At 37.2% G+C, this 461373-nt stretch carries 423 protein-coding genes, 3 tRNA genes, 24 pseudogenes, 1 CRISPR repeat array, 2 riboswitches and 3 other annotated features (1 of these 456 running past the window's edge); of the genes and pseudogenes, 89 read left to right on the forward strand and 361 right to left on the reverse strand.

Features of this window, described 5'->3' with window-relative positions; all coding sequences use genetic code 11:
• On the reverse strand, positions 1–195 hold the 5' portion of the coding sequence (locus DQN23_RS04460; protein WP_020916795.1) for a pyridoxamine kinase. Its footprint begins 666 nt before the window's first position; only the first 195 of its 861 coding nucleotides appear in the window; its start codon is at positions 193–195; its stop codon lies off the left edge, out of view.
• Between the two features lie 138 nt (positions 196–333).
• On the opposite strand from DQN23_RS04460, the gene DQN23_RS04465 reads away from it, so the two are divergent.
• On the forward strand, positions 334–1599 hold the full coding sequence (locus DQN23_RS04465) for an aminotransferase-like domain-containing protein (RefSeq protein WP_020916796.1): 1266 nt from the start codon (positions 334–336) through the stop codon (positions 1597–1599).
• 54 nt (positions 1600–1653) lie between these two features.
• On the opposite strand, the gene dapA is transcribed toward DQN23_RS04465, so the two are convergent.
• The 4 genes from dapA to DQN23_RS04485 form a co-directional block, all read right to left on the reverse strand.
• Positions 1654–2589, reverse strand: coding sequence for a 4-hydroxy-tetrahydrodipicolinate synthase (dapA, locus tag DQN23_RS04470; RefSeq protein WP_058813944.1), 936 nt, complete (start codon positions 2587–2589; stop codon positions 1654–1656).
• Between the two features lie 87 nt (positions 2590–2676).
• Positions 2677–3753, reverse strand: coding sequence for an aspartate-semialdehyde dehydrogenase (locus DQN23_RS04475; protein ID WP_058813946.1), 1077 nt, complete (start codon positions 3751–3753; stop codon positions 2677–2679).
• A 343-nt stretch (positions 3754–4096) separates the two neighbouring features.
• Positions 4097–5686, reverse strand: coding sequence for a cardiolipin synthase (gene cls, locus DQN23_RS04480; RefSeq protein WP_020916799.1), 1590 nt, complete (start codon positions 5684–5686; stop codon positions 4097–4099).
• A 115-nt stretch (positions 5687–5801) separates the two neighbouring features.
• Positions 5802–7472: a formate--tetrahydrofolate ligase gene (locus DQN23_RS04485; RefSeq protein WP_111712806.1), complete on the reverse strand. Its 1671-nt coding sequence runs from the start codon at positions 7470–7472 to the stop codon at positions 5802–5804.
• Between the two features lie 367 nt (positions 7473–7839).
• Here DQN23_RS04485 and DQN23_RS04490 point away from each other — a divergent pair, with 367 nt between their 5' ends.
• The 4 genes from DQN23_RS04490 to DQN23_RS04505 all read left to right on the forward strand — a co-directional run bounded on the left by DQN23_RS04490 (position 7840) and on the right by DQN23_RS04505 (position 11653).
• Positions 7840–8526, forward strand: a complete 687-nt coding sequence (locus DQN23_RS04490; protein ID WP_111712807.1) for a phosphopantothenate--cysteine ligase — start codon at positions 7840–7842, stop codon at positions 8524–8526.
• Positions 8519–9058: a phosphopantothenoylcysteine decarboxylase gene (coaC, locus tag DQN23_RS04495; protein ID WP_020916802.1), complete on the forward strand. Its 540-nt coding sequence runs from the start codon at positions 8519–8521 to the stop codon at positions 9056–9058. Before DQN23_RS04490 ends, coaC begins: the two co-directional genes overlap by 8 nt.
• Before the next feature lie 89 nt (positions 9059–9147).
• Positions 9148–9720 carry an ECF transporter S component gene (locus DQN23_RS04500; RefSeq protein WP_111712808.1) on the forward strand — a complete coding sequence of 191 codons (573 nt, stop codon included), beginning with the start codon at positions 9148–9150 and terminating at the stop codon, positions 9718–9720.
• A 217-nt stretch (positions 9721–9937) separates the two neighbouring features.
• A complete protein-coding gene (locus tag DQN23_RS04505; protein ID WP_111712809.1) occupies positions 9938–11653 on the forward strand; it encodes a phospho-sugar mutase in 1716 nt (571 codons plus the stop codon).
• Positions 11654–11861: 208 nt separating this feature from the next.
• Here DQN23_RS04505 and DQN23_RS04510 read toward each other — a convergent pair whose 3' ends face one another.
• From DQN23_RS04510 to gyrA, 6 genes are all read right to left on the reverse strand, one after another.
• Positions 11862–13121 (reverse strand): NRAMP family divalent metal transporter, encoded by a 1260-nt coding sequence (locus DQN23_RS04510; protein ID WP_111712810.1) that lies wholly within the window; start codon positions 13119–13121, stop codon positions 11862–11864.
• A gap of 196 nt (positions 13122–13317) precedes the next feature.
• Entirely contained in the window at positions 13318–13890 is a 573-nt protein-coding gene (locus tag DQN23_RS09275) for a TDT family transporter (protein WP_230318094.1), read from the reverse strand.
• A 448-nt stretch (positions 13891–14338) separates the two neighbouring features.
• On the reverse strand, positions 14339–15283 hold the full coding sequence (locus DQN23_RS04520; protein WP_373104263.1) for a DUF1002 domain-containing protein: 945 nt from the start codon (positions 15281–15283) through the stop codon (positions 14339–14341).
• 106 nt (positions 15284–15389) lie between these two features.
• Positions 15390–15803 (reverse strand): SMU1112c/YaeR family gloxylase I-like metalloprotein, encoded by a 414-nt coding sequence (gloA2, locus tag DQN23_RS04525; protein ID WP_020916808.1) that lies wholly within the window; start codon positions 15801–15803, stop codon positions 15390–15392.
• A 66-nt stretch (positions 15804–15869) separates the two neighbouring features.
• Positions 15870–16613: a class A sortase gene (locus DQN23_RS04530; protein ID WP_111712811.1), complete on the reverse strand. Its 744-nt coding sequence runs from the start codon at positions 16611–16613 to the stop codon at positions 15870–15872.
• Between the two features lies 1 nt (position 16614).
• A complete protein-coding gene (gene gyrA / locus DQN23_RS04535; protein ID WP_111712812.1) occupies positions 16615–19068 on the reverse strand; it encodes a DNA gyrase subunit A in 2454 nt (817 codons plus the stop codon).
• Positions 19069–19405: 337 nt separating this feature from the next.
• Between gyrA and DQN23_RS04540 the strand changes: the two genes are divergently transcribed.
• Entirely contained in the window at positions 19406–20395 is a 990-nt protein-coding gene (locus tag DQN23_RS04540; RefSeq protein WP_020916811.1) for an L-lactate dehydrogenase, read from the forward strand.
• Positions 20396–20446: 51 nt separating this feature from the next.
• Here the strand turns inward: DQN23_RS04540 and nox are convergent, their stop codons facing one another.
• The 7 genes from nox to DQN23_RS04575 all read right to left on the reverse strand — a co-directional run bounded on the left by nox (position 20447) and on the right by DQN23_RS04575 (position 28634).
• Positions 20447–21814, reverse strand: a complete 1368-nt coding sequence (gene nox / locus DQN23_RS04545) for a H2O-forming NADH oxidase (RefSeq protein WP_111712813.1) — start codon at positions 21812–21814, stop codon at positions 20447–20449.
• Between the two features lie 109 nt (positions 21815–21923).
• Positions 21924–22880 carry an ABC transporter permease gene (locus tag DQN23_RS04550; RefSeq protein ID WP_111712814.1) on the reverse strand — a complete coding sequence of 319 codons (957 nt, stop codon included), beginning with the start codon at positions 22878–22880 and terminating at the stop codon, positions 21924–21926.
• A gap of 1 nt (position 22881) precedes the next feature.
• Positions 22882–23934 (reverse strand): ABC transporter permease, encoded by a 1053-nt coding sequence (locus tag DQN23_RS04555; protein ID WP_111713080.1) that lies wholly within the window; start codon positions 23932–23934, stop codon positions 22882–22884.
• Positions 23927–25471, reverse strand: a complete 1545-nt coding sequence (locus tag DQN23_RS04560) for an ABC transporter ATP-binding protein (RefSeq protein ID WP_020916813.1) — start codon at positions 25469–25471, stop codon at positions 23927–23929. The genes DQN23_RS04555 and DQN23_RS04560 overlap by 8 nt, the downstream gene beginning before the upstream one ends.
• A gap of 147 nt (positions 25472–25618) precedes the next feature.
• A complete protein-coding gene (locus tag DQN23_RS04565; RefSeq protein ID WP_058813953.1) occupies positions 25619–26683 on the reverse strand; it encodes a BMP family lipoprotein in 1065 nt (354 codons plus the stop codon).
• A 189-nt stretch (positions 26684–26872) separates the two neighbouring features.
• Positions 26873–27538: a deoxyribose-phosphate aldolase gene (gene deoC / locus DQN23_RS04570; protein WP_111712815.1), complete on the reverse strand. Its 666-nt coding sequence runs from the start codon at positions 27536–27538 to the stop codon at positions 26873–26875.
• A 502-nt stretch (positions 27539–28040) separates the two neighbouring features.
• Entirely contained in the window at positions 28041–28634 is a 594-nt protein-coding gene (locus tag DQN23_RS04575; protein WP_061407804.1) for a class I SAM-dependent methyltransferase, read from the reverse strand.
• Between the two features lie 131 nt (positions 28635–28765).
• On the opposite strand from DQN23_RS04575, the gene coaA reads away from it, so the two are divergent.
• Positions 28766–29686, forward strand: coding sequence for a type I pantothenate kinase (gene coaA / locus DQN23_RS04580; RefSeq protein ID WP_020916817.1), 921 nt, complete (start codon positions 28766–28768; stop codon positions 29684–29686).
• 75 nt (positions 29687–29761) lie between these two features.
• Positions 29762–30013, forward strand: coding sequence for a 30S ribosomal protein S20 (gene rpsT / locus DQN23_RS04585; RefSeq protein ID WP_004231769.1), 252 nt, complete (start codon positions 29762–29764; stop codon positions 30011–30013).
• A 101-nt stretch (positions 30014–30114) separates the two neighbouring features.
• Here rpsT and DQN23_RS04590 read toward each other — a convergent pair.
• From DQN23_RS04590 to DQN23_RS04715, 26 genes are all read right to left on the reverse strand, one after another.
• Positions 30115–31463, reverse strand: a protein-coding gene (locus tag DQN23_RS04590) for an IS3 family transposase (protein WP_407697476.1) whose coding sequence is annotated in 2 segments (ribosomal slippage) — positions 30115–31013 and positions 31013–31463 — 1350 coding nt in all. Because the reading frame shifts where the segments join, the coding sequence is not laid out codon by codon here.
• Positions 31464–31531: 68 nt separating this feature from the next.
• Complete coding sequence (locus tag DQN23_RS04595; RefSeq protein WP_020916819.1) at positions 31532–32860, reverse strand: sensor histidine kinase; 1329 nt, start codon at positions 32858–32860, stop codon at positions 31532–31534.
• A complete protein-coding gene (locus DQN23_RS04600; protein ID WP_020916820.1) occupies positions 32850–33524 on the reverse strand; it encodes a response regulator transcription factor in 675 nt (224 codons plus the stop codon). The genes DQN23_RS04595 and DQN23_RS04600 overlap by 11 nt, the downstream gene beginning before the upstream one ends.
• A gap of 167 nt (positions 33525–33691) precedes the next feature.
• Positions 33692–36235: a M1 family metallopeptidase gene (locus DQN23_RS04605; RefSeq protein ID WP_111712817.1), complete on the reverse strand. Its 2544-nt coding sequence runs from the start codon at positions 36233–36235 to the stop codon at positions 33692–33694.
• Between the two features lie 230 nt (positions 36236–36465).
• Positions 36466–37119 (reverse strand): phosphate signaling complex protein PhoU, encoded by a 654-nt coding sequence (gene phoU / locus DQN23_RS04610; RefSeq protein ID WP_020916822.1) that lies wholly within the window; start codon positions 37117–37119, stop codon positions 36466–36468.
• A 30-nt stretch (positions 37120–37149) separates the two neighbouring features.
• Positions 37150–37908, reverse strand: a complete 759-nt coding sequence (gene pstB, locus DQN23_RS04615; RefSeq protein ID WP_020916823.1) for a phosphate ABC transporter ATP-binding protein PstB — start codon at positions 37906–37908, stop codon at positions 37150–37152.
• A gap of 11 nt (positions 37909–37919) precedes the next feature.
• Positions 37920–38723 carry a phosphate ABC transporter ATP-binding protein PstB gene (pstB, locus tag DQN23_RS04620; protein WP_020916824.1) on the reverse strand — a complete coding sequence of 268 codons (804 nt, stop codon included), beginning with the start codon at positions 38721–38723 and terminating at the stop codon, positions 37920–37922.
• Positions 38724–38733: 10 nt separating this feature from the next.
• Positions 38734–39621, reverse strand: coding sequence for a phosphate ABC transporter permease PstA (gene pstA, locus DQN23_RS04625; RefSeq protein ID WP_020916825.1), 888 nt, complete (start codon positions 39619–39621; stop codon positions 38734–38736).
• Positions 39611–40528, reverse strand: coding sequence for a phosphate ABC transporter permease subunit PstC (pstC, locus tag DQN23_RS04630; RefSeq protein WP_111712818.1), 918 nt, complete (start codon positions 40526–40528; stop codon positions 39611–39613). Before pstC ends, pstA begins: the two co-directional genes overlap by 11 nt.
• Positions 40529–40537: 9 nt before the next feature.
• The gene (locus DQN23_RS04635) at positions 40538–41404 is read right to left on the reverse strand and encodes a phosphate ABC transporter substrate-binding protein PstS (protein WP_020916827.1); all 867 of its coding nucleotides are present in this window, start codon (positions 41402–41404) and stop codon (positions 40538–40540) included.
• 144 nt (positions 41405–41548) lie between these two features.
• Complete coding sequence (locus DQN23_RS04640; protein ID WP_058813957.1) at positions 41549–42859, reverse strand: RsmF rRNA methyltransferase first C-terminal domain-containing protein; 1311 nt, start codon at positions 42857–42859, stop codon at positions 41549–41551.
• A gap of 356 nt (positions 42860–43215) precedes the next feature.
• Complete coding sequence (gorA, locus tag DQN23_RS04645) at positions 43216–44571, reverse strand: glutathione-disulfide reductase (RefSeq protein WP_111712819.1); 1356 nt, start codon at positions 44569–44571, stop codon at positions 43216–43218.
• Positions 44572–44584: 13 nt separating this feature from the next.
• Positions 44585–44917, reverse strand: coding sequence for a thioredoxin domain-containing protein (locus DQN23_RS04650; RefSeq protein WP_058813959.1), 333 nt, complete (start codon positions 44915–44917; stop codon positions 44585–44587).
• Positions 44918–45011: 94 nt separating this feature from the next.
• Positions 45012–45335 (reverse strand): putative quinol monooxygenase, encoded by a 324-nt coding sequence (locus DQN23_RS04655; protein ID WP_020916831.1) that lies wholly within the window; start codon positions 45333–45335, stop codon positions 45012–45014.
• Positions 45336–45440: 105 nt separating this feature from the next.
• A complete protein-coding gene (locus DQN23_RS04660; RefSeq protein WP_111712820.1) occupies positions 45441–46265 on the reverse strand; it encodes a ZIP family metal transporter in 825 nt (274 codons plus the stop codon).
• Between the two features lie 98 nt (positions 46266–46363).
• Positions 46364–47128, reverse strand: coding sequence for an inositol monophosphatase family protein (locus DQN23_RS04665; RefSeq protein ID WP_111712821.1), 765 nt, complete (start codon positions 47126–47128; stop codon positions 46364–46366).
• Complete coding sequence (locus DQN23_RS04670) at positions 47118–47393, reverse strand: UPF0223 family protein (protein ID WP_020916834.1); 276 nt, start codon at positions 47391–47393, stop codon at positions 47118–47120. Before DQN23_RS04670 ends, DQN23_RS04665 begins: the two co-directional genes overlap by 11 nt.
• A gap of 81 nt (positions 47394–47474) precedes the next feature.
• Positions 47475–47879, reverse strand: coding sequence for a Spx/MgsR family RNA polymerase-binding regulatory protein (locus tag DQN23_RS04675; protein ID WP_006532216.1), 405 nt, complete (start codon positions 47877–47879; stop codon positions 47475–47477).
• Positions 47880–47909: 30 nt separating this feature from the next.
• Positions 47910–48854 (reverse strand): bifunctional riboflavin kinase/FAD synthetase, encoded by a 945-nt coding sequence (locus tag DQN23_RS04680; RefSeq protein WP_282185925.1) that lies wholly within the window; start codon positions 48852–48854, stop codon positions 47910–47912.
• Positions 48855–48867: 13 nt separating this feature from the next.
• A complete protein-coding gene (gene truB / locus DQN23_RS04685) occupies positions 48868–49749 on the reverse strand; it encodes a tRNA pseudouridine(55) synthase TruB (protein ID WP_020916836.1) in 882 nt (293 codons plus the stop codon).
• Positions 49750–49823: 74 nt separating this feature from the next.
• Positions 49824–51185, reverse strand: coding sequence for a DUF438 domain-containing protein (locus DQN23_RS04690; protein WP_111712822.1), 1362 nt, complete (start codon positions 51183–51185; stop codon positions 49824–49826).
• Positions 51178–51417: a DUF1858 domain-containing protein gene (locus tag DQN23_RS04695; RefSeq protein ID WP_039698211.1), complete on the reverse strand. Its 240-nt coding sequence runs from the start codon at positions 51415–51417 to the stop codon at positions 51178–51180. Before DQN23_RS04695 ends, DQN23_RS04690 begins: the two co-directional genes overlap by 8 nt.
• Positions 51418–51504: 87 nt before the next feature.
• Positions 51505–52842 (reverse strand): DUF2130 domain-containing protein, encoded by a 1338-nt coding sequence (locus DQN23_RS04700; protein ID WP_061407828.1) that lies wholly within the window; start codon positions 52840–52842, stop codon positions 51505–51507.
• Between the two features lie 71 nt (positions 52843–52913).
• A complete protein-coding gene (locus tag DQN23_RS04705; RefSeq protein WP_111712823.1) occupies positions 52914–53510 on the reverse strand; it encodes a restriction endonuclease subunit S in 597 nt (198 codons plus the stop codon).
• Between the two features lie 111 nt (positions 53511–53621).
• A complete protein-coding gene (locus DQN23_RS04710; RefSeq protein ID WP_111712824.1) occupies positions 53622–56255 on the reverse strand; it encodes an FtsX-like permease family protein in 2634 nt (877 codons plus the stop codon).
• A gap of 10 nt (positions 56256–56265) precedes the next feature.
• Positions 56266–56967: an ABC transporter ATP-binding protein gene (locus DQN23_RS04715; protein ID WP_058813965.1), complete on the reverse strand. Its 702-nt coding sequence runs from the start codon at positions 56965–56967 to the stop codon at positions 56266–56268.
• A gap of 141 nt (positions 56968–57108) precedes the next feature.
• Between DQN23_RS04715 and DQN23_RS04720 the strand changes: the two genes are divergently transcribed.
• Positions 57109–57657, forward strand: a complete 549-nt coding sequence (locus DQN23_RS04720) for a TetR/AcrR family transcriptional regulator (RefSeq protein WP_009854278.1) — start codon at positions 57109–57111, stop codon at positions 57655–57657.
• A gap of 43 nt (positions 57658–57700) precedes the next feature.
• Here DQN23_RS04720 and tpx read toward each other — a convergent pair whose 3' ends face one another.
• Positions 57701–58192, reverse strand: a complete 492-nt coding sequence (gene tpx / locus DQN23_RS04725; protein WP_020916843.1) for a thiol peroxidase — start codon at positions 58190–58192, stop codon at positions 57701–57703.
• A 115-nt stretch (positions 58193–58307) separates the two neighbouring features.
• Positions 58308–58733 (reverse strand): annotated as a pseudogene (locus tag DQN23_RS04730) (DNA alkylation repair protein).
• 195 nt (positions 58734–58928) lie between these two features.
• Here DQN23_RS04730 and DQN23_RS09675 point away from each other — a divergent pair.
• Positions 58929–59102, forward strand: coding sequence for a hypothetical protein (locus tag DQN23_RS09675; RefSeq protein WP_228380474.1), 174 nt, complete (start codon positions 58929–58931; stop codon positions 59100–59102).
• A 59-nt stretch (positions 59103–59161) separates the two neighbouring features.
• Here the strand turns inward: DQN23_RS09675 and pcrA are convergent, their stop codons facing one another.
• The 3 genes and pseudogenes from pcrA to DQN23_RS04750 form a co-directional block, all read right to left on the reverse strand.
• Positions 59162–61474, reverse strand: coding sequence for a DNA helicase PcrA (gene pcrA / locus DQN23_RS04740; protein WP_111713081.1), 2313 nt, complete (start codon positions 61472–61474; stop codon positions 59162–59164).
• Positions 61475–61619: 145 nt separating this feature from the next.
• Positions 61620–62174 (reverse strand): pyridoxal 5'-phosphate synthase glutaminase subunit PdxT, encoded by a 555-nt coding sequence (gene pdxT / locus DQN23_RS04745; protein ID WP_111712825.1) that lies wholly within the window; start codon positions 62172–62174, stop codon positions 61620–61622.
• Positions 62132–62954, reverse strand: a pseudogene (locus tag DQN23_RS04750) (pyridoxal 5'-phosphate synthase subunit PdxS). The gene pdxT and the pseudogene DQN23_RS04750 overlap by 43 nt, the downstream one beginning before the upstream one ends.
• Before the next feature lie 104 nt (positions 62955–63058).
• On the opposite strand from DQN23_RS04750, the pseudogene pdxR reads away from it, so the two are divergent.
• Both pdxR and DQN23_RS04760 read left to right on the forward strand, forming a co-directional pair.
• Positions 63059–64458, forward strand: a pseudogene (pdxR, locus tag DQN23_RS04755) (MocR-like pyridoxine biosynthesis transcription factor PdxR).
• A gap of 180 nt (positions 64459–64638) precedes the next feature.
• A riboswitch (glycine riboswitch) is annotated at positions 64639–64814 on the forward strand.
• Positions 64815–64947: 133 nt separating this feature from the next.
• A complete protein-coding gene (locus tag DQN23_RS04760) occupies positions 64948–66279 on the forward strand; it encodes an alanine/glycine:cation symporter family protein (RefSeq protein WP_058813967.1) in 1332 nt (443 codons plus the stop codon).
• A 34-nt stretch (positions 66280–66313) separates the two neighbouring features.
• Here the strand turns inward: DQN23_RS04760 and DQN23_RS09145 are convergent, their stop codons facing one another.
• Positions 66314–66484 (reverse strand): HAD hydrolase family protein, encoded by a 171-nt coding sequence (locus DQN23_RS09145; RefSeq protein WP_197712758.1) that lies wholly within the window; start codon positions 66482–66484, stop codon positions 66314–66316.
• Positions 66485–66493: 9 nt separating this feature from the next.
• Positions 66494–66819 (reverse strand): annotated as a pseudogene (locus DQN23_RS09150) (transposase); the annotation flags it as partial.
• Positions 66820–66886: 67 nt separating this feature from the next.
• Here DQN23_RS09150 and tnpC point away from each other — a divergent pair.
• Positions 66887–67676 (forward strand): annotated as a pseudogene (gene tnpC, locus DQN23_RS04770) (IS66 family transposase); the annotation flags it as partial.
• A 904-nt stretch (positions 67677–68580) separates the two neighbouring features.
• Here the strand turns inward: tnpC and vncS are convergent.
• The 5 genes from vncS to DQN23_RS04795 form a co-directional block, all read right to left on the reverse strand.
• On the reverse strand, positions 68581–69903 hold the full coding sequence (gene vncS / locus DQN23_RS04775; RefSeq protein ID WP_020916851.1) for a sensor histidine kinase VncS: 1323 nt from the start codon (positions 69901–69903) through the stop codon (positions 68581–68583).
• Positions 69900–70556, reverse strand: a complete 657-nt coding sequence (gene vncR / locus DQN23_RS04780) for a response regulator transcription factor VncR (protein WP_111712826.1) — start codon at positions 70554–70556, stop codon at positions 69900–69902. The genes vncS and vncR overlap by 4 nt, the downstream gene beginning before the upstream one ends.
• A gap of 146 nt (positions 70557–70702) precedes the next feature.
• Positions 70703–72082 (reverse strand): ABC transporter permease subunit Vex3, encoded by a 1380-nt coding sequence (vex3, locus tag DQN23_RS04785; RefSeq protein ID WP_111712827.1) that lies wholly within the window; start codon positions 72080–72082, stop codon positions 70703–70705.
• Between the two features lie 55 nt (positions 72083–72137).
• Complete coding sequence (gene vex2 / locus DQN23_RS04790; RefSeq protein WP_058832974.1) at positions 72138–72785, reverse strand: ABC transporter ATP-binding subunit Vex2; 648 nt, start codon at positions 72783–72785, stop codon at positions 72138–72140.
• Between the two features lie 12 nt (positions 72786–72797).
• The gene (locus DQN23_RS04795) at positions 72798–74075 is read right to left on the reverse strand and encodes an ABC transporter permease (protein ID WP_111712828.1); all 1278 of its coding nucleotides are present in this window, start codon (positions 74073–74075) and stop codon (positions 72798–72800) included.
• Positions 74076–74479: 404 nt separating this feature from the next.
• Between DQN23_RS04795 and DQN23_RS04800 the strand changes: the two are divergent.
• A pseudogene (locus DQN23_RS04800) lies at positions 74480–75827 on the forward strand (IS1182 family transposase).
• A gap of 345 nt (positions 75828–76172) precedes the next feature.
• Here the strand turns inward: DQN23_RS04800 and DQN23_RS09060 are convergent.
• The 16 genes and pseudogenes from DQN23_RS09060 to DQN23_RS04875 form a co-directional block, all read right to left on the reverse strand.
• Positions 76173–76322: a hypothetical protein gene (locus DQN23_RS09060; RefSeq protein WP_167394759.1), complete on the reverse strand. Its 150-nt coding sequence runs from the start codon at positions 76320–76322 to the stop codon at positions 76173–76175.
• A gap of 126 nt (positions 76323–76448) precedes the next feature.
• Positions 76449–77917 (reverse strand): annotated as a pseudogene (locus tag DQN23_RS04805) (family 1 glycosylhydrolase).
• A gap of 95 nt (positions 77918–78012) precedes the next feature.
• Complete coding sequence (locus DQN23_RS04810; RefSeq protein ID WP_058813975.1) at positions 78013–78666, reverse strand: GDSL-type esterase/lipase family protein; 654 nt, start codon at positions 78664–78666, stop codon at positions 78013–78015.
• A gap of 25 nt (positions 78667–78691) precedes the next feature.
• The gene (locus DQN23_RS04815) at positions 78692–79510 is read right to left on the reverse strand and encodes a Cof-type HAD-IIB family hydrolase (RefSeq protein ID WP_111712829.1); all 819 of its coding nucleotides are present in this window, start codon (positions 79508–79510) and stop codon (positions 78692–78694) included.
• Positions 79511–79658: 148 nt separating this feature from the next.
• Positions 79659–80984, reverse strand: coding sequence for a PTS cellobiose transporter subunit IIC (gene celB / locus DQN23_RS04820; RefSeq protein WP_111712830.1), 1326 nt, complete (start codon positions 80982–80984; stop codon positions 79659–79661).
• Between the two features lie 40 nt (positions 80985–81024).
• The gene (locus DQN23_RS04825) at positions 81025–81537 is read right to left on the reverse strand and encodes a hypothetical protein (RefSeq protein WP_111712831.1); all 513 of its coding nucleotides are present in this window, start codon (positions 81535–81537) and stop codon (positions 81025–81027) included.
• A 22-nt stretch (positions 81538–81559) separates the two neighbouring features.
• Positions 81560–81874 carry a PTS cellobiose transporter subunit IIA gene (locus DQN23_RS04830; RefSeq protein WP_020916861.1) on the reverse strand — a complete coding sequence of 105 codons (315 nt, stop codon included), beginning with the start codon at positions 81872–81874 and terminating at the stop codon, positions 81560–81562.
• Between the two features lie 18 nt (positions 81875–81892).
• On the reverse strand, positions 81893–83866 hold the full coding sequence (locus DQN23_RS04835) for a BglG family transcription antiterminator (protein WP_111712832.1): 1974 nt from the start codon (positions 83864–83866) through the stop codon (positions 81893–81895).
• Positions 83867–83916: 50 nt separating this feature from the next.
• Entirely contained in the window at positions 83917–84234 is a 318-nt protein-coding gene (locus DQN23_RS04840; RefSeq protein ID WP_020916863.1) for a PTS cellobiose transporter subunit IIB, read from the reverse strand.
• Positions 84235–84470: 236 nt separating this feature from the next.
• The gene (locus tag DQN23_RS04845; RefSeq protein ID WP_020916864.1) at positions 84471–84818 is read right to left on the reverse strand and encodes a hypothetical protein; all 348 of its coding nucleotides are present in this window, start codon (positions 84816–84818) and stop codon (positions 84471–84473) included.
• 8 nt (positions 84819–84826) lie between these two features.
• Positions 84827–85156 (reverse strand): hypothetical protein, encoded by a 330-nt coding sequence (locus DQN23_RS04850; protein WP_111712833.1) that lies wholly within the window; start codon positions 85154–85156, stop codon positions 84827–84829.
• Between the two features lie 164 nt (positions 85157–85320).
• Entirely contained in the window at positions 85321–85620 is a 300-nt protein-coding gene (locus tag DQN23_RS04855; RefSeq protein ID WP_020916866.1) for a hypothetical protein, read from the reverse strand.
• Between the two features lie 193 nt (positions 85621–85813).
• Entirely contained in the window at positions 85814–86053 is a 240-nt protein-coding gene (locus DQN23_RS04860; RefSeq protein WP_014334819.1) for a SemiSWEET transporter, read from the reverse strand.
• Between the two features lie 97 nt (positions 86054–86150).
• On the reverse strand, positions 86151–87584 hold the full coding sequence (locus DQN23_RS04865) for a 6-phospho-beta-glucosidase (protein ID WP_111712834.1): 1434 nt from the start codon (positions 87582–87584) through the stop codon (positions 86151–86153).
• Positions 87585–87693: 109 nt separating this feature from the next.
• The gene (locus DQN23_RS04870) at positions 87694–89262 is read right to left on the reverse strand and encodes an ABC1 kinase family protein (protein WP_058832968.1); all 1569 of its coding nucleotides are present in this window, start codon (positions 89260–89262) and stop codon (positions 87694–87696) included.
• A 16-nt stretch (positions 89263–89278) separates the two neighbouring features.
• Positions 89279–89566 carry a phasin family protein gene (locus DQN23_RS04875; protein ID WP_020916869.1) on the reverse strand — a complete coding sequence of 96 codons (288 nt, stop codon included), beginning with the start codon at positions 89564–89566 and terminating at the stop codon, positions 89279–89281.
• Positions 89567–90002: 436 nt separating this feature from the next.
• Between DQN23_RS04875 and DQN23_RS04880 the strand changes: the two genes are divergently transcribed.
• On the forward strand, positions 90003–90929 hold the full coding sequence (locus DQN23_RS04880) for an AraC family transcriptional regulator (protein WP_020916870.1): 927 nt from the start codon (positions 90003–90005) through the stop codon (positions 90927–90929).
• Positions 90930–91015: 86 nt separating this feature from the next.
• Here DQN23_RS04880 and DQN23_RS04885 read toward each other — a convergent pair.
• From DQN23_RS04885 to DQN23_RS04970, 20 genes and pseudogenes are all read right to left on the reverse strand, one after another.
• Positions 91016–92367 (reverse strand): IS3 family transposase gene (locus tag DQN23_RS04885; protein ID WP_111712835.1). Its coding sequence is split into 2 segments (ribosomal slippage): positions 91016–91908 and positions 91908–92367, totalling 1353 coding nucleotides; the frame shifts between segments, so codons are not numbered across the junction.
• Positions 92368–92443: 76 nt separating this feature from the next.
• Positions 92444–94356 (reverse strand): annotated as a pseudogene (locus DQN23_RS04890) (beta-glucoside-specific PTS transporter subunit IIABC).
• Between the two features lie 355 nt (positions 94357–94711).
• A pseudogene (gene licT, locus DQN23_RS04895) lies at positions 94712–95549 on the reverse strand (BglG family transcription antiterminator LicT).
• A gap of 199 nt (positions 95550–95748) precedes the next feature.
• On the reverse strand, positions 95749–97281 hold the full coding sequence (locus tag DQN23_RS04900) for a ClC family H(+)/Cl(-) exchange transporter (RefSeq protein ID WP_020916873.1): 1533 nt from the start codon (positions 97279–97281) through the stop codon (positions 95749–95751).
• 147 nt (positions 97282–97428) lie between these two features.
• A complete protein-coding gene (locus tag DQN23_RS04905) occupies positions 97429–98502 on the reverse strand; it encodes an ABC transporter substrate-binding protein (protein WP_111712836.1) in 1074 nt (357 codons plus the stop codon).
• Entirely contained in the window at positions 98495–99286 is a 792-nt protein-coding gene (locus tag DQN23_RS04910; protein WP_111712837.1) for an ABC transporter permease, read from the reverse strand. The genes DQN23_RS04905 and DQN23_RS04910 overlap by 8 nt, the downstream gene beginning before the upstream one ends.
• The gene (locus DQN23_RS04915; protein WP_111712838.1) at positions 99283–100074 is read right to left on the reverse strand and encodes an ABC transporter permease; all 792 of its coding nucleotides are present in this window, start codon (positions 100072–100074) and stop codon (positions 99283–99285) included. Before DQN23_RS04915 ends, DQN23_RS04910 begins: the two co-directional genes overlap by 4 nt.
• Positions 100061–101212, reverse strand: coding sequence for an ABC transporter ATP-binding protein (locus DQN23_RS04920; RefSeq protein ID WP_020916877.1), 1152 nt, complete (start codon positions 101210–101212; stop codon positions 100061–100063). The genes DQN23_RS04915 and DQN23_RS04920 overlap by 14 nt, the downstream gene beginning before the upstream one ends.
• 27 nt (positions 101213–101239) lie before the next feature.
• Positions 101240–102142 carry a UDP-N-acetylmuramate dehydrogenase gene (gene murB / locus DQN23_RS04925; RefSeq protein ID WP_020916878.1) on the reverse strand — a complete coding sequence of 301 codons (903 nt, stop codon included), beginning with the start codon at positions 102140–102142 and terminating at the stop codon, positions 101240–101242.
• 182 nt (positions 102143–102324) lie between these two features.
• The gene (folK, locus tag DQN23_RS04930) at positions 102325–102804 is read right to left on the reverse strand and encodes a 2-amino-4-hydroxy-6-hydroxymethyldihydropteridine diphosphokinase (RefSeq protein WP_111712839.1); all 480 of its coding nucleotides are present in this window, start codon (positions 102802–102804) and stop codon (positions 102325–102327) included.
• Positions 102801–103163 (reverse strand): dihydroneopterin aldolase, encoded by a 363-nt coding sequence (gene folB, locus DQN23_RS04935; protein ID WP_111712840.1) that lies wholly within the window; start codon positions 103161–103163, stop codon positions 102801–102803. The genes folK and folB overlap by 4 nt, the downstream gene beginning before the upstream one ends.
• 67 nt (positions 103164–103230) lie before the next feature.
• Positions 103231–104031 carry a dihydropteroate synthase gene (folP, locus tag DQN23_RS04940; RefSeq protein WP_020916881.1) on the reverse strand — a complete coding sequence of 267 codons (801 nt, stop codon included), beginning with the start codon at positions 104029–104031 and terminating at the stop codon, positions 103231–103233.
• A 34-nt stretch (positions 104032–104065) separates the two neighbouring features.
• Positions 104066–104629, reverse strand: coding sequence for a GTP cyclohydrolase I FolE (folE, locus tag DQN23_RS04945; protein WP_058832964.1), 564 nt, complete (start codon positions 104627–104629; stop codon positions 104066–104068).
• Positions 104630–104665: 36 nt separating this feature from the next.
• Positions 104666–105919 (reverse strand): bifunctional folylpolyglutamate synthase/dihydrofolate synthase, encoded by a 1254-nt coding sequence (locus tag DQN23_RS04950; RefSeq protein ID WP_111712841.1) that lies wholly within the window; start codon positions 105917–105919, stop codon positions 104666–104668.
• A gap of 180 nt (positions 105920–106099) precedes the next feature.
• Positions 106100–106462 carry an aminotransferase class IV gene (locus tag DQN23_RS09680; protein WP_407697477.1) on the reverse strand — a complete coding sequence of 121 codons (363 nt, stop codon included), beginning with the start codon at positions 106460–106462 and terminating at the stop codon, positions 106100–106102.
• 117 nt (positions 106463–106579) lie between these two features.
• Positions 106580–107463 (reverse strand): annotated as a pseudogene (locus DQN23_RS09685) (chorismate-binding protein).
• A gap of 33 nt (positions 107464–107496) precedes the next feature.
• The gene (locus tag DQN23_RS09690; RefSeq protein ID WP_407697473.1) at positions 107497–107817 is read right to left on the reverse strand and encodes a hypothetical protein; all 321 of its coding nucleotides are present in this window, start codon (positions 107815–107817) and stop codon (positions 107497–107499) included.
• Positions 107818–107829: 12 nt separating this feature from the next.
• Positions 107830–108714 carry an EamA family transporter RarD gene (rarD, locus tag DQN23_RS04960; RefSeq protein WP_111712842.1) on the reverse strand — a complete coding sequence of 295 codons (885 nt, stop codon included), beginning with the start codon at positions 108712–108714 and terminating at the stop codon, positions 107830–107832.
• Positions 108701–109567, reverse strand: coding sequence for a homoserine kinase (gene thrB / locus DQN23_RS04965; protein WP_111713082.1), 867 nt, complete (start codon positions 109565–109567; stop codon positions 108701–108703). Before thrB ends, rarD begins: the two co-directional genes overlap by 14 nt.
• A 55-nt stretch (positions 109568–109622) precedes the next feature.
• Positions 109623–110909, reverse strand: a complete 1287-nt coding sequence (locus tag DQN23_RS04970; protein ID WP_020916886.1) for a homoserine dehydrogenase — start codon at positions 110907–110909, stop codon at positions 109623–109625.
• A 220-nt stretch (positions 110910–111129) separates the two neighbouring features.
• Between DQN23_RS04970 and DQN23_RS04975 the strand changes: the two genes are divergently transcribed.
• Together DQN23_RS04975 and DQN23_RS04985 are read left to right on the forward strand one after the other, a co-directional pair.
• Complete coding sequence (locus DQN23_RS04975) at positions 111130–112071, forward strand: polysaccharide deacetylase family protein (RefSeq protein WP_111712843.1); 942 nt, start codon at positions 111130–111132, stop codon at positions 112069–112071.
• 483 nt (positions 112072–112554) lie between these two features.
• Complete coding sequence (locus tag DQN23_RS04985) at positions 112555–113169, forward strand: TetR/AcrR family transcriptional regulator (protein WP_111712844.1); 615 nt, start codon at positions 112555–112557, stop codon at positions 113167–113169.
• Between the two features lie 31 nt (positions 113170–113200).
• On the opposite strand, the gene DQN23_RS04990 is transcribed toward DQN23_RS04985, so the two are convergent.
• The 3 genes from DQN23_RS04990 to rplJ form a co-directional block, all read right to left on the reverse strand.
• Positions 113201–113527 carry a hypothetical protein gene (locus tag DQN23_RS04990; protein WP_111712845.1) on the reverse strand — a complete coding sequence of 109 codons (327 nt, stop codon included), beginning with the start codon at positions 113525–113527 and terminating at the stop codon, positions 113201–113203.
• 126 nt (positions 113528–113653) lie between these two features.
• The gene (gene rplL / locus DQN23_RS04995; RefSeq protein ID WP_004232036.1) at positions 113654–114022 is read right to left on the reverse strand and encodes a 50S ribosomal protein L7/L12; all 369 of its coding nucleotides are present in this window, start codon (positions 114020–114022) and stop codon (positions 113654–113656) included.
• A gap of 68 nt (positions 114023–114090) precedes the next feature.
• Entirely contained in the window at positions 114091–114594 is a 504-nt protein-coding gene (gene rplJ, locus DQN23_RS05000; RefSeq protein WP_111713083.1) for a 50S ribosomal protein L10, read from the reverse strand.
• Positions 114595–114622: 28 nt separating this feature from the next.
• Positions 114623–114758: a sequence feature (ribosomal protein L10 leader region), on the reverse strand.
• Positions 114759–114984: 226 nt separating this feature from the next.
• Between rplJ and DQN23_RS05010 the strand changes: the two genes are divergently transcribed.
• The 3 genes from DQN23_RS05010 (at position 114985) to DQN23_RS05020 (ending at position 119230) form a co-directional block, all read left to right on the forward strand.
• A complete protein-coding gene (locus tag DQN23_RS05010) occupies positions 114985–115929 on the forward strand; it encodes an IS30 family transposase (protein WP_233422854.1) in 945 nt (314 codons plus the stop codon).
• Between the two features lie 324 nt (positions 115930–116253).
• Positions 116254–118362: an AAA family ATPase gene (locus tag DQN23_RS05015; protein ID WP_111712846.1), complete on the forward strand. Its 2109-nt coding sequence runs from the start codon at positions 116254–116256 to the stop codon at positions 118360–118362.
• Positions 118363–118561: 199 nt separating this feature from the next.
• Positions 118562–119230, forward strand: a complete 669-nt coding sequence (locus DQN23_RS05020) for a YoaK family protein (protein ID WP_043895254.1) — start codon at positions 118562–118564, stop codon at positions 119228–119230.
• A gap of 32 nt (positions 119231–119262) precedes the next feature.
• Here the strand turns inward: DQN23_RS05020 and mmuM are convergent.
• From mmuM to DQN23_RS05055, 6 genes and pseudogenes are all read right to left on the reverse strand, one after another.
• Positions 119263–120209, reverse strand: a pseudogene (mmuM, locus tag DQN23_RS05025) (homocysteine S-methyltransferase).
• 10 nt (positions 120210–120219) lie between these two features.
• Positions 120220–121628, reverse strand: a pseudogene (locus tag DQN23_RS05030) (amino acid permease).
• A gap of 108 nt (positions 121629–121736) precedes the next feature.
• The gene (yihA, locus tag DQN23_RS05035) at positions 121737–122330 is read right to left on the reverse strand and encodes a ribosome biogenesis GTP-binding protein YihA/YsxC (RefSeq protein ID WP_043895055.1); all 594 of its coding nucleotides are present in this window, start codon (positions 122328–122330) and stop codon (positions 121737–121739) included.
• Positions 122331–122340: 10 nt separating this feature from the next.
• Positions 122341–123570 (reverse strand): ATP-dependent Clp protease ATP-binding subunit ClpX, encoded by a 1230-nt coding sequence (gene clpX, locus DQN23_RS05040; RefSeq protein ID WP_020916897.1) that lies wholly within the window; start codon positions 123568–123570, stop codon positions 122341–122343.
• A 226-nt stretch (positions 123571–123796) separates the two neighbouring features.
• Positions 123797–124291, reverse strand: a complete 495-nt coding sequence (locus DQN23_RS05050) for a dihydrofolate reductase (protein ID WP_020916898.1) — start codon at positions 124289–124291, stop codon at positions 123797–123799.
• An 82-nt stretch (positions 124292–124373) separates the two neighbouring features.
• Entirely contained in the window at positions 124374–125213 is an 840-nt protein-coding gene (locus DQN23_RS05055) for a thymidylate synthase (protein ID WP_111712847.1), read from the reverse strand.
• Positions 125214–125540: 327 nt separating this feature from the next.
• Between DQN23_RS05055 and DQN23_RS05060 the strand changes: the two genes are divergently transcribed.
• The 4 genes from DQN23_RS05060 (at position 125541) to trhA (ending at position 129228) form a co-directional block, all read left to right on the forward strand.
• On the forward strand, positions 125541–126716 hold the full coding sequence (locus DQN23_RS05060) for a hydroxymethylglutaryl-CoA synthase (protein ID WP_058813991.1): 1176 nt from the start codon (positions 125541–125543) through the stop codon (positions 126714–126716).
• Positions 126706–127977, forward strand: coding sequence for a hydroxymethylglutaryl-CoA reductase, degradative (locus DQN23_RS05065; protein ID WP_111712848.1), 1272 nt, complete (start codon positions 126706–126708; stop codon positions 127975–127977). Before DQN23_RS05060 ends, DQN23_RS05065 begins: the two co-directional genes overlap by 11 nt.
• Before the next feature lie 161 nt (positions 127978–128138).
• On the forward strand, positions 128139–128582 hold the full coding sequence (locus DQN23_RS05070; protein WP_111712849.1) for a DUF1836 domain-containing protein: 444 nt from the start codon (positions 128139–128141) through the stop codon (positions 128580–128582).
• Positions 128572–129228 carry a PAQR family membrane homeostasis protein TrhA gene (gene trhA / locus DQN23_RS05075; protein ID WP_111712850.1) on the forward strand — a complete coding sequence of 219 codons (657 nt, stop codon included), beginning with the start codon at positions 128572–128574 and terminating at the stop codon, positions 129226–129228. The genes DQN23_RS05070 and trhA overlap by 11 nt, the downstream gene beginning before the upstream one ends.
• Positions 129229–129250: 22 nt before the next feature.
• Here trhA and fni read toward each other — a convergent pair whose 3' ends face one another.
• The 9 genes from fni to DQN23_RS05120 all read right to left on the reverse strand — a co-directional run bounded on the left by fni (position 129251) and on the right by DQN23_RS05120 (position 137285).
• Positions 129251–130249 (reverse strand): type 2 isopentenyl-diphosphate Delta-isomerase, encoded by a 999-nt coding sequence (gene fni, locus DQN23_RS05080; protein ID WP_020916904.1) that lies wholly within the window; start codon positions 130247–130249, stop codon positions 129251–129253.
• Positions 130246–131244 (reverse strand): phosphomevalonate kinase, encoded by a 999-nt coding sequence (locus DQN23_RS05085; RefSeq protein WP_043895056.1) that lies wholly within the window; start codon positions 131242–131244, stop codon positions 130246–130248. The genes fni and DQN23_RS05085 overlap by 4 nt, the downstream gene beginning before the upstream one ends.
• 1 nt (position 131245) lies before the next feature.
• Complete coding sequence (gene mvaD, locus DQN23_RS05090; protein ID WP_043895057.1) at positions 131246–132181, reverse strand: diphosphomevalonate decarboxylase; 936 nt, start codon at positions 132179–132181, stop codon at positions 131246–131248.
• Positions 132163–133041, reverse strand: a complete 879-nt coding sequence (mvk, locus tag DQN23_RS05095) for a mevalonate kinase (protein WP_111712851.1) — start codon at positions 133039–133041, stop codon at positions 132163–132165. Before mvk ends, mvaD begins: the two co-directional genes overlap by 19 nt.
• A gap of 112 nt (positions 133042–133153) precedes the next feature.
• On the reverse strand, positions 133154–133912 hold the full coding sequence (locus tag DQN23_RS05100) for an amino acid ABC transporter ATP-binding protein (RefSeq protein WP_020916913.1): 759 nt from the start codon (positions 133910–133912) through the stop codon (positions 133154–133156).
• Positions 133913–133930: 18 nt separating this feature from the next.
• Positions 133931–134611: an amino acid ABC transporter permease gene (locus DQN23_RS05105; protein WP_111712852.1), complete on the reverse strand. Its 681-nt coding sequence runs from the start codon at positions 134609–134611 to the stop codon at positions 133931–133933.
• A 10-nt stretch (positions 134612–134621) separates the two neighbouring features.
• Entirely contained in the window at positions 134622–135314 is a 693-nt protein-coding gene (locus DQN23_RS05110; RefSeq protein WP_111712853.1) for an amino acid ABC transporter permease, read from the reverse strand.
• Positions 135315–135323: 9 nt separating this feature from the next.
• Positions 135324–136202 carry a transporter substrate-binding domain-containing protein gene (locus DQN23_RS05115; RefSeq protein ID WP_111712854.1) on the reverse strand — a complete coding sequence of 293 codons (879 nt, stop codon included), beginning with the start codon at positions 136200–136202 and terminating at the stop codon, positions 135324–135326.
• Positions 136203–136253: 51 nt separating this feature from the next.
• Entirely contained in the window at positions 136254–137285 is a 1032-nt protein-coding gene (locus tag DQN23_RS05120) for a uroporphyrinogen decarboxylase family protein (RefSeq protein WP_111712855.1), read from the reverse strand.
• Between the two features lie 586 nt (positions 137286–137871).
• Here DQN23_RS05120 and DQN23_RS05130 point away from each other — a divergent pair.
• Both DQN23_RS05130 and DQN23_RS05135 read left to right on the forward strand, forming a co-directional pair.
• The gene (locus DQN23_RS05130; protein WP_111712856.1) at positions 137872–138786 is read left to right on the forward strand and encodes a LysR family transcriptional regulator; all 915 of its coding nucleotides are present in this window, start codon (positions 137872–137874) and stop codon (positions 138784–138786) included.
• A 61-nt stretch (positions 138787–138847) separates the two neighbouring features.
• Positions 138848–139693, forward strand: coding sequence for an aldo/keto reductase (locus DQN23_RS05135; RefSeq protein WP_061407966.1), 846 nt, complete (start codon positions 138848–138850; stop codon positions 139691–139693).
• Positions 139694–139734: 41 nt separating this feature from the next.
• Here the strand turns inward: DQN23_RS05135 and DQN23_RS05140 are convergent, their stop codons facing one another.
• The 10 genes from DQN23_RS05140 to gdhA form a co-directional block, all read right to left on the reverse strand.
• Positions 139735–140961, reverse strand: a complete 1227-nt coding sequence (locus DQN23_RS05140) for a sensor histidine kinase (RefSeq protein ID WP_020916920.1) — start codon at positions 140959–140961, stop codon at positions 139735–139737.
• A gap of 8 nt (positions 140962–140969) precedes the next feature.
• Positions 140970–141650 carry a response regulator transcription factor gene (locus tag DQN23_RS05145; protein WP_020916921.1) on the reverse strand — a complete coding sequence of 227 codons (681 nt, stop codon included), beginning with the start codon at positions 141648–141650 and terminating at the stop codon, positions 140970–140972.
• A 2-nt stretch (positions 141651–141652) separates the two neighbouring features.
• Entirely contained in the window at positions 141653–142288 is a 636-nt protein-coding gene (locus DQN23_RS05150) for a GTP pyrophosphokinase (RefSeq protein WP_020916922.1), read from the reverse strand.
• 99 nt (positions 142289–142387) lie between these two features.
• Positions 142388–144160: an ABC transporter ATP-binding protein gene (locus DQN23_RS05155; RefSeq protein ID WP_020916923.1), complete on the reverse strand. Its 1773-nt coding sequence runs from the start codon at positions 144158–144160 to the stop codon at positions 142388–142390.
• Entirely contained in the window at positions 144150–145964 is a 1815-nt protein-coding gene (locus DQN23_RS05160; protein ID WP_020916924.1) for an ABC transporter ATP-binding protein, read from the reverse strand. The genes DQN23_RS05155 and DQN23_RS05160 overlap by 11 nt, the downstream gene beginning before the upstream one ends.
• 3 nt (positions 145965–145967) lie before the next feature.
• Entirely contained in the window at positions 145968–146408 is a 441-nt protein-coding gene (locus DQN23_RS05165) for a MarR family winged helix-turn-helix transcriptional regulator (RefSeq protein ID WP_111712857.1), read from the reverse strand.
• A gap of 144 nt (positions 146409–146552) precedes the next feature.
• Entirely contained in the window at positions 146553–146963 is a 411-nt protein-coding gene (locus DQN23_RS05170; RefSeq protein ID WP_111712858.1) for a peptide deformylase, read from the reverse strand.
• A complete protein-coding gene (locus DQN23_RS09285; protein ID WP_228380533.1) occupies positions 146960–147172 on the reverse strand; it encodes a GNAT family N-acetyltransferase in 213 nt (70 codons plus the stop codon). The genes DQN23_RS05170 and DQN23_RS09285 overlap by 4 nt, the downstream gene beginning before the upstream one ends.
• The gene (locus DQN23_RS09290; RefSeq protein ID WP_233422855.1) at positions 147154–147468 is read right to left on the reverse strand and encodes a hypothetical protein; all 315 of its coding nucleotides are present in this window, start codon (positions 147466–147468) and stop codon (positions 147154–147156) included. Before DQN23_RS09290 ends, DQN23_RS09285 begins: the two co-directional genes overlap by 19 nt.
• Before the next feature lie 157 nt (positions 147469–147625).
• Positions 147626–148975, reverse strand: a complete 1350-nt coding sequence (gene gdhA / locus DQN23_RS05180; RefSeq protein WP_043895060.1) for an NADP-specific glutamate dehydrogenase — start codon at positions 148973–148975, stop codon at positions 147626–147628.
• A gap of 236 nt (positions 148976–149211) precedes the next feature.
• Between gdhA and DQN23_RS05185 the strand changes: the two genes are divergently transcribed.
• A complete protein-coding gene (locus tag DQN23_RS05185; RefSeq protein ID WP_111712859.1) occupies positions 149212–149709 on the forward strand; it encodes an HdeD family acid-resistance protein in 498 nt (165 codons plus the stop codon).
• Between the two features lie 36 nt (positions 149710–149745).
• Here the strand turns inward: DQN23_RS05185 and queF are convergent, their stop codons facing one another.
• From queF to DQN23_RS05430, 48 genes and pseudogenes are all read right to left on the reverse strand, one after another.
• A complete protein-coding gene (gene queF, locus DQN23_RS05190; protein ID WP_058814005.1) occupies positions 149746–150237 on the reverse strand; it encodes a preQ(1) synthase in 492 nt (163 codons plus the stop codon).
• Positions 150238–150386: 149 nt separating this feature from the next.
• A pseudogene (queE, locus tag DQN23_RS05195) lies at positions 150387–151106 on the reverse strand (7-carboxy-7-deazaguanine synthase QueE).
• On the reverse strand, positions 151099–151545 hold the full coding sequence (gene queD / locus DQN23_RS05200) for a 6-carboxytetrahydropterin synthase QueD (RefSeq protein WP_111712860.1): 447 nt from the start codon (positions 151543–151545) through the stop codon (positions 151099–151101). The pseudogene queE and the gene queD overlap by 8 nt, the downstream one beginning before the upstream one ends.
• Positions 151545–152198: pseudogene (queC, locus tag DQN23_RS05205) on the reverse strand (7-cyano-7-deazaguanine synthase QueC). The gene queD and the pseudogene queC overlap by 1 nt, the downstream one beginning before the upstream one ends.
• 164 nt (positions 152199–152362) lie before the next feature.
• On the reverse strand, positions 152363–154132 hold the full coding sequence (locus DQN23_RS05210) for an ABC transporter ATP-binding protein (protein WP_020916931.1): 1770 nt from the start codon (positions 154130–154132) through the stop codon (positions 152363–152365).
• Between the two features lie 2 nt (positions 154133–154134).
• Entirely contained in the window at positions 154135–155874 is a 1740-nt protein-coding gene (locus DQN23_RS05215; protein WP_020916932.1) for an ABC transporter ATP-binding protein, read from the reverse strand.
• 107 nt (positions 155875–155981) lie between these two features.
• Entirely contained in the window at positions 155982–156677 is a 696-nt protein-coding gene (locus DQN23_RS05220; protein ID WP_111712861.1) for a hypothetical protein, read from the reverse strand.
• Between the two features lie 27 nt (positions 156678–156704).
• Positions 156705–158573 (reverse strand): ABC-F family ATP-binding cassette domain-containing protein, encoded by a 1869-nt coding sequence (locus DQN23_RS05225; RefSeq protein ID WP_111712862.1) that lies wholly within the window; start codon positions 158571–158573, stop codon positions 156705–156707.
• Complete coding sequence (locus DQN23_RS05230; protein WP_020916935.1) at positions 158570–159775, reverse strand: CCA tRNA nucleotidyltransferase; 1206 nt, start codon at positions 159773–159775, stop codon at positions 158570–158572. Before DQN23_RS05230 ends, DQN23_RS05225 begins: the two co-directional genes overlap by 4 nt.
• On the reverse strand, positions 159772–160539 hold the full coding sequence (dapB, locus tag DQN23_RS05235; protein ID WP_020916936.1) for a 4-hydroxy-tetrahydrodipicolinate reductase: 768 nt from the start codon (positions 160537–160539) through the stop codon (positions 159772–159774). Before dapB ends, DQN23_RS05230 begins: the two co-directional genes overlap by 4 nt.
• 24 nt (positions 160540–160563) lie before the next feature.
• Positions 160564–161412: a DegV family protein gene (locus DQN23_RS05240; protein ID WP_111712863.1), complete on the reverse strand. Its 849-nt coding sequence runs from the start codon at positions 161410–161412 to the stop codon at positions 160564–160566.
• Complete coding sequence (locus DQN23_RS05245; protein ID WP_020916938.1) at positions 161412–161792, reverse strand: DUF1149 family protein; 381 nt, start codon at positions 161790–161792, stop codon at positions 161412–161414. Before DQN23_RS05245 ends, DQN23_RS05240 begins: the two co-directional genes overlap by 1 nt.
• 121 nt (positions 161793–161913) lie before the next feature.
• On the reverse strand, positions 161914–162573 hold the full coding sequence (locus DQN23_RS05250) for a glucosaminidase domain-containing protein (RefSeq protein WP_020916939.1): 660 nt from the start codon (positions 162571–162573) through the stop codon (positions 161914–161916).
• Positions 162574–162702: 129 nt separating this feature from the next.
• The gene (locus tag DQN23_RS05255) at positions 162703–164463 is read right to left on the reverse strand and encodes a 1-deoxy-D-xylulose-5-phosphate synthase (protein ID WP_111712864.1); all 1761 of its coding nucleotides are present in this window, start codon (positions 164461–164463) and stop codon (positions 162703–162705) included.
• Positions 164464–164609: 146 nt separating this feature from the next.
• Positions 164610–166466, reverse strand: a complete 1857-nt coding sequence (locus DQN23_RS05260) for a bifunctional homocysteine S-methyltransferase/methylenetetrahydrofolate reductase (protein ID WP_111712865.1) — start codon at positions 166464–166466, stop codon at positions 164610–164612.
• A 13-nt stretch (positions 166467–166479) separates the two neighbouring features.
• Positions 166480–168714, reverse strand: coding sequence for a 5-methyltetrahydropteroyltriglutamate--homocysteine S-methyltransferase (gene metE, locus DQN23_RS05265; protein ID WP_111712866.1), 2235 nt, complete (start codon positions 168712–168714; stop codon positions 166480–166482).
• A gap of 260 nt (positions 168715–168974) precedes the next feature.
• On the reverse strand, positions 168975–170903 hold the full coding sequence (locus DQN23_RS05270) for a PTS fructose transporter subunit IIABC (protein WP_111712867.1): 1929 nt from the start codon (positions 170901–170903) through the stop codon (positions 168975–168977).
• Positions 170900–171811, reverse strand: a complete 912-nt coding sequence (gene pfkB / locus DQN23_RS05275; RefSeq protein WP_111712868.1) for a 1-phosphofructokinase — start codon at positions 171809–171811, stop codon at positions 170900–170902. The genes DQN23_RS05270 and pfkB overlap by 4 nt, the downstream gene beginning before the upstream one ends.
• Complete coding sequence (locus DQN23_RS05280) at positions 171808–172560, reverse strand: DeoR/GlpR family DNA-binding transcription regulator (protein ID WP_325051263.1); 753 nt, start codon at positions 172558–172560, stop codon at positions 171808–171810. Before DQN23_RS05280 ends, pfkB begins: the two co-directional genes overlap by 4 nt.
• A 168-nt stretch (positions 172561–172728) precedes the next feature.
• The gene (locus DQN23_RS05285; RefSeq protein ID WP_020916947.1) at positions 172729–173730 is read right to left on the reverse strand and encodes an NAD(P)/FAD-dependent oxidoreductase; all 1002 of its coding nucleotides are present in this window, start codon (positions 173728–173730) and stop codon (positions 172729–172731) included.
• A complete protein-coding gene (locus tag DQN23_RS05290; protein ID WP_111712870.1) occupies positions 173731–174243 on the reverse strand; it encodes a GrpB family protein in 513 nt (170 codons plus the stop codon).
• Between the two features lie 60 nt (positions 174244–174303).
• Positions 174304–175032, reverse strand: coding sequence for a tRNA (guanosine(37)-N1)-methyltransferase TrmD (gene trmD, locus DQN23_RS05295; RefSeq protein ID WP_020916949.1), 729 nt, complete (start codon positions 175030–175032; stop codon positions 174304–174306).
• Positions 175022–175540, reverse strand: coding sequence for a ribosome maturation factor RimM (gene rimM / locus DQN23_RS05300; protein ID WP_043895258.1), 519 nt, complete (start codon positions 175538–175540; stop codon positions 175022–175024). Before rimM ends, trmD begins: the two co-directional genes overlap by 11 nt.
• A gap of 85 nt (positions 175541–175625) precedes the next feature.
• Positions 175626–175697: transfer RNA gene (locus tag DQN23_RS05305), tRNA-Glu, on the reverse strand.
• 25 nt (positions 175698–175722) lie between these two features.
• A tRNA-Gln gene (locus DQN23_RS05310) sits at positions 175723–175794 on the reverse strand.
• A gap of 242 nt (positions 175795–176036) precedes the next feature.
• Positions 176037–176285, reverse strand: coding sequence for a KH domain-containing protein (locus tag DQN23_RS05315; protein WP_003065320.1), 249 nt, complete (start codon positions 176283–176285; stop codon positions 176037–176039).
• A gap of 17 nt (positions 176286–176302) precedes the next feature.
• The gene (rpsP, locus tag DQN23_RS05320) at positions 176303–176575 is read right to left on the reverse strand and encodes a 30S ribosomal protein S16 (protein WP_020916951.1); all 273 of its coding nucleotides are present in this window, start codon (positions 176573–176575) and stop codon (positions 176303–176305) included.
• 177 nt (positions 176576–176752) lie between these two features.
• Positions 176753–177313 carry a hypothetical protein gene (locus tag DQN23_RS05325; protein ID WP_325051264.1) on the reverse strand — a complete coding sequence of 187 codons (561 nt, stop codon included), beginning with the start codon at positions 177311–177313 and terminating at the stop codon, positions 176753–176755.
• A 264-nt stretch (positions 177314–177577) separates the two neighbouring features.
• Positions 177578–178327 carry a class I SAM-dependent methyltransferase gene (locus tag DQN23_RS05330; RefSeq protein WP_020916953.1) on the reverse strand — a complete coding sequence of 250 codons (750 nt, stop codon included), beginning with the start codon at positions 178325–178327 and terminating at the stop codon, positions 177578–177580.
• A gap of 18 nt (positions 178328–178345) precedes the next feature.
• Entirely contained in the window at positions 178346–178936 is a 591-nt protein-coding gene (locus tag DQN23_RS05335) for a TVP38/TMEM64 family protein (protein WP_043895064.1), read from the reverse strand.
• A gap of 85 nt (positions 178937–179021) precedes the next feature.
• Positions 179022–180251, reverse strand: coding sequence for an ABC transporter permease (locus tag DQN23_RS05340; protein WP_111712871.1), 1230 nt, complete (start codon positions 180249–180251; stop codon positions 179022–179024).
• 12 nt (positions 180252–180263) lie between these two features.
• Positions 180264–180974 carry an ABC transporter ATP-binding protein gene (locus tag DQN23_RS05345; protein ID WP_111712872.1) on the reverse strand — a complete coding sequence of 237 codons (711 nt, stop codon included), beginning with the start codon at positions 180972–180974 and terminating at the stop codon, positions 180264–180266.
• A gap of 12 nt (positions 180975–180986) precedes the next feature.
• Positions 180987–182198 (reverse strand): efflux RND transporter periplasmic adaptor subunit, encoded by a 1212-nt coding sequence (locus tag DQN23_RS05350; RefSeq protein ID WP_111698876.1) that lies wholly within the window; start codon positions 182196–182198, stop codon positions 180987–180989.
• A gap of 197 nt (positions 182199–182395) precedes the next feature.
• Positions 182396–185575: a carbamoyl-phosphate synthase large subunit gene (carB, locus tag DQN23_RS05360; RefSeq protein ID WP_111712874.1), complete on the reverse strand. Its 3180-nt coding sequence runs from the start codon at positions 185573–185575 to the stop codon at positions 182396–182398.
• 106 nt (positions 185576–185681) lie between these two features.
• Entirely contained in the window at positions 185682–186770 is a 1089-nt protein-coding gene (locus DQN23_RS05365) for a carbamoyl phosphate synthase small subunit (RefSeq protein ID WP_020916959.1), read from the reverse strand.
• A gap of 68 nt (positions 186771–186838) precedes the next feature.
• Positions 186839–187765, reverse strand: a complete 927-nt coding sequence (locus DQN23_RS05370) for an aspartate carbamoyltransferase catalytic subunit (protein ID WP_111698880.1) — start codon at positions 187763–187765, stop codon at positions 186839–186841.
• A 4-nt stretch (positions 187766–187769) separates the two neighbouring features.
• Positions 187770–189002: a solute carrier family 23 protein gene (locus tag DQN23_RS05375; protein WP_164496884.1), complete on the reverse strand. Its 1233-nt coding sequence runs from the start codon at positions 189000–189002 to the stop codon at positions 187770–187772.
• 61 nt (positions 189003–189063) lie between these two features.
• Entirely contained in the window at positions 189064–189585 is a 522-nt protein-coding gene (pyrR, locus tag DQN23_RS05380) for a bifunctional pyr operon transcriptional regulator/uracil phosphoribosyltransferase PyrR (RefSeq protein ID WP_039696718.1), read from the reverse strand.
• 286 nt (positions 189586–189871) lie between these two features.
• Entirely contained in the window at positions 189872–190768 is an 897-nt protein-coding gene (locus tag DQN23_RS05385) for an RluA family pseudouridine synthase (protein ID WP_020916963.1), read from the reverse strand.
• The gene (lspA, locus tag DQN23_RS05390; RefSeq protein ID WP_020916964.1) at positions 190752–191225 is read right to left on the reverse strand and encodes a signal peptidase II; all 474 of its coding nucleotides are present in this window, start codon (positions 191223–191225) and stop codon (positions 190752–190754) included. Before lspA ends, DQN23_RS05385 begins: the two co-directional genes overlap by 17 nt.
• Positions 191222–192139: a LysR family transcriptional regulator gene (locus tag DQN23_RS05395; RefSeq protein WP_020916965.1), complete on the reverse strand. Its 918-nt coding sequence runs from the start codon at positions 192137–192139 to the stop codon at positions 191222–191224. Before DQN23_RS05395 ends, lspA begins: the two co-directional genes overlap by 4 nt.
• 149 nt (positions 192140–192288) lie before the next feature.
• Positions 192289–192582, reverse strand: coding sequence for a 50S ribosomal protein L27 (gene rpmA, locus DQN23_RS05400; RefSeq protein ID WP_004232221.1), 294 nt, complete (start codon positions 192580–192582; stop codon positions 192289–192291).
• Between the two features lie 21 nt (positions 192583–192603).
• Positions 192604–192939 (reverse strand): ribosomal-processing cysteine protease Prp, encoded by a 336-nt coding sequence (locus DQN23_RS05405; protein WP_020916966.1) that lies wholly within the window; start codon positions 192937–192939, stop codon positions 192604–192606.
• A gap of 12 nt (positions 192940–192951) precedes the next feature.
• Positions 192952–193266 (reverse strand): 50S ribosomal protein L21, encoded by a 315-nt coding sequence (gene rplU / locus DQN23_RS05410; protein WP_020916967.1) that lies wholly within the window; start codon positions 193264–193266, stop codon positions 192952–192954.
• Between the two features lie 35 nt (positions 193267–193301).
• Positions 193302–193377, reverse strand: a sequence feature (ribosomal protein L21 leader region).
• A gap of 92 nt (positions 193378–193469) precedes the next feature.
• On the reverse strand, positions 193470–194009 hold the full coding sequence (locus DQN23_RS05415) for a GNAT family N-acetyltransferase (protein WP_020916968.1): 540 nt from the start codon (positions 194007–194009) through the stop codon (positions 193470–193472).
• Positions 194000–195205 carry a CapA family protein gene (locus DQN23_RS05420; protein ID WP_058832917.1) on the reverse strand — a complete coding sequence of 402 codons (1206 nt, stop codon included), beginning with the start codon at positions 195203–195205 and terminating at the stop codon, positions 194000–194002. Before DQN23_RS05420 ends, DQN23_RS05415 begins: the two co-directional genes overlap by 10 nt.
• 100 nt (positions 195206–195305) lie before the next feature.
• Positions 195306–196520, reverse strand: coding sequence for a tRNA uracil 4-sulfurtransferase ThiI (thiI, locus tag DQN23_RS05425; protein ID WP_058814027.1), 1215 nt, complete (start codon positions 196518–196520; stop codon positions 195306–195308).
• Positions 196521–196560: 40 nt separating this feature from the next.
• Positions 196561–197706: a cysteine desulfurase family protein gene (locus tag DQN23_RS05430; protein ID WP_111712875.1), complete on the reverse strand. Its 1146-nt coding sequence runs from the start codon at positions 197704–197706 to the stop codon at positions 196561–196563.
• 196 nt (positions 197707–197902) lie between these two features.
• Here DQN23_RS05430 and DQN23_RS05435 point away from each other — a divergent pair, with 196 nt between their 5' ends.
• Positions 197903–198397, forward strand: coding sequence for a DUF6556 family protein (locus DQN23_RS05435; RefSeq protein WP_058814028.1), 495 nt, complete (start codon positions 197903–197905; stop codon positions 198395–198397).
• A gap of 69 nt (positions 198398–198466) precedes the next feature.
• Positions 198467–199711 (forward strand): bifunctional folylpolyglutamate synthase/dihydrofolate synthase, encoded by a 1245-nt coding sequence (locus DQN23_RS05440; protein WP_058814029.1) that lies wholly within the window; start codon positions 198467–198469, stop codon positions 199709–199711.
• Positions 199712–199745: 34 nt separating this feature from the next.
• Here the strand turns inward: DQN23_RS05440 and DQN23_RS05445 are convergent, their stop codons facing one another.
• From DQN23_RS05445 to DQN23_RS05480, 8 genes are all read right to left on the reverse strand, one after another.
• On the reverse strand, positions 199746–200663 hold the full coding sequence (locus DQN23_RS05445) for an L-lactate dehydrogenase (protein ID WP_111712876.1): 918 nt from the start codon (positions 200661–200663) through the stop codon (positions 199746–199748).
• Between the two features lie 92 nt (positions 200664–200755).
• Complete coding sequence (locus tag DQN23_RS05450) at positions 200756–201094, reverse strand: YlbF/YmcA family competence regulator (protein WP_020916975.1); 339 nt, start codon at positions 201092–201094, stop codon at positions 200756–200758.
• Between the two features lie 12 nt (positions 201095–201106).
• Positions 201107–202210 carry a prephenate dehydrogenase gene (locus DQN23_RS05455; protein ID WP_020916976.1) on the reverse strand — a complete coding sequence of 368 codons (1104 nt, stop codon included), beginning with the start codon at positions 202208–202210 and terminating at the stop codon, positions 201107–201109.
• A gap of 81 nt (positions 202211–202291) precedes the next feature.
• Complete coding sequence (gene aroC / locus DQN23_RS05460) at positions 202292–203458, reverse strand: chorismate synthase (RefSeq protein ID WP_020916977.1); 1167 nt, start codon at positions 203456–203458, stop codon at positions 202292–202294.
• Between the two features lies 1 nt (position 203459).
• On the reverse strand, positions 203460–204527 hold the full coding sequence (gene aroB / locus DQN23_RS05465) for a 3-dehydroquinate synthase (RefSeq protein WP_111712877.1): 1068 nt from the start codon (positions 204525–204527) through the stop codon (positions 203460–203462).
• A 21-nt stretch (positions 204528–204548) separates the two neighbouring features.
• Positions 204549–205418 carry a shikimate dehydrogenase gene (locus DQN23_RS05470; RefSeq protein ID WP_111712878.1) on the reverse strand — a complete coding sequence of 290 codons (870 nt, stop codon included), beginning with the start codon at positions 205416–205418 and terminating at the stop codon, positions 204549–204551.
• Positions 205408–206085 (reverse strand): type I 3-dehydroquinate dehydratase, encoded by a 678-nt coding sequence (aroD, locus tag DQN23_RS05475; RefSeq protein WP_006532529.1) that lies wholly within the window; start codon positions 206083–206085, stop codon positions 205408–205410. The genes DQN23_RS05470 and aroD overlap by 11 nt, the downstream gene beginning before the upstream one ends.
• Entirely contained in the window at positions 206082–207245 is a 1164-nt protein-coding gene (locus DQN23_RS05480; RefSeq protein ID WP_061408058.1) for a class I SAM-dependent rRNA methyltransferase, read from the reverse strand. The genes aroD and DQN23_RS05480 overlap by 4 nt, the downstream gene beginning before the upstream one ends.
• 286 nt (positions 207246–207531) lie before the next feature.
• Here DQN23_RS05480 and DQN23_RS05485 point away from each other — a divergent pair, with 286 nt between their 5' ends.
• Positions 207532–209658, forward strand: a complete 2127-nt coding sequence (locus DQN23_RS05485; protein WP_407697480.1) for an LTA synthase family protein — start codon at positions 207532–207534, stop codon at positions 209656–209658.
• A 248-nt stretch (positions 209659–209906) separates the two neighbouring features.
• On the opposite strand, the gene rplT is transcribed toward DQN23_RS05485, so the two are convergent.
• The 5 genes from rplT to DQN23_RS05510 form a co-directional block, all read right to left on the reverse strand.
• Positions 209907–210266 (reverse strand): 50S ribosomal protein L20, encoded by a 360-nt coding sequence (rplT, locus tag DQN23_RS05490; protein ID WP_000124839.1) that lies wholly within the window; start codon positions 210264–210266, stop codon positions 209907–209909.
• A 51-nt stretch (positions 210267–210317) separates the two neighbouring features.
• Entirely contained in the window at positions 210318–210518 is a 201-nt protein-coding gene (rpmI, locus tag DQN23_RS05495; protein ID WP_003065422.1) for a 50S ribosomal protein L35, read from the reverse strand.
• Between the two features lie 38 nt (positions 210519–210556).
• A complete protein-coding gene (gene infC / locus DQN23_RS05500; protein WP_003065423.1) occupies positions 210557–211087 on the reverse strand; it encodes a translation initiation factor IF-3 in 531 nt (176 codons plus the stop codon).
• 13 nt (positions 211088–211100) lie between these two features.
• Positions 211101–211228: a sequence feature (ribosomal protein L20 leader region), on the reverse strand.
• 23 nt (positions 211229–211251) lie between these two features.
• Positions 211252–211932 (reverse strand): (d)CMP kinase, encoded by a 681-nt coding sequence (cmk, locus tag DQN23_RS05505; protein ID WP_058832910.1) that lies wholly within the window; start codon positions 211930–211932, stop codon positions 211252–211254.
• A gap of 16 nt (positions 211933–211948) precedes the next feature.
• Entirely contained in the window at positions 211949–212431 is a 483-nt protein-coding gene (locus DQN23_RS05510) for an SAG1386/EF1546 family surface-associated protein (protein ID WP_111712880.1), read from the reverse strand.
• Between the two features lie 44 nt (positions 212432–212475).
• Here DQN23_RS05510 and DQN23_RS05515 point away from each other — a divergent pair, with 44 nt between their 5' ends.
• Complete coding sequence (locus DQN23_RS05515) at positions 212476–212670, forward strand: ferredoxin (protein ID WP_006532537.1); 195 nt, start codon at positions 212476–212478, stop codon at positions 212668–212670.
• Here the strand turns inward: DQN23_RS05515 and DQN23_RS05520 are convergent.
• From DQN23_RS05520 to dnaG, 18 genes and pseudogenes are all read right to left on the reverse strand, one after another.
• Entirely contained in the window at positions 212660–213151 is a 492-nt protein-coding gene (locus DQN23_RS05520) for an EbsA family protein (protein ID WP_020916986.1), read from the reverse strand. The genes DQN23_RS05515 and DQN23_RS05520 overlap by 11 nt on opposite strands.
• A gap of 52 nt (positions 213152–213203) precedes the next feature.
• Entirely contained in the window at positions 213204–214421 is a 1218-nt protein-coding gene (pepT, locus tag DQN23_RS05525; RefSeq protein WP_111712881.1) for a peptidase T, read from the reverse strand.
• Between the two features lie 105 nt (positions 214422–214526).
• Positions 214527–215108 carry a DUF6287 domain-containing protein gene (locus DQN23_RS09065; RefSeq protein WP_167394763.1) on the reverse strand — a complete coding sequence of 194 codons (582 nt, stop codon included), beginning with the start codon at positions 215106–215108 and terminating at the stop codon, positions 214527–214529.
• Positions 215109–215122: 14 nt separating this feature from the next.
• The gene (locus tag DQN23_RS05535) at positions 215123–218320 is read right to left on the reverse strand and encodes a GBS Bsp-like repeat-containing protein (protein WP_233422856.1); all 3198 of its coding nucleotides are present in this window, start codon (positions 218318–218320) and stop codon (positions 215123–215125) included.
• Positions 218321–218443: 123 nt separating this feature from the next.
• A pseudogene (locus DQN23_RS09695) lies at positions 218444–220084 on the reverse strand (GBS Bsp-like repeat-containing protein).
• 83 nt (positions 220085–220167) lie between these two features.
• A complete protein-coding gene (locus DQN23_RS05545; RefSeq protein ID WP_111712883.1) occupies positions 220168–221094 on the reverse strand; it encodes a glycosyltransferase family 2 protein in 927 nt (308 codons plus the stop codon).
• Between the two features lie 97 nt (positions 221095–221191).
• A complete protein-coding gene (locus tag DQN23_RS05550) occupies positions 221192–222718 on the reverse strand; it encodes a glycosyltransferase family protein (protein ID WP_111712884.1) in 1527 nt (508 codons plus the stop codon).
• Between the two features lie 32 nt (positions 222719–222750).
• Positions 222751–224013, reverse strand: coding sequence for a hypothetical protein (locus DQN23_RS05555; RefSeq protein WP_111713085.1), 1263 nt, complete (start codon positions 224011–224013; stop codon positions 222751–222753).
• An 8-nt stretch (positions 224014–224021) separates the two neighbouring features.
• A complete protein-coding gene (locus DQN23_RS05560; RefSeq protein ID WP_111712885.1) occupies positions 224022–226511 on the reverse strand; it encodes an alkaline phosphatase family protein in 2490 nt (829 codons plus the stop codon).
• Positions 226495–228273: a rhamnan synthesis F family protein gene (locus DQN23_RS05565; protein WP_111712886.1), complete on the reverse strand. Its 1779-nt coding sequence runs from the start codon at positions 228271–228273 to the stop codon at positions 226495–226497. Before DQN23_RS05565 ends, DQN23_RS05560 begins: the two co-directional genes overlap by 17 nt.
• Positions 228273–229589 (reverse strand): glycosyltransferase family 2 protein, encoded by a 1317-nt coding sequence (locus DQN23_RS05570; protein ID WP_111712887.1) that lies wholly within the window; start codon positions 229587–229589, stop codon positions 228273–228275. The genes DQN23_RS05565 and DQN23_RS05570 overlap by 1 nt, the downstream gene beginning before the upstream one ends.
• A complete protein-coding gene (locus DQN23_RS05575; RefSeq protein ID WP_111712888.1) occupies positions 229586–230806 on the reverse strand; it encodes an ABC transporter ATP-binding protein in 1221 nt (406 codons plus the stop codon). The genes DQN23_RS05570 and DQN23_RS05575 overlap by 4 nt, the downstream gene beginning before the upstream one ends.
• Positions 230806–231612, reverse strand: a complete 807-nt coding sequence (locus DQN23_RS05580) for an ABC transporter permease (RefSeq protein ID WP_058814048.1) — start codon at positions 231610–231612, stop codon at positions 230806–230808. The genes DQN23_RS05575 and DQN23_RS05580 overlap by 1 nt, the downstream gene beginning before the upstream one ends.
• A complete protein-coding gene (locus DQN23_RS05585; RefSeq protein ID WP_020917006.1) occupies positions 231609–232544 on the reverse strand; it encodes a glycosyltransferase family 2 protein in 936 nt (311 codons plus the stop codon). Before DQN23_RS05585 ends, DQN23_RS05580 begins: the two co-directional genes overlap by 4 nt.
• Positions 232534–233688, reverse strand: coding sequence for a beta 1-4 rhamnosyltransferase Cps2T (gene cps2T / locus DQN23_RS05590; RefSeq protein WP_061408130.1), 1155 nt, complete (start codon positions 233686–233688; stop codon positions 232534–232536). The genes DQN23_RS05585 and cps2T overlap by 11 nt, the downstream gene beginning before the upstream one ends.
• A 152-nt stretch (positions 233689–233840) precedes the next feature.
• The gene (locus tag DQN23_RS05595; protein ID WP_020917008.1) at positions 233841–234176 is read right to left on the reverse strand and encodes a metal-sulfur cluster assembly factor; all 336 of its coding nucleotides are present in this window, start codon (positions 234174–234176) and stop codon (positions 233841–233843) included.
• A 23-nt stretch (positions 234177–234199) separates the two neighbouring features.
• On the reverse strand, positions 234200–235309 hold the full coding sequence (rpoD, locus tag DQN23_RS05600; protein WP_020917009.1) for an RNA polymerase sigma factor RpoD: 1110 nt from the start codon (positions 235307–235309) through the stop codon (positions 234200–234202).
• Positions 235310–235317: 8 nt separating this feature from the next.
• On the reverse strand, positions 235318–237126 hold the full coding sequence (gene dnaG / locus DQN23_RS05605; RefSeq protein ID WP_167394773.1) for a DNA primase: 1809 nt from the start codon (positions 237124–237126) through the stop codon (positions 235318–235320).
• Between the two features lie 117 nt (positions 237127–237243).
• Here dnaG and mscL point away from each other — a divergent pair, with 117 nt between their 5' ends.
• Positions 237244–237627 carry a large conductance mechanosensitive channel protein MscL gene (gene mscL / locus DQN23_RS05610; RefSeq protein ID WP_020917011.1) on the forward strand — a complete coding sequence of 128 codons (384 nt, stop codon included), beginning with the start codon at positions 237244–237246 and terminating at the stop codon, positions 237625–237627.
• 72 nt (positions 237628–237699) lie between these two features.
• Here mscL and rpsU read toward each other — a convergent pair whose 3' ends face one another.
• Positions 237700–237876, reverse strand: coding sequence for a 30S ribosomal protein S21 (gene rpsU, locus DQN23_RS05615; RefSeq protein WP_000048058.1), 177 nt, complete (start codon positions 237874–237876; stop codon positions 237700–237702).
• Between the two features lie 230 nt (positions 237877–238106).
• Between rpsU and DQN23_RS05620 the strand changes: the two genes are divergently transcribed.
• Complete coding sequence (locus tag DQN23_RS05620) at positions 238107–239060, forward strand: IS30 family transposase (protein ID WP_111712890.1); 954 nt, start codon at positions 238107–238109, stop codon at positions 239058–239060.
• A gap of 78 nt (positions 239061–239138) precedes the next feature.
• Here DQN23_RS05620 and DQN23_RS05625 read toward each other — a convergent pair whose 3' ends face one another.
• The 7 genes from DQN23_RS05625 to DQN23_RS05655 form a co-directional block, all read right to left on the reverse strand.
• On the reverse strand, positions 239139–239954 hold the full coding sequence (locus tag DQN23_RS05625) for a transporter substrate-binding domain-containing protein (RefSeq protein WP_058814052.1): 816 nt from the start codon (positions 239952–239954) through the stop codon (positions 239139–239141).
• An 82-nt stretch (positions 239955–240036) separates the two neighbouring features.
• Positions 240037–241146, reverse strand: coding sequence for an aminotransferase (locus DQN23_RS05630; RefSeq protein WP_020917013.1), 1110 nt, complete (start codon positions 241144–241146; stop codon positions 240037–240039).
• A gap of 86 nt (positions 241147–241232) precedes the next feature.
• Positions 241233–242042, reverse strand: a complete 810-nt coding sequence (locus DQN23_RS05635; protein WP_058814054.1) for a transporter substrate-binding domain-containing protein — start codon at positions 242040–242042, stop codon at positions 241233–241235.
• A 12-nt stretch (positions 242043–242054) separates the two neighbouring features.
• Positions 242055–242873 carry a transporter substrate-binding domain-containing protein gene (locus tag DQN23_RS05640; protein ID WP_278007729.1) on the reverse strand — a complete coding sequence of 273 codons (819 nt, stop codon included), beginning with the start codon at positions 242871–242873 and terminating at the stop codon, positions 242055–242057.
• A gap of 168 nt (positions 242874–243041) precedes the next feature.
• A complete protein-coding gene (gene glgP, locus DQN23_RS05645; protein ID WP_111712891.1) occupies positions 243042–245306 on the reverse strand; it encodes a glycogen/starch/alpha-glucan family phosphorylase in 2265 nt (754 codons plus the stop codon).
• Positions 245307–245327: 21 nt separating this feature from the next.
• A complete protein-coding gene (gene malQ, locus DQN23_RS05650; protein ID WP_111712892.1) occupies positions 245328–246830 on the reverse strand; it encodes a 4-alpha-glucanotransferase in 1503 nt (500 codons plus the stop codon).
• 163 nt (positions 246831–246993) lie between these two features.
• Entirely contained in the window at positions 246994–248022 is a 1029-nt protein-coding gene (locus DQN23_RS05655) for a LacI family DNA-binding transcriptional regulator (protein WP_058814057.1), read from the reverse strand.
• Between the two features lie 346 nt (positions 248023–248368).
• Between DQN23_RS05655 and DQN23_RS05660 the strand changes: the two genes are divergently transcribed.
• The 3 genes from DQN23_RS05660 to DQN23_RS05670 all read left to right on the forward strand — a co-directional run bounded on the left by DQN23_RS05660 (position 248369) and on the right by DQN23_RS05670 (position 251961).
• Positions 248369–249628: an extracellular solute-binding protein gene (locus tag DQN23_RS05660; RefSeq protein WP_058814058.1), complete on the forward strand. Its 1260-nt coding sequence runs from the start codon at positions 248369–248371 to the stop codon at positions 249626–249628.
• A gap of 129 nt (positions 249629–249757) precedes the next feature.
• On the forward strand, positions 249758–251125 hold the full coding sequence (locus tag DQN23_RS05665) for a carbohydrate ABC transporter permease (protein WP_111712893.1): 1368 nt from the start codon (positions 249758–249760) through the stop codon (positions 251123–251125).
• Positions 251125–251961 (forward strand): sugar ABC transporter permease, encoded by an 837-nt coding sequence (locus tag DQN23_RS05670; protein ID WP_013852034.1) that lies wholly within the window; start codon positions 251125–251127, stop codon positions 251959–251961. The genes DQN23_RS05665 and DQN23_RS05670 overlap by 1 nt, the downstream gene beginning before the upstream one ends.
• A gap of 121 nt (positions 251962–252082) precedes the next feature.
• On the opposite strand, the gene DQN23_RS05675 is transcribed toward DQN23_RS05670, so the two are convergent.
• Together DQN23_RS05675 and uvrB are read right to left on the reverse strand one after the other, a co-directional pair.
• Positions 252083–252547, reverse strand: coding sequence for an 8-oxo-dGTP diphosphatase (locus DQN23_RS05675; RefSeq protein ID WP_111712894.1), 465 nt, complete (start codon positions 252545–252547; stop codon positions 252083–252085).
• Positions 252548–252565: 18 nt separating this feature from the next.
• On the reverse strand, positions 252566–254557 hold the full coding sequence (gene uvrB / locus DQN23_RS05680; protein WP_111698914.1) for an excinuclease ABC subunit UvrB: 1992 nt from the start codon (positions 254555–254557) through the stop codon (positions 252566–252568).
• A 187-nt stretch (positions 254558–254744) separates the two neighbouring features.
• On the opposite strand from uvrB, the gene DQN23_RS05685 reads away from it, so the two are divergent.
• The 3 genes from DQN23_RS05685 (at position 254745) to DQN23_RS05695 (ending at position 258529) form a co-directional block, all read left to right on the forward strand.
• A complete protein-coding gene (locus tag DQN23_RS05685; protein ID WP_111698916.1) occupies positions 254745–256949 on the forward strand; it encodes an ABC transporter substrate-binding protein/permease in 2205 nt (734 codons plus the stop codon).
• Positions 256949–257689 (forward strand): amino acid ABC transporter ATP-binding protein, encoded by a 741-nt coding sequence (locus DQN23_RS05690; RefSeq protein WP_006532575.1) that lies wholly within the window; start codon positions 256949–256951, stop codon positions 257687–257689. The genes DQN23_RS05685 and DQN23_RS05690 overlap by 1 nt, the downstream gene beginning before the upstream one ends.
• Before the next feature lie 360 nt (positions 257690–258049).
• Positions 258050–258529, forward strand: coding sequence for a rubrerythrin family protein (locus DQN23_RS05695; RefSeq protein WP_278540990.1), 480 nt, complete (start codon positions 258050–258052; stop codon positions 258527–258529).
• 391 nt (positions 258530–258920) lie between these two features.
• Here DQN23_RS05695 and DQN23_RS05700 read toward each other — a convergent pair whose 3' ends face one another.
• From DQN23_RS05700 to cdaA, 42 genes and pseudogenes are all read right to left on the reverse strand, one after another.
• Entirely contained in the window at positions 258921–259103 is a 183-nt protein-coding gene (locus DQN23_RS05700) for a hypothetical protein (RefSeq protein WP_020917026.1), read from the reverse strand.
• A gap of 280 nt (positions 259104–259383) precedes the next feature.
• The gene (gene obgE, locus DQN23_RS05705; protein WP_111712895.1) at positions 259384–260697 is read right to left on the reverse strand and encodes a GTPase ObgE; all 1314 of its coding nucleotides are present in this window, start codon (positions 260695–260697) and stop codon (positions 259384–259386) included.
• Positions 260698–260782: 85 nt separating this feature from the next.
• On the reverse strand, positions 260783–260911 hold the full coding sequence (locus DQN23_RS05710) for a DUF4044 domain-containing protein (RefSeq protein ID WP_003065505.1): 129 nt from the start codon (positions 260909–260911) through the stop codon (positions 260783–260785).
• A gap of 83 nt (positions 260912–260994) precedes the next feature.
• On the reverse strand, positions 260995–261723 hold the full coding sequence (locus tag DQN23_RS05715; protein WP_111712896.1) for a pseudouridine synthase: 729 nt from the start codon (positions 261721–261723) through the stop codon (positions 260995–260997).
• A gap of 104 nt (positions 261724–261827) precedes the next feature.
• A complete protein-coding gene (locus DQN23_RS05720) occupies positions 261828–263474 on the reverse strand; it encodes a peptide ABC transporter substrate-binding protein (RefSeq protein ID WP_111712897.1) in 1647 nt (548 codons plus the stop codon).
• Between the two features lie 400 nt (positions 263475–263874).
• On the reverse strand, positions 263875–265524 hold the full coding sequence (locus DQN23_RS05725) for a peptide ABC transporter substrate-binding protein (protein ID WP_111712898.1): 1650 nt from the start codon (positions 265522–265524) through the stop codon (positions 263875–263877).
• A gap of 334 nt (positions 265525–265858) precedes the next feature.
• Positions 265859–267520, reverse strand: coding sequence for a SulP family inorganic anion transporter (locus DQN23_RS05730; protein WP_111712899.1), 1662 nt, complete (start codon positions 267518–267520; stop codon positions 265859–265861).
• A gap of 477 nt (positions 267521–267997) precedes the next feature.
• On the reverse strand, positions 267998–268345 hold the full coding sequence (locus DQN23_RS05735; RefSeq protein WP_111712900.1) for a hypothetical protein: 348 nt from the start codon (positions 268343–268345) through the stop codon (positions 267998–268000).
• Positions 268346–268351: 6 nt separating this feature from the next.
• Entirely contained in the window at positions 268352–268579 is a 228-nt protein-coding gene (locus DQN23_RS05740; RefSeq protein ID WP_111712901.1) for an alpha/beta fold hydrolase, read from the reverse strand.
• 117 nt (positions 268580–268696) lie between these two features.
• A complete protein-coding gene (locus DQN23_RS05745) occupies positions 268697–269161 on the reverse strand; it encodes a nucleoside deaminase (RefSeq protein ID WP_111712902.1) in 465 nt (154 codons plus the stop codon).
• A 95-nt stretch (positions 269162–269256) separates the two neighbouring features.
• Complete coding sequence (locus tag DQN23_RS05750) at positions 269257–269667, reverse strand: GNAT family N-acetyltransferase (protein ID WP_111712903.1); 411 nt, start codon at positions 269665–269667, stop codon at positions 269257–269259.
• Positions 269668–269721: 54 nt separating this feature from the next.
• Positions 269722–270240: pseudogene (locus tag DQN23_RS05755) on the reverse strand (transglutaminase domain-containing protein); the annotation flags it as partial.
• An 88-nt stretch (positions 270241–270328) separates the two neighbouring features.
• Positions 270329–270667, reverse strand: a complete 339-nt coding sequence (locus DQN23_RS05760) for a hypothetical protein (RefSeq protein WP_118100783.1) — start codon at positions 270665–270667, stop codon at positions 270329–270331.
• Positions 270668–271006: 339 nt separating this feature from the next.
• Positions 271007–271174 carry a hypothetical protein gene (locus tag DQN23_RS09070; RefSeq protein ID WP_006532590.1) on the reverse strand — a complete coding sequence of 56 codons (168 nt, stop codon included), beginning with the start codon at positions 271172–271174 and terminating at the stop codon, positions 271007–271009.
• Positions 271175–271297: 123 nt separating this feature from the next.
• Positions 271298–271861 (reverse strand): GNAT family N-acetyltransferase, encoded by a 564-nt coding sequence (locus DQN23_RS05770; RefSeq protein WP_214257410.1) that lies wholly within the window; start codon positions 271859–271861, stop codon positions 271298–271300.
• Positions 271862–271911: 50 nt separating this feature from the next.
• Complete coding sequence (locus DQN23_RS05775; RefSeq protein ID WP_111713086.1) at positions 271912–272229, reverse strand: TfoX/Sxy family protein; 318 nt, start codon at positions 272227–272229, stop codon at positions 271912–271914.
• A gap of 16 nt (positions 272230–272245) precedes the next feature.
• Positions 272246–272593 carry a hypothetical protein gene (locus tag DQN23_RS05780; protein ID WP_233422860.1) on the reverse strand — a complete coding sequence of 116 codons (348 nt, stop codon included), beginning with the start codon at positions 272591–272593 and terminating at the stop codon, positions 272246–272248.
• 9 nt (positions 272594–272602) lie between these two features.
• Positions 272603–273319 (reverse strand): annotated as a pseudogene (locus tag DQN23_RS05785) (Rgg family transcriptional regulator); the annotation flags it as partial.
• Positions 273320–273963: 644 nt separating this feature from the next.
• A complete protein-coding gene (locus tag DQN23_RS05790; RefSeq protein WP_020917042.1) occupies positions 273964–274197 on the reverse strand; it encodes a heavy-metal-associated domain-containing protein in 234 nt (77 codons plus the stop codon).
• Between the two features lie 95 nt (positions 274198–274292).
• Positions 274293–276140 (reverse strand): heavy metal translocating P-type ATPase, encoded by a 1848-nt coding sequence (locus DQN23_RS05795; RefSeq protein ID WP_111713087.1) that lies wholly within the window; start codon positions 276138–276140, stop codon positions 274293–274295.
• A gap of 51 nt (positions 276141–276191) precedes the next feature.
• On the reverse strand, positions 276192–276494 hold the full coding sequence (locus tag DQN23_RS05800) for a hypothetical protein (RefSeq protein WP_020917044.1): 303 nt from the start codon (positions 276492–276494) through the stop codon (positions 276192–276194).
• 164 nt (positions 276495–276658) lie between these two features.
• The gene (locus DQN23_RS05805; protein ID WP_058814072.1) at positions 276659–277408 is read right to left on the reverse strand and encodes a Crp/Fnr family transcriptional regulator; all 750 of its coding nucleotides are present in this window, start codon (positions 277406–277408) and stop codon (positions 276659–276661) included.
• Positions 277409–277952: 544 nt separating this feature from the next.
• The gene (gene rlmD, locus DQN23_RS05810; RefSeq protein ID WP_111712906.1) at positions 277953–279314 is read right to left on the reverse strand and encodes a 23S rRNA (uracil(1939)-C(5))-methyltransferase RlmD; all 1362 of its coding nucleotides are present in this window, start codon (positions 279312–279314) and stop codon (positions 277953–277955) included.
• A 108-nt stretch (positions 279315–279422) separates the two neighbouring features.
• The gene (locus DQN23_RS05815; RefSeq protein WP_111712907.1) at positions 279423–280865 is read right to left on the reverse strand and encodes an LCP family protein; all 1443 of its coding nucleotides are present in this window, start codon (positions 280863–280865) and stop codon (positions 279423–279425) included.
• Positions 280866–280964: 99 nt separating this feature from the next.
• Positions 280965–281789 (reverse strand): prephenate dehydratase, encoded by an 825-nt coding sequence (gene pheA, locus DQN23_RS05820; RefSeq protein WP_020917049.1) that lies wholly within the window; start codon positions 281787–281789, stop codon positions 280965–280967.
• Positions 281786–282262 (reverse strand): shikimate kinase, encoded by a 477-nt coding sequence (locus DQN23_RS05825; protein WP_111712908.1) that lies wholly within the window; start codon positions 282260–282262, stop codon positions 281786–281788. Before DQN23_RS05825 ends, pheA begins: the two co-directional genes overlap by 4 nt.
• Positions 282255–283538, reverse strand: coding sequence for a 3-phosphoshikimate 1-carboxyvinyltransferase (gene aroA / locus DQN23_RS05830; RefSeq protein ID WP_058832700.1), 1284 nt, complete (start codon positions 283536–283538; stop codon positions 282255–282257). Before aroA ends, DQN23_RS05825 begins: the two co-directional genes overlap by 8 nt.
• A 133-nt stretch (positions 283539–283671) precedes the next feature.
• Entirely contained in the window at positions 283672–285507 is a 1836-nt protein-coding gene (lepA, locus tag DQN23_RS05835; protein WP_058814076.1) for a translation elongation factor 4, read from the reverse strand.
• Between the two features lie 290 nt (positions 285508–285797).
• Positions 285798–287545: direct repeats of the CRISPR family, unit length 36 nt; unit sequence GTTTTACGGTTACTTAAATCTTGAGAGTACAAAAAC.
• Between the two features lie 62 nt (positions 287546–287607).
• Positions 287608–288657 (reverse strand): CRISPR-associated protein Csn2-St, encoded by a 1050-nt coding sequence (gene csn2-St, locus DQN23_RS05840; protein WP_111712909.1) that lies wholly within the window; start codon positions 288655–288657, stop codon positions 287608–287610.
• Positions 288654–288977 carry a CRISPR-associated endonuclease Cas2 gene (gene cas2 / locus DQN23_RS05845; RefSeq protein WP_006532624.1) on the reverse strand — a complete coding sequence of 108 codons (324 nt, stop codon included), beginning with the start codon at positions 288975–288977 and terminating at the stop codon, positions 288654–288656. Before cas2 ends, csn2-St begins: the two co-directional genes overlap by 4 nt.
• A 1-nt stretch (position 288978) precedes the next feature.
• Positions 288979–289890, reverse strand: a complete 912-nt coding sequence (gene cas1 / locus DQN23_RS05850) for a type II CRISPR-associated endonuclease Cas1 (RefSeq protein WP_043878432.1) — start codon at positions 289888–289890, stop codon at positions 288979–288981.
• Positions 289891–290061: 171 nt separating this feature from the next.
• On the reverse strand, positions 290062–293451 hold the full coding sequence (cas9, locus tag DQN23_RS05855; RefSeq protein ID WP_111712910.1) for a type II CRISPR RNA-guided endonuclease Cas9: 3390 nt from the start codon (positions 293449–293451) through the stop codon (positions 290062–290064).
• Positions 293452–293555: 104 nt separating this feature from the next.
• Positions 293556–293972: a nucleoside-diphosphate kinase gene (ndk, locus tag DQN23_RS05860; RefSeq protein WP_058814079.1), complete on the reverse strand. Its 417-nt coding sequence runs from the start codon at positions 293970–293972 to the stop codon at positions 293556–293558.
• A 117-nt stretch (positions 293973–294089) separates the two neighbouring features.
• Positions 294090–294254 carry a type II toxin-antitoxin system HicB family antitoxin gene (locus DQN23_RS09040; RefSeq protein WP_118100785.1) on the reverse strand — a complete coding sequence of 55 codons (165 nt, stop codon included), beginning with the start codon at positions 294252–294254 and terminating at the stop codon, positions 294090–294092.
• Positions 294255–294275: 21 nt separating this feature from the next.
• The gene (locus DQN23_RS05865) at positions 294276–294446 is read right to left on the reverse strand and encodes an NADH-quinone oxidoreductase subunit L (RefSeq protein WP_082661531.1); all 171 of its coding nucleotides are present in this window, start codon (positions 294444–294446) and stop codon (positions 294276–294278) included.
• On the reverse strand, positions 294443–295102 hold the full coding sequence (locus DQN23_RS05870; protein ID WP_111712911.1) for a TIGR01906 family membrane protein: 660 nt from the start codon (positions 295100–295102) through the stop codon (positions 294443–294445). The genes DQN23_RS05865 and DQN23_RS05870 overlap by 4 nt, the downstream gene beginning before the upstream one ends.
• Positions 295092–295865 carry a TIGR01457 family HAD-type hydrolase gene (locus DQN23_RS05875; RefSeq protein ID WP_111712912.1) on the reverse strand — a complete coding sequence of 258 codons (774 nt, stop codon included), beginning with the start codon at positions 295863–295865 and terminating at the stop codon, positions 295092–295094. Before DQN23_RS05875 ends, DQN23_RS05870 begins: the two co-directional genes overlap by 11 nt.
• A gap of 97 nt (positions 295866–295962) precedes the next feature.
• A complete protein-coding gene (locus DQN23_RS05880) occupies positions 295963–296691 on the reverse strand; it encodes an acyl-ACP thioesterase domain-containing protein (protein WP_020917068.1) in 729 nt (242 codons plus the stop codon).
• A 5-nt stretch (positions 296692–296696) separates the two neighbouring features.
• Positions 296697–297827 (reverse strand): radical SAM family heme chaperone HemW, encoded by a 1131-nt coding sequence (hemW, locus tag DQN23_RS05885; RefSeq protein ID WP_111712913.1) that lies wholly within the window; start codon positions 297825–297827, stop codon positions 296697–296699.
• A 93-nt stretch (positions 297828–297920) separates the two neighbouring features.
• Positions 297921–299273 (reverse strand): phosphoglucosamine mutase, encoded by a 1353-nt coding sequence (gene glmM / locus DQN23_RS05890; protein ID WP_020917070.1) that lies wholly within the window; start codon positions 299271–299273, stop codon positions 297921–297923.
• Between the two features lie 108 nt (positions 299274–299381).
• Entirely contained in the window at positions 299382–300338 is a 957-nt protein-coding gene (locus tag DQN23_RS05895; protein ID WP_020917071.1) for a CdaR family protein, read from the reverse strand.
• Complete coding sequence (gene cdaA / locus DQN23_RS05900; RefSeq protein ID WP_111712914.1) at positions 300335–301183, reverse strand: diadenylate cyclase CdaA; 849 nt, start codon at positions 301181–301183, stop codon at positions 300335–300337. The genes DQN23_RS05895 and cdaA overlap by 4 nt, the downstream gene beginning before the upstream one ends.
• A 105-nt stretch (positions 301184–301288) precedes the next feature.
• Between cdaA and murT the strand changes: the two genes are divergently transcribed.
• Positions 301289–302632 carry a lipid II isoglutaminyl synthase subunit MurT gene (gene murT / locus DQN23_RS05905; protein WP_020917073.1) on the forward strand — a complete coding sequence of 448 codons (1344 nt, stop codon included), beginning with the start codon at positions 301289–301291 and terminating at the stop codon, positions 302630–302632.
• Position 302633: 1 nt separating this feature from the next.
• Entirely contained in the window at positions 302634–303422 is a 789-nt protein-coding gene (gene gatD / locus DQN23_RS05910) for a lipid II isoglutaminyl synthase subunit GatD (RefSeq protein WP_111712915.1), read from the forward strand.
• Between the two features lie 163 nt (positions 303423–303585).
• Here gatD and eno read toward each other — a convergent pair whose 3' ends face one another.
• Positions 303586–304884 carry a surface-displayed alpha-enolase gene (eno, locus tag DQN23_RS05915; protein ID WP_020917075.1) on the reverse strand — a complete coding sequence of 433 codons (1299 nt, stop codon included), beginning with the start codon at positions 304882–304884 and terminating at the stop codon, positions 303586–303588.
• 206 nt (positions 304885–305090) lie between these two features.
• On the opposite strand from eno, the gene DQN23_RS05920 reads away from it, so the two are divergent.
• Positions 305091–305540 (forward strand): YueI family protein, encoded by a 450-nt coding sequence (locus DQN23_RS05920; RefSeq protein WP_043895073.1) that lies wholly within the window; start codon positions 305091–305093, stop codon positions 305538–305540.
• Here the strand turns inward: DQN23_RS05920 and DQN23_RS05925 are convergent.
• The 26 genes and pseudogenes from DQN23_RS05925 to DQN23_RS06050 all read right to left on the reverse strand — a co-directional run.
• Positions 305527–306651 (reverse strand): glycerate kinase, encoded by a 1125-nt coding sequence (locus tag DQN23_RS05925; RefSeq protein WP_111712916.1) that lies wholly within the window; start codon positions 306649–306651, stop codon positions 305527–305529. The genes DQN23_RS05920 and DQN23_RS05925 overlap by 14 nt on opposite strands.
• A gap of 144 nt (positions 306652–306795) precedes the next feature.
• Positions 306796–310989: pseudogene (locus tag DQN23_RS05930) on the reverse strand (pullulanase).
• Between the two features lie 206 nt (positions 310990–311195).
• Positions 311196–311510: a phosphoribosyl-ATP diphosphatase gene (gene hisE, locus DQN23_RS05935; protein WP_111712917.1), complete on the reverse strand. Its 315-nt coding sequence runs from the start codon at positions 311508–311510 to the stop codon at positions 311196–311198.
• An 11-nt stretch (positions 311511–311521) separates the two neighbouring features.
• Positions 311522–311842 carry a phosphoribosyl-AMP cyclohydrolase gene (gene hisI, locus DQN23_RS05940; protein WP_020917079.1) on the reverse strand — a complete coding sequence of 107 codons (321 nt, stop codon included), beginning with the start codon at positions 311840–311842 and terminating at the stop codon, positions 311522–311524.
• Positions 311839–312597 (reverse strand): imidazole glycerol phosphate synthase subunit HisF, encoded by a 759-nt coding sequence (gene hisF / locus DQN23_RS05945; protein WP_020917080.1) that lies wholly within the window; start codon positions 312595–312597, stop codon positions 311839–311841. The genes hisI and hisF overlap by 4 nt, the downstream gene beginning before the upstream one ends.
• Positions 312598–312600: 3 nt before the next feature.
• Entirely contained in the window at positions 312601–313320 is a 720-nt protein-coding gene (gene hisA / locus DQN23_RS05950; protein ID WP_111698954.1) for a 1-(5-phosphoribosyl)-5-[(5-phosphoribosylamino)methylideneamino]imidazole-4-carboxamide isomerase, read from the reverse strand.
• A gap of 47 nt (positions 313321–313367) precedes the next feature.
• Complete coding sequence (hisH, locus tag DQN23_RS05955; RefSeq protein WP_020917082.1) at positions 313368–313976, reverse strand: imidazole glycerol phosphate synthase subunit HisH; 609 nt, start codon at positions 313974–313976, stop codon at positions 313368–313370.
• Between the two features lie 72 nt (positions 313977–314048).
• Positions 314049–314633, reverse strand: a complete 585-nt coding sequence (gene hisB / locus DQN23_RS05960; RefSeq protein ID WP_020917083.1) for an imidazoleglycerol-phosphate dehydratase HisB — start codon at positions 314631–314633, stop codon at positions 314049–314051.
• A 25-nt stretch (positions 314634–314658) separates the two neighbouring features.
• Positions 314659–315306, reverse strand: a complete 648-nt coding sequence (gene serB / locus DQN23_RS05965; protein WP_020917084.1) for a phosphoserine phosphatase SerB — start codon at positions 315304–315306, stop codon at positions 314659–314661.
• Positions 315299–316576 carry a histidinol dehydrogenase gene (gene hisD, locus DQN23_RS05970; protein ID WP_111712918.1) on the reverse strand — a complete coding sequence of 426 codons (1278 nt, stop codon included), beginning with the start codon at positions 316574–316576 and terminating at the stop codon, positions 315299–315301. Before hisD ends, serB begins: the two co-directional genes overlap by 8 nt.
• On the reverse strand, positions 316573–317220 hold the full coding sequence (gene hisG / locus DQN23_RS05975) for an ATP phosphoribosyltransferase (protein ID WP_020917086.1): 648 nt from the start codon (positions 317218–317220) through the stop codon (positions 316573–316575). Before hisG ends, hisD begins: the two co-directional genes overlap by 4 nt.
• On the reverse strand, positions 317220–318188 hold the full coding sequence (locus DQN23_RS05980) for an ATP phosphoribosyltransferase regulatory subunit (RefSeq protein ID WP_111712919.1): 969 nt from the start codon (positions 318186–318188) through the stop codon (positions 317220–317222). The genes hisG and DQN23_RS05980 overlap by 1 nt, the downstream gene beginning before the upstream one ends.
• Before the next feature lie 16 nt (positions 318189–318204).
• Positions 318205–319272, reverse strand: a complete 1068-nt coding sequence (gene hisC, locus DQN23_RS05985; RefSeq protein ID WP_058814094.1) for a histidinol-phosphate transaminase — start codon at positions 319270–319272, stop codon at positions 318205–318207.
• Between the two features lie 451 nt (positions 319273–319723).
• On the reverse strand, positions 319724–321448 hold the full coding sequence (gene ezrA, locus DQN23_RS05990) for a septation ring formation regulator EzrA (protein WP_020917089.1): 1725 nt from the start codon (positions 321446–321448) through the stop codon (positions 319724–319726).
• A 105-nt stretch (positions 321449–321553) separates the two neighbouring features.
• Positions 321554–323506 (reverse strand): DNA topoisomerase (ATP-hydrolyzing) subunit B, encoded by a 1953-nt coding sequence (gyrB, locus tag DQN23_RS05995; protein ID WP_058814095.1) that lies wholly within the window; start codon positions 323504–323506, stop codon positions 321554–321556.
• Entirely contained in the window at positions 323507–324067 is a 561-nt protein-coding gene (locus tag DQN23_RS06000) for an HAD-IA family hydrolase (protein ID WP_058814378.1), read from the reverse strand.
• Positions 324068–324217: 150 nt separating this feature from the next.
• Positions 324218–325429 (reverse strand): FtsW/RodA/SpoVE family cell cycle protein, encoded by a 1212-nt coding sequence (locus DQN23_RS06005; RefSeq protein WP_020917092.1) that lies wholly within the window; start codon positions 325427–325429, stop codon positions 324218–324220.
• 259 nt (positions 325430–325688) lie between these two features.
• Positions 325689–325760 (reverse strand) — tRNA-Arg (locus DQN23_RS06010).
• Between the two features lie 57 nt (positions 325761–325817).
• A complete protein-coding gene (rplS, locus tag DQN23_RS06015) occupies positions 325818–326165 on the reverse strand; it encodes a 50S ribosomal protein L19 (RefSeq protein WP_004232567.1) in 348 nt (115 codons plus the stop codon).
• 147 nt (positions 326166–326312) lie between these two features.
• Positions 326313–327533, reverse strand: a complete 1221-nt coding sequence (locus tag DQN23_RS06020) for a chloride channel protein (RefSeq protein WP_058832721.1) — start codon at positions 327531–327533, stop codon at positions 326313–326315.
• Positions 327534–327546: 13 nt separating this feature from the next.
• Positions 327547–327834, reverse strand: coding sequence for a chorismate mutase (locus DQN23_RS06025; protein ID WP_058832722.1), 288 nt, complete (start codon positions 327832–327834; stop codon positions 327547–327549).
• 31 nt (positions 327835–327865) lie between these two features.
• Positions 327866–328573: a TVP38/TMEM64 family protein gene (locus DQN23_RS06030; RefSeq protein WP_111712920.1), complete on the reverse strand. Its 708-nt coding sequence runs from the start codon at positions 328571–328573 to the stop codon at positions 327866–327868.
• 83 nt (positions 328574–328656) lie between these two features.
• Positions 328657–330042, reverse strand: a complete 1386-nt coding sequence (sufB, locus tag DQN23_RS06035; RefSeq protein ID WP_058832724.1) for a Fe-S cluster assembly protein SufB — start codon at positions 330040–330042, stop codon at positions 328657–328659.
• Positions 330043–330125: 83 nt separating this feature from the next.
• Positions 330126–330569 carry a flavodoxin gene (locus DQN23_RS06040; RefSeq protein ID WP_020917097.1) on the reverse strand — a complete coding sequence of 148 codons (444 nt, stop codon included), beginning with the start codon at positions 330567–330569 and terminating at the stop codon, positions 330126–330128.
• Positions 330570–330610: 41 nt separating this feature from the next.
• Complete coding sequence (gene add, locus DQN23_RS06045) at positions 330611–331630, reverse strand: adenosine deaminase (RefSeq protein ID WP_020917098.1); 1020 nt, start codon at positions 331628–331630, stop codon at positions 330611–330613.
• 172 nt (positions 331631–331802) lie between these two features.
• Positions 331803–332726 (reverse strand): annotated as a pseudogene (locus DQN23_RS06050) (iron-containing alcohol dehydrogenase); the annotation flags it as partial.
• Between the two features lie 179 nt (positions 332727–332905).
• Here DQN23_RS06050 and DQN23_RS06055 point away from each other — a divergent pair.
• Both DQN23_RS06055 and DQN23_RS06060 read left to right on the forward strand, forming a co-directional pair.
• The gene (locus DQN23_RS06055; RefSeq protein WP_058814101.1) at positions 332906–333847 is read left to right on the forward strand and encodes a DHH family phosphoesterase; all 942 of its coding nucleotides are present in this window, start codon (positions 332906–332908) and stop codon (positions 333845–333847) included.
• Positions 333848–334005: 158 nt separating this feature from the next.
• Positions 334006–334251, forward strand: a complete 246-nt coding sequence (locus DQN23_RS06060) for a type B 50S ribosomal protein L31 (protein ID WP_020917101.1) — start codon at positions 334006–334008, stop codon at positions 334249–334251.
• A gap of 96 nt (positions 334252–334347) precedes the next feature.
• Here DQN23_RS06060 and DQN23_RS06065 read toward each other — a convergent pair whose 3' ends face one another.
• Together DQN23_RS06065 and DQN23_RS06070 are read right to left on the reverse strand one after the other, a co-directional pair.
• A complete protein-coding gene (locus DQN23_RS06065; RefSeq protein ID WP_020917102.1) occupies positions 334348–335106 on the reverse strand; it encodes a glucosaminidase domain-containing protein in 759 nt (252 codons plus the stop codon).
• A 154-nt stretch (positions 335107–335260) separates the two neighbouring features.
• The gene (locus DQN23_RS06070) at positions 335261–336781 is read right to left on the reverse strand and encodes a zinc ABC transporter substrate-binding protein AdcA (RefSeq protein ID WP_111712921.1); all 1521 of its coding nucleotides are present in this window, start codon (positions 336779–336781) and stop codon (positions 335261–335263) included.
• A 180-nt stretch (positions 336782–336961) separates the two neighbouring features.
• On the opposite strand from DQN23_RS06070, the pseudogene DQN23_RS06075 reads away from it, so the two are divergent.
• Positions 336962–337961 (forward strand): annotated as a pseudogene (locus DQN23_RS06075) (IS30 family transposase).
• Between the two features lie 108 nt (positions 337962–338069).
• Here DQN23_RS06075 and DQN23_RS06080 read toward each other — a convergent pair.
• From DQN23_RS06080 to DQN23_RS06105, 6 genes are all read right to left on the reverse strand, one after another.
• Positions 338070–339467 (reverse strand): C69 family dipeptidase, encoded by a 1398-nt coding sequence (locus DQN23_RS06080; RefSeq protein ID WP_111712922.1) that lies wholly within the window; start codon positions 339465–339467, stop codon positions 338070–338072.
• Between the two features lie 23 nt (positions 339468–339490).
• Complete coding sequence (gene whiA, locus DQN23_RS06085; protein ID WP_020917156.1) at positions 339491–340402, reverse strand: DNA-binding protein WhiA; 912 nt, start codon at positions 340400–340402, stop codon at positions 339491–339493.
• Positions 340399–341376, reverse strand: a complete 978-nt coding sequence (locus DQN23_RS06090) for a YvcK family protein (protein WP_111712923.1) — start codon at positions 341374–341376, stop codon at positions 340399–340401. Before DQN23_RS06090 ends, whiA begins: the two co-directional genes overlap by 4 nt.
• Complete coding sequence (rapZ, locus tag DQN23_RS06095; RefSeq protein WP_058814104.1) at positions 341373–342263, reverse strand: RNase adapter RapZ; 891 nt, start codon at positions 342261–342263, stop codon at positions 341373–341375. Before rapZ ends, DQN23_RS06090 begins: the two co-directional genes overlap by 4 nt.
• The gene (locus tag DQN23_RS06100) at positions 342256–343026 is read right to left on the reverse strand and encodes a DUF1003 domain-containing protein (RefSeq protein WP_020917159.1); all 771 of its coding nucleotides are present in this window, start codon (positions 343024–343026) and stop codon (positions 342256–342258) included. The genes rapZ and DQN23_RS06100 overlap by 8 nt, the downstream gene beginning before the upstream one ends.
• Before the next feature lie 72 nt (positions 343027–343098).
• Positions 343099–343710 (reverse strand): TetR/AcrR family transcriptional regulator, encoded by a 612-nt coding sequence (locus tag DQN23_RS06105; RefSeq protein WP_020917160.1) that lies wholly within the window; start codon positions 343708–343710, stop codon positions 343099–343101.
• A gap of 296 nt (positions 343711–344006) precedes the next feature.
• On the opposite strand from DQN23_RS06105, the gene DQN23_RS06110 reads away from it, so the two are divergent.
• Both DQN23_RS06110 and DQN23_RS06115 read left to right on the forward strand, forming a co-directional pair.
• On the forward strand, positions 344007–345788 hold the full coding sequence (locus DQN23_RS06110) for an acyl-CoA dehydratase activase (protein ID WP_081665484.1): 1782 nt from the start codon (positions 344007–344009) through the stop codon (positions 345786–345788).
• Between the two features lie 48 nt (positions 345789–345836).
• Positions 345837–348377 (forward strand): annotated as a pseudogene (locus DQN23_RS06115) (acyl-CoA dehydratase activase-related protein); the annotation flags it as partial.
• A gap of 77 nt (positions 348378–348454) precedes the next feature.
• Here the strand turns inward: DQN23_RS06115 and DQN23_RS06120 are convergent.
• Positions 348455–348832 carry a RidA family protein gene (locus DQN23_RS06120; RefSeq protein ID WP_111699223.1) on the reverse strand — a complete coding sequence of 126 codons (378 nt, stop codon included), beginning with the start codon at positions 348830–348832 and terminating at the stop codon, positions 348455–348457.
• A gap of 159 nt (positions 348833–348991) precedes the next feature.
• Positions 348992–349035: riboswitch (PreQ1 riboswitch) on the forward strand.
• A 108-nt stretch (positions 349036–349143) separates the two neighbouring features.
• Between DQN23_RS06120 and DQN23_RS06125 the strand changes: the two genes are divergently transcribed.
• Both DQN23_RS06125 and DQN23_RS06130 read left to right on the forward strand, forming a co-directional pair.
• Positions 349144–350127, forward strand: a complete 984-nt coding sequence (locus DQN23_RS06125; RefSeq protein WP_061408271.1) for a nucleoside hydrolase — start codon at positions 349144–349146, stop codon at positions 350125–350127.
• 3 nt (positions 350128–350130) lie between these two features.
• Entirely contained in the window at positions 350131–350688 is a 558-nt protein-coding gene (locus DQN23_RS06130; protein ID WP_020917163.1) for an ECF transporter S component, read from the forward strand.
• 34 nt (positions 350689–350722) lie between these two features.
• On the opposite strand, the gene DQN23_RS06135 is transcribed toward DQN23_RS06130, so the two are convergent.
• The 6 genes from DQN23_RS06135 to DQN23_RS06160 all read right to left on the reverse strand — a co-directional run bounded on the left by DQN23_RS06135 (position 350723) and on the right by DQN23_RS06160 (position 357226).
• Positions 350723–351007, reverse strand: a complete 285-nt coding sequence (locus DQN23_RS06135; RefSeq protein ID WP_020917164.1) for a hypothetical protein — start codon at positions 351005–351007, stop codon at positions 350723–350725.
• A 246-nt stretch (positions 351008–351253) separates the two neighbouring features.
• Positions 351254–352600, reverse strand: a complete 1347-nt coding sequence (gene asnS / locus DQN23_RS06140; RefSeq protein ID WP_111712925.1) for an asparagine--tRNA ligase — start codon at positions 352598–352600, stop codon at positions 351254–351256.
• 18 nt (positions 352601–352618) lie between these two features.
• Positions 352619–353062 (reverse strand): protease inhibitor I42 family protein, encoded by a 444-nt coding sequence (locus tag DQN23_RS06145; protein WP_058814107.1) that lies wholly within the window; start codon positions 353060–353062, stop codon positions 352619–352621.
• 1 nt (position 353063) lies between these two features.
• The gene (locus tag DQN23_RS06150) at positions 353064–354245 is read right to left on the reverse strand and encodes a pyridoxal phosphate-dependent aminotransferase (RefSeq protein ID WP_058814108.1); all 1182 of its coding nucleotides are present in this window, start codon (positions 354243–354245) and stop codon (positions 353064–353066) included.
• On the reverse strand, positions 354242–354712 hold the full coding sequence (locus DQN23_RS06155; protein ID WP_020917168.1) for a cell wall elongation regulator TseB-like domain-containing protein: 471 nt from the start codon (positions 354710–354712) through the stop codon (positions 354242–354244). Before DQN23_RS06155 ends, DQN23_RS06150 begins: the two co-directional genes overlap by 4 nt.
• A 30-nt stretch (positions 354713–354742) precedes the next feature.
• Positions 354743–357226, reverse strand: coding sequence for a bifunctional DnaQ family exonuclease/ATP-dependent helicase (locus tag DQN23_RS06160; RefSeq protein WP_111712926.1), 2484 nt, complete (start codon positions 357224–357226; stop codon positions 354743–354745).
• Between the two features lie 125 nt (positions 357227–357351).
• Here DQN23_RS06160 and DQN23_RS06165 point away from each other — a divergent pair, with 125 nt between their 5' ends.
• A complete protein-coding gene (locus tag DQN23_RS06165; protein WP_058814110.1) occupies positions 357352–357993 on the forward strand; it encodes an MBL fold metallo-hydrolase in 642 nt (213 codons plus the stop codon).
• A complete protein-coding gene (locus tag DQN23_RS06170) occupies positions 357956–358702 on the forward strand; it encodes an alpha/beta hydrolase (protein WP_167394764.1) in 747 nt (248 codons plus the stop codon). The genes DQN23_RS06165 and DQN23_RS06170 overlap by 38 nt, the downstream gene beginning before the upstream one ends.
• 35 nt (positions 358703–358737) lie before the next feature.
• On the opposite strand, the gene ftsX is transcribed toward DQN23_RS06170, so the two are convergent.
• From ftsX to DQN23_RS06205, 7 genes are all read right to left on the reverse strand, one after another.
• Positions 358738–359667: a permease-like cell division protein FtsX gene (ftsX, locus tag DQN23_RS06175; protein WP_058814112.1), complete on the reverse strand. Its 930-nt coding sequence runs from the start codon at positions 359665–359667 to the stop codon at positions 358738–358740.
• Entirely contained in the window at positions 359660–360352 is a 693-nt protein-coding gene (gene ftsE / locus DQN23_RS06180) for a cell division ATP-binding protein FtsE (protein ID WP_020917173.1), read from the reverse strand. The genes ftsX and ftsE overlap by 8 nt, the downstream gene beginning before the upstream one ends.
• A 47-nt stretch (positions 360353–360399) precedes the next feature.
• Positions 360400–361495 (reverse strand): peptide chain release factor 2 gene (prfB, locus tag DQN23_RS06185; RefSeq protein WP_111698978.1). Its coding sequence is split into 2 segments (ribosomal slippage): positions 360400–361422 and positions 361424–361495, totalling 1095 coding nucleotides; the frame shifts between segments, so codons are not numbered across the junction.
• 253 nt (positions 361496–361748) lie between these two features.
• Positions 361749–362396, reverse strand: coding sequence for an HAD family hydrolase (locus tag DQN23_RS06190; RefSeq protein WP_058814113.1), 648 nt, complete (start codon positions 362394–362396; stop codon positions 361749–361751).
• Between the two features lie 95 nt (positions 362397–362491).
• Positions 362492–365173 carry a cation-translocating P-type ATPase gene (locus tag DQN23_RS06195; RefSeq protein WP_111712927.1) on the reverse strand — a complete coding sequence of 894 codons (2682 nt, stop codon included), beginning with the start codon at positions 365171–365173 and terminating at the stop codon, positions 362492–362494.
• 225 nt (positions 365174–365398) lie between these two features.
• Complete coding sequence (locus DQN23_RS06200) at positions 365399–365785, reverse strand: DUF1934 domain-containing protein (RefSeq protein ID WP_020917177.1); 387 nt, start codon at positions 365783–365785, stop codon at positions 365399–365401.
• A 71-nt stretch (positions 365786–365856) separates the two neighbouring features.
• Positions 365857–366735 (reverse strand): sulfite exporter TauE/SafE family protein, encoded by an 879-nt coding sequence (locus tag DQN23_RS06205; protein WP_043895279.1) that lies wholly within the window; start codon positions 366733–366735, stop codon positions 365857–365859.
• Between the two features lie 180 nt (positions 366736–366915).
• Here DQN23_RS06205 and DQN23_RS06210 point away from each other — a divergent pair, with 180 nt between their 5' ends.
• From DQN23_RS06210 to DQN23_RS06230, 5 genes are all read left to right on the forward strand, one after another.
• Positions 366916–367869 (forward strand): IS30 family transposase, encoded by a 954-nt coding sequence (locus tag DQN23_RS06210; protein WP_111712673.1) that lies wholly within the window; start codon positions 366916–366918, stop codon positions 367867–367869.
• 47 nt (positions 367870–367916) lie between these two features.
• Positions 367917–369218 carry an HD domain-containing protein gene (locus DQN23_RS06215; RefSeq protein ID WP_111712928.1) on the forward strand — a complete coding sequence of 434 codons (1302 nt, stop codon included), beginning with the start codon at positions 367917–367919 and terminating at the stop codon, positions 369216–369218.
• 171 nt (positions 369219–369389) lie between these two features.
• A complete protein-coding gene (yidA, locus tag DQN23_RS06220) occupies positions 369390–370199 on the forward strand; it encodes a sugar-phosphatase (RefSeq protein WP_020917180.1) in 810 nt (269 codons plus the stop codon).
• A complete protein-coding gene (locus tag DQN23_RS06225; RefSeq protein ID WP_043895086.1) occupies positions 370199–371413 on the forward strand; it encodes an aminoacyltransferase in 1215 nt (404 codons plus the stop codon). The genes yidA and DQN23_RS06225 overlap by 1 nt, the downstream gene beginning before the upstream one ends.
• Positions 371413–372648, forward strand: a complete 1236-nt coding sequence (locus DQN23_RS06230; protein WP_020917182.1) for an aminoacyltransferase — start codon at positions 371413–371415, stop codon at positions 372646–372648. Before DQN23_RS06225 ends, DQN23_RS06230 begins: the two co-directional genes overlap by 1 nt.
• Positions 372649–372745: 97 nt before the next feature.
• Here the strand turns inward: DQN23_RS06230 and tpiA are convergent, their stop codons facing one another.
• From tpiA to ppc, 4 genes are all read right to left on the reverse strand, one after another.
• A complete protein-coding gene (gene tpiA, locus DQN23_RS06235; protein ID WP_020917183.1) occupies positions 372746–373504 on the reverse strand; it encodes a triose-phosphate isomerase in 759 nt (252 codons plus the stop codon).
• Between the two features lie 188 nt (positions 373505–373692).
• On the reverse strand, positions 373693–374889 hold the full coding sequence (gene tuf, locus DQN23_RS06240) for an elongation factor Tu (RefSeq protein ID WP_020917184.1): 1197 nt from the start codon (positions 374887–374889) through the stop codon (positions 373693–373695).
• Positions 374890–375202: 313 nt separating this feature from the next.
• Positions 375203–376435: a cell division peptidoglycan polymerase FtsW gene (gene ftsW, locus DQN23_RS06245; protein WP_043895281.1), complete on the reverse strand. Its 1233-nt coding sequence runs from the start codon at positions 376433–376435 to the stop codon at positions 375203–375205.
• A 114-nt stretch (positions 376436–376549) separates the two neighbouring features.
• On the reverse strand, positions 376550–379372 hold the full coding sequence (gene ppc, locus DQN23_RS06250) for a phosphoenolpyruvate carboxylase (RefSeq protein WP_111712929.1): 2823 nt from the start codon (positions 379370–379372) through the stop codon (positions 376550–376552).
• A gap of 311 nt (positions 379373–379683) precedes the next feature.
• Between ppc and pepF the strand changes: the two genes are divergently transcribed.
• The 7 genes and pseudogenes from pepF to DQN23_RS06285 all read left to right on the forward strand — a co-directional run bounded on the left by pepF (position 379684) and on the right by DQN23_RS06285 (position 386647).
• Positions 379684–381483, forward strand: coding sequence for an oligoendopeptidase F (gene pepF / locus DQN23_RS06255; RefSeq protein ID WP_111712930.1), 1800 nt, complete (start codon positions 379684–379686; stop codon positions 381481–381483).
• Positions 381476–381964, forward strand: coding sequence for a glutathione peroxidase (locus DQN23_RS06260; protein ID WP_111712931.1), 489 nt, complete (start codon positions 381476–381478; stop codon positions 381962–381964). Before pepF ends, DQN23_RS06260 begins: the two co-directional genes overlap by 8 nt.
• A 138-nt stretch (positions 381965–382102) precedes the next feature.
• On the forward strand, positions 382103–382960 hold the full coding sequence (locus tag DQN23_RS06265; protein ID WP_020917189.1) for a glycoside hydrolase family 25 protein: 858 nt from the start codon (positions 382103–382105) through the stop codon (positions 382958–382960).
• A 405-nt stretch (positions 382961–383365) separates the two neighbouring features.
• Positions 383366–384016 carry a peptidoglycan recognition protein family protein gene (locus DQN23_RS06270; protein ID WP_233422861.1) on the forward strand — a complete coding sequence of 217 codons (651 nt, stop codon included), beginning with the start codon at positions 383366–383368 and terminating at the stop codon, positions 384014–384016.
• 79 nt (positions 384017–384095) lie between these two features.
• Positions 384096–384581, forward strand: coding sequence for an aminoacyl-tRNA deacylase (locus DQN23_RS06275; RefSeq protein WP_058832739.1), 486 nt, complete (start codon positions 384096–384098; stop codon positions 384579–384581).
• Between the two features lie 24 nt (positions 384582–384605).
• The gene (locus DQN23_RS06280; protein ID WP_020917191.1) at positions 384606–385229 is read left to right on the forward strand and encodes a histidine phosphatase family protein; all 624 of its coding nucleotides are present in this window, start codon (positions 384606–384608) and stop codon (positions 385227–385229) included.
• Positions 385230–385350: 121 nt separating this feature from the next.
• Positions 385351–386647 (forward strand): annotated as a pseudogene (locus DQN23_RS06285) (transposase).
• Positions 386648–386724: 77 nt separating this feature from the next.
• Here DQN23_RS06285 and DQN23_RS06290 read toward each other — a convergent pair.
• Positions 386725–387636, reverse strand: a complete 912-nt coding sequence (locus DQN23_RS06290; protein ID WP_111712932.1) for an HAD family hydrolase — start codon at positions 387634–387636, stop codon at positions 386725–386727.
• A 189-nt stretch (positions 387637–387825) separates the two neighbouring features.
• Between DQN23_RS06290 and lysS the strand changes: the two are divergent.
• The 7 genes and pseudogenes from lysS to DQN23_RS06320 form a co-directional block, all read left to right on the forward strand.
• Positions 387826–389313: pseudogene (gene lysS / locus DQN23_RS06295) on the forward strand (lysine--tRNA ligase); the annotation flags it as partial.
• Positions 389314–389378: 65 nt separating this feature from the next.
• The gene (locus tag DQN23_RS09305; protein ID WP_233422862.1) at positions 389379–389777 is read left to right on the forward strand and encodes a methionine--tRNA ligase subunit beta; all 399 of its coding nucleotides are present in this window, start codon (positions 389379–389381) and stop codon (positions 389775–389777) included.
• A 214-nt stretch (positions 389778–389991) separates the two neighbouring features.
• The gene (locus DQN23_RS09075; protein ID WP_167394765.1) at positions 389992–390168 is read left to right on the forward strand and encodes a DUF6019 family protein; all 177 of its coding nucleotides are present in this window, start codon (positions 389992–389994) and stop codon (positions 390166–390168) included.
• Between the two features lie 24 nt (positions 390169–390192).
• Positions 390193–390882 (forward strand): response regulator transcription factor, encoded by a 690-nt coding sequence (locus DQN23_RS06305; protein ID WP_111712933.1) that lies wholly within the window; start codon positions 390193–390195, stop codon positions 390880–390882.
• A complete protein-coding gene (locus tag DQN23_RS06310; RefSeq protein ID WP_197712751.1) occupies positions 390879–392123 on the forward strand; it encodes a sensor histidine kinase in 1245 nt (414 codons plus the stop codon). Before DQN23_RS06305 ends, DQN23_RS06310 begins: the two co-directional genes overlap by 4 nt.
• Positions 392124–392300: 177 nt before the next feature.
• A complete protein-coding gene (locus tag DQN23_RS06315) occupies positions 392301–392975 on the forward strand; it encodes an ABC transporter ATP-binding protein (RefSeq protein ID WP_043895089.1) in 675 nt (224 codons plus the stop codon).
• Between the two features lie 62 nt (positions 392976–393037).
• The gene (locus DQN23_RS06320; protein WP_197712752.1) at positions 393038–395413 is read left to right on the forward strand and encodes an ABC transporter permease; all 2376 of its coding nucleotides are present in this window, start codon (positions 393038–393040) and stop codon (positions 395411–395413) included.
• Between the two features lie 265 nt (positions 395414–395678).
• On the opposite strand, the gene DQN23_RS06325 is transcribed toward DQN23_RS06320, so the two are convergent.
• Positions 395679–395891 carry a YdbC family protein gene (locus DQN23_RS06325; protein WP_003065722.1) on the reverse strand — a complete coding sequence of 71 codons (213 nt, stop codon included), beginning with the start codon at positions 395889–395891 and terminating at the stop codon, positions 395679–395681.
• Positions 395892–396006: 115 nt separating this feature from the next.
• Between DQN23_RS06325 and DQN23_RS06330 the strand changes: the two genes are divergently transcribed.
• Positions 396007–396330, forward strand: coding sequence for a hypothetical protein (locus tag DQN23_RS06330; RefSeq protein ID WP_020917202.1), 324 nt, complete (start codon positions 396007–396009; stop codon positions 396328–396330).
• Positions 396331–396389: 59 nt separating this feature from the next.
• Here DQN23_RS06330 and DQN23_RS06335 read toward each other — a convergent pair whose 3' ends face one another.
• On the reverse strand, positions 396390–397679 hold the full coding sequence (locus DQN23_RS06335) for a peptidase U32 family protein (RefSeq protein ID WP_020917203.1): 1290 nt from the start codon (positions 397677–397679) through the stop codon (positions 396390–396392).
• Positions 397680–397810: 131 nt separating this feature from the next.
• Positions 397811–398737, reverse strand: coding sequence for a peptidase U32 family protein (locus tag DQN23_RS06340; RefSeq protein ID WP_020917204.1), 927 nt, complete (start codon positions 398735–398737; stop codon positions 397811–397813).
• A gap of 272 nt (positions 398738–399009) precedes the next feature.
• Between DQN23_RS06340 and DQN23_RS06345 the strand changes: the two genes are divergently transcribed.
• On the forward strand, positions 399010–399300 hold the full coding sequence (locus tag DQN23_RS06345; RefSeq protein ID WP_014335084.1) for a DUF3270 domain-containing protein: 291 nt from the start codon (positions 399010–399012) through the stop codon (positions 399298–399300).
• Positions 399301–399366: 66 nt separating this feature from the next.
• Here the strand turns inward: DQN23_RS06345 and DQN23_RS06350 are convergent, their stop codons facing one another.
• The 7 genes from DQN23_RS06350 to DQN23_RS06380 form a co-directional block, all read right to left on the reverse strand.
• Positions 399367–399861 (reverse strand): YtxH domain-containing protein, encoded by a 495-nt coding sequence (locus DQN23_RS06350; RefSeq protein ID WP_111712936.1) that lies wholly within the window; start codon positions 399859–399861, stop codon positions 399367–399369.
• Between the two features lies 1 nt (position 399862).
• A complete protein-coding gene (locus DQN23_RS06355; protein ID WP_061408306.1) occupies positions 399863–400273 on the reverse strand; it encodes a DUF948 domain-containing protein in 411 nt (136 codons plus the stop codon).
• A gap of 23 nt (positions 400274–400296) precedes the next feature.
• A complete protein-coding gene (lgt, locus tag DQN23_RS06360; RefSeq protein WP_020917206.1) occupies positions 400297–401079 on the reverse strand; it encodes a prolipoprotein diacylglyceryl transferase in 783 nt (260 codons plus the stop codon).
• Positions 401076–402008 (reverse strand): HPr(Ser) kinase/phosphatase, encoded by a 933-nt coding sequence (gene hprK / locus DQN23_RS06365; protein WP_020917207.1) that lies wholly within the window; start codon positions 402006–402008, stop codon positions 401076–401078. Before hprK ends, lgt begins: the two co-directional genes overlap by 4 nt.
• Before the next feature lie 329 nt (positions 402009–402337).
• Complete coding sequence (locus DQN23_RS06370; RefSeq protein ID WP_020917208.1) at positions 402338–402616, reverse strand: PspC domain-containing protein; 279 nt, start codon at positions 402614–402616, stop codon at positions 402338–402340.
• 105 nt (positions 402617–402721) lie between these two features.
• The gene (locus tag DQN23_RS06375; RefSeq protein ID WP_020917209.1) at positions 402722–403165 is read right to left on the reverse strand and encodes a SprT family protein; all 444 of its coding nucleotides are present in this window, start codon (positions 403163–403165) and stop codon (positions 402722–402724) included.
• Positions 403152–405284, reverse strand: coding sequence for a Tex family protein (locus tag DQN23_RS06380; RefSeq protein ID WP_111712937.1), 2133 nt, complete (start codon positions 405282–405284; stop codon positions 403152–403154). Before DQN23_RS06380 ends, DQN23_RS06375 begins: the two co-directional genes overlap by 14 nt.
• 188 nt (positions 405285–405472) lie before the next feature.
• On the opposite strand from DQN23_RS06380, the gene DQN23_RS06385 reads away from it, so the two are divergent.
• The 3 genes from DQN23_RS06385 to DQN23_RS06395 are packed head-to-tail and all read left to right on the forward strand — an operon-like array spanning position 405473 to position 407327.
• Entirely contained in the window at positions 405473–405607 is a 135-nt protein-coding gene (locus tag DQN23_RS06385; RefSeq protein WP_006532749.1) for an SPJ_0845 family protein, read from the forward strand.
• Between the two features lie 5 nt (positions 405608–405612).
• Positions 405613–406518: a permease gene (locus tag DQN23_RS06390; protein WP_058814128.1), complete on the forward strand. Its 906-nt coding sequence runs from the start codon at positions 405613–405615 to the stop codon at positions 406516–406518.
• Positions 406515–407327, forward strand: coding sequence for a TIGR03943 family putative permease subunit (locus DQN23_RS06395; RefSeq protein ID WP_111712938.1), 813 nt, complete (start codon positions 406515–406517; stop codon positions 407325–407327). The genes DQN23_RS06390 and DQN23_RS06395 overlap by 4 nt, the downstream gene beginning before the upstream one ends.
• Positions 407328–407369: 42 nt before the next feature.
• On the opposite strand, the gene DQN23_RS06400 is transcribed toward DQN23_RS06395, so the two are convergent.
• Genes DQN23_RS06400 through DQN23_RS06415 form a run of 4 tightly spaced genes read right to left on the reverse strand, consistent with a single transcriptional unit; the run spans position 407370 to position 410522 of the window.
• Positions 407370–407540 carry a cytochrome O ubiquinol oxidase gene (locus tag DQN23_RS06400; RefSeq protein WP_111712939.1) on the reverse strand — a complete coding sequence of 57 codons (171 nt, stop codon included), beginning with the start codon at positions 407538–407540 and terminating at the stop codon, positions 407370–407372.
• A 4-nt stretch (positions 407541–407544) separates the two neighbouring features.
• On the reverse strand, positions 407545–408864 hold the full coding sequence (ftsY, locus tag DQN23_RS06405; protein ID WP_111712940.1) for a signal recognition particle-docking protein FtsY: 1320 nt from the start codon (positions 408862–408864) through the stop codon (positions 407545–407547).
• Positions 408865–408903: 39 nt separating this feature from the next.
• Entirely contained in the window at positions 408904–409725 is an 822-nt protein-coding gene (locus DQN23_RS06410) for a Cof-type HAD-IIB family hydrolase (protein ID WP_020917215.1), read from the reverse strand.
• Positions 409725–410522, reverse strand: a complete 798-nt coding sequence (locus tag DQN23_RS06415; protein WP_061408312.1) for a Cof-type HAD-IIB family hydrolase — start codon at positions 410520–410522, stop codon at positions 409725–409727. The genes DQN23_RS06410 and DQN23_RS06415 overlap by 1 nt, the downstream gene beginning before the upstream one ends.
• Positions 410523–411004: 482 nt before the next feature.
• Between DQN23_RS06415 and DQN23_RS06420 the strand changes: the two genes are divergently transcribed.
• Positions 411005–411763, forward strand: a complete 759-nt coding sequence (locus DQN23_RS06420; RefSeq protein WP_233422863.1) for a DUF6287 domain-containing protein — start codon at positions 411005–411007, stop codon at positions 411761–411763.
• Positions 411764–411800: 37 nt separating this feature from the next.
• Here DQN23_RS06420 and smc read toward each other — a convergent pair whose 3' ends face one another.
• The 5 genes from smc to yycF form a co-directional block, all read right to left on the reverse strand.
• Positions 411801–415340, reverse strand: coding sequence for a chromosome segregation protein SMC (gene smc / locus DQN23_RS06425; protein WP_111712941.1), 3540 nt, complete (start codon positions 415338–415340; stop codon positions 411801–411803).
• A gap of 152 nt (positions 415341–415492) precedes the next feature.
• The gene (gene rnc, locus DQN23_RS06430; protein ID WP_020917219.1) at positions 415493–416179 is read right to left on the reverse strand and encodes a ribonuclease III; all 687 of its coding nucleotides are present in this window, start codon (positions 416177–416179) and stop codon (positions 415493–415495) included.
• 220 nt (positions 416180–416399) lie between these two features.
• On the reverse strand, positions 416400–417209 hold the full coding sequence (locus DQN23_RS06435) for an MBL fold metallo-hydrolase (protein WP_058814132.1): 810 nt from the start codon (positions 417207–417209) through the stop codon (positions 416400–416402).
• A complete protein-coding gene (gene vicK / locus DQN23_RS06440) occupies positions 417210–418562 on the reverse strand; it encodes a cell wall metabolism sensor histidine kinase VicK (RefSeq protein WP_111712942.1) in 1353 nt (450 codons plus the stop codon). It abuts the gene before it with no gap.
• Entirely contained in the window at positions 418555–419265 is a 711-nt protein-coding gene (gene yycF / locus DQN23_RS06445) for a response regulator YycF (protein WP_039696509.1), read from the reverse strand. The genes vicK and yycF overlap by 8 nt, the downstream gene beginning before the upstream one ends.
• 311 nt (positions 419266–419576) lie before the next feature.
• Here yycF and DQN23_RS06450 point away from each other — a divergent pair, with 311 nt between their 5' ends.
• From DQN23_RS06450 to DQN23_RS06465, 4 genes are read left to right on the forward strand one after another with little or no spacing between them, the layout of a single operon-like run.
• Entirely contained in the window at positions 419577–420335 is a 759-nt protein-coding gene (locus tag DQN23_RS06450) for an amino acid ABC transporter ATP-binding protein (protein WP_020917223.1), read from the forward strand.
• A 16-nt stretch (positions 420336–420351) separates the two neighbouring features.
• Positions 420352–421164 carry a transporter substrate-binding domain-containing protein gene (locus tag DQN23_RS06455; protein WP_020917224.1) on the forward strand — a complete coding sequence of 271 codons (813 nt, stop codon included), beginning with the start codon at positions 420352–420354 and terminating at the stop codon, positions 421162–421164.
• A 15-nt stretch (positions 421165–421179) separates the two neighbouring features.
• Positions 421180–421887, forward strand: a complete 708-nt coding sequence (locus DQN23_RS06460; protein ID WP_020917225.1) for an amino acid ABC transporter permease — start codon at positions 421180–421182, stop codon at positions 421885–421887.
• 12 nt (positions 421888–421899) lie between these two features.
• Positions 421900–422547 carry an amino acid ABC transporter permease gene (locus DQN23_RS06465; protein WP_111712943.1) on the forward strand — a complete coding sequence of 216 codons (648 nt, stop codon included), beginning with the start codon at positions 421900–421902 and terminating at the stop codon, positions 422545–422547.
• A 36-nt stretch (positions 422548–422583) separates the two neighbouring features.
• Here the strand turns inward: DQN23_RS06465 and DQN23_RS06470 are convergent, their stop codons facing one another.
• From DQN23_RS06470 to DQN23_RS06485, 4 genes are all read right to left on the reverse strand, one after another.
• Positions 422584–423192: a TVP38/TMEM64 family protein gene (locus tag DQN23_RS06470; RefSeq protein WP_111712944.1), complete on the reverse strand. Its 609-nt coding sequence runs from the start codon at positions 423190–423192 to the stop codon at positions 422584–422586.
• Between the two features lie 211 nt (positions 423193–423403).
• Positions 423404–423706: a hypothetical protein gene (locus DQN23_RS06475; protein WP_020917228.1), complete on the reverse strand. Its 303-nt coding sequence runs from the start codon at positions 423704–423706 to the stop codon at positions 423404–423406.
• 199 nt (positions 423707–423905) lie between these two features.
• Positions 423906–425387 carry a sensor histidine kinase gene (locus DQN23_RS06480; RefSeq protein ID WP_020917229.1) on the reverse strand — a complete coding sequence of 494 codons (1482 nt, stop codon included), beginning with the start codon at positions 425385–425387 and terminating at the stop codon, positions 423906–423908.
• The gene (locus DQN23_RS06485) at positions 425359–426051 is read right to left on the reverse strand and encodes a response regulator transcription factor (RefSeq protein WP_058814134.1); all 693 of its coding nucleotides are present in this window, start codon (positions 426049–426051) and stop codon (positions 425359–425361) included. Before DQN23_RS06485 ends, DQN23_RS06480 begins: the two co-directional genes overlap by 29 nt.
• A gap of 204 nt (positions 426052–426255) precedes the next feature.
• On the opposite strand from DQN23_RS06485, the gene DQN23_RS09310 reads away from it, so the two are divergent.
• Positions 426256–426657, forward strand: coding sequence for a hypothetical protein (locus DQN23_RS09310; protein WP_233422864.1), 402 nt, complete (start codon positions 426256–426258; stop codon positions 426655–426657).
• Positions 426658–428622, forward strand: a complete 1965-nt coding sequence (locus DQN23_RS06490; protein WP_233422908.1) for an HAD-IC family P-type ATPase — start codon at positions 426658–426660, stop codon at positions 428620–428622.
• Position 428623: 1 nt separating this feature from the next.
• Here DQN23_RS06490 and DQN23_RS06495 read toward each other — a convergent pair whose 3' ends face one another.
• Positions 428624–429499 (reverse strand): DUF3114 domain-containing protein, encoded by an 876-nt coding sequence (locus tag DQN23_RS06495; RefSeq protein WP_020917232.1) that lies wholly within the window; start codon positions 429497–429499, stop codon positions 428624–428626.
• A gap of 81 nt (positions 429500–429580) precedes the next feature.
• Between DQN23_RS06495 and DQN23_RS06500 the strand changes: the two genes are divergently transcribed.
• Entirely contained in the window at positions 429581–430096 is a 516-nt protein-coding gene (locus DQN23_RS06500; RefSeq protein ID WP_058832750.1) for a TetR/AcrR family transcriptional regulator, read from the forward strand.
• Between the two features lie 110 nt (positions 430097–430206).
• Positions 430207–431976: an oleate hydratase gene (locus tag DQN23_RS06505; RefSeq protein WP_111712945.1), complete on the forward strand. Its 1770-nt coding sequence runs from the start codon at positions 430207–430209 to the stop codon at positions 431974–431976.
• Between the two features lie 82 nt (positions 431977–432058).
• Here the strand turns inward: DQN23_RS06505 and DQN23_RS09315 are convergent, their stop codons facing one another.
• The 6 genes from DQN23_RS09315 to ccpA form a co-directional block, all read right to left on the reverse strand.
• Entirely contained in the window at positions 432059–433204 is a 1146-nt protein-coding gene (locus DQN23_RS09315; RefSeq protein ID WP_233422865.1) for a right-handed parallel beta-helix repeat-containing protein, read from the reverse strand.
• A gap of 70 nt (positions 433205–433274) precedes the next feature.
• Positions 433275–433955 (reverse strand): hypothetical protein, encoded by a 681-nt coding sequence (locus DQN23_RS09320; protein ID WP_233422866.1) that lies wholly within the window; start codon positions 433953–433955, stop codon positions 433275–433277.
• 161 nt (positions 433956–434116) lie between these two features.
• Positions 434117–436063 carry a threonine--tRNA ligase gene (thrS, locus tag DQN23_RS06515; RefSeq protein ID WP_061408344.1) on the reverse strand — a complete coding sequence of 649 codons (1947 nt, stop codon included), beginning with the start codon at positions 436061–436063 and terminating at the stop codon, positions 434117–434119.
• A gap of 351 nt (positions 436064–436414) precedes the next feature.
• Positions 436415–437749 (reverse strand): glycosyltransferase family 4 protein, encoded by a 1335-nt coding sequence (locus DQN23_RS06520; RefSeq protein ID WP_020917237.1) that lies wholly within the window; start codon positions 437747–437749, stop codon positions 436415–436417.
• A 1-nt stretch (position 437750) separates the two neighbouring features.
• The gene (locus tag DQN23_RS06525) at positions 437751–438749 is read right to left on the reverse strand and encodes a glycosyltransferase (RefSeq protein ID WP_111712946.1); all 999 of its coding nucleotides are present in this window, start codon (positions 438747–438749) and stop codon (positions 437751–437753) included.
• A gap of 93 nt (positions 438750–438842) precedes the next feature.
• Positions 438843–439847, reverse strand: coding sequence for a catabolite control protein A (gene ccpA, locus DQN23_RS06530; protein WP_020917239.1), 1005 nt, complete (start codon positions 439845–439847; stop codon positions 438843–438845).
• Positions 439848–440188: 341 nt separating this feature from the next.
• Between ccpA and DQN23_RS06535 the strand changes: the two genes are divergently transcribed.
• On the forward strand, positions 440189–441274 hold the full coding sequence (locus tag DQN23_RS06535; RefSeq protein WP_020917241.1) for a M24 family metallopeptidase: 1086 nt from the start codon (positions 440189–440191) through the stop codon (positions 441272–441274).
• A 184-nt stretch (positions 441275–441458) separates the two neighbouring features.
• Positions 441459–441752, forward strand: a complete 294-nt coding sequence (locus DQN23_RS06540) for an NUDIX domain-containing protein (protein WP_230318060.1) — start codon at positions 441459–441461, stop codon at positions 441750–441752.
• A 27-nt stretch (positions 441753–441779) separates the two neighbouring features.
• Here the strand turns inward: DQN23_RS06540 and DQN23_RS09080 are convergent, their stop codons facing one another.
• A complete protein-coding gene (locus tag DQN23_RS09080) occupies positions 441780–441935 on the reverse strand; it encodes a hypothetical protein (protein WP_164550174.1) in 156 nt (51 codons plus the stop codon).
• A gap of 100 nt (positions 441936–442035) precedes the next feature.
• Here DQN23_RS09080 and DQN23_RS06545 point away from each other — a divergent pair, with 100 nt between their 5' ends.
• Positions 442036–442257: a hypothetical protein gene (locus DQN23_RS06545; protein WP_181949887.1), complete on the forward strand. Its 222-nt coding sequence runs from the start codon at positions 442036–442038 to the stop codon at positions 442255–442257.
• 86 nt (positions 442258–442343) lie between these two features.
• The gene (locus DQN23_RS06550) at positions 442344–443021 is read left to right on the forward strand and encodes an NAD(P)H-dependent oxidoreductase (RefSeq protein WP_020917244.1); all 678 of its coding nucleotides are present in this window, start codon (positions 442344–442346) and stop codon (positions 443019–443021) included.
• 38 nt (positions 443022–443059) lie between these two features.
• On the opposite strand, the pseudogene DQN23_RS06555 reads toward DQN23_RS06550, so the two are convergent.
• The 3 genes and pseudogenes from DQN23_RS06555 to DQN23_RS09330 form a co-directional block, all read right to left on the reverse strand.
• A pseudogene (locus tag DQN23_RS06555) lies at positions 443060–444405 on the reverse strand (dihydrolipoyl dehydrogenase family protein).
• 10 nt (positions 444406–444415) lie between these two features.
• Entirely contained in the window at positions 444416–444604 is a 189-nt protein-coding gene (locus tag DQN23_RS09325; RefSeq protein ID WP_228380480.1) for a ferritin family protein, read from the reverse strand.
• A gap of 15 nt (positions 444605–444619) precedes the next feature.
• A complete protein-coding gene (locus DQN23_RS09330) occupies positions 444620–444865 on the reverse strand; it encodes a ferritin-like domain-containing protein (protein WP_228380481.1) in 246 nt (81 codons plus the stop codon).
• A 135-nt stretch (positions 444866–445000) separates the two neighbouring features.
• On the opposite strand from DQN23_RS09330, the gene DQN23_RS06565 reads away from it, so the two are divergent.
• Positions 445001–445468, forward strand: coding sequence for a MarR family winged helix-turn-helix transcriptional regulator (locus DQN23_RS06565; protein WP_111712947.1), 468 nt, complete (start codon positions 445001–445003; stop codon positions 445466–445468).
• On the opposite strand, the gene DQN23_RS06570 is transcribed toward DQN23_RS06565, so the two are convergent.
• The 22 genes from DQN23_RS06570 to DQN23_RS06660 form a co-directional block, all read right to left on the reverse strand.
• Positions 445443–446396, reverse strand: coding sequence for an IS30 family transposase (locus DQN23_RS06570; protein ID WP_111712673.1), 954 nt, complete (start codon positions 446394–446396; stop codon positions 445443–445445). The genes DQN23_RS06565 and DQN23_RS06570 overlap by 26 nt on opposite strands.
• A 166-nt stretch (positions 446397–446562) precedes the next feature.
• Positions 446563–447030, reverse strand: coding sequence for an SsrA-binding protein SmpB (gene smpB, locus DQN23_RS06575; RefSeq protein WP_006532795.1), 468 nt, complete (start codon positions 447028–447030; stop codon positions 446563–446565).
• Between the two features lie 57 nt (positions 447031–447087).
• A complete protein-coding gene (gene rnr, locus DQN23_RS06580; protein WP_111712948.1) occupies positions 447088–449433 on the reverse strand; it encodes a ribonuclease R in 2346 nt (781 codons plus the stop codon).
• Positions 449434–449678: 245 nt separating this feature from the next.
• Complete coding sequence (gene secG, locus DQN23_RS06585) at positions 449679–449915, reverse strand: preprotein translocase subunit SecG (RefSeq protein ID WP_006532797.1); 237 nt, start codon at positions 449913–449915, stop codon at positions 449679–449681.
• Between the two features lie 118 nt (positions 449916–450033).
• Positions 450034–450180 carry a 50S ribosomal protein L33 gene (gene rpmG / locus DQN23_RS06590; RefSeq protein ID WP_020917248.1) on the reverse strand — a complete coding sequence of 49 codons (147 nt, stop codon included), beginning with the start codon at positions 450178–450180 and terminating at the stop codon, positions 450034–450036.
• Complete coding sequence (locus DQN23_RS06595; RefSeq protein ID WP_081048415.1) at positions 450177–451385, reverse strand: multidrug efflux MFS transporter; 1209 nt, start codon at positions 451383–451385, stop codon at positions 450177–450179. Before DQN23_RS06595 ends, rpmG begins: the two co-directional genes overlap by 4 nt.
• A 132-nt stretch (positions 451386–451517) precedes the next feature.
• Positions 451518–452105: a dephospho-CoA kinase gene (coaE, locus tag DQN23_RS06600; RefSeq protein ID WP_058814138.1), complete on the reverse strand. Its 588-nt coding sequence runs from the start codon at positions 452103–452105 to the stop codon at positions 451518–451520.
• Positions 452102–452923 (reverse strand): DNA-formamidopyrimidine glycosylase, encoded by an 822-nt coding sequence (gene mutM / locus DQN23_RS06605; RefSeq protein ID WP_020917251.1) that lies wholly within the window; start codon positions 452921–452923, stop codon positions 452102–452104. Before mutM ends, coaE begins: the two co-directional genes overlap by 4 nt.
• Positions 452924–453227: 304 nt before the next feature.
• Positions 453228–454124, reverse strand: a complete 897-nt coding sequence (era, locus tag DQN23_RS06610; RefSeq protein ID WP_058814139.1) for a GTPase Era — start codon at positions 454122–454124, stop codon at positions 453228–453230.
• A 54-nt stretch (positions 454125–454178) separates the two neighbouring features.
• Complete coding sequence (locus DQN23_RS06615; protein WP_020917253.1) at positions 454179–454589, reverse strand: diacylglycerol kinase family protein; 411 nt, start codon at positions 454587–454589, stop codon at positions 454179–454181.
• Complete coding sequence (gene ybeY / locus DQN23_RS06620) at positions 454570–455067, reverse strand: rRNA maturation RNase YbeY (protein WP_020917254.1); 498 nt, start codon at positions 455065–455067, stop codon at positions 454570–454572. Before ybeY ends, DQN23_RS06615 begins: the two co-directional genes overlap by 20 nt.
• 187 nt (positions 455068–455254) lie before the next feature.
• Positions 455255–455506: a hypothetical protein gene (locus DQN23_RS09595; RefSeq protein ID WP_269449997.1), complete on the reverse strand. Its 252-nt coding sequence runs from the start codon at positions 455504–455506 to the stop codon at positions 455255–455257.
• On the reverse strand, positions 455503–456258 hold the full coding sequence (locus tag DQN23_RS06625; protein WP_277871684.1) for an alpha-amylase family glycosyl hydrolase: 756 nt from the start codon (positions 456256–456258) through the stop codon (positions 455503–455505). The genes DQN23_RS09595 and DQN23_RS06625 overlap by 4 nt, the downstream gene beginning before the upstream one ends.
• Positions 456259–456282: 24 nt before the next feature.
• Positions 456283–456450 (reverse strand): hypothetical protein, encoded by a 168-nt coding sequence (locus DQN23_RS09600; protein WP_156672748.1) that lies wholly within the window; start codon positions 456448–456450, stop codon positions 456283–456285.
• Positions 456451–456704: 254 nt separating this feature from the next.
• Positions 456705–457025 (reverse strand): GNAT family N-acetyltransferase, encoded by a 321-nt coding sequence (locus tag DQN23_RS09335; protein WP_325051273.1) that lies wholly within the window; start codon positions 457023–457025, stop codon positions 456705–456707.
• A 6-nt stretch (positions 457026–457031) separates the two neighbouring features.
• The gene (locus DQN23_RS09340; RefSeq protein ID WP_228380482.1) at positions 457032–457250 is read right to left on the reverse strand and encodes a GNAT family N-acetyltransferase; all 219 of its coding nucleotides are present in this window, start codon (positions 457248–457250) and stop codon (positions 457032–457034) included.
• Between the two features lie 55 nt (positions 457251–457305).
• Positions 457306–457440 (reverse strand): hypothetical protein, encoded by a 135-nt coding sequence (locus DQN23_RS09530; RefSeq protein WP_020917256.1) that lies wholly within the window; start codon positions 457438–457440, stop codon positions 457306–457308.
• Between the two features lie 255 nt (positions 457441–457695).
• Positions 457696–457866, reverse strand: a complete 171-nt coding sequence (locus DQN23_RS06635; protein ID WP_230318063.1) for a hypothetical protein — start codon at positions 457864–457866, stop codon at positions 457696–457698.
• Between the two features lie 214 nt (positions 457867–458080).
• A complete protein-coding gene (locus tag DQN23_RS06640; RefSeq protein WP_111712949.1) occupies positions 458081–459145 on the reverse strand; it encodes a PhoH family protein in 1065 nt (354 codons plus the stop codon).
• Between the two features lie 105 nt (positions 459146–459250).
• A complete protein-coding gene (locus DQN23_RS06645; RefSeq protein WP_006532813.1) occupies positions 459251–459466 on the reverse strand; it encodes a YozE family protein in 216 nt (71 codons plus the stop codon).
• A complete protein-coding gene (msrA, locus tag DQN23_RS06650) occupies positions 459463–459972 on the reverse strand; it encodes a peptide-methionine (S)-S-oxide reductase MsrA (RefSeq protein ID WP_020917260.1) in 510 nt (169 codons plus the stop codon). The genes DQN23_RS06645 and msrA overlap by 4 nt, the downstream gene beginning before the upstream one ends.
• A gap of 493 nt (positions 459973–460465) precedes the next feature.
• On the reverse strand, positions 460466–461332 hold the full coding sequence (locus DQN23_RS06660) for a CvfB family protein (RefSeq protein ID WP_020917262.1): 867 nt from the start codon (positions 461330–461332) through the stop codon (positions 460466–460468).
• Positions 461333–461373 lie beyond the last annotated feature (41 nt).

The following is a 461373-nucleotide window of genomic DNA, read 5'->3' on the forward strand; positions in this document are numbered from 1 at the left end:
GCCTTGTGTTGCTTGAGTTAAATCTGTAATAGCAATCTTATCAAATCCCCCCGTATGAGATGATAGCAAGACTGTCGGCATAGGAATAACTTCGATTTGACAATTTGATAAAACGGGCAAAGCGCTTGATAATGCCACTTTTCCAACCCCAACAACATCGTTGGCAACAATCACAGAACGTGTAATTTGATTCATCATAAATGACTTTCTAATCTCGCATCAAAACCAGATTCAATAACTCGAAAAGGTTTTAAATTAAGAGTTTAGAAATATTGTAAGAAAATTCAATTTATTATACAATAGGAATCATAAGAAACTGTATGGGGACAGATTATGACTAGTAAATATCAAGAAATCATAACAACTATCATCGACCAGATTGAAAATGGTAAATTGCAAAAAGGTGAACGTATTCCATCCATTCGCCGTCTAAGCCAAAAATTTCACTGCAGTAAAGACACCGTTCAACGGGCTTTGCTAGAATTAAAGTTTAAAAACTACATTTATGCTGTTGAAAAAAGTGGTTATTTTGTCCTTGAAGGAAAAAGCCAAAAGGAAACACCGCTGAATCTCAGTTTATCTGACTATAACAACATGGCTTATGAAGACTTTACAACGTGCTTAACAGAAACCCTTGTGAATCGTGAGAACTACCTCTTTAACTACTACTATCAGCAAGAAGGACTACAAGAATTAATCGATTCCTTGCAAAATTATCTTGAAAAGAGCGCCATTTACGCCAAAAAAGAAGATATTTTGGTTACTTCAGGGACCCAACAAGCCCTTTACATCCTTTCGCAGGTGCCTTTTCCAAATCACAAGAAGACGATTCTTTTGGAACAGCCTACCTACCATCGAATGAATGATTTGGTTGCTTCTCTAAAGCTGCCTTATCAGACCATTGAACGTGATTTTGAAGGCATTGATTTAGCAAGATTAGAAGAATTGTTTAAGACTGGGGATATCAAGTTTTTCTATTCTATTTCACGCTTTTCAAATCCCCTTGGTTTATCGTATTCGACCAGTGAAAAGCAGAAAATTGTTAAATTGGCTGAATGTTATGATGTCTACATCATCGAGGATGATTACATGGGAGATTTTGCAAAATCTACGGATTTGCCTCTCCATTATTACGACACTTCTGGTCACGTTATTTACCTTAAATCCTTTTCAATGACTATTTTTCCTGCTTTGCGTTTGGGGACCATTATCTTGCCACCAGTTTTAACCAAAGCTTTTCTTGACCATAAAAAAATGATTGACTACGACACCAACCTTATCATGCAAAAAGCGCTATCGCTTTATCTGGATAGTGGTTTGTTTGAAAAAAATCTAAATTACCTCAAGCAAGTTTTCCAAAAACAGAGCCAGAAAATTGATACCGTTCTTGCTGACTTTCCAAGGATTCAGCATTTCAGCAGCTCTCTTCAAGGATTGGTAGTTGAACTTCCTGAGGACCAACACTTAGGTGACCTAAAATTCACTGATAAAATCAACTATCTGGAGGATAACTACCTTTCTTTGACAGAAAAACGATTCATTAAGCTTTCAAATAATCAGGATGTTTTCAGTATTTTAACAATGATAAGTGAGCGATAAAATAAAAAGCCAGAGAAACAGAATCTCTGGCTTTTTATATCATTAATAGGAAAATTAATAATCAGGACGCAAAACACCTTTGACGGTTTCTTTTGTTGCTTCCACATCTCCATCGATAACAACATCGATGATTCGTTTAGCATCTTCTGGTGGACAGCAAACCAAAGGCAAACGTAATGGTCCAGTTTCAAATCCAAGATAATTAAGCACGGCTTTAACCGGTGCTGGACTTGGATATGAGAATAAAGCATTAACTTTTGGAATGAATTGACGTTGGATAGCTGCAGCTTTCTTGATATCGCTGTTTTCGATAGCTGTTAGCATTTCGTGCATTTCATCACCGTTAACATGAGAAGCAACAGAAATTACCCCATCAGCACCTAAATTCATAGCGTGGAAAGCATCGCCATCTTCACCAGTATAAATCAAGAAATTATCTGGTTTGTGTTCGATAAGATAAGCCATGTTAGCAAGACTCGTACATTCTTTAACACCGATGATATTTGGGTGCTCTGCCAAACGTAACATTGTTTCTGGCGTCATTTCAACAACAACGCGTCCAGGTATGTTGTAAATAATGATTGGAAGGTCACTAGCATCAGCAATAGCTTTAAAGTGTTGATACATGCCTTCTTGTGATGGTTTGTTGTAGTATGGAACGATGGCAAGACCAGCAGCGAAACCACCAAATGCAGCAACTTCACACGCAAATTCGATAGAATCGCGGGTATCATTGGTACCAACACCAGCAATTAATGGCACACGACCTTTAACAATCTTTTGCACTGCAGCAAAAAGTTCCAATTCTTCATCGTGTGTTAATGTTGGACTTTCAGCAGTTGTTCCAGCAAGCAAAAGAGCGTCTGTGTGATGTGCAAGCAAATGTTCAATTAATTTTGGTAGCGCATCAAAGTTAATTGAACCGTCTTCGTTAAATGGAGTAATCATTGCGGTGATGATTTTAACATCTCTTAAATCTTCAATAGACATAATACTCTCCCTCTTTGTCTAAGAATTAATACCTGTTTAATTAAATATGCTCAAAGATCAGCTTCTAAAAGAAACTGGTTTGAGTTATTATTTGAGTTCGAATTTAAGATCTTTAGTTGGGTGGACAAGACCGCGTTCGTGAAGTGTTTCAGCAATTTGAACAGAGTTCCATGCAGCGCCTTTAAGGAGGTTATCAGAAACAACCCACATGTGAATACCTTTTTCAACATCTAGGTCTTTACGGATACGTCCAACAAATGTTTCTCGTTTGCCTACAGCGTTGGCAGCTTGTGGGTATACTTGGTTAGCAACATCATCTTCAAGAACTGCACCTGGGAAGGCAGCAATGGCAGCTTTCACTTCTTCGATCGGAGCAACTTTTTTTGTTTCGATGTAAACTGCTTCAGAGTGTGAGAAAAGAACTGGCACACGAACACATGTTGCTGAAACTGAAAGGTCTGGTTCTGCCATGATTTTCTTAGTTTCGTTTGTCATTTTCATTTCTTCGTAAGTATAGTCATTATCTGTGAAGACATCGATTTGTGCAAGAGCGTTAAATGCGATTGGGAAGTGTTTTTTATCACCACCACATGGCAAGATGTCAGCGTGAACGTCTTTTGGTTCAAGACCATCATTAACAACTTCTTTGATTTCACGAAGTGTTTCATTGATTGCTGATTGACCAGCACCAGATACGGCTTGATAAGTAGAGACGATGATACGACTCAAGCCCCATTTTTGACGAACGGGTTCCAAAGCAACCATCATTTGGATTGTTGAACAGTTTGGACAAGCAATGATACCATTGTGAGCATCTAAAGCGTGAGCATTGACTTCAGGTACAACAAGTGGCACATCTGGATTTTGACGGAAATAAGATGTGTTATCGACAACAACTGCTCCTGCTTTAACAGCGTAAGGAGCGAATTTCGCAGAAACAGAACCACCTGCAGAGAAAAGAGCAATATCAACGCCTTCAAATGAATCTTCAGTTGTTAATTCAACAGTAACATCTTGTCCCTTATACTTCAAAACTTTCCCAGCAGAACGTGAAGATGACAAAAGACGTACTTTGTCAATAGGGAGTGTTGATTGTTCTAATTGTTGAATCATGCGAGTTCCAACGGCACCTGTGGCACCAATGACAGCGACTGTATAGCCCATTTCAATACCTCTTCCTGGAAAATAGTGTACTATTCTCAATTTTCTAAAAATTTATAGTAGCTACATTATACAACTTTTTAACTCAAAAGAAAAGTCTGAATTTTATTTTGAGTTAAAAATATTTTGACAACAAAAAAATCCCCACCGAATTTGGTAGGGATATGAGGCATTCAAAACTGAATGTGGCAAAAAGGTTCACACAGATTGCCAAAGTCCGCTCCTGCGTTTCTGGTCGAACTAGAATGACCTCCTCTTGCGCAAATAAACTCTCAAATCGAGTTAATTCGGCTCATCGCATGTTCCTAGTATACCATAGAAGGTAAGATTTGCAAGTACTTTGTTTCTACATCAACGGTGCGATGGTTTTGACCAGTAATCCAATGATTTTTTCATGGGTTGGTCGACTATCAAGCGTCTCTTGAGTGACGCGTTTACTTTTTCGCATGGTTTGAATGCAATCATCGTAAATATCACGAATAGCATCAACTTTATACATATAAGTTGCACATTCAAAATGGTGATACAAACTACGATAGTCAAGGTTAATCGTTCCGACTACTGCTTTACTGTCATCGCTGATAAAGACTTTAGCATGGACAAATCCTGGTGTGTAGAGATAGATTTTAACACCTGAGCACATGAGTTTGCTAAAGTAAGTTTTTGCCAGCATATAAGGAATTTTTTTATCTGGAATTCCAGGCATGATAATTTGCACATCTACACCACGTTCCGCGGCAAAACAAAGCGCATGCTCCATTTCGCTATCAAGAATAAGATAAGGTGTCATGATGTAGACGTATTCTCTGGCGTGGTTAAGAATATCAATATAAACATTCTCACCAATTTTATCGGTATCAAGTGGCGAATCACCATATGGAATAACATAACCATTTGCTTTTCGTTTTTTATCATGCTTAGCAAGGTAGGGTTTGACAACCATTTGTCTTTCGGTGATTGACCACATTTGTAAGAACAGTACTAAGAAACTGTCAACTGCCTCACCCTCAAGCATCAGAGCGGAGTCTTTCCAATGACCAAAACGATTGATTTTATTGATGTACTCGTCAGCTAAGTTCACTCCGCCGGTAAAACCTACTTTACCATCAATTACAATGATTTTTCGGTGATCACGGTAATTGTAATAAGTTGAGATAAAAGGCGAAATCGGTGAAAATGCTTTGGCTTTAATACCAATTTTTTCCAAACGTTGTGTGTAGTCAAAAGATAAGGTTGAAAATTCAATCATGCCATCGTAGAGGACACGAACTTCCACCCCTTCTCTGACTTTTTGTTCTAAGATTCGAAGAATTTCACCCCACATCTTACCTTCAGCAATGATGAAAAATTCCATGAAAATATAATCTTCAGCCTTAAGCAATTGTTTCTTAAGTTCTTCGAAAAACTCTTCTCCCGTTGGGAAATAGGTCACTTCGGTATTTTGATAAGCTGGAAAGTCACCGTGACTACGGTCAAAATACTGAACCAGGTGATAAGTCGTCGATGTATTACTTTTCAAAACTCTCAATGTTTCCAAATTATCTTGCAAATATTGGCTGCTAGCATCAACCAAATGGTTCATTCGAAGTTTGAGACCGCGATACCCCCAATCAAGTTTGGTGTAAATGAGGAAAAGCGACCCTAACAAAGGTGCAATCATTACCAGAATTAGCCAAGTCACACGTGATAGAGCGTCCATTTCACTGTTTACAAGATATAATACAGTTGCAATGGCAAGAGCACGTTCAATTATAACGACCCAAATACGATAGTGATCTACCCAAACAAATGATGCAATGATGAACAAAAGTTGCAAAATTAACAGGATAGAAATGACAGTTGTCCGACTAAAAATTCCTCGAAGAAAACTACGTCGGCTTTTATCTAATAAGCGTAATGCTTTGATTTTATTAGTGTTTTTATTGTCGATAATCATAACCTCCACATCATTTTTTCTTCATTTACTTCTATTATACCATACTTTACTGGCTGCTTTTTTCTGGAAAATAGAAAAAGTCGGCAAAAGCCGACTTGTTATTGACAAGATTATTTTAGAACAATCCGATAGCTGTTCCATCTTCTGCAACGTCCATATTAAGTGCTGCTGGTTTTTTAGGAAGTCCTGGCATTGTCATCACATCACTTGTCAAAGCAACGATGAATCCAGCACCAGTTTTTGGAACAAATTCACGAATTGTAATATCAAAGCCTTCTGGTGCTCCAAGAAGTGTTGGATTATCAGAAAAGCTATATTGTGTTTTAGCCATACATACTGGCAATTTATCCCAACCAAATTGAGCAAATTGTTTCAATTGGTTTTTAGCTTTTTTACCGAAGATAATTTTGTTACCACCGTAGATTTCAGTAACGATTTTAGTGACTTTTTCTTCAAGTGAATCGTCATCAGAGTAAAGACGTTTGTAGTTGGCATTGCCATTTTCAACGGCATTAACAACGGCTTTAGCAAGGTCCACCCCACCGTCAGCACCATTTGCCCAAACACTTGCAAGTTCAACTGGTACATTGATTTCAGCACAAAGTTCTTTAAGGGCAGCAATTTCAGCTTCTGTGTCCGCTACAAATTCATTAATGGCAATAACTGCTGGAACACCAAATTTACGGACGTTTTCAACGTGACGTTTAAGGTTAGCAAATCCAGCACGAACAGCTTCGACATTTTCTTCACCAAGATCTGTCTTAGCTACGCCACCATGCATTTTAAGGGCACGAATTGTGGCAACGATAACCACGGCATCTGGTGTTGTTGGAAGGTTTGGTGTTTTAATATCGAGGAATTTTTCAGCGCCAAGGTCAGCACCAAAACCAGCTTCTGTAATTGTGTAATCTGCTAAGTGAAGAGCTGTTGTTGTTGCAAGGACAGAGTTACAACCGTGTGCGATATTGGCAAATGGACCACCGTGAACGAAAGCTGGTGTTCCATAGATAGTTTGAACAAGGTTTGGCTTAATAGCGTCTTTAAGGATAAGTGTCAAAGCACCTTCTACTTTAAGGTCACGCACGTAAACTGGTGTTCGGTCGTAACGGTAAGCAACAACGATATTTGCCAAACGTTCTTTCAAGTCTTTAATATCTGTTGCCAAGCACAAGATTGCCATGATTTCTGAAGCAACTGTGATATCAAAGCCATCTTCACGAGGAATACCATTAACTGGGCTACCAAGACCAACAGTGACATGACGAAGAGAGCGGTCATTAAGGTCAACGACACGTTTCCAAATGATACGGCGTTGGTCGATACCGAGTTCGTTTCCTTGGTGCATGTGGTTATCGATAATTGCTGAAAGGGCATTATTTGCTGTTGTGATAGCATGCATATCACCTGTGAAGTGAAGGTTGATATCTTCCATAGGAAGAACTTGAGCATAACCACCACCTGCGGCACCACCTTTAATCCCCATAACAGGACCAAGTGATGGTTCACGAAGAGCAAGCATTGTTTTTTTGCCGATTTTATTCAACGCATCAGCAAGACCGATAGACATTGTTGATTTACCTTCACCAGCTGGTGTAGGGTTGATGGCTGTGACGAGGACAAGTTTACCAGGTTTGTTTTCTTGAACAGATTTGATTTTATCAAAAGATAATTTTGCTTTGTATTTACCATAAAGTTCAATATCATCAAATGTGATACCAACTTTTTCAACAACTTCTGTAATTGGTTTAAGTTCAACGCTTTGTGCAATTTCGATATCTGATTTCACGGGGACTCTCCTCTGATATTTTTTTGATCGATAAAAACATTATAACACACTTTTTCAAAAACGCACGATATTTATTTAAATAATTATTAACGTTCGTTTTTTATCGTTGCAAAACAACTTTTTTTATTAATTGTTATAGTTATTTACTATAACAAAGAACATTTCCAGAATCATTGCAACAGAGGAATTCATCCAACTTTGTTTCTTTTGAAAACCATTCAAATCAATTCTTTCATCCTTCAAACTTCTCAAAGGAAAAGGTTGTTAATGTTCGTTTTTAGGTAAATATTTGAAAAAATAGGCACTTACTAAAACAAAAGCATGTCAAACAATTTACGAAAAAAATGTTTTTGTGTAAAATAAGGCTATGAAAATTTTAATTACATCCGGTGGAACAACCGAAAAAATAGATTCTGTTCGTGGCATTACAAATCATGCCACAGGATCATTAGGAAAATATATTGCAGAAGCGTTTTTAGAAAAAGGAAATCACGTCACTTTGGTTACCACTAAAGAAGCTGTTAAGCCAGCAGACCATCCGCTACTAACAGTACATACTATTACGAATGTTGATAGTTTGCTAAAAACACTTGAACCACTTGTCAAAACGCATGACGTCTTTATTCATAGCATGGCGGTATCTGACTACACACCTGTTTATATGACAGATCTTAATGAAGTTGAACAGTCCGAACACGTTTCGGATTTGCTAAATCGTCAAAATACGGAATCTAAGATTTCTTCTAAGGAAGAATACCAAATGCTTTTTATGAAGAAAACACCAAAAGTGATTTCTTTAGTGAAAAGCTGGAATCCTGATATCTGCTTAATTGGTTTTAAATTATTGGTTAATGTTAGCAAAGAAGAGCTTTTTGCTGTTGCGCGTGAGAGTTTACAAAAAAATAAAGCACGCTATATTCTCGCCAATGATTTAACAGAGATTAAGGAAGAGCAGCACCATGCTTATTTGCTAGATGAATCTCATGTCTATGAAGCAAACACAAAAAAAGCTATTGCAAACTTGATTTTTGAAAGGGTGACAAACCATGACTAAACGTATTTTATTAGCTGTTTCTGGGAGCATTTCTGCCTACAAAGCAGCTAATTTAACTAATCAATTAACCAAACTTGGCTATGATGTTCATGTTTTAATGACAAAGGCTGCTACTGATTTTATTACACCACTAACACTTCAGGTTTTGTCAAAAAATGCTGTTCATCTTGATGTCATGACTGAAGAGAATCCAAAAAGTGTTAATCATATTGAATTGGCTAAAAAAGCTGATTTATTTGTTCTTGCCCCTGCTTCTGCTAATACTTTAGCAAAATTAGCGAACGGCTTAGCTGATAATATGGTCACAGCTATTGCTCTTGCTTTGCCTGCTGAAACACCTAAATTAATTGCGCCAGCTATGAACACAAAAATGTATGAAAATCCCTTAACGCAGCGCAATTTAGCAACTTTGAAAGAAGTTGGTTATGAAGAAATTGAACCTCGTTCAAGCCTTTTAGCGTGTGGCGATATCGGTTGTGGGGCGCTTGCAGAACTTGACACAATTATCGAACGTATCGAAAAAAGTCTATAAATTTCACTCTTGTCAAGACACCTATAAATTTGTATAATGTATTGGGCTTTTGAAAGAGAAGCCCAAAAAGTCATCTCTTAGGAGGAGTTATGAAAAACAATAAAGCAGCAAGCAATATTGCCACAGTTGCAATTTTCTTTGCTATCATGCTTGTTATTAATTTTTTAACAAGTCTTGTCTTTAACCTTTGGCCTGTGCCAATCAAGCCAACACTTATTCACGTACCAGTAATCATTGCATCAATTGTTTACGGACCACGAATCGGTGCAACACTTGGCGCTTTAATGGGAGTTATCAGTGTGACAGTAAACACTTTAACTCTTCTACCAACAAGTTACCTCTTCTCTCCATTTGTTGAAAATGGTAACCTTTCTTCATTAATTATTGCTATGGTGCCACGTATTTTAATTGGCATTACACCTTATTTTGTTTACAAATGGTTTCATAATAAGTTTGGTATCGTCATTGCTGGTGCTATTGGTTCTATGACAAATACAATTTTTGTTTTAGGTGGTATTTTCTTCCTCTTTGCAAATGTTTATAGTGGGGATATTAAAGCACTTCTTGCTGTAGTCTTTGGTACAAATGCAATTGCAGAAATGATTATTTCAGCAATTTTAACACTTGCAATTGTTCCAAAATTACAGAAAATCAGAGCATAAATAATGAAAATCACGGGAAAACCGTGGTTTTTTTAGTCACATCAAGTTAAAAAATTGGTTAATTTTTACCTTACACAAACGTTTGCGTAACTCAACGTAAGTACCCCAAAAGATTGATTTAACAATATTTTCACTAAAATTAAATTTTTACTAGCTAAATGATTTACAAAGTGGTATAATGAAAGCGTTTATAAGAACATACAAAGGAGTTCCATTAATGACTTACACTGAAAACTATCAAAAATGGCTCGATTTTGCGGGGCTTCCCGACTATCTCCGTGAAGAATTGTTAGCCATGGACGAAAAGACAAAAGAAGATGCTTTCTACACAAACCTTGAGTTTGGTACAGCAGGTATGCGTGGGGTTATCGGCGCTGGTACTAACCGTATCAACGTTTACGTTGTTCGCCAAGCTACTGAAGGTCTTGCAAAACTTATCGAAACAAAAGGTGAAGATGTTAAAAAACGTGGTGTTGCTATCGCCTACGACTCACGTCACTTCTCACCTGAGTTTGCATTCGAGTCAGCTCAAGTTTTAGCAAAACATGGCATTAAAGCATATGTTTTCGAATCACTTCGCCCAACTCCAGAATTGTCATTTGCTGTACGTCACCTTGGTACTTTTGCAGGTATCATGGTTACTGCAAGTCACAACCCTGCTCCATTTAACGGATACAAAGTTTATGGTGAAGATGGTGGACAAATGCCACCTGCTGATGCTGATGCCTTGACTGACTTCATTCGTGCTATCGATGATCCGTTTGCTATCGAATTAGCTGATCTTGAAGAAAGCAAAGCTTCTGGTCTTATTGAAGTTATTGGTGAAAATGTCGATGCTGAATACCTTAAAGAAGTTAAAGACGTTAACATCAACCAAAAATTGATTGATGAATACGGAAAAGACATGAAGATCGTCTACACTCCACTTCACGGTACTGGTGAAATGCTTGCTCGTCGCGCTCTTGCACAAGCTGGTTTCGAATCTGTACAAGTTGTTGAAGCTCAAGCTGTTCCCGACCCTGACTTCTCAACTGTAAAATCTCCAAACCCAGAAAACCAAGAAGCATTTGCTCTTGCTGAAGAACTTGGACGCAAAGTTGATGCCGACGTTCTTGTTGCAACTGACCCAGATGCTGACCGTCTTGGTGTTGAAATTCGTCAAGCTGACGGTTCATATCGCAACCTTTCTGGTAACCAAATCGGTGCTATCATTGCCAAATACATTCTTGAAGCACATAAAACAGCTGGAACTCTTCCAGAAAACGCTGCTTTGGCAAAATCAATTGTGTCAACTGAATTAGTAACTAAAATTGCTGAAAGCTACGGCGCTAAAATGTTTAACGTCTTGACTGGTTTCAAATTCATCGCAGAAAAAATTCAAGAATTTGAAGAAAAACACAACCACACTTACATGTTCGGTTTCGAAGAAAGCTTCGGTTACCTTATCAAACCATTCGTACGTGATAAAGATGCCGTTCAAGCCGTTCTTATCGTAGCTGAAATTGCTGCTTACTACCGTTCACGTGGTTTAACACTTGCTGATGGTATCGAAGAAATCTACAAAGAATACGGATACTTCGCAGAAAAAACTATCTCAGTAACACTTAGCGGTGTTGATGGTGCTGCAGAAATTAAGAAAATCATGGATAAATTCCGTGACAACGCTCCAGTTCAATTCAACTCAACTGATGTTATTAAAACTGAAGACTTTTTAGCACAAACAGCTACTAGCGCTGCTGGCGTTGAAAAATTGACAACTCCACCAAGCAACGTATTGAAATACACACTTGCTGATGATTCTTGGATTGCTGTTCGCCCTTCAGGTACAGAACCAAAAATCAAATTCTACTTCGCAACAGTTGGCAACGACTTAACTGATGCTGAAGCTAAAATTGCTAACATCGAAAAAGAAATTAACGCTTTTGTTAAATAATCTTAAAAATAATCTTAATTAGATATTTTAAAACTCCTTCTATTTCAGAAGGAGTTTTTTTACGCATATTAGATTAGATTCTTTAATATAAAAAGGTAAATTATCGGTAGTTTTACATAAATATATTTATGTAAAATAAAACAACACCCAAGGGAGACAAGGTGCTGTTTTATTTTTTTAGGAAATGTTCATTTCATGAAATAACGCATTAAATATTACCAGTTAGCCAAGCAATGATAAAGAACAAAGCAAAACCAAAGAGGTAAATAAGACCAATGATTGATAGAACTTTCAACCAAGGCTTGATCTGATGTTCTTTGTTATTAACCAAAGAATAATTAAGGTAACCAAAGAATGGTGTTGTGATGAATGATGCAATCATGGCAAAACGAAGCATTGTTGCCACATTACCAGCAAATAGATAAACAATCACAAGACCAACGGCTGCTGTCACAGTCATCCAAGCATAAAGAGCTTTCTGAGATGATTCCTTCTTACCAAGTAATAAACGAAGGGATTCGTTGTTAGCACGAGAATAACCATCAATAACTGTGATAACTGTACCGAAGATACACAGGAAGGCGATTAGGGTAATCAAGAAGCGAGCCCATTCGCCAAGAACCTCAGCGTACATGTTAACGAATTGAGCGATGTAGGCCGCTGATGCACCTTGCACTTCTTCACCTGAACCAAACTGGATTAAAGCACCAAGAGCACAGAAGATAAGAGCTAAAATAGCGGTTCCTACATATCCTGTGTTGAAATCAAAGACAGCATCATCTTCTGACATGTTAACGGTTTTACGTTTTTCAACAGACCACATTGAGCTGATAGCTGAAATTTCGATTGGGCAAGGCATCCAACCCATTAATGAAACGATAAATGGTAAAGCTGCCATGCGCCATGGTGTTGGTGCTTCAAAGTTTGGAGCGTATTCACGGTGTTTGAATAATGCAACAACAACCGCTAAAACAGTTGCTATAGTCAAGGCTGTCATCACCCATTTTGCAAGAGAATCAAGGAAACGATAACCACCGATAAGCAACATTGCCCAAATAATAACAATAATGACAGTAGTCAATTGTGAAATGCTCAATCCAAAGCCATTTGGGAAGACGTTGTATAAAATTGCTGCGCAAAGAATACCAACTCCAGCGGTATTAACGATTGCTGAGAAAACATTCAAAATGAAGAAAACAGCTAACCAACCTTTACCTTTTTCAGCATAGCCTTCAATCAAGCTTTTATTATTTTCCATTGTGTATTGAGAACCAAAACGGAAAAATGGATATTTAAAAATATTAATCAAAATGATCAGCAAAGCCAATTGCCATCCGTAGATAGCTCCTGCTTGTGTAGAAGAAACGATGTGTGAGCCGCCAACGGCAGCTGATGCCATTAGAATACCAGGGCCAAGTGCTTTAAGTTTAGTACGCCAAGTCGACTGTTGTTCTGTGCTTTCAGTCATAAACCAGACCTCTTTCTAAATAAACTTTCAATTTTCAGATAATTCTGCATTATGCAAGGCTTATTTTAGAACTCAAACTAAAGAAAGTCAATCTTTTTTGTGTAAATTTTCTGAAAAAACTGAAAAATATCTTTTAAAATACAACGAAAGACCGCTAACTAGAGTATCGCTCTCTTTAAAAAATACGTTTTTATCTTTAATCTGTAAAATAATTAATATATCCTGCAACCACTCTTATCAAAATTAAAATTGCTAGTACTAACTCGATGACATACAAAAAATATAAGCCTTCAAAATAATTAACTGCTCCTTTTAATGCAATTGCCGTAACAATCAAAAGAAAAGTTAAAGCTGAAAACCCTGGATTGAAGAGGCTTTTTAAAATTCCTGGAACAAAATAAAGAACGGTAAGGTATAACATCTGCGACAGGATAATCAATCCTAAAAGTAATGGACGATAGATAGTTTCAAAAGCATTAAGATAAGCTACTGCCACTAAGGCTGGAGCACACAGTGTAGCTAGGTTAGATTTTACATCATCAGGAATTCCATGTTTCCATAATCTTAGAAAAATCGTCGGCAGAAGAACTATTAAAGCAAGTAAGAGATAAATAAAGATAGTTTTACCTAGTTGAGAGTTTCCCGTCCAGGGAACAGTTAAACTAGAGATTCCTATTCCTATATACAGAACTGCCCATGATGGAAAGACGTTACTTAGCTTAAAATTCCATAGAAATCTTTTTGAAAAGATAACAATGTAACTAATCAATGCAATAAAAGACAGTCACCAAATCGTTCGGAAGATTCCCTCGGTAAATCCATACCATTCTGGAAAGACATCCTGATAGACAATCATCAGCATTCCTTGTATTAAGAGTGTTGGAAAAATTGAGGCTGTTAGCAGATTTTTAAGTGCAAGTCTATAGTTCTTAAAAGATTTTACAAATGCCATCAGTAATGGTAAATATAAAACAAAAGCTATACCACCTAGTATATCACGTAAAAGAGTTGAATAATCTCCCAAGGTGTTTCCTAATGAAAAAAGCACAAGCCTAAGCTACCTAATGCTAAAGGAGGTTCTTTTAATTTTTTCATCTATTCTCCTTAGTATCAGGTTTCTTTATAAAAATGAAAAAATACCTCACAAAACATGGGGTATTTTTATTGTAACATAAATAAGTTAGGGGCAAAAGTTCTTTAAAAAATCCAGCTTACTATTAAAACAAGTTTTTAAAGAAGTTGACAATAGCTTGCCAGATGTTAGCCAAGAAGCCTTTTCCTGATTCTAAAGCGCTTGATGAATCAAAATTCAAGTTAATACCCTTGAATGATGAACCTGCATTTGAAACAATACTGTCCTTCAAAGAAGCCAAGGCTGATTTGAAGCTACTGCTATCAATGATGCTTGATTTTGAAAGGTTGAAAGCAAAGTTAACAATCATGTTGATTTGGTTATTTGATAACACGTCTTTCAATTTATAGTTATCAAGTGTTTCATCAACGATTTTACGAACATCATCTTTTGTCACGTTAGACCCGGCATCTGCTACTGCTGATTTGATATCAGCTAAAGCAACATTTAATTTATCGGCGTCATAACCATCTGTACCTTGATTTTCAGTATTGATAGTAGACAAAGTATTCAATTCTTCTTGAGCCAATTGCTTGCTTTCATCAGAAACTTTAGCACCATTTTCTTCAAGTGAATAATAAATTCCAGCCAAAGCTGATTCACCTGTCACTGGAATTGGTGAGGCAACAGTGATTGCGGCATGTTCGATACCAAGTGTTACTGCAGCGTTGCGGTACATATCTGACGTTACTTTTGTGATATTTTCAGGAGTGACAATATTAACCGTTAATGTCTCTGAAGAGCCCAATTTTTGAATTTTAACTGATGAGTATAATTGCAAACTTGGATCATCAGCGACATCCATAATTTGAGCATAAGCACTTGTTGTGATTGTTTTGACGTTTGTGTCTTTTGAACTATCATAACCAAGCAATGATAAGGTTTGATTGCGTTGATCATCCGATAAAGAATAACCCAGCACGTAATCTGGTTGCACATAGGTCTCATCAATGACATCTTGAACTGAGTTACTTGCTGCTTGAACATGGCCAACTGTAAGAGTTGAGAACAATGCTAGCGCACAAGCCATGAGTGTCTTTTTAAATTTCATCTTAACTAATTCCTTTCACTTAGGTATTTAATTATAGCACTTCTTCTTTAAAGCGTCTGCAAAAAAACTGTTATTTACTCACATTCTACTCGTGTAATTCTAGCGGTAGACCATCTGGGTCGAAGAAGAACGTCATTTTCTTACCGGTATAATCATCATGACGGATAGGTTGCACGTAAATTCCCATATCTTCGAGCTCAGCCTTATAGGCTTCAATATTTTCAACGTAAAAAGCTAAATGACGAAGACCACATGCTTCCATATGATATTCTGGTTGCCCAACACGTTTTGGTGGTGCAACATAAGCTGGATCTGATGTTTTATTACCGAAAATCTCAAGTTCGATAGTGCCACACTTCAAATCGAGCTTATAATCATGACGTTCTGGGCGATGATTTTCACGGATGATTTCAAAACCAAGTTTATTAACGTAAAAGTCACGCGATTTGTCATAATCAGATACGATAAGAGCCACATGGTGAACTGCGTTTAATTTCATAAAAATCTCCTTGTTAATGTATGTTTAGAAAAAGCCGAGAATAAATCTTACTCTCAGCTTTTTTCTCTAAGAGGCCATTTGATTGTAAGAATAATCAAATGCTTTGTGAATGTCATTTGATGCTTGATTATAGGCAATAGATGATTCTAAACTACCTCTAACAACAATTCGTTCAGTTGCTTGCTGATCAGTGCAAGTTACTAGAGTGACCAAAGCTTGATCAGGAACATCATTTAAAACATCTGAACGGTCAAGTGTCACTAAAAATTTTCCGGTGATAACATAAGTATAGATAGTCGATTTATCTGTAAGATAAATCTTCATCCCAACCTTAGCATTCTCTAAAGGTGAAAACAACATCTTAGATGAACCAGAAATGCCAAAAACATGATGACTAGCAAGAGCGTAGTTATTTTGTCCACCCATTACTTGATCTTCTTTCATGGTACCGGCACCATAGGACAACTCAGTATTTCCCAACCCTTTAAAAATTGGGAGATTAATACCAAGATCTGGTATGGCAATACCGCCAATCACAGGAAGGTCAACATTAGCCAACTGAGCTTTTAACACTGATTCGACTGTTACAGGTTCAACTACTGAGAAATCATAAGTCACTTTAGCATTTTGATTATCTTTAATCCTCTTTTTAGAGACTTTATTGATTTGATAATGATTTGACTGATGGTCAATTAAAAAATTACAAATGGATTTATTAAAAATGAAGGCAAGTCCTAAAAGTAATAGCACTAAACAAAGTGTAATCCTAAGGAAAGTCAAAAAATGATGTGTTTTCTTCTTTTTCGTTATTCTAATCTTCTACTTCTTCAGTTTCTTGTTCTTCTTCTGGTTGGACAAGAGCAAGGGTCATGATTTTCGCATCTTGGTCAAGACGCATGATTTTAACACCCAATGTTGCACGACCAGTTTGAGAAATATCAGCGACACTTGTACGAATCATAACACCTGTGTCTGTGATAACCATGATATCTTCATTGCCGTTAACTGTTACAAGTCCAGCCAATTGACCATTTTTCTTAGTGATATTAGCAGTCTTGATACCTTTACCACCACGACCTTTAGTTGGATATTCAGAAGCTAGTGTGCGTTTACCATAACCTTTTTCAGTAATGACAAGAACTTCTTGGTCATCTGTAATACGTGAAGCACCGATAACTTCATCGCCTTCACGAAGGTTAACACCACGAACACCAGTTGCTGAACGGCTCATGCTACGAACATCAGATTCGTTAAAACGAACGCTGTAACCAGTCTTAGTTCCGATGATAATATCATCATTACCGTTTGTTCGGATAACGTTGATTAGCTCATCACCTTCTTTTAAGTTAAGGGCTTTAAGACCATTTTGTCGGATATTGCTAAATTCAGACTCTTTGGTACGTTTCACAACACCTTGTCTTGTGACGAAGAACAAGTAATTTTCGTTATCATCGCTGCCTTTTTCACTGATAATAGTTTGAACATTTTCACCTTCATCAAGTTTTAGAAGGTTAACAATTGGCAATCCCTTAGCCGTACGACCGTACTCAGGAATTTCATAACCTTTCAAGCGGTAAACGCGTCCTTTATTGGTCATGAAGTATACATGGTCATGGGTATTCGTAGAAACTAATTCACGAACGAAGTCATCGTCATTAACACCAGTTCCTTGAACACCTCGTCCACCACGGCGTTGAGCATGGAATTCGTCTTGAGCAAGACGTTTGATGTATCCTTTATTTGAAAGAGTAATCAAGACGTCTTCTTCTTCAATCAAATCTTCGTCTTCAAGTGAAAGAACTTCACCAACCATCAATTCAGTACGACGTGGATCAGCGTATTTACGTTTAATCTCATCCATTTCTTCTTTGATGATTGTGATAACACGTTCTGGTTTTGCCAAAATATCAGCCAAATCAGCAATCAATGCGAGAAGGTCATCGTATTCGGCTTGAATTTTTTCGCGTTCCAATCCTGTCAAACGACGAAGACGCATATCAAGGATAGCTTGACTTTGACGTTCAGATAGGTTGAATCGGCTCATCAATTCTTCTTGCGCAATGACATCAGTTTCACTATTACGAATAATGCTAATAACTTCATCAAGATGGTCAAGAGCAATTAACAAACCTTCTAAGATGTGAGCACGTTTTTCAGCTTTGGCTTTATCGAACTCTGTACGACGAACAATAACTTCTTTTTGGTGTTCAATGTAATCAACAATGATTTGTTTCAAAGAAAGAATCTTCGGGACACCATTTTCAATAGCAAGCATGTTAAAGCTGAAATTTGTTTGCAAGCTAGTAAGTTTGAATAAGTTGTTTAGAATAACGTTTGCAGAAGCATCACGACGCACTTCAATGATAAATCGAATACCTTCACGGCTTGATTCATCACGAACAGCAGTAATTCCTTCGATACGTTTTTCTTGTGCTAAACGAACGATGTGTTCGTGAATTTTTGTCTTGTTAACTCCGTATGGGAATTCTGTGACAACAATACGTTCACGACCGCTCTTAGTTGTTTCGATTTCAGTACGTGATCGAAGAACGATAGACCCTTTACCAGTTTCATAGGCTTTATGAATTCCAGATTTACCCATAACAAGCGCTCCTGTTGGGAAATCAGGACCAGGCAATACTTCCATCAACTCACGTGTTGTAACATCAGGATTATCCATAACCAGTTTAACGGCATTGATAGATTCCCCTAAGTTGTGTGGTGGAATATTAGTTGCCATACCAACGGCAATGCCTGTCGCACCGTTAACGAGCAAGTTAGGAAAACGTGATGGCAAAACAAGTGGTTCGCGTTCACTACCATCGTAGTTATCTTGGAAATCAACAGTATTTTTGTTAATATCACGAAGCATTTCAAGAGCAATCTTACTCATACGTGCTTCAGTATAACGTTGTGCGGCTGCACCGTCACCATCCATAGAACCAAAATTTCCGTGTCCGTCGACAAGCATGTGGCGGTAGCTCCACCATTGCGCCATACGAACCATAGCTTCATAAATTGATGAATCACCGTGTGGGTGATATTTACCCATAACATCACCGGTGATACGTGCAGATTTCTTATGAGGTTTATCTGGCGTCACACCGAGCTCATTCATCCCGTATAAGATACGACGATGAACTGGTTTCAATCCATCACGTACGTCAGGAAGAGCACGAGCAACAATAACAGACATGGCGTAATCAATAAAACTTGTCTTCATTTCTGAAGTTAGATTAACGTCAATTAAATTCTTATCCTGCATTAAGGAAAAACACTCCTTTTCTAGTGTAAAACTCAACTATATTATACCATAAATGGAGCTTTAAAACCACACCATAACCAATCTCCTTTTACTACCTATTAACTAAATGTCAGATAAACTACCAAAGTTTTCCTAAGCTTTTTCAAAATAATAATATGGCAAAAAATCAGTAAAATCATTGTGAAAAATTCACTAACTTTTAAGGTTTTCGCCTAAATTTTTTGCTTTCTTCTTTTTTCGAATTTTTACAATAAGTTCGTGACATTTCTCACTTAACATGTTAAAATATTATTCGTATAGGCGTCAGCCTAAAAAATTTAAGGAGATGTTTAGATAAATGACTGCAACTAAACAACACAAAAAAGTTATCCTTGTTGGTGACGGTGCCGTAGGTTCTTCTTACGCATTCGCACTTGTAAACCAAGGAATCGCTCAAGAACTTGGTATCATCGAAATCCCACAATTGTTCAACAAAGCTGTTGGGGATGCTGAAGACCTTAGCCACGCTCTTGCTTTCACTTCACCTAAAAAAATCTACGCAGCTAAATACGAAGACTGTGCAGATGCTGACCTTGTAGTTATCACTGCAGGTGCTCCACAAAAACCAGGTGAAACTCGTCTTGACCTTGTTGGTAAAAATCTTGCTATCAACAAATCAATCGTAACTGAAATTGTTAAATCTGGATTCAAAGGAATCTTCTTGGTTGCTGCAAACCCAGTTGACATCTTGACTTACTCTACATGGAAATTCTCTGGATTCCCTAAAGAACGCGTTATCGGTTCAGGTACTTCACTTGACTCAGCTCGTTTCCGTCAAGCATTGGCTGAAAAACTTGATGTTGATGCTCGTTCAGTTCACGCATACATCATGGGTGAACACGGTGACTCAGAATTCGCTGTTTGGTCACACGCTAACGTTGCCGGTGTAAACCTTGAAAGCTACCTTAAAGACGTTCAAAACGTTGAAGAAGCTGAATTGGTTGAACTTTTCGAAGGTGTTCGTGACGCTGCTTACTCAATCATCAACAAAAAAGGTGCTACATTCTATGGTATCGCTGTTGCGCTTGCTCGTATCACTAAAGCAATCCTTAACGATGAAAATGCAGTACTTCCACTTTCTGTATTCCAAGAAGGTCAATACGCTAACGTAACTGACTGCTACATCGGTCAACCAGCTATCGTTGGTGCACACGGTATCGTTCGTCCAGTTAACATTCCATTGAATGATGCTGAACAACAAAAAATGGAAGCTTCTGCTAAAGAATTGAAAGCTATCATCGACGAAGCTTTCTCTAAAGAAGAATTCGCTTCTGCTTGCAAAAACTAATTTCAAGTTTTTAAAATAAAAAGCTATCCTTACGGATAGCTTTTTTGTGTCTTATTTCGCATTTAAGGCAGCCATTGTAATGTAATTGTACGGCTTATTGAAGTGAGGTAAGAAGAACAAATCTGTGAGAGCTAATTTATCAATCGTTACGCCTTCTTGAATAGCTAGCGAGAAAAGATGAATACCTAATGAAACATCTGTCATAGCCAGCATCTGAGCACCCAATACACGTCTACTTTCTTTGTCATAAACAATCTTTAAAGTGACTTCGAAGTTATTTTTCTCGATGAAATCTGGTTTTTGTTTATCGCTGTATTCTACTTCTTCTGCGTCAAAGCCTTTAGCTTTTGCTTTTTCAAACGTTAAACCAGTTGATAGCATATTTAAGCCATAAATGGAGATACCATTTGATCCTTCCACCCCAATTCCTTCAAGATTATGACCACATGCATTATGAGCGGCAACAATACCAGTTCTTACTGCATTTGAAGCAAGGGCGATATAGTCCGTTTCGCAAGAAGCATTGTTATAAATAGTTGCACAATCACCAATTGCATAAACGCCAGAGAGACTTGTTTCTTGTTTTTTATCCACGAGAAAAGCACCGTTTTTGAAAAGTTCAACTTTTCCAGCAGCAAGGCTTGTATTTGGTCTAAAGCCAACAGCAAGGATAACCATATCAACATTATAACTTGCTTTATCCGTGATGATCTTCTCAACTTTTGTTTTTCCGACAACTTCTCTAACGGTTTCTCCGAAAGCTAACTTGATGCCGTGAGCTTGAAGATTATTTGCCATAATAGCACTTAAATCTTCATCATAATAACCTGCAAGACACGTATCTGCAACATCAATCAGAGTTACTTCCTTTCCTTTACGCTGAAAAGCTTCTGCCAATTCAACCCCGATATAACCAGCACCCACTACGGCAACACGTGAAATATCTTTTTCTTTAAGTTTTTCAATAACATCTTGTGCATTTTGGTAGAGTTTTACAAATTGAATATTTTCCAGCTTAGCTTCAAACTCCTGACTTCCATCTTTTAATTCTACGCCCTTAATTGGTGGAATAATTGGAGTTGAACCTGTCGCAAAAATTAATTTATCGTAGCTTTCTAGGTGAGGCTTCCCATCAACCAGAGCTGTCACTAATTTCTTATCGTAATCAACTGACTCTACAGGAGAATTCATGTAAATTTTTGCACCCAACTGCTCAAGTTCTTCTTTGCTTGAATAAAAAAGCCCTTCTGGTCCTGAAATTTGCTGACCAATCCACAAAGCCATACCGCATCCTAAAAATGAAATATTTGAATTTTGATCAAATACCACCACTTCGTTTTCAGAACCATAGTTAGTTAACATCGTTTTTATGCAAGCTGTACCAGCATGATTTGCTCCAATTACAACAATTTTACTCATAGAAATAACCTCGATTATCTTATTAATTAAAGTAACTATACCATATATTTGAAGCGCTCACAATTATTTAGCTTAAAAAATAAGTTGGTATAATACCAACTTATTTATTTTATTTCGATTTAATGTAGTTAACACCATCTGCTTTTGGTGCAACAGCTTTACCGAAGAAGGCTGCTAAGACAACGATTGTCAATACATATGGTGCAACTTTAAGGTAAATTGATGGAATGCTTGAGAAGAATGGTAATTGTGCTCCAATAATCGCAAGAGATTGAGACAAACCAAAGAATAAACTTGAAAGCATCGCTCCAACTGGATTCCAACGACCGAAAATCATGGCTGCAAGGGCAATGAAACCAGGACCTGCAATTGTTGTAACTGCAAAGTTGTTAGAGATTGTTTGGGCATAAACTGCTCCACCGATTCCTCCAAGAAAACCAGAAATCATAACACCTGCATAACGCATGAAGTAAACATTGATTCCAAGTGTATCTGCTGCTTGTGGGTGCTCACCAACAGAACGAAGACGCAATCCAAAACGAGTTTTAAAGATGATAAACCATGAAATAAATGATACTAAAATTGCGACATAAGCAACTAAAGATGTATTGTTAAAGAAAATTTTACCAATAACTGGAATATCTTTCAAAATCGGGAATGAAAAGCGACCGAATGTTTGAGTAATTGTATCTGTTTGACCTTTACCAAACATATAGCGACATTGGAAAACAGCAAATGCTGGAGCAATCAAATTAAGTACAGTACCAGAAACAACGTGGTCAGCACGGAAATTAATTGTAGCTACAGCATGGATAAGAGAATAAACAATTCCAACAAGACCTGCTACAATTGAAGCAACCCAAGGAGTTGCATGTCCAAAAACATCGGCGTATTTCAAGTTGAAAACAACACCAGAGAAAGCCCCCATAACCATGATACCTTCTAGACCGACGTTAACGATACCACCGCGTTCTGAGAATGTACCACCGATACTTGTAAAAATCAAAGGTGCTGAGTAAATTAACATGGAAGAAACTAATAGGGCTAACATTGTTGAAAAACTCATCTTACTTTCCTCCCTCTTCATTTTTAGTTTTAATAAATTGACGAATCATATAATCTGCTCCAACAAAGAAGATAATGAAGGCAGACACAACATCGATAACTTCTGATGGAATACCAATCATGCCTGTTTTACCGATAGCTAGAACAGCATACAAGAATGCTGCAAACGGAATACCTAAGGCAGTGTTTACTGCAAGAAGTGAAACGGCCATACCGTCCCAACCAATACTTAGAGAACTTGTTTGTGAGTAAACATTTCCAAATGTACCAAGTCCTTCTACAGTACCACCAAGACCGGCGAGAGCACCAGAAATAATCATTGAAACGACGATTAAACGTTTAGCTGACATACCAGCGTATTCAGCAGCATGTGGGTTAATACCAACTGAGTTAATTTCATAACCTAAGGTTGTTTTACGCATCATAAACCAAACAACCACAACAGCAATCAAAGCGATGAAGATACCGATATTGATACGAGAGTTATCTGTTAAAGCTGATAACCATTCTGTTTGATAAGAAGCATTTTCAGAAACTTTGATAGTTGCTTCTGTTGTACGCATAATTTTATCAGAGAACACATCTTGAATAAGATACTGTGTACCATACAAGATAATGTAGTTCATCATGATTGTAACGATAACTTCACTTGTACCGAGGAAGGCACGAAGAATACCTGGAATCGCTCCAGCGATACCACCAGCAATAAGACCAACTAAAACAGTACAAATCACTGAGATTGGTTTTGGTAGGTCAGGGAATGAAAGGGCAAACCAAACTGACATTACCCAACCGATTAATGCTTGACCAGGAAGACCGACATTAAAGAATCCAGCTTTTGAAGCAACTGAGAAACCAAGCGCAATAAGGATTAATGGACCCATTGCACGGAAAATTTCACCAATATTTTTAACTGAACCAAATGCTGTATAAAGCAAATCATTATATGCCCATAGAGGATTGTAACCAAAAGCAAGCATAAGAATCGCTCCAAGCAACATTCCAAGGAAGACTGCAATCAATGGCACAGCCCATTTTTGAGTTTTCTTAGACATTAACATTAGAATCCTCCTTTTCCACTTTACCACCAGCCATCAAAATACCAAGTTCTTGTTTATTGGTTGTGGCAGCGTCTAAGATACCTTGAATTTTACCATCGTGAATAACGGCAATACGGTCAGAAACATCAAGGATTTCATCTAATTCAAAGCTAATTACTAAGACTGCTTTACCTTTATCACGCTCCGCTACCAAGCGTTTACGGATATATTCAATCGCACCGACGTCAAGACCACGTGTCGGTTGACTAACGATAAGTAAATCAGGGTTACGGTCAATTTCACGAGCGATAACAGCTTTTTGTTGGTTACCACCTGATAAGGCACCACCTGAAACGAGTTCACTAGCTGCACGAACGTCAAATTCTTTCATCAACTTACGAGCATGTTCATTTAATTTGTTGTAGTTCATAAATCCATGTTTGCTGAGCGGCTCTTTGTAATAAGTTTGAAGAGCAATATTTTCAGCAATTGTCATATCGAGAACCATACCATCACGGTGACGATCTTCTGGCACGTGACCAACACCCAATTCAGTAATCTTACGAGGACGTTGGTTAGTCATGTCAATGCCTTTAATGAAGAAGTGACCTGACTCTACTTTGCGCAAACCAGTCAAAGCTTCTACCAATTCAGTTTGACCGTTACCGTCGATGCCCGCGATACCAACGATTTCACCAGCACGAACATCCAATGACAATTCTTTAACAGCTGGAACACCACGGTTTTCGTTAACAACCAAATCTTTGATTGAAAGAACATCGTCTTTTGGATTAGCTGGAATTTTATCTGTTTTGAATGAAACAGCACGACCAACCATCAATTCAGCTAATTCGTTACTTGTTGAATCAGCAACTGGAACTGTCTGAATTGATTTACCGTGACGAATAACTGTAACTCGGTCAGCAACAGCACGAATTTCATCAAGTTTGTGAGTGATCAAGATGATTGATTTACCTTCTTTAACCAAATTACGCATAATATCAAGCAATTCAGTGATTTCAGAAGGTGTTAAAACAGCTGTCGGTTCATCAAAGATAATGATATCTGCTCCGCGGTAAAGTGTTTTTAAAATTTCAACACGTTGTTGCGCACCAACTGAAATATCAGAAATTTTGGCAGACGGATCTACGGCTAGGCCGTATTTCTCTGATAATTCTTTGATTTCTTTGCTTGCTTTTTTAAGGTCAAGAATTCCAGGACCTTTTGTTACTTCATTACCCAAGATAATGTTTTCAGCAACTGTAAAAGCTTCTACCAACATAAAGTGTTGATGAACCATTCCGATACCCATCTTAGCTGATTTAGATGGTGAGTCAAGCCTTGCTTCTTCACCTTTTACTAAGATTTGACCACTTGTTGGTTGTAGAAGACCAGCAAGCATATTCATCAAAGTCGATTTACCGGCTCCATTTTCTCCGAGGAGAGCGTGGATTTCACCTTTTTTGACTTCTAAATTAATATGGTCATTTGCGACAAAATCACCAAATTTCTTGGTAATCTCACGCATTTCTATGACGTTTTCATGTGTCATGTGTGATCCCTTTCAGTCTAATAATAATTTTTAGGTCAGTTAAGTCCATTAAAACATGCTTTAATGGACTTAACTGAGATAAAAATAAGATTTATCTCAGTCCCTGAAAAAAGGCGACCAATTTGGTCGCTTTTTTCAAAAGAGCGATTATTTGTTTACGCCATCATCTACTTTTACTTCGCCTTTGATAACTTTTTCTTTTGCAGTTTCTACAGCAGATTTGATGTTATCTGGAAGGTTTTTAGTAACAAGATCAACACCACCGTCTTTAAGACCGTATGTTTTAGTTGTGTTACCCTCAAATTTATCACCTTTGAGTTGACGGTTAGCAATATCATTAACAACTTGACCTACTTCTTTGATTGTTGAAGTCAAAACAAAGTTTGATTTCACTTTATCCGATGAAGTGTAGTTACCTTCTTCAGTTTGGTCACGGTCTACACCAATAACCCAAACTTTTTTGTCGCTATCAGCCGGTAATTTTTCGTTGATTTCTTTGGCTTGTGAGAAGACACCAGTACCAGAACCACCTGCAGCTTGGTAAATAACGTCAGCACCACCAGCATACATTGTTGCAGCAATTGTTTTACCTTTAGCTGAATCTGAGTATGAACCGACATATTGAACGTCAACTTTGATTGAGCTATCTACTGAAGCAACACCTTCTTTGAATCCAGTTTCAAAACGAGTAATTGTATCAGATTCAACACCACCTACAAAACCAACGTGTTTTGTTTTAGATTGCATTGCAGCTGCGATACCTGCAAGGTAAGCACCTTCATTATCTGCAAACAATACACTTTCAACATTTTTGTGGTCTGCAACAACATCATCGATAATAACATAGTTTGTATCTTCATTTTGAGGTGCAGCTTCATCAACAGCGTCGTGAAGGTTGTAACCAATCGCAAAAACAAGGTTGTAACCATTTGAAACAGCTGAGTCTAGGTTTGTTGCATAGTCTGACTCACTATCAGATTGGAAGTAAGTGTAGTCAGTATCTTTTTTCAATTTGTTTTCTTTACCCCAAGCTTGCATACCTTCCCAAGCAGATTGATTGAATGATTTATCATCAACACCACCTGTATCAGTAATGATTGCAGCTTTTACGCTAGAATCTGAGCTTGAGCTAGATGAATTTGAACGACTACATGCGCCAAGCGCTAATGTTGCTACTGCAGCAAGTCCAAGACCAACAATTTTCTTGTTCATGAAAAATGAACCCTCCTAAAAAAACTTATAAGCAACGTTTGTTGCTAAAATCTATCAAGCCAATTGGCTTAATGAACACTCTGAAAATAGACTTAGGCTAAGTCTACGAAACTGTGGCATCGTTACCACCTGACCGTCATCGCGACCGTCCATATAGAAAATAAATTATCTTTTTAAAGTAAACACTGATTAATAGCTACCTTCTGCAGCTGTTTCACCGTTCACGATTGCAACACCAGATGATGCTCCAATACGTGTTGCACCAGCTTTAACAAACGCTTCAGCATCAGCGTATGAACGAGCTCCACCGGCAGCTTTTACCCCAACGTTAGGTCCAACTGTTTTACGCATAAGAGCAACATCATGAACATTTGCTCCTGCAGTTGAAAAACCAGTAGATGTTTTAACGTAATCAGCTCCTGCCGCTACAGACAGTTGACATGCTTTTTCTTTTTCTTCATCAGTTAAAAGACATGTTTCAATGATAACTTTTACTAATTTATCACCGCTTGTTTCAACAACAGCACGAATATCATTTTCAACAAAATCATACTCTTTTGCTTTCAAGCGACCGATATTAATTACCATATCAATCTCATCAGCACCATTTTCGATAGCATCTTTTGTTTCAAATGCTTTCACACGACTTGTGTTAGCTCCTAGAGGAAATCCGATAACAGTACAAACTTTTACATCAGAATCTTTTAAGGCTTCTGCAGCATGAGAAACCCAAGTTGGGTTAACACAGACACTAGCAAAGTTGTATTCTTTAGCTTCAGCAATAAGATTATCAATTTGATCTTGAGTGCTTTCAGGTTTCAATAAAGTGTGATCAATGTATTTGTTAATTGACATTAATATAATTTCCTTTCCTTCCTGAAAATGTTATTTTCATTTCATTAATAATTACACTCTATCTATTCTACCATTTTTTTGATAGAATGTAAGTCTTTTTTGCTATTTTTTTAATAAAGAGTAAAAATGGCAAAAACCGAAAATTCATTAAAACGCTTATTTTGTTTAACTTCTATATAAAAAACCTTATTATAGCAACCTTTTCGCACTTAATATGACATATGTGTCATGTGTCATATTCGTTATTTCTGAACCTTTTCCTATTATTTTACTATAAACAACAAGATTTTGCGACCGTAAAATTAGTGAGTTTCGGTTTTGCAACCGCTTTACATTAGTTTGTTTTATGATTTTTATATGAATAATTATACTTTGAAAAGTGACTAAGATGTCATAATTATTCTATGACATTTGTCACAAAGCTTGTCATTAAAGGAATTCAACAAAAAAATCCTTATCGAACTAGAAATAATAACTAATCCAATAAAGATTTTTTATTCACTTATTTTATTTTTTCACTACGTAAAATATAATAGCCTTTATCGCGCTTTAAAATCTCAACATTTCCAAAAACTTCTTCCATTTTGGCTTTTGCACTTGGTGCACCTTGTTTTTTCTGAATAACAATTGTCAAATTGCCACCAACTTTTAAATAGTTAATACTTTCAGAAATAATTGTATGGACAACTTGTTTTCCTGCACGAATTGGCGGATTACTGATGATATAATCAAATGTTCCATTGACTTTCTCGTAGATATTTGATTGGAAAATATCAGCTTCGACACCATTTTTTTGTGCATTTTGTTTCGCTAAATCAATTGCACGATTATTGATATCAACCATAGTTGGTTTAACATCTTGAACTTTTGCTAGTGAAATTCCTAAAGGACCATATCCACAACCAAGATCTAACAGTGTCTTTCCTTTTTCGAAATCTAGGGTATTTAAAAGGACTTGACTCCCATAATCTACCATTTTTTTAGAAAAAACGCCTGAATCAGTTAAAAAAGTAAACGATTGCCTAAGTAAGGTAACTTTTAATTCATGAATGTCATGAGCACTATCAGGGTTTTCTGCATAATACATTTTAGTCATTCTTCTATCACTTTCTCTTATAATGCACTTCTATTTTATCATACTCTTCTATCATATCAAGCATTGTAACTGTTTTCAACTAAAGCTTAAAATGCTATAATAAGGTACATAACCTCTTTAAGGAGTTTCGTATGACTAACGAATTTATTAATTTTGATCTTATTTCTCGCGAGACTTGGCAGGAATTGCATCGAAAAACTCAGCCGCTTCTCACAGCTGAGGAACTTGAATCGATTAAAAGTTTAAATGATAACATCAGTATCCAAGATGTTATTGAAGTTTATCTTCCTTTAATCAGTTTGATTCAAATTTACAAAAACGCTCAAGAAAACCTTTCGTTTTCAAAAAGTATCTTTTTAAAAAAAGATGCAAGTAAACGACCTTTTATTATCGGAATCTCTGGTTCAGTAGCTGTTGGGAAATCAACGACCAGCCGTCTTCTACAACTTCTACTATCTCGAACATTTAAAGATAGTAAAGTTGAAATGGTAACGACCGATGGATTTATTTATCCCAATAAGGTCTTAATTGAGCAAAATATCTTAGACCGTAAAGGATTTCCTGAAAGTTATAACATGGAACTTCTTTTAAACTTTCTTGACGCTGTCAAAAATGGAATGACGGCTCGTATTCCTGTTTACTCACATGAAGTTTACGACATAATTCCTGATCAAGAACAAGTTATTGAAGCACCTGATTTCTTAATCGTCGAAGGAATCAATGTTTTTCAGAATCAAAAAAATAAACGTATCTATATGACTGGCTACTTTGATTTTTCTATCTATATTGATGCTGAAAATGATTTAATTGAAAAATGGTACCTAGAACGTTTTGACAGCTTACTAGAACTTGCTAAGACAGACAAGACAAACTACTATAATAGATTTGTTAAAATGCCACACAAAGACGCGTTAGAGTTTGCCAAAATGGTCTGGAAAACTGTCAATCTCGTAAATCTAGAAAAATATATCGAGCCCACTCGAAATAGGGCAGAATTAATTTTACACAAGACTGATAATCACAAAATTGATCACATTTACTTGAAAATATAAGTAAATTTTCCTGAAACAGTGATTAAGACTTGCCAAAACGCAATAAATTCTATATAATAATGTAGTTAGATTAATTTGGAGGTGAAAACATTGGCAAATATTAAATCAGCTATCAAACGCGCTGAACTTAACGTTAAACAAAACGAAAAAAATTCAGCACAAAAATCAGCTATGCGTTCTGCTATCAAAGCATTTGAAGCTAACCCATCTGAAGAGCTTTTCCGTGCCGCTTCTGCAAGCATCGATAAAGCTGAATCAAAAGGTTTGATTCACAAAAACAAAGCTAGCCGCGATAAAGCACGTCTTGCTGCTAAATTGGCTAAATAATATCCAATGAAAACTCCAAATGGAGTTTTTCTTTTTCTAATGAACACTCTTACAAACTAAAAAGGCTCTTTTGTACTGACCCCAAAAAGTTGGACAATAAATTATTGAAAAGATTTAGTTCTGTATTGCACAGGACTGAGTCCTTTTAATTTTGTCTTGATACGTTTATTGTTGTAATAAAAAATATAATCCGTAATGGCTTGTTCTAGCTTATCAAGCGACTTAAAAGTCTTTTCATAACCGTAAAACATCTCAGACTTTAAGAGGCCAAAGAAGGACTCCATCATGCCATTATCTGGACTATTTCCCTTGCGTGACATAGATGGACGAATCCCTTTGGATGCCAAGAAATCATGATAAGACTGGTGTTGATATTGCCACCCTTGGTCGCTGTGAAGAATAGTTCCTTGGTAAGAGGTAGCCGGAAATGCTCTTTTAAGCATGGTTTGAACCTGTTTTAAATCAGGTGAGCGTGGCAAGGTGAATTCAATAATCTCACTATTGTATCCATCAAGAACAGGGGATAAATAGAGTTTCTCTCTAATATTTGGTAAAGCGAATTCAGTGACATCTGTATAACACTTCTCATAAGGCTTAGCCCCTTCAAACTGACGTTGAATTAGATTATCAGCTTTCTTCCCAATCTCTCCCTTGTAAGACGAGTATTTACGCTTACAACGAGTACGAGCAGCGAGTCCCATGAGTTTCATTAACCGTTGAACCTTCTTATGATTGATAACAAATCCTCGGTTTCTTAGTTCTAAATGAATACGACGGTATCCATAATTGCCTTTATGGTCATCGTAAATGGTTTGAATCATCTCTTTGACCTTCTTATCTTTCTTAGCTCTATTAAACCGTTTCAACTGATAATAAGTAGAACGAGCTAGCTTAGCGGTTTTTAGTAAGAGGTCTAATCGAAATCCTCCTGAGACCAGTTCTCTAACTGTTTCCACCTTTTGCGCTGTAAGGCTTCGTCCCTCAAGCGCAATTCCCTCAACTTTTTTAGATAAGCTACCTTGGTACGCAGACGCTCATTCTCTTCCAGAATATGCTCTAGCTCAGTCATTTCTTTACAAGTTTTCTTTGGTTTACGTCCCATCTTACTCGGTCTCCCTCGTTGTTTCTCAACAATAGTATACCCGTTTTTCTTGTATTGTGCTATCCAATTGGTGAGTAGGGATTGTTGGGGAAGAGCATAATCCAGTGATACGGTGAGCTGAGATTGACCTTCAATAAGAACTTTATTAATAATTTCCTGCTTTAATTTAGAGGGATAATACTTATTTTTCCCTTTTTTAACAACCTCAATACCATGTTTATTCATAAGCCGTACCATGTACTTAAGATTGGATAGACATACACCGTACTTTCGACTAATATAAGGCCAAGAAAAACCAGCTTGTCTTAACTGATATATTTCTAGTTTATCTTCATAACTTAATTTCATACAAAAACACCCCAATCGTTAGATTTTTTTCTGTCTAACTTTTGGGGTGCAGGTCAGTTAAGCCTTTTTTATTTACCAAAATTATATCGGTTAAAACGAACTTCAAATATGGTTCCTTTTGGATGATTATCCTTAACTTGAATATCACCTTTTAAGGCATCAACAATTTGTTTAGCTAAAGATAGCCCAAGCCCAAAGCCACCTTTTTGACGTGTCCTTGCCTTATCAACGCGATAAAAGCGATCAAAAATTTTCGCTTTATCGGCGTCACTAATACCCGGTCCATTATCAGCAACGGTTAGAATAGTCTGGCGTTCTGTTGTTTTAACCGTAAATTCAATAAAACCGTCATCATCAGTGTACTTAATCGCATTATCAAACAAGATTGTCATCAATTGTTTAAGCAAGGTGCGATCAGTTTTTATCGGACGATCCGCAAAATTATGAGAAACAAAAGTTTTACCGTTTTCTTCGGCAATCATGTTGTAATTCTCAAAAATTTCATTAAATATTGAAGGTTGGATTTCTTCTAATTCAACCTTCAATCCATCATCTCGCCTAGCAAGATTCAAAAGATTGGTTGTTAAAATACGCATATTACGAACTTCGTCAAGACTCGCTGCAATACTTTCACTGTTATCAAGAATTGTTGCATTCGGTCGTCTAAAAAGACTTTCAAGTCGGTTTTGAAGCACCGCTAAAGGCGTTCTTAATTCGTGACTAGCATTTTCAACAAAACGCTTTTGTTTTTCATAACTTTCTAAAATTGGTTTACGCATCCAATTTGCCAAGTAAATACTTGCTAAAATTGAAATCATCCAGAAAATAATCATGACTGAAACTGTTATGGTTACATAACGTTCGTTTGCCTCATCAAGCTGACTAACACTGATTAAGAAAGTCGCGTATTCAATCGTTGGATAGTCACTACTATACACTCTAACCGTTAAAACATGGTATTTTTCGGTTTGACCAAAGATAGTTGTCATTTTCTCATCTTTAATCTCACCAATAGTGTCTTCATCAACACTAGATGCTAATGTCCCGAACTGGACAAACGCATCAATTGCATTTACGATTTTCCCATTTGTATCGTACAGTAGCACACTGACATTACTTAAACTTGCCACATTTGAGCTGGGTTTACTTTTTCCAGAATTACTAAAACTATTATTAGATTGTATGGAATCACTACGCTCCATTGTTCGTGTGACGTAATCACTTGCATTGTCAGCTGCATTTTTTAAAGTAGTATCTACAGAAGAATATAGACCATAACGCATAATCTGCAAGATAATCGTGGTCATAATGATGAAAATTCCTGTAAATACAATGAAGAAATGGAAAAAATTAGAAAACGTTCCTGTTGATAATTTTTTGTGTATGTTATTCAGCATCTTTTAGAATATATCCTACACTACGAAGTGTTTGTAGATTTTTAGCAAAACTTGTTCCTTTTAATTTTTTGCGAATCTTAGAAACATAAACTTCAACAACTGAAATTGTAGTATCGCTATCAAATCCCCAAATACGGTCAAAAATTTGTGATTTTGGCAAAATAACATTTTGGTTTTGCAAGAAATAAACCAGTAAATCAAATTCTTTACCTAGTAACTCAACCTTTTCACCGTTAACAGTTGTTGTGTTAGTTGATGTATCGGCTGTTAATTCGTGGTAAGAAAGAGTATTATCGTTGAATTTTCCAGAGCGTTTCAAAAGCGCTTGAATGCGCATCTTTAATTCTTCGAGATAAAATGGTTTTGTCAAATAGTCATCTGCACCAAGTTCAAAGCCATGTCCTTTATCATCAAGGCTTTCTTTTGCAGTCATAATTAAGACAGGTGTCGTAATACCTTGTTCACGTAATTCTTTCAGAACTTGGAAACCACCTTTTTCTGGCAACATCAGATCAAGCAAAATAAGGTCATAAACACCACTTTCTGCCTCATAAAGTCCTTCTTCACCATCAAAGACTTGCATAACATCCGCAAAATCGTCTAAAAAATCAAAGATTGAATTCGATAAACTCAAATCATCTTCTACTAATAAAATCTTAATCATATATCTGCTCCCTTATTTACCTTATTATATCATGACTTGACCCTTAGGTCTAAGTATTTAATGCAATTAATTTAGTTTACCAAAAGGATATCGAAACCAACTTAAGATTTCCTAAAAACATAAAAAAGCGTCTGAGTTTTCACTCAAACACCCTTTATAAGCACTGCTTATTTCACTGCTGCAAGAGCTTCTTCGACAGCAACTTTACTTGTGCTAATCAAATCAAGACGTGCAGAGATTTCTTTGATACCCATTGTGATGTTACGGCTGATAGCCATGTCATTTAATTGTGGTTCAAAGAAAGCTTTGTATTCTTCAAGACGTTCAGTTGTCTTGAATGAGTTGGCTGGGTAAATAACGAATTTGTCAAAACTCATGTCACCACCAAGGGCGGCTTTGATCCAATCCCAGTTTTCACGAGCCCAAGTCCAAAATGCCCCTTGAGAAAATGGTTTGTCAAGGAATGGACGGTACCAGCTCATCGCCAAGTCCTGAGGTTTAACAACGTCTTTATTTTTCAATTCTGCCAAGACACGTTCAACCGTTGCATTTTCTTTTGTATTTGACAATGCTGAAGCTAATTGACGTTTGAAGTTACCATCATTAGTTTTCACATAAGTATCAAGATATAGAGATACTAATTCTTCAGTTTCAGCGTGTTTGATTTGGTTGGCAAGAACTGACATACGAATTGAGGCTGGAATCGCTTCGATGTTGTCTTTGTGTTGGTGGAAAATAGCCTCCGCTTTTGTGACAGCATCTTCATTATCAGCATACAACATTAATGAAATAGTGTTTTGACGAACCATTTCATCTTCGTCTGATTCACCAGCTTTTGGTTCAAATCCTAAGCGTTCGTAGTTTTTTTGCATCAAACGGCTAATCAAAGCTTTAAATTGTGCTTGTGCTTGACTTCCTTCCTCTAAGAAGATATCCAAACCTTCAACAACTTGAGAAATAGCTTCTGCTACCAAGTATGATGTTTCATCAGAAAGTTTCGTCAAAAGTGGAACTAACTCAGCGTAAGAAATTTCACCACTTTCAGCAAGCAAACGACGTTCTTGGATAACTTGAAGTTTTGAAACAGTATCGAGTTCAGTCAATTGTTCAAGAACTGTATTTAACAACTCACCTTTGTAGTTTGTAATGTAGTGAGCAGTATTTTCTGTATTTAGGCGGAAAGCCCCTTCGTTTTCAGCAGCAAGTTTGCTGTAATTTGGAATTTCAAGGCGAGCTTGCGTTAAAGTATCTGGAAGACCTTTCCAATTGCTGTTAAGTGGAATTGGCCAAATACGGTTTTCATCAACATTTTCACCGATGAAGAATTGTTTTTGGCTAAGAACGAGTGTATCATCAACCACTTCAGCAGTAACCACTGGATATCCTGGTTGTTCTAACCATGCATCCATGAATGCTGCAACATCTTTTCCTGATGCTTCTGATAAAGCATCCCAAAGGTCACGACCGATTGTATTGCTATATTGATGTTTTTCAAAGTAAATTTTAAGACCTGCACGGAAATCGTCATCTCCTAACCAGCGACGAAGCATGTGCATCAAGCGGCTACCTTTGGCGTAAACGATAGCTGGATCAAACAAAGTATTGATTTCATCAGGGTGCTTAACTTCAACGTGAACTGATTGAACACCATCAGTAGCATCACGTTTAAGTGCTAATGGAAGGCCACCTGTTTGGAAATCTTCAAAGATATTCCATGATGGTTCAATAGCATCAACAGAAACATATTCCATCATGTTGGCAAATGATTCATTCAACCATAAATCATCCCACCATTTCATTGTAACAAGGTTACCAAACCATTGGTGAGCTAATTCGTGAGCAACAACAAGCGCAACGCTTTGGCGGCTCTTAACAGTTGAGTTCTCATCAACAAGAAGATAAACTTCACGATAAGTTACCAATCCCCAGTTTTCCATAGCTCCAGCCGAGAAATCAGGAAGCGCAACGTGATATGACAATGGAATTGGGTATTTAACACCGAAGTATTCTTCGTAAAAGTCAATAACACGAACAGCAATATCAAGTGAGAAATCTAATGCTTTAAGAGCATGCGCTTTTGTAGAGAAGACTCCTACTTCTGTTCCGTTCTTAGTTTTAGCTGTTTTTCCTTGCAAATCACCAAGAGCAAACGCAAGCAAGTATGATGACATACGAGGTGTTGTATCAAATGTCCATAGACCAGTTTCTTTACGACGTTCAGCATCAACTTCAGGCATATTTGAAAGAACAATTTCACCTTCTGTTTGGTCAAATTTGATACTCAAGTCAAATGTTGCTTTTGCTTCTGGCTCATCGATACATGGGAATGCTTCACGCGCAAAGTGACTTTCAAATTGAGTTGAGATTACTTCTTTTTTAACACCATCAACAGTGTAATATGATGGGTAAATTCCAGTCATGTTATCAGTAATATTACCTGAAAACTCAACAACAAGTGTCATTATTCCTGTTTCTGGTAACTCAACATGAACAGCTTCATTGTCGTTGTCAATCGTAAACTCAAGGTTTTGATTATCTAACAAAACAGAAGCAACCGTTAAATCTTTTTGGTGGAATGAAATAACATTATCTAAAGCTTCACCACTAATGGCAACGTTACCTGAAAAAGTTTTAGCTTGACGGTTGATATCAAGGAAAATATTATAATTTTCAGGAACAAACTTTTCAATAAAATGTTCTACAGTTTTCATATAACTCCTTTAAAACGTAGAATGAGGACCAACATATTGTTTGCCCCATATCACTTAATCTTTTAAAATTTAAGTTTGGTACCAAGTATTGTTATCATTTTTTGCAAATGTCAGAATTGACACACAATACTTTCAAACCTCATCATTATATCACAAAATATGATATATGTCAGTTTTAAAAATCTTGTAAACAAAAGAAGGTTACCACTAGCAGGCAGCCTTTCTTTTGTTTATAATTCAATTATTTTTCCTGTTTTAAGGTAAATAACCCATTCACAAAGGTTACGAGCATAGTCACCAATACGTTCTAAGTAAGTGATAACTTGAAGATATTCTTTACCAGCAAATACTGTATCTGGTTGTTGGCGGATTGATTCAACAGCCATATTTTGAATTTCTTTAAAGTAATTATCGATCACTTCATCAGAAGCAGCGACTTCATAAGCACGTTCTTCATCACCAATCACATAAACGTCAAGTGCTTCTTCGACCATGTTACGAACAGCTTTACCCATTTTTTTGATTTCTACTTCTACTTCTGGCAAACGTTCTTCACCTTTAACGCGAATAGTTGCTTTTGCGATAGATGCTGCATGGTCACCCATACGTTCAACATCACTTGAAGCTTTCAAAACAGTGATAACTGTACGCAAATCTTGTGATACAGGTTGTTGAAGAGCGATAATCTCGAGAGATTTCTTTTCAAGCTTAGTTTCAAAGTTATTGACAATTTCATCACCCTCGATAACTTCTTTTGCCAATTCACGGTCATGGCTGATGAATGCTTGAACTGTTTTGTTAATTTGTGACAACACTTCAGTACCCATAGCATAGAATTGGTTATGCAATTTTTCTAATTCATCATCAAATTTTGATCTTAACATAGTATCATCTCCTTTTGAGTGTTCCCAAAACTAACCAAATTTACCAGTGATATAATCTTCGGTTTCTTTGCATTTAGGATTCATGAACATTTCATGAGTTTTTCCGTATTCAATAAGTTTACCATCTAGGAAGAAACCTGTACGGTCTGAAATACGTGAAGCTTGTTGCATTGAACGTGTTACAAGAAGCATAGTGTATTTATCTTTCAAACCATAAAGAGTATCTTCAACCTTACCAGCTGAGATTGGATCAAGCGCTGATGTCGGTTCGTCAAGTAAAATGATTTTTGGACTTGTCGCTAAAACACGCGCGACACAAACACGTTGCTGCTGACCACCAGACAAGCCAAGGGCTGAATCGTGCAAACGGTCTTTTACTTCATCCCAGATTGAAGCTCCAATCAAAGAACTTTCAACCGCTTCATCTAAAACTTGCTTATCTTTAATTCCTTTTAGACGTAGGCCATAAACAATATTTTCATAGATTGACATTGGAAATGGATTTGGTTGTTGGAAAACCATTCCAATTTCTTTACGAAGTTCAACGGTATCTGTTCGTGGACTATAAATGTTATGTCCATTATAAACGATTGAGCCTGTTAATGTCACCTCTGGATTCAAATCTCCCATTCGGTTAATTGAACGAAGAAGAGTTGATTTACCTGAACCAGATGGACCAATAAGTGCTGTGATTTCATTAGGATAGAAATCCATAGAGACATTATTGAGCGCTTTTTTCTTATTATAGTAAACAGATAAGTCTCTTACTTTTAAAATAGGTTCTGTCATGTCTTGCCTTTCTAACCAAAGTGTCCTGACACATAATCGCTAGTTGATTGCAATTTGGCATTTTGGAAAATATTATTAGTTTTATCGTATTCGATCAAATCCCCCAAATAGAAGAAGGCTGTATAATCACTAGCACGTGCAGCTTGTTGCATGTTATGAGTAACAATAATGATTGTGTAATTTTTTTTCAACTCAAACATCGTATCTTCTAATTGCATTGTTGCAACTGGGTCGAGGGCTGATGCAGGTTCGTCCATCAAAAGAATATTTGGTTTTACAGCAATGGCACGAGCAATACACAAACGTTGTTGTTGACCACCTGAAAGTGTAAAGGCTGATTTGTGCAAATCATCTTTTACTTGATCCCAGAGAGCAGCTTGTTTTAGAGAAGTTTCAACAATTTCATCTAAAAATTGTTTATCTTTGACACCTGCACGCTCATAAGCAAATGTAATATTTTTATAAATTGATTTAGCAAATGGATTTGGCCGTTGGAAAACCATTCCGATGTGCTTACGCATTTCGTAAACATTAATGTTTTTGGCATTAACATCAATACCTTCGTACAAAATTTGTCCAGTGACTTTTGCAATGTCAATAGTATCGTTCATACGATTTAGACTACGAAGAAAAGTTGATTTACCACATCCTGAAGGTCCGATAAGAGCAGTGATTTTATTTTTTTCAAACTGCATATCAATTCCCTTGATAGCTTCTTTTTGACCATAGTAAACATGAAGGTCTTTTGTAGCTAGGGCTAATTTTTCTTCAGGAAAAGTAATAATATGTCTTTCATTCCAGTTATACTTTGTCATCTCTTCTCCTTTATTTTGCTGACGTTAATTTGGCGTGAAGCTTTTTACCGATATAACGTGCTGAGAGGTTGAAAATTAAGATGAAAATCAAAAGAACTGCAGCACTTCCTTGCGACACTTGAGTCGCATCAGGAATCGTTCCTTCACTATTAACCTTCCAAATGTGAACAGCCAAAGTTTCGGCTTGACGGAAAATTGAAATCGGACTTGTAACGCTTAGCGGATTCCAGTTTGACCAATCAAGAGCTGGTGCTGATTGACCAGCCGTGTAAATAAGCGCTGCTGCTTCACCAAAGATACGACCTGAGGCAAGAACAATACCAGTCACAATACTTGGAAGAGCTTCTGGAATTACCACATGAACTACTGTTTCCCAACGTGACAAACCGAGTGCAAGTCCTGCTTCACGTTGTGTGTGGTGAACATTACGAAGACCGTCTTCAACATTACGTGTCATTTGAGGAAGGTTGAAGACAGTAAGTGCAAGGGCACCTGAGATAATTGAAAATCCATATTGAAATTGAACAACGAAAATCAGATAACCAAACAAACCGACAACAACAGATGGTAAAGATGAAAGGATTTCAATACATGTTCTGATGAAGTTTGTAAAGCGTCCTTTTTTCGCGTATTCAGATAAGTAAATTCCTGCTCCCATTGATAAAGGAATAGAAATAACCAATGTGATTACCAAAAGAAAGAGGGAATTATACAATTGAATCCCAATACCACCACCTGCTTCATACGATGATGATTTACCAGTCAAGAATGACCAGTTAACATGAGGTAATCCATTTACCAAGATATATAGTAGTAATGATGCCAAAATCGCAACAATAATTCCAGCAATTGTATAGAGAATTCCTGTTGCTAACTTATCAAATTTCTTAGCGTGCATAGTTTCTCTTTCTTTCTCTTGTAATAAATTTAACAAGCATATTGAATCCTAAACTCATAATGAGTAGAACCAACGCTAGTGACCAAAGAACATTATTTTGAACGGTTCCCATAACGGTATTACCGATTCCCATTGTAAGAACGGATGTTAGGGTTGCTGCTGGAGTTGTTAGAGATATTGGTACAACAGCTGAGTTACCAACGACCATTTGGATAGCCAAGGCTTCACCAAAGGCACGTGCCATACCGAAAATAACTGCGGTAAAGATACCAGGTCTAGCAGCATTTAAAATAACTCGCCAGATTGTTTGCCAACGAGTAGCTCCCATCGCTAAACTAGCTTCTTTATAATGTCTTGGCACTGCTTTTAAACTATCAATTGTCATGAAAGTTACCGTTGGTAAAATCATAACAAACAAAACGCAGACACCAGATAAGATACCGAACCCAGTTCCACCAAAGATAGAACGTGTAAAGGGTACGATAACTTGCAAACCAATGAATCCATAAACAACAGATGGAATACCTGTTAATAATTCAATAGCTGGTTGAAGAATTTTGGCTCCATATTTTGGAGAAATTTCTGTCATAAAGACTGCTGCACCAATAGCAATCGGAGTTGCTACTAAGGCAGATAAAATAGTTACAATAAATGATCCTAAAATCATCGGAAGAGCTCCAAATGATCCTGAACTTGGATCCCACTTACTTCCAAAGAGGAATGTGATTGGATTAACACCATCGACAAAGAAAGTTGATAATCCTTTTTGGGCAACGAAGATTAAAATCATTGCCACGATGAAAACAATCAGTACTAAACAAAAGAATGTGATGCCTTTTCCGAACTTCTCAAGGCGAGAATTTTTTGAAGGCGTCGTTAACTGTTTCTCAAGATCTTGATTTCTCATAGTATCTCCTTATTTTGCTGTAACAGTACCATCAGCTGATTTGGTAACTTTCATTTCATTAACTGAAATGTAGCCCATATGTTCAACGATCCCTTCTTGAACTTCATCACTCATGACGTAATCCAAAAATTCTTTAGTCAAACCTGTTGGTTTACCTTTCGTGTACATATGTTCATATGACCAAAGCGGCCAATTGTTTTTAGTTACATTTTCGGTTGTTGGTTTGTATCCATTTAGACGAATAGTCTTAACAGAACTATCAACGTAAGCAAAAGCAAGATAAGAAATAGCTCCTGGAGTTTGCGAAACAATTGACTTAACCATACCGTTTGAGTCTTGTTCTTGACTTTGAATAGCTGGATCACCTTTCATGATGATGCCATCAAATGTCGCACGTGACCCCGAACTTGCTGCACGGTTAATAATTGAAATAGTTAAGTCTGGCCCACCAACTTCTTTCCAGTTAGTAATTTTACCTGTAAAGATTTGGTGCAATTGCTCAGTTGTTAGATTGTTAACAGATACCTTTTTGTTAACAATAACTGCAAGACCTGCTACTGCTACTTGGTGATCAACCAACTTATCAGCATTGATACCTTCTTTTTCTTCTGCGAAAACATCGCTATTACCAATTTGAACAGCCCCTGACTGAACTTGTGAAAGACCTGTACCAGATCCACCACCTTGGACATTGACTGTCTTACCAATATTCGTCGATCCGAACTCATCAGCGGCAGCTTCAACAAGTGGTTGTAGAGCTGTCGATCCTACACTGGTAATCGACTGACCCTTGTCAATCCAGCTTGAGCAACCAGATAATATAAAGGCTACTGAGGTAGCTAGCAATAAAAAGCTAAGAATTTTCATTTTTTTCATTTGCGATTCCTACTTCTTTTTTGAAAATAAAAAGTAATTGACATGAAGTGTTACAAACACCCCACATGCAAATAGTAACATATCACTGAAAACTTGAAAAGTGGTTTTCAGGCCATCACATTCAAAAATTGTACCTATAACAGTTTAAGGATTAAAACGAAGTCCTTTTGGGAAGTAATTTTTCAGAATATTTCCAGTAACTTTTGCAAAACCTATTCCGTTACCGTTTACAGAAACTAAATACCAACCATTTTGTAATGGTTTTTCTAAGTTTATGACATTTCCTGTAACATAAACCTTGAACTGTTCTATATCAATTTCTACAAACTGTTCTACGTCATTTGGCGAAAGAGCTAATCCAAATGCAAAAGATGGTTCAAAACGATTTTTCTTAAATGTTCCAAGATGAAGTCCATTTCGAGCAATTTTTAGTTTACCTAAATCAGGCAGTCCTTCTGGCAACAAATAAAGGTTATCACCAAAAGTTTGTAAAAGACCTTTAAGTTCAACTTTTAGATGTTTTTTGGCGAAATCTTGCCATAAATTAAGCTGATCTTTTGTTAGATTAGATTTTACAGGTTTGACTTTGCGGTGAGCTGGTTCTCTCGTATCATGTAGCTTAGCAACAAATTGTCCTTCACCTTTAAAACGGTGTGGATACATACGAGCAACTTCTGGCATGTCAATCCCTTCAGCCATTCCATTGATTTTTTCAATAGGAAGAAGTTCAAGATAATCGTACTCTGACAATAGCCAATTAACAACGCCTTCATTTTCCTCTGGAGACCAAGTACATGTTGAGTAAACCAGTGTTCCTCCAAACGCTAGCATTTTCATTGCTTCTTCTAAAATCTCTTTTTGAAGACTGGCGCATTCTGCAGGATAACCTTCGTGCCAATACTGAGTAGCTTGGGGATCTTTACGAAACATGCCCTCTCCAGAACAAGGTCCATCAAAAACAATCAAATCAAAGTATTCTTTGAAAACTTTGGCTAATCTGTCTGAACTTTCATTAGTTACCACAACATTTTTAGCTCCGAAACGTTCCACATTCTCAACCAAAATCTTACTGCGTTTGTTAGAAATTTCATTGCTTACTAAAACACCAGTATTATTCATATAACTAAGAAGATGAGTGGATTTTCCACCAGGAGCTGCTGCTAAATCAAGCACTCGCATATGCTCACTTGTTGCTGCAACTTGAGCAACCATTTGAGCAGCAGGTTCTTGTGAATAGACAAGGCCCGAAACATGTTCAGGTGACTTACCAGATATTTTTCCATAATGACCCCATGGGGTATTTGGAATAGGATCCTCAAAAACATGCTGAGTATTTTTCAGAGGATTTACACGAAATCCAGAGACAGCTTCTTGATCAAATGTAGCAAAGAAATCATCTGCTTCTTGTCCAAGAAGATTACGGTATTTTTCAATAAATTTATCAGGTAATTTCATACTTATATGATAACAATTTCACATGTTAATTACAACTTTAAGATAATGATATGACTGATTTTGTAGGTAGTTAAAAAGAAAAAAGCAGTTCGTTTTTGAACCGCTTATCTTACTGTAAAAATCCTGAAAAAAAGATTTGATTTCAAAGATTTTCGTGATTTTCATAACTAATATCACAATCTAAAACAACTTTTTATCTCACTGTGACGAACTCCTCAGACCCTGTTGGATGAATAGTTCAAAAGCTTTGGGAAAGCTTTTGAAGGCGAATGAGAACCCTTTCGCAATTTTAATGAAAGGCATTCAGATAACTAAAAAGAAGAGAATCTCTATAGCTGAAAAAATCTACTCTTTGCTTATCTCATCGTAACGAACTCCTCAGACCCCGTTGGATGAATGGCTACCGTATTATCAAAATCTTCCTTAGTTGCTCCCATTTTAATTGCTACTGAAAAGCCTTGTATCATTTCATCGATACCGTATCCGATTCCATGTAAACCAATGATTTTTTCTTTCTCACCCAAAGTAACCAATTTCATTTTGCTCGGCTGGCGATGTTTTCCTAGTGCTGTATACATCGGTGTAAAGTTTGAACGATACACTTTTACCTTATCTGCACCAAATTCTTCAATGGCTTTTTCTTCTGAATAGCCGATTGAACCAATGGCAGGATGGCTAAAAATAACTGTTGCAACATCCGTATAATCCATTTTGGTATTTGGCTTATGGTTAAAGAGACGTTCTGATAGCTGACGACCTGCCTTAACCGCAACAGGTGTCAATTCGAGTTTCCCGTTAACATCGCCTAAAGCATAAATGCCTTCAACGCTTGTATTTTCAAACTCATCAGTTCTTATAAATCCCTTGTCGTCAAGTTCAACACCTGTTTTTTCAAGACCGAATCCAGAAATATTAGCTCGTCTGCCAATTGCCCAAATAACCGCATCAATAGTATAATTTTCCCCATTTTTCAATACCAAGGTTAGAGAATCATCATCGTTCTTAATAACTTCTTTTGGAATGGCGTAAGTATGCAAGGTAGGACCACTTGCTGCCATGACGTCAACAAGGGTTTCAACAATTTCTTTATCAAATTTTCGCAAAGGACGATTTTCTCGAACAAAAAGTTGTGTATCAGAGCCCAAGGCGTGTAAAACACCAGCTAATTCAACCGCAATATAACCAGCTCCGACAACAGCAGTTCGTTTTGGAAGCTCGTCTAAAGCAAAAAAATCATCAGAAACCATACCAAACTGCGCTCCAGGAATATCTGGATACAGTGCATGACCACCTGTCGCCACTAAAATATGTGGAGCGGTATAATATTTTCCAGCAGCTTCAACTGTATGAGCATCTACAAAACTAGCGTATTCATAAATACGCTCCACACCATTACTATCAAATCCTCTTTCATAAGAGGTATGAATACGGTCAATGTAAGCTTCGCGATTATTTTTCAAAGTTTTAAAATCAAAACTTGTCTGCTCAAGATGAAAGCCATACTCAGCAGCGTAATTCACTAACGTTTCCGCAACCTGTGCACCATACCACATCACTTTTTTAGGAACACATCCTAAATTAACGCAGGTACCACCAACTTCTTTACCTTCAAAAAGAAGTACTTTTGCTCCATGCATAGCCGCTCGATTGGCAGAAGCAATTCCACCTGACCCACCACCGATAACAATATAATCGTATTCTTTAACGTCCATGTAATCTCCTTGCCTAGTTTTTAATAAAGTCTAAAATTGCCTCTTCAGACAAAGATGAATCACAAACCACTCTTACATGACCGGCATTTGCGACCAACAAACCAGGGACTGTCGCGACTTTGTAAGTGTTACGAAGCTCCTCTAGTTCAGGAGTCGTATGATCACTATTAATATAGTAAACAACTAATTGGTTTTCTTTAGCAACGTGAGAAAGCTTTGGCTCAAAACGTCGGCAGAATGGACATGTCGGACGACCGATGAAAAGAATAAACTCGTCAGCTGTTTGTAATTGCTCTTTGGCAGCTTCTACCGAAATATTTGTGAAATGTTCTGCAAATTTCGTCATAACGATACCTCCAAATATCTTAACCTAATCATATCCTAAGACTAAAAGAATCACAAATGATTAGCTTAAAAAAGAACCCCAAAAGAAGCTCATTTTATTTGCGAATGAATTCACTGTCTACATCACTGTTATCTGAAAGATAACGCTCAACTGTCATATGCAAATCATATTTGTCACGTAAGGCTGCTAATGTTGTCATCATAGGGGATGCGTGGTGAGCATCAATCGCTTCTTGATTTTCCCAACTATCAATCAATAGTAATGTTTCAGGATCATTTGCGGGGAAGAAATAATTATATCTGAGATTGCCTTTTTCAGCACGAATGGCATCGGCTGTGCCAGATTTTTCCATCTCTTCCATGAATTTTCGAGCATTCCCATTAACGCCTTTGTAATACAAGTTTACTGTAATTGCCATATCATCACCTTTTTCCTTTTTATGATTATTTTAATAAAAACTGTAAGTGTTTTCAATCATTCAACACAAAAAAGCAAGCTCTTTGAGCTAACTTTTGAAATGTCATTAGCCTAAGGCCACATCCATAACCATCATGATGACAAACCCAACCATCAAACCAAGAGTTGCTACATCTGTATTACCATTAGTCTGTGATTCTGGAATCAATTCTTCCACTACAACAAACATCATAGCACCAGCTGCATAAGCAAGGGCATAAGGTATGATTTGTAGCATAATAATCACAAGCGCTGCTCCTAAAACAGCCCCAATTGGTTCAACAATGGCTGACATTGCACCAAGAAAGAAAGCACGAAAACGAGAACTTCCATCAGCTCGAATCGGAATTGACAAAGCAGCCCCTTCAGGAATATTTTGTAAACCAATCCCAATAGCGAGTCCCAAAGCACCAATAAGCGCAGCACTAGTCATATTACCAGAAGCAAGAGCCCCAAAAGTTACTCCGACTGCCAAACCTTCTGGAAAATTATGAATCGTTATGGCTAGAAAGAGTAAAGCCGTTTTTGAGAGTTTTTTCTTTGGTTGAATCCCTTCAGCTTCAGAAACATCTTTTCCCAAATGCAAGTGAGGAACCAGTGCGTCAATTAAACGAAGACTAAATGCTCCCAAAAGAAATCCAACTGCTGCCGGTACCCAGGCTAGATTACCATAATCTGCTTTAGCATAAGCAAGGGCTGGGTCAAGCAAGGACCAAAAAGAAGCTGCAATCATGACACCTGCGGCAAATCCCATCATAATATCTAGCAATTTTCGGCTAACTTTAGTAAAGAAAAAAACAACGGCAGATCCAAGAATGGTACATCCCCAAGTAAAAAGGCCTGCTAAAAAGGCTAAAAAGACAACATTTTGTGTCATTATCCAATTCATCATAAACAAATCTCCTTTTATCAATATTATCTAATAAAAACGTTTTCTGTAAATTCATTCTTATTTTACCATAGGTGTAAAAGAAAAACCTAGTAAAAATACTAGGTTTGAGATAAATAAGTTTGTATCGTTGATAATTTTGCTTTCGGAACAAACATGACTTTTTGACGATGTGTAAAATCAGGTTCTTCACCATCAATAGTTAACAAAACATAGCCAATCTTATCACCCATCACCTTAGCAGCGGCATAGTCCCAAGGTTGAATATATGAAAAGTAGGCCATCAATTGTCCTGCCATAACAGCTGCCATACTGATACCAGCACCGCCATAAACACGAACTCCCAAAGTTTGCTCAATCATATCACGAAGCCCATGATAATTATTAGCAAACATGTTTGCATTGCATCCTACCAAGAAACGGTTCAATGGACGATCTTGAAACGGTGGTAATTTTTGATCATTCATATAAACATCAAATTGACCACCACCACTATACAAGGTATCATTCATCACATCATAAATCAAACCAAATTGACCGACTCCATTTTCATAATAAGCAATCATAACAGCAAAATGCGTACCTTGCGCCACAAAATTGACAGTACCATCAATCGGGTCAAGTACCCAGACATTACCATCGGCAATATCGTGATGTACACTATTTTCTTCCGCCAAGATATGGTCACTTGGATAAGCTTGCTTAATTTTGGTGATTAGTAATTCCTGAGTTGCTTTATCTAGATTCGTTACCAAATCATCAAAACGTGTCTTTTCTTCGATTTCAAGACCCTTGATCATATTAGACTTAATAAAGTCACCTGCGTCACGAATAATGTTTTTAGCAAATTGAAACTTATTTTCCAAGGGAAATGTATCCTTTCTCCTTTGCTTTAGCAGCTTTTACAGCTTGATAAGTTGAATAGCTACTACTTTGTTGAAATTCGCGGTCAATTTGTTTTTCCTGTGCTTTACTTTTTACAATTGTCTTAAAGGTTGCATAGCTATCTAATAAATCGCTAACAGCAACTTTCTTTTCATATGCGGCCTCAACCTGATTCAAAAAATGAAGCACTGATGCTATCTCTTCAGTGCTCCAAGACAAATCAAGTGGATAGCTGTAATTTTTCATGCAAAGATGCCCAAACTCTTAAGAAAACAAATCGTTTTCCATAGCTCAACAGACATCGCCCTGTTGAAGAGTTATTCCTTTCTATCCTTCAATTTCTGCCTTTATCGTTGCATCACGCAATTCTTGTTTACGATAATCACGTGGTAAAAATGCACGAATTTCATCTTCATTAAACCCAATTTGCATGCGTTTGTTATCCAAAATGATTGGACGACGAAGCAAACCTGGATTCTTCGCAATTAAATCAATCAACTCTGAAACAGATAACTCGTCAAGATCAATATCTAACTTTTGGAAAACTTTTGAACGAGTTGAGATAATGTCTTCTGTTCCATTCTCTGTGAAGGCCAAAATAGCCATTAATTCATCGCGACTAAGAGGACTGGTAATGATATTGTGTTCTTGAAATTTAACATCGTGTTCATTAAGCCAAGCTCGTGCTTTTCGGCAGCTTGTACAACTTGGTGACAAAAATAAAGTAATCATAAAACCACCTCTCTAATCTTCTTAACTTAATTATACAAAATTTAAAAAAAGTTTTCTATTTTTTCCCCAATTTTGGGCAATTTTTTTATCAGATTTTAGCTGTTCAACCAATTCATCGGCTCCAGCGAACTTAATCATGCCTCGAATTTTATCTAACCAGATAATTTCGACCGTTTCGCCATAGATATCGTTTTCAAAATCAAAAATATTTGCTTCCAGTCGCAAATCTTGACCACCAAATGTCACATTTTTTCCGATACTTGTCATTGAGCGGTAACGTTTTTCTGAAACAATAATGTCCGTCACGTAAACTCCCTCACCTGGAAGATAAACGCGATCTAAAACGGCAAGATTTGCTGTCGGAAATCCAATCGTGCGACCTCTAGCATCACCATGAACAACAATTCCTTGGGTTGAAAACTCGTAACCTAGTAGACGATTTACCTCAGAAACATTCCCTGATAGAATCTCTTGACGAATGCGTGAAGAGCTAATCTTCTCTCCGTTATCTTGAACTTCAGGAACTACAATAACATCACCATCAAAAATTTCTGATAAATGAGCTGCATCTCTTCTATCATGTCCAAACTTATAATCAAAACCAACGACAATAGTTCTTGCTCGCAAAGCTTTGATATAAGTACTCAAAAATTCTTCTGACGACACTTTTGAAAATGCTGATGTAAAATCAACTAAGTAAAGATCATCAACTCCGTACTCAGCAAATTTTTCATAACGTTTTTCTGGTGCCGTTAAATTCAATAATAATTCTGGTGTAAAGCGAGCAAGTGCTAGATGCGGTGATTCATTAAAAGTCAAAACAGTTAAGTCTAGCTGATCGCGTTTGGTAATCGCTCTAGCTTGATCAAACAGAGCTCTGTGCCCTTTATGCAGGCCATCAAAGTAGCCTAATACTAAAACACTGTCTCGAGTACGATTGATATCTCGAGCATCTTTTATATGTTGAATATTCATTTTTTCCATTCCATTATATAAAGACTTTATTTGGTTTGTATAGGTCATCACGTGGAATTAGAATAGCAACAACTTTATCTTGATAGAAAGCAGCTAATTGTTCTTCAGTTCTATCTAAAGCAATTTTACGCCCAAATGAAATCTCTGTAACTTGATTTTCTGTCAAATCTACACGTGGCAAATCCATAACGCCATACTCGATTGGCAAAAGAAATGAAAAATCATCTTGCGCAACTTTTTCAGTGATTTCAGACAAAGTTAGTGCATCTTCTAATTGAAGACCTGCTGATGCTTGGCGCTCCAAGTAAGACATATGACTAGCAAAACCAAGCGATTTTCCTAAATCAACTGATAAGGTTCTGATGTATGTTCCTTTACTACAAGCAACTTCAAAGTCAAAATAACAACAATCATCTTTGACAATTAATGGGCTTGTGCGTTTAAAATCATAGATTGTCACATGACGCTTAGGACGTTCAACGTCTTGTCCAGTGCGAGCATATTCGTATAAACGTTTCCCGTCAACCTTAACCGCTGAGTACATTGGTGGAATCTGAGTAATTTCACCTACAAAACTCGCCATAGCTTGGTCAATGGCATCTTCTGTTAGCTCTGTTGAAACTGGAGTCTTCTCAACAACTTCACCACTGGCATCTTCAGTTGTTGTTGAAAATCCTAAGCAAATCTGACCACGATATACTTTTCCAGCTTCTGTCATATATTCAATCACACGTGTTGCTTTTCCGATAGCAATTGGCAAGACACCAACAACGTCAGGATCAAGCGTTCCACCGTGACCAATTTTCTTTTCATGTAAAATTTTACGAAGCTTAAAGACTGCATCATGGCTAGTCATTCCAGCTTCTTTTTTTAAGTTAATAATTCCGTTAATCATAATTTCTATTATAACCGTTTTCAGTAAAAAAAGACAAGCTAAAACTTTGCATTGTTTTAACTTGTTTGCGTTTTTTAAATGTCGCGTTTGACATCACTATCAATGTCTAAAAATTCTTGAATGTCTTGCACGTATTCTAGAACACCTTGAAAGTCACCGTTTTCATCACGAACGGCTGCATAGGTGATATGAATGAATTTCTCCATTTTTTCAGATTTAAACCACATAACAACTTTATCGCGTTCGCCAGAGCGAAGTAATTTGAAGACTTTTTTGACTTTATCTAACACTTTTGGTGGGTGGCAAAGTTCAACATTACGTCCAATTTGACTCGGTGTACGCTTAAACACCATTTTTTCTGGAACAGTGTTGTTATTAAAGTATTGGAAAATATCGTCTTTATTAACAAAGCTTATTTCCAAAGGTAGATGATTTAAAATCAGGTTGGCTTGTTCTACTGACAAATACCCGTTACCAAATGGTTGAGTGGTTGTACGATCAACAGCTAGCTTTTCTTTTTTAGGTGTAAAGCTAATGGTGAACTGACCTTCTGGCATATCGATAACTTTCGTCAATAGATTATCATTCAATTCAGCATTAGTTTGACAAGAGTCATCAGAATTAACTGTTGCAGAAGCAGATCCTGGTTTCTCGCTTTCAAATGACTCACGTTTTGGTTGCCATTTAGCGGTTGGCTTAATGATAGCATAGCCGTAAGCATCACTTTCATCAGCAATAGCTAACCAATCATCTTGGGTAAGAGCTTCAAGAAGAATCATCAAGAGAATGGCTTCTTCCTTGAAAATCATTTCTTCAAATTCATGAGCAAAAGTTTCAAAGGCTTGTGACACTTCAGCAATTGATACCTCTGGCAACTTATCAACTGCTGCTTGCGCTTTTTGAAAGAGCTCACGAATATCATCATCAACACCCCACATGACACGTGGCGGAGCATCATGACCATGTTGTTCCATCAACGGGAAAAAGAGTTCTTCTTTACGCTTGTAATGGTTATCAAATTGCCCTAGCAGCCCCATTTGAAATTTTAAACCACGTAATAAATCATCACGAAAATCTGCATTTTCAGGTTTCTCGTAGTTTTCGATAATACGGCGAATGCGAAACATGGCTGAGCGTAAAGCGAGATTTTCTTGCTTAAACACATAAACAGGATGCCCTTCTTGTTCAGCATCTGGAGCATCAACATCTGACACAGCTCCCTTAAAAAGGTTAGCGTGGACATTACACAATACCATCACATCCTCAAAAGTAATACCTGTCTCATCTCCCATTAACTCATGCTCCATCATTGAAATTTCAAGCGCAGAAACACCTTTAAAGTTTTGATTGAAATCTTCCTGAACAGAGTCAGCATCCGCACCGTGATGCAAACGCAACAAAATATCTTTTAGTACTTCAATACGATTTTCAGTCATTGTTGCCTCCAATCACTTCATAACCGTTAAATTCAAGCACTTTTTGAATTTTATCAAGTGAGACATTAGCCAGTTTTGCTCCTGCTTTCAGAGAAGTCACTTTGCCAACGGTATTTAGCATAGTTACTTGTGCTAAAGGTTTAAAACCTAAATCAACCAAAATAGCTTTAATCTCAGGATGTTCTTTTACAACCTCAGCTACTGGTTTTGTTAAATCTATAATATTGTTCATTATAATAACCTCTTTTATTAGGGATAGGTTCATTATAGCACAAGAATTTTAAACTGACTTCATCTGTCATAAAAGCTGACATCATTTTTAATCTTTTAAGGCTTCAAATTTTGCTCGCATTGTTGGATTTTTTCGGGTTAATTTTTTGACTGAAACGTCGTCAAGTTTATTATTAGCAAGTCGAAGTTGGTTTTCGCTTGTCGTTAAGAAACGTTTCACTTCTTCCATACGACGGATTGATTTGTCAATTTCATCAATGGCTTTTTTGAAGTTATTACTTGCTGAATTATAGTTTTTCGCAAAGGCATTTTTAAAGGTTTCAAGGTCATCTTCAAAATGTGTAATATCGATATTCTGTTCACGAACCAAGGCTAATTCTTGTTTGTACTTAAGAGAATTAAGCGCAGCATTTCGCAAAATACCAATCAATTGGATGAATAATTGCGGACGAACCACGTACATCTTTTCATATTCATGGCTAACATCGACAATTCCTGTGTTGAAGTAATCATTGTCAGCTTCTAACATGGTAACTAGGACCGCATACTCACAATTTTTTTCACGTCGATCTTTATCTAATTCTTTGTAAAAATCTTTGTTTTTGTGTTTAGTTTTTGTCTCATCGGCTTCGTTTTTCATCTCAAACATGATAGATAGTATTTCAATACCATTTTCATCAGTTTCACGATAAATGAAGTCCCCTTTTGACCCACGGCTTGATACTTCGTTATCTTTACCGAAGGTTGCATTGGGAAAAGCATAAGCACGAACTTTATTAAATTCTGTTTCAGCATAGACTTCTAAGCTTTCGCCGATTGCCTTGGTTGATTGCTGAGCTTTGAAGTTTTTGTAGAATTCAACTTGTTCATTGGCAGCTTTCAATTGAGCTTCGTAATCTCTTTTAACAGATGCAAGAGATAATTCAGCTTCTTTTTCTTGGAGGGCTAATTTTGACTTAACATCATCACGTTCTTTTTCAACGCTAGCAACTGCTTCTACCAGACTTGTTTTATTTTCAAGTGATAAATATTCGAGTTGATTTTTAAGCTCAGCTACTTCTTTATCTTTTTCTGTTAAAGCTTTTGTTAGTTCCAAATCTTTATTTGATTGGAAATTTTCCAAGCTAGATTTTAACTTGAGAATTTCTTGGTCTTTCTTAGCCAGTTGGCGTTGATTGTCAAGCTCTAAACTTTGTTTTAGCTGCTCTAATTGCGTAGTTAAATCTGCAATTTCTTTATCTTTAGCACTAGCTTGAACTTGCAAATCATTTTTTGATTTTTCTTCTAAAAGTGCCTTTTCTTTTTCTAAACGCTCATGAATTTCTTTGTCGAATTCGCTACTTCTGACTTGAGCTAGCAATTGACTGTATTCTGTTTCATTAATGGTAAAGACTGTTCCACAATGGGGACACTTAATGTTATTCATAATTTCCTCGCTTGATTTTATAATTACTCCTATTATAACAAAAAGAAGTCTCGAGGACTTCTTATATATATCTAGAATAGGTTCTTTGCAACATCATCACGAATATGTTGCCATTCTTGTTGAGCACGTAATATTTTACGCTTGTAATCTTTCAAACCTTGTTCATATCGTTGAATGAGAAAAGCTTGTTTGAGTGGTTGAAGTTTTGGTATTTGAATACTAACAATTTTTTTCGTATTCAAATTCATTACATTTTTTCCGGTATTAGTTGTCTCAAGAAGTTCTTGACCTAACTCAGATTCTAAAAATAATTTGATATAAGTTCCTGAAATATCAGCGATCGGTCTTAAAACAGTAATGTTGGCACAGGCAATGATTACCCTATCTTGATCATAAAAAACAGCGACTTTCTTAACTGTTCCCTTTGAGGCAATTAAAACATCTCCATCTTCTAAAAGGTAACGTGAGACACTCTCTTGTTCAGCATCAATCTTTTTCAAATGGTCGTAATCAATGCCAGTCTCAGTCATATCACTTAAGTTAACAACCGATACATTTCCTGTATCTCCTAATTTTGAAACGGCCTTTCCTTTAAAATGTTCTGTCACGTCACTTAAAGAAACTTTGGTAATCGGATTTGCTTCATATTTCTCAATCAATTCACTCATAGCTATCTCTCCTTACATGTTAGTATTATAATACTAATCTGAACATTAAACAAGTTAAAAGGGCAGTATGACTACTGCTCCCCTACTATTTATTCGAAATCTATCAAGAAATCAATCGACTGATTTCAACGCTTCTAGCATATCAACTGTCTTAAGAATATGATTAACAAGCCAACCTAACAAGAATAGTATGCCAATAACAACGATAATTGGAATGATGTAAATTGATAAGCTAACTTCAGTCCCAAACTTAATTGAATCTGAACCAATCATATTCATAATCAGTTGATGTAAGTATTTTCCACTAATCAATCCTACTACAATACCAATTAATGATAAGCTAATGGTTTCACGATAAATGTACATGGTCACTTCATTATCATAAAATCCAAGAACCTTAATCGTTGATAATTCTCGAATACGTTCAGCCACATTAATATTAGTCAAATTATAGAGAATAACGACAGCAAGTAAAATAGATATGATGATTAGAAACGTCATTGCACCATTAAGAGATACAACGACTGAGTTAACATTCTTAATCAGTGAAGTATTTTGACCGACAGCTGATACACTATCCATGGCTAATAATCTTGTAGACAGATCTTCAATGTTCTTACTAGAGTGATTTTTAAGCGTAACAAGGTAAGCATTATCTTTAACCCCTTCATCAAAGAGTTTTTCATAAGCTTTTCGTGACATAAAGAGATAGTGACCAACATTCATTTCAGCAATTGCAGAAACTTTAAGAGAATGCTTATTCCCATTTTGATCTTTAAAATCAAATGAATCACCAGCTTTTACATGATATAAGTCAGCTAATTTTTCTGATAGGACAACACCATCATCTGTTAAGGTCAAGTCTTGTGCTGTTTTAGCATCTTTCAAATGAATAAAGTCACCAAAACTTTTACCTTGACTAACCAAAATTGAAATGTCTTGTTTATCAGTCAATCCAGAGATACTTTCTGTAACATGTGATAAATATATGCTTTGGTATTTGGATACTTTTTTAGAATCTAAAACAGACATCAAGTCTTTTTGACTACTATCGCCATTGGTTACCACAATCATGTCATATGGCATTAAACGTGAAAATTGATTATCAATAATTTTTCCTAAAGAAGATTGAATGCCTAGTCCAGCAAATAAAAGGGCAACCGATCCAGCAACGCCAAATATGGTCATCAGCATACGTTGTTTGTATCGAAAAATATTTCGAGCAGTGACTTTATGTGCAAATGATAAACGACGCCAGATAAAATCAATACGCTCTAAGAAAATTTTTGAACCTTTAACTGGTGGTTTTGGCAACAAAAGCTGAGAAGGTTTCTCACTAAGCTCTTTTCTAGCAATAATAAAGGCTGGTAAAACCGCACTAACAAGAGCAAATACAATTGCAATCAACGTATACGACCAATAGAAATAATAAGTCGTACTTCCTAAAGTCGTATCACCTGTAACAATCTCAGCAATGATTCGTGACAAAATGTAATGCCCCGCAAAAATTCCCAAGATGGTCCCTGTCATGCTAGCAACAAAACCATAGATAACAAATTTCATAATAACGTCACTATTGCTATAACCAAGAGCTTTTAACACTCCTGAATTAGTGCGTTCTTCATCAACAAATCGCGTCATTGTTGTGAAAGTCACCAAAGCTGCGACCACATACAACACAATGGGAAAGACATTGCCGATGCTACCAATACTTGAGGTACTAGAAGCATAAGTCTGATAACCTCCTCCACCAGGGAAACTTGAGCGAGTATACGTTGCATAAGTCGGCTCTTTCATAGCATCAAGATTAACTTTAGCGTCATCAAGTTGCTTTTCACTCTCAGTAATTTGAGCTTGGGCTTGATTAATGGAGTCTTGTGCTGCTAATTGTTGCTCATTTGGTAATTGAGTGAGCGTAGCTTTTTGGGCTTCCAGTTGAGATTTAGCTGCATCGACCTTTGCTTGATTAGCATCAATTGAGGTTTGCGTTTCTGATTTTAATTGTACTAGACGTTGACTAGGATTATCAGAAAGCAAATCCTCTAGGGCTTTTTCTTTTTTAGCTATTTTTTTCTTATAAGTCTCTGAAAACGGATTTAGATTTTTTAAATCGTTATAACGAATTCTAGCAATCGTGTAAAAATCACTGTCAAAGGCTGATTCTGGAACGACGGCATAGTATTTCAATACTCCGTTTCCAGCACTTGATGTCCCAATGCTAGATTTTGAAAGAATCTCTGAGGAATTGACAAAGCCAACAACTTTGAATGTCGTTTTTTTCAAAATACCTTGTTCGTCAGATTGTGTAAAGCTAATCTCATCACCAAGGTGGTATTTCTTTTGCATGGTTGATGCTAAGGCAATTTCATCAGAAGTCTTGGGATAGGCACCTGAGACTATCTCATATTTTGAAATGCGTTTGCTATTTGAAAACACACGAATAGCATCATCGGTATTTTTAATTGTTACGTCTGTTAAATAACCATAGTCAATTGTACTATTTTTAATCCTAGTCAATTCTTTTTGGTCATCATCACTAAAACCATAGCTTGCAATGACTGACAGGTCCGTGGTATTGTGCTTTTTCAGATAAATACTTGTTGTTCTTTGCATATCAGGACCAGTTACTTTCAAGGCGATAAAAGCAAAAGCTCCAAGCATCATCAAAAGCATAATGGATAAAAAACGACCTTTTGAACTTACGATTGATTTTCTGATATCTTTCCAATAAGTCTTTTTTGACATAGCCACCACCTCAATATTCTAGTGTTTCAATATCTTGAGGATGCTCATTAACTTCGATACTGCTTACCGTAGCATCGTGCATGTGAATCACACGATCAGCAATTGGGGCAAGAGCTGAATTATGCGTAACTATAATAACAGTCGACCCCTTATGACGTGACATATCTTGCAAAATTTTTAAGACTTGTTTTCCGGTTTGATAATCAAGGGCACCAGTCGGCTCATCGCAAAGCAATAATTTGGGATTTTTGGCTACCGCACGCGCAATTGACACCCGTTGTTGTTCTCCACCTGACAATTGAGCTGGAAAGTTATTAAGACGTTTTCCAAGTCCCACATCAATCAAAGTCTGCTCAGCGTCTCTAGCATCTACAACGATTTCCGAAGCCAATTCAACATTTTCTTTGGCAGTTAAATTCGGAACTAAATTGTAAAATTGGAAAACAAAACCAACATCATTTCGACGATAGGTTGTCAACTCCTTTTGACTGTAATTAGCAATATCAACCCCGTCAATCAAAACTTGCCCTTCATCGTTCGTGTCCATACCACCGAGAATATTTAAGACAGTTGATTTTCCAGCTCCTGATGCCCCTAAAATAATGACCAATTCTCCTTTTTCAATGGCAAAATTAATATCATTATTAGCAATAATCTCTGTATCACCAGTTTGATAACGTTTATAAGAATGCTTCATTTCAATATATGCCATGCGAGTCACCTCTTTAAAGTCTTATTTGAACAACATGTTGATTTAATTCGAGGTTTATTATATAATTTGCACGAAGATTAAACAAGGACAAAAATAGACATTCTGTTCATTTAAGAAATTAATAAAAGGATTTTACTCATTATGAAAAAACGTCATACTGAAACTGAAAATTACCTCAAGCAAGCCCTTGCGAAATTGCTGTTGGAGAAGAATTTTGAAGAGGTTACAGTGTCTGATTTGACACGAACCGCGGGAATAAACCGCGGAACATTTTACCTGCACTATGTTGATAAATACGATATGGCAGACCAGTTCAAAAATGATACTCTGGATGATTTATTTCATATTTTAAGTGATGAAAGCATTTATACCGACACACGTGCAGTTCTTTTTAGAACATTAACCTATGTTAAAGAAAATTTTGAATTTATCTATGCCATTTCAAAATCAGCTTATGTTGATTTTCCAAAAACAATCAAGGACTTTGTCTATGAATTTCTTCTGACTGTTCCTGAATTCAAGGAGACAATCACTGCCTACTACGATATTCCCTACCAGTACGCCTTGGAAGTATATTTGTCAAGCATTGAAAGCATCATTTCGCTCTGGGTAGCCAATGGTGGCAAAGAAAGCACCGAAGAAATCACAGACATTATCCTAAAAGTCGCCGCACTAGAAAAAATGATTTGAAAACATGAAAACTCACTTAGTTATTTAAGTGAGTTTTTGACATTTATAGTGCTTTTACGGCTTCAATGGCGGCTTGATAGTTTGGTTCGGAATTGACGTTTTCAAGGTATTCAGCGTAAACAAGCTTATTATCCTCATCTAAAACCAGTACAGCACGCGCTAACAGATGCCATTCTGCCATCAAAAGACCATAAGTCTTCCCAAATTCATTGTCATAGTAATCAGACAACATAACCGCTTGCTCAAGACCTTCAACACCACACCAGCGTGCTTGAGCAAATGGCAAGTCTGCTGAAATCGTAATTACCACGGTATCAGACATAGCTGAAAGTTCTTTATTAAACGTACGTGTCTGTGTTGAACAAATCCCTGTATCAATTGATGGCACAACGCTAATTACTTTTTTCTTTCCAGCAAAATCAGACAAGCTTTTAATACTTAAATCAGATGCTCGCAATGAAAAATCTGGTGCTGTTTCACCAATTTTTAGTTGTTTACCAATTAAAGTTACGGGATTTCCAAGAAAAGTTGTCATCGTTTATTCCTTCCATTTATGAGAGTTTTTGTGTTATTTGCAATAAAAGAAAGCTTTTTACTCTCCTTTCATTTTACCGAAAAATCTCTTTTTAAACCAAGAATATGCTTGAAAGTTAAAGATACTTGCTTGCCTCTCTAACTGAAAGTGGTGATAAGTGTTCTTTGTTTGTCATGATAAACGGTCTAACCCAAGCAGCGTTAGTTTTTGAAAAATCACGTAATGCTCAAACTATGGCTATATTAATAAAAAATTCCTTTGAACCAACATTCCTCAGAAGAATCTCTTGGAGTAAATCAACCTTAGTCTGTTCTTTTCTACCAAACTGATGAAGAATAGCTAGTCTACGCAGCCAGATATTATCATCAGGTGCCCATGCTTTCATCACCTTATCAACTCTCTCATCTGTTAATCCAATGCGACCAATAACAACGGCTAGAATTCCAATACTATCCCACCACTGTTTGCTTTTTGCAAAATATTCAAGCTTTTCAATATCATCATAAGTCAGAAATCTTTGCTTGGAAGCTTGACACCACACGATTATTTTTCTCAAAAATTAATTAGACTATTGCTAAAAATTAGTGCAGTAATTTTCTTTCTTGTCGGTCTTTCAAATCTTATCCACTTCCCCTAAATTATCGGTATTTTACTACTAGCATTTGCTAGTTATTTAGTTGGAAAAGTCAATCCTAAAATTAATTCTCAATTATTAAGTAATCTTCCAGCTAATACCTTGGCACAAACAAATAATTTTCTAACCTTTTTATTTACCTTGTCACTTCCTGTCGGAACAATATTATTTAGTAGTTTGTCTTCGTGGAATATCACATCCACTTGGATTACATTTCTAGCTTCAACTGTTGCTGTCTTTAAATTGTCAACTCCTACTGAAACTGTTGCTGATTGAGAATTTTAAAAAAAGAAATCCAAGTTTTCCTTGGATTTCTTTTGGTATTACTTCTCTTATTATTTCTTCTCAATTGGTGCAACGCTGGCTAGTAGTTTTTTAAGTCCAACTTCGGGGAAATTGATTTTTAGTTCTTGAGTTTTTCCTGAGCCCGTAACTGCAAGAACAGTTCCTTCACCCCATTTTCTGTGGTGAGCAATATCTCCGATTTGCCAGTCGACAGCTTCTTTTGAAGCGCCAGAGGCTTGACCAAAAGGTACTCCTTTGACGGCTTTTGAATATAGCTGCACTCCACGTGATGTCGGTTGAACTTTCGCTTTGCGAGCTTGAAGAGCTTGTTGGAGACTCATCCCCTTACCAAAACTCATTGATTGGTCGCTGCTATTGCTATAGCAAACACCAAATGAAGAATTAGCAGGTCGAGCCAATCCTTGGTATTGCAATAACTCATCATCAATTTCACGGATGAAGCGAGATGGACGGTTATAACTTGTTTTACCAAACAAGGTACGTGCATTGGCATTTGTCACAAAGAGCAATTGCTCAGCACGCGTAATACCAACATATGCCAAACGGCGTTCTTCTTCTAATTCATCTTGATCTTCAGCAGCTCGAGAAAGTGGGAAGACTCCTTCTTCCATACCAATCAAGAAGACAATTGGAAATTCCAAACCTTTGGCAGCGTGCAAGGTCATCAAAGTCACTTCTGCTGTTTCAACATCACCATCATCAGTATCTGCAATCAAAGCCAAATCATTCAAGAAACGACTTAGTTTGTCAATACCAGATTCATCTTCTGGGGCATCGTCTTGATTTTCATCAAAGTTTTTCGTAACAGTCAAGAATTCTTCGATATTTTCGATACGTGCTTGGCTTTCAAGTGTATTTTGCACACGAAGGGCATCAAGATAACCTGTCTTATCAAGAACAGTTTCTACCAATTCAGTAACACTGTATTTGTCCAAATCAGCACGAAGATTCATAAGAAGATTAGCCAAATCCCAAACGGCTTGTGCTGCTTTTCCTTTGACACCTGAAAGCATAATGTTAGCTGATGCATCAAGCAAACTCATGTTTTGAAGATTAGCAAAGTCACGGATTTTCTCAAGCGTACCAGGACCGACACCGCGTTTCGGTTCGTTGACAATTCGTTCATAACTAATGTTATCGGCAGTATTTGCAATAACATTCAAGTATGAAATCACGTCACGAATTTCCTTACGGCTGTAGAATTTTGTTCCACCAACCATAGTATAAGGAATATTTGATTTCAGCAAAGCTTCTTCAATAGTACGTGATTGGGCATTTGTACGGTAAAGTACTGCAAAATCTTTGAAGTTTTTCCCTTGTTCACGGACAATATTGTCAATCGTTGAAGCAACAAAAACAGCTTCTTCACGTTCGTCACGCCCACGATAGTAAACGATTTGTTCCCCATCAGTATTTTGTGTCCAAAGTTTTTTCGGACGACGATTACGGTTGTTATTGATAACGTCATTAGCTGCTTGCAAAATTTTCTTAGTGGAACGATAGTTTTCTTCCAACATAACAACCTTGGCTTCGGGATAATCTTTCTCAAAATCAAGGATATTTTGCATATCAGCCCCACGCCAACCATAGATAGATTGGTCAGCATCACCGACGACACAGATATTTTTAAAACGAGATGCTAAAAGTTTCACCAACTGATACTGAGCATGGTTAGTATCTTGATACTCATCTACGTGAATATATTGGTAGCGTTGTTGGTAATAAGCCAAAACATCTGGATTTTGGTCAAACAAACGAAGCGTCAACATGATAAGGTCATCAAAGTCCATAGCTTCGCTTTGACGAAGTTCAGCTTGATAAGCTTCATAACATTTGGCAACAATTTGTGTGTACATGTCACCAGCTTGGTTCTCATATGCAACCTCATCAAGCAAATCATTCTTGGCATTTGAAATGGTTCCAAGGATGGCACGTTCATTCCATTTTTTAGGATCAATGTTGAGGTTCTTTAAAATACGTTTCATGAGCGTGCGTTGCTCACCTGGGTCCACAATTGTAAAGTTACGGTTGTAGCCAATATGGTCAGCGTCACGACGCAAAATGCGCACACACATGCTGTGGAAGGTAGCAATCAACGTATCAGCCGTTGCTGGATTCAAGGCCATGGCACGTTCACGCATTTCACGCGCAGCTTTATTGGTGAAGGTAATCGCTAAAATATTCCACGGATTTACAAATTTTTCATCAATCAAATAGGCAATGCGGTGTGTTAACACGCGAGTCTTCCCAGAGCCCGCACCTGCCATAATCAAAAGCGGACCTTCTGTCGTTTTAACAGCTTCAGCCTGCCTATCATTCATACCATTTAATAAAGGATTCATTGTATAAAAGACCACGGAGGTTCTGCCATCAGCTCCCATCAGCCAAGAAAACCATCCGAGATTTATTCCTCTCTATATTAATTATTTTATTAAAATCAATGCTTTTCTATTGTACCATTTTTTAAAGAAATAATGTTGACTGGTTTCACTTTGTTTGACAAATCTTCAAGAAATACGAATGAATGCTGTCACTCTCATCATCTTCAGGATGAAAAGAAAGTCCGATTTGATTGCGATAACGAGCAGCGATGATTTTGCCCTGATGTTTTGACAAAATCTCAACTTCATCTTCTACCTCACTGATGCATGGTGCTCTGATAAAAGTCGCTGGTACTTGACCTAAATCCGCAAAATCAAACGCCGTCGTAAAGCTTCCTAATTGTCTACCGTAGGCATTGCGCTTAACGGTGACTGGCAAAGTTGCTAAATAACGTTTTTCCTGATTTTTCACATTTTCAGCTAGTAAAATCAAGCCAGCGCAAGTCGCAAGAACTGGCAAGTCTTGCTGAATCTTTTCTCGCAAGGGTTCTAAAATCCCCAAGTCAGATAATGGTTTTCCTTGTACCGTTGATTCACCACCTGGAAGCACCAAACCGTCTAGCAGATTTTCCAAATCTTTTAGCTGCCGAATCTCAATTGTCTGTGCACCTAATGAGACTAACTTTGCTTTGTGCTCTGCAAAATCCCCTTGTAGAGCAATTGAATTTCTTCTTCGTTAATGCCGATCTTGGCTTCGCCGAGATTTTCTGATAACTTGGCAAGTAATTTCTTATCTTGATAATTTGTCACAGCTTGAACGATAGCACGCGTACGTTTTTCAGGGTCACCTGAAGCCAACAAAAACACCTTCTGCACCAAGTTGCATCACCAACGCAGCATCTGCTGGCGTAGCCACACCACCCGCCGCTAACAAAACAACTGGTAATTTTCCAGCCTCATGAACTTCTTTGACTAAATCATAAGGAACTTGCAATTCTTTTGCTGCCTGATAGAGTTCATCCGAACGAAGAACTTTAAGACGAACGATTTCTTTTTTCAATGAACGTAAGTGTCGAACCGCTTGGATGACATCACCAGTACCTGGTTCCCCTTTTGAGCGAATCATGCTAGCCCCTTCTGCAATGCGACGAAGAACTTCACCAAGGTTTTTAGCCCCACAGACAAAGGGCACATCAAATTGAGTCTTGTCAATATGATGAAGGTCATCAGCAGGTGATAGCACTTCACTCTCATCAATGTAATCAATCTCAATAGCCTCAAGAATCTGAGCTTCAACAAAATGTCCAATACGAACCTTGGTCATAACTGGAATGAAAACCGCAGCTCAGATATCAGCGGGAATTCTTTCTAGTGCCATAACGGCACAGGCGCCTGCTGCTTCAGCGATTCTTACTTGTTCAGGAGTGGTTACATCCATAATCACTCCACCTTTGAGCATTTGAGTTAATTGCTTGTTAAGTTGATAACGTTGGTCTGCCATAAAAACACCTCATTTACATTTTTATTGCTTTTCATTATAATAAAAACTGACATGGTATCAAGCGTCACTTAAAAACTTTTTTATAGGGTCAGATTGGAGATACTATGCTTACATATTCATTGGATAAAAAGGGTGCTATTCCCCTTTACGAACAACTTTATCGTGCAATCAAAAAAGATATTACCATTGGGATTTTAAAAGCTGGAGAAAAATTACTATCAAAACGTTACCTTGCCAAACGCCTTGGCATATCTATCGTTACGGTTGAAACCAGCTATCAACAATTAAAAGCTGAAGGCTATATTTACAGTCAAGCTAAAAAAGGATTCTTCGTTTCAGAAATCAATCCACATCATCCGCCCGTTGAAAAAAATATAAGGTTACTTTCAAATCCAGAAAGCAGGCCAGATGAAGCCAAAACTTATTTACGACTTAGTAATAACCAGACCAATTCCGAAACCTTTCCATTTGCTACGTGATCAAAATTGTTCATCAAGTTCTTAATAACTGCCAAGATGAGCTTGTTCACCCCTCATCAAGTAAAGGTGTTCTACTACTAAGGCAAGCTATCGCTAAACACCTAAATGACTATCGCGGAATGGCTGTCGACCCACGCCAAATTATCATCGGTGCAGGAACCGAGTATTTGTATACTATTCTCATTCAATTGCTTGGGATTGATAAAACTGTCGCATTTGAGGAGCCAAGTTATTCAAAAATCGGTAAAATTTATCAGCAATTTCACATCAAAAAAATCTTCATTGATATGGAAAATGATGGACTTAGTATGTCACAACTAAGCAAAACCGATGCCGATATTGTCCATCTTTCTCCTTCGCACCAATTTTCTACAGGAGCTATTTTATCTATCGGCAAACGTTATGAGCTATTAAGCTGGGCAAACCAAGGCAATCGTTATATCATTGAGGTTGATTATGATAGTGAATTTCGTTTTCAGGGCTTACCAATTCCTAGCTTACAAGAGATTGATAACCTCGGAAAAGTCATTTATATCAATACTTTTAGCAAAAGCTTGACTTCAACTCTACGTATTAGTTATATGATTTTGCTACCGCAATTATTGGAATGCTTTGAAAAGCAACTTAGCTTTTACAATAACACTGTCTCAAATTTACAACAATATACCCTTTCTTACTTTATCAACAACGGTTATTTTGAAAAGCATTTAAATCGTATGCGACTTTTTTATCAGAAAAAACGTGATAGTCTGATTCAAAGATTATTAGACAGTCCTCTCAAAAATCACATCAGCATTCATGAAGAAGAGTTTGGTTTGCATTTTATTATGACCATAAAAAGTGACCTAGCAGAAGATGACATTTGCAGGCAAGCTCTGGCAAATGGATTGCAAATGACAGCTATTTCTCACTATTATCAAGGGGAAAACAAGCACTTTGACAAGTCTTTCATCGTTAATTATGCTAATATTTCTAATCAAGATATCGAAAGTATCATTAATATTTTATCGCAAATTATTCTTTGATTTTTTTGTAATTTATATTTTTTCCAAACGATTCAAAAAATACTATTGACAGAGTTCGGTTCTTGCTTTAATATAGTATTCAAATCAAATAGCAAACCGAATGATGTCATTCAGGAGAAGAAAGCTTGCCTTTCGCCGAAGGAGTTACGCTCTCAGGTGTCATAGACAGGACTGGGTGATGGACGGACTTCTGGAGAGACCTAGTCATTTTTAATGACACTAGTGACCTTTCATTAGTATGTTTTTAAGGACTGAGTATTGTAATACTAACATGAAAGAACTAGACAGGCGCCGAAGGGGCAAGGCTAGACACACAGCTAGCTCAAACTCTCAGGCAAAAGGACAGAAGATAAGAATCGATTAACAGGTAAGGTGTATTATCTTTGTCAGTCTTCTTATCACTTTTCAGGAGTTATCACTACGATAACTCCTTTTTCTATTCTAACTGTCATCATAGGACGCTATGTTTTATAGGAGACTTATTCGTATATGCTAAACTTTTTTACAATGCTAGATGATATGGTCTGGGGTGCCCCACTGCTTATTCTGTTGGTGGGGACAGGGATTTATTTAACTGTTCGGCTTGGCTTACTCCAGGTTTTAAAATTACCTAAAGCCTTTAAATTAATTTTCGCAGACGACAAAGGTCAAGGGGATATTTCTAGTTTTGCCGCTCTTGCTACTGCTCTTGCAGCAACAGTAGGTACTGGTAACATCGTTGGTGTAGCAACAGCTATCAAAGCTGGTGGTCCTGGAGCCCTATTTTGGATGTGGATTGCTGCTTTCTTTGGAATGGCAACAAAATACTCTGAAGGACTTCTTGCCATCAAATACCGCACACGCGATGATAACGGCGAAGTTTCTGGTGGACCAATGTACTATATCTTAAATGGTATGGGTAAACGCTGGAAACCACTTGCCATTTTCTTTGCTGTCGCTGGTATCCTTGTTGCTTACTTTGGTATTGGTACTTTCTCACAAGTTAACTCAATTGCTTCATCACTTGAAAATTCATTTGGCTTAGCGCCACAGATTGTAAGTATTGTTGTTGCTGTAATTGTTGCCATCATTATCTTCGGTGGAATCAAATCAATTTCAAAAGTTGCCGAGAAAGTTGTTCCTTTCATGGCGATTATCTACATCCTTGCAACTTTAGCTGTCATATTTACAAACTTCGATCAAATTCTTCCAGCATTTGGTCAAATCTTCACTGGTGCTTTTACTGGTACGGCTGCTGTCGGTGGTTTTGCTGGTGCCGTTGTTAAAGAAGCCATCCAAAAAGGTATCGCGCGTGGGGTCTTCTCAAATGAATCTGGTCTAGGTTCAGCTCCGATTGCTGCTGCCGCTGCTAAAACAGAAGAACCTGTTGAACAAGGTCTTGTCTCAATGACTGGTACTTTTATTGATACGATTATCATTTGTACTTTGACTGGTCTTTCAATCATCGTTACTGAGAAATGGACTGTAGCTGGTCTAGAAGGTGCCCCTCTGACTCAAGCAGCATTCTCATCTCTCTTTGGAACTCCTGGTGCTCTTGCTTTAACTTTCTGTCTTGTTTTATTTGCCTTTACGACAATTCTTGGTTGGTCTTACTACGGTGAACGCTGCTTTGAATTCCTTTTCGGAACAAAACACATCAAACTTTATCGCGTTATTTTTGTCATCATGGTTGCTCTTGGTGGATTCTTAAAACTTGAGCTTATCTGGATTATTGCTGATATCGTTAATGGTCTTATGGCTCTACCAAACCTTATCGCTCTACTTGCTCTGTCACCGGTTATTATCCGTGAAACAAAAAATTATTTTTCTCGCATGAAATAAAGCAAACACTCCTGAACGATTTCAGGAGTGTTTTTTAATGTGATTCTAGGTATTGTTCAGTCACTTGAAAAACACCTGATTTAGCATTCGATGGTGCTATAAAGTTTGCAGCAGCTTTTACTGCCTCGCTAGCATTTTCCATCACATAAGAATATTTCGCTAAGCGTAACATAGCGATATCGTTATCGCCGTCTCCAAATGTCATGACTTGTTCAGCTGAAATGCTGTATTTATCCTTGTTGGCAGTGATTACTTGTCTTTTCGTGCCATAATCACTGCCGCTTGCTTTAGGGTGTCTAATTGCATTTCGACTTCTTTATTGCGTTTTCTGAGTTGAATCAGTTCCCGTTGTTCATCTGTCATATTATCAACAGACTTGAAGGAACCCGTTAGTTTGGCTTGTCTGACCCACTTATCGAAGGTTGAGGGCGTTAACTCATATTCTTTGATAAGCTCACTTCATTTCATTCCAGCATTGTGGGGGTCAACAATTTGTTGTTTAAAGTCATCGGTGAAGTAGCGACGTATTTTTCTAGACATATCTGTTCTCCTGTTTTCTTTAGTGTAGAACACTTTATAAATTCTGTCTAGTTTAGTGTAACCGATTCAATTACTAGAACAGCCCGTCCATCATGCGGATGAAACCAGCTAACTTACTATTGCACCTTCTTATCTGGTAAGGATGAGAAAGAAGGAATCACTCTTTATCATCACGATAAGCGTCGTAGTGGGCTAGTTGCCCAAGAATTTCTAAGTGATTACGCTGGTTATGTTCATTGCGATATACATGGGGCTTATCGTCAATTGGAGAATGCCAAGTTAGTTGGTTGTTGGGCTCATGTGAGACGGAAATTTTTTGAGGCAACACCAAAGCAAGCAGATAAGAGTTCTCTGGCGTTCAAAGGGCTGTGCTATTGTGATAAGATGTTTGCCTTAGAGGAGTCATGGGCTGATTTATCTTTACAAGATCGCCTGATGAAACGCCAAGATGAGTTAGAACCTTTGATGGCAGAGTTCTTTGACTGGTGTCGCAGGCAGGCTGTTCTTCCAGGCTCTAAGTTGGGACGTGCCATTGAATATAGCCTTAAGTACGAAGAAACGTTTAGAGCTGTACTTAAAGATGGTAGTCTGGACTTATCCAATAATATGGCGGAACGTGCGATCAAGTCTTTGGTTATGAGACGTAAAAATTGGCTCTTTTCACAAAGCTTTGAGGGCGCTAAATCAAGTGCTATCATTATGTCTCTATTGGCAACAGCTAAACGACATCACTTGGATAGCAAAAATATATAGGTTACCTACTAGAGAATCTTCCGAATGAGGAGATATTCGCCAAAAAGAAAGTTCTAGAGGCTTATTTGCCATGGGCAGAGAAGGTACAACAAAATTGTAGATAACAAAATCTTCCAGAGTCAGTGAACTTGGGAAGATTTTAATATACCTTGTTATTGGGCGCTTACTAAATATCTCCTTTAGACACACTCAGAAAATTATTAATCTAAAAAATCCCATTATTCCCGACAAATGACAGAAATATAGCAAAAAAAACCAACCAATAGGGCTTTTTTGCTATATTATACCGGCGGCCGGGGTCGAACCGGCACGTCCTTGCGGACACTGGATTTTGAGTGCGATACCGATATTTTTTTAAGCCAGAGATGCTAATTTAGTAGGCTTACTATCACTTAATTTCTTTAAAAATATGAAAGTTTTCTTCTCTTTAGATACTTTTTAGAAACTCTATAAATATAATAAAAAATTTTGGGTATAGAAATTTGAGGTTAGTTAAAGAAAGCATCTAAAGTCTTATAAATTTTATCATATCATAGGGTTTATCATTTTTTGTTTGTTATAGAAAATCAGACTAAATTAGATTTTATTGACAAAAATTTACCAAATTTTGGTATTTTAAATGTGAGTACAAAATAGAATTTATTAAAAAAGTAATAGATTCTGCTGTGTATTTACTGTTTATTATAAAATGGCAATATTTCTTTTTGGGCTAGCTCAAAAAGAATAACTAACGAGTTCTAGTCTATCAATGAACTTGTTGTCTTATAACCCTTACTAAACTTAATGACATTAGGTTTGGTCTATCCTACCTATTTATCAAAAGTTAGGGGGGTTAAACTGTATTCTCTAATCGAATCTTGCCACCTTTGGGTAGTATTGTATAATGTAGATCAACGATTTTGTTGTTTAAAGTTCCCCTTGAAACAACGAGATTTTCTAGACATCAGATTCTTCTTACTTAATATAGAATACTCTATAAATTCTGTCTAGTTTAATGTAATATTCATTTTACTCGTTACTAGGAAATTGTATCAAAAAAAGTAAGCATTTCTCCTGTCTCTCAAAGCGGTAAAGAATCCCTTCGTGCTCCAATAAGCTTTTAACTACAAAGAGGCCTAGACCAGAGCCCTGTGCCCTTTTATTGCTTGTATTCAAGAAGGATTGGATAAATTTTTCTTGTTCCTCTGGATTACAGCTGTTTTCAATGGAAATCCAGCCCTCCTTCTCAGCGATCCTCACGTAACCACCTTGAGTAGAATGCTTGATGGCATTGCTGAGAAGATTAGACAGGATAAGTTTGAGAGCAGAGGGGTTGAGGTAAGCCTGCTGGTTCGTCAATTGATTTTGCACCAAAAGCTTCCGCTCTTTGGCAAGTAGGCTGTAGTTCTGTATTAGCTCTTTTGTTATATCCAGCAAAGAAATCTCTTCTTTTTCGTCCCGTAGCTCCTGAACGGAAGAAAGGGTTAATATTTGCAAGACATTATGGCTGAGTTCATCAACTATTTCTGAAGCCACAGCTAGGTAGCGGTCTCGGTCTTTATAGCGTCCTATATTCTCTTGCATATTTTCAATGAGGATTTTCAGGCTGGTGAGGGGTGTTTTTAGTTCATGTGAGGCCCCACGCAAAAACTCCACCTTCATGTGTTCAAGCTGGAGAACAGCCGTATTTTTCTCGTGCAAATCTGCAATAACCATCAAGAGATGCTGGTAGAGACTATTGATTTGTTCCTTTAAATCACCAATCTCATCTTTAGAATCCACACACAGACGAACCTCGGCATCTAAGTCCATCATGCGGCGAGTCACCCGCTTGATTTCTAAAATTGGTGCGACAATGGTGCGAGCATAGATGTAGGCGATGAGCAGTGAAATCAGAAAAGAAGCCAGCAAAGTATACGGAAGAAACTGAAGACTAATCTGCTCTGCCTCCTTTTGCAAATCCATAGAAGCTAGAAACTGGAGAGTCATGCTTTGACCGTCCTGAGTCGTTACCTCTCGCTCCTCGATGACCACAGATGTCGTCTGACGGTCAGGGTCCAAGGGAATATCGTCTGCGATCTCTATCCTGTCCTCGGTCACCTCCCCCTTGACTGAAATCAAGATGTCACTGGTCTCAGAGTAAACAGCCAGCACCCGCTCAATCGTCCTCTTATCCTGTCCATCAAGTGACTGGGCAATCTTAGTTGCCTTTTTGACAATGACTTCCCGCCTGTTACCTTGATAGGTGATGGGAAAGAGAAAATATATGGCCGAGTGGAGGCAAATGACCAGAATACTAAAAATAGAGAAAGTGTAGATAAAAATCTTTTTAAATAAACTGAGTCGCTTCATTTTCTTTCCAATTTATAGCCAACATTTCTAACGGTATGGATACAATCTAGGTGCAACTTTTTGCGCAAACCCTTGATGTAGACATCAATCACTCGTTCAAAAGGAACCTCATCTGTTGCCTTCCACACTGCATCAATAATCTGTGTTCGTGTCAAGACACATCCTTCATTTTTGACCAAATAATCTAGAATTTCTAATTCTTTGGCATTAATAGCCACTTCTTCTCCTGCTAGACTTGCACTGTAACTCTCAAAGTCCACTCGCGTATCCTTGTAAATAAAGACTCGTCCCTTATCATAATAGCGCTTAAAAATCGCATCCACTCTCACTTTCAAAAGAGATAGAGAAAAGGGTTTCTCCAGATAACCATCCGCTAAGGAAGCAAAAGCACTCATCTTGTATTCTTCGTCCTGAAAAGCTGTCAACATCAGAACAGGAACCTGACTGATTTTACGAATCTCAACTAAGACTTCTAAGCCACTGAGCTTAGGCATTTGAATATCCAGTAATACCAGAGCAATTTCATAACTAGAAAATTGCTCCAAGGCCTCCTGACCATCTGCTGCCTGAATAGTTTCATAGCCACAGTCTGTCAAATAATCACTAATCCCCTCACGGATCATATCTTCATCTTCTACAATTAAAATCTTCATAGAAAAATATTTCTCATTCCTTTAAATTTCTTTTCAATCATCTCCATTCTAAAGACAAGTGCAGTTATGGAGAGTAGATACATAAAAATGCTACCTATATTATACCCCTTATACCCCGTTTAGGGGAGAATAGGTAGCAAGTTTTTTTATTCAATATCGAGCAAGAGTTCTTTTGGTTGTTTTCTGAGGAGATTGATTGAAGCAAGTGTCATCACTAACACAACTAAAACTAAGACAAGAATAAAGATGATGATAAAGTCTGATGTCTGAATAGAAATGTCTAAGCTTGATAGAGTTTTACTAAATCCATCTACTTCTGCACCACCACCAAGGTTAGAAACTTGAGCTGCCTTGCTGGCTTGTTTGGTAACTCCAGAAGTCACATTGGCAAGAACCGTGTTTCCAATAGCACGAGCTGTATAGTTGGATAGGAAATAAGCAGAAACAAGAGCTGGGATTGCAATCAAGATAGATTCGGTAATAAATTGACCCAAGATACTTGCTTGCTTGAGACCAATAGAGAGGAGAATTCCCACTTCTTTGCGTCTAGCATTAATCCAGAGACTAAGAAGAAGGGCTAATAGGAGAACAGAGAAACTCAAGCTACCCCAGAAGAGGAGGTTGGCCATCTTGTACATACCTGAGATAGACTGCTCAAGAGCTGGGTAGTTAGAGGAGCTCTTAACGAGGGTATAGTTCTTCCAGTTGATACCACTGATACCATTCAACTCCTTCATGACATCATCCAAGTTCTTGTCCGCTGTTACAAAGAAAGTTGCATCCTCATAAATAGCAGTTTCTTCTGTGTAGCCGTATAGTTTAGCAGCAGTATGGATATCTGTAATAGCTGTATTTTCGTAGAGCTCTTGTGAGTAGGTAACCGCGGACTGATTGTGACCATCAAAGAGACCTTTGATTGTTACTTCAACCGTTTCTTTAGCACCTTTTTCATTATCAGCATCATAAATATTGGAGTCAAGTTTGACCTTATCCCCTACTTTCCAACCATGTTTCGCTGCTAAATCCTTATGCATAAGGATTTTGTCCTTGTCATCATTGGTTAAGTGCTCTCCTTCAACCAATTTATAAGAACCTGAGACGAACTTATCTTCTTTTGATGAATCGTTGACACCTGTCAGCATCAAACTACTTCCAAAACGTTTAGCACGATCAGCAGTTAGATTTTTCTTAGTCTCTGGCGTTTCAATGAGGTCATATCCAGTCAAATCCCCGATAGCATTGATTCGCTTCACATAAGATTCAATAGCCTTGTTTTCAGTGATTTTTTTGATGTCTTCACCCTTAATATTTCCTGCACCACGTGGCGTTCCTTGATTAACGCGACGGTTAATTTGCATGGAAAAACTATTGGTGATATTTTTAAAAGTCTCCTGAGAAGCCTTAGCCGTAGCTCCCTTGATCGACAAACCGACTAGACTCAAGCTCGCCATGAGGAGAATGATAAGGAAGATAACAATAGATTTGAAAAACTTCCTTGTGACATAGGCAAATGCGTTGTGTAACATAGGTTCCCTTTCTAGATTTGATTCGATTTTATAGTTCTATCAAAACAAGTTCATATTATTTGCTAGTATTGCGAGCTTCAGAAAGCTTTTTATCCTTCAATTCAAGTGTAATATCTGACGCTTGTGCCACTTCTTTACTGTGGGTTACGACGATAACACATTTACCTGTTTTTTGGGCAAGTGATTTGAGAAGATCGATAATATCTCCAGCAGTCTTAGGATCCAGATTTCCTGTTGGCTCATCAGCTAGAATAACTGGAGCTTCTGAAACAAGACTGCGAGCGATGGCTACACGTTGTTGTTGTCCACCTGATAACTGGAGAACATTCCGATTGATCTGGCTTTCATCCAAACCAAGCTCAAGAAGTATATCCTTGCTTGTCTTTTTGTTGACCAAGCGGATATTTTCCAGCGGAGAAAGATAATCTATCAAGTTATAATTTTGAAAGACTAGGGAAATATGATGCATACGATGGTAAGAATATCCCTTGTTACGAATATCCTCTCCTTGGAAAAGGATAGTTCCTTCGACAGGGCTATCTAAGCCAGCAAGAAGGGACAATAGAGTGGATTTCCCTGCTCCAGACTCCCCAATGATGCTATAAAATTTTCCGGGTTCAAAATTATACTTGATCTGATATAAAACTGCTTCAGCAGTATTCTTATAACGGTAGGTAACATCTTGTAATTCTAATAAAGTCATGATTTCTCCTTCTTAACTAATAGACGATAAAATTTCCTTCGGTGTTTTTCTAAATAAAAAGATAAAACAGAGAGTGACAGATAAGCAACTAATTAGTAGCAAAAATACATAGGATTCTGTAAATGATAGGATACTACTGGATAGGCCACTTGCTTTGGCTAGGGTGTCTTGAAGAGCTGCCTGATCTCCACTTGCGAGTAGAGTTCGAAGCAGGTAGGACGCAATGGCATTTCCTGCAATAAAGGATGGAAGCAGAGCTCCAACTGATACCAAAACCACCTCTAAACAGAACTGTAGGAAAATCGAACTTTTCCCTTTTCCAAGTGCCAATAGGATTCCGACCTCATAAACCCGCTCTCTCAACCAGAGAGATAAGACCAAAATCAAAGCCCCTGCTCCTGCTATCATAATCCCGTAGAGGAAGATGGTCAGGAAGGTTTGGAAGGTCGCAACTGAATCTTTAATTTGCTCAAACGCCTTGTTTTCCTTCTCTACTTGGTAGCCTTGATTTTCCAGAGACAAGTTTTCCACTTGTTCCAAGAGGCCACCCATTTCCTTGGGATTTTTTAGGTAGAAACGAGCTGTGCTAACTTGAGGTTCGCTATTTTCCAAGAGACTTTGACTGCTTTCATAGTCGATAAAGACATTATTTTCACTAAAGTCAGAGGACATGCCCGTAAATTTCTCTTGCTTTTTACCAGAAAAAATTCCAACAATCTCAAACTCAACAGTTTGTCCTTTTCCTGATTCAGACTGACCTGCATCTAAGCGAATCTTGTCATTGAGAGAGAGACCATTTTTCTTGGCTAATTCTTCGTGAATCAAGATTTTTTTTGAATCCCCTTTTTGAAGGTGGCGTCCTTCTTTTAGGTTAAAGGCCGAACTTGTAAAGGTTACATCCCTGGAAGAATCCTCTAACGCAGTTAAGCCGACCAAGTTCTTGTCCACAGCTGACAAATCATTACGTTCTACGCTCTGCTCACCACTCACTGCTTCCTTGTCTTTTAGTTTTGCGATTGTTTCTAATTCTGGTGAAACTTTTTCAAGTCCCTTAATCTTTCTCACAGCCTCTAGGTCTGACAACTTGAAAGTTTGACCATTCTCTATCTTCTTAATGGAAAAAGATGTATTGAGCGATTTGTAAAGATTGTTTTCTACTGTTTTGTTGGACTTCATCAGAGTCAAACAGGCTGAAATTCCGGCCAAAAGGACGAATAAAATCAGAAATAAAATAAAATTTCTCAGTCGTTTTCTGCTGACATAAGCCCAAGCTCTTTGGGTTGGATTCATCTAATACCTCCATCATTAATGACTTCATCTAGTTTTCTACTCACCTAGACGTTGAATTATCTTAATCGAGCCTAAGTTCTACATCTACTAAACTAACTATAAGTCTATTATAAAAGGCAATTGTGAAATGTTTATGAAATCTACAAAAAAATTCTAAGTGAAAATAATATTGCTTATTATAGACGTTCGTCAACAAAAATATATCCATTAACTCGTGGTACTAGTCGATTTCAAAGTATTTCAATTATAGGAAATTCAGGGTAAGCCAAGATAAAGAGTTATATATAGTTCTTATAAAAATAAGAACACAGACTGAAGACAAAGCCCTTGGGAACAACAGTTTCTAAGGGCTTTTGTGTGGATTAGCGATATAATAAAGATAATAATAGCTATGAGGTGAGCCTATGTTCCATAAAGAAAATCCCGATTATAATCGTAAGCAAGTTGGTTTTTACACCTTAGATGACTTGATTCCAGCAGACCATTTATTACGCCAGATTGACCGTGTGATTGATTTCTCTTTTATTTATGACTTGGTAGAAGACACTTATTCTCACGAAACAGGTCGTCCTAGTCTCGACCCTATGATGGTCATCAAAATCCTATTAATCCAATGCCTCTTTGGGATTCATTCAATGCGCCAAACCATTAAGGAGATTGAAGTCAATGTAGCTTATCGCTGGTTTTTAGGCTTAACATTACCACTTATGGCAAAAACTACAGTTGTCGGTTTCAAGATAAACAAGTGGTTGAAGTCATTTTTAGTCATGTCTTAGGCTGCTGTATCAATGCTGACTTAATTGACCCAAGTGAGATTTTTATCGATGGCACTTATATTAAAGCAGCTGCTAATAATCACAAATACATCAATCAAGAAGTTAAACAACAAGCTAAATTCATGGCGAATCAACTCGAACTTGAAATCAATCGTGACCGTTAGAAACACGCAAAAAAGTGGCTAGGGCTCGCCAAAGAAAAAGAGCCCGAAACTAAAAAAGTCTCAACGACAGACCCAGAAAGTGGCTGGTTTCATAAGGGAGAACATAAACAAGTCTTTGCTTATAATGCCCAAGTTGCCTGTGATAAGCATGGTTGGGCGCTAGCCTATAGCGTGACAGCTAGAAATGTCCATGATAGTCAAGCTTTTCCAGCTCTTTTTGCTCAACTCAAAGCCTTTCAACCAACCTACTTAATCGCAGATGCAGGTTATAAAACACTAACGATTGCTCATTATTTACTCTCTCAAAAGGTTATTCCTGTTTTTCCTTATACGCGTCCTCATGGTAAGAAAGCCAAGCTACGTCCTAAGGATTTTATTTATGATGATTATTATGACTGTTACCTTTGCCCTGAAAATCAGGTATTAACTTACCGAACTACCAACCATCAAGGTTATCGTGAGTACCAAAGTCAACCAGAAGAATGTCAGAATTGTCCTTGACTAAGCCAGTGTACGACGAGTCAACCCCATCAAAAAGTGGTTATCCGTCATGTTTGGAAAGCTGACTTAGAGATTTGTGAAGATATCTGACATCATCGGGGAATGATTGACCGTTACCGAAAACACAAGGAAACCATTGAACGCTTATTTGAGACAGCTAAAGAATATCATAATTTACGTTATACCAGAGAAAGAGGCAAGTCCAAAATGGAGGCAAAAGTTGGACTCACTTTAGCATGCTTATATCTTAAAAAAATCGCCAAATGGCTGGCAGGATAGCCTTTTTATTTTGCCTAAAATTACTGAAATGAGGTTTATTCAACATCAAAAACTTCAAAAGACAGAAAAAGACAAACCTCAGAAATAGAGTTTGTCTTCAATTTGAGCACCTTTTGAGTGCCAGTTTCTTGCCTGCTGAACTCGTAAAATTTACTCCCCCATTTACTCCCCCATGAAGAAATTGTATAAGGATTTATGAAAATAGAAAAAATTGAAAACGTGATAATATCAACGTTTATAAGCATTTATGAAAATGTATGCTTATGTCGTAGCACTTTACCATAAAGTCTCGTCATTCTCACTTATCACCCTCTGAGCTAGGTGAAACTAGTGCCTATTTGAAGATCGTGAAAAAGCCTGCTGAGATTGCCGTCTATCTAAACACTGTCAACTGCGGCATTGGGCTGTGCTTCGTCAGCATAAGCGCCACTAGTTCCGACTAAAAACAAAACACCTGATAACAAAAGTGTCCCTATGGCACCATATGCCTTAGATGTTTTTATAGTTCCGTGACCTTTAACTCTCATAATAATCTCCAATAAACTTTTTAATCTTTAAGTTTATTCTATCACTTTTTATGAAAAAGCGTTTTCTTATTTTCCGTTTATTACAAAAAATCCCCGCTAAAATAGCGAGGAATTTATTTATCTGTTTTAATCTTCACTTGCTTCATCAATAAGTTTTTGCCCATTTGTTGCAAGAACCTCTTTATACCAGTAGAAACTGTCTTTTGGTGTGCGATTTAGAGTTCCATTGCCTTCGTCATCCATATCTACATAAATGAATCCGTAGCGTTTACGCATTTCACCTGTACCTGCTGAGACGATATCGATACAACCCCGCGTAGTGTATCCAATAAGGTCGATGCCGTTGTCAATAGCATTTACCATGGCATTAATTTGTGCACAGTGATAATCAATACGATAATCATCGTGAATTGAGCCATTTTTGACAACCATCAATGGAATTTCATAGCGGTCATAGATTTTTTCAAGATAATATTGAAGTCCCATTGGGTCATGCGCTCAACCCCAATCAGAATAAGTCAAGTATGAATTCTTAGCATCAGCTGAGAAGTTACCTGAAACTTGCTCTCCACCAGTGTGAGTTGTCACATTGTTTGACATGTAATATGAGAAAGTATACATATCAACTGTCCCACGTTTCAAATCTTCAAGGTCTTCTTCTATAATATACAATTCAACATTGCGCTCTTTCCAGAGACGTTTGGCATAAGTCCCATATTTTCCTTTTGCTTGGACATCACAACAGTAGTAAATGCCTGATTGCCATTTGTGTTCATTAGCAAGGATATCCGCTGGGTCACATATGGCAGGATAAAATGTAATACCACAAATTATATTTTCAATCATGAAATCAGGATTGATGGCATGCCCAATTTGAACAGCTTTAGCTGACGCTACAAATTGATGGTGAAGAATTTGATAACCTTCTTGATAATCTGCATCACTAGCTTTTGAGCCAAACATATCAAGGAAAATGGTTTTGTTATTAATTTCATTGAAAGTCAACCAGTCTTTAACCAAGTCTTTATATTCGTTAAAAATAACCTCACAATAACGCATATAAAAATCAATGAGTTTACGATTTTTCCAGCCACCATAATTTTCTTCTAGTGCTAATGACGTATCAAAATACCAAATAGAAACTAAAGGTTCAATGTTATATTTACGGCATTCTTCAAAGACAGAACGGTAGAAATCAAGTCCTGCTTGGTTAGGCTCTTTATCATCACCATTTTGGAAAATACGTGCCCAAGAAATTGACAAACGAAAAACAGAGTAGCACATTTCAGCAAACATCTTGATATCTTCTTTGTAACGGTGATAAAAATCAACAGCCACATGGTTTGGATAATGCTCTGTAACAAGCACGGCATATTTAGCACCTTCAGGAATCTTACCATTATGCCCCATAGCTGGCGCTTTACCAGGTTTACCATCTTTGTCGATATAAGTCATGTAACGTGGCGCGTTTACAGACCCACCAGTTGTCACATCAGTTGCAACAAGTCCTCGACCATCTTCATTATAAGACCTTCGGCTTGGTTAGCAGCAATGGCTCCGCCCCAAAGAAAGTTTTTTGGAAATGCTTTTGTCATATACCTTTTCCCTCTTTCAATTAAGTACAGTAATAGTATACCGTTATTTGAAAGCGAAATTTTGCATTATTATCTTGGAAAATGATACCATCCCACTACAAATACACTGACAAAATTTCAGACACCACACGATAACCAGTGACATTAAGGTGAAGGCCATCAATTGTACAAGTTAGTGGCAAATGACCACTTTCGTCACACAAGGAATCGTGAATATTGAGGTAGGTTACACCTTCTTTTGACAAATTAGATAGCAAATTATTTAATTGATTGATGCTATCATTATTACGATGATTTGGTGTGCGAACAAATCTTGGTGACTCATTCATTGGAAAGACAGAAAGTAAGATAATCTCAGTTTCAGGCAATTTTTGTTGAATAGTAGCCATGATTGTCTCAATTGTTTCACACACTTCTTCTGGATGTCTGATCTTTAAATCATTAACCCCAATGAGCAAAACTACCTTACTTGGACGCAAATCTAAAACCTGCGTATGCAGATGTTCTAAGAGCTGCAAACTGTTAATCCCATGAACACCACGGTTATAAAGCGGAAAATTAGATATCAGCATTTCGTGAATTGGAAAATATTCAGTGATAGAATCTCCAGCAAAGACAATATTTGGCTGTTTTACCAGTTTGTTCAAAGCGTCGTATTTTTCCCACAACTGTACTTGTTGGTCAGCTAAAACTTTGTTGCGAAATTCTGTCACATCAGCTTTGTGATATAGTTCTTGAAAACCAGTCATAGTTTCTCCTTTTGTGACTATTCTATCACGAATCACCCTCGTTCAAAAAATGATTAGCTAAGACTTGTAAGACACCATTTTCTTGATTTGACGGAGCTTGATAGCTGGCTACATTTTTAATTTCCTGTGGAGCATTTGCCATAGCAAAAGAGTATTTCGCCAGTTTTAACATCTCAATATCATTGCCACCATCACCAAAAACCATCAGATTTTCAGGACCATAGCCCCAGTGATTGAGCAAGAAATCAAGGCCAGTTCCTTTATGCACATGCGATGGAATGACATCAATACAACCAAAACCACTAGAGGTTGCCGTTAGTTGATAATCCGCAAATAAAGTGTTAATTTCATCTCTCACTTGGAAGGTCAATTCATCACGAACCAGTAAAGTGACTTTAAAATAATCATCATCAGGAATTGGATGTAGATTATCAACGTATTTTAAAACAGGCAAATAATAGCTAAGCAAATCCTTAATTTTTTTCGGTGTCGACTTTGGCAAGTATGACGATGCCTTTCCTGCCAAGTTAATCACCGTATCAGGATAATGTTTCTCGATATAATTAACCAAAGCTGAGATAGCTTCTACTGTTTCAAATTCTTCCTGCAAAGTTCGACCATTTTCAATGATGTGACCGCCATTTTCAGCCACAAAAGACATTAGATGTTTATGTTTGGGAAATTGTTGGATAATCTGACGATACTGATTACCACTTGCCACCACGAATTTGATGCCTTCTGCCATAAAATGATCAAACAAACGCTCAAATAAAACCTTATCATAAGTCTTTTTATCTGTTAAAAAGGTTCCGTCCATATCGGTTGCAATTACTTTTACTATCATAACACCCTCCTTGTCCCCTATTATACGCTAGTTTTCTGAAAAAAGCTTTGAGTATATTCAGAAAAAATGATACTATGACACGAAAAAATCTAACCTCCCTTTCATTTCAAGACAAAAAAGAACGGGTAACACCCGCTCTTAATTTTTATTAAGCTTCTACGCTTTCTTCTTTGAGAAGTTTCAAATCGTACATTTTAAGGAATGGGAACCAAACAAAGAATGCTGCTAGGGCACAGACAAGAGCTGTGATAACGGTACCGATGTTACCACCAGTTCCGATGTAAGCACCAAGACCGATTGGAGTTGGCCAGGGAGTTTGGAGGATTGATACTGCGGCAAAGCCAATTTTGATTGACCAGTATGCGATTGAAGCAGATACGATTGGTGCGATAATGAATGGAAGGGCAAGAATTGGGTTGTAAACAACAGGAAGACCAAAGATCAACGGTTCGTTGATGTTGAAGATTGCAGGAACCATAGCTGCACGACCAAGCATTTTAAGTTGTGATGATTTAGCTGCTACTGCAAGCCATACACAAGCAAGAAGCATTGCACCAGAACCACCCACGATAACGTATGAGTTTGTGAATTCACCTGCAAAGGCAATGTGAGCTCCGTCAACGTTTTCTGCCATGTTTGACAAAAGGATTGGGGTAACAAGACTCATGACGATGTTAGCACCGTGGATACCTACAATCCACAAAACGTGAACAAGAAGGTAAATAACCACAATACCAAGCCAAGAGTTTGCGATGTGACGAACGAAACCAAATGGAATAGCAACAACGTTGTAGATATCAGTACCAAGAGCGATGAATACACCATCGATAACAAGAACAACAAGAGCTACGAAAGCACATGGAATCAAAGCTGAGAATGAGCGAGAAACACCTGATGGTACAGCATCTGGCATTTTAACAACCCAGTTACGTTTGATACATACACGGTAAAGTTGAACAGCAAGGATAGACATTAAGATTGCTGTAAACATACCAGATGTTGACAAACGAGCCAAGCTGTTACCACCAACAGTCCAACCATTGATTGTAGCACCTTTGACGTTCAAGTAGTCAAATGCACCATTTTTAACAAGCAATTCTGGAATTGTCAAGAAGAAGGCAAATACTGAAAGTAGAGCACCGTATACTGGATCAACGTTCAAATCTTCTTCATCAGCAAAGATTTTTGTATACTCATAACCAATAACAATGGCAAAGTATAGAGACAAGATACCCATTGTACAGTTGTAAGCTTGCAAGTAAAGAGGTGCAATTTTATCAACTGAGTTTGCCCAAATTGATGTTAAGGCAGGAATTGGAAAGGCTTGTGGGATAATGCTCAAGACAAGGAACATAGATCCGACGATAGTAAACGGAATACTTGCCATACCAGCGGCAACAATTGCACGAACAGGACGCCAAGCAGATATTTTAGCCATCGGCCCCATCAAGTACTTTTCTAAAAATTCAAACATTTTCTTCTCCTCCTAAAAACTGTTGAATGTTTGTTGTTAACTAATTGATTGATGCCAAATATTTTTGAATGCGATAGTATTGTTTATCTGAATTACGATTGATACGAGCGATTTTTACTAACATCCATGATGAAATCATAATCCCAAGTAAAAGCATCACGATGAGAAAAACTTGAGTTGTACCATTTTCAGATAAGAATGGATAAAAACTATGATATTGCTTAAATACAGTGGCAATAATTAAAATGGTATTTAAAGCAATGATTATTTGGAAATAAAATTGCGTCTTAATCGCAGGTTTTTGTTCCCTTGAATACATTCGCGATTGTTCCCACATACAAATGGCACCAAAGGCAGCCATAAGAACTGGAATGATAACTAGACTGAAGTTACTAGCAGATAAGAACATCAAAATCCAGTAGAGATTGATGAAAAAGAAGAAGGCAACGACGTAACGAATGAGAAAGTATCGTGTGTAATACATGTTTTTAATCCTGTTTTCACGTCTTGTAGCATCTAATTCTCTTTTTTCCTTTTCTGTTAAAGCAGCCATAGCTATCTCCTTTCTTGACTAACTAACCAATTTTTTTGTATAATTCTAACATTTCAAGTCCAACTTCACGAAGAGTCATTGTAGTCATCAAGTGGTCTTGAGCATGAACCATGATGATTTCAACATTAACTTCTTTACCACCTGCATACTCTTGGAGCAAGTGTGTTTGTGATTGGTGGGCTTTTAATAATTCGTCATTTGATTCTTTTAACTTTTCTTCTGCTAAGGCATAGTTTCCTTCGCGCATCGCATCGAATGCTTCGTGGACGATTGAACGTGCGTTACCAGAATTTAAGATAATCTCAAATGCTGCTACTTGCAATTCTTCTGAATTCATATAACTCCTACTTTCTTTTTAAATCGTTAAAAATATTTTTTTAAATTCATCAAATGATTGGCAAGCTAACATTTGTTCTTGAAGTTTTGGATTATCAACCAAATCAACAATGGCAGATGTCAACTCTGGTAGTCCATCATTATCATGAATTGACATTGACATTAAAAAGATAATTTTGATTGATAGATATTGTTCATCCCATTTCACACCATTTTTGACAATTGCTACCGCAAAATGATGTTTGCTACCGACGGCTTTCAAAGGATGAGGTACGGCAATGTTTTTCCCGAATACAATGGAACTCATAGATTCCCGCTGTTTCATCATATTAAGAAGTCGTTCCTCAAATTGCTCATTTTCATTTTGTGAAATGCTCTGAGCTAGTTTTTGCAATACCTCTTCTTTTGAAGCGTCCGATAGTAGAAAGAAATAGTCTTCTGAGAAGTAATCATCAAACACATCGCTTACACTGAGTTCTGATTGACGATTTTCTACATTTGCTAAAGACCTATTCAAATTAGAGATTCCCTGTTTAATATCCTTTAACTCTTCATCATTTAAGAAAACTGAAACCGTAAAGACTGGAATATTGAAAATCAAGTTTGATAAGGCAATAGAAGAAACGATAAAATCAATTCCTTTTAACTTTTCATCGTTGATTTCATAATAACCAATCACATCCGTAATCGAAACCAAGTTCCCGAGCTCGTTTTCAATTCGGCTCTTAAGCATTTGAGCACTGCCGTATCCCGTAGCACAGATGACAAGAACATTGTATTTACGTTGTTCTTTGTATCTTTCTTTGGCAGCCATAAAATGCAGAGCAATGTAGGCGATTTCATTTGGTGATAAAGTGTAAGCACTGAAAGTTGGCATATTAGCTACAACACGTTCAGCTAGTTGATACATGTCGCGATAATTGGCTTTAATTTCCGCTGTCAAAGGATTTTCCATAACAACCCTATTTTGCAAGCGAATGAACATAGTTGATAGATGAGCAAGTAAGCCCTCAATCAATTGGAAGTCATTCTTAACAGTTGGATTAATTTGGTCAATACTGTCAATCAATTCCTGACGTATCTGCTCTTGCAAAACTTCTGAATTGTGACAAGCACTCCCGTGACCTTTTGAAACCAAGTGGAGAGTAATATAATCAACTTCATCTGCTGGAAAATCAATGTGCGTAGATACTGAAACACGTTTTAAAATATTTTCAGCAATTTGACGTTCTGCCAAACCTCTCAGTACCAGTTCATCTTCTGACACCTTGCTAATGCGAAAACCTTCGGTAATGCGACGAATCGCTAAAGCAATGTGGATGACTAGATTTTGAATCACAAAGTCTGATAATTTAAGACCACCTTCCCGACATTCATCCAGAACAATGATGGTTAACTCTTCAAAAGAAATCTTTTGATTAAGCAGCTCATTGTCAACATATGAATGCATGGTGTTAATAAAACCAGAATCAATAAAGTAATCCATGATGAAACGACGTTTATCACGTTCTTGTCCTAAGACGTAAACCCCTTTATTGGCTTTGCTTTCAATTTTCAAATGATAAGGTTTAAATTTTTGTCTTATCTTTTTAAAATCACTAGATAATGTTGATCGACTAACAAACAACTCATCAGCTAAATCATCAAAATAAATTTCATTTTGTTCAAACAAAAGTTTATTTAGCAGATAATTGTAACGATCACTGATATCAGTAATGTTTTGGTAGTTATTGTGATGGTCATTGATATGATTTTCCTCTAAGAAATCAGCATAAGCATCATCATCTACGATGTCTAACTTGTAGCCGTAACCTTGTTTGGAAACCAAATCAATGCCTGAGTAAAAATCTAATTTTTCAATAAGTGTTTTATAGTAAGTTCTAATTGTTCTATCCGAACATCCTAATTGCGCTGCTAGTTCTTTACTAGTAACGAATTTATCCTTATCTTTAATAAGATATTGAATAATCTGCTTTTCTTTTTTATTTAACACAGAAGAGGACACCTCCAAGTACCATTAGAACTATTATATCACAACGGGTATTAGATGTTTTCTTTTACCAAAGCTGCCATTTTTTCAATACCCATTGGGATTGGAATGTAAGCTTGTGGTGGAATTTGAACGATTGGTTTGTTTGTTTTAGCAGCTGCATCTGCCAATTGTTTAAAGTTCATTTTAGTTTGTGGGCTGACAAGGTACAAATCGTATTTATCAGCTTCGATACGTTTTTGTCCTTCTGGAACCCCAACAGCATCCATTTCAATATCTTCACCTTTTTCTTGAAGATATGTCATTGTTTTTTTAGCAATCATTGATGATGACATACCGCCTGCACAGATAATTAAAGCTTGTTTAGCCATAACGTTTAATCTCCTTTGTTTTTTTGTTTACACTGATATTATATGAAAACGCCATCATTATGTAAACGCATTCTTTTTCCTATGTGATGAGGAAAAAAATAAGACCACTACGGAAAATTTCCGTTTAGATACAACTTTTTTCCGTAATCAAATTACAATCACTACGGAAATTTGCTGTAAATTTTCAGTTTTTTTAGAAAAAAAGAGCCAGACTAGGAAAAACTAGTCTGACTATCTTAAAAGAATTCAGGAATAAATAATTTTGTATAATTCACAGAAACTTGATTTTCTTGCAAGCCTAACTCATCAATAATTAGCTTTTTCAATTTTTCATCGTTCATTATAGAATAAACGCGATAGCTTTTTGAATCTTTGTGAAGCACTTGAATCGTATCAGCAATCTTTTGATTAGCTAAAATATCAGGAAGCTCATTAGGATTTGAAGAGGTGATGATATATGGACCACTCATTCGTTGACCTTGACTATCATAAACTTTTCGATATTTGCTAGGCAAAAAGTAAACAAGAACAATCAGAACTAAAAATACGATAATAATAACCCATTTAATGCTCTTATTCGTCATCTCCTAAACTACATCATACCAAGGGCACCTGATAGTTGGGTTGGGCGGATATAAACTTCTTCGTCTGACAAGTGATAATCTGTCATCAAAACCTTTTTCAATTCCACATCGTTGAGATGTGATTGAACGCTACAAGTATCATCTGATGAGCCGACAACTCTAACTTTTCCTTTAAGGTTGGCAATGCTTGCTAAATCAGGTAGTTTTGCACCATCTTTCATGACGACCACATAATCACAACCAAATGTTTTTGCTACCCAAAGTTGATTTCTAACGCTGTATACACCAGCTACAATAAGTACAATAAGCAAAACAATCAATAAAACTTTCAACGTCATTAATCTCCTTTAACCTGTTTTTTTGAAGTATTTTTTTAAACTTCAAAAAAACAATTATTTTTAAGAAAAAATGTCATAAATATTAACATAAAATTGGTAGTTGTATTTTTTCTAAATAGTTTTAGCCATCCCTTAAAAATAAATCTTCCCAACTGGCATACGATTTACTGAGTAATCTCGACAGACACTTGAGTCGAATCCAGTTGATAATCCTTCATCAAAGTTGTTTTCAGTTCGGTATCATTAATCTGTGATTGTACCTTGCAAGTGTCGTCTGTTGCTGAAATAATCTTAATCTTTCCTCCAAGATTATCATTTTTTATCAAATCTGGTAACTTCAGTCCATGATGCATGGTAATGGTGTAATGGTAACCAAAGCGTTTGGTCACGCCCATTTTGATTTGAACAACACGAACAATCGCGAAGATTAACAAAATTCCAAAAACAATTGCTAAAATCGTCACCGTAATAACCCTCACCTCCTTGTTCCTAGCGGAACACTCAAATTATACGATTACTATAATCCTTTTTGAAAGCCCTGTCAATTATTTTCTGTAAGGTTTCTTTTCAGGAATTAAATAGGAAGAATCTACTGAAAAACTTTTACAAAAAGTCTCCAAAACATTGATACAACAACATTTCAAAGACTTTTAAAAATTATTTATAAATTATTTTACAAATAAGGATAATTCCTGCTAAGGCAACTGAGATGGTATTGGCAACAATTAAAGCTGGATCTGAAACAGAAATTCCATGTGCCAACCACAATGCCATCCCAGTGACTGACATGGTATACATGCCAAGTGAAATGGATTCAACGTCTTTGGTTTTTAAAACCTTGATCATTTGTGGCAAAAAACCAAATGTTGTCAAACAAGCCGCAATATACCCAATCATAAAGACCTACTCTCTTCTTATAATCATGTAAAAACCTTCGTAGGGTAAGAGATTACACCCCCACAAAGGTTTCAAAATAATAACTTAATGGATAACTTTAGACTTCTTCACCGTTAGAAGCAATGACTTTCTTATACCAATCAAATGACAATTTTGGTGTACGTTTGTAAGTACCGTTACCTTCGTCATCTTTATCAACATAGATGAAACCATAACGTTTGCGCATTTCACCTGTACTTGCTGAGACAAGATCGATACAACCCCATGGAGTGTATCCCATCAAATCAACACCGTCTTCGTCGACAGCTTTAATCATTTCTTTGATGTGAGCACCAAGGTAATCAATACGATAATCATCATGAACCATGCCATCTTCTTCTACTTGGTCAATAGCACCAAAACCATTTTCCACGATGAAAAGTGGCAAGTGGTACATATCAGTAAACCAATTCAGGCTATAACGAAGACCTTCTGGGTCAATTTGCCAACCCCATTCAGACGCTTTGACGTATTTATTTTTAATCAAATCTTCTGTTTCAAGGTAGTCAAAGTATGGGTTGTTTTCGCGGTGAGAATCGATTGCAAATGACATGTAGTATGAGAATCCGATGTAATCAACAGTTCCCTCTTTCAAATCTGCCAAGTCTTCTTCAGTCACATCAACATTGATTCCTTTACGTTCCCAGTATTTAAGAATATGATTTGGGTAGAAACCATGAACGTGTACATCAGTGAAGTAATAACGTTTTTCCATGGCTTTTTGTGCCATTAGAATATCTTTTGGATTACATGTTGCAGGGTAAATTGGACACATGGCAATCATACAATCAATTTGAAAATCAGGGTTGATTTCACGACCAATTTTAACCGCACGCGCAGATGCTACCAATTCATAATGAGCAGCTTGATACATAATTGCTTCGCGGTCATCGCCTTCTTTGTAGACAATACCAGAGTTTGTAAATGGTGCAAAATCTTCTTGATAGTTTGCTTGGTTATTGATTTCATTGAAAGTCATCCAATATTTAACTTTATCTTTGTAGCGACGGAAGCATGTTTCTGCAAAACGAACAAAGAAATCAACCAATTTACGGTTAGTGAAACCACCATATTCTTTAACCAAGTGATATGGCAATTCAAAGTGAGACAAAGTAACAACAGGTTCGATACCGTGTTTTAAGCATTCGTCAAATAAATCATCGTAGAATTGCAAACCTGCTTCATTTGGTTCTAATTCATCACCATTTGGGAAGATACGTGTCCATGCAATTGATGTACGGAAGCATTTGAAGCCCATTTCAGCAAACAAAGCAATATCTTCTTTATAGTGGTGATAGAAATCAATCGCTTCGTGGTTTGGATAATATTTACCTTCAACCACACCGTCAGTGATTTCACGAGGAACACCATGACGACCAGCTGTCATCACGTCAGCAACACTGAGTCCTTTTCCTCCTTCTTTCCATCCACCTTCAAGTTGGTGAGCAGCAACTGCACCACCCCACAAAAAATTATCTGGTAACTTAGCCATTACATATCCTCCTTGTTTAATACACTGTCATTATAGCAAGCGGTTACAAAAATGAAAATAGAAAAAATTTCCTAAGTCATTAGGAAATTCCTTCTATCTAGTTAGTTTTTCATTTTTTGAGAATGAGGACTAAGTCCCACAAAAAGAGCAACAAAGCTAAGACAAAAAGGCCATTTGATAGGATTTCTAAGTTTTGATTAAAACTCAAAATCACAGCACTTATCAATACGGCAAAAAAGAGCAAACTCAAAACAAAGCGGTTAACCACACGATTAAAAAACTTAATACGGTTGGTGTAATCGTATAAATCATGGTTAACTAAAATACGTCCATTTAAGACTTGTTCCAGGAGTTGATTGAGACGACGCGGGATATTCTTACCATTTTTTAGTTGATAAAATAGCTCGATAAGCAAGGTTTCTTTGTTCAAAGCTTGCTTAAGCATGTCAGGTCCCATATTTTCTAGGAAATAATTCTTAGCAAGGGTCATGAGGTCAACTTCTGGAGCTAATTCGCGGAAAATGCCTTCAATTTGCAGAGCAGCTTTTTCTAAAATGGTAATCTGTGGTGACGCTTTGAGTCCGTTTTTGACAAAGACATTTAACAAATCTTCAATCAAATCTGTGATAGACAAGACACCAATATCTAGGCTAGAATATTTGGCCAGCATGCGTTCCACATCTTGGGCAAGCGCTGACTTGTTCATGGACGTGTCAAAGCTTGTGATAGACAAAATACCTTTCATCATACCTTCGATGTCTTGTGCTGTAAAGCTATAAAGAATATCATTTAAGGCCACGCGCATGCCATTATCAAGTTTTCCCATAATCCCAAAATCAATAAAATAAATCTTATCGTCTGAGATAAAAAGATTACCTGGGTGAGGGTCTCCATGGAAAAATCCATCTTTAAAGACTTGCTTAATAAAGCTAAGCATGAGTTTTCGACCGATATCTTCAAGGTCATAACCCGCCTTGATTAACTCATCATAGTGATTGATTGGAATCCCTGAGACGTAATCTTCAACAATCAATCGTGGCGTCGTAAACTCACCATACACCTCTGGACTGGCAATACATTTACTTGATTGGTTCAATTCAGCAAAGGTAATCATTGCTTGTGCTTCATTGCGAAAATCAATTTCACGTGTCAAGCTTTCTTTGATTTGCTGCAAAACCTCTGGTAAGTCTACCATTGGAAGGAATGCTTTTGGGATACGTCTTGAAAGGCGAATCAAAAGTGTCAAGTCTTCCTCGATAATTTCTGGCAGATTTGGGCGTTGAATTTTGATAATAACATCTTTCCCATTTAGCAAACGAGCTCGATGCGTCTGAGCAACTGAGCCACTAGCAAGTGGCTCAGGTCTGATTTCAGAAAAATACGCAGAAACAGGACCAGTAAGCTCAGCCTCAATGGCTTCCATGACCAATTCCGTTGGAAGTGGAAGTACATTGCTCTGTAACTTGCTCAATTCTCTAACATAAGCTTCTGGGAAAATATCACTTCTTGTCGAAAGGATCTGACCAATTTTAACAAAACTTGGTCCTAATTTTTCAAACGCTAAGCGAAGCTCACGAGGCGTTGATTTATCTTCTGCTGCTTTTCCTTTTTCGATTAAAGAGGTTAACCCTACTGAACTAAAGGCACCAATGATTTCTCTTAAGCGTCTACCTGACATAACCCACCAATAATTTCTAATTTAAGATATTTGACTTCTTCAAAAGAGCGTCAATTTTGTCTTCAAGACGAGAAACATCTTCTTTGGTAGCATATTGAACAGGTTTTGTTTTAGCATTTAATTGATCTAAAAAAGCTTGTGCTTCATCTTCACTTCGACGTTTTAGTTCAGACTGCAATTCTTTTCCTTCGCCAACAGTGAGGCGTCCTTTTTTGACTAACTCTTTTACAAAAGCGTCAGCTTTTTCCAAAGTCATAGACGTCAAACCAATACCGGCTAAGAGAACTTTTTTCAATTCTTCCATGATTAATTCCTCCTTGAATGACTAAATTTACATTATGTTTACCCTTTCATTCTACTACTTTTGAGATAAAATATCTAAAAGAAAAAGTTCTTTCACGAAAGTTTCTCAACTCAAATAAGCTCCGCGATTAACAAAGAAGATTAATTTGCCATGCGGAGCTTTTCTGAATTTATAAACAATTGTGTCTCATAGACTCTAAAACCACTTGCTAGCACAACCAAAAAAAAAGAGCTCTTGCTAAGTGATTTTATATCCCTATTATAATCAGCTAGCAAAAATGATTCTAACACTATCCTTCTTATTTATAATACTTTTATCTGATATAGTCTTGAAAATCTTTATGAAAACCTTTTCTAGAATACGCTTCCAATTTTCGGGTTATTCTGCTATAATAAAAGAGTAGTTAATACTATGTTATGATTAGAAGGGATATTATATGAAACAAGCAGATCCAGCTCACGAAATTAAAATAGATGAAAGCAAGCACCTTCTACCTTATGATTATTACAGTACAGTGGTTGAAAACGGACGTCCTGACGTTCTTTTCCACTGGCATCCAGAAGTTGAAATCAATTATATTTATGAAGGTTCAGCTCGCTTTCACATCGATTACGATTATTTTAACAGTCAAGCAGGTGATATTATCCTCATACGACCAAATGGGATGTACTCTATTCACCCGTTAGAAAACCAGAAACATGTCACTGATACTTTTCGCTTTCACTTAGACATGATTGGTTATTCTATTGTGGACCAAGTTAGTCTTCGTTACTTGCAACCTTTGCAGACTAGTCTTTATAAATTTGTTCCGCGCATTCAACCAGGAATGGAAGGCTATGAGGAAATCAAAGAATGTCTCTTCACCATTTTTGAGCTTTCAAAAAACGAAGGACGTCATTTTGAACTGCTACTCAAATCAAAACTTAATGAATTTCTATATTTACTCTTTTACTATCGTTACGTTCTTCGCAAGCACACTGATGATACTTATCGTAAAAATGAACAGATTCGTGAATTGATTGACTTTATCAATAACAATTATCAAAAGAATCTCTCTATTGATTACCTTTCTCAATTCATGGGATATAGTAAAACACACTTTATGGCGGTCTTTAAACAACATACGGGAAGCTCTTGTACTGAGTTCATCATTCAAGTTCGCCTGAACAAAGCTTGCGATATGTTGATTAACACCTCAAATCCAGTTCTTGAAATTGCTACGGCTGTTGGTTTTAATAACTTGTCAAATTTCAACCGACAATTTAAACGTTACTACGAACTAACACCAAGTCAATACCGCAAACAATTCAGTAAACGAAAAGAAAGTCGTGTCTTAATCAACCCTGCAAGAAAATCTCATTAAAAGCTGACTCATCTCAGCTTTTTTCTTATGTCTAAGCACATTAAAAAGGACGCTTTTGTACTGACCCCAAAAAGTTGGACAATAAATTATTGAAAGGATTTAGTTCTGTATTGCACAGGACTGAGTCCTTTTAATTTTGTCTTGATACGTTTATTGTTGTAATAAAAAATATAATCCGTAATGGCTTGTTCTAGCTTATCAAGCGACTTAAAAGTCTTTTCATAACCGTAAAACATCTCAGACTTTAAGATGCCAAAGAAGGACTCCATCATGCCATTATCTGGACTATTTCCCTTGCGTGACATAGATGGACGAATCCCTTTGGATGCCAAGAAATCATGATAAGACTGGTGTTGATATTGCCACCCTTGGTCGCTGTGAAGAATAGTTCCTTGGTAAGAGGTAGCCGGAAATGCTCTTTTAAGCATGGTTTGAACCTGTTTTAAATCAGGTGAGCGTGACAAGGTGAATTCAATAATCTCACTATTGTATCCATCAAGAACAGGGGATAAATAGAGTTTCCCTCTAATATTCGGTAAAGCGAATTCAGTGACATCTGTATAACACTTCTCATAAGGCTTAGCCCCTTCAAACTGACGTTGAATTAGATTATCAGCTTTCTTCCCAATCTCTCCCTTGTAAGACGAGTATTTACGCTTACAACGAGTACGAGCAGCGAGTCCCATGAGTTTCATTAACCGTTGAACCTTCTTATGATTGATAACAAATCCTCGGTTTCTTAGTTCTAAATGAATACGACGGTATCCATAATTGCCTTTATGGTCATCGTAAATGGTTTGAATCATCTCTTTGACCTTCTTATCTTTCTTAGCTCTATTAAACCGTTTCAACTGATAATAATAAGTAGAACGAGCTAGCTTAGCGGTTTTTAGTAAGAGGTCTAATCGAAATCCTCCTGAGACCAGTTCTCTAACTGTTTCCGCCTTTTGCGCTGTAAGGCTTCGTCCCTCAAGCGCAATTCCCTCAACTTTTTTAGATAAGCTACCTCGGTACGCAGACGCTCATTCTCTTCCAGAATATGCTCTAGCTCAGTCATTTCTTTACAAGTTTTCTTTGGTTTACGTCCCATCTTACTCGGTCTCCCTCGTTGTTTCTCAACAATAGTATACCCGTTTTTCTTGTATTGTGCTATCCAATTGGTGAGTAGGGATTGTTGGGGAAGAGCATAATCCAGTGATACGGTGAGCTGAGATTGACCTTCAATAAGAACTTTATTAATGATTTCCTGCTTTAATTTAGAGGGATAATACTTATTTTTCCCTTTTTTAACAACCTCAATACCATGTTTATTCATAAGCCGTACCATGTACTTAAGATTGGATAGACATACACCGTACTTTCGACTAATATAAGGCCAAGAAAAACCAGCTTGTCTTAACTGATATATTTCTAGTTTATCTTCATAACTTAATTTCATACAAAAACACCCCAATTGTTAGATTTTTTTCTGTCTAACTTTTGGGGTGCAGGTCACTTTAAGCGTCCTTTTTTTATTAAGCTAGTATTGTAAGAAGATAGTCACCAATATTAACACGTACATCTTGTGCTGTGAGAATATCTTCAAATTCTGTCGAATTAGTAACAATCACTGGTGAGATAACTGGAAGGTTAGCCTCACCAATTGTTGCCAAATCAAACTCAAGTAATTTTTGACCAGCGTCAACTTTATCACTAACCTGAACAATTGTATTGAAGCCTTTACCAGCAAGTGACACTGTATCCATACCAACGTGAATCAAGATTTCAGCACCATTTTCAGTACGCATACCGATAGCATATCCAGTTGGAAGACAAGAGTAATTTCACCAGCTACTGGAGCAACTACAGTACCGTCAATAGGATCAATAGCAATCCCTTTCCCCATAGCAGCAGACGCAAATACTTCGTCTGGAACATTTTCAAGTTTAACAACTTGACCAATCATTGGGCTTGCAATAATTTCTTGTTTTAATTCTTTAAGTTCAGCAACTGGTTCTGCCGCTTTGTCACCACTTACAGATTTAACATCAGGTCCACCGTAAAGATAAGGAATTTTAGTCAATTGTGTCAATACAAATTCAAGAACAAATGACATCAAAATGGCAATAAGGAAATACCAAACATTGTCTACATCTGTGTTTGCTCCTGCAGGAACATGTTTTGGAGTGAAGTATGATGGGATAGCAAAGTATCCCATACCACCCATTGTGTAAGCAGTTGTGTTAGAGAAACCTAAGAATGCTCCTTGAATAGCTCCAGCCACACATGTCATGATAAATGGTGTGCGCATTGGAAGTGTAATACCATAAATAACTGGTTCAGTAACCCAAAAGAGAGCTGAGATAAAAGCTAGAATAGTCAATTGTTTAACTTTATCTTCTTTTGTGCGAAGGAAAATGTTGAGAAGGGCAGCTGCTTCAGCAAAACAGATAGCTGTTGATGCGACAAGTAATGTACTCCAACCTTTTGTAGAGAAGTCCAAAATTGCAATTGGAACAAGACCCCAATGAAGACCAAGCATAACAAGGACTTGCCACAAAGCACCAAGTAAAATACTAAAGACAATTGGACTAAAGCGATAAATATTAGTGAAGATAACACCGATAGGGTTAGATGCCCAGTTCATAACAGGACCAATTGCCAAATAAGCAAGTGGAACAGTGATTAAGATAACAAAGAATGGTACAACGAAGACTTTAACCACATCAGGAATGATTTTCTTGAAGAATTTTTCAATTTTTGAACCAACTCAAACTGTTAAGATAATTGGAAGAACTGTTTGAAGGTAACTTGATGATGGGAAGATAACTGGAAGTCCTAAGAAATCAACATTTCCATTTGCGAAACTTGCTGCAATATTTGGATAAATCAAAGCAAAGCTTAGTGCTAAAGCATTGAATTGTTCCATTTTGAAACGTTTTGCTGCTGTTAATACCAAGATAACCGGCAAGAATTGGAAGAAGCTAACACCAGCGGCATTTAAAATAACATAAAGACCACTTGTTTCCTTCACTCCTACTGCTGCTAAAATGGCTACCAAACCTTTAATCATACCAGCAGCAGAAAGAGCTCCTAGCATTGGTTGGAAAAGTCCAGAAACCTAAGCAATGAATTAGTCGAAGAGATTTCCTTGAGGAACATCTCCTTCGTTAACATCAATACCACCTTCACCTTGGATAACGGCAACTTTTAAAACAGTGTCATAGACATCTGGAACATGGTTTCCAATAACCACTTGGTATTGTCCACCTGCTTTGACTACTGTCACAATACCATCTCGTTGTTTGAGATAATCGTCATCTGCTTTACTTTCATCCTTCAAGGTGAAACGTAAGCGAGTCACACAGTGAACTAATTTGAGGATATTGTCTTTTCCACCAACGTGAGCAACAATATCTTGTGCCAATTCAGTATAATCTTTAGCCATAAGTTGGCTCCTTTCTTAATGTTCTTTCCTAACAACAGAAAAAATCTAAATAAATACTAAACAATTTTCTACGCCAATATCTGTGGTAACGCCAAAACTATCTTGTATTTATTTAGGTTTTACCTACTTATCAGTAACAATCCTTTTAACAATTCTTGGTATAGCGTGCGCATATATTTTTTGAAAGCGCTTTTATGATATTTTTTACAATTTTTGACATTTTCATTTATCTCTGAAAGCTGACCACCTTTTAAAACTTGAAATTATAACACCTTTCACAAGTTTTCAAAAAAATTTCACACAAGATTTTTATTAAAAAAATCCTCCCGACCTTAGTCGAGAAGATTCTTAATGATTAATTACTACTTGTTTCCAGTCGTTGAATGTGAATGGTGATATAGACTTGTTCATCTCGACTCATTGGAAAATTGTGTGAGCTTTCGATATAATTCTTGATTTTTTCAGAGCAAGAAAAAGCTTTTGGGTAATTCAGCTTCACTTGTTCATACAAAAAACAGTCATTTTTACCTTACACCACTCCATTGACGACACGTTGCGCAAAATACTGAATATGAGTCACAAAACGATTATAGCTGACAGAATCTTCATCAGAAAACGTTTCTGTAAGACAAACGAACAATCCCTAAAATATCTGTCACAATCTTTGAAATTTGATAGCTTTGCTTAACCAGACCAGAGTCTTTCTGAGCATTAATAAAATGCAGTGCAATTGGTGAAACTTCATCATCAGGCAGAATAACACCTAGCTTTTCAAAGACAATCTTAAGGGAATCACGACCAAGCTGATACTTCTTTGAAAAAAATTTACGAATCTCCCAAGACAAAGGATTTTGCACAATGGTGTTCTCACGACTTCGCTGAAGTGTGTAATGCAAATGATCTGCAAGAGTAATGTAAAATGCTGTGTCAAAATTAGTTTCTATTACTTCTTGACTATGTTTGATAATATCAAGAACAACCTCTATCTCTACTGGTGACAAGTCGATATAAACACGCATCAACTCATGTGTAGTAGAGCTATCTTGCATAACGAATGTTTTTTCAACTAAAGAAGTATCAATCTCGTCACCTGACTTCTTTTGAAAACCAAGTCCTCTCCCCATGACGATGATCTCTTCTCCCTCCCCCTTAGCCAAAACAAGATTGTTATTATAGACTTTATCTATCCTCATTATCTACTACTCCCTCAAAAAAATTCAGAAAGAAAAGGCAAAACTAGCGTACACAAAAGGCACTGTGTTTTTACGCACAAATGCTTCCTATGCACACTAGGTTTTGCCTGCTTAACCAGTAACAATCCTCTTACTGTATCAATTTTACCAAAAATCCCCTTAAAATGAAAAGGGATACAAAAATATTTTATTAACATATTTACATCAATAATTTGCGAATTTTTCCAATTTCTGGTTCATTAACCACCAAGAAAATTGTATCACCAGCATTTAAAACAGTGCTTCCGCAAACCACTTCTGATTTCTTGCGATGAATCTGAGTTGTAATCAAAACGTTTTTAGGAAGAGTCAAATCACGAACACGTTTGCCAGCGATTTTATCTGACACGGTTAACTCAATAAGCGTTGGTTCAATAACTTCGCGGTCTTTTGTAATGGATAAATTTGCCAACATCGCCTCATAGATTGGCTCACCTTTTAGAAGATCCATTACAATGTAAGCTACCAAAGTAACGACTGCAATAGTCATCAGTTGTCGGAAATCTCCTACCATTTCTGTTACCAAAATAATGGCAGTCAGCGGAGCTTTTGAAATAGCCCCAAAATAACCAGCCATACCAAGAACGAGAAAATTAACAAGGACAGATGTACTGATAAAGCCAATTTGGTGCATGCCTAGACCAAAACCAAAACCTAATAACGACCCCAAAGTCAAAATCGGAAGGAAAATCCCACCCGGTAAACCACTGGCATAACTAAACGTACTCCAAACAAAGCGGATAAGAAAGTACAAGCAAACCACTGCAAAAGTCAAATGACTAGTTGACAATGATGTAATCAAGCCATTTCCGCCACCTAATAATTGAGGGTAGAAATAACCAATTGGCAGAATCAAGATAGCCACAAAAATACCATAAAAATAATTGGGAACGTGACAAATTTTGCCTAAGAAGTCATAAAATAGATTCGCATTCAAGGTTACTTTTTCGTAAAGATAACCCATTATACCTAAAAATGCTCCTAAAGGCAAAAGCATCCAATAATAATGTAAAGGCAAAATAACAAGATCACTTGGCATGGCAAGCACAGGAGTCAAACCAAAGATATTTAACGAAATAAAATTGGCAACCAAGCTCGCAACCAGCGCTGAAATCCAAACCAAACGCGAAAAATGATGATAAATTTCTTCAACAACAAAAAGAAGACCTGCAATTGGAGCATTAAAGGCAGCTGACAAACCTGCTGCTGCACCACTAGCAATCAAGACACGTTGTTCCATGCGCTGTGCTTTCAATGATTTCGCTACACCTTTTCCGGCCATTGCCCCAAGTTGAATACTTGGGCCTTCACGCCCTAGCATGAATCCCATTGAAATGGCTAGGACACCGCCAATGAATTTTTTCCAAAGAACAGACCACCAATCAGGATGAAGTAAGCCTTTCAACTCTCCTTCGACGTGAGGAATCCCAGAGCCTTTAATATCTGGATCAGATTTAACCAAAAATCCAATAGCAATGACAACAATCACACTCACTAGTAAAATCAAACCTAGTAAAGCTGGATTTTCATGCGAGAGTTGATAACACTTGACCACTTGCGCGAAAATCTTAGCAATCAAGAGTCGAAAAAGACTGACCATGCTTCCGGAAACACATCCTACAATAACACCACGCCACACAAAGCTAAGGATTGAGGATAACGAAAATTCGTACTCTCTACGATAACTTTCCATTTAAAACTCCGATCTAATCAAATTGAAAATATCATATTAGTTTCAACTATTTTTCAAAAAATAACCCACTACTATTCTATCAAATCTTAAAGCTGATTTCGAGCATATTTAAAAAGAGTTCGGAAATTCTTCCAAACTCTTTTGATATCATTTGTGATACATTTTAAATTGTAAGTATAAATCGTTATAAATACCAAGCCATTTTTGGCCAAGGTTATCATAAACTTCCAAATGGTTAAAGGTTTCTTCAGATGGATAGAAAGCTTTATTTTCTTTAATGTCATTTGGCAAAAGTTTCTTGGCTTCTGTATTTGGTGTGGCATAACCGATGTATTCTGCATTTTGCGCAGCGTTTTCAGGCTGCAACATGAAGTTGATAAAAGCGTAAGCTTCTTTAATGTGCTTAGCTGTTTTTGGAATCACTAAGTTGTCAAACCAAAGGTTAGACCCTTCGCTAGGCACCACGTAGTGAAGGTGTTCATTTGAATTAAGCATCTCACTAGCTTCACCTGAGAATGTGACTCCAATCGCAGCATCATCATTAATCATGTAACCTTTCATCTCGTCACCGACAATAGCTTTGATATTTGGTGTTAGGTCATCAAGTTTCTTTGAAGCGGCATTTAGCTCAGTCATCGATTTGCTATTTAGGCTGTAGCCAAGAGTTCCAAGACCGATTCCCATTGCTTCACGAGCACCATCAACCAGCATGATGTCATTCTTGTATTCTTGTTTCCATAAGTCTGACCAATGTTCTGGCGCTTTATCAACCATAGTATCATTATAGACGATACCAAGTGTTCCCCAGAAATATGGGACTGAATAATCATTATGCTTGTCAAAACTCATGCCCATGAATTTTGAACCGATGTTATCTAAGCCTTTGATTTGAGATTTATCTAATTTGATGAGCAAATGTTCTTTTCTCATCTTATCAATCATGTAATCTGACGGCACGGTGATGTCGTAAGTTGTTCCACCTTGCTTAATCTTGGTATACATAGACTCATTAGAATCAAAGGTTTCGTACTGAACCTCGATACCTGTTTCTTTAGTGAATTTTTTAATTATTTCTGGGTCAATATAATCACCCCAGTTGTAAATGACTAATTTATCAGATTGACTTGATGAACTTGATATTTTTTGCATATAAACTGAAACACCAAATAGAATCAAGGTTACCGCAACAAGCCCTAGGAAAAATGTGTATAATTTACGCATTGTTTTCTCCCTTCTTATCTTGTGAAATAAAGTAATAACCAATTACCAGCAAGATACTGAAGATGAAGACAATGGTTGAAAGAGCGTTAATCTCAAGTGAGATTCCACGTCTTGCACGTGAGTAAATTTCAACAGAAAGAGTTGAGAAACCATTTCCTGTAACAAAGAAAGTTACCGCAAAGTCATCAAGGGAATAAGTGAACGCCATAAAGAAGCCTGAAATGATGCCAGGTGTTAAATATGGCAGCATGACTTCTTTTAACATTTGCCATGGCGTTGCACCCAAATCATAAGCTGCATTAATCATATCATCATTCATTTCCTTAAGTCGTGGCAAGACCATAAGCACCACAATTGGAATTGAAAAGGCAATATGACTAAGCAAAACTGTCATAAATCCAAGATTAAAATGGAAAATATCTGCCAAGCGCGTAAAAAGAATCAAAAAGCTTGCACCAATCATAACATCAGGTGCCACCATCAAAATATTATTCATCGATAAAATAGATTGTTGGTGCTTACGACGAGCTTGATAGATGAAAATAGCTCCAAAAGTCCCAATCACTGTCGCCAAAATTGAACTTAAAAAGGCTAAGAAGAATGTCTGAATCAGAATAAGCATCAAGCGACTATCCGCAAACATTTCTGAATAGTGTTCTAGGGTAAATCCAGTGAAGCTATTCATATCACCGCCTTGATTAAATGAATAGAAAATCAGATAAGCGATTGGAATATAGAGAATAACAAAGACTAAAGCTAGATATAAATTCGCAAATTTTTTCATTTTCGTCTCTCCTTAGTCATCCACATAATCACAAGCATTGCCATGATTAAAATCACACCGATGGTTGAACCCATTCCCCAGTTTTGTGTTGTCAAGAAGTGCTGCTCAATTGCTGTCCCCAGTGTAATTACACGGTTACCACCAATCAAACGAGTCAACATAAACAAGCTAAGGCTTGGGATAAAGACTGATTGTACCCCACTTCTCACACCATTTAGTGATAAAGGAAAGACAACCTTTGTAAAGGTTTGGAAGCCATTTCCGCCTAAATCGTGACTCGCATTGATGAGATTGGTATCAATATCATCAAGAGCATTGAAAATCGGTAAAATCATAAATGGAATTTCAATGTAAGAAGCAACAAAAATAAATGAAAAATCTGTAAATAAAATTTGTTTTGGACCAATACCGACAAATGATAAGAAGGCGTTAACGCCACCGTGTTGACCAAAAATCCCCATAAAAGCGTAAGCTTTTAATAACAGATTGATCCAAGTTGGTAAAACCACAAGCATCAACCACAACTGCTTGTGCTTAAGCTGTGTCAAAAAATAAGCTGTCGGGTAAGAAATCAACAAAGTAACTAGGGTAATGATGGCAGCATACAAAACTGAGTTAAAACTCATTCGAAGATAAGTCCAAGAACTAAAGAACGTCTTGTAATTATCCAAGGTAAAATTCCCTTGGATATCAAAGAAAGACTGCCATAAAATCAAAATGACGGGAGCAATGACAAACAGTAACAACCATAAAATATATGGAATCGAGAAGAACTTATTTTTCTTCATTGCGCTCCTCCTCGATGGCATGAATTAAACCTTCTTCATGCTCTTCCATTTCAACGTATTCTTCAATACGCGCATCGAATTCTTCTTCTGTTTCATTCAAGCGCATGATATGAATATCTTCAGGTGTAAAATCAAGTCCAATGACTTCCCCTTCGATGGCTTTACGTGTTGAGTGAATCAACCATTCGTTGCCAAGCTCATCATGAGCAATGATTTCATAGTGTACCCCACGGAAAAGTTGGGTATCAACTTTCACACGTAATTTACCTTCTTCAGGCATTGTGATTTGTAGATCTTCTGGACGAATAACCACTTCAACCGCTTCATTTGGACGCATACCACCATCAACCGCTTCAAAACGTTTGCCATTAAACTCAACCAAATAGTCTTCAATCATCTTACCAGGAATGATATTAGACTCACCGATGAAGGTTGCCACAAAATTGTTAATTGGCTCGTCATAAATATCTACTGGTGTACCTGATTGGACGATTTCACCATCATTCATAACGAAAATCCAGTCTGACATTGCCAAAGCTTCCTCTTGGTCGTGGGTGACGAAAACAAAAGTAATACCAAGACGTTGTTGCAATTCACGAAGTTCGTATTGCATCTCTGTACGCAACTTCAAATCCAAGGCTGATAAAGGTTCATCAAGCAAAACCACGCGAGGTTCATTGATGATAGCACGCGCAATCGCGACACGCTGACGCTGACCACCAGATAACTTTTGAATCTGGCGATTCTCAAAACCAGCCAAACGTACCATTTTAAGAGCTTCTTCCACTCGTCGTTCAATTTCTTTTTTGTCGACTTTTTTTAATTTTAGAGGAAAAGCGACATTTTCAAAGACATTCATGTGGGGGAAAAGGGCATAATTTTGAAAAACGGTATGAACATCACGTTTATTGATTGGAATATCATTGATACGCTCTCCATCAAGGAAAACATCACCTGTAGTTGGTTGTAACAGACCAGCAATGATATTTAAAATGGTTGATTTTCCGGAACCTGAAGCACCAAGAAGGGTATAAAATTTTCCTTCTTCTAACTCAAAGTTAATATCCTTTAAAACAACTGTACCGTTATCTTCAAATACTTTTGATACGTTTTTAAATGCAATAATTGGATTAGTCAATTCTCATAAAACCTCCATGGAGCTTCTTTAATCTTTTTTCTCGCCGATAATGCGAACTTCCCGCTCTAAACGAACGCCTGAATTTTTCTCAACTGTGTCAATAACGTAAGCAATCAGATCTTCATAATCTTGAGCTGTACTATCAGCGACATTTACCATAAAGCCTGCGTGTTTTTTACTAACTTCAACGCCACCAATACGGTGTCCTTTAAGGTTTGCTTCTGTGATTAATTGCCCAGCAAAGTGTCCGACTGGACGTTTGAAGACAGACCCACATGATGGGTATTCAAGGGGTTGTTTTAATTCACGTAAGTGAGTTAAACGTGCCATTTCTTGCTCAATCAAGACATAGTCGCCTGGTTTAAGGGCAAATTTTGCTGAAATAACAATATCACCGCTATCTTGAACCGCTGAATGACGGTAACCAAACTTCATATCACGAGCTTCAATTGTCTTAACTTTACCTTCTTTGGTAAGAACTTGAGCTGATACCAAGACATGTGAAATTTCTCCGCCATAAGCACCTGCATTCATGAAGACTGCACCACCAATGCTACCTGGGATACCACAAGCAAATTCAAAACCTGTTAAACTGTGATATTTAGCAATACGGGTTGTCTCCACCAAGTTAGCACCAGCTTCTGCTTCAATCACATAGCCGTTAACTGTGACTGTATTTAATTTGTCAAACATGATAACAAAACCACGGATACCGCCATCACGAACAATGATGTTACTAGCATTTCCAAGCACCATCCATGGAATATTATTTTTATTAGCAAATTCAACAATACGAATCAATTCATATCGATTACGTGGAAAAGCGAGATAGTCCGCTGGACCTCCCACTTTCGTGTAAGTATATTTTTTTAAGGGTTCGTTAACTCGAATATCAATCCCTTTTAATTCATCATATAAAAATTCTAACATTTTCTTCCAACTCTAAAACTATTAATCAAAATTGTAGTCATCGTTTGATTAAAATCAACTAATACCCTTACCAATACTATTAGCTCATTTATGATCAAATGATTTTATTAGCAACTAAGCTACTAAAAAATCGGCATAAAACCGACCTTAATTATAACAAAAAAATCAGCTTTTGACGATATTTACGACTGAAGTTTTCGCACTTCTTCAAGATTTAATGTTTTTAAATAAGATGTAATAGAATGACCACAAATTTCAAGTGACGGAGCAATCTCAAAAAGCGGTACAAGGACAAAAGCACGCTCTGTCATGTAGGGATGCGGCACCTTAAGGCTTTCTGTTGCGATATGCTCGCTGCCATACAAAAGAATATCAATATCAATTGTACGAGGTCCCCAATGTTCATAGCGAACACGGTGCAAATTCTTCTCGATTTGTTGACACTCTATCAATAATTGCTGAGCAGCTAATTCTGTTTTTAATTGACAACAAATGTTCAAAAAATTATCTTGGTCCGTCTTACCCCAAGCTACTGTTTCATAAAATGAGGAAACAGCAGCAAGCGATGTTTGTGGCAGTTGATTTAGACGTTCAAGAGCCGCTTCAAGATAGGCTTTTTTATCACCAATATTACTGCCTAAACTTAAATAAACGCTAATCATACTCTCTCCCGTTCTAGCTCAATACCAACAGAATCATAATGCCCATTAATAGGTGGATTTTCCTTGGAAATTTTTAAAGTAATTGCTTGAACTGGCAGAAACTGCTCAAAAATGTCCTGGCAAATTGCCCCAGCCAGACGTTCAATCAAAATGTATTTATTTTCTTCAACTTGTTTTTTGATAGCTTCAAAAACTAAACCATAATGAACAGTATCTTCTAAACAGTCTGAGTATGAGGCTTTTGTCAAATCAACCGACAAGGTGCAATCCACAACAAAAATTTGCCCTAATGTTTGCTCTTCTGCAAAAGCACCATGGTAACCATAAAAACGGCATCCTTTTAAATGAATTTTATCCATATTATTGGTAACAAAGAAGAAAGTCTGAGATACTTTTCTCAAACTCTTTCTTATCCTCTTACTCCTTTCAAACGAGTTGGCTAATCACTTTAACAATATCGCGATTGAGATCAACATTATGCACGCGGACGATTTGACAACCTTTAGTAATTGCCCAAGCTGACAATGCCGCTGTTCCCATATCACGCTCAAGAGCTGCTGTCCCGCCACCTAGTAGATAATCTACTGTGCGTTTACGGGAAATACCAAAAAGAACTGGGTATCCAAGCTGACAAACAGCATCCAAGCCTTGCAAAAGTTCAATGTTTTGTGCTTCATTTTTAGCAAAACCAAATCCTGGATCAATCCAGATATTTTCTTTAGCAACCCCTGCATCCAAAGCTGCTTTAGCACGTTCTACTAAAAACTCACAAACTTCCTTAGTAATATTGTCATACTTTTCTTCTTTTTGATTGTGCATCAAAATAATTGGCACGTTTTTTTCAGCAGCAAGCGCAAGCATTTCCCCATCGTAAAGTCCTGCCCAAACATCATTCAAGATATCTGCACCTGCTTCTAAGGCAGCACGCGCAGTTTCTGTTTTATAGGTATCGATGCTGACCAAAACATCAAATTTCTCTTTGAGAGCTTTGATGACTGGTACGACACGATTGATTTCATCTGCTGCCTCAACAAAAGTATAACCTGGTCGAGTTGATTCACCACCAACATCGATAATTTTTGCCCCTTCAGTAATCATTTTATCTGCTTGCTCAAGCGCTTTCTCAACTGATGTGTAGGAACCACCATCAGAGAAAGAGTCAGGGGTAACATTTAAAACTCCCATGATACAAGCTTTGCCATCAATGTCATGTTTACCGATTTTCATTATGATCTCCTTAGCAATTCAATACCTTAAGAAATTATTTTCCTAAAATCAAAGATAGGATTTCCTTACGTTCTTCATGGTCTTCTTTAAAAATCCCTTTAGCGACAGTTGTCACCGTTTTGCTTCCTGGTTTTTTAATACCACGCATAGTCATGCACATGTGCTCTGCTTCAATCATGACAAAAATGCCTTTTGGATGAAGAGCTTCTTCCAATGCTGTAGCCACTTGGTCAGTCAAACGTTCTTGCAACTGTGGACGTTTACTTGCTACCTCAACAGCACGGGCTAATTTACTAAGACCTGTTACGCGACCAGCACTTGGCAAATAAGCAACATGAGCTTTTCCATAAAAAGGAACCAAGTGGTGCTCACACATTGAGTAAAACGAAATATCTTTGACGAGAACAGCCTCATCATGATTTTCGGTAAACACAGCTGTAAATTGATCTTTAGGATCTTCATTCAAGCCTGAAAACATCTCTTGATACATTTTTGCAACACGTTTAGGCGTATCTAGTAAGCCCTCACGTCTTGGATCTTCTCCTAGAGCTTCTAAGAGTTGGTAAACTGCTGCTTCGAGTTTTTCTTGATTTGCCATTTTATTTTCCAATCTTTTTATTTTTTCTATTATAGCTTAATTTTGCTGTCTTGACAAAAGTACAGGACGCACTTGTGAAATGAAGTAAAGTGAGCCAGTAATAAGATAAAAATCATCCTGACTATCTAAATCAATCTGCTTAAGCCAATCTTGCCAATTGGCTACTTTATAGTATTGGCTTGGGTATTTTTCCAAAGGCAGTGCATTGTGATAAACAAAAGTTGTCACATCCACATCAGCTAGCTGACTAAGTAACTCAAGCATTGAATCAATTGGCTTGGTGTCAATGGCCGCAAATAAAATATGCAAATGCTTATCTTTGTACTTTTGCATAACACTAACCAGTGCTTGAACACTTTCGTTGTTATGCGCCCCGTCAATCATAACATTTGGATAGACTAATTCTGTACGACCTACCCAATGTGTATTAGCTAGACCAGTCTTGATGATTTCCGTAGTCACTTTTGGATAACGTTCACGCAACTGAAGAGCCGCCGTAATCGCTAGACTTGCATTACTAATCTGGTGTTTTCCAGGCATGGCTAAGTTAACTTGATTGAGTATTTCTTTACCACGATAATCAAAACCGTTTTCATTTTCTGAAGCAGAAAAATCCTTACCAAACTCATAAAGGCTGCTATGACATGTTTTTGCCTTCTCAGTGAAAACTTGACGAACATCATCACGCTCAGTCGCAAAGATAAATGGAACTCCTTCTTTTAAAACCCCTGCTTTTTGCGCAGCTATTTCCGCATAAGTCTGCCCAAGAATATTCTGATGATCTAAGCCAATTGATGGGCAAAGAACCGCTAAGGCTTTGAAAACATTGGTTGAGTCGTAAAGGCCACCCATTCCAGCCTCGATAATCGCGATGTCAACTGGGTGCATGTGCCCAAAATATTCAAACATTAAAATAGTAATAACTTCAAATTCTGTAGCTGGTTCTAAGTCAGTTTCAACAGATAAACGCTCCACAACAGGGCGAACGCGCTCCACCAATTTAAGAAAATCAGCCTCAGAAATCATTTGCTCATTTAAGCTAATACGTTCGCGAAAATCAACAATATATGGTGACGTAAATATCCCAACTTCATAACCAGCTAGTGAGAAAATGTGTTGTAAATAGCTGGTAACTGATCCTTTACCATTTGTCCCAACAACGTGGACAGCGGCAAGCTTTTCCTGAGGATTATCAAGTTCTTCAAGCATCCAAGCCATTCGCTCTAATCCAGGCTTGATTCCAAATTTTAACTTGCCACGAATCCAATCTAAAGCTTCTTGATAATTCATTTGATGAATGTCCTACTATGACCAAAAGTTGCTGACATTAAAAATAAGATTGAGACATTTACCTCGAAATTTTTCAATGATAAGCTTTTAGCGCATATACCTTTCTCTTATAAAATTACAATAACACTTCTATTATAGCACAAGGAAAGTCGATAGAAACGATTTCTAAAAGAAGCTTTGCTATTTATTCAAAGTGATTTCATAAACGCCACGAACACTATTACAAGCATAAACGTGATTAGCTTTCTTTAAATCATCTTTTGTCAAATATGCTTCAAACACGCGACCTTCCTTGATTAATTTTTGCCTGCAAATGCCATCTAAAATACCCACATCAACCGAGGGCGTATACCTTTTCCCATCAATTTCTAAAGTGAGATTACTAATAGTCGTTTCCTGCAGATAACCCTTATTAGAAATAAAGATAGACTCACCAGATAAACTTTGTAAATGCAGACGATAGGTCGTCTTAAAATAAGTAAACGGACTGTCAATTGACTCACTGTGATGAACCAGCTCAGCTTTCAGATAATTTTCTGGCAGGTCTCTAAGTTATGCTAGCTGGAACTGAATAGCACCAGTTTGCTTCACTAAAATTCGCAAACAATAGTCAGCATCATCTAATTCCTCAAGCTGCTTAGACAGCTTTGCTAAAAAATTTTATTTTGAGAACGGGTAAGCAAAATACCTTACCGACTCTTTTAAACGCTTGATGTGTTCATCTAAATCCACCATTTGCTTATGAGATACCCTAGCGATTGTGATTATGTCAAAGTCAGGTTGATTGCGATATAAAACCGCAGCCTTATCACAAGCCTCTTTATACTCATCATCACAAGCACTCCCCCAAGTAATGCCGCCACCAGCCCCATAAATAGCCTGATTACCTGGTTTTTGAATGATACAGATACCGATATTAAAGATAGCATCTCCATTCAGCAGACAAATCCCAATCGTCCCACAATAAACGCCTCGAGGTTGCTTTTCTAACTGATTGATAATCGCCATTGTCGCAATCTTTGGAGCTCCGATAATTGGCCCACAGTGAAAAAGGGCAGAAAAATATCTAAAAGACTTTTATCTGATTGCAACTGACTTTCAATGGTTGAGGTCATTTGCCAAACCGTTGAGTATTGTTCAACCTCACAAAGTTTTGTTACCTTAACGCTACAGATTTCTGAAATGCGTCCCATATCCTTACGTAGCAAATCAACAATCATCATGTTTTCAGCACGATTTTTACTATCATTTGCCAGCCAGATTTTATTTCCCAAATCTTCTTTAGTGCTGTAACCGCGAGTAATCGTTCCCTTCATCGGACGCGTTATCAAACGATTTCCTTTTTTCTTAAAAAACAGCTCTGGACTAACAGACAAAATAGCAAAATCATCGTGCTGGATATAGCAGTTGTAGGCTGCTTCTTGGGCAATGACTAAGTGATTATATAAAGTAAAAGCATCTTCCTCAAGCAGACTAGATAACTGCAAAGTGTAGTTAACTTGGTAGGTATTTCCTTGCCTAATTTCTTCTTTAATCCTAGCAATAGCTCTCTCATAATCGCCTTTACTCGTTCTTGATTACCATGATTTTGGCAATTGAATATTTTTTTGAGATTGACACGGGAAAGGCTCTTTTTTAACTTCTTGATGAACCGTAAAATAAGCCAAATACTCACCAGAAAGAGGGGAAGATTTGACCGAAAATTTCTCATCAAAGGCTTTAGCGGCTTCATAACTCACGTAACCAATGACATAATATCCTTGCTTTTGGTAATTCTCTACCTCTTGCAAAGTGTCTTTAACTTCCCTTACCGACTTAGCAGAAAGTTCAGTCAAGGGATTTTCAAAAATCAAACGTTGCCCTAATTCCTTAAAATCAACAACAGTTTTTTTGTGCATGTCAGCTCCAAACTACTTATTTTTACGCATTACAATAATTTGTCCTAAAATAAAGACAGCAATGGCAATCCAGATAAAGATAAATCCTTTTAATTGTCCTACAGCTATTGTTTCTTTAAAAATAAGAACCGCAATAATCAACTGAATCGTCGGGTTAATGTATTGGATAAACCCAATAATATTTAAAGGTGCTCGCTTAACTGCCTCTGCAAATAAAAGCAAAGGAATTGCCGTCACCACACCAGAAATTACCAACAAAACATTCTCCAGCAAAGTATAATCAAGCATGCTTTCCTTACTAAAAGCAATCAAATAAATGATGACAAAAGGCATCACTAGACTACTTTCAACTAGCATAGCAACATCACTGGATAGTCGAACATTTTTCTTAACCAAGCCATATAAGCCAAAAGATAAGGCTAAAACAATCGAAACTAGTGGCACTTGACCTGTGTCAAAAGCAAGCATTCCAACCCCGAATCCTGCAATAGCAATTGCTAAAAGCATCCAAGAACTTAAACTTTCGTGCAAAAAAATCATAGCAAGTAAAATGGAAACAAGCGGCATAATATAATAACCAAAACTCGCCTGAGTTGCTTGACCATGCGCCACTGCATAGATGTAAGTCAGCCAATTAATAGCAATCAAAAGGCTTGCTAGAACCATCATGAATAATTTCTTCCTATCAGCTATCAAACTACCAATCTCACTCAGATAACACCTATGATTCCGAGATATCAGCATATAAAGTAACATGGTAACAACTGTGAAAATGATACGATAAGAAAAGGTGTTATATGAACTAACACCTGAAAGTAATTTCCAATAAAGGGACAAAAAGCCCCACAAAATATAAGTTACTAAGCCGAGTAGAAAACCTAAATTAGTCTTTTTCAACAAAAACTCCTTTAGTATCTACGTGTAAAGCAACCACTTCACCGTCCAAGCCGAGTGAGTGAACAGCCTCTAAAACCTTACTTTCTTGCTCTTTTGGAGCTAAAACCATAACTGTTGGTCCAGCACCAGAAAGGTAAGTCGCATAAGCACCCGCTTGATGCACTTTTTCTTTAATCTGAGCAAATTCTTTTACTAGTTTTTGACGGAAACGTTCATGGAAAAGATCTGCTTCAATCGCTTTTCCAGCTTTTTCCAAATCACCTGTCAAAAGAGCTGCGATAGCAACATTGGCAATAGACGAGGCAGCTACAGCTTCCTTGTATGAAAATTGAACAGGAAGCACATTACGACTATCACTTGTCTTTAATTCATAATTTGGAATAAAAGCTACAAATGATGCCTCTGGGAAAGTCGCAACAGCACTATTTACTTTTCCATCAACGTATGATGACACCACAAGATTTCCAAAAATAGCAGGTGCTACATTATCTGGGTGACCTTCGATTTTAGTTGCTAGCGTAAGCTTTTCATCATCTGACAAGTTCAAGTCAGCCAATTGATTGGCTAACTCAATACCTGCCACAATAACTGAAGACGATGACCCTAAACCACGTGCCAATGGAATATCTGAAATCATCTTAATACAATGTGGTTTTAAATCTGATTTAACTTGCAAAGCTGTCGTGATCAAAAGGTTCGTTTCATCACTTGGAACATCACCCAAATCATGCAAAACTTCCCATTTATCAGCGGCTTCTAAAACCTCGATTGTCAAATACTTAGAAACCGCAACACCGACAGAATCAAATCCAGGTCCAACATTAGCAGAGGTTGCTGGTACTGTAATTTTCATATCACTATAATCGCTCAAAAATGAGCCTTCCTTTCACCTTTAAACTTATCGTTCCTTATTCACCCAATACTTTAAGGGTATTTAAAACTTTGAAATCTTCTACAGCTTCCAATTTTTCAGTAACAGCAGCCAATTGTGTCTTACTCATTGAGTGAGTAATGATAACCACACGCGCACGAGTACCGTTTGCTTTTTGTTGAAGCACTTGTTCAAATGAAATATTTTCAGAATTGAAGATTTCAGCTAAACGAAGCAATTGACCTTTTTTATCAGGTGTATTGATTGCAAAGTAATAATGGCTTGTTACATCTGAAGGATTTGCTATTTTTGTTTCACGAGCAAATTCGTTAAATGATTTACCAACATTACCATCTTTAATACGACGGCAAATGCGGATAATATCAGCTGTTACAGAAGTTGCTGTTGGTTTTTGACCAGCACCTGGTCCATAATACATTGACTCACCGATACCAATAGATTCAACAAAGACAGCATTCATAACGTCATTTACACTAGCAAGTGGGTGAGCTTTTGGCAAGAATGTTGGTGACACTTCTGCTGAAATACCTGATTCAACTTCACGGACATCACCGACAAGTTTAATCACATAACCAAGTTTTTGAGCCACAGCCACATCATCTGGTGTGATTGTTGTGATACCTTTATGGGCAACATCATCAAAATCAATTGTCATACCAAATCCAAATTGACTCAAGATGACAGCTTTATAAGCAGCATCGATACCTTCAACGTCATTTGTTGGGTCACTTTCAGCATAACCAAGTTCTTGAGCAGTCTTTAGAGCATCATCATAAGTCCAACCTTCATCAACCATCTTAGTCATCATGAAGTTTGAAGTACCGTTAAGAACACCCAAAATACGAGTCACTTTATCAGAAGTGAGTGAGTTTGCAAGTGTACGAAGGATTGGAATACCACCAGCTACCGCTGCTTCATAGTAAAAAGCAACACCTTTGTCTTTAGCAAGAGCAATCAATTCTTTACCATGAGTAGCAATCAAATCTTTATTCGCTGAAACAACATTTTTACCTGCTTCTAAAGCTTTTGTGATGAAAGTACGAGCTGGTTCGATACGTCCCATCAATTCAATAACAATATCAATGCTATCATCACTTAAAATCTCATCAACGTTTGTAACAAAATTATAATCATTTCTGGCAGCCAACAAACGTTTTTTTTCATCATCGTCTTTGACAAGAACCTTAGCGATTTCAATCGTGTCATGAGCTGCTTCCGTAATTTTTGAATGATTTTCTTTCAAAAGGGAAGGAACACCACTAGCAACTGTACCAAAACCGAGCAAAGCAATTTTTATTGACATTTTTTTCTCCTTAGTAAGTAATTTTCGAACGGAAAAGTGATTTTTTCAACCAGCACTTCCTAAAATAAAAACTTTTTCTACATTATACCATAAAATTATTCAGAATTTACAGAAAAATAACGAACTCTAAAACTCTTTTCCTAATTTAAGGTACATTCTTTCATTTGTACTAAAAAAGTGGTACAATAAAATTAGATTTTTGTCTTCAGGGGAGATTTTCATGAAAAAACGACACAAACACGAGAAAACAAGTAAAAAACAAATGATACTTGTCAACATTATTCTTTTTCTAGCTTGTATTATTGCTGGTACCATGCTTTTCTTTACCTTAAAAGAAAGTCATCTCATTTTATCGGCAGAAAAAACAGAACAAATCTCAAAAAAATCTGATCAACAAACGTCAACTGCTCCTTCTACCGAGCAAAGTTCAGCAACTCAAGCTAGTGACAATAGTAGCGAAGTTAACTGGGTTCAGCAAGATTCTGATGTTTCTCTTCCAATTTTAATGTATCATGCGATTCACATCATGGCTCCCGAAGAAGCATCAAATGCCAACCTTATCGTTGATCCGACAACCTTTGAAAGTCACATCAAGCGACTTTCTGATGAAGGATACTATTTCTTAACTCCCGAGGAAGCATATAAAGTTTTAACAGAAAATGTTCTTCCAAACGGGAATACAAAAATCATCTGGCTAACTTTTGATGATAGTTTATGGGATTTTTACGATAATGCCTTTCCAATTTTGAAAAAATACAGTGCCAAAGCAACTAACAATGTCATTACAAGTACTGTCGGAAATTCAGCTAACTTAAGTCTCGACCAGATGCTTGAAATGAAAGAACAAGGGATATCTTTCCAAAGTCATACTTCAACCCATCCAGACTTATCTGCTAGTGATGACAATACTCAAAAAACAGAAATGTCCGATGCCAAAAGCTACCTTGATAGCAACTTACCACAAGATACCATGACAATCGCCTATCCTGCAGGACGTTATTCTGATACCACTCTCCAACTCGCTGGTGAACTCAACTATAAGCTTGGTATTACAACAAATGAAGGAGTCGCTGATAAAAACGATGGATTATTATCTCTAGATCGCATTCGAATTTTACCAGAAACAACAGCTGATAGCCTAATGGCAAGCATCAATCCATAAAAAAAGAGCCTTATTTAAGGCTTTTTTCGTACTCAATTATCATCACTCATTAAATTTATGAAACGATTTAACCAAACTATAAATAATATAAGCTAAATTTCCCAAAAACAAAGCTGACCACAGATAAACAAAAAGTTTCTGATGGTGCTCAATGTTATAAATAATGGCAACTAAATAAATTACCAAATAAACCATTGACATAACTGGAAATATTTTCTTCCTTTGCTGCATAACTTACTCTCCCTTTGACCGTCATATCATAACACAATTTAAAGACACTGTTTATATCACCAAAGATTTTTCAATAAGTCTTTACATCATTATAATTGAAAGGGCAATCTCATGAATTTGATACGTTTACATTTTCAGAAGACGTTTTAGGATAAACTTCATTTCCCCGACATCGCAAAGAGAGTGCTATAATATCCTTAACTAATAATCAGATCCAATTCCCCATTCTGCTCAAAAAGAAAGGATTTTATCATGGTATGTGGTAAAGTTAAGCAAATAAAGGATACAAAAGACAGGCTATTTTTATCTCTCATCAGTCTGATGAAAGATAAAAGCTATGAAGAAATCAAGATTAAAGATATTCTCGAAATCTCCCAAGTTTCAAGAAGAACCTTTTATCGTCACTTCACTAATAAACAAGAACTCTTAAATTATTATTTTGAAAAGGTAATCGATGATTATCTAAAAGAACGCCAAAACTTCGCTCAATCTGAAAGTTTCGAAGTGATGGTGGCTGGTTCATTAGAATTTTGGTACCATAAGCAAAATGTTTTATCAATCTTAATCAAGCACCAACATTTTGATCTTTTCTTCCACCAATTCAACCGACGTGCCAAAGAAGCCTATAACAGCATTACTCTCCCTTGGTTTGTATACAGCGGTGATGTGACAAAAATCAATTTTGCCATGGACATTATCATCGGTGGATACTACAATGTTTTGCGTCATTGGTTAAGTAAAGAAAAATCTGAAGGACCCGAAGTTATCGCTGGCGAAGTCAAAAAAATGATTGTAAAACTAACAGAATTTTTCAATCTTGACACCTATCAAGAAACTGATAAAACTGTAGAAAAACAAGAGTCCTGATGATTTCAGAGCTCTTATCGTTTTAGTAAAATTAAAACACTTGATGTAAGATGACTAAAATAAAAATCAACACGATCAATGATAAGATTTGAATAAATTTAATTTCACTTGCTAAAAGTATGGGGTAACTTCTCAGATTAGTCTTTTTACGATACCATTTTGACCAAAGAATTCCCGCTTCGCCAAGAATTAAAGTAAGAAATGGATAAATAAAAAGATTAACCCTACTTTCTTTACCAGCCATTAAACCATTATTAAAATGAAGTGCATCTTCTTCTGGTGAGAGTGGAACAAAGGCGATAGTTACTAGAAATATAACACTATATAGCAACCTAACATACAACGAGAATCTCTTCATCTGACTTCTCCTAGCAAGTACTGTTAATCAAATTTTAGTCTTCCACTTCACAATTGTCAACAAAAAAACCACCAGTCAATTGACCAGTGGCTTCTGTTTTATTAAGCTACTTGAGTAGTTGCTCTATTATTTAAGAGTGATTGAAGCTCCAGCTTCTTCAAGTTTAGCTTTGATTTCTTCAGCTTCTGCAGTAGCAACGCCTTCTTTAACGTTAGCAGGTGCACCATCAACAAGAGCTTTAGCTTCTTTAAGACCAAGACCTGTAACTTCACGTACAGCTTTGATAACAGCAACTTTTTTGTCACCAGCTGAAGTCAATTCAACGTCAAATGAGTCTTTAGCAGCACCAGCGTCTGCAGCACCAGCAGCAGCTACAGCTACAGGAGCAGCTGCAGTTACACCAAATTCTTCTTCGATAGCTTTTACAAGATCGTTCAATTCAAGGATTGAAGCTTCTTTAATTTCAGCAATAATGTTTTCAATGTTCAATGCCATTGTAGATTCCTCCAAAAATATTAATGTTTTATTAGATAATTGTTTGTAGCTCTAGGCTACCATGCGCATTAAGCAGCGTCGTCTTCTTTGTTGTCTGCAACTGCTTTGACAGCAAGTGCAACGTTGCGAACTGGCGCTTGAAGTACAGAAAGGAGCATAGAAAGAAGTCCTTCGCGGTTTGGCAATGATGCAAGAGCAGTGATTTCTTCTTTTGAAGATACAGCGCCTTCGATTGCCCCACCTTTGATTTCAAGTGCTTCAGCATCTTTAGCAAAGTCACCAAGAACTTTTGCTGGTGCAACAACATCTTCGTTAGAAAATGCTACTGCAGATGGTCCTACGAAAAGATCTTTCATTCCGTCAAGACCTGCTTTTTCAGCTGCACGAGTCAAAATTGAATTTTTGATAACTTTAAATTCAACACCGTTTTCGCGAAGATTACGACGAAGAACTGTATCTTGTTCAACTGTAAGACCACGTGAATCAACAACAACGATAGATGCAGCAGCTTTCATTTTTTCAGCAACAGCATCAACTTGTTCAGCTTTTTTAGCAATAATTGCTTCACTCATTAGTTTTACCTCCGTTATTATTTTTGGGCTAGGTACAAAAAAATTCGCACCTAAACCTAGACACGAAAGTACAAATACGTTATTTCATCATTACGTTTTGTGCCTCGGCAGGAATATTACGAGCACAGCTCCCCTGCTGTCTTAGGTCAGTTTCATTACAAAACCTTAATCATTATAACTTAGATTTTTGTAACTGTCAACACTTTTTTTACTTTTTTGTTTAATTTTTTTATTTTGGAAAGTTCTAAAATGAAGTTAGCCACCTAAGGGTATCAAAAAAACATCTCAGAGAGATATAATTGTAATCACCACAACAACAATTAGAAAGACTCTGAGATGTAAAACTATTATATACCAAAAAGTAAACATTTAACACTAACTGAACGTAGAATGATTGAACGTTGGCTTCAAGAAGGGCTCTCAAATCGTGAAATCGCTAGGAGATTAGCTAAAGCTCCTCAAACCATTCACAACGAAGTCAAACGTGGTCAGGTTAGACAACAAGTGCGTAAAGGAAAATTTGAAGTGATCTACTCAGCTGATTTTGCTCAAAAAGCCTATCAAAACAATCGCAAACGTTCTGTTAAACAAGCCTCCCTAACCAAGGGACTCAAAGAAAAGATAACTCACTACATCGAACAGAAATACTCTCCCGAGATGATGGTAAAGTCAAAAGGGATACCTGTTCCCATCTCCACCATTTACTACTGGATTCATCATGGACACTTAGGATTGACCAAGGCTGATATGCTTTATCCTCGACAAGAGAAAGCTAAGAAAAAGCATGCTAGTCCCAATTTTAAGCCAGCTGGAAAGTCTATTGAGGAACGACCAGAAAGCATTAATAAGCGTGAGAATATCGGTGATTTTGAAATTGATACGGTTATTCAAACACGGGCAAAAAACGAGTGTCTGTTGACTCTAACCGATAGAAAGAGTCGTTATCAAATTATTCGACTCATTCCCGATAAGTCCGCGTTTTCAGTCAATCAAGCTCTGAAAGCAATCCTCAAGGATTATCAAATGAACTCTATCACAGCTGATAATGGGGCTGAGTTCAGTCGTTTAGCAGAAGTTTTTGACCCTACTCATATCTACTATGCCCACCCGTATTCTTCTTGGGAGCGTGGTACTAATGAGAATCATAATAGACTCATCCGGCGTTGGTTGCCTAAGGGAAGCAAAAATGCGACTCAACAACAAGTCGCATTTATTGAAAACTGGATTAATAACTATCTAAAGAAACTATTCAATTATAAATCTCCTAAAGAGTTTTTACAGGCTGGCTCATTTGAACTTGAAATTTGGCTTTTACTCTTTTCTACTATCGAATAACACGCTAATTGACTTTTTTATTTTTCTAGTAAAACGCCTTCAATCATACTATAGTATTCGATCATACTATAGTATTAGTTTTGAAAATATAAAACGCTTACTAGATAAAAAAATCATATTTTCCGTGCATAAATATTTGACTTTTACTGACTAAAGGTGTATTATATCCTCAGAAGGTGATTGATAGGAACAATCGATAAATCTCTTTAAATATGACCTCTCTACTCTGATATGTAAAGACTAAAGGGATTTGACCTTCAATCTTCCAAATCATAGCATAATATCATTTGGAATTATTTTAAGAATGAAAAGAGGTAATTATACATGGCAAACAATCAATTTTACGGGAGAGATCCTTTTGGAAATATGGATGATATCTTCAACCAATTAATGGGTAACATGGGAGGCTACAATTCAGAAAATAAACGCTACCTAATTAATGGTCGCGAAGTAACTCCTGAAGAATTTGCTCAATACCGACAAACTGGTAAACTCCCAGGAAATGCTGATTATCAAGAAGGCGCTCCTACTTCTGCACCTAAAGAAGATGGTATCTTGGCTAAACTTGGAACGAACTTGACTGAACGTGCTCGTAACAACGAACTTGATCCCGTTATTGGACGTAACAAGGAAATTCAAGAAACTGCCGAAATCTTATCACGTCGTACAAAGAACAACCCAGTTCTTGTCGGTGATGCTGGTGTTGGTAAAACAGCTGTAGTTGAAGGATTAGCACAAGCTATTGTTAACGGTGATGTACCCGCTGCAATCAAAAACAAAGAAATCATCTCAATTGATATTTCTGGGCTTGAAGCTGGTACACAATACCGTGGTGCTTTCGAAGAAAACATTCAAAATATGATTAAAGAAGTCAAAGACGCAGGTAATATCATCCTCTTCTTTGATGAAATTCATCAAATTCTTGGAGCTGGTTCAACTGGTGGTGACTCTGGTTCTAAAGGTCTAGCAGATATTCTTAAACCTGCTCTCTCTCGTGGTGAATTGACTGTTATTGGTGCAACTACTCAAGACGAATACCGCAATACAATTTTGAAAAATGCTGCGCTTGCTCGTCGTTTCAACGAAGTTAAAGTTAACGCTCCTTCTGCTCAAGACAGCTTTAATATCTTGATGGGTATTCGTGACTTGTACGAAAAACACCACAATGTTATCCTTCCAGATAACGTTTTGAAAGCTGCTGTAGACTTTTCAATCCAATACATTCCACAACGTAGTTTACCAGATAAAGCGATCGACTTAATCGATATGACTGCTGCTCACTTAGCTGCACAACATCCTGTAACTGATGTTAAATCACTTGAAAAAGAAATTGCAGAACAAAAAGAAAAACAAGAAGCTGCTGCCGCTAAAGAAGACTACGAAGCAGCCCTTAATGCTAAAGTGCGTATCGAAGAATTGCAAAAACAAATCGACAATCACACAGAAGATAAAAAAGTCACTGCAACTGTTAACGACGTGGCTGAATCCGTTGAACGTCTAACTGGTGTGCCTGTTTCAAATATGGGCGCAAGCGATATCGAACGTTTGAAAGAATTAGCTAGTCGTTTGAAAGGTAAAGTCATTGGTCAAGACAAAGCTGTAGATGCTGTTGCTCGTGCTATTCGCCGTAACCGTGCCGGTTTTGATGAAGGAAACCGACCAATTGGTAGCTTCCTCTTCGTAGGTCCTACTGGTGTTGGTAAAACAGAACTTGCTAAACAATTAGCTCTTGATATGTTTGGTTCAAAAGATGCAATCATCCGTCTAGACATGTCTGAGTACTCTGACCGCACAGCCGTTTCTAAGTTGATTGGTACAACTGCTGGTTATGTTGGTTACGATGACAACAATAACACACTTACTGAACGTGTTCGTCGAAATCCTTACTCAATCGTTCTTCTTGATGAAATTGAAAAAGCTGACCCACAAGTTATCACACTTCTTCTTCAAGTTTTGGATGACGGTCGCTTGACTGACGGTCAAGGTAATACTATTAACTTCAAAAACACAGTTATCATCGCCACTTCCAACGCTGGTTTTGGTAATGAAGCCTTGACTGGTCAAGAAGATAAAGATATGAAGATTATGGATCGCATCGCTCCTTACTTCCGTCCTGAATTCCTTAACCGTTTCAACGGTATCATCGAATTCTCTCACTTGACTAAGGATGACTTAAACGAAATCGTTGACTTGATGCTAGCTGAAGTTAGCAAGACTATTACTAAGAAAGGGATTGATTTGGTTGTCAGCGATGACGCTAAACAACACCTTATCGAAGAAGGTTACGATGAAGCCATGGGTGTTCGACCACTCCGCCGTGTTATCGAACAAGAAATTCGTGATAAAATCACTGATTTCTACCTTGATCACACAGATGTTAAACACCTTAAAGCTGATATGGTTGACGGAGAACTTGTCATCAGCGAAAAATAAGCCTATTAAGTCACTCCAATTTCTAAGCACTCCTAATCTCTTAAGAGCTCAACCCGACTTGTCATGGGTTGGGCTTTTTCTACCATAACATAGGACAAGTATGATTTTTCTACCCCCTAGTACCTTATCTTATAAAATGTTACAATATGACTGTTGACTCTATTAGAAAGAAGGACATGGTGTGAATGATTTAGAATACATGCCTCAGAATAGTCGTTTTGAAGCTGTTTTACTCGGATTTTTAGGTGGAGCCCTAGACGTCTATTGCCAAATTCAATTTGACACACTTGTTGCCACCCAAACCGGAAATATTCTTTTTCTTATCGCTGATATTAGTCATAGTTCACTCCATCAGACACTTATCCGTTTGTACTCAGTTTTATTCTTTTCACTCGGATTTATGTTTGGATTGCGTGTACGTGCCAAAGCTAGAACAGCCTTTTGGCGTGCCTATGCTATTTTACCTTTATTAGCTGTAACGATTGCTTTACCACTATTGCCTGAGAATCGTTTACTTTGGGTAATTCTTTTAGCAGTGGGTACTGGTTTACTAACTTTGACATTCTCTGGTAGCCAGATTGAATCACATGCTTATTCCATTTTGATGACTTCAGGAAATTACCGTAAAATGATTACAACATGGCACAACTACTTAACTGTTGAAGAAAAAACAGCAAAAATGAAACGACAAGCTGTGAACTATTCTTTGGTCGTTGTTAGCTTTATCATTGGTGCTATCTTTGTCGCGATTGTCCACCATTTCATTCAAGTAAAAACCATCTGGGTAGTATCGCTTACCTTAGCTGCTATCGTTTATCATTACACAAGTGTGGTTATCCGCTACCGTCTTCAAGAAACAAATCTATAATCAAAAAAACGTTTGGAAAACTCCAAACGTTTTTATTTTAATTTATCAGTCAAAAGCTTAATATCTTCTGGTCTTGTTCGGCAACAGCCGCCAATAGTCTTTGCACCGAGTTTGTGCCAAACTTGACTATTTTCACACAAGGTATGTGAATTGTCTGGTAATGATTTCCAAGTCTGTGTTGCCCCGTCATAAATTTCTCCAGAATTTGGATAAGTTACCAAAGGTTTTTGAGAAATTGTACGACTAGCCTTCAACAAATCTGAAATAATCGCCGGACGACTACAATTAATCCCAAAAGCAAGGATTTGTTTGCTGCTGTTGCAGAGTTTTGCAACCTCAGTCATTGGTGTCCCGTCAGAAATCTTCTGACTATCTTGTGTCGTAAAAGACATGTAGGCTTCCGTATCAGGAAATTCATCAGCCAGCAATTCAACCAAAGCTGTAGCTTCTGCCATATTTGGGATAGTTTCAATGGCTAGAAAATCACTTCCTGCCGCCAGCAAAGTCTGAATGCGCGAACGATGAAAATCTTTAAAAGCTTCTTTTGACAACTGATAATCCACAATATACTCAGAACCATCTGCTAAGTAAGCTGTGCATAAGGTCCAACATCGCCAGCAATCAATGGATTGACACGGTTTTTCTTCTCATCATCTACCAAAGATTGCCAAAAATTTTGACGAGCATTTTTAGCCAATTCAACTGTCAAGGCAATAGTGTCAAGTGCCTCTTTCTCTGACAAACCATAATTTTCTAGTCCTTGAACCGTTGCTTGATAACTTGATGTTGTCACAATATCAACACCAGAGCGTAAATAATCTTCATGAAGTTCTTGAATAATTTGCAGATTTTCCAGCAAATATTTTGCTGATCACAATTTTCCTGACACATCATGACCACGATTTTCTAACTCAGTTCCAAGAGCCCCATCCAAGATAAGATAATCAGTTGATTCTAGTAATTCGTTAAGTTTACTCATAACATCTCTTCTACCATTTTTTATAACGTAAGTAATGATACAAATAACACAAAGCAATAAATGGAAGTCCCAAATACAGACCTGCTCTTTGCGATGCGTCCCAAGCAATTCCGACAATAGAAATTAACAATAGCACAATTGTAAAGTAAGGTAAGGCTGGCGTCATTGGCGTTTTGTACGACAACTCATCTAGAGAATGATTTTTCAAAATACTCTTTCGAAAATTAATCTGTGCAAGAGGAATCGATAACCAGACAACAACTACGGCAAAACCAGCAATAGATGCCAAAGCAAGATAAACCGTATCAGCTGCGTAAATACTTGAAAATAGAGCCGGTACCGCACCAATCATTGATTATAAGAGAGCTCGCATTGGCACGCCGTGTTCATTGATTTTAACAATTTTTTCGATAACATGCCTTCATTGGCTAGTGAGCACAGCATACGACTTGAAGCATAAAGTCCTGAATTTCCAGCAGATAAAATGGCCGTTAGAATAACAAAATTCATTACATCAGCTGCAAATGGAATTCCCATTTTGTCAAAAAAATCAACAAACGGTACCGTTGACACTCCTGCTTCTTTCATTGGCAAAAGTAATGCCAAGATGAGAATGGTAAAAACAAAGAAAATAACCAAACGTACGATAGTTGTCTTAATCGCCTTTGGCACTGCCTCTTTTGGATTATCGGTCTCACCCGTAGCTATCCCGATGAGTTCAGCTCCAGAAAAAGCATATTTAACCGTCAACATCACTGAAATCAGAGTAGCAAAACCTTTTGGAAAGGCACCATTAGCAGTTAGATTGGTAAATAAGATTGCTTTATGTTGACCTTCAAAACTCACTAAACCAAGCATTGCATCCAGACCCAACACAATAAAGATGATAATAGCAATCACTTTAATTGAAGCAAAGAAAGACTCAGTTTCTGCAAAGCTACGAACACTCAGTGCATTGATAGCGAAAATGACTCAAGCAAAAAACGTCGCAAAAAGCCAAGTCGGAACATCTGGGAACCAACGTCCCATAAGCATTGCTGATCCTAAGAATTCCGTTCCAAGAGCCACCGTCCAACAAATCCAGTAAAGCCAAGCTACTGTAAAACCTGTTCCTGGACTAATAAATTTTGTCGCATAGGTATGAAATGAGCCAGTGACTGGCATAGCAATAGCTAGTTCCCCAAAGGATAACATGACCAGATAAACGACAACTGCTCCAACCAGATAAGACAAAACAGCTCCTAAAGGACCTGCTTGAGCAATCGTGTAGCCAGAATTCAAAAACAAACCTGTTCCGATAACACCACCCAAAGACGACATAAACAAATACCTGCTCGTCATCTTACGCTGGAATTGACCTTCATTTTCAAAATTATGATTTTTCCATATAAGCCTCTCAATTCGTAATATATCTATCATACATATCACAAGAGTTTCAAAAATGATAATAGACTTTAACTATCAAGCACTTAGTTAAAAACTATAACAATGAAAAAAGCCTGAAATTTTCATCTCAAGCTTTCATTATTACAATTCTTCTAAAATGCTATCCCATGCTTCATCCAAACCAGTACGGTCGACCGATGAGAAGACAACAAACTTATCAGATTTATCAAAATTCAATTTTTTCTTGATAGCTGATTCATGCTTGTTCCATTTACCACGTGGAATTTTATCAGCTTTTGTTGCTACCACGATAACTGGAATTTCATAATACTTCAAGAATTCATACATCTGAATATCATCAGCACTTGGGTCATGACGAAAATCTACCAAACTGACCACCGCATGCAAATTGTCACGGCTAACAAGATATTCTTCAATCATTTTGCCCCATTTAGCACGTTCAGCTTTAGATACTTTGGCATAACCATAACCTGGAACATCGACAAAGCGTAACTTGTCATCGATGTTATAGAAATTCAATAATTGTGTTTTACCAGGCTTACTTGAAGTACGAGCTAAATTCTTACGTCCTAAAAGAGTGTTAATGAAACTAGATTTACCAACATTTGAACGACCAGCAAGAGCAACCTCAGGGAGCTCATCTTGTGGGTAATGTGATTTATTAGCTGCACTTAACAGAAGTGAGGCATTATGGGTATTTAAATACTCAGTCATTCTCTTCTCCTTAGGCAATCTCTAAAATTGGTTTATCTTTGCCTTCAACGGCATCTTTTGTAATACGGACTTTAGTGACCTCTACACGACTTGGAATTTCAAACATGATATCCATCATTGTTTCTTCAATGATTGAACGAAGTCCACGTGCACCTGTCTTACGTTCGATTGCTTTATTAGCAATAGCTTGAAGGGCATCTTCATCAAATTCCAACTCAACACCATCATATGATAGAAGCGTTTGGTATTGTTTAACCAAGGCATTACGAGGTTCTGTCAAGATTCGTACCAAATCATCTGTTGTCAATTGTTCAAGGGCAGCAACGACTGGCAAACGTCCGATAAATTCAGGAATTAAACCAAATTTCTGAATATCTTCCGAGATAATTTCTTGCATATAAGAAGCATCTTCATCGATCTTACGGTTATTTTGACCAAAACCAATAACTTTTTCACCGAGACGTTGTTTAACAATATCTTCAATACCGTCAAAAGCACCACCAACGATGAAAAGGATATTCTTAGTATTGATTTGAATCATTTCTTGGTTCGGGTGTTTACGACCACCTTGTGGTGGCACGCTAGCAACTGTTCCTTCAATAATTTTAAGAAGAGCTTGTTGAACACCTTCGCCTGAAACATCACGAGTGATTGAGACATTTTCACCTTTTTTGGCAATTTTATCAATTTCATCCACGTAGATGATACCACGTTCTGCGCGTTCAATATTAAAATCAGCTGCTTGAATGAGTTTCAAAAGGATATTTTCAACGTCTTCACCAACGTATCCTGCTTCTGTCAATGATGTCGCATCAGCAATCGCAAATGGAACGTTTAAACTTTTCGCCAAGGTTTGAGCAAGGAAAGTTTTCCCTGAACCAGTTGGTCCAATCAATAAGATGTTAGATTTTTGCAATTCAACATCTTCTTCATCACGACTTTCGGCAAATGAAACACGTTTGTAGTGGTTGTATACAGCCACTGCGAGGGCACGTTTAGCGCGTTCTTGACCGACAACATATTCATCGAGGGTTGCTAATAATTCTTTTGGTTTTGGAACTTCAGCCAAATCTGCGAGAACTTCTTCTGCTAACTCCTCTTTAATAATTTCTTGGGATAAAGCCACACATTCATTACAGATAAATACGTTATTTCCGGCAATGATTTTTTTTACTTCGTCTTGGCTTTTTCCACAAAATGAGCAATAAACTTTTACATCATTTGTTCGATTTCCAACCATTTTTTGTTCTCTCTAACTTTATACTTTCTCTATTTCTTAAAACAAGGTACCATACACGGCATGAATGGTATTTACTACATTAGTAAAGGCATTCAAAAATAAAAGGACAGCTAACCCATAACGTTTTTTTCTAAGTGCTGGGAGAGCACACAAAAAACAGATAACTGCCAGTAGAGCCGTGAACACACCAAAAATACTTCTTTGCATTCCTTTCTCCCTGTGTTTTTTATTTTTCAAAAACTGTAATCGTAAAATCGTAGGCGTTTTTGTCGTCTTTTTCGTTAAATGACTCTGAAACCTTTTTAAAAGCTTTTAAATCAAGATCTGGGAAATAAGTATCACCTTCGAATTCACCATGAACCGTTGTCTTAACGATAGCATCACAGTATGGCAAAAAAGTTTCATAAATACTTGCCCCACCAACGATATAAAGGGTTTTGTCGTGAGTTTTAAACCAATCAAGGACTTGCTCTACATCATGAACAATAGTCACACCATCGGCTCTAAAGTTTTTATCACGTGTCAAAATCAAAGTTTCGCGACCTGGTAAAATGCGACGTTTCATACCGTCAAAGGTTACACGTCCCATCAACAGGGCTTGTCCCATCGTTGTTTCTTTAAAGTGTTTCAATTCTTTTGGGAGACGCCAAGGTAATCTATCATTTACCCCGATTAAGCGATTTTCATCTTCAGCCCAGATTGCAACGATTTTCTTTGTCATATTGTCCTCTCATTGATTACTTTCATTTTATCAGATTTCCTATAAAAATGCTGAGATGCGATACGAAAGCCACTGAAAAAGATTAAATAGCTAAATCAAATTTCAATTGCGGTCTAACGGGTTCGTAATCAACTAATTCAAAATCTTCTGGTTTAATATCAAAGAAATCTGTTCCATCAGGCACATTCAAAACCAAACGTGGTTGACAGTCAGTTGGTTGACGGCGTAATAATTCTTCTGCTTGTTCAAATTGATTATCATAAATATGAAGGTTATTTACAAAATAGAAGAATTTACCAACTTTCCATCCGAAATGTTTGGCAATCATCATTTGAAGGGCCACGTATTGCATGGCATTGATGTGATGAGAGACCAACATATCATTTGAACGTTGTGTCAATGTCGCATCAAGGTAAATATCACCGTCAACACGACGGACATCATACATGGTTTGGAAAGCACATGGCAAAAGCCCGTCTGTATTTTCAAAAGCTTCGTAATCCCAAAGTGAGATAACATTGCGACGATTCCATGGATTTTCTTCGAGTTGTTTTAAGATTTTACGAATAATATCGTGTTTTTTAACAACCGCACCGTAGCGCTCACCGATTGTACCAGTGCCATCAACTTCCCAATCATTCCAGTATTTAACATTGTATTTATGATTTAAAACTGAAAGGTCATTAGTTTGATCTTGATAAATCCAGAAGATTTCGCGGATAGAACTTTTAATGGGAATAGGACGAAGGGTTGTAATTGGGAACTCACCTTTACTAAGGTCGTATTCCGCAAAAGCACCTGTTACATATTTAGAATTTGCTTGTCCACCACTTTGGTACACAGGACGTGCATTCTCTGAAAATACCCCTTCATTCATAATTTTTTTGATATTTTCTTTAAAAATAACATCTGCTTTTGTCATGCTATCCACCTCTAAATTTTTTTAACCATAAAAAATGGCTCATTACTCCTATTTTATCAAAAATGTTGAAAATTACCAGCATTTTAAACGAATTAATATGATTTCACAATCTACTTTGAAGGGTAAAATAAACAATTTTTTTATAGGGTATTTTGCCAACTTTATGTTAAAATTAATTTTGGACAATTAGTCACGCCGTAAATTTAATAAAAAAGAATTTCTTATTTAAAAGGATTTCCCCACCTTTTAAAAACTTGTTAGGCCAGTAAGAATGAAGATAAAATCCCTAACATTTATTAGAAATTCAATAAAAAGAAAGGTTTTTTCATGAAAATTGGTATTGATAAAATAGGATTTGCAACAGCGCGGTACGTGCTGAATATGGACGACTTGGCCGAAAGCCACAATGTTGATCCAGATAAATACAGCAAAGGTCTCCTATTAAATAATCTAAGTATCACGCCAATCAATGACGATATTGTGACACTTGGTGCTTCTGCTGCGGAAAGCATCCTAAGCGAGGAAGATAAAAAGACTATTGATATGATTATTGTGGCAACAGAATCATCTGTTGACCAAAGTAAAGCTGCTTCTACTTATATTCACAGTCTCTTGGGCATCCAACCTTTTGCTCGTAGCATTGAAATGAAAGAAGCTTGTTATGGTGCAACGGCAGCGCTTGATTACGCTCGTTTGCATGTTCAAAAACACCCAGAATCAAAAGTTTTAGTTATCGCTTCAGACGTTGCTCGCTATGGTGTTAACACCCCTGGTGAACCTACTCAAGGTGCTGGTAGTGTTGCTATGTTGATTTCAAAAGACCCACGAATCTTGCTACTTAATGACAACTCAGTTGCCCAAACACGCGATATTATGGATTTTTGGCGTCCAAACTACTCTACTACCCCTTACGTTAACGGTATTTACTCTACAAAACAATACCTTGATATGTTGAAAACAACATGGGCAGAATTCCAAAAACGCTTCAACACTTCTCTTGCAGATTTCTCAGCCTTCTGCTTCCACCTTCCATTTCCTAAATTAGCCCTTAAAGGCTTTAACAAAGTCATGGATAAAAACCTACCAGAAGACTTTAAAGAAAAACTCAAGGAAAACTTTGAAAGCACTATTCTCTATAGTAAAGAAGTTGGAAATATCTACACTGGTTCACTATACTTAGGTCTTCTTTCACTTCTTGAGAATTCTAAAAATCTTGTAGCTGGTGATGAGATTGCTCTCTTCAGTTATGGTAGTGGTGCTGTCGCAGAAATCTTTTCAGCAACTTTGGTTGATGGTTTTAAAGACATGCTACAAACTAACCGTTTAGAAACTCTTAAAAACCGCATTCGTTTATCTGTTGAAGACTACGAAAAATTATTCTTTGAGGAAGTTGTTATTGATTCAGAAGGAAACGCCAATATCCCTGAATACAAAACAGGTGCATTTGCTCTCAAAGAAATTCATGAACATCAAAGAATCTATGGTAAAGTAAATGACAAATAAAGTGACTTGGGGAGGATTCTCCAAAAAAACGTTGGCTGAACGCCTTGAACATCTGGAAAAAAATGAACTCATTAGCGTAGAACGCTTAGAAAGCTTAAAAAAAGATGAACTTCTCTCGCTAGAAACTGCTAATCAAATGGCTGAAAATGTCTTGGGAACTTTTTCACTTCCATTTTCACTAGCGCCAGATTTTCAAATCGATGATAAAACATTTAATGTTCCTATGGTAACCGAAGAACCTTCTGTGGTTGCTGCTGCTAGCATTGCAGCTAAAATCATCAAACGTTCTGGAGGTTTCAAGACTCAAGTTCACTCTCGTAAAATGATTGGGCAAGTTGCTCTTTACGACGTTCCAAATAAAAGTGCTGCTAAAAAAGCCATTGTCGAACACACAGAACAATTAATTAGCCTAGCAAATGATGCACACCCTTCTATCGTTAAACGTGGTGGCGGGGCACGCGAATTGAGCATCGATGAAAAAGACGACTTTTTAATTGTCTACCTAACGGTTGATACTCAAGAAGCTATGGGCGCTAACATGGTTAATACCATGATGGAAGCTTTAGTTCCAATCTTAGAAGAATTATCAGGCGGTAAAAGCTTGATGGCTATTCTATCAAACTACGCAACAGAATCTCTTGTTACCGCAGATTGTCAAGTTGACCTTCGCTACCTCAGCCGTAACAAGGAGGAAGCTCAAAAGTTAGCTAGAAAATTCCACTTAGCTAGCAAATTAGCCCAAGAGGATGTTTACCGTGCAAGCACGCACAACAAAGGTATTTTCAACGGTATTGATGCAGTCGTTATGGCAACTGGAAATGACTGGCGTGCTATCGAAGCAGGTGCTAACACTTACGCTTGTAAAGATGGCCAATACCGCGGTCTAGCAACTTGGACATTTGACGAAGAAGCGCAAGTTCTCCGTGGCCAATTAACCCTTCCAATGCCAATCGCAACACGTGGTGGCTCAATTGGTCTTAATCCAACAGTAAAAATTGCGCACGACCTTCTTGGTCATCCCGATGCCAAACAGTTGGCACGAATCATCGTCTCAGTTGGTTTAGCACAGAACTTTGCTGCTGTTAAAGCTTTAACCTCAACTGGTATTCAAGCCGGTCACATGAAATTACAAGCTAAATCACTTGCACTTCTTGCTGGTGCCAAAGATAAAGAAGTCTCTGAAGTTGTAAAAGCTTTACTAGAAGCTCCGCACATGAATCTTGAGACTGCGCAACACATCTTACTAAACTTGCGAAATTAAACAAAAAATTTAATAAGTGAGTCGTGTCTAATGGGCATGGCTCATTTTCTATTTTCAGGCTTGTGAAAAAATTGTCCACTGGACAATTTTTTCTTGACTTTAATTTTTGATAATTATATAATCTAGTTATAGATACTAGATAAAGAGGTAAATATAAATTTATGAAATCAAATTATCCAAAATGGTCTGAATTACCAGAGATTGATTTGTACTTAGATCAAGTACTTCTTTACGTTAATCAAGTTGGAAAAGCCAATCAACAGGATGAAAAAGGCTTGACAGCTTCTATGATAAATAATTATGTCAAACATGGTCACTTAGAAAAACCTGTTAAAAAGAAATACAATCGTAAGCAAGTAGCTAGATTGATTGTCATTACTGCATTGAAAAATGTTTTTTCTATCCAAGAAATCAGCCAAACTTTGGCACTCTTGATCGATGAAGACCAGTCACAAAAACGCTACGATGACTTTGTCGCTTGTATGAATGGTGAAAAAATGGATGATTTACCACCTGTGGTTGTCTCAGCTTGCCAAACGCTAAAATTATATTTTCAAACCCATGAATTGGTTCACGCATTAGAAGGAGAATCCCATGAAAACTAGCATGACTCTAAAACTTAGTAAACGCCTTTCTTTTGGTGAAGAGGTTGCAAATAGTATCACTCACGCTGTCGGTGCTGTTGCAATGCTGGTACTCTTGCCAATTACAGCTATTTACAGTTATCGCCACTATGGCATGCAGGCTGCTGTTGGGATGTCAATTTTTGATATTAGTTTGTTTTTGATGTTCATGTCATCAACAATCTACCATTCAATGCAATATGACTCACCACAAAAATTTGTTCTACGTATTATCGACCATAGCATGATTTATATTGCTATTGCTGGTTCTTACACGCCAGTTGCTCTTTCACTTGTCGGTGGCTGGTTAGGTTACTTAATCATTGTCTTGCAGTGGGGAGCAACAATCTTTGGCATTCTTTACAAGATTTTTGCTAAAAAAATCAATGATAAATTCTCACTCTTTCTTTATTTGCTAATGGGTTGGTTGGTTGTCTTTATCATTCCAAGTATTATTAGTAAAACTGGTGTTGTCTTTTGGAGTTTGATGCTTGCTGGTGGTTTAGCTTACACAATTGGTGCGATTTTCTACGCTAGAAAACGTCCTTATGACCACATGATTTGGCACTTATTCATCCTGCTTGCATCTATCTTACAATACATCGCAATCGTGCATTTCATGTTGTAATATAAAAAAACACTGATTAACATCAGTGTTTTTTTGTTGCTTCTTGTAATTTTCCGTATAAAAGGTAATCGACTTCTTTTAAATCTTTGATGCTTTTGCAATTGAGGGCACACATGATAAGACGCAAATCATCTTTCCACCCGTTAATGATATCGATAACTTTGTCAACAGGATATTTTTCAACCAATTCTAAGACAGTTCGTGAAAGGCCAACTGCTTTAGCACCAAGCACCAAACATTTGACCATATCAAGCGGATGACGAACACCACCTGAAGCTAAGATTTCAACTTTATCAACCATTGATTGGGCATTCAAAAGACTTTGCACGGTTGTTTGGCCCCAATCATTTAGATAGGAGCGATTATCACCACGTTGATTTTCAATGTAGGCAAAACTTGTTCCACCACGGCCTGAAATATCAAAGGTTTTAATACCTAAGTCGTAAGCCGTCTCAATGGTTTTTAAATCCATACCAAATCCGACTTCTTTTAAGACAACAGGAACTGACATTTTTGTCACATAATCAGCTAAATGTTGTTTCCAAGAACGAAATTCACGTTCTCCTTCAGGCATCAAAAGTTCCTGCATCAAATTCACGTGAACTTGCAAGAAAATCGGCTGCATTTCTTCAACAGTCTGAAGTCCCAGTTCATAGGGTTTGTCAATACCAATATTAGTTGCAAGAAGCAAATCTGGGTAATCTACTTTACTTGGATAAGAATCATCACCTGGATTTTTCAGCGCAGCACTATAAGAACCTGTAACCATAACCAGTCCAGTCACTTGCGCAACTTGAGCAAGTTTACGATTGACGTCTTTTGCTTTTTCTGAACCACCTGTCATAGCATTGATGTAAAACGGAAAGTCGAAATCACGCCCCGCAAAATGCGTATGCAAATCAATCTCACTCAAATCATAATCAGGAAGCGAACGATGAATCAACTCCATATCATCAAATGAATTATACGGTGATTGGTATTTTAGTGCATACTTGATATGCTCATCCTTACGGTTCATCATGCTAATTCCTCCATGTCTAGTAGCTCAATGCCAACTTCTTGCCAACGCTTGATAAGTTCTTGACTATCTTCACGATTAAATGATATTGCAATACCACAATCACCACCGCCTGAACCTGATGATTTAGCAATCACATCTAGACCATCTTCGGCAGCTTTTAAGGCTAAAAGTTTATCGTTGTAAATAGCTGAGCTTAAGCCTAGCAATAAATCACTCATGTTTTGAAGTGCTTTTTTGACACTTTCTTTGTCACCAGATTGTAGCGCTTGTTTGCAAAGCTGGACCTCTTTTTCAGTTGCTGCTAAAAATTCTTGTGAAATAGCAGATTTAACCAGATTAATCATGTCTTTTGAAATAGAGGGCTGCATAGTCCAACCAACCAAAAACTCACATGGCAAAGCTGGTTTAATAACCTCAATTTGATAGCCCCAGTCTTTATCAAGTACATCTTGAATCGATTCCGTTCCAATCCATTTTGCTACTTGCTGGCGATCAAATGAAGTAAAGGCAACCAAATCATCATAAGCAATGCAAGCAATATCCCCCATAGAACCATTGTCACCTAATTTTAGCAAGGTATATGATGCCAACTTAAATATCAAATCAGCTGACAAGTTCAACTCATAAAAAGCTGATAGAGCTTTTAGGGTTAAAACAGTAACTGACCCGCTTGAACCAATACCAAATTTCTTACCATCACGCTCCATTTTTCCAGTGATTTCAAGAGAAAAGGGTGGTATTTCTTCAGCAGACTTGCCAAGATAATCAAATAAAGTTACGATTGTTTGCTGAATCAGTGCATACTTGCTATCTGGTGTCATGCCAACAGTATAATCAAACATGTCAGAAAAAAGGTTAATGTCTTTGGCGTCTTTAACCACAGCTGTCATGTGAATGGGAATATTCTTGATAACAGCTGTTTGACCTGGTGTTAGCACCGCGTATTCACCAGCGATGTACAACTTTCCACCAGTCTGAACCTTAATCATTTTCATCTTATAATTCCTTAGTTCGTGAAACAATGACACGATAGTTTTCTTCAAAACGTTTTGTCAAACGTTCCAAATCTTCTTCCAAACAAAGAACTTTGACGTTTGGTCCTGCATCCATCGTGAAATAACATTTCTCACCTTCTGAACGCAGTTGTTTAACGAAGTCCATTGCTTTGTAACTGTCATCCGTCAAATAATTGAATGGTGGGTTTGCGTGTGTGTTGGTATCGTGCATAGCTAGGGCATTACGCTCTGTCAATTCTCCAACACGTTCAAAATCATTATCTTTAAGATAGACAAGCATATCTTTGTAATCTTGTTCAGATTGTTTCACCCAATCTGCAAAAGTTGTTGACGTTTCAACACAACGTTTCATACCTTCACGGCTAGAAATTGGTTTCTTACTATCGCTTAATACAAGCATAATCATAGCAAGCTTGAGGTCAGTTTGAACTGGGTAAACCTCACCAGAATCTTTGTCCCAAGCAGCAAGTGGTCCAAAGAATGAACGTGATGATGAACCTGAAGCAAATTTGGCTTTTTGTGCCAGCTCTGCTTGATTTAAGCCAGTTTCAAAAAGTTCATTACAAGCCTTTACAAGTGCTGAAAGTCCACTTGAACTTGATGATAAACCTGCAGCGGTTGGCATGTTATTGCTAGTTTCAACTTTGACAAATTCGGAACGTCCACCACGGTACTGGTCAATGATGGCAGAAATTTTAGCATGCTCTTTCTCGTCTTGCAAAACACCGTTAATGTAAAATTCATCGTGGCTGGCTGAATCTGGTAAAAAGGAAACACTTGTTGTGGTAAACATATTTTCCAGTGTCAACGAAATACTGCTGGTTGCTGGAATCATCTTAGCTGCGTCAAATTTCCCCCAGTATTTGATAATAGCGATATTGGCATATGATTTTACCGTTACAATTTTTCGATCCACGTTTGAACCGCTCCTCCTTCTGTTAATGCTTTACTAATTTTTTCTGCTTGTGCTTTGGTCTGTGCAAGGGCGATAATACATCCTCCAAGACCTCCACCACTCATTTTGGCACCTAGAGCGCCGTTTTCTAAAGAAATCTGAACTAATTGATCAGCTTTGTCGATGCTAACGCCAATTGCTTGTAAGTGACTGTGTGCTTTTGTCATCAAGGGACCAATTTCAGAAATAGTTTTGGCTTGAATCGCTTTTTGAACCATCTCTGTCAAGTCGCCTAAAGCTGCAAGATGTGGCAAATTAGCTTCCTCAGCTTGTGCAACTTTTTCAACTGCTTCACGAGTATTTCCATAAATACCTGTATCTGCGATAACAAGATAAGCATCCAAGTCCAAGTTAAGTGTACTAAAACCAATATTTCGGATAAAAGTAATCGCCTTGTCGCTCAAACATGTCTTGGCATCAAGGCCACTCGGATTTGAATGAGCAATAATTTCTGCTTTATTCACCAAAATTTCAAGCGTCTCCATGTCGATGCTTTGCTCAAAATAATCAAAGACTGCTCGAATAGCTGCAATTGAAATAGCAGCTGATGAACCCATACCTCGTTTTTGTGGAATCTCTGAACGAATGTCATACGAGACAGCGACATCTGTATGGTTAAGGTATTCTAAAGCCGCATAAACGGCAGTTGATAGGGTATCATAATAGTCGAAGTAAATTTTTTCATCAGCTGGATAGATACGACATTCTACTTCAATTCCTTGAAGAGGAATCGCAATAGCAGGATAACCGTAAACAACTGAATGTTCACCCATCCAAATAATCTTACTATGCGCCTTTCCGACGCCAATTTTCTTAGTCATTTTCTTCTCTTACAATTTTTATTTTACACTCCATTTTATCATTGTTCCGAAAAAAAAGCGACTTTTACTAAAATCTTCTTATCCAAAAGCAAAAAACCAGCCTTAGACTGGTTTAAATCACTGGGTCAATATTTAATTCTGGAATAATTCGTGTCAAGAATTGTTTGGTACGTTCTTCTTTTGGTCGTGTGAAGAATTCTTTCGGGTCACCTTCTTCTATGATATGCCCACCTTCCATAAAAATAACGTGCGTTGCAACATCACGCGCAAAACTCATTTCGTGAGTAACTACCACCATTGTCACACCCTCTTTAGCAAGTTCTTTCATGACATCAAGAACATCACCGATTAATTCTGGATCGAGTGCAGACGTTGGTTCGTCAAAAAGAATAACCTCTGGTTTTACCGCAATAGCACGCGCAATTCCAATACGTTGTTGTTGACCACCTGATAATTGGCTTGGGTAAAAATCTCTTTTTTCTAACAAACCAACCTTTTTTAACGCACTCTCAGCAATCGGAATGGCTTCTGCTTTTGGAACTTTTCGCGCGATGACTAAGCCTTCTAAGATATTTTCAAGGGCTGTTTTGTTGGCAAATAAATTATAATTTTGAAAGACAAATGCTGTTTTTTTGCGGATTTCAAGCACCTCTTTACGGTTAATTTTTGCCAAATCATATGTCTTTCCGTCCAACTCTAACTGACCCGAATCTGGCGCCTCAAGATGGTTTAACGTTCTCAAAAAAGTTGTCTTTCCTGACCCAGATGGTCCCAAAATAGCAACAACATCCCCTTTATTGACCGTCAAACTAATTCCATCTAAAACTTTCTTTTCTCCAAAAGATTTCTCAATATTTTTAACTGTTAGCATAACTTCTCCCATCTTCTCTCAACCAATCTGAGCACGTCTTTCCAGCACTTTAAAAGCATATTGAATCAACCCACAAATCATAATATAAATCACAAAAATAACAAAGTAAGATTCAAAATAATGATAGCCATATGCTGCCTCAACCTTAGCAATCGCCGTTATATCTTTTACTGTCATTACAAAAACAAGAGAGGTACCTTTAACTAGATTAATGACAAGATTGCAAAGATTAGGAAGAGCTTGCTTAATGGCTTGTGGAAAAATAATCCTCAAATAAGCTTGCTTTTTCGTAAGTCCTATAGCAAGTGCTGCTTCTAGTTGCCCTTTATTAACCGTCAAAAGACTCGACCGAATAATCTCTGAAAGACTGCCTGTTGTCATAAGCCCAAAAATAACAAACGCGTAATAAATAGGATTGATGTCAAAAACGTTAAAACCAGAAGCTTTCAATACTTGATTAATCAAACTTGGAAAAAGACTATAAAAGAATAAAATCAGTAAAATAGCTGGAGTCGAACGAATAAAGGCGAGATAAATAACTGAAAATCCCGTAACACCTTTTACTTTGTGAATACGCCCCAATGCTAGAAAAAGTGCCGGAAAAAAGCTGATAAGAATTGAAACAATCATAATTCCTAAAGTGACCGGAATTCCTGCAAGAGCCTTGATAAACGTTTCTGAAATATAAGAAAAATCCATAATCTCCTCCTTAGCCCTTTTCGGTATTCAATTCATTTTCAGTCACAAGTGAAATAAAAGATAAGAAGAAGGCTAAAACCCAGTAAACAATAGCAACTGCCGTATAAGTTTCAAGAGAATAATTTCCCATATTTCTTGAAATGATGAGATTTCCTTCTCCCATTAAATCAACTAAACCAATCGTATAAGCAAGTGCAATATCTTTTAAAAGATTAATAATCGCTGTCACAATATTTGGAAGTGCAATTCGAAACGCCTGCGGTAAAAGAATTCTAATAAAGGTTTGATATTCTGTCAGACCAATGCTAAGTCCAGCCTCTAATTGCTCCTTAGGTAGAGCTTGATAAGATGACTTAAAAACTTCAGAAATGCTTGCACCAAACAGCAAAGTCATTGCCAAAATGACAAATACCGCACGAGACCAGCCATTCACATCGATGCCAAGCCACCATTCAATAAAACGAGGTAAACCATAAAACACAAGAAAAATGAGAACAATCGGTGGCGTACATCTCAAAATAAAAACATAATCTTTTGCGATTTTAGAAAAGCTAGCTTCTCTCGATATTTGTGCATAAGCTAGTAAGAAACCTAATAAGCTCCCTAATAAAACAGTCACAACTAAAATCCAAAGAGTGAGAGGCAAAGCTGACAAGATTTCAGGAATAACTCTTATCACACGAGACGGTTCATAAGAAACCATAGGCACCTCCTAATCTGTTACATAACTAAAGACATCTTCTCCAAAGTATTTTTCTGAAAGTTTTGCAATCGTACCGTCTTCCTGCAATTCTTTAACTGCTTTGTCATACTCTTTTGCAAATTCTTTGTTAGTTGAATTTTTGTGAATCAACGGATAAGTTTCAATTCCCTTATATGGGAACCATGTTAATTGATCAGCGTACTGATGATAAGCACCATCTTCTTTTTGAACCGCTTCTTCAAATGATAATTTAATTGAGAAATAAGCATCGTAACGACCTTCAAGAACCCAAGCATAGGCATCAGCAACAGAGAAACTTTCTGACTCAGTCAATTCAATCTGATTTTTAGCTTTCTTATTGTATTCTTGAATCACATTGTATTGAGCATTTTGAGGGGAAATTGGCACTAACTTACCACCGTTTTTTGCAAAAGAATCAATATCTTTGTATTTAGATTCGTCCTCTTTTCGAATAGCAAAGCCAATAACACTTGCACCGATAGCTTCATCAGGAATAATGAATTTTTGAGCACGTTCTTCAGTGTACCAAGCACCTTTGACACCAATATCATATTTGCCAGATTCAAGTCCAATCAACAAATCTTCATCACTTGTTCCAGTGTAATCGAATTTATAGTTTTTCAATTTTTCATCAATAGCTTTCAATACCGCAACTTCAAAACCATCGCTATCACCTTTTTCATTGATATAATCATATGGAACATAGTTTTGGTTGTGAGCGACTTGCAAAGTTGTCACTTTTTCAGAGCTTTCTGATGAACTATCTGCACTTGCTGAATTTTTCCCTGTCAATTGACGTCCAACAATAGTTGCTGCAACAAGTGCTACGATAACGCCTCCTGAAATAATCCATTTTTTCTTACTCATATAACTCTCCTTTTTCTTTTTACCTAAAACTTTCCTTGATTTCTGAAATCTCTAAAATCCGACTGCTTCTTTGAGGACAAGTTCATCTGCGACGGCTTCTTTGACCCAAGCAATACGCTCAGCTGCAATGTCATTTGGCACTGTGCAGTCAGCTCCAATAACTACACCTTTTCGACCTGTTTCATCGAGAATTTCTCTAACTTTATTTTGAATCGCTTCTTTGCTGCCTTGATAAAGCAAGTCATTTTCGGTATTTCTAAATCCGCCAAGAACGGTCTTCCCGCCAAATAACTCACGACCTTCTGATAAACTAACACCTTCCAATTCAACAGCCCAATTAATCACATCAGCAGGATAACCAGTATAGTAAGCAATGTCATTTGTCGCACCTTCGTAACCGCAAATGTGAAGAATATTTGTGCCACCTGAGCTAATAGCTCGATTCAAGATATGAAGTTCACCTGGCTTAATAACATGGTCATATTCCTTACGACTCAATCGTGAGTCTTGCAAATTTTGAACACTGAGATAAATGCCATCAACACCTACTTCTTCAATCAAACGTTTCGTTAATAAGCCAATATCAAAGGCAATCACATCAAGAACTGTCTTAGTCAACTCAGCATCTTCTTTGATAAAATTTTCGATAATCGTATCACCATTACCACCTTTTCCTGCGAGATGCCATTTGAGATAAGTCGCGGGGGCAAAAATATTATAAAAAGAGGCAATATCTTCAGGAAAATCGTCACGGATTTTTTTAGCGAGCTCAATTTGCTTTTCAATCCATGGATGATTTTCACCGATTGATGTGATACCTTCGAGTTCTTTAATGGAAGTAATTCCTTCACGAATTTGTTCGTTTGGATAAGTGAAGAAACCATCACTCATGATTTTGACAAAATCATGATTAACGTCAGCGATAAATTTTTTGTGACCAGTAATATTTTTATTAAAAATTTCTGGATTAAAACCATCACTTCGTTCCTCATCAGTTGTAAAGTGATGCCAGAAGCCGACTGGAACCTTGTCAACTGATTCATTCTTAAATGCCTGTAAAACCCATTCTCTTTTTGTTGTCATAATGTCATCTCCTTTGCAATTGGTATGGCAATTATACTATCACGCTTTAGAAAACTTGAAAAATCTATTTTATTTATGCTTGGCCATAAAGATTAGTTATGACCTTAAAAATTATGATGACACAAAAAAAGAAGCTGAGCACTTTTATCCCAGCTTCCTTTACTCGTAAGGTAGATGTGTTAAATTTCTTAGACTATCTAAAAAAACAATATCTTCCTTTTCAATATGTGAAGAGATTTTATTAGTTTGATAGGCTTTGAAGGAAGAATATTTAAAAAATATTAGAAGAGATATTACAAGAACAATTGTAACAACGATTGAACTATTTCTTAAGCGCTTTTCTATAAAGAGCATTAACACATCACCTCCGAGAAGCTTTCTAGGCTCATTGTAGCAAGCTTTCACACATTTGAAAAATCTTTATTTTTTATGGCTAGCCATAATATTGGTTAATGATTAGATTGTTTTATCACTGGCTATAGGATTTTCTTATCAAGACTTTAAATATTTTTATCAGAATATTGCTGATTTTTTAATTTAATTCAATTATAATAATATCAATTATTTCAAGAAGGGATGATGTTTTATGAATTTCCAACAATGTCGTTATGTCGAAGTCGTCGCTCGTGTGGGGTCTTTTAGTCAGGCTGCCAAGGAATTATATATGACTCAGCCCAACTTGTCATGTTCTATCAAGGATTTGGAAAATGAGCTTGGTGTTCAATTGTTTACTCGCTCAAACACGGGAACGCGTTTAACAGAGGACGGGCATGATTTTTTGAAATACGCCAAACGTATCATTGGTGAGCTAGATTTGTTGCAACAACGCTATCATGACCAATTCAAAAAGAGCTTTACGGTTGCTTCTCATCACTATGACTTCTTATCAATTCCCCTTGCCAAAGTCGCTCAAGAATTCAAACATGACTACCAAGAATTTCAAACCATCGAAACAAGTACTAAAAAAATCTTAGACAGCGTAGCATCTTTTGAAGCTGATGTGGGAATTATTTATCTAGATGATGAAAATAAGCATATTTTAAAATCAGCTCTCGAGCACCATGAACTCGAGTTCACTTCACTTGGTGACTTTCCAACACGTATTTTTCTTAGACGCGACCACCCTTTGGCTCACAAATCTGTCATTTCAGCAACAGACTTAAAAGGCTATAATCAAATACGCTTTCGTCAAGAACAGTCTGGACTGAATTTTGATGAAGATGTTCTTGATATTCATAACCAACAACGCATTCTCTACAGCAATGACCGTGGAACTGTGATGAATTTGTTGTGTGCAACCGATGCTTACGCTTCTGGTCTTGGAATTGTCAATAGCTTTGTTCGAAATCAAATTGTTCTTATTCCTCTAAAAAACAGTCCAAAGCACACGCTTGGTTATGTGACCAATAAGAAGAAAAAATTGGCGCCAATCAGCCAATATTTTATCAATGAAATCAAACTTAGTTTAAATGAATTCGCTGACCATAGCAACATAGTTTGAGACAAATTTTTTTAACATGAAAGCCTTTTATGCTAGAATCAAGGAAAAAAGGAGAATTAACATGGAATATAAAACTTTAAATAATGGTGTCGAAATTCCAAAATTGGGATTTGGTGTTTGGCAAATTTTCGACCAAGCTGAGTGTCAAAAATCTGTTGAAGATGCTCTTGAAGTCGGCTACCGTCTTATCGATACTGCTGCTCTTTACAAAAACGAAGAAGCCGTTGGTCAAGCTATCAAAGCTTCTGGTCTCAAACGAGAAGAGATTTTCATCACTACAAAAGCTTGGATTAATCAGCTTGGCTATGACGAAACCAAAAAAGCTTTTGAAGAAAGTCTTAAAAAACTCGGTACTGATTACCTTGACCTCTATCTCATTCACCAACCATATGGTGATACACACGGTGCCTGGCGTGCCATGGCCGACCTTTATAAAGAAGGTCGCATTCGAGCAATTGGTGTTTCCAATTTCTCAACTGGACGCATCGCTGATTTTGCCTTAAATACTGAAATTGTTCCAACCCTCAACCAGATTGAACTTCATCCTTACAAACAACAAAACTTACTTCGCAAGGCTAATGCAGAATTTGGTATAGCAACACAAGCTTGGAGTCCATTTAACCAAGGAAAGGATGATATCTTCAAGGACGTTACCCTAAACAGCATTGCTGAAAAATATGGTAAAACCGCTGCTCAAGTCATTCTTCGCTGGCAACTTCAAAATGATATTTTGACTATTCCAAAATCTGTTCACCTCGATCGTATCAGACAAAACTTCAAAGTTTTTGATTTTGAGCTCAGCCAAAATGACCTTGATACCATCGCAAAACTCGACCGTTTCCCAAACAACTATGGACCAAGTGAAAGCATCGAACAAGTCAAACGCCTATCAGGTTATAAAGCATAAAATTAAGGCAGCAAGATTGCTGCCTTTTTTGTTTGTCTTATTTACAAACTCACCACAAATGTGATAGTATCGTCTTTATATGTCACAGAGATATTGCCCTTTAAAAGTTTGACCATAGTTTGTGCCATTGATAAACCAATGCCATAACCCGAAGTTTTGTTATTGTGCGACTCATCTTCTCGGTAAAATCGCTCAAAGAATTTCGTATAATCAAAATCTTTTCCTTTGGTGTAAGTATTAGAGATTTCAAGTTTGGCTTTTGACAATCTGTTCTTGCTTAGGGTCACCGAAACCTTGCCAGCTGGGTCACAATATTTATTGGCATTATCAACCAAAAGCGTAACAAGTTCAAACAACGATTTTTCTTCAGCCTTAACATGAATATTTGGCTGAATGTCCATGACAAATTCCTTGCCATCCTTAATAACTGGTCCTTTAAAGTCTTCGGCAGCATCTCTAGTAATGTCTGAAAAATTCACATTGGTAAGAACTAACTCAGGTTGTTCTTCCAAGCGTGCCATGGCTACCAAGCCATTAATCAAGCCTGTCATTCGTTCCACTTGATCATTAGTGCTTTTTGTCCACTCTGACTCACCATTCATCAACTCAACCAGTTCATTGTTAGCTGAAATGATAGCAAGAGGCGTCTTCAATTCATGCCCTGCATTGGTGATAAAACGACGTTGCCGCTCATAATTGCGAATAAATGGCTTAATCACCTTGCCAGACACAATCGAAATCACCAAGACAAAAAAAATAAAACTAATCCCTGACATCCAAATCGACAAATGCACCAGAGTCATATTATCTCTAAATTGATTAGTCGAATCTAGTACCACGATTAAATCGCTACGACGACTAGTCTGAGACATCATGTAAGAATAAGTGTGGTGGTGATAAGAAAAGTCCCCTCTCGTATCCTTAGAATGACTGATTCTTTCCAAAAATTCTTTGACTTCTTGGTCCGTCAAATCAGAAATATTACTAGAATTTAAGGAGATGATATTGCCATCATGGTCCATTTTGGCACTAAAATAACGGTATTGAAAAAGAGTGTCTACTGATACAGTGTCTCCTAGCTCACTTGTTGTCTTTGAAATACTAGGAAAACTTCCACCATTATCAGAAAGGAGAGTCAAAATTTTATTAATCTCATCAACAGTCTGAACATGGCGAGCCGAATTCAAAACACCAACAACCGAAAATAGCACAATTAAAATGGCGAGAGAGGCAATGGCAATAAAACGTAGACGAAGTTTACGAAACATAACGCCACCTACAATTCTTTCAATTCATAATCACCCATGTCTTCTCCTTCAATCACAAGATTTGCTCCAACAGATTGAAGTTTTTGGCGAAGATAGGAAACGTAAATAAAAACATAACCTTCATCAATATCGGGATCGTCTTTATCATTTGCCCAGACATGATTGAAAAGCTGCTTAGTTGAGAGTTTCTTGCCAGGGTTTAACATGAAAAACTCAAGCATCTTAGCTTCTTTTCCTGCTAAGCGAATGGTATTTTGACTAGCCAATTCCTGTTCACCAACATTTAGAGTGACGCTTCCCAGTTTTAAAATATTCGATGTAAAGTTAGTATCCACTCGACGTGACATCGAGCGAAGGCGCGCAAGCAATTCTTTTAGCGAAAATGGTTTAGTAAGATAATCATCCGCACCTGCATCAAGCCCTGTCACACGGTCATCAATTTCAGCCATAGCTGTTAGCATGACGATATGAGATTGATTACCAGTTTGACGGATTTCTTGCACAGCCTGAATCCCTGTTTTTCTTGGCATCATAATGTCCATGACCATAACATCATAGGCATTTTCCTTGGCTTTATCAACAGCTGCTTGCCCATCAAAAACCGAATCAACTTCATAGCCTTCATGCGTAAGGGCGGTTGTCAACACACGGTTCATCTGAACTTCGTCTTCTGCTATAAGTACTTTCATAATTAGTCGTCTCCTTCAACCTGAGAACTTTCCTGAATCAAATTGCGAATGGTTTGCATAGTCAAATCGCAGGAAGCCAATTCATCAGCACAGCGTTTTAACTCACGCACAATACGTTTTGGATCTTTGATGTCATGCTTGTATTTCATCTGATGTTCTAGGCTCGCCCAAGAATCCATAGCAATGGTGCGAAGCTGAATTTCAATGAAGTATGAGCCCTGCTCATTCCCAAGACAGTCAGGATATGGTGTCTCTACTTCTACAATCATGTGATATGAGCGATAGCCATTTGGTTTAGCATTTTTGATGTAGTCTTTTTCACCAACAATCCTGCAATCTTCAAAAGAATGAATCACATCAACCAAGCGGTAAATGTCATCGACAAAACCACAAACAATACGTAAACCGATACTGTCACGAATTTGTCTTAGTGCTGACTCCGTTGAGATTTCAAAACCCTTTCGTTGGCACTTTTCCACCATACTTTCAGGTGTTTTAACACGTGAAATCAAATGCTCAAATAACTTATAACCTGTCTCTTTCTTGGTCAGGTCATTTTTTTCTTGAATACGCTGGCTAAAGTCTTCTAAAATCAAAGACAGGTAATCAGCGTATTTCCCATAGATAGATTCTGTCATAATTTTTCCTAACTAGATGTTACTGCCATTATAGCAAATTATCTTAAAATAAGGATAAATCAAACTTCCTATCAAAAAAGAGACCATTAGGTCTCTTTTTTAAGCTACTTCAAACTGTGAGTTGTAAAGGTCAGCATAGAAGCCACCTTCTGTCATCAACTCATCATGATTTCCTTGCTCGATGATGTTACCATCTTTCATCACAAGGATTAAGTCAGCATTTTTAATCGTTGATAAACGGTGAGCAATGACAAACGAGGTACGACCTTCCATCAATTTATCCATGGCTTTTTGAATCAATTCTTCCGTACGTGTATCGACTGATGATGTTGCTTCATCTAGAATAAGAAGCGGAGCATCTTTCAAGAGGGCACGCGCAATGGTCAAGAGTTGTTTTTGACCGATTGAAAGGGTAACAGAGTCATCAAGGTATGTGTCATAGCCATCAGGAAGCGTCATGATAAAGTGGTGAACACCAACTGCTTTAGCTGCTGCTACTACTTGTTCATTAGTGATATTTTCTTGGTTGTAAATCAAGTTTTCTTTGATTGTACCTTCAAACAACCAAGTATCTTGAAGTACCATTGCAAATTGGTCATGGACTTCTTCTCGTGACATCAAACGTGTGTCAACACCATCGATAGCAATTTGACCTTTATCAATTTCATAGAATTTCATAAGAAGGTTAACGATGGTTGTCTTACCAGCACCAGTTGGTCCAACGATAGCAACCTTTTGACCAGGTTTTGCCACGGCAGAGAAATCATGGATAATGGTTTTATCTCTAGAATAACCAAAGAAGACATTATCAAAAGTAACTTCACCTTTAACATCAGACAATTGACGTTCTTTGTGTGATTCATCTTCCATTTCCTCTTCTTCAAGAAATTCAAAAACACGACTCATAGCGGCTGTTGCTGATTGCATTTGTGTGAAAGCTTGAGCAATTTGAGAAAGAGGTTGTGAGAAAATACGCACGTAACTCATAAAAGCAACCACATCACCCATGGTAATATCGCCATTAATCACCTTAACCGCACCAACTACACAGACCATCACATAACCAAAGTTACCAATGAAAATCATGAGCGGCATCATAATACCTGATAAGAATTGCGATTGCCACATTGATTTATAGAGATTTGTGTTAAGAATTTTAAATGCTTGGCTAGTTTCTTCAGAAGCGTTATAGCTTGTCACTACATTATGGCCAGAATAGATTTCTTCGACATAACCATTAACTGCTGCCAAGTTATTTTGTTGGCGTTTAAACAAGGGTTGTGATGACCCCATAATCACAACAACTAGCAAGAATCCGATAAAGACCGAACCAATTGCTGTTAGTGCCATGCTGACATTTGAATGGAACATCATGAAAATCGAACCAATCAAAAGTACTACTGAAGTGACCAATGTTCCCAAACTTTGGTTAAGAGACTGACCAAGCAAATCCACGTCATTTGTCACACGAGAAAGAGTATCCCCTTGTGAATGACTATCAAAATAATTTAGCGGCACACGGTCAATTTTAACTTGGATAGCTGCACGCAAACGTTGAGAGAAACGTTGAACGATGGTAGCTACTGTAAAGTTTTGAATATAACCAATAACTGCAGAAATCACATATAAAATAGCAAGAGTTAAAGCAATTTGCCCAACCTTATCTAGGTCAACACCAGGGATAGTCCCCATTTTAGTTGGTGTCAAGCCTTTCATAATGGTATTTGTAATTTCTTTTAATTTATCAGGACCAATAACAGTAACAGTCGCTGAAATAATGGCTCCAATTACCGCAAGGATAAATGGAAATTGGAAACCTTTAATGTATGGCTCCATTCTGCCATAGAAGGATACTTTTTTCTTATTTTCCATTTTCTAATTCCTCCTTAGATAATTGTGAATAGGCAATTTCACGATAAACTTCATTATTTGCAAGCAATTCTTCGTGAGTACCTTGACCAACTACTTTACCTTCATCCAAGACTAAGATCTGATCAGCATCCATGATTGTTGAAATACGTTGGGCAACAATCAACTTAGTCATGTCAGCTGTACGTTCTTTCAATTGAGAACGAAGGATTCGGTCAGTCTTATAATCAAGCGCTGAGAATGAATCATCAAAGATGATAATTTCAGGTTTACGAGCAAGGGCACGCGCAATCGCCAAGCGTTGTTTTTGACCACCTGAGAAGTTTTGACCACCTTGGGAGACTTTAGCTTTTAGTTGACCCTCTTTACTTTCAACGAAATCTTTACCTTGTGCCAAATCAAGTGCTTCCCACATCTTATCATCATCAAGCGGTGAACTATTGCTGTCACCCATGTCCATATTTGAAGCAATGTCTCCACTAAAGAGCACAGCTTTTTGCGGAATGTAACCAACAATCTTGTGAAGGGTGTCATGATCGTAATCACGAACGTCAACACCGTCAACTTTGATTGTTCCTTCACTTGCATCATAGAAACGAGGAATCAAATTAACTAGAGTAGATTTACCAGAACCTGTTGATCCGATAAAGGCAACCGTATCACCTGCTTTAGCCTTAAAGGAAACATGTTCCAAAACAGCTTCCGAATGCTCGCTGTAGCGGAAAGACACGTCATCAAATTCAACAGAACCTTTTTCGGCCGGCTGAGCTTTACTTTCTTCAGGATAAGTAACAGATGGCTTCGTATCCAAGACTTCATTAATACGACCTGCAGCGACAACCGCACGGGGAAGAATGAAGAAAACGATAATCATCATCATAAAACCAATAACAACTTGCATGGCATATGAGGAATAAACCACCATATCTGAGAAGATATTTACCTTATCTTGCATGGCACCAGCAATCTTAGTTGGGTCTTTTGGAATAGCAATATCTTCAATCAGGAAAGCACCAATCCAATAAATTGCCAAAGTCATCCCGCTTGAAATACTTGTCATGACTGGTGACATCAAAGCCATTGAACGGTTGATAAAGAGGTTAAAGTTTGTCACGTTATCATTGGCTTTAGCAAATTTACCATCTTGATAACTTTCGGCATTGTAAGCACGAACAACACGAATACCAGTCAAAGATTCACGTGTAATACTGTTCAATTTATCCGTTAATTTTTGAATCATGCGTTGTTTTGGCATTACCATCATGAGCAAGAAAATCAACATTAAAATCATGACAGCCACTGCTACAACCAGCACCATCAACCACTCATGGTTTTTATCAGCAATCTTCGTAATAGCCCAGATTGCCATAATTGGTCCTTTGGTAATAACTTGAAGTCCCATGGTAAAGACCAACTGAATTTGAGTAATGTCATTTGTTGTACGTGTTAAAAGACTTGGAATTGAAAATTTCTTAATTTCCGCATCTGAAAAGTCCAAAACACTATGGAAAATATCATCACGCAAACGCGTACTGAAACTTGCTGCGATGCGTGCGGCTAAGAATCCGACAACCACAGAGGCTGCAAAACTTCCTAAAGAAAGCAAGACCATACGCATACCTGGGGCATCTAGATTCCAAGCAAAAATATCTTTTGCTTTTGTTCCTTGAGTTGAGAGTAAAGATGTGATATCAGACATGTAATCTGGAATTTTTAAATCCAAGAAAACATTCAAACACACAAATAAGACGGCAATAATCATCATGATGATTTCTTTTGCCGTTAAACGTTTAAAAATTTTTAACATGCGTTACTCCTTGTTTTCTAAGTTTTTCAAAATACGATCAAAAACACGACCAGAAATTTCTAGCTCTTCACGGCTAATACCATCAAAAATTTGCTTATGAATAGCAGTATGAAAAGCATCGATGCCTTTGGATTTTGCTTTACCCAGCTCAGTCAAGACGACACGCTTATAACGCTTATCAACCTCCGACGGAACCACCTCAATAAAGCCATTCTTCTCCATTCGTTTAATCAAATTACTGGTCACAGATTTTGAAATCTTAAGCTTACGTTCAATGTCCTTGATGAAAACTTCTTTGTCTTCATTCTCACGTAAATAAAGAACTGCAAATCCCTGCGGACCAGCGAGATTTTCAACACCATGCTGCCCACCGAGCTCATGTACCCGATTCTCCATCAAATTAATAAAGTATCTAAATTGTGAAAACAAATCTTTGTCTCGCATTTTTTCATCACTTTCTGAAAATTTTTCAAGATTTATTCTTGTAAAATATATTGTAGTTCTTATGAGAACTAATGTCAAGAAAAAAGTTCTTAGGGCAATTATTTTTTAACCAGTAAAAAAAGAAAAGCTGCACTAACAACTTTTCTAGATGATAATACCTTCTAAATGGTCTAGTTCATGCTGACAAATTTGTGCTGCTAAACCAGTCAACGTTAAGCTTTGTTTATTCCAATTCTTATCCATAAAAGTAACATCGATTTTTTGGTAACGTCGCGTAGGACGAGAGCCTAAAAGTGATAGACAAGACTCTTCAGTGTCAAAAGGAAGAGATTTATTCGTCATAACTGGATTAAACATCACCAAATCTGCCAAGCCCATATTGACAATAATCACGCGTTTTTTAACACCAATCATATTCGCTGCCATTCCAATGCAGTTAGCTCGATTCGCATTTAAAGTATCCTGTAAATCTTGGGCTAGATACAAGTCATCTTTTGTAGCTTCTTGCGATTTTTGCGCCAAAAAAAAGATATCTTTTACAATTTCTCTAATCATGATTTCTCCAAAAATAATTCCATAATGTCAAAATCGATAGACTCGCCATCAATTTCCATAAAGCCTTCAAGGGTTCCAATCCTACGAAAACCTAAACTTTCATAAAGGTGAATAGCACCCTTGTTATCAGTCCGAACTTCAAGTGAGAGAATTTTAAGACCAGATTGTCGACTAAGATTGATTAAGCGTGTTAAGAGTTTACGGCCAATGCCTCTATTCCAATAGTTTTTTTAACTGCAATTCCAATTTCTGCGCGGTGTGATAAACGTTTTTTTCGAAAACTTCTACAATTGCAAGTTCCAACAATTTGGCCATTTCCTTCAGTTAATAAAAAATAAGATGTCTTGGCATTTTGAAATTTTACTAAGATTTTCTCTTCCTCAGCAACAGAAGGTCCCATCCCTTCACTACCATAGGAAAGATTGTCTGTTTCCGAACCAACCTGATTACTAAATTCAAGCAGATTTTTAGCATCTTTAACAGTTACTTCTCTCACTTCAATCATAAGAAGAACCTCTCTTTCACTAAAAACATTATAGCAAATTTTTCAAGCAACCAAAAGAGCCCACCTAGGTGAGCTCGATTCAGTTATTTGATATTAGAGAATTAATTTAAGACAAAATGGCTTGTTGGATCCGTCTGTACGGTTCTAAGGTAATATGTTAAACAATACCTTGTGCTGACATTGCTTCAGCAACTTTAAGGAATCCAGCAATATTGGCACCAACAACAAGGTTACCTTCTGCATCAAATTCTTTGGCTGCAGCTGCAGTATTTTCGTAAATGCCTTTCATGATGTTGTAAAGTTTAGCATCTACTTCCTCGAAAGACCAAGGTGTACGTTGGCTATTTTGTGCCATTTCAAGCGCTGAAACAGCTACACCACCTGCGTTGGCTGCTTTGGCAGGACCAAATGAAACACCAGCTTTTTGGAAAACTTCGATAGCTTCCAATGTTGAAGGCATGTTTGCACCTTCAGTAACAGCAATGACACCATTGTCAACAAGCATTTTAGCTTGTTCAGCATTGATTTCATTTTGTGTAGCACATGGGAAGGCAAGGTCTGCTTTGATTGACCAGATAGTCCCTTCGTTAGCAGGTGTGAAAGTTGCACTTGGACGAGCTTCAGCATATTTCACGATACGTGCACGTTCTACTTCTTTCAATTGTTTGAGAAGTGGAACATCGATACCTTCCGGATCATAAACATAACCTGATGAATCTGAAACAGCAACGACTTTAGCACCAAGTGATTGAAGTTTTTCAGTTGCGTAAATAGCAACGTTACCTGAACCTGATACAAGAGCTACTTTACCAGCGAAGTCTTCACCGCGAGCTTTAAGCATTTGCTCAGCGAAGTAAACAGCACCGTAACCAGTTGCTTCGGTACGTGCAAGAGAACCTCCGTAAGTAAGTCCTTTACCAGTAAGAACTCCTGTGTATTCATTACGAAGTCGTTTGTATTGACCGTAAAGATAACCAATTTCACGTCCACCAACACCGATATCACCAGCTGGAACGTCAGTGTCAGCACCAATGTGTTTGCTCAACTCTGTCATAAAGCTTTGGCAGAAACGCATAATTTCCTTGTCTGATTTACCTTTAGGATCAAAGTTTGAACCACCTTTACCACCACCGATAGGTTGACCAGTCAATGAGTTTTTAAAGATTTGTTCGAAACCAAGGAATTTGATAATGGATTGGTTTACTGATGGGTGAAAACGAAGACCACCTTTATAAGGACCAATAGCAGATGAGAACTGAACACGGAAACCACGGTTCACTTGAACTTGACCCTTGTCGTCAACCCAAGGAACACGGAAAGAAACAATGCGTTCAGGTTCTACCAAACGTTCAAGAAGATTTTCTTCAACGTATTTAGGATATTTATCAAACACTGGAACCAGTGATTCAAACACTTCTTCTACAGCTTGTAGAAATTCGGGCTCATGAGCATTAAGAGCTTTCACTTTTTCAAAGACGCCAGCTACATACTCTTTACCTGTTGTCATATATATGTCCTCCATAAACGTGATTGTAATTTTGTATTACATTAAATACTATAAATTTTCTGAATATTTCTGTCAAGCATTTACAGTAACTTTTCTAAAAAAATTTTATTTTGATGTTATAAAACATTACATCTTATGTCACTTAGTTTTTTTCTAACTCTCTAATCTATAACTTCTAACAATCTTTTTTTCGTGATTTGTGGTATGATTAAGGTGACAATATAGGAGGTAACATTATGAAAGGTTTATCACTTTGGTCAGGGATTATCGCCCTAATTATCGGACTTTTTCTCTTTATTCATCCCTTCACGACTACAGCCATGATTGGTTGGATTATCGCCATTATTATTTTCTTGTCTGGATTCACAAGTCTCTTTATGTATTCAAGTAGCGTTAATCGTTCACTTTGGTACTTGCTACAAGGTATCTTGTCCATTGTTTTTGGGATTATCCTGCTATCTAGCTCAGTTATGTCTCTATCAAATGCTGTTATGACCATTGTTGCTTATTGGATTTTAATTAGTGGTATTTTACGTTTGATTGGTGGTTTTCAAATGAAAAAAGCTGGATTCTTTGATGCCAATCGTTTCTTAGGTTCAGCTGTTCTTGCCATTCTTCTGGGAATATTCCTCCTATTTAATCCAACTTTGTCAGCTATCTTTGTTGGTCGTTTGGCAGGTCTTCTTCTAGTGGCTGTCGGCGTTTCTGGTATTAGTTTTTCATTTAAATTGTAATCAACAAAACCCTCGGAAAAATACGAGGGTTATTTTTTAGCGATTATCAATGGTTCCTGGATACAAATCGTGGTTCATCAAGCGGTAATCTGCCATTTTTTCATACTTGGTACCAGGTTTTCCGTAGTTAAAATACGGATCGATTGACAAGCCACCACGTGGAGTGAATTTTCCCCAAACCTTAAGATAACGTGGTTGCAGTAAATCAATCAAGTCTTTACCAATGGTGTTGATACAATTTTCATGGAAATCACCATGATTACGGTAGCTAAATAGATAAAGTTTCAATGATTTTGATTCGACACAAAGTTTATCAGGAATATATGAGAGATAAATCGTTGCAAAATCTGGCTGACCTGTAATCGGACATAGTGAGGTAAACTCAGGACAATTGAATTTAATAGAGTAACCATTATCGACATGACGATTGTCAAATGATTCAAGAATACTTGGATCATAGTCATATTTATACTTGGTATTTTGATTTCCCAGCAGGGTTAAATTTTTCATTTCATCTGTTCTAGTCATTAAAATTTCCTTTTAAATTCCATTTTTCTTATCAAATATCAGTATAATTGTGGCAAGACGTGCACGCTTTGCCACTTGAATCGGTTATAGTGCTCTCCCCAAATCGGCGTAAGCAATTAAGCTGCGCTTTATTCATTTAAATCTCCATTTTAAACGCCACGTTTATTATCATAAAGTAATGTATGCAGTTGTGGCAAAACTCGCACACTTTTCCATTCTGTGTCAGCTGCCACTGTTTCCCAAAGCTGACGTAGACGATTAAGCTGTGCTTCTACAATATTTCCAGAAGCATGTGGTTCAGGATTTCCAGCCGATAAATACAAAACATCAGGCTGATAACGTTTTTGAATCATTTTAGCAAATGTTAAATCCTCATCATTAAAGACAGGAATTCTAAAAGTGACTTGGTCTTCATCCAACTGAGACACAATAAAATCAAGTATTTCAAAATTCACAGTCATCTAGCTTGATGGTGGTTTTGGACTAAGAGTGACTTGGTCGATGTCTTTTAGCCAAGTCTGCCAACGAGACCCTTGTGTTTCAATCCCCAGTGTCACACCACGCGCTTTTAACTTAACAACCAATTCCCCCATATTAGCTTTAGCTCCTAAAAGACAGGGATTACCACCTGACAAAGTTACATAGTCATAAGATCCCAACTTATCTAGCTCTGTAATAATTTCATCAGCAGTCATACGTTTTGGCTTTTCTGAACCATCCCAAGTAAAAACTGAGTCACACCAAGCACAGTGATAATCACAAACAGCTGTTCTGACAAACATGGTCTTTTGACCAATTGCTCATCCTTCTCCTTGAAAAGTTGGTCCGAAAATTTCTAGCACAGGAATCATTAGTGGACGCTTAGTCATCTAAAAGCCACTCCCTTCTGAACTCAGCATATGAACTTGGTGTTTCACACAAATGGACATATTCTACTCTAATTTCACGTTCCTTTGGCAAATGCTTCGCTACCTGCTCAAAAATCCAATAAACCATATTTTCAGCCGTTGTATTCATATAAGGCAAGCTTTCATTAAGGTAACGATGGTCCAAATGCGGCTCCAAATGTTCTTTATAAATCTGCTTAATATCTCCAAAATCAACTGATATGCCACGTTCATCAAACCAACCCGAAACAGCAATTTTCAAACGGTAAATGTGTCCATGAACCGCCTTACACTTGCCATCATAATTGAACAAATGATGGGCCAAATCAAAAGTGAACTCCTTTGAAACCATAACGCGTCGAGGACAATAGGCCAGTGATTCACCAGCTGGTTCTTTAATTTCCTTTGGAGCCAAAAACATTAAGTCTTACCTCTTCTTGCCAAGTATTTTTCAAGACCTGCTTGACGAAGTTTGCATGATGGACATTCCCCACAACCGCTTCCTTTGATACCGTTATAGCATGTCAAAGTTTTTTCACGGACGTAGTCAAATTTTCCAAGTTTATTTGCCAATTCCCAAGTTTCTGATTTATCAAGCCACATGAGAGGAGTTTGAATAACAAAGTTATAATCCATGGCAAGGTTCAAAGTCATATTAAGTGATTTGACAAAGGTATCACGACAATCAGGGTATCCTGAAAAGTCTGTTTCATAAACCCCAGTGATAATGTCAGTAATCCCAAGTCGTTTGGCAAGCACTGCAGCAAATGATAAGAACAAATGATTTCGCCCGTCAACAAAGGTATTTGGCACATCATCGTCTGGATTTTCAATCTCAATATAACGTGTCAATGCATTTTCCGTTAATTGCCCAAGCAATGACATATCAAGCAAGTGATTTTTAACACCTTACTCAGCAGCAATATGTTTGGCAACTTCGATTTCAAGACTGTGACATTGACCATAATTAAAAGTCACTGTTTCGACGTGTTCATAATGCTCTAAAGCCCAAAATAGGCAAGTTGTGGACTCTTGTCCGCCACTAAAGCCGACAAGTGCTGGTTGACGTTTCATTTCAATATCTCTTTTCTAATATATCTGGGCAAAGAAGAAGCCCCTATGGGAATCCACAGGGGCGCTAATTTCAGTCATTAGGCTGTTTTTTTAGCGATGGCTTTTCTCAAACATCGTTATTATTACTTAATAATCATATCATCTTTATGAAAGATATTCAATGGCTAATTGTTTTTAGCAAATTGACTATTGTATAAATCGTAATAGAAACCTTTAGCGGCTAGAAGGCTTTCATGGTTTCCTTGCTCAACAATCTGACCATTGTTTAGCACCAAGATTTTATCAGCATCTTGAATAGTTGACAAGCGGTGTGCAATCACAAAGCTTGTACGACCTTCCATCAATTTCTCCATAGCCTTTTGAATCAAGAGTTCAAGTCGCGTATCAACGGATGAAGTTGCTTCATCCAAGATCAAGATTTTAGGATCAGCAAGCAAAGCACGCGCAATGGTCAAGAGTTGTTTTTGACCAAGTGAGACATTGCTTGATTCTTGATTCATTTCCATATTGTAACCACCTGGAAGGGTGCGGATAAAGTGATCAACGTTAGCGGCTTTTGCGGCTGCCACGATTTCTTCATCTGTCGCATCCAAATTACCAAAACGAAGGTTTTCTTTGATACTTGCTTCATAAAGCCAAGCATCTTGTAAGACCATTCCAAATTGTTTGCGATAATCTTGGCGTGACAAATTACGAATATCGTGACCATCGACCTTAATGCAACCATCCGTTACATCGTAAAATCGCATCAAAAGATTAATCAGCGTTGTCTTACCAGCACCAGTTGGTCCGACAATAGCAACCATTTCACCCGGTTTAACCTCTAAGTCAAAGTTATGAATCAATGGTTTATCAGCAACATATTGGAAAGATACATTTTCAAAGGTTACTTGACCAGACAAGTCATGTACTAGTTTTTCAGTCACTTGTGCTGCTTCCTCTGGCTCATCCAAGACTTCAAAAATACGGTCAAGTGATGATTTAGCACTTTGAAGAACACTAGCTAATTGGGTAATGGTTTGAACTGGTTGACTCACTTGCCAAACATATTGAACAAAAGCTTGCATATTACCAACAGTTAGCTGACCAGAAAGAACTTGAAGAGCACCCAAAACGGCAATAATCAGGTAAGCCATATCTGAAATAGCACTTAAAACTGGCATCATAATTCCAGAAATGAAGCTTGCTTTAAAGCCAACTTCTTGTAAATTCTGAGTAATCTCACGAAATTCTTGGCTAGAGATTTCTTCACGTCCATAAAGTTTAATGACATTAAAACCAGACAGATTTTCTTGAACAAAACCATTCATATCACCAAGTGCGTCTGCTTGTTCCTTAAAGTAAGGTTGCGATTTGCCCAAGATGAATTTAGCACTAAGGTAAGTAATCGGAATAATGGCAATGACGACCAAAGCAAGACGCCAATTCAAATAAAGCACCATGCAAATAACCAATGTAATGGTCGTAAATGCTTCGATGATACGAAGGAAACTTTGTTGAAGCGCATTTGACACTGTTTCAACATCTGATGTAAAACGTCCCAAGACGTTCCCAAATTGCTGACTGTCGAAGTAAGAAACTGGAATCTTATTAATTTTTTCACTTAAATCACGACGCAAATCATGAATAGTCTTTTGCACCGCTTTGGTAATGAAAAAGTTTGAACCATAGCTACTTAGCCCATAACCCATACCACGGACAAAGTAAAGCACCAAAATAATAGCAATATAAGAGATGTTAAGATGAGCACCAGCCACACCATGAGCCATATCCATAAGATTTGACGTCAATTCAGTGATTGCAAGACCAAGTACAAATGGCTCCAGTACACTCATAACACTGCTAAAGATTTTTAGAAAAACAGCCAAGAAAAGTGCACCTTTATATTGTCGGAGATAATCCCATAAACGTAGAAAAACATTTCGTTTCGACATTCTTATTCTCCTTTCATTTCTTCAGCTTTGTTCAATTGTGAGTTAGCAATTTCACGATAAATATCATTTGATTGCATCAATTCATCATGTGTGCCACGTCCAACAATTTCACCTTTATCAAGCACAATGATTTGATCGGCATCCATGATAGTTCCCACACGTTGCGCCACAATTAAAACAGTTGCTTCTTGTGTCACCTCTTTCAAACGAGCACGCAGCTGAGCGTCTGTCTTATAATCAAGCGCTGAAAAAGAATCATCGAAAATGTAGATATCTGGTTTTTTAACCACAGCACGCGCAATTGAAAGACGTTGTTTTTGACCACCTGACAAATTGCTTCCGCCTTCAGCTAGATGAGTTTGATAACGGTCATCACGACTTTCGATAAATTCTTTAGCTTGTGCGATATCAGCTGCCGCTTGCAATTCCTCACTTGTCGCATCAGACTTACCATACTTCAAGTTTTCTTCGATGGTTCCTGTAAATAGCAGAGCTTTTTGCGGAATAAAGCCAATCTTTTGACGAAGTGCTTTCAGTTGATAATCCCTAACATCAACGCCATCAACCAAAATCTTACCAAGCGTCACGTCATAAAAACGTGGAATCAAGTTAACCAGTGATGACTTACCAGAACCCGTAGACCCGATAAAGGCAATGGTTTCACCAGGTTTTGCCTTAAAGGAAATATCTTTTAAGACTGGGCTTTCCGTTTCACCTGGGTAAGCAAAGGTTACTTTGTCAAATTCCAAATAACCTTTTGTAGCTGTCTCAGTCACACCATCATCATTAGGGTCAATGGAAATTGGCATCGCCATAACTTCCGAAATACGTTCGCTTGAAACCACCATACGAGGATACATGGTAAAGAAATTGGCAAACAAAAGAAATGAGAATAAGGCGTGGAAACTATATTCAATAAAGGCTACCAAGTTACCGATTTGTAACTCACCATGTGCCAATGGGTTCAAAGCAAACCAAACAATAGCAACAATCATTGAAATAATGATTAGAACAAAGAGTGGTTCAGTCAAACCAGTTAAAATAAATAAGCGGCTTGATAAGTCTTTATATTCATCGTTTTTGCTACCAAAACGCTGTTCTTGAAAATCTTCTCTCGCAAAAGCACGAATGACACGTAAACCAGTTAAATTTTCACGAACATATTGGTTGATTTTATCAAGAGTTGATTGTTGTTTTTCTGATAAAGGACGCGTACGAGTTGCCACATAGTAAACAACCAGAACCAAAAATGGAATAGCAACTGCTACAATCCAAGCAAGCGATGGACTGGTTACTAAAATCATCACCACACTAGAAATCATCATTAAAGGTGTAATGACACCCATACGTAACGTCTGCTCAGCAAACTGCATCAAGATAAAAGCATCACTGGTCATCCGTGTTACCAAGGAAGACACACCGATTTGTTCATATTCTTGATGTGAATATTGCTGTAACTTATCATACATGTCATTGCGCATATCCTTAATCATGTTTGTGGTAATTTTTCCTGCTGCATAAGCAAGAATCACACGTCCAATCATCCCCAAGATGATGACAACCAGCATAACCAGTGCCCAGAAATAGACCTTATTCTTATTTCCAACTGTAACCCCTTGATCAATCATTCGAGCAAGAGCCGTTGGTAAGCCTAAGTTAACAACTACAAAGGTAAGCGCCCCAATAACATCGAGCACTAGCCATTTTGGGTATCTTTTCAAATAAGTCCAAATGAGTTTCATAGTCTTTCCTTTCTAATCTGTTCTCTATTTTTAAGTAACGAAATACCTTCTTTCTGCAAGAAAGAGTGACTGCTATCCAGCTAAGTCACTCAACTAGTTAAATTATATTAAACTTTAGTAACTTTAAATACTTTATTATTAGTTTGATTAATACTCTCTTCCTCCAATGGTGGAATATTATTAACAGTATCAGCAATAATTTCTTGTTGGATTAATAAACACTTTTCTATAAACTTCAGCTGAGCAATAAAATAATTATTTTTTAATAATTTCTTCTTTTTTGGTAGTTCGGGAAGTTCTTGTCCGTCTTGAGGATTATTTTTAATCAATTCTTGAGTGTATAAATGGATTACACTAACAAAAGAATCCCACCAACCTGGTTTGCTACTTTTTATAAATATTGGAAATTTGATTTCTGTAATCTCCTGAACAGTAGCTAAAAACTCAGATAACGCTGCAACAGATTCTCTATTATAAATATTTTTCAAAAGAGTTTCGCTATATGGGTGAATGGTAGATTCTAGCTTGTTAATTAATGTTTTCTGCTTAGTACTTAGTAGGTGTCCTTTATATGCTAAGACAGAAATTCCTGAGGCTAACAAAGCCCCGACTGCTGCATATAAAGCATCAGAAGAAAAATTGGGATTATTGCTAGACTTCTCTTCTTCAAATTCTTCTGAAATATCTTCAAGTTTTCCTGCATACCGACCGTCTGAGGTTCGTAAGTCAACCCCATCAATTTTAAGTTTTCCAGCTTTAACTTCCTCTTTTTTATCATCAGGAACCTTCACCGTTTTTATCATCAAGTCTTTGTCATTACTTATAAAACATTATCCCTCAAGTTCACTTAGGTATTCATATCTTTCGTATTTTTCAAGTAAGTTTTCATTAGCTTCATCCAATGAACGTTGAAGTCCAGCTAGTTTGCCATAATCGCTGGCATTTTCTTGCATTTGAGCTTCGATAGATTCGATGTCTTCTTCAAGATTGGCAATTTCATCTTCGATGACTTCCCATTCTTTTTTTTCAAAATAAGACATGCGTTTCTTTTTCGTTTTTTCTTTTTCGGTCTTTTGTTGAGTTTCTTTCTTAACGTGTTCTGCTGCATTTTCTTCAAATGCTTTTTCGTCAAGATAATCCGTGTAATTTCCGAAAAATTCTCTGATATGACCATTTTCAAAGGCCAAAATTTTATTAGCTACCTTATCAAGGAAATAGCGGTCGTGACTAACTGTGATAACTGGCCCTTGGAAAGTTTGTAAAAAGCTTTCAAGAACAGTCAAAGTCGCAATGTCAAGGTCGTTTGTCGGTTCGTCGAGCAAAAGAACATTTGGTTTTTCAATCAAAATTTTCAAGAGATAAAGACGTTTCTTCTCACCACCAGAAAGTTTTGAAATCAAAGTTCCATGTGTTGAACGTGGGAACAAGAATTGTTCTAACAAATCCGTCACACTTGTTGTTCCAACACTTGTCTTGACTTCATCTGCTACTTCTTGCAAATAATTGATGACACGTTTGTCTTCGTCCATATCTTTTGGCAATTGTGAGAAATAACTAATGCGGACAGTCTCACCAATTTCAAGTTTACCTGAACTTGGCTTCAAATCACCATTAATCAAATTAAGAAGGGTTGATTTCCCGACTCCGTTATCTCCAACAATCCCAATTCTATCTTTATTTTGCACTAATAAATTGAAATCTGTTAAGATTCGTTTATCAGGGAAAGCAAATGAGACATCTTCAAAATTGATAACTTTTTTCCCGATACGGCTTGTTTCAAAATTAATTTCAAGCTCAGTCGACTGAGTCGTACCAGACAAGTCAGCTTTCAAATCATTAAATCGATTAATACGTGCTTGTTGTTTTGTCGCACGAGCCTGTGGTTGCGTACGCATCCAAGCCAGCTCTTGCTTGTAAAGTTGTTTTTTCTTGTGAAGCGTTGCTGCATCACGTTCATCTTGTTCTGCACGCAAACGAACGTAATCCTGATAATTTCCTTGATATTCTGTCAATTGACTATTTGCCAATTCAAAAATACGTGTTGCCACATTATCCAAGAAATATCGGTCGTGAGTGATGAAAAGAACTGTCTTTTTAGAAGTTTTCAAGTAATTTGTTAACCAAGCAATGGTATCAATATCCAAGTGGTTTGTCGGTTCGTCAAGCAACAACAAGTCAGCATCATTTAGCAACACTTGTGCTAATTGCACGCGACGACGAAGACCACCAGACAAATCACCAACTTTTTGTGACAAATCTTCAAGACCAAGTTTTGTCAAAACTGTCTTCACTTCACTCTCAATAGTCCAAGCGTCAAGCGAATCCATTTCTGCCATGACTTTTTCAAGTTTGTCTTGATTTGCTTCATCATAATTAGCCATCAAGGTTTCATACGTTTTAATCAAAGTCATTTCACGCAAATCTGATGACAAAACTGTATCCAAAATCGTTTTGTTATCATCAAACTCAGGTTCTTGTGTCAAATAGGCAACTTTATAACCATTCTTAGCTGAAAATGGCGACACATCACCATCAAAACCAAGTCGACCTGAAATAACGTCGAGGAGGGTCGTTTTACCGGTACCATTAACACCAATAATCCCGATACGATCAAAATCATGAATAATAAAGGAAATATCACGAAATACTGTCTTGTCACCAACGGATTTCGTTAAGTGTTCTACGATAAAATCGCTCATTTACTTTCCTTTCTAATAAATTCAAAAATAGCTTCTTTATCATTGGCAAGCTCACCAAGGACGATATGTTGTTCGATTGCTTTTAGAATTTGACCAAGCTCAGGACCTGGTTTGAATTGCATTTCTTTAATCAACATACCACCATTGACTACGATTTCATGTTTGTCATGAATGGCTAATTCTTTATCCAAGCGCTCAATTGTTGGAAAATCAACTGGTAGACCGAAACCTAGGCGAAGGTCTTCTGCTTGTTCGATAAGATTACGACCATAACAATACATTTCCATCTTATCAAGCTCATTTGTCAAACGGAAACGATAGATTGATACAATCTTTTCAACATCCTTTTGGAATTGACTTGATGTTTTCCAAGCTCGCAAAAAGTCACGAACATCTTTGACATCCAATGCTAATAGCAAAGCTGCCCAAGCTTGTTCTGATGTTTTAAAGTGATAATCGTCTGCCAAATTATCCAAAAATTGTTGCAAATGATCATGAGCATTCTCAAGATGAGGAAGGTATTTTTGAGCTTCACTTGCAATCATGGTTTTAATCCCTTTACGCCAGAAAGGTGCCATCAATAATTTGTCAAATTCAATAAAAGAGCGCTCTACTGAAATTTTTTCAAGTAAGGGCGCATGTGCTGCCATGGCAGCAAAAGTCTCAGGTTCAATATCAAAATCAAGACTAGCTGAAAAACGGAAACCACGCATGATGCGAAGGGCATCCTCATTAAAACGCTCAGCTGGATTTCCAACCGCACGTAACAATTTGGCTTTCAGGTCAGCTAAACCATTAAATTTATCAATAATCAAACCTGTTTCATCAAGTGCAAAAGCATTTACCGTAAAGTCACGACGTTTCAAATCCTCTTCAAGTGAGCGAACAAAGGATACGCTACTTGGTCTACGATAATCTACGTAAACATCTTCCGTACGGAAAGTAGTGATTTCATACTCGCCACCTTCTTCAAGAACAAGCACAGTCCCATGCTCAATCCCAATATCAACGGTACGGTGAAAAATGCTTTTTGTTTCTTCTGGGTAAGAACTTGTTGCAATATCAACATCGTGAATCGGACGATTTAATAAAACGTCTCGAACACTACCACCGACAAAATATGCCTCGTAGCCTGCTTCACGAATTTTCTTTAAAATTGGTAAAGCCTCCTGAAATTCAGAAGGCAGATTGTTTAATTTCATAGTAATTTTTCCAAACCATAAACAAGTTTATCTTGTTTCACAACTGCTTTAATCCCAATATTAACGCCACTCATAAATGAAATACGATCATATGAATCATGACGAAGTGTTAGGCCTTCACCTTGTGCTCCAAAAATAACTTCTTGGTGAGCAACTAAGCCTGGTAAGCGAACACTGTGGATACGCATGCCATCAAAATCAGCACCACGAGCACCCTTAAGTGTTTCAACTTCATCAGGAGCCCCTTGTTTTTTAGCTTGACGTACTTCGCGAATCAATTCAGCTGTTTTCACAGCCGTTCCTGAAGGAGCATCCTTCTTCTTATCATGATGTAATTCAATAATTTCAAGGTCCGGAAAATATTTGGCTGCTTTAGCAGCAAATTCCATGAGTAAAATTGCACCTATAGCAAAGTTAGGGGCAATGAGTCCACCGATTTTCTTGTCTTCAGAAAGAGCAATCAATTCGGCGATTTCGTCTTCAGAAAATCCTGTTGTCCCAACAACTGGAGCAAAGCCTTTTTCTAAAGCAAAACGAGTGTTTTCATAAGCAACAGCTGGCATGGTAAAATCAACCCACACATCAGCATCAAAACCAACTAGTTGTGATTTATCAGTGAATACTGGGACGCCATCAACTTCTTTTTCTGTTGCAAATGGATCAAGCAAAGCTGCTAAGGCTAATTCGTCATCTCCCTTAACCATATTAACTGCTGCTGAACCCATTCTCCCTTTAAAACCTGCTACGATAACTTTAATACTCATGTTTTTTCTTTTCCTCTCTAGCACTTAGACAATTGGTGTGAAACCAAATGCAACGGCACCTTCCCCCAAATGAGTAGCAATTACGCCATCAAATGATACGATTTCTAGATTTTCTGTTTGACCTCTTTCAGCCAAAGCTTGATAGAAATGTTGTGCTTTTTCTTCTGCGCGAGAATGAATGATGAAGACTTCGTATTCGCCATTTTTAGTCACGTCAGACAAAACATCTACAAGACGTTTGATAGCCTTTTTCTCAGTTCGCACTTTTTCATATACTTCAATAACACCTTCGTCATTAAAGTAAAGAATTGGTTTAATGCTAAGCAAGTTACCAATCAAAGCTGAACCATTTGACAAACGTCCACCTTTTACCAAGTGATTTAAATCATCAACCATGATAAAGGCACTTGTTCCATCGATTTGCTTTTGCAATTTAGCCAAAATATCATCAAACGAAAGACCATCTTCAGCCCAATTAAGTGTATTTTTTACCATGCTACCTAGTGGGGCTGAAGTAATTTTACTATCTGGAAATGCAATCGTTAATTCAGGATAATCTTCAATTAAGAACTGGATATTCTGCCAAAATCCTGAAATGCCTGATGACAAGAACAATCCCACAACGTGTGTGTAGCCTTCTGATGAAAGTTGTGTCAAAATTTCATCCAATTTAACTAGACTTGGTTGGCTTGTCTTAGGTAAAGTTGGTGACATAGCCATTTTTTTGTAAAAATCATCAAGGCTTAAGTCTTTCCCTTCAACGTAAGAAACACCACCAATCATGATTGGGATATCTAAGACAAAAAGATTCTCTTTTGCCTTAAGGTCATCTGACAAAACTGCGGTTGTATCTGTTATAACTGCTAATTTCATTAACTTCTAAACTCCAATTTAACCCCTGGACGATCGAGGGCAATTTCGGTTACTTCGTATGTTAGGCGTTGCACAATATCAAGTAAAGGCGCTGCCAAATATTCAACTTCGTCCTTAGTGAATTCACTTGGTTCATTAACAATACGATTTTGAATGTGAACCATTTGTGAGACAACACCACTAATGACAAACTCTTGTTTTACAATCATAAATTGTAAAACAGAAACGATTGTTGTTTGATTATTGTCTGTGTCTTTTTTCACTAATTGAAATGTGACTTCAAAATTAGTCTTCGGTGTACCATTTTCTTTTTCCCATTCGAGATTTCTTGCATCATAATGGTATTGGTTGACAAATTCTTTTTCACGTACTAATTCCATACTTATCTCCTCTTTGTATATCGCTTTTCATTATAGCATATTTCAACTCTATTTTGCACGCTTTTCTTTGAACTTTAAAAGCAATACTGACAATTCTTTTTTTAACTCAAAAAAAGTGTGTTTACCAACTATCATAAATAGTCAAATTGTATTCTGAAATGAGCTGATTTAATTTGCTACCGTAAGACGTATCTGTGGCATAAGTCCCTGTTAGTGCTGCGGTCGCATCTTGATAAGAAGTAGTCTTTGATTTATGCACACCAGCATACAAATCTTTTTGAAGAAACTGAACATAATCCTGCAAGGATTCTTCCAAACTACCATAAGAACGAAATTGAGCATCAATGGTGTAAGAATTCCCATTACCTTCATCCTCCCAAGTCTGCATAGTCACCGATTGCCCCTTATAATCCCCTTTGATGCCAAAGAAATTATAATTAGGTGCTTGACTCAGTTTTGACTGACCACTGTTTGACTCTAAAATAGCTTGCGCAATCATGACCGAAGCATAAAGGTCATTTTGCGCAGCGATTTGACGAACTGATTCACCAATCGTTTGAATGAAAGATCTGGTCGTTGTGTCTTGAGATGATTGACTAGTGTCTGCGGAGGCTGGATTTGCTGCTTCCTGCGAATGATAGGCGAAGAAAATCAAAGTCGAACAAGCCAAAAAGGCTAGAAAAGTCATGCCATATAAGACAGAACGAGGGACATTTTTTCGCCGTCGTCTTCCACTAACCTTTCTTCTTTTCTTCCTTTTTCTTTCCTTTGCCAAATACATTCAGTCCTTTCAAAAAGTCACCTTTCAGTATAACAAATTTTTGATAAAAAAGAGACTCTTAACCATTAAAGTATAGAATTCATAAAAAAGGTCTCAGATAAACTTATCCAAGACACCTTTTCTTATTTATCATGCAAGACTTGCTAAAATATTTTTGACAATATTATCAACCGTCACACCATTTTCTGCTAACAATTTTTTGGCATTGTAACGGTCATGGAAGGCTTTTTCAACACCGTAATTTTGAACCTTTAGGTCTGTATTTCCAAGATAGCTTGCAACCATCTGACCATAGCCACCTTCAAGGACGCCATCTTCCAAAGTCACCACAACTTGGTGTTCAGATTCCAAACTATCAAGCAATTCTTCGTCCAATCCTGTGATGAATTTTGGATTAACAAGAGTTGCTGTGATTCCGTGTTTGTCAGCCAATTCTTTAGCCACTTCTTTAGCTAAACCATAGAAATTACCAAGACCAAAGAGGGAAACCTTACTACCTTTTTGAGTGACTCGGTTCTTGTTAAGAATTGAATAATCTGTCGCATCAGCTACTCCAGTCTCATGAAGTGGACCAACTGGAATACGAATAGCAACTGGGTGTTCATTTTGTTCAACAGCCCAATCAAGCATCGCTAGATACTCTTCTTTACTTGTTGGCGCCAAGTAAACCACGTTTGGAATGTGAGCCAAGAATGGAATATCGAAGAAACCAAGGTGACTCTCATCATTCATGGCACTAACTGATGCAGAATAAACAAGTGTTGTCACCGGAAGATTATTAAGCGCAATGTCATGTGACCATTGGTCGTAGGTACGTTGCATAAACGGTGCTGCTACGTACCAGATTGGTTTGGCACCATTTTTGGCAAGACCAGCTGCCATGGTTGCAGCTTCTTCTTCAGCGATTCCTACATCAACAAATTGTTTACCAGCTTTTTGGCGTTGCTTTTGATTCAACATAAACATCGGTGTTCCCGCATTAACAGCTACAACAGTCGGGTCTTTTTCAATCTTGTCTAAAACAAATTGTGTCGTGATACTGTTATAAGTTTTACCTGAAGAAGCGTTGCGAAGGTATTCTCCAGTTTCTGGATTGTAAGGTCCTCCAGCGTGGAATGCTTCACGATTTTCTTCCATAAATGACACACCATGTCCTTTTTGTGTTTGAATGTGTAACAAAATAGGGTGATTCACATCTTTAACTTCTTCAAAAAGAGTAATTAATTGGTCAAGGTCATTTCCAGCGTTAAGGTAACGGTAGTCAAAACCAAGTGCCTCAAAGAAATTATTTGCAGCTTTGCCATTGTTTTCACGCAAATCACGAAGTGCTGTGTAAATACCACCTGTTGGATTTGCTGCGATTGATTGGTCATTATCGTTAACAATAATAATCGCATTGGTTCCTTCTGTTGCGATTTGGTTCAAGCCTTCATAAGCCATTCCACCTGACAGTGAACCATCACCGATAACAGCAACAACATTGTATGATTCATTTTTTAAATCACGCGCTTTCGCCACACCTGAAGCCAGTGCCAAAGAGGTTGACGTATGCCCAATAGTAAACAAATCATGTTTGCTTTCTTTAGGATTTGTATAACCAGACACGTCGTCATAGTGAGCTGGGGCAAGAAAGGCTTTGGCACGTCCAGTCAACATTTTATGAACGTATGATTGGTGAGAAACGTCAAAGATAAATTTATCAATCGGTGAATTAAAGACATAGTGCATAGCGACAGTCATTTCAACTACACCAAAATTTGGTCCATTGTGCCCGCCATGCTGGCTTGTTTTTTCCAGCAAAGCTTGACGAGCTTCGTCCACCACACGTTGTAAGTCCTTACGAGACAATTGTTTTAAATCTTGTGGTGATTCAATTGTTTCAAGTACCATATATTTCTCCTTTTTATTTAACAATCATTTTAAAAATTTCTCAGTTTTTCCGAGTATCCCTATCATACACCTTGGAGTTAACTCCAAGTCAAGTAAAAAATGACTTTTAAAGATAAAAAAAGAGAGATAATCTCTATCTCTCTTAATTAAGGTATTATTTGGTGACTTTGTTCAACTTTTTGATGGATATATTCAACCAAGTCAACAGTTAAATCATATCGCATAAATGGTGTAATGAGGTAAATACCGTTAAAGAATTTTAAGGCATGGTCAATTAGTTGTTTACTCTCTTCTAAAGCCAATTGTTGGCATTTTTCCTTGTCATCTTTGACAGCTTCTAGTTTTGCTAGAAACTCATCTGATAGCTGAATGCCAGGTACTTCATTGTGAAGAAAAATAGCATTGTTATAGCTAGTAATTGGCATAATACCAACAAAAAATGGCGTATCATAATCTCGTGTTAGCTCTGCTAAGTTTTCAATAATCTCACTATTAAAAATAGGCTGTGTAATAAAACAATCCGCTCCTGCAGCAATCTTTCTTTCAATCAATCGACCGCAACGTGATAAATTTTTAACATTTGGATTGAAAGCCGCTGCTGCTGTAAAGGTTGTTTCTTTTTTAATGCTAGCGCCACTGTAACCTATTCCCTTATTAAGTTGCTTAATCAGCTCCAATAACTTGAAGCTAGTGGCATCATAGACGCTGGTTGCTCCCGGAAAATCCCCAATTTTAGATGGATCCCCTGTAATCGCCAAGACCTGATGAAAACCCAACACGTCCATTCCCAAAAGACGTGATTGAAGTCCAATCATATTGTGATCACGACAGGATAGATGTAGTAAAAACGGCGTTGAAATCTCATTTTTCAAAAGCGAGGCAATGCTAACATTACAGATACGTGTCTTAGCTAGTGAATTATCAGCTAAGGTAATTGCTGCAACCCCTGCTTCATCTAAGGCTTTTACCCCTTTAGTAAACTTTCTAATATCAAGCGTTTTTGGTGGGTCAAGCTCCGCTATAATGGTCACTTTTCGTTTCACCTTGTCGACGATCGTTTCTGACTGTTTAACAGCTTTGATCAGCTCTGCTTCTTCAACCATCGGCGTAACAAATTTGCGTGAGACTGGTTTCAAACCTTTCACCGCTCGCTTAACTGCTCTGATATGGTCAGGCGTTGTGCCACAACACCCACCAATCAGACGTGCTCCTTCAGCCACAAGCAGCTCTGCACTTTTTCCAAAATAATCAGCATTTTGACTAAAACCATATTGTCCACTACCATTGTCATCAACAAAGGATAACAGACTGGCATTCGGATAAACAGATAAGTATGATTGAGCAAATAGAGGCACTTGCTTGAGCGATTGAATCATGTGATAAGGTCCCAAATGACAATTGAGTCCTACTACATCTGCCCCGAGCATCACTAGTTTTCCAAAGATTTCAACCAATGGACGACCATTTTCGGTTATTCCCGCTTCATGAATGGAAATGTTAGTAATAATCGGCAAATCCGTTAGAGGTCTAAGTACTTTCAAAACTTCAATGATTTCTTCTTCATCATAATAAGTTTCAAATAATAGTCCATCAATTTCTTCGGTTTCAAGTAAATATCTAACTTGCTCCAAGGTTTCCTTGATAATCTCATTAAGTGTTAATTCACATTGTTTAAGTCCGCGAAGAGCACCAACCGTTCCTAAAACAAAAGTATCTTCACCCGCTGCTTGTCTTGCAATTTTGACACCAGCTTGATTGATTTCTTTAATCTTTTCGCCATAGCCGTAGCCATCTAATCGATGACGTTTTGCAGTATAGGTATTTGTCTGAATAACATCAGCTCCCGCCTCAATATAAGTCTTGTGAATGGCTAATACTTTTTCAGGATGGGTTAAATTGTAGGTTTCATAACAATTATCAAGACCATTGGCATAAAGAAGAGTTCCCATAGCACCGTCAGCGACTAAAATATCTGTTTTTAAACGTTCTAATAATCGTGACATAGCTTAACCTTCCTTATTTTCCGTATTTTGCACGAACTTCCTTAGTAGCCTCCACTAGCACTTCTAGAGCTGCAATTGTTTCTGGTTCACGACGTGTTTTAAGACCACAGTCAGGGTTAACCCAGAATTGTTCCAATGATAATTGGCGAAGTGGACGTTCGATATTCGCAATCACTTCTTCTTTGCTTGGCACGCGTGGTGAGTGAATATCGTAAACGCCAAGCCCAATACCAAGTGGGTAAACTGCCGTTTCAAATGATTCAATCACATCACCATGACTGCGACTTGTTTCGATAGAAATAACATCAGCGTCCAAGTCACGAATAGAATCGATGATCTCATTGAATTTAGAGTAACACATGTGAGTGTGAATTTGAGTATCATCTTTGACAGACGATGTTGCAATGCGGAAAGCATGCACAGCGTCATCGAGATAAGCTTTTTGTTTTGCTTTACGAAGTGGCAAACCTTCACGAAGTGCAGCTTCATCAACTTGGATAATGGCAATACCTGCATCCTCTAACAGTTTAATTTCATCCTTGATAGCAAGACCAATTTGGTTGAAAAGGTCTGCGCGTGAGATATCTGAACGTTCAAATGACCAGTTAGTGATGGTAATAGGTCCAGTTAACATTCCTTTCACAGGACGGTCAGTCAAACTTTGCGCATAAATCACTTCTTTGACTGACAATGGTCGAATGTGCTTCACATCTCCGTAAATAATTGGTGGTTTAACCGCACGAGAACCATATGATTGCACCCAACCAAGTTTTGTTGTGGTAAAACCAGCTAATTTTTGACCGAAGAATTCAACCATGTCCACACGTTCAAATTCACCGTGTACCAAAACATCGATATCTAAGTCTTCTTGAATCTTAATCCAACGAGCGATTTCTGATTTGATAAAATCTTCGTATTCAGCATCAGAGATATTGCCACGTTTCCAAGCAAGACGAGTACGACGAACTTCTGGTGATTGAGGGAATGACCCAATTGTCGTTGTCGGAAGTGTTGGCAAACCTAGCTTTTCTTGTTGCACCTTGCGACGGACTTTATAATCCACACGCTCAGTCGACACATTTTCTAAACTTTCAAGAGTCACATTTCGGAAATCAGCTGCTTGCAAAGCGTCAAAGTCAGCTACATGTTGCTTATAAGCTTCAGATTCTTGACCATCCAACTGTTGACTCAAGAGTTCAAGTTCTTGCAATTTTTCATCTGCAAAAGCAAGACCATTTTTAAGAATAGGATCAAGATCCGTTTCATTTTTAGTAGTTACAGGCACATGAAGAAGAGAACAAGATGGTTGAATCACAAGGTTTCCAACTTTAGCTTGAAGTTTTTTCAACATTTCTGATGCTTTTTCAAAATCAGTTGCCCAGATGTTACGTCCATCAACAACCCCTGCAAACACTTCTTTATTTTCAAAATAGCCAGCTTCAACAGCCTCAAGGTTTTCATCAAGGCCATGAACAAAATCAAGACCAAATGCGGTAACCGGAAGTTCTGATAACTCTTTAGCATCAATCAAAGCTTCGAAATATGTTTGGAAAATGATCTTAGCATGTGGTACTTCTTCGGTAAAATAAGCATAAACGCATTTGGCTGCTTCAAGAAGATCTGCCCCCTCATCTGTTACAAAAATTGGTTCATCAACTTGAATGTAAGTCGCACCAGCCTCTACCAATTCTGTGAAGACTTGTTTGTAAAGTGGCAGAAGTTTTTTCACTGCTGAGGTAAAATCACTAACCTCAGATGACAAAGCAACATAAGTGATTGGACCTGTAATCACTGGTTTTGCTTTATCACCAATAACATCTTTAGCCTCAAGGTACAGATCAAGTAAGCGTGTATTTGTCAAATGTGGTTTAACCTTTGACCATTCTGGAACAATGTAGTGATAGTTGGTGTTGAACCATTTTTTCATGGATGAAGCGACATTATCCTTGTTACCACGCGCAATCGCAAAGAACAAATCCAGATTAATCTCTTCCTTAGCAAAACGATTTGGAATCACGCCAAATTGCACAGACAAATCCAAAATATGATCGTAAAGTGAAAAATCACCCACAGGAATAAAATCAAGACCTGCATCAGCTTGTTTTTTCAAAAATGACAAGCGCAATGCTTTCGCTTCTGCTTGCAATTCCTCTTGTGAGATATTACCTACCCAATAAGACTCAATCAATTTTTTCCACTCACGATTCTCACCCAAACGCGGATATCCCAAATTTGAAACCTTAACCATAGTTTCCTCCTACAACCGTATTAGTTTAAAACTATACAATCTAAAAATTTTATAGTTAAGATTTTAAATGATAAACCCTTATTTTTCAATGGTTCTAGCCATTCTATCTTTTTATGCTTTTCTATAGTTTTTAACTATGTAATTAGAATCTGTTATAGTTTTAAACTATAACTAAACTTTTCACACAAAAAAAAGAATTCCCGAAGGAATTCTTTTTCAATTGTTAGATTAATAAAATTTTGTATTGTAATGACTTTTAATTATTTTTCTTTTTTTAGGGCTCCAAAGAGAACACCTGCAACGATTGCTCCAATGATAACAAAGATAAGGTAAAGAATTGGAGCGCTTGTCAATGCGATAACAAAGATACCACCGTGTGGAGCCATCAATTTAATACCGAATGCTCCGACAAGACCACCAGCTACAGCAGAACCTACCACGAAGCTTGGAATAGCACGAGCAGGGTCAGCAGCACCAAATGGGATAGCACCTTCTGTGATGAATGAAAGACCCATGATAATGTTTGTCAAACCTGAGTTACGTTCTTCTTCAGTGAATTTGTTTTTGAAAAGAAGAGTTGCAACAAATACTGCAAGTGGCGGAACCATACCACCAGCCATAACTGATGCCATAGCAACTGAACCACCTGATGCTACAGATGCAGCAAGTGTACCTGTACCAAAGACGTAAGCAGCTTTGTTAAATGGTCCACCCATATCGATAGCCATCATTCCACCAAGGATAGCACCTAGAAGAACAGCTGACGCACCTTGAAGACCTCCAAGGAAGTTGTTCAAACCTGTGTTAATTGCAGCCATTGGAATGTTGACGAACAACATTGCAAAACCTGTCAAGAAGACACCAAGTAATGGGTAAAGCAAGATAGATTTAATACCTTCAAGTGAACGTGGAAGGCCAGCACATGCTTTTTTAACAAGGTTTACAAGCCAACCAGCAAGGAAACCACCAACAAGAGCACCAAGGAATCCTGAAGGAGTTCCTTCAAGGTTACCCCATGCGGCACCACTTGAAGCAATCGCACCAGCTACGAAACCAGCTACAAGACCTGGTTTTTCAGCGATTGAGTAAGCAATGTAACCTGCCAAGATTGGAAGCATGAAGCCAAAGGCAGCATTACCAATTGTTTTGAAGTAAGCAGCTGCTTGGTGATATGTACCCAAGTTAGAAAGTTGATCTTTTGGCACACCCAAAATGTTATCAATCAAGAATGCAAGTGCAATCATGATACCACCACCGATAACGAATGGCAACATTTGAGAAACACCACTCATCAAGTGTTTGTAGAAGGCAGCACCAAGGCTAAGTTTTTCACTTGATTCTTTTTCTTCAGTAGAAGAACCCGCTGCAGCTTTGTAAGTGTCAGCTTTACCATCAAGGATAATGTTAATTAATTCTTCAGTTTTCTTGATACCGTCAGCAACTGGACGAGATACCAATTGTTTGCCGTCGAAACGAGCCATTTCAACAGCTTTATCAGCAGCAACGATAACACCTTTAGCGCGAGCAATTTCATCAGTTGTCAATCGGTTACCAACACCTGATGCACCATTTGTTTCAACACGAACTGTTACACCCATTTCTTCACCTTGTTTGATGAGGGCTTCTTCTGCCATGTAAGTGTGTGCAATACCAGTTGTACATGCTGTTACAGCAACGATAAGTGGTTTATCGTCTGAAACTGGAGCAGCTTTGACTTCTTCTTTTGCTTTGTTATCTTCTTCTGCAGCGTTAAATGTTGCAATAACTTCATTAGCAGTAGTTACTTTACGCAATTGATCTGCAAAACCGTCTTTCAAAAGGTATTTTGAAAGTTCAGCAAGGGCTGCCAAGTGAGTATCATTTGCTCCATCTGGTGCAGCGATCATGAAGAATAGGTATGTTGGTTGTCCATCCAAGGCTTCATAGTCAACACCAGCAGTAGATTTAGCAAAAAGGACTGTTGCTTCTTTTACAGCAGCGTTTTTGCTGTGTGGCATAGCGATACCGTCACCTAAACCAGTTGATGTTTGAGCTTCACGGTTCATGATACCTTGTTTAAAAGTATCAAAGTCAGTGACAACTCCGTGTTCAACAAGGCTTGTAATCATTTCATCGATAACAGCTTCTTTTGAAGTTGCTTTCAAATCAAGAATCATGACATCTTTTCTGAGCAAGTCTTGAATTTTCATAGTTTTTCTACCTCTACTTCTTGATATGTTTCTTTAATGAATTCAGCTGTTGCTAAATCATTTGAGAATGTCGTTGCTGTACCACATGCGACACCCCATTTAAGAGCTTCGATTGGGTCACCTGATTTAACGTATTCACCAGTAAATCCGGCAACCATAGAATCTCCAGCACCAACAGAATTTTCAACAGTGCCTTTGATTGGTTTTGCAAAGTAAGCTGCTTCTGGTGTTACTAGCAAAGCACCGTCACCAGCCATTGAAATAATAACGTTTTTAGCACCTTTTGCAAGAATTTCACGGGCGTATTTTTCGATGTCTTCAAGACCGTTCAATTCTACACCAAAGATATCTGCTAATTCGTGATTATTTGGTTTTACTAAAAGTGGTTGATAGTTTAATGAATCTAAAAGTGTTTGACCTTCAAAGTCACAAACTACTTCTGCACCAGCTTTTTTAGCAATTGGAATCAATGTGTTGTAAACTTGATTACCAAGGCTACTTGGAGCTGAACCTGCAAAAACTACAGTATCTTCACTTGAAAGACCAGCAAGAATTGCTTTTAATTCTTCAAGTTTTTCATCTGAAATTTTTGGACCAGCACCATTGATTTCTGTTTCTTCACCAGCTTTGATTTTAACGTTGATACGTGTATCTTCAGAAACTTGAACAAAGTTTGTTTTGATACCTTCTGCAATCAAACCATTTTCAACAAAACGTCCAGTAAATCCACCGATAAATCCAGTTGCTGTATTATCGACATCCAAACGTTGCAAGATACGACTAACATTGATACCTTTACCACCAGCGAATTTGTCATCGCTAGTCATGCGGTTAACGCTACCAAGTTCTAAATGATCCAAACGTACGATAAAATCGATTGATGGATTCAGCGTTACTGTGTAAATCATACTTCAATTACCCTCGTATTTTCTTTTATTTTTTTCATCAGTGCTCCGCTAGATTGATTGGTAATAATTGTAGCATTCTCAATCTTATCGACCTTGGCAAAGGATACCCGACCGATTTTTGATGAATCTGTAACGACGTATAACTTTCTAGCATTTTCAATCACAGTTTTCTTGATAACAGCTTCCTCCATATCTGGTGTCGTTAAAAATTCCTCATCGATACCATTAATACCTAAAAAAGCTTTATCAAAATTTAACTGCTTAATTTGCTCATAAGCCACAGTTCCAATGCTAGCATCTGTTGATTTCTTAACATGCCCACCAATAATAATGGTCTGAATGTTTTTATCAACCAACTTAGCCGCATGGTGAATTGAATTGGTTACAACAGTCAAATTATCTTGACTTAAATAGCCTAATAACAATTCATTAGTTGTTCCTGCATCTACAAATACAACATCATCATTTGAAATCAAGGATGCCGCTTTTTTAGCTACCAGCATTTTTTCTTGAATGTTTTTGATAGATTTTTGTTGATTGGTAAATTCCTCTTGGAGAGAGTGAGGAAGTTCTGCTCCGCCATGTACGCGGTGAAGTTTTCGCTCACTTTCAAGCTCGTCTAAATCCCTTCGAACAGTGGATTCAGAGGTATCTAGTAGGCTCACTAAATCATCTAGCCGAACAAACTTATCATGGGAAAGTTTTTCCATGATTAACTGCTTTCGCTTAGACTTTAGAATCCTCGCCACCTCCTTTGAAATCGTTTACAGTTAGAATTATACTATATTTACAATCAATGTCAAGCACCTTCTCTCAAATTCTATCATTTTTCTGTTAGACCGTCAATTTTCTGAAAATACCCCTGATAATTTCAGAAAAAAGTCTTGTAAGAATCATTCTTACAAGACTTTCTTTTTTTATTCATTGATTAATGATGTCGAGTGAACAACACGATTATCACGGTCAGGGAAGATATACTTAATAGCTTGGTTAATTGCTGTTGGTGCTTCACCAAAACCAGTCGCAATCAAATCAACCTTACCTTCATAATCAGCCGCATCACCAATTGCGTAAACACCTTCTTGACTAGTTTCAAATAATGGTGAAACCGCAATGCTTGAACGTTTGTAATCCACATTCCAATTTTTAAGGTTTTTATTTGATGTTGAAAATCCAAAACTTACAATCAAAGCGTCAAGTGGCAATTCAACAGTTTCATCAGATTTCACTTTTTGAACTGTCAAACTTTTAACAAATTGACCATCACCAGAAAGTTCAAATGGCACATAAGGTGTCAAAATGTTTACGTTTGACTCTTTCAAAACTTCTACACTATGTTCATGAGCACGAAAAGCATCACGACGGTGCACAATAGTTACACTTTTAGCCAAGCCATCTAAGTGATTCGCCCAGTCAACAGCAGAATCACCACCACCACAAATAACCACATCTTTACCAGCAAATTGGTCAAGTTTGTGAACGTTGTAGAAAAGGTTGTTGTCATCGTAAGCTTCTTCACCTTCCAAACCAAGTGTACGAGGGGCAAAAGCACCATTACCACATGCAATCACGATAGCATGTGAAAAATGTTGACCTTTATTTGTTTCGATAGTAAAAATATCACCATCTTTTTCAAATGTTTTGACTTCTTCTTTAAGGCAAATAGCTGTGCTATCTTTAAAACGATCTAATTGCTTGATCAAATTTTCAGTCAAATCAGCTGCTGTAATTCCAGGAAAACCAGCAACGTCATAAATCATTTTTTCTGGATAAAGAACTGCAGGTTGTCCACCAAGTTCAGATAAACTTTCAATGATTTTCACCGAAACGCCGCGCAAACCAGCGTAAAAGGCTGCAAACAAACCAACAGGTCCACCACCAATGATAGTAATATCATAGATTTCACGATTTTCTGACACTTATATTTCCAACTCCTTGTATATTTCTTCGATAATCGACGATTTATAGGCAATGTATTTATCAATATCTTTAGAAAATAGCTTCGCTGCTTTTTCTTTTACCTCGCCATAAGACAAAATAGCCTCAGGATGACTACGTAAATAATCACGAAAAGCAAGATGACGCTTCAGTTCAGGTGAATTTTCAGGACAAACATAAAGATGATGAACTTGAAGATGCTCTTTGCCTGAGTAAGCAAAAGCTTCTCTACCTTCGATCCCCAAATTTCCCTCATGAACATAACCAATCGCTGCTAATTTTTGAATCACCTCAGACAAATCTGTGTCTATAGCAATCACCAAATCGATGTCAATAATTGGCTTTGCCGAAAGTCCTTGAACAGAAGTACTTCCCACATGTTCTATTTTAAGAATTAAGTCACCTAGAGCAGTTTTAAGCTCTTTGGCAATCTTCTCAAAATCATCTTTCCAACTTTCCTGATAAGACAGAAGAAGGACTTCCTTCGTTCGCATAAAACCTCCCCAAAAATAAAGAGACATACAGCCTGCATGTCCTCTATTATATCACATATTCTATTCTTGCGCGTCTCTCTCTTTGAGAATCTTGCGGAAAATAGCCTCTTCTTCTTTTGTAAGAGCATGATCTTCCAACAAATCCGGTCGACGCTCTAAAGTCTTACGAAGACTTTGTTCAATTCGCCATTTGCGAATATTTTCATGGTGACCACTCATCAAAACATCAGGAACTTTCATACCTCTGAAGTCATAGGGACGAGTGTATTGTGGGAACTCGAGCAAACCAGATGAGAACGAATCATCTTGGTGACTCGCTTCTTTTCCAAGAACATTTGGAATTAGGCGAACCGTTGCATCCACAATCGTCATCGCAGCCAATTCACCACCCGTTAAAACAAAATCCCCGAGTGAGATTTCATCCGTTACCAAAGTCTTGATACGTTCATCATAACCTTCATAGTGGCCACAGATAAAAATCAACTCATCTTCCTGTGCCAATTCTTCAGCATAGCTTTGATCAAAAGTGCGACCCGCTGGATCCAAAAGAATAACACGAGGTTTCTTCGCATCGATTTTATCAATCGTGTCAAAAATAGGCTGTGCACGAAGCAACATTCCCTGTCCACCACCGTATGGTTCATCATCAACATGACGAGCTTTTTCGGCATTATCACGGAAATTATGATAGTTAATGTCAAGCAACCCTTTTTCCTTGGCTTTCCCGACAATAGAGTATTCTAAAGGCGCAAACATTTCAGGAAAGAGCGTTAAGATATCAATCTTCATCGTCAAGTCCTTCCAAAATATCCACATCTACACGATTGGCAGCAACATCGACATTTAAAACAACTGATGGAATGTATGGTAATAGCAAGTCGCGTTTACCTTTACGTTTAACCACCCAAACATCATTTGCGCCAGGTTGAAGAATTTCTTTGACTTGTCCGACTAAAATGTCATTTTCATAAACATCAAGCCCGATAATTTCATGATAGTAAAATTCACCGTCTTCAAGCTCTGACAAGTTTTTTTCAGCCACTTTCAAAGTGCAACCTTTGTATTTTTCAATATCATTGATATGATACATGCCTTTGAACTTAATAATATCAAAATTCTTTTGCTTACGGTGACTAGCAATCTCAACATCAATCAAGAAATTGTCTTTATCATCAAAAACAGCTAATTTTGAACCTTTTTTAAAACGTTCTTCAACAAAATCAGTTACTGACAACACACGCATCTCACCTTGAAGACCTTGTGTATTGACGATTTTTCCAACATTATAGTAATTCATTTCAACTCCACATAACTTAGTCTTTATCATTTTACCATAAAAATAGTAAAGAAAAAACCAGCTGCCACTCTGCAACTGGTCAAGATAGTCCGTACGGGATTCGAACCCGTGTTACCGCCGTGAAAAGGCGGTGTCTTAACCCCTTGACCAACGGACCATATCAACAAAACCTTTGAGGTTTACTGGGGTAGCTGGATTCGAACCAACGCATGAGGGAGTCAAAGTCCCTTGCCTTACCGCTTGGCTATACCCCATAAACAACATAATCTATTCTATCGCAATCAACTTTATTTGTCAACCCTTTTTTGAAGTTTTTTCAAAAAGTTTTTTAAACTGCGATAATCTGACTTGCACAACAGCTCTCAAAAGTTATCTCTCAAATCAAGACAAGATGTATTCTATCATAATTGAGGCACTTTGGCAATACTTTTTTGAAACTTTTTTCAATTTTTTCAGGATACTTGACATTTGCAAAAAGAAAAAGAGTAGCATAACACTACTCTTCTCCTTTTTCATCAATAACGAGTCTTACTTTTTTACCTTGAGTTGGTACCGAATAGACAATCGATCTTATCGCTGTAATGGTACGACCTTTTTTACCGATAACACGACCGATGTCCTGTGCATCCAAATCCAGATGATATTCTAAAAACTCAGGTGTATCTTCAATTTTAATGGTAAGATTATCTGGTTGTGAAATCAAAGGTTTCACAATAGCGATAATAAGATTTTCAATGGTATCCATAGGCTTTTGTTACTCTATTATTTTGAGAATTTTGAATCGTGGAATTTTTTCATAACGCCTTGTTTAGAAAGGATGTTACGAACTGTATCTGAAGGTTGAGCACCTTTAGACAACCATTCAAGAACACGTTCTTCTTTAAGTGATACTTGGTTTTCTTCGATAAGTGGGTTGTAAGTACCAACTGTTTCGATGAAACGACCGTCACGTGGAGCACGTGAATCAGCTACGTTGATACGGTAGAAAGGTTTTTTCTTAGAACCCATACGAGTTAAACGGATTTTTACTGCCATTAGTATAAAGTCTCTTTTCTATTTTTTTGTTTAGGTTAATAGCTCTGCTACTAACTCACTTAATTTATTATATCATAAAAAGATAAGGTGTCAAGAAAAAAACTTGACACCTTTTAAAAATTTTTTCAAATTGTTAAACAATATAAGCATTGTAGATTATTTAGTTTACAATTCATATTACTTATAACCAAGAACTTTTGCTGAAACTTCAGTAATTATTTCATCAGAAATATCGCTTACAGATAGTGAATATGCTTTATTAAGTCTCGGATTGAAAATTCCGAGATTCTGAATATTGTTAAACTCCAGATAATTAGAATGCTTTCCCATTATATAATAAATCAATATTTGAAGTGTCTGGTCTTTATTTGGCTCTTTCTTTGATACTTTAAAATCCCAAAGAGTATCAGCAGTCAAATAGTCACCATCACCTATAGTAACAACATCAGTATAAGCTCCCTCAAAAGTAAAACCATCTTTAGTAATTGGTCCATAATTTTCAATAAATACAAGTGTTCTTAGGACCGTTGTACGTACATTCTCAATAGTCTCATCAGTTAGAACAGGACTTTTTTCTTTTTGCATACTCCTATAAAATGATGACATTTGTGCACGATAATATACATCAAATTCAACAAGTTTATGGGCACAACATATTGATTCATCATCTAAACCTTTAACGTGCTTTAAAAACGCCTTTGCCAATTCATACTCAGAAATATTTTTAGCTCCTTGCAAAGAAACTTTAGATGCATCCTCTTAACGGTGCTCCATTCATAAATTGAGTAAGATAATCAACCAACAATCAAACAAGAATAGGATGTATGTTCTCTTAATCATTTAACACTGTCTCATCATCAAATTGTTGGACATGAAATGCTGTCTTGGGTCGGATATATCCTCCCTAAGGTTGTTTCACTTGTTTTATACGTTGTGTTACTGAAACCATTTTTCTCCTCAATATAGTAATATAAAATTATTCAGATAGTAATATATTACCAACTAAATCTCAATCACTCCATAATGGAATTTTTGATTTTTTCTTATAAGATGTTCAAAGCCATATTTTTCAAAGACATCATCTCTAAAATGAGCTTTAATGATAATCTTCTTTCTAGCCACACGCTTAGTTTCTTGCAAAAGCTCTTCTGAAAAAGCTGTGACATTAGCATACTGACGTAAGCCATCCAGATTCTTCGATTCCTCAATTCTCTCAGAAAACATCGGATCACAATAAACAATATCAAAAGAATCATTCGGTAGTTTTTTCAAGTACGCCAGACTCTCAGCACAAATAGTCTTGATTGAACGCATTGCTTGGTTTAGTGACTCAGAGTTACTTTGATAGTTTTTTAAACCTTCTGAAACAATAAAATGGATTAAAGAATTGCTTTCTATTGCAGTCACATCATGTCCAGCATGGGACATAACAATACTATCACTTGCTAATCCCATTGTCGTGTCAAGAACCTTCAAAGAGTCCGTACCAAGTAAATCAACCAATGCATCGTGTGAACTTTTTATTCGTAGCATAGCCGTATCTGGATGAAAAGAAAGCTCACTACCATCTTGATTTAATAAGCGCAGCTTATTTTCATAAACCAAAAGGACACCCTCGCGACCCTGCAACAGCTTTTTTGCTGATTGTTTATTTCGCTCAATCACTGGAAGATTAAGCTTTTCACCGATTGTTTTTGCTTCAGCAAGCAATTTAGCATTTTCTCTCAAACTAGTTGTAATTACAATTGACATAACCACATTATACCAAAATCACAAAAAACTTTTGATGAATCGTCCACCATATATCCAAAAATAACTAAAAGCAACAATCGAAATCGGCTTGCAAATTAAGATAATGTATAAGAATCGTTTAAAGGACATTCTTGATAAGCCGGTTACCATAACCAAAATATCTGCTGGTGATATAGGAGAAGCCATATTCAAAGCAAATACAGTTTCATATGTTGATGATGCCAATTTTTGCTCATAATGCTTAAATGATTTCTCATCTACAAATAATAAAATAAACGGTTTACCATATCGCCTCGTAAGCAAAAATAGAATGATGCTACCAATCACAATTCCAACATAATTCAGAATAAATCCCAGAATTGGTCCAAATGCCATAAAACCAACAACCGTTGTCACACCACCTGGAATAATCGGGATAACAACTTGAATAATTTGTAATAGTAGAAATCCAATGCTACCTAGAATCAAATGGCCTTTAAGCGCTCTTGTTAAAGCATCAGGGTTATTTAAAATATCCATGTTCTTAAATAGATAGACTAAAAATAAAACAGTCAAAGCAATTGAAAAAATTCCCAAAAATTTAACCAACTTCTTCAAAGTATCATACATCATATCACCCTTTATCACGTCTATTACTTAAATTTATTATACAAGGGTTATTCTTTTTTAACAAGAAATTATGTAACTCCTTTCATTATTCATAACGAAGGGCTTCAATTGGATTTAGTTTACTTGCTTTGTTAGCCGGTAATAGCCCAAATACAATACCGATAAAGGCTGAAAAGATAAGGCTACCTAGTGCAATATTTAGAGAAATAGATGGTTTAACATTTGGAATAGCATTTCCAAGCAAGGCTGTCACTCCAGACGCTAAGGCAAGCCCAATCAATCCACCTAAAATTGTTAAGACCATTGATTCAATCAAAAATTGAGTCAAAATTTTCTGGCGCGTAGCACCGAGAGCTTTACGTAAACCAATCTCACGTGTTCTCTCAGTTACAGATACTAACATGATATTCATGACACCAATACCACCAACAAGCAATGAAATACCTGCAATAGCACCGATAACCGTTGTCATCATGCCATAAGCTGATTTCACCTGAGAAAGTACTTGCGTCATGTCATAAATTGTAAATCGACCAGTTCTAACACCAGAAATCTGTGTCATCAAACGAGCAGCTTCTTTTCCGACTTTAGACGATTCTTTAACATCGCTGACATGAACAAATGCTCCCTGAACCTCGTCAATGTTGAACTCTGCAGCTAACTGAGTATTTGTCATAACAGCATTTCCGCCTGATTGCATGCCATACTGTGCCGAACCAGCATCTGGATCTTTATAAACGCCAACAACTAGATAGGTTTTTGAACCGATAGAAACTTGCTGATTAAGCGCAGCATCATTGCTGCCGAAAAGTTTAACAGCTAATTTTGTATCCAACATAACAATACGAGAAAAACGGTCATAATCTCCCTTTTCAAAACTTCGTCCTGCTAGTACTTTGAATTTTTTAACCGCAAAATAAGTCTTGTTTACCCCTGTTATATTAACATTTTTAGATTTTTTCTGATTTTCCTCAACTGTTGATGTTGTCCCATTTGTTAAATAGTAATTCGTAACACCCGGAAGCTCGCTTGTGATTTTTTGCAACCACTCTTCCTTAATTTGTGGTCCTTTGTCAGACGCTGTAGGGTCTTCATCATCAAAAATATCAATATCATCTGACTTCTTAGTTGTGTAATAAATTTGAATATTTTGATTGTCAGAAGCAAACATATTAGTGACTTGATTTGTCATTCCTTCACCCAATGCCATAATGACAACCACTGAAGCCACACCGATAATGATTCCTAAAGTTGTTAAAAACGAACGCATCTTGTGCCCCATGATTGAACTTAGGGCGAATTTCCAATTTTCCATCATAATCCTCCCTTAATCAATTCGAACACTTTCTGTGATATCTCTTGTAATATCACCATCACGAATAATAATTTTTCGTGTTGCAAAATCAGCCACCTCAGGCTCGTGCGTTACCATAACAATCGTTTTTCCTTCACGATTTAACTCCGTCAATAAGTCCATGATTTGAATACTTGTCTTAGTATCAAGGGCACCTGTTGGCTCATCAGCAAGAATAATTGAAGGATTATTGACCAAAGCACGCGCAATAGCGACACGTTGCTTTTGTCCACCAGACAACTCAGACGGCAAATGCTTCATTCGTTCGCTCAACTCAACTTTTTCTAAAAATTGTTTTGCTAATTGACGACGCTTTGAAGCACCGACACCAGCGTAAATGAGTGGAAGTTCAACATTTTGTAAAGCTGATAGTTTAGAAAGAAGGAAGAATTGTTGGAAGACAAATCCAATTTCTTCGTTTCTAACTCTGGCTAGTTCTTTTTCTTTGAGTTCTTCGATCTGTTTGCCATTCAAGCTATAATCACCAGATGTTGGTCTATCCAAGAGACCGATAATGTTCATCAAGGTTGATTTACCTGAACCAGATGGTCCCATAATGGCAAGAAATTCACCTTCATAAACTGTCAAATCAATTCCTTTTAAAACATTGAGTTCTTGATCGCCATTCTGGTAAGATTTTATAATATTATTTAATTGAATTAGTGGTTTTTTCTCATCTGTCACTACTGTCACCTCTTATTCTTCTTTAGCAGTGGCATCTTCTTTAGTTACATGTTCAACTTTTTTACCATTTTTTAGAGCTTTATCAGGATTTGAAATAACAGATTGACCTACTTCTACTCCACTTAAAATTTCTTGTTGTGAAGCATCAGCATTTCCAAGAGCTACTTCTACTTTGCTTACTTTTTTAGAATCTTTGTCATAAATCCAGACAAACTTTTTATCTCCCTCAGTAGAGACAGCGTCAACTGGGACAAGTTTATTTTTGTTTTCATTAACAACTTCTACTGAAACTGTAAATCCTTGTTGGAGGTTAGTGGTGTCACCTGTCAAATCAATTTTGTAATCATATGAAGCTGAACTATTTGATGAATTGCTTGATTCAGAAGTTGCTGCATCAGCAGTTTGATTTGGGTAATTTGAAATGTATGAAATTGTACCAGTCCATTCTTGATCAGGATAAACTTTTGACTTAATCTTAACGTTTTGACCAGTCTTAATGTTTGCCAAATCGTATTCTGTCAATGTTCCTTTTACCTGAAGTTGACCTTCTGTTGCCACGTGAACAAGCGTTTGACTATTTTTAGATGATGGGTCAATATCATTATTAACTTCAACAACTGTACCAGAAACATCACTTGTAATAATTGTTTCATTTAGTACTTGTTGAGCTTTATTTACCTCAGCTTGAGCATCCGCATAGGAATCATTCAAATCTTGTAATTGCTGATTGTACTCAGCAGTTTGTTGAGCTGTTGGCTGAGAAGTAACTGTTGTTTCCTCACCAGTTTCTTCATCAGTACTAGTTGATGTTGTTGGCAGATTACCGTATTTTTTCAAATAGTCAATTTGGCGTCCAACTTTATTAAGTCCACGAACAGCTGTATCGTAAGCTGCTTGTGCCGCAGTTGAGTCATATTGAACAAGTTGTTGACCTGTTGTGATTTGGTCTCCGACGGCTACAGTTGGTCTAGCTGAAGTACCTTTGCTACTATCAAAATACACATATTGCTCCTGAGAAGCTTTCACTTTCCCAGTTAGTAAAGTAGATGATGAAATTGTACCTTCTGTTACATTGACAGTGTTGTAAGATACTTCACTTTTTACTGATGATTTGGACTGTTGCCACATCATCAAACCCCCACCAGCAACCACAAAAATTGCTACTGCTGCTCCAATTGTAATCTTAGTCTTTTTTGACATACTTGACTTGCTTCTTCTAGACATTTTCTTCCTCGTTTTCTTTGTTGTATAATTGTATCACTAAGATAGAACAATTATACATTTTTGGTATTTTACTGTCAAGAATAAACCGAAGTTCATCTTTATAACCATTATAGTTGAATTCGTTAGCAAAAATTCTTACAAGTTTGTAAGTGAAAACAAAAAAAAGCTGAGACATTAGTCTCAGCCTTTGATTTATATTAGATGGCTTGTGTTGTAAATCCTCGGCTTTCAAGGACACGAATCATAGCATCTACTGTATCAAGCGCGGTAAAGAGAGGAACACCGTGTTCAATAGCAGAGCTACGAATAATCGCGCCATCTTCGTCAAGTGTACGTTTTGTACCGACAGTATTTACAATAGCTTGTACTTTACCTGTACGAACAAGTGCAGGAATGTCATTGTCATCATCCTGACCAATCTTATCAATGATTGTTGAATCAAGACCATGTTCAGCAAAGAACTTAGCTGTTCCGTGTGTTGCAAAAATACTGTAGCCAATATTAGCAAATCGTTTTGCCAAGCCAAGAGCTTCTTCTTTTGTATCATCAGATACTGTGAAGACAACATTACCAAATGATGGCAAGTGAAGATATGAAGCTTCAAAAGCTTTGTAAAGTGCTTTTTCAAGAGTCAAATCAGAACCCATAACTTCACCAGTTGATTTCATTTCAGGACCTAGAAGGCTGTCAACCTTAGCAAGTTTTGTGAATGAGAAGACTGGCGCTTTGACATGCACGTAATCAGATTCTGGGTAAAGTCCATCTTCGTAACCAAGATCAGCAAGGCTTTGTCCAAGAATCAGTTTAGTTGCGACTTGTGCCATTGGAATGTTAGTCACTTTTGATAAGAATGGAACCGTACGACTAGCACGAGGGTTAACTTCGATAACATAAACTGTTTCATCTTTGATGACAAATTGAATATTCATCATACCGTAGCAGTTCAAACCAATTGCCAAACGTTTTGTGTAGTCAGCAATTGTTTCTTGTACTTTCTTAGAAAGTGTCTGTGGTGGGTAAACTGCCATTGAGTCACCTGAGTGAACACCAGCACGTTCGATATGCTCCATAATACCTGGAATAAGCACATCTTTACCGTCTGAAATGGCATCCACTTCACACTCACGACCAACGATATATGAGTCGACAAGAACCGGATGGTCTGGACTTGCTTTAACAGCTGTGCGCATGTAAGAACGAAGGTCATCCTCGTTTTCTACAATTTCCATGGCACGTCCACCGAGAACGTAAGATGGACGAACCAAAACTGGGAAACCAATCTTGTGAGCAGCTTCAACTGCTTCTTCTTCGTTAGTAGCTGTTTGTCCAGGTGGTTGAGGAATATCCAATTCTTTCAAAGCTTGTTCAAAGAGGTTACGGTCTTCAGCACGGTCAAGATCAGCAACCTGAGTACCAAGAATTTTGACACCAGCTTTAGAAAGTGGCTCAGCCAAGTTGATAGCTGTTTGTCCACCGAATTGAACAATAACACCTTTTGGTTGTTCAAGTTCGATAACATTCATAACATCTTCAAATGTTAGTGGTTCAAAGTAAAGCTTATCAGAGATTGAGAAGTCAGTTGATACTGTTTCTGGATTTGAGTTCATGATAATAGCTTCATATCCTGCAGCTTGAATTGCTTTAACAGAGTGAACTGTTGCGTAGTCAAATTCGACACCTTGACCAATTCGGATTGGTCCAGAACCAAGTACGATAATTGATTCTTTATCTGATTTGATTGATTCATTTTCCCATTCATATGTTGAATAGAAGTATGGTGTTGCTGATTCGAACTCAGCAGCGCATGTATCAACCATTTTATAAACTGGAATAATTTTATTTTCTGTACGAATGGTATGAACTTCTTCTGCTGTCATGTTCCAGAGTTCTGCAATCTTAAGGTCTGCAAATCCATTACGTTTTGCTTCTTTAAGAACGTCAACATCTCCGACATGACTCGCCAATTCTTGTTCAAGTTCAAAGATGTGGAGCAATTTATCAAGGAAGAAGAGATCAATTTTTGTTAGTTTTGATAATTCTTCAATAGTGTAGCCACGGCGAATTGCTTCAGAAAGGTAGAAGAGACGATTGTCTTGAGCACGAACAATCTTATTAACTAATTCATCATCAGTAACATTTGTGAGCTCTGGCATTTCATTATGATGAACACCAATTTCAAGCGAGCGACAAGCTTTAAGAAGTGATTCCTCAATATTACGACCAATAGCCATAACTTCACCTGTTGCTTTCATTTGTGTTCCTAGACGACGTTCACCATTTTCAAACTTATCAAATGGGAAACGAGGAATCTTAGCAACCACATAGTCAAGAGCTGGTTCAAACATAGCGTATGTCGTACCTGTAACTGGGTTTACCATTTCATCAAGCGTTAAACCAACAGCAATCTTAGCAGCTAATTTTGCGATTGGGTAACCAGTAGCTTTTGAAGCAAGAGCTGATGAACGTGACACACGTGGATTTACTTCGATAACATAGTATTTAAAGCTATTTGGATCAAGGGCAAGTTGAACGTTACATCCACCTTCAATTTTAAGAGCGCGGATAATACTCAAACTTGCATCACGCAACATTTGATTTTCAATATCTGAAAGAGTTTGCGTTGGCGCAAAAACAATTGAGTCACCTGTGTGAATACCAACAGGGTCAAAGTTTTCCATGTTACAAACAACCAAAGCGTTGTCTGCAGCATCACGCATCACTTCGTATTCAATTTCTTTAAAACCTGCAATTGAACGTTCAATCAAACATTGTGTAACTGGTGACAATTTCAAACCGTTTTCAGCGATTTCACGGAGTTCATCTTCATTGTCACACATACCACCACCAGTACCACCAAGAGTAAAGGCTGGACGAACAATAACTGGATAACCAATTGAGTCAGCAAAAGCAACTGCTTCATCAACAGTATTTACAATTTCAGATTCAGGAATAGGTTGGTTCAAATCTTCCATCAATTGTTTAAATTGATCGCGGTCTTCAGCTTGGTCGATAGCTGATAATTTTGTACCTAGCAATTCAATTCCAAGTTCGTCAAGAATTCCTGCTTTTGACAATTCCATTGCCATGTTAAGGCCAGTTTGTCCACCTAATGTTGGAAGAAGTGCATCTGGACGTTCTTTACGAAGAATTCTAGTTACAAATTCTGTTGTCAAAGGCTCAATGTAAACTTTATCAGCGATTTCTTTATCTGTCATGATTGTTGCAGGATTTGAGTTAACAAGAACAACGCTGTATCCTTCTTCTTTCAAAGCAAGACAAGCTTGTGTTCCTGCGTAGTCAAATTCAGCAGCCTGACCGATAATAATCGGACCAGAACCAATCACCATAATTTTTTTAATATCTGTACGTTTTGGCATTATTTTCTCCTATTTGTCAACTCTCTGATTGACTTTAAATATGTTAATGACCTTGCTATCAGTCATTTTGCAATTTACCGACAAGATTTTGATATCGAATGACTTTTTAACGATTTGCTTTTTCAGCTTGGAATGCATCAATCAATTCGATGAAATCATCAAAGAGATAACTTGCATCATGTGGCCCAGGCGCAGCGTCTGGGTGGAATTGAACTGAGAAAGCTGGAAAATCACGGTGACGAACACCTTCTACAGATTTATCATTGATTTCTTCGTGAGTTACCATAAGGCAATCTGGAAGAGTGTCGCGATCAACTGCATAACCGTGGTTTTGACTTGTAAAATCAATACGACCTGTTGCAATTTCGCGAACGGCATGATTAAATCCACGGTGACCGAATTTCATTTTATAGGTTTTAGCACCATTAGCAAGGCTAAATAATTGGTGTCCCATACAGATACCAAAAATCGGGATTTTTCCTTGTACGCCACGAATCATATCTAGAACTTCAGGAATATCTTCTGGGTTACCAGGACCATTTGATAGCATCATACCATCTGGATTAAGGTGAAGAATTTCTTCAGCTGAAATGTTATAAGGAACAACTGTTACATTACATTTACGTTTTGAAAATTCACGTAGGATAGAATGTTTCAATCCAAAATCAACCAAGACGATATTTTTACCAACACCTGGTGCTGGGTAAGCCGTTTTAGTTGACACTTGTTCTATGTTATTGGTTGGCAGCACTGTAGCTCGCAATTGATCTTGTAAATGCTCAATCGTATCACCAGCATTTGCAAGAGTCGCTTTCATTGTACCATGCTTACGAATGATTTTTGTAAGGGCCCGAGTATCAATTCCTGAGATTCCTGGAATATTTTTAGCCTTCAAGAACTCATCCAAAGTCATTTGATTACGCCAGTTATTGGCACGACGGGCGTTTTCAGATACGACAACACCTTTACAAGTTGGTGTAATTGATTCATAGTCATCACGGTTAATCCCATAGTTACCAACAAGTGGGTAAGTAAAAGTCAAAATTTGACCGTTGTAAGATTGGTCTGTAATTGATTCTTGGTAACCTGTCATACCAGTGTTAAAAACAATCTCACCAGTTACATCAAGGTCAGCTCCAAAAGCCTTCCCTTCAAAAATTGTTCCATCTTCTAAAATTAAAAGTCTTTTTGCCATTTTTATTCCTCTCGTTTGCTCTCACGGGAGCACTTTAACGTTTATTAGCAGACACTTCAAAATAATTGTTAAGCTTTACCGTTAAGTACAGCTTCTAGAATTGCCATGCGGACAAACACACCATTTTGCATTTGTCGAGCAATTCTTGATTTTGATGCTTCTACCAAGCGATCAGCAATTTCAACATCGCGATTAACTGGTGCTGGGTGCATGATGATGGCAGAAGGCTTCATTTTATCATATCGGTCATATGTAAGGCCGTATGTCTTGTGATAAGTTTCTTTTGAAAAACCACGTTCACTATCATGACGTTCGTGTTGGACTCGCAACATCATCATGACATCAACTTGATCAACAATCTCATCGATAGCCACGTATTTTCCATACACATCAAATTCACTTGAATACCATTGTTCTGGACCTGCAAAATACAACTCTGCTCCTAAACGTTTTAGGATTTGCATGTTAGATTTTGCAACACGTGAATGCGTAATGTCACCAACAATAGCCACTTTTATATTTTCAAAACTACCAAACTCTTCATAAATCGTCATCAAGTCCAGCAAACACTGACTTGGGTGTTGACCAGAACCATCTCCACCATTAACGATTGCTGTTTGAATTGTTCTGCTATCAATTAATTCTTTGTAGTAATCTTCCATTGAGTGGCGAATCACACAAATATCAATTCCAAGAGAACTCATTGTCAAAATCGTGTCATACAAAGTTTCCCCTTTGTTGACTGAACTTGTTTTAGCATCAAATTCAATAACATCTAAACCAAGTTTTCTTTCTGCGACTTCGAAAGATTTGTGTGTACGTGTTGATGGTTCAAAGAATAGATTAGCTGCAAAATATTGTCTATCCAAACTAAAGTCAGCTTCATTGTTCTTAAACGCAATTCCGCGTTTAATCAAGCCTAGCACTTCTTCATTTGATAAAGTTTCCATTGTTACCAAATGCTTTAGTGAAACAACGCCATCTGTAATTGCCATTTTTTTAGTCCTTTTCTGGAAGAATTTGATACAAGATAATACCTAGAAGTGTTGAGAAAGCAACACCTGTAATTTGCAAACCAGCAACTTGTAATGTCAAACCACCGATACCAGACACTAAGATAACACTTGCAATCAAAAGATTTTTCTTATTATCGAAATCAATTTTATTTTCAACTAAAATTTTAAGACCACTTGATGCGATAACGCCAAAGAGGGCAATTGAAATACCACCGATAACTGGTGTTGGAATTGATGAAAGAAGAGCTGAGATTTTTCCGATAAAGCTCATCACTATAGCAATTACTGCTGCTCCAGCAATAACATATACTGAGTAGATTTTGTTAAGGGCCATAACACCAATATTTTCACCATATGATGTTACCGGTGGGGCACCGAAGAAACCTGCAATGATTTGTGCTAAACCATCACCTGTAAGCGTACGGTCAAGACCCGGATCTTTAAAGAAATCGCGTCCTGTTAAGCTGTTAAGAACCATTACGTGACCAAAGTGTTCAGTCATTGTTACAAAAGCGATTGGAGCCATTGTCAAAATAGCACTTGGGTAAAGTTTGAAATGATAATCAACAAAGAGAATATCAAAACTTGGAACTTGGAACCAAGCTGATTTTGCCACACCTGACAAATCAACAATACTTTGACCAGTCACCGCACCAACTACCAATGCAAAAATGTAACCAACAATCAATCCAAGCAAGATTGGAATAACACCGACAATCTTTTTACCGTACATGTTAAAGAGAATAACCGCAAGAAGAGTTACCATCCCAACTAAAAGGTAAGTAAAATTATATTGGCCGTCTTTCAGCATCACATCGTTAACAGCTGTTGTTGCAAGACTAAGACCGATAACGATGATGATTGGACCAACCACGATTGGTGGAAGGACTTTATCAATCCATGCGTTTCCAGCGAATTTTACAATTAAGGCAACGATTAAGTAAACCAAACCACCTGCGATAGCCCCCTGCGCTACTGCTGCAATCCCGTCAGTCTTCATTAACATTTGCATAGTTGCAATGTAAGCAAAACTTGAACCCATGTAAGCTGGGATTTTATATTTGGTTACTGTCAAATGTGCTAAAGTACCTAAACCACTTGAAAATAGAGCAATCGCTGGATCAATACCAACTAAGATTGGTACCAAAACTGTTGAGCCAAACATTGCAAACAAATGTTGAAATGATAATCCAAACAGCATTCCTGGTTTTGGCATATCATGCACATCATATCTTACGTTTTCCACTTTTTATCATCCTCCTCAATTCTAATACTGCTTAGCTTGGATCTACAATGCTAACGCGATCTTTGCCATCTACTTCGATCACTTCAACAATGATTTCCTCGATAGCACTTGTTGGAATGTTTTTACCAACATAATCAGCACGAATTGGGAGTTCACGGTGTCCACGGTCAACAAGAACAGCAAGGCTAACACGAGCTGGACGACCAAGACTTACTAAGTTATCAATAGCCGCACGAATTGTACGTCCTGTATAAAGCACATCGTCAACCAAGATAACATCTTTACCAGTAATATCAACTGGCATATCTGTTGTATCTTCTTCGACTTTCATATCATCACGGAAAGGTTTTGTATCAAGTTCACCAAGCGGAATATCAATACCTTCCAATTGTTTCAAGCGATCTTGAATACGACGAGCAATGAAGACACCACGTGTCTTAATCCCTGCAAGGACAATGTTGTCAAGATTTTTATTTCGCTCAATAATCTCATAAGTGATACGTGTAATTGCACGTTTCATTGTTACGTCATCAACAATTTCTTTTGTTTTCATAAACAAACCTCTCTTAATATACAAAAAATCTCCTCGTTACCAAGGAGATTCCACAAAATATAGGTACAACTATACCAGCTGCACGCTTCTTTTACCGTTCTCTCCTTGCCTGCCTCACGGGACAGTATTAAAGGATAATATTTACTCTTATATAATACCAAATTGTTCATCATTTGACAAGGGATTTACGATTTTCAGCAAAAAAATATCTCGTGATTTTTCACAAAAACGAATAAAAAAGCAGGACTTTCCAAAAGGTTCATCACTGCAATTTTTATCATATGTTTTAAGCTTTTCCGCTTCGCAATTTTTCAAGTGTTTCTTTAAAAATTGCTGGCACTTCAGCTGTGAAAGTCATTGTTTCACCTGTTTTTGGATGTGTAAAGCCAAGTGTTTGAGCATGCAAGAATTGACCATTACCTTTCAATGTCTTACGTGGTCCGTATAATGGGTCTCCTGCAACTGGGTGTCCAATATAAGCCATGTGCACACGGATTTGGTGAGTTCGACCTGTTTCAAGTGTCAATTCAACCAAAGTATAGTTTCCAAAACGTTCCAAAACTTTGAAATGCGTCACAGCTGGTTTTCCTTTAGCAGTGACAGCTTGTTTTTTACGATCCTTATCAGAACGTCCAATTGGTGCTTCAATGACACCGCGGTCATTCGGAATATTACCATGTACAATGGCCACATACTTACGAAGGGATTTTTTATCCTTCAACTCAGCAGCAAGTGCATTGTGGGCAGTATCATTTTTGGCAATCATCAAAAGCCCTGATGTGTCTTTATCGATTCGGTGAACAATCCCTGGTCGAATCACACCGTTGATAGAAGACAAATCTTTAATATGATACATCAAAGCATTAACCAAAGTACCTGATGTGTGACCGACAGATGGATGAACAACCATACCTTGCGGTTTGTAAACCACTGCAACGTCTTCATCTTCATAGACGATATCAAGTGGAATATTTTCTGCTGTGTATTCTAATACCTCTTCTTCAGGCACTTCATAAGTTACAACGTCACCAACTTTGACAGCATATTTTGCTTTAACAGCTTTGCCATTTACCAAAACAGTACCTTTTTTAATTTCATCATTAGCTTGGCTACGTGACAAATCTGTTAAGTCTGCTAACGCCTTATCTAAACGAGCGCCAGCTTCTTTAATGATTAATTCCATTTTCCTCCTCTTTCCATAGGGCGATAAATAAAATCACTACCCCAACTGTTAAATACGAATCCGCCACATTAAAAATAGCAAAATTCATAAAATCCAAATGAACCATATCAACAACGTAACCAAGTCGCAAACGGTCGATAAAATTACCGATACCTCCTGAAATAATCAACAATAGTCCAAACAAGAACCAAAAATTGCCATTGATATTTTTAATAAAATAATAGCAAGCTGCTCCGACAACAGCAAGTGTAATCACCGTAAAGAACCACTGCTGATTCTGCAAAATAGAGAAAGCTGCGCCATAATTACGTAAATAAGTTAAGCTAAAAATACCTGGCACACATTTGCGAATAGCATTTAAAGGAATATGATTGACAATCCATTGCTTGCTTAATTGATCCAACAAAATCAAAATCACAGCAGCTAATGGACCATAAAGTTTTCTATAGTTTTTCATTTGGTCACCTTTGGACTGAATTTTTCAAAATAATCTTTCATGACAGCGATGAATTTCAAAGCACAAGCCGATAAATTTTTATCACGACGTTTGATATAAGCCATTTTATTATCTAACTTATCTTCAAGTGGAATAACAGTAATACCATTAAAACTACGGCTATCTAAGAAACCAGAGCCAGTCGCGTAAGCATCTGTACGCTCTAAAATGCCATTTAAGGTAGCGCGGTCGGTCACATAAAAAACATACGGGCTATCACTGGTATCAACAAAATTCTCAGAATAATAAAGGTACTCATCCTTTTCCTGAGTAAATCGAACTGTTGGCGAATCTTTCAAGTCATCCATCACAAGACTTTTCTTTTGTGCCAAAGGGTGAGTCTTAGCCAGATAAATATGAGTCTTAAAAGGGATTAACTCGACAAATTCCAAGCCTAATTTTTCCATACGTTGTAAAAGCCCTTTGCGATTTTGATTATTTAAATAAATAATCCCAATCTCACTATCACCTTGAGCCACCTCATCAAAAATTTGAATAGTTGTTGACTCAAAAATTCGAAAATCCTTATGCTCAGGATGCGCCTTAGAAAAGGTTGTTATCAAAGGCGGTAAAAAATCATAGTGTTGACTAGCAATAGAAAACTCATCTGAGTCTGCGGCCGATTGGGAAAATTGCTTTTCAAACGAGTCAAAACTCTTAACAACTTCCAATGCTTTTTCATAAAAGGTCATTCCATGACTCGTTAAAACAGCACCTGTCGTTGTACGTGTAAAAATTTGAAACCCTAATTCACCTTCAAGGTCCTTAATAGCTACTGACAAACTCGGCTGACTGACAAAAAGCTTAGAAGCCGCTTCACGAAAGGTCCCACTGTTTGCAATAGCTACAACATATCGTAGTTGTTGTATGTTCATTGTCAATCATTCTTTCTAAAAAATCAATTATCCTTATTATAGCAAAATATAACTAATGGCGCTATATAAAGCCAAAAGTGACCGACTAACCATTTTGTATTTCAAAAAGGAACAAAAAAAGCCTGCACGAAGCAGACTTTTCTGTTAAATTATTTTGCGATTGGATAAACTGATACTTGACGTTTATCGCGACCTTTACGTTCGAAACGAACAACACCTTCAACTTTAGCGAAAAGTGTATCGTCACCACCGCGACCTACGTTCACACCTGGATAGATATGAGTACCGCGTTGACGGTAAAGGATTGATCCACCTGAAACAGTTTGACCGTCAGCTGCTTTAGCACCAAGACGTTTTGCTTCAGAATCACGACCATTTGATGTAGAACCTCCACCTTTTTTGTGGGCGAAAAGTTGCAAGTTAGCAAGATTCATTTTTAACATATGTAGTGTCCTCTTTTCAAATTAGTTTGCAATGACCTTAACCGACACAAATTCTTTCGAATTCTCAGCCAAATTTGTCATTCCTAAAAGAAAGCTTTCAAATAAAAGTTGAACTTTCTCATCTGTCTTTTTAGTCATATGAGAGATATCAATCTTCATATAACCACCATCAATCTCATTGACAGCCAAATCAGCATTGCATTCTGCCAAAACTTCTAACGAATTAACAAAGTTAATCGATAAAGTTGAAACAGCTGCACATACGATATCAAAGCCATATTCACCACTGCCAGCATGACCAGTCAGTTCAACACTTTCTAAGTTGCCTTTGTGACGAATAAAAGTTGCTTGAATCATGAGAATGCTAAATTAAGCGTTGATAGCGTTAATAACAACTTTAGTGTAAGGTTGACGGTGACCTTGTTTACGGTGTGAACCTTTTTTAGGTTTGTATTTGAAAGTAACAACTTTCTTTTGTTTTCCTTGTTTTTCAACAGTACCAACAACAGAAGCTCCTTCAACAACTGGTGTACCAACAACAGTTGTTTCACCACCAACAAGAACAACTTCGTTAAATGTTACTTCTGAACCAGCTTCAACATCAAGTTTTTCAACATAGATAGCTTGACCTACTTCAACTTTAACTTGTTTTCCACCAGTTTTGATGATTGCATATGTGCTCATCGTGCACCTCCTATAAAATTTTGTTGCAGATTTTTCTGCTTGTGAAGACTCGCCTAAATCGTGAACCTCGAGAGTTTCTTACAAACGATTTTCGTGCGGTTGCACAGGATGTGCATTTAGTCAACGTTCATATTTTATCATGTAAGGCTAATTAAAGCAAGGAATATACTGGCTTTTTTTTAATGATAGTGCGTTTTCATTTTTTATTTTTTGTCAAAGGATACTTTCACTAATCCCAAAACAGCTTTTTTAGTCAATTTTTCGATAGCATCAATAGCAATCTGCTTTGTATTTGCCATCATTTGATAAGTCTCACTACCTTCGTGGTAATAATAGGCTGTAATGTGAAAACCATTTTTCTCATAAAAACGCACGCGCTTCAAGCGTTGATCAAAATTATCAGCTTTTTCATTCATGGGCTCAATTGCCAAAACAACTGGACGATTCCCAGCTAAATCTTTAACATCTTGCAAAATAGCTGAGCCATAACCACGAGAACGAATGTTAGGGTTAACAGCTAAGAAAAATAAATAAACCACAGCTTCATTTTGTAAAATGTAAGCCAAACCGACAAAATCGTCGCCATCATAATAAGCATAAAAATCTGCCAAGTCACGATAACTCGTCAATAGCAACGGCAAATACGGTGCACGTTCAACAGCTGGAAAAGCTGATAGGTATAAGTTTTTGACATCACGGGAACTTTTTGAAAAAAGTTTAACCTCTTGACGTTTTAATTCCATTGTAAATTCACCAATTCATTCATTTCTTGATAGGCGGTATCGACTTTCTCTTGCATACTAGCATCAAGTTTGTCACGATATTTACCACCTTTGATAAAGTCTTCTAAAATAAGCGTACGATAGTCTGAAAGAACAAAGCCTTCTGACCCTGTCACGCCCTTGCTCCATACCCAAACCATTGTTGGGTGAGCTGCGACAGTTTTAATTTTTGTTTTATGATTTTTCTTTTCAAATGTTACATCCATCAAAAGTCCACGTTCTGTCCAAATATCGTCTACCGTTTCTAAACGTTGGTTAGAGATAAAATTTCCCATTGAATAGATAATAAATTTCTTTTCACCATCTTTTTCAACCGTTTCTGATGGCTCCACAACGTGTGGGTGTCCACCAAAGATAACATCTGCACCCCAATCAACCATCTTGTGATAAAGGGTTACTTGCTCTTGAGTTGGTTCTCGTTGGTACTCCACTCCCATTTGTGGCATGACAATTGTTACATCAGCTTTCTTTTCAGCTTCCTGAATTTCAGCCTTCATTTTGTCTTCATTTAAATCAGACATGTGTTTTTCGTAGTCTTCATCTGATAAATTAGCTTCTAGACCATTGTAAGCATAAGAGTAACCTAAAATAGCAATTTTAATACCATTAACATTTTTAATTAAAATATCTTCTTTGTCACGATCTTTTTTGTAAACGCCAATGCTAGGCATTCCTAATTTATCAAAGGTTTTAACGGTGTTAAGTGCTCCTGAAAGACCAGAATCAAGGATATGGTTGTGAGCTAAATCGACAACATCATAACCTGTGTCTTTCATGGCGTCAGCAATTTCACTTGGTGCGTTAAACAAAGGATAGCCAGCTAACGGATAATCTGGACTGATTGTTCCCTCGTAGTCACCAATTGCCAAATCTGCACTTGAAATCCAGTCTTTGGCATACTCAAAGAAAGGTTTAAAATCATAAGTTCCATCAGCCTGCTCAGCACTGCCATAAAGACCATTATGGATAAGAATATCTCCATTTGCCATGACACGCGCTGTTTTGACTTTACTTGACAGAGCTTTTGATTGCTGAGTCTTGTCACTTGGACTAGCCTTCCCAAATAGTAAGCCATAAAATGCTGCACCTAATAAGCTAAGCAAAATAAATGCCAAGCAAGCCAACGTTGTCTTTTTATAAATTATCCTATCTAACATCCTTAATCACACCTCCATGCAACTATTATAACACTTTATGATTAGGCTTTCAGGATTTAACTGGCAAGAAAAAAACTGCCCTAAAGGCAGTTTCTATCTATTATAGTAAGTCATCGATTAAGTTATCGACTTCATCATGTTCTGCTTGTGGTGTGATTGTTGTCACTTTAATTCCTGCCACAGCACGTTCAACAAGTCCTTCAACATCCATGCGTTTTTCGTATTGTTCAACATTTTTGATTTTTGGATTTGTTTTTGGACGATCTGGCGCAAAGATAGTACAGCAATCTTCAAATGGTTGAATTGAAATATCGAAAGTATCAATTCTTTGAGCGATATCAATGATTTCCAATTTATCCATTGTGACAACTGGACGAATAATTGGTGTTGCTGTTACAGCATTAATGGCACGCATACTTTCAAGTGTTTGACTTGCCACTTGTCCAAGACTTTCACCGTTAATGATAACCAAGCCATTACGTTCTTCACGAATACGGTCAGTAATACGCATCATGAAACGACGTGTCAATGTCATCAAGTAAGCTTCTGGCGCTTTTTCCTTGATTTCTTCTTGGATTTCTGTAAATGGTACTTCGATGAAGTCAATGTTTCCACCAAATTTTGTCAATTTACGAGTTAAGTCTTGAGCTTTCTTAAGAGCACCTGGGCTAGTATATGGTGGGCTAGCAAAGTGAACAGCTTCAATATCAACCCCACGTTTAAGAGCAAGGTAACCTGCAACAGGTGAGTCAATACCACCTGATAGCATTAGCATTCCGCGACCAGCTGTTCCAACAGGAAGACCACCAGCACCTTTGATATTTTCATATGAAAGGTAAGCAGCTTCTTCACGGATTTCAACTTTAAGATTGACATCTGGCCCTTTCATTTGCGCTTGAATGTTAGGCAAAACTTCAAAGACAGCTGAACCAAGGTATTGATTCAATTCACGGCTATCCATTTCAAAATTGTGATCACTTCGTTTACTTGTGATTTTAAATGTCAAACCTTCATGGTAAACGTCAGTCATCACATCTTGAACAGCTTTTTTAATGGTCTCTAGATTTTTTTCAACCTTGTATGATGGTGATAATGCTTGAATCCCAAAAATTTGTTTTAATGACTCCGCAACGGGAACGTAATCTGTACCATTTAAGAAAATGTGTGCGCGGTCGCGGTCAACCACAACACGGACATCTGGATAAATTGAAAGAACGTGTTTCATATTACGTTTCAATTTATTGATGAAACGCATGCGGTTCTTTCCTTTAGTTGATAATTCGCCGTAGCGAACCATAATTTCTGAGTATTGCATAGTTTTCTAAAGAGAAAATCTCTTTATCCTTTCTTATTAATTATCTTACTTTTTGTGTTTTTTCGTAGACTTGTTTGAAAATTGTTAGGAATTGTTCAATTTGTCCCATGTCATTGTCATCATCGAGACTAATGCGAACAGCTGACTGCGCTAGTTTTGTAGGAACTCCCATGGCAATCAATGTTCCGGCAGGTTTTCCTGCTTTTGATGAACAAGCTGATGTTGTTGAAATATAAATTTCATGTTCTTCAAAGGCATGAACTACCACTTCTCCACGAACACCTTTGATACCAAACGTTAAGATATTTGGAGCAAAAGTATCATCTTTACCAGAGAAAATAAGGATATCTTTGTGCTTAGCTAATTCGTCATAAATGATTTCTTTCATTGTGGCGATTTTTGGAAGGGAGTAAGCTTCTTTGTCAGTAACCAAGCGAAGAGCTTTCGCTGTCGCAGCAATACCTGCAACATTTTCAGTAGTTGAACGAAGGTCACCTTCTTGCCCACCACCAGCTAGCAATGGATTTAATTTTTTACCTTCTTTTTTATAGATAAAACCTACACCACGCACACTGTGGAATTTGTGACCTGAAAAACTTGCAAAATCAACACGCTCTGTCAAATAATCAGCTGCTGGAATTTTACCAATAGCTTGAACAGCATCCACGTGGAATGAAATTCCTGGTTTATCAGCTAGTAATTTTGAGATAGCTTTAATTGGCTGAATAGAGCCGATTTCATTGTTAACAGCCATGATTGACACAAGTGTTGTGTCTGGGCGCAAAAGCTCTGCTAATTTATCAACATAAACAAAACCTTTTTCATCAACTGGCGCATAAGATACTTCAAAACCGTGTTCACCAAGCCATTTTGCAGATTCTTTTACGGCTGGGTGTTCGATATCTGATACGATGATGTGTTTTCCGTAGCGTTCTTTTTCAAATGCGACACCTTTAAGAACCCAGTTATCTCCTTCAGTACCACCAGAAGTGAAAATAATTTCATCACTCTTAACGCCAAGCAAGCCAGCGATTTGCTTGCGACTCGCCTCTAGGATACGACTAGCTTTTGTTCCTAGATTATGCAAACTTGATGGATTTCCATAAATTTTACTTGCCACTTCCTGATAAGTACGTAAAACTTCAGGATAGGGAATAGTTGTGGCAGAGTTATCAAAGTAAATCATTTTTTCTTCCTTCACAAAAAAATCAATACTACCATTATAACACAGTCTCTCATAAGTGTGAAAGCTTTAATCTCAAGTTTTTTAAGCCTATTTTTAAGAAAAAGCCCTAAAATATTTCTTAAAAGAGTCCCATCTCTTACTGGACATTTAAAATGAAAAAACTATAATAGAATCATACGCGAAAAAGGAGTTAAAAATGTCTCAACATTATTCTAGACGTCAAAAATCATCAAAAAAAGATAAAGAACAAGCCCCATCAAAGCACATTAAAAAAGGTTTTTCAGCCCTTCAAAAAACAATTGCTCTTATCGGTTCTATCCTCAGTATTATCGTAGCAAGTATCACTATCAATAACGCCTTAAAAGGCTCATCAAGTCAAAAGCCAACTGATAAATCGACAACAACTGTTGTGATTAAAGAAGGTAACAAAGGCAACAACAGTAAAACTGATACTTCTGCATCAACTACATATTCAAGTTCAGCTGCTAACAATAGTGTTTACAATGATGACGCTAATAGCAACAATGCATCTTATGACTCTAGCTCAGATTCTACAACTTATAGTTCAAGTGCTGATACAACACAAGACAACACTCAAACAAGTTCACAAGCAACATCTGATACTACTGCAGGAAGTACTACTGAAACATCTGATACTACTGCAGGAAGTGCTACTGAAACAAATCAATAAAATCAAAGAGGAATGGGACGATAAAATTCCTTATCATCCCACCTCTTTTTTACTAGGTAAAATAAACTCATGACTTATATTGAAACGCTAAATTGGATTCACTCTCACAAAGCTAATGGTCGCCGACCAAGTTTAGAGCGCATGCGCTATCTCCTTAACTTACTTGATAACCCACAAGATAAATTTCCAGCTGTTCATGTTGTGGGAACGAATGGCAAAGGTTCGACAACTAGTTTTCTCCAACATATCTTAACGGCATCAAGTTATAAAACAGGTACCTTCACATCTCCTTTTATTACGCGCTTTAATGAGCGTATCGCTATCGATGGCAAAGAAATTTCTGATAGCAATCTGGTTAAAACAGCACAGGCAATTAAACCTATCGTAGATAGTAATGTTTTTCAAGAAAAAGTTGGTAAGGTAACTGAGTTCGAACTCGTTACAGCCATTATGTTCTGTTACTTTGCAACTATCAATCCTGTCGACGTTGCCGTTATTGAAGCTGGTATTGGAGGTACTTTTGACTCAACCAATGTCTTTACAGCAAAAGCAGTTATTTGCCCATCAATCAGTATCGACCATCAAGAAACACTTGGCAAAACTCTCACTGAAATTGCTGGTCATAAAGCTGGTGTTTTAAATCCTCATATTCCTTTTATTTTTGGAGAAATGACACCAGAGGTCCAAAAAGTATTTCATCAAAAAGCTAAAGAGCTTGATTGTCCAACATATGAACTAGATAAAGAATTCTCAATCAGAGAAAATGGTAAAAATTTTGATTTTCATTATCAAGATATGACCATTTCAAACATCACTTTATCAATGTTAGGTCATCATCAACGAACTAATGCCTCATTAGCTGCTATGACTGCTATCATTCTTAAATTGCATTTCAAAAATATTACTAAAACAACTATCAAAAATAGCTTAGAAAACACTGTTTGGGCTGGACGGTGTGAGCTAATACGACCAAACCTTATGTTAGATGGTGCACATAACGAAGATTCGGTTGCAAAATTAGTCGATGTGCTAAAAAAAGACTTTTCAAATCGCAACATTCACATCCTCTTTGCAGGCTTAAGGCGTAAGCCTTTGACAAAAATGCTCGAAGAACTATCCGTATTTGACTTAGCAGTGACTAGTTTTAATTTCTATCAAGCACAAGCTTTGTCAGATTATCCTGAAAAATACAAAAAAGTTGCTGATTACAAAGACTGGCTTGCTGACGCCGAAAATAATCCTGAAGATTTCTTTGTTGTCACCGGTTCACTTTATTTCATCTCAGAAGTTCGTAACTTTTTACTCAATCAATAATCCCACCTGATTTTCAGATGGGATTTCTTTTTGTTTAGTTCAAACTTTCAGCAAATTTACGTTTAATGAAGTCAGCTGACTTTTCAAGTTTAGCTTCTTCATCAGCTGGCAAAGTTAATTTAACTTGCTCGATAATACCTTCTCGTCCAACGATAGCTGGGTAGCTGAGGTAAGTATCTAGTGGTTCGTAGTAATTAGAAACCGGTAATTCTTCATGGCTATCTGAAACAACTGCGATTGCCAAGCGAATAGCTGCACTAGCAATCCCATAGCTTGTGTATTTTTTACCATAAAAGACCGCATGTCCACCAATCATGGCTTCATGTGCAATTTCCTCAAGCGTCGCTTGGTCTGTAAAGTTAGAAATTGGTTGTCCTTTGACACGAACTTGACTCCAAGCCGTAAATTGTGAATTTCCATGTTCACCAAGATTATAACCATAGACACTACGCGCATCGACACCAAGGCGTTCAGCAACAGCACGTTTCATACGAGCAGTATCTAGCAAAGTACCTGTACCAATAACGCGTTCCTTTGGAAGACCTGAGTAATGTTGATAGAGACTAGTAATGACATCAACTGGATTTGAAATAGCTACAATAATCCCTTTAAACCCAACCTCTTTTAGCTTTTTAGCAACCAAAGGCACTTCTTGTGCTGTAAAAGGTAACTCCGCAAAACGGTCTGCATTTGGATTATCTTGAAGTTTGATATTTCCCAATGCAGAAATAACAACATCTGCATCAGCTAAAGCTTCATAATCATTAATCACAATATTGGCATGTTGATTTAGATTCGCTGCAGCATCACGGAAATCAACCGCATCTGCGGTGACTTTTTTCTCATTGGTATCAATTAAGACATAATCATCAAAAGCCCCTTGAGCAATCAGTCCATGAGCAACAGTTGAGCCAACATGACCCATTCCAATAATTCCAACCTTACGTGACATAAAACAACCTCCTTATAAAGTTATCAATCATTATAGACCTTTACCTCGAAAAATACGAAAAAAACCTAACAAGAAATGTTAGGTTACAGTTACTATTTCAAAAGATCTTGCAAAGGACCAAAAATAATTTTTTCAAGATCTGCTACATAAACTGACAATGATTGTTGAGCACCAAGATAAGCTTTAAGAACAGGATTTGCTTCGATTTTAGCACCCAATTCTTGCATTTTAGTTTGTTCATCACCTGTAGGCATTTGACCTGATTGCAATTTGGCATAAAGGCCTTGTTGGAATTCAGTGAATTCTTTAAACAAAGCTTTTGCTTCTTCGTCAGCATCAATCGCAGCACGACATTCTTGTGCTTTTTTGTATTCAGGAAGAACACGGATTTCGCGTTCTAGTTCGTTTGCTAAATCATAAATATTTGCCATAATATTTCTCCTTTAAATATGAACTTTATAATCAGTTTTTTCGCTAATAACTGTTCTAGCATGTTCCAAATCTTTAACATTTTTAAATGAAATTTGTAAAATACCATTAATATCTTCGCGGTTTTCTTCATTAACATGAATATTAACCAAAGATGTTCCGCGAAGCAATTCCAAGATTTTTAAGATGACATCTTCTTCATCGGGAACATCAATGAAAAGATCGAAGGCACTTTCCACGCCACCGCGTTTGTGAATTTGCATTTCTTTACGCGTTTCTTTAGCATGATTGAAGTAATTCCAAATTGCATCCCCATCACCTTGCAAAATAAGCTTCTTAACCTCATCAAGTCTATCCTTGAAATCATCGATGCGATCAGCAACAGCTTCTTTATTGGTCAAGAGAATACTGGTCCACATGCCTGGTTCACTCTCAGCAATACGTGTCATATCGCGAAAAGCACCTGCCGCAAAATGATTAGCCATTTCATGCTCTGTTGCGTAATCACCTGCTTGTTCCATCAAACTTGCTGCAAGGACATGTGGAAAATGTGAAATTTGACTCGTTACACGGTCATGCTCTGCAGCATCGATTTCAATATAACGTGCATGAAGTCCTGATAAAATTTTCTTGAGTTCATCAATCGTTCCTGCCGTTGTCAAAGAAGATGGTGTGAAAATATAATAAGCATTTTCAAATAAATTCACATCTGCAGCAATTGCTCCCGACTTGTGAGAACCTGCCATCGGATGTGAGCCGACAAAGCGAACAGACTTACCAGCTAAATATTTTTCTCCTGCTTCAACAATTTCACGTTTTGTTGATCCAGCATCTGTAATGATTATATTTTCTTTCAGATCCATTTCAGAAAGAGTCTTAATGAACTCAATAGTCTGTTTAATCGGAACCGCCAAAATAATCACATCTGACAGAGGCGCAAATTCTTTAAAATCTGCTGTCGCTTCATCAACAATCCCACGCTCAAGAGCAACATTTCGTGATTTATCAGAACGATTGTAGCCTAAAATTTTGTAATCTGGGTGGTCACGCTTAATTCCTAAGGCAAGAGATCCCCCAATCAAACCTAAACCTGCAACATAAATCACTTTATTTTCCATAGTTTCTCCATTTCCGGATAACAATACCTTATAGAAAGAAGCTGAGCACTTTTGTCTCAGCTTCTGTCAACTGTTTATGCATTAAAAATGTTTGACATAATCACGATGACGAGCGACAGCTTCTTTTAATTCTTCGAGATTGTCAGAAGAGAATTTTTCAAGAATCTCATCAGCCACAACCGTTGCCACAACTGCTTCCATAACAACACCTGCTGCTGGAAGAGCCGTTGGATCTGAACGTTCGACAGTTGCTTTATAAGGCTCGTGAGTTTCAATATCAACTGACATCAAAGGTTTATAAAGCGTTGGGATAGGTTTCATGACACCACGCACAACAATAGGTTGTCCGTTTGTCATACCACCTTCAAAACCACCAAGATTATTAGTACGACGTGTATAACCTTCTTCTTCGTTCCAGAGGATTTCATCCATTACTTGACTACCTTTAAGATAACCATCTTTGAAACCAAGTCCAAATTCCACACCTTTAAAGGCATTAATTGAAACAACGGCACCAGCAATCTTAGCATCAAGTTTCTTATCCCATTGTACATATGAACCAAGTCCGACAGGAACACCACCAACAACTGTTTCGACAACACCACCGATGGTATCTCCGTCTTTTTTGATTTGGTCAATATAATCCTTGATTTCTTGCTCACGTTCTTGGTTAACAATTGACACTTCAGATTGTATAGCTAATTCTTTAATTTGTGAAACAGTAAGTCCTTCTGGAACATCAACTTCTTTACCGCCAAAAACCACAACGTGGTTAGCAATTTCAATGTCCAACTCAGCCAAAATACGTTTTGCCACAGCACCAACTACCACACGCATTGTTGTTTCACGCGCAGAAGAACGTTCGAGAGAATTACGCAAATCTTCAAAGCGATACTTCATTCCACCTACAAGGTCAGCATGCCCAGGACGAGGATGAGTGATTTTGCGTTTTGTTTTAAGAATGTCATCAATATCTTCAACAGCCATAATATCTAACCATTTTTCATGGTCTTTATTGATGACATGAAGTGTAATCGGTGCTCCTATTGTTTTTCCATGACGCACGCCAGATGTGATTTCAACCTTATCTGACTCAATTTTCATTCGTCCGCCACGGCCGTAACCGCCTTGACGACGCTTCAAATCAACATTAATATCTTCGGCAGTTAAAGGAAGCCCAGCAGGAACTCCTTCAATAATAGCCGTTAAACGCGGTCCGTGAGATTCACCAGCTGTCAAATATCTCATATTATTTCTCCAAATACTCTTTCACCTCTTCAAGGGGGATCTGATTGATCGCTGCACTACCAAGCTCTGGCACAATGACGGTCTTAATCATTTTACCACGGGCTTTTTTGTCATGTACTAAAGCTCCATAAAGCACCTCAACATCCCATGGTTGGTAGTCTGTTGGCAAACCAAATTTTTGGCACATTTCAAAAATCTCTTTAGTGATACCTTTAGGCATTAAGCCTTTTGCTTCGGCAACACGAGAAATTTGTACCATACCAATGGCAACAGCTTCACCATGCATCACTTTACCATAGCCTGCAGTTGCTTCAACAGCATGGCCAATGGTGTGACCAAAATTAAGGTAAAGACGAACACCATTATCAAGTTCATCTTCTACAACAACTTTACGTTTTACATTACATGAGCGATAAATAATGCTTTCTGCATGTTTTAAAATACTTTCAGGCGAACCATCCATAGCAGAAAGTTCGTTCCAAAGTTCAACGTCTTCAATCAAACCATACTTGATAACTTCCCCCATACCTTCAATGAGTTCTCGTTTTCCAAGCGTTTGAAGGGTTTCAGGATCGATTAAAACACCATCTGGTTGCGTAAATGTTCCAACCATATTTTTAGCAAATGGTGTATTAACACCTGTTTTACCACCAATTGATGAATCCACTTGAGCCGTTAGACTCGTCGGAATTTGCAAGAAATGAATTCCGCGCATATAAGTAGACGCTACGAAACCAGCTAAATCTCCAACAACACCTCCGCCAAGCGCAACGATTCCATCGCTACGTGTCATACCATTTCTAACCAAAAATTCATATACTTTATTGACTGTTTGAAGATTTTTTGAAGCTTCACCTTCTAGAAAATCAAAAACAATCACTTCAAAGCCAGCATTTTCGATACTGAGCTTTACTTTTTCGGCATACAAACTTCCAACTTGGTTATCTGTAATAAGGGCGATTTTTTGAGGTTGCCAAAGTGATTTCACCCAATCACCGGCTTTAACTAAGACACCTTTTTCAATCACAATATCATAAGGTGTTTGTGGGAGATTAACATTCAATTTCATTAGCGTCACCTATTTTTTATCCTATTTTGTATTGTACTTTTCTTCCAAAGCTGACCAAATCTCAGCCGTTGGCATAGTCTCACCAGTCCAGATTTCAAAAGCTTCTGCTGCTTGGTATAACAACATACCCAAGCCATTAAGCGCTTTGAGACCTTTGCTTCGAGCTAATTTCAAGAATGGTGTTTCAAATGGTTGATAAATCGTGTCAGCCACCAAAAGACCTTCAGGAAATTCGAAGTCTTCCGTGATAATCATTGATTTACCATCCATTCCAACACTTGTCGCATTGACAAAAAGTTGTGATTCTAACACTTTTTCTTGAATTGTCTTCAAATCTTCGACTGGATAAACAGTAATAGATACACCAGTTTTATCAGAAAGTTCTTGTGCTTTTTGGCCTGTCGCTTCCAAGAACTGTGTCTGATTAAAAATGTTAATATGACCTGCTCCATTAAGAGCTGCTTGGGCAATAAGAGCTGTCGCAGCTCCACCACCACCAAGAATAGTCATTGTCTTGCCTTTAACATCAAAATCAGCAAAAGTTGAAAGACTTCTAAAGAAACCAATACCATCAGTATTGTGACCAACTAATTTGCCGTCACGATTAATAACTGTATTAACCGCACCAATCAAGGCAGCAGAGTCTGTCAACTCATCCATATAAGGCATGACTTTTTGTTTGTATGGCATTGAAATATTCACACCAAACATGTCATAACGTTTAACATTTTCCAAAGTAACCGCTAGGTCTTCCTCAGGAATATCCCAGGCAACATAAACACCATTTACACCTGTTTTATCAAAAGCGTAATTGTGAATAAATGGTGAAATAGAGTGTTTAATCGGTGTTGCCACGACAGCCGCTAAGCGAGTGTATCCATCAATCTGCATCAAGTACCTCCCTAATACGTTTCATATCAGCAAGAGCAACCTGTCCAGGTGCACTTGCTTGGTCTAGGCTTGCAAATGACCATGATGAGCCGAATACATCAACAGCAAAACGTGAAACACGTCCTAGTTTGCCCATTGACATAGTCGCATACTCTTGTTCAGGATTTAGTGTTTTAAATCCACGAGTGTAGTTCATCAAGTCAATAACATCTTGTTCACTTTGGGGCATAACAGCAACCTTAACTACACGAGGAGCTAGGGCTGTTAATTCAGAAAATGATTCCATCAAGTTTTCAGGAGTCTCTTCAAAATTATGATAAGACAAAACTAGATTTGGAAACTCTAACATTTGTTGAAAGGCTTCTTTATGTGAAAAATATTCAAAATCGATATAATCTGGGTGGTAAATAGCATTAATATTTTTCAAAAGTTCAACGTATTCGTCATCAGATAAGTTAAGATTACCACCTTCTTTATCTGTGCGAATGGTAAAAATAATTTCTCTGCCGGAAAATTTTTCAAAGATAGCTGGCGCAACTGTCATGATATCTTCTTTGGCTAGGTAATCAGCTCGCCATTCAATGATATCCACATCTTCAAATCTCGAAATATCAATCGACTGCGCCTCTTCTAAATCTTTCGGCATAATAGGTACTACTATTTTCATTTCTCAACCTTTATTGTAAATACTTTCAAATAATTACTGCTCATGTCTGCTTTATTAATAGTGAAATCACTTGGCAATTGTTGCAAGCGAATATATTCATGCTTAACAGAAGCAAACCCTTTTTCCAATTGTTTCTTAAATTGTGCCACAGTCAAATTAGCTGCATTGGTAGAAGCAATGATTGTTCCATCATCTGACAAGACTTCTAGTGCTTGGCTAATGAGACGGTGATAGTCTTTAGCAACTGAAAATATTTGTTTTTTATTACGAGCAAAACTTGGTGGATCGATAACAATCAAATCAAAAGTCAAGTTTTTACGTTTAGCGTATTTGAAATATTCAAAAACATCCATGACCACAAAATGATGATTTGTCATATCAAGGCCATTGGCATCAAAATGCGCTTGAGACAGTTCACGAGAACGTTTAGCTAAGTCTACAGAAGTTGTTTCAATCGCACCACCCATGGCTGCTGCAACTGAAAAAGCTGCTGTGTAAGAAAACATGTTTAGCACACGTTTTCCAAGACCTAGTTCATTAATTAAAGCATCACGGACTTCATGTTGATCTAAAAAGATGCCTGTCATCAGACCATCATTCATGAAAACACTGTATTTGACACCATTTTCCAAAATGGTAAAGGTTTCAGGTGCTTCTTGACCATAAATGTGAGCTGACTCATAATCAAGTCCTTTAAAGCGAATTTTTTCATATCCGCCTTTAACCGCAGGATAAACTTTTTGAAAGGCTTTAACGATGATATCACGATACTGATAAACAAAAGTGTTGTACCAAGAAAATACAACAAAATCAGCATAACGATCTATCGTCACACCACCGAAATTATCGCCATCTTGATTAAACAATCGATAGGCTGTTGTCAAATCAGAGTTTTCAAAGTGTTGACGCTTCTGCTTAGCCTTGCTAAACAAGCTTTCAAAATAAGACTCTGTCAAATCAATCTTACCATTTCCTAAGAACCAACCGATTCCTTTATTTTGACGAGACAGGTAAGCCGTTCCTAAAAACTGACGTGAGTGATTGTAAAGAGCAACCAGCTGATTATCTAAATCAAGTTGATGAAAATCTTTTCCATCCAAAAGTTGAATACCACGTTTAATATTCTTTTCAACGAAAGAATCCACGTATAGTTTGTTCATGAAGCTTATTATATCAAAAATTCAGAATTTTTCCCACTAAATTTTATATTTCACAGGCATAAGAATCAACTTTTGAGGGGGACTTTATGAAGGATTAGAGGAGTAAACTAGATAACAGAGTCATTTTTACGTCTAATACACTAAAAATAGTGGTCGCTTAACCGAAATTTTGCCTTAAAATCCGCTACAGTTCCTTATACTAAAAAATTTATCTTTGTGATATAATTGAAACTGAGATTTTATCTTTAGGAAAAAAAGAATAAAGGAAGTTCCTACAGTGAAAAAAATGAAACAAATTATCTCTCACGTGGTGAACACACGTTTGGGATTTATTTTGACACTTTTAGTCTTGTATTGGCTAAAAACTATGTGGGCTTATCACGTTGACTTTAGTCTCGGACTAGAGAATCCGTATCAACTTTTACTCTCACTTATCAATCCTATTCCGCTAGGATTGCTTCTACTCGGGTTAAGTCTTTATATTAAGAGAACGCGTGTTTTTTATATCGTTAGTTGGATTATCTACACAATATTAAATCTTCTACTTATTTCTAACGCGATTTATTTCCGTGAATTTTCGGATTTCATTACTGTAAGTGCTATGCTAGCAAGTAGTAAAGTTTCTGCTGGTCTTGGTGATTCAGCTGTTAACCTGATACGTGTTTGGGATATTATTTACATTATTGATTACGTCGTTCTTCTTGCTCTATTTGCTACTAAGAAAATCAAAGTTGATAATCGTCCATTTAACAAGCGTGCAAGCTTTGCTATTACGGCCTTATCAACTCTATTCTTTTCAATTAACCTTTTCATGGCTGAAATTGATCGACCTGAATTGTTAACTCGTGGTTTTTCAAATGTTTATGTGGTTAGAGCGCTTGGCTTGCCATCATTTACAGCCTATAGTGCTAACCAAACTTATCAAACAGAAAAAGTTCGTAGCGAAGCTACTGCTTCTGATTTAAAAGAAGCTAAAGAATATGTGTCAGAGCATTATGCAGCACCAAATTCAAAATATTTTGGTATTGCTAAAGGACGAAACGTCATTGTTATCCACTTAGAAAGTTTCCAACAATTTTTGATTGATTACCATTTGCAAGTTGACGGAAAATCATATGAAGTCACTCCGTTCTTGAACTCGCTATATCACTCAAATTCAACCCTTGCTTTCTCAAACTTCTTCCACCAAGTTAAAGCCGGTAAAACATCTGATGCTGAAACCTTGATGGAAACGTCATTATTTGGTCTCAGCAGTGGTTCATACCTTGTTAACTATGGTGGAACAAATACTGCTTACGCTGCCCCAGCAATCCTTGGACAAACTGATGATTACACAAGTGCTGTTTTCCACGGTAACGTTGGTACCTTCTGGAACCGTAATAATGCCTATAAACAATGGGGTTACAACTACTTCTTTGATTCATCATATTTCACAAAACAAAACAGTGAAAACTCATTCCAATATGGATTGAATGATAAATACATGTTTGCTGATTCAATTAAATACCTTGAGCACATGCAACAACCTTTCTATACTAAATTTATTACCGTAAGTAACCACTACCCATACACAAGTTTAGCTGGTAATTCTGATGAAGAAGGTTTCCCATTAGCTAAAACCGATGATGAAACAATCAACGGTTACTTCGCAACTGCTAACTACTTAGATTCTGCCGTCAAAGCTTTCTTTGATTATTTGAAAGAATCTGGTTTATATGATAATTCGATTATCGTCCTCTACGGTGATCACTACGGTATCTCAAACTCAAGAAACACTGATTTGGCGCCACTTCTTGGAAAAGATTCTGAAACATGGACTGGTTATGATAACGCCATGTTACAACGTGTTCCTTACATGATTCATATTCCAGGATTTACTGAAGGACACATTAGCAACACTTTTGGTGGTGAAGTTGACAACTTACCAACGCTTCTACACTTGCTAGGTATCGATACAAGCAACTACGTTCAACTAGGACAAGACTTGCTTTCTAGCGATAATAAACAAATCGTAGCCTTTAGAACATCAGGCGATTATGTGACACCAACTTATACAAGTTATAGCGGCCATCTCTACTACACTGACTCGGGTCAAGAAATTACAAACCCTGACGAAAACACTCAAGCAGCAACTAAAGCTATTCGCGATGCTGTTGCTAAACAACTTTCTGTCAGCGACGAAGTTCAAACTGGTGACCTACTTCGATTTGATAAGAATGGTCTAAAAGAAGTCGATAGTTCTTCAATTTCTTATACACATTCTCTTAAAACACTTAAATCAATCGAGAAAAAACGTGGTGACGAGTCAACTAGTCTATATAGCGAAAATGGTGACGAATCAACAGTCGATCTCTTCAAATCACCAAGCTACATGCAACTTCACGAAAGTTCAAATAGCTCAAGCTCTGAATAAGTACTCATAATTAAAAAGTCTTGCTAGGTTTAGCAAGACTTTTTTGATACCTTCATTTCTAAGTTTGATAAAAATTCATCGAAAGCACGGTGAATAAAGAACAATACTTTCATTGTACAACTAACTCTTAGGGCAGCCATTTTGCTTCTCCTATCAGACTAATCAAATTTTATACTAAATCTATAAATTATTGATATAGAACCATAAAGACAAAAAAAGACTAACCAAAGGTTAGCCTTTATTAATTCTTATTTACCAAGTTTAGCTTTAGCTGCATCTGCAAGAGCTGTGAAAGCTGCTGCATCGTTAACTGCTAAATCAGCAAGCATTTTACGGTTAACTTCGATTTCAGCCAATTTCAAACCGTGCATCAATTGTGAGTATGACAAACCGTTCATACGAGCTGCCGCATTGATACGAGTGATCCAAAGTTTACGGAAATCACGTTTTTTCTGACGACGGTCACGGTATGCATAGTAGTAAGAGTTCATTACTTGTTCTTTTGCAGTACGGAACAAGATATGTTTTGCACCATAGTAACCTTTAGCAAGTTTCAATACACGTTTACGACGTTTGCGTGATACAACGCCACCTTTAACACGAGCCATTTATATTCTCCTCCAAATAATTCTTAATAATATCGAGTAATTACTTTAGTCTTATTTAAGACCTGAAAGCATTGCTTTAATACGTTTGAAATCTCCTGAGTGCACCATAGCTGCTTTACGAAGATGACGACGTTGTTTTTTAGTTTTACCGTGGAAACGGTGTGAAGTAAATGCGCGGAAGCGTTTCAATCCACCAGAACCTGTACGTTTGAAACGTTTAGCTGATGCGCGGTGAGTTTTTTGTTTTGGCATTTTAAAATTCTCCTCTTAAAATAGTTTAAAATTGACAATTATTTCTTGTCTGGAATTGGAGCAAGTTGCATGAACATTTGACGTCCATCCATTTTAGCTCTTTGCTCAATAATAGCAATATCTTGCGTTCTTTCTGCAAATTCCGCCAGTACCTTTGCTCCAATTTCTTTGTGAGTAATCATACGACCTCTAAAGCGAATTGAGACTTTCACTTTGTTTCCTTTTTCAAGGAATTTACGGCCGTTACGAAGTTTAGTCTCGAAGTCACCTTTATCGATAACTGGGCTAAGACGAACTTCTTTAACAGTCACAACGCTTTGTTTTTTACGTTGTTCCTTACGTTTCTTTTGATACTCAAATTTGAACTTTCCGTAGTCCATAATTTTAGCAACAGGTGGCGTAGCTTGTGGTTGAATTAGAACCAAGTCAACATTTGCATCATCAGCAATAGCTTGTGCTTCTGACAATGGTTTAATTCCTAGTTGTTCACCATCAAGACCAACGAGACGAACTTCGCGAACGCGGATTTCATCGTTAATGAATAGATCTTTCTTAGCTATGATCTTCACCTCTTTATTTTTTTAGAGAAAAACGAAACGGACTTGATAAATCAAGCCCGCACACACGTAATATTCCATTCAGAATCTTTGACATGTTGGGCCAGACAACCGTAGTCGCAAGGCGAGAAGTTATCACTTCTGCTTTTCTCATTGATTATATTCTATCATAGAGACTAGTCCATGTCAATGATTTTTTTCGCTTTTTCTTGAATAAATTTCACAACGCCGTCAATACCAACACCAGTTGTATCAAATGTGATGGCATCTTTTGCTGCTTTTAATGGTGAAACCTTACGGTGACTATCTTTATAATCACGTTCTGCGATTTCACGTTTAAGTGTTTTAAAATCAGTTTTGATTCCTTTTTCTTTGTTTTCTTTGAATCGACGTTCTGCACGTTCTTCAACAGAAGCAATCAAAAAGATTTTAAGTTCAGCATCGGGTAAAACAACTGTACCAATATCACGACCATCCATAATGATGGCACCATTTTTAGCAATACGACGTTGTTGTTCAACAAGTTCTTCGCGAACTTCTGGAATAGCTGCTACCCATGACACGTTATTTGTCACATCGTTTTGACGAATAGCAAGAGTAACATCTTTATCCCCAACAAAAACAGTCTGACTGCCATCTTCTGCTCGACCAAATGATACTGGGTTATTGGCCAATGCTTTTAAAATTTCTTCTACATTATCTTCTGTTAAATTATTTTGTAACGCTAAATAAGTTGCTGAACGGTACATTGCTCCAGTATCAAGATAAGTATAGCCAAGATTTTTAGCAATAATCTTGGCTACTGTACTCTTACCACTTGAAGCCGGACCATCAATCGCAATTCTAATTGATTTCATGATTCCTTTTTTCTTCCTAATTAATGTGGACTTCATCTCCAGGATTTGCATACCAGTATCCTGAAGTCATGTGATCAGGATTAAGTTCATAGAGTCTGTCAACTGAAATACCTGCACGCGCAGCAATTGATGCCGCACCCTCACCAGACATAACTGTAATGGTATCTCCATTACCTTCACTTGATGATTCAGTTGTGTCACTTGAACTAGCATCTGTAGACGAAGCTTCCGTTGATTCTTGTGAGCTTTCTGAACTTGTTGCTTCAGATGAAGAAACAACACTAGATGAAGCGCCATAAAAATTTGATGTTTCTGACGCTTTATCACCACCACGATTTGAAGTGTAAAAAACAATAAACAAAATCGCAACAACAATAACAAAGAAAACACTCAATAAAGCTGTCAACAAAGGTGTACTGATAACCGAACCTTTTGTTTTACGGCTAATTCTGATTTCGTTGTCATCGACTACTTTTTCTTCCCATGGTTGTTTTGCCATAATGTCCCCTTGTTAAATATATCAATTCATATTACAATGATAATATGAAAGTATCAATAATTCCTGAAAAATGTATTGCCTGTGGCCTCTGCCAAACATACTCTAATCGATTCGATTACCATGATGATGGCATTGTAAAATTTGCTGATTCTGATTTATTAGAACAAACAGTTCCTGATTCAGACAAAGACACCCTTCTTGCTGTCAAATCTTGTCCAACCAAAGCTCTTACAATTTAGTAGGAGCTTTTTTGTTAGACTTATAAGCTTCAAAATAATCAAGTTTGATAAAATTATCCGTCAATTCAACTGTACCTCGAAAATCAGGATGAACAGCTAGAGCATCTAAGAAATACTTCTTAGGCCATTTGCGCATGTAAAAAATCCTATCTGCTTGATTTTTAATTTTTAACACTAAACCAGATCTATTGACTTCAATTTTTTCAATCTGTGCAATCGCAACCCTTGATTTTTTAAATGGGTTAAGTGATACAATACGCAGTTTACCATCTTCTTCAATAACGAAATAACGATGGAACCCTAACCCAACTAAAATAATAAAGGCAGCAAATAAAACAAAGAATTGACTCGGTATTTTTGTCCGCTCGAATAATAATGACAAACCGATAAACATTGGAACCATTGCAATTGACCAATAAATAATTGACCAAGATAATTCTGGTTGCCAATGGTATCGAATCTTTCCAAAGATTTTAATCATTGCGGTCCTCCATTTAGCTAATTCTAACGAATGAGGCTTAGATAAAGCTTAATTATTTTTGAACGATTCCAATAATGACATCCACTGCTTTTTCCATTGTTTGAAGACTGACAAATTCAAAGCGACCGTGCATGTTTTCCCCACCAGCGAACAAGTTTGGGGTTGGAATACCCATAAATGAAATTTTAGAACCATCTGTTCCACCGCGAATTGGTTCAATAACTGGTTTAATGTCTAAATCTTCCATGACTTCTTTGGCCAATTCAACTGGAGTCATATCTTTTTCAATGACTTTCTTCATGTTGTAATATTGGTCGTTCACTGTGATAAGAACACAGTCTTTACCAAGTTCAGTGTTCATCTTATCAGCGATTTCTTGAACTAATTTTTTACGATTTTCAAATGATTCGTCTTCAAAATCACGGATAATATATGAACTATGTGCGTTTTCAACAGCACCTTCCATACCATGCAAGTGGAAGAACCCTTCATATCCTTCTGTTTTTTCTGGACGATCTGCTTCTGGTAATTGATTGTGGAAATCAATAGCTAATTGCAAAGCATTAATCATTTGATTTTTAGCAGTACCAGGGTGAACATTACGCCCCATGAAATCAATCTCTAAACTTGCCGCACTAAATGTTTCGTATTGAAGTTCACCAAGGGGACCACCATCAACAGTGTAAGCAAAATCAACATTGAAATCATCAACATCAAATTTATTAGCTCCAACACCAATTTCTTCGTCTGGTCCAAAACCGACACGGATTTCACCGTGTTTAATTTCAGGATGAGCAACCAAGTATTCAATCGCTGTCATGATTTCAGCAATTCCAGATTTATCATCTGAACCAAGAAGAGTTGTTCCATCAGTTGTTACCAAAGTTTGTCCAAGGTAATTGTTCAAATTTGGAAACTCTTCTGGTGAAAGCGCATAGCCAGATTGACCAAGTTCAATAGATCCACCAGCATAATTTTCGATAATTTGTGGGCTGATTCCTTCAGCATTAAAATCGGCTGTATCCATGTGAGCAATAAAACCGATTTTACGTGTTTTAGTTGAATCGTTAGCTGGTAATGTACCAACAAGGTAACCATTTGTTAGATAATGCACGTCTTGCAAACCAACAGACTCCATCTCAGGTTTCAAAACATTCAAAGCAAAATCGACTTGAGTTTGAGTCGATGGCGTTGTTGTACTATCTGGATTACTACGTGTATTAATCTTAACGTAGGTCAAAAAACGATTTAATAAGTTTTCGTAAGACATCTTTCACCTCTATTTTTCTCGTTAACTATTATATCACATAATCGGTTAAAAAAAACAACTCCAAGGGTTGTTTTTTAGGTTAGCTTCACTCAAAAATTAACAGATTTATTGCGAAATGTGGTAGTATGCCTTGTTAGCTAAATCGCCTGAATTGATATCAGCTGACGAAATCACACGATCCTTTGAAACATCTGTTGGATCAGATTGACCATTCAAATAATCTGATGAAAAAGCCGTATTAGCTGGGACAATATACAACGTAACATTTGATCTTGTACCAGTCTGAACATCTAGTAGTAGAATACCATTTTGATTGATATCTAAAATATTAGGGGTCATTCCTTCGGTAGCTAATCCAGTGTTATTAAAGGTTAAAACATTTCCAGATGCATTTTGCCAATTTCCTGCCATCGTAGCATAATCTGCTTTTAAAATAGCACCTGTATAAATGGGAGCAATCTCTTGTTCAACTTGTGTTGATGAAGCTTCAGTCGATGAAGGCTGACTTTCTAAAGAAACTGACGATGACGAAGCACTACTTTTACTTGAACTTGAAGATGTTACTTTAGTACTTGTTTTCGTTGCTGTTGAAGATTGTTTGCTATGATTATTGGTATGACTTGTACAAGCTGTCACTATGCAAAGTGACAAGACTAAAGCCAGAACAAGTTTTAAACTCTTTTTCATCGCTGTTCCTCCTTTTACCAAGTAAATCGTCCTGTGTAATCAATACTTTCATCAAGTGCATGTAAGAGTTTTGGTGAAACACTTGTATACTGCCAAGCAGCTGTATTTGAATAATATGACAAGGATTTAGCTGATTCTTGATCTAAGTAAGTATATGCATACAAGTAATGCGCTACCCATAGATTTGATAAACCAAATTTAGCTGTATTTAATTTTCCACCTTTAGTGTCCAACCAACTTGCCATCGTGTAGTAAACATTGTTACTGTAACCAAGATGATTCATTTCATCTTTCCACACTTGGGTATTAGCATTAAGGTCACCGTTAAGCATGCTACACTCTTCCATGTCATTGACCATTGTCGTTGAGCCTGAAAGTCCCATCGATTGCGCTACACGAACAAAATATTGAGCCTCTGCTCTTGCTTCTGCTGCTGTTTCATAATGAGAATAATGATAAGCTGATACTCTCAAACCAGCTGCTTGCGCATTAGCAATTTGTGCACGAGCATATGGGTTCGTATATGAAGTTCCTTCGGTCAATTTAACAACAACACCCGTAATTCCTTGACTCTTCAAACGTTGATAGTCGCTAACGGAAATGACCCCATTATGGCTACTGATATCAATGAAGTAAGACGGCGCATGTTGTGCAGGCTCGTCAGCATTCAAAGCATATTGACCTAAGTTAAATCCTGATGTTGTATTGTCTGTGAAATCAACATAAACGTGAACGGTATAGTTACCTTTGATATAGCCATGATTTTTCTCATTAACCATGACAGTCACTACACCATCATACACATCAGAAGTTGTATACCAATGAAGATTAGATTGATCACTTTCTGACCAGACAGAAACACTGACTGATTTAATCTTCTTAGTGTATTCAGATTCAGCAATTCGAACTTTCAAAGTCCCATTGTTTGCATCATGATTTTGAACTGAAACTGCTGGATCAACAACATACTTATCTGTTGATAAATCAACACCACTTGTTGATGATAAAGCTTCTAATGAGTAATTAACTTGGCTTTGACCGTAGATATGAATATTGTAATGCCCAGATTCAAAGTTATGCTCTTTAGGCGAGAAGGTTAAGATATAAATTCCGTCAAATTGTTTAGTAGCCTGATACCATTTAATATCATCTTGACCGTTCAAACTTGTCCAAACTGGAATTTTAATACCAGTTACATATACTGGAACATTTGAAACAGTCACCTTAACTTTAACATCACTTTCTTTTGTAATCGTCGCTTTAATCTCTGGTTTTGGCACATTAATGCTTGTTGCACTGATACATGTCATTTGACCATTGATAACAGCGTAGGTATGGATAAGATATGTTCCATAATCGCCAGTATATTTTGCTGTTAATTGACCATTCTCTGGAACTTGATACCAGATAAGATCATCTTGATCATTCTTAACTGACCATACCGCATGCATAACTTTTAAATTAGGGCTGACATCGCTCGGCATGCTAATGTTAATACCATTTTGACCTAGGCTCGCTTGAACCTTAACATCACCAAATTGGTAATCAGATTCAAAACGTGTTCCAAGTAAAGCTGTTTGACTATTTGTGACACGACTATTTCCATAAACGTGAACATTGTAGGTACCAGCTTCTAAGTTATGTGTTGCTTCACTAAAAATCACATAATATGATCCATCTGCAGCTTTAGTAGCCTTATACCACTGAATATCATCTTGACCATTCTTTTCTGTCCAAGTTGGTACTTGAATACTATCAATGTAAACCGGAACGTCAGTAATTGTGACTTTATAAGTTGTTGAACTTTCTTTAGTAATTTTAGCTTTAGCACTTGGTTTTGGAACGTCAATACTTGTCGCACTGATACATGTCATCTGACCTTTAATCACAGCGTAAGTATGGATAAGGTAAGTGCCATAATCACCAGTATACTTAGCTGTCAGCTGACCGTTAGCCGGAACTTTGTACCAAATCAAATCGTCTTGGTCATTTTTGGCTGACCAAACAGCGTGGTAAGCAGTCATATCTGAGCTAACATCACTTGGCATGCTAATTTGAATCCCATTTGCTGTCAAAGTTGGTTGAACTTTAACATCACCAAATTGATAATCTCCTTGAAAACTTGTGCCAGTAAGACCGGTTAGCGAATTCGTAACCGCACTTGTCCCATAAACATGAACATTATACTGGCCACTTTCTAGGTTGTGCTCAGCGATACTAAAGGTTCTTGTAAAAGTGCTGTCAGCATTTTGAGTAGTAGCATACCACTGAATATCATCTTGACCACCTTTTTCTGTCCATGTTGGTAGTTGAATACTAGTGATGTAAGCTGGGATATCACTGACAGTAACTTTGTAAGTTGTGCCACTAACCTTTGTAATTGTCACCTTGGCACTTGGTTTTGGTACATCAATGGCGCGACCGTTTAAACCAATCATTTGACCATTGAGGTTTTGGTAAGTATGGATATTGTATTTTCCATATGAACCAGTGTATTTGGCTACGACGTGTCCATTACTATCAGCCGTGTACCAAATAAGATCGTCTTGACCATTGACCTCAGACCAAACGGCAAACATGATTTTGGCACCTGCTGGAATGGCCTGGTTGTACTGAATATCAAAACCTTTGTTAGTTAAGGTCGCACTGGTTACTTCTTTTACAACAGCTTTAGAAGCAGCTAATTGATTAGTTACCTTTTGACTAGCAGCTTGGACAGCTGATGTTGAGACCTTTGACTCAGCAAGGTTTGACAATGAAGTCTTATCAGAAACACGATCTGTTGTATCATCAGCTGATTGTGACTCTTGTACCGCTGAATCATCAACATTATTCTCTTTAGAATTTCCTGCTGTTTCCTTACTATCTTCAGAAATTGAAGGATTAATTAGACTGATTTGGTCATCGGCATTTTTTTCAGCTTCTTGACCATTAGCAATTGCTGAATCTTGCTTATCAGTATCGCTTAAATTCTGAGTTTCATTTTGAACTTCAGATGAAGGTAATGAGTTGTTTGTTTCATTATCATCAGAGATAACACTATCACTATTTAATTGAAGTGAACCAGATTGCTCTACCGATGATTGAACATTCTCATTTACTGTCGTTGATTGGGTGGTTGTGTTTTCTTCAGCGAAAACTTGCCCCGAACTTAAAAAAGCTCCTATAATAATCGGAGATACTAGGCAGCTTCGAAGGATATTCTTTTTCAAATCAATCCTCCTCTTTCTATTCTTTACTCGTATCCATTTTATCATGATTTTGTAAGCCCCTCAAGCACATATGCTTTCGCTAAATAAAAGAAGGCAGCGATTCCAAAATCACTGCCTAAAAAATTAATCCGGATAAATGTAAGAAACATCACCACCCCAGAATGAATCGAGCGGGTTAAACCAACCACGGAAATTAGCAATGTATTGTTTACCAGCATAGTTTGATTCTTTAACTTGAATACGCGTGTTGCTTGACACATCTGTTACATAAGCAACGTGTCCGTAGCCATTACCATCATGTGGCCAAACAACGATTGAACCTACTCTTGGCGTTGTTCCAACTCTGAAACCTTTAGCACGTGCATTAACTGCCCAGCCCCCAGCATTTCCAAGCCAGTTTGGAATCCATGGTGCTAAAGACTTGACCGCCCACGTACATTGCCCAACTGGATAAGTATTAGTTTCGTTGATATATGTTGTGATACGAGGAGATGGTGTAGCACTTGGTTTATAGTTTTGATCAGAAAGATTAAATGTTGCTGTTAAATTATCTGAATAAATAACAGTCGCAACTACAGAAAAAGTATCCGCTTGATTATTAATCGATTTCAAGTCAATACTTTGACTGATTTTTCCATAACTACTTGTACCTGCTTCATAAGTTTTTGTTTTTTGAGGATTCGATTTAGAGGTAACTTGAACCTTAAGTTTCGAAACCCTTTTAGACACAGCTTTTTCCATAACATTTACTTTAAACAAACCATTTTCTGTGTTTACATTACTAATACCAACTTCTGGATTTTCTAAACCACTAATCTGATCTACGTGGAATCCTGGTGTTCCACTTAGTGCTTCAAAACTATTAGTAATAGAGTTGTCGCCATAGATATGCACACCGTATGTTCCTGTGTCAAATCCATGGTTAGACAACTGAATTGTTGCCTTATATGAGTTATCACCAACTTTGGTTGCCTTATACTATTTTAAATCATCTTGATTATTCACCGTTGACCAAACTGGAACTGTAATTGAAGTAATATATTCCGGAACATCATTAATCAAAACATCATAGGTTTTATCTGAAGTTTGAACAATTTGATACGATATTTCTTGTTTATCAATAATAATATCCTGACCATTAATAGCAGTCAATTTCCCATCTTGTGCTAAATAGGTATGAACAAAATATCTTCCATAACCTTTATGATTATTTAAATCGACTCTTGTTATTCCTTTCCCAGAATCATCATACCATCTTAAATCATTTTGGTCATTTTCTTCTGACCAGACAGCATATTTAATTGTCCCATTAGATGGTGCATTAATGTCTGTTGAAAGCTGAAGTGCTCCATTTTTAACACTTACTTGAGGTGCTTTAGGACTAATTTTAAGACTTTCTAAGGCAGTACCCGATACACGACCATCAGAATAAGTTGTGTAAACATGAGTAATATATGATCCAGCTCTATTTCCATAATCTGCTAGATTTACCTTAACTTTTGCTTGACCATTAATAACATCAGTTGTATTGTACCATTTAAGATCATCTTGACCGTTTTCTTCAGACCAAACGGCAACATCAATTTGAGTGATATCTTTACAATTTTTAGTCTTTTGCGACATAACTTCAAAAGATTTGCTGACCTCATCAAACGGTGTTTTAGTCACTATCGCATCTGATTGTTGATCCGCCATAGCAGAGTTAGTAAGAAATGCCATGCTAAGCACAGCTATTGACAATAAAGCTGATTTGATTTTATTCAAAAAGCTGTTCTCCTTTATAATATAATGTTGTACACTATATTAATTCGGAAAAACAGCTAAAAAACTTTATAAAATATTAAATTTTATCCTTTTTCTTTGACAATATAAACTGGTCGTTTTTTAGTTTCAAGGAATATCTTAGAAATATATTTTCCGATAATCCCTAAAGCAAGCAATTGGATACCACCAATAAACAAAATGATACAAACCAAACTTGCCCAACCTGAAACACTACCACCAATTGTAAGTTTACGAATAATAATAAATAGAATTCCAAGAATAGAAGCCAAAAATGAAACTGATCCAGCCCACAGTGAAAGATTCAATGGCGCTTCAGAAAAATTAATAAACCCTTCCATAGAGTATTTGAATAAGCTCCAAAAACTCCATGATGTTTCACCAGCCACGCGCTCGCGATTTTCATAAGCGATATATGTTACGTTAAATCCAACCCAAGAGAAAATTCCTTTTGAGAAACGATTAACTTCACCAAGTTCTAAAATACTGTCTACAACTTGACGAGTCATCAAACGGAAATCACGCGCACCATCAACCATCTCTGTATCAGAAACAGCATTGATGATTTTGTAAAACATCTTTGAAAAGAAAGAACGGATAACTGGTTCACCTTTTCGATCAGCTCGACGCGTTCCCACAACATCGTAACCTTCGTTGATTTTTTGATACATATCAATCAACAACTCAGGTGGATCTTGTAAATCGGCGTCCATAACAGTGATAAAATCACCATCTGCAGCCTCAAGCCCAGCTAACAAACCGGCCTCTTTACCAAAATTACGTGAAAATGACAAATAATGAACATTTTCAAAACGGCTAGCAACATCTCGAAGAACCTTTAAGGTTTCGTCTTTTGAACCATCATTGATAAAGATATAATCAAAAATCAATTGGTCCTTCATTTTACTTTCAATTTTTTGAGTTTCTTCTAAAAATGGATAGATTGTTTCTTGTTCATTATAACAAGGAACAACAATAGATAGTTTTTTCATTAGATAATAAGCCTTTCAAAAACTAGTGTTCACTTTAGTATACCACAAACTACTCATAAAAAAATGGTGAATTTACTCATTCACCATTTTAAAATACTTAATTGAAAATTTTCAAACGTTCCGCAACATAGCTGATTCCAACAGCTGCCAAGGGGATGATGAGATAGACATATGGATAAACATACTGACTCTTAGTTTCCCAAATTAAGTGAAATATGAAACCACCAGAAAGATATATTATTGGTATCAAAGTAAATAAACCATCTTTTGGTTTATCAAATAATTGAATAAAAATAGCGAGAAGAACAGCAACATATATGACAGCAAGTAATAAAGCAGAAAAATAATACACAACTTTATATAGTGTCTTACCTTCATAAATGCTCGACATCAATTGACCTCTAATCTTCTGTCCCTCAACTGGCATTTTTATAACAGGACCTGACCAAATAGATTCAAATAAACTATCTGTCCATGTTGATAAAAATTTATTTTTAAAGAAATTAAAAGTATATTGAGGATGCTCAACCATGTATTCTGTTCGAGTTGCGATTTGTTTCTTACTAACCTCTTCAATCTTTTCTGAATTACCACTATATTCGTTATACACATTTTCAACATATGCATCATACCAACCAGCAACACGATTATAAAGTGGTGTATCATTCAACCCCATTGCCACCCATGCTATCTTAGGTTCTCCATCCAAATTTGTTTTGTTGGCTAAACTTTTATAGTGGTAAGATACTAAATTATTACTTCCATAAATCGACAAAGCAAGTAAAGCTATAAAAGCCAAATTTTTCCATGATTTATGTTGTAATAAGTCAAGTACTAAGACTATAAAAATGGTCACTATTAAAATAATATAATTGTTTCTGATAAAGTCTGATAACGTTAAAAAGATTATACTCAACATCATCATTGACCAAGATTTTTTTTCAAAATAAATTTGCAAAAAGAAAAGTCCTACAATTGCAAAAAATAAACCGAAGGTCAGACCATAAACAAATAAAATATTAAAAAGATGTGATAAAAAAGCAAACGAGAGGATTATTACAAGTTTTGAAATACTTTCTTTTTTGAATACGCGTTTTGTTATTTTCCAGAGAAAGAAATTATCAATAATAGAAAGTATCAAGTTTATAATAAAGAATACCTTAATATTACTTTCACCAAAAACAGTCAAAATCAATCGTTCAAAACTAACTAAACCTAATTGATGAGGATATTTGTGAAGGTACCCTGATATATCCGTTAAAGATTGAATATCTCCATTATTTAGTGCTTTTGCTGCTTCTAAAACAGCTAAAGCATCATGACGAATCACATCATTTTGATGAAAAATTAGATAAACTCCAACAAGAATATAAAATATCAGACCAAAAATGAATAATGTTGTTTCATTAATATACTTCAACAAACGTAACAACAAAAATATCAAGCATACAAAAATAACTAAACTAGCAAAAAAAGCCCAACCATTTAAGTGTATATTTGATAACTCTGAGCCATCCATTGGCATATTACTTCTCACCAATATACTTGATACTCCTAAAAGGGTAAACAATAATAAGCCCCAAATAAGAATGGCTTTTTGTCCTAAAAATGCTAAAAATTTCAACAAAATTCTCCTTAATAAAAGAGTAATATACTTCAAATTGTCATTCTATGTTTTATACTATCACTACCGCAGTCTTTTTTTATATCACCTGAGATTTCTATCAATAGTAATAAACTAACAATTGTAAATGAAAAAATGAGCGGTGTATATGTTCTAAGACCTGAAGCATAGATTGTTGGAGATAATGAAACTGTCATTCGTGAAGCATATCCGGCTGCTAAAATAATCAAAGCAGTTAATCCATTTTGCCACTTTCTAAACATTAGAAACACCACTGTTGCAATAGTACATAAAATCAAAGTGTATAAAATTAGCGGATAAAGGTTTTCTTTTAGACTAAAATAGTTTGGAATTTCACTTTTATTTTGATTATCAATTGTTCTTTGAACTGCAGTTAGTAAACTATTCATAGCTAATCTTTGCGTTATGACTGTGTAGATTACAGTTCCTGAGATAAAAGTCATAAAATATTGTTTTTTTATAATCGATACAACGATAATTAAAACTAAAAATAGATAAACAATATTTAATTCTGACGTAACAAATAACACACGATTTGTTTCTAAATACCCTTTAATAATTTTAACTGGGAAAGAAATGGTTTCAAAACCAGGATACCAAATCTTGGTTTCAGTAGCTAATCTATTTGTAGATCCTGAGCAAAGCAAACCAGAAACTAGCCCTAATAACGATACACAAGTTGCGATAAAATAATTTTTATTTATTCTTTTACGTTCTAAATATGAACTAATAAGAGCAAAAATAAATAGAATGAATGCATAAACCGTAAATTGTTCTTGCATACAAGCAAACACAAGAAACGGCAAAGATAATATTGTATACCAATGTTTCTCCTGAATCATACAATACCACGCAATAACAAAGGAAATCATTGGAAAAAGATAATTAGTAACTGTTGCAATCAAACCAGCACTTGTGAAAAACAAACTTGGAAAAGAAAGTAGGAAAATAACAGGCGATACAAATTGTAATTTTCTGTACTTCTCTTCTTTTAGAAAAATTCCATTAAAACAATAGAAAAAAATTGCTACAGAAATAAGCATAGTTACATCAAATAGCAAATAATGATTTGACATAAACATTGTAACTGATTCAATCAACAATCTACTTGACCATGTTTTATAGCGATAAATAGCAAATTCAAAAAAGCCAAATTTTTGAGCCATATGAGCAAAGCTAGTCTGATCTCCGGCGTCATTAATATAAATAATAGACTCTAACGTGAATAAGAAGCTTATAAAAGCATAGTAGAGTGGTAAAATAAATTTTTTCATTTTCATAATTAATTAATCACCTTAAAAAAAGATTTATATGACTTCAAGTATCCTTTGCCTGAAACCATATCATACTCAACAAGTTTTAAATCATTTGCTATTTTTTCTTGTTCAGTAGTTAATTTTTCCTTATCAACACTAGCATTCTCAAGAACTTCAGTTAACAAAGCATAATATGGAGAAACTTTTGAGTTTGTTACTGCTAATAACTCAGCCGGAAAATCACTTGAATTAACCAGAGGATATGATAATACATCCGTTGAATAATTACTCCAAATAAAATAATCTGTTTGATATTGTCCGGCAGGATTGTCGATAAATGATTCTTGTGGATAGAAGCCAGGTAAGTGGTCTCCATAAAAAACAACAGTTATTTTTTTATTAATCTGACTTAATTGATCCAGCCAATTCTGAGTTGCTTTATCTGTCTGATAAAGCAACTTAGCATAATTATTCATATAATAATTTTCACCAGACGAAAAACCTTCACCTGACCCACCAACTTCAGAATCCTCATCTAGATTCCATGGTGCATGATTTTGGTATGTTATCACTGAAAAGAATTGATTCTTACTCTCATCAATATTATCTAGGACAGTTTGATAAGTCGAAGCATCACTCGGATATACACCATAATGTTCCAAATGTTTGGCCCTTTCAGTTCCATTACTCTCAGCAATAAATGTATCAAAACCAAGTTTACGGTACACTTCTTTTCGTGAATATGTTGCGGCATCTCCTAAATGAATAGTATATTTATCTTTTGAAGAGTACGAATCGCTAATTGAAGGAAAATAGGTCATCTGTGGTACAACATCTGTATACAATGTAGAAACTGAACTTGAAAGATTATACATTGGTAAACCTGTTAATGTTTCAAATTCCAAATTAGCTGTTCCACCACCATAGCCATCTGATTTCATTAATCCACTAGTCGTAGACTCTTTAACTGAACGAATTACTGGAATTGGATCAGTTGTTAAATTCACATTTGAAATCCGACTTGGATCAGAAAAACTTTCACTTAAAACATAAATAACCGTTTGATCTGAAATATTATTTTTTCGAGAAGCATTGATAACTTGAGCCTTATGAGTATATTTTTTTACAATTTTTTCAATCTTTTCTTTACTATACTCCTCAGGTTTCTCCATTTTTTTCGAAGTCATTTGTTTTAACCAAACAAACGTCAAAGAACGCTCGCGAGCAACTGTTCCCTGTCCCATCCACTCAATATTTTCAAAATTATTTAATCTAGATAAAATAGGTATATTTTCAGCGATATCACCATTTTCTTGCTGTAAAAATACAACAAATGTATAACTAAAAATAGAAATAATTGTAACTCCTGTAGCTAAACGTGCCTTCCAGTTTTTTGTAATTTTTCCTCTTAATAATTGATTTCTAAATAAATAGAAAAAGATAACTATTACAGACAAAGCTACTAACGAATAAAGAACCAATCTAATCTCAATATAAGATATTACAAGTCTAATTTCTTTTACCCAACTTAAATCACTAAATAACAGAGGTTCATTACGCATACTAAATTTTACGCTATTAGCAACTGTTATTATGATTCCTAAAATTACAATGAATGTCGTCGTACGTAAAATTCGATTGACAATCATGTAAAGTAACAAATTAAATAAAGCAATAACAACTATTTGAAATAAGGTCGCTGATGGGAAAATAAAACGATCTAATATTTCTCCCTCACTCTTGATTCCATATTGAAACAAATAGTTAAATACTATCGCTAAAAGAAAACTCAATACAACAACAAGTGAATAACTTGGAGTATTTTCTTTTATAGCTCTGAAGGAATTTAAAACAAAATAAATTAATAAGCTAATTAAAACTAAACTTATCATCACACTCCAAGTTACACTTGAGAGGTATCCACTATAATTCCCTTTATCAATATATTTTGTTACCTTTTCCACCATCATATCAGTAAAAAGGCTGCCATTAAGTATCAAAGAAGCTATTAAACCAATAGTAACCAATCGGTATGAATCAAATTCAGCTAAAAAACTATCTAAAAGTTCTCTAACTTGAAATTTAGAAGATAAATAAAAAATGGCAGCCGATAACAAAAGAATAAAAATAATAGTCGGTAAAAAAGAAAACTGTAAAAAGTCATTTTTTATTAGATTCCACCATTTAAAATCTCCATTATTTAAATTTCGAGTGATTACTAAGAAATAAGAAATAAAAAGATAAATTACATAACCACTTGCTATTTCAATAAAAAATTCTCTTTTAAAATAACTTGATAAATAAACAGCTATTCCTAAAACAGATAGAATATACGCAGTAATACAAAAAGTCTTAAGAATATGAAATTGATCTGATAAATTATCACCTTGTCCCTTCAACAAATAAAAGTTAATAAGGGAAAAGTTAAGATAAAAGAATAACGTAAACAGAAATAGATAATGTAAGATCTTCGTCCAATTAATTTCCTCAAAAATGACTTTAACCTTTTCTATCATGAGTCATTTTCTCCAAAATTCTTTTAACAATATATTTCATAGCTCTAGCTGGACCAACAAAGATATATTTAAAAGCACCTTTTATACCACCCATATATGTAAAATCAACATAAGTGTGAGGAGCACTATCACCACGTTCATTATATAATTTATTATCAACAAATGGTGTTATTGAAACTTGATTTTTAGAGATTCTAAAATCATAGTGTTCATTCCATGTAATATAAACAAGTAATCGTTCAATAGCATGTAAAATAGAATTTTGTGGTAATGGTTCAGCTGGAACATCTTCATCCGTTAATTCTAAATCAAATAACGGTTTTAAGGCATCATACCTAAACCAGACAAAGGTTCCATAACTCATAACAAATGTATGGAAATTATTGAAATCAATTGTTTTGGTCATTCCCATTTTTTCCCATAAATTATTCATTTCAGGAGCAATCAAATGTTCGTTCCATGCATCAACAATCTTATTAAATCTAAAGAAAGTCGGGATATCAGCAATAACAAGTCCCAATTTATCATTTTCAAAGTTAGCAAGAATATTATCAGCAGGTTTTATTAACATATCAATTAGCTCACTTCGCCAAGATTCACCTGCCCAAAAATCTGCCTCCTTAGATTTTTTAGTATGGAAATGTCCAATGTAATCATAATCAGATAAATATTCTTTCAACTTCAACATTGGTAGAATATCACGTCCAATATTTCCAGTTACAAAGATTCGAGCATTTTTGTCATTTTCATCTAAAATCGATTTAATTTCCTGTTGTTTAGTTTCACTATCAGTTGTAATATATAAATCATAACTAAAATGGAAATTTTCAAAAGCATTCAGAAAATCTTCTAATAAGTCAACATAGAAAACATGAAGATGTACTGCAATTTTTTTATCTGCTAAAGAAACCGCAGGGACTTCTTTAATGTATTTTCGAGCTAACAAATACTTAAAATCAGGGAAATTAATTTCAGACATATGTGAAATAATCAAATCTACTGGATAGTCCGATTGTTTAGTAATCTCATCTAAAAGATACGGAGTAATATGCTGATTATTATCAATTGCCTTAACTTTAATAAACGGCACTCTATGACTTAAAATTGCCGTTGGATGATAAAAGGAAAAATCAGCGTGTAACATGTGACTTGCATCTTCATTTACAGTATTAAAAATGACTTTATATTTAAATCCTGCATCCAAGAATTTTGTCGTTACTTGTGTTTCGTAGTTGTCAATAACATCTTGAACATTGGTATAGTTTTTTACATTTTCCCAAAAATTTTTAAACTCTGGAGAAACAATAACAGATTTTTTAAATGTAATAAAATAACTTTGAATATGTTCGCGAAAACCTTGAGTATAGCGAGATTTAGAAGTAGCACGGTTATTTGTTAGCCCCCAGAAATCAACACTATCATCACTCTCATACTCAAGATAGTAATCTTTAATATCCCACAACGGACCAAAACACGTATCATTCATAATTGTGACAGAATCATAAGTAGCCAGCTCTTCAAATCCAACTGCAGTCATACCATCACGCCAAGCAGCAAAATCAAAACCAATATTTTCTCTTTGGATAAACTGATCCATTAATCGAAGTTCGACTATTTTATGATAATCTTGCTCATTAATTGAACTATTTGAAATAAATACCACTTTTGAAAAAAGTGGGCGCATTTTTGTCAATTGGTAATACACATGTGAACTAATATGATTGTACTTATTAAAATGGACGTACAATAATAAACGTTTCATTATTTTCTCCTAAAAAAGTTGATGATTGCTGTTGGAATTTTCCAACGACGTGAATGCGTAACAGAGTTATAGGCGACAACCATTTTCTCTAATTCTCGCTTATAATAGTGTCTTTCATCATTTACTTGTTTAAATTTTACTCTATACGCTTCCAATTCTCTAACTTCTTTTTGTAAATGTGACAAATCTCGAGAGAGAACTTTAGCAATATAATCCTCACGATTAATATCATCTAAATTAAACATTTCATAAATTAGTTTAAAAGTTTTTTGACTGGATGTAGAAACATCATAAATCAATTGAGGATCATAATCTTTAAACATAACATAATTTCCAATGATATCACCATTTGAGTCACTTGATAAAATTTCTGTATCAGATTCCTGACTAATCAAAGCAACTCGCTTATAAAAACTAGGTAACTCAGATAAATCAACTCTAACTGTAGTTACTGCTTCTGGAAGATTGAACACTACGCATCCATTCTCTTCAAACTTATATTTAAGAACCTTATCTCCGCTAAAATTTTCACCTTCAGCAATATAATAGATTTTTACATATTGATTTTCAAAAGCTAAATTAATATTTTTATCAAAGTGAATACCAATTGCACGCTCTATTTCATCGCTGGCAATTGTCTGATACTTATTCAATATATAAATATATGCTTCATAGAATTTTAGAAGGTCACCTCTTGCTGAGCGTGAAATATCAAAGATTCGATAATTTAAAAACGTACTATGATTAGCAATAGGTTTTGCATTTCTTACTAAAACAAGATTTAAAAAGAAATCATAATCCTCAAGTTGTTTTATTCTATCATCATATTTTACGTCACCTAAAACAGACGTTCTAACTAATGAAGTCGACGAAATATAATTACCGACTAAGAATGTATTTAAGTCAAACTCTCTAGCTTGCATTACCACAGCACCGTTTTCAGGGTTTACTAAGTTACAATACGCAATATCAGCATTATTGTTTTCAAGACTGTACAATAATTCTGAAACATAATTTTTTTCAAGATAATCATCACTATCTACAAAAAGAAAAAAATCACCATTTATTAATTGTAAGCCCTTATTTCTGGTTCTTACCACTCCTAAATTGTCATGAACGAAATAATGAGTTTTGTTATAAGGAGAATCTTTAAGAGTTTCCTTAATAACCTGATCTGAATTATCTGTTGACCCATCATTTAATACAATTAATTCAATATTATTATGAGTTTGGTTAAATATACTTCTTAAACACTGTTCAATGTATTTTTCATGGTTATAACAAGTTACTAAAACTGATACTAAAGTCTCACTCATTTAAACTTCCAAGTTCCATTTCTTTGAATTATACCTGTTGCAGAATCTAAAGCAGAAATATCATCCGATGCGATATCATCTCTGTTGATTACAATAATAGGGTTTGTCGTAGCATCTGTAAATGCAAGCATGTTTCCGTCAACGTCTCTAACAGTCACTTCCAATTTTAATTTCAAATTGTTGACTGAAGATAATTTACATGAATAATAAGCTGTTTTATGTCCAATTCCCTTAGTCTTATTATCCAAAGTATTATCATTATAAATCCATACATTGCGATCAATATCAGTTAACGATAGTCCAATATATGTTTCAACGTCTTCCATCACATCATACTCAATTTTAAAATTAATATCATCATTTGGAGTAATCTGATTAGAAGATAATAATTCTAGCTTGAAATTTTCAACCTTTGGTTTTACTTTTTCAGCACTATCACCTTGGTTTTGTTCCTTCTGAGTCTCCTTCAAAGGAGCCGTATTATCGTAGCTATATTGATTGGCGACATCAAACGGATCACCATATGCTTTAACCAAACCGTTTTCAATAAGAACAGCGCGGTTACAATATTTCTTAACTGCCCCCATATCATGGGTTACAAGAATAGTCGTTTTTCCTGAAGCTTTGCGTTCCATGAAGTAATCATTACATTTACGTTGGAAAGCTTCATCACCTACGGCAAGCACTTCATCAAGGATAAGCACGTCACCTTGAGCTTTAATCGCAACTGAGAATGCTAGACGAACTTGCATACCACTTGAATAGTTTTTAAGTTTTTGGTTCATAAAATCTTCAAGCTCAGCAAATTCGACAATGTCATCGTACATAGCATCGATTTCTTCGGTTGTAAAGCCAAGCATGGCACCGTTCATATAGACATTTTCACGTCCAGTCAATTCAGGATTAAATCCAACACCAAGTTCGATAAATGAAACCATTTTACCATTTACTGTAACTGAACCTTTTTCAGGGACATAAATTTGTGAAATGATTTTCAAAAGTGTTGATTTACCTGAACCATTACGGCCAACAATTCCAAAAAAATCTCCTTTATGAACATCAAATGAAATATCTTTTAAGACATGTTGCTCACGATAACCTTTAATCCCTTTAAAACGATTAACGAGCGCTGTACGTAAACTATGAGTTGCTTCAGTTGGTAGTTTAAAATATTTACTAACATGATCAACTTTTACTGCAATTTCTTTATCTGACATTATAAAATCTCCGCAAATTTCTTAGCATGTTTATGGAAAATTGAATATCCAACAATAAGAATTAAAACTGGAAGGATGTAAGGAATAACTCCCCAAATATGATTGTTATATAACTCCCAACCACGCATGCTGCCTGAATAAACAATGTAATGACGCATATCTTGAATGATTTGTGCAAGTGGGTTTAGCATCATTAATTTTGCTACAGTAAACTGATTTTTTTGAATAATAAAAGTCAATGAATAGATAACAGGTGTAGCATACATTCCAGCTTGCATTACAACTTCCCAAATCGGTCCCAAGTCACGATATTTGACAAATAAAGCTGCAAGAATAAAAGCAACTCCCGCAGATATCATGGCTAATTCAATAAACAATGGAATAATGACTAAACAGTTCCAACTTAAGTGAACACCATTAACTAGTGCAAAAACAAATACAACTAAAAGGTTAATACCATAGTTAATAGCTGCACCAACTACTGAAGAGATAACAATGATTTCCTTAGAGAAATTCAATTTACGTAATAAGTCACCACGAGTTACAATTGAAACCATCCCCATATTGGTAGCTTCTTGGAAAAATGACCATGTTACCATACCTAAAAGCACACCAATTGCATAATGAGGTGTTCCGTCATCTAATTTCAAAAAACGGATAAATACCAAATACATAATTGTGAAAAGCATCAATGGTTTAAGAATTGACCACAAGTACCCAATTAAACTTCCTTGATAACGAAGTTTAAAGTCCGTTTTTACCATTTCTTTTAATAAGATTTTATTTTCTTTACTAAAGAACTTCATTTATTTCTCCTATAACCAAATTTGGTAATAATTAATGTTCTAAACACAAGCGTATGGAAGGTACGATTTTTTCGTAGGCCATACTGATTCAAGGTTTTAATTCGTTGAATCAGTGGCTTGTCCATAATCGTTGTGAAATTTTCAACCAAGTCTCTTTTTTCAGGGGTCAATGCTAAATATAATAAAAAGCGTGCTTGAGTTTGACTAGCATTAATCAACCACCAATATTTTTCGACTAATTTATGAGGTTTAATCCAATTTTTCATGCGTTTAGTCCATGTACGCGCCCCTAATACATTAGCATCATGTTGACGATACAATTCAGTTGGGTAATCAACATAAGCAAGATTACCTAAAGCGCTAGCAAGCAAAGCAAGATACCAATCGTGCATCAATAAATCATCTGTTGATGTCCACAATTCAGCCAATACATGATTTATCATTGCTGTACCGCCAGTTACTGTGTTTTCTGTTAATTCTTGAACCAACTCAGTATTGGCGTGATCAGACTGTGTTTTTATCATACTTTCGTGTAAAACATTTAAATCTCGGTCAACAATTTTCAAATCTGTATAAACCAATAAAGGTTTCTGACTATCATACTTTTGTGCTTCTGCTAAAGTAACTGCTAATTTATCTTCTAACCAAATATCATCTTGATCAGAAAAGAAATAGTAATCAGCTTTGCTATGTTTTAAAAGGGTATAAAAGTTTTTAATAACACCAAAATTTTCACGGTTGTCAGCATTAATAAAAACAATACGTGAATCAAGCTGCGTATATTGCTTAATAATTTCGGGTGTAGTGTCACTAGAGCCATCATCACGAATATACAAAGTCCAATCCTTGACTGTTTGTTTCTGAATACTTTCAATCTGTTCAGCCAAAAATTGTTCACCATTGTAGGTAGACATGAGAATATTAATCTTCATTTAAAAATAATCCCTCATACTCTCCAACGATTTTTTCCCATGTGTAATTTTGTTTAACAATGGCACGCGCACGATTGCCATATTCCGTAAAATCATAATGACCATCGGCGTCATTAATCAGACATGAGAGATTACCTGATGTTTTATTCCAATAAAAAGCACTTGCTCCCGCAACTGACTTATTGAAAGACACATCAAGCACAAGATTTAACTTGGTATGCCCTAGAGCTTCTAACAAACCAGGATTTGTTCCACCAACTTCATGACCGTGGATATAAGCAAAAGCATTCTCACGAATGTAGTTCAGCAAATCACGATCATACACCGTACCAACAAACTTAACCCTGTGATCACGTTCAAAGTTTGTCAAATGTTTTAACTTGTCAAAATAAGCACTATTTTTGTGGTTAGAAATAATAATCAAATCACGTCTTGTATTTGATTTCATAAACTCACGAATTGCTGTTTCATAATTGTTTTCTGGCACAAATCGGCCAACAATCAGATAATAGCCATTTTCCTTAGTTTTCCAATTATCAAAACATTTTCTAACCTTATAATCGTCAGCTGTCAGGGTTGATTTTTTCAAATCCGTTCCATAAGCAATAAAACGTGTCTTAGCATCTGGATAAGATTCTTTTATATAATTTTCAATACCAATATTATCTGAAATAACCAAATCAACTGTTTTAGCCATCGATTTTTCAGCATATTTTAAATAAGCTTGAACTGGTTTTGACCATTTTGAGCGTTTCCATTCAAGACCATCTGGATTGACATAAACTTTCCCACCAAGAGCGTGTATTCTCCAAACAAAAGGTGCAATAAATGCCCCAATTGTGTTACCCAAAATATAAAAAACAGGGTGTTCAATACCATATCTTTTTACCATTTGAAGTCCATAAGTAATTGCCATCATATCATAAGCAATCACTCGTGCTGGACCAATTTTAGGTACCTTGATGGTAAAACAATCTGCGCCCTCATATTTAAAATGCGTATGATGTTTATCATCACTTAAACAAGCGACATGATAAACAATATCTGAGCTCTGCTTATTTTTTACCAACTCCTCAACAAAAGTCTCAAAGCCACCATATTTCGCAGGTAAGCCTCGACTTCCGATGATGAATACATGTTGCATGGCACACTTCTCCATTCTAAAATACGATCAAAAAATATTATACCATATTTTAAATAAGCTGGCGATGGAAAAACGAAAGCTCCCAGAGAATACAGGTAATCTGGTGGAAATTCCACAAAAAAAAGACCAGTATTTCTACTGGTGTTATATTTTTATCTAATTCCCAAAGCAATGCGGGCATAGCGACTCATTTTATCAACTGACCAGGCTGGGTACCATACTAATTTGACTTCAGTATTAATTACCTCAGGAATCCCACGCATTGCATCGTGAATTTGATCGGTAAGAAGGTCTGCTAGTGGACATCCCATTGTTGTTAAGGTCATATCAATTTCAGTGTGTCCATTTTGTTCAAATCGAATCTCATAGACAAGTCCTAGATTAACAATATCAATCCCTAATTCAGGGTCAATAACTGTTTCCAAAGCTTCAAGAATGCGATCTTTAATCTTTGCGACATCTTCTTCTGTATATTTTTGTTCAGACATAAGCGAACCTCTTGACTATTTTTTTAATCTTCGATAAAATCACGGAGCTGTTTGCTACGGCTCGGATGGCGAAGCTTGCGAAGTGCTTTAGCTTCAATCTGACGAATACGTTCACGCGTCACATTGAACACTTTACCAACATCTTCCAATGTACGCATTTTACCATCATCGAGACCAAAACGCAAGCGCAAGACGTTCTCTTCACGGTCAGTCAATGTGTCTAAGACTTCATCAAGTTGTTCACGAAGAACAACACGAGCTGTGTAGTCTACTGGATTTTCAATAACTTCATCTTCAATGAAATCTCCAAGATGACTATCATCTTCTTCACCGATAGGTGTTTCAAGAGAAACAGGTTCTTGAGCAATCTTCAAGATTTCACGAACTTTATCAGGCGTCATATCCATACGTTCTGCAATTTGTTCTGGTGTCGGATCTTGTCCAAGTTCTTGAAGAAGGTTACGTTGTTCACGAACAAGTTTATTGATTGTTTCAACCATGTGAACAGGGATACGGATTGTACGAGCTTGGTCTGCAATCGCACGTGTAATAGCTTGACGAATCCACCATGTTGCATAAGTTGAGAATTTAAAACCTTTAGAGTAATCAAATTTATCAACAGCTTTCATCAATCCCATGTTACCTTCTTGGATAAGGTCAAGGAATTGCATACCACGTCCAACATAACGTTTAGCAATAGAAACCACCAGACGCAAGTTAGCTTCTGCCAAACGTTGTTTTGCTTGAAGATCTCCTGCTGCAACTGCAACTGCCAATTCTTTTTCTTCTTCGCTTGACAACAAAGGCACAACCCCAATTTCTTTAAGATACATACGAACTGGGTCATTAACTTTGGCAGAGTTGCTTCCAAGCAATTCTTCGTCAGTTAGTTCTTCTGGTTTTGGTTCTTCAACCACATATTTTGTTGATGGGTTACCTTCTTTATCAGTAATTGAAATACCACCGTCTGTCAAACGTTCCAAAAGATCATCGATTTGATCAGCATCGAGTGAAAATGGAATAACCAATTTTTCTGTCACTTCGTCATCGACAGCTGTTCCGTTCTTTTTATGATTACGAATAAATTCTGCAACTTGAACATTAAAAGTAGTAATTTCTTTTTCTTTTGCCATATTTTCCTCTATTCCATTTTTCTTTTTTGAGCAATGAGATTTTCCAAAGCCGCAAGTGCTGCATCAACATCTCCAAGATTGCTAGATTCACGAATTAACTTACTTTGCTTTTGCAAATCTCTTTCTTGGAGCAGGCGATTGCGTTTTTGAATAATTTCCTCAATTTCATTGGGTGCAACATCTTCTGGTAGATTTTCTTCTAACACTTGATAATACATCTGCCGCGTTCGGTCATCTAGCTGCGCTAAATCATAGGAAGTCACCTCACCTTGTTGCATCAATAAATCATAAAGTGTCTGCAATTCTTGGGTATCTAAGGTAAATTCTTCCCGATTTCTAAATTCATTAAGAAGATAATCATGCGTCAACAACCGTTGCATCAATTGACTCTCTGCTTTCATAACCGCAGAGATATTCTTTGAGATCGGTAACTCAACAACCGTCACTCTTTGCTTAGCAGCTTGCGATTGAAGAGCTGAACGATTCTGAAGACGCTCACTATTTACCGATTGCTCAACTTGATAATAATCAAAGTCAGGCAACAAATCAGCCACCATATTAATATACGAATTTTGTGCTGTAATTGACGGCGATTGTGCAATAATCTTAGAAATTTTTTCCACATAAGCAATCTCAGCCTGGAGATTATCACTATTTTCCGGTTTTAAGTAATGAATAAAGAATTCAGTACTGCTAATGCGACTATTTTCAAGCAAGTTAGCTAAGGCTTGAGGTGAATTCTTTTGAATGAATTCATCTGGGTCCATCTGTTCAGGAACTCGCACAATTTCAACATTAAAATCTTTTAAAAGCTCTAAAGACTTAGCAATCGCATTCTGCCCAGCATTATCACCATCGTATGTTAAAATAACTTTTTTAACATATCGTTTTAAATGTATAACGTGCTCAGGTGTTAACGCCGTCCCCATCGAAGCAACAGCATTTTCAATACCAGCGCGATAAGCCGCAATAACATCCATGAAACCTTCCATCAAGTAAACTTCATGTTTTTTAGACAAAACCGGGCGAGCTTTATCAAGATGATACAATTCATAAGACTTATTAAATAAAGCTGTCGACCTTGTGTTCTTATACTTAGCTTGCTGACTATCAAGATCTTCTTTTGTCCAAATACGCCCAGAAAAAGCGACCACCTGACCATTATCATCCGTCAAAGGAAACATGATACGATTTTGAAACGCATCATAAACTCGATTGGTACGTTCAGACAAATTAAAAAGACCTGAAGCCATCAAAGCATTCTCTTCATAACGTTTTGCAAGAGATTGATAAAGAAAATCAGGCTCATGTGGCGACAATCCAATATTGAAATAATCAATCAAGTCATCCGTCAAACCACGTTGCGCTAGATAAGCTTTCGCTTCTTGACCTTCTTTGGTTGTTTTTAAAACAGCATTGTAAAACTTAGCTGCGTCCTTATGAATATCAATAAGAACTTGGTTAGGATTTTGCGGTTTTGCTTGCGCTTGCTGCGTTTCAACCTGCAAAGGAATTCCAGCACGTTCAGCGACACGATGAACACTCTCTAAAAAGCTAATCTGATGATATTCCTCTAAAAACTTGTAAACATCCCCAGATTTTCCGCAACCAAAACAATGAAAAAACTGTTTATCTTCAATAACATTGAAAGACGGCGTTTTTTCCTTATGAAATGGACATAATCCTATATAGTTGCGTCCTGCACGTGTAAGATTGACCACTTCGCCAATAACATCAACAATATTAACGCTATTTTTTATCTCGGTAATTAACTCTTTGTCAATTGCCAAAAGATCACCTCCACGCACTAATCCCATTTTAGTTTTGTATTTCATTATACCATTTTGAATTCAATTTGTAAATTCTCAAAAACCAGACTTTAGCACATAATTTTGGTACAATAATACTAACAAAACATACAGGAGGTTTTTCATATGATTAAAGAACTTAAAGAATTTTTGTTCAAAGCAAACGTTCTTGATCTTGCTGTCGCTGTTGTTATGGGGACTGCTTTCAACGCTATCGTAACATCATTTGTTAACGATGTCATTACACCGCTTTTCTTAACCCCAGCTCTAAAAGCTGCTGGTGTTGCCAAAATCGCCGACCTTTCTTGGAATGGTGTTGCTTATGGTAGCTTTTTAAGTGCTGTTATTAACTTCCTTATTGTTGGTACAACACTATTCTTCATCGTCAAAGCTGCTAACGCCGCTGCTTCTCTAACTAAGAAAGAAGAAACTGAAAAAGCAACCGAAGATGCCGCTCCAACTCAAGAAGAACTTCTTGCAGAAATTCGCGATTTGTTGAAAGAAAAATAATCTTTATCAATCGTTAAAGTATAAAAAGAGACGCCTAACTTAGCGCCTCTTTTCTTTGTATCTAATGTTTAATTAGAATTTTTTACGTTTGCGAGCTGCTTCTGATTTGCGTTTACGTTTTACAGAAGGTTTTTCGTAGAATTCACGTTTACGTGATTCTTGAAGAGTCCCAGCTTTAGTCACAGAACGTTTGAAACGACGAAGTGCATCGTCAAGTGATTCGTTTTTACGTACTACTGTTTTTGACATATGTTTCACCTCCTCAAGACATTGTAACATTTATACGTTCCTCACCATGATACATGAATTATATCAAAAAGTCAATCTAAAAACCACATTAAATGACATTTTTTACGAGTTCTCCTAGTTCACTAAAATAAGGAAAGTTCTAAAATGAAGTTAGCCACCTAAGGGTATCAAAAAACATCGCAGAGAGATATAATTGTAATCACCACAACAACAATTAGAAAGACTCTGAGATGCAAAACTATTATACACCAAAAAGTAAACATTTAACACTAACTGAACGTAGAATGATTGAACGTTGGCTTCAAGAAGGGCTCTCAAATCGTGAAATCGCTAGGAGATTAGCTAAAGCTCCTCAAACCATTCACAACGAAGTCAAACGTGGTCAGGTTAGACAACAAGTGCGTAAAGGAAAATTTGAAGTGATCTACTCAGCTGATTTTGCTCAAAAAGCCTATCAAAACAATCGCAAACGTTCTGTTAAACAAGCCTCCCTAACCAAGGGACTCAAAGAAAAGATAACTCACTACATCGAACAGAAATACTCTCCCGAGATGATGGTAAAGTCAAAAGGGATACCTGTTCCCATCTCCACCATTTACTACTGGATTCATCATGGACACTTAGGATTGACCAAGGCTGATATGCTTTATCCTCGACAAGAGAAAGCTAAGAAAAAGCATGCTAGTCCCAATTTTAAGCCAGCTGGAAAGTCTATTGAGGAACGACCAGAAAGCATTAATAAGCGTGAGAATATCGGTGATTTTGAAATTGATACGGTTATTCAAACACGGGCAAAAAACGAGTGTCTGTTGACTCTAACCGATAGAAAGAGTCGTTATCAAATCATTCGAGTCATTCCCGATAAGTCCGCGGTTTCAGTCAATCAAGCTCTGAAAGCAATCCTCAAGGATTATCAAATGAATTCTATCACAGCTGATAACGGGGCTGAGTTCAGTCGTTTAGCGGAAGTTTTTGACCCTACTCATATCTATTATGCCCACCCGTATTCTTCTTGGGAGCGTGGTACTAATGAGAATCATAATAGACTCATCCGGCGTTGGTTGCCTAAGGGAAGCAAAAATGCGACTCAACAACAAGTCGCATTTATTGAAAACTGGATTAACAACTATCCAAAGAAACTATTCAATTATAAATCTCCTAAAGAGTTTTTACAGGCTGGCTAATTTGAACTTGAAATTTGGCGTTCACTAAAATAATATTTTTAAATAGAAAAAAAAGAGCTATAAATCAGCTCTCTTTTATTAGTCTTCAATTTCATTTGCTGTCAATTTTGCAGCATCTGAAATGTATTGTTTGTATTTATCGTCTTTAGCTAATTTTTTGATAACTTTATTAACTGTCTTAACCATTTTGCCACTACCTTTTGGCATTGCTACTGCCTTAGCGTCTCCATCACTAGTTTTTAGAGCAAAACCAGCAAGAGCAATATCTGAGTTTTGTGACAAGTAACCTTCAGCAACTGGTTTTTCAAGATCAACCGCTTGAACTTGACCAGATTTCAATTCATTGATAGCTTCACCCATTGCTGTTAGGGAAACGATTTTTGAATCTTTTAATTGATCTTTAGCCAAACCTTCTTCGATGGTTCCCTTTTGAACAGCTACTTTTTGATTGGCTAAACTGTCAATTGAAGCGAATTTATCAAGGTTACTTGATTTAACAAGAATAGCATTCTCAGTTTCATAGTATGGATCTGAGAAATCGTAAGCATTTTTACGTTCCTTAGTTGCTGACAAACCAGAAATCGCCATATCAGCTTTACCAGTTTGAAGACTTGAAAGGACGTTATCAAAACTCATTGAAGACAACTCAAGTTTAACACCAAGTTCTTCAGCGATAGCTTTCGCCAACTCAACGTCAGCACCGACAATAGTATCTTTGCCATTAACCAAGGCTTTAAACTCAAATGGTGCATAGTCTGGGCTGATTGCAACAACTAATTTACCTTTTTTAACCACTTTTTCTTGCAAATTTTCATTTGATGAAGACCCACAAGCTGCCAAGGCAAAAACAGAAACAAGCACAAGTGCCCCTAGAACAAGTTTTTTAATTTTCATATTTATTCTCTCTTCTCTTAATATTATCTCTATTTTATCCATTTTTTTGCGATTAGTCAATGATTTTTGAATAAAAATTCAGTTATTTATTCAAACACAAAGATAGTAGCTCTAATCCCTTTTCTAAAGTTTCTTTTTTACATGAATATCCTAATCTAACATAACCTTCTCGGTCAAAACGATTCCCAGGAACCAATAAAACACCATAGTCTTTGAGTAGAGTCAGGCAAAATTCTTCAATTGGACAATCGACTTTCAATTTAACAAAAGAAGTTGGCACTTCTGCTGGTCTTATATAGGAAGCTTTCTTCTCTTTTTTAACCCATCGGTCAAGAATTTCAAGGTTCTGTCTGATGATTTTGCGATTACGCTCTAAAATCACATCCTTATGTTTCAAAGCTAAGCTAGCAACCATATCGTCAAACACACCTGCACAAATCATGGTATAGTCACGATAATCGCGCAAAATGTCAGTCACTTCATCGCAAGCAGCTACCCATCCGACACGAATCCCTGGCAGCGAAAAGGTCTTAGAAAGACTATTTACCGAAATCCCCTTTTCATACAGATCAATAATCGACGAAACTTTCGTATTTGTAAAAGGATGATAAACCTCATCAGCCAAAATATAAGCTCCGCAAGATTTAGCAATAGAGACCAGTTCACGCAGATAGTCATCATCCATAACAGCACCCGTCGGGTTATTCGCATTATTAATACAAATCATTTTAGTATTTGGTCGAATCAGTTGACGAAGTTCAGCTAAGTCTGGTAACCACTTATTTTCTTCACGAACCTGCCATAAATCGACATCTGCTCCCAAAGATTTTGGAATATCGTATAGTTGCTGGTAGGTTGGATACAAAGAAATCACATGATCCCCAGGTTCAATCAAACCGTACAAGACCAACATATTTGCACCTGTGGCACCGTTGGTTTGGAGAATTTGATTTTCAGTTACGGATACGTATAGTTGACTGACTGCTTTTTTAAATTCTGGTGACCCTTCAATCCAACCATAATTTAATTTTTTAGCAAGTAATTCCTGATAAAAAGCCGTTTCTGATTCTCCTGTTAATTCGAATAATTCTTGCAATGTTAGAGCTTCTATTGACACACCTGCAATGTCATACACTGCTTCTCTTTCATAGCTATTGAGCCATCCTTCGACTCCAAATCGTGGTAATTTCATCGCTTACCTCTTTTGACTTTCTAAGATTATTTTACCATTCGTAAGGAAAAACTGAGAGTATTAACCCTCAGTTTCTTTTCACTTCATTATTTTGATTCAGAACTACTTTGCGTGTAAGTCGAAGCTTTTTCAATCCAAGCATCAAACTCACCTGATTGTTTAGCTTTCTTGATAACTTTATTCACAGAAGCGATTAGTTTTTTATCCGTTCCCTTAGCAAAGGCTACCGCATAAGTATCTGTATCAGTTGATTTCAATGGCCTACCTGCAATGGCTAAATCAGGATTTTGAGAAATATAGCCCTCAGCAATCGCTTTTTCTAGCACAACCGCCTGAAGTTGATTATTTTTCAATTCATTAATCATTTCACCGTTTGAAGTTAGTGAAACTAGACTTGAACTTGGTAATTGGTCTTTAGCAATATTTTCTTGAATTGACCCTTTTTGAGCACCAACAGATTTTCCTGCTAAGCTTTCAAGACTTGTGTAGGTCGCTAAATCAGCTTTTTTAAGAATCACGACATTTTCTGCTTCATAATAAGCATCAGAGAACTCGTAAGCTTTTTTACGTTCATCTGTCACTGAAATTCCTGCAATAGCAATATCAGATTTACCAGAAGTCACAGAAGCAAGAACGTTATTGAAGGACATCACTGAAAAATCAGCTTTAACATCCAATTCTTTGGCAATTGCCTTAGCTAAATCAATATCTGCCCCAACTAAGGTATCTTTGCCATCAATTAAAGTTTTAAACTCAAATGGTGCAAATTCAGATTCCGTCGCAATGATGATTTTACCTTTATTTTGAATACTTTTCTGACTTGTTCCTGACGTTGAACAAGCTGTCATCATTCCTACTGCTAAAAGTAGAAACAAACCTCCTAAAAACTTCTTCATATCATTTTCTCCTTAGTTACTTGATTCACTAGTTGACAAAGCATAAGCTTCTTGAACAAATTGGTCAATTTTACCTGAGTCTTTCAAGTCTTTGATAACTTTATTGACTTCTTTAGTCAATTTATCATCACCTTTAGGAAGAGCTACTGCATAAGCATCTGCGTCATCATTTTTCAACTTGATATTAGCAATTGTCAAATCGTCGTTATTAGCAGCATAGCCTTCTGCAATTGGTTTTTCAAGGACAACAGCTTGGATTTGACCGTTTTTCAATTCATTAATCATTTCGCCATTTTGTGTCAAAGCAACAACTTTTGAACCTTTCAATTGTTCAGAGGCTACATTTTCTTGAATAGATCCTTTTTGTGTTCCGACAGACAAACCATCTAATGAACTTGTTTTTGTATATTTATCAATATCTGTTTTCTTAATCAAAACAACATTTTCTGATTCGTAATAGGCTTCTGAGAAATTATAAGCTTTTTTACGTTCAGGCGTTGCAGAAATACCTGAGATAGCCACATCAGCTTTACCTGATTGGAGACTTGCCAAAACATTGTTAAATGACATTGAAGAGAATTTCACTTTAACGCCAAGCTCTTCACCAATAGCTTTTGCAATCTCTACATCCGCACCAACAATAGTATCTTTGCCATCAACTAAAGTTTTAAATTCAAAAGGAGCGAATTCCGGATTCATAGCAACGACAAGAGTTCCTTTATCTTTAATATCTGAAACTGATGTATCTTTTTGATTTCCTGAGCCACAAGCTGTCAATAGAAAAGCTGAAGCAACAAGAGCTAACCCACCAAACATTTTACTTACTTTCATAGTCATTTTCTCTTTTCTTTTTTGATATGTATACATTTTATTTAATATTTATACATTTGTCAACCCTATTTTTATAAAAATTCAATATTTTTGTGTTTTTTCTGTATATACATAAAAAGCGAGATTGTTTTATCAACCTCGCATTCTTATTTATACTCTATTTAAATCTTATTTGCTGTGCCAGATTTCATCGTTGTATTGTTCGATTGTACGGTCTGATGAAAAGAAACCAGCTTTAGCGATATTCTTAATAACCTTAGTCATCCAAGATTTTTGATCTTCGTAATCAGCAAGCATTTGTTCTTTAACAGCAATGTATTCTTTAAGGTCAATCAATGTCATGAACCAGTCTTTGTTAATCAATTCATTATAGAGACGTTCAAGACGTTCAGCATTACCATGTTTAACCAATTCATCACTAACAATAAAGTCTACTGCTTCTTTGATGACTGGATCATTTTCATAGTAATCAGTTGCTACGTAACCTTGAGTTGCATAAAGATCAATGATTGTATCTGAATCTTTACCAAATGTATAAATATTATCCATACCAGCAAGTTCAGCAATTTCAACGTTGGCACCGTCCATTGTACCAAGTGTCAATGCTCCATTAAGCATGAATTTCATATTACCAGTACCTGATGCTTCTTTAGAAGCAAGAGAGATTTGTTCTGAAATATCTGTTGCAGGAATCAAGTGTTCAGCTACAGTAACATTGTAATTTTCAACCAAGTGAATATTTAAGTATTTGTTAACTTCTGGGTCATTGTTAATCAATTCAGACAAGCAAAGAATCAAGTGAATAACATCTTGTGCAATGATGTATGCTGGTGCTGCTTTACCACCAAAGATAACAGTTATTTTACGCTCTGGAAGGTTACCACGTTTGATTTCAAGGTATTTATGAATGACATAAAGAGCATTCATTTGTTGACGTTTGTACTCATGGAAACGTTTGATTTGTGTATCAATAATTGAATTTTCATCAAGTTCAATACCTTTATTATCTTTAAGGTAACGTTTAAGAGCTAATTTGTTATTGTGTTTGATTTCAGCAAGTTTTGCATGAACAGCTTCATCGTCAGCATAAGCAAGTAATTTTTCAAGCTTAGTAGCATCAGTAAGGTATTCATCACCGATTAATTCTTTAAGGTAATCAGCTAAATCTTGGTTAGCAAATTCAAGCCAACGACGGAATGTAATACCATTTGTTTTGTTATTGAATTTTTCAGGATAAATGTCATAGAATGGTTTCAATTCACTATTTTTAAGGATTTCAGTGTGAAGAGCAGCTACACCATTTACTGAAGTTGAGAAGTGAATATCCATATGCGCCATGTGAACACGACCTGATTCATCAATGATTTGAACGACTGGATCTGAATATTGGCTAGCAACAAGTTTGTTTAATTTTTCAATGATTGTTACCAAGTGCGGCACAACTTCGTTAAGGTAATCAAGAGGCCACTTTTCAAGCGCTTCAGCCAAGATTGTGTGGTTAGTGTAACCAACCATGCTTTTCACGATTGAAACTGCTTCTTCAAATTCAATACCATGTTTTTCAGTCAAAAGACGAATCAACTCAGGAATAACCATTGATGGGTGAGTATCGTTAATTTGAACATAAGCGTAGTCAGCTAAATCGTGAAGATTTGAACCACGTTCGATAGCTTCATCAATCAACAATTGTGCAGCATTTGATACCATGAAGTATTGTTGATAGATACGAAGCAATTCACCATTACGGTCTGAATCATCTGGGTAAAGGAAGAGTGTCAAGTTTTTCTTGATTTCAGTCTTATCAAATGAAATACCATCGTGAATCAAACCGTAGTCAAGCCCGTCAATATCAAACAAGTTCAAGTAGTTTTTAGTATCGCGTTTGTAGCCAAGAACATCAATACGGTCAAGACGAGATTTAAGTGTAAAATCTTTAAATGGAACATCGTAGCTGATGTCAGTTGGTACAAGCCATGAATCTTTTTCAATCCAGTAGTTAGCTTCTGCTTCTTGTTGGTTATCAACGAAGACTTGTTTGAATAGACCACAGTGGTAATTAAGTCCAACACCTTCACCATTGATACCAAGAGTTGACATTGAATCTATGAAACACGATGCCAAACGACCAAGACCACCATTACCAAGTGATGGTTCAAGTTCGACATCTTCTACTTCTGCGATTGATTTACCTGCTGCAGCTAGTTCAGCTTTAACATCTTTATAGATACCAAGGTTAATCAAGTTGTTTGACAAAAGTTTACCAATAAGAAATTCAGCAGAAATGTAGTAAACTTTGCGTTTAGCTGTATTTTTTGGTTTTTCGGCAGCTAATTCTTTAACGTAGTGCAAAAGTGCTACATAGATATCTTCATTGCTCAATTCGGCAAGTTTTTGGCCTTTCGAAGTTACGTAATCTGTAAATTTAGTTGTCATTATAATATCCCTTTTTCTTTTTTATTTAAATGTATTTTTGCGGCAATAAAGTGCTGTGATGTCTTTCAAGAAAGCTTTGCGTTCATCTGTCAAATCTTCTTTTAATATACGCCATTGCCAGTTGCCACCAACAGTATTTGGAATGTTCATGCGAGACTCAGCTGGTTTGTCAAGAATGTCTTGCATAGTCGCAATTGCAATATCACTAACCGTTGCAAACAAGGTACGAAGCATTGTTTGTGTGATTGGCTCGCCTTCATGACGATGTGTATAAGCATCAACAAATGCTTTTTGTTCATCTGTCAAGTTATCGTACCAACCATTAACCACTTCGTTATCATGTGTGCCGTTGTAAGCAACGCTATTTTTATTGCAGTTATGCGGAGCATCGATACTCTTACCTTCTGTATCGTAGAAACCAAATTCAAGAATCTTCATACCTGGGAAAGCAGTGTCAGTTAACAATTGCTCGGCTTTGGCATCAATATAACCGAGGTTTTCTGCAATAATAGGAAGTTCGCCAAGTTTGTCACGTACAACATCAAACAAAGCACGTCCTGGACCAGGTTGCCAACTACCATCATTCGCTGTCTTGTAATCCCCACGAATTTCCCAATAATCTGAGAAGCCTTTAAAGTGGTCGATACGAAGAAGGTCGTAGAGCTTAATTCCCTCTTTAATACGATAAACCCACCAAGCGTAATTTGTTTTTTTGTGGTTTTCCCAATCATAAATTGGATTTCCCCAAAGTTGACCATCATCACTAAATGAATCCGCAGGAACACCAGCAATACAAAGTGGGGTCTTTTCAGCATCAACTTTGAAAAGTTCAGGCATTGTCCAAACCTCTACGCTATCAGCAGAAACGTAGATTGGCATATCACCGATAATCTTAATACCTTTTTCATTAGCATAAGCTTTTAAATCAGCCCATTGTTGGTAGAAGAAATATTGAGTGACTTTATGATAAGTAATAACATCTTTTAATTTTTCACGATAAGTTTCAAGAGCAGCTTCTTCGCGACGAACAACCGCTTTATCATCCCATTCTTGCAAAGCTTTATTGCCAAAGAATTCTTTAATGGCCATGAATTCAGCGTAATCTTTCACCCATGTAGCTTCTTTTTCAAATTCAGCTAAAGCTTTTTGGTTATCAGCACTTTGCATAAATTCTGCAACTGCTTTCTCCAAAATTGGACGACGAGCTTCAAAAATGCGAGCATAATCAACATTTTCTAAATCATCACCGAAGTTAACAGTTTCATAGTCTTCTTTTGCTAAATAGCCTTGTTTACAAAGTAATTCTAAGTCAATTAAGTGTGTATTCCCAGCAGTTGCTGAGAATGATTGATAAGGTGAATCACCATAACTTGTCGTTGTTAATGGTAGGATTTGCCAGTATGTTTGGTCAGTTTCAACCAAGAAATCAACGAAGTTATATGCTTCTTGACCAAATGTTCCCACCCCTTGTTTGCCAGGTAATGATGTGATATGCATCAATACACCACTTGCACGTTTTTTCATATGTTTTCTCCTTTATCAGCTATCTTTACACTGCAAATTATAACGCAAGCGTTTGCGTAAGTCAATCATTTTTGACAAAAAAATATAAAAAAACACCTCAACTGCTAAACCAATAGCAATTAAGGTGTTAATTTTCATTCATAAAAACCACTAGAAAGGGAATTTATTTGTCTTCAACATGCAATTGACGGACACTTTCACGCTCTCTCAAGGTAAAAGGAACAATGATTTTTTCAGTAATCGCTGTCTCAGGAGATTTAATCAATTCGACCAATCGTCTGAAACTAGTTCGGCCCAAATTAGCAACATTAATATCAAATGTTGTCATATAAGGGTGAATCAAAGTGGAATAGGCTGAGTTATTGAAGGTGATAATTGAAATATCATCAGGAACCTTCAATTGATAATAAGATAAGAACTGTACTAATCGAACTGAAATTGTATCAGCAATTACAATCAGAGCCGTTGCTTTACTTGATTCAATTTTTTCAATTAATGCTTCCATAATCATTGGATCTCTACGATCAAACAAAAGTGCTTTATCGATTGTCAAACCAAGCTTTTCCATACCTCGAAGATAACCAAAATAACGTTCTGATGACACTTCAGATTTTAAATCATCCGTAACAAATAGAATCTCACGATGTCCTTTTTGATAAAGATATTCAACTGCTTTTTTACCCATCAATTGGTTATCATTATCTATGTAAGTAATATCATTTTCGAAACCTTCGGGAGCACCGACAATCACAAAAGGTACATTATTATCCATCAGATACTTACGAACTGGATCTTCTGGATCAGAGTATAAGATAATAAATCCGTCTACTCGCTTTTGGCGATACATTAATTTTACTTGTTCTTCTAATTCATCAACTGTCATACCGGTTGCAATAGAAACCGTAAAATCATTTAATTTCGCTTCACTAGTTATAGTAGAAAGAATTTGCATAAAGAATGGTTCGTTCAAACGATCTGGTGTGATTAACGGTGGAAAAATAAAACCAACATTATACGTTAACCCACTGGCTAACATTTGGGCAGCTACATTAGGAACATAACCTAACTCTGCCATCGCTTTCCGAACTTTGTCTTTTGTTTTCTGAGAAATGGATTTACTATCCTTCAAAACACGGCTAACCGTCGAAGGATTGACGCCAGCTTTAGCCGCTACATCTTTAATTGTAACCATCTAAGTCTCCTTTGCATCTTACATTTTATAATAGATTTACTGTACTGACAAGGTTTTAGAGGTAAAAACTCTTATTTTTATCCCCTATTATACATAAATAAGATTTTTCTACAATTGTTTGCTTTATTTTGTGATATTTTTTAGAATGTTATTGTTTTTTCAGGCTATTTTATAGTAAAAACTGAATAGTATATATCAGATTGATGCTCTTTTTATCAGTTTTTTTATTTGACCTTTAAAGTTTTTTAAACTTTTTTTACAAAAAATGCTTGACATTAACTGCAAACGGTTGCATAATGAATAGGTGTAAATAATATTACTAATCTTTCTCTAGGAGGGGAAACTTATGAAGAACAACACATGGAAAAAAATGGTCCTTGCTGGTGCAGGTTTAACACTTGCCGGAAGCGCTTTAGTTGCTTGCTCAAATAACTCATCAACTAAATCGTCTTCTGCATCTGACAGCAAGACAATCAAACTTTGGGTACCAACTGGTGCTAAAAAATCTTACACTGCTATTGTTAAAGATTTCGAAAAAGAATCTGGCTACACCGTTAAGATGGTTGAATCAAACGATTCAAAAGCACAAGAAAACGTTAAAAAAGACCCGCAAAAAGCTGCTGATGTCTTCTCACTTCCACACGATCAACTTGGTCAACTAGTTGAATCTGGTGTTATCCAAGAAGTTCCTGAAGATTATGCCAAAGAAATTGCTACTAACGATACTGATCAAGCAGTAGCTGGTGCAAAATACAATGGTAAAACTTACGCTTTCCCATTTGGTATCGAATCACAAGTTCTCTTCTATAACAAATCAAAACTTTCTGCTGACGATGTTGCTAACTATGAAACAATCACAAGCAAAGCAACTTTTGGTGCAACATTCAAAGCTATGAACGCTTACGCAACTGCTCCACTCTTCATGTCAGTCGGTGATACACTATTTGGTGAAAATGGTGAAACCGTTGACGGTACTAACTGGGGTAACGATGCTGGTGTATCAGTTCTTCAATGGATTGCTGATCAAAAATCAAACAAAGGTTTCGTTAACTTGACTGCTGAAAATGCAATGTCTAAATTCGGTGACGGAAGTGTTGCTTCACTTGAATCAGGTCCTTGGGATCTTAAAGCTGCACAAGATGCTGTTGGTAAAGATAACCTTGGTATCGCTGTTTATCCAAAAATCTCAATCGGCGGTAACGAAGTACAACAAAAAGCTTTCCTTGGTGTGAAACTCTTCGCTGTTAACCAAGCTCCTGCAGGTTCAGATACAAAACGTATCGCTGCTTCTTACAAACTTGCTTCTATGCTTACTAGTGCAGAAAGCCAAGAAAACCAATTCACTTATGAAGGTCGTAACATTATTCCTGCTAACAAAGAAGTTCAATCATCAGATAAAGTTCAATCAGATGAATTGGCTCAAGCAGTTATCAAGATGGCTTCATCATCAGGCTACACTGTCGTAACACCTAAACTTAGTCAAATGACTACATTCTGGACTGAAAGCGCTGCACTTCTCAGCGATGTCTACAATGGTAAAATTCAAAGTGGTGACTACCTCGCTAAATTGCAACAATTTGACAAAGATTTAGCTAACGCTAAGTAAGATGTTCTAAAGTGGGGAGTTACATCCCCACTTTATTTTTAGGGAAACTCTTGTCGGAGTTATTGCTAAGAACTTTAAGATTAAATTTTTAGCAGTGACTTCCAACAAGATTAATAAAAGGAGTTTTGTATGACTAATTCACACTATTTTGACAGTGTATCAGTTACTGAGGCTTTTAAAAAGGGAAAATTTGATACCAAACTGTCATTTCTGATTATGGGATTCTCAAATCTTTACCATAAACAGATTATTAAAGGTTGTTTGTTTTTACTATCAGAGATTCTTTTCTTAATCACTTTCTTCTCTCAGATTATTCTAAACTTGCAAGGATTAATCACTCTGGGAACTCACCAACAAGGTCTTGTTGAACAAACCGTCAATGGGATTAAGATGAAGGTTGCTGTTGATAGCGATAACTCAATGTTAATGCTTATTTTCGGTCTTGCTTCTCTTATCTTCTGCCTTGTCTTTGCTTACATTTATTGGTGTAACCTTAAGAGCGCTAGAAATATTTATGTCATCGATAAAGAAGGTTTGAAAGTTCCTACCTTTAAAGAAGACTTTGAAACATTGGCAAACGGTCGTTTCCACATGACTTTGATGGCAGTCCCAATGATTGGGGTTCTTCTCTTCACTATCTTGCCATTAATTTATATGATTTGTTTGGCCTTCACAAGTTATGACCACAATCACCTACCACCGAAAAGTTTATTTGACTGGGTTGGTCTTGCTAACTTCGGTAATATCTTTAACGGTCGTATGGCAGGAACATTCTTCCCAGTTCTTTCTTGGACTTTGATTTGGGCAGTATTTGCTACAGTAACAAACTTCTTCTTTGGTATTGTCTTAGCACTTATTATCAATACTAAAGGTTTGAAATTGAAAAAAATGTGGCGTACAATCTTCGTTATCACAATTGCCGTACCACAATTCATTTCTCTTCTTATCATGAGAAACTTGCTCAGTGATGCTGGTCCAGTCAATGCATTCCTTGAAAAAGTCGGACTTATCTCTGCTGCAAACCCATTGCCTTTCTTGTCAGATCCACTTTGGGCTAAATTCTCAATCATCATCGTTAACATGTGGGTAGGTATTCCTGTCACAATGCTTGTCGCTTCAGGTATTATCATGAACCTTCCACAAGAACAAATTGAAGCCGCTGAAATCGATGGTGCCAATAAATTCCAAATCTTTAAATCAATCACATTCCCTCAAATCTTACTTGTGATGATGCCAAACTTGATTCAACAATTTATTGGTAACATCAACAACTTCAACGTTATCTACCTTCTTACTGGTGGTGGTCCTACTAACTCTAACTTCTACCAAGCTGGTAGCACAGACTTGCTTGTTACTTGGCTCTACAACTTAACAGTTACTGCAGCTGACTACAACCTTGCTTCTGTTATCGGTATTCTCATCTTTGTTCTTTCTGCTGTATTTAGTCTCTTGGCTTACACAAGAACAAATTCTTACAAGGAAGGGGTTGCTAAATAATGAAAAACAAAAAACGATTAACACTGACTTTTGTCTATATTTTATTGATTGTTTTATCAATCATCTGGCTCTTTCCAATCGTTTGGGTTGTTCTTACTAGCTTCCGTGGCGAAGGAACAGCATACGTTAACTACTTCATTCCAAAAACTTGGACGCTAGATAATTACATTAAACTATTTACTTCAGATGCCTTTCCATTCGGGCAATGGTTCTTGAATACATTATTCGTCGCTTCTGCTACTTGTGTAATTTCAACATTCATCACCGTTGCTATGGCATACTCACTTAGTCGTATCAAATTCAAACACCGCAATGGTTTTTTGAAATTAGCACTTGTGCTTAATATGTTCCCTGGTTTCATGAGTATGATTGCTGTTTACTACATCTTAAAAGCATTCAACCTTGACCAAACATTGCTTGCGCTTATCCTAGTTTACTCTGCTGGTGCAGCACTTGGATTCTACATTGCTAAAGGATTCTTTGATACAATTCCTTACTCACTCGATGAATCTGCCATGATCGATGGAGCTACTCGCGCTGATATTTTCTTTAAAATCACTCTCCCACTTTCAAAACCAATCATTGTCTACACAGCGCTTATGGCTTTCATCGGTCCTTGGATTGATTTCATCTTTGCTAAGGTTATCCTAGGTGATGCGACAAGTAAATACACTGTTGCCATTGGCCTATTCTCAATGTTGCAACAAGATACCATCAATGACTGGTTCATGTCATTCACTGCTGGTTCAGTTCTTATCGCTGTTCCAATCACATTGCTCTTCATGTTTATGCAAAAATACTACGTTGAAGGCATTACTGGTGGTTCAGTTAAATAAGAAGAAGTTCAATCTCTTCTCCCTTTCTATTATTAATTATCAAAAAAAGCTTGGAACAATTGTCCCAGGCTTTTTGATTGTTTAAAATCTGGTTATTTAATAGGAAGAAAACTTATTATTCTTACCAAAATTCGCGTAAGAAATCGTCTTTTAAGCGTTCACGATAAAAGAGTTCATTGAGGTTATCTTCTTCAAAAACACGTAGCAAATTTAACATGTCATAAGCTAAGTCAAGATTAGGTAAGTCTTTTCTGGCTACCCATTTAATTTCTCCCTCATCGGTCGAATGCATCTCACCTTCGAAATCTGATGTACGGTATAGAAAGACTAAGTAACGTTCATCTTCTTTGGTATACCAATGTTTCATCCCAACTAACTGAGGATTTTTAATGTTTAAACCTGTTTCTTCTTTAACCTCACGGATAACTGATTCTACCAATCCTTCATGAGCTTCAATATGTCCTCCAGGAAGAGCATAGCCTGACCAAGGATAACGTTTTGGGTCACGAACCTGCATGACGACATTGCCTTTGCCATCTTTAATTAAGCACATATTAGTTAAAATCACACGTTGTGCACGAGACATTTTCTTACATTTTCCCTTCTAATCCATTGCTTTCAATTCCAACACCATATCACGCAATTGAGCAGCGAGCTCGAAATCAAGCATTTCAGCAGCTTCATGCATTTGTTTTTGAAGTTTCTTGATAGCTTCTTTACGTTCAGTTTTATTCATGCTGCTGTAGTCAGGTGTGTCTTCAGCAACGTCTGTTTCGTTTGCTTTAGAAATTGAAATCAAATCACGAATATCTTTCTTGATTGTTTGCGGGATAATACCATGTTCTTCATTGTAACGCATTTGAATTTCACGACGACGTGCCGTCTCATCCATAGCTTTTTGCATAGATTCTGTAATCTTATCAGCATACATAATAACATGTCCTTCGCTATTACGAGCTGCACGACCAATCGTTTGAATCAGACCTCGTTCATTTCGAAGGAAACCTTCTTTATCCGCATCAAGGATAGCGACCAAGCTAACTTCTGGCACGTCAATCCCTTCACGCAGCAAATTAATCCCAATCAAAACATCAAAAACACCTAAACGCAAATCACGAATAATCTCGGTACGTTCCAAAGTCTTGATATCTGAGTGCATGTATTTGACTTTAACACTCATTTCTTTGAGGTAATCTGTCAAATCTTCTGCCATTTTCTTAGTTAATGTCGTGATAAAGGTACGTTCACCTTTTTCAACACGAGCATTGATTTCACCAAGAAGGTCATCCATTTGCCCCATCGTCGGACGTACTTCCACTTCAGGATCAAGTAGACCTGTCGGACGGATTATTTGTTCAACGACAGTATCGGTTTGTTCTAGTTCATAATCACCAGGTGTCGCTGAGACGTAAACAATTTGGTGAACATGACTTTCAAACTCTTCACGACGAAGCGGACGGTTATCAAGTGCACTTGGCAAGCGGAAGCCATAGTTAACCAACATTTCCTTACGTGAACGGTCACCATTATACATTCCCTTAATCTGTCCCATAGTCATGTGACTTTCATCAACCATAATCAAAAAGTCTTCTGGGAAGAAATCAAGTAGAGTAAATGGTGGCTCACCTTCTGAACGTCCATCCATATAACGAGAATAGTTTTCGACACCATTTGTATAGCCCATCTCACGAAGCATTTCGACATCATATTCTGTCCTTTGGCGAATACGCTGTGCTTCAATGAGTTTGCCTTCAGCTTCGAATTGCTTAACTTGCTCTTTCATTTCTGCTAGAATTTTTTGAATGGCTTCTTCCATGTGTTCTTCATTGGTCATGAAGTGGGTTGCTGGGAAAATCGCCAAATGATCAACATCACCTAAAACTTTACCTGTCAAGCTTTCGATTTCTCGGATACGGTCAATTTCATCACCGAAGAATTCGACACGAAAGGCATGTTCATCTCGGCTGGCTGGAAAAATTTCAACCACATCACCGCGCACACGAAAGCGACCACGTTGAAAATCAATGTCATTTCGTTCAAATTGAATATCAACCAAGTCATTTAATAATTGGTCACGTGAGATTTCCTGACCTGGACGAAGACTGACGACACTGTCCGCATATTCTTTCGGTGACCCCAAACCATAAATGCATGATACGGACGCAACGACAATAACATCATTTCGTTCTAGAAGCGATGACGTTGCTGAGTGGCGTAGCTTATCAATTTCATCATTGACTGAGCTATCTTTTTCAATATAGGTGTCACTTGATGGCACATAAGCTTCGGGTTGGTAATAGTCATAGTAAGACACAAAGTACTCAACCGCATTTTCTGGGAAGAATTCCTTGAATTCCCCGTAGAGCTGACCTGCCAAGGTCTTGTTATGAGCAATAACTAGGGTTGGTTTATTAACTTTAGCAATGACTTGACTCATCGTATAGGTCTTACCAGTACCTGTTGCTCCGAGAAGAATCTGAGCTTTTTCTCCCCCTTCAATATTATCAACTAAAGTCTCAATTGCCTGTGGCTGATCACCAGAAGGCTCATATTTTGAGACTAATTTAAAATGATTATCTTCTATTCTATCTATCATAGTATTCCTCAAACTATCTTTATTACCTTCATTTTATCATAAATAAAGGTAAAATACTCCCATTTGATATGGCTTCTTCTTCACTCTTGCTTCTCATGTTAGGTTTTCTAACATGAGATAAAACTTAAGTTGCTTAAGTGTCTGAATTTTGATATAATTAATGTAATCTATTCTAAAGGAGACTAACATGAAGCACAAATTGAAAGCTATTATGCTAGCAATGGTTTCTGCAATCTTTGTGTTTGGTGCAAATGCTAACGCTGATACAATTAGTATCGTGTCAGACACAGCTTACGCCCCATTCGAATTCAAAGATTCAGATCAAGTTTATAAAGGTATTGACGTTGACATTATTAACGAAGTCGCAAACCGAGAAGGTTGGAATATCGATATGACATTCCCTGGTTTCGACGCAGCAGTTAATGCGGTTCAAGCTGGTCAAGCCGATGCCCTTATGGCTGGTACAACAGTCACAGAAGCTCGTAAAAAAGTCTTCACGTTCTCAGATACTTATTACGATACAGCTGTTGTTGTCTACACTCGTAGTGATGCTAAAGTGTCTAACTATAAACAACTGTCAGGTAAAACTGTTGGTGTTAAAAACGGAACTGCTGCACAAGCATTCCTTAAAGAAAATCAAAATAAATATGGCTATAAAATCAAAACTTTTGATACAAGCGACTTGATGAACAACAGCCTAGATGCTGGTTCTATCTACGCTGCTATGGATGACCAACCTGTTGTCCAATACGCTATTAGCCAAGGTAAAAACTACGCTATCAACATCGACGGTGAAAAAGTCGGAAGCTTCGCTTTTGCTGTTAAAAAAGGAAGCAAATACGAATACCTCATCGACGAATTTAACCAAGCTTTTGCTGAAATGAAAAAAGATGGTACTTACGATGCTATCATGGCAAAATGGCTCGGTGATTCTGATAAAGCTGCTGATCAATCAAGTGTTGTTGCCTCAAGCAGCCTAAAATTATCTGGTGACGCTTCTGCAAAAGCAACTCCAGTCAAATCAAGTTATAAAATCGTTATGGATTCTTCATTTGCCCCATTTGAATACCAAAATGACTCAGGTAAATATGAAGGAATCGACGTTGACTTAATCAAAGCTATCGCAAAACAACAAGGTTTTAACATTGAAATCTCAAACCCAGGTTTTGATGCAGCACTTAACGCTGTCCAAACTGGTCAAGCTGATGGTGTTATGGCTGGTATGTCAATCACTGATGCGCGTAAAGAAATCTTTGATTTCTCAGATGCTTACTACACTTCAAACATCTTGCTTGCTGTTAAAAAGGAAAGCTCAGTAAAATCATACGATGACTTAAGCGGTAAAACTGTTGGTGCCAAAAATGGTACATCATCTTACACATGGTTGTCAGAACACGCTGCTCAATACGGCTACACACTTCGTGCCTTTGATGAAGCATCTACAATGTATGATAGTTTGAACTCTGGTTCAATCGAAGCCCTTATGGATGATGAAGCTGTCCTTCGTTATGCTATCAAACAAGGTCGTAACTTTGATACACCAATCGATGGTGAAAAATCTGGTGAATACGGATTTGCCGTAAACAAAGGCGCTAACCCAGAATTGCTTGAAATGTTCAACAACGGTCTTGCTGCACTTGTCAAATCAGGTGAATACGATAAAATCGTAAGCAAATACCTTGGTTCAACTGATTCTAAAAAATCAACATCATCAAGCGTTGATGAAACAACAATTTGGGGACTTATCAAAAACAACTACTCACAATTACTTACAGGTCTTGGAACAACTCTTAGTCTAACACTAATTTCATTTGCAATCGCTATGGTTATCGGTATCATCTTTGGTATGATGGCAGTTGCTCCAAACAAAGTCCTTCGTACAATTTCAGCAATCTTTGTTGACGTCGTACGTGGTATTCCATTGATGATTGTTGCTGCATTCATCTTCTGGGGAATTCCGAACCTCATTGAATCAATGACAGGACACCAAAGCCCAATCAATGACTTCCTTGCTGCTACTATCGCTCTTTCATTGAATGCTGGTGCTTATATCGCTGAAATCGTTCGTGGTGGTATTGAAGCTGTTCCAAAAGGACAAATGGAAGCAAGTCGAAGCCTTGGTATTTCATACGGTAAGACAATGAAAAAAGTTATCTTGCCACAAGCAGTTCGTTTAATGTTACCAAACTTCATCAACCAATTTGTTATCTCACTTAAAGATACAACAATCGTTTCTGCAATTGGTCTTGTTGAACTCTTCCAAACTGGTAAAATCATTATTGCACGTAACTACCAATCATTCCGAATGTACGCTATCTTAGCAATCATCTACCTTGTAATGATCACCCTTTTGACTCGTTTAGCAAAACGTCTAGAAAAGAGGCTTAAATAATGGCAGAATTAAAAATTGATGTACAAGATTTGCATAAATCTTATGGAGATAATGAAGTCTTAAAAGGAATTACAACACAATTCCACGAAGGTGATGTTGTCTGCATCATTGGACCTTCTGGTTCTGGTAAATCAACTTTCCTTCGTACGCTTAACCTTCTTGAAACAATCACAAGTGGTAAAGTCATTGTCGACGGTTATGAACTATCTGATCCAAATACTGACGTCGATAAAGTTCGTGAAAACATCGGTATGGTATTCCAACACTTCAACCTTTTCCCACACATGACTGTTCTTGAAAACATCACTTTCGCTCCTATCGAATTAGGAAAAGAAAGCAAAGAAAATGCTGAAAAACACGCTATGGAACTTCTTGCAAAAGTTGGTCTTGCTGATAAACGCGATGCCAAACCAGATAGCCTATCTGGTGGTCAAAAACAACGTGTCGCTATCGCACGTAGCTTGGCAATGAATCCTGATATCATGCTCTTTGACGAACCAACTTCTGCACTTGACCCAGAAATGGTTGGTGACGTTCTTGGTGTTATGAAAGACTTGGCAGAGCAAGGCATGACCATGTTAATCGTTACTCACGAAATGGGATTTGCTCGTAAAGTTGCCAACCGTGTCATCTTTACAGACGGTGGACAATTTATTGAAGATGGAACACCAGAGCAAATCTTTGATAACCCACAACACCCACGTCTAAAAGACTTCTTGAACAAAGTATTGAACGTCTAATAAATCAAAAAACTAGGTTTTAAGACCTAGTTTTTTGATGCCTTCATATTGACCAAATGACAATATTTTCTTTTAACAATCTTTATTAAAACTTTGACTTCCATTTTTGCTTTTGGTAGACTGAAGGTAAATTATCAAGATAAGCTACAAACTAAACCTCACCCTAATAGCTTAGGGATTACCTCACTTATATTGATAGAAAACTCCTTTTTAAGCGAGATAAGAGCGCCAAGGTAGCAAATCCATAACTTTTTTCTGTGTAAAATCAGTAGGCAACTACTGTTTAATATAAGGAGGACTTTTATATGTCTAAGTATACTGGTACTCAAAACGAAAAAAATTTATAAGCTGCATTTGCTGGTGAATCTCAAGCACGCAACAAATACACTTTCTTTGCTTCAAGAGCAAAAAAATGGCTTTGAACAAATCGCAGAACTTTTCTTGAAGACTGCTGACAACGAAAAAGAACACGCCAAAATGTGGTATAAAGAACTCTTTGGCATCGGTGATACTGCCGAAAACTTGGAAACTGCTGCAGATGGTGAAAACTACGAATGGACAGATATGTACGTTGAATTCGCCAAAACAGCCGAAGAAGAAGGTTTCCCTCAACTTGCTAAAAAATTCCTCATGGTTGCTGAAATTGAAAAGCACCACGAAGAACGCTACCGTGCTCTTCTCAAAAATATCGAAACTGCTACGGTCTTTAAAAGGGGCGAAGTTAAGATTTCGGAATGCCGCAACTGTGGTCACATTATTATTGGTACAAAAGCACCAAAAGTTTGCCCAGTCTGCGCTCACGCTCAATCCTACTTCGAAGTTCGAGCTGAAAATTATTAATTTCAAAAATCCTCAGCTTTTTGACTGGGGATTTTCGTATATTCTTTGACAAAAAGAGCATCCTTTTCCTAAAATGAAAGCAAATCAAGTAGGAGGATATTTAACGATGAACAACTAAGAGCAAAACGTTTTGGTATACCATATCAGGTTTTGTTTTTAGTGCACTTCTCTATTCTCTTGCTTATCCATCAGGCGTGTTGGGTATTTTTAATGTTGACCATAATGAGATTCACACTCTACCTACTATGGTAGAGTGTGTTTTTTTGAAAGAGAGGCTCTTATGCTAAAAATTAATCAGTTAAAATATTTCACTGCTTACCTCAGTTAACAACAGCTATAACAACAACTAAAAAAGCCCAGCCAAGAAGCTGAGCTTAAGTAGGGGTACAGATTAAGATTCTTGGTCTTCTGCTTCGCCTGCTTTTTCTTTAGCTAATTTTTCGCGCTCCAAACGCAAACGTCGATTTGGATTAAGAGTATTGAAAAGTTCTTCTAGCTTTTCAGCATTCCAAACATCGGCTGCTGATACAAAATTACCATCTTTATCTCGAAAAGATATCGGTTTATCACCCATAAGAACCTCCCATTTAAATATATCTATAAAACTTGTTATCGTTGATAAACACCCGCTACTACGTAAAATACTAATCCATTTTCGAACTAGTAAGATGCCTAGGCAACGCTCCATAGAGCTTGCCACAACTGTTAATTAGTATACCAATTAGTAACAGCTAACATATCAATCAAACACGTCCTACGAGCCTAGCAAAAAAGGGAATTTTATCTAGAGCTCATTGTTCTTCGTTAAAATTCCTATTTTTGCTTTGCTCGCTTAACGGACTTTGTATCTTATATTAATCCACGAATTCGAATTCGAAGTTACCAATACGAACGATATCTCCGTCTTTAGCACCGCGTTCACGAAGGGCTTCATCGACACCCATACCGCGCAATTGACGGGCAAATTTCATAACTGATTCATCACGTTCCATATTTGTCATGACAAAGAGTTTTTCAAGTTTTTCACCTGACAATACCCAAGCAGCATCGTTATCACGTGAAATTTCAAACGGACGTTCGTCTGGATCAAATCCGTAGTAAACTTCTTCACCAATCATGTCATCTTCAGTGTAAAGCAAGAATTCATCAGTCTTATCAAGCAATTCTGCTGTTGCTTCCATCAGATTTTCCAAACCTTGGTGAGCTAAGCTTGAAATTGGAAAAATCATTGGCATTTCATCGAAATCATCGTAATTTGCTGCCAATTTTTCTTTGAAGACTTTCAAGTTTTCCTCTGCTTCTGGCATGTCCATTTTGTTAGCAACGATGATTTGTGGACGTTCCATCAAACGAAGGTTGTAAGTTTCAAGTTCATTATTGATTGAAACATAATCTTCGTAAGGGTCACGACCTTCACTTGCTGACATGTCGATAACGTGCAAGATAACACGTGTACGCTCGATGTGACGAAGGAATTGTGTTCCAAGACCTACACCTTGTGAAGCTCCTTCAATTAATCCTGGAAGGTCAGCCATAGCAAAGCTGTCACCTGATTTTGTGCGAACCATACCAAGGTTAGGCACAATTGTTGTAAAGTGATAAGCACCGATTTTGGGTTTAGCAGCTGTAACAACACTTAGTAATGTAGATTTACCAACTGATGGGAACCCAACCAAACCAACATCAGCCAAGATTTTTAATTCAAGTTGAAGTTCACGTTCTTCACCTGGTTCACCATTTTCGGCAATTTCTGGTGCAGGGTTACGTGGTGTCGCAAAGCGGATGTTACCACGTCCACCGCGTCCACCATGAGCCACAACAAATTCTTGACCATTTTCAACAAGGTCAGTGATAACTTTATTTGTCTCAGCATCACGAACAGTTGTTCCTTGTGGGACACGAACAATAAGGTCTTCTGCACCACGTCCGTGCATTCCTTTTGTCATCCCTTTTTCACCAGATTTAGCTTTAAAAATACGGTTGTAACGGAAGTCCATCAATGTACGAAGTCCTTCGTCAACTTTAAAGATGACTGAACCACCTTTACCACCGTCACCTCCCCAAGGACCGCCATTAGGGACATATTTTTCACGACGGAAGGCAACCATGCCATCACCACCACGACCAGCTTTAACGCTGATTTTGGCAGTATCTAAAAACATACTCATTATTAATTCCTATTCTTTCATTGTAATAACAATTGCATTAAAATTGGATGTGCAAAAGCATAAAAAAACGCCTCTTCAGCGTTCTTTAAATAATTGAACCAATAGCAGTCGCAATAAGACCACCTACAGTTACTAGAACCATTAAGATAACAACTACTAAAGTCAGTTTTTCAAACGCTGTTTTTTTACGTGGTCCGTTTTCACCAAATGCCACCTTAATACACCTCGCTCAATTGATTTTATTACTATTATCTTAACATGATTAGGCTAAATAATCAAATAAGTACTGCAAGAAATTTACAATTCAATGTCAAATATTTCTAGTTTCGCTAGCTCTTCTGCTGTCAATCGACGCCACTCACCGAGTGATAAATTTTCATCCAACTGTAATGGCCCCATACTCAAACGTTCTAAATCTGTGACTTCCTTGCCACAAGCTAAAACCATGCGTTTGACTTGGTGGAATTTTCCTTCTTTGATTGTGATAGCAACTAAGCTTGTCTTTGTAACTTCATCAATTTCTAAAATCTCTAGTTGCGCTGGTTGACACGTGAAATCTTTCAACTCGATGCCTTTAGCAAAACGTTCGACATCTTCTGCTGTCATAATCCCAGCTACTTTAGCACGATACAACTTATCAACATGCTTTTTAGGCGAAAGCATAACATGAGCAAGTTTACCATTATTTGTTAAAAGCAAAAGCCCATGAGTATCAATATCTAATCGCCCAACGGGAAAGGCTTCTTTATCCCAAGCTGTCTTATCCAGCAAATCTAGGACCGTTTTATGATGATTGTCCTCGGTTGCAGAAATGACCCCTTTTGGTTTATTAAGCATGTAATAAACGTATTTTTCATAAGACAGATTTTGTCCCCGACAAATGACTTGATCTACTTTTTCATCGATTTGTGTCTTAGGAGAGGTTTCGATTTTTCCATTGACAGAGACTTGCTTTTTCTTAAGAAGCTGTTTGACTTCTGTGCGTGAGCCCTGACCTACTTCAACTAAAAATTTATCTAAACGCATATATTTCCTTTTACTAATATGATACTTTCATTGTACCATTTTTTAAGTCATAAAAAAACAAGACTCGATAGGCTCGAACCTTGTCTCATTATTACTAGAATGATTTATTTTTTGTATGCGTAAGTGAAGTCAACTTGCAATCCTGTTGAGTTACGAACAAGACCTTTAAGGTCAGGATTTTGAAGTGACTTAGTGCTACGGAAGTAGATTGGGTTGTAAAGTGCGTTATCGTAAAGTGCTTTTTCAGCAGCTTTATAATCATCAGCAGCAGCTTGTGCATCTAATGCATCAGTAGTGATTGCTTTTTTGTATGCAGCATCGTAATCAGCATTTGAGAATTTACCGTAGTTGTATGATGAATCAGTTGTGAAGAGTCCATAGAATGTTGAACCTTCTGGATAGTCACCACCCCAAAGAACAAGAGCAACATCAAAGTTTTGGTTCTTAGTATCTTCTAGACGTTGTTTGAAAGTAACAAATTTTTCTTCAACTTTCAATCCTGGAAGAGCTTCTTCCCAAGTTTGTTTGATGTAGTCAACTGAAGCTTTTGCAACCGGTGCATCTGAGTCAGCTGTGATAGTCAATTTAACTGAGTCTGTACCAAGTTCTGAAAGACCTTCTTTGAAGAGTTTTGCAGCTTCTTTCTTATCATAGCTGTAACCAGGTGATACGTATTTAGTCAAGTCTGTTCCATCAGGAAGTTTTTCAAGACCTGTTGGAACAAGCGCTGTTGCAGCTTTTGAACCAGTATCGATAGCAGCTTTAACGATACCTTCACGGTCAGTTGCTAAGTTAAGGGCTTGACGGATTTTAGTATTGTTCAAAGCAGTAACTGTACCAGTTTGGTTGTAAACCATGTAAGCTGTTGTTGCTTCTGGAACTGTAACTACATCGTCACGATTTTTATTTGCTTTGAATGTAGCTTCTGTATTTGAAATGTTTGCTGTATCAACGTCACCATCTTTGTACATTTGAACAGCTGTATCAGGTTTCTTGATTGTTTGGACGTTTACTTTCTTAGTTTTAACGTCTTTTGCATCCCAGTAATATTTGTTTTTCACAAGTGTGAAGTTACCGCTTGTACCGTTCCATTTTTTAACAGTGTATGGACCTGAGTACAAAGCTTTTTCTGATGTTGTACCATAGTCATCACCTGCTTTTTCAACAAATGCTTTACTTTGTGGCATGAAGTTAGCAAATGATAGAAGGCTCATAAATTGTGGAGATGGGTTAGACAAAGTAAAGATAACTTTGTTTCCGTCGGCTTTAACTCCAAGTTCATCAAGACCTTTTGTACCAGAAATAACTTCATCAGCGTTCAATACATGAGCATCTGATACTAGGTAAGAATATTCTGAAGCAGTTTTTGGATCTGCAATACGTTGCCATGTGTAAACAAAATCTTCTGCAGTCAAATCACTACCGTCTGACCATTTAAGACCATCACGCAATGTCGCAGTGTATGTCAAACCATCTTCTGAAACATCAACACTTTTAGCCAAATCTGGTTGCAATTTTCCATCTTTATCAACACGGAGAAGGTTACTTCCTGAGTTACCAATAGCAATTGATGAGTAAGTATCAGTTACTTTAGAAATATCAAGAGTACTGATTTCAGTTGGCACGAACCAATTGATATCTTTGCTAGCAGATTTTGATGATGCGTTATTTCCACCACATGCTGCTAGTGTAGCAACAGACAACAATGTGACAGCCCCAAGACCGACACGTTTTAAAGATTTAATATCCATAATGGATCCTCCTACCATATAACTTTCTTTCGGTATACAAGGTATTATAACACAATATTTTCTAAAAATACAGAAAATTTGTAAATTAATTAAAATTTCAAAAAGATTGCTTACACTTATTTTTCACTCATTTTGCAGACATTTAGACTAATAGTGCTGAAAATTGTTCATTATTTTATAAAAATTCACTTTTTTGGTGATTTACAATCAGTTTTCTTTTGTCATTTTTAGCGATTATTAGAGTTTTAATCACTCAAATAATCATACTTCTCAAAGCATTTTTCACTGTATAAAAGCTAACATCATTTTACATGTTTTTACATAAAAAGTATAAATATCACGCACAAAAAATAAGCCAAAATATCTGTTGGGCTTATTTGGTTAAACTAAATTCTAATGCTTATTTTTTATAAGCATGGCTAAAGTCCACTGTTAGACCTGTTGAGTTACGAACAAGTCCTTTAAGAGATGGATTTTGAAGCCATTTTGTACTACGGAAGAAGATTGGGTTGTAGTGTGCACCTTCGTAAAGAACTTTTTCTGCAGTCTTATAATCTTCTGCAGCAGCATCTGTATTCAAAGCATCTTCTGTGAGTGCTTTATTATAAGCAGCATCAAATTCATCACTAGATACTTTACCATAGTTGTATGCCGAAGTTGATGAGAACAAGCCATAGAATGTTGACCCTTCTGGATAATCTCCGCCCCAAGAAACTAGTGCAGCTTCAAAGTTTTGGTTTTTAGTATCTTCAAGACGTTGTTTGAAAGTTACAAATTTTTCTTCAATCTTCAATCCTGGAAGAGCTTCTTCCCAGCTTTGTTTGATGTAGTCAACAGCTGCTTTTGTCACAGCATCATCTGAATCAGCAGTCACTGTCAATTTAACTGAGTCTGTTCCAAGTTCTGCTAAACCTTCTTTAAATAATTTAGCGGCAGCTTTTTCATCATATTTATAACCTGGTTCAACATATTTAGAAAGGTCAGTACCATCAGTTAATTTAGCAAGACCTGGTGTTGCAAGAGCTGTGGCAGGTTTTGAACCTGTATCAATAGCTGCTTCGACAACTCCTTTACGGTCAGTCGCTAGGTTAAGCGCTTGACGGATTTTTTCATTAGCGAGAGGAGCTACTGAACCAGTTTCATTATAAACGATGTAAGTCATACGAGCTTCTGGAACTGGAACGGCATTTTTGTTACCTTTATTAGCTTTGTAGATAGATGATGTTGCTGAGATATTTGCTGTGTCTAGCTCACCATTTTTATACATTTGGACAGCGGTATCTGCTTTTTTGATTGCTTGAAGGTTAACTTTAGCAGTCTTGACGTTTTTAGCATCCCAGTAGTATTTATTTTTAACGAGTTTGAAAGTACCATCACTACCATTCCAATCTTTTACAGTGTATGGGCCTGAGTAGATTTGGTCTTTAGAAGTTGTAGCGTATTTGTCATCTTCTTTTTCAACAAATGCTTTTTTCTGTGGCATGAAGTTAGAAAAGGCAAGGTAATACTTGAACTGTGGACATGGACTTGTAAGGGTAAAGATAACTTTGTTGCCATCAGCTTTAACACCAAGCTGGTTAAGGTCAGAAAGTTCACCTGAGTTAATCTTGTCAGCATTCTCCAGATGAGATTCAACAGCTAGATAAGAATATTCAGAAGCTGTTTTCGGATCAACCATGCGTTGCCATGTGTAAACAAAGTCTTCTGCTGTCAAAGCACTGCCATCTGACCATTTAAGACCATCACGCAGTGTTGCTGTGTATGTCAAACCATCTTCTGACACTTCAACACTTTTTGCCAAATCTGGTTTTGGTTCACCTTTTTTGTCAACACGAAGAAGGTTACTTGATGAATTCCCAATTGCCAAAGCTGAATATTGGTCAGTGTGTTTTGAAATATCAAGTGACAAGATTTCAGTTGGTGTGTACCAATTGATTTCGTCTTTGTTAGCAGCTGATTTATTATCGCCACCACATGCAGCCAATAGAGCGACAGAAGCCAAACTTACCGCTCCCAAACCAACACGTTTCCAAGTTGATTTTCTTTCCATGAACTTTTTCCTCCTACCATAAACTTTCTTTCGGTATGTCTGGTATTATAACACACTATTTTCTAAAAATACAGAAAATTTTTAAAATTAATAAAAATTTCAAAAACTTACTTTATGATAGTAAGAAGCCATTTATGACTGAAAAATGGTGAAATTGCTTGAAAATACAAGCTTTTTTGGCAAAAATCACTACTTCTGGTATTCTTGTTTTTTCACTTTTAGCAAAAATTAAAAAACAAAAGCATGAAATTTTACGTTTCTTTCCTGCAAAATAGGTGAGAAAAACTAACACTATAATAAAAAAGAATGCCCCAAGGACATCCTTTCATCTATATTATTTTTCTAAAGTTGCTGCGCGTTTTAGTGAAGCATCGATATTTTCACAAAGGTTTTCTTGACCAACTTTTTCAACAAAACCAGCTTTTTCCATTACGTGATAAGGTTGTTTATTCACGTGAGAAAGAATCAATGTCATGCCACGTTTTTGACAGATTTCAAGTGTTTCTTCAAGAGCTTCAAGTCCTGAAATATCCATAGCAGGGACGTTACGCATACGAAGAATCAAAACATTTTTATTTTTCCCTTCTTCATGAGTGAAGTTAAGGAAGTCATTGGCTGCACCGAAGAACAATGAACCGAAGATTTCATAAACAACTGTATTACTTGGAACATATTTCAAATCAGTGTTTTCTGGAAGTTCAGCATCATCAAGGCTATCTTTATCAATCCATTGACGAACTGCGGCAACGTCTGACATACGTTTAAGGAATAAGAAGGCAGCCAAAACCATACCAAATTCGATGGCTACAACAAGGTCAAAGAAGACTGTCAACACAAGTGTAATCACCAAGACAGCAATATCACTTTTAGGTGCTTTTTTGAGCATGTGAGCAAATGTACGCCAACCACTCATGTTATAAGCAACCATAATCAAGATTGAAGCAAGACAGCTCATTGGGATAAGTGATGCATAAGGCATCAAGAACAAGAGGATCAAGAGCAATGTCACAGCGTGAGCCATACCAGCGATTGGTGTACGACCACCATTTTTAACGTTGGCTGCTGTACGAGCGATAGCCCCTGTAGCAGGGATACCACCAAAGAGAGCAGACATCATGTTACCAACACCTTGTCCGACCAATTCAGCATTAGAACGGTGGTGACTACCAATCATACCATCTGAAACCACACATGAAAGAAGTGATTCGATAGAAGCTAAGATTGCAATAGTGAAGGCTGGTGAAATCATTTGACGGATAAGGCCAAATGACAATTCAGGCATTGTAAATGACGGTAAACCAGCTTTGATAGTGTACAAGTCCCCGATTGTCTTAACTGACATGTGACCAAATCCAACAAGAGCTGTTGTTACGATAATAGCAACAAGAGAACCTGGGATTTTTTGAGAAACTCGTGGCCAAAAGATTTGGATAAGCAAAGCAATCATACCAATCAAAAGCGTAGGCCAGTTAATGGTATTGATATGTTGAGCGTAAGCTACCATTTTCTCAACGAATTCAGCTGGAACAGCACCCATACTTAGTCCGAAGAAATCTTTTAATTGACCAACAAAGATTCCGATAGCGATACCTAATGTGAACCCTACTGTGATTGTTTTAGGGATGAATTTAATCAAATCTCCAAAACGAAGAAGCCCCATGATAATCATCATGATACCAGCTAAGAATGTTGCAATAGTAAGACCTGCCATACCATATTGAGCAATAATACCGTAGATGATAACAACAAATGCTGCAGTTGATCCACCGATTTGGACACGACTGCCACCTAAAAATGAAATAAAAAAACCTGCGACAACGGCAGTATAAAGACCTTGTTCTGGATTAACACCTGATGCAATCGCTAAGGCAATTGACAATGGTAAGGCAATGATTGCCACAATAATCCCCGCAACAAGGTCTTTTGCAAACTGCGCACCCGAATAATTTTTAAGAGTACTAAACAGTTTTGGCTTAATATAGTTAAAAGCGTCCATCTTTTCCTCCTACTTTTATTTGTTCTCATACCCTTACAAGAACTGACGTTACCATTTTATCACACCGAAAATTAGAATTCTAGGTCTCATCGTATAAAATAACTTAGTATTTGCGCATTTTTTGCCCATTATTCCATCAAAAACATTCTTAAGAATGAAAAAACATTTCAAACTTAAAAAAAGCGCTGCACGACGTTTTAGACCCTATTTTTGAAAATCGTCAAAAATACCATCTCAACTTTTCAGAATATTTTCCGAAATAAAAAATCTGAGATTCCCTCAGACTTCTTCTTTGTGGTTTTAGACAAATTTGCTTGATACATTGGCACCATTTTTCAGGATAAGATACCAAGAGTTCCTCGTAGCGATACTCTTGAGGGTGAATAATGGCATTTTTAAAATGATTATTATAGCGTTTCAAATATTTCTTTCCCATCTTCTGCGCGTAAAAAATGTGCACCTGACAGTCGCTGCTTTCTACATGACAAGGTAATGTGTAATTAAGTCAAAAAAATATTGATTAAAGAGCGATGTCTTGCTGACAAACTCCGTCCCTTTTACAAAGGAAAAAATTTCTTTTACATAAGAATCTGTATCAGATACTTTTTCAAAATAGCTATGCAGACATTTTGGCTTAAAGCACCCTTTTGTCACATATGGCCACATCAACTTAACCAAGAGTTTACTCTTCAAATAAGCAGGCAGGCGACCTGACTGGTCAAAATCAGAGGTGCAAATCACCGCATAAGATAACTGGATTTTTCTTCTTGCGACTAAATGTGCTACAAAAGTCCCACCAAGTGAGGAACCATAGATAGCTAACACTTTTCCCTAATAAGAATGCTTGATATGTACTTCAATCTTTTCAATTTCTGCTAAAACCGACGTGTAATCACTTCTGCCTTTCATATCAAATCCCGTGTAAGAAACAACAACGACAAAAAAATCTTCTATCAAACTAGGAATAACTTTTGCAAAGTTAGTATACCAGTGACACATGGTTCCTGGTAAGAAGATGATAATCGGTTTTGAAGAATCACCAAATTCATGACATAACATGACTAAACTTACACTCACCTTCTAAATTGACATCGACTCCCTAGCATTATATCACTTTATCAAGAAAAAAAGCTGTAACAACTTGTGCTACAGTCGATTTAACTTATCTATAATTTCTTAGTAGAGATTATGTTGCATGTTTTGATAATCTTTAAAGAGTTTCAAACAATCATCATGACCAAGCTGAACAAGGTAGTCTTCAGGGAGATTTTTTCGTCCTCCCATGAGCTCATCAAAGCGTTGGTCACAAAAACCAATCATGGCGTTATCAGCAATTGTACAACCATAATAAACTTTATCAATATTTGCCCAAAGACAAGCTGCTAGACACATTGGACACGGCTCTCCAGTTGTAAACAAACTTGTTCCTGACAAATCATGCGTGCTAAGCATTTGACATGCTGCTCTGATTGCCGTCACTTCTCCATGTGCCGTTGGATCGTGGTGAGCTAGGACCATGTTGTGTCCACTAGCAATGATCTTGCCATCTTTTACGATAACCGCACCAAAGGGGCCACCATCTCCTTTTTTAATCCCTTCGTAAGCCTCTTCAATAGCTTTTTGCATGTATTCATTATCCATATGGGGCGCCCCTTTCATATCTGTTAACTTAAGTATATCACACTTTTAAGAAAGCGTTATTATAAAAAATGATTTACATTATGTAATAGTAAGTCTTAAGTCCACAAAGAGGTGATAAACAAAGGTGAGCAATTTTCGCTTTTAACAAAACCACAATTTTCATAGAAATCAATCTCCTTATTGTAGTCAATCACAGCAATTCTCATAAAGGATTTGTATTTTTCTTTGACCAGTTGAATCAACTTACTTCCAATCGTGTGACCTTGATAGACAGGATCAACAAGCAAATAATGAATATAAACATTCATCACCCCATCATCCATGGCACAAATCATGCCAACTAATTGGTCGCCGTCCCATGCTGAATAAACAGTACTAAAATTCTGCATAGCAAGAACTAACTTTTCAGGGTAATGCCCCGAAGACCACTCCACCGAAAGGAACAGATGTTCCAAATCACTGCACTTGAAACTCTGGATAGATTTGTATTCAATATCAGCTGCCATACTATAACCTCTTTCTTTGGTCAGGTAATTCTTCTCGGTTAGTTATCACGCGCTTTAGTTTATGTCCTCAGTTAATTTGTCTGGTAAATGATGTAAATACATGTCAATGGCATCAGTATTTTTTTCAAGAACTGCCATTAAACCTCGATCTGGTTGTGAATGATTATCATGATAGTCAATCTCTCCAATATCATTAGGATAAAAAGCAAGTTTATCACCATCTAACGAAAACTCTGCTTGAACATTTTTCTTATTTCCTCTAGCATCTAGGCGAAGCCATTTTCCTATAGAATCAAGATAGACAGTATTAAGAGCATGGATGCAATAGCCCATATCTGGAGTAGTTCCAAGTATCAAGCGCTGATAAGAAAAAACTGATGGAGTACCATTAGCACGAAGTAGTGCTGCTAAAAGATTAGCTTTTGTCCAACAAATGCCAACCCCTTCACGAAGACAATCACTCGCTGAAACTGTCACGCGCTTATCTTTAACATCCCATGAATGGTGGATATCATCTCTCACAAAATGAAAAGTATTTTTTACCAAGTCAATTTGGTCACTACTTTTTTCCTTTAACTCAAGAGCATACTTTTAAATCTCAGGATTGTAATAGTCAACATACTTACTATCTTCTAAATAAGTTTGCTTCATAATCTCTCCTTTATCCCTTCAAATATTTTTCAATATAATCAAAAAATGGTCTCTTTTTGACATCGAAGACGTGGTTTTCATGCCATGTGTAGGATTCTTTTAAACTGATTGCTACTGGTGTCAAATCAGACAAGAGCTTTTTTTGCCTTTCAACATCTAAAAAGAACTCATAATCGTAAAAACTAAAGTAATTGCGCTGATTAACCTCACCAAAAACTTCGATGAATTCTGGAATTTTATTTCTGCAGGCATAGCAGAGCTTCACCCACTGGCGAGTACTTATAACTTCAGTATTTCCAACATTATAGAGGTGTTCTTTTGGCCGCTTTTCAATAATAGCTTCCATCATACGGCACAAATCCTTAATATAACGGTCACGCCTTCAACTTGTGTCTTGGTATTTCGGTTGAGCACATAGACGTCATAGCTTTTTTAACAAAGTAAGCCGCTGTATACTTGCTAACAAAAACTGTGCCCCCCGTTACAAGTACTGTTTTCATCCAGAAACCTCCTTTTTAATTATCAGAATATTATGATACTTTTGTTGTAGCAAAAAAAGACAGCACTAACAAAGAACAACTATTTTTTAGTTTTTATCTTGTATCATTCTTTAAAATATTCAAAAAACTGCAGCCAGAAAAGCTACAGTTTAACATCTTATTCTTTATAGATTCAATCGTCTGATAAACTACTCACCTTCATCATCGTCATCTTTGTCAATAAATAGTCCAACCATAACCCCAAAGGCAATACCAAGCGACATCCAAAGCCCAATATTATGTGTTAGAAAACCTATTCCTGCACCAATGGCTACTCCAAATCCCATACCAATTAAGATACCATTTCCTTTAGTCATAATATTGCCCTCCTAAAATCTAAAACTATAAGCGTTTTTCAAATCGAAACATTTCTGAACCTTCATCATCAGGATCTTTGTGATGGTTATTAAAAAATTCAACAATCTTAAACCCACAGCGATTCACATAAAAATGTGAGAGTGTTTGACACAAGCTTTAAAACTAGGTACTTTAGCCTCATTAGAAAACGGCAAATACCAAAGTTGAATATCATTATCAGCTTCATCTGCCACCTTAAAACCTTTGTAGGCTAAATACTTTGGATCAGCAAGAAAAGGTTTCTTCTTAGCAGCCGAAAGAATGCACAAGCCTTTCTTCCCTTTAGCTTTGCTATCAGCGATACAAGCCTCCAGCAAATCAGTCGAGTAACCATGCCCTTTTAAAGAACCCAAAACCCAGAGACAATCAATATATATGTAATCTTCTGTCTCAATAGGATTCCAAGCCTTTTCTGCAGGGATATACTCAATGAAACACTTGCCACGTTCAACATTTTTTAGAAAAACAAGTCCTTCATCAAAACGTTCAGATAGCCAAGCTTTTTTGGAGGATACCTGAGCATCTTTGGTGTTAGAAATAGCACAACAAATATGCTCTTTTTCCAAATTTTCCTTTGTCACCTGGATGTATTTCATAACCAATACCTCCTTTCCACTTAAGAAAACGTTATCACCCTTTGTTTTCATTGTAGCAAAATCAGATGATTATGACAAAAGAAAAACTAACCTTTGATAGGCTAGTTTCTTTTTTTCTTAGGTTCTGGTAGTTCTTCGTACACGGCTTGCAGCAAGCGGCTGAGTAAAGCTTTGTCATCAAGATGATCAACTAAAAGCATCTTTTTAGCACCATCATAGGGAAGTTCAAGCCTTGCTTCTGGTAATAAAGCAGTAGCAGACTTAGTGGGTTTAATCAAAAAACGATTGTCATAAATCCCACCAATGAGCTTACCACGATAATAAAGGATATATTCTCCCATGATTGCACGGTAGGAAATCTCTGGAATTTCTGAAAGCTTGTCTAATATAAAAACTAAGTATTCTTTACTCGATGCTATATCATTCACTCCTTAATCATAAGTTCTCCAAGAGCTCTTTCACATACAAATCTAGCTGGTTAATCGCATATCGACCGTGAGCCAGACCCGCTTTGATTTCCAAGCGACTGTCTGGTAAAAAATCATGTAAATACCTTGCTGAAGCAAGCATTCTCTTAGCTTCTTTTTCTCCAACAATGATACGAACACGCGCTGATGATTCTTTCAAACTTGGTTTTGCTTGATACAAGCTACTAGCCTTTGTAAATGCCATCAAGTTTTGTTTTGAAAGTTTCCTTGTGTCCTCGTAATAGTGCGCAAATAAATTAGCTCGCATACCAAGATAGCGAAACTGCCATTTGGCAAACCACTTCTTTCGTATCAAGTGTTATACATACTGAAATACTAACCTCTCATAGATTTCGGTCTCAGTGAAAAAACATTGCTTTAGTTGTTTTTCAAAATACAGAGTATCCAGAAATTTTCCTCTTTCAACACATGTGATATATCCATTTAATAACATCGATGAAATTATTCGCCTATTCTTTGATATTTCTTTATAAAAATCTGAACACCTACACATTTCTCTAGCCAAAACCATAAAAGCATCATGATTTAAGACATCTAGTGTATTTGCAAATATCAATAATTTGTAATATCCCCAGTATTCAACACTAAATAAATAATTTGTTAAATAAGATAAATTATCACTAGAATAATAAGTCTCTCCCGATAAATCTTGTAATCTAATTTTTAACAAAATAGTATTTATTTGATGAAATTTGCTCCACTTAGAATTTGACTCCATTTGTCTATAGAGTAATTTTTTCATACCTTCAACATCATGATTAGATACAAAACAATTAACCTTTAACAAAAGCTCACTTAATTCATCACGATGAAAGTCATAAACAGCATACATAAATTCCTCAATCGGTACATTAACCTCATCTAAAACAGCTAAAAACTTTGAAATTGTTAGATCAGTCTCACCATTTTCAAAACATGATAACTGAGATGTTGATATACCTGCTTTTACAACATTTTTTAGTCGTAATCCTCTAGATTCACGAAACTTTTTAAAAATTTTTCCAACTTTTTCATATTGCACCTCTGATATGCATATACGGGAGATTTCTTAATTTTCAGTATTTTATCATAAAATATAAAATGAAAGTGAGGAAATTTACATGAAAAACAATAGGTTATTAACTATATTACTTCTAGCCTTTGAAGGAATCATTATTATTGTTATGGGTTAATTGCTATTTGAAAAATAAAAAAGCGAAGGCATAACTACAATGTCTTCACTAAAATATTTTATACATAAAAGTATTTATTCAATACAATCCTACTTAATAATAGCTAAAAATAACCCTACTTCGCTGTTTCAGAAACTCATACAAGCAGTGATACTGCCTCAACATGGTGCGTATTTGGGAGTGAAACTATCCAGTGGATAGTTTCAGCAGCTTACCTTAAAATTCAAAAGCAAGCTAAATTCTTATTCTGCGTTTTTAACTAGTAAACTTACACATTCAGCATGTTTTGAGATGAATTCATAGCTATCAAGAAATATTGGCTCAAATGCTTTTATCGAAAATTCTCTCTGTGGAAACATATCCACAGAGGGCTTTCGTATGTGAGAACATATCAGTCAAAGTATGGATTTATTACATAGCTCCTCTAATACAGTTCTTAGGAAAAAATGCTTCCCAAACACTATCTTCCATACAAACTTAATTGGTTCACTACTTAAATATTTTTGACCTGGGATTTTAATACTTCATAACCTAATTTGTTGATAACATGTTCAATGTCTTTTATGGATACTTTTTCATCGTCAAATTCCACCCTCACCTTGCTTGAATTAAATAGTACTTTTAAACTCTCTTTACTTACCCCATCCAAAGATTTTACACCATTCTCTATTTTTTGCATACAAGACGGACATGTTAATGTTTCTAATTGAATCGTTGCTTTTTGCATTTTCTTCTCTCCTTTAGTTTATACCGATTTTATTATACTCGATTATTATCATCATTAAATTGATTTGCATCAACAGCTTAATTTGTTGTTTATTTTCATAGTTTGTAGCGTAGCAACCTCATGCCATTTAAAATGACCACTAATATGCTTGCTTCGTGTACTAACATTCCGATTGACATATTCATCCAATCACTAAAAAATACGCTGGCAAGAAGGACTAATACAACCCCTACTGCAATAATAATATTTTGAAGCATGTTATTAGCGGTTGCTTTTGTTAAACCTAATGCATGTGGCAAGCGGCTGAAATCTGAATTCATTAAAACAACATCTGAAGTTTCGATTGCTACATCTGTTCCATTTCCCATAGCAATTCCAATTTGTGCTAGAGCTAGTGAAGGACTATCATTTACTCCGTCCCCAACAAATGCAACAATTTGATCTCTTTCTTGCAGTACTTTAATATATGCTGATTTATCTTCCGGCAACATATGCCCGTGGGCCTCTGTAAGACCTAGTTCACGTGCTACTAAATCAACTGTTCCTTGGTTATCACCAGAAAGAACTACTAGATTTTTAACACCAAGTTTTTTCAACTTTTTAAGATCATCTTTTACACCCGGGCGAATTTGATCACGAATACCCATCAATGCTTTTAATTCACCATCAACTGATGTTAAAACAAGTGAATTTCCATCTTTCTCAAATCTGGCAATATCTGCACGAGCTTTTTCACTTAAAAGAATGTTTTCTTGCTCCATTAGTGCCACATTACCGACTGCAACTTTATGACCTTCTACATGAGCTACAATTCCTCCACCTTTTACAACATCTGTTTTTTCAATTGTATATAATTTTATATCTCCAATATATTCTACAACTGCTTTTGCTAATGGATGATCTGATTCCTTTTCAACACTTGCTAGATACCCTAATACTTCATATACATTATCTGCATAAATTTCTTTATCAGCTACTTTGGGATTTCCTATTGTTAATGTACCTGTTTTGTCAAATACCATGGTATCTAGTCTGCTAAAGTCACTAATAACCTCGCTACCTTTTAGAAGGACTCCATGACGTGCTCCATTGCCAATCCCCGCGACGTTTGAAACCGGTACACCGATTACCAATGCTCCTGGACATCCTAAAACTAATATTGTAATTGCAAGTTCAATATCCCTTGAAAATATCCATACAATAAAAGAGAGAACTAAAACAGCTGGTGTGTAGTATTTAGAAAATCTATCAATGAAACGTTCTGCTTCTGATTTTGAATCCTGTGCTTCTTCAACCAACTCAATGATTTTACCAAAAGTAGTATCCTCACCTACACGATCAGCAGTGATTTGAATAGTTCCATTTTCTAAAATTGTTCCGGCATATACCCCCGAATCTTTCTTTTTACTTACAGGAACCGCTTCTCCTGTAATACTTGCTTCATTAATATGCCCTTCTCCTGTTAACACTGTACCGTCAACTGGGATTTTTGCACCCGTTTTAACAAGCAAAATATCTCCTACATCAACTTCATCTATTTCTACTTCTTCAAACTCACCATTTTTCAGTTGCTTTAGAGCAACTTCAGGCGCCATTTCAGTTAATTCTTTTATTGCAGAACGTGTTTTATTCAGTGTTCTTTGTTCTAGATAAGCTCCAAATAGAAATAAAAAGGTAACAATTGCTGACTCCTTATAATTTCTAATTAGAAACGCGCCAATGACTGCAATGGTCACTAACACATCAATACTGACTACTTTAACTCTGAGTGCTTGATACGCTTGGATGGCAATCGGTATAACTCCTAAAACAGAGGCAATTATTAGTGACCATATGGCTATAGGTTCGTTTTGAAATCCTAATTTACTAACATATGCAATTATTATTAAAATTGCACTTACTATTGTAATATGATTCTTTCTTCCTAAAATTAATTTTTGCATATTCATACTCCTTCCTATTATGATTTTTATTAATTGTATCACTTGTTTCTTTTATGATTCATATGCTTTATCTAATTCTGCCAACAGGTTATATACTGCTTCATAGCTTTCACAAACATCCTCTGGAACTGTATAATTGTCTGTAATTTTACGTAACTTTACAAATTCATCTACTAAGTCAGGTTTTCCCCTTCCTGTATCTTTTAATTTTTTTGCAAGCTTATCATATACTTCACGAACTTGGTGAAATTCTGGATGATTGCCGCCATGAACTCGTGCTACAACTGGTACATACTGTGCTAATGTTTTTAAATGTATTTCCTTAACTTGATTAAAATCTAATTTTTTTGACATATTTTTTCCTTCTTTCTTTTTTTGGGGGTTGATTACATTATATAAGGGATTAAAAGATATTAACTTGATCTACATCAAGTTTGTTCTTTTTACGCAGAAAAATAGAACAGTTGGTATTTTTAAATTAATACCAACTGTTCTATTTTTTATTTTAAGATTATCTGCTATATCAGCAACAAACCATCTAAATCTAAAATCTCAATCTTTCTGTTTCTTTTTTGCTTTATATAACCTGCCTCTTCAAAATCAGCCAACGTTCTACTTATCGTTTCTGGTGTCGTTCCTAAATAAGAGGCTAAATCCTTTTTACTCATTGGTAATTCAATTTCTGTTGGACTATCTCCGCCATCTGTACACTCTGCAAGAAACAACGCTAATCTAGCCTCCACTTTCTCGGTGACAAATCTAGTTATTTGTTTTTCTGATATTTCCAGTCGGTTAGAAAACTCAGCTAAAATCTTCAAAGATATCGTAGGGTACTTTAATAAAAATTCTTGTAAGTCATTTTTACTAATCATACATACATCGGTATCAATCATCGCTTCTGCATACGCTTCATGGATTGATTCGCGAAACAGAGCTAATTCTCCTGTAAAATCTCCTGGATTTAAAATTCTCAATAATTGCTCTTTTCCAGACTCAGATAAACGGTAGATTCTAATTTTACCATTACTTACAACATATAAGACATTAGATGTATCTCCTTCTCGATAAAGCACTTCACCCTTTTTATATGAAATTGACTTCATGACTTTCATAATTTCTTCCATCTGTTCTTCTTCTAGATGATTAAAGATTGGAACAACACTGATACATGAAACCTGTGAACCTGCCTCATGTTTGTGATGATGAATGTGTGAGGAAGGATTATAGAGTTTTTTTCTTATATCTTGCTTGGAATCCTTTTTCGACATTCAGATACTCCTTTCATAACTTATTTTGGGACTTGTTTATTTATTTCCAAGTATTCATGAGTCTAGTAAATGCAAGTGAATTCATGTGGAATTCTTATTAGATTATCGCCTTAGCCTAGACTTTCCATTGTTTTTTTAGATGGCCTATTTCTTACTTAAGTCCTCGGATAAGGGAATACAATTCTGATTTTTTCACAGCCATTCATTTAACCTCTCTCATCTATTATGTGTTTTATATTTAGTATTCAGTAATATCTATACCTGCTTTTAATAATCTTTCATATCTCTCGTGGGAGATATGAACTGCTATAGGCTTCCCATTTTTCAAAACAAAAGCTGTTTTATCTTCCTTATCGATACCTAAATCCACATTTTTGCCAGCAATCTTTTCAACTCACCAAACCTATATTCAAATTCGTAAATCCGGTGAGTAATCCACCGCTCTTGGATAACTTCCCTCAAAGCAAAAATCCGTGATTATCCTTCCGGCTTAGAACCAGACCTCAAACCACGGAAAGCCTTTATTTGCTTATCTTATACACCCTTAATTATTCACCCTTGACATCAATACTACCGTCTCAACATGGTGTGTATTCGGGAACAAATCCACTGGCTGTACTTTTTGGAGTTTGTAGCCGAATTCTTGGTAGAGCTTGATGTCACGCGCCATGGTTGCTGGGTTACATGAGATGTAAGTAACTTTTTCTGGCTGCATAGCTACGCTTGCTTTGATGAAGTTTTCTGTCAAACCTTTACGTGGTGGGTCAACCAAGATAACGCTTGGTTTGATACCATTTTTACTCCATGTTGCCATAGCATGCTCTGCTGAATCTGCCACATAATGCGCATTGGTAATGCCATTAAGCGCAGCATTGCGTTTTGCATCTTCAACAGCTTCTTCAATCACTTCAACACCGTAAACTGCTTTAACATTTTTCGCAAATGAAAGACCGATAGTTCCAATACCAGAATAAGCATCAATCACGATATCATCAGCTGTCAAATCAGAAAAATCAATGGCTATTTGGTAAAGTTTTTCAGCCATTTCAGTGTTCACTTGATAGAATGAACGTGCTGAAATTTCATATTGATTGCCAAGCATGCTGTCAACAATCGTGTCTTTACCATAAAGCGTTCTAAATTCCTTGCCGAAAATGGCATTGGTATTTTTATCGTTAATGTTTTGGATGATTGATTTCACCGCTGGAAATTCTACGACAATTTTTTCGATGATTTGCTCGATGCGGAAAATTTTCGGACGTGTTGTGACAAAAACAAGCATCATTTCACCAGAGTAGTGTCCACGACGAACCATCAAGGTACGAATTAAACCAGTTTCCTCTTTTTCATCGTATGGTTTAAGGTCAAAACGACGAAGCAAATCACGGGTGAAATTAATCAAACGGTCAATTTCTTTATTTTGAATGTAAAAATCAGAAATTGGCATCAAGTCATGTGAATGTTTGCGGAAAAAGCCAGTTTCCAACTGCCCATTAACACGACGAACTGGTACTTGTGCTTTGTTACGGTAGGCGTAAGGATGCTCCATCCCAAGTGTTTCTAACACTTCAACATCTGAAATACCAGCTGTTTTGTACAAGTTATCAGCAACTTGTTTGCGTTTGAATTTCAACTGTTCAGCGTAAGCCAAGTGTCCAAAATCCGCAATTCCTGTACGCAAGTAATCCACATTCAAATCTTGGTTACGGTGTTTAGAAATAGTGAGGTATTCTTCAACCTTACCAAAACCAATATTTTTCTTCACTTTCAAGACGCGCATCTTGATTTTTTCACCTGGAAGAGCATTTTCAACAAAAAAGACGAAGCCATCAACTTTGGCAACCCCTGCTCCTTCGTGTGATAAATCTGTGATTTCAACCTCTACAATGCTATTTTTTTCTAACATATTTTCCTTTCATGCCTGACTTATATAAGCCATCAGTAATACCTTATTCTCGGTTTCTTCACTATAAAAAATAGAGAAGCTTAACTGCCTCTCTATTATATCATATTATTAACGTAGCCCAAGGTCCTTCAACTCTTTTTGATATTTATTGAAATCAATAGCAATTCCAAGACCACCATACATATCGTAATCATCGGTCCAGTCGCCTTCCGCAGGAACTGTCTTTTGCTCAATTCCTTTTTGACCACTTGTTACCACACCCAAACCTTCTTTGATAAGAAATGGATAAGAAATATTAGTTGAGGTGAGGGTATAGATTTTGCCGATTGCTGCTGAGCCTGTAAAGAGTTTTGAAGGATCTTTAATTTGATTGACGATTGCTGAAACCACTTGTTGTTGACGTTGTGTACGACCATAATCGCCATCATCATCCTTACGAAAACGCGCATAATTTAGCAAAGTTCGTCCATCCATGCGTTGTTGACCAACTTCAATGGTCTGATTAGGAACACTACCATCTGCTTGTATGTTAAGGTCATCTGGTACTTCAACCGATGACACTTCTTGACCATCAACCGTACCAAACTTGGCATCTATCTTTACGCCTTTTGGAAAGAGCGTATTGATAGCTTCTGCGAAGGTTTCAAAATCAACCATGACATAATACTTGACGTTAATATCAAAATTATCCTTCAAGGTTTTGCGCATGAGCTCAGCACCTTGACGGTCATCTTGTTCACCAATGTTAAATGCCACATTTAGCTTTTGGTCATTAGCATAGTCATTATAGCTGACACCATTAATATTCACCAAAGTATCACGCATGAAGCTAACTAGTTTAACTTTACCTTCTTTGTTGCCAATATTCATCACCATGATGGTATCTGTTCTAGCATCAGATGAGCCTTGCGAAATCCGCTTATCACTGCCAAGAATCAAAATATTAGTCCCGTCACGACTATCTTGACCGTTAAAAGGTTCTACCACTGCAGCAGAATAATTCGTCTCGCCACTAGAAACTTCGTGAACCCCATGATAAAACATGTAAACCATGCCAATCATAACAATAACAACTAAGAAACCACAAAATTGCAAAAAATGCTTAAAACGTTTTTTATGGTTCTTCTTTTTGGGCTTCTTTGCTTTGGTCGCCTTAGGTTCTTCGTGTGCGATTCCTTCGTAATAATCTAAATAAGAAGTTTGCTTTTTTGACTTTTTCTTTCGCTTTGAAGAACGTGACTTTTTTGCCTGCGGATATTTTGGCAGACCTTGTGAAGTGACTTGATTATCATAATCATCATAATCATCGTCATAGTCATCATCGTAGTAATCATAATACTCATAATAGTCACCATAATCGTCATAACGCTCATAATTTGGCTCTTTATTGGCAGACGAAGGATATCCAGATGACATCTCTCGCATAATCATCTGCTTTTTATGATAGAGATAACCAAATTCTTCCTTTTGCTGCGGATTTAGATATTCTAAATTTCGCAAAAGGTATTCATATCTTAATTCTTCATGTCGACTTAATTTATCTTGTGCCATATCTCATACCACTCTTTCAATCTAGCTATACTAAAGTCAGTACAAGTTTAACGAAACGACTATACTAATATTATACTAAAAAATGACATCAGAACGAAATCATAACTTGTAAACGTCGTAATTTCCGAGCATTTTATAATCAATACCCAACAAATGCAATTCTTCTAAGGCAAAAGAGACCAGGGCTTCATTGGTGTTATCAACATCGACGATGAAAAAATACTCTCCGAGAGCTGTCTTTAAAGGGCGACTTTCGATTTTAGTCAAGTTAATTCCTCTCCATGCAAATACAGACAAAGCCTTATAAAGTGCCCCTGGAAGATTATCTGGCAGAGTTAAAGTAAGAGACACTTTTTGTTGACACTTAGTCAATTCAAAAGCGTATTTCTTTCGACCAAGCACCCAAAAGCGCGTGTAGTTTTCATCCATTTCTTGGATGTCTTTGGCGATAATCTCTAAGCCGTATTCTTTTGCGGCAGCAACTGGAGCAATCGCTGCAAATGGCTTATCAGGATTTTCAGCAATAAAACGCGCAGCATAGGCAGTGCTCGCTGTCATTTCAATTTGAGCATTTGGATAGTGAGACTTGGTGTATTTTTTCCCTTGAGCAATAGCCTGCGGATGTGAGAAAATTTTTTCAATCACCTTATCCTGCGAAGTTGCTAGAAGCTGTTGTTTAATCGGTTGAATCATTTCAGCAACTGCTTCAATTTGTGCTTGATGAAAAAGGTAGTCCAAGGTTTCATGAACTGACCCTTCAATGGAATTTTCAACAGGAATAATAGCGTAATCAACTACACCTTCTTCATAAGATTTAATCACTTCTGTGATGTTGCCAAAAGACACCCTATCAGCGCTAGGAAATGCCTTAATCGCAACATTGTGCGTAAAAGAACCATTTGGTCCTAAATAGCCAACTTTCATCCAATTTCCTCAACAATTTCTTCTGGTGTTTTGCCAGTAACTTCAATAATGCGGGTAGCCGCAGACTCATACATGTCTCTACGTCCATCAAAGATAGCCTTGAACGCTTCTTTACTGTTATTAACAAATAGCGGACGGACATTTTGGCTATCATTTTTAATGCGGTCATAAAGGATTTCAAAATCAGCTTTAAGGTAGATGGTTTCAGGATTTTTTGCCAAAATCTCACGATTAATCGGATTAATCACAACACCACCACCCGTTGAAATAACGTGGTCAGAATCCACCAATTCTGCTAGAACTTGTGATTCAATCTCACGGAATTTTGCTTCGCCTTCTTTTTCAAAAAAGTCCGCAATTGACATGCCAATATGCTCTGTAATCAAAGCATCCATGTCGATATAATCTTTATCTAAAAGTGAGGAAATGGTTGATTTACCAGATCCCATAAATCCAATAATAATTCTAGCCATGTGACAAGACCTCCAAATCACTAAAGAAGCTTGGGTAGCTTGTGTTGATTGCTTCTGCTCGCTCTAACTCAACATCACCCTCTGACACCAAAAGCGCGGCAATTGACGCCATCATACCGATACGGTGGTCACCGAAGGTATTGATTTTAGCACCATGAAGCGGTGTTTTTCCTTTGATAATCATACCGTCATCTGTTGGTGTAATATCAGCTCCCATAGCATTCAAAGCATCTACCACTACTTGGATACGATCTGTTTCTTTGACTTTTAACTCTTCAGCATCACGAATGACTGTTGTGCCACTTGCTTGGGTAGCAAGAAGCGCAATAATTGGCAATTCATCAATCAAGCGTGGAATGATTTCACCACCAATTTCAGTGCCGTGAAGTTCAGATGTTTCCACCGTAATTGTTGCTGATTTGGCAATGTCATCAACATCTGAAATAGTCATTTTTCCACCCATTGCTTCAATGACATCTAGAATACCTGTACGTGTTTCATTGATACCAACATTTTCAAGCACCACGTTAGCATTTGGAACAATAAGCCCTGCAACTAACCAGAAAGCTGCTGAAGAAATATCACCTGGAACAACAACATCTTGACCAGTGAATTCTTGACCACCTTTGATGCGAATTTCTTTGACATTGACATTAATTTCTCCGCCAAATTGGACAATCATATCTTCAGTATGATTACGTGTTTTTTCTTTTTCGATAATGACTGATTCGCCATCTGCCTGCAAAGCAGCAAAGATAAGTGCTGACTTGACCTGAGCAGATGCCACAGGAAGTTGGTAGTGAATTGGTTTTAAAGATTTGCTACCATGCATAGTAAGTGGTGGCAAGTCACGCTCAGTCTGACCTGAGACCTCAACACCCATTTGGCGAAGCGGAATCGTCACACGGTCCATAGGGCGTTTTGACAAACTATCATCTCCAAACATTTCAACGGTGAAATCTTGCCCAGCAAAAACACCTGAAATCAAGCGAATTGATGTCCCTGAATTTCCCATATCAAGTTTATTTTGAGGTGCTTTAAGTCCATCAAAGCCAACACCAGTGATAGTAACAAGCTCACCATCATCTTGAATATCTACACCCAAATCACGAAAAACTTGCATCGTTGACAAAACATCTTCGCCACGCAAAATATCGCGAACAGTCGTTTTTCCCTTAGCAAGACTTCCAAACATGATTGAACGGTGGCTAATTGATTTATCGCCAGGAACACGCAAGGTTCCTTGTAATTGTGACACATTTGTCAATAATTTCATACAACTCTCCCACGGTTTAGTTTTAATTCTATTGTACCATAAAAATACTGAAAATTTGCACAACTCTCTAGTTATTCTCTTTTTATGGCTGAAATAAGTAGAAAAACAGCTGAAAATTCAGCTGTTTAATAGTTTATTTTTTACTACTTTCATCATCCATTGAAAGTACTGACAGGAAGGCTTCTTGTGGCACTTCAACAGAACCGATAGCTTTCATACGTTTTTTACCTGCTTTTTGTTTTTCAAGCAATTTACGTTTACGAGAAACGTCACCACCATAACATTTAGCCAAAACGTTTTTACGAAGGGCTTTAATATCTGAACGAGCCACGATTTTTTGACCGATAGCTGCTTGAATTGGCACTTCGAATTGTTGACGTGGAATGATTTTCTTCAATTTTTCAACGATTAATTTACCACGTTCATAGGCAAATTCATTGTGAACGATGAAGCTAAGCGCATCGACTTTATCTCCGTTAAGCAGAATATCCATTTTAACCAATTTAGATTTGCGGTATTCTGAAATTTCGTAATCAAAGCTTGCATAACCACGTGTTGATGATTTCAATTTATCAAAGAAATCAAAGACAATTTCAGCAAGCGGAATTTGGTAAATGACATTCACACGATTTTCATCGATGTAATCCATTGTGACAAAATCACCACGTTTGCGTTGCGCAAGTTCCATAACAGCTCCGACAAATTCTTGTGGAACCATGATTTGTGCTTTAACGTATGGTTCTTCGATGCTTGCAACCTTAGTTGGGTCTGGGAATTCAGAAGGGTTTGATACTTCAAGCATGTCGCCATCGGTCGTATTAACATGGTAAACAACGGATGGTGCTGTCATAATCAAATCAATGTTAAATTCACGTTCCAAACGTTCTTGGATAACATCCATGTGAAGAAGTCCCAAGAAACCACAACGGAAACCAAAACCAAGCGCTTGTGACGTTTCTGGTTCAAATTGAAGACTAGCATCGTTCAATTGAAGTTTTTCAAGAGCTTCACGAAGGTCGTTGTATTTGTTTGATTCGATTGGGTAAAGACCAGCAAACACCATTGGGTTCATTTGTTTATAACCGTGAAGTGGTGCTTCTGCTGGGTTATCCGCAAGAGTAACCGTATCACCGACACGAGTGTCCGCTACAGTCTTAATGGATGCTGCGATATAACCAACATCACCAGTTGCTAGGAAATCACGACCCACTGCTTTTGGTGTGAAGATACCCACTTCAGTGACATCAAATGTTTTACCATTAGACATCAACTGGATAGTATCGCCAGGTTTTACCATACCATTGACGATACGAACTTGAAGAATAACCCCACGATAAGCATCGTAAACTGAGTCAAAGATAAGTGCTTGAAGTGGTGCTTCAATATCACCTGCTGGCGCTGGCACGTACTCAACGATTTGCTCAAGGATTTCTTCAATCCCGATACCAGCTTTTGCTGAAGCAAGTACTGCTTCTGATGCATCAAGTCCGATAACATCTTCGATTTCTTGACGAACACGTTCAGGGTCAGCAGCTGGCAAATCGATTTTATTGATAACTGGCAAGATTTCCAAGTCATTATCAAGTGCTAAATACACATTGGCAAGTGTTTGAGCTTCGATACCTTGTGCCGCATCGACAACCAAAATAGCACCTTCACAGGCTGCAAGTGAACGAGACACTTCATATGAAAAGTCAACGTGCCCTGGTGTGTCAATCAAGTGGAAAATGTAAGTTTCACCATCTTTAGCTGTGTAATTCAACTCAATCGCATTCAATTTGATTGTGATACCACGTTCACGTTCCAAATCCATACTATCCAAGAGTTGAGCTTGCATTTCACGACTAGAGACAGTTTCAGTTTTTTCCAAAATACGGTCAGCCAAAGTTGACTTTCCGTGGTCAATATGCGCAATAATTGAGAAATTGCGAATCTTTTCTTGTCGTTTTTTTAATTCTTGAATATCCATCTATCTATAATCCTATACAATTATTCATTATTTCTATTATAACAAATAAACACCACTGGTGCTATAAAAAGTTTTCTAGGCACGATAAATATCGCTAAAATCAGCTACCGCAAATCATTTTACAATTTTTGCAGAAAGCGTTATTATTAATCAAAGGTAATAAAAACTCAATTCTGCAAACCTATGACCCACATAGATTACCCCACCCAGTGACGAACTAGGTGGGGTTTTGGTGTTGTAAATCTTGAGAGTACAAAAACGTCCTCTTTCTATTTTGTTTTTAATTTTTTGTTTTACGGTTACTTAAATCTTGAGAGTACAAAAACTCTTGCAAGCCTGCATGTGACAAATCTAAGGTTTTACGGTTACTTAAATCTTGAGAGTACAAAAACATTCCTAGCTCAATCGTGAAGAAGACGACTGTTTTACGGTTACTTAAATCTTGAGAGTACAAAAACACAAGCGTTCTTGTTTGCTGCGATAGTTATGTTTTACGGTTACTTAAATCTTGAGAGTACAAAAACAAAAGAATTCAGCGTATTGAGCTATACCAGGTTTTACGGTTACTTAAATCTTGAGAGTATAAAAACAGGCCTGTATGGTTTAGCTTGCAGTATTAGTTTTACGGTTACTTAAATCTTGAGAGTACAAAAACAGCTATTCACTCTTACAAATCCTTGCCCCCGTTTTACGGTTACTTAAATCTTGAGAGTACAAAAACAATGCTTAGAAAGGTTGTTATATCAATGTGTTTTACGGTTACTTAAATCTTGAGAGTACAAAAACTGGTTTAAAAATAATGGTTGTTTCATCGGGTTTTACGGTTACTTAAATCTTGAGAGTACAAAAACAACTCTTTGTACGGCTCGCTGATAACCGAAGTTTTACGGTTACTTAAATCTTGAGAGTACAAAAACACAATTATTGTCAGCTCCGTGACAGCAATGGTTTTACGGTTACTTAAATCTTGAGAGTACAAAAACTATACATTCGAACTTGTCGCTCACTTGTACGTTTTACGGTTACTTAAATCTTGAGAGTACAAAAACAATAGGTTCTATCTCCCCTGCCGGAATAAGTTTTACGGTTACTTAAATCTTGAGAGTACAAAAACAATAGGTTCTATCTCCCCTGCCGGAATAAGTTTTACGGTTACTTAAATCTTGAGAGTACAAAAACACGATTACAAGCCATCCACAAGGCCTTATTGTTTTACGGTTACTTAAATCTTGAGAGTACAAAAACTCTTTTCAGGTACAGGAACAAACACGCTAGGTTTTACGGTTACTTAAATCTTGAGAGTACAAAAACTCAGTTTATTAGCCATATTGTTTGAAACTCGTTTTACGGTTACTTAAATCTTGAGAGTACAAAAACCCGTTTTAACGTCATCTCTAAACTGTTTTGGTTTTACGGTTACTTAAATCTTGAGAGTACAAAAACCCGATTGCGTTCTTCGGTCCACCGAAGTCGGTTTTACGGTTACTTAAATCTTGAGAGTACAAAAACCTCTAATAATCATCTAACATGCCACTTTCAGTTTTACGGTTACTTAAATCTTGAGAGTACAAAAACAGCGATTTGGGCTGCTTTTGACGTGATTATGTTTTACGGTTACTTAAATCTTGAGAGTACAAAAACTTAGCTCTTTACTTAATTCATCTAGCGTTAGTTTTACGGTTACTTAAATCTTGAGAGTACAAAAACAATGTGATATTGCCGCTATCCAAGTCGAAGGTTTTACGGTTACTTAAATCTTGAGAGTACAAAAACAAGGTCGTCCAGGCGTTGGAAAGAGTCATCTGTTTTACGGTTACTTAAATCTTGAGAGTACAAAAACGGTCACCAGCAATATTAACAATCCCTTTGAGTTTTACGGTTACTTAAATCTTGAGAGTACAAAAACCACTCATAGCAGTCGATACAAAATACTTCTGTTTTACGGTTACTTAAATCTTGAGAGTACAAAAACCCAACGGGTGTTCAAATTTATAACAAGTCAGTTTTACGGTTACTTAAATCTTGAGAGTACAAAAACCTCAAATCGTCATTTTGGGTCTTTATACTCTACAAGAATTATAATTTCATTGAGCCTAAAAGTCAATCTTTATCCTTAAGAAAGCTTATTTCAAGCTGATTTATCTCTGAAATTGGATATTTAACTGACTTATCATAGTGATATAAACTATTTAGTATCTTGATAGCTACCATATCCGAAATTCCTAAACTCACATATGAAATTTGCTCACTAAATAAATAACTTGCATTCTTCTGTAAAAGAATTAAAAATTCTTTTTTTGTTGGTACATTGTTGGATGGATATCTTCCAACAAACCTTTCATACATAAAATCAAGATCAAACAAAGATTCAATATAATCTGAAACAATGGTAATATTTTCTATTGTTTCTTTAGTCACATACAAGTAGCTTTCGTTTGACGGAAAAATCGTACAATAAAAATTTGGAAACTCATCAGCCATTCTTGTGATAACCTGACAAATTCTTATAAATGAGGCATAATCAAGGTAATCATCCATATTCTTAAAAATCAGAAGAATGTTACTAGTATCATTGGATAATTTTTCACTTAACATTTTGAGTAAAAACATTACCTTAATCTCGTTATCAACAAATTCAAAAGCAATATTTTTGTCTTGATATTTAAAATATGGTTGAAAATACTTACTCAATAAGTGTTCAGCCGTAACCATACAACTCTCTGTATGATAAGTTACATCTTTAATCGATAAGTCTAGAGCTTGATTAACAGTCAAAGAAACTTTTTCTAATTTATCATTGATTTCATCGATTTCTTCCATAACATCAACTGTATCTAGATTTATTTTCATAAAATCAAAGGCCACTGTACCTTTTTTATAAGACATCTGTTCAAGTAAATCTTTAATATCAGAAATTGAAATAATACTAAAATCATTTCTTTTTAAACTTTTTCCTTCACATAAGATTTCTGGTTCTTCTTGGTTAAACAACGATAAATCTTCTTCTGAATATTTTTTGCCGTCAAAATACCATATAAATAATTGCCACATATAATATTTTAATTGCTGATTTTGACCAATAATTTGTGTAAATTGTCCAAAATGAATATCAAGATTATCTTTAAAAGGATGCGTAAAATGTAATCTCATATAACCACCAATTTATTATCACTAACAACTTCTTCTTGTTTCGTTTTACCTCCAACAATCAAAGTCATTTCCGAAAACTGTTTTTCAGTTACAGCCAAAAGTCGCACATTACCTGCTGGTAAATTACTTTGTTGCAATCTTTTATAAAACTTATTAGCAAAACTCCGATTTGGGCATGTACGATAATAAACAGAAAACTGCAACATTTCAAAACCATTAGCAATTAACTCTTTTCTAAAATTTCGATAAGTTCTTTTTTCTTGTGCAGTTTCCATCGGTAAATCAAAAAAACATAATAATCTCATTGCAGCATACCTCATCTTAAGACTCCAATTCTAGACTAGAAACCACCGGACAGAAAAACTTACTAGTATCTTTCTTGTCAATACATTTTATAAAACCTTGAACATATTTATCCATAGCTCCAGTCACCGTACAATTCTCATTACCATACTTAATCTTAGCATTTAATAAATTTGTTAAAGCCAAGCGATATTCATATTTTAAATATTCTTTATCTCGCAAATTTTGATAAACCCAAACATCAACGATTTGTCTAAATGGCTCCATTAAATCATCTACTAAGTTAAATTGATTATATTCATTTTTATGAAAGATACCAACTAAAGGATTTAGACCGTATCCCTCAACAATCCTAGCCATCTGTGCTCTTAAAATTGCATATCCATAATTTAGTCCAGCATTAATCACATCAGCTTCCTGCTGTGTCACGCGCGTAAACTTTTTACCAAAAAGCTCATTAAAATAAACTTTAGCCGCATGTCCTTCACGATTAGTCTTATCCCCTAGCTCAATGTGATCTTTATAGTCAGCTAACAATTGGATTGCATCGATATCTCTTTCAAATAGAGATAATACGTCTTGTTGGTTATTAATTTTAAAATAGGTTACAATTTGCCAAAGCTTATCTTTTTGCTCCTGACTCCACTCTAACTGCTTTTGCAATCTCTTATAAGCCCTAGAATGTCCATTCGGTGCATGATAAATACCTGTCGGTAAGTGTTCATTATCACAAACAATAAGAGCAATATTGAATTTGCTCAAAGCACTAAGCAAACGAAGAGTTACTACTGTATCTCCACCTTCAGCGACAATGATTGAAATATCACTTAACGGTATCGTATATTCTTCACCTTGCTTTTTTATAACAATATTATCCAATTTCAAATGCATTTTTTCACTTTGATTGACATGCACAACTCTCCAAGTCATCATACTCTCCTTTTTACACAACGAAAAGCACCCCATGTAAACATGGGGTGCTTGAATTCGGCATGAAGCCTTATCTTTGTAGGCTCTGCAAGATTTAAGTAACCGTGCAAGACGTCCCTTGCAAAAACTATTATATAGCGTTTACATAAAAATTGCAACCCCAAATTTCAATTATTTGTTATTATTTTTAAAATCTAACTTAGGTTTATCACCTTCTTTTTTAATAAAGAATTTATTACCAAGAACATCTGTTCGAACTTTATAGATTGATATGTTAGGTTTATTTAAACCTTTAATAAACTGTCCACTTTTTGCAACTTTTCCCAAAACTGGTAAAATTTCTTCCTCAGAATCAAAAGTTCCTTTTTCTAATGGTTTTAATTCCACATAGTGCTTAGATGTATCATTTTTTGAGCCGAATCTTAACATCCTTTCACAATTATTTAGAGTATCTTTGATTAAAATCAAATCATTTCGGTAAAGAGTAAACTTAAATTCTGATTTTTTGCCGATACCTTCTTTTTCCCTTATCGCATCATACTTTTCTTGTGAGATATGATACTTACCAGTTCCTTTTTCAAAACTTAAATCAGAATATTTCAATCCCATCAGTTCATATTTTAAAGTCTCTAGATTAAAGTAAATATCAGCTCGCCATGGAGAAATTTGTCTCAATACAACTCTATTTTTAGATTTTTCAGGTGTTATATCAATACAATTTCCTAATTTTTTATCATAATACTTAAGAGACTTAATTGGTGTTCCATTTCCTTTTTTACTGTATTTACAGATTAAGCCATTTTCTCTACGATACTCTTCAAAAGGATTGCATTTTACAGTTTTTTTACCATCTTCGGAAAGTTTTTCACTTGGATAATCTCTGAGAATAACTTCAATAACATTTTCCCAAGTTAGAGGATCTTTTTGATACATCAAGAATTGTGTTTTATCTTTTTTATATCTTTTAATAAAAGTATCAAAACCATCTTGACTGTAGATATCTTTTATCTTCCCTAAAACATAAGTTTCATCTTTTTTATCTTTTCCAAGTTTAGCTTTTCGTGTTGAGTAAATAGTAGCATCAGAGACTTTACGATTAAATTTTGAATCAACTTGATAAGAGAATAAAATTTCATCCTCAAATCCTTTACTTGAAATCGTATTTACAAATCCTTGATAAGGTGGTTGGAAAACTAATTCTTTATATTTATCATCAGAGATACTTAAAATTTCACCAGTCTCTTTATTCACCACTTGATTTTCACCATAGCTCTCAAACATCGGATTTTCTTGTTTTTGCCACAATTTCAATTGACTTGAAGCAGCAATAATTAAAGCATCAACAGCATGATGGTGGTATGTTTCGCGCGATTTATCAATATTCCATTTTCGGCGGAGCTGTGATGTAAACTGACCTCTGACAACAGAAACTTTAGTATCTTTCCCCAACTCTTTTAATGCTGTTTGAAGACTATTAAGCACTACTCGTGAAGCATAACGAGTGTCCACAAGATTACGTTCGATAAATTTCTTTTTAACTTCGATTTTATCGATATTTTCTGTTGTTAAAAGATATTCACGTTTTTTCTTACCAAGCCTTTTTTGTTTTAAGACATAATCTTTCATTTCTCTAAATGACCATGCCGCATCCATAGAATCAATAACTTGATAAGGAGTTTTTTGTCCCTTCTCTTGGTTAGTCCAAGCATACACTAAAACCTTATTAGCTAAACTATCATCAAAAGAAAGTGATAAAGGCAAAATATGATCAATCTCAAACTTATTTGAATTATGCACTAAATCATGAATAGAAATTAGCTTACCAGAATATAAACAACGCTCACCTTGTTGATACCAAAGGCGAATTTTAGTTTTTAACTCTTTATTGCCATGAAAAACGCCATCAGGTAAGTTATCAGTACCATTATAAAGAAAAGCTGCTCGTTTTAAAGAATCATCTTTTTCTTTTTTATTTTCTTTTTCCTTTTTATCAATAAATTTCTTCTCATCTTCAGCATTCTTATCTCGTGGCATCTCGATAACAATCTTATCAAAATCGCCATATTTCTTAACAGCCGCATTAATGATTTTAATTGTTTGTCGAACTGATTTTGCTACAACAGGATTATAAATTTCATCTGTTATTTCTTTTTCATCAATTGTTTTTGTATTTTTTGATGATTTTTTATTAACCTTGAATTTTTCTAGTCTTGTCAAAATTGTCATCTGTTCTTCAGATGTTACATACAGTTCAGGGATTAATTCATTCATCAATTTAGCTGAAAAGCTATGCCAACCTTTATTGAATGCTGAACTTTGATTTTTCCTAATTTGGACAATTTCAGAAATTTGTTCTTCGGTAAATTGACTTGGAAGATTGCGTTTGATAGTATCTTCAATACCCTCACGCTCTGTATTAAGCGTTAAAATATCTGCCAGTTTATCTAATGTTTCTCTTGATAGTTCATCAATATCAATTGAACTTAAATTAAATTTTAACTTACGATAAGGCTCAAAAGTATGCAAATCTGGCTTATCTTTATTATCTACTCGATAGCCCTTAATATCATCTACACTACAATCTACTATCTTCGCAATTTCTTTTAATAATTTAGAAGCACCGAGTGCTTTTGATTTCTTAGCAAAATCTACTAAATACTCTTTCTGCTCAGTAGACAATTTACCAGTTTCAGTAGGAACTTTTAAATTATTTAAATCATTTAAAAAGTTAAACTCTTGCGCAGTATATGAAGCTTTAGAAGCACGGTATTCTTCAGGATAAAAACTACATTTTCCAATCAAAATTCCAAAGATATTCTCCAAGGTTGTTCCATCTGTACGAAAACGTCCGTAATCTGTACGAGATTTTTCGTTACCTGGCCCATGGTAATATTTTCTTTTTTGAGTTAGGATTTCAATATAGTCTTCAATAAACTCATCTGTAATTTGTTTATTATAGTTTGATTGAGTTTCTAAAATTTTACGTGCTTCATTCTTATAATCAGAAGTAGAGAAAACGTTAATTAGTCTATGAGCTTCACCATTTTCATCATACACTGTGAAGTTTCCACGTAATTGACCATATTTTTCCAATCGTTCTAATTGAATTTGACCTGGAGTTTTAGTTTTCAACAAACGACGATTCTCATCAATAGATTTTGCATAATCTGAACTACCTGTTGAATCATCTTCTGCATCATCAAGATATGAAATGCCGCGTCTTTTTGCAATTGTACGCAAAGCAGCAAACAATTCTTCATTTGTTAATTGTTCCGTTAACCCTTTAACACGAAGTTCGTACGGATTTAAATTTAGATTTCTAAAATCAGTTGAAATATCATATTTTTCAAATAAATCACGAACACGTTTTACACGATGTTTTTTACGACGGGTTAAACGTCTTGCACCGCGAAAACCTCTCCTTTCAGCATTATTTTCAGCATTTGCAGCAGAAAATAAACGCGAATTGGCATGTATTACATTTCCTGTTTTTGCATCAATAATACCAACACCAACGGAAGCTACACCAATATCCAAGCCTAAAATTTTTCCATTACTCATAGTTTTTCCTTCTTCTCTAATATTAAGTAATCCCTTACATTTTACTCTTTTGAAAACTAAAAAACAAGCACCATTAAGCGCTTGTCAGCTACTAAACTATCAAATTATTCCCCAAACCAAAGGGCAATTTCACGTTCAACTGATTCTGGTGAATCTGAACCGTGAACGATGTTAAATGTTGCTGCTCCTTCTGCGGGTGCTTGTGCATAGTCACCGCGGATTGTTCCAGGAAGAGCTTCTTTAGGGTTTGTTGCTCCCATCATTGTACGCCAAGAAGAAATCACTTCTTCACCTGACATAACACCAGCAATCACTGGACCACTTGTCATAAAGTCTACGATTAATGGGAAAAATGGACGGTCAACTAAGTCTTCGTAGTGTTTTTCTAGCAATTCTGGAGTTGCCATACGCATTTCCAATTTTTCAATTTTGAAACCACGACGTTCGATACGGTGCAATACTTCACCAACAAGACCGCGTTTCACACCATCTGGTTTAATCATAAAGAAAGTTTTTTCCATGTAAACAATCCAACCTATCTAACTAAAATAAATTCACTTTCAATTTTACCATAAAAGAAAGTTTTTGAAAAACGTTGAAAGACATTTTCACTAAATTTTTAGTTAGAATTTGAAAAGTTAAACTTCCACAAATTCCACATGCACTCCTGATAAAAACTCCTTAGCATTTCTTTTAGCTTCTTCCAAGTTATCATCCTGAGTTCCACCAGCAAAATCAGGAAATTCTCCCCAATAACTTCCATTAGTTTCAGTGTGAAAAATAACTGGATAAATTTTAATCATTGTACTTCTCCTTATTACTGCTTAACTCACCAACCAGCCCCAGAAGAAGGGGAGGAGAAAGGCGATGATGCCGCAGATGACATAGGTGATGCGCAGGCATTTTTGCGAAATGTTAGAGGATTTTACCCAAAATGTGATGGCAAATATCCACGCTACTGCAAACAGTAGCCAAAAGTACCATACAAATGTCATTTTTCATCCTTTCTCTCGTTATTTTTTAGGTGATGATTTAATTGCTTACGAGCTATTGCGACTAAACTTAGCATCATCGCTTCATAAGCTACAAAGAAAATGATAAAGCAATGCATGAAGTATTCTTCTGGTAAAACCCATATAACTGGGTCAGTCGCTGGGTTAAAAAGCCAACTGCTATCACCAGGAAATAAGGCTTCATGAAAGAGAGTAAAGAATTGGTCAAAACCAATCAAAAGCCCTGCTACTGCAATGATAATCGGTAAAATTGCAGCTAAGGTAAAAGCTCTCTGATGAAGAAAAAGTGACTTTTCAGCTCTGCTATTTTTCAAAAAGCACCAAGAAGGATATAGCAAAATCACAAAGACAGCTTGTGCTAAGTGAAAAAGGTGTTTAACATCATGAAAATGCTTGAGTCCACTAGCTGATGAGTGAAAATCTGGCATGACAAGTCTGTGTGACAAGGGATTTGTCAGATAAGTCATCAAGATGTTAAAATTTTTCAAAAGTTCATCTTTTGTGATAGTCACTTGGAGGCTCAGTTTTAGCCAGTCAATCTCTAGTGGATAAATCAACCACGCGCCATAAATAGCTACAAGGACTGCTAAAGATAGCAGCCACAGCCAAGTACTAAAAGTCCAAGATTTAGTTTTCATCAAAGTTCCAATCATCAAGGCTAGCAAGAACGTGATTAGGTTTTACCGGGAAAGTTGGGACTTCTTCAGGCTTAGTAAATCCAGTTGTGACAAGAAGCGTTGCAATATCATTTTGAATTCCCGCCATAATATCTGTCAGATAATTGTCACCAACCATAATAGCTTCTTCACGTTTAACTCCAAGAACATCAAGAGCTTTATTCATGATAATAGCATTTGGTTTTCCAATAAAGACTGGTTGCACGCGAGTGGCTGCTTCCAATAATTTGTTAATAGCGCCCGCACCTGGCATCAAGCCACGTTCAGTAGGAATGTTCAAATCTGGATTTGTTCCGATAAAGACAGCACCTTTTTGGATAGCTAATGTCGCTACTGCTAATTTTTCATAAGTCAAATCATTATCAAGACCAACAACGACATAAGCTGGATTTTCAGTGTCTTCTACATAACCCGCCTCAGCAATCGCTGTTTTCAAACCAGTTTCACCAATCACGTAAACCGTTTTACCACGATTCAAATCGTTCATGTAATCAATCGTCGCCATTGTTGCTGTGTAGATTGTTTCAAGTGGGGTGTGAACGTTGAACTGAGTTGACAACATTTCTTGAACTTTTTCAGGTGTACGAGTTGAATTATTCGTTACTAAAACGTAAGGAATATTTCTTTCTTGAAGTCTTTGAATAAAACGTTCCCCTGCTGGAATACGATTTTTTCCTTTGTAAATAGTTCCATCCAAGTCGATTAAATAGCCTTTATAAGTCATTTTTCCTCCAATATAAATAGTAAATGACCTTTCTGATACAGTTAAAAGGTCACTACTCTTACTTCTTTTCTTAGTTACTTTAAAAATAGCAGAGCTTTTATTTTGCTTTCCATTCTATGCGTGCTTGAGCTCGAAGGGCACCTTGTGTGACAATTTCATGTTTGGTTGTCAAGCCAATACGTTCAACACGTGACTTGATGTCATGACCATATTGAACTTCCTTCACATATTTCAAGTTAATGTGGTGTGGAATGTATTTTTCCAAAAAGTTAACGTCTAAAACATCATACATCCATTCAAGGTATTTGCTGTTATTGACATGACCATTCAAATCAAGGTCGAAGAAACGCACGTGATAGAGAGTTTCTTCTGGATTTTCCAAACCTTCATAACGAGGTCCACGATAGATTTTCTTCACTTTTTCAACTTGGTAAACATCGACAATGTCATCAACGACAGGGTGAACTTTTCGTGTGTCATAATCCATCAAAACAAAAGTTGAATGAATGGTCAAAATCTTCTCACCATCTTGACCGTAAACATTAAAATCACGGTAACAAAAGAGTTTATTATAAGCTGTTGGTACCGTCTCAATCACGATGTTTTCAGTGTATCTTGGCAAACGATCAATTTCAATCGCATATTCTGTGATAATCCAGACAAGGTTATAAGTTTGAAAAACATACTCGTCACTCATTCCAAGACTTAACGATTGCTTGCCAGAAACTTGCAAAACAAGCGATAAGAGCTGTGATAATTTCATATTTTGATTAATATCACTTTCATAAAAAGGTACTTGATATTTTTCTCGATAACTTAATCCCATCTTTTTTACTCCAATATAAATCTCTCTGCGACTGTGTCTCCCAAAAACAGTCCTTTTTTGGTCATGCGAATCACCTTGTCATCTGGTACTAAAAGCCCTTGTTCACAAAGTTCTCTCACGATTTGACCATAACGGTCTTCAAAAGACAAGCCGAATTTTTCTTCAAATCTAGCAATAGACACACCTGATTTTTTGCGTAATCCTAAGAACAATTCTTCTTCCATCATTTCATCTTTTGTTAAAACTTCTTCTGATAATCTAGCATTACCCTCGGCAACTGCCTTAAGATAGTGCTGAATTGGACCACGATTACGGTAACGAACACCATTTAGATAACCAGAAGCACCTGCACCCACACCGAAGTACTCAGCATTATCCCAGTACATCAAATTGTGACGACTTTCAAAACCTGGTTTAGTGAAGTTTGAAATTTCATAGTGCTCAAAGCCATTAGCTCCCAGCTCAGAAATAATATATTCAAACATCTTCGCTTCCAAGTCTTCTTTAGGTAATTGTAATTTACCGCGACGCATTTTATTCATGAAAACCGTGTGATGTTCCAGAATCAAGCTATATAAACTCAAATGTGGAATATCTAGAGCAATCGCCTTAGCCACATTTTCCTTGACATCTTCCATGGTCTGACCAGGAAGGGCATAAATCAAGTCAATTGAAATGTTATGAAAACCAGCTTTTTTCAAATTCGAAATCGTTGAATAAATCTGAGCTTCATTGTGACTACGTCCAATTTGTTTCAAATGCTTATCATTAAAAGTCTGAACACCAAGTGAAACACGGTTAACAGCTGAATTTTTCAGCACTTCAATCTTATCTTCAGTCAAATCACCTGGATTTGCTTCGATAGTGAATTCTTCCAAAATACTTAAATCCAAATGCTTTGTTAAATTCGTCAATAAATACTCCAATTGCTCTGCGGTAATTGAGGTTGGAGTGCCGCCTCCAATATATAAAGTACGCAATTTTTTGATATCATATGATTCAAATTCACGAATAAGAGCCTGTAAATAAGCATCAACAGGCTGATTTTTGATGAATACTTTTGAGAAATCACAATAATAACAAATTTGCGTACAAAATGGTATATGTACATAAGCTGATGTTGGTTTTGTTAGCATGACGCTATTATAACATTTTTAAGAAAGATAACCAATGAAATAAACACAAAAAGGTCTGAGCCTAACACCCAAACCTTTTCTTTTTTATTGAATTTAGTCGATACCGATTTCGTTACGAACAACGTCAGCAATAGTATTTACATAGTAGTCAACTTCTTCATCAGTTGGCGCTTCAGCCATAACGCGAAGAAGTGGTTCAGTACCACTTGGTCGAACCAAAATACGACCGTTTCCATTCATTTCTTCTTCCATTTTGCTGATGATTTCTGCGATAGCTGGAACCTCCATGGCTTTGCTCTTCATGCTGTTTTCAACACGAATGTTAACCAATTTTTGTGGGTAAATTGTAACTTCAGCAGCCAATTCAGAAAGTGGTTTACCAGTTTCTTTCATGACTTTTACCAATTGGATACCAGTCAATTGACCATCACCAGTGGTGTTGTAATCCATGATAATCACGTGACCTGATTGTTCACCACCAAGGTTAAAGCCTGATTTACGCATTTCTTCAACAACGTAACGGTCACCAACAGCTGTGATAGCTTTATTGATACCTTCGCGGTCAAGTGCTTTGTGGAAACCAAGGTTTGACATAACAGTTGTTACGATTGTGTTGTGAGCCAATTGTCCACGTTCAGAAAGGTATTTACCAATGATGTACATAACTTTGTCACCATCAACGATTTCACCATTTTCATCAACGGCAATTAAACGGTCGCTATCACCATCAAATGCAAGACCAACTGCAGCACCTGATTCTTTAACAAGTTCTTGCAATTGTTCTGGGTGTGTTGATCCTACACCATCATTGATGTTAAGACCATCTGGATTTTCACCGATAACTGTAATATCAGCATCAAGATCTAGGAAAATATCACGTGCAGATACAGATGCTGAACCGTTTGCTGTATCAAGAGCAACTTTCATTCCTTCTAGGCTAATACCTGTTGATACAAGGAATTTTTCGTATTTACGAAGACCTTCTGGATAATCAACAAGTGTTCCCAAACCGTCTGCTGAAGGGCGTGGAAGGGTATCTTCTGGTGCATCAAGGAGAGCTTCAATTTCCAATTCTTGATCATCAGCTAATTTGAATCCATCACCACCGAAGAATTTAATACCATTATCTTGAGCAGGGTTGTGACTAGCAGAAATCATAACACCAGCGCTAGCTTTTTCAGTACGGACAAGGTATGAAACACCTGGAGTTGCTAAAACACCAAGTTTGTAAACTTCAATACCAACTGAAAGAAGTCCAGCTACCAAAGCTGATTCAAGCATTTCACCTGAAATTCGAGTATCGCGTGCTACAAATACTTTTGGACGTCCTGTTTCATGCTGACTAAGAACATAGCCACCAAAGCGTCCTAATTTGAAAGCTAATTCAGGGGTCAACTCAACATTTGCTTCTCCACGAACACCATCTGTTCCAAAATATTTTCCCATTATTTTTTTAGCGAAAAATTCGCTTCCTCCATTACTAATATTCTTTTCCTAAGGACAAGAAACTTACTTGCCCAGTATTCTTTAATATATAGTCCTAGCTATTATGAACTATTTTTTTGTCACTGTCAACTGTACCGTCACTACAGAAGGCTCTACTGCTACATTATCTGCTGTTAAGTTGACACTCAAATTGGTATCTTTTGTCATATTTGAAACATCGACATTAGCAACCACCTCGTTAACAGCGTTAAGGGCATCTTGACTACCAGTAATCGTCACCTGATTTTGACTGAGGCTATAAGAGATATTTGATAGCTTATCATTCATTTTCCCAGTCATCTTAACAGTCACTGGTACGGTTTTGGTCAATTTCTTAACTGTCACTTCAAGTCGAGCTTTTGACGGGTTGATGGCACTAGCGAGAATTGTACCATCTGAGGCAACGGCTTGCAAGGCAACTCGTCCATTGTAATTGTCGTTTAGAACTTCATTTTCGGGTAGTTTAGCAACCACATGATCGATTTGGTCAATGATTGATTCTGCACTTGTGACTTCAACTTCAGATATGTCTGTTGACACTTTCTTCAGCTCATAGTCTTTGGCGATTTGATTATCGTCAATGACGCCTTGAACATCAAAGGTCTTGGTTTTCTTTTTGCCAATAGTCACAGAGATATTATTCGGTGAAGCTGTCGCTGTAACACCTGATGGCAAATTAGTCACCTTAAGAGGCACTGTTTGAGTGCCTTCACCCAAGTTTGACAAGTCAGCAACAACCTTGAAACTTCTCGTGTCATTATTAATTTCAGAGTCCAATTTAACACGGTTGATTGATGTTAAATAAACTTCTGTTTCATAAGAATAACCACTGATAAAATACTTATCACTATCGTATTTGATATCGATAGGGACATTTGTTAGGGTGTGGGTAAAAGTCTCTGTTGCTCCAGATACCTGCGACCCAACATGCGTATAGTTACTTGTTGTGGCAGTCAAAAATAGGAGAATAGAAAAGATAATAGACACAATAACCAACCAGAATTGACTATTGAAAAACTTTTTCATTTTTTCTTCCTCCAAAATTTTTGATACCAGTGGTCTTTTTCCTTAACTTTTGTAATTAAATGTGTGCGAAGAATAGCTTCAAAATTTTCTTTTGTCAAATCATGCAAAAATTCACCTTTTGAAGTGATGGAAACCCCACCAGTTTCTTCTGAAACAACAATAGTCAAGGCATCTGAGTTTTCTGAAAGACCAATAGCTGCGCGGTGACGTGTTCCGAATTCTTTTGAAATGGCCATTGACTCAGACAAAGGAAGGTAAGAACAAGCTGTCGCAATTTTGTTACCACTAATGATTACCGCACCATCATGCAAAGGAGTGTTTGGAATAAAAATATTAATCAACAACTGACTTGAAATATCAGCATCCAAAGGAATCCCTGTAGAAATATACTCTTGCAATGTTTGCGTGCGCTCGATAGAAATCAAAGCACCAATTTTACGAGGGCTCATGTAAGCAACTGATTTTACCAAGGCTTCAACTAATTTTTCTTCGTCACTAACTTGTTGCGTTTGTGAAAAAACTTGCGTCGAACGACCAAATTTTTCAAGACCAGAACGAATCTCAGGAGCAAAGATAACAACACACGCGATAACACCATATGTGATAACTTGATTCATCAAATAAGTGATAGTTGTAAAACCAATCCACTCAGCGACAAATTTCAAAATGATGAAGAAGACAACACCTTGGATCAAGGACATAATCTTCGTGCCCGCTAAAGCTTTTATTAAACGATAAATAAAATATGCTACGATTAAAATATCTAGTAAATGAACAACAATAGTCCATGGATTTTCAACTAAAGTTGCCCAGAATTTGGCATCAATAGCCGCTATATTACTCATACATACATCTCTTTTCTCTAACTAAATAAAACTACCTTTCCATTATACCACTTTTAAAACAAATTTTCTTTATTCGAATACTCCTTTTTGTGGTACAATATTCCTATGAAAGTAAACACATTAATGGGAATTACAGCTGGTAAAGCAACTCACGCCATTCTTTCAAAAATGGGACGTGGCTCAACCTTGCCTGGAAAAATCGCCCTCAAATTCGACAAAGATATTTTAGATACGATTGCCAAAGATTATGAGATTGTTGTTGTCACTGGTACAAATGGTAAAACCCTCACAACTGCTTTGACAGTAGGCATTTTGCGTGAGGCTTTCGGTGAAATCGTGACAAACCCAAGTGGTGCCAACATGATTACCGGAATCACATCAACTTTCTTGACAGCTAAAAGAGCTAAATCTGGTAAAAAAATCGCTGTGCTAGAAATTGATGAAGCTAGCCTTCCAAAAATCACAGAATACATCACTCCAAGTCTTTTTGTCTTCACAAATATTTTTCGTGACCAAATGGACCGTTATGGTGAAATCTATACAACTTATCAAATGATTTTGGATGGTGCAGCAAAAGCCCCAAATGCAACTATCCTAGCTAATGGAGACAGCCCACTCTTCAATTCAACAAACGTCATTAATCCAGTCAAATACTATGGTTTTGATACTGAAAAGCATGTACCAGAATTAGCTCACTACAACACTGAAGGTATCTTGTGCCCACAATGCCAAAACATCTTGAAATACAAACTTAACACTTACGCTAACCTTGGTGATTACGTTTGTGAAAATTGCAGTTTCCACCGTCCAAAACTTGATTATGCTTTGACAGACTTGACAAAAATCACAAACACTACATCTGAATTTGTCATCGATGGGCAAGACTACAAGATTAACGTTGGTGGTCTTTACAATATCTATAACGCCCTTGCAGCCGTGTCTGTAGCTGAGTTCTTTGGAGTTTCTCCTGAAAAAATCAAAGCTGGTTTTGACAAGAGCCGTGCAGTCTTTGGACGTCAAGAAACCTTCAAAATCGGTGATAAGTCTTGTACTTTGGTTCTTATCAAAAACCCAGTTGGTGCTAGCCAAGCTCTTGATATGATTAAATTGGCTCCATATCCATTTACACTATCAGTTCTACTCAATGCCAACTACGCTGACGGAATTGATACTAGCTGGATTTGGGATGCTAACTTTGAATCTATCTTAGACATGGATATTCCACAAGCCTTTGCTGGAGGCGTGCGCCACTCTGAAATTGCTCGTCGCTTACGTGTGACTGGTTATGACGAAGACAAAATTACGGAAGCTGAAAGCCTAGAAGATATTATGGCCTTGATTGAAGCTCAGTCAACTGATCATGCTTACATCCTAGCTACTTACACTGCTATGCTTCAATTCCGCGAAATCTTGGCAAGTCGTCACGCTGTTGGAAAGGAGATGAACTAAAATGACTTATACATCACTACAATCTCCTGCAAATAAAGATTATCAATACGAATTAAACGTTGCTCACCTTTACGGAAACCTTATGAATACCTATGGTGACAACGGTAATATTCTCATGATGAAATACGTCGGTGAAAAACTAGGTGCTAAAATGACCTTTGAAATCGTATCACTTGGTGATAGCTTTGATGCCAATTACTATGATATGGCTTTCTTTGGTGGCGGACAAGATTACGAACAATCAATCGTCGCTAAAGACCTGCCAAGTAAAAAAGAAGCTATCGCTGATTTCATCAACAAAGACAAAGTCATGCTTGCAATCTGTGGTGGTTTTCAACTTCTAGGTCAATACTACGTCCAAGCAAACGGGGAAAAAATCGATGGTCTTGGGGTTATGGGACACTACACCCTTAGTCAAAATAATAATCGTTTTATCGGTGATATCAAAATTCACAATGATGAATTTAACGAAACATATTACGGTTTTGAAAATCACCAAGGACGTACTTTCCTTTCAGAAGATGAAAAACCACTTGGAACATGTGTTTACGGAAATGGCAATAATAAAGAAGACGGTACTGAAGGCGTTCACTACAAAAACGTCTATGGTAGCTACTTCCACGGACCAATTCTTTCACGTAATGCCAACTTGGTTTATCGCCTCGTAACCACGGCCTTGAAAAACAAATATGGTTCTAGTATTGCACTACCAAGTTATAGCGATATTCTTTCAAAAGAAGTTGCCGAAGAGTATACCGATACTAAGAGCAAGGCTGAATTTGAAAAATAAGATTTTACAAAAAATGCTTAAAGAAAATTTCTTCAGGCATTTTTATAATCACTTTTGTGTTCACTCAACCAAATTAACTTATCAACAACGATGTCAATATACTTTTTAAAAGTACAAAAAACCTTAGCCTAAGCTAAGGTTTTTAACTTGATATAATCAGAGATTATTTTTTCAAGTTGTAGAATGATTTCAATCCACGGTATTCAGCTACTTCACCAAGTTGGTCTTCGATACGAAGCAATTGGTTGTATTTAGCGATACGGTCAGTACGTGAAAGTGAACCAGTTTTAATTTGACCAGCGTTAGTTGCAACTGCGATGTCAGCAATTGTTGAATCTTCAGTTTCACCTGAACGGTGTGATACAACTGCAGTGTAACCAGCTTCTTTAGCCATTTCGATAGCTTCGAATGTTTCAGTCAAAGTACCGATTTGGTTAACTTTGATAAGGATTGAGTTAGCAGCTTCTTCTTTGATACCACGTGCAAGGTATGAAGTGTTTGTTACGAAGAAGTCATCACCAACCAATTGAATGCGTTTACCAAGACGTTTAGTAAGTTCTTTCCATCCGTCCCAGTCGTTTTCGTCCATTGCATCTTCGATAGTGATGATTGGGTATTTGTTAACCAATTCTTCGATGTAGTCGACTTGTTCTGCAGCAGTACGTTTAGCAGCACCTTCACCTTCGAATTTAGTGTAGTCATAGATTCCGTTATCGTAGAATTCTGATGAAGCACAGTCAAATCCAAGGAATACATCTTCACCTGGTTTGTAACCAGCAGTTTCGATAGCTTTGATGATTGTTTCTACAGCGTCTTCAGTTCCTTCAAATTTAGGAGCGAAACCACCTTCGTCACCAACAGCTGTTTCAAGACCACGTTCTTTAAGGATTTTCTTAAGTGTGTGGAAGATTTCAGCACCCCAACGAAGAGCTTCTTTGAATGTAGGTGCGCCAGCAGGTACGATCATGAATTCTTGGAAAGCGATTGGAGCGTCTGAGTGAGAACCACCGTTGATGATGTTCATCATTGGAGTTGGAAGAACTTTAGTGTTGAAACCACCAAGGTAGCTGTAAAGTGGAACTTCAAGGTAGTCAGCTGCTGCACGAGCTACGGCAATAGAAACACCAAGGATAGCATTTGCACCGAGTTTACCTTTGTTTGGAGTACCGTCAAGAGCGATCATAGCACGGTCGATAGCTTGTTGATCACGAACATCGAAACCGATGATTGCTTCAGCAATGATGTTGTTAACGTTGTCAACAGCTTTTTGAGTACCAAGACCGTTGTAACGAGATTTGTCTCCGTCACGAAGTTCAACTGCTTCGTGTTCACCAGTAGAAGCTCCTGAAGGAACCATACCACGACCAAATGCGCCTGATTCTGTGTAAACTTCTACTTCAAGTGTTGGGTTACCGCGTGAGTCAAGGACTTCGCGAGCGTAAACATCAGTAATAATTGACATTATGTTACTCTCCTTATGAGTTTTTAATATTTTTACACTAAAATAATACCATAATATCGGCGCTTAAGCAAATAAAAACAAGAAATTTTGAAAATCGCTACCAACTTTCATGGCTTTTCACAATTTTCAATAACAAAACAGCCCAAAACTGACAGTTTGGTAAATTTAACTTATAATTATTATAAGAATATATGGAGGGCCCTGCTATGACTGATTTAGAAAATAAAGTTTTACAAGCTGCAACAGGCGAAAAACGCTTAAATCCAGATGAACAACGTCTTTATTTTGGAACTTTTGCCGAACGCGTTGTCTTATCAATTTCTCTTGAAGACAGCCGTTTAGAAGAGGTTAAAAATCGTTTTAGTGATATTTTAGGACAATTAGCTAAACAACACGACACAATATTAGTTAAAATTTCTCCTAAGCTCTCTGCTTCCAATCAAATGTTTTACATGAAAATTGCTCAAAAACAAAACATTCAAGCAACGATTGTTGATGAAAAGAATGCTCAATCACCTTATGGCATTATCGTTCATTCAACTAAAGCTGAAAACGTAGCTAACCCTTCATTATCCGAACAATTTCCGACTACTCCAGAAAAAACAAAAGAAGCCCCTAAAAAAGGCTTCTGGTCAAAATTATTTAACAAGGATTAAATCTAGTAAAGCTTAGTAAATTTCCGATGTTTTGCGCAGTGCGTTCCAGATTTTGCTCAGCTTTATCTAGAGTATTTTCCAACGTATCAGCGTCAGCAATTATCGGAAAAGCTGCTTGAATGTTAGAAATTGGGAAACTTGGTAAATCATCTTTGAGGCTACCACAGATGGCAATGACTAATTTACCACGAGGTGTGCGTTGTGCTAGACCAACGGGAGCTTTACCTGAAAGACTTTGCTTATCCATGCGCCCTTCACCGACAACAACAATATCAGCTTTCTGAACACGTCGGTCAAAATCAAGCATATCAAGAACAGCATCAATACCAGAAATGATTTGACCTCCTGCAAATGCTGCTAGACCTGCTGCCATTCCGCCACCTGCTCCCGCTCCAGCCAAATCTAAAACAGCTGGGAAGAAAGTTTGGTAAAATCTTTCCATATCTTTATCAATGCTTGCAAATTCCTCTTTTGCAAGCCCTTTTTGTTCTCCAAAAATATAGGTTGCCCCATTTGGACCACATAGAGGATTTGTCACGTCAGTGATAACTGTCACCTTAATTTGAGATAAATCCCAACGACAGCTTTCATAAGAAACCATGCTAATATCACCAAGGTGTTCACCTATCGCTTCGACTTCATGACCTGTTTTGTCAAAGAAACGATAGCCAAGACCTGCCGCCATTCCCAGACCACCATCATTGGTTGAACTGCCTCCAACACCAATCATGATTTCTTCAACACCAAGATCAACCAAGTGACCAATCATTTCACCAACACCTTTTGTCGTAAGGGTTAATGGGCTACGCTGATTCATTGGCACTTTTTCCAAACCACAAATGTCTGCCATTTCAAAAACGGCCAAACGACCATTAGTCGCATAATGGGCTTCGACTGGTTGACCAAACGCGCCAGTAACCGTATGGCTTTCACGTTTTAAATGAAGACCGCCTGTCAAAGCTTCCAAAGTTCCTTCACCACCGTCACCAACAGGCATGACATCAAAAGTCGCATTTGGCATAGCTTTTCGAAAACCTTTTTGAACAGCTTTTGCAACTTCAAGTGCTGACAAACTTTCCTTAAATGAATCAGGTGCAATTAATATATGCATAGTACCAACTCCCCCTTACATTTCTTATAACTATTATATAATTTTTTAAAGGAAAGAGGTTACAAAAACATTAATACAAAGCAAAACTCCCCTTCAATTTTAGAAGGGGAGCTCTTTATATAAGGAAAGTAAGGTATTTAAATGTTAATGACTTTTTTGACGTCTTTTAACTTCTAACACTGCTAGACTAGCAAGACTTAGAAGACCAACAAAAGTTAAAGTATTACTATCTTTTTGACCAGTTTCTGGCAAGGCAACTGTGCTATTTTCAGTAACAGCAACTTTTTGAAGGTCAGAAAGGACTCGAGAAGCCGCTTGATTCCAGACTCCAGTCTGAGTTTGGGTTGGCGCTGTAACTTTCGCCACTTGATTCGAATTAGCTGGCACTTCAGTTTTTGCCACTTGGTCTTGATAAACAATGCCATATTGGCTGAGGTGGTCAACATCAAAGATGACGAATTTAACGACTTGCCCAGCCACTAACTTGCTAACTTCTCTAAAGGCTAGAAGTTGCGGTTGTGCATTTTCTGGAAGATAGAAAACTTCTGCAACAGCTTTACCAGCATCAATTGGTAAGATGACTTGATCTTTTTGAGTTGTGCTAACAACATAGCCATAAGCATCCTCAGGCTCGATATCATATAAATCATAATCTTTACCTTGCAAGACTGAAGAGGTTTGACTGTCATTTGTTTCTTTGTGATGGACTTCAATCTGTGTAATCTCTTCACGTTCACCTGGAGCTAAAATGACACTTACACCACTTGCTTGGTCATAAAGGGTACGTTCTGTTTCTGCATTCGCCTTTCTCAAACGTAGGATTGTTGCTGTTAACGGATTAAGGGTAATGCTGTTTTCCGTAAAAGCCACACCTTTTGGATTCAAGATAGCATCGACACCTGCGGTATCGGCGTCAGCAAGAATTTCTGCGTTCAACAGAGCTTTGTAATCATCTGACAAGACAAACTCACGCGCTTTGCTATCAGCATTGACAAAGGCTGCATAGACGTCACCACTACTTGCTTGTGTTTGGTAAGCGATAATCAAATCTTCTTGACCAACTCCATTTTTATTTGGAATGGTGATGAGTTTGACCTTGCTATCTACATCTGCTTTCGTCTTAAGTGTGAAGGCATCTGTTGAGCGGCGAAGGGCAATCAAGCCTTTGGTATAAGCTTGCGTTTTAGCATTTTCTGGGTAAGCCTTGCCGTCAGTTGCTTTTACCCAATCAAAATGATTAACAGCATCCGTAGAATCATAGGAATCACTGATAAAGTAAGGATAAACAAATGGTGTGCCATCAGCGTTTGTTAGCAAATCTGATTTTGCTGGGACTTTATCAGCCGCTACTGGTGTCTTATAAGCTTCATCACGGAATTGTTTGGTACGACCATATTCTTGACCAGAATGGATGAAGGCTGTTCCTTGAGAAGTCAAGATAATAAGATTTCCCAAACATTGACGACGTAAAATTTCCTCTTCATTTTCTGCCACTGATGGGTCTTTGTGGATTGATTTAGCAATAATATCGTGAAGGGGTAGATTGTCATGAGCTGCAATGTATTGAATCACATCACCTGGATCATCTGCTGTGAAATTATTTGGCTGAGCTTTTATGCTATTAAAGAGCTCTTGCAAATTTTTAACCCCACCTGTAATAAAGCATGGTGCACCTTCACTTGGATACCCTGATTTAAGGAGATTACGAATATCATCAGAGAATGAAGCCACACTGTCTGTGTGTGCCATCCAAGTTTGGTCAGCAGGTTGACGACTATCATTGGCATCACCAGCATAAGTAATCCAACCTTCACCAAGCATGATAACATTTGGATTCAAAGCTTTTGCTTTGTCATAAGCCATTTGAACAGTCTCAGCATCCAAGTCACCCATCATATCAAAACGGAAGCCATCCACTTTAAATTCTTTTGTCCAATAAGCAATCGAATCAAGCACCATACGTCGTGTCATATAGTGAGTTGTTCCTGGGCGACCACCACCAAAGCTTGTTTTAGCCTTGCCATCAACTTCCATAAAGTGATAATAATTTGATTCCAAATTTTCAAGAATAGCAAGGTCAGCTGTGTGGTTATAAACGACATCCAGGATAATTCCAATACCACGTTTGTGAATTTCATTAATCAAATTTTTGAATTCTGCGATACGTTTTGCTGGGTCAGCTGGATTTTCAGAATACATTCCTGTCAAAGCAAAATAACTTTGTGGGTCATAACCCCAGTTGTAGTTTGTATTACTTGAGGCATAATCTATTAAGCGCTTGTTATTCATCACTTCGTTAACGTAGTAATAACTCATAACAGGAAGCAATTGAATATGAGTGACACCTAGGCTTTGAAGGTAATCCAATTTTTCAGCAAACGCTGCAAAGGTACCAAATTGATTGCGAAGTTCTTCTGAAATAGCTGTATCGGATGTAAAGTCACGGACATGTGCTTCATAGATAATAGCATCTTCACGGTCTTTGTAGCCTTTGATATTTGCATAATTCAAGTCTTGATTGCCGATAGCGCTAGGATCAACGATAGCTGCTTTAGCCACTTTATAAGATGGATCAGTTCCAATCAAATCACTGTTCCACTCAGCTAATGATTTAGCATAAGGGTCAAGTGCCAGAACAGTCTCTTTTCCGCGTGTGATTTCATAATGATAATAATAGCCACGATAATCACTAATACCTAAACCAAGGCTTGGTGTTAGACTAGCCGACCATTGACCTTTATTTCCTTTAGTCATAGCAATTTTGCCAATGACTTTGGTTTGGTCATTCTTATCATAGAGAACAACAGAAACGATATCTGCACTTGGTGACCAAACGATCAAATCAACACGCGCTCCATTATCAAAGACACGTGCTCCTAAATCACCATCATAAGCGTATTTAGAATCTGTGTATTGCCAACTTTGCTTAGCTTGATATCGGTCACCATTATAGCTTACTGTATAAAGGCTATCGCTTGAAAAATCACCTGTGATAGTAACTTTATTACTTGCTTTATCGAGAGTAATATCTGTAATAGCAACAGCATTGCCAGTCTTATCAGTCACTTTAAGATTTTCTAGGAGTTCAGTTTTATCGGCGTCTGCTAGATTGCTAATGATTGCTTCAAGCTCTGATTGACTAATTTGTTGTGCAGATGTTAAGCAAATTGTGCTTACAAAATATGGATTCGTATAAATGGTCTTATCCTCATCTTTCAAGAAAATTCGTGTTTGATTAGCTAAATCCTTAAAGGTGTAATTGTCTGGTTGAATCTTGGCCGCATCGCCTTCTTTTGATTCATCAAGGAGCAAGAAACCAAGCTCATTAAAATCTGCCAACGACGCATCGATATAAGCACCGTATTTGCCAAAGTTTTTAAAATCAACACCATGAGGTCAAGAACCTAAGCGACTAGTGATGGAACTATCTGCACTTCCCCACAACCAAATTGCCAAGTTCTTGTAATTTCCATCACTACGATAGTAATTAATACGGATTTTTCCTTTTTCAAGTGGGGCGTAATAGATAGCATTATAATCCTCATCAAACCAAACTTCATTCATGTCTTGGCTGATAAGATTCACCACTTTATCCCCTGAAACATTCTCACCACTAGTATTATTGATGAGCAATCCAACTTTGTGAGGATTACCATTGACCAATTTCACATCGATATAATAACCATAAGCGTCGTGTTTAAGATTAGAAAGATTAATCGCACCATTTGGCCAAGATTCAGATGGATGTTCGACATCTTCCCAAGTCCACAAACCAAGACTTGCCAAATCATCTGATGGTAAGGTCTTAAAATGAACGCGCAGCGTATTTTCAGCAATTGGAGGATTTGAGACTTGATTATCAGGTTGAGAAGATTTTAGGAGATTCACTTGATTACTGTTTTCAGCGCTTGTCACTGCTTTAACGTCAGAAATTTCATCTATTTCTGCTGCCCCTTGAACCCCTTGTGCCTGTGAAATAACTTCTTGAGGCTGTGATTCTGGCACAGTTTCTTCTACCGCTGAACTTTCAGACTCTGTTAATTGATTTTGGCTGTCATCACTTAAATCAGAAGAATTAGATTCTTCAAGGTTTTGATTAGCGTCTGCTGTTTTCTCTGGTTCAAGAAGAGCCTGACTGCCATCATCTGGGAGCGATGTCTCATTTATCACTTCCGAAACTGCTGCTTGAGAAGTCGCTTGATTTGCTGAAACACTTGTCAATCCAGCACCCCAAAAAAGAGCTGTTGCAATCGCAACCGAAGCAATACCAACTTTTAGCTTACGAATTCCAAAGTATTCCCGCTTTTCTGGGAAAGAAAGCCGACTTACCTTTTTCATAGAAGACCTCCGTCTTAAAATTAGTAATATTTCATGCTTTCAGTATACAAAATACTTTATAATTGCGCAATCGTTTTCGTAAGATAAATTTATTTTTTTAATCATCAATTCAATATATAACGCAGATAAATTACCCTAATAATAATGCAATCGATTGCTTTAAAGAAGATGAAAGAGATAGGAAAGAACTTCCTATCTCTTCTTGCTTAATAATTTGTGATTTCTGGTCGGTCGTGAACGTTACTTTTTTTGCCTTGGCGAGCTTTCAAAACAGCCTCAATGTCTTCAGTTGTAACACCAGTTTCAACTAACATGACAGCTAAGTGATACAAAACATCTGCTGTTTCATTTGCGATTTCATCTTTATCAGCATTTTTAGCAGCGATAACAACTTCAGCTGCTTCCTCACCAACTTTTTTCAAAATCTTATCCAAACCTTTGTCAAAAAGGTAATTAGTGTAAGAACCTTCTTTAGGGTTTTCTTTACGGCCTAAAGCTTCTTTATAAATTGTTTCTAGCATAGTTTTCCTTTCTATAAAATATCATTGAAGAAACAGCTGTAAGCACCTGTGTGACAAGCTGCTCCTTCTTGTTTTACAGCCACAAGTAATGTGTCACAATCACAATCTGTTTTAATGGATTTGACGTATTGATAGTGACCACTTGTTGCTCCTTTTTGCCAAAGTTCATTGCGCGAACGGCTCCAGTAGTGCATCTGCTTTGTTTCCAAGGTCAAACGGTACGCTTCTTCATTCATGTAAGCAAGCATTAACACTTGACCAGTCTTATAGTCAGTGACAATTACTGGAAGAAGTCCATCTTGTTTTGCAAAATCAAGTTTAATATCACTCATCGTCTCACCTCAATTCCAGCTTCAGCCATAGCCGCTTTAGTATCTGCAATCGATACCTCGCCATAGTGAAAAATAGAAGCTGCTAAAGCACCTGTAGCCGATGCCTTTTCAAAGACTTCAACCATGTGCTCAATATTGCCGGCACCCCCAGAAGCGATAATAGGAACATTCACCACATCAGCAACGGCATTTAACATTTCCAAATCAAAGCCAGATTTTGTGCCATCTTTATCCATGCTAGTTAGAAGAATTTCGCCAGCACCAAGACTGACTACTTTTTTAGCCCACTCAATCAAATCAATACCTGTGTCTTTACGACCACCAGCTACATAGACGTGCCAAGTACCATCTGTTTCCTTACGAGCATCAATAGCTGATACCACACATTGATTACCGAACTTTTCAGCACATTCTTTGATAAGTTGTGGATTGGCAACAGCCGATGAATTGACAGCTACCTTATCAGCTCCAGCTTTAAGCATTTTGTTCATATCCTCAACAGAACGAATACCGCCGCCGACTGTAAAAGGAATAAAAACTTGATCCGCAACGCGTCTTGCCATATCAACTGTCGTATCACGTTTTTCATGCGTTGCTGTGATATCTAAGAAAACTAATTCATCACATCCTGCTTCATAATAAGCACGCGCTGCATCAACTGGGTCACCAACATCCATTAAATTAACAAAATTAACCCCTTTGACCACACGTCCATCTTTGACATCAAGACATGGAATAATGCGTTTTTTCAGCATAAGCTATCCTCCAAAAGCTTTCAATTCTTCAAGACTAATATTGCCATTATAATAAGCTTTACCGACGATTGTTCCAGCAACTCCGATTTGTTGCAATTTCACCAAATCAGACTGTTCAGCAATACCACCTGAAGCAATGACTTTAGCTGTTGTCAACTCAGCCACCAAGCGATCATAGTGTTCAAAATTAGGTCCTGTTAGTGTCCCATCTCGGTCAATATCTGTGTAGACAAAGAGAGTCACCCCGATTTTTTCCATGGCTTTAGCTAAGCTGATGTAATCAACATTACTTGTTTCAAGCCAACCTTCTGTAGCCACCATGCCATTCTTGGCATCGATACCGACAACGACTTTGTCACTACCAAATTTTTCCAAGGCAGCTTTGACAAAGTCTGGATTTTTCACAGCCATTGAACCAATAATCACACGGTCAATACCTACCGCAAGATAATCTTCAATCTGTTCAAGTGTGCGAATACCGCCACCAACTTCCACACCAAGTCCAGATTCTTTTTTCAATTTGGCAATCAAATCACGGTTTGTAGCTCGGCCATCAAAAGCTCCATCTAAATCAACAACGTGAATAAAATCAATACCAGCTTGCGCAAAGATTTTAGACTGCCCAATAACATCAGGGTTAACCACAGTCTTTTGATTAAAATCACCTTTAAAAAGACGAACCACCTGTCCTTCTTTGATATCAATCGCTGGAAGAATCTGCATATAAAACTCCTTTTCTCTTCTAAAACACTACCCAAAAATCGTGAAACTTATTTCTCACACAGTGCAATAAATTTTTTTAAAATTCCTAAGCCCACATCACCAGATTTTTCAGGGTGGAACTGGGCGCCATAAACATTGTCCTTGTGAATCATAGCTGGCACATCAATGCCATAATCTGCAGTCACATCGATGTATTCTTTTGGAACATCTGTAAAATAACTGTGAACAAAATAAACAGACTGTCCTTCAAGTTCTTCCGTTAAAGGAGTTTCATGTTTGACTGTCAAATTATTCCAGCCCATGTGAGGCACTGGCATGTTTTTGGTTGCTTTGATTTCTCTACAAACGCCCGGAATAAAACCAAGTCCTTTTGTTTCTTGATGTTCTAAACCAACTTCTGTCAAGACTTGCATTCCAAGACAAATACCAAGTAGCGGTGCTCCTTTAGCAACTGCTTCTTTAATTACTGGAACCAAACCACGCTTAGTCAGCTCGGCCATGGCAGCTGGATACGCTCCAACACCAGGTAGTATAAAACCTCTAGCTGCTAAAATTTTTGTCGGGTCACTGGATAATTCAGCCTGAACACCAATTTTTTTCAAAGCCCTTAAGACATTAGTAGTATTTCCTGCATCATAATCAATTACAATAATCATTAGCTAAGTTATCAAGCCTTGCAAGCGCCACTAAATAAGAGTGCTTCGACTGATTTTCCTTTCTATTTTTAATTACAACAAACCTTTTGTTGAATTAACCCCGTGAATTTCTGGGTTAATGGCAATAGCTTCACGAAGAGCTCGGCCAGTTGCTTTGAACAAACTTTCTGATTTGTGGTGGTTATTTTTGCCATGTAAAATCTTCAAATGCAGATTCATTTGAACATTAAAAGCAAAGGCTTGGAAGAATTCTTCTACGAGCTCTGTATCAAAGTTGCCAAGTTTTGGATTATCGAACTCACAATCAAAAACAAGGTAGCTACGTCCTGACAAATCAAGGCTTGCCATTCCAAGTGTTTCATCCATTGGCACAAATGACGTTCCGTAGCGATTGATACCAGACTTATCTCCCAAAGCTTCTTTCAATGCTTGACCTAGCACAATTCCAACATCTTCAACCGTGTGGTGACTATCCACATGAAGGTCTCCATCTGCTTTTACCACAAGAGACATGCGGCTGTGTCTGGCAAAAAGAGTCAACATATGGTCAAAGAAACCAACACCAGTATCAATAGAAACTGGCTCTTGGGCATCAAGATTAAGGCTCAATTTAATTTTAGTTTCAAAGGTATTACGTTCAATCTCTGCTTGTCTCATAACAACTCCTTTTTGATACTTTTATCTATCTGCTTTGACTATCTAAAATATCAATCACTTTATACAAATTTGCTTCATTAATTTGGTAAGGGGCTTCTTTTCGCACAACTGGTTTGGCACAAAAGGCAATTCCGATACCAGCTGTTTTAATCATTGGAAGGTCATTAGCTCCATCTCCCATAGCAATGGTTTGACTTAAGTCTAAGCCATTTTCAGCTGCCCATTCAATAAGGCTTGCTTTTTTAACATCTTTGGTAACCACATCACTAAGCACTTTTCCTGTCAAAAGTCCATCTTTAACTTCTAAACGATTAGCTTTAACATAATCAATACCGATGCGCTTAGCCAAGACATCAACAGTTTCATGAAAACCACCTGATACCACGGCAACTTTATAACCACGATGATGAAGTTCAGCCACCAATTTTTCAGCCCCATTTGTAAAATGCATGCGAGCTAAAACTTTATCAAAAATCGTCTCTGGCAAGCCTTTTAGGAGACCCACACGTTCATCCAAAGCTTGTTTGAAATCTAGCTCACCATTCATAGCACGCGCTGTAATATCAGCAATCTTTGTACCAACACCTGCTTCTTCACCAAGCAAGTCAATTCCTTCTTCTTGGATGAGTGTAGAATCTACATCCATCACTAGCAATCCTTTTACTTTAGTCATGGCGCACCTCGATTGCTTTAGCATGAGCCTGCAAACCTTCGGCATAAGCAAGTGTTGTAATATCGTGACTAGCCGCATTGACAGCTGCTTTTGAGTATTGCATGTACTGAATTCGTTTCACAAAATCATGCACTCCAAGAGCTGATGAAAAACGACTGGTACTTGTTGTTGGCAAGACGTGGTTTGCTCCAGCATAGTAATCACCAATCGGTTCACTGGTGAAATGACCCAAGAAAACTGAACCTGCATTTTGTACTTTATCAAGATAATCATAAGCATTATCCATAGCCAATTCCAAGTGTTCTGGTGCCACTTGGTTCATCAAATCAAACATAGCATCAACCGAATCTGCAATGATAATGTAACCGTTATTTTCAACTGATGGGCGTGCAATGTTTTCACGTGGCAAACGTTTAAGTTGCTCTTCAATCTCTACCTCAACAGCTTCAGCCAATTCAGCCGAATCAGTTACCAAAATCGCGCGAGCACGCACATCGTGTTCAGCTTGAGAAAGCAAATCTGCAGCAACGTATTTAGGATTTGCTGAGCTATCGGCAATCACTCCAATTTCTGATGGTCCTGCAATCATGTCAATTCCAACAAGACCGTAAACCATTTTCTTGGCTGTCGCAACAAAAATATTTCCAGGTCCTGTAATTTTATCAACACGAGGAATCGTTTCTGTCCCATAAGCAAGAGCCGCTACCCCTTGAGCACCACCAACTTGAAAAATCTTATTGACACCAGCAAGTGATGCAGCCACCAAAATAGCAGGTTCAAAATATTTTTGCGGTGGGGTAATCATGATAATTTCCTTAACACCAGCAATCTTTGCAGGAATCACATTCATCAAAACTGACGATGGGTAAGCTGCTGTCCCACCTGGCACATAAACACCAGCTCGTTCAATTGAACGAATCAATTGACCACGAATAACACCATCAGTCGGTTGGTCTTCAAAACCTGATTCCAATTGTTGTTTGTGATAACTTTCAATGTTTGCTTTCGCGTTTTTGAGAGCTACCAAGACTTCTGGATTAATCTCCTCAAAAGCTTGGTTAATCAAATCTTGACTTACTTCAAAGTTATCCAAAGCAATCTTGTCGAATTTCTCAGAATAAACTTTTAAAGCTTTATCTCCATTTTTCTTGACATCTTCCAAAATTTGACGGACTGCATCGTCGACGTCAAGGTTTTCTTTACTCAATTCGAGTTGTTCTTGATAGAGAATTTTTGAAATTTCTTCTGTCGTTCCTGTTAAAACTTTCATTTAAAAGCTACCTCCTCATTTCCAACGATACTTTCCAATTTTTGGATAAATGGCATGATTTCTGGATTATTTTTCAAAGCTGCCTTATTGACAATCAGACGAGCTGATATACGACAAATGTCTTCATAAACCTTGAGACCATTGGCAACCAAAGTATTTCCTGTTTCTACGATATCAACAATAGCATCCGCTAAGCCGATAACTGGAGCAATTTCGACACTTCCTTGAATTGAAATAATTTCAACATCTTCGCCTTTTTTATTAAAATAATCAGTAGCAATTGTTGGATATTTTGTGGCAATACGCTTGCGCTTGTGATCATGCGGTTTGTAAGCGTCCGTTGAAGCAACAGAAAACTTACACAACCCAAAATTCAAATCAAGCATTTCAAGGTAACCTATCGGATGCTCAATAAGCAAGTCTTTTCCGACAACTCCAAGATCAGCAACACCATGTCGAACATAAGTTGTCACATCGGGTGCCTTAACAAGCAAAAAGCGGAATTTCTTGTCCGGACTTTCAAAAATTAGGTTACGTCCCTTATCCGCCATAAAAGACATGTCAAAACCAGCTTTTTCCAAAAGTTTTACGGTATCTTTTTTAATACGTCCTTTGGTCAAAGCAATCGTAATTTGATTTTCCATTAGGCACCTCCTTCTAAACTATCGTGTACTGCTTGGTAAATGGCATCAATATCTACTGCCCAACCAACTGCTGTTAATTTTTTAGCGCCAAAACGTTCAAATAACTTGTCATAGCGTCCACCTGAAGCAAAAGCATCTGGAACTTTGTCCCCAAAGACTTTAAACATGACACCAGTGTAGTATGGCATAGATGGAATTTGAGCTAAATCAATATGACTCTCAGGTAAAATATCAGAGACCTGTGCCAACAAATCTTCCAAATCAGTCAAAGCAGCTAAGACAGACTCATTTTTAACAAGCTTACGAGCTTTGCTAAGCACTTGATGACTTTCACCAAAAAGATAAGGCAAATTTTTCAAGAAATCGTCAAATTCACTTGGATATTTCTTCGTTAACTCATTTAATTGCGTGATATTTTTGTCTTTTAGTGCCACATCCAATTCTTTTTCTGCTGCAGCTGGTAAGTTCAAATCATCAAAAATCGTTTGTAAAATACCAGCATGTGAAAACTCAAATTGGTAAGATGGGATATCTGCCTTATCAAGCGATGCTTTTGCTGAAGCGATGGCTTCATAAACCGCCTCTTTAGCTGGATAACCAACGATTTCAATCCCTGCTTGTGTGTGCTCGTTCATCAAGCCACGCATTTCTTCATTGTATTTGAAGACCTTGCCTGAATATAAAAATTTAATCGGCGTTTCAACTTGGGTTGAAACAATCACACGTCCAATCTGACTAGTAATATCCGGACGAAGGGTCAACAGTTCGCCACTTTTATCAAAAAAATTATAATTATTTTTATTAAGCGTATCGCTAAAGACTTCAAAATGTTCCAAGGTCGGTGTTTCAATACGATTAAAGCCTTGACTCATCAAGAAATCACTGATATCTCGTTCAATTTTGTAGGTTACACGTGCGCGTTTGAATAATTTATCGTGCATCCCTACTGGTAAAGTCGTTTTTTTCATTCCATCACTCCTCAAATCATTTCAAACCTACAGCCAAGAATTCTTTAATCGCCTTAAGCACTTCTTCCATTTCATCTTGACGCCCGATAGAAATGCGCAAGTAATTTTTAATGCGTTCAACTTTTGGGAAATAACGCACATAAATATTTTTAGCTTGTAAGTAGTCAAACAGTAAGGCTGCGCCGTTATCTGGACATTCTACTAAGACAAAATTTGTCTTTGATTCTAAAACCTTAAAGTCTAAAAATCTCAACTCTTTTGCAAACCAATCTCTGGTTGCCATGATTTTTTGGCAAGTGTCTTCATAATAATCCCAAGATTCAACAGCTGCAAGCGCTAATTTTTCAGCAATCAAATCAACATTATATGGATTAACGGAATTCTTAACCGCATTAATCACCGCCATTAATTTTGGACTTCCCAAACCATAACCAACTCGCAAACCAGCAAGGCAAGCATCTTTTGAAAATGTCCGTGTGATAAAGACATTCTCATATTTTTTAAGCAATGGCAGAGCACTTTGACCACCAAAGTTAATATAAGCTTCATCAATAATGACGACCACGTCTTGATTAGCACGAATAATCTTTTCAAGCCCATCAAGCGATTTATAAATGCCAGTTGGCGCATTAGGATTGGTGATGATAATTCCTCCATTGTCAGCAATGTAATCACTAGAGTCAATCTCAAACTGCTCATTCAATGGAATTTCATGGTAATTGACATGATACAAATCCGCCCAAACCTTGTAAAATCCATAAGTTAAATCAGGAAACAAAACCGGATCATCACTATTAAAAAATGCTAGAAATGCCATGGATAAAATATCATCTGAACCATTACCAACGATAATCTGATCAGGTTCAAGACCGTGTTGCTTAGCAAGCGCAATGCGTAGTGATTTTTGATCCAAGGTCGAATATTTTCGCAATTGATGGACATCAAACTGTGAAAAAACTTCTGCTACTTTTGGACTTGGTCCATAAGCATTTTCATTTGTATTTAGTTTAATTAAATTTTCACCGCTTGGTTGGCTTCCGGCAACGTAAGGTTCAATTTCTCTCAATCCTTTAATAGTTGTCATAATAAGATCCTTTCTATTTTCTGATATAAAAAAGACGCCCTCGCAAAAAAACTTTGCAAGGACGTTAACAACGTGGTTCCACCTTTGATTCAACAGCAAGTCACCTTAACTGCTCTCATGAAGTACTAGACTTCTAATCCGTAACGTGGATCCATCCGTCGTGCACTACTAGCTAGAAGCATTCGCACACGCACTCAAGAATGTGTCGCCTAAGGATTGCATGCTTTTCTCACCACCAAGCACTCTCTGTCTGTTGTCTTAGGCTTTTTCTATCATCGCTTTTTTATATTAAAGCTATTTTACAAGAAAATTCTGAAAATATCAAGCTAAATTTTTAGAATCTTTATATTTATACCCAAAATTTTAAGTCAACTTAACCCAAAATAGAATAAAAGTATCAAAAAAGGCTTAGAAAGTTTCTAAACCTTTTTTTCTTATATGACATATCATCTTAGAAACGAATTTGTTCACGTGTTTTTTCATATGATGATACGAAACGATCAGTTACACCTGGTTCAACTGTTTCAAGTGCATATGAGATTTCGTCAAATGACGCTTGATAATTGTTATCTACTTCAAAGAGATGCAAAGCATGTTCGAAACTGCTTTGAACACTTGGCTCGAAGCTACGGTAACGGTTAGAGTATTGTAACAACTGTTCAGTCAATGTTGCATTTTGAACAACTTGGTAAGTTGCTTCTTCAAGATTAGCAATTGCTGCAGTTGCAACATCAGTTAAACGAGAAACTGCTTCAATATCAATGCGACCGCGGCTAAGCTCATCAATCAAAACTTCCAATTGTTTGCTTGTTGTGAAGAATGCGCTCAAGAAATCTTGAGGAATTCCTGGTAAGTTACGTTTTTCCATGTAACGTTTGATTGAGTGCAAACGATTAATGTATTGATCTAAGCTTTGACGAGCAACGCTTTCGATTTGTTCAATGTTTTTGACATGTTCGAAGACTTGCATTTGACCTTCTTCAATCGCATCAAGAGTTTTCAATGTGCGATCAAAAATCAATTGAAGTTCAGAGAATGGTTTATCTTGATTATCGAAAACTTCAACGATTGGCAATGTTTCTTGTTCGATTTCTTCCAAATTTTTAGTGAATGAACGAAGACTTAAGTTTTCGTTATCATTCAAGATATACTTGTGAGATAAGCGTTTGATTTCGTGTTCCAATTTTTCGTTATTGGCTTTAGCGTGTGCCAAATAGTCTGGAATGATTTTACTGTCTTTAAGCGCAGCTTTGTGAGCAGCAATTTCACGTTCAAACAATTCATATAATGAATCGATTTTTTCTTGGATGTGTTCATTTTCATCACGAGCACGATCAAGATTCAAAGTCACAAGTTCTGATGAATTAGCACGGATTGCATCACGCACTTCTTGGAAACGAGCTTCAATGTCTTTTTCAGCGAAGTGGTAATTTTGTTCAAGCAGACGACGGTAACCTTGTTCCAAATCATCCAATTGATCTGGAAAATCATCTTCCAATTTAGCAACGATTGCTGGAATTTGTTCTGAAATTTGACCAAGTGCAATAGTATGTTCTTCAGCACGATCAAGTACTTCAGAGGCTTCAACTGGGTCACCTGTTGAGTTAAGTGTTACAAATTGTGAGAACTCAGCCTCGATGTTTTTCAATTGTTTTTCAATCTCGGGCATTGTTGAACCAAAATTGTCTTCTTTTTCTGAAATAGAAGCTTGAAGAGTTTCATATAAGTCCAAAGCATGCTTCACACGTGCACTGTTCTTTTCTTCTTGTTCTTTCAAAACAGCAAGTGCTTCACGAATCGCATTGATATCTTCTTCAACTAAGTTCAATTGGCTTTCAACATTGTCAATTTCATGTTTCGCACTGATAAACTTGAAGCTATCGTTAAGATCTTCAGCTTCAAAAATATGATTTTCAATATCTGAGAAAGAATTTAATGAAAGATCAACCCATTTTTGGTTCCATTCACGAAATGTTGTTTGACTTTGTCCGATAAGATGAAGATTTTTAACAGCTTCGACTTCTTCATTGACTGGTAATCCAAATAACGATTGCTTTCTTTCTTCCAAACTTGCAATCAATGAATCATTTCGTTTGCGTACGATAACGCCAACTAGATAAGCAATAATGACTAAAACAACTATTGCTACAAGCAGTAAAATAATTCCGCTCGACATTTAAAACTCCTTATAAATTGTCTTTTTTATCGTAAAAAATAGCTATAACATTACGATTATAACATACTTAGAGATTGTGTGCAGTATTTTTATGTTAATATTCGATTAAATATCAAGCGTACTGTAAACCGCATTTTCTTCAATGAACTCACGACGTGGTTCAACCTTATCTCCCATAAGCATATCAAAAATCTTATCTGCTTCGGCAGCATCATCAACAGATACACGCGCCATTAAGCGATTTTCTGGATCCATTGTTGTTGCCCAGAGTTGGTGGTCATCCATTTCACCAAGACCTTTGTAACGTTGAACAGATGGTTTTGAACGACCATTGCTGTAGCGCTCAATTGCCGCTTGTAGTTCAACTTCCTGATTAGCACCAGGTTGGATGTATTCTTTAATTTCACTACCCACTTTAACACCGTAAATTGGTGGTTGTGCGATGTATACGTATCCTGCTTCCAATACAGGACGCATGAAGCGATAAATCAATGTCAGAAGCAAAGTACGAATGTGTGCTCCATCGACATCGGCATCGGTCATGATAACTAGTTTGTGGTAACGAGCTTTGGTCACATCAAAATCAGCTCCAAAACCTGTTCCCATTGCTGTAAACAAGCTACGAATTTCTTCGTTAGCAAGGATTTTATCCATACTTGCTTTTTCAACGTTCAAGATTTTACCACGAATTGGTAGAATTGCTTGGTGCTCGCGGTCACGTCCTGATTTTGCAGAACCACCCGCAGAATCCCCTTCGACGATGAACAATTCGTTCATTGTTGCGTCGTTTGAAGAACAGTCTGCCAATTTACCAGGCAAGTTTGAAATTTCAAGACCTGATTTTTTACGTGTTACCTCACGTGCACGTTTCGCAGCAATACGTGCTTTAGAAGCAAGAATTCCTTTTTCAACGATTTTCTTAGCAATTTGAGGATTTTCTAACAAGAAACGTCCAAATGCATCGCTAAATAAACGGTTAGTAATTTTGACAACTTCTGAGTTTCCAAGTTTTGTTTTGGTTTGACCTTCAAATTGTGGGTTTGGATGTTTAACAGAGATAACTGCTGTCAAACCTTCACGAACATCGTCGCCAGTTAGATTATCGTCTTTTTCTTTAAGCAATTTATTTTGACGAGCATAATCGTTAATCACACGTGTCAAAGCTGTACGGAAACCTTGTTCGTGTGTACCACCTTCATGAGTGTGAATGTTATTGGCAAAGCTCATCACTGTCTCGTGGTAACCAGTTGTATATTGCATGGCAACTTCAACTGAAATACCATCCATTTCACCATCAGTATAAATAGGTTTATCAAAGATAACATCTTTGTTTTCGTTGATAAATTCAACGTAACTTGAGATACCACCTTCGTAGTGATAATGTTGTTCTTGTTCAATACCTTCACGTTTGTCAGTGATTGAAATACGCAAACCGCGGTTCAAGAAAGCAAGTTCCTGAATACGTTTAGCTAATTTATCAAAATCAAATACTATTGTTTCTGTAAAGATTTCGCCATCTGGAGTGAAGTGAACAGTTGTACCGTGACGGTCTGTGTCACCAATAACTTTCAAATCGTCAACAACATGACCACGGCGATATTTTTGATAATGGATTTTTCCATCACGATAAACAGACACATCCAATTGTGTTGATAGAGCGTTAACAACAGATGAACCTACCCCGTGGAGACCACCTGATACTTTATAACCGCCACCGCCGAATTTACCACCGGCGTGCAATACTGTAAAGACCGTTTCAACGGCTGGACGACCTGTTTTTTCTTGAATATCGACTGGAATACCACGCCCATCATCGACAACTGTAATCGAATTATCTTTCTCGATGAAAACCTCAATGTGCGTGGCAAATCCTGCCAAGGCTTCATCGATTGAGTTATCGACAATTTCCCAGACCAAGTGGTGCAATCCTTCTTTTGAGGTTGAACCGATATACATCCCTGGGCGCATACGTACAGCTTCAAGTCCCTCTAGGACCTGAATCTGACTGGCGTCGTACTCTTTCGCTAATTCTGCTAAATTTTTATTTTCTTCCGTCATTTACTTCACTATCTCCAATAAGGATTTTTTCCCATCAACTAACAAGGTATCAAAGCCAGCAGCTTGACCAGCTTCTTTATCAATTTCACGATCTCCAATAACCAAAGCATTTTCAATCTTATACTTTTCTTTGAGGTATAACATTGATTCTGGATTTGGCTTACGAGCAAAGCCGCTTTCTGATGTCACGACTTCTGTGAAATAGGGAAGTACCTTTGTTTTTTCTAAAATATCAAGGACTTGTTTATTTCGATGAGAAACCAAGAAATTTCTCCCACCGCTAGCCACAATTGCCTGTAAAACCTCGCTGGCGCCTGTAAAAAGAACCGGTGTTTTCAAATAATCGGCTTCTAATGCTTTATATGCTTTCAAAAATTGTGGTTGGTTTGGGATAAATTTTTTAACAGCAGCATCTGTTGATTCTTTTAGCTTTTCATAAACGTCATCATGCGATGCTTGACAACCAAAATTAGCTAAAGTTTTCACAAAAGCCTGAGTGGACATTTCATAATTATCGAGTAAAGTGCCACCCAAATCCCAGATATAATCATGGTAATTCATAACCAATATTATATCACAATTTTGCATTTTTTTATAGTCTCTACTCAATCAATTTCCCACATAGTCAAACAGGATTTTCAAAAGATTTTTGTGATAACAAAATTGCTTTTTAGGCAAAAAAAGGCTCGGGAGAATTTTCCCAAACCTCTTTTAATAACGTTCACTTCGTCTGAAATGCTCTTCAACTTCTTGCTCATGGTGCAAATTATTTTGATAACTCATTGATAGAATCAAACCAACACAAATCAAGTTAGTAATCAATGATGAACCACCTTGTGAGATGAATGGCAATGGAATACCAGTCAAAGGTAGAATACCAATCGCAGCACCAACATTTTCAAAAATGTGGAACAAAATCATCATGATAAATCCAGTTGAAATGTAAGTGTAGAATCGGTTGTTTGACTCAAAAGTCACACGAATCATGCGATAAATCAAAACAAGATACAAAGTCATAACAACCGCACAGCCAAGAAAACCGAAGTCCTCAGCAATAACTGTGAAAATCATGTCACTTTCACGAACTGGAACAGCAAGGTCAATAACATTGAAACCTTTACCACCAAGCCCACCGCTACCAATTGAAATCATACCTTGAGTTTGTTGGTAAGCAATTGATTTAGCGTATGAAAATGGATCTAGCCAAGCTGAAATACGATTAATTTGATAGGTATCCATCCCTAAACCATAGAAAATATCTTTGCCATGTGGTGATAGAAAAAGAGCTAGAAAGCCTCCAATAATCACCGTTACCGCAATCACAACAGGCAAGATAATCCACCAAGAAATTCCTGACAATAAAATCAAACCTGCTAGAATAGCAGAGAACACCATGGCCGTCCCAAGGTCTTTTTGCAAACCTAATAACACCATGACCGGCAAGGTAATCAAAGCAAAGATTCCAAGAAGCTTCCAATCGTTTTTTAAATTATCTTCTGGCACTTTGTGTCTAAACCAAATCGATGCTCGAGCTAGCATCAAAATGTAAGAGACCTTCATGAATTCGGAAGGTTGAAATAAGGTTACTGACCCAATGGTTACCCAGTTTTTGGCACCGGTTGATTCGACCAATTCTGGACTATAAAAAATCAAAGGTAAAATCATCAAAGCCAAACCCAAGCCATACAAATAAGGGGTGACTTTCCATAAAAATTCAGTACTAAAGAGCATAACAACAAAGGCAACTACACACCCTAAAAAGATCCAAACACCTTGTTGTGTCATTACTTTTGCAATTGTTCCAGGATAGTCATTTGACGTTGCAATATAAACGGCTACCAAACCAATTAGCAAAAGAAAAAAAACAGGTAAAATTACAGAATAGTCAATTCGACTATCAATAGAATATTTTTTTCTTGCCATGTTACTTCCTTCGTTTCTAGTCAAAAAATATTATATCATTTTTTAATTAGATTTGAGGAAAAAAGCTGGTGAAAATACGGGAATTTTTCAGAAAAAATCAAGGCATGGTTTTCAGGAATTTTCGTGTACATTTTCAAAAAAATAAAGCCATTAACTAAGGATAATTCTGATATAATAATCTTTTTTGGACAATTTTAGGTCAAGTGTATTTGATAACGAAAAAAGACCTTGAAATCAAGGACTTTTATGCCTACTTATATCTCCCCTGCCGGAATCGAACCAGCAACTACTCCTTAGGAGGGAGTTGTTATATCCATTGAACTAAGGGGAGCTATGAAAAAATCTGTCACAAGGACAGATTTTTTCAATCGAAAAGTTATCGCCAAAATTAACGACGGATTTCTTTAATACGAGCAGCTTTACCTTGCAATGCACGCAAGTAGTAAAGTTTAGCACGACGTACTTTACCGTGACGAACAACTTCGATTTTTTCTACACGTGGAGTGTGAACTGGGAATGTACGTTCAACACCGATACCACTTGAAATTTTACGAACTGTGTACATTTCTGAGATCCCTTGACCTTTACGTGAAATTACCACACCTTCGAAAACTTGGATACGTTCGCGGCTTCCTTCGACAACTTTTGCGTGAACACGAACAGTATCACCAGGTTGGAATGCAGGGATGTCAGTACGTAGTTGACCTTCAGTCAAACTTTGAATTAATGGATTCATTTATTTATTCTCCTATCTTACTAATCATTAGGTGCTTGTCCCAGCGGATTAGCCGTATTATTAGTGCGTCCATTACACACTCTTCTTATTTTACCAAAAATCACCATATCTGTAAAGCAAAATAGCTGACTTTTTTGAGTGTTTTTTCTAGAATGTCAAAACCTCTTGTCCTGTGTAAATAGAGTGTTTTCGATTAAGGCTGTAAGCAAAAATCATAATTAAAGCAAAATATGGCAAATTAGCAAAACCAAAGACTTCTCCTCCGATAAAAATCGGAGCTAAAAGTGTATTTGTGGCACTACCAAAGACGCTGATGTAACCTGCCGCTGCAACAAATTCAACTGGCAAACCAAAAACATTTGCTAAAACAACACCGAGTGATGCACCGATAGCAAAGAGCGGTGTGACCTCACCACCTTGAAAACCGATTGCTAAAGTTGCCACAGTCAAGACTAGTTTCAATAACCAATCATAAAAGTAAATGTCTTTCCCAGAAAAACTAGCATCAATCAGATTAGTTCCAAGACCTGAATAACGTCCATGATACAACATCAAGAAAAGAAGACTAAGCACAATCCCACCAAATAAAATACGATAGTAGGGATTATACATGACCTCTTTGGCTTTTTGTTTAGCATAGGCAAGTAAAGCAGCAAAGGCATTGCCGACTAATCCAAAAATAAGTCCTAGCAAAGCAAGTTTGCAAAACAACAAAGCATTAAAAGTTAGTGAAACATTGACAAAGTGAGCAAATTTCTCTAATCCTAAAACATGTGATGTTGCACTCGCCACAAATGAAGCAATTGTCATTGGTAAAAGAGCTGGTAATTGTAATTTGCCAAGAACCAATATCTCAAGTCCAAAAAAGACAGCCGCCAATGGCGTTTGAAACAAACCGGCAAACCCAGCTGCCATACCCGTTACAAGAAACAAGCGAGAGCTATTTTCAAAAGAGAAAAACTTGCTAAAAGCATGTGAAATCGTCGCCCCAAGCTGGACAGCAACACCTTCACGACCAGCACTTCCTCCAAAAAGATGAGTTAGCCAAGTTGCTACAGTTACCAAAGGTAACATGACCAACGGAATTTCTTTTTCAGCTTCTTGACTAACCGCAAAAAGTAGCCCCATTCCTTTGCTAGCTCGAGCATCCGCTTTTTGATAAAGAAAAACAATAACCATCCCAATCAACCCCAAAAAAGGAATCACATAATTGAAATGACTAGTTCGAAAGTCACTAAGTATGAGTAAGACGCGACCGAATACAGTATCAACACAACCTATCAGAAATCCAATAAGAAGACTTACGCCGATTACTTTTACAAGAACATTGTAAGAATAATCTTGATTATCTTTTAAGTTTTTAATCATGAGAGCTACCTTCTTAATCTAAATCAGCCTTTAATTGTTTAGCTTGATAATCGCGAGAATTTTTCATGATATCTGCAAAAGTATTGACCAGCGTCGTTTCAAAATCCTTATTTTGAACGCGACTAGCAACTTTATTTAAGACTACTTTTTCACGACTAGTATCTAAAATAGCTTTTCCAGTAGCTCTCTTATAAGCTGCTACTTGAGTCACTAGAGCTATACGTTTTTCCAGAAGGGCTACTAACTCTTGGTCTACTTGATCGATTTCTTGACGGATAATATTCAAATCTTTTACTGACATTTTTCCATATCCTTATCTTTTTTTATTTCTACTATAAAGATGACTTATTCTTTTTTCGTTTAAAATAAGTTCCTATTAAACTGATGGCAATAAAAATAACAAGCAGTACAATAATCAGTCTTAAATTTCCCGCAACAACCGCATCTCCACCTAAAGCATACAATAAACTACTCGGTGCTACTCCGATTGTAACGTAGAGAAACCATCTGTGCCAAGGCAATTTGATTTTTGCCACGTGATAATTGATGAGTAGGGTTGGAATCACAGGAATCATGTAACCTAGCATAATACCCAGTTCTTGATTTTCAACAGCATCGATGACATTTTTGAATCCTGCAAAATATTTTTTCAACTTGATATCATTGTCCTTTAAATTAATCATTTTCAGAATTCTAACAAAGATAAAATTGCCAAGGATATTTGCTGAGAGATTCATCAAAAAGCCAATAGCAGGGCCATAAATCAAGCCATTAAAGATAGCAAAAATCGCATTCGACATAAAAGGAATGGCTGCTGTTAAAGCTGTCAAAAATAGCAAAATAGTGATATTCATCAGATTTTTTGTTCGCAACTGCATCAAAAACTGTGTTAGAGTTGTTTTTGAACTAGATTGCCAAAAAGCGGCAATCAGTTGCCAGTGCCTGATGACATAAATCATAAAATAGCCACAAATACTAAGCAAACCAAGAATCACTAATAACTTGCGTAGCTGACCATATTTGTACTCATGTTTTTTCATATTACTTCCATTATAAAGAAAAGTTTATCTCTTGACAAGAAGACTCAAGAGATAAAAAGATTATTTCTAGAATTTTCAAATATTTACCCGATAGAATCTTCCATACTCATAGTAATCAAACTATTCATTTCGACGGCATATTCCATTGGAAGTTCTTTGGTGATTGGTTCCATAAAGCCATTAACAATCATAGCTGTTGCTTCTTCTTCAGAAATTCCTCGGCTCATCATGTAGTAAAGTTGTTCTTCAGAAACTTTTGAAACCTTAGCTTCATGTTCCAAAGACACATTTGAATTATGAATTTCATTAAATGGAATAGTATCTGAGCTTGATAAGTCATCCATTAAAATCGTATCACATTCAATGTGTGATTTTGAGCCTTCACTATGCTTGCCAAAGTAAACTGAACCACGATAGTCAGTCTTTCCACCATCCTTAGCCACTGATTTTGAAATCAAGGTTGATGAGGTATGTGGAGCATTGTGATAAACTTTACAGCCAGCATCTAGATGTTGACCATAATTGGCAAATGCCATGGAAAGCACTGACGTTTTGGCGTGTGGACCATCTAAAATCGAACAAGGGTATTTCATATTGACCTTACTTCCGAGGTTACCATCAATCCAATCTAACATGCCGTTTTCTTCGACCTTACCACGTTCAGTTACCAGATTATAAACATTGTCAGACCAATTCTGCATAGTCGTGTAACGAAAACTAGCATCACGTTTGACAATAATTTCTACCGTTGCTGCGTGAAGGCTATTGGTTGTGTAATTGGGAGCAGTACAACCTTCAATATATTGAATTGAAGCTCCTTCATCGACAATAATCAAACTACGTTCAAATTGCCCTGCATTTTCACCATTAATGCGGAAATAAGTCTGTACTGGAATATCACATTGCACGCCCTTTGGCACGTAAATAAAAGTTCCACCTGACCAAACAGCACCATTTAAAGCGGCAAATTTATGCTCACTATTTGAGACAATTTTTCCAAAATACTCCTTAAATAAGTCTGGAAATTCTTGCAAAGCTGTGTCAGTATCGGTAAAGATAATTCCTTGTTTTTGGAACTCTTCTTTCATATTATGATAAACCACTTCAGACTCGTACTGAGCTACAGCACCAGAAAGGTAATCACGTTCAGCTTGTGGAATCCCCAAACGCTCAAAAGTTTCTTTAATCTTATCAGGAACATCATCCCAGTCATTAACCTTCTTATTCGCTAGCTTTTGGAAATAAATGACATCATCAAAGTCAATTCCAGACAAATCAGGTCCAAAATCTGGCATGGGAAGTTTATAAAACAACTCCAAGCTCTTCAAACGATAATCAAGCATCCATTTGGGTTCATGCTTGTAAGCAGATATGTTTCGCACGATTTCTTCTGTTAGACCCTTACCCGTCGAATAAGTCGGGGTAAGATCATCGTGAAAACCATAATCGTAATCTCTATTTTTGGTCATAATGACACCTCACTTTATAAAACATTCTTTATGAAAGGAAGAGAAAAAAGAGATTGGAGCACACTCCAACCTCAGTTTCTTATTTAGTTTACTTTTTCAGAAATAGTTTCTGCGAAAGCTTCTAGATTTGCAATATCTTCATCTTCTGCAGATAAGTCAACTTTAACTGAATCCGTACCTTTTGTTGCACCAGTCAAGGCAAATTGTGCTTCAAATTCGTCAACTGCTTTACAGAAGTAATCGTAGAAAGTATCACCAGATCCGACAACACCGAAGATTTTATCTGTCAAATCAACATCTGCAAGATCTTCGTAAAAATCAACGATTTCATCTGGCAATTCGCCATCTCCGTATGTGTATGATGCAACAATCGCAACATCAGCATCTTCAAAATCAGCTGCGTCAACTGTTGTACATTCGTCTACTTCGACAGTGTGTCCAAGTTCTTCGAACTTATTTCCAACAATGTCAGCAATTTCTTCAGTATTTCCTGTCATGCTGGCATAGACAATCTTAACTAAAGCCATAGTTCCCTCCAAACATAAATTACCACTATTGTAGCATAATTTTACAGAAATGTTTTATATAAATTGTCAATTTTCGATAATAAATCAGCTTTTTGAGCTTCTGTTGTAAACGATGCTTGAATAGCATTTTTATTAAATGTTAGGAAATCATCAACTCCAACACCAAAATATTTAGCAAAGAGCGCGTATTCTCTTGTTAGGCTGGTGTCAGAAACCGTACGGTTATCAGTGTTAATGGTAATCTTAGCGCCAGCATTTTTCAAAACAAGAAAAGGAAACTCAGCTAAAGATTTCGCAGCTTTGGTTTGGAGATTGCTTGTCAAGCATAGCTCAGCTGTTACCCCTTTTTTGACAAATTCTTGAATCAATTCAGGTTGATCATAAATGGCCGTGGTATGTCCGATACGCTTGATACCAAGAGCAATGGTATCCGCAATGTAATGAGCGCAACCACATTCACCAGCGTGAAATGTCAAAGGAAGCCCTAACTCCTGAGTATGCTTAATGATAGCCTCTAATTCTGCAGGTGGAAAATCTAGTTCATTTCCTGCAAAATCAAAACCAGCTAATCCTTTATCAGCTAACTGGACGACATGGTCAAAAATATCACGTGTCACATGTGCAGGTGATTGTTTCATGCCACAGACAAGAACCTTAGCCGCAATGCCAAAATCTGCTTCTGCCTGCTTAAGACCTGACAGAACTGCTTCAACGGTCTCAGAAGCTGTCAATCCTTCATCCATTGAAAATTCAGGTGCAAAGCGAATTTCAGTATAAATGACATTTTCCTGCGCAGCTTGTCTAGCAACATCATAAGCAGCCAAATGTAGAGCTTCTTTCGTCTGCAAAAGCGGACGGACAAAATCAAACGCTTTTAAATAATCCATCAAGCTTTCTGCCTCAGCAGGTGCGGTAACTAAGTCCTTTAAATCTTCATCTGCTGCTGGAACAGCAATATCTGCCATATCTGCTAATTGACGAATTGTCTCTAGTGAGATGGAACCATCCAAGTGACAATGAAGTTCTGTTTTTGCCAATTCTTTTAATGTTGTTGTATCCAAGTTAGCCTCCCTAATTAAATTTTTTTAGCTACTATCTTAACACATTCTTTTTACTTTGCAAAGAAATTTTTCTTAAAAAATAAGTCACAGGATTTTTCCTGCAACTTATCCAAGTTTTAGCTTAAAATAGCTGTTTGTAAAGAGCGATTGTTTCTTCCAATTTATCTTAGGTATGAAGTCCTAGTCCTTTAGCCACATCACGGAAAGTTGCTAGAACATGTTTGACATTTTCGCGTTCGACAATTGGCAAAGTCATCGCACAACAAACACAATGTAGTAAATGATAAACGGCACCATGTTGGTGTGCCATAGCATGCACATAGCCAAGACCTGCATTATTAAAAGCCATACCACCCAAGAAAATAGCATTAACCATGGCTTCTCGCGCTTCAAGGTCATGACCATCGGCAACTGCACGCGGCAAGTATTCTTTGATTAACTCAATCGCCCCAACCGAAAGTTTTTTCGTTGCGGCGTAAGCACCTGGTGTTACCAATGCTTCGATAGCGTGAGTTAAAGCATCCAGACTAGTTGCGGTTGTTAATGACTTAGGCATTGAAACCATTAATTCTGGGTCATTGACTGACATCAAAACTAGGCTATTTTTATCAACCATAACCATTTTGACTTTGCGTTCTTCATCAGTGATAACATAATTAATGGTAATTTCAGCTGAAGTTCCTGTCGTTGTACTAATGGCAATTACTGGTAAGCCTGTTTTTTCTGATTTATGAACGACTTCGTAATCCAGAGGTCGACCACCATTAGTAGCTAGGATAGATATACTGCTGACAGCATCCTGAGGTGAACCATCTCCAAGAGAAATGATGAAATCACAACCATTTTCTTTTAGGGCTGCTAATCCTTCTTCAACGTTTTTAACGGTTGGGTTAGGGTCAACATCACTATAGACAACGTAGTCAATGTTTTCAGCATCAAGCGGTGCCGTTACTTTAGGTAAAATACCACTCTTAGCAATAAAATGGTCAGTTACCAAAAGAGCTTTCTTATAACCATATCCCTTGATGTAACTACCGATTTCCTTAACAACACCACGTCCAATAAGATTAACAGCTGGAGCATAAAATACTGACATGAGCATATCCCCCTTATGATTTTTTTATTTTTAGAAAACGTTTAGATTTATTGTTTTAGCACTTTACTTCTAAAAATTAAAAATAAAACCTTAGATTTATTTCAAAAATCCTCATTACCACCTCGCAGTCATTTCATGCTATAATAGGGTAAATCTCTAGCTTACAAAGGAATTTAGATATGAATACATTTGAAGAAATTTTCGAAAAGATAAAAGCTTACGATACCATTATCATTCACCGTCATCAACGTCCTGATCCTGATGCACTAGGTAGCCAAGCTGGTTTGCGTGAACTCATCAAGCACAATTTTCCAACTAAAAAAGTTTTAGCAACTGGTTTTGATGAGCCAACTCTTGCATGGATTACAACAATGGATGAAGTCTCTGACAGCGACTATGATGGGGCTTTGGTCATTGTCACTGACACAGCAAACACTCCACGTATCGACGATGAGCGCTACACAAAAGGCGATTGCCTCATTAAGATTGACCACCACCCTAACGAAGATGTTTATGGTGACCTCTTGTATGTCAATACTAACGCCTCAAGTGCCAGCGAAATCATCTCTGACTTTGCTTTCTCTACTGGCTTAGCCCTTTCTAGCGAATCTGCCCGCTTGCTTTACTCAGGTATTGTCGGAGACACCGGACGTTTCTTATACCCAGCTACAAGCAGCAAAACATTCATGATTGCAAGTAAACTTCGTGAATATGACTTTGATTTTTCAAGTCTAGCTCGCCAAATGGACTCTATTTCATTTAAAATTGCGAAACTTCAAGGCTTTGTCTATGATAACTTAGAAGTTGATGATAATGGGGCTGCGCGTGTGGTGTTGACGCAAGAAACTATGAAAAAATACAATGTCACTGAAGCTGAAACTTCTGCTATTGTTGGAGCTCCAGGTCGTATCGATTGTGTTCAATCTTGGGCAATTTTCGTTGAACAAGCTGACGGTAACTACCGTGTTCGCTTGCGTAGTAAAACACAAGTCATCAACGAGATTGCTAAACGTCACAACGGAGGAGGTCACCCACTTGCCAGCGGAGCCAATTCTTACAGCCTTGAAGAAAACGAGCAAATCTATCAAGAAATCAAAGATTTACTAGCCTCAAAAAACTAAGCTCAGGCCTGCTGTAGAGCGTTTTTTAACAATTATATTTCAATTCAATTATTTTGCACAAAAGTCTTGTCAAATATCGCATTATTTGATAAACTATAGAAGTTAAAATAACTATGGTGCATAAGAAATCATCATGGCAGAAAGGAAATCTTTTAACAATGAAACAAAATATCCACCCAGAATACCGTCCAGTAGTATTCATGGACACAACTACTGGTTACAAATTCCTTAGCGGTTCTACAAAAGCTTCTAACGAAACTGTAGAATTTGAAGGCGCTACTTACCCACTTGTACGTGTGGAAATCTCATCAGATTCTCACCCATTCTACACTGGTCGCCAAAAATTCACTCAAGCAGATGGTCGTGTGGATCGCTTCAACAAAAAATACGGTTTCACAAAATAAGAAATCGCATTTACTACAAGAAGTCATTTCGAGCAATCGAGATGGCTTTTTTGTTTTTCCGTAAATAGGGCAACAAAAAAAGAGCTTACGCTCTTTTTATCTAATATAAGCTAACCAAGCTTCGTCTTCTGCTAGAATGTCTGAACTAGTGTATGAACCGCGGTGTTTGTTCCAAACGTAGTTCGGATTAACGGTTTTAGTAGGTTGATTATTTTGTTGAGTTTGGTTATCTTGTTCGGTAGTTTCTTGAACTTCATCGGTTACCAACGGCTCATCATAGCTTGTTAAACCATACTGCTCAATTAAGGCATTTAACTTATCTGCGTAAGCAGTATCTGTGGCATAACGACCAGTTAGAGCTGCTGTAGCATCTTGATAAGAAGAGGTATTTGACTTCCAAGTATCCGCATAAAGATTCCAACTTAGTAAATTAGCATAGTCATTAAGTGAGTCTGCTAAGCTGTTGTATGAACGAAAGGCTTGGTCAATCTCATAAGTGTTTCCACTACCATCGTCTTCCCAAGTCTGCATGACGACTGAATTACCATTATAAGCCCCTTTTATCCCAAAGAAATTATAATAAGGTTCTTGGCTAAGTGCTGATTGGCCACTACTTGATTCTAAAACAGCTTGAGCAATCATCACTGAAGCATAAAGATTTCTTTCTTGACCAATCTGTCGAGCTGTCTCACCGATACTTGTAATAAAATCAGCTGTCGCTGTTGGGGAAACTTGTCCTGATTCAGCAATAACAGCGTGAGCTGCATGTCTGAAAGTGAGGTTAATTCCCAATGTTATACAAGTAACTAAGGTCGAACAAGCTAAAAAGAATTTTGTCACTTGCTTGTCTTTCACGTGGCCTCCTAAAATGTAAGTGCTATCTTAACCCATTATAGCAAAGTTTTCATAAGCTGGCAACGCGATGTCCTGCTCTCAAAAATCAACTTTTTCTACCACTTCTCTAAAAAAAGAAAAGGCTTGAATCACTTGATTCAAGCCTTTTCTTTTTTTAGTGAGCAACAAGGTGTTGGGCAATTTCTTGACCAGATTCTTTAGCTGGGAAGTAAGTTGGCCAGTGTTCCATTTCTTTTAGAATTTCATCTTGGCTACTGTTACCCCAGAAAAGATGGAAGTGTTCAACATCTGTTGATGTGATATTGTGGTCGCTAAATTGAATGTATTTGAATTCGCCAGCGTCTTTGTCATCTGTTTCAAAAAGATAACGAACACCACGGTTACCTTTTTCGTATTTCAAAATTTTGTAACCAACGTATTTGTAAGTGTAGGTATGTTTTTCACCATTTTGAACAAAAGTAACTTTATTTTTCTTACCATCAATGATGATTTGTTCAACATCAGTTTGGTAGCCTTTTGTGTAATAGTCTTTAACTTCTTGAGCAGTTTGTTCACCTTTTGAAGCTTTGGCTTTATAAGCCCAGACAGGATCAAGTGTACCATCAAGAAGGTATGGGTAAGCAGATTGCCATTTTCCTGTCCAGTCACTTAATTTACGATCAGTAACGTCTTTATCTTTGAAATAGCCGTGCTGAACAGTTTTGGTATCATCTGTTTCAGCTTTGATTTCTTTACCTTTAACGTCAGTTGTCAATTTCAAAGCTTTCAGATTTTCTTTCATGACTGAGAAGTAATCTTCGCCAGCTTTGATTTGTTTGTTAGTTAAGCTTTCTAGCGGATTTAAAACTTTTGTTTTTACACCAGCTTCATCTGCTAACGTTGCGGCAACTTTACTTGACGCATTTTCTTCAAAGTAAATGTATTTGATATCGTATTTTTTAACGTATTTTGTAAGGCTTGCAATACGTTTTGCTGATGGTTCTACTTCTGGGGAAATTCCAGCAATTGAGATTTGGTTCAAACCATAATCAAGTGCTAAATAACCAAAAGCAGCATGCTGAGTGACGAAGCTTTTTTGTTTAGCATTCGAAAGTCCATCTGTGTAGGCTTTATCTAAGTCATTGAGTTTTTCAATGTAAGCTGCGCTATTAGCTTTAAAAGTGTCAGCTTTATCAGGGTATTTAGCAACAAAAGCATCTCGGATATTTTCAACCAAGGTAACTGCGCGTTTTGGTGACAACCAAACGTGTGGATCATATTCATGACTATGTCCTTCATGCTCGTCATGGTCTTCACCTTCTTCTTCAGCTGTACCAGCCATGAGAAGCATATCACCGCTTGCTCGAACGATAGTTAGGTTATCAGAATTAATTGATTTTTTGACTTTTTTAACCCATGTTTCCATGCTATCATCCATGTAGACAAACATATCAGCATCTGAAATGGTAGCTACATTTTTGGTAGATGGTTCAAAATCATGTGGTTCAGTCCCTGCTTTAATCAGCATTGATACATTTGCTGTATCTCCCATAACAGCTTTGGTAAATTCATAGACAGGATAAAAAGTTGTTACAACTTTAATCTTGTCATCTGCTGCAACCTTCTTAATGTGGCTAACTTGCCAAACAAGCAAAAGCGCAAGTACATTTATCAATAAAAGAAATTTCTTCTTCATGATGGCTCCTTTTCTTAACTAGTTAATAGTTTACCAGTAAAGTATATCCAAACTTTCAACTTTTTGCAAGCTTTTTTTATAAATTTTTTCGCCCCGCGTTGTAAAATGAAGTGCAACAAAAAAAGACATGCTCGTCTGATATACTAGAATTCCCCAACTCAGTATAGAAAGCAGATGAACATGTCCACTAATCATTCTACCAAAAAATCGTTATACTCACACCTTTCAGCATCTGAACGCGGAGAAATCAGCGCCTATCTCAAGATGGGAAAGACCCCATCTGAGATTGCTCGTCTGCTTGGGTATCATCGCTCAACCATCAGTCGTGAAATCAAACGAGGAAGTGTTTCTCAGGTTCAAGACAAGAACGGGAAATGAATCTACTCAACGATTTACTTTCCAGATAGTGGTCAACGTGTTTATGAAACCAATCGTCAAAAAAGTGCCTATTATAAACTATCGTACTGCTCCCGGACCTTCTTCAAGAAACTTGAGAAAGTCCTGAAAACGAAGCCTCGTTGTCACAGTGTCGATAGCTTTGTTCAAACTTACCGAGAAAAACATCCACTGGAAGTTATCCCTTCCACCTAGACAGTGTATCGTTACATCAAAGACGGACTGTTGAGGGTTAAACCGATTGATTTACCTAAGATGGTGAGTATCCGAAAACGGTCTAAAGTAACGCCTAAGGCCACGAAGAAAATCTTAGGAAAATCCATTGAAAAACGTCCGGAGTGTATCAATGACCGTTCTGAATTTGGACATTGGGAAATTGATCTCATACTTGGCAAGAAGACCAAGGGGGAAGCGGTTGTCATGACCCTAGTAGAGCGTCAAACGCGATTTGCCATCGCTGTAAAACTGGCTAATAAACAAGCAGAAACCATCAATAGGGCTGTTAAGAGCTTACTATCACATCGGACAATGGCTCAGAGTTCAGTAGCTTGTCAGACCTAAAGGTGTGGAAGTCTATTTTTCCCATCCTTATGCTTCTCATGAAAGAGGAACAAATGAAAATTTCAATAGTCTCTTGAGAGAGTTTCTCCCAAAAGGTGTCTCTCTTAACTCACTAACGACAGAAGAACTCAATCACTACGTCTCTGCTATCAATGACAGACATAGACAAATTCACAGGTATAAAACTGCAAATATTTTGTTTGGGCTAGCCCAAACAGCTTAACCTCTGGAACTCTAGTTATCAATGAACTTGTTGCACTTGAATTGACAAGTGAGGGTAAATTTTTTCGCTGTCAAAAAAATCCTCTGAAAAATTTCAGAGGATTCATTATTAGTCGCTTACTGAGAAGCGGTTTGTCATAAGATTGCTTGCATCAAAGAGGATTTTATTCAATAGTTTTTGTGTTTCTTCTTGGATGTAATCACTCATCGCTTGGTTTTCAACATCAAAATCAACGTTTTCTCCGTTAGCTAAAGCGGCATCAACACGTTTGATACGGGCATGTCCTGCTGCCATTGTTTTTTCCACATAAGCTTCAATATCACCTTCGTGTTGGTGGAAGTGTGGGTCAGCAATCGCTGCAATCAAACGATTTACCCAATAGAATGAGTCTGTTGAGACATTTTCGCCAGTATTTGCAAAATAAGCTGGTGTAGTTGAAATTTGAGTAAAGAATGGCACCATTGTTCCAAATGGCATTGAACCGTATGCCAACCATTGGATACCTGTTGTGTCGTGTGGTTGGTCAGGTCGCAATTGAAGAATAGCTGTTTGACTTGTGCGGTTGATACCAATTGTACGGAATGCGCGTTGTGTCACAGCATTTCCTTCTGGACCATATGGGTCAAATTCAGTGTCTTGATAGTGGTTGCTCAAAACGTATTTGACATCTTCGATAGTGACTTTACGATAAGGTTTTTGAGCCCATGGAATAAAGAAACTACGTGGGTCTTGCTCGATTTCTGGATTCAAGAAACGTTGCATTGCCCAAGCACGTGGTGTATTGTAGTGGCGGTCCTTATCACGTTGGCTACCAAAAGCATAGCGTGGATTGAAGTGTTCATTTGAGTATGTCAAATCCAAGTTATTATCTTCGATGAATTCACGCAAGTCACTTGAGTACATGTAATCATCAGGATTGTTAAATTCAAAATGGTCAATACCAAGTTGGTTTGGATTTGTCACATAACAATCATCTGGCACACGACGAGCAATCCAGCGGTGTCCACCGACAGTTTCTAACCACCAAATTTCATCAACGTCTGAAATAGCCACACCATTTGATTCATATGTTCCGTATTCTTCTAGGATAGCACCGAGGCGTTCTACCCCTTCACGCGCTGTACGGACATATGGAAGCACCAATGTTAGCATATCTTCTTCACCAATACCAGATTCAACGAGCGAGTCAGCTCCCAAAACACGCGCATTTGTCGTGATAGTTTCTGTCTCACTCATGGCAACATTGGCTTCGTTGATACCAGCTTCTCCCCAGATACCATCTTTACGCAAAGCATCTGGTACTGATGTATAGCGCATTGGGTTGTCTGGCAAATCAATCTCAAATGAAGACAAGACTGATTTGTAATGACGTGGTTGGTCTTCTGGGTTAACCACGATAAATTGTTTCGGTGTGAAGTCACCACTTTGTGAATCTTCAGTTCGAGCAATGATGGTTGAACCATCATATGACGCTTTTTTACCGACTAATATAGTTGTACATGCCATAATATGCTTCTCCTTAACTTTTTCTATAATTCATTTGCAATTTTATTGATTTTACGCAATCGATGATTGACACCGCTCTTGGTCAAGGTCCCCTCCAAGTGGTCTGCGATTTGCTGAATCGAGTAATCAGGATTTTCTACACGAATCTTAGCCACTTGTTGCAATTCAATTGGTAAGGTCTCAAGTCCAACGGTATCCATGATTTTAATGATGTTATTGATGGTCTTCATGCTGGCTGTCACGGTTTTTGCAATGTTAGCTGTTTCCACATTGTTGGCACGGTTAACGTCATTGCGCGTCTCACGCATAATCTTAACTTCTTCAAAGCTTTCTTTACATTCCATCGCTCCGATGACAATCAAGAAATCCATGATATCTTCAGCCTTTTGAAGATAAGTCACTGCTCCATTTTTATGTTCGATAACCTTTGCATCAAGGATAAATTTTCGCATCAAGTTTGCTAAATCTTCGGCGTGGTCTTGATAAACGGAAAAAATTTCCAGTTGATATTTTCCTGACTCTGGGTCACGAATGGTCCCAGTCGCCAAGAAAGCACCACGCAGATAAGCACGTCCCTTATCATCATCTTCTAGGATACTTGGGGTAATTCCCATTTCAATCCCAAAGAAAGAATCAGCCAGCTGCAAGTCGTTCAAAATTTCTCTGACATTTTTAGCAACAAAAACTGTATAAATACGATTCTTACGTAAATTTGTCCTTTGATGGTATTTAATCTCAGGCTGAACCTGGTAAATCGTTTCAATCAATTCATAGATATGGCGGGCTACTTTAGCATTTTCTGTTATGATTGACAAAGTTAGTCCAGCAGCTGTTAAGCCGAGGCTTCCTGACATTTTGATAATAGCTGATAGTTCACTCTTATCAAATCGCGATAAATTCAACAATTCTTCTTTAACTTTTACTGTAAAACTCATCGCTTCTTCATCCTCACAAGGTTCATTAATTCTTCAACGACATAGTTGCCATTGTGAAAAGCTCCGCCATTTTCCAAACGAAGAAAATCAGATGAAATCACTCGTTTGACTTGCTTACGAAGCCCTACAAAATCATGCTCAACTTGAACCAAGTATTCATCAAATTTATTGTGGTCCATGTAATCTTGCGGCACTTTTTGAATATTGACGAGAACCGTATCAATAACATCTTTACCAAGATGACGATTGAGCACTTCGACGTGGTCAGCATCCGTAAAATATTCGGTTTCACCATATTGCGTCATGATGTTACAAACATAAGCAACTTCAGCTTTGGTATCAACAAGTGCCTGCTTGATTTCAGGAATAACCAAATTTGGCAAAATTGATGTAAACAAAGAACCAGGTCCAAGGACAATCATGTCACTATCCATGATTGCATCAACTACTTTGCGACTGGCAGTTGGTTCGTCGTCATTGTAAGTATTGGTCACATAAACATGGTCAATCATTCCTTGATAACCAGAGATGTGACTCTCACCAGCGACTTCATAGCCATCTTTAAAAACAGCATGCAAAGTCAATGGGTTTTCACTTGCTGGATAAATTTTCCCTGTAACGTGAAAGAATTTTGTCAAAATCTGCATGGCGCTGTAAGTAGAACCTTCCATTTCAGCGATTCCTGAAATGATAAGATTTCCAAGAGGGTGTCCAGCAAGCGGACCATCCCCTTCAGCAAAGCGATATTGAAAGACTTTTTCGTAAAACTTAGGCATATCACTCATAGCCACCAGGACATTTCTAAGGTCTCCAGGTAGTGTCAGTTGCATAACCGAACGCAAAGCTCCTGAACTACCGCCATCATCAGCGACCGTTACGATGGCTGTAATATCGACCTCTTCGTGTCTTAAACTACTTAAAATAACTGGAATCCCTGTTCCTCCACCGATAACGGTAATTTTAGGTTTTCTCATGAACGGTTCACAGTCTCCTTGCGACGATTTTTATCGCGGTGGGTTTCATTGACTACCCAGTCCGCTTCTAACTCTTCAGCTAAGCGATGAGCAAAGGCAACACTTCGGTGTTGACCTCCTGTACAACCAATAGCAATGGTCAATACAGATTTTCCTTCTTTTTTGTAGCCCGGCAAAATAGGTTTAATGAGACCAATCAAATGTTGGTAGAAATCTTCTGATTCTTCATGATTCATGACATAATCATAAACGTCTTTTTCAAGGCCAGTTTGATTACGAAGTTCTGGTTTGTAGTATGGATTTGGCAAGAAGCGTACGTCAAATACCAAGTCTGCATCGAGTGGTAAACCATATTTGAAACCAAAACTCATGACTTCAATACGAAATGAAGCTTGATTTTCATCACTTGTAAATTGTTCAGAAATTGTCTTACGCAATTGACGAGGGGTTAATTCTGTTGTATCAACCACATTTTGGCTCAAGTTTTTCAAAGGTGCAAGCAACTCACGTTCTAACTTGATTCCATCTAAAATACGTCCGTCAGCTGCCAACGGGTGACTACGACGTGTCTCTTTATAACGAGCTACCAATTCGCCATCTGTTGCATCTAAGAAAAGAATCTTGAAGTCGATTTTTGGATTTGAATCAATTTTATCTAAAACAGAAGTAATTTCGTTGAAGAAGAGACGACTACGCATGTCCACCACAAGAGCAACACGATTATTGTCACTTGTTTTTTCAACTAATTCAATAAATTTTGGCACCAAAGTTGGTGGCATGTTATCGATGGTAAAATACCCTAAATCTTCAAAGGATTGAATGGCAACTGTCTTACCAGCACCGCTCATCCCAGTTACAATAACTAAGTTAATCTCTTTATCAGACATTTTCTTCGCTCCTTCTCATTTTTTCAATTTGACCTACTAAACGCACCTGTTCTTCCTGCATACTCACTAATTGTTTTGTCAAAGAAGCTAACATTTCTGTTTGTAATTTCTGAATTTCTAGTAAATCCGACTGATCTTGCTGAACTAAGTGATCCAATTTTGTATGTAACAATCGAATACCTTCTTCTGATACCTTATTAACATTGTAATCATTCTTAGCTTGCAAGCGATCATAGTCAGAAGCACGGTTCTGGCTCATCATAATCAAAGGAGCTTGAAGCGCAGCTAGTGTTGACAAGGCAAGGTTTAACAAAATAAATGGATATTTGTCAAATACAATGCCAAAGGGCTTCAAAACATTCAAAGCCATCCAAACTCCCATAAAGCAGATGAAGGTAATAATAAAGGTCCAAGACCCACCAAAACGAGCCACATCATCCGCAATTTTTTGTCCAAAGGTGATCTTTCTGTCCAATTGGTCTTGGACATCTAAAGCTGTATAACCTTGGTGCTTAGTCGTGTCGTAAACAGCTTCACGGACGTAGTCATTTTTGCGATTAGCTTTATCGATAATCTCCTCTAAAAAAAGAAGACGGTAATAAGTCAGATTCTTATAGCTAATAAAGGCACCACTAGCAATATCAGGATGCTTCTTTTTGATAATCTCTTGTAATCTAATATCCAGAGAATCGATGATAACGCCCTCTTCAATTGGATAATCGTGATGATCAATGCTATCTTGTATTAGTTGTTTTTGACTCATAAGATCCTTCTTTCTGTCTCTTCCATTATACCAGAAATAAAACAAAAAAGCTGACTTCTCAGCTCTTTTCTACTAATCTTCTCGATCGATGATGACGCCTATAACAGTAAGGTGGCCGTTACTAACCAAGGTCAAAACCAAGCGGGCTAGTTCTTTTGCTGGTATTGAAAAATTTGACTTAATCCACCAAAGTAAAGTCCCTGTAAAAATACTCGTTAAGTAAGCCACAACAAAATCAGTCGGGACTTGCTCGCCAGATTCAGTGACATTTAGTTTCGCAAGCAAATGATCATATTTTTCATGTACCAAACTTCCAAATTCTTCTTGCATGACTTCCTGAGAAATGCTTTTTAGAACAATTTTAGCAATCGCAGCATTTTTCTCCAATCCATGATAAAACTCCGTTAAAAGTTTCTCAGCTCGCTTAACTTTTACGCGTTCACCATTTGTAATCTGTGCTGCATCAATCATGTCAGACATTTGCTCTAGAACTTGTTGCTGAATCCCTTTTTGAAGGTCATCTTTGTCCGCATAATGTGCATAAAAAGTGGCACGATTAATCATGGCTTCATCAGCAATATCTTGTACCGTAATTTTCTCATAAGGTTTCTCGCTGAGAAGTTTGGCAAAGGCATCAAAAATCAATTTTTCTGTTCTCAAATAACGAATATCAGTAAGTTTCATGAGCTATTCCTCCGAGATAAACAACAGATTGTCGGGGATGTGTTGCTTAAACAACACAAGTTAAAAAATTAGCGATTGCAATTGACAATGAGTGTTTTATAATACTATTATAACAAACACTCTGTTGAATAAGCAACATTCTGTTGTGACATTAACAGCGTGTGAGATAAGTAAGAAAGGATTGAAATAGTGTTAAAGAACAGTCGATGTAACTACATTATTCGTTGCTAGATAATGAGTCATTTTTAGGAATGATATTTATCTACTACCTTCTAACACTTTTAGGTTTTTTATTAATGTATAAAGCAGGTATAGATGTCGGATCGACCACTGTTAAAGTTGTCATTTTTGACGATAATTATCAGTTACTATTTTCAAGTTACGAGCGTCACTTTTCAGACGTCAAAACAGCAACTATCAAGGTTTTAAATGAAGCCATTTCTGAAATCGGCGATCAAACTGTCAGTATTGCCATTACTGGTTCTGGGGGTATAGGCTTATCTGATGTGGCTGAAATTCCTTTCGTCCAAGAAGTTATTGCTGCGACTACTACCGTTGAAAAATTCATTCCACAAACTGATGTGGTAATCGAGCTTGGTGGTGAAGATGCCAAAATGACTTTCTTTGGCGATACCCTTGAACAACGCATGAACGGAACATGTGCCGGCGGTACAGGAGCTTTCATCGATCAAATGGCTGGACTTTTAAAAACAGATGCCAACGGGGTCAATGAGCTTGCCAAAGGTTACGAAACCATTTACCCAATTGCCAGTCGTTGTGGGGTATTTGCTAAAACTGACGTCCAACCTTTAATTAATGAAGGGGCCAGAAAAGAAGACATTGCCGCTTCGATTTTCCAAGCTGTTGTCAATCAAACCATTGCTGGATTAGCTTCTGGGCGTAAAATAACTGGAAATATCGCCTTTCTTGGTGGACCGCTCTTTTTTATGAGTGAACTTCGTAAGCGTTTCATTGAAACCCTTGATATCAAACCAGAACATGTGATTTTCCCTGAAAATCCACAACTTTTCGTTGCCATAGGAGCTGCTCTTGATGAGAACCAAACTCAAATCAGCTTATCTGGAATCATTCATAACTTAGAAAATAATAGCTCACAATCTCTAGTTCCTAAAAATACTCTTGATGTTCTTTTCAAAGATCAAGCTGAACTGGATGCTTGGCACGCCCGTCACGATAAAGCTAGCGTTGAATACAAAGACATTACCACTGCTTCTGGGCCTCTTTTCCTTGGTATCGATGCAGGCTCAACTACTTCAAAAGTTGTCCTCACAGATCCTAAAGGAGCTATTTTATTCCAACACTACGGCAATAACCAAGGACAACCTCTTGAAAATGTCATTGCTATCCTAAAAGAACTTTACCATCAATTGCCAGAAGATGCTTTCATTGCTCGTTCTTGCGTGACTGGATATGGTGAAAATTTGATTAAAGCAGCTCTTCACGTTGATTACGGTGAGGTTGAAACCGTAGCTCACTTCAAAGCAGCTAATTACTTCAACCCAGGGGTTGACTTTATCCTTGATATTGGTGGTCAAGATATGAAAGCCATGAGTGTGCGTGATGGCGCTTTATCGAGTATCCAACTAAACGAAGCTTGCTCTTCAGGTTGCGGCTCATTTATTGAAACCTTTGCCAAATCTCTTAAATACGATGTCAAAGATTTTGCCAAAGTCGCTCTTCTTGCTAAGCACCCCGTTGACCTCGGTTCACGCTGCACAGTCTTTATGAACTCTAAGGTAAAACAAGTTCAAAAAGAAGGGGCAACTGTTGCTGATATTTCCGCAGGACTTTCATACTCTGTCATCAAAAACGCCCTTTACAAAGTTATCAAATTAAAACGCCCCGAAGATTTGGGTGAGAAAATCGTCGTTCAAGGTGGAACTTTCTACAATGAAGCCGTTCTTCGTGCCTTTGAACTCGTCAGCGAACGCGAAGTCGTTCGACCAAGCATTGCTGGACTTATGGGAGCTTATGGCTGTGCTATTATCGCTAAGGAAAAATACGAAGATGAATTAGCCAACCAAGAAGCTGCTCTTGAAGTCAGCGCGGCACAGTAAAGGAGGGATTGTATGACTGAAATATCACTTACAGCCAATCGCACAAAATCAAGTTTGATGGGACTTGAAGAACTTGATCACTTTACCACTCAAAAAGAATTTACCCGTTGCGGCATGTGTGAAAATAACTGTGCCTTAACTGTTACCATCTTTAACGACGGTTCAAAATTCGTTACTGGTAACCGCTGCGAACGCGGTGCTGAAAAAGTTACTAAAATTAAATTTGACCGTAGCAACCAAAAAGAAAATCTGGTTGATTACAAATATAAAAAAATCTTTAAATTTAAAGCACTGTCAAAACGTGACGCTGTCCACGGTATCGTTGGGGTTCCACGTGTACTTAACATGTATGAAAATTACCCACTTTGGCACACTGTTCTTACTGACTTGAAGTTCCGTGTTCAAATCTCACCAAAATCAGACAAACGATTATTTGAAAAGGGAATTGAAACTATCCCAAGTGATACCGTTTGTTACCCTGCCAAAATGGTGCACGGTCACATTCAAAGTTTAATCGAGCGCAAAGTGGATGCCATTTTCTACCCTAGTGTCATTTACGAACAAATTGAAAATAGCAAAGCGCCTAACCACTACAACTGCCCAATCGTTCAAAGTTATCCAGAAGTCATCGAAAAAAACATGGACCCTATCCGCAATGGTGAGGTCAAATACTTCCATCCATTTGTTAACTTGGCCGACCATAAATCTGTTGTCAAATCACTTGTCAAAAGCTTTGCTGATTATAATGACATTACAGAAGCTGATATTCGCGAAGCCGTTGAACATGGCTATCAAGTCTTAACTGACTTCAAGAAAGATTTACAAGATAAGGCTGATGAGCTCCTTAGTAAACTAGCTCTCAACGACGAAAAAGCAATTGTGCTTTCTGGACGCCCATATCACCTCGACCCAGAAATCAACCATGGGATTGCTAACATCATCACCCAAGAAGGTTTCCACGTTTTAACAGAAGATATGGTAGCTGGACTTGAAGAAGTTTCAGGTTTACGCGTGGTTAACCAATGGGTTTACCACTCACGTCTTTACGCTGCTGCTAAAGTCGTTTCTAAAAATCCTAACCTTGAATTAGTCCAATTAAACAGCTTTGGTTGCGGGCTTGATGCCGTCACAACTGATCAAGTTGAAGAAATCATGCGAGCTCACAACAAGCTTTACACTGTCCTAAAAATCGACGAAGGAAGCAACCTTGGTGCCATCCGTATTCGTCTTCGTTCTCTTAAAGCTGCTGTTGAAGAACGTGACAAGAAAGCTAAAAAAGCTAATCTCAATCATATTTTCAATCAAGTTCCACAATTTACCAGCAAAGCTGATGAAGAAAGCATAGAACCTATCTTCACAAAAGATATGAAGAAGAAACACACCCTTCTCATGCCAATGCTTTCACCAATTCACCAAAATGGTCTAATTGAAGAAGCCTTCAAACAAGCTGGCTATAATATTGTGATTCTCCCAGCTATGGACAGAAAAGCTGTTGATGTTGGTCTAAAATTTGTTCATAACGACGCTTGCTACCCAGCTATCATCACTATCGGCCAATTGCTCGAAGCACTTCAAAGTGGTAAGTACGACCTCGACAATACCAGCGTCATGATGACTCAAACTGGTGGAGGTTGCCGTGCAACCAACTACATTCCGCTCTTGCGAAAAGCCTTAAAAGATGCTGGCTATCCTCAAATTCCTGTGGTTTCCGTCTCCATGGGAAATCAAGGTACAGAAGAAACACCTGGTTGGAGTTTAACCTTACCATTTGTCAAACGTCTGCTTATCAGCGTACTTTACGGTGACCTTTTTGAACGAGTGCTCTACCGCGTTCGTCCTTATGAAGCCGTTCCAGGTTCTGCCAATGCCTTATACGAAAAATGGCTTGAAATCGCTCGTAAGAATGTCAAATCAGGCTCTTACTTCGAATTCAACCACAACATGAAACGAATCATTAAAGACTTTGATAATCTTGAAACCATCGACTTTGGTCAAAAACCACGTGTTGGTGTGGTTGGAGAAATCTTGGTCAAATACGCCCCTACAGCTAACAACGACATTGTTGCTATCATTGAAAATGAAGGTGGTGAAGCCGTTGTGCCAGACTTGATTGGCTTTATGAATTACTCACTCTTCAACCAAATTTGGAAAGCCGATGAGCTCAATATGAGCCAAAAATCAAAACGCCTAGCAAAACTTGGTATCGATGCCATCAATCTTCTTGAAAAACCAATAAACAAAGCTCTTGAAAAATCTGAGCGTTTCGAAGGTATCGAATCAATCTATGATATCGCTAAAGGTGCCGAAAAAGTCATTTCAATCGGTAACCACACTGGTGAAGGTTGGTTCTTGACTGGTGAAATGATTGAATTACTCAACAATGGTGTTAAAAATATCGTTTGTCTTCAACCATTTGGTTGTCTTCCAAACCACATCGTCGGAAAAGGAATGCTAAAAGAACTCCGCCGACAATTCAAAGGTGCCAATATCTCACCAATCGATTACGACCCAGGTTCATCAGAAGTTAACCAATTGAACCGTATTCGCTTGATGATGACAACCGCTAAAAAAATGCAAAAAGCAAATTAATCAATCTAACGCAATAGAAAAAAGTTCGCCGAGAGAATAGCGAACTTTTTTCGTGTCAAATAATATTAAGAGAACATCTAGTCGAGATAAGCGATGACTTCAATTTCTACCTTGACGTCTTTTGGCAAACGAGCAACTTCAACAGCAGAGCGCGCTGGAAAATCAGCTTTAAAAGCCGTAGCGTAAACTTCATTAAATGGAACAAAGTCATCCATGTCACTTAAGAAACATGTCGTTTTAACCACATGGTCAAAATCAGTACCTGCTTCTGCTAAAATCGCAGAAATATTTTTAAGAACTTGTTTGGTTTGTTCTTGAATGCTTGTCCCAATAACTTCACCAGTTTCAGGTGACAAAGGAACTTGACCTGAAGCAAAAAGGAAGTTACCAACAACTTTTCCTTGAACGTAAGGACCAATTGCTGCTGGCGCTTTGTCCGTGTGAATTGTTTTCACCATAAATTTTCACCTTCTCTCAAATAGATTAGGATTATTATAACAAAATATTCTGAAAATTGAAACATATTAATAAGTAAAAATACATTTATTTTCAAATATTTACAAAAAAGCAAATTATTTATATAATAGAAGGCGTGCATAATCAAAAGTACTACTTTTGGACTGGTTCGAAAACTCCCAGAATAAAAAACTAGCTATCTACAAATTGAGACCTGCTCTTTGTTGAGCATCTTTTTTGAGTGGCTTTGTTTTTTAGAAAACAAGGTCCTTTTTATTTTTTATAAATATTTTTAAGAAAGGAGGAAAGGATGACTAAGCAAAAAATTATTATCGATTGTGATCCTGGTATCGACGATACACTAGCACTACTTTATGCCCTCAAACATCCAAATTTAGAAGTGGTTGCAATCACCATCGTCGCTGGAAATTGTCCAACAGATCTCGGCGTTAAAAATACTTTTACAAGCCTAGAACTGCTTGATCGACTAGATGTTCCTGTCTACCAAGGAGCTAGTACACCGCTGACACGAGATTACGTTTCTGCCCAAGATACTCATGGTATGGACGGTCTTGGCGAAAATAATTTCCCACTCAAACACACTCCTCATGTTCAAGAAAAATCAGCAGAGCAATTTTTAGCCGATTACTTTAAAGCCCCTAAAGATACTTCTATCATTGCCCTAGGTCCTTTAACCAATATCGCAAAAGCTCTTGAAATAAATCCTAAGCTCGGCGAAAACTGTCACCGTTTTGTCAGCATGGGAGGAAATTTCAAATCACATGGCAATTGTTCACCTGTTGCTGAATACAACTACTGGTGCGACCCTCATGCGGCACAAATCACTTTTGAACGTTTAGGTCGCAAAGTTGAAATGGTTGGACTTGATACCACTCGCCATATTGTCTTAACACCAAATCATTTAGAATATATGAGTCGTATTAACGCTGAAATGACAGCATTCATTACAAAAATCACCCGTTTTTACTTTGATTTTCACTGGGAATACGAACATATCATTGGCTGTGTGATTAATGACCCTCTTGCATTGGCATATTTTGTCAACAGCGAGGTCTGCTCAGGTTTTGAGGCTTACACTGATGTTGTTACTGACGGCATCGCTATTGGACAAACTGTCGTCGATCAATACGATTTTTACCACAAACCTAAGAACAGTACTATTTTGACTCAGGTTAACCCAAGCCTATTCTGGGAAGATTTTCTAACCGTACTTTTAGATGCACAAAAAGACATCATTCAAGATGATCTCAAAAATCTGAAGTTAGAAAGTTAAATTATGAAAAATTCATCAATTCGTATCATTTCTTTTATGGCAATTGCCATTGCAATTAACTATATTGGCGCAAATATCGCTTTATTCTTACGTCTGCCAATTTATCTTGATATGATTGGAACATTGTTGGTCGCTGTTGTCTTTGGACCATGGCTTGGTGCTGGTACTGCTATTGTCAGTGCCTTGATTAGCTGGATGACGACTGATATCTTTGCTATTTACTTTGCACCTGTAGCTATCGTAGCTGCTTTTATTACAGGTTTCTTAGTTAAAGAAACAAGCAAATCAAAAGACTTAATCTGGAAAAGCTTACTTGTCTCACTTCCTGGAACAGTTGTTTCATCAAGTATCACAGTCATTCTTTTCCATGGTATTACTTCAAGTGGTTCTGGCATCTTGGCACAAATTCTTCACGGCTTAGGCATTGACATGACAGCAAGTTTAGTTTTGGTTCAAGCCATTACTGACTATGCTGACCGTCTCATTAGCCTTGCTTTAGTACTTGCTATCATCAAATCACTCAAAACTTTTGCGCCAAACCTTATGACTGCTAAAAACTAAAAAAAATCCCAACCAATTTGGCTGGGATTTTAACTTATGTCAAGGTCTGGCAAGTAATCGAAGCAATTGCCTCGTGCTTTCCTAAATCAGAAAAGTGTTCCTGCAAAGCTCTGATAAAAAACGTTTTACTAAAGAAAGTATCACTTATTAAGCTTTTAAAGCTATCTGAAAGAGCTTCTTGCCAGATTTGTAAATCATGCTCAACTAAACCTACTTGTCGTTTAATCTGTTCTAAAAGCGGGTGTGAAACCCTTCTTAGGTCTAGTGCAATACAAAATGTCTTATCAAAAAAGGTAATTTTCGCGATATAAGTTATCATGTCAATCACCTCTTACGAAAATTTTAGCAAATATTCCTTAAACAAACTTAAAAAGCCTGAACTCAAAAGTTCAGGCTTTAATAATCTTTATTTATTAAGGTTTAATATCATTCCTTAGTCAAATCTCGCCTCACTTCGCTCCGCTGATTTGACACGCTAAGTCCTATTGGCACTTAGCTAAAGGACTGACTAGCTTCTAGAATGAAAAAGTTTCATTCCCATTCTAAAAGCGTCGTGGTCAACTTTCTAAGGTTTAATACGGTGTAGCATACGTGGGAATGGAATAGCTTCACGAATGTGTTTAGTTCCAGCTACGAATGTTACCATACGTTCGATACCGATACCGAATCCAGCGTGTGGCACTGAACCATATTTACGAAGGTCAAGGTAGAATTCATATTCTGATTTATCCATACCAAGAGCATCCATTTTAGCAACAAGTGTATCGTAGTCATCTTCACGAACTGAACCACCGATGATTTCTCCGTATCCTTCTGGTGCAAGAAGGTCAGCACACAAGACGCGTTCTGGGTTACCAGGAACTGGTTTCATGTAGAAGGCTTTGAAGCTTGCTGGATAGTTGATAACAAATGTTGGTACACCAAAGTAGTTTGAAATCCAAGTTTCGTGTGGTGAACCAAAGTCGTCTCCGTGTTCTAGGTGTTCGTAATCAGCATCTTCATCATTTTCGTGTTCTTGAAGAAGATCGATAGCATCATCGTAAGATACACGTTTGAATGGTTCTGCAATGTATTTTTTAAGCAAATCAATATCACGTTCCAAAATTTCAAGAGCTTGTGGAGTACGGTCAAGAACACCTTGGATAAGGGCTTTAACGTAAGCTTCTTGAAGATCAAGAGATTCTTCGTGTGATAGGAATGAATATTCAGCATCCATCATCCAGAACTCAGTCAAGTGACGACGAGTTTTTGATTTTTCAGCACGGAATACAGGACCAAAGTCAAAGACACGACCAAGTGCCATAGCACCAGCTTCAAGGTACAATTGACCTGATTGGCTCAAGTAAGCAGGTGTACCAAAGTAGTCAGTTTCAAACAATTCTGTTGAATCTTCAGCAGCGTTTCCTGACAAGATTGGGCTATCAAATTTGATGAAACCATTTTTATCAAAGAAATCATATGTAGCGTAGATGATAGCGTTACGGATTTGCATGATAGCCATTTGTTTACGTGAACGCAACCACAAGTGACGGTGATCCATCAAGAAATCAGTACCGTGTTCTTTTGGAGTGATTGGGTAATCTTCTGAATAACCAACGATTTTAAGGTCAGTCACATCAAGTTCGTAACCAAATTTTGAACGTGAATCTTCTTTAACGATACCTGTAATAAGGATAGAAGTTTCTTGGCTAAGGTGTTTAACTGTGTTGAATTTTTCAGTTCCTTCTTCTTCACCATATTTTTCAATAAAGTTTGGTTTGAAAGCAACTGCTTGGAAGAATGCTGTCCCGTCACGAAGTTGTAAGAAAGCAATTTTTCCTTTTCCTGATTTGTTAGCTACCCAAGCCCCGATTGTGACTTCTTCACCAACATGATTTTTAACATCAATAATTGATACGTAATCTTTAGACATAATTCCTCTTTTCAAATATTACTCTGACACTTTTGTCAGTTTAATCTTATTAATTTTAGTTTTTGAACTACTGATAGTAATGCGGTAAGTCAATTCTTTTTTACCGCCTTCCCAATCTTGGCAATAGGTTAAATGAAATTGCGTCTGACCAGCTTCTTTGACTTTTCCGGTCACACGACTGTAGCCATCAGACCCTACTCGATTGTCTTTACTAGGATAAGCTTGATAAACAATATCATCTAAGGTGCAATTTTCCTTATTCACATCACTGGCAGTCCAAGTATAACCAGTTGTGCTGTTGCTAGCCAGATCAATTTCAAAACGCATGCCCTTGGAAGTAACCGAGTAATCCCCCAGTTTGGTTAATTCTGGGGAAGTTGGTTTAAAATGAATGCCAAGTCCAACTGCAACAATTCCTGAAAAAGCAACTAATGCAATAATAAGTTTTCGTTTTTTGGACATCTTATTTTTCCATGAATGCTTTCAAACGTCTTACAGCTTCTTTCAAAGTATCCATATCAGTCGCATAGCTCAAACGAACATTCTCAGGAGCACCGAAACCAGCACCAGTAACAAGAGCTACTTCTGCCTCTTCAAGAATAGCTGTTGTAAAAGCAGTCACATCAGTGAAGCCTTTCATTTCCATCGCTTTTTTCACGTTAGGGAAAAGATAGAAAGCACCTTGAGGTTTAATCACTTCAAAACCAGGAACTTCGCAAAGCAATGGATAAATGGTATTAAGACGTTCTTCAAAAGCCTTACGCATAACTTCAATAGAATCTTGTGAACCAGTAAATGCTTCGATTGCTGCGTATTGTGAAACTGCCGTTAAGTTTGATGTTGTTTGGCTGATAACTCTTGCCATACCTGAAATGATTTCTTCATTACCAACCGCAAAACCAACACGCCAACCAGTCATGGCATAAGTTTTTGAAGTACCATTTACAACAACTGTTTGATTTCTGATAGCTTCAGAAATTGTTGAAATTGGTGTAAATTCATTTCCATTATATACCAAACGACCATAAATATCGTCTGCCAAGATTAAGATGTTGTGTTCAACAGCCCAATTACCAATTACTTCTAATTCATCACGGCTGTAAATCATACCAGTTGGATTAGATGGTGAATTCAATAATAAAACCTTTGTTTTATCTGTACGAGCAGCTTCAAGTTGTTCAACAGTAGCTTTGAAGTTATTTGCTTCAGTTGTCGCAACTGTTACGGGAACACCATCAACCATTTTAACTTGATCGACATAAGACACCCAACATGGTGTTGGAATAATAACCTCATCGCCTGGATTAAGAACAGTTGTAAAGAAAGTATAAAGAATGTATTTAGCGCCTGTTGCAACAACCACTTGATTACGATTAACTGAATAACCGTAGAAATTTTCCATGTAATTGTTGATTGCATCCTTCAATTCTGGAAGACCAGAAGCGACAGTGTAGAAGCTTGCTTTACCATTTTGAATAGCTTCAACTGCTGCATCTTGGATATTCTTAGGAGTTACAAAATCTGGTTCTCCTAAAGTTAGTGATAAAATATCACGTCCTTGCGCTTTCAAGGCTTTGGCACGCGCACTCGCTGCTAAAGTCACACTTTCTTCCATGTTCAACACGCGATTTGATAAGTTTGTCATATGCCCTCCTTCTTCACGAGCTCACTTGTTTCAAAATTCACAAGATAATAACCATCAGTAGCTGTGACTTCCCAAATTGGAGTCTTGCCATCAATTCCGTAAACAACTTTTGAAATGCCAGTTGCACCATTAGCAGCTGCTACTTGCTCAGCTTGCTTACGATTAATCCCATCAGTGACAGAATAGACAAATACCTTACCATTGTCTTCACCTACAGCAACAATCTTCTGATCACCTGAGGCTGTCGTTCCAAAAACACTGTAATAGGTCTTAGAACCATTGTAAAGGTCAACAGAAGATGTTTGAACCAAATCAGCTTTTTCAATGGCTACTTGGGTCGCTAGTTTTTCTGCGCGACGTTTTGGCTGAATCGCTAAATCCAAAACAGTTGCAGCAGAAAGCAAGAGAACTAATAAAATCAAGCTAAAACCAAGTAAATACTGTTTTACTGGTGTTAATTTTTTCATTTACTTCTCCCCTTTTGTTTATCTCTTTTATTATAGCAGAAAATTCTTTATTTCAGTGAGACTCTTTGAAAATTTTTGATGAGAAATGTAAAATTCTTCAGATAAAGCATCATTGATGATTCTTCCGTACGATTTTGTCAAAATTCGTGGGTCAAGCAAAAGCACCGCCGAGCGTTGCTTCTCACGTCGCATAGTTCTTCCGATAGCTTGTTTTAGTTTTAAAATAGCTAACGGCAAAGAATAATCATTGAAAGGCGATTTAGCTTGCGCTAGCAAATGATTACTGATTTTCTGAACAAATAAATCCTTAGGATTTTCAAACGGTAAACGTGTAATAACCTCAATCATTTTATCAGATTGCACAAAGTCCACACCTTCCCAGAAAGCACCAGTCCCAAGTAAAATATGACTTTCACCGCGTTCAAAACGACGCTTAACATTGTAAGCTGTCCCGTTTTTCTCTTGTGTCAGATGATGAAGTTCCATCTCATCCAAACGTTCAGAAACATCAAACATGGCTTTCTTAGAGTTAAATAGCACTAGCATCTGCTCATCTAATTGTCTAATCTGATAAATTCGCTCAGCAATCGCATCAGCGTATGCTTCATCAGAAATTTCAGCAACATTTGGCATTTCTTCATCAATCCAAATGCGTTGTGACGTTTGCTTCTCGCGCTCAATGCTCATGTAATGATACTGCTCAAAGCCAAGCAAATCTGCTAGACTAACTTGCGGACTAATGTGCAGAGTCGCAGAAACCATGTAAGTCTTGCGTGTTTCTGGCAAGAAGTCTTGGAAATTCAAGAGTTCACCACTACTTGCATTCAAATAGGTCTGACGTTTTTCATTTTCAAAACTTGTCTCAAACCAAAAATCCGTAAATGGCTGTGCAAATAAAGCTAACAAATCTTCCAAGCACAGATAACGCCACTCAGGATTAAGAGCAAGCAACTCTTTAGCAGCTTGTTCTACTCGGTGAGCATCTTCTGTCGTCACATAAATTTCTTGATTTTGATAAAAACGAGTTTCTAAATGACTTAGTTGGAATGATAAGCTTTCAATCAAACGTTTTTCAAGCGTCGGAAGAGCAGCATCCAAATGCTTTTCAAGTTTTTGAATCAACTGCGTTACATTAACACGGCGACGTGAAAATTGTTCTAGATTCAAAATCAATTTTTGCGCTTCATCAAATACCAAAATTTTCTTAGCCGCAAAAGCCTTATCATCTTGAACACGTTCTAAGAAATACGCATGATTAATAATTAAAAGCTTACTGTGCTTAGCATTTTCATAAGTGCGATTCCAAAAATCGACATCCTTATACAAGGATTTTTCACTCAGATTCCCATCATGCTTAATCTGTTCAAAATAAGTTTCAAAGGAGTATTTTTGTCTGATTTCGTCCAAATCACCCGTTAAGGTCTCAGTCAACCAGACAAGCAATTGCATCTTGTAGCGATTAACTAAGCGATTATCCCCTTCTCGGTGCAAGGTTTCAGCAAAAGAATCTAACTTAATATAGTTGCCAGGTCCTTTGATGGATTGACAAGAAATGTGAAAGACTTCTTGAATCTTTTTAGCTTCATTGGCCATGATTTGGTCTTGCAAAATTTTTGTTGGCACTGAAACAATAATTTGTTCATCTTGTGCTAACTGCAAAAGTGGCAAAAGATATCCATAAGTCTTTCCGAGACCAGCCTGAGCTTCTAAGAATGAGATTTTTGAACTTTGAAAATCATCTTTAACCATCTGAGCAAAGCGAGTTTGCTTCTCACGCGCATCCAAGCCTAAAAGCGCCATATTTAACTCAAAATCATCAGACAGCTTACGCTCACTGCCAATGGTTTTAGCACGTCGTAAAATCAAACCACTAACTTCTTGGTAGTCTTTTTTTGACATGACTTTTGCTTTTTTAAAGCTCTCCTCAACCAACATCCCCGTTTCAAATAAGAGATTATCAGAAAAAGGCAAGAGTTGTTCTAGCAGTTCTTTTGGCAGACTTTCCATTTTTTCTTTTAGTTTTAACAATAGCTGAGCAGTCGCATAAGCATCAGAAATAGCCGTGTGCGCATCTGTCAAATCTAGTTGTAAAACATCTGCTAAATGTCCTAGTGTATATTTTTCAAGAGTTGGATAAAAAACTTGTGATAGCTCAACCGTATCTACAAGTGGCGTACGTAATTCGTACCCTTCTAAGAATAATTTTTCTGCTAAAAGATTGGCATCAAATTTCACATTGTGAGCCACAAAAACACAATCCGAAATCAAGTGATAAATTTCTTGAGCAACTTGTGAAAAATCTGGCGCTTTTGCCAATTGCTCATCTGTTATCCCCGTTAAATGAATAATGTGTTCAGTTAAGACCTCGTGCGGATTAACATCCGTTTGATAGGTCTTCACAATCTGATTATTTTCAATAATGACAATGCCAACCTGAATAATTTCTGCCATTGCATGGGCACCTGTTGCCTCCAAATCCACAACAGCATATTTTTGAGAATTAACTTGCATCATAACATTTAAATTATACCATTTTTAAAGCCCACATTCACCTAATCCAAAAAATAAGATAGTGAAAAAATGGCTTTTAGCAAAAGAGATTGTATGACTTTTAAAGACTTTTTTGATACACTTTTTTTATGAAGATTTTTAGATTATTAAACCACGTTGCACGTGAAAATACCTACTTATTGGTCAATGACCAAGCTATCATTGTTGTTGACCCTGGTAGCAATACAGATAAAATTAAAGAAAAAATTACGGCTATTGATAAGCCTGTAGCTGCTATTTTAATCACCCACGCTCATTACGACCATATCATGGGGCTTGATGTGATTCGTGATACTTTTGGGCAGCCACCTGTTTATATCTCTGAAAAAGAAGCGTCTTGGCTTTATTCCCCAAAAGATAACTTTTCAGGCTTAGACCGTCATACTGATATGGATGATGTGATTTTAAAACCTGCTGAACACCACTTCCAATATCAAGAAGATTATGTATTAGCTGGTTTTCGTTTTCAAGCACGTCAAACACCAGGACATTCGTGGGGAAGTGTTTCACTAGTTTTCCCTGATGATGAGCTTGTTATCACCGGTGATGCGCTCTTTCGTGAAACCATTGGGCGTACTGATTTGCCAACTGGTAACACAGTACAATTACTAAATAGTATCGAAACTGAACTCTTTAGCCTTCCAAATCACTTCACCGTATACCCTGGCCATGGTCGTGAAACGACTATTGCACATGAAAAGAATTTTAACCCGTATTTTAACACACTATGAACAAACTAAAAAATATCTACTCTATTTTTTAGTTTGTTTAACAACTCTGCTTGTTCTAGGCTTTGGTTTTATTCGTTATAAAACCTACCAAGCACATCAAAGTTCTATGGCAACTGCTAAATCCGCTAAAATCACCAAAGACTATCTACTGTTTGAAAGTAAAGAAAGCACAAAAGCAACTATTATCTTTTATCAAGGTGCTGTCGTTGAGGAAAAAGCCTACGCTGGCTTAGCTAATGATTTAACCAAGTCAGGATATAATGTTTACATTTTGAAAACACCCCTAAATCTTCCTGTGCTATCGAGTAAAAAAGCTTTAACCGTCATCAAAGAAAAGAACTTAAAAAATGTCTACCTCGCTGGACACTCACTAGGTGGCGTTGTTGCCTGCATGAACGCTGATGCAGCCAAAACAGACGTTACTGGTTTAATTCTTCTTGCAAGCTATCCAAGTGAGAAAACAGACTTATCAAAAGACAAGCTAAAAGTTCTCTCAATCACAGCTAGCAAAGATAAAATCCTTAAATGGGACCAGTATAACAAAGCTAAAAAGAGACTTCCACAAGATACAAAATACGTCAATATCTCTGGAGGTAACCACAGCAAATTTGGAGATTATGGTCACCAAGCAAAAGACGGAAAAGCAAGCATTTCTCAAAAAGAACAAGAAAAAGAAATTGCTACAGCTATTACAAATTTTATAAATTAAAACAACTTCTGATTTTCAGAAGTTGTTTTTTTCTATTAAATTTTAAGATAACGTCTCATTGAGATAACTGAACCAAGTGATCCGATAAGGATACCTACAACGAACATACCACCAATAATCATTGGAAGAAATGTGTCAGCTGGGTAAAGAGTCAATCCTTGTACTTCAAATTGTGGATTTACTGATGCGTAAACAGCTTTATAGCCGAAGTAAATAATGATTGATGGAACAATCGCTCCAAACAAACCAACCCAAGCACCTTCAAAGAAGAATGGGCCACGGATATAAGAGTTTTTCGCACCAACTAAACGCATGATTTCAATATCGCGGTGACGAGACATGATAGTCATACGAATTGTATTTGAAATCAAGAAAATAGCTACAACAACAAGAAGAACAGTACCAGCAGCTCCCCATGTTCGGATAAATTTAGAAATCTTGAAGAGTTGATCTGAGTTTGAACCACCATAGTTAACTGATTCAACACCTTCAATTTTAGAAATTTTATTAGCTACTTTCTTAACTTTTGATGCTGATGTCGCTTCTACAACGTAAACATCTTGCAATGGATTTGAATCTCCATCGAACATTGTCCAGTCATCACCATATGTTTCTTTCAATTTAGCTAATTGGTCATCTTTACTTGAGAAAGTAACTGATTTTACACCAGAAAGTGCATTGATTTGGTCATAAACTTGGTGATAAGAATCATTTTGAACAGTTTCACCAACTTCATTTGTTTTTGTTTCTGAATTATCAGCAGAGTTGACATTCAAATAAACATTAATTTGAATATTATTTTCAATACCTTGAGCAATTTTTTCAACGTTCAAAAGCACAGCTGCAAAAATACCAACAAGTGTCAATGTAATCGCAACTGAGCTGACTGATGCAATGGTCATCCAGATGTTTCGTTTTAAACTTTTAATAGATTCCCATAAGTGGCGGAAAAAGTTTCTAATCATTATATCCGTATTCTCCTTCCTCTTCATCACGTACAATACGTCCTTCTTCAATTGCGATAACGCGATGGCGAAGGTTATCAACGATTTGTTTGTTGTGTGTTGCCATTAGAACGGTTGTTCCTTGAAGGTTGATACGTTCTAACAATTGCATGATTTCCCAAGAAATTTCTGGGTCAAGGTTACCAGTTGGTTCGTCAGCAATCAAAACTTTTGGATTGTTAACGATGGCACGCGCAATTGCCACACGTTGTTGTTCACCACCAGAGAGTTGATCAGGGAATGAACGCATTTTGTGTTTAAGCCCGACAAGTTCAAGCACTTCAGGCACACGTTTTTTGATTTCACGTGGCTTTTCACCAATTACTTGCATGGCATAAGCAACGTTTTCAAAAACAGTCTTCTTAGGAAGAAGTTTGTAATCTTGGAAGACAACGCCAATGCTACGACGTAAAATCGGGATTTGACGTTTTTTCATTTTTGTAAGGTTAAATTCCCCAACTTTAAGTGTCCCAGCAGAGACTTTTTCTTCGCGGTAAAGCAATTTAATGAAACTTGATTTACCAGCACCAGAAGGACCAACAATATAAACAAATTCACCTGGGTTGATAGATACATTAATATCTCTCAAAGCAGTTGTTGAGCGGTGATACTTTTTAGCTACACCTTTCATTTCAATTAATGCCATTTGTATTTTCCTTTACGATTTTGTTATCCTAAAATTTTACTTTTAAATTAATCAATTCGCCATTTCAAGAAAGCGTCGATGAAGCCATCAATGTCACCATCCATGACTTTATCAACTTGAGCAACCTCATAGCCTGTACGGTGGTCTTTAACCATTGTATATGGAGTGAAGACATATGAACGGATTTGACTTCCCCAAGTGATTTCTTTTTTATCACCTTTAAGAGTATCCACTTCTTGCGCTTTTTTCTCTTGTTCTAATTGATAAAGTTTTGCTTGCAACATTTTCATGGCGCGGTCACGGTTACCGTATTGAGTACGGTCAACAGTTGACGCAACAACGATTCCTGTTGGAATGTGGGTCAAACGGACACCAGTAGAAACCTTGTTGACGTTTTGTCCACCAGCACCACCTGAACGGAAAGTATCCATCTTGATATCATCATCACGAATTTCAACTTCAATCGTATCATCCAATTCTGGCATTACTTCGACAGAAGAGAATGATGTGTGACGACGTTTAGCTGAATCAAATGGTGAGATACGAACCAAACGGTGAACACCCATTTCTGATTTCAAAAGACCATATGCATTTGGACCTTCAAAAGAAAGAGTCACTGATTTGATACCAGCTTCATCACCAGCTTGGTAGTCAAGGGTTTCAACTTTAAAGCCTTTGGCATTTCCATAACGTGTATACATACGGAAAAGCATATCAGCCCAGTCTTGAGCTTCCGTACCACCTGATCCTGGGTGAATTTCCAAGATAGCATTATTACGGTCGTATGGTTCTGATAGAAGAAGTGTCATTTCATAACTTGTCATGATTTTATCAAGTTTTTCAAGAGTTTCTTCTAACTCAGCTTGAATAGAATCATCTTCATCTAACATTTCTAAATAAAGTTCTGTTTCATCAGACAATTCTTGCATCTCGTTAAATGTTTCATAGGTTTGTTTCAAACCATTCAATTCTTGAGATGTTTTCTGTGCTGCAATGTTGTCGTTCCAAAAATCTGGCTCAGTCATTTTATTTTCAAGAAGCGCAATGTCTTCTTCCAAACGATCTAAGTCAAAGAGACCTCCTGAAGCTAGTCAACTTCTCTTGATTTTCTACTATTTTTTGGCGAATTTCAGCCACTTCCATGAGATAACTCCTTTTATTAAGATATTAAGTTCGTTAAGAAAGCAAGATAAAAACAGGAATTTAAACTCTGCCTTTAAAACCTAATTAGTTCAATCTAAAATCGGCTAAACTTTGTACTTTTAAGCCTCAATAGATTTCTCTACTGCTTTTTTATTTTATCATAAAGCCTATAAAATTGCTATTGGCTACCACTAACAGGCACTTTCTTTTCTTGACTAATTTTACTTAAAATAATTAGTTTTAATATAACAACTTAGGCTTCTTTTTCAATTACTTGCATAGCTTCGGTTAAGCTATCAACCAAAAGGCTAGCTTGTGATTGGTCAATGCCAAATACTTTATCACGGATGGCAATCACACGAACACCAGCTGCTACTCCAGCTTGAATTCCTTTTTGACTATCTTCAATGATAACAATATTACCTTTATCGAATCCTAATTTAACACAAGCAGCGTTGTAAATTGCAGGATTTGGTTTACCTTCTTTAAAATCATCGCCTGTCAAAATGTAAGTAAAATATTCAATCAAACCACATTTTGTCAAAGCTCGTTCAACATCTTTTCGCACAGTGTTTGAAGCCAATGCTAAGACAAATCCTTTTGCCTTTAAATCAGCTAAAACTTTTTTAGCATCTGGAAAAACTAATTGATTATAATCTGGTCGATGAACATTCTTATAAGCAGTGTATTCTGCTTCTAATACCTTTGTATCATAGTCTGAAATCTTGTCACCTAAGATCTTTTCCCAGAACTGATCCATACGCCCACCAACAAAAAATTTAGGTGGCAAATGTTTGATAGAAATACCTTTACTCCCTAAAAATGCATCACGACGGTCAAAATAAAAATTCTCAGTGTTAAATAAAACACCATCCATATCAAATATAATTGCTTTAATCATGAAAGCCTCCCCAGAATATTCTACCATAAATTTTTCAAAGTTTTCAGAAAGCAAAAAAGCTAGGACAATTTGTCCTAGCTAATAATTAGTCTAACTTAAATAGCTTTTTCATCTTGACCAAGAGCTCGTTGAACAGCCTTAACAATTTCTGTCAAAACAGTCATGAGCAAGCTTCCGATGATGACCGCTAACCATTGTGTCACACTCAAGTGTGAAACGTGGAATAATTGGTTAAATCCGGGCACTACAATAGTAACCATCAATAGTAAGAAGGCTACTGGAATTGCCCAGTTAAAGGTTCTATTTCTGAAAGCTCCAACTGTAAAGATTGATTGGTAAACAGACTTAACGTTAAAGGCATGGAGCAATTGAATCAAACCAAGGGTTGCAAACGCCATTGTCAAAGCATCTTCGTGCATCATGCGGTTTGAAGCATGTTCTGGGAACATCAATGCCCATCCGTAAACACCTAAAACAAGTAAAGTTTGGAAAATACCTTGATAGATAATTGCGCCCATAACCCCACCATCAAAGAAGTTTGATTTACGTCCACGAGGTTTGTGAGTCATCACATCTGGTTCAGCTGGTTCAACACCAAGCGCAATCGCTGGTAGCGTATCTGTTACCAAGTTAATCCAAAGAAGGTGTACAGGTTGAAGAACATCCCAACCAAATAGTGTGGCAAAGAAGATTGTGAAGACTTCTGCCATATTAGCTGAAAGAAGGTATTGAATTGATTTTTGGATATTAGAGAAGACCTTACGTCCTTCTTCAACAGCGACGATAATCGTTGCAAAGTTATCATCAGCAAGGACCATGTCAGAAGCCCCTTTAGAAACTTCTGTACCAGTAATCCCCATGCCGATACCGATATCAGCTGTCTTAAGTGATGGTGCATCATTAACACCGTCACCAGTCATGGCAACAACTTTACCTTCATTTTGCCAAGCTTTAACGATACGGACTTTGTGTTCAGGAGACACACGTGCATAAACTGAATATTGTTTGAAAACTTTTTGGAATTCTTCATCTGACAATTCATTAAGTTCAGCACCTGTGAAGACGTGGTCTTGACCGTCATCTTCAATGATACCAAGACGTTTAGCAATAGCTTCTGCTGTATCTTGGTGGTCACCAGTAATCATAATTGGACGAATACCAGCTTCCTTAGCAACAGCAACAGCTTTCGCTGCTTCTGGACGTTCTGGGTCAATCATTCCGACAAGACCTGAGAAAATCAAATCAGACTCAACAATTTCTGATTCAAGCGTTGGCACTTCAGAAACATATTTATAAGCCATCATCAAAACACGAAGAGCTTGTTTTGCAAGGTCTTTATTGACTTGCAAAATAGCTTGCTTCTCATCAGCTGTAATATCACGAACTTGACCATTTTCTTCGATGCGAGTCACACGTTTAAGCAATTGATCTGGTGCACCTTTAACAGCAACAAGGTATTTACCATCAGCTTCTTTGTGAATCGTTGACATTAATTTACGTTCAGAATCAAATGGCAATTCTGCCACACGTGGTTCTTTTTTAAGAACTTCACGAATATCAAAACTATGATCAAGACCAAATTGAACTAGTGCTGTTTCAGTTGGGTCTCCAATTAATTTTCCATTTGGATCGATTTTAGTATCATTAGCAAAGTTCATGATACGAAGTGTATTATTATCAGCTGCAATTTCGCTAGTAGCATTTTGCAATTGACCATTTGTGTACACTTTTTCAACTGTCATTTGGTTCATTGTCAATGTCCCAGTTTTATCTGAGGCAATGATTTCCGTAGAACCAAGTGTTTCTACAGCTGGCAATTTACGAACGATAGAATTACGTTTAGCCAATGTTGTTGTCCCCATTGACAAAACGATTGTTACAATAGCTGGCAAACCTTCAGGAATAGCAGCTACCGCAAGAGCTACCGCAACCATTAGTCCGTTAAGTGGAGCTTCACCACGGACAAAGACACCGATAAGGAAAGTAACAGCAGCAATTCCAACAATCAAGTAAGTCAATACTTTAGACAATTGATTAAGGCTTTGTTTAAGTGGTGTATCTGTTTCATCGGCATTGGCAAGCATATCAGCAATCTTACCAACTTCAGTAAACATACCAGTGTTAACAACTACACCAACACCTCGTCCATAAGTGACGTTCGAATTTTGGTAAACCATATTCACACGGTCACCAATACCTGCATCAGCTGGAACCTCAACAGACAAATCTTTCTCAACTGGAACTGATTCACCAGTCAAAGCTGCTTCTTCAATTTTCAATGACGCAGCTTCTAAAAGACGCATATCTGCTGGAACAACATCCCCAGCTTCAAGCATAACAATATCACCAGGCACTAATTCGCGTGAATCAATTTCCACCACATGATCATCACGACGAACACGCGCAATCTGACTAGACATGTCTTTTAGTGCTTCAATCGCTGCTTCTGCTTGACCTTCTTGGTAAACACCAAAGGCTGCGTTCAAGATGACAACAGCAAGAATAATTAAGGCATCTGTCAATCCGTGCATTCCTTCTGTAACAACAGAAAGAGCCGCAGCGACCAACAAAATGATAATCATCAAATCTTTGAACTGATCGATGAATTTCGCAAACAAACCACGTTTTTCACCTTCATCAAGTTCATTGTGACCGTACTCGTCTAAGCGTTTTTGAGCTTCAGCTGTAGACAAACCATCACGTGATGACTCTAGAGTTTCCAATGTTTCATCTTTGCTCTGTGTATAAAACAGAGCTTTACTTTGTTCTTTAGACAAAATAGTTTCCTCCTATGGTCTCCTCTATAGAAAAAGAGACCTGTTTTTTAAAACAAGTCTCGCTGTTTAAGACAGGGCCGGAAATTTCTTTCGTAATGACGACCATGTCACGGGTTTTACCCGTCTGCTACTCCCTTGAATACAGAGTAATCATATCAATTTTTAAAACGTTTGTCAACTAATCTTACAACCATTGAAGCTTGATATATCAAGCTTTGGTTAGGATTACAGCCACTTGATTTCTAGCTGATAATTAGCAAAAACACTATCCCCTTCGAGCTGTTTTAACTGATAATGGATTTTAAGATTTTGCTCTTTCGTATCCAACTCATAAACACTTGTTTGTGTTTGCAAATGTTGCAAACCAACAGGTGTCGGAATAGTAACTAAAGCTGGCGTTTCACGATGAAATCGCATGATTGATTTTGGCGTTGAAAAACGTGTCATAATCAATTCTTGGTCATTACACTTCAGCATAACCGTTTCTTTTTCTTCATTGGTATAAGTGAGATAGATATGACCATTTTTTTCTGTTAATTTAACTGGATATGATTGCTCAACTAACTCAACTTGTCCATCTAAATCAATTTTATTTTTAATATGAAGTTTCATTTAATGTAAGCTTCTTCCTTTCTTTAAAATTATACCAATTCTTTGCTCGTAAAGCCAATAATAACGCTGTTTTAACGCTTAATTACTGATGAACGAAGTAAGGTAATTCCTGTAAAAATAGCAATAAGAATAATCAGGATTTTAAAGTTATTAATATCTAGCTGACTGAGGAAAAATGCTGCTGTCAAAACACCAAAAGATCCCCCAATAATAATACCTAGAACTCCTGACCAATTGACACGTTCGGATTTGATAAATTCTCTCGTACTTCCAGATAAAATAACTGCTGCATCAAGCATCATGACAGGAAGAGCTACTGATGGATTAATACCGACCATAGAAAAGAAAATCAACTCAGGTGCGTAATTTCCAAGCCCCATCGTTGTTAACATTCCAATCACAAAATTAAAACACACCCCAACAAGTAAAAGGATGCCATGTAGACCTCTGACACCTTCGTTAGCCCCACTGCCAGGACTTGCAAACATGCGATAAATCATAATCATTGCAGCTACAATCAATAAAGTGCCTAGAACTCTTTGAACTCGGCGCGTTTCCCAATTTTTGGTAACACGTGTTCCAACACAGGCGCCTGTAAAAGAAGCTGTAGCCATTGCCAGAAGAGTTGGCAATTCAACTTTGACAATTGTGATAAAGCAAAGCGCCTCAATCATCACAGGAATTCCATGAGCTGTTGCTAGAGTCGCTGGAATTTTCTTATCATCCTTCACAAGCTTAGTCGCTTTAAAAAGTGCGGTACTGGTCGCAAATGTTCCAATTCCAAGAGTATCAAGCAAATCTGTCACGTAACCTATCCAAAGACCAGTCCAAAATTTTTCTTTTAAATTAACTCTATTTTTCTTGGCTTGATAAAGAATACTTACAAAAATCCATACAATCAAAAATACCAAAAAAAATTGAATCAAACGTAAAATCAGTTCATTTGTCATAAATTCCATTATAAGCAATTTTTTAACATTCGTAAACAAGATTATTTCAAGAGTTAAACACTTAGCATTTTTAGCTTTTTTGGAAAGTTCTAAAATGAAGTTAGCCACCTAAGGGTATCAAAAAACATCTCAGAGAGATATAATTGTAATCACCACAACAACAATTAGAAAGACTCTGAGATGCAAAACTATTATACACCAAAAAGTAAACATTTAACACTAACTGAACGTAGAATGATTGAACGTTGGCTTCAAGAAGGGCTCTCAAATCGTGAAATCGCTAGGAGATTAGCTAAAGCTCCTCAAACCATTCACAACGAAGTCAAACGTGGTCAGGTTAGACAACAAGTGCGTAAAGGAAAATTTGAAGTGATCTACTCAGCTGATTTTGCTCAAAAAGCCTATCAAAACAATCGCAAACGTTCTGTTAAACAAGTCTCCCTAACCAAGGGACTCAAAGGAAAGATAACTCACTACATCGAACAGAAATACTCTCCCGAGATGATGGTAAAGTCAAAAGGGATACCTGTTCCCATCTCCACCATTTACTACTGGATTCATCATGGACACTTAGGATTGACCAAGGCTGATATGCTTTATCCTCGACAAGAGAAAGCTAAGAAAAAGCATGCTAGTCCCAATTTTAAGCCAGCTGGAAAGTCTATTGAGGAACGACCAGAAAGCATTAATAAGCGTGAGAATATCGGTGATTTTGAAATTGATACGGTTATTCAAACACGGGCAAAAAACGAGTGTCTGTTGACTCTAACCGATAGAAAGAGTCGTTATCAAATCATTCGACTCATTCCCGATAAGTCCGCGGTTTCAGTCAATCAAGCTCTGAAAGCAATCCTCAAGGATTATCAAATGAACTCTATCACAGCTGATAACGGGGCTGAGTTCAGTCGTTTAGCAGAAGTTTTTGACCCTACTCATATCTATTATGCCCACCCGTATTCTTCTTGGGAGCGTGGTACTAATGAGAATCATAATAGACTCATCCGGCGTTGGTTACCTAAGGGAAGCAAAAATGCGACTCAACAACAAGTCGCATTTATTGAAAACTGGATTAACAACTATCCAAAGAAACTATTCAATTATAAATCTCCTAAAGAGTTTTTACAGACTGGCTAATTTGAACTTGAAATTTGGCTTTTTAGCTTTTTTGTTATAATGAAATTATGAATGAAAAAGTATTTCGTGACCCTGTTCACAATTATATAACGGTCAATCATCCGGTCATTTACGACCTCATCAATAGTAAAGAATTTCAACGACTACGTCGTGTCAAACAAGTCTCGACAACTGTTTTTACCTTCCATGGTGCTGAGCATAGTCGTTTTTCACATTGTTTAGGTGTTTATGAAATCGCTAGACGAGTGACTGAGATTTTTGATGCCAAATTTCCTGAGATCTGGGACACTAATGAAGATCTTTTAACTATGGTAGCTGCGCTTTTGCACGACGTTGGACATGGCGCTTATTCACACACTTTTGAAAAGCTTTTTGACACAGACCATGAAGCCATTACTCAAGAAATCATTACTAGTCCTGATACCGAAGTGAATGCCATTTTACGTCAGGTATCGCCAGATTTTCCTGAAAAAGTGGCTAGTGTCATTAACCACACTTACCACAACAAACAAGTGGTGCAACTTATCTCTAGTCAAATTGACTGCGACCGAATGGATTACCTTTTACGTGACTCATACTACAGCGGAGCAAACTACGGTCAATTTGATTTGACACGCATCTTGCGTGTTATTCGTCCGACAAAAGACAGCATTGTCTTTGAATATAATGGCATGCATGCTGTTGAAGACTATATCGTCAGCCGTTTTCAAATGTACATGCAAGTCTATTTTCACCCCGCTAGCCGAGCTATGGAAGTCTTGCTGCAAAATCTCTTAAAACGTGCTAAATACCTTTATCACATAGACAGCCACTTCTTTGAAAAAACGTCACCAAATCTCATCCCTTTTTTAGCCAATCAAGCTAGTCTAGCTGATTATTTATCACTAGATGACGGTGTGATGAATACTTATTTTCAAGCTTGGATATCTGCTGAAGATGATATTTTAGCAGACTTAGCAAGCCGTTTTGTTAACCGAAAAGTTTTCAAATCAGTAACTTTCGAAGAAGAATCACGTAAAGACCTCAGTCATTTAGTTGAATTGGTAAAATCTGTTGGTTTTGATCCAGATTATTACACTGGAATTCATGTTAACTTTGACCTTCCTTACGATATTTACCGCCCCGAAAAGAAAGAACCTCGCACTGAAATTAACATGATTCAACAAGACGGCTCAGTCGTTGAGCTATCAACCATCTCACCGATTGTAAAAGCCTTGACAGGAACAATTTATGGCGATAGACGCTTCTACTTCCCAAAAGAAATGCTCAGAGATGATGACTTATTCACACAGACAAAAAATGAATTTATGAGCTATATCTCAAATGATCATTTTGTCTCACCCAATTAAGAAGTTAGAGATGAAACTGATGACAAATTGTCTAGGTTTCACCTAACTTCTTTTTCTTTTTTAAAAATGAAAACGGTACCTCTTAGAATTCCTTGTGTTCCCCATGACAAATAAGCCACTTTTTAGTAAGATATATAGGTAGAGATTCTTTAGGAGGGGTAAATTAACCTTATGTCTATTAAATTAGTCGCTGTCGATATCGACGGCACACTCTTAACCAACGACCGTAAAGTCACACCTGAAGTTTTCGAAGCTGTTCAAGAAGCTAAAAAACAAGGTGTTAAGGTCATTATCGCAACTGGACGTCCTATTCCAGGTGTTCAGCCACTTCTTAACGAATTAAATCTAAAAGAAGAAGGCGATTATGTTATTACCTTCAATGGTGGACTAGTCCAAGATACGTCAACCGGTGAAAACATCATCACGGAAACCATGACTTACGAAGACTATCTTGATATTGAATTCCTTAGCCGTAAATTAGATGTTCACATGCATGCTATCACGAAACAAGGTATTTACACGGCTAACCGTAATATTGGAAAATACACGGTTCACGAATCAAGTTTGGTTAATATGCCAATTTTTTACCGCACTCCAGAAGAAATGGGCGATAAAGAAATTATTAAAATGATGTATATCGATGAACCTGAAGTTCTTGATGCTGCCATCGAAAAAATTCCACAAGAATTCTTTGATAAATACACGATTGTTAAATCAACACCATTTTACCTAGAATTCATGAACAAAAAAGCCAGCAAAGGGAATGCCATCAAGCACCTTGCTGAAAAAATGGGGCTTACTGCTGAACAAACCATGGCTATCGGTGATGCCGAAAATGATCGTGCCATGTTAGAAGCGGTTGGTAACCCAGTTGTTATGGAAAATGGTACACCAGAACTTAAAGAAATCGCTAAATATATCACAAAATCAAACGAAGAAAGTGGCGTTGCACACGCCCTTAGAGAGTGGGTCTTAAAATAATGTATAGCTATAAAATCGGTATCTCAGCTGAAGAACACGATAATTTTGCAAAATCAAGCAATCAAACAAACCTTTTACAATCATCAAATTGGGAAAAAGTTAAAGATAATTGGGACAACGAACGTATTGGTTTTTACAAAGATGACCAATTAGTTGCTTCTGCTTCTATCCTAATCAAAGCATTGCCACTTGGCTTCACTATGCTTTACATCCCACGTGGACCAATTATGGATTACAGTGACAAAGAACTCGTTGCATTTGTCATCAAATCACTTAAAAAATACGGTAAAACAAAACATGCCCTTTTCATCAAAATAGACCCAGCTTTGTTGCTTAAACAATACAAAATTGGTGAAGAAGTTGATGAAAATAAAGACACACTTCTTGCTATCGACAACTTAAAAGCTGCTGGTTGCGAATGGACTGGACGCACAACAACTATTGCTGAAAGCATCCAACCGCGTTTCCAAGCTAATGTCTACACACAAGAAGACATGACATCAACTTTCCCTAAACACACAAAACGTTTGATGAAAGACGCCGTTCACCGTGGTGTTATCACTACGCGTGGTACAATCGATGACGTAAAGGCTTTTGCTGATGTCGTTGCTCTTACAGAAAACCGCAAAGGTGTTGCTCTTCGCAACGAAGATTATTTCCGTAAAATGATGGAAATTTATGGTGATGATGCTTACCTACACTTGGCAAAGGTTAACCTACCAAAACGTTTGGCTGAATACAAAGAACAATTAGCTCAAATCGAAAAAGACTTGGCTGAAACTGCTGAACATCAGAAAAAACGTTTGACTAAGTTAACACAACAAAAAAATTCTGTTACAAAATACATTACTGAGTTTGAAGAATTTGTTGAAAAATACCCTGATGAATTAATCATCGCAGGTATCTTATCAGTTTCATTCGGTAACGTTATGGAAATGCTTTATGCTGGTATGAACGACGAGTTCAAGAAATTCTATCCTCAATACTCACTTTATCCAAAAGTATTTGAAGATGCTTATGCTGATGGCATCATCTGGGCAAATATGGGTGGTGTTGAAGGAACACTTGATGACGGTTTGACTAAATTCAAATCAAACTTCAATCCAACAATTGAAGAATTCATCGGTGAATTTAACATTCCAGTAAATGGTTTGCTTTACAAACTATCAAACTTGGCTTATAACATTCGCAAACAAAGGAGAAATAGCCATTAATGTCTCTTGAGATTATCGATAAAAAAGTTTTTGAGACTTTTTGTAATACCGTCAACTACAAATCTTTCATGCAATCTGTCGAAATGGCAAATTTGCTTGAAAAACGAGGCTATCAAGTCACTTTTCTTGGATTAAAAGAAGCTGATGAACTCCAAGTTGCTGGTGTCCTTTACAGTATACCAGTGGCTGGCGGCCTTCATATGGAGATCAACTCTGGACCTGCTTCTCGCAATCAATCTTACTTAAAAAACTTTTACCAAAGCCTTCAAAGCTATGCTAAAGAAAATGGTGCCATCGAATTACTGGTCAAACCATTTGATACCTATCAACACTTTGACACCAACGGTGAACCAACTGATGATGAAAGAATTAATTTAATTGAAGATTTCACATCACTAGGCTACCAACACGATGGCCTTATGACAGGTTACCCTGGTGGTGAGCCTGATTGGCATTACGTCAAAGATTTGACTGATTTGGATGAAAAATCCTTACTAAAATCATTCAGCAAAAAAGGTCGTCCACTTGTTAAGAAAGCTAAAACATTTGGAATTACCTTACGAAGACTTGATCGTAGCGAACTTCCACTCTTCAAAGAAATCACTTCTGCAACATCTAACCGAAGAGACTATGTCGATAAGTCACTAGACTACTATCAAGATTTCTATGATTGCTTTGGAGATGCTTGTGAATTTATGGTAGCAAGCCTTAATTTTCAAGATTACCTCAAACATCTTGAAAGTGACCAAGCTAAACTTGAAAAACGAATCGAGAAACTTCGCACAGCTATTGAAAATAATAATGCTTCTGAAAAGAAACAAAATCAGTTGCGTGAATTATCAAGCCAATCAGCAACCTTTGATACACGTATTACAGAAGCCAAAACATTCATTGAAAAATATGGCTCACAAAACGTTATCTTAGCGGGTAGCCTCTTCGTTTATACCAAACAAGAAGCTGTCTATCTCTTTTCTGGTTCATACCCTGAGTTCAATAAATTCTACGCACCAGCTCTTCTTCAAGAATACGTCATGTTAGAAGCTATTAAACGCGGTATTACCACTTATAACCTCTTAGGTATTACAGGAGAATTCGACGGTTCTGACGGCGTTCTACGCTTTAAACAAAACTATAACGGCTATATTACTCGTAAGATGGGAACATTCCGTTATTACCCACATCCTCTCAAATACAAACTTATTCATAATCTCAAAAAATTACTTAGACGTTACTAAATAAAAGGCTTGGAAATAAAATCCAAGTCTTTTTTAGTACAAAAAAACTACTTGTCCTAAGACAAGTAGTTTTTAATATGGCTTCAATGATTCTTGCTTATTTTACAAAATCAAGAAGAGCAAGGAAGCTTTCTGGTTGAAGTGATGCACCACCAACAAGAGCACCATCAACGTCTGGGCAAGCCATGTAAGCTGCAACGTTTTCAGGTTTAACTGAACCACCGTATTGAACGCGAACTTTGTCAGCTACTGCTTGACCGAAGTCAGCTGCAACTGTGTCACGAACTACTTTACACATTTTTTGTGCGTCGTCTTGGCTAGCTGATTTACCAGTACCGATAGCCCAGATTGGTTCGTATGCGATAACAAGTGAAGAAACTTGTTCTTCTGACAATCCAGCAAGTGCAGCAGAAACTTGTCCACCTACGAATTCAGCAGCTTTACCAGCTTCATAAGTTTCAAGAGTTTCACCACAGCAGATGATTGGAAGCATACCGTTAGCAAAGATAGCTTTTGCTTTTTTGTTGATATCTTCGTCAGTTTCGTGGAAGTATTCACGACGTTCTGAGTGACCGATTACAACGTAGTCAGTTCCCATTTCAGACAATACTTTAGGGCTGTTTTCACCAGTGAAAGCACCAGCGTTTTCAAAGTAGCAGTTTTCAGCAGCGACTTTAAGATTTGAATCTTTAGCTGCAGCAAGAACTGTTGAAAGGACAAGTGCAGGGGCTGCGATACCAGCTTCAACAAGTTCTGATGAAGGCAATTTAGAAGCTACTGCTTCAACGAATGCTTTAGCTTCTTCTGGATTTTTGTTCATTTTCCAGTTACCAGCGATAAATGGTTTACGTGACATTTCACATACCTCTTCTATTTTTATTTACCCCCTTATTTTATCATATTTTCAGCATCTTTTAAAGGTTCGAGGGGATTTTTACACATAATCATGAAAGAAATTGCAAAAAAGAGCCCTTTTCGGGACTCTTTCCACAATTACTATCTGACTAATAATTGTTATCTGGGAACTTAATTAATTAACTAAAATTAAGCTTCGATTTCTGAAACGATACCTGAACCAACAGTACGTCCACCTTCACGGATTGAGAATGTAGTACCTTGTTCGACGGCGATTGGGTGAATCAATTCAACGTCGATAGTAACGTTATCACCAGGCATTACCATTTCAGTACCTGCTGGAAGTTCGATTGAACCAGTAACGTCAGTTGTACGGAAGTAGAATTGAGGACGGTAGTTGTTGAAGAATGGAGTGTGACGTCCACCTTCTTCTTTAGTAAGAATGTAAACTTCACCCTTGAATTTAGTGTGTGGGTGGATTGAACCTGGTTTAGCAAGAACTTGACCACGTTCGATTTCATCACGTTGGATACCACGAAGAAGAACACCAACGTTATCCCCTGCAAGACCTTCATCAAGTTGTTTACGGAACATTTCAACACCAGTAACAACAGCTTTTTGGATGTCCTCACGGATACCAACGATTTCAACTTCGTCGTTGACTTTAACAGTACCACGGTCGATACGTCCTGATGCTACAGTACCACGACCAGTGATTGAGAATACGTCTTCGACTGGAAGAAGCAATGGTTTGTCAGTATCGCGTTCTGGTTCTGGAATGTATTCATCTACAGTGTCCATCAATTCCATGATGATGTCTTCGTAGTGAGTGTCCCCTTCAAGGGCTTTAAGTGCTGAACCTTGGATAACTGGAAGTTCATCACCTGGGAAATCGTATTCTGAAAGAAGGTCACGGATTTCCATTTCAACCAATTCAAGCAATTCTTCGTCATCAACAAGGTCAATTTTGTTCATGAAGACGATAAGGTGTTTAACACCAACTTGACGTGAAAGAAGGATGTGTTCACGAGTTTGTGGCATTGGACCATCTGTTGAAGCTACTACAAGGATAGCACCATCCATTTGGGCAGCACCAGTGATCATGTTTTTAACGTAGTCCGCGTGTCCTGGAGCGTCGATGTGAGCGTAGTGACGTTTAGCAGTTTCGTATTCAACGTGTGCAGTGTTGATTGTGATACCGCGTTCGCGTTCTTCAGGAGCAGCATCGATAGAAGCGTAGTCTTTTGGTGTGTTAACTGCGCTTGGAAGACGACGAGCAAGAACTGTTGTAATTGCAGCTGTCAAAGTAGTTTTACCGTGGTCAACGTGTCCAATTGTACCAATGTTAACGTGTGGTTTACTACGATCGTATTTTTCTTTTGCCATTTGGGTAAAAGCCTCCAATAAAATATATTTTATAGATAGACAGTAGGCAATACAGTCTAACTTTACCTTACTATTTTAACAAATTATGCAAGAATTGCAAGTATTTTACTGCTTAATTTAAGATTTCTTCATTTCGTAAGAGTGTGAATAGGCAAAATATAACTATTTTTGCTTATATTTACATGAAAGAAATTTCCATTTTCAAACTTTTTTCCTTCTTTTCTAACAAAAAATCTCCTAATTTCTTAGGAAATTTCTATTATTAATAAAAACTATCTAAATCAATAACGTTATCTTCTTGAATTTGGGTAAGTCATTGCTTGGCTTGTAATTCTGCTTCTGCTTCGCGGTAAATTTCTTCACGTTTTTCATTAGCATCAATATTCAAAACAAAACCAATTGCTACCGACAAGACTAATACACTATTTCCTCCCTGTGATAGGAACGGAAAAGTAACCCCTGTAGATGGAATCAATCCTGAAATACCACCAATATTAACGAAGGTTTGCATTAGAATCATTCCTCCAGTCCCAAGAGCAATCATTGAGTTAAATGGATTCTTAGCCTTGATTCCGACATGCATGATTCGCAAGATTAGGAAAAATAGCAGAGCTAGGATGAGGCTTGCTCCAATCATACCAAGTTCTTCCATCACAACTGGGAAAACAAAGTCTGTAGTTGCTTCTGGAAGATAGCCACCTTTTTCAATGGAATTTCCAAGACCACGTCCAAACCAGCCACCATTACTCATCGCATAGTATGAATGCGCCAATTGGTGTCCTGAGTCAGACAAATCTTTAAATGGGTTATAAAAAGCGCTGAAGCGCTTAGCAACATAACCAAAGACTGGAACTTTACCCATCTTATCAACCCCGACAATAGCAATTATCCCAAGAAAGACTGTTGAGAAAGCTGTAATGGTAGCCAGAATGGCTGAAAACCAGCGATAACCAACACCACTAATTGAATACATAATCAAACCAGTCAAAACGACAATAGCTGCATTTCCAAGGTCAGGCTGCGCTGCAACCAAAAGAACCATAACTAATGAATACACGCGCCAGTCTTTCAAATCACTAAGCTTGGTTGGCCACCATTTACGCTTAGTCAAAGCCTGATAGTCATATGTCGAAATCAATTCTTGACGCCTTGCAAAAGTAAATGCTAAGAACCAAACAATGATGATTTTCAAATACTCAGCAGGCTGGAAACTAATAGGACCAATAACAATCCAACCATGGGCACCATTGACGGTCTTGGTAAAGAAACGTGCAATCAACAAGAGCACTACTTCTATCATCATGGTCATTGTCAAAACACGAGAGTTTTTCAAAAAGTTTAATTTTAACTTATATATAAAACCAATTGCAAACAGACTAATTATCCAAAAAAAACCTTGGTTCAGCACTGACGCAAATGGGTTCACTCCATACTGCACCAGCGTCGCACTAGTGGTTGAGTAAACAACAATCAGTCCAATTACTGAGAGGATTAAATAAGGCACTAGGATGGAATAATTTAGGAGATGCCTTTTATCAATTTTCATAGAGTCACCTATAATATCTTCGAATTTATCATATGACATTATATCATCTTTCTGGACTAAAAAAAAGTCAAAGTCTGAGAACTTAATCCCAGACCCTGACCTTGGTTAAACATATCAACCAGAATTACGTAATCCTGTGGCAATACCGTTAATTGTAGTATGAATGATTTTTTCGTAATCTTCGTCCAACTCATCATGGCGCAAACGTTTAATTAATTCAATTTGAATGTAGTTCAAAACGTTAAAGTATGGGATACGGTAATCCAAACTTGCGCGAAGTGATGGATTTTCTTCCAACAAGTTATCGTGTTTTTCAATTGCCAAGATAACATCTTTTGTCAATTGCCATTCGTCAAGAATAACATTGAAGACATTACGAACTTCTTCACTTTCTGCCAATTTAGAATATTGGAAAGCAATATTCATATTTGATTTAGACAATACCATGTCTACATTTGAAAGAAGTGAATGGAAGAATGGCCATTTTTCATACATGTGTTGAAGTTTTTCAAGGTTTCCTTCTTCAGCATCGATGAAATGTTTGAAGGCTGAACCAACACCATACCATCCCGGGAACATGATGCGACTTTGTGACCATGAGAATACCCAAGGAATTGCACGAAGACCAGAGATTTCTGTGATTGTCTTACGAGCAGCTGGACGTGAACCAATGTTCAAGCTTGATACTTCTTTAATTGGAGTAGCTTCGAAGAAGTAATCGTAGAAATGTGGATTACCAAATACCAAGTCACGGTAAACGCCATTTGAGTATGTCACAATGCCATCCATTGTTTCACGGAAAGTATCGATTTCATCTGGATTTGTAATCATACGAGTAACGATACGGTCAACTGTCGCTGAAAGCAACATTTCAAGGTTGTAGTAAGCAACGTCTTTATTACCGTATTTGTTTTCGATGATTTCACCTTGTTCTGTCAAACGAATGCGGTCTTTAATAGAACCAAATGGTTGTGATGTGATTGCTTCATATGATGGACCACCACCACGACCGACAGTACCACCACGACCATGGATAAATATCACTTTAATACCACGTTCTGAACCGATATGAGTCAATTCATTTTGAGCTTTGTAAAGTGTCCATACAGATGATAAGTAACCACCATCTTTGTTACTATCTGAGTAACCAAGCATGATTTCTTGGTAACCTTTGTTAGCTGTAACCCAACGACGAACGATATCATAATCAAGGAATTCTTCCATGATACCACGTGAGTTTTCAAGGTCTTCGATAGTTTCAAAAAGTGGCACGATTTGAACACGCGCTTTTTGATTATCAAGAAGTCCAACTTCTTTAAGCATGATAGCTAATTCAAACATATCAGAAACACTTTCGGTGTGTGAAATAATGTGTTGTTTGATAACTTCATCACCTAATTTATCTTTAAGGTAACGAGCTGTTTGGAAGATAGCCAATTCTTTTTGAAGTTGTTCTGATTTTTTAGCATTTGTTGATGACAATGTACGTGGGTCTTCTTGCAATTCTTTAAGAAGGACTTTAACTTTTTCTTCTTCAGAAAGAGCGCTGTAATCATCAACGATATTTGCTGATTTCAACAATTCTGCGACACAAGCTTCATTGACGCTTGAATCTTGGCGCATATCGATTGTTGCAAGGTAGAAACCAAAGACATCAACAGCTTGAAGCAACTCGCTAAAGTCACCTGTCAAGAGAGCATCATCTCCATTATCAAGCAATGATTGTTTGATGGTGAGCAAGTCGTCTTTAAATTCTTTAGCAGTTTTATAACTTGGAATTTCATCTTGAAGTTCTGATGAAACTTTATTAACTTTGTTTTGCAAATATTTAGCAATAACACTTGCGTTGTTAGTGCTTGCGTAAATGTCTGAACCAAGTTTACTATTTTCAAGTGCACGACGTGAAATAGTTGGACCAGCTTTCAATTCAATCAATGTTTGAATCAATTTTGATTGGATGTAGTTGAAAGCTTTACGGTATGGTTCGTTTTCACGATAAATTGATTTATCGCTTGATAATTCTGCCAAACGTTCAACTTCAGGGCTGATTTTAGTCAACGTTGTTGAAAGTGAGAATGTGCGATAAAGACCTGTCAATTTTTCAATGTAGTAATTGATGATCACTTCACTTTGAACAGTAGCTGACAAACGAAGAGTTTCAGCAGTTACGTATGGGTTACCATCACGGTCACCACCAATCCACATACCCATTGTGATAGGTTTTGGATTTGTTAGGTCGATACCTTTTTCAGCAGCCAAGCGTTTGTACTCTGACGTCAACTTAGTAATCGCTTGAATTAAGGATCCATTGTAATATTCCATTACATTGGTAATTTCATTTTTTACCTTAAGTTTTTTCTCACGAATGATGTCCGTTTGCATGATGATTTCAATGTAACGGCGTAAGTCAGTGTACCATTTATCGCGATTAACTACTCCTGCTTTCACATCACGATATTTACGCAAAAGGTCGTGAATATGGTTTGTTAATTCAAGAACCGTTTTACGTTGAACTTGTGTTGGGTGAGCAGTCAAGACAGGTACAACATTTACGTTTTCAAGGATTTCTTTAGAGTTTTCGCTTTTTGAAACCATGTCAACAGTCATAGAGAGTTTGCCAAGATAATCCTGATTTGTATTATTTTGGTAGTTGATTTCATAAGCAAAGTCAACGTCTTCAGAAATGTTGATTAACAGTGGCAAAATTGAAAAATAACGAGACACAACAACCATCTCTTCGTTGGTTAACTGAGCTACTAGTTCTTCAAGTTTGCCGTATTCATCACTTACTGACAATTCAACAATGTTTTGAATTTTAGTGAATACCTCATCACCAACCATTTGATGGGTTGTTTCATCGAGTAAGCTTTTTAGTACTTTGACTTCCTCGGTAATGATCGACTGGGTATCATTGTTCTCCAGTTTTTGGATTGTCACACTCTTCACTCCTTTTTTGTTCGGATTTTAATCCTTTATTACAAGCGTACTACTTAATCATACCACTTTTTAGGGAAAATGTAACCCAATTTCTATAAATTGCACATTATTTTATATAATTTTCTGACTTTTTTAAAGAAACTTGTTAGCAAGAATTCCTGACAAAGCTTGTTAGATAAGTAATCTCACCGCTTTACTAAAAAACAAGATTGGCTAAAAAATTTTTTTAGAAAAATAGTGACTCTCCTTTCAGTTAACCGCTTTTTTCTGCTATACTGTTCCATAATAATGTTATAAGAAGAGGTAAAACCATGGAATTAAAACAACGTTCTGAATTTTCTGAAAATGAACTGTGGGATTTAAGCGCTCTTTACCAAGACCGCGAAGATTTTCTACGTCACATTGAAAAGACACTAGAAGATATTAATCTTTTCACGAAAAACTACCAAGATAAACTTTCAACTGTCGATGACTTTACTCGTGCGCTCTATGAAATCGAGCAAATCTACATCGAGATGAGTCATATTGACAATTACGCTTTTATGCCACAAACGACAGATTTCAGCAATGAAGAATTTGCTCAAATTGCCAAAGCTGGAGCTGATTTCTTTACAAAAGCTAACGTAGAGCTCAGCTTCTTTGACACTGCTCTTGCTACTGCTGATTCTGATATTCTTGATGCTCTTGAAGCGAATCCACATTTTAGTGCAGCCATTCGTCAAGCCAAAATCAAGAAAAGTCACTTTATCTCACCAGAAGTTGAAAAAACATTGACTAATCTTAGCGAAGTTTTCAGGGCACCGCAAGATATTTACACTAAGATGCGTGCAGGTGACTTTGAAATGGACGATTTTGAAGTTGACGGCAAAATCTATAAAAACTCTTTTGTCACTTATGAAAACTTCTATCAAAACCACGAAAATGCTGACGTTCGTGAAAAAGCCTTTCGCTCTTTCTCATCTGGTCTTCGTAAGCATCAAAATGCAGCTGCTAGCGCTTATCTTGCCCAAGTCAAATTTGAAAAACTTATCGCCGATATGCGTGGCTATGACTCAGTCTTTGATTATCTTTTAGCTGAACAAGAAGTTGACCATGCCATGTTTGATCGACAAATCGACCTTATCATGACTGAATTTGCTCCAGTAGCTCAAAAATATCTCAAACACGTTGCCAAAGTCAATGGTCTTGATAAAATGACGTTTGCTGACTGGAAACTTGATTTGGATGCTGAACTTAATCCTGAAGTTACTATTGATGACGCTTATGATTTAGTTATGAAATCTGTGGTACCTCTTGGTCAAGAATATGCAAACGAAGTCTCTCGTTTTAGAAAAGAACGCTGGGTCGATTTTGCTGCTAATGCTAACAAAGATTCTGGCGGCTATGCTGCTGACCCTTACAAAGTTCACCCCTATATTCTCATGAGTTGGACAGGTCGTATGTCTGACGTTTACACACTTATTCATGAAATCGGGCACTCTGGTCAATTTATCTTCTCAGACAATAACCAAAGCTACTTCAACACTCACATGTCAACTTATTATGTTGAAGCCCCATCAACTTTCAATGAACTGCTTTTAAGTGATTATCTTGAAAAACAATTTGATAATCCTCGTCAAAAACGCTTTGCTCTAGCGCATCGTTTGACAGACACTTACTTCCACAACTTCATCACACACTTATTGGAAGCTGCTTTCCAACGTCGTGTTTACAGCTTAATTGAAGAAGGAAAAACATTTGGCGCTGAACAGCTTAACAGCATTATGAAAGATGTCCTAAATCAATTCTGGGGTGATGCTGTTGAAATCGATGACGACGCTGCGCTTACTTGGATGCGTCAAAGTCACTACTACATGGGACTTTACAGCTACACTTACTCAGCTGGTATGGTGATTTCAACTACTGGTTACCTTAACCTGAAAAACAATCCAAATGGCGACAAAGATTGGCTTAATTTCTTAAAATCTGGCGGCTCACGCACACCGCTTGATACCGCAAAATTAATCGGTGCTGATATCTCAACAGCTCAACCACTGCGCGACACTATCCAATTCTTAAGTGATACTGTCGACCAAATCATCGCTTACACAGAGGAGCTCAACCATGACTAATCTCTACGACTTTACCGTCAAAGCTCAAGACGGCACTGATATTTCTCTTTCAAAATACCAAGGCAAAGTTCTTTTGGTAGTTAATACAGCAACTGGATGTGGCTTAACACCTCAATACGAAGGCTTGCAAAACCTTTACGATACTTATCATGACAAAGGCTTTGAAATTTTAGATTTTCCTTGCAACCAGTTTATGAATCAGGCGCCTGGAACTGCTGATGAAATCAACACTTTCTGCACGCTAAATTATCAGACTACATTCCCACGTTTTGCTAAAATCAAAATCAATGGTAAAGAAGCCGATCCACTTTATGATTGGCTAAAAAGTCAGACAAAAGGTCCTCTTGGCAAACATATTGAATGGAATTTCGCCAAATTTCTCATTGACCAAAACGGAAATGTCGTCAAACGTTTTTCTTCTAAAACAGAACCTGAAAAAATGGTTACAGAACTAGAAAGCCTTTTCAAACAATGTCCCTAAAAAAGCTTTTTACGTAGGCTTTACTGGCATTGCTAGCTCTCCTAATGTCCATAGATAATTTGTTAAAAAATATGACAAATTGATTACAAAATGATCATTGTTTTGATTTTTGATTCTTTTTACGCTAAAATATGACTAATGAGAAGACGATTAAAACCAATTGTTGTTGTAGTTTTCTTTGCCCTGTTTGGGCTGCTTCTCGTGATTGGTAAAAATCACTCTGACGGCTTACGAAAGCAACAACTGGCTTCGGCTAAGGCTTCTATCCCAACTATGAGTAGCTCAAGCACGACACCGACTACTACATCAACTTCAGAAACTGATGAAGAATTCGTTCTTAATCCGATTATCGACGTTTCAGGTTGGCAACTACCAAATGAAATTGATTATGACACTTTATCTCAAAATATTTCCGGTGCTATCGTACGTGTCTATGGAGGGTCACAAATCAGTAAAGATAGCAACGCTGCCTATACAACTGGTATCGATAAATCGTTTAAGAAACATATTAAAGAATTTCAAAAACGAAATGTTCCTGTAGCCGTCTACAGTTACGCCCTCGGAAAAAGCGTCAAGGAAATGAAAAATGAAGCAAGAACCTTCTACGAAAATGCTTCACCCTACAAACCTACTTTCTACTGGATTGACGTTGAGGAAGCAACTATGTCAGATATGAATAAAGGTGTACAGGCATTCTTAAGTGAATTAAAACGACTTGGAGCTGAAAAAGTTGGTATCTACATTGGTACTTACTTCATGACTGAGCAAGAAATCTCTGTTGACGGTTTTGATGCCGTATGGATTCCTGCTTATGGTTCTGATTCTGGTTACTATGATGCCGCTCCACAAACAGACTTGGATTACGATCTTCATCAATATACATCACAAGGTTACCTCGGCGGATTTGATTCTGCTCTTGATTTGAACCAAATCGCCGTTACCAAAGATCGAAAAGAAACGTACGAAAAACTTTTCGGAAAAGCTGATAACAAATAAAGGACTAGCATTTGCTAGCCTTTTATTTTTCTTTAAGCCAATCAAACTATAATTTAGGCATGTCAATAAAGAAACATCTCTCTCGGAGGAAACGATATCAAAAATCAATTTACCTAAACATTTCTGTTTTAGTCATTTCCTTTGCTGCACTTATAATCATTTTTTCTAAACTATTCTTTTCGGGAATTATTACCCACGCGCTAGATAACGACTTAGATTTGTCATCAGCTAGTAACTACACTACACACTACATCTCAAACGGACACTGTCTCTAGCACCAAAGCCAATATTTACACCAAGAATGGTTCAAGTACCAGTCTTTTCAAAGACACTGAACTGGCTATCGATGCTTATTATTACAAGGCTAAAATCAATCAAAAAGAAGTTACCCTTGCAGAATTTGACATGAATGGTGAAACTTACTATATCGACACCAAAGATATTTCACTACAACAAACAAACGCCATCAACCAATACATCGCTGAAACTCTAGCTTATTCACACAGCGAGATTACAGATAGTATTGAAAAGAGCTTTGAACAAAGCGCTTATAAAACCTCTGATAGTAAACCTCGTGGAATCATTATTCACGATACTGGCGTTGATGATTCAACTATCCAAAGTGAAGTGAACTATATGGTTCAAAATTATGATGAAAAAGGTATTTTTGTCCATTCTTTCATCGACGACGCTACCATTCTTCGTATTGCTGATGAAAATTACGAAGCTCAAGGCGCTGGTGCCAAAGCCAATCCTTACTACATTCAATTTGAATTAACACATGGAACCTCACAAGACAGCTTTGCAAAACAATTAGCCAATGCTGCTTATTACACAGCGTACATGCTAAAAAAATATGACCTTCCCGTAACACTTGGTCAAGAAAATAGCGACGGTACTATTTGGATACACGAAATGGTTAGCAACTACCTTGGTGGAACTGACCACGTTGACCCAACTGATTATTGGTCAGAAAGTGCTAATGATTATTTTGGTAGTGATTATGACGTTGAAGATTTTGTCGAACTAGTCCAAGCATATTACAACACACTATAAAATGTGCAAACTTGTACCTTTTTTTATTTTTAGTACAATAGTAGGTGAATAGAATGAAATAGAAAGATTGAGAGGGAAAATGGCAAAAAAAGTAAAACTTAAAAAGACCTTGGTCGACCAAATTTTAGATAAAGCCAAAATTGAACACGATAGCTTAGCCATCAACGCATTGAAAGACGAGCTACCTGAAGGCATTGAAAAATCAGATATTTTCAAAACCCTAGCCTTGACTGGTGACAAAACTGGAACACTTATCGGAATTATTCAAATTACTGAGCACCTTTCTGAGAAAAAACTAGCTAAAGTTTCTGGCAATAAAAAAGTCAGTATGATTCCACAAAAGAATCTTCAAAAAACAACAGGTTACATTCACGGGGCAAATAATCCTGTCGGCATTCGTCAAAAACACAATTTCCCAATTTTTATTGATAACCGTGCTCTAGAAATGGGAACAATGATTGTCTCTGCCGGTGAAGTTGGGCGCTCAATCCGCATCAATAGCCAAACCTTGGCAGATTTTGTCGGTGCAAGCTTTGCTGACTTACGCGACGACTCACACCAATAATGGTTTAGATTAGAAGGTACAAGAATGAAATTTTATTTTGTACGCCATGGTAAAACACAATGGAATCTCGAAGGGCGTTTTCAAGGAGCAAATGGCGACTCCCCACTATTAGAAGAATCTATTCGAGATCTTGAAAAATTAGGAGACTACCTAAAAGATATCAAATTCGATGCTGTCTTTTCCAGCGATTTAAAACGTGCCAGTGATACTTGTAAAATCATCATGTCACGCAACAATTATCCAAAGGCTATCAGTTTTCAACCAGCGCTGCGCGAATGGCATCTTGGAAGACTTGAAGGTAGTAAAATCTCAACAATGACTGATATCTATCCGACACAAATGGATGCCTTCCGTCACAATTTGGCGAAATTTGATAACGATATTTTTAATGCTGAATCACTTTATCAAACTATAAAACGTGTCGAAGGCTTTATCCGTTCAATGAAAGACCAACCTTACCAGCATGTTCTTCTGGTTGGACACGGCGCAAATTTCACAGCGTCAATCAGAAGTTTGCTCGGTTATGAGCCTGCGGTTCTACGCTCTAATGGTGGCTTGGACAACGGTAGTGTTACCATCATTGAAACCTTTGACTTCGACCAATACACTTGTATCAAATGGAATGATACTTACTACAAAGAAAAATAATGGCTCTATAATTTCTGTAGTGGGTAAAATCCTGCTAAGAAGTTATGGAGCTTTTGAGTATACAAAGAGTCCCATATGACTTAAAATTTAAAGCAACGAAACAATAAATAGAAAGAATCATATGAGGCAACTCCATCATCCTACAGAATTAATCGGAATTAAAGACAAAATATCACTTTAACTAAAGTTTTTCAACATGAGACATATATTGAGGTGCAAGCTACGTTTGATTACACTCCTCCTAAGTGTTGCCATTGTCAAGGAAAACAAATCAAATACGACTTTCAAAAGCCTTCTAAGATTCCTTTTATTGAAATTGGTGGAATCCCTAGTCTTATTCGTTTGAAGAAGAGAGGATTTCAATGCAAAGACTACCATAAAGTGACGATTTCTGAGACCTCCCTTGTTCAGAAAAACTGTCAAATCTCTGAACTAGTGAAGCGGAAAACAACTCAACTCTTACTTAATCGAGAAGCTTTAACGCACATCACTGAAAAACTTGCCCTCTCTACCTCAACTGTGTATCGTAAGCTTAAACAATTTCAGTTCAAGGATAACTTTTCAACCTTACCTGAAGTACTGTCTTGGGATGAATTCTCTTATCAAAAAAGAAAAACTAGCTTTTATTGCTCAAGACCATAACACGAAGAAAATCATTACGATCCTTGATAACAGACGACAAACAACCATTCGCAATCACTTTTTCAAATACTCTAAAGAAGCTCGAGAAGGAGTAAAAATCGTTACTATGGACATGTCTGGTAATTACATTCCTTTAATCATGTTGCTTCGCTCTCCAGTTTCTAGGCTCAGGCTGAAACAGTCTATTCCTAGACTGTTTCACTCCCAAATACTAAAATTGTTCTTGACCGTTTTCACATTGTCCAACACATGAACCGAGCACTAAAACAGACACGTATTCAAATAATGAAACAATTTGAGAAGAAATCTCTTGAATATCGTGTTCTAAAATATTACTGGAAACTCATTCAAAAGGATCGTCGAAAACTATCGCCTAATGCCTTTTATTCAAGGACTTTCAGAGAAACGTTAACGCCTAAAGAGTGTTTAGACAAGATTTTTAAACACGTTCCGCAACTTGAAAAATACTACAACCTTTATCAATTACTTCTTTTCCACTCACAAGAAAAAATATCGAACAATTTTTTGGATTAATTCAGGAAGCTTTGCCTCAACTTAATCATCCTTTTAAAATAGCATTAACAACTTTCATTCGGTATCAGAAATACATCACTAATGCCACTTCTAATGCCAAACTTGAGGCAAACAACAAGCTCATCAGAGATATTAAACGAAACGCTTTTGGTTACAGAAACTGTAACAACTTTAAAAAACGCATTTACCTCGCTTTGAACAGCAAAAAAGCGAGAACAACAATTGTTCTCGCTAGAGCTTAACTTTGCCACCCACTACAGTTGACAAAGAGCCAAAATAATTTAAGTACAAAAAATCTCTCCTTATGGAGAGCTTTTCTTTATTTACTGTGTCTTACGTATTTCATACGAAGAATTTTTTCTTGTTGTTTATCCAAACGAAGTAGGATAACAACTCTATCAATACTCATGTTACTTTCAAGCAAACGTTCTGCTGCCATCATCAATCCATTGTTAATTCCTACTTCAAGGATTGGGTTTTTCTTGTCATTGACGTCAAAGATGAACTTGTTATCTGGAAGGTCAAAGAGGACTTTTACAGCTCCAAATAATTGTTCAAAGTTATCGATAGCCACATCATAAACTGGTTTGATACCTGGTTTTAAGCTACGACCGCGGTGGTTAAACCACATTGAGTGCCAGCCACCATTGAAGGCACCGACAACGTCGTTATCGTAAGAATCACCGACGTAAAGTGTTGTTGCAGGGTTCATGTCAAATTGCTCTGCAGCAAGATTGAAGATTTCTTTTTCAGGTTTTTGAAAACCAGTTGCTTGGCTGACAAGGACACGTTTAGGGTCAACGTAGTCGTAAAGACCAAGTTTTTTAACTTTTTTCAATTGGTGTTCAGTTGGACCATTGGTGATGATTCCCATTGGAACACCTTTTTCTTTAAGAAAATCAAGCGTCATGCGCATTTCATCAAGCATTGTGATGTTTTCCAATTCTTCTTCGTAGATTTCTTGGAAGTGCACACCAGTCGCTTCATCAATTTCGCGGTAACCAAATTCAAGCAAAGTTTCTTTACAACGCCAGAAGCGGAAATATTCAGTTGTCCATTCACCAGCCATAACACGTGGGAAGCCAACATCTGAATAACGACGGAAACGAATGTAAGCTTGATTGATTTTACTCATATCAAAATCAGGGAAACATTTCTCAACGGCAATGCGATAAGGCGCTTGTTGGTCATAAATCGTATCGTCAACATCAAAAACAATTGAAGTAATCATGAATCTCTTTTCTCTCTAAGTTATTTTTACCGTCACATATTATACTATTTTTTGGCTTTCTTTTCAATTAAAGTCATTTCTGTAACTGGAAACACTTTCTTCCTCAAAGCCTCCTCACACAAGCAAAAATAAAGTGAATTCTAGCGCCATTTATGTTACAATAGGAAAGAATATATATTGGAGGAAAACATGTCAAACGAACACATCGAAGAATTAAACGACCAACAAATCGTGCGTCGTGAAAAAATGGCCGCTTTGGCTGAACAAGGCATCGATCCTTTCGGAACTCGATTTGAACGCACAGCTACTTCTGGTCAATTAAAAGAAAAATACTCTGACAAAACCAAAGAAGAATTACATGAAATTAACGAAACAGCTACTATCGCTGGTCGTCTTATGACTAAACGTGGTAAAGGTAAAGTTGGTTTTGCACATATCCAAGACCGCGACGGTCAAATCCAAATCTACGTCCGTAAAGATGCTGTTGGTGACGAAAACTATCAAATTTTTAAAAAAGTAGACCTCGGTGACTTCCTCGGTATCGAAGGTGAAATCATGCGTACAGACATGGGTGAATTGACAATCAAAGCAACTCACATCACTCACTTGTCTAAAGCACTTCGTCCACTTCCAGAAAAATTCCACGGACTTACAGACGTTGAAACAATTTACCGTAAACGTTACCTTGATTTGATTTCAAACCGTGAAAGTTTTGAACGCTTTGTGACTCGTTCAAAAATCATCTCAGAAATCCGTCGTTACCTTGACGGACTTGGTTTCTTAGAAGTTGAAACTCCAGTCCTTCACAACGAAGCTGGTGGTGCTGCTGCTCGCCCATTTATCACTCACCACAATGCACAAGATATGGACATGGTTCTTCGTATCGCTTTAGAACTTCACTTAAAACGTCTTATCGTTGGTGGTATGGAAAAAGTGTACGAAATCGGACGCGTTTTCCGTAACGAAGGTATGGATGTTACTCACAATCCTGAGTTCACTATGATTGAACTTTATGAAGCCTATGCTGACTTCAAAGACATCATGGACATCACTGAAGGTATCATTCAACACGCTTCAAAAGCTGTTAATGGTGACGGTCCTATTTCATACCAAGGAACTGAAATTGCCATTGACCAACCATTTAAACGTGTTCACATGGTTGATGCCATTAAAGAAGTCACTGGTGTTGATTTCTGGAAAGAAATGACTCTCGAAGAAGCGCAAGCTATTGCCAAAGAGAAAAATGTACCAGTTGAAAAACACTTCACTTCAGTTGGTCACATCATTAACGCTTTCTTTGAAGAATTTGTAGAAGAAACACTGATTCAACCAACATTCGTTTATGGACACCCAGTTGAAGTTTCTCCTCTTGCTAAGAAAAACGCAGAAGATCCTCGCTTCACTGACCGCTTCGAACTCTTTATCATGACTAAAGAATATGGTAATGCTTATTCAGAACTTAACGATCCAATTGATCAATTGTCACGTTTTGAAGCCCAAGCTAAAGCTAAAGAACTTGGTGACGACGAAGCAACTGGAATTGATTACGACTACGTCGAGGCCCTTGAATACGGTATGCCACCAACAGGGGGACTTGGTATCGGTATCGACCGCCTAGTCATGCTCCTCACAGACACTACAACAATCCGCGACGTCTTATTGTTCCCAACAATGAAGTCCTCAGATGGTGTAAATAAGAAAAATGATGTAAATAATACAGCTTCTGAAACACCTGAAAAAATGTGAAAACCGAGTCTGAAAAGATTGATTTTTCTAAGGTCAAGATTGAGCCTTTGTTTGAGGAATCGGTAGACTTTGATACATTCAGCAAGTTAGATTTCCGTGCAGTAAAAGTTAAAGAGTGTGTTGCAGTACCGAAGTCAAAGAAACTGTTACAGTTCACTCTTGATGATGGAACAGGCACAGACAGAACCATAATAAGCGGTATTCACGCTTATTATGAACCGGAAAAACTGGTTGGAAAGACTCTTATCGCTATCACAACTCTTCCACCGAGAGCGATGATGGGCATTGACTCTTGCGGTATGCTCCTCAGTACTATTCACGAAGAAGAAGGCGAAGAAAAGCTCCATATTCTGATGGTTGATGATCACATTCCAGCAGGTGCAAAGCTCTATTAAGATGATGTAAAGATGTACCGTTTTACCGAATAGACGGGACGTACTTCATTTGATAAAAAACTAAAAAAACAGTGATTTCTGCATCAATTGATGCAGAAATCGGTGCAAGCAAGAAAAAATCGCATAATTAGTGCAATAAGTGGGCAATTCCAATCGGAGCTGCCCATTTTTAAAACAAACAGAAATACAAATCGGAATTGACAGAGGTAATGAAATGTTTGAAGAATTAGGAATTAGTTTTGGCACAGCACTAATCGTCTTACTTGCATTATATTTTATAATTAAGTGGGCGGTTAAAAACGGAATAAAAGAAGCCTATAGGGATATTACAGGGAAAGTCACTACCGAGGATATTGAGGTAGAACAAATCTGGAACGAAGAGGAAAAATAGTTAATAAAGAGAGGTGCATATGCTATGCCAAGTATACTCGTGGTTGAAGATGATGAAAATTTAAATCGTGGAATTACATTTTCACTGAAAAAATCCGGATATGAGGTTTTTTCAGCAGAATCAGTGAAAAAAGCGAAAAGAATTGCAAGTGATAATAATGTGGATGTTACCATTTGTGATGTGAATCTTCCGGATGGGAATGGACTGGAATTTGTAAGGTGGATGAGATGCACTTATAATACATACATTATTTGTCTTACAGCACTAGATCAGGAGATGGATCAGGTTATGGGATATGAAGCAGGGGCAGATGATTATATTACAAAGCCGTTTAGTCTTTCGGTACTTCTTTTGAAAATAGAAGCACATTTCCGCCGCAGACAGGAGAAAACGGAAGCCGGAAAGATGATTTCGGGAGATATCGTATTTATCGCAGGAGAAATGAAAGTCCTGATAAAGAGTCATGAAATCAGTCTGACAAAAACGGAGTTGAAAATGCTGACTTTTTTTCTTCAGAATCCGAAACAGATTCTTTCAAAAACACAAATATTGAAAAATGTGTTTGATCTGGAAGGGGATTTTGTGGATGAAAATACAATCGCTGTCAATGTCAAAAGACTCCGTGAGAAAATCGAAGACAATCCGGCTGCACCGGTCTATATAAAGAATATCAGAGGTCTTGGGTATATATGGAATCAGGAGGTAAGGCAGTGACAAAGAGATATCGTAAGAAGATTACAGTAGTGCTCTCCTTGGTATTACCTGTCATATTATTGTTTGCAATATTAAATTGCTTTACCACGTATGTGTTTTATGAAGATTATAAATATAAAATGAATCTTATGACAGAGATTACTGCAAAGGAAGAATTTTCCGGGCTGGATGCTGTTTCGGAATTGCTTAAAGATAAGGATATTGAAACTAACGAACAGGGAAGGCGAGTATTGGAGCAATATGGATACTGGGGAAATAAAGGGAATGCATTTTATTCGCAATTCCGGCATCAAGTTATGGTGACCGGTGCTGTAACCACTGTGATATGCGTGCTTCTTTTGACTTTTTTACTTTATTGGAAGGAAAATGAAGATGCGTGTCATCAGAAAATTTTAGACCAGTTGGAAGAAATTCTGATCAGATTCCGTGAAAATAAATTTGATGATTTACTGAAAACGGAAAATCATGCAGAACTGGAAAAATTGAATGACCAGCTTGAAGCAATCGGACATCATATTCAGTTGATAAAGGAAGAAGCAAGGGCAGAAAAGGAGAACACGAAAGAAATGGTTTCTGATATTTCTCACCAGTTAAAGACACCGGTTGCAGCTTTGGATACATGTTTTAGTGTGCTGATGCAGAATGACTTAAGTGCCACAGAACAGGAGGAGTTTCGTACCCGTTGTCGGAGTGCTCTTGATGGACTGGAGACATTATTGCAGTCGCTTCTTGAAATATCCAAGATGGAAACTGGACTGATTCAGACTAATAAGAAAAAACTTCCGCTTATGGATACTGTCATATCTGCTGTGAACCGCACTTATCCTAAAGCGGATGAGAAAGAAATTGAATTCGTTTTTGACTATGAAAAAGAACTGGAAACATGCACGATTATGCAGGATAAAAGGTGGCTTGGTGAAGCTGTGATCAACGTTCTGGATAATGCGGTCAAGTACAGTCCGTGTGCTTCAAAAATATTTATCCGATTACAAAAAAGAAACTATCTTGTAAGAATGGAAATTGAGGATCAGGGAATTGGTATTCCGCAGAATGAGTATCACAAAATTTTTCAACGATTTTACAGAGGAAGTTCCAAGGAGGTCATGGAAAAGAGTGGTACAGGAATCGGACTTTTTCTATCGAGAGAAATTATCGAAAAACACGCAGGTACGATTACGGTAACCTCCGGCAAAAAGAAAAAAGGAAGCACGTTTGTGATTCAATTACCATATGTTGGTTAAATTTTAAGTGAGCAGAAATCTTACAATTTTGTAAGATTTCTGCTCGTTTTTTGAAAGTGAAATGAAAGATTGTCCTGATACAATTTGGATGTAGGTTGAAAAATAACCAAACATATAAACAGGCAAAGAAAGCGTGCTGAAAAGGTACGCTTTACAGAATTGAAAAGGAGGCAACACATGAGTGTGATATTAGAAACCAAGCAGCTTTGTAAGTTTTATGGCGCAGATGAGAATCAGGTCAAAGCGGTCAATCAGGTGGACATTCAGATTGAGCAGGGAGAATTTGTCGCAATTGTTGGAAAGTCAGGTTCCGGTAAAAGTACATTACTTCATATGCTTGGAGGGCTAGACACTCCGACAAAAGGCAGTGTTACTTTAGCAGGGAAAGATTTATACAGGATGAAGGAAGATGCCCTTGCTGTTTTCCGCAGAAGAAAAATCGGATTTGTTTTTCAGGCATTTAATCTGGTTTCATCTGTTAATGTCTGGGAAAATATTGTACTGCCACTGGGGCTGGATGGAAGAAAAGTGGATGAAGCGTATGTAAATGATATTATTGCAACTCTGGGGATTGAAAACCGGATTTATAATCTGCCAAATCAGTTATCCGGAGGACAGCAGCAGAGAGTAGCAATTGCAAGAGCACTAGTGAATCGTCCGGAAATTATATTTGCAGATGAGCCGACAGGAAATCTTGATTCTAAGACCAGTGATGAGGTAATCGCCCTGCTTAAAATGACAGCAAAAAAATATGGACAGACAATTGTAATGATTACCCATGATGACGAAATTGCACAGGTCGCTGACCGTATTCTGGTGATTGAGGACGGACAGGTGGTGGATTTCAGATGAAGACAATAAGCAGGATTGCATATAGCAATGACAAAAGGAACAGGACAAGAAGTATACTGATTATGATGGCAATCTGTCTGACCACGATGCTGCTTGTTATCATCAGTACTGTGGGAAATGGGGTAATTCGTTTACAGAAAAGTCAGGCGGCAAGCTCATACGGAAGCAACTACGGCCTGTTTATCGCCGCAGACGGATCGCAGTTAAAAGAAGTAAACCGCCGCGCGGAAATAGATGCTACAGGCACTATGTGCACCGAAGGTATAATAAAAGGCAATGAAAAAGGCGAGTTTGTCTGCATGGATGAGACTGCAAGAAAAATGCTTCCTTATAATAAAGAATATGAGTTGAAGGAAGGAAAGTATCCGGAAAAAATGCAGGAAATTGCCGCAGGAAAAGCATTTTTTCGTGCAATGGGGTATGATGATGTAAAGATCGGAGATACGGTTACACTGGATTACCGCGCAGGGATGCAGTCAGAATATAAGTCGGAAGAATTTGTTATCAGCGGAATCCTATATGATCGGGATGAGTATACCATCGAGGCATCTTATGTTGCTTTCGGGTCACAGGAGTTTTATGATGAGCACGTCGCAGAGAATGACAGACAGTATAATATTTATTTTACTTTAAATAATTCTGCAAATGTATCTATGAATGATATTGATTCGGTTATAAAGCAGATTGCAGCAACTTGTGGGATCGAAGAAAAAAACGTTATAGTCAATGATCTCTATTTGCAATGGGTCTTGCAGCCGAGTTATGAAACGATTGCGGTATGCGGGGTTTTGATTCTTGCAATTGTACTTTTCTCTGTTGTGGTCATTTATAATATTTTTCAGGTCGGTATTGCCAACAAGATACAGGAGTATGGAAAAATCAAGGCTCTGGGAGCGACAAAAAAGCAGATGAAACAACTGATCTTCAGAGAGGGTATGTTTTTGACAATTTCTTCAATACCAGTTGGATTGCTTCTTGGTTTTCTGATTGCAAAATGCGGTTTTAACTGGCTGGTAAAACAGGGAAACCTTGTATCAACCGGAACTGGCTCTATGGGAGTTCAAAATCAGCAGGTGCCTCTGTTTTCCCTGCCTGTTATGCTTCTCTGTATTTTCGTATCATTTCTTACCGTTGCTTTGGCACTGCGTAAACCAATGAAAATTGTTTCACGGATTTCACCTATCGAAGCAACACGGTATTTAGAAAATGCAGAAACACACAAAAAAGGAAAACGAAATGGCAGAAAAAATGTCACCGTGTTTTCTATGGCAATGGCAAATATAACTGGTAATCCAAAAAGAACCATTGGTACCATCCTCACACTGGGGCTTTCCTGCGCATTGTTTGTGATTATCTCTAATTATGTAGGAAATATTGATACGGAGCATGAAGCACGTCTTTCCGTTAATCATGGACAATTTGAACTGCAGCTTGACTATTCTGCTGAGTACGATGAAAGATATCCGGAGAATAATCTGGATACGATTCTGACGGATAATCCATTGAATGATTCAATGATTGAAGAAATCAAAAGCATTCCGGGAGTAACAGATGTCATGACGAGAGAGATTGTCTCTGTAAATCTGAATGGAACAAGATTTCCGGCTAATATTGTGAGTAAAAAGGATTTTGATTTTATGCGCCAGGACGGGGATATTGGCTCTATGGACTATGATCAGGCGGTAAAGAATGGTGAAATTTTCTTTGGCTGGTCGATGTGGATGGAACAAGATGGATATGCTCCGGGTGAATCCATTGCATTTGACTTTGAGAATGGAAGTGAAACCTATACCTATCAGGGAAAGATTGCAGGATCCTTTGTAAGCGCGGACACTTATCTTGTCATTCCGGAAGGTGTATACCGTTCCATGAATCCGAGGGGAACAGCCTCTGGCTATCTGTGGGTGGACTGTGATAAAAAAGATGTTGCATCTGTGGAACAGAGTCTGAATACTTTGATTTCTAATACTTCACATATAAAAATGGATACCTATCATGCACAGTTACAATCTGCAGAATTCACAGCTCGCATGATGAAGCTTGGCTGTTATCTGTTTATGGCGGTTGTAGGATTCATCGGTTTCATGAATATGGCAAACACCATAATCATGAATATTACGACAAAAAAGCAGGAATATGCTGTATTACAGGCTGTGGGTATGACAAATAAACAATTAAATTTATGTCTGCAGTTACAGGGAATAATGTTTACGGCTGGTACCATATGCGTAGCTTTGATCATTGGTCTGCCGCTCGGCTATGTACTTTTTTTCTATGCAAAACATAATGGAATATTTGGAATGAATACCTATCATGTTCCAATCGTACCAATTTTTATTATGATTTTTTTGGTCGGTCTGTTGCAGATTGTACTTTCCTGCGTTTTAAGCAGTAATCTGAAAAAGGAAACGCTGATAGAGAAATTAGTGGTTTCGTAGAAACTTGATTTCTCAGCAAGTCTTAATTTCTTATTGCTAACCTAAAACAGTTCACTGAACTGTTTTACTCCAACCCATGCATGGCTCAAAAGGTTTGGGGAACCTTTTAAGGTTAGAAATGAAGTCAAGCACAGCTTGATGTCAAAAGAGTTGTAAAAGCTGATTTGTCAGTGCGTTAGAACCCACTCAACTACTGCGCCTTGTAAATAATAACTATATAAATAAAGAAGCTGAAAATTTTGTCTCAGCCTCTTTTATCTCTAACTTAGCCGCGGAAAGCGTCCAAGATGATTTTAAATTCATCATTTGTGAGTGTCACACCTTTACCCATTTTGCTGTGGTCTGGGCTCCATGAACGAATATCAAATTTTGGCTCTGCTCCGTTAAAACTAACACGGTTCAATTCTTTTGTCCAACCTTTATCGCTTTCAGATAGGGTAAGTAAGTGTTCGACAATTTCAAATTTAAATTCTGACATAATAAATTTTCCTCCTCATATATATATTCGTAAAAAAACTTTCTAAACTTTTGATTATTTATTTTTTTCTTCAAAAGGTGTATAATCATTTTATCAATTTTTTAGGTAAATGACTATGAAAAATCTTATCAAACGTTTAAAAAGGCAAGCACAGGCTTATATTGACTTTCATGCTCAACCAGCCACAGATATTAATCTGAAAACTCACAAAATCATCACAACCATCAAAGAAGCGCAAGAAAAGCAATTAGCGCTCCATGCTATTTACAAAGACGGCAGTTTTACAGGTGATTTGGTCAAATACGACCCCAAAAATAACAAATTAATCCTCAAAAACTTCCAAAAGAATATCTCAACAATCATCGCTATCAGCGATATCAATCGTTTGACATTGGTACCACCAACTGTCCGTAAATCTCAAGAACTAGACAAAAAATGAACGACCCTACCTACGCCATTACGTTTAAGAGTCGTTCATTTTTTAATAATTATTACTGATTATGCTCTAACAGTTTTGCTAGAACCGTCGCTTTTATAAAGGTTCACAAGTCCTTCTTTACGAGCACGAATCATATCTCCTGCTTGAACGGCTTGAGGGACAGTGATTTTCAATAATTCCATTGGATTTGGAGCACGATCAATTTTATTGCCATCAGCATCATGCAAATCTTTGATGTAAGTTTCAAAATGACGGAATCCTGGTCCATAGAATTCGACAGCATCTCCTTCGAGAATAACGTTACGTTGACGGATTGTTGCTGTCATTGTTTCTTCATCAAAGGCAACAACTTCACCGACAAATTTATATTGTGGTATTTTACGACGAGCGCCAAAGAGTTGTTCGTTTTCTGTTGGTGTTTGATAGTAGAAACCAGTTGCTAATTCACGTTGGGCAACTTTCCAAAGCTCATCAAGTAATTCACCTTTGATAGCTTCGAATTTTGCTGGGCTTTCTAGGTAAGCATCGACGGCTGCACGGTAGCAGTTTGTGACCGTTGATACGTAGTGAATTGATTTCATACGACCTTCAATCTTAAAGCTATCGACACCATTTTCAATCAAATCAGGTAAGTGTTCAATCATACACATATCAACTGATGACATAGAAAAGGGCTCTGGAATTTCACCTTCAAGACTTTTACGTTCTTGACCAAACGGCATATCATAAAGGTCATATTTCCAACGACAAGATTGTGAACAGCCGCCACGGTTAGCATCACGATGACTCATATGATTAGAAAGGACACAACGCCCTGAATAACTGATACACATTGCGCCGTGAACGAAAGCTTCAATTTCAAGTGAGGTGTGTTTACGAATTTCTTCAATTTCAGCAATTCCGACTTCACGCGCCAAAACAACACGAGACACACCGATTTCTTCCCAGAAAGCAAAGGATTCATAGTTGGTTGTCGAAGCTTGTGTTGACACGTGGACTTCTAAACCCGGTGCTTCTGTTAAACAAATTACCATAAGTGCTGGATCAGATACGATAACGGCATCCAAGCCCAGATCACGAAGTTCACGGAACCACTCTCCTGCACCAGTTTCGTTTCCTTCGTGGGTAACCATATTTGCTGCAACGTGGACCTTAGCACCATTCGCATGGGCATAATTAATTCCTTCTTGCAATTCTTCCATCGTGAAGTTACCAGCACGGCTACGAAGACCGTAAGCTTGTCCACCAACAAAGACTGCATCAGCTCCATAATCAACAGCGACTTTTAATTTCTCAAGAGTACCAGCAGGTGCTAAAACCTCTGGACGTTTTAAAGTTTTTTCTGACATTATTATATTCCTATTTCCAAGATAGTAAAATTTAAAGATAAATATCTTTACAACAATTTCAGTTAATTAGCTAACTTGTCATGCCCTGAAATAGTAACTCAATCATGACAAGAGTTCATTTTGGGGTAGTTTTACTTCACTTCCTCTGGGTCAAATTCATAGAATCCAGTTCCAAGTGTGCGACCTTTTGGATGTAATTTACGAATTTCTTCATCCAATAAGAAAGCTTGGTCTTGTGTAAATTCACCAGCTTCCATCAATTCTTTTGTTTTCACAAAGATTTTTGCGATTTCAACAAAATTATGACCTGGGCAGTAGATACCATCTAATTTCCAGTGTGTGTAGTTGTGTTCAACCAACTCTGTTATTTTTGGCATCATATCAAGATCGTCAGTATCGAAGATGTGTGTACCGTGTTTGTCTTCATAAATTGAATAGTGTGAGTCTTTGTTGCTTGGTTCAGCAAGGAAAAGACCACGTTCACGAGTTTTTTCATCATCAATGTGTGTAAAATTATAGTAATTTTGCAACAAAGGACGTTTTGAATGATGGATAACAGTTGCTCCGTAGACAAGCACTTCAGCTGGATAGCGAAGATTTTCTGACATTTGGAACAATTCTGCTGATGGGATTTCGCGTGCAAGAACTGTTTCACTTGCTCCGTGGTCACCCCAGAAGTTTACTTGACGGCTTGATGTCACGAAAACTGAAGCATCGTAAATCATCTTGAAGTTGTAACCTTCGTGTGTGTTGATGTGGAAAAGCCCAGCATCACAAGCTACCACGTAATCTGCTTTAATTTCTTTCAAGAAATCAAGGTATGGTCGAACGGCATTGATCATGTCTTGGTGTAACAATGCATTACATGCAACCGTTAATTCTTTACCAGCGGCATGAACCATATCAGCAATCTCACGAAGTTCATCATATGTGAAATTGTGCGGCAAACGCAAACCATAATTTTCTTCACCCACATAAATGCGGTCAACACCTGCATCTAAGAGCTCTTTGACCTGCTCGATAGATTCAGCTGTCGCAGTAATAATTATTTTTTCCATAACGTTTTAATTATACCACTCCTATAACAATTCGTCACTCAGATTTCCTCAGAATCCTTTTGTTATAGCTTTCTAAAGTATTTTTATCTAGCTTCAGAATGAGCAAAACTTTATGAGAGGAGAGACTCAAAAGAAATCCTCATTTTGAAACAAAAAAGAGGAACAACTATTTTAAACATATTTTTGACAAAGAGTCAAGAGCTTTTTTTAAAAAAATGTGACAAACATATTAATTTATGGTATGATATCAGTTGAAATAGAGGAGAGGAATTATGCCAACACCGTTAAAGCAACATAAAGACCTTGAAGAACAAGAACAACATCTTCAGGTAGATGATACCCCTAAATTTTACGAATTTCAGGAAATTAATCACAGAAGCGCTAAGCTCAAAGAACTCATGTTCTTTGCCCGTATTGCTTTATTTGCTATTTCCACTGTTGTGGTATCTTTCTTTTTACTTGTCTTGAACCTGGCTCCAATCTGGGCTTTCTTGTTTGCCTCTCTTATCAGCCTAGCCATTACGTCAGCTGTTTCAAGCATTATTTGGTCATTAAGACATTGATAAACAAAACTCCCATTGCTGGGAGTTTTTTAATACGAAAAAAGCGGCCTTTGGACCGCCTTTTTATTATGCTTTAGTATCTGCTTCTGATTTTTCAGCTTCTGCTTTTGGTTCTTCAGAAGGTGCTTCATCTTCTTTTGCTGTGTAGTCAATGATAATATCATCAACTTCAGCTTCCACATCTTCTTTGACATCACCTGCTTTATCAGTAACATCGTCAACGACATCAGATACTTTTGACGTTAATTCTGATACTTTTTCAGTCGCATAGTCAGCTGCTGCTTGACCTTTTTCTTTAACGACTTCAAGAAATTCATCAGTTGTTAATTCGCCTGATTCAAATTTTTCTTTGTAATCGTTAAAAGTGTCTACTGCTAAGTCAGTGTATTCTGTTGCTTTATCTTTAGCTTTTTGACGGTATTCAGAAGGATTTTCTTTGTAAGCTTGATATGCTTTACTTGCTTTTTTCTGTAATTCTTTACCTTTTTCAGTAGATATGAAATAAGCTGCAGCTGCACCTGAGGCAACACCAATAATCACATTTCTCAATAATTTACTCATACTATTTCTCCTTTTTTAATAGTTTTGAGGCAACTTTACCGACAGCATAAGCTGCACTAGCTTTACCAACATTTGATGTCGCTTGAGTGGCTTTTTGAGAGAGACGACGCGCTTGCGCATTCAAATCAGAAACTGATTCTGAAAGGTCTGCCACTGCGACAAACAAAGGATCAATTGTTGACACTTTACCATTGACATCTTCTACTAAAACATTGGCTTTAGCGAGGATTTCATTGGCTTGGTGAAGCGAGACATTCACATCACTAGTCAACACTTTAATCGTTTCTTTTGACTCCTCAATAGTCTCATTAACAACATCAACTGTTTTATATAGTTTAACACCAATTGGTATAAAAACGCCAACCATAACTGCAAAAGCGATGGCAAAAATTAACAAAGTTACTTCTAACATCTTATCTCCTATCTCCTAAGCACTTATTCCTGATAATAAGGAATGTTTTTTTGATTTCTTCTCCAAGCGACCAAGACAATTCCAAGAAGAATTAATACTGCTGATAACCATTGTGACACTCGCATACCTAAGAACATCAAACTGTCTGTTCGCATGCCTTCAATCACAAAGCGTCCACAACCATACCAAATCAAATAAAAGAATGCGATTTCTCCTTGTTTTAGAAAACATGGACGGTGTCTCACACTCATGATAATGATAAAACCGAGCAAATTCCACATTGACTCGTATAAAAAGGTCGGAACGCGATAACTACCATCGATATACATTTGATTTTTAATGAAATCAGGCAAGTAGTCAAGACTCTTAACAGCTTTACCATAAGCTTCTTGATTGATAAAGTTTCCCCAGCGCCCAATAGCTTGCGCAATCATCACACCAGGAGCAGCGATATCTAAGAAATCGAGTGGATTAATGGCACGATAATATGAAAAGACAAAGAGGACAATGGCTCCCGTCAGCAAACCACCATAAATGGCTAGACCACCATGCCATATCGCAAAAATCTCAGTCCAAGGCTGACTAGCGTAATAGTTAAAATCAAATATCACATAATAAAGACGAGCCCCGATAATCGCTAATGGAAAAGCAATTAAAATAAAATCTAAAATATCATCTGGAATAATCTTACGTCGTGGTGCTTCTTTCATAGCTAAGTAAACTGCTAGAAGCATACCAGAAACAATGAAAAGCGCATACCAGCGAATGGCAAAGGGACCAAATTGAATCGCAATTGGATTAATCATTGGTTCCCCTCATTCTTTGTAATGAGTTGGGTCAAGCGTTCTTCAAAAGTCTTCGTCGCATCAAATCCCATTTGTTTGGCACGATAATTCATGGCAGCTGCCTCAATGACAACTGACATATTTCGGCCAGTTTGAACTGGGATACGTAGACGTGGAATTTTGACTCCTGACAACTCAAGCTCTTCATTACCATTTCCAAGACGGTCAAAGACTTTTCCTGACTCATAATTTTCAAGGTAAATGGCCAATTGAACTTGTGATGAATCCTTAACAGCACTTGCACCATATAGGCTCATAACGTCGATAATCCCAACTCCGCGAATTTCTAGCAAATGACGAAGAATCTCAGCTGGTTCACCCCAAAGGGTTTCTTCATCTTTAGCAAAAACATCCACACGGTCATCAGCTACCAAACGGTGACCACGTTTAACCAACTCAAGACCTGTTTCACTTTTACCAATACCAGAGTCCCCTTGAATCAAGACACCCATGCCATAAATATCCATCAAAACGCCATGGACACTTGTACGTTCTGCTAAGCAAGAATCAAGATACCATGACATTTCACCAGACAAACGACTGGTTGGAACGTGACTTTGCAAAATCGCAATGCCTTTTTCCTTAGCAGCGCTAATCATTTCCTCTGGAATAGCCAAATTACGTGCCACAATAATGGCTGGTGTTTCTGGTTTAATCATTTCTCTTAGGACATGACGACGGTTGTGTGAGGTCATTTTCGTTAAATATGACCATTCTTTCATCCCTAAAAGCTGCAAACGCTCTGGTGAATAATAATCAAAATAGCCAGTCATTTCAAGCCCTGGACGTGAAATATCTGACGTGGTAATCTCTTTTGATAATAAGTCATCATCACCGTAGATAACATCAAGTTTTACCTTGTCGACTAACATTTTTACAGTAACTGACATGTCTCATACCATGAACTTTTTACAAAAATGTAAAATAAATTGAAAACGATAAAAATAGGCTTTTCTTATAGCAAGTCCATTTTCACTAAATTAACAATTCTGTTCAATCCTTTTCCTCTTTTTCATTATTATATCACAATTAGCCTAAAAAGTAAGCGCTCACGCAAGCTTTTGAAAATTAATTCTTTGTACTACCAAAATGGTCATAAGTAAAAAGGCTGGGAAACTTCACCAAACCTTTTTCTTGATTTTTTAAGACTAAGATAAGTTCCTATTATACTTATCTAGACATTTTTGATTGCAACATTAAAAACTCTATTTGTCAGTGATTACCAGAACCAGCCGTCATTGTCGTCATCATCGTCGACAACTTCAGCATCCTTTCTTCGACGTGGCCCCGTACCATAGTTGTCACGATCGAGATCTTCTTTGTAAGGAAGAAAAATTGCTAAGAGGATGTAAAGCAAAATGCCAAAGCCATAAAAGTACATTAGCAATGCTGCGAGGACACGCGTCAAAGGCAAGTCCCAGCCAAACTTATCAGCAATTCCGGCGCAAACACCACAAACCAGTTTATTCTTTCGCTGTTTATAAAGAGCTGATTCCATCTTTATCCTTTCCTTCTTTTCTCACTATAATGATTATACCTAATTACTTTGTAAATAAAATCAGCCTTACGACTGATTTTATAATTAATTTGATACTTCTTTATTTTATGTTTTTTGCTTTTTGATTTCTAAGAGTTTGCCATGGCAGAGGCCGCAACTGTATTTTTGGGTATTAACACGGCGTTTTCTACGATACTCTTGTCCGCACTTTTGGCAACGATAGTAATGATAAACCATCTCACTTGGCATAGTTAGTGCGTAGCGAAGACCATCAACCTTTTGAAGTAATTCTTTAAAATCTGCGTCAGCGTGTTTGTAACCTTTTCCTTCAAAATAAAGATGATAATGGCAAAGCTCATGACGAACTATTTTTCGAAAGATTTCTTCTCCAAATGCTTCATAAAGTTTTGGATTGAAATCTAGGTGACCATCAGCTGGAAAAAAACGTCCACCCGTTGTCCTGAGACGAGTGTTCCAGGTAGCTGTATGGTGAAATTCTTTACCAAAATCTTTTTGTGAGACTTCTCTGACGTAATTAGTTAAGTTCACGTAAATCTACCAATGAAAGGTTAATTTTGCCACGCTCTTTATCGATTTTTGAAACCCACACTGTGACCACATCACCAACAGAAACCACTTGGCTAGGGTGTTTGACAAAAGATTTGCTCATTTGTGAAATGTGAATCAAGCCATCATCGTGAAGACCGATATCAACAAAGGCTCCAAAATCGACCACATTTCGAACAGTTCCTTCCAATTTTTGCCCGATTTCAAGATCAGAAATGTCAAGCACATCTTGGCGAAGGACTGGTGCTTCAAAATCATCACGCAAATCACGACCTGGTTTTAAGAGATCAGCAATAATATCTTTCAGCGTTTCTTGACCAAGTCCGATTGTTTCAGCCATATCTTTTACAGACACTGCTTGAAGTTTTGTCTTAGCAGAATCATCCAAATCAGTGATGTCCAGTTCTTTCAGCAAACGTTCAACAGCCTTGTATGACTCAGGGTGAACACCTGTGTTATCAAGGATATTTTTGGCACCAGGAATGCGCAAGAAACCAGCCGCTTGTTCAAAGGCCTTAGCCCCCAAACGTGGCACTTTCTTAATCTCTTCACGTGAGCTGATGCGACCATGATCGTCACGGTATTTAACGATATTTTCTGAAATGATTTTATTTAATCCTGATACGTGTGACAAGAGTGCTGGACTTGCTGTGTTAATATTCACCCCGACTTGGTTAACCACGGTATCAACAACGAAATCAAGGTTTTCAGCCAATTTTTTCTGGCTAACATCATGCTGGTATTGACCGACACCAATGGATTTTGGGTCAATTTTAACCAATTCGGCCAAAGGGTCTTGAAGACGGCGAGCAATAGAGATGGCAGAGCGTTTTTCAACCGTCAAGTCTGGGAACTCATGGCGAGCAAGCTCAGAAGCAGAGTAGACAGAAGCTCCGCTTTCATTAACAATAACGTAAGAAACCTCTGGAAAATCCTTCAAGACTTGCGCTACAAATGCTTCACTTTCACGGCTAGCTGTTCCATTTCCGATAGCGATAATTTCAATGCCATAGTTTGAAATGAGCTCAGCTAAATCTTTTTTAGACTGTTCGATTTTGGCTTGGCTAGCAGGTGCAACTGGGTAAATCACTTGTGTTGTCATGAGTTTACCCGTTTGGTCAACCACGGCTAGCTTGGCTCCTGTACGAAAGGCAGGGTCAAAACCAAGAACCATCTTACCTTTTAACGGTGATACTAAAAGCAAGTTGCGAAGATTTTCTGAAAAGAGCTCGATAGCCCCATCTTCAGCACTTTCTGTCAATTCACTGTGAATACGGCGTTCCATAGCAGGAACGATTTTTTTCTTGATAGTTTTTGAGATAACATCGTCGATATAAGAATTTCTGTTTTTAAAACGTGAAGCCATGAAGCGAATCATTTTATCAGTATTATGGTCAAAACCAACTTTTAAAATGCCTAATTTTTCACCACGATTAAGAGCTAAGATTCGGTAGCCTTGCATTTTAGAAACTTTTTCTGAGAAATCATAATAGATTTGGAACGTTTTTTTATCATCAGCAGTTTCATCTTTGACACTTGAAATTATTGAGCTATAAGACCAGATTTCATTGTAAACCCATGAGCGAAGGTGATTGTCTTCTGAAAAGGATTCAATCAAGATTTCACATGCCCCTGCGATAGCTTTATCAACTGTTTCAAAACCATCACAAACAAAAGCTTGGGCTTCTTCTTCAAGCGAAGCTTTATTTTGTAAAATCAGGCGTGCTAGGGGAAATAGCCCTGCTTCTCTGGCAATGGTTGCTTTGGTACGACGTTTTTCTTTGTAAGGAAGGTAAAGTTCTTCAACGTCAGCCAATTTTTCAGCTGCCTCAATTGCTTTTTTGAGCTCAGCTGTTAATTTTCCTTGTTCTTCAATTTTACTTAATACCGTTGCTTTGCGTTCAGCTAAAGCTGTCATGCTTTTATCCAAATCAATGATAGTTTTAATTTGAACTTCATCCAAATTACCAGTCATTTCTTTACGATAACGAGCGATGAAAGGAATAGTATTTCCTTCGCTTGTCAACTCGAGAACTTTGGCAATTTGGTTCTCTTTAATTGTTAATTCTTGAGCAATTTTATGTATATTATCATTTTTCATAGCCTTTCTATTATATCAAAAAAACTCTTAAAGATTGGACTTTTATTGATTCTTTTGATGATTTTTAACTTAACTTTTACCGAATTTTATCAAATTCTATCTTATAAATATCCGCTTAGTTTTTGCTGATTTTTTCAAATGATAGTATAATAACTGGTGACTATATTTAGAAAAGAGGTGTCCATCTTATGGCAATCACTCACAAACGTCAGGACGATTTAGAATCAATGTTTGCAAACTTTGCAAGTTTTCCAAAAGTCTCTAGTGACCCTGAAAAAGAAAAGGAAAGTAAGGATAAAAACGATAAGAAAGCGACTCATTAAGTTTTATGGACATTTTTACTCACTTACCAGCAAGTGTCTTACAATGGTTTGCGATTTTTATCTCGATTATCATTGAGGCCTTGCCTTTTGTTTTACTTGGAACGATTTTATCTGGTTTCATCGAGGTTTACGTGACACCTGATTTGGTGCGACGTTACCTTCCTAAGAATAAATTCCTACGAATTCTCTTTGGAACCTTCGTTGGGTTTATTTTTCCTTCTTGTGAATGTGGGATTATTCCTATCATCACGCGCTTTCTAGAGAAAAAAGTTCCTAGCTACACTGCTGTTCCCTTTCTAGCCACAGCACCGATTATCAACCCTATCGTGCTTTTTGCAACATACTCAGCCTTTGGAAATAGCTGGCGCTTCTTGTGGCTGCGACTTCTTGGTGCTGTTGTTGTTGCTATCACACTTGGAATTATGCTTGGTTTTGTGGTCGATGACAATATCTTAAAAGAGGATATGGTGCCTTGTCATTTTCACAATTACTCTGGTGAACCTTGGTATCGCAAGATTTTTCTCGTTTTAGCACATGCTATCGATGAATTATTCGACACTGGGCGTTATCTGGTCTTTGGGTCATTGGTAGCTTCGGCTATGCAGATTTATTTGCCAACTCATATCCTAACTAAAATCGGTGGAAATGCCTTAACAGCTATACTTGTGATGATGCTGTTAGCCTTCATCTTGTCACTTTGTAGTGAAGCAGACGCCTTTATCGGTGCTTCACTTCTCTCAAGCTTCGGGACTGCACCAGTCCTTGCCTTTCTTTTGATTGGTCCAATGGTGGATATCAAAAACCTCATGATGATGCTCAATTCATTTAAGAAACGTTTTATTGTCCAATTTATTAGCGTTTCTGCTGGGATGATTATCCTTTACTGTCTACTTGTGGGGGTGATTGGATGATTCGATTTTTAATTCTTGCTGGTTATTTTGAATTAACCATGTACTTACAGATTTCTGGAAAATTAAATCAGTACATCAATAACCACTACGCTTACCTAGCATATATTTCCATGGTGCTGTCATTTGTTCTAGCTATCGTACAATTAATTATCTGGGTTAAAGATTTGAAAATGCACAGCCATTTACATGGAAAATTGGCGAAAATCACCAGTCCAATGATTCTGGTCACTCCAGTACTTATCGGACTTTTAGTCCCAACAGTAACCTTGGATTCTACAACGGTTTCTGCCAAGGGGTACCACTTCCCACTTGCAGCAGGGTCAACTGGAACAGTCAGCGAAGATGGCACACGTGTCCAATACCTAAAACCAGATACCAGCCTTTATTTCACTTCTACAGCTTACGATAAAGAAATGCGAAAAGAAATGAAAAAATACAAAGGTTCTGGTGATTTGACCATTACAACCGATAATTACATGGAAATCATGGAGCTCATCTACCTTTATCCTGATGAATTTTCTGGACGTAATATCACTTATACTGGCTTTGTCTATAATGAACCAGGTCACGATGGTTATCAATTCCTTTTCCGTTTTGGTATCATTCACTGTATTGCCGATTCAGGTGTCTACGGACTTTTAACAACTGGCAATGCTACTAGCTATCCTAACAACACATGGATTACGGCAACTGGTACTATTAGTCTTGAATATGATAAGACTTTGGAACAAAACTTACCAGTTCTAAACATTTCTAAGATTAAAGAAACAGATGCGCCTGATAATCCTTACGTTTATCGCGTCTTTTAGATAATAAAACGCCCACCAGACTAATAAACTGGTGGGTATTTTTTAGTTATTTTTCTTGTAAGCAAAAGCTAGTCTAACTATGTTAAACAAGGTAAAGAGTCCCCAAACCATCATGATTTGCCACTTAACTTCTGCAAGATAAATCAAGGTTAAGACAAACGTCGATGAGGTCAAAAGAATTGTCGATAAATGTGCTTTTACGAAATCAAGCATTTCCTTAAATAATCCCTTCTAGGAGACCGCGGATAAAGTCTTCGGAGTCGAATTCACCGATATCATCAATCTTTTCACCAAATCCAATGAATTTAACTGGGATATCAAGTTCTTGGCGGATAGCTAGAACAACACCACCTTTGGCAGTTCCATCAATTTTAGTCAAGATGAGTCCTGTTAATGGTGTGATTTTTGAGAATTCTTTTGCTTGACTAAGAGCATTTTGACCTGTTGAGGCATCAAGGGCAAGAAGGGTCTCGTGCGGAGCATCTGGCACCACACGCTTAATGATTCGACCAATTTTTTCAAGCTCTGCCATCAAATTATCTTTATTTTGCAAACGGCCTGCTGTATCGATCAACAGAACATCAACATTTTCAGCGACAGCTCTTTCCATACCATCAAAGACCACTGAAGCTGGGTCAGCTTTTTCTGGTCCAGTCACAACTGGGACATCAACACGTCGTCCCCATTCCGCAAGCTGAGCAACGGCACCAGCACGGAAAGTATCAGCTGCAACAAGCATTACTTTCTTGCCTTCATTTTTGTATTTGTAAGCAAGTTTACCGATTGACGTTGTTTTACCAACACCGTTAACTCCGACAAATAGCATAACAGTCAAGCCATCTTGGAAATTGATTTGTTCGTTAAAGACCCCGTCTTTTTCATAGATTTCAACCAATTTTTCAATGATGACACGTTTCAAACCATCAGCTTTCTTAGCGTTTTCAAGCTTAGCTTCATAACGCAAGTCTTCTGTCAATTGTGTTGCCACATTAACACCGACATCGGACAAGATAAGCATTTCTTCTAATTCTTCAAAGAAGTCTTCATCCACACGACGGAAGTTTGCTAGAAAGGCATTCAAGCGTGCGCTAAAGCCTGTACGTGTCTTTTTAAGACTGCGATTGTATTTTTCTTCTTCAGTCTCAACAGGTGCACTAACTGGCTCTGCTGGTTCTTCTTTTACGTCTTCTTGTTTTGTTTCAACAGCTTCAAATTCAACTGTTTCGCCACGGTCTAAAGCTTCTTTGGCCGCTTTTTTTTTAGCATAATAATCTGCCATAACTCCTGAAAAATCAGCTTCAGCTACTTCCTTAGTTTCATCAAGCTGGCTAGCTTCTTCAGACTGACTGACTGCTTCAGCATCTTGAGTTGCTTCACTTTCGACTACTTCATCTGCTTGAGGTTCAACGGCAGCTGTTTCTACTACTTCTTTACTCTCATCAGCAGAAGTTTCTTCAAGTACTTGAGCAATTTCTTGTTCTTCAATCTGCTCTTTTGTATCCTTTTTCTTTCCAAATAAACGATCAAATAATCCCATATTAAGCTACCAAGAGAACATACTATCCCCTTATCCTTTCTACTTAGCTTCTAAAATGTATTTTTTTACAGCTTCTGCAACACCCGACTCATCGTTGGTGCGACTTGTCACAGCATCTGCTATTTCTTTTGCGATTGCAACACCATTTGCCATAGCAACACCTAACCCAGCCCATTTTAACATGGAAAGGTCGTTTTCTTCATCACCCATAGCCATGACATTTTCTGATGATAAGCCTAGGTGTTTAACTAGTTGATTCAAACCAGCAGCTTTATGAACCCCTTTAGGCATCATTTCTACTATGATATCACGTGATTTAAAAATTTCAAAATGTTGATGTAGTTCTTTTGGCAATTTTAAGAGTTGTTGGTCTAAAAATTCTGGTTTTGTGACACTAACCACCTTGTTGTAAATCACATTTTCAGGAATGTCAGCAAAGCTATCAACCGTTACAAATTCAAGAGTTGGATTTGCTTTCGGGTAGTGTGATTCATTGCCACGACAGGCTAAACTATAAACAATTCCATCACTAATCACATCAAATGGTAGAGCTAAGGGCTCTAGATGATTGTACAAGAGTTTTAACTGTGAGCGAGTCAACTCACTTTTATTCAAAATCTCCCCATTTGTCTTTTGAACCAAGCCACCATTAAAAGTAATCAGATAGTCCTCGTCAGAAATTAAGTCTAATTCTTCAAGCAAACCACTGATAGCTTTTAGTGGTCGTCCTGTCGTGATAACCACTTTGACACCCATATCACGCACGGCTCTGAGAGCCAATTTATTTTCTCGTGTGACATCTTTTTGGCTGTTAAAGAGTGTGCCATCTAGGTCCAAGGCAAGCAATTTAATATCTGCCATTAATCAACTAATCCTTCCATATAAGTCATCACAGACTCTTCGTCACAATGTCCAATAATTTCACTAGAAATCTCTTTGATTTCTTGACGAGCATTTTGGGTTGCGACTGCTCTTCCAGCAAATTCAAGCATTTCATAGTCATTGAGGTTATCTCCAAATGCGACAACTTCAGCTGCTGATAAACCATAAGACTCACAAAGTGCCTCAAGACCTGTTCTTTTGTTGACATCAGAAAGAATGATGTCGATTGATTTAAAACCTGTTGTTACTGCTTTAACAAAATCAATGCGCTGGTTGAACCAAGCTTCACCGTTTCGAACCGTATCTTCTGCAAAGTTAGCTGTCACTTTCAAGATATTGTCAGTAACATTTGCTAGATTGTCAACACGTTGCACATTTTCATAGTAATGACTGATAAATTCAAGGTATTCATCACTGGCTTTAGGATGCAAATAAGCTCCTTTTTCACCAGATAGTAAAAAATCATAACCTGTCATATAAGGACTTTCAATTAAGGTATCAGTAATCTCTAAAAATTCTGGTTTCGTTAATCCAGATTCAAAGACTGTCTTTTCACCAACTTTAACAAGTGTTCCATTTTCAGCAATAAAAGCCATTTTATCAGCATGTGGCGCAAACATTTTTTCCAAAGCAAGCATTGAACGCCCACTAGCTGCCACAAATAACATATTGTTCTTTTCAAATTTTTCGAGGACATTATGGAGGCGTTGATTATCGTAATAACCTTTACTAGTCAAGAAAGTACCATCCATATCTGTTGCTACAAGTTTTACCATTTTTCTCTCCCTCAATATTACATAATTCTATTCTAGCAAAAAACGCCAACTTTTTCCTGCTAATAATCTATTCTTTTTCAGCAAGTACTCTTAGTAAATTTTTAGTTTTTTTAGTAGAAATAAAATCTTTTTGATACTTTCTTAGGCAGTATGGTCGGCAGCGAATTTCTTCAAAATTCCATGCCTAAGTTTTGAGCCTAAGGCCTCAAAACTTCCCAGTGACTTATTTCATTGCCGTTTCAGCCACTATTACCACAGCGAAAAAGTATCCTTTTTTAAGAGCATAGCTCATAAATAAGCTAAAAAGCTTATTTAAAACAATAAAAACTTGAAATTAATTTTATATTTTTTAAATTTTTTTGAAAAAAAGCTAGGTTTTAAAAATTTTTTTCGAACAGATTATTTAGAAGAATATTTAAAGGGGGAAACGATGATGAAAAAAACAAATCGCGCTTTCTAGATTTCTGGCTTATTGGTACTGATTGTGTGGAGGAGTTTTAGCTTTCAATCAGCATTCGCAACACAAGCAAACAAGTGCTACAACTACTCACCTTCACCGCAGCACTAAGGGCAAGAGCACTTCAGATTCTGCTAAGAAAAAAGAAGTCGACAAGCGCCATGATTTATTTCAACTGCCAAACGAAAAAAAGATTACGAACAATTTAGTCAAAGACGGGAAAAATATCGTTGACTCTAGACAAGTTAGCAAAGAAGCTAGTCACTTTGATTTTGCTGCACTAGCTCAGGGTGATTTTTCAAGTCTTGCTAGAACTTGGCAGGATGCTAACGGCTTTACTTTTGAATTTTCTCCAGAGGGCATTGTCTCAGAAAATGGTAGATTAACTTTGTCAGATCTCGCTTACGATGATAAAGGCGAAGCTATTTCTCAAGTCTCTTCTCAAAGAGACGGTGGTTTCATCTTGTACTACTATGCTGCTGGTAATCAAATTCCTTATTGGCATTTTAGTATCACTGACTCTGACCCATCAGACTATGGGCGTGATCGTCTTTTTACCACACAACTCAGCCGTTTCGACTACGAATCAACGCAACAATTCGTAAACAGCATCTTTTACAAAGTTTCTAATAACTACAGCAAAGACTCTCAAACCAAATTTGAGTCAGCAGAAACACTAGAAGAAAACACTAATCAAAACTTGCAAAATGACGAAACTACAACCGATGAGCAAGCTTTTGACACACAAGAAAATACTCAAAGTGATGTGACAACTGAAAAATAACAAACAAAAAGCCCAGCTATTGCTAGGCTTTTAATGATTATTCCACAAGATTTTCAGCATCTTTCAGCTTAACTGATACGATGCGTGAAATTCCTGATTCTTGCATAGTTACCCCGTAAATGCTGTCAGCGGCTGCCATTGTTCCCTTACGGTGAGTGACAACGATGAACTGACTTGATTTATCAAAGCGGTTGAGGTAGTCACCAAAGCGTTTGACATTTGCCTCATCAAGCGCTGCTTCCACCTCATCAAGAATAACAAATGGGATGGTTTTGACGCGAATGATAGCAAATAGCAAAGCTAAAGCTGATAGAGCTTTTTCGCCACCTGACATCAAATTCAACGATTGAATTTTCTTACCTGGTGGCTGCACAGAAATCTCAATCCCTGCTATCAGCAAGTCACCTTCTGTCAATGACAAATCGGCAGAACCACCACCAAACATTTGCGTGAAGGTTTGCTTGAAGGATTCTCGAATAGCGTTAAATGTCACTTGGAAGCGTGATTTCACTTCATCATCCATCTCGTTAATGGTATCAAGTAGAAGATTCTTAGAATGAACCAAATCTTCTTTTTGACCGTTTAAGAAAGTCAAACGATTATTGACTTCATCGTATTGAGCAATAGCATCCATATTAATTGGTCCTAATGCCTTGATACGGCGGCGTAAATCCTGCAGACGTTCACGAGCAATAGCCATATCTTCCACAACCTGACTAGCTTCTTTGGCTTCAGCCAAGGTCATGTGATAATCTTCTGTCAAATCATGTGTGAAGCCACGCAAACGTTCAGAGACTTGAGCAACTTGGGCTTCAACTTGGGCTTGTTTGCGGATTAATTCTTCATTTTTTTGATTTTCTTTAGCAACTTGTTCTTCAAGTTCTTCAAGATTAGCTTCGCAATCTTCAAGTTCAAAACGTAGGCTAACCAAGCGTTCTTCTTCGCTTGCTTTTCTTGTCACAGCTTCGTCATGTTGTTTTTTCAGAAGTGGCAAGTTTTCAATTTCTTGATCACTCGCATGAAAGGCAAGTAAGTCTTCACATTTTGTCATTTCTGCTTTATTTTCAGCTAAGCTGATATCAAGACGTGTCTTGTTGGCAGATTCAAATTTGCGTTCGCTGAGAAGTTCACGCTCTTGAAGTTTTGCTTGTGACAAGTCTTGACGAAGTTGTTCAACTTTTTGCGTAATGGCATTTTTATTTTCTTTGATTTGGTCAATCTCACTTGTCAACTCTTGCTTATGTTCAGCAAGTTTTGTTAACTCAGCTTCAAAGTGAGCTTTTTGAGATTCCAAATCATTTGAACTGTTATCGGTCTCACTTTCTTGAAGTTGTTTGCAGAGTTGCTTAACATCGTTCAAGCGTTCCGCCAATTGTTGGTATTCCAATTCAGCTTTTTGTTCCGCAAAGCGAGCTTCTTCACCTTGAGCTTTCAAGCTAGCTAATTCTTCTTTGCTAGCTAGTAAGGTTTCATGAAGATTTTGAACCAATTTTTCTTGTGTGACTTGTTTTTCTTGAAGCTCATTTAATTCAGCCACAAGATTATCTAATTCTGGTTTGATAAATGTGGTGTTATTTTGACGGTTTGCACCACCTGAAAATGACCCACCAGGACGAATCTCAGTACCATCCAAAGCGACCAAACGCACTTGATAATGTAGCGCACGCGCAGCTTTATTTGCATTATCGACCGTATCAAAAACAGCTGTCACTCCAAGAAGATTTTGGAAAATATTGTCCAAGCGTTTCTCAAATGACACCAAGTCACTTGCCACACCAAGGAAACCTTGGCTAGAAGATAAAATAGCTTGATTTTGTTGTGATAAATGGCGAGCTTTGATAGTCGTCAGTGGCAAGAAAGTGGCACGTCCTTGACGATTTTTCTTCAAGAAAGCAATTGAGCGTTTAGCAGCTGCCTCATCTTCAACAATCACATGTTGGCTTGAGCCACCAAGAGCGATTTCAAGGGCCATTTGATATTTACGGTCAAAACTTAAATGCTCACTCACAGCACCAATGATACCACCAAGTTGGCTAGAAGCTTGCAAGACAGATTTGACACCTGCGTAGAAATTACTGTGGTTTCTAAGAATAGATTCAAGACTAGACTTACGAGCTTGCTTAGATTTAATGACATCTAATTGGTCAAACATTTTTGTCTGCTCAGCTTGATAATCTTTTTCAAGTTGACTTGTCTTAGCAAACAACTCCTGATAAGCATCTAGAAGCTCTTTAACTTGTTTACGTGCGGCTTCAAAGCTTTCAAGAGCATCTTTAGCTTCCGCTTTTAACGCTTCCAAGTTAGCCTGTGTCTGTGCTAATTCTTCAGATTTTGATTCTGATAATTGTTTTTGATTATCAATATCAGCCTGTGTCATGGTTAGCTTGTTAGACAAATCTGCTTCTTCTTGCATTAAGCTAACAAATTCTTCACGCAATTTTTCAATGACTTGATCTGGGTCAGTCGAAAAACGGTCTAATTCAGCTTGCAATTTCTGAATTTTGGCTGTAGTTGCAGTCAATTCACCATCTAATTTTGCGAGCTGATTTTCTTTTTGTGCTAATTCTTCTCGCAAGCTCTCCTGACTAGCCTTAAGCTCAGCCAATTGGCTAGTAGCCGCTTGTTTTTTCTCTTCTTTTTGGCTTGATTCTAAAGCAATCAAGTCCATTTGGCGTTCAAGGTCAGAAATAGCTTTTGTAATATCTACCAAGCCAGCCTGTTTTGTCGCCATTTCTTCAGACAATTGGTGACGTTTGGTTTTTAAGGCTTGATTTTGTTTTTCAAATTGCTGACGTTGTTCATAGTAAGCTGACAAGTCTGACTTGATGCTATCCAAATCTTCTTTTAAGCTATCCAAACGTACTTTATCAGTTTGAATATCTTCTACCAAGACATTTAAATGAAGTTGCTTGCGCTCATCTTCCAAGCCAATAAACTCTTTAGCGACTTTCGCTTGGCGCCCCAAAGGTTTCACTTGAGCTTCCAGTTCGTAGATAATGTCATCAAGGCGGTCCAAGTTATCCTGGGTTTGATTGAGCTTAGTTTGTGTTTCTTTTTTACGTGTCTTGTATTTTAAAACACCTGCAGCTTCTTCAAAAATCGCACGACGTTCTTCTGGTTTACTGTTGAAAATCTCTTCAACGCGACCTTGCGAAATCACTGAGAAAGAATCGCGCCCAAGACCTGTATCCATAAACAAATCATGAATATCACGCAAACGCACCTTGCGACCATCAATCAAGTACTCACTATCGCCATTTCGGTAAATATGGCGTTCTACACGAATCGTCTCTTTTGCATCTTTGATAAAGCCATCTGAATTATCTAAGCTAACAACAACTTGAGCGTAGTTCAATGGTTTGCGGTTTTCAGCTCCAGCAAAAATCACATCTGGCATCTTACCACCACGTAAATTTTTAGCAGAAGATTCCCCAAGTGCCCAACGTAAACTTTCGGTAATGTTAGATTTACCAGAACCATTTGGACCTACAACGGCTGTAACTCCCTTATCAAATTCAATTGTCGTCTTGTCTGCAAAGGACTTAAAGCCCTGCATTTCAATTTCTTTTAAATACATAAAATGAGAGATGAAAAGGCAAAGACCTTCCCGAGCTAACAACTAAGAAGAGCTTTACAGACCTTCTTATCGTCTTCTAGGCTACGTCAAACACGTATCATATGACCTAGGGCAGGTTGGACATTTGCCTTTACGAATTCCTTTCAAACGTCTTATTGAAGAGTGGCAAGCGCATTTTTAGCAGCATCTTGCTCAGCTAATTTCTTAGATTTTCCGATTCCTTTACTTTTAGCTTCGTCATTGACATACACAGTCACTTCAAAGACTTTGGCATGTGCAGGACCAGATTCATTTGACACACGATAGTCAATAGTGACATCACCGTGGCCTTGCAATAATTCTTGCAAAGTTGTTTTGTAATCTTTGACACGTTCAAAGTTACCTTTTTCAACTTGCGGAATCATGACTTGATTCAAAAATTTATTAACCGCCTCAACCCCTTGGTCCATCAAAAGCGCACCAAGAAAGGCTTCAAATAAGTCACCTAAGATAGTGTCGCGGTTACGTCCACCAGATTTTTCTTCACCATTACCAAGTTTGATGAATTCATCAAAACCACAGTAGCGTGAAAAGCCTGCTAATGATTCTTCACGAACAATAACAGAACGCATCTTAGATAAATCACCTTCTGGTTTCTTCGGATATTTTTTGAACAAATACTGAGAAATCAAAAGTTGAAGAACCGCGTCTCCTAAAAATTCCAAGCGTTCATTGTGTGAAATGTTTAGGAGGCGATGTTCATTAGCGTAAGATGTGTGAGTAAATGCAGTTTCAAGTAATGTTTTATCTTCAAATGCGATACCAAAGTCTCGCTGAAGTTTTGTATCTAAAGCTTGCATAAATAAATCTCCCTTCAAAAATTGGTCTATTTTCAATCAATTAAGCCTTTTCCAGACTAGTTTATTTAAAACATTAATTTTCCTTTTATAGACCATTTTATTATACCAGAAAGTTAGAAAAAATGGGAATTCTCGCTAAAATCCCTGTAATTCTTTCTATTATAGGCACGTTTTTATGGTAACTATAAAAGCCTAGCGCTTTAGCACTAGGCTTTTGTTCTTATAGACCTGCTAAAGGCATTGCTTCATCAGGTGATGTATCAAAAACGGTCATGTCATGACCAACAGCAAAATCGGCTTTCATCAAGTTATTTTCCATAGTCATATGAGCCAATTCTTTGATATTATTTTCTTTACTCAAGTGACCAAGGTAAATTTTCTTTGTGCGATTGCCGATAGTACGAATCATGGTATCAGCACCATCTTCATTTGACAAGTGACCACGATCAGATAGAATACGTTGTTTCAAGCTCCATGGATAAGAACCTGCACGCAAAATCTCAACATCATGGTTTGACTCAATCAGATAACCATCAGCATTTTCAATCACACCCGCCATTCGGTCACTAACGTAACCCGTATCTGTCAGAACGACAAATGACTTATTATCTTTCATCAAACGGTAAAATTGCGGATCGACAGCATCGTGACTGACTCCAAAACTTTCAATATCAATATCACCAAAAGTCAATGTTTTACCACGTTCAAAGACATGTTTTTGCCCAACGTCAAGTTTTCCAATCATGTTGCGCTCATCAATCATTTGCCAAGTTTTGGCATTGGCATATACATCAAGATTGTATCTGCGAGCCAGCACTCCAACTCCTTTAATATGGTCAGAGTGTTCGTGCGTAATCAAAATAGCATCCAAATCTTCTGGTTTTCGGTCAATTTCAGCAAGAAGACTGGTAATTTTCTTACCAGTCAAACCTGCATCTATCAAAAGACGTTTCTGTGGCGTTTCCACATAAAATGAATTTCCAGTTGAACCGGAGGCTAAGACACTGTATTTAAAAGCATTCTCAGACATCTAGTCCTCGTTATCCTCCCATTCATCATAAATATCAGAATCCTTCTCATACGGAAGAACAATTGTAAATGTTGAGCCCTTACCATAGGTACTTTGAGCCCAAATAAATCCTTTATGTTGTTTGACAATTTCTTTAGCAATGGCAAGTCCAAGCCCTGAACCACCTTGGGCACGACTTCTAGCCTTATCAACACGGTAGAAACGGTCAAAGATTAACGGCAAGTCTTTCTTCGGAATACCAAGTCCTTCATCAGAAATCGAAATAATCAACTGAGTTTCAGTTGTCTTCATGCTAACAGTGATTTTACCACCGTCTGGTGAGTACTTAATGGCATTGTTTAGGATATTATCCAAGACTTGTGTCATCTTATCTGGGTCAATTTCAACCCAGATTGACTTGATTGGATAGTCTCTGACAATTTCGTATTGCTTGCCAGCAACCGTGTGTTGACTTTTAATCTGGTCAAAACGATTCAAAATAGACGTCATAAAGGCTGTGAAGTTAGTCATTTCAACTTCTAATTGCACCGTTTGATTGTCGATTCGAGACAGATTAAGCAAATCAGAAATCATGCGAATCATACGATTGGTTTCATCCAAAGAAACTTTGATGAAACTTGGTGCAATATCTTCTTTCAAAGCCCCTTCATCCAGTGCTTCAAGATAAGATTTAACCGAAGTCAGTGGCGTACGCAACTCATGACTAACGTTAGAAACGAACAAGCGACGTTCGCGGTCTTCTTTTTCTTGTTCCGTTGTATCGTGCAAGACGGCAATCAGACCAGAAATAAATCCACTATCTCTACGATTCAAGGCAAATCGAATACGCAAAGTGATAAATTCTCCCGTCTCATCACGACGATTAAGCACAATTTCTGGCGTCTTAGACACCAAATCATGGTAAGAATAATCGCTATCATCACCAAGAATGTCAACGATATTCATCCCAAGAGCTTCTTCACGCTCAAGATTTAGTTGCTTTTGAGCGGTCTGGTTAATCATGGTGATATTTCCAGAACGGTCAGTCGCTAGCACCCCATCAGTCATGTAAGACAAAATACTTGCCAAACGATTCTTTTCTTGGGCTAGATTTTCTTGAGCTAAACGAAAGACAGTTGACAAATCATTTAACTGACCAGCTAACTCTGCTAAATCTCTGTCTTTTTCAATGATAATATCTTCTGTGTATTTTCCTGTAATCAGTTCACGAACCTTACCACTTAATCGACGAATATTAACAGACGTTCTATAGTCTCTGATAGCCAAATGAATAAAATAAATGGCTACAAAAGCTAGCAAGAAGAGAATGGCTTGTTCAAACAGATATTGATTCTGTACCATTGTATCATTCATAAGACTTCATGTAGTATCCAACACCGCGACGTGTCAAAATGTATTCTGGACGACTCGGAGTGTCTTCGATTTTTTCACGCAAACGACGAATGGTAACGTCAACTGTGCGGACATCACCAAAGTAATCATAACCCCAAACAGTTTCCAGAAGGTATTCACGCGTCATCACTTGTCCCATGTGAGTAGCTAAGTGATGAAGTAATTCAAATTCACGGTGTGTTAATTCGATGTCTTCACCACGTTTTTGAGCAACAAAGGCATCAGGCAAAATCTTCAAATCGCCGATGGTAATTTCAGAATTTGATGAAGAAGCATTTTCCTCAGCGACGGCTGATTCGATGTTCTCAGTACGACGAAGGTGTGCTTTGACACGTGCTAACAATTCACGATTTGAGAAAGGTTTTGTAACATAGTCATCTGCACCGATTTCAAGACCGATAACTTTATCGAATTCGCTATCTTTAGCAGAAAGCATAATAATCGGAATATGACTTGTTTTACGAACTTCTTTTGCAACTTCAAGTCCATCCAATTCTGGCAACATCAAATCCAAGATAATCAAATCAGGATTTTCTTCTTCAAATTTAGCAATAGCTTCACGACCATCAAAAGCCGTAACAGTTTCATAACCTTCTTTAGTTAAATTAAATTTAATAATATCTGAAATTGGTTTTTCATCATCAACAATAAGAATTTTTTTCATATATCACCTCTTCAATTCTATGTCAGTAGAATAAAAAATTCTCAAACAACAATTTCTATGTCATTTTATTTACAAAAATGACCTCTATCCTTAATTATATCAAAATTCAAGATTAATTGGAAACCTTGGATACTTTTGAAACCAGAACATAACAATTGACCTTAAAATTCAATCTATTTTCCGTTGTCTCTTATTTAAATTTTCTGAAATATTTGACAGTTAACAAAGCAATGTGGTAAGATAAACTAACCCATCTTGTTAGATGTTAGAAAACCTGACAAGAAATTATTATCTTTGAAAAGGAGACAAGTGTGGCACTTATTGAATTTAAAAACGTTGAAAAATACTATGGCAACTATCACGCTCTCAGAAATATTAACCTAGAAATCGAGAAAGGACAGGTTGTTGTTCTTCTTGGCCCATCAGGTTCTGGTAAATCAACTCTTATCCGAACAATGAATGCACTCGAATCAATCGAAACAGGTAGCTTAAAGGTTAATGGACACGAATTGGCTAACGCTTCTGCCAAAGATTTGGTTCAACTTCGTAAAGAAGTCGGCATGGTTTTCCAACATTTTAACCTCTATCCACATAAAACCGTGTTAGAAAATGTAACTTTAGCACCTATTAAAGTCCTTGGAAAATCAAAAGAAGAGGCAGAACAAATTGCGGAAAAATTCTTAACTTACGTTAATATGTGGGACCGCAAAGATTCTTACCCAGGTATGCTGTCTGGCGGTCAAAAACAACGTGTAGCAATCGCTCGTGGTCTAGCGATGCAACCTGAACTTCTACTTTTTGACGAACCAACATCAGCTCTTGACCCAGAAACTATCGGTGATGTACTTGCTGTCATGCAAAATCTCGCCAAAGAAGGCATGAACATGGTAGTTGTTACTCACGAAATGGGCTTTGCTCGTGAGGTTGCTGATCGTATTATTTTCATGGCTGAAGGACAAATCCTCGTTGATACAACAGATGTTCAAGGTTTCTTTGATAATCCTACAGAGCCACGCGCTAAACAATTCTTGAGTAAAGTCATTAACCACACTAGTGATAATGTCTCTTAAAAATAAGGAGTCTTTTATGAAGAAAAAAATTTGTTTAGCCGTTCTAGCTATTCTCCCATTGCTCTTTATGAGCTTTTTCACTGCTTCAAAAACTTTTGCTGATACATCATCTGAGCAGATTAAAAAAATCCAAGATGCTGGCGTTCTTAAAGTTGGTGTCAAGCAAGACGTTCCAAACTTTGGCTATTATTCAGCTGATAGTGGTAAATATGAAGGAATGGAAGTTGATTTAGCTAAAAAAATCGCCAAGAAACTCGGTGTGAAAGTTGCCTACACAGCCGTTACTGCTCAAACACGTGAGGCACTTCTCGATAATGGACAAATTGATATCCTGATTGCCACTTATACAATCACCGACGAACGTAAAGCTTCATTTGCTATTTCAAATCCTTACTATTATGATGAGGTTGGTTTCTTAGTTAATAAAGCCAAAAACTTCAAAACTATTTCAGACCTAGATGGTAAAACCATTGGCGTGGCTCAAGGTTCAACAACTAAGGCAGCTATTGAAGAATATGGTAAAGCACATAACTTGACATTTAACTTTGTGCAGCTTGGGTCATACCCAGAACTTGCAATTTCACTTTATGCCAACCGTATCAGCGCTTTCTCAGTTGATAAATCAATCTTGACTGGTTATGTCAGCAAAAAAACAGCTATCATTGATGAAGGATTCAATACCCAAGAATACGGTATTGCAGCTAAAAAATCTAATCAAGGAGTCATTGATTACATCAACGGTTTGTTAACCGATTGGAAAGCTGATGGTAGCCTGCAAAAACTTTACGATAAATATGATTTAAAACCTGCAAAAGCAGAAAATAATTAAGAGAGGAGAATTGACATGTTTTTATTAACAACCGCTGCCGCGAGTCCATTTGCCCTCTCACGTTGGGCAGATTTCTTTGCCAACTTTGGTGAATTTGCTAAGGGCTTCCTATATACTTTAGGGATGTCTTTCTGTGCTTTGCTTTTAGCCTTTGTACTCGGAGTTATTTTCGGGGCTATGTCATCATCAAAAAGTAAAGTCTTAAAAGCTATCGCTCGTGTCTATGTGGAAGTCTTTCAAAATACCCCACTTTTGGTACAATTTGTTTTCGTTTATTATGGTCTTGCCATTATGACTAATGGGCTTGTCATGATTTCGACATTCTTTACAGCAGTCCTTTGTGTGGGTATTTATCACGGGGCTTACATCGCCGAAGTTATTCGTTCAGGTATCGAAGCAGTTCCAAAAGGGCAAACAGAAGCCGCGCTATCACAAGGATTCACTTATAGTCAAACCATGAGTTTGATTATCCTTCCACAAGCTGTGCGAACTATCTTGCCACCACTGACTAACCAAGTGGTTAACTTGATTAAAAACACTTCTACTGTTGCCATCATTTCAGGAGCAGATATCATGTTCACAGCCAAAGCTTGGGCTTACGAAACAACCAACTATATTCCTGCATTTGCTGGTGCAGCACTCCTTTACTTCATCATGTGCTTCCCACTAGCAACTTGGGCGCGCCACAAAGAAGAAGCAAACAAAAAATCATATTCACTTTAGGAGGAGAATTAAATGTCAGTATTAACACCGACCAACCTTAGCTTCATCCTCCAAGGATTGTGGCTAACCATTTATATTTCATTTATTTCCATTATACTCTCAACGTTTATCGGAACAGTGCTTGCCGTCATGCGAAATGGGAAAAATCCTGTGCTTCATTTGATTTCAAGTATCTATATTGAATTTGTCCGCAACGTACCAAACTTGCTTTGGATTTTCATTATTTTTCTTGTTTTCCAAATGAAGTCAACACCTGCTGGTATCACAGCCTTCACCGTCTTTACCTCTGCTGCTCTTGCAGAAATCATTCGTGGTGGTTTAAATGGTGTTGACCACGGGCAAACAGAAGCTGGTCTAGCTCAAGGAATGACAAACTTCCAGATTTTTATCTACATTGTCTTCCCACAAGCTTTTCGTAAAATGTTGCCAGCTATCATTTCACAATTTGTAACAGTTATTAAAGATACCTCACTTCTTTACTCTGTTATCGCTATTCAAGAATTATTCGGTAAAAGCCAAATCTTGATGGGGCGTTATTTTGAAGCCAGTCAAGTCTTTACCCTTTATGCTCTTATCGCAGCTATTTACTTCGTGATTAACTTTAGTATTTCGACTATTTCACGTCGTTTAGCTAAAAAATGGGAAAAAGCAGCCGAATAAAACATCAAAAAACTCCAGCTTTAAAGCTGGAGTTTTTTATTGGAATAAGGCAAGTAAATAGCTAAGACCCTTATAACCAATAACAGTATAGAGATAGAGTGTGACAGGCTTTGTAAACAGAAAAATCGTAACAAATTTCTTAAATGACATCTTTGAAAGTCCAGAAACCATGCAAAGAAAATCATCTGGGAAACCAGGTAGAGCAAAAGCAGCTCCCAGAATCATCGCATAAGATTTCCCGTTATTCTTATCAAGATAGCCAATATACTTATCGTAAGTCTCTTGGGAAACAAAAGCCTTCACAAATGTTTCTCCGTAACGTCTCGCTAAAGCAAAGGCGATAAGAGACCCAATAAAGATACCAGTGAAATTATAAACAAATCCCCAAATAGGACCAAAAGCAATATAGCCAATCACACTGGTCATCCCACCAGGAACAATCGGATAAATCACCTGAACAACTTGCAAAGCCATAAAAATTAGCGGTGCAAAGAGACCTAAACTTCCTAAATAACTTTGGAAAAGCCCACCAACTTGGAAGTAGGCTGGGTGTTGTTTGAAGAAAACAAACAAAGCAATGGAAATAATAAATCCAATTCCCGTTAAAATCTGAATGTATTTTCTCTGCGATCCTGTTTCTATCATAGCATCCCCTCCTTTAATTGTCGTAGTCTTATCGTTGCCAGCTGATGAGTTTTAATCCAAATAATTCTAAAAGATAGCAAATCACAGCTAGTGGCAAAACGATTAATAGTAGTAGGTATACAATCTTCTTTTTCATTGTAATATCACATCAATTCAATAATAGGATTGAGTTCCTCTTTCATTTCAGTCTCTATCAATACCAAGCCAAGGCTTATTTTTTCTTGTAGTGTCGTTCGATGATAGAACCTGAAGAAGCATTGATAGTATAGGCATACGATTTTGTAGTTGTTTCAAGTTTAATTACATAAGTTGCTGCTAGACCTGATCTTTTTTTAACAAATTCTTGTGACTTTATGTCTTCACTGGTAAGTCCTGCATTTTGGTATGCAATGCGCTTGACATCACTTGTAGTTAACTTATAACCATATTGATGATAAGCATAAGTTCCTAAAAGTCCCAAAGCAAGTACACCAAGCAAGACAAGAATAGCCCAATACTTCTTAATTCCTTTCATCTTTTCCTCGCTTCAATATTGTAACCATATTATAATGAAGATTACTTAAGAAAGCTTGGATAAAGTCTCGAAAAGCTGTGGCAAAAGTGTGGCAAGTTTTGGCCTCAATTTAGTTTAACTTATTTTGGACTTTTTACTACTTACAAAAGTGTAAGAAAAAAAAGCACTCATCTAGAACTTAATCTAAATGAGTATTTCTTTAATATTGTCGCAGTGGAAGTCTAATGATAAAACATGTTTCTTGGTCATCTGAAGCCACTTGAATCTCACCGTGATGGCGGTCAATGATTTCCTTAGTAATAGCAAGTCCAATACCAAAATGACCTCCCTCACCTTTATAAAAACGTTCAAAAAGATGAGGTTTATCCTTGTCAGAAATAGTTTTTCCATCATTTGATAAGCGAATTTCAAGCATTTGATTTTCTAACAATTGGCAAGAAATGCTAACTGTCTTTTTAGCGTAGCGAACCGCATTTGATAAGATATTAGCAATAGCTCGCTCGATAAGCTTTTCATCAGCTTCAATATCCAGATAGTCAGAAACAAATCGATGTTCAAAGACAAGACCTCGTGCATCTGCTTTGGCTTTTAAGTGCCAACTCACATCGTAAAGCAAATCAACCATATTGAAGGTTTCTAGTTTCAAAGGTTGCTGAGCAGATTCCATTTTTGACAAAGTCAAAATATCATCAACCAGCTCTGCCATTTTCCTGCTTTCGTCTAAAATCACACTAGCAGCTTCTTGGTCATCCACAGCCACTCCTTCTTTAATAGCCTCTGCATAACCTTGAATAGACATGAGCGGAGTGCGCAGCTCGTGAGAAGAATTTTGGAAAAAGAGTTGCTGACTACGCTGGTTAGCATCAATCATGTCATTCATCTTCTCGACAGTCTGACCAACCTCATTAAATTCACGGTAAGCAAAATTTTCTGGCTGCAAATCACCCTCACGATTACCAACGCGTAAAATATAAGATTTTAAAGCTCCAAAATGCTTATCTAATTTCCGTGAAGTTAAGAATATGGTTATGATAGCAATCAAACCAACAATCACCATCAGCGAAAGCAGAAGGTAATTGATATAGGTTTCAAAGTCCGCAATCGGAGTGACATTGGCAAAGACAAAGACATAATAGTTTTGCGACTTACTGTCATCACTATCCTGCTTGATATAACTTTCTGAAAAAGTGCCAGGGTATTCTTGCATCTTAACCATGTAAGTCGAATCATAGACCTTGACCTTCTTAAAATGCTGTACACTATTGTCAAATTCATCATCAAACCAATCAATCGACTTATTATCTGAAAAGTAATCAACGACTTTCTCAGAAATTTGCTTTTCAGACAAATCATAAGTTGATGCTGAAATATATTTGATGTCAAACTTTTCATCAACGATGGCATAAGTAGTTTCAAAGATGTTACCGTCTGAAATTTTTGGTAAATCTTCACCGACATAAAGTGCATCTAAAGTATCGTATTGATTTTGAATGGCTGTAAAAGCTTCTTCAGCCAGAAACAACTTTAACAAACCATTAAAGACTAGCAAAATAATGGCGAAGGAAGTAATCAAAATCGTCAATGGCTGCAAAAACAAAGTCGTTCGAAAACGCGATTGCCACCTTTTTTTCTTCGTCAAGTGATTGTCTTTCTTAATCTTTTTTCGTGAGCTTGAACCCATAGCCCCAAATCGTTTCAATAAGGACATGACTCTCAACCCCTCTCATTTTTTTTCGCAGGCGTTTGATGGTATCATCTGTCACACGTGTTTCAACATCACTTTCATAGCCCCAAACCAGATGCAAAAGGTCATCACGTGAAACAGCCTCCTCGCTGTGCGACAACAATACTTTCAAGAGTTCAAATTCTGTGTTCGTTAGCTTAATTGTTTTTCCTTGATAACTAGCTGAGCGTTCTTTATCAGAAATCTCCAAACCTTCATAAGCAAGTGATTTTACTTCCTCATTAGCACCATCTTTTACGACTGGTTGGCGCGCTAAAATAGCCTTGACGCGCAAGCTTAATTTCAAGGGTGAAAATGGTTTGGTAAAATAATCATCAACCCCAGCTGAAAATCCCTTAACAAAATCATCGTCACTATCACGCGCAGTTAAAAGAATAATCGGCACTTCAGAGCGTTTACGCAACATAGCCGCAATGTCAATACCACTTGTCCCAGGCATCATGATATCAAGGATAACTACATCTGCCGCTTCTTCCAAAAAACGTAAAAGCAACTGGTCACCTGTTTCAAAGACTTCAACTTCTAAGCCTTGATCACGCAAAAATGAAGCAATCAAATCACGAATATTCTTCTCATCATCTGCTACATAAACCTTTGCCATAGAACACCTCAACTTGCTTATTTTCTTACCTTCATCATACCATAATTCCTCTCAAAAGCTCTAAACCTAGCTAAACTTGCCACAAAAATCTTACAATTTGAGACACCGTTTTTCCTTGATTTCCCTAAAAAAGTAAAGTAGAATTACCCTGACCTAGTAAGAATTATTAGATTTTTAAGTATTAGATTTCAGGAGATAGCAAAAATGAATGAAAAAATGATAGCAAATAAGATTTCTGGCTTATCAAGCAAAGAGGTCGAAGAACGTCTAAAAAATGGTCAAAATAATAAAATGGTCGACGAAAATGCAGCAACAACAAGCTCTATCATTCGCCAAAATATTTTCACCTACTTCAATTTAATCTTTGCCATTATCAGCTTATTATTGCTTATTGCTGGTTCTTTTAAAAGTTTAACTTTTTTACCTGTTATCATCATTAACATTATCATCGGAATTACTCAACAACTGCGCTCTAAAAAAGTATTAGACCAGCTGAATGTCATTTCAAAATCGTCCTACCAAGTTATCAGAGATGGTAAATACCAATCTGTCCCTATTGATGAATTGGTACTTGATGACATCATTTTACTAGATGAAGGAAGGTAAATTCCTGCCGACGCCACTTTAGTCGATGGGAAAGTAGCCGTCAACGAATCTCTTCTAACAGGTGAAGAAGATGAAATTGAAAAAGTAATCGGCAGTGATTTAAAATCAGGTAGCTCTATCATCTCAGGAAAATGTCTTGCTAAATTGACCGCAGTCGGAAACGATTCATATGCCGCCAAACTAACGCAAAAAGCTAAAGAAGTCAAACATAAAAAAACAGATATGATTCGTGCTATCGAAGGCATCATCAAATTTGCTGGAATTATCATTATCCCCATTGGTATCACCTTATTTAGCCAATCGCTATTTTTAAATCACAAAACATTTAGTGATAGTATTGTGTCAACAGTCGGCGCTTTAATTGGTATGATTCCTGAAGGACTTTATTTACTGGTAACTGTTGCTCTTGCTGTCAGTGCAATGAAATTAGCTAGAAAAAAAGTTTTGTTACACGATATGAAAAGTATTGAATCTTTAGCTCGCGTTGACATCTTATGCGTGGATAAGACAGGAACCATCACAGCCAATAAAATGACCGTAACAGACCTTATCTTACCTGAGCATGTCAATCAAGCAGACTTAACCGCTAACCAAGAAATTCTTTCTAAATACATCAATACTATCCCTGATTCTAATATTACAATGTTGGCTTTGCGAGAATATTTCACCTCAAAAGAAGCTTTTAAAAATGCTGAAGCAACCCCATTCTCATCCAAAGTCAAATATTCTCAAATCAAAACAGAAAATACCACCTATCGTTTAGGAGCTCCAGATATCTTACTGAGCCAAGAAAAGCTAGCAATAAATCAAACCAAACTCACACAATATGCCTCAGACGGTAAACGCATCTTAGCTTTAGTTGAAATGACTAAAGACAATGCGGTACCACTTTTATTTGTAGCTATCAGAAACGATATCCGAGCAAACGCTAAAGAAATTTTTTCATTCTTCAATGAAAATGACGTTGCCATTAAAGTCATCTCTGGTGATAATACTCTAACCGTTTCAAAAATTGCCAATCAAGCAGGAATTTTAGATTCAGAAAACTACATCGATGCCAGTACTTTAAAAACTAAGGAAGACATCGAAAAAGCTGCGCTAAGTCATACCATTTTTGGACGAGTGACTCCTGAACAAAAGAAAGATTTAGTGCTTGCCTTCAAAAAGAACAAATACAAAGTCGCAATGACTGGAGATGGTGTCAATGATATCTTAGCGATGAAAGAAGCTGATTGCTCAATTGCAATGGGAAGTGGTAGCGAAGCAGCTCGTCAAGCAGCCCAAGTGGTCTTGCTTGACTCAGATTTTTCAAGAATGAAAGATATTGTCTCTCAAGGTCGCCAAATTATTAATAACATCACTCGTTCAGCAACCTTATTCTTATACAAGAATATCTTTTCAATGTTGTTAGCTATCTTTTCAATCATTACGATTTTCACTTATCCTCTCGCTCCTACTCAAGTCTCTCTTATCTCTATGTTCAATATCGGAGTTCCTGCTTTCTTATTATCATTAGAAACAAACACCGCCAAGAAAAATCAGAACTTCCTAAAAAAAACTATTCTAACAGCTCTACCAGCTTCGCTTACTTCTTTTTCAGCCATTGCTTGCTTGGTTGTATTCGGTCAATTGTTTGACATTCCGCAAAACGATATTGGTATTGCTAGTACTTATCTACTTGCTATTGTTGGTTTCTTGATTTTGAGAAATGTTTCAAGACCTCTCAACAAGTATAAGATTTCTATTTTTATCACTTGCTTTGCTGGTTTCATCATTTGTTGTCTCATTCCACCATTACGCTCACTATTCATGCTAAATGAATTCAGCAATGAAAGCATGGTGCTTTGCCTCATTTTTGCCCTTGCCGAAGTAACCGTGATGAGAACCTTGACTTTCTTATTCGAAAACGTTACGAACTGTCTTTCTAAATGCCGCTTAGCCATTCAAAAACTGTTCGCAGATTAAGTTACGAACAGTTATGTAAATCTTTTCGAAATCTTCGAATCAGTTGTTTTACCTTTTGATAGCTGCTACGCCCTTGTCTGGCGTAGTGGCCTTTTTTATTAAAATAGCTGCGCTCCCAATCTTCGTGACGACGGCACTTAATCCAGAGCGGGGCTATAAATGCATTGCCTTGATTGGATAAAATACGCTTACGAAAAAGTGGGTCATGACGTTTTATCGCTGCAACGTCAAGTTCATAGTGTCTCTGGTCGTTACGATTGGCATAGTTAAAACTAGCTCCGTTAATAATGCCATTATGAGTCTGACCTTGTGGATCGATTTCATTAGCAAAATGTCCCCTACTATCTAAGATAAATTCTGTGTGAAAAGCCAGCAAAATTTTCAGATTGACTGGCAGCTCAAATCCTAAAATGGCACGTTTGGGTGCTTTATTATGGAGCCTAGCTGATTCTGTCAAATCAAAATCAAATCGTCTCCGCCAAAACCGTCGTTCTTTTTTATCTTTTAAGTAAGTTAGCATCGATTGCCAATCTGACTTAGCAGGAAATTCTTCTCTGACCCACTGAGCTTGGTAGGCTGAAATCACATAGCGAAATTGATGCACTTGGTGCGCTAATAAATTGTCCTCAGCCATGCTCTCTCCTGGGTAAGCTACTTGAACAAGTCTTGCTAACTCACTCCAAAAAGGGTGATTGGGCGAAAGGTTATCCGAAAATTGATTTAAAAGCTTACGAGTCTGAGCAATCTCGCCAGATAATTCTTCTGGCATTTCTAAGATGTCCATTAATTCTTGTAGTACTTGTCTTGCTTTGTCACTTATGCTAGCAGCTTTACTATTTTCCCAAAAGTAGAAAAAGTCTTTATCTCCTATTTTCATAGGTCAATTATAGCACATTACAGCGCTAACACCTTTTTTAAAGGGACTTATGATAAAATAGCTATAGATGAAGGGGAATTTATGAAGACATTAACTGAAGAAGCCTTTGCCCATACTTTAAAAGACATTATGCAGGAAAAATCCTTTGACAAGGTCACCGTGACAGAGTTGGTTCAGCGTATGCACGTCAACCGTCAAACCTTTTACTATCATTTTAATGACTTGTATGACCTGCTTGAAAAGATATATATTTCAGATGGTGAGCAAATGATTGGTGATAACCGAACAGACGACTCTTTGGAAAAAAGCATGCTTGCGATTTTTCAATACATTCTAGCCAACAAAGCGTTTGTCTACAACACCTATTATTCTATCAATCGTAATTATTTAGAACATTTTTTATATGACCGAGCTTATGACTTAATCAAACCAGTCCTAAAAGCCAAAAATCCTGACTTAAGTGCCAGTGAACTTGATTTTAGGGTTCATTTTTGCAAGTACGGCTTGGTTGGTTTTATCCTTGATTGGATTGACTCTGGCTTGCAAGAAAATCCCAACACCTTAGCCAAGCGTATTTATCAACTTTTGAATTACTAGACAAAGTCAGCAAAGTGTCAAAAATTTAGACAGGAAATCTTTCCTGTCTATTTTATTTTACTGAAGAAAGTGTTTTAATAAAAGTTATCTTAACAAAGGAGTTGATATGTATGTATTATTCAAATGGAAATTATGAAGCATTTGCTCGTCCTAAAAAACCTGAAAACGTTGATGAAAAATCAGCCTATATTGTCGGAAGTGGCTTAGCAGCTCTTTCTACAGCAGTCTTTCTTGTCCGTGATGCCCAAATGTCTGGCGATCACATTCATATTCTAGAAGAATTGAGCCTTCCTGGTGGTAGCATGGACGGTATTAAAAATGACCGCTTAGGCTATATTATTCGTGGCGGACGTGAAATGGAACCTCACTTTGAAGTGCTCTGGGACTTGTTTCGCTCTATTCCATCCCTTGAAAATCCAGACCATTCAATCTTGGATGAATTCTACTGGCTCAACAAAGAAGACCCTTGTTATGCTAAGACACGTGTCATTTGCAATCGTGGTAAAGCTCTGCCTAACGATGGTCAGCTAACCCTTTCTGAAAAAGCTATCAAGGAAATGATTGATTTGATTTTGATGCCTGAAAGCAAACTGGAAAATGTTCAAATCGACCAAGTTTTTGATGACGAATTTTTCAATTCTAATTTCTGGCTCTATTGGTGTACAATGTTTGCCTTTGAACCCTGGTCAAGTGCCATGGAAATGCGCCGTTATCTCATGCGCTTTATTCAACACGTTGGCTGCCTAAAAAATCTTTCTTCCCTTCGCTTCACTAAGTACAATCAATATGAATCTTTGATTTTACCAACCGTCCACTACTTATCTGAACACGGTGTTGATTTTAATTATGATACTACCGTGACAAATATTTTGGTTAACCGCAAAGGCAATAAAAAAGTGGCAAGCAAGCTTGAATTCACAAAAGCAGGTCAAGTAAAAGAACTCTTTTTAAGTGAAAATGATTTGGTCTTTGTCACAAATGGTTCAATCACCGAAAGTACAACTTATGGTGACAACGACCACCCAGCTCCTGTTAAACACGAATTAGGTGCTAGCTGGGAACTCTGGCAAAAATTGGCTGCCCAAGACGAAAGCTTTGGTCACCCAGAAAAATTCTACCAAAACATTCCAGATGCTAACTGGACCATTTCAGCTACTATCACCTTCAAGGATAAACGCATCTCCCCTTATATCGAAGCCGTTAACCACAAAGACCCATACAGTGGTTCAATCGTAACCAGCGGTCCAACAAGCATTAAAGATTCTAACTGGCTCCTTGGTTACTCTATCAGTCGTCAACCGCATTTCAAAGTTCAAAAAGATAACGAACTGGTCGTTTGGCTTTACTCTCTTTACACAGATCGTAAGGGTAATTACATTGCAAAACGCCCTGATGAATGTACTGGTAAAGAACTTTGCCAAGAATGGCTCTACCACATGGGAGTTCCTGAAACTGAAATTGCAGAAATTGCTGACACTGCTTCAACTATTCCTTGCCACATGCCTTACATCACTACTTACTTCATGCCGCGTGGCTTAAATGACCGTCCATTAGTAGTGCCAAAAGATAGTCAAAACTTAGCCTTTATTGGTAACTATGCTGAAACACCTCGTGATACTGTCTTTACTACAGAATACTCTGTCAGAACAGCCATGGAAGCCGTCTACACACTACTTGATGTTGACCGCGGTGTCCCTGAAGTCTTCGCATCCGCCTTTGATGTTCGCATGCTACTCAATGCCCTTTACTATCTAAATGACCAAAAATCACTAACAGAAATTGATATTCCTTGGGCAGAAAAAGCCGTTCTCAAAGAAGCTCTTAAGAAAGTGCACGGTACTTATCTCGAAGAATTACTCAAAGAATACCACTTGTTATAATCATCCATAACAAAGTTTTTATCACTAAAATAGCTCCTCGATTGAGGAGCTATTTTTTAGATTTTCACAATGCTATGCCAGATTAATAAATATTAAATCCAATTTTGCCAGGAATTTCATTAGCTTGGCAATTAGCAATAATCGCATTTTTAGTATTTCCAACTGACTTGCGAATAGCTGATTGACTGCCAGATGATGGTGTTGTGACAGAACGGCCACTTGGTAATTTATCACCACTCTTACCAGCAAAGCCTTGAACAGCAGACCATGCTTTAATGATCAATGGTTGAATGTAATAGTTATAACCATTATCAAATGCCACACAGTGGTCTAAATAAGCTGTAACGGAACTGTTGTTATTATCAAAACCTTTTTTAGCTTCATCAAAAGCAAGACAGTATGACAATTTACGTGTCACACTTGATTTTGAATTGACAGAACCAAGTTTAAAGCTATTTGGATTACCGTCAAATGAATTGCCAGTCCAAGCTGAAAGTCTAATCGTACCAGCATCAGTCTTGATGAAGTTTCCAAATGGCAAAGCAAATTTACCTTTTGCATAATTTGAAGCAAATGAGCCATCATTAACTTTGATGAGTTGAACCAGATGAAGATGTTCATCTAAGGCTTTTTTGTGGTCAAAATCATATTTTCCAGTAAAGACATCGGGTTTACCGTTATTCCAAACTGCACAATTTGTGTAAGTAATATCTGGTGTCACATCCCCTACTTTATCAAAGGAATCCCAACCACCATCAGAATTATCCCAAGCATAACAGTAAGTAAAAGTATTGCCGCTTCCTGCACCGAGTTTTGGTGCAAAGCCATCAGCATTTCCGCTACGTGTGTAAACATCACAATTACGGTAGCTGTAAACCGCTTCAATTGTATTACGATAAGCACCTGCCGTTACTTGCAAACCAGTATCGTTATTATATCTAACAATACAATTTGGAACCTTGTTATTACCAGCAGTTTTTCCTTTGATTTGGATACCGTTATCTGGCGCATGCTCAATAATCAAGTTTTGAAGGGTGTAGTTTGAGCCATAAATTCTGACACCAACTGCCGCATCTGATGAGGCTTTACCGATGTATTTTGCCATAAAGTCTGAAAAATTAAGCTCTGGATAAGAGCCATCCGCATTTTGCACACCAATGATTTGAACGTTAGCATTTGCTTTAGACAAAGCAATTTGCCCGTCACAAGCAATCTTGTTTCCCTTCACATAAACCTTTCGCCACCGGCTTTTTCAGCTTTTGAAATAGCAGAGCGAAAATCGTTATAAGTTGAGACTGTCACGCCATTGAAGCTGCTAATGAAGAGAAGATTAAGCTTTCATCAGCACTTTCTGTTTGGGACAAATCTACTTCAGTTGTCTCACTTGAATTACTAGTAGCTTCACTTGATTGGCTTTCTGAAACGGCATCAGAAGATGTAGCTCCCACCTGAATACTAAACAAGTCAAGATCAGCGTCTTTAGCATATAAATAAAGCTCACCAGCTTCACCTGAATAAGTGTAAGTTGCTTCACTGGCTTGCACACCCACAGTCAGATTGGTTAGGTCTTGACCTTGGCTATCAGCTAAAACGAGATGACCCTCATCAGTCTGTGAAGCACTTTTCAAAACGACTTTAATCACATCGTTATCTGATACTAAAAATTTCAATGAAGCCTTATCCTTACTACCTGTAGCAATTAACTGCAAGGCAGATGTATAATTGCTTTCTGAAACATTAGCTTCTTCTGCTTTGATGAACAATGGTAACTCTTCATTTGCTAATAAAGTCAACCCATCAATCGTTTTTTCAGACTTTAGCTGACCCAAATCTTTAAATGAAGAATCACTAAAATTCCAAGCTACCGAAGAATCAGCTTTGACAATCATTGGACCAGGTCCTAAATGAGACAAAAGCGTAGCTAATGCTATTAAAAGACCAAAGCCAAGTGACAAAAAATGTTGCTTAAAGTTTCGCATATTTTAACTCCCTTTTTTTGAGAACGCTTTCTTAATTGTAATATTTCATTTTAGTAATATTAGATTTTTGCAAATCTGGAAAAATCATCCGTTTAAAAAAACACAAAAAGAAGCCCCAAAGGACTTCTTTTTTACCGAATTTATTATGCAAATATAAGGAATTATTCAGCGTCTGGACGTGATTTACGATCGATGTCAGCAAGAATATTTTCTACAAACTCATTGATTGATTCAGTGTGAGTTTGTTTGCTTCCGTAACGACGAACGTTAACAGTCTTATCAGCCATTTCTTTATCACCAACGATTAATTGGTAAGGAATTTTCTTAGTTTGGCTTTGACGAATCTTAAGTTGCATTTTTTCGTTACGTTCATCGACGTCAACACGAACACCTTTGTCGCGAAGAACTTTAGCAACTTCCCAAGCGTAGTCAACGTGAGCTTCATTAGAAACTGGGATAACAGTTACTTGGTGAGGAGCAAGCCATGTCGGGAATGCACCTTTGTAGTTTTCAATCAAGATAGCTGTGAAGCGTTCCATTGTTGAGATAACACCACGGTGAATCATAACTGGACGGTGTTCTTCACCATCAGCACCGATGTATGTCAAACCAAAACGTTCTGGAAGAAGGAAGTCAAGTTGGATTGTTGACAATGTTTCTTCGTTACCAAGAGCAGTTTTCACTTGGATATCAAGTTTTGGACCGTAGAAAGCAGCTTCACCTTCAGCTTCAAAGTATTCAACGCCCATTTCATCTAAGGCAGCTTTCAACATTGATTGTGCATTTTCCCACATTTCATCGTCATCATAGTATTTGTGAGTATCTTTAGGGTCACGAAGTGATAGACGGAAACGGTATTCAGTTAAGTTGAAATCTTCGTAAACGTCGATAATCAATTGAAGAGCTTTTTGGAATTCTTCTTGGATTTGTTCAGGTGTTACGAACAAGTGACCATCGTTAAGTGACATTTCACGAACACGTTGAAGACCTGATAAAGCACCAGATTTTTCGTAACGGTGCATCATACCGATTTCAGCGATACGGATCGGCAATTCACGGTATGAGTGTACATGGTGTTTGTAAACTTGGATGTGGTGTGGGCAGTTCATTGGACGAAGAACAAATTCTTCACCATCACCCATATCCATTATTGGGAACATATCTTCACGGTAGTGATCCCAGTGACCTGAAGTTTTGTAAAGATCAACTGAAGCCAATGGTGGAGTATAAACGTGAAGGTATCCTGATTCTACTTCTTTATCAACGATGTAACGTTCCAAAGTACGACGGATTGTAGCACCATCTGGTAACCAGAATGGAAGACCTTGACCAACTTCTTGAGAAATCATGAACAAATCAAGTTCTTTACCAAGTTTACGGTGGTCACGTTCTTTAGCTTCTTGACGTTGTTTAAGGTAAGCTTTAAGGTCTTTTTTATCAAACCAAGCAGTACCGTAAACACGTTGCATCATAGCGTTATCGCTATTTCCGCGCCAGTAAGCACCAGCAACGTTCAATAGGTGGAAGACTTGGATACGACCAGTTGATGGCACGTGTGGGCCACGGCAAAGGTCTGTAAATTCACCTTGTGTGTAAACAGTAAGTCCACCTTCGTCTTCACCGTGTTCTTCAATCAATTCAAGTTTGTAAGGATCGTTTTTGAACAATTCACGCGCTTCTTCGATAGAGATTTCTTTACGAATGCATGGAAGGTTTTCTTTAACGATTTTTTTCATTTCTTCTTCGATACGAGGAAGGTCTTCATCAGTGATTTGACCTGATTTATTATCAGTATCGTAGTAGAAACCATTTTCGATTGCAGGACCTACACCAAGGCAAAGGTCTGGGAAAAGACGTTTTGCGGCTTGAGCAAATAGGTGAGCTGCTGAGTGACGTAAGATACCAAGAGCATCTTCATGATCAGGTGTTACGACTTCGATGCTACCATCTTCAGTGATTGCACGAGTAGTATCAATCAATTCTCCGTTAAATTTACCAGCCAAAGCTTTTTTAGCTAGTGAATTACTAATACTTTGAGCAATTTCAAAAGTTGTTACTCCAGATTCGAATTCGCGCACAGCGCCATCTGGGAAAGTAATTTTAACCATACTATTCTCCTTTAAAAAATTTACATTGTTGAGAATTCCTTTTTGGGAACCGGGCAAAAGGAACTTGATGAGTTTACAAAAATTTTTCACCTAGATAAAAGAAAAGCGACGTCCAAAAAGGACGTCGCAACGTGGTTCCACCTTCATTTATCTACGACAAAAAAGAGTCGTAAACCTCAAATCGGCTATATCGTAGCCACCGTTTTATGTTTGCATAAAAAGCAAAGGAAGTAGTATTGAATCAGTCAACCCTGCGCCCTTCTCACCAACCGGCACTCGCTCTAAAGGTTGAACCCTGTTCAACTTGTCTTCGATAGATATTATAACACGAATTTTTTATTTTTCAAGAACTTAGTCAAGGAAATCTCGAATTGAATTAATCAAGCGTTTTGGAGCCTTGAAAACTTTTGCTGACGTCTTAACCGTAGCTTTAGCTGCTTCTGCTGGCAATTTAATGGCAGAATGTGCTAACTTCACAGACGTTTTTTCTTTTTGACCACGGACCGTTAAAGAGAATTTTTCTTTTTTCTTATTCTTAGCTGAAATCAAAACATCAAGATAAAAAGCATAGACTGATTTTCCAAAATGTTCTGCTGAGATGGCATACATTTTTGCTTGGTATGCTTTGTCAGCCATAGCAGGTGTGTTTTCAATCGCATCTAAAATAGCATTCGCCAAATCCTCTTCTTGGTAGAACAATGTTCCAAACATCTTTTGGTCAATGATGTCATCCAAGTACGGATTTCCATGTGCAATGACTGGTGTTCCACTAGCAAGACTTTCTGTATAAGTCAACCCTTGAGTTTCACTAGTTGATGCTGAAATGAAGAAATCAGCTGCTTTATAATAAATTGCAGTTTCTTCGTGAGCAACCATTCCCGTGAAAATCACACTATCTTCAATGTCAAGGTCCTCAACCATTTTTTTCAAGTCTGATAGATATGGTCCATCACCAACAACAACCAATTTAACAGCTTTATTTTGACCTAAAACGTCTGGAAATTGTTGGACAATAGCTTGAATATTTTTTTCATAAGAGATACGAGACAGACTAAGTAACATTGTCTCATCCTCAGCAATTCCAAGTTTTTCACGAAGTGCTAGCGCATCTTCTCTTGTAATGTCCTTACGTTCGTACTCTTCCACACGAATTCCTGTCGGAATGACACGTTTTGGAATCTTAATATCATAACCATCAAGCAAATTTAGCACAATACGAGATGGACAAATCACGCCGTCCAAGTCGTTCATGTAGCCACGCATGACGTATTTGACCATACCTGGTTTGATGATTTTTCCTTTAGCAATATAACCAACATAGTCTTCATATTGCGTATGATAAGTGTGAACAACTGGAATACGAAGGGTTGCAGCAATCATTTTTCCAAGCATCCCAACGCTAAATTCCGTTTGGGTATGAATAATATCTAATTTATATTGTTTGGCAATTTTATAAGACGAAATCAATCCACGATAAACAATGCGGCGATCTGTAAACGAAATAAAAGGCACACTAGGAAGTCGAATAATCGTTGGATCTTCGTAGCGTTTTACCGCTTTATCTGTGGTTGTAAAAATATAGACCTCGTGTCCTTCTTTTTCCAACTCTTCCTTGAGGGTACAAATACTCGTTGCTACCCCAGAAACTTGAGGAAAATAAGTGTCCGTAAAAAGACCAATTCTCATTTTACAACTCCATTACTTTGTGATAAACATCAACTAATTCATGAGCAACTTTATCAATGCTACGACTTTGAGCAATATGATAACCTGCTTCTTGTTTTTCGCTATTTCCTGATAAAACCTTACGAAGGGCTTTAACAAAACCAGAAACATCATGAGCTAACTCCGCACAGCTACTGTCAACCCAGCCGTGATAAACAGGAATATCTCGCAAAACCACATGTTGGTGACTAGCAAGTGCTTCAAGAACGACAATTCCTTCTGTTTCTTCACGACTCGGGAAGAAGAAGGCATCTGCACCACTCATAGCACCTTCAAAAACATCTCCTTTAATGTAACCAGCAAAAATCACATTATCAGGATGCTTACGTGTCACAATGCTTCTGACTTTATGAGGAATAATCCATTTATTAGTCTCACCGAACCAAATAAAACGCACATCAGGCATTTGTTTTGCCACTTCAACAAATTCGTCAATTCCTTTTCGCATGAAATAAAGCCCAGCACAAATCACAACTTTTTCATCTGGTTTAAGACCAAAATGACGTCTAAACGCCTCTTCCTTAGCAGGATTTGGAACATAACGTGACAAATCAATCCCATTTGAAACAGCATAAATTGGCTTATCAATACCATAGCCACTAATTAATGATTTTGAGTATTCAGTCGGTGTAATAATGGCATCTGCATTGTTATAAAAACGACAAAGATACCATCTAAAAATTGGTGATACTAAATTAGAGCCGATAAAAGAGTCGCGAAAATCTTCCTCGGTAGAATGACCATGCATCAACACTTTTTTACCCGCTTTTTTGGATTTTTTCAATAATTTCCAACTCTTAATACCATAAGTATTGATATGAACCAAATCATAGTCATCGTTTGGATTTGTTGTATAATCTTGGCCAACCATGCTAAGAGCACGCTCTTGGTGCTCGATGGCACGACCAATTCCTGATTTTCTTAAATAATTTTCGGCTTCCAAATACAGTAAAACTTTCATAAATACTATTATAGCTTATTTTGTAATTTTTTTCACTAAGACTAAACAAAATCAGCCCAAAGGCTGATTTTGTCATAGTATCCTTTTTGGAAATTATTGACGTGTAGTACCACGCAATTTAAGACCATGATTAAGAATAATTCCTTTTTCTTCAAGTTCTTCTTTGTTCATGATTTTAGTCAACATACGCATACTTACCGCACCAAGGTCATAAACTGGTTGGCTAATTGAGCTTAGGTTTGGACGAGTGTATGATGTGATTGGTGAATCATTACTTGTAAGAATTTCAAAGTCTTCAGGAACTTTTTTACCTGCGGCAAACAATCCATTCAAAAGACCTGCAGCTAGTTCGTCTTCAGCAACATAAGCAGCTGTAGCACCTGAATTCATCACGCGTTGAGCTAGTTCATAACCATCTTTGTAGCTGTAGTGAGCTTCAAATACAAGTCCTTCTTTGAATGATAGGTTGTTCTTTTCAAGTCCTTCTTTGTATCCTGCAAGACGAACTTTACCGTTAATGTCATCGATAAGTGGTCCTGAAACAAAGGCAATATCTTTGTTATTTTTAGCCAAAATATCAACAGCATCAGCCACGGCAGCTTTGTAATCAATATTAACACTTGGAAGTTGGTGTTCTAAATCAACTGTTCCTGCTAGAACCACTGGTGTGCGTGAGCGAGAGAACTCTGCACGAATTTTTTCTGTTAAATGGTGTCCCATGAAGATAATACCATCCACTTGTTTTGCAAGCAAAGTGTTAATAACATTAACTTCTTTATCGTCATCTTCATCACTTGACGCAAGAACGATATTGTATTTGTACATTGCAGCAATATCGTCGATACCTTTCGCTAAAATTGAGAAATAGCTATTAGCGATATTTGGAATAACAACACCAACTGTCGTAGTTTTTTTACTTGCCAAACCACGAGCAACTGCATTTGGACGATAGTCTAAACGGTCAATAACTTCAAGTACTTTTTTACGAGTGTTTTCCTTTACATTTTTATTGCCATTTACAACACGACTAACTGTTGCCATTGAGACGCCTGCTTCTCGTGCAACATCATAAATTGTAATCGTATCATCAGTGTTCATTATTGGACTTCCTTTCTATTTGAAAATTTCGCTTTCACAAATATTTTAGCACCTTTTGGAAACACTTTCAAGTGCAAACTTAGAATTTTTGAAAACTTTTCATATTTTGAAAACGTTTAAAAGGCTGTTTTTCTCATAAAAGGCTAAAAAAATCAAAAAGTAGTTATTTTCAGAAAATTTTCTGCTAACTTTTTAGTAAACTTCTGAAACTCTTTCATCTTTTTAAAGTTTTTTAGCATGATTTTATGAAAATTAAGTGTATTTAATTTTTTCGGCTTCAACTCTTGATTTTTTGTGATTTTTTTGAAAAAATGGGGGGGTAATTAGAAAGAAGGTTTCTCATGTCTAAATTAGATCAAATCCGCTCATATTTGAATCAAGAAAAAGCAAATATCGCTGTTTTATCTGACCCAGTAACTGTTAACTATTTGACTGGTTTCTTCTGCGATCCACACGAACGTCAAATGTTCTTGTTTGTTTACGCTGACCGTGAACCAGCACTTTTCGTCCCTGCGCTTGAAGTCGCACGCGCCAGCCAAATCGTCAATTTCCCTGTTTTTGGTTACGTTGATTCTGAAAATCCATGGAAAAAAATTAAAAACTGTCTTCCTTCAACAGATAGTGCTAAAATCTTTGCTGAATTTGATAATTTGAATGTTACTAAATTTCAAGGTTTGCAAACCGTCTTTGACGGACACTTTGAAGATTTGACACCATTTGTTCAAAAAATGCGTCTTATCAAATCTCAAGATGAAATTGATAAAATGATTGTAGCTGGCCAGTTCGCTGATAAAGCTGTTAAAGTTGGTTTCGATAACATTTCACTTAACAACACTGAAACTGACATTATCGCCATGATTGAATTCGAAATGAAAAAACAAGGTGTTGAAAAAATGAGTTTCGACACTATGGTCTTGACTGGTAATAATGCCGCTAACCCACACGGTATCCCAGGCACAAACAAAATCGAAAACAATGCTTTGCTTTTGTTTGACCTTGGAACAGATATGTATGGTTACGCTAGTGATATGACTCGCACTGTTGCTGTTGGTAAACCTGACCAATTCAAGAAAGACATTTACAACTTATGTTTAGAAGCTCACATGTCAGCTCTAGAGTTCATCAAACCTGGTGTTCTTGCTAGCGAAGTGGACGAGGCTGCTCGTAAAGTCATTGAAAAAGCAGGTTACGGTGAATACTTCAACCACCGTCTTGGACATGGTATCGGAATGACTTGTCACGAATTCCCTTCAATCATGGAAGGTAATGATATGGAAATCCAAGAAGGTATGTGTTTCTCAGTTGAACCTGGTATCTACATTCCTGGCAAAGTTGGTGTTCGTATCGAAGATTGTGGTTACGTCACAAAATCTGGCTTTGAAGTCTTCACACACACACCAAAAGAATTGCTTTATTTTGAAGGATAATTCTCATAAACCTAAAAACTTCAACTACTGCTAAAATGACCCTAAGAAATTTTTAAAAGACGAAGGTGATATTCCTTATTGTTCACAGTATGATAGCTTTCGCTTTCCAGTTTTTAATACTGCTATCAGTGCCATTTTATTTAACGAAAATCATGATAAAATTCTTTGAATCAAACAGTACAAGATGACTGAACACATTTTACTAGCTGGTTATGTGTCACAAGGCAAAAATGATGAGGCTACTGTCGCTAGAGAAATTGACGAGGAATTAGGCTTAAAAGTAAAATCCTTAACCTTTAATGCTACTAAATACTACGAGCGCAGTAACTCACTCATGATTAATTTTGCCGTAACAGTATCTGGAGCAGTCACTCCCAATCAGGAGATTGATGACTGGGACTGGTTTTCAATCAAAGATGCCAAAAAAGCTATCAAAGACGGTTCTCTTGCCGAAAGTTTTTTACTAGAGAATTTTTAGCTAAAATTGAAAAGGATTGAGAAAAGCTCAATCCTTTTTTGCATACTTTTCTTGCATTTCCTGCCAAAATTGTTGAACGGCTTCTGATATATTTATCTTTAATTTCATCAAAACCATCAGAGACTCTGTCTCAATATCAACAATCTGCTTACCCTCAAAAGGTCTAACCATCTTTTCCATCATGAGAGAAAGCCCTAAATCATTTTCGATAAAATCAATAATTAAGTTAATACGGTTGCCTTTAAAAGACTTGGCTAAAATGCTTTGTATCGCAGCTCCATCTATGACAAGACTTATTGAAAAGCTAGTTCACAAAGATTTAGTGAAAGTAGTTTATAAAGGACATACCAAACGTGTTTACATTACTGATAAAGGAAGAGAAATTATCCCCATCATCGGTGAAGTCTTTCATAAAACCCCTCTAGATTTCATGAAATTGTCTCAACCTTGCGATTTTAACAATCTGATTGACCAAATTAATCATCTGACAAATCAACTAAAATAAAAGAGCTTAGGCTCTTTTTCTTATGCCTGAAAACTGGCTAAAACTAGCTGAAAATGTTATGATAAAAAGAAAACTAGGAGGCTAGCATGAGTACAGAAGCTATTAAAAAACAAGTTCTCGATGCCTTTGACCATCGAGTTGCCGTCCGTGTCTACAATGACCAAGAGATTTCACGTGAAGATATGGAGTTCATCCTTGACACAGCTTGGTTAAGCCCTTCTTCGATTGGTTTGGAAGCTTGGCGTTTTGTTGTCCTTGATCGTAAGCAAATTGCAAAACTTCGTGATGACTTAAAAACTGTTGCTTGGGGAGCACAGTCTCAACTTGATACAGCCAGTCATTTTGTTTTGTTACTTGCAGAAAAAAATGCACGCTATGATTCTGACTCTGTCAAAGATAGCCTCGTTCGACGTGGTCTCGGTGAGGGTGACGCTCTCAATAGTCGCCTAGCCACTTACGAGTCTTTCCAAAAAAATGATATGTCACTTGCTGACAATCCACGCGCCCTCTTTGATTGGACCGCTAAGCAAACCTACATCGCTCTTGGAAATATGATGACATCAGCCAGCATGATTGGTATTGATTCTTGCCCAATTGAAGGATTTAATTATGACAAAGTCAATGCTATTCTTGCCAAAGCAGGCATTATTAACTCTGATAAAGAAGGCATTGCAAGCATGGTGTCATTTGGTTATCGACTACGCGATCCAAAACACCCTCGCTCACGTAAACCTCGTGAAAAAGTCATTACATGGTTCGAATAAATAGATAAAGCTTGAACTTTCGTTCAAGCTTTATCTATTTACATTAATGCCATTTTTACTGCGCTGAGTAATCCGCTAGTTGTCCCTGGAAAAGCAAAAATCATCTAACTAAGATCATTTGCTGTAACTTTTTGATTGATCATCAATGTCAAAAGATTAATCATTTCACCAGCTTCATTACCTAAAAGACTAGCGCCGACCAATTCTTTATTCTGATTAACAATCAGTGTCACGTGCGCTTCATCTTCTAATTTTGTCTGAAATTTCAATTGTTGTCCAAATGGAATCTCAACAATACGGTAAGCATCGTTCTCACGACCCTCAACAACACTCACCCCAACTTGTGCAATACGTGGGAAAGTATAAACAAGATTTGGAATAGCTGGATACTGAATTGCTTCTTGATTTACTCCAAGAATGTAAGCTGCAATATAATCTGATTCAAAACTTGCTGTCGACGTTAAACATGGAATGTTTTTATCAATGACATCCCCACTGGCAAAAATATTTGGCACAGAAGTTTGCAGATATTCATTAACAACGATTCCTGAACGATTGTAGGCAATGCCAAGTTCATCAGGACCAAGATTTTCAACATTTGGAATACGTCCTGTTACATCAAGAACATAGTCAGTCTCTAATTCCAAACCTTGCGCCGTTGTGACACGTAAACCAGCGGTAGTTTCTTCAACTGCTTGAACTGCTTGTTTGAAATGAAAGTAAACACCCTCTGCTGTCATTTTAGCAACCACACTATCAATATAATTTTCTTGATAAGCTACTAAAGCTCTATCAGCATATTCAATGATATGGACCTCTGAGCCAAGCTTAGCAGACATGGTTGCAAATTCCATAGAAATGATTCCTGCACCGATAAAGGTGATGTGTTTTGGCATCTTATCCAAATCAAGGAAATCACAACTATCATGCAAGAATTCTTGCCCTTTAATTTGAAGACGTGCTGGACGTTGACCCGTTCCAAGAACGATGTAGTCTGCACTGATTCTATCATCATCCACACTAACTGTATGAGCGTCAACTAATTTTCCGTAGCCTTTTAGCAAATCAATCTGCATTTGCGCAAACATACCTTCCATGAGAGAAGCGTAAGTTGGAATTTCAGATTTTTTATAAGCCATAAGCTCTTGCCAGTTAACCTTAGTATTACCAGTAATGCCAGCTTTATCATAACGTGAAAGACTATCAATAAACTCAAATGGACTGTCTAATAAAAATTTGGCACTACAGCCATAATTGGTACAAGTACCAGCCGTAATATCTTTTTCAACAATGGCCACTTTTTTCCGACCTGAGACAATGTCACTGCCGCATGCCAATTAGCATGTCCTGAGCCAATAAAAACCACATCGTAATCGTAAGTCATTTCCTTCTCCTTAAAGCTGTTGTGTTAACCAGTTTTGATAACCAATAGCATCAATCAAATTCAACTGTTGCTGTGTCCACTGCAAATCATCATCTTCATCTTTGTAGTAGGCTTTTAGCAAATCATAAGTCACCAAATCATTAGATGCAGCACCAACCAATGGTAATAATTCTTCCAGTCCTTCTTTTGAAACTTCCAAATCATGTCTTAGCCACTATAAAGGACTAGCTGGCATTTCAAAGCTTACTTGATTTTGGTAACAGATTTTACCACCCAAATCTAAAATGCGATTAAAGAGTTTTTGTGAAAAGTCATACTCCTCTGAAGCGTAGCTTTTGTATTTATCACCAAGTTTTGAAAATCCTTGTGCCTCAAAATTCAAAGCCACAAGATCATGAATATTTGCTTGATTTAAAATTTTGTTTCCAATTTTTTGTAATAGTTCGATTGTATTTTCCATAATTTCGACCTCTTTTTTATAATTAGTCGCACACGATTGGCTATAGTTTACTACTCCTTTTTCAAGTTGTTAACTTTTACATTTATTTTTTTCTATGTTCTGATAAGAGCAAGTAAACACAAAGAAAGGGACGTTATGCCAGAACAACATCCTGCTTTAACTAATCAACTATGTTTTGCGATTTATAATGCTAATAGAGTTTTCAACCAATTTTATAAACAAAAACTAGCTAAATTAGATTTAACCTATACACAATATATTGTTCTCTTAGCACTTTGGAAAACTGACAATCTTGCTTTGCGTGAATTAGGAAAACAATTAGACCTTGCTAGCAATACATTGACACCACTTCTCAAGCTTTTAGAAGACAAAGGTTATCTAACACGTATTCGCCCTGAAGAAGACCAACGTCAGCTAATTATCGCCCTTACAGAAGCTGGTAAAGCCCTTCAAGCTGATATTGAACAGCAATTGCACACCTGCGTTGGAGAATTTTCACCTGCTTTGCAAGGAAAAATCAAAGAAATGATAGCTGACAATCACATTTTGATTGAGGAAGCCAAATTTCAAGTTCAAATTAGCCAGTCTGTAAAAACTCTTTAGGAGATTTATAATTGAATAGTTTCTTTGGATAGTTGTTAATCCAGTTTTCAATAAATGCGACTTGTTGTTGAGTCGCATTTTTGCTTCCCTTAGGTAACCAACGCCGGATGAGTCTATTATGATTCTCATTAGTACCACGCTCCCAAGAAGAATACGGGTGGGCATAATAGATATGAGTAGGGTCAAAAACTTCTGCTAAACGACTGAACTCAGCCCCGTTATCAGCTGTGATAGAGTTCATTTGATAATCCTTGAGGATTGCTTTCAGAGCTTGATTGACTGAAACCGCGGACTTATCGGGAATGAGTCGAATGATTTGATAACGACTCTTTCTATCGGTTAGAGTCAACAGACACTCGTTTTTTGCCCGTGTTTGAATAACCGTATCAATTTCAAAATCACCGATATTCTCACGCTTATTAATGCTTTCTGGTCGTTCCTCAATAGACTTTCCAGCTGGCTTAAAATTGGGACTAGCATGCTTTTTCTTAGCTTTCTCTTGTCGAGGATAAAGCATATCAGCCTTGGTCAATCCTAAGTGTCCATGATGAATCCAGTAGTAAATGGTGGAGATGGGAACAGGTATCCCTTTTGACTTTACCATCATCTCGGGAGAGTATTTCTGTTCGATGTAGTGAGTTATCTTTCCTTTGAGTCCCTTGGTTAGGGAGACTTGTTTAACAGAACGTTTGCGATTGTTTTGATAGGCTTTTTGAGCAAAATCAGCTGAGTAGATCACTTCAAATTTTCCTTTACGCACTTGTTGTCTAACCTGACCACGTTTGACTTCGTTGTGAATGGTTTGAGGAGCTTTAGCTAATCTCCTAGCGATTTCACGATTTGAGAGCCCTTCTTGAAGCCAACGTTCAATCATTCTACGTTCAGTTAGTGTTAAATGTTTACTTTTTGGTGTATAATAGTTTTGCATCTCAGAGTCTTTCTAATTGTTGTTGTGGTGATTACAATTATATCTCTCTGAGATGTTTTTTGATACCCTTAGGTGGCTAACTTCATTTTAGAACTTTCCTTTGATTGAGGAATTGAAAAAAATGTTTTAAAAAGAGTTTGGATTTATCCAAACTCTTTTTGTTTTATTATCTTGCATTGAAATTTTTCATTTGGCGTTTAATGTCGCGGTCTTGCTCGCGGCGTTTGATGGTTTCACGTTTGTCGTAATCATGTTTCCCTTTAGCCACACCAAGTAAGACCTTAGCAAAGCCATTTTTCAAATAAACTTTAAGAGGAATAAGGGTCATCCCTGTTCCTTTTAAGTCATTTGACAATTTTTCAATTTCACGTTTTTTAAGCAATAATTTACGTGTACGCTCAGGCTCTTGGTTCCAGATATTTCCTTGTTCAAAAGGAGAAATGTGAACATTAATCAACCAAGCTTCGCCATTTTTAATTTGAGCGTAACCGTCTTTTAGCTGAATACGTGCGGCACGAACACTCTTAATTTCAGTTCCTGTCAAGACGATTCCAGCTTCAATGGTATCAACTATATTATAGTCATGACGTGCCTTTTTATTTTGGGCAACGACATTTCCTTCACCTTTTGGCATATTAAGCTACCTCTCTTGTGTCAAAATTTTTGGGTTAGCAATGAGGCTTGTCACCTTTTATTTTTTAGCTTTACGAGTTTTTTTCTTAGCTACTTCTTTGTAGAAAGGTTTCTTGCCTGTTTTTTTAGAAGATGATTTTGAAGATTTATGATTGCGTTGTTTATTTGATTTGTGGTCTTTTTTATGGTCTTTGTGATTGTCAGATTTTGGACGACGTTTGTCTTTTCCAGAACGGTCTTGACGTGATTTCTTCACTTTTTCAATCACATCATAATCACTTGGAATGTACTCAAAGTCAATATCACCAGTTTCTTTGTCGGCACGTGTTAATTTAATCTTGATTTGTTGACCAACGCGGAAGACTTTACCTGATTTTTCACCTTGAAGGGTCAAAGTACGTTCGTTGTAATTATAGAATTCTGGTAAGGTTGTGATGTGAACAAGACCTTCAATGGTATTTGGCAATTCGATAAACATACCAAATTTCACGACACTAGCCACCACACCGTCAAATTCTTGACCAACGTATTCTTCCATGTATTCAGCTTTTTTCATCGCTTCAACCACACGTTCGGCATCAATAGCACGACGTTCGAGAGTTGAAGATGATGTTGCCAATTCTGGAATCACATTTCTGAAGTGTTCAATCTTCTCATCTGTCACTTGTGTGTATTCACGAATCATACGGTGAACAAGAAGGTCAGGATAACGACGAATTGGGCTTGTAAAGTGTGTGTAGTACTCAGCAGCCAAACCATAGTGTCCATGATTGTGTTCAGAATAGCGTGCTTGTTGCATTGAACGAAGAAGCATCATATTCAAAACTTCAGCACCTGGTTTTCCTTCAACTTTTGCCATGAAATCTTGAAGAGCTTGCTGGCTAATTTTATTAGCTGTCCCGTGAATTTGCACGCCAAAAACGCTTGCATAATCAAGGAATTTTTGTAATTTTTCAGCTTTAGGATCTTCGTGGATACGGTAGATAAATGGCAATTTGCGTTTTGCAAAGTGTTCTGCCACTGTTTCGTTAGCTGCCAACATGAAGGATTCAATCATGCGCTCTGCAATACCACGCTCACGAATCACGATGTCAACTGGCATTCCTTTGTCATTGACGATGATTTTAGCTTCGCTAGTATCAAAATTAAGTGCCCCACGACGCACGCGCATCTTCTCTAAGATATTATGAAGAGCAGCCATGTGGTGAATTGACTCAACGATTGGTTGGTATTTTTCAATCAACTCTTCATCGCCAGCAATGATATCATTAACATCGCTGTAAGTCATACGGAAAGTTGTTTTAATAACTGATTGACAGATTTGGTGATTCACCACGTGACCATTACGATCAATTTCCATCAAACATGATTGTGTCAAACGATCTACATTTGGATTTAATGAACAGATACCGTTTGACAAGCGTTCTGGTAACATTGGCACCACACGGTCAGTCACATACACAGATGTTCCACGAGCTACCGCTTCACGGTTAAGGGCAGAACCTTCTGTAACATAATAAGACACGTCAGCGATGTGAACACCTAACTCAAAGTTACCGTTATCTAAAAGTTTGATATGAACCGCATCATCCAAGTCTTTGGCATCAGCGCCGTCAATGGTAAAGGTGATTTCATTACGTAAATCCACGCGACCAATCAAATCTTTTTCAGACAGCGCATCTGGAACAGCATTAGCTTCAGCCATAACGTCTTCTGGAAATTCTGATTTGATGTCCATTGATTCAAGGACTTCAAGAACATCAATTCCAACATCCCCTTGGTGACCAACGATATCACGAACATGACCGACAAAGTAATCGTGACCACGCGTTGGGTATTTATCGATATCAACCTTGATGATTTCAGTTCCGTCTAAAACAACAGGTTCTTTTTTGATGTAGATTTCTTGTTGGATTTTTTGATTTTTAGACTTGATGTAACCAGCATATTTTGGTTTTTCATCGTCTAGGATAAATTTCCCAACGACAGTTTTTAGACTGCGTTCAACGATTCCGACAATACGGACTTCAGCCGCTGTACCTTTAAGACGGTTAGCAGGTTTCTTAATCACAGCTTCAACCGTATCACCATCTACAGCATGACCAACGTCATTATGCCCAACAAACATGTCATCTTCATCCTCATCAACAGACAAGAAACCAAAACCAGCTTTGTTAGCACGAAAGACACCAGTGACCGTAATTTCTTTTTTTTTCTCTACTTTTTTACGAAGGGCAAGGCTACCGCTATCATCAAAGCGGAGTTCACCCTGACTTTCTAACTGTGAAATTTCTTTAACAAGCAATGGAAATTTTTCAGCACCAGTCATATCCAAACCAGCCGCTAAATCGTTAATATTAACTTTTCCGTGCTCTTTTAAATAAGCAATAATATTTTCATTCATAATTGTGATTATAAGCAAGACCGATTAGCAAAAAAGTCCTGCTATCTTCTATCCTCTCGTTTTCTAGCTTGATGGAAGTTGTGAAAAGTCACTGAATTTCAAATTCCAATCCGCTACTGGACAGACTCCTCACTACTTACTTAATAATAAAAAATGAGCTGAATGACCAGCTCATGAATTTTCGTACAAAATTCAAGATGCGCAGCCAACGTAAGCTAAGATGCAGCTTTTTCGTCAGTTGCTATCTATTTACTTGATAAGATTGCTAACGCTAAAGCAATTGCTAGCCAAAAGAAAACTAGAACTGCTGTAAAACGTTGCATAAACGCTTCGAAGCCACGTGCTTTAGTACGTTCAAATAAAGCTTCTGAACCGCTGTTATCAAATACGTTGCTACTTGGATTTTTCTGTGGTTGCATAAAAATAGCAATCACGATAATAACAGATAATACCAGTAAAGCTGTCAGTAGTACATTGTACATATGTTTCACTAAGAACGCGTCAGAAGCTTAACTCAGGGAAAAAATCCACTACTTTTTTGCTTCTGGGTTCTATTTCCTTTCCTACACTATGGTCTTAATTATTCTATCATAAATATCCCTACGATTCAATATGTAGGGTTACTTTTCGCTCTTTGGGACAGTATTTTAGAACCTGAATTTTTTCGGGATGGGTTGCTTTATTTTTGCTTGTTAAATAATTTTTACTACCACAGCTACTGCATTTTAAATTAATCTTGACTCTCACGCGATTTCCTTAACTTTCAAATATTTTCTAAAATTGATAAGGCTCCACACAAAGTTTACAAAGACAATCAAACTTGTTACATAAAAGACTGAACGGTATCCCATACCAGTCGCAATGGCAGAACCAACAAATGGTCCAACGACTTGTCCAATATTCATAAACATTTGGTTATAGCTGAAAATACGTGAAATTCCTTCTCTTGGCGTGATTTTAGTCAGTAGTGAGTTAACACTTGGCATCAGCGCACCTGTACCAAAACCGTACATGAAACGCACAATTCCGAGTTCAAGTGAATTTCTGGCAAGAGCACACAAGACGTACATACTAAAGCTATAAAATAGAGCTATCAAAAGTAGTCTATGATTACCTATTCTATCACCAATTTTACCAAGAGTCGAGCTCGATAACATACTTGAAAAACCGAGAGCAGACACAATCAGACCAGAGACAAACATTAGATTTTCAGTTTGTCCAAGATTACGAATATATAAGGTCAAAATTGGGGCAATAGATTGAGCTGAAATTTGGATAATCATACTTGTTACAAAAAGCCCGATTAGAATTTGCTTGTCTTTAATTGATAAAAAGAGTTCTCGAGTTGACATAGCATTAGCCTTAGCAACAGGTTTGAAATCTTCTTTAATCAAAAAGACTGTCAGAAAATTACAGATTAGCAAAATAAATCCGACCAACAAAAAGACTTGTCGAATACCTAACCATTCAGCCAACATTCCTCCCAGTAAGGGACCAATTAGGCTCCCGCCAATCATACCAGTTGCTAGCGTTCCAAGTGCATATCCTGAACGATTTTTAGGTGCTTGACTAGCAATCAAGGCTGTTGAATTAGGAATGTATCCTGAAAAAAGACCGTTTAATAGCCTCAGTGTTAATAACCAAAAGACATTAGGGACAAAGGCTAAACCACCCATTGTAAAGGTCATGACCAAGCTTGCCCTAACCATCATCGGTTTACGTCCATATTGGTCGGCTAGCCGCCCCCACACCGGAGCAATCAAAGCAGAGGCTAAAGCTGATAAAGATACCGCTAGACCAGCGTACCACTCAACTTTATTTTTGGGAGCGCCTAGTTCTTCTACATACAAAGCCATAAATGGCATAACAAGCGAAAAGCTTGCCCCAGTAAAAAAGTTACCAAGCCAAGCTACTCGTAAATTTTGTTTCCAATTAACTTCGTTACTTATGATTGTTCACCTTCTTTTCAAAAAAAGTCAATTGCTATTATAGCACATTCCAAAAGAATTACTAAAAACTTGCTACACAAAGCGTTTTCTTGAAAAATATGCAGAAAATCAGGCAATTTTCCAAGCATTCATCGCTTATAATTCCTGCAAAAGCTGATGGATTTGTGCTTTTAATTCCGTAAGGTCACCACTGTTATCTAGCAATTTGTCAGCATAAGGCTTTTTAGCTTCTGTCGACATTTGGCTAGCCATGCGTTTTTTAGCTTCTTCTTTTGAAAAATGATTACGCATCACCAAACGCTCTAATTGTGTTTTCTCATCAAGATGAACCAACCAAATATCATCAAACCACTCCATATAATCATGTTCAATCAAAAGCGGAATATCCATAAAAAAGACATCTTGAGTCTTAGCTAGTTCATCTCGTCTTCTAGCCAACTCTTCTCGAATGATACCATTTTGCAGATGTGATGACTTTTCAAGCATATCTTTACTCGAAAAAATCAACTGCCCCAATTTTTTGCGGTCGAGTTCACCATTTTCTTGAAGAATCTCACTGCCAAACCAGTTGCAAAGGGCTTGATAAAGTTTTCCACCTTTAGCCTGAAGTTCGTGAACCACCCGATCAGCATCAATCACTTGATAGCCATATTTTTTAATTTCAGCAACAACGGTTGACTTTCCAGAAGCAATCCCGCCTGTGATTCCAATAATTTTTGTCATCGTTTTTGACAGGCAGGACAAAAATGTGTCCCGCGACCTCCTACTTTTATTTTTTCAATTGGTGTGGCACAACGTGGGCAAGGCTCGTCTGTTTTTCCGTAAACTTGCAAATACTCTTGCATTGTCCCATTTTCACCAAAGGCATTTTGGTAAGTTCGGATAGTTGTTCCACCTTTTTCAATGCCAAGTTGTAAGATACGGATAATCTCATCGTGAAGCAAATTGATTTCAGCTTTTTGAAGACTATTTGCTTGGCGTTCAGGATGAATTTTAGCTGCCCAAAGTACCTCATCCACATAAATATTTCCAAGACCAGCTACCAAAGTTTGCTCTAAAAGATATGGTTTAATGAGTTTTTTAGAGGCAGATAGTTTTCGAGTAAATTCTGCCACATCAAAATCTTCCTTAGTCGGTTCAGGACCTAATTTTCTTTTTTGGAAATAAGCTGCAACTTGATTTTCGGCTACCAATTCCATGGTTCCAAATTTCCGAACATCCTTATAAACCAAAGTCGACCCATCATCTAAACCAAAAAAGATATGAAAATGTTTATCCTCAGGAACCTGGTGCTCAAACAGCAAATATTTTCCTTCCATTCTCAGATGAGAAATAATCACTTGCTCATCTAGGTTCAGCAGCAGGTACTTCCCACGTCTACCAATCGACTGAATGGTTTGACCAAGTAAATCAGACTCAAAAGCACCTAAATCCGTTTTAACCATTTTCGGCACACGAACATCAACCGATATAATTTTGCGCCCAACAATCAAACACTCAAGACCACGACGAACTGTCTCAACCTCAGGTAATTCCGGCATCTTTCTGATACAAAGGACGTAAAAGGCAAAGTAAAATTAGGAGGTCATCAGAAATCCTGATTTCTGAAATGACCTATCTATTTTACACAGCCTTTCGTCCGTGTTCAAAGCAACACGAACATGTCCTTCTCCTTTCTCAATAAGTTTTATAGAAATTTTGACGACAGTGATAAACACCTAGTCACCATTTATCTTTTTTCAAAGAGTCTTAGACATGGCCAATTCACCACCAATGACTTTTCCTTTTTATTATTTTTAAAAGAGGAGGTGTTAAGCCAAAAACACCTCCTAATTAAATGAACTATTAATACTCTTTCTCGTTGTAACCAAAGTCAGCGAGATCAAGTTTTTTATCACGCCAGTTTTTCTTAACTTTAACCCAAGTTTCAAGGTAAACCTTGTCACCAAGCATGATTTCAATATCACGGCGAGCCATTTTACCAATTTTCTTAAGCATAGCGCCTTTTTTACCGATGATAATACCTTTTTGACTGTCACGTTCAACCATGATTGTTGCACGAATGTGAACCTTGTCTGTCTCTGGATCACGTTTCATTGAATCAACAATAACTGCAACAGAGTGAGGTACTTCTTGTTCTGTCAACTTCAAGATTTTTTCACGAATCATTTCTGATACCAAAAAACGTTCTGGGTGGTCAGTGATTTGGTCTTCAGGAAAATATTGGAAACCTTCTTCCAAATTATCTTTTAAGATATTAAGAAGTGTTTCAACATTATTACCTTGAAGGGCTGAAATTGGCACAATTTCTTTGAAATCCATTTGACTACGGAAATCATCAATTTGTTCCAACAATTGGTCTGGGTGCACTTTATCGATTTTATTGATAACCAAAACAACTGGAATGTTAGCTGATTTCAAACGTTCGATAATCATGTCGTCACCTTTACCACGTTTTTCATCAGCAGGCACCATGAAAAGAACTGTCTCAACTTCACGAAGTGTGCTGTAAGCTGACTCAACCATGAAATCACCAAGTGCTGTTTTGGGTTTGTGAATTCCTGGTGTGTCAATAAAGACGATTTGTTCGGTATCTGTTGTATAGATCCCCATGATTTTGTTACGAGTTGTTTGAGCTTTGTCGCTCATGATAGCAATTTTTTGCCCCATAACGTGGTTCAAGAATGTCGATTTCCCAACATTTGGGCGACCTAAAATCGCTACAAAACCTGATTTAAACATAAGATATAAAGGACGTTAAACGTCCCTACTCCTTTCATTATTTGCAAAATATTTTTATCGGTTGCCAAAAATCAAGGCAATAATTTTCGGTACAAAAATAATCAATCCTGTAATCACGGTATAAGTTGATACCACCAATACCGCTCCTGCTGCCATATCCTTAGCATTTTTTGCTAGCATTGAAAAATGATAATCACTAGCCAAGTCAACCACATTTTCAAGCGCAGAATTAACCATTTCTAAAGTGATGACTAAAAAGATGGCTAAAAATAAGAATAACCATTCAATCGCAGATATACGAAAAACAGCTCCTGCTGCAGTTGCTAAAATAGCTGACACCATGTGTTTACGCATATTTCTTTCTTCCTTGAAGGCTGTAACTATTCCAGTAATGGCAAATTCCATACTAGATACCAAGGTGCGATTTTTCCACTTTTTAGGGGAATTATTGTCTCTTAAGTCCATAGGCAGTTAAAATTTCTTCCTGTAAAGTAAACATTTCTTTTTCTTCTTCAGGGGTATAATGGTCGTAGCCGTTGATGTGTAGGAAACCATGCACCGCTAAGAATCCCATTTCACGTTCAAAAGAATGACCGTACTTTTCTGCTTGTTCACGCGCTTTATCAACAGAGATAAAGAGCTCACCGATATAAGCATCGAATTCGTCTAGCATTTCTGCAAGCTCAGAATTTTCAGCCAAATCTTCTTCTGAGAAAGTTAAATCTGATTCTGGTTTGTACTCTAAGCTGATAACATCCGTTGGACGGTCTGTGTCACGGTATTCTAAGTTCAATTCATGGCTGCGCTCATTAGTCACGAAAGTCACTGCCATTTCTTTATTTTCTTTACCAGTCTTTTCAGCAGCAAATTGTAATAAGTCCAAAGTTTGGTTTTTAATTTCTTCTGAAACTTGACCAGTTTCATCTATCATTTCAACGTACATATCTATCTTCTTTCAAAACTAATTATATCAAGGATATTATACCATATTAAGGATAACAGCGCCATTTTAGGCACTAAGAAACTTTTTAGGCATGCCATTTAATCATAAAAAAAGAAGTAGCCTGAGGAGAGCTACTTCTTTCTGGAAAAGGAGTTAGAATTGTGTTAAAAAGTTAGTTAATGACCGACTATTTTAGACCATCTTTATTGTAGTTACCAGATTTCACGAGGTCGAATCCGACGCTGCAAGGAAATTGGGTGCTAGTCCCTAGTTGGTTGAAGATGATTTTGGCGTTTACATTAGCGTATTCTTCTGGGAGATTAAGGTAGAAGTTACCAGCATCACCGATTTGTGATTGACCTGGGAAGCGAGTACCATTACCACCACCTACTGGACGAGAGAAGAACAAAAGTGTACCTTTAGCACGCGCTGTAATCATTGACCAACCAAGACGAATATCATCATTGGCATAAGTATCGTGAGATTCAACCCAAGTAACAAGATTTGCTGGGTCAAATAATTCATTAAATTACCTGCAGCAGCACAACGATCTTTCAAGTCATTACGAATTTGATTACCATAATTTGATGCACTAACGCTCATCAACTTAGAATAATCAGCTTCATGTGAGATGCTATCTTGAAGAACTTCACCATATTGGAATTCAGATCCATTATTCAAAATAACATTCCAGAAATTACTTCCATATTCACCAGGCAATTCAATGTGTTTAGCAGTATCATAACGGAAACTATCAGCTCCATCAGCAACTGCTGTTTTCAAGAATTTCAAAAGGTATTGTTGAATTTGTGGATTTTGAGTATTCAAATCATACAAACCTAGAAGAGCATTTTGTGTCACATCATAACGATCATTCCAGTTTTTAATCTCTTTGTTACCATGTGTCCAATTTGGAATACTTTTAATTTCTTGACTGATTTGGTTGTAGTCAGATGTTGTGTGGTTAAGGACAGCATCAACAATGATTTTAATACTATATTGATCAGCCACACGGTTCATTTCTTTAAATTCTTCTTCTGTACCTAATTGGTAGTGACCAATCGTATGTAAAATTGGTTGATATTGATAGTACCAATTTTTCAAGCTCTTATTACCACCGTCATCAACAATAACTTGGTTAATTGGTGATGTTTGAACACTCGTATAACCAGCGTCCTTAATCGCTTGCATATTATCTTTAATAGTATCGAAAGACTAGCACCATGCGTAAAGCACTGTTCCTTCTTTCATTGAGACCTGCTCATCAGCCTTAACAGCATTAGCTTGCACGAAAATACCAGTGCTGACCTCTGTCAAAACTAAAAGAGAGCCTAAACCTTTTTTCATTTTCTTTTTCATATTTACTTTATTACGAAGTGACATAAATAATCTCCTATAAAGATAAGTTAAAAATACGCAACCGTTTTCATTAATGATTAAAAAATAAAGCAGTATTATGCGTGAAACCTGTCCAATCAACTACATATACCTGCATGTCTATAAATAATGATTAACACATCATTTTCTTATAGGCATTCTTCCAAAATCTTGTTGCAATCAGTTGTATATTTGTCTATATTATATCATATTTTTTGGAAGCGCAATCAAAAAAACTGACAAATCTCTTGTGAAACCTTTTATTTTGAATAATTTACCTTCGTTACACAAAAATGCTGACTAGTGACCCAGCCACCAGGATATTTTTTATTATTTTGGAGACGTTCCATCTCTGTCATTCCGAGTTTTGTCAAAACACGAACTGAAGCCGGATTTTCAAGTGCACAAAAAGCATGTACTTTCTCAAATCCTAACACCTCAAAACAAAGTTCTAAAATTTTAGCGCTCGCTTCTGTGGCTAAACCATGCCCCCAAAACTTTTTATTGATAATATAACCAATTTCTGCTTCTTTTCCATCTGACCAGTTCATTAAATCAACAGTCCCAATGAACTCTGAAATCTCTTTTCAGACAATTCCATATCGTCCCAGAGGACTCTTTAGATAAATATTTTCAATCACATTTTTAGTTTCTTCGATAGTTTGATTAGCTGGAAAACCCCATTTAGTATTTTCAATATCTGACGTATAAGCAAACATTGTCTTTGCATCAGCCATTGTCACTGGAAGCAATAACAATCTCCATATCTCAAGCTCACTATGTTCTCTCAACTGTTTTTCAAGCATTTTTCTCCTCAAACACTATTAAAAAAGCGACCTAAAACAGGTCAACTTAGTTATCTTACTTTTCTTTTGGACTCACCATTCCTTCATCTATATGAGTTATCAAATCTTGGAAGTCACTAGCCAAATGTTTTGCCTGATCACCAAGATTTTTTAAAACATCGGCTTCAATTTCAGAATCCAAAGTCTTCAAATCGCTTTCTAGTCTTTCAGCTTAACTAGTCAACTTTTCACTCATCTTAGTCAACTTTTCAAGTGACGCACGATCACACATAATTCTCCTCCTAACAGGTAACTCTTTTTACATCACTGTCCTTTTCGAAAATACCTTGAACATTTCCAAGAACAATGCTTATAGTCTATTTTATCTAAAAAAGAGAATTTTACTAGATTTTTTAGATAATATGGTATTTCTGCCCAAAAAATCCTAGCATACTATCAGTTTTTACTAAATTCTTTTAGGTGTCATGTAAGACAATAAAGTTTGAAATTCGCAAGCTAAATCTTTAGCTTCTTCCCCAAATGTGGTAAAAAACTCTGAGCTATCCCCCTGATTAAATGATGAGAATTTATCTATCATTTTTAACTTTTGATTTAAGTCATCAGCCTGTTTTGACAATTAACTACTCATTTCAGAAAGGTTCTCAAATATCTCACGATTATCCATAAAACTTCTCCTTTGATATGCTTTAATCTATTTCTATCTTTGAAAATATCTTGAAAAATTTCAGTATACCTTATCTTACACCAGAAAACCACCTTAATAGAGAATTCGCAGATATGAAAATCATTTTTTATCAAAAAAAGCCACATCTTGGTGTGACTTGAAAATATTATTTTTCCTCTTTGGTGCTAGCTGGCTGACCAATCGTTTCATAGCTAGCAAAGCCTGAGGTACTTGTGCTATCGATAACTTCTTTTTGATGGTGAGCAGTTTTGCGCTCGGCGTCTTTTTCATAAGCATTGATAATTTCAGCAACCACAGGGTGGCGAACCACATCGCTCGCTGAGAAATGAACAAAATCAATTTGCTTGATGTGTTTTAGTTTCTCCGTCGCATCAATCAAACCAGATTTGACTTTCTTAGGTAAATCAATCTGACTGGTATCACCATTAATAATCATCTTAGAATTAAATCCAAGACGTGTCAAAAACATCTTCATTTGCATGATAGTTGTATTCTGTGCTTCATCAAGAATCACAAAAGCATCGTCAAGTGTTCGGCCACGCATATAAGCCAATGGTGCGATTTCAATAATATCACGCTCCATCAAACGTGTGGTTTGCTCTTTTCCTAAAATTTGGTAAAGAGCATCATAAACAGGACGAAGATAAGGATCAACTTTCTCTTTTAAATCACCTGGCAAAAATCCTAGACTTTCACCTGCTTCAACTGCTGGACGTGTCAAAATAATTCGCTTGACCTGACCACGTTTTAAAGCTGTAACTGCCCAAGTCACTGCCAAGAAAGTCTTACCAGTACCTGCAGGACCAATACCAAAGACCACATCATGTGATTTGACACTGTCCGCATAAACTTTTTGTCCTAACGTTTTAACACGGATTGGTTTTCCAGAATTATCTTTGATAATTTCTTCTTCATAAAGGGTAACAAATTTGTCAATAGAGCCATTTTGTGCCATTGAAAGAGCCGTTACTATATCAGATGTATTAACCAACATACCACGAGAAACCAATACTAACAAAGCTTGAATGGTCACACGTGCTAATTCGACACTTTCTTTATCATCTCCTAAAATCTGCACTCGCTCTGTACGAGCATGGATGATAACTCCTAGATTATCTTCGATTAACTTCAAATGACGTTCATTTGAGCCAAATAGCGCTAGCACATCATCAGGATGACTTAAGGTAATTTCAACAGAATGCTCTTGCAAATAGAGTCCCTCTTTCTTTTGTATTTGATAAGTCTATTATAGCTTATTTAAAACAAAAAATCACGACTTACCGTGATTTCCTTTTTTATTTGAATCTAGCCATCATTAATGCGCCAAATAATCTTCCCAAATTTTATCAAATTCACTGAGATTAAAAGCAAAGCTAGCCTCATCTTCCAAATAGCGACTAATGGTTTCAAAATCATCAGTGTGCTTTGGAAAAGTGGTATCTTCAAAAACAAGATCAGCTAAAATCGCTACTGGTTCATGACTTTTTGGGTTACGTTGCGTCATTAACCAAGTGTAAAATGACTTTCTCATTGCCAATTCTCCTCTAAAAATGCATGTCTGATAGCGCTACTTTCAGCGTAGTGTTCAGGATTTTTCTTGTAAAAACCTTGGTGATAATCTTCTGCCACATAAAATGATTGCACTGGCTCAATCGCTGTGACAATCAGATCTTTGAATCGACCTGAAGCTTGCAATGCTGCTTTTGAGGCTTCAGCAATCTCTTTTTGACGGTCATCACTGTAAAAAATAACAGGACGATAATTGTCACCACGATCTTCAAATTGCCCAAAAGCATCGGTTGGATCAGTCTGTGCCCAATAAATCTCTACCAAATCACCATAAGAGATTTTTTCTTCATCAAAAATAATCTCAACCGCTTCTGTATGTCCAGTTTCATGTGCCTTAACTTGCTCATAAGTTGGATTTTCCACATGCCCACCAGTATATCCTGAACGGACTGATAAAATACCATCTTGTTCTTCAAATGGTTGCACCATGCACCAGAAACAACCACCCGCAAAAATCGCACGTTCCATTCTTTAACCTCCAAAGTATAGTGAATATATTATAGCAAAAAAATGTCCGGTGGACATTTTTTTCACGAGCTTAAAAATTAAAAAACGCCCGAAAAAATCGAGAGCACTTGTAAGATAAAAAAAGTACCTCATACGAGGTACTTATAGTATAACACATTGTTAGACTCCTTTTTGAAGTCCTTTTGAAAATGTTGTTAATTCACTAGCAACTCTTAATGTTAAGTTTTCTAGTTTAGTTTTGCCATTTTTTAAATTTTAAATTTTAGATTGCGCTATGCCAGTTTCTTTTACTATGCGGTATTGCGTCATATGCTCTAAAAACCATTCAATGTCTTTACTATTTGCTTCCATTCAATCCTCCTTAGAACTAATTAACTTAAGAATTATTTTGAAATCAAGTTTTTACGAAACTATTGATTCCTATCTCAGTTATAAAACTCGATACAAAAAAGACCACAGCTTTGCTTAAGGTATCGCTGTAATCTTTTCATGTTTAATCCTCGTTTTCGATTAATTCTGTACCGAATTGGTCTTGTTTCACTTTGCGTGCTTTCATCAAGCCACCAAGTGCTTTTTTAAATTGACCTTTAGAAATACCAAATGTTGATTTGATATCTGCTGGAGATGATTTATCGTTTAGTGTCATAAAACCACCATTTGATTGCAAATAAGTCAAAATCATTTGTGAATCATTTTCAAGCATTTCAAATGAACGTGGTTTTAATGACAAGTTAAGGGTGCGGTCAACTTCACGGAATCCAATCACACGTGCAGTTACTTCTTCACCCAGACGTGGTTCCGCGTAACGCTCACTCGGATGAATAAAGCCAAGCATGTTGTTATCTGGCAAGTAAACAAATGTTCCAGATAATTTCAAACGGTAAACAATGGCACGCAATTTTTCATTTTGCATGTTATTGTAAGCTGGTCCAGCCATTTTTTGGAAAACTTCAGGTTGCGCTGGAATTGCCCATATACGGTCTTTTTTATCCACGTCAAGGTGAACATAAAGTTTATCACCTTTTTTAGGCCAAAGTTCTTTCATATCAGGCAAGACATCAAGTGACACAACAAATTGTTTGTCAGCAAGTCCTGTATCCAAAAAGACACCTAAATCGCGGCGAAGTTCTGTGACAACACCCCAACCGTAGCTAGTACGAGTTGTGGCAACTTCTGCTGTTGTCATACGAGCTTTTTGGTGCATATCAGTGTAGACAAATCCTTTGACCATGTCACCAATCTTATGCTCACCCTCAGCCTTATCTAACATGAAAGTCACGCCATCTTTTTGTACAAAATACGCTTTCGCATTTTCGTCAATCACAAGTCCTGTGATGACAGTGGCAAGTAAATTATTCATTTATTCTTCCTTTATAAAAGGGAGTGGACAGTCCACCCCCC

The organism is Streptococcus lutetiensis, from assembly GCF_900475675.1.
In the GTDB taxonomy this organism is placed as follows: Bacteria; Bacillota; Bacilli; order Lactobacillales; family Streptococcaceae; genus Streptococcus; species Streptococcus lutetiensis.

Excerpts from the sequence above, each read along its gene's own strand:
- DQN23_RS04465 (WP_020916796.1), top strand. The coding sequence starts at position 334 with ATGACTAGTAAATATCAAGAAATCATAACAACTATCATCGACCAGATT.
- dapA (WP_058813944.1), bottom strand. The coding sequence starts at position 2,589 with ATGTCTATTGAAGATTTAAGAGATGTTAAAATCATCACCGCAATGATT.
- DQN23_RS04475 (WP_058813946.1), bottom strand. The coding sequence starts at position 3,753 with ATGGGCTATACAGTCGCTGTCATTGGTGCCACAGGTGCCGTTGGAACT.
- cls (WP_020916799.1), bottom strand. The coding sequence starts at position 5,686 with ATGATTATCGACAATAAAAACACTAATAAAATCAAAGCATTACGCTTA.
- DQN23_RS04490 (WP_111712807.1), top strand. The coding sequence starts at position 7,840 with ATGAAAATTTTAATTACATCCGGTGGAACAACCGAAAAAATAGATTCT.
- coaC (WP_020916802.1), top strand. The coding sequence starts at position 8,519 with ATGACTAAACGTATTTTATTAGCTGTTTCTGGGAGCATTTCTGCCTAC.
- DQN23_RS04500 (WP_111712808.1), top strand. The coding sequence starts at position 9,148 with ATGAAAAACAATAAAGCAGCAAGCAATATTGCCACAGTTGCAATTTTC.
- DQN23_RS04505 (WP_111712809.1), top strand. The coding sequence starts at position 9,938 with ATGACTTACACTGAAAACTATCAAAAATGGCTCGATTTTGCGGGGCTT.
- DQN23_RS04510 (WP_111712810.1), bottom strand. The coding sequence starts at position 13,121 with ATGACTGAAAGCACAGAACAACAGTCGACTTGGCGTACTAAACTTAAA.
- DQN23_RS04520 (WP_373104263.1), bottom strand. The coding sequence starts at position 15,283 with ATGGCTTGTGCGCTAGCATTGTTCTCAACTCTTACAGTTGGCCATGTT.
- gloA2 (WP_020916808.1), bottom strand. The coding sequence starts at position 15,803 with ATGAAATTAAACGCAGTTCACCATGTGGCTCTTATCGTATCTGATTAT.
- gyrA (WP_111712812.1), bottom strand. The coding sequence starts at position 19,068 with ATGCAGGATAAGAATTTAATTGACGTTAATCTAACTTCAGAAATGAAG.
- DQN23_RS04540 (WP_020916811.1), top strand. The coding sequence starts at position 19,406 with ATGACTGCAACTAAACAACACAAAAAAGTTATCCTTGTTGGTGACGGT.
- nox (WP_111712813.1), bottom strand. The coding sequence starts at position 21,814 with ATGAGTAAAATTGTTGTAATTGGAGCAAATCATGCTGGTACAGCTTGC.
- DQN23_RS04550 (WP_111712814.1), bottom strand. The coding sequence starts at position 22,880 with ATGAGTTTTTCAACAATGTTAGCCCTATTAGTTTCTTCCATGTTAATT.
- DQN23_RS04555 (WP_111713080.1), bottom strand. The coding sequence starts at position 23,934 with ATGTCTAAGAAAACTCAAAAATGGGCTGTGCCATTGATTGCAGTCTTC.
- DQN23_RS04560 (WP_020916813.1), bottom strand. The coding sequence starts at position 25,471 with ATGACACATGAAAACGTCATAGAAATGCGTGAGATTACCAAGAAATTT.
- DQN23_RS04565 (WP_058813953.1), bottom strand. The coding sequence starts at position 26,683 with ATGAACAAGAAAATTGTTGGTCTTGGACTTGCTGCAGTAGCAACATTA.
- deoC (WP_111712815.1), bottom strand. The coding sequence starts at position 27,538 with ATGTCAATTAACAAATACATTGATCACACTTTATTGAAACCTGAAAGC.
- DQN23_RS04575 (WP_061407804.1), bottom strand. The coding sequence starts at position 28,634 with ATGACTAAAATGTATTATGCAGAAAACCCTGATAGTGCTCATGACATT.
- coaA (WP_020916817.1), top strand. The coding sequence starts at position 28,766 with ATGACTAACGAATTTATTAATTTTGATCTTATTTCTCGCGAGACTTGG.
- DQN23_RS04595 (WP_020916819.1), bottom strand. The coding sequence starts at position 32,860 with ATGCTGAATAACATACACAAAAAATTATCAACAGGAACGTTTTCTAAT.
- DQN23_RS04600 (WP_020916820.1), bottom strand. The coding sequence starts at position 33,524 with ATGATTAAGATTTTATTAGTAGAAGATGATTTGAGTTTATCGAATTCA.
- DQN23_RS04605 (WP_111712817.1), bottom strand. The coding sequence starts at position 36,235 with ATGAAAACTGTAGAACATTTTATTGAAAAGTTTGTTCCTGAAAATTAT.
- phoU (WP_020916822.1), bottom strand. The coding sequence starts at position 37,119 with ATGTTAAGATCAAAATTTGATGATGAATTAGAAAAATTGCATAACCAA.
- pstB (WP_020916823.1), bottom strand. The coding sequence starts at position 37,908 with ATGACAGAACCTATTTTAAAAGTAAGAGACTTATCTGTTTACTATAAT.
- pstB (WP_020916824.1), bottom strand. The coding sequence starts at position 38,723 with ATGACAAAGTATAACTGGAATGAAAGACATATTATTACTTTTCCTGAA.
- pstA (WP_020916825.1), bottom strand. The coding sequence starts at position 39,621 with ATGCACGCTAAGAAATTTGATAAGTTAGCAACAGGAATTCTCTATACA.
- pstC (WP_111712818.1), bottom strand. The coding sequence starts at position 40,528 with ATGAGAAATCAAGATCTTGAGAAACAGTTAACGACGCCTTCAAAAAAT.
- DQN23_RS04635 (WP_020916827.1), bottom strand. The coding sequence starts at position 41,404 with ATGAAAAAAATGAAAATTCTTAGCTTTTTATTGCTAGCTACCTCAGTA.
- DQN23_RS04640 (WP_058813957.1), bottom strand. The coding sequence starts at position 42,859 with ATGAAATTACCTGATAAATTTATTGAAAAATACCGTAATCTTCTTGGA.
- gorA (WP_111712819.1), bottom strand. The coding sequence starts at position 44,571 with ATGGACGTTAAAGAATACGATTATATTGTTATCGGTGGTGGGTCAGGT.
- DQN23_RS04650 (WP_058813959.1), bottom strand. The coding sequence starts at position 44,917 with ATGACGAAATTTGCAGAACATTTCACAAATATTTCGGTAGAAGCTGCC.
- DQN23_RS04655 (WP_020916831.1), bottom strand. The coding sequence starts at position 45,335 with ATGGCAATTACAGTAAACTTGTATTACAAAGGCGTTAATGGGAATGCT.
- DQN23_RS04660 (WP_111712820.1), bottom strand. The coding sequence starts at position 46,265 with ATGATGAATTGGATAATGACACAAAATGTTGTCTTTTTAGCCTTTTTA.
- DQN23_RS04670 (WP_020916834.1), bottom strand. The coding sequence starts at position 47,393 with ATGAAAAATTACAGCTATCCACTTGATTTGTCTTGGAGCACTGAAGAG.
- DQN23_RS04675 (WP_006532216.1), bottom strand. The coding sequence starts at position 47,879 with ATGATTACTTTATTTTTGTCACCAAGTTGTACAAGCTGCCGAAAAGCA.
- DQN23_RS04680 (WP_282185925.1), bottom strand. The coding sequence starts at position 48,854 with ATGAATATTCAACATATAAAAGATGCTCGAGATATCAATCGTACTCGA.
- truB (WP_020916836.1), bottom strand. The coding sequence starts at position 49,749 with ATGATTAACGGAATTATTAACTTAAAAAAAGAAGCTGGAATGACTAGC.
- DQN23_RS04690 (WP_111712822.1), bottom strand. The coding sequence starts at position 51,185 with ATGACTGAAAATCGTATTGAAGTACTAAAAGATATTTTGTTGCGTTTG.
- DQN23_RS04695 (WP_039698211.1), bottom strand. The coding sequence starts at position 51,417 with ATGAACAATATTATAGATTTAACAAAACCAGTAGCTGAGGTTGTAAAA.
- DQN23_RS04700 (WP_061407828.1), bottom strand. The coding sequence starts at position 52,842 with ATGAATAACATTAAGTGTCCCCATTGTGGAACAGTCTTTACCATTAAT.
- DQN23_RS04705 (WP_111712823.1), bottom strand. The coding sequence starts at position 53,510 with ATGAGTGAATTGATTGAGAAATATGAAGCAAATCCGATTACCAAAGTT.
- DQN23_RS04710 (WP_111712824.1), bottom strand. The coding sequence starts at position 56,255 with ATGTCAAAAAAGACTTATTGGAAAGATATCAGAAAATCAATCGTAAGT.
- DQN23_RS04715 (WP_058813965.1), bottom strand. The coding sequence starts at position 56,967 with ATGGCATATATTGAAATGAAGCATTCTTATAAACGTTATCAAACTGGT.
- DQN23_RS04720 (WP_009854278.1), top strand. The coding sequence starts at position 57,109 with ATGAAAAAACGTCATACTGAAACTGAAAATTACCTCAAGCAAGCCCTT.
- tpx (WP_020916843.1), bottom strand. The coding sequence starts at position 58,192 with ATGACAACTTTTCTTGGAAATCCCGTAACTTTAATTGGTAAACAACTA.
- pcrA (WP_111713081.1), bottom strand. The coding sequence starts at position 61,474 with ATGAATCCTTTATTAAATGGTATGAATGATAGGCAGGCTGAAGCTGTT.
- DQN23_RS04760 (WP_058813967.1), top strand. The coding sequence starts at position 64,948 with ATGCTAAACTTTTTTACAATGCTAGATGATATGGTCTGGGGTGCCCCA.
- DQN23_RS09145 (WP_197712758.1), bottom strand. The coding sequence starts at position 66,484 with ATGACATTTGGAGACGGCGATAACGATATCGCTATGTTACGCTTAGCG.
- vncS (WP_020916851.1), bottom strand. The coding sequence starts at position 69,903 with ATGAAGCGACTCAGTTTATTTAAAAAGATTTTTATCTACACTTTCTCT.
- vncR (WP_111712826.1), bottom strand. The coding sequence starts at position 70,556 with ATGAAGATTTTAATTGTAGAAGATGAAGATATGATCCGTGAGGGGATT.
- vex3 (WP_111712827.1), bottom strand. The coding sequence starts at position 72,082 with ATGTTACACAACGCATTTGCCTATGTCACAAGGAAGTTTTTCAAATCT.
- vex2 (WP_058832974.1), bottom strand. The coding sequence starts at position 72,785 with ATGACTTTATTAGAATTACAAGATGTTACCTACCGTTATAAGAATACT.
- DQN23_RS04795 (WP_111712828.1), bottom strand. The coding sequence starts at position 74,075 with ATGAATCCAACCCAAAGAGCTTGGGCTTATGTCAGCAGAAAACGACTG.
- DQN23_RS09060 (WP_167394759.1), bottom strand. The coding sequence starts at position 76,322 with ATGAGAGTTAAAGGTCACGGAACTATAAAAACATCTAAGGCATATGGT.
- DQN23_RS04810 (WP_058813975.1), bottom strand. The coding sequence starts at position 78,666 with ATGACTGGTTTTCAAGAACTATATCACAAAGCTGATGTGACAGAATTT.
- DQN23_RS04815 (WP_111712829.1), bottom strand. The coding sequence starts at position 79,510 with ATGATAGTAAAAGTAATTGCAACCGATATGGACGGAACCTTTTTAACA.
- celB (WP_111712830.1), bottom strand. The coding sequence starts at position 80,984 with ATGTTTGAATTTTTAGAAAAGTACTTGATGGGGCCGATGGCTAAAATA.
- DQN23_RS04825 (WP_111712831.1), bottom strand. The coding sequence starts at position 81,537 with ATGGCTGCTTTAACAGAAAAGGAAAAAAGAGAATTAGATGCTACAAGA.
- DQN23_RS04830 (WP_020916861.1), bottom strand. The coding sequence starts at position 81,874 with ATGAATTCAGAAGAATTGCAAGTAGCAGCATTTGAGATTATCTTAAAT.
- DQN23_RS04840 (WP_020916863.1), bottom strand. The coding sequence starts at position 84,234 with ATGGCTAAACAAGCTTTAATTATCTGTGCAGGCGGTATGTCATCATCA.
- DQN23_RS04845 (WP_020916864.1), bottom strand. The coding sequence starts at position 84,818 with ATGACGAATAAGAGCATTAAATGGGTTATTATTATCGTATTTTTAGTT.
- DQN23_RS04850 (WP_111712833.1), bottom strand. The coding sequence starts at position 85,156 with ATGACGTTGAAAGTTTTATTGATTGTTTTGCTTATTGTACTTATTGTA.
- DQN23_RS04860 (WP_014334819.1), bottom strand. The coding sequence starts at position 86,053 with ATGATTGGGTATATTGCGGCTTGTTTGACAACATTTGGTTTTTTGCCA.
- DQN23_RS04865 (WP_111712834.1), bottom strand. The coding sequence starts at position 87,584 with ATGGCTAAGTTACCAGATAATTTTTTGTGGGGTGGTGCAGTTGCTGCT.
- DQN23_RS04870 (WP_058832968.1), bottom strand. The coding sequence starts at position 89,262 with ATGTCAGGTAGACGCTTAAGAGAAATCATTGGTGCCTTTAGTTCAGTA.
- DQN23_RS04875 (WP_020916869.1), bottom strand. The coding sequence starts at position 89,566 with ATGGAAGAATTGAAAAAAGTTCTCTTAGCCGGTATTGGTTTGACGTCT.
- DQN23_RS04880 (WP_020916870.1), top strand. The coding sequence starts at position 90,003 with ATGAAACAAGCAGATCCAGCTCACGAAATTAAAATAGATGAAAGCAAG.
- DQN23_RS04900 (WP_020916873.1), bottom strand. The coding sequence starts at position 97,281 with ATGGAAAGTTATCGTAGAGAGTACGAATTTTCGTTATCCTCAATCCTT.
- DQN23_RS04905 (WP_111712836.1), bottom strand. The coding sequence starts at position 98,502 with ATGCGTAAATTATACACATTTTTCCTAGGGCTTGTTGCGGTAACCTTG.
- DQN23_RS04910 (WP_111712837.1), bottom strand. The coding sequence starts at position 99,286 with ATGAAAAAATTTGCGAATTTATATCTAGCTTTAGTCTTTGTTATTCTC.
- DQN23_RS04915 (WP_111712838.1), bottom strand. The coding sequence starts at position 100,074 with ATGAAGAAAAATAAGTTCTTCTCGATTCCATATATTTTATGGTTGTTA.
- murB (WP_020916878.1), bottom strand. The coding sequence starts at position 102,142 with ATGTTAGAATTTTTATATGATGAATTAAAAGGGATTGATATTCGAGTT.
- folK (WP_111712839.1), bottom strand. The coding sequence starts at position 102,804 with ATGATTAGCGTTTATTTAAGTTTAGGCAGTAATATTGGTGATAAAAAA.
- folB (WP_111712840.1), bottom strand. The coding sequence starts at position 103,163 with ATGGATAAAATTCATTTAAAAGGATGCCGTTTTTATGGTTACCATGGT.
- folP (WP_020916881.1), bottom strand. The coding sequence starts at position 104,031 with ATGAAAATCGGTAAACATGACATTGATGGCAAAGCTTGTATCATGGGA.
- folE (WP_058832964.1), bottom strand. The coding sequence starts at position 104,629 with ATGGCAAATCAAGAAAAACTCGAAGCAGCAGTTTACCAACTCTTAGAA.
- DQN23_RS04950 (WP_111712841.1), bottom strand. The coding sequence starts at position 105,919 with ATGAATTATCAAGAAGCTTTAGATTGGATTCGTGGCAAGTTAAAATTT.
- DQN23_RS09690 (WP_407697473.1), bottom strand. The coding sequence starts at position 107,817 with ATGCACAAAAAAACTGTTGTTGATTTTAAGGAATTAGGGCAACGTTTG.
- thrB (WP_111713082.1), bottom strand. The coding sequence starts at position 109,567 with ATGAAAATTACAGTACCAGCAACCTCTGCTAATGTTGGACCTGGATTT.
- DQN23_RS04970 (WP_020916886.1), bottom strand. The coding sequence starts at position 110,909 with ATGTCAATAAAAATTGCTTTGCTCGGTTTTGGTACAGTTGCTAGTGGT.
- DQN23_RS04975 (WP_111712843.1), top strand. The coding sequence starts at position 111,130 with ATGAAAAAACGACACAAACACGAGAAAACAAGTAAAAAACAAATGATA.
- DQN23_RS04985 (WP_111712844.1), top strand. The coding sequence starts at position 112,555 with ATGGTATGTGGTAAAGTTAAGCAAATAAAGGATACAAAAGACAGGCTA.
- DQN23_RS04990 (WP_111712845.1), bottom strand. The coding sequence starts at position 113,527 with ATGAAGAGATTCTCGTTGTATGTTAGGTTGCTATATAGTGTTATATTT.
- rplL (WP_004232036.1), bottom strand. The coding sequence starts at position 114,022 with ATGGCATTGAACATTGAAAACATTATTGCTGAAATTAAAGAAGCTTCA.
- rplJ (WP_111713083.1), bottom strand. The coding sequence starts at position 114,594 with ATGAGTGAAGCAATTATTGCTAAAAAAGCTGAACAAGTTGATGCTGTT.
- DQN23_RS05010 (WP_233422854.1), top strand. The coding sequence starts at position 114,985 with ATGATTGAACGTTGGCTTCAAGAAGGGCTCTCAAATCGTGAAATCGCT.
- DQN23_RS05015 (WP_111712846.1), top strand. The coding sequence starts at position 116,254 with ATGGCAAACAATCAATTTTACGGGAGAGATCCTTTTGGAAATATGGAT.
- DQN23_RS05020 (WP_043895254.1), top strand. The coding sequence starts at position 118,562 with ATGCCTCAGAATAGTCGTTTTGAAGCTGTTTTACTCGGATTTTTAGGT.
- yihA (WP_043895055.1), bottom strand. The coding sequence starts at position 122,330 with ATGACTGAGTATTTAAATACCCATAATGCCTCACTTCTGTTAAGTGCA.
- clpX (WP_020916897.1), bottom strand. The coding sequence starts at position 123,570 with ATGGTTGGAAATCGAACAAATGATGTAAAAGTTTATTGCTCATTTTGT.
- DQN23_RS05050 (WP_020916898.1), bottom strand. The coding sequence starts at position 124,291 with ATGACAAAGAAAATCGTTGCAATCTGGGCTGAAGATGAAAATCGCTTA.
- DQN23_RS05055 (WP_111712847.1), bottom strand. The coding sequence starts at position 125,213 with ATGACAAAAGCAGATGTTATTTTTAAAGAAAATATCAAAAAAATTATG.
- DQN23_RS05060 (WP_058813991.1), top strand. The coding sequence starts at position 125,541 with ATGAAAATTGGTATTGATAAAATAGGATTTGCAACAGCGCGGTACGTG.
- DQN23_RS05065 (WP_111712848.1), top strand. The coding sequence starts at position 126,706 with ATGACAAATAAAGTGACTTGGGGAGGATTCTCCAAAAAAACGTTGGCT.
- DQN23_RS05070 (WP_111712849.1), top strand. The coding sequence starts at position 128,139 with ATGAAATCAAATTATCCAAAATGGTCTGAATTACCAGAGATTGATTTG.
- trhA (WP_111712850.1), top strand. The coding sequence starts at position 128,572 with ATGAAAACTAGCATGACTCTAAAACTTAGTAAACGCCTTTCTTTTGGT.
- fni (WP_020916904.1), bottom strand. The coding sequence starts at position 130,249 with ATGATGAACCGTAAGGATGAGCATATCAAGTATGCACTAAAATACCAA.
- DQN23_RS05085 (WP_043895056.1), bottom strand. The coding sequence starts at position 131,244 with ATGAAAATGATTAAGGTTCAGACTGGTGGAAAGTTGTACATCGCTGGT.
- mvk (WP_111712851.1), bottom strand. The coding sequence starts at position 133,041 with ATGACTAAGAAAATTGGCGTCGGAAAGGCGCATAGTAAGATTATTTGG.
- DQN23_RS05100 (WP_020916913.1), bottom strand. The coding sequence starts at position 133,912 with ATGCTAACAGTTAAAAATATTGAGAAATCTTTTGGAGAAAAGAAAGTT.
- DQN23_RS05105 (WP_111712852.1), bottom strand. The coding sequence starts at position 134,611 with ATGGATTTTTCTTATATTTCAGAAACGTTTATCAAGGCTCTTGCAGGA.
- DQN23_RS05110 (WP_111712853.1), bottom strand. The coding sequence starts at position 135,314 with ATGGTTTCTTATGAACCGTCTCGTGTGATAAGAGTTATTCCTGAAATC.
- DQN23_RS05115 (WP_111712854.1), bottom strand. The coding sequence starts at position 136,202 with ATGAGTAAGAAAAAATGGATTATTTCAGGAGGCGTTATCGTAGCACTT.
- DQN23_RS05120 (WP_111712855.1), bottom strand. The coding sequence starts at position 137,285 with ATGACAACAAAAAGAGAATGGGTTTTACAGGCATTTAAGAATGAATCA.
- DQN23_RS05130 (WP_111712856.1), top strand. The coding sequence starts at position 137,872 with ATGAATTTCCAACAATGTCGTTATGTCGAAGTCGTCGCTCGTGTGGGG.
- DQN23_RS05135 (WP_061407966.1), top strand. The coding sequence starts at position 138,848 with ATGGAATATAAAACTTTAAATAATGGTGTCGAAATTCCAAAATTGGGA.
- DQN23_RS05140 (WP_020916920.1), bottom strand. The coding sequence starts at position 140,961 with ATGTTTCGTAAACTTCGTCTACGTTTTATTGCCATTGCCTCTCTCGCC.
- DQN23_RS05145 (WP_020916921.1), bottom strand. The coding sequence starts at position 141,650 with ATGAAAGTACTTATAGCAGAAGACGAAGTTCAGATGAACCGTGTGTTG.
- DQN23_RS05150 (WP_020916922.1), bottom strand. The coding sequence starts at position 142,288 with ATGACAGAATCTATCTATGGGAAATACGCTGATTACCTGTCTTTGATT.
- DQN23_RS05155 (WP_020916923.1), bottom strand. The coding sequence starts at position 144,160 with ATGGAAAATAAGAAAAAAGTATCCTTCTATGGCAGAATGGAGCCATAC.
- DQN23_RS05160 (WP_020916924.1), bottom strand. The coding sequence starts at position 145,964 with ATGTTAAAAATTTTTAAACGTTTAACGGCAAAAGAAATCATCATGATG.
- DQN23_RS05165 (WP_111712857.1), bottom strand. The coding sequence starts at position 146,408 with ATGCGAGACAAAGATTTGTTTTCACAATTTAGATACTTTATTAATTTG.
- DQN23_RS05170 (WP_111712858.1), bottom strand. The coding sequence starts at position 146,963 with ATGATTAGAGAAATTGTAAAAGATATCTTTTTTTTGGCGCAAAAATCG.
- DQN23_RS09290 (WP_233422855.1), bottom strand. The coding sequence starts at position 147,468 with ATGATTGAAGTGAGAGAAGTAACTGTTAAAGATGCTAAAAATCTGCTT.
- gdhA (WP_043895060.1), bottom strand. The coding sequence starts at position 148,975 with ATGACAACAGGTAAAGAGTATGTAGCTGGCGTCTTTGAAAAAGTGAAA.
- DQN23_RS05185 (WP_111712859.1), top strand. The coding sequence starts at position 149,212 with ATGAAAGGTTTATCACTTTGGTCAGGGATTATCGCCCTAATTATCGGA.
- queF (WP_058814005.1), bottom strand. The coding sequence starts at position 150,237 with ATGACTAGAACAGATGAAATGAAAAATTTAACCCTGCTGGGAAATCAA.
- queD (WP_111712860.1), bottom strand. The coding sequence starts at position 151,545 with ATGTTTTTGGCTCCAAAGGAAATTAAAGAACCAGCTGGTGAATCACTG.
- DQN23_RS05210 (WP_020916931.1), bottom strand. The coding sequence starts at position 154,132 with ATGTCGAAACGAAATGTTTTTCTACGTTTATGGGATTATCTCCGACAA.
- DQN23_RS05215 (WP_020916932.1), bottom strand. The coding sequence starts at position 155,874 with ATGAAACTCATTTGGACTTATTTGAAAAGATACCCAAAATGGCTAGTG.
- DQN23_RS05220 (WP_111712861.1), bottom strand. The coding sequence starts at position 156,677 with ATGATAAAAACGGTGAAGGTTCCTGATGATAAAAAAGAGGAAGTTAAA.
- DQN23_RS05225 (WP_111712862.1), bottom strand. The coding sequence starts at position 158,573 with ATGAGCGATTTTATCGTAGAACACTTAACGAAATCCGTTGGTGACAAG.
- DQN23_RS05230 (WP_020916935.1), bottom strand. The coding sequence starts at position 159,775 with ATGAAATTAAACAATCTGCCTTCTGAATTTCAGGAGGCTTTACCAATT.
- dapB (WP_020916936.1), bottom strand. The coding sequence starts at position 160,539 with ATGAGTATTAAAGTTATCGTAGCAGGTTTTAAAGGGAGAATGGGTTCA.
- DQN23_RS05240 (WP_111712863.1), bottom strand. The coding sequence starts at position 161,412 with ATGAAATTAGCAGTTATAACAGATACAACCGCAGTTTTGTCAGATGAC.
- DQN23_RS05245 (WP_020916938.1), bottom strand. The coding sequence starts at position 161,792 with ATGGAATTAGTACGTGAAAAAGAATTTGTCAACCAATACCATTATGAT.
- DQN23_RS05250 (WP_020916939.1), bottom strand. The coding sequence starts at position 162,573 with ATGTATTTGGCAAAGGAAAGAAAAAGGAAGAAAAGAAGAAAGGTTAGT.
- DQN23_RS05255 (WP_111712864.1), bottom strand. The coding sequence starts at position 164,463 with ATGGTACTTGAAACAATTGAATCACCACAAGATTTAAAACAATTGTCT.
- DQN23_RS05260 (WP_111712865.1), bottom strand. The coding sequence starts at position 166,466 with ATGTCACGATTATTAGAACGTTTAAAAACAGATATTTTAGTCGCTGAC.
- metE (WP_111712866.1), bottom strand. The coding sequence starts at position 168,714 with ATGGTTAAGGTTTCAAATTTGGGATATCCGCGTTTGGGTGAGAATCGT.
- DQN23_RS05270 (WP_111712867.1), bottom strand. The coding sequence starts at position 170,903 with ATGAAAATTCAAGACTTGCTCAGAAAAGATGTCATGATTCTTGATTTG.
- pfkB (WP_111712868.1), bottom strand. The coding sequence starts at position 171,811 with ATGATTTACACAGTAACGCTGAATCCATCAATCGATTTTATCGTACGT.
- DQN23_RS05290 (WP_111712870.1), bottom strand. The coding sequence starts at position 174,243 with ATGCGAACGAAGGAAGTCCTTCTTCTGTCTTATCAGGAAAGTTGGAAA.
- trmD (WP_020916949.1), bottom strand. The coding sequence starts at position 175,032 with ATGAAGATTGATATCTTAACGCTCTTTCCTGAAATGTTTGCGCCTTTA.
- rimM (WP_043895258.1), bottom strand. The coding sequence starts at position 175,540 with ATGAATTACTATAATGTTGGAAAAATCGTCAATACACAAGGTCTTCAA.
- DQN23_RS05315 (WP_003065320.1), bottom strand. The coding sequence starts at position 176,285 with ATGGATACCATTGAAAATCTTATTATCGCTATTGTGAAACCTTTGATT.
- rpsP (WP_020916951.1), bottom strand. The coding sequence starts at position 176,575 with ATGGCAGTAAAAATCCGTTTAACTCGTATGGGTTCTAAGAAAAAACCT.
- DQN23_RS05330 (WP_020916953.1), bottom strand. The coding sequence starts at position 178,327 with ATGTCAATTGTAATTACAACTAGTTTGAGAGAAAATGCTAAATTGCTT.
- DQN23_RS05335 (WP_043895064.1), bottom strand. The coding sequence starts at position 178,936 with ATGTATGATACTTTGAAGAAGTTGGTTAAATTTTTGGGAATTTTTTCA.
- DQN23_RS05340 (WP_111712871.1), bottom strand. The coding sequence starts at position 180,251 with ATGGAAAATTGGAAATTCGCCCTAAGTTCAATCATGGGGCACAAGATG.
- DQN23_RS05350 (WP_111698876.1), bottom strand. The coding sequence starts at position 182,198 with ATGTCTAGAAGAAGCAAGTCAAGTATGTCAAAAAAGACTAAGATTACA.
- carB (WP_111712874.1), bottom strand. The coding sequence starts at position 185,575 with ATGCCAAAACGTACAGATATTAAAAAAATTATGGTGATTGGTTCTGGT.
- DQN23_RS05365 (WP_020916959.1), bottom strand. The coding sequence starts at position 186,770 with ATGGCAAAAAGACTTTTAATTTTAGAAGATGGAACAATTTTTGAAGGG.
- DQN23_RS05370 (WP_111698880.1), bottom strand. The coding sequence starts at position 187,765 with ATGGCAATTACAGATGGCGTTGTTTCACTAAAGCATTTGGTAACAATG.
- DQN23_RS05375 (WP_164496884.1), bottom strand. The coding sequence starts at position 189,002 with ATGCCAAAACCAGGAATGCTGTTTGGATTATCATTTCAACATTTGTTT.
- pyrR (WP_039696718.1), bottom strand. The coding sequence starts at position 189,585 with ATGAAAACAAAAGAAATTGTTGATGACGTAACAATGAAACGTGCAATT.
- DQN23_RS05385 (WP_020916963.1), bottom strand. The coding sequence starts at position 190,768 with ATGGAATTAATCATTAAAGAAGCTGGCGCTCGTTTAGATAAGGCGTTA.
- lspA (WP_020916964.1), bottom strand. The coding sequence starts at position 191,225 with ATGAAAAACTATAGAAAACTTTATGGTCCATTAGCTGCTGTGATTTTG.
- DQN23_RS05395 (WP_020916965.1), bottom strand. The coding sequence starts at position 192,139 with ATGAACATACAACAACTACGATATGTTGTAGCTATTGCAAACAGTGGG.
- rpmA (WP_004232221.1), bottom strand. The coding sequence starts at position 192,582 with ATGTTAAAAATGAATCTTGCTAACTTGCAACTTTTCGCCCACAAAAAA.
- DQN23_RS05405 (WP_020916966.1), bottom strand. The coding sequence starts at position 192,939 with ATGATTCAAGCAACTTTTATTCGTCACAAAGGCAACTTAGAAAGTGTT.
- rplU (WP_020916967.1), bottom strand. The coding sequence starts at position 193,266 with ATGAGCACATATGCAATCATCAAAACTGGTGGAAAACAAGTTAAAGTT.
- DQN23_RS05415 (WP_020916968.1), bottom strand. The coding sequence starts at position 194,009 with ATGGAATTAAAACGTCAAGAGGTTAAACTTTTTTCAAAAAGTTCCCGT.
- DQN23_RS05420 (WP_058832917.1), bottom strand. The coding sequence starts at position 195,205 with ATGTTAGATAGGATAATTTATAAAAAGACAACGTTGGCTTGCTTGGCA.
- thiI (WP_058814027.1), bottom strand. The coding sequence starts at position 196,520 with ATGCAATACTCAGAAATTATGGTTCGCTACGGCGAATTATCAACTAAA.
- DQN23_RS05430 (WP_111712875.1), bottom strand. The coding sequence starts at position 197,706 with ATGATTTACTTTGATAACTCTGCCACAACTATTCCCTATCCTGAAGTT.
- DQN23_RS05435 (WP_058814028.1), top strand. The coding sequence starts at position 197,903 with ATGTCTCAACATTATTCTAGACGTCAAAAATCATCAAAAAAAGATAAA.
- DQN23_RS05440 (WP_058814029.1), top strand. The coding sequence starts at position 198,467 with ATGACTTATATTGAAACGCTAAATTGGATTCACTCTCACAAAGCTAAT.
- DQN23_RS05445 (WP_111712876.1), bottom strand. The coding sequence starts at position 200,663 with ATGTCACGTAAGGTTGGAATTATTGGAATGGGTCATGTTGGCTCAACT.
- DQN23_RS05450 (WP_020916975.1), bottom strand. The coding sequence starts at position 201,094 with ATGGCAAATATTTATGATTTAGCAAACGAACTAGAACGCGAAATCCGT.
- DQN23_RS05455 (WP_020916976.1), bottom strand. The coding sequence starts at position 202,210 with ATGGAAAATAAAGTGATTTATGTTGCAGGTTTAGGTTTGATTGGGGGA.
- aroC (WP_020916977.1), bottom strand. The coding sequence starts at position 203,458 with ATGAGATATTTGACAGCTGGTGAATCTCACGGACCGCGTTTAACGGCT.
- aroB (WP_111712877.1), bottom strand. The coding sequence starts at position 204,527 with ATGAAATTGAATGTTAATCTCCCACAAACACCTTATGATATTGTGATT.
- DQN23_RS05470 (WP_111712878.1), bottom strand. The coding sequence starts at position 205,418 with ATGCAGATTGATGGATACACTCGCTTAGCGGCTGTCGTGGCAACACCG.
- aroD (WP_006532529.1), bottom strand. The coding sequence starts at position 206,085 with ATGAAAATAGTAGTACCTATTATGCCGAAAGATTTAGAAGAGGCGCAG.
- DQN23_RS05480 (WP_061408058.1), bottom strand. The coding sequence starts at position 207,245 with ATGAACAAACTATACGTGGATTCTTTCGTTGAAAAGAATATTAAACGT.
- DQN23_RS05485 (WP_407697480.1), top strand. The coding sequence starts at position 207,532 with ATGAAACAAATTATCTCTCACGTGGTGAACACACGTTTGGGATTTATT.
- rplT (WP_000124839.1), bottom strand. The coding sequence starts at position 210,266 with ATGGCTCGTGTTAAAGGTGGCGTTGTATCACGCAAACGTCGTAAACGT.
- rpmI (WP_003065422.1), bottom strand. The coding sequence starts at position 210,518 with ATGCCAAAACAAAAAACTCACCGCGCATCAGCTAAACGTTTCAAACGT.
- cmk (WP_058832910.1), bottom strand. The coding sequence starts at position 211,932 with ATGAAATCAATTAGAATTGCGATTGATGGTCCGGCTTCAAGTGGTAAG.
- DQN23_RS05510 (WP_111712880.1), bottom strand. The coding sequence starts at position 212,431 with ATGGCAAAACAACCATGGGAAGAAAAAGTAGTCGATGACAACGAAATC.
- DQN23_RS05515 (WP_006532537.1), top strand. The coding sequence starts at position 212,476 with ATGAAAGTATCAATAATTCCTGAAAAATGTATTGCCTGTGGCCTCTGC.
- DQN23_RS05520 (WP_020916986.1), bottom strand. The coding sequence starts at position 213,151 with ATGATTAAAATCTTTGGAAAGATTCGATACCATTGGCAACCAGAATTA.
- pepT (WP_111712881.1), bottom strand. The coding sequence starts at position 214,421 with ATGTCTTACGAAAACTTATTAAATCGTTTTTTGACCTACGTTAAGATT.
- DQN23_RS09065 (WP_167394763.1), bottom strand. The coding sequence starts at position 215,108 with ATGAAAAAGAGTTTAAAACTTGTTCTGGCTTTAGTCTTGTCACTTTGC.
- DQN23_RS05545 (WP_111712883.1), bottom strand. The coding sequence starts at position 221,094 with ATGAAAAAACTATCTATTGTTGTTCCTTGTTATAATGAACAAGAAACA.
- DQN23_RS05555 (WP_111713085.1), bottom strand. The coding sequence starts at position 224,013 with ATGAAAAAATTTATTTTACCACTCTACTATGCTTTTATAAGCTTCTTA.
- DQN23_RS05560 (WP_111712885.1), bottom strand. The coding sequence starts at position 226,511 with ATGATAGAAAAGGTTAAAGTCATTTTTGAGGAAATTAATTGGACGAAG.
- DQN23_RS05565 (WP_111712886.1), bottom strand. The coding sequence starts at position 228,273 with ATGAAACGTTTATTATTGTACGTCCATTTTAATAAGTACAATCATATT.
- DQN23_RS05570 (WP_111712887.1), bottom strand. The coding sequence starts at position 229,589 with ATGAGTGAGACTTTAGTATCAGTTTTAGTAACTTGTTATAACCATGAA.
- DQN23_RS05575 (WP_111712888.1), bottom strand. The coding sequence starts at position 230,806 with ATGTCAGATAAAGAAATTGCAGTAAAAGTTGATCATGTTAGTAAATAT.
- DQN23_RS05580 (WP_058814048.1), bottom strand. The coding sequence starts at position 231,612 with ATGAAGTTCTTTAGTAAAGAAAATAAAATCTTATTAAAAGAAATGGTA.
- DQN23_RS05585 (WP_020917006.1), bottom strand. The coding sequence starts at position 232,544 with ATGAAGATTAATATTCTCATGTCTACCTACAATGGTGAACAATTTTTG.
- cps2T (WP_061408130.1), bottom strand. The coding sequence starts at position 233,688 with ATGCAACATGTATTCATCATCGGAAGTCGAGGCTTACCTGCGAAATAT.
- DQN23_RS05595 (WP_020917008.1), bottom strand. The coding sequence starts at position 234,176 with ATGTCTGAACAAAAATATACAGAAGAAGATGTCGCAAAGATTAAAGAT.
- rpoD (WP_020917009.1), bottom strand. The coding sequence starts at position 235,309 with ATGGCAAAAGAAAAAGAAATTACTACTTTTAATGTTCAAGTTGCAGAA.
- dnaG (WP_167394773.1), bottom strand. The coding sequence starts at position 237,126 with ATGGGATTAGTGCGTGGAGGTGATCTTTTGGCAATTGACAAAGAGTTA.
- mscL (WP_020917011.1), top strand. The coding sequence starts at position 237,244 with ATGATTAAAGAACTTAAAGAATTTTTGTTCAAAGCAAACGTTCTTGAT.
- rpsU (WP_000048058.1), bottom strand. The coding sequence starts at position 237,876 with ATGTCAAAAACAGTAGTACGTAAAAACGAATCACTTGACGATGCACTT.
- DQN23_RS05620 (WP_111712890.1), top strand. The coding sequence starts at position 238,107 with ATGCAAAACTATTATACACCAAAAAGTAAACATTTAACACTAACTGAA.
- DQN23_RS05625 (WP_058814052.1), bottom strand. The coding sequence starts at position 239,954 with ATGAAAATTAAAAAACTTGTTCTAGGGGCACTTGTGCTTGTTTCTGTT.
- DQN23_RS05630 (WP_020917013.1), bottom strand. The coding sequence starts at position 241,146 with ATGAAATTACCACGATTTGGAGTCGAAGGATGGCTCAATAGCTATGAA.
- DQN23_RS05635 (WP_058814054.1), bottom strand. The coding sequence starts at position 242,042 with ATGAAGAAGTTTTTAGGAGGTTTGTTTCTACTTTTAGCAGTAGGAATG.
- DQN23_RS05640 (WP_278007729.1), bottom strand. The coding sequence starts at position 242,873 with ATGAAAGTAAGTAAAATGTTTGGTGGGTTAGCTCTTGTTGCTTCAGCT.
- glgP (WP_111712891.1), bottom strand. The coding sequence starts at position 245,306 with ATGACAACTAAATTTACAGATTACGTAACTTCGAAAGGCCAAAAACTT.
- malQ (WP_111712892.1), bottom strand. The coding sequence starts at position 246,830 with ATGAAAAAACGTGCAAGTGGTGTATTGATGCATATCACATCATTACCT.
- DQN23_RS05655 (WP_058814057.1), bottom strand. The coding sequence starts at position 248,022 with ATGGTTACAATTAAAGATGTAGCGGCTAAAGCTGGCGTCAATCCTTCG.
- DQN23_RS05660 (WP_058814058.1), top strand. The coding sequence starts at position 248,369 with ATGAAGAACAACACATGGAAAAAAATGGTCCTTGCTGGTGCAGGTTTA.
- DQN23_RS05665 (WP_111712893.1), top strand. The coding sequence starts at position 249,758 with ATGACTAATTCACACTATTTTGACAGTGTATCAGTTACTGAGGCTTTT.
- DQN23_RS05670 (WP_013852034.1), top strand. The coding sequence starts at position 251,125 with ATGAAAAACAAAAAACGATTAACACTGACTTTTGTCTATATTTTATTG.
- DQN23_RS05675 (WP_111712894.1), bottom strand. The coding sequence starts at position 252,547 with ATGTCTCGTGCACAACGTGTGATTTTAACTAATATGTGCTTAATTAAA.
- uvrB (WP_111698914.1), bottom strand. The coding sequence starts at position 254,557 with ATGATAGATAGAATAGAAGATAATCATTTTAAATTAGTCTCAAAATAT.
- DQN23_RS05685 (WP_111698916.1), top strand. The coding sequence starts at position 254,745 with ATGAAGCACAAATTGAAAGCTATTATGCTAGCAATGGTTTCTGCAATC.
- DQN23_RS05690 (WP_006532575.1), top strand. The coding sequence starts at position 256,949 with ATGGCAGAATTAAAAATTGATGTACAAGATTTGCATAAATCTTATGGA.
- DQN23_RS05700 (WP_020917026.1), bottom strand. The coding sequence starts at position 259,103 with ATGGGTGATAAACCGATATCTTTTCGAGATAAAGATGGTAATTTTGTA.
- obgE (WP_111712895.1), bottom strand. The coding sequence starts at position 260,697 with ATGAGTATGTTTTTAGATACTGCCAAAATCAGCGTTAAAGCTGGTCGT.
- DQN23_RS05715 (WP_111712896.1), bottom strand. The coding sequence starts at position 261,723 with ATGCGTTTAGATAAATTTTTAGTTGAAGTAGGTCAGGGCTCACGCACA.
- DQN23_RS05720 (WP_111712897.1), bottom strand. The coding sequence starts at position 263,474 with ATGGATATTAAATCTTTAAAACGTGTCGGTCTTGGGGCTGTCACATTG.
- DQN23_RS05725 (WP_111712898.1), bottom strand. The coding sequence starts at position 265,524 with ATGGAAAGAAAATCAACTTGGAAACGTGTTGGTTTGGGAGCGGTAAGT.
- DQN23_RS05730 (WP_111712899.1), bottom strand. The coding sequence starts at position 267,520 with ATGGACGCTTTTAACTATATTAAGCCAAAACTGTTTAGTACTCTTAAA.
- DQN23_RS05740 (WP_111712901.1), bottom strand. The coding sequence starts at position 268,579 with ATGTTATGTCATGAATTTGGTGATTCTTCAAAACCGATTATCATCTTC.
- DQN23_RS05745 (WP_111712902.1), bottom strand. The coding sequence starts at position 269,161 with ATGGATAATGAATACATGCAAAAAGCTATTGAAGAGGCTTACGAAGGG.
- DQN23_RS05750 (WP_111712903.1), bottom strand. The coding sequence starts at position 269,667 with ATGGCAGCTGATATTGAATACAAATCTATCCAGAGTTTCAAGTGCAGT.
- DQN23_RS05760 (WP_118100783.1), bottom strand. The coding sequence starts at position 270,667 with ATGATGGAAGCTATTATTGAAAAGCGGCCAAAAGAACACCTCTATAAT.
- DQN23_RS09070 (WP_006532590.1), bottom strand. The coding sequence starts at position 271,174 with ATGACTAAAGGAAATGGTATCTTAATTGGTATGGGATTTGGAGTAGCC.
- DQN23_RS05770 (WP_214257410.1), bottom strand. The coding sequence starts at position 271,861 with ATGAAAACAAAGGGTGATAACGTTTTCTTAAGTGGAAAGGAGGTATTG.
- DQN23_RS05790 (WP_020917042.1), bottom strand. The coding sequence starts at position 274,197 with ATGCAAAAAGCAACGATTCAATTAGAAACATTAACATGTCCGTCTTGT.
- DQN23_RS05795 (WP_111713087.1), bottom strand. The coding sequence starts at position 276,140 with ATGCAAAAATTAATTTTAGGAAGAAAGAATCATATTACAATAGTAAGT.
- DQN23_RS05800 (WP_020917044.1), bottom strand. The coding sequence starts at position 276,494 with ATGTCAAAAAAATTAGATTTTAATCAAGTTAAGGAAATACATTTAAAA.
- DQN23_RS05805 (WP_058814072.1), bottom strand. The coding sequence starts at position 277,408 with ATGTCGAAAAAGGATTCCAAGCAAGATATAAGAAAAAAACTCTATAAT.
- rlmD (WP_111712906.1), bottom strand. The coding sequence starts at position 279,314 with ATGTTAGAAAAAAATAGCATTGTAGAGGTTGAAATCACAGATTTATCA.
- DQN23_RS05815 (WP_111712907.1), bottom strand. The coding sequence starts at position 280,865 with ATGGCACAAGATAAATTAAGTCGACATGAAGAATTAAGATATGAATAC.
- pheA (WP_020917049.1), bottom strand. The coding sequence starts at position 281,789 with ATGAAAGTTGGCTATTTAGGACCAAATGGTTCTTTTACGCACAATGTT.
- DQN23_RS05825 (WP_111712908.1), bottom strand. The coding sequence starts at position 282,262 with ATGGCTAGAATTATTATTGGATTTATGGGATCTGGTAAATCAACCATT.
- aroA (WP_058832700.1), bottom strand. The coding sequence starts at position 283,538 with ATGAAATTATTGACAAATGTGTCACAATTACAAGGAACCTTGCGTGTT.
- lepA (WP_058814076.1), bottom strand. The coding sequence starts at position 285,507 with ATGGATATTCAAGAATTAAAAAAACGACAAGAAAAGATTCGCAATTTC.
- csn2-St (WP_111712909.1), bottom strand. The coding sequence starts at position 288,657 with ATGAGATTACATTTTACGCATCCTTTTAAAGATAATCTTGATATTCAT.
- cas2 (WP_006532624.1), bottom strand. The coding sequence starts at position 288,977 with ATGAGGTATGCTGCAATGAGATTATTATGTTTTTTTGATTTACCGATG.
- cas1 (WP_043878432.1), bottom strand. The coding sequence starts at position 289,890 with ATGACTTGGAGAGTTGTGCATGTCAATCAAAGTGAAAAAATGCATTTG.
- cas9 (WP_111712910.1), bottom strand. The coding sequence starts at position 293,451 with ATGAGTAATGGAAAAATTTTAGGCTTGGATATTGGTGTAGCTTCCGTT.
- ndk (WP_058814079.1), bottom strand. The coding sequence starts at position 293,972 with ATGGAAAAAACTTTCTTTATGATTAAACCAGATGGTGTGAAACGCGGT.
- DQN23_RS09040 (WP_118100785.1), bottom strand. The coding sequence starts at position 294,254 with ATGATTAAAATTTATCCAGTTATTTTTCACACTGAAACTAATGGAAGT.
- DQN23_RS05865 (WP_082661531.1), bottom strand. The coding sequence starts at position 294,446 with ATGACATTTGTATGGTACTTTTGGCTACTGTTTGCAGTAGCGTGGATA.
- DQN23_RS05870 (WP_111712911.1), bottom strand. The coding sequence starts at position 295,102 with ATGAAAACTAAATCTTGGACTTTTAGTACTTGGCTGTGGCTGCTATCT.
- DQN23_RS05875 (WP_111712912.1), bottom strand. The coding sequence starts at position 295,865 with ATGACTTATAAAGGCTATTTAATCGACTTGGATGGAACTATTTACAAA.
- DQN23_RS05880 (WP_020917068.1), bottom strand. The coding sequence starts at position 296,691 with ATGGGATTAAGTTATCGAGAAAAATATCAAGTACCTTTTTATGAAAGT.
- hemW (WP_111712913.1), bottom strand. The coding sequence starts at position 297,827 with ATGCTAACAAAACCAACATCAGCTTATGTACATATACCATTTTGTACG.
- glmM (WP_020917070.1), bottom strand. The coding sequence starts at position 299,273 with ATGGGAAAATATTTTGGAACAGATGGTGTTCGTGGAGAAGCAAATGTT.
- DQN23_RS05895 (WP_020917071.1), bottom strand. The coding sequence starts at position 300,338 with ATGAAAAAGTTTTTCAATAGTCAATTCTGGTTGGTTATTGTGTCTATT.
- cdaA (WP_111712914.1), bottom strand. The coding sequence starts at position 301,183 with ATGAGTAATATAGCGGCTATTGATGCCAAATTCTGGGCAACTTTAGTT.
- murT (WP_020917073.1), top strand. The coding sequence starts at position 301,289 with ATGAAAGTAAACACATTAATGGGAATTACAGCTGGTAAAGCAACTCAC.
- gatD (WP_111712915.1), top strand. The coding sequence starts at position 302,634 with ATGACTTATACATCACTACAATCTCCTGCAAATAAAGATTATCAATAC.
- eno (WP_020917075.1), bottom strand. The coding sequence starts at position 304,884 with ATGTCAATTATTACTGATGTTTACGCTCGCGAAGTCCTTGACTCACGC.
- DQN23_RS05920 (WP_043895073.1), top strand. The coding sequence starts at position 305,091 with ATGACTGATTTAGAAAATAAAGTTTTACAAGCTGCAACAGGCGAAAAA.
- DQN23_RS05925 (WP_111712916.1), bottom strand. The coding sequence starts at position 306,651 with ATGCATATATTAATTGCACCTGATTCATTTAAGGAAAGTTTGTCAGCA.
- hisE (WP_111712917.1), bottom strand. The coding sequence starts at position 311,510 with ATGCTAGAAACAATTTATAAAGAAGCTTTAGGCCGTAAAGAAAACCCT.
- hisI (WP_020917079.1), bottom strand. The coding sequence starts at position 311,842 with ATGAGTGATATTAAACTTGATTTTGCAAAACAAGATGGACTTCTTCCA.
- hisF (WP_020917080.1), bottom strand. The coding sequence starts at position 312,597 with ATGCTGAAAAAACGCATTATTCCATGTCTTGATGTCAAAGATGGACGT.
- hisA (WP_111698954.1), bottom strand. The coding sequence starts at position 313,320 with ATGCAGATTCTTCCAGCGATTGATATCAAAGAAGGACAGGTGGTTCGT.
- hisH (WP_020917082.1), bottom strand. The coding sequence starts at position 313,976 with ATGATTATTGTAATTGATTATGATGCAGGAAATACTACTAATGTCTTA.
- hisB (WP_020917083.1), bottom strand. The coding sequence starts at position 314,633 with ATGAGACAAGCAGAGATTGAACGTAATACCTTTGAAACTAAAATTAAA.
- serB (WP_020917084.1), bottom strand. The coding sequence starts at position 315,306 with ATGACTAAAGTAAAAGGATTGCTAGTGATGGATGTAGATTCTACACTC.
- hisD (WP_111712918.1), bottom strand. The coding sequence starts at position 316,576 with ATGAAAGTTTTAACAGGAACGACAGAAGAAATTTCAAAAATTCTCTAT.
- hisG (WP_020917086.1), bottom strand. The coding sequence starts at position 317,220 with ATGGAAAATCAAATTACGATTGCTTTGACCAAAGGACGTATTAAAAAA.
- DQN23_RS05980 (WP_111712919.1), bottom strand. The coding sequence starts at position 318,188 with ATGAAAAAAACGACTTTACCAGTAGGGATGCACGATAAATTATTCAAA.
- hisC (WP_058814094.1), bottom strand. The coding sequence starts at position 319,272 with ATGACAACTATTAAAGGATTGAGAGAAATTGAACCTTACGTTGCCGGA.
- ezrA (WP_020917089.1), bottom strand. The coding sequence starts at position 321,448 with ATGTCGAGCGGAATTATTTTACTGCTTGTAGCAATAGTTGTTTTAGTC.
- gyrB (WP_058814095.1), bottom strand. The coding sequence starts at position 323,506 with ATGACGGAAGAAAATAAAAATTTAGCAGAATTAGCGAAAGAGTACGAC.
- DQN23_RS06000 (WP_058814378.1), bottom strand. The coding sequence starts at position 324,067 with ATGAATTACCATGATTATATCTGGGATTTGGGTGGCACTTTACTCGAT.
- DQN23_RS06005 (WP_020917092.1), bottom strand. The coding sequence starts at position 325,429 with ATGGCAAGAAAAAAATATTCTATTGATAGTCGAATTGACTATTCTGTA.
- rplS (WP_004232567.1), bottom strand. The coding sequence starts at position 326,165 with ATGAATCCATTAATTCAAAGTTTGACTGAAGGTCAACTACGTACTGAC.
- DQN23_RS06020 (WP_058832721.1), bottom strand. The coding sequence starts at position 327,533 with ATGATTAAAAACTTAAAAGATAATCAAGATTATTCTTACAATGTTCTT.
- DQN23_RS06025 (WP_058832722.1), bottom strand. The coding sequence starts at position 327,834 with ATGTCAGTAAAAGATTTGAATATTATCCGTCAAGAAATCGATCAAGTA.
- DQN23_RS06030 (WP_111712920.1), bottom strand. The coding sequence starts at position 328,573 with ATGAAAAAACATGAGTACAAATATGGTCAGCTACGCAAGTTATTAGTG.
- sufB (WP_058832724.1), bottom strand. The coding sequence starts at position 330,042 with ATGACCAAAAATAGAGATTACGATTATGGTTTTCACGATGATCTTACC.
- DQN23_RS06040 (WP_020917097.1), bottom strand. The coding sequence starts at position 330,569 with ATGGCTTTAGTTAAGATTGTCTATGCCAGCATGACAGGAAATACTGAA.
- DQN23_RS06055 (WP_058814101.1), top strand. The coding sequence starts at position 332,906 with ATGAATACATTTGAAGAAATTTTCGAAAAGATAAAAGCTTACGATACC.
- DQN23_RS06060 (WP_020917101.1), top strand. The coding sequence starts at position 334,006 with ATGAAACAAAATATCCACCCAGAATACCGTCCAGTAGTATTCATGGAC.
- DQN23_RS06070 (WP_111712921.1), bottom strand. The coding sequence starts at position 336,781 with ATGAAGAAGAAATTTCTTTTATTGATAAATGTACTTGCGCTTTTGCTT.
- DQN23_RS06080 (WP_111712922.1), bottom strand. The coding sequence starts at position 339,467 with ATGGCATGTACAACTATATTAGTCGGTAAAAAAGCGTCATATGATGGT.
- whiA (WP_020917156.1), bottom strand. The coding sequence starts at position 340,402 with ATGAGTTTTACAGTAAAAGTTAAAGAAGAATTGTTGAATTTATCGCGA.
- DQN23_RS06090 (WP_111712923.1), bottom strand. The coding sequence starts at position 341,376 with ATGAGAAAACCTAAAATTACCGTTATCGGTGGAGGAACAGGGATTCCA.
- rapZ (WP_058814104.1), bottom strand. The coding sequence starts at position 342,263 with ATGTCTGATAAAGAGATTAACTTAGTTATTGTAACTGGGATGAGCGGT.
- DQN23_RS06100 (WP_020917159.1), bottom strand. The coding sequence starts at position 343,026 with ATGAGTCAAAAACAACTAATACAAGATAGCATTGATCATCACGATTAT.
- DQN23_RS06105 (WP_020917160.1), bottom strand. The coding sequence starts at position 343,710 with ATGAAACTTACTGATATTCGTTATTTGAGAACAGAAAAATTGATTTTT.
- DQN23_RS06110 (WP_081665484.1), top strand. The coding sequence starts at position 344,007 with ATGTATAAAGCAGGTATAGATGTCGGATCGACCACTGTTAAAGTTGTC.
- DQN23_RS06125 (WP_061408271.1), top strand. The coding sequence starts at position 349,144 with ATGACTAAGCAAAAAATTATTATCGATTGTGATCCTGGTATCGACGAT.
- DQN23_RS06130 (WP_020917163.1), top strand. The coding sequence starts at position 350,131 with ATGAAAAATTCATCAATTCGTATCATTTCTTTTATGGCAATTGCCATT.
- DQN23_RS06135 (WP_020917164.1), bottom strand. The coding sequence starts at position 351,007 with ATGATAACTTATATCGCGAAAATTACCTTTTTTGATAAGACATTTTGT.
- asnS (WP_111712925.1), bottom strand. The coding sequence starts at position 352,600 with ATGTCTAAAGATTACGTATCAATTATTGATGTTAAAAATCATGTTGGT.
- DQN23_RS06145 (WP_058814107.1), bottom strand. The coding sequence starts at position 353,062 with ATGTCCAAAAAACGAAAACTTATTATTGCATTAGTTGCTTTTTCAGGA.
- DQN23_RS06150 (WP_058814108.1), bottom strand. The coding sequence starts at position 354,245 with ATGACAAACTTATCAAATCGCGTGTTGAACATGGAAGAAAGTGTGACT.
- DQN23_RS06155 (WP_020917168.1), bottom strand. The coding sequence starts at position 354,712 with ATGAAAAAATTAACACCAGTAAAACAGTATTTACTTGGTTTTAGCTTG.
- DQN23_RS06160 (WP_111712926.1), bottom strand. The coding sequence starts at position 357,226 with ATGATGCAAGTTAATTCTCAAAAATATGCTGTTGTGGATTTGGAGGCA.
- DQN23_RS06165 (WP_058814110.1), top strand. The coding sequence starts at position 357,352 with ATGAAGATTTTTAGATTATTAAACCACGTTGCACGTGAAAATACCTAC.
- DQN23_RS06170 (WP_167394764.1), top strand. The coding sequence starts at position 357,956 with ATGAAAAGAATTTTAACCCGTATTTTAACACACTATGAACAAACTAAA.
- ftsX (WP_058814112.1), bottom strand. The coding sequence starts at position 359,667 with ATGATTAGAAACTTTTTCCGCCACTTATGGGAATCTATTAAAAGTTTA.
- ftsE (WP_020917173.1), bottom strand. The coding sequence starts at position 360,352 with ATGGCATTAATTGAAATGAAAGGTGTAGCTAAAAAGTATCACCGCTCA.
- DQN23_RS06190 (WP_058814113.1), bottom strand. The coding sequence starts at position 362,396 with ATGATTAAAGCAATTATATTTGATATGGATGGTGTTTTATTTAACACT.
- DQN23_RS06200 (WP_020917177.1), bottom strand. The coding sequence starts at position 365,785 with ATGAAACTTCATATTAAAAATAAAATTGATTTAGATGGACAAGTTGAG.
- DQN23_RS06205 (WP_043895279.1), bottom strand. The coding sequence starts at position 366,735 with ATGACAAATGAACTGATTTTACGTTTGATTCAATTTTTTTTGGTATTT.
- DQN23_RS06210 (WP_111712673.1), top strand. The coding sequence starts at position 366,916 with ATGCAAAACTATTATACACCAAAAAGTAAACATTTAACACTAACTGAA.
- DQN23_RS06215 (WP_111712928.1), top strand. The coding sequence starts at position 367,917 with ATGAATGAAAAAGTATTTCGTGACCCTGTTCACAATTATATAACGGTC.
- yidA (WP_020917180.1), top strand. The coding sequence starts at position 369,390 with ATGTCTATTAAATTAGTCGCTGTCGATATCGACGGCACACTCTTAACC.
- DQN23_RS06225 (WP_043895086.1), top strand. The coding sequence starts at position 370,199 with ATGTATAGCTATAAAATCGGTATCTCAGCTGAAGAACACGATAATTTT.
- DQN23_RS06230 (WP_020917182.1), top strand. The coding sequence starts at position 371,413 with ATGTCTCTTGAGATTATCGATAAAAAAGTTTTTGAGACTTTTTGTAAT.
- tpiA (WP_020917183.1), bottom strand. The coding sequence starts at position 373,504 with ATGTCACGTAAACCATTTATCGCTGGTAACTGGAAAATGAACAAAAAT.
- tuf (WP_020917184.1), bottom strand. The coding sequence starts at position 374,889 with ATGGCAAAAGAAAAATACGATCGTAGTAAACCACACGTTAACATTGGT.
- ftsW (WP_043895281.1), bottom strand. The coding sequence starts at position 376,435 with ATGAAAATTGATAAAAGGCATCTCCTAAATTATTCCATCCTAGTGCCT.
- pepF (WP_111712930.1), top strand. The coding sequence starts at position 379,684 with ATGGAATTAAAACAACGTTCTGAATTTTCTGAAAATGAACTGTGGGAT.
- DQN23_RS06260 (WP_111712931.1), top strand. The coding sequence starts at position 381,476 with ATGACTAATCTCTACGACTTTACCGTCAAAGCTCAAGACGGCACTGAT.
- DQN23_RS06265 (WP_020917189.1), top strand. The coding sequence starts at position 382,103 with ATGAGAAGACGATTAAAACCAATTGTTGTTGTAGTTTTCTTTGCCCTG.
- DQN23_RS06270 (WP_233422861.1), top strand. The coding sequence starts at position 383,366 with ATGAATGGTGAAACTTACTATATCGACACCAAAGATATTTCACTACAA.
- DQN23_RS06275 (WP_058832739.1), top strand. The coding sequence starts at position 384,096 with ATGGCAAAAAAAGTAAAACTTAAAAAGACCTTGGTCGACCAAATTTTA.
- DQN23_RS06280 (WP_020917191.1), top strand. The coding sequence starts at position 384,606 with ATGAAATTTTATTTTGTACGCCATGGTAAAACACAATGGAATCTCGAA.
- DQN23_RS06290 (WP_111712932.1), bottom strand. The coding sequence starts at position 387,636 with ATGATTACTTCAATTGTTTTTGATGTTGACGATACGATTTATGACCAA.
- DQN23_RS09075 (WP_167394765.1), top strand. The coding sequence starts at position 389,992 with ATGTTTGAAGAATTAGGAATTAGTTTTGGCACAGCACTAATCGTCTTA.
- DQN23_RS06305 (WP_111712933.1), top strand. The coding sequence starts at position 390,193 with ATGCCAAGTATACTCGTGGTTGAAGATGATGAAAATTTAAATCGTGGA.
- DQN23_RS06315 (WP_043895089.1), top strand. The coding sequence starts at position 392,301 with ATGAGTGTGATATTAGAAACCAAGCAGCTTTGTAAGTTTTATGGCGCA.
- DQN23_RS06320 (WP_197712752.1), top strand. The coding sequence starts at position 393,038 with ATGATGGCAATCTGTCTGACCACGATGCTGCTTGTTATCATCAGTACT.
- DQN23_RS06325 (WP_003065722.1), bottom strand. The coding sequence starts at position 395,891 with ATGTCAGAATTTAAATTTGAAATTGTCGAACACTTACTTACCCTATCT.
- DQN23_RS06330 (WP_020917202.1), top strand. The coding sequence starts at position 396,007 with ATGAAAAATCTTATCAAACGTTTAAAAAGGCAAGCACAGGCTTATATT.
- DQN23_RS06335 (WP_020917203.1), bottom strand. The coding sequence starts at position 397,679 with ATGTCAGAAAAAACTTTAAAACGTCCAGAGGTTTTAGCACCTGCTGGT.
- DQN23_RS06340 (WP_020917204.1), bottom strand. The coding sequence starts at position 398,737 with ATGGAAAAAATAATTATTACTGCGACAGCTGAATCTATCGAGCAGGTC.
- DQN23_RS06345 (WP_014335084.1), top strand. The coding sequence starts at position 399,010 with ATGCCAACACCGTTAAAGCAACATAAAGACCTTGAAGAACAAGAACAA.
- DQN23_RS06350 (WP_111712936.1), bottom strand. The coding sequence starts at position 399,861 with ATGAGTAAATTATTGAGAAATGTGATTATTGGTGTTGCCTCAGGTGCA.
- DQN23_RS06355 (WP_061408306.1), bottom strand. The coding sequence starts at position 400,273 with ATGTTAGAAGTAACTTTGTTAATTTTTGCCATCGCTTTTGCAGTTATG.
- lgt (WP_020917206.1), bottom strand. The coding sequence starts at position 401,079 with ATGATTAATCCAATTGCGATTCAATTTGGTCCCTTTGCCATTCGCTGG.
- hprK (WP_020917207.1), bottom strand. The coding sequence starts at position 402,008 with ATGTCAGTTACTGTAAAAATGTTAGTCGACAAGGTAAAACTTGATGTT.
- DQN23_RS06370 (WP_020917208.1), bottom strand. The coding sequence starts at position 402,616 with ATGGAATCAGCTCTTTATAAACAGCGAAAGAATAAACTGGTTTGTGGT.
- DQN23_RS06380 (WP_111712937.1), bottom strand. The coding sequence starts at position 405,284 with ATGAAAAATGATAATATACATAAAATTGCTCAAGAATTAACAATTAAA.
- DQN23_RS06385 (WP_006532749.1), top strand. The coding sequence starts at position 405,473 with ATGGCAATCACTCACAAACGTCAGGACGATTTAGAATCAATGTTTGCA.
- DQN23_RS06390 (WP_058814128.1), top strand. The coding sequence starts at position 405,613 with ATGGACATTTTTACTCACTTACCAGCAAGTGTCTTACAATGGTTTGCG.
- DQN23_RS06395 (WP_111712938.1), top strand. The coding sequence starts at position 406,515 with ATGATTCGATTTTTAATTCTTGCTGGTTATTTTGAATTAACCATGTAC.
- DQN23_RS06400 (WP_111712939.1), bottom strand. The coding sequence starts at position 407,540 with ATGCTTGATTTCGTAAAAGCACATTTATCGACAATTCTTTTGACCTCA.
- ftsY (WP_111712940.1), bottom strand. The coding sequence starts at position 408,864 with ATGGGATTATTTGATCGTTTATTTGGAAAGAAAAAGGATACAAAAGAG.
- DQN23_RS06410 (WP_020917215.1), bottom strand. The coding sequence starts at position 409,725 with ATGGCAGATATTAAATTGCTTGCCTTGGACCTAGATGGCACACTCTTT.
- DQN23_RS06415 (WP_061408312.1), bottom strand. The coding sequence starts at position 410,522 with ATGGTAAAACTTGTAGCAACAGATATGGATGGTACTTTCTTGACTAGT.
- smc (WP_111712941.1), bottom strand. The coding sequence starts at position 415,340 with ATGTATTTAAAAGAAATTGAAATGCAGGGCTTTAAGTCCTTTGCAGAC.
- rnc (WP_020917219.1), bottom strand. The coding sequence starts at position 416,179 with ATGCAAGCTTTAGATACAAAACTTCAGCGAGACTTTGGTATCGCATTT.
- DQN23_RS06435 (WP_058814132.1), bottom strand. The coding sequence starts at position 417,209 with ATGTCTGAGAATGCTTTTAAATACAGTGTCTTAGCCTCCGGTTCAACT.
- vicK (WP_111712942.1), bottom strand. The coding sequence starts at position 418,562 with ATGAATGATACAATGGTACAGAATCAATATCTGTTTGAACAAGCCATT.
- yycF (WP_039696509.1), bottom strand. The coding sequence starts at position 419,265 with ATGAAAAAAATTCTTATTGTTGATGATGAAAAACCAATTTCAGATATT.
- DQN23_RS06455 (WP_020917224.1), top strand. The coding sequence starts at position 420,352 with ATGAAGAAAAAAATTTGTTTAGCCGTTCTAGCTATTCTCCCATTGCTC.
- DQN23_RS06460 (WP_020917225.1), top strand. The coding sequence starts at position 421,180 with ATGTTTTTATTAACAACCGCTGCCGCGAGTCCATTTGCCCTCTCACGT.
- DQN23_RS06465 (WP_111712943.1), top strand. The coding sequence starts at position 421,900 with ATGTCAGTATTAACACCGACCAACCTTAGCTTCATCCTCCAAGGATTG.
- DQN23_RS06470 (WP_111712944.1), bottom strand. The coding sequence starts at position 423,192 with ATGATAGAAACAGGATCGCAGAGAAAATACATTCAGATTTTAACGGGA.
- DQN23_RS06475 (WP_020917228.1), bottom strand. The coding sequence starts at position 423,706 with ATGAAAGGAATTAAGAAGTATTGGGCTATTCTTGTCTTGCTTGGTGTA.
- DQN23_RS06480 (WP_020917229.1), bottom strand. The coding sequence starts at position 425,387 with ATGGGTTCAAGCTCACGAAAAAAGATTAAGAAAGACAATCACTTGACG.
- DQN23_RS06485 (WP_058814134.1), bottom strand. The coding sequence starts at position 426,051 with ATGGCAAAGGTTTATGTAGCAGATGATGAGAAGAATATTCGTGATTTG.
- DQN23_RS09310 (WP_233422864.1), top strand. The coding sequence starts at position 426,256 with ATGAATGAAAAAATGATAGCAAATAAGATTTCTGGCTTATCAAGCAAA.
- DQN23_RS06495 (WP_020917232.1), bottom strand. The coding sequence starts at position 429,499 with ATGAAAATAGGAGATAAAGACTTTTTCTACTTTTGGGAAAATAGTAAA.
- DQN23_RS06500 (WP_058832750.1), top strand. The coding sequence starts at position 429,581 with ATGAAGACATTAACTGAAGAAGCCTTTGCCCATACTTTAAAAGACATT.
- DQN23_RS06505 (WP_111712945.1), top strand. The coding sequence starts at position 430,207 with ATGTATTATTCAAATGGAAATTATGAAGCATTTGCTCGTCCTAAAAAA.
- DQN23_RS09320 (WP_233422866.1), bottom strand. The coding sequence starts at position 433,955 with ATGCGAAACTTTAAGCAACATTTTTTGTCACTTGGCTTTGGTCTTTTA.
- thrS (WP_061408344.1), bottom strand. The coding sequence starts at position 436,063 with ATGGTTAAAATTACTTTCCCAGATGGCGCTGTGCGCGAATTCGAATCT.
- DQN23_RS06520 (WP_020917237.1), bottom strand. The coding sequence starts at position 437,749 with ATGAGAATTGGTCTTTTTACGGACACTTATTTTCCTCAAGTTTCTGGG.
- DQN23_RS06525 (WP_111712946.1), bottom strand. The coding sequence starts at position 438,749 with ATGAAAGTTTTACTGTATTTGGAAGCCGAAAATTATTTAAGAAAATCA.
- ccpA (WP_020917239.1), bottom strand. The coding sequence starts at position 439,847 with ATGAACACTGATGATACGATTACAATTTATGATGTTGCACGAGAAGCA.
- DQN23_RS06535 (WP_020917241.1), top strand. The coding sequence starts at position 440,189 with ATGTCTAAATTAGATCAAATCCGCTCATATTTGAATCAAGAAAAAGCA.
- DQN23_RS06540 (WP_230318060.1), top strand. The coding sequence starts at position 441,459 with ATGACTGAACACATTTTACTAGCTGGTTATGTGTCACAAGGCAAAAAT.
- DQN23_RS09080 (WP_164550174.1), bottom strand. The coding sequence starts at position 441,935 with ATGATGGAAAAGATGGTTAGACCTTTTGAGGGTAAGCAGATTGTTGAT.
- DQN23_RS06545 (WP_181949887.1), top strand. The coding sequence starts at position 442,036 with ATGACAAGACTTATTGAAAAGCTAGTTCACAAAGATTTAGTGAAAGTA.
- DQN23_RS06550 (WP_020917244.1), top strand. The coding sequence starts at position 442,344 with ATGAGTACAGAAGCTATTAAAAAACAAGTTCTCGATGCCTTTGACCAT.
- DQN23_RS09330 (WP_228380481.1), bottom strand. The coding sequence starts at position 444,865 with ATGGAAAATACAATCGAACTATTACAAAAAATTGGAAACAAAATTTTA.
- DQN23_RS06565 (WP_111712947.1), top strand. The coding sequence starts at position 445,001 with ATGCCAGAACAACATCCTGCTTTAACTAATCAACTATGTTTTGCGATT.
- DQN23_RS06570 (WP_111712673.1), bottom strand. The coding sequence starts at position 446,396 with ATGCAAAACTATTATACACCAAAAAGTAAACATTTAACACTAACTGAA.
- smpB (WP_006532795.1), bottom strand. The coding sequence starts at position 447,030 with ATGCCAAAAGGTGAAGGAAATGTCGTTGCCCAAAATAAAAAGGCACGT.
- rnr (WP_111712948.1), bottom strand. The coding sequence starts at position 449,433 with ATGAATGAAAATATTATTGCTTATTTAAAAGAGCACGGAAAAGTTAAT.
- secG (WP_006532797.1), bottom strand. The coding sequence starts at position 449,915 with ATGTACAATGTACTACTGACAGCTTTACTGGTATTATCTGTTATTATC.
- coaE (WP_058814138.1), bottom strand. The coding sequence starts at position 452,105 with ATGACAAAAATTATTGGAATCACAGGCGGGATTGCTTCTGGAAAGTCA.
- mutM (WP_020917251.1), bottom strand. The coding sequence starts at position 452,923 with ATGCCGGAATTACCTGAGGTTGAGACAGTTCGTCGTGGTCTTGAGTGT.
- era (WP_058814139.1), bottom strand. The coding sequence starts at position 454,124 with ATGTTTAAATCAGGTTTTGTAGCGATTTTAGGTCGCCCAAATGTTGGG.
- DQN23_RS06615 (WP_020917253.1), bottom strand. The coding sequence starts at position 454,589 with ATGGACTTAAGAGACAATAATTCCCCTAAAAAGTGGAAAAATCGCACC.
- ybeY (WP_020917254.1), bottom strand. The coding sequence starts at position 455,067 with ATGTACGTTGAAATGATAGATGAAACTGGTCAAGTTTCAGAAGAAATT.
- DQN23_RS09595 (WP_269449997.1), bottom strand. The coding sequence starts at position 455,506 with ATGATTACAGCGCGTGCTAAAGGTACACTTTTGTTCTTCTCTCGTCCA.
- DQN23_RS06625 (WP_277871684.1), bottom strand. The coding sequence starts at position 456,258 with ATGCAAGCGATTAAGGACGCTGGTTATACGAGTGTTCAAACATCACCA.
- DQN23_RS09600 (WP_156672748.1), bottom strand. The coding sequence starts at position 456,450 with ATGTCACTTCGTAATAAAGTAAATATGAAAAAGAAAATGAAAAAAGGT.
- DQN23_RS09340 (WP_228380482.1), bottom strand. The coding sequence starts at position 457,250 with ATGCTTGAAAAACAGTTGAGAGAACATAGTGAGCTTGAGATATGGAGA.
- DQN23_RS06645 (WP_006532813.1), bottom strand. The coding sequence starts at position 459,466 with ATGAGAAAGTCATTTTACACTTGGTTAATGACGCAACGTAACCCAAAA.
- msrA (WP_020917260.1), bottom strand. The coding sequence starts at position 459,972 with ATGGAACGTGCGATTTTTGCGGGTGGTTGTTTCTGGTGCATGGTGCAA.
- DQN23_RS06660 (WP_020917262.1), bottom strand. The coding sequence starts at position 461,332 with ATGAATAATTTACTTGCCACTGTCATCACAGGACTTGTGATTGACGAA.